This window comes from Acinetobacter sp. S40, assembly GCF_016624705.1.
Classification (GTDB): domain Bacteria; phylum Pseudomonadota; class Gammaproteobacteria; order Pseudomonadales; family Moraxellaceae; genus Acinetobacter.
In genome coordinates, this window is sequence record NZ_JACVTU010000002.1 from 1 (window position 1) to 461,373 (window position 461,373).

General features: G+C 38.8%; 438 protein-coding genes, 3 tRNA genes and 3 pseudogenes (1 of these 444 only partly in view). 181 read left to right on the forward strand and 263 right to left on the reverse strand.

Annotated elements, in window-relative coordinates; all coding sequences use genetic code 11:
- Positions 1-217: 217 nt before the first annotated feature.
- The 3 genes from IAE19_RS02550 to IAE19_RS02560 all read right to left on the reverse strand — a co-directional run bounded on the left by IAE19_RS02550 (position 218) and on the right by IAE19_RS02560 (position 4,300).
- Positions 218-1,465 (reverse strand): CaiB/BaiF CoA transferase family protein, encoded by a 1,248-nt coding sequence (locus IAE19_RS02550; protein ID WP_200459380.1) that lies wholly within the window; start codon positions 1,463-1,465, stop codon positions 218-220.
- Between the two features lie 51 nt (positions 1,466-1,516).
- Positions 1,517-2,833: an MFS transporter gene (locus IAE19_RS02555; RefSeq protein WP_200459381.1), complete on the reverse strand. Its 1,317-nt coding sequence runs from the start codon at positions 2,831-2,833 to the stop codon at positions 1,517-1,519.
- Positions 2,834-3,073: 240 nt separating this feature from the next.
- Positions 3,074-4,300, reverse strand: coding sequence for an acyl-CoA dehydrogenase (locus IAE19_RS02560; RefSeq protein ID WP_200459836.1), 1,227 nt, complete (start codon positions 4,298-4,300; stop codon positions 3,074-3,076).
- Between the two features lie 241 nt (positions 4,301-4,541).
- Here IAE19_RS02560 and IAE19_RS02565 point away from each other — a divergent pair, with 241 nt between their 5' ends.
- Positions 4,542-5,507 (forward strand): LysR substrate-binding domain-containing protein, encoded by a 966-nt coding sequence (locus tag IAE19_RS02565; protein WP_200459382.1) that lies wholly within the window; start codon positions 4,542-4,544, stop codon positions 5,505-5,507.
- Here the strand turns inward: IAE19_RS02565 and IAE19_RS02570 are convergent.
- Positions 5,504-5,827 (reverse strand): hypothetical protein, encoded by a 324-nt coding sequence (locus IAE19_RS02570; protein ID WP_200459383.1) that lies wholly within the window; start codon positions 5,825-5,827, stop codon positions 5,504-5,506. The genes IAE19_RS02565 and IAE19_RS02570 overlap by 4 nt on opposite strands.
- Before the next feature lie 182 nt (positions 5,828-6,009).
- Here IAE19_RS02570 and IAE19_RS02575 point away from each other — a divergent pair, with 182 nt between their 5' ends.
- Positions 6,010-6,447 (forward strand): guanosine-3',5'-bis(diphosphate) 3'-pyrophosphohydrolase, encoded by a 438-nt coding sequence (locus IAE19_RS02575; protein ID WP_200459384.1) that lies wholly within the window; start codon positions 6,010-6,012, stop codon positions 6,445-6,447.
- Between the two features lie 102 nt (positions 6,448-6,549).
- Positions 6,550-7,449 carry a LysR family transcriptional regulator gene (locus tag IAE19_RS02580; protein WP_200459385.1) on the forward strand — a complete coding sequence of 300 codons (900 nt, stop codon included), beginning with the start codon at positions 6,550-6,552 and terminating at the stop codon, positions 7,447-7,449.
- Positions 7,450-7,495: 46 nt separating this feature from the next.
- On the opposite strand, the gene map (IAE19_RS02585) is transcribed toward IAE19_RS02580, so the two are convergent.
- On the reverse strand, positions 7,496-8,317 hold the full coding sequence (gene map, locus IAE19_RS02585; protein WP_200459386.1) for a type I methionyl aminopeptidase: 822 nt from the start codon (positions 8,315-8,317) through the stop codon (positions 7,496-7,498).
- 338 nt (positions 8,318-8,655) lie between these two features.
- Here map (IAE19_RS02585) and brnQ point away from each other — a divergent pair, with 338 nt between their 5' ends.
- On the forward strand, positions 8,656-9,957 hold the full coding sequence (brnQ, locus tag IAE19_RS02590) for a branched-chain amino acid transport system II carrier protein (protein ID WP_200459387.1): 1,302 nt from the start codon (positions 8,656-8,658) through the stop codon (positions 9,955-9,957).
- Between the two features lie 594 nt (positions 9,958-10,551).
- The gene (locus tag IAE19_RS02595; RefSeq protein ID WP_200459388.1) at positions 10,552-10,812 is read left to right on the forward strand and encodes a hypothetical protein; all 261 of its coding nucleotides are present in this window, start codon (positions 10,552-10,554) and stop codon (positions 10,810-10,812) included.
- A gap of 36 nt (positions 10,813-10,848) precedes the next feature.
- Here the strand turns inward: IAE19_RS02595 and IAE19_RS02600 are convergent, their stop codons facing one another.
- Complete coding sequence (locus IAE19_RS02600) at positions 10,849-11,301, reverse strand: hypothetical protein (protein ID WP_200459389.1); 453 nt, start codon at positions 11,299-11,301, stop codon at positions 10,849-10,851.
- A gap of 134 nt (positions 11,302-11,435) precedes the next feature.
- On the opposite strand from IAE19_RS02600, the gene IAE19_RS02605 reads away from it, so the two are divergent.
- The 6 genes from IAE19_RS02605 to accC all read left to right on the forward strand — a co-directional run bounded on the left by IAE19_RS02605 (position 11,436) and on the right by accC (position 16,984).
- Positions 11,436-12,293, forward strand: a complete 858-nt coding sequence (locus IAE19_RS02605) for an alpha/beta fold hydrolase (RefSeq protein ID WP_200459390.1) — start codon at positions 11,436-11,438, stop codon at positions 12,291-12,293.
- Between the two features lie 249 nt (positions 12,294-12,542).
- Positions 12,543-13,142: a LexA family protein gene (locus IAE19_RS02610; protein ID WP_200459391.1), complete on the forward strand. Its 600-nt coding sequence runs from the start codon at positions 12,543-12,545 to the stop codon at positions 13,140-13,142.
- A 3-nt stretch (positions 13,143-13,145) separates the two neighbouring features.
- The gene (locus tag IAE19_RS02615) at positions 13,146-14,471 is read left to right on the forward strand and encodes a Y-family DNA polymerase (protein ID WP_200459392.1); all 1,326 of its coding nucleotides are present in this window, start codon (positions 13,146-13,148) and stop codon (positions 14,469-14,471) included.
- A 236-nt stretch (positions 14,472-14,707) separates the two neighbouring features.
- The gene (gene aroQ, locus IAE19_RS02620; protein ID WP_200459393.1) at positions 14,708-15,157 is read left to right on the forward strand and encodes a type II 3-dehydroquinate dehydratase; all 450 of its coding nucleotides are present in this window, start codon (positions 14,708-14,710) and stop codon (positions 15,155-15,157) included.
- Positions 15,158-15,184: 27 nt separating this feature from the next.
- The gene (gene accB / locus IAE19_RS02625) at positions 15,185-15,604 is read left to right on the forward strand and encodes an acetyl-CoA carboxylase biotin carboxyl carrier protein (RefSeq protein ID WP_200459394.1); all 420 of its coding nucleotides are present in this window, start codon (positions 15,185-15,187) and stop codon (positions 15,602-15,604) included.
- A gap of 15 nt (positions 15,605-15,619) precedes the next feature.
- Positions 15,620-16,984 carry an acetyl-CoA carboxylase biotin carboxylase subunit gene (gene accC / locus IAE19_RS02630; RefSeq protein WP_200459395.1) on the forward strand — a complete coding sequence of 455 codons (1,365 nt, stop codon included), beginning with the start codon at positions 15,620-15,622 and terminating at the stop codon, positions 16,982-16,984.
- Positions 16,985-17,076: 92 nt separating this feature from the next.
- On the opposite strand, the gene IAE19_RS02635 is transcribed toward accC, so the two are convergent.
- Positions 17,077-17,583, reverse strand: coding sequence for a hypothetical protein (locus IAE19_RS02635; RefSeq protein WP_200459396.1), 507 nt, complete (start codon positions 17,581-17,583; stop codon positions 17,077-17,079).
- 175 nt (positions 17,584-17,758) lie between these two features.
- Here IAE19_RS02635 and IAE19_RS02640 point away from each other — a divergent pair, with 175 nt between their 5' ends.
- Entirely contained in the window at positions 17,759-19,249 is a 1,491-nt protein-coding gene (locus IAE19_RS02640) for an amidase (RefSeq protein ID WP_200459397.1), read from the forward strand.
- Here the strand turns inward: IAE19_RS02640 and IAE19_RS02645 are convergent.
- The 4 genes from IAE19_RS02645 to IAE19_RS02660 form a co-directional block, all read right to left on the reverse strand.
- A complete protein-coding gene (locus IAE19_RS02645) occupies positions 19,246-20,418 on the reverse strand; it encodes an MFS transporter (protein WP_320159384.1) in 1,173 nt (390 codons plus the stop codon). The two genes, IAE19_RS02640 and IAE19_RS02645, sit on opposite strands and share 4 nt — an antisense overlap.
- Positions 20,419-20,475: 57 nt before the next feature.
- Positions 20,476-22,344 carry a SurA N-terminal domain-containing protein gene (locus tag IAE19_RS02650; RefSeq protein ID WP_200459399.1) on the reverse strand — a complete coding sequence of 623 codons (1,869 nt, stop codon included), beginning with the start codon at positions 22,342-22,344 and terminating at the stop codon, positions 20,476-20,478.
- A gap of 130 nt (positions 22,345-22,474) precedes the next feature.
- On the reverse strand, positions 22,475-22,747 hold the full coding sequence (locus tag IAE19_RS02655; RefSeq protein ID WP_120369226.1) for an HU family DNA-binding protein: 273 nt from the start codon (positions 22,745-22,747) through the stop codon (positions 22,475-22,477).
- 167 nt (positions 22,748-22,914) lie between these two features.
- Positions 22,915-23,370, reverse strand: coding sequence for a phasin family protein (locus IAE19_RS02660; protein ID WP_200459400.1), 456 nt, complete (start codon positions 23,368-23,370; stop codon positions 22,915-22,917).
- A 193-nt stretch (positions 23,371-23,563) separates the two neighbouring features.
- On the opposite strand from IAE19_RS02660, the gene IAE19_RS02665 reads away from it, so the two are divergent.
- From IAE19_RS02665 to fdx, 8 genes are all read left to right on the forward strand, one after another.
- On the forward strand, positions 23,564-24,211 hold the full coding sequence (locus IAE19_RS02665; protein WP_200459401.1) for a hypothetical protein: 648 nt from the start codon (positions 23,564-23,566) through the stop codon (positions 24,209-24,211).
- A gap of 112 nt (positions 24,212-24,323) precedes the next feature.
- Positions 24,324-24,797: an Rrf2 family transcriptional regulator gene (locus IAE19_RS02670; protein ID WP_200459402.1), complete on the forward strand. Its 474-nt coding sequence runs from the start codon at positions 24,324-24,326 to the stop codon at positions 24,795-24,797.
- Between the two features lies 1 nt (position 24,798).
- On the forward strand, positions 24,799-26,016 hold the full coding sequence (locus tag IAE19_RS02675) for an IscS subfamily cysteine desulfurase (RefSeq protein WP_200459403.1): 1,218 nt from the start codon (positions 24,799-24,801) through the stop codon (positions 26,014-26,016).
- An 80-nt stretch (positions 26,017-26,096) separates the two neighbouring features.
- Complete coding sequence (gene iscU / locus IAE19_RS02680) at positions 26,097-26,483, forward strand: Fe-S cluster assembly scaffold IscU (protein WP_200459404.1); 387 nt, start codon at positions 26,097-26,099, stop codon at positions 26,481-26,483.
- A gap of 28 nt (positions 26,484-26,511) precedes the next feature.
- Positions 26,512-26,832 carry an iron-sulfur cluster assembly protein IscA gene (gene iscA, locus IAE19_RS02685; protein WP_200459405.1) on the forward strand — a complete coding sequence of 107 codons (321 nt, stop codon included), beginning with the start codon at positions 26,512-26,514 and terminating at the stop codon, positions 26,830-26,832.
- 84 nt (positions 26,833-26,916) lie between these two features.
- The gene (gene hscB / locus IAE19_RS02690; RefSeq protein ID WP_200459406.1) at positions 26,917-27,432 is read left to right on the forward strand and encodes a Fe-S protein assembly co-chaperone HscB; all 516 of its coding nucleotides are present in this window, start codon (positions 26,917-26,919) and stop codon (positions 27,430-27,432) included.
- A 37-nt stretch (positions 27,433-27,469) separates the two neighbouring features.
- Positions 27,470-29,329 (forward strand): Fe-S protein assembly chaperone HscA, encoded by a 1,860-nt coding sequence (hscA, locus tag IAE19_RS02695; protein WP_200459407.1) that lies wholly within the window; start codon positions 27,470-27,472, stop codon positions 29,327-29,329.
- A gap of 15 nt (positions 29,330-29,344) precedes the next feature.
- Positions 29,345-29,683 carry an ISC system 2Fe-2S type ferredoxin gene (gene fdx, locus IAE19_RS02700; protein ID WP_200459408.1) on the forward strand — a complete coding sequence of 113 codons (339 nt, stop codon included), beginning with the start codon at positions 29,345-29,347 and terminating at the stop codon, positions 29,681-29,683.
- A 42-nt stretch (positions 29,684-29,725) separates the two neighbouring features.
- On the opposite strand, the gene IAE19_RS02705 is transcribed toward fdx, so the two are convergent.
- The 8 genes from IAE19_RS02705 to IAE19_RS02740 all read right to left on the reverse strand — a co-directional run bounded on the left by IAE19_RS02705 (position 29,726) and on the right by IAE19_RS02740 (position 39,532).
- Positions 29,726-31,102, reverse strand: coding sequence for an adenylate/guanylate cyclase domain-containing protein (locus IAE19_RS02705; protein WP_227610763.1), 1,377 nt, complete (start codon positions 31,100-31,102; stop codon positions 29,726-29,728).
- Positions 31,103-31,219: 117 nt separating this feature from the next.
- Entirely contained in the window at positions 31,220-31,654 is a 435-nt protein-coding gene (locus IAE19_RS02710) for an HIT domain-containing protein (protein ID WP_200459410.1), read from the reverse strand.
- Between the two features lie 236 nt (positions 31,655-31,890).
- Complete coding sequence (gene mfd, locus IAE19_RS02715) at positions 31,891-35,349, reverse strand: transcription-repair coupling factor (protein WP_200459837.1); 3,459 nt, start codon at positions 35,347-35,349, stop codon at positions 31,891-31,893.
- Positions 35,350-35,425: 76 nt separating this feature from the next.
- Positions 35,426-35,779, reverse strand: a complete 354-nt coding sequence (locus IAE19_RS02720) for a hypothetical protein (protein WP_200459411.1) — start codon at positions 35,777-35,779, stop codon at positions 35,426-35,428.
- A gap of 9 nt (positions 35,780-35,788) precedes the next feature.
- Positions 35,789-36,814 carry an alpha/beta hydrolase gene (locus IAE19_RS02725; RefSeq protein ID WP_200459412.1) on the reverse strand — a complete coding sequence of 342 codons (1,026 nt, stop codon included), beginning with the start codon at positions 36,812-36,814 and terminating at the stop codon, positions 35,789-35,791.
- Positions 36,815-37,957, reverse strand: coding sequence for a YdcF family protein (locus IAE19_RS02730; protein WP_200459413.1), 1,143 nt, complete (start codon positions 37,955-37,957; stop codon positions 36,815-36,817).
- 5 nt (positions 37,958-37,962) lie between these two features.
- Positions 37,963-38,997 (reverse strand): UDP-N-acetylmuramate dehydrogenase, encoded by a 1,035-nt coding sequence (murB, locus tag IAE19_RS02735; protein WP_200459838.1) that lies wholly within the window; start codon positions 38,995-38,997, stop codon positions 37,963-37,965.
- A gap of 16 nt (positions 38,998-39,013) precedes the next feature.
- Positions 39,014-39,532, reverse strand: coding sequence for a low molecular weight protein-tyrosine-phosphatase (locus tag IAE19_RS02740; RefSeq protein WP_200459414.1), 519 nt, complete (start codon positions 39,530-39,532; stop codon positions 39,014-39,016).
- A gap of 117 nt (positions 39,533-39,649) precedes the next feature.
- On the opposite strand from IAE19_RS02740, the gene IAE19_RS02745 reads away from it, so the two are divergent.
- On the forward strand, positions 39,650-40,810 hold the full coding sequence (locus IAE19_RS02745; protein ID WP_200459415.1) for an iron-containing alcohol dehydrogenase: 1,161 nt from the start codon (positions 39,650-39,652) through the stop codon (positions 40,808-40,810).
- The gene (locus IAE19_RS02750; RefSeq protein ID WP_200459416.1) at positions 40,807-41,265 is read left to right on the forward strand and encodes an acyl-CoA thioesterase; all 459 of its coding nucleotides are present in this window, start codon (positions 40,807-40,809) and stop codon (positions 41,263-41,265) included. The genes IAE19_RS02745 and IAE19_RS02750 overlap by 4 nt, the downstream gene beginning before the upstream one ends.
- 25 nt (positions 41,266-41,290) lie before the next feature.
- On the opposite strand, the gene dnaX is transcribed toward IAE19_RS02750, so the two are convergent.
- Positions 41,291-43,468, reverse strand: a complete 2,178-nt coding sequence (gene dnaX / locus IAE19_RS02755; RefSeq protein ID WP_200459417.1) for a DNA polymerase III subunit gamma/tau — start codon at positions 43,466-43,468, stop codon at positions 41,291-41,293.
- Between the two features lie 212 nt (positions 43,469-43,680).
- Here dnaX and IAE19_RS02760 point away from each other — a divergent pair, with 212 nt between their 5' ends.
- Positions 43,681-44,205 (forward strand): GNAT family N-acetyltransferase, encoded by a 525-nt coding sequence (locus IAE19_RS02760; RefSeq protein WP_200459418.1) that lies wholly within the window; start codon positions 43,681-43,683, stop codon positions 44,203-44,205.
- On the opposite strand, the gene IAE19_RS02765 is transcribed toward IAE19_RS02760, so the two are convergent.
- The 3 genes from IAE19_RS02765 to IAE19_RS02775 all read right to left on the reverse strand — a co-directional run bounded on the left by IAE19_RS02765 (position 44,202) and on the right by IAE19_RS02775 (position 47,894).
- Positions 44,202-45,464 (reverse strand): serine hydrolase domain-containing protein, encoded by a 1,263-nt coding sequence (locus IAE19_RS02765; protein ID WP_200459419.1) that lies wholly within the window; start codon positions 45,462-45,464, stop codon positions 44,202-44,204. The two genes, IAE19_RS02760 and IAE19_RS02765, sit on opposite strands and share 4 nt — an antisense overlap.
- A 68-nt stretch (positions 45,465-45,532) precedes the next feature.
- Positions 45,533-46,387: a MaoC family dehydratase gene (locus IAE19_RS02770; protein WP_200459420.1), complete on the reverse strand. Its 855-nt coding sequence runs from the start codon at positions 46,385-46,387 to the stop codon at positions 45,533-45,535.
- Between the two features lie 115 nt (positions 46,388-46,502).
- Entirely contained in the window at positions 46,503-47,894 is a 1,392-nt protein-coding gene (locus IAE19_RS02775) for a 3-oxoacyl-ACP reductase (protein WP_200459421.1), read from the reverse strand.
- A gap of 242 nt (positions 47,895-48,136) precedes the next feature.
- Here IAE19_RS02775 and IAE19_RS02780 point away from each other — a divergent pair, with 242 nt between their 5' ends.
- Positions 48,137-49,687 carry an acetyl-CoA C-acetyltransferase gene (locus IAE19_RS02780; protein WP_200459422.1) on the forward strand — a complete coding sequence of 517 codons (1,551 nt, stop codon included), beginning with the start codon at positions 48,137-48,139 and terminating at the stop codon, positions 49,685-49,687.
- A gap of 59 nt (positions 49,688-49,746) precedes the next feature.
- Here the strand turns inward: IAE19_RS02780 and IAE19_RS02785 are convergent, their stop codons facing one another.
- From IAE19_RS02785 to aceI, 3 genes are all read right to left on the reverse strand, one after another.
- Positions 49,747-50,760 carry an alpha/beta hydrolase gene (locus tag IAE19_RS02785; RefSeq protein WP_227612180.1) on the reverse strand — a complete coding sequence of 338 codons (1,014 nt, stop codon included), beginning with the start codon at positions 50,758-50,760 and terminating at the stop codon, positions 49,747-49,749.
- Between the two features lie 204 nt (positions 50,761-50,964).
- The gene (locus IAE19_RS02790; protein ID WP_200459423.1) at positions 50,965-52,092 is read right to left on the reverse strand and encodes an OmpW/AlkL family protein; all 1,128 of its coding nucleotides are present in this window, start codon (positions 52,090-52,092) and stop codon (positions 50,965-50,967) included.
- 333 nt (positions 52,093-52,425) lie between these two features.
- Complete coding sequence (gene aceI, locus IAE19_RS02795; RefSeq protein WP_200459424.1) at positions 52,426-52,848, reverse strand: chlorhexidine efflux PACE transporter AceI; 423 nt, start codon at positions 52,846-52,848, stop codon at positions 52,426-52,428.
- 89 nt (positions 52,849-52,937) lie between these two features.
- Here aceI and IAE19_RS02800 point away from each other — a divergent pair, with 89 nt between their 5' ends.
- From IAE19_RS02800 to IAE19_RS02815, 4 genes are all read left to right on the forward strand, one after another.
- The gene (locus tag IAE19_RS02800) at positions 52,938-53,819 is read left to right on the forward strand and encodes a LysR family transcriptional regulator (protein WP_200459425.1); all 882 of its coding nucleotides are present in this window, start codon (positions 52,938-52,940) and stop codon (positions 53,817-53,819) included.
- Between the two features lie 85 nt (positions 53,820-53,904).
- On the forward strand, positions 53,905-54,894 hold the full coding sequence (tal, locus tag IAE19_RS02805) for a transaldolase (protein ID WP_200459426.1): 990 nt from the start codon (positions 53,905-53,907) through the stop codon (positions 54,892-54,894).
- A gap of 73 nt (positions 54,895-54,967) precedes the next feature.
- The gene (gene leuE, locus IAE19_RS02810; protein WP_200459840.1) at positions 54,968-55,618 is read left to right on the forward strand and encodes a leucine efflux protein LeuE; all 651 of its coding nucleotides are present in this window, start codon (positions 54,968-54,970) and stop codon (positions 55,616-55,618) included.
- A gap of 114 nt (positions 55,619-55,732) precedes the next feature.
- The gene (locus IAE19_RS02815) at positions 55,733-56,917 is read left to right on the forward strand and encodes a benzoate/H(+) symporter BenE family transporter (protein WP_200459427.1); all 1,185 of its coding nucleotides are present in this window, start codon (positions 55,733-55,735) and stop codon (positions 56,915-56,917) included.
- A 48-nt stretch (positions 56,918-56,965) separates the two neighbouring features.
- Here the strand turns inward: IAE19_RS02815 and IAE19_RS02820 are convergent, their stop codons facing one another.
- Entirely contained in the window at positions 56,966-57,409 is a 444-nt protein-coding gene (locus IAE19_RS02820) for an RDD family protein (protein WP_200459428.1), read from the reverse strand.
- A gap of 280 nt (positions 57,410-57,689) precedes the next feature.
- On the opposite strand from IAE19_RS02820, the gene IAE19_RS02825 reads away from it, so the two are divergent.
- Entirely contained in the window at positions 57,690-58,133 is a 444-nt protein-coding gene (locus IAE19_RS02825; protein WP_200459429.1) for a universal stress protein, read from the forward strand.
- A gap of 31 nt (positions 58,134-58,164) precedes the next feature.
- Here IAE19_RS02825 and IAE19_RS02830 read toward each other — a convergent pair whose 3' ends face one another.
- Both IAE19_RS02830 and pepN read right to left on the reverse strand, forming a co-directional pair.
- On the reverse strand, positions 58,165-58,509 hold the full coding sequence (locus IAE19_RS02830) for a hypothetical protein (protein WP_227612181.1): 345 nt from the start codon (positions 58,507-58,509) through the stop codon (positions 58,165-58,167).
- A 102-nt stretch (positions 58,510-58,611) separates the two neighbouring features.
- Positions 58,612-61,218, reverse strand: a complete 2,607-nt coding sequence (gene pepN / locus IAE19_RS02835; RefSeq protein ID WP_200459430.1) for an aminopeptidase N — start codon at positions 61,216-61,218, stop codon at positions 58,612-58,614.
- A gap of 391 nt (positions 61,219-61,609) precedes the next feature.
- On the opposite strand from pepN, the gene IAE19_RS02840 reads away from it, so the two are divergent.
- The 3 genes from IAE19_RS02840 to thiM all read left to right on the forward strand — a co-directional run bounded on the left by IAE19_RS02840 (position 61,610) and on the right by thiM (position 64,025).
- The gene (locus IAE19_RS02840) at positions 61,610-61,867 is read left to right on the forward strand and encodes a hypothetical protein (RefSeq protein ID WP_200459431.1); all 258 of its coding nucleotides are present in this window, start codon (positions 61,610-61,612) and stop codon (positions 61,865-61,867) included.
- 149 nt (positions 61,868-62,016) lie between these two features.
- Positions 62,017-63,174, forward strand: a complete 1,158-nt coding sequence (locus tag IAE19_RS02845; protein ID WP_200459432.1) for a hypothetical protein — start codon at positions 62,017-62,019, stop codon at positions 63,172-63,174.
- A 26-nt stretch (positions 63,175-63,200) separates the two neighbouring features.
- Positions 63,201-64,025 carry a hydroxyethylthiazole kinase gene (thiM, locus tag IAE19_RS02850; RefSeq protein ID WP_200459433.1) on the forward strand — a complete coding sequence of 275 codons (825 nt, stop codon included), beginning with the start codon at positions 63,201-63,203 and terminating at the stop codon, positions 64,023-64,025.
- 177 nt (positions 64,026-64,202) lie between these two features.
- Here thiM and IAE19_RS02855 read toward each other — a convergent pair whose 3' ends face one another.
- Positions 64,203-64,574, reverse strand: coding sequence for a 5-carboxymethyl-2-hydroxymuconate Delta-isomerase (locus IAE19_RS02855; protein WP_200459434.1), 372 nt, complete (start codon positions 64,572-64,574; stop codon positions 64,203-64,205).
- A gap of 10 nt (positions 64,575-64,584) precedes the next feature.
- Positions 64,585-66,297, reverse strand: a complete 1,713-nt coding sequence (locus tag IAE19_RS02860) for an AAA family ATPase (protein ID WP_200459435.1) — start codon at positions 66,295-66,297, stop codon at positions 64,585-64,587.
- Positions 66,298-66,525: 228 nt separating this feature from the next.
- Between IAE19_RS02860 and mdh the strand changes: the two genes are divergently transcribed.
- The gene (gene mdh / locus IAE19_RS02865; RefSeq protein WP_200459436.1) at positions 66,526-67,698 is read left to right on the forward strand and encodes an iron-dependent methanol dehydrogenase; all 1,173 of its coding nucleotides are present in this window, start codon (positions 66,526-66,528) and stop codon (positions 67,696-67,698) included.
- 177 nt (positions 67,699-67,875) lie between these two features.
- Positions 67,876-68,838: an alpha/beta hydrolase gene (locus IAE19_RS02870; RefSeq protein WP_200459437.1), complete on the forward strand. Its 963-nt coding sequence runs from the start codon at positions 67,876-67,878 to the stop codon at positions 68,836-68,838.
- Positions 68,839-68,841: 3 nt separating this feature from the next.
- On the opposite strand, the gene IAE19_RS02875 is transcribed toward IAE19_RS02870, so the two are convergent.
- Positions 68,842-70,026 (reverse strand): transcriptional regulator, encoded by a 1,185-nt coding sequence (locus IAE19_RS02875; RefSeq protein ID WP_200459438.1) that lies wholly within the window; start codon positions 70,024-70,026, stop codon positions 68,842-68,844.
- A 153-nt stretch (positions 70,027-70,179) separates the two neighbouring features.
- Here IAE19_RS02875 and IAE19_RS02880 point away from each other — a divergent pair, with 153 nt between their 5' ends.
- Entirely contained in the window at positions 70,180-71,691 is a 1,512-nt protein-coding gene (locus IAE19_RS02880) for an aldehyde dehydrogenase family protein (RefSeq protein ID WP_200459439.1), read from the forward strand.
- 253 nt (positions 71,692-71,944) lie between these two features.
- A complete protein-coding gene (locus IAE19_RS02885) occupies positions 71,945-72,661 on the forward strand; it encodes a glutamine amidotransferase (protein WP_200459440.1) in 717 nt (238 codons plus the stop codon).
- A gap of 20 nt (positions 72,662-72,681) precedes the next feature.
- Here the strand turns inward: IAE19_RS02885 and IAE19_RS02890 are convergent, their stop codons facing one another.
- Entirely contained in the window at positions 72,682-73,089 is a 408-nt protein-coding gene (locus IAE19_RS02890; RefSeq protein ID WP_200459441.1) for a GFA family protein, read from the reverse strand.
- Between the two features lie 482 nt (positions 73,090-73,571).
- Here IAE19_RS02890 and IAE19_RS02895 point away from each other — a divergent pair, with 482 nt between their 5' ends.
- Positions 73,572-74,018, forward strand: a complete 447-nt coding sequence (locus IAE19_RS02895) for a GNAT family N-acetyltransferase (protein ID WP_200459442.1) — start codon at positions 73,572-73,574, stop codon at positions 74,016-74,018.
- An 8-nt stretch (positions 74,019-74,026) separates the two neighbouring features.
- Positions 74,027-75,331: a serine hydrolase domain-containing protein gene (locus IAE19_RS02900; protein ID WP_200459443.1), complete on the forward strand. Its 1,305-nt coding sequence runs from the start codon at positions 74,027-74,029 to the stop codon at positions 75,329-75,331.
- A gap of 218 nt (positions 75,332-75,549) precedes the next feature.
- On the opposite strand, the gene IAE19_RS02905 is transcribed toward IAE19_RS02900, so the two are convergent.
- Entirely contained in the window at positions 75,550-76,131 is a 582-nt protein-coding gene (locus tag IAE19_RS02905; RefSeq protein ID WP_200459444.1) for a YceI family protein, read from the reverse strand.
- Positions 76,132-76,433: 302 nt separating this feature from the next.
- Between IAE19_RS02905 and IAE19_RS02910 the strand changes: the two genes are divergently transcribed.
- Positions 76,434-76,841, forward strand: a complete 408-nt coding sequence (locus tag IAE19_RS02910; RefSeq protein WP_200459445.1) for an OsmC family protein — start codon at positions 76,434-76,436, stop codon at positions 76,839-76,841.
- A gap of 127 nt (positions 76,842-76,968) precedes the next feature.
- Here IAE19_RS02910 and IAE19_RS02915 read toward each other — a convergent pair whose 3' ends face one another.
- Both IAE19_RS02915 and tkt read right to left on the reverse strand, forming a co-directional pair.
- Positions 76,969-77,250, reverse strand: coding sequence for a hypothetical protein (locus IAE19_RS02915; protein ID WP_200459446.1), 282 nt, complete (start codon positions 77,248-77,250; stop codon positions 76,969-76,971).
- A 121-nt stretch (positions 77,251-77,371) separates the two neighbouring features.
- The gene (tkt, locus tag IAE19_RS02920) at positions 77,372-79,360 is read right to left on the reverse strand and encodes a transketolase (RefSeq protein ID WP_200459447.1); all 1,989 of its coding nucleotides are present in this window, start codon (positions 79,358-79,360) and stop codon (positions 77,372-77,374) included.
- A gap of 702 nt (positions 79,361-80,062) precedes the next feature.
- Here tkt and metK point away from each other — a divergent pair.
- Positions 80,063-81,229 (forward strand): methionine adenosyltransferase, encoded by a 1,167-nt coding sequence (metK, locus tag IAE19_RS02925; protein ID WP_200459448.1) that lies wholly within the window; start codon positions 80,063-80,065, stop codon positions 81,227-81,229.
- Between the two features lie 108 nt (positions 81,230-81,337).
- Here metK and IAE19_RS02930 read toward each other — a convergent pair whose 3' ends face one another.
- Positions 81,338-81,586, reverse strand: a complete 249-nt coding sequence (locus IAE19_RS02930; RefSeq protein WP_200459449.1) for a hypothetical protein — start codon at positions 81,584-81,586, stop codon at positions 81,338-81,340.
- 246 nt (positions 81,587-81,832) lie between these two features.
- Here IAE19_RS02930 and IAE19_RS02935 point away from each other — a divergent pair, with 246 nt between their 5' ends.
- On the forward strand, positions 81,833-82,015 hold the full coding sequence (locus IAE19_RS02935; protein WP_200459450.1) for a hypothetical protein: 183 nt from the start codon (positions 81,833-81,835) through the stop codon (positions 82,013-82,015).
- Between the two features lie 294 nt (positions 82,016-82,309).
- Positions 82,310-83,713 (forward strand): LLM class flavin-dependent oxidoreductase, encoded by a 1,404-nt coding sequence (locus tag IAE19_RS02940; RefSeq protein WP_200459451.1) that lies wholly within the window; start codon positions 82,310-82,312, stop codon positions 83,711-83,713.
- A gap of 75 nt (positions 83,714-83,788) precedes the next feature.
- Here IAE19_RS02940 and IAE19_RS02945 read toward each other — a convergent pair whose 3' ends face one another.
- Positions 83,789-84,355 (reverse strand): FxsA family protein, encoded by a 567-nt coding sequence (locus IAE19_RS02945; RefSeq protein WP_200459452.1) that lies wholly within the window; start codon positions 84,353-84,355, stop codon positions 83,789-83,791.
- A 124-nt stretch (positions 84,356-84,479) separates the two neighbouring features.
- Here IAE19_RS02945 and ruvC point away from each other — a divergent pair, with 124 nt between their 5' ends.
- Positions 84,480-85,025: a crossover junction endodeoxyribonuclease RuvC gene (ruvC, locus tag IAE19_RS02950; protein ID WP_200459453.1), complete on the forward strand. Its 546-nt coding sequence runs from the start codon at positions 84,480-84,482 to the stop codon at positions 85,023-85,025.
- A 6-nt stretch (positions 85,026-85,031) separates the two neighbouring features.
- Here the strand turns inward: ruvC and IAE19_RS02955 are convergent, their stop codons facing one another.
- Positions 85,032-86,519 carry an NAD(P)H-hydrate dehydratase gene (locus IAE19_RS02955; protein WP_200459454.1) on the reverse strand — a complete coding sequence of 496 codons (1,488 nt, stop codon included), beginning with the start codon at positions 86,517-86,519 and terminating at the stop codon, positions 85,032-85,034.
- Positions 86,520-86,548: 29 nt separating this feature from the next.
- Between IAE19_RS02955 and queG the strand changes: the two genes are divergently transcribed.
- Both queG and bioB read left to right on the forward strand, forming a co-directional pair.
- On the forward strand, positions 86,549-87,655 hold the full coding sequence (gene queG / locus IAE19_RS02960; RefSeq protein WP_200459455.1) for a tRNA epoxyqueuosine(34) reductase QueG: 1,107 nt from the start codon (positions 86,549-86,551) through the stop codon (positions 87,653-87,655).
- A gap of 77 nt (positions 87,656-87,732) precedes the next feature.
- Positions 87,733-88,722 (forward strand): biotin synthase BioB, encoded by a 990-nt coding sequence (gene bioB / locus IAE19_RS02965; protein WP_200459456.1) that lies wholly within the window; start codon positions 87,733-87,735, stop codon positions 88,720-88,722.
- Positions 88,723-88,753: 31 nt separating this feature from the next.
- Here the strand turns inward: bioB and IAE19_RS02970 are convergent, their stop codons facing one another.
- The gene (locus tag IAE19_RS02970; protein ID WP_200459457.1) at positions 88,754-88,963 is read right to left on the reverse strand and encodes a hypothetical protein; all 210 of its coding nucleotides are present in this window, start codon (positions 88,961-88,963) and stop codon (positions 88,754-88,756) included.
- A gap of 244 nt (positions 88,964-89,207) precedes the next feature.
- Here IAE19_RS02970 and IAE19_RS02975 point away from each other — a divergent pair, with 244 nt between their 5' ends.
- Both IAE19_RS02975 and IAE19_RS02980 read left to right on the forward strand, forming a co-directional pair.
- Positions 89,208-90,146, forward strand: a complete 939-nt coding sequence (locus IAE19_RS02975; RefSeq protein ID WP_200459458.1) for a transporter — start codon at positions 89,208-89,210, stop codon at positions 90,144-90,146.
- Between the two features lie 52 nt (positions 90,147-90,198).
- Positions 90,199-92,169 (forward strand): alkyl/aryl-sulfatase, encoded by a 1,971-nt coding sequence (locus tag IAE19_RS02980; RefSeq protein ID WP_265092534.1) that lies wholly within the window; start codon positions 90,199-90,201, stop codon positions 92,167-92,169.
- Positions 92,170-92,461: 292 nt separating this feature from the next.
- On the opposite strand, the gene IAE19_RS02985 is transcribed toward IAE19_RS02980, so the two are convergent.
- Positions 92,462-92,538: transfer RNA gene (locus tag IAE19_RS02985), tRNA-Ile, on the reverse strand.
- 478 nt (positions 92,539-93,016) lie between these two features.
- Here IAE19_RS02985 and IAE19_RS02990 point away from each other — a divergent pair.
- Both IAE19_RS02990 and IAE19_RS02995 read left to right on the forward strand, forming a co-directional pair.
- The gene (locus IAE19_RS02990; RefSeq protein WP_005004097.1) at positions 93,017-93,547 is read left to right on the forward strand and encodes a ferritin-like domain-containing protein; all 531 of its coding nucleotides are present in this window, start codon (positions 93,017-93,019) and stop codon (positions 93,545-93,547) included.
- A 356-nt stretch (positions 93,548-93,903) separates the two neighbouring features.
- Entirely contained in the window at positions 93,904-96,072 is a 2,169-nt protein-coding gene (locus IAE19_RS02995; RefSeq protein WP_200459459.1) for a TonB-dependent siderophore receptor, read from the forward strand.
- A 396-nt stretch (positions 96,073-96,468) separates the two neighbouring features.
- Here IAE19_RS02995 and IAE19_RS03000 read toward each other — a convergent pair whose 3' ends face one another.
- Positions 96,469-96,630, reverse strand: a complete 162-nt coding sequence (locus IAE19_RS03000; RefSeq protein ID WP_200459460.1) for a hypothetical protein — start codon at positions 96,628-96,630, stop codon at positions 96,469-96,471.
- 363 nt (positions 96,631-96,993) lie between these two features.
- Here IAE19_RS03000 and IAE19_RS03005 point away from each other — a divergent pair, with 363 nt between their 5' ends.
- From IAE19_RS03005 to IAE19_RS03015, 3 genes are all read left to right on the forward strand, one after another.
- Positions 96,994-97,554 carry a 1-acyl-sn-glycerol-3-phosphate acyltransferase gene (locus IAE19_RS03005; RefSeq protein ID WP_200459461.1) on the forward strand — a complete coding sequence of 187 codons (561 nt, stop codon included), beginning with the start codon at positions 96,994-96,996 and terminating at the stop codon, positions 97,552-97,554.
- A gap of 111 nt (positions 97,555-97,665) precedes the next feature.
- The gene (locus IAE19_RS03010) at positions 97,666-98,415 is read left to right on the forward strand and encodes a YebC/PmpR family DNA-binding transcriptional regulator (RefSeq protein ID WP_200459462.1); all 750 of its coding nucleotides are present in this window, start codon (positions 97,666-97,668) and stop codon (positions 98,413-98,415) included.
- A gap of 505 nt (positions 98,416-98,920) precedes the next feature.
- A complete protein-coding gene (locus IAE19_RS03015) occupies positions 98,921-99,847 on the forward strand; it encodes a hypothetical protein (RefSeq protein WP_200459463.1) in 927 nt (308 codons plus the stop codon).
- A gap of 194 nt (positions 99,848-100,041) precedes the next feature.
- Here IAE19_RS03015 and IAE19_RS03020 read toward each other — a convergent pair whose 3' ends face one another.
- From IAE19_RS03020 to IAE19_RS03120, 21 genes are all read right to left on the reverse strand, one after another.
- Positions 100,042-100,488, reverse strand: a complete 447-nt coding sequence (locus IAE19_RS03020) for a BLUF domain-containing protein (protein ID WP_200459464.1) — start codon at positions 100,486-100,488, stop codon at positions 100,042-100,044.
- 508 nt (positions 100,489-100,996) lie between these two features.
- Positions 100,997-101,443 carry a BLUF domain-containing protein gene (locus IAE19_RS03025; protein WP_200459465.1) on the reverse strand — a complete coding sequence of 149 codons (447 nt, stop codon included), beginning with the start codon at positions 101,441-101,443 and terminating at the stop codon, positions 100,997-100,999.
- Positions 101,444-101,540: 97 nt separating this feature from the next.
- Positions 101,541-101,924 carry a hypothetical protein gene (locus IAE19_RS03030; RefSeq protein ID WP_200459466.1) on the reverse strand — a complete coding sequence of 128 codons (384 nt, stop codon included), beginning with the start codon at positions 101,922-101,924 and terminating at the stop codon, positions 101,541-101,543.
- A gap of 306 nt (positions 101,925-102,230) precedes the next feature.
- Entirely contained in the window at positions 102,231-102,773 is a 543-nt protein-coding gene (locus IAE19_RS03035) for a hypothetical protein (RefSeq protein ID WP_200459467.1), read from the reverse strand.
- Positions 102,770-103,069 carry a DUF6527 family protein gene (locus tag IAE19_RS03040; protein WP_200459468.1) on the reverse strand — a complete coding sequence of 100 codons (300 nt, stop codon included), beginning with the start codon at positions 103,067-103,069 and terminating at the stop codon, positions 102,770-102,772. Before IAE19_RS03040 ends, IAE19_RS03035 begins: the two co-directional genes overlap by 4 nt.
- Complete coding sequence (locus IAE19_RS03045; protein WP_200459469.1) at positions 103,069-103,614, reverse strand: glycoside hydrolase family protein; 546 nt, start codon at positions 103,612-103,614, stop codon at positions 103,069-103,071. Before IAE19_RS03045 ends, IAE19_RS03040 begins: the two co-directional genes overlap by 1 nt.
- On the reverse strand, positions 103,598-103,870 hold the full coding sequence (locus IAE19_RS03050) for a holin (protein WP_200459470.1): 273 nt from the start codon (positions 103,868-103,870) through the stop codon (positions 103,598-103,600). Before IAE19_RS03050 ends, IAE19_RS03045 begins: the two co-directional genes overlap by 17 nt.
- Positions 103,871-103,930: 60 nt before the next feature.
- Entirely contained in the window at positions 103,931-104,704 is a 774-nt protein-coding gene (locus IAE19_RS03055; RefSeq protein ID WP_200459471.1) for a hypothetical protein, read from the reverse strand.
- Between the two features lies 1 nt (position 104,705).
- Positions 104,706-105,017 (reverse strand): hypothetical protein, encoded by a 312-nt coding sequence (locus tag IAE19_RS03060; RefSeq protein ID WP_200459472.1) that lies wholly within the window; start codon positions 105,015-105,017, stop codon positions 104,706-104,708.
- The gene (locus tag IAE19_RS03065) at positions 105,004-108,687 is read right to left on the reverse strand and encodes a host specificity protein J (protein WP_200459473.1); all 3,684 of its coding nucleotides are present in this window, start codon (positions 108,685-108,687) and stop codon (positions 105,004-105,006) included. Before IAE19_RS03065 ends, IAE19_RS03060 begins: the two co-directional genes overlap by 14 nt.
- A gap of 54 nt (positions 108,688-108,741) precedes the next feature.
- A complete protein-coding gene (locus IAE19_RS03070; RefSeq protein ID WP_200459474.1) occupies positions 108,742-109,335 on the reverse strand; it encodes a tail assembly protein in 594 nt (197 codons plus the stop codon).
- The gene (locus tag IAE19_RS03075; protein WP_200459475.1) at positions 109,325-110,086 is read right to left on the reverse strand and encodes a C40 family peptidase; all 762 of its coding nucleotides are present in this window, start codon (positions 110,084-110,086) and stop codon (positions 109,325-109,327) included. Before IAE19_RS03075 ends, IAE19_RS03070 begins: the two co-directional genes overlap by 11 nt.
- A 124-nt stretch (positions 110,087-110,210) precedes the next feature.
- Complete coding sequence (locus IAE19_RS03080; protein WP_200459476.1) at positions 110,211-111,017, reverse strand: phage minor tail protein L; 807 nt, start codon at positions 111,015-111,017, stop codon at positions 110,211-110,213.
- The gene (locus tag IAE19_RS03085; protein ID WP_200459477.1) at positions 111,001-111,726 is read right to left on the reverse strand and encodes a tail fiber domain-containing protein; all 726 of its coding nucleotides are present in this window, start codon (positions 111,724-111,726) and stop codon (positions 111,001-111,003) included. Before IAE19_RS03085 ends, IAE19_RS03080 begins: the two co-directional genes overlap by 17 nt.
- A 52-nt stretch (positions 111,727-111,778) precedes the next feature.
- Positions 111,779-112,123 (reverse strand): phage tail protein, encoded by a 345-nt coding sequence (locus IAE19_RS03090; RefSeq protein ID WP_200459478.1) that lies wholly within the window; start codon positions 112,121-112,123, stop codon positions 111,779-111,781.
- Positions 112,104-112,664, reverse strand: a complete 561-nt coding sequence (locus IAE19_RS03095) for a hypothetical protein (RefSeq protein ID WP_200459479.1) — start codon at positions 112,662-112,664, stop codon at positions 112,104-112,106. The genes IAE19_RS03090 and IAE19_RS03095 overlap by 20 nt, the downstream gene beginning before the upstream one ends.
- 111 nt (positions 112,665-112,775) lie before the next feature.
- Positions 112,776-113,024 carry a hypothetical protein gene (locus IAE19_RS03100; protein WP_200459480.1) on the reverse strand — a complete coding sequence of 83 codons (249 nt, stop codon included), beginning with the start codon at positions 113,022-113,024 and terminating at the stop codon, positions 112,776-112,778.
- A 2-nt stretch (positions 113,025-113,026) separates the two neighbouring features.
- The gene (locus tag IAE19_RS03105; RefSeq protein ID WP_227612182.1) at positions 113,027-115,744 is read right to left on the reverse strand and encodes a hypothetical protein; all 2,718 of its coding nucleotides are present in this window, start codon (positions 115,742-115,744) and stop codon (positions 113,027-113,029) included.
- A gap of 65 nt (positions 115,745-115,809) precedes the next feature.
- Positions 115,810-116,334: a hypothetical protein gene (locus IAE19_RS03110; protein ID WP_200459481.1), complete on the reverse strand. Its 525-nt coding sequence runs from the start codon at positions 116,332-116,334 to the stop codon at positions 115,810-115,812.
- A gap of 56 nt (positions 116,335-116,390) precedes the next feature.
- Complete coding sequence (locus tag IAE19_RS03115) at positions 116,391-116,753, reverse strand: DUF4236 domain-containing protein (RefSeq protein ID WP_200459482.1); 363 nt, start codon at positions 116,751-116,753, stop codon at positions 116,391-116,393.
- Positions 116,754-117,023: 270 nt separating this feature from the next.
- Entirely contained in the window at positions 117,024-117,359 is a 336-nt protein-coding gene (locus IAE19_RS03120) for a hypothetical protein (RefSeq protein ID WP_200459483.1), read from the reverse strand.
- Positions 117,360-117,501: 142 nt separating this feature from the next.
- Here IAE19_RS03120 and IAE19_RS03125 point away from each other — a divergent pair.
- A pseudogene (locus IAE19_RS03125) lies at positions 117,502-118,352 on the forward strand (ORF6N domain-containing protein).
- Between the two features lie 949 nt (positions 118,353-119,301).
- On the opposite strand, the gene IAE19_RS03130 reads toward IAE19_RS03125, so the two are convergent.
- Positions 119,302-119,592 carry a hypothetical protein gene (locus IAE19_RS03130; RefSeq protein WP_200459484.1) on the reverse strand — a complete coding sequence of 97 codons (291 nt, stop codon included), beginning with the start codon at positions 119,590-119,592 and terminating at the stop codon, positions 119,302-119,304.
- 112 nt (positions 119,593-119,704) lie between these two features.
- Between IAE19_RS03130 and IAE19_RS03135 the strand changes: the two genes are divergently transcribed.
- Both IAE19_RS03135 and IAE19_RS03140 read left to right on the forward strand, forming a co-directional pair.
- Positions 119,705-119,986, forward strand: coding sequence for a type II toxin-antitoxin system RelE/ParE family toxin (locus tag IAE19_RS03135; RefSeq protein ID WP_200459485.1), 282 nt, complete (start codon positions 119,705-119,707; stop codon positions 119,984-119,986).
- A 29-nt stretch (positions 119,987-120,015) separates the two neighbouring features.
- A complete protein-coding gene (locus tag IAE19_RS03140; protein ID WP_200459486.1) occupies positions 120,016-120,300 on the forward strand; it encodes a HigA family addiction module antitoxin in 285 nt (94 codons plus the stop codon).
- A gap of 275 nt (positions 120,301-120,575) precedes the next feature.
- On the opposite strand, the gene IAE19_RS03145 is transcribed toward IAE19_RS03140, so the two are convergent.
- From IAE19_RS03145 to IAE19_RS03285, 30 genes and pseudogenes are all read right to left on the reverse strand, one after another.
- Positions 120,576-121,070: a hypothetical protein gene (locus IAE19_RS03145; protein WP_200459487.1), complete on the reverse strand. Its 495-nt coding sequence runs from the start codon at positions 121,068-121,070 to the stop codon at positions 120,576-120,578.
- Between the two features lie 14 nt (positions 121,071-121,084).
- Positions 121,085-122,005, reverse strand: a complete 921-nt coding sequence (locus IAE19_RS03150) for a phage tail tube protein (RefSeq protein WP_200459488.1) — start codon at positions 122,003-122,005, stop codon at positions 121,085-121,087.
- A 69-nt stretch (positions 122,006-122,074) separates the two neighbouring features.
- Entirely contained in the window at positions 122,075-122,473 is a 399-nt protein-coding gene (locus tag IAE19_RS03155; protein WP_200459489.1) for a phage tail terminator-like protein, read from the reverse strand.
- A 1-nt stretch (position 122,474) separates the two neighbouring features.
- On the reverse strand, positions 122,475-122,855 hold the full coding sequence (locus IAE19_RS03160; protein ID WP_200459490.1) for a hypothetical protein: 381 nt from the start codon (positions 122,853-122,855) through the stop codon (positions 122,475-122,477).
- Entirely contained in the window at positions 122,830-123,234 is a 405-nt protein-coding gene (locus IAE19_RS03165) for a hypothetical protein (RefSeq protein ID WP_200459843.1), read from the reverse strand. Before IAE19_RS03165 ends, IAE19_RS03160 begins: the two co-directional genes overlap by 26 nt.
- Complete coding sequence (locus IAE19_RS03170) at positions 123,234-123,602, reverse strand: glutamate 5-kinase (protein WP_200459491.1); 369 nt, start codon at positions 123,600-123,602, stop codon at positions 123,234-123,236. The genes IAE19_RS03165 and IAE19_RS03170 overlap by 1 nt, the downstream gene beginning before the upstream one ends.
- Before the next feature lie 2 nt (positions 123,603-123,604).
- On the reverse strand, positions 123,605-123,985 hold the full coding sequence (locus IAE19_RS03175; protein ID WP_200459492.1) for a hypothetical protein: 381 nt from the start codon (positions 123,983-123,985) through the stop codon (positions 123,605-123,607).
- A 3-nt stretch (positions 123,986-123,988) separates the two neighbouring features.
- Positions 123,989-124,423: a hypothetical protein gene (locus IAE19_RS03180; RefSeq protein ID WP_200459493.1), complete on the reverse strand. Its 435-nt coding sequence runs from the start codon at positions 124,421-124,423 to the stop codon at positions 123,989-123,991.
- 42 nt (positions 124,424-124,465) lie between these two features.
- Positions 124,466-125,437 (reverse strand): major capsid protein, encoded by a 972-nt coding sequence (locus IAE19_RS03185; protein ID WP_200459494.1) that lies wholly within the window; start codon positions 125,435-125,437, stop codon positions 124,466-124,468.
- Positions 125,438-125,439: 2 nt separating this feature from the next.
- Entirely contained in the window at positions 125,440-126,171 is a 732-nt protein-coding gene (locus IAE19_RS03190; RefSeq protein WP_200459495.1) for a hypothetical protein, read from the reverse strand.
- 106 nt (positions 126,172-126,277) lie between these two features.
- A complete protein-coding gene (locus tag IAE19_RS03195) occupies positions 126,278-126,949 on the reverse strand; it encodes a hypothetical protein (protein ID WP_200459496.1) in 672 nt (223 codons plus the stop codon).
- Positions 126,950-127,050: 101 nt separating this feature from the next.
- Positions 127,051-128,112, reverse strand: coding sequence for a minor capsid protein (locus IAE19_RS03200; RefSeq protein WP_200459497.1), 1,062 nt, complete (start codon positions 128,110-128,112; stop codon positions 127,051-127,053).
- On the reverse strand, positions 128,081-129,478 hold the full coding sequence (locus IAE19_RS03205) for a DUF4055 domain-containing protein (RefSeq protein ID WP_200459498.1): 1,398 nt from the start codon (positions 129,476-129,478) through the stop codon (positions 128,081-128,083). Before IAE19_RS03205 ends, IAE19_RS03200 begins: the two co-directional genes overlap by 32 nt.
- Positions 129,479-129,504: 26 nt before the next feature.
- Positions 129,505-130,791 (reverse strand): terminase large subunit domain-containing protein, encoded by a 1,287-nt coding sequence (locus tag IAE19_RS03210; protein ID WP_200459499.1) that lies wholly within the window; start codon positions 130,789-130,791, stop codon positions 129,505-129,507.
- Complete coding sequence (locus IAE19_RS03215; RefSeq protein WP_200459500.1) at positions 130,751-131,272, reverse strand: DUF2280 domain-containing protein; 522 nt, start codon at positions 131,270-131,272, stop codon at positions 130,751-130,753. Before IAE19_RS03215 ends, IAE19_RS03210 begins: the two co-directional genes overlap by 41 nt.
- A 58-nt stretch (positions 131,273-131,330) precedes the next feature.
- Positions 131,331-131,972: a putative metallopeptidase gene (locus tag IAE19_RS03220; RefSeq protein WP_200459501.1), complete on the reverse strand. Its 642-nt coding sequence runs from the start codon at positions 131,970-131,972 to the stop codon at positions 131,331-131,333.
- Complete coding sequence (locus tag IAE19_RS03225; protein WP_200459502.1) at positions 131,941-132,369, reverse strand: hypothetical protein; 429 nt, start codon at positions 132,367-132,369, stop codon at positions 131,941-131,943. Before IAE19_RS03225 ends, IAE19_RS03220 begins: the two co-directional genes overlap by 32 nt.
- A gap of 604 nt (positions 132,370-132,973) precedes the next feature.
- Positions 132,974-133,174 (reverse strand): hypothetical protein, encoded by a 201-nt coding sequence (locus tag IAE19_RS16555; protein ID WP_227610752.1) that lies wholly within the window; start codon positions 133,172-133,174, stop codon positions 132,974-132,976.
- Between the two features lie 319 nt (positions 133,175-133,493).
- Positions 133,494-134,165 carry an MgtC/SapB family protein gene (locus IAE19_RS03230; protein WP_200459503.1) on the reverse strand — a complete coding sequence of 224 codons (672 nt, stop codon included), beginning with the start codon at positions 134,163-134,165 and terminating at the stop codon, positions 133,494-133,496.
- Positions 134,166-134,385: 220 nt separating this feature from the next.
- Positions 134,386-134,643, reverse strand: a complete 258-nt coding sequence (locus tag IAE19_RS03235; RefSeq protein ID WP_200459504.1) for a hypothetical protein — start codon at positions 134,641-134,643, stop codon at positions 134,386-134,388.
- A 15-nt stretch (positions 134,644-134,658) separates the two neighbouring features.
- A complete protein-coding gene (locus tag IAE19_RS03240; RefSeq protein WP_200459505.1) occupies positions 134,659-135,093 on the reverse strand; it encodes a hypothetical protein in 435 nt (144 codons plus the stop codon).
- Positions 135,093-135,494 carry a DUF559 domain-containing protein gene (locus IAE19_RS03245; protein WP_200459506.1) on the reverse strand — a complete coding sequence of 134 codons (402 nt, stop codon included), beginning with the start codon at positions 135,492-135,494 and terminating at the stop codon, positions 135,093-135,095. The genes IAE19_RS03240 and IAE19_RS03245 overlap by 1 nt, the downstream gene beginning before the upstream one ends.
- A complete protein-coding gene (locus IAE19_RS03250; RefSeq protein ID WP_200459507.1) occupies positions 135,491-135,676 on the reverse strand; it encodes a hypothetical protein in 186 nt (61 codons plus the stop codon). Before IAE19_RS03250 ends, IAE19_RS03245 begins: the two co-directional genes overlap by 4 nt.
- On the reverse strand, positions 135,673-136,116 hold the full coding sequence (locus tag IAE19_RS16560) for a hypothetical protein (RefSeq protein WP_227612183.1): 444 nt from the start codon (positions 136,114-136,116) through the stop codon (positions 135,673-135,675). The genes IAE19_RS03250 and IAE19_RS16560 overlap by 4 nt, the downstream gene beginning before the upstream one ends.
- A pseudogene (locus tag IAE19_RS03260) lies at positions 136,113-137,102 on the reverse strand (helix-turn-helix domain-containing protein). The gene IAE19_RS16560 and the pseudogene IAE19_RS03260 overlap by 4 nt, the downstream one beginning before the upstream one ends.
- On the reverse strand, positions 137,102-137,935 hold the full coding sequence (locus IAE19_RS03265; protein WP_200459508.1) for a DNA adenine methylase: 834 nt from the start codon (positions 137,933-137,935) through the stop codon (positions 137,102-137,104). Before IAE19_RS03265 ends, IAE19_RS03260 begins: the two are co-directional and overlap by 1 nt.
- A complete protein-coding gene (locus IAE19_RS03270) occupies positions 137,932-138,165 on the reverse strand; it encodes a hypothetical protein (RefSeq protein WP_227612184.1) in 234 nt (77 codons plus the stop codon). The genes IAE19_RS03265 and IAE19_RS03270 overlap by 4 nt, the downstream gene beginning before the upstream one ends.
- A 56-nt stretch (positions 138,166-138,221) precedes the next feature.
- Positions 138,222-138,605 carry a hypothetical protein gene (locus IAE19_RS03275; RefSeq protein ID WP_227612185.1) on the reverse strand — a complete coding sequence of 128 codons (384 nt, stop codon included), beginning with the start codon at positions 138,603-138,605 and terminating at the stop codon, positions 138,222-138,224.
- Positions 138,565-138,921, reverse strand: coding sequence for a helix-turn-helix domain-containing protein (locus IAE19_RS03280; RefSeq protein WP_200459509.1), 357 nt, complete (start codon positions 138,919-138,921; stop codon positions 138,565-138,567). Before IAE19_RS03280 ends, IAE19_RS03275 begins: the two co-directional genes overlap by 41 nt.
- On the reverse strand, positions 138,918-139,118 hold the full coding sequence (locus IAE19_RS03285; protein WP_200459510.1) for a hypothetical protein: 201 nt from the start codon (positions 139,116-139,118) through the stop codon (positions 138,918-138,920). Before IAE19_RS03285 ends, IAE19_RS03280 begins: the two co-directional genes overlap by 4 nt.
- 101 nt (positions 139,119-139,219) lie before the next feature.
- Here IAE19_RS03285 and IAE19_RS03290 point away from each other — a divergent pair, with 101 nt between their 5' ends.
- The 9 genes from IAE19_RS03290 to IAE19_RS03330 all read left to right on the forward strand — a co-directional run bounded on the left by IAE19_RS03290 (position 139,220) and on the right by IAE19_RS03330 (position 145,761).
- Positions 139,220-139,903, forward strand: a complete 684-nt coding sequence (locus tag IAE19_RS03290) for a LexA family protein (RefSeq protein WP_200459511.1) — start codon at positions 139,220-139,222, stop codon at positions 139,901-139,903.
- A gap of 56 nt (positions 139,904-139,959) precedes the next feature.
- Entirely contained in the window at positions 139,960-140,262 is a 303-nt protein-coding gene (locus IAE19_RS03295; protein WP_200459512.1) for a hypothetical protein, read from the forward strand.
- Between the two features lie 64 nt (positions 140,263-140,326).
- Positions 140,327-140,662, forward strand: a complete 336-nt coding sequence (locus IAE19_RS03300) for a hypothetical protein (RefSeq protein ID WP_200459513.1) — start codon at positions 140,327-140,329, stop codon at positions 140,660-140,662.
- Positions 140,663-140,740: 78 nt separating this feature from the next.
- The gene (locus IAE19_RS03305) at positions 140,741-141,619 is read left to right on the forward strand and encodes an SDH family Clp fold serine proteinase (protein ID WP_200459514.1); all 879 of its coding nucleotides are present in this window, start codon (positions 140,741-140,743) and stop codon (positions 141,617-141,619) included.
- Positions 141,620-142,049: 430 nt separating this feature from the next.
- Positions 142,050-143,246, forward strand: a complete 1,197-nt coding sequence (locus IAE19_RS03310; RefSeq protein WP_200459845.1) for an acetamidase/formamidase family protein — start codon at positions 142,050-142,052, stop codon at positions 143,244-143,246.
- 213 nt (positions 143,247-143,459) lie between these two features.
- Positions 143,460-143,915 (forward strand): hypothetical protein, encoded by a 456-nt coding sequence (locus IAE19_RS03315; RefSeq protein ID WP_200459515.1) that lies wholly within the window; start codon positions 143,460-143,462, stop codon positions 143,913-143,915.
- Between the two features lie 248 nt (positions 143,916-144,163).
- The gene (locus IAE19_RS03320) at positions 144,164-144,541 is read left to right on the forward strand and encodes a hypothetical protein (protein ID WP_200459516.1); all 378 of its coding nucleotides are present in this window, start codon (positions 144,164-144,166) and stop codon (positions 144,539-144,541) included.
- Positions 144,542-144,552: 11 nt separating this feature from the next.
- Positions 144,553-145,251, forward strand: a complete 699-nt coding sequence (locus IAE19_RS03325; protein ID WP_200459517.1) for an ERF family protein — start codon at positions 144,553-144,555, stop codon at positions 145,249-145,251.
- Positions 145,252-145,509: 258 nt separating this feature from the next.
- Positions 145,510-145,761 carry a hypothetical protein gene (locus IAE19_RS03330; RefSeq protein WP_200459518.1) on the forward strand — a complete coding sequence of 84 codons (252 nt, stop codon included), beginning with the start codon at positions 145,510-145,512 and terminating at the stop codon, positions 145,759-145,761.
- Here the strand turns inward: IAE19_RS03330 and IAE19_RS03335 are convergent.
- Complete coding sequence (locus IAE19_RS03335) at positions 145,736-146,686, reverse strand: tyrosine-type recombinase/integrase (RefSeq protein ID WP_200459519.1); 951 nt, start codon at positions 146,684-146,686, stop codon at positions 145,736-145,738. The two genes, IAE19_RS03330 and IAE19_RS03335, sit on opposite strands and share 26 nt — an antisense overlap.
- A 161-nt stretch (positions 146,687-146,847) precedes the next feature.
- Complete coding sequence (locus tag IAE19_RS03340) at positions 146,848-147,318, reverse strand: Lrp/AsnC family transcriptional regulator (protein WP_200459520.1); 471 nt, start codon at positions 147,316-147,318, stop codon at positions 146,848-146,850.
- 578 nt (positions 147,319-147,896) lie between these two features.
- Here IAE19_RS03340 and IAE19_RS03345 point away from each other — a divergent pair.
- Positions 147,897-149,339, forward strand: coding sequence for a DcaP family trimeric outer membrane transporter (locus IAE19_RS03345; RefSeq protein ID WP_200459521.1), 1,443 nt, complete (start codon positions 147,897-147,899; stop codon positions 149,337-149,339).
- Positions 149,340-149,475: 136 nt separating this feature from the next.
- Here IAE19_RS03345 and IAE19_RS03350 read toward each other — a convergent pair whose 3' ends face one another.
- The 4 genes from IAE19_RS03350 to IAE19_RS03365 all read right to left on the reverse strand — a co-directional run bounded on the left by IAE19_RS03350 (position 149,476) and on the right by IAE19_RS03365 (position 152,745).
- Entirely contained in the window at positions 149,476-150,219 is a 744-nt protein-coding gene (locus tag IAE19_RS03350) for an amino acid ABC transporter ATP-binding protein (RefSeq protein WP_200459522.1), read from the reverse strand.
- Between the two features lie 13 nt (positions 150,220-150,232).
- A complete protein-coding gene (locus IAE19_RS03355; protein ID WP_200459523.1) occupies positions 150,233-150,910 on the reverse strand; it encodes an amino acid ABC transporter permease in 678 nt (225 codons plus the stop codon).
- Between the two features lies 1 nt (position 150,911).
- Positions 150,912-151,754, reverse strand: coding sequence for an amino acid ABC transporter permease (locus tag IAE19_RS03360; RefSeq protein WP_200459524.1), 843 nt, complete (start codon positions 151,752-151,754; stop codon positions 150,912-150,914).
- Positions 151,755-151,851: 97 nt separating this feature from the next.
- Complete coding sequence (locus tag IAE19_RS03365; protein WP_200459525.1) at positions 151,852-152,745, reverse strand: amino acid ABC transporter substrate-binding protein; 894 nt, start codon at positions 152,743-152,745, stop codon at positions 151,852-151,854.
- A 731-nt stretch (positions 152,746-153,476) separates the two neighbouring features.
- On the opposite strand from IAE19_RS03365, the gene IAE19_RS03370 reads away from it, so the two are divergent.
- Together IAE19_RS03370 and argF are read left to right on the forward strand one after the other, a co-directional pair.
- Positions 153,477-154,112, forward strand: coding sequence for a TetR/AcrR family transcriptional regulator (locus IAE19_RS03370; RefSeq protein WP_200459526.1), 636 nt, complete (start codon positions 153,477-153,479; stop codon positions 154,110-154,112).
- A gap of 102 nt (positions 154,113-154,214) precedes the next feature.
- Complete coding sequence (argF, locus tag IAE19_RS03375) at positions 154,215-155,129, forward strand: ornithine carbamoyltransferase (RefSeq protein ID WP_200459527.1); 915 nt, start codon at positions 154,215-154,217, stop codon at positions 155,127-155,129.
- 69 nt (positions 155,130-155,198) lie between these two features.
- Here argF and IAE19_RS03380 read toward each other — a convergent pair whose 3' ends face one another.
- The 5 genes from IAE19_RS03380 to argC form a co-directional block, all read right to left on the reverse strand.
- Complete coding sequence (locus IAE19_RS03380; protein WP_200459528.1) at positions 155,199-155,558, reverse strand: YnfA family protein; 360 nt, start codon at positions 155,556-155,558, stop codon at positions 155,199-155,201.
- Positions 155,559-155,561: 3 nt separating this feature from the next.
- Positions 155,562-157,838 (reverse strand): ATP-dependent Clp protease ATP-binding subunit ClpA, encoded by a 2,277-nt coding sequence (gene clpA / locus IAE19_RS03385; protein ID WP_200459529.1) that lies wholly within the window; start codon positions 157,836-157,838, stop codon positions 155,562-155,564.
- 9 nt (positions 157,839-157,847) lie between these two features.
- Positions 157,848-158,261, reverse strand: coding sequence for an ATP-dependent Clp protease adapter ClpS (gene clpS / locus IAE19_RS03390; RefSeq protein WP_200459530.1), 414 nt, complete (start codon positions 158,259-158,261; stop codon positions 157,848-157,850).
- Positions 158,262-158,279: 18 nt separating this feature from the next.
- Positions 158,280-159,032: a DUF6776 family protein gene (locus tag IAE19_RS03395; protein WP_200459846.1), complete on the reverse strand. Its 753-nt coding sequence runs from the start codon at positions 159,030-159,032 to the stop codon at positions 158,280-158,282.
- A gap of 73 nt (positions 159,033-159,105) precedes the next feature.
- Positions 159,106-160,161: an N-acetyl-gamma-glutamyl-phosphate reductase gene (argC, locus tag IAE19_RS03400; protein ID WP_200459531.1), complete on the reverse strand. Its 1,056-nt coding sequence runs from the start codon at positions 160,159-160,161 to the stop codon at positions 159,106-159,108.
- Between the two features lie 364 nt (positions 160,162-160,525).
- Here argC and IAE19_RS03405 point away from each other — a divergent pair, with 364 nt between their 5' ends.
- Entirely contained in the window at positions 160,526-162,043 is a 1,518-nt protein-coding gene (locus tag IAE19_RS03405) for a hypothetical protein (protein WP_200459532.1), read from the forward strand.
- Between the two features lie 36 nt (positions 162,044-162,079).
- Here IAE19_RS03405 and IAE19_RS03410 read toward each other — a convergent pair whose 3' ends face one another.
- Both IAE19_RS03410 and rpiA read right to left on the reverse strand, forming a co-directional pair.
- Entirely contained in the window at positions 162,080-162,751 is a 672-nt protein-coding gene (locus IAE19_RS03410; protein ID WP_200459533.1) for a SprT family zinc-dependent metalloprotease, read from the reverse strand.
- Positions 162,751-163,422 (reverse strand): ribose-5-phosphate isomerase RpiA, encoded by a 672-nt coding sequence (gene rpiA / locus IAE19_RS03415; protein WP_200459534.1) that lies wholly within the window; start codon positions 163,420-163,422, stop codon positions 162,751-162,753. The genes IAE19_RS03410 and rpiA overlap by 1 nt, the downstream gene beginning before the upstream one ends.
- A 105-nt stretch (positions 163,423-163,527) precedes the next feature.
- Between rpiA and ilvA the strand changes: the two genes are divergently transcribed.
- From ilvA to IAE19_RS03430, 3 genes are all read left to right on the forward strand, one after another.
- Positions 163,528-165,066, forward strand: coding sequence for a threonine ammonia-lyase, biosynthetic (gene ilvA, locus IAE19_RS03420; protein WP_200459535.1), 1,539 nt, complete (start codon positions 163,528-163,530; stop codon positions 165,064-165,066).
- Positions 165,067-165,401: 335 nt separating this feature from the next.
- Positions 165,402-166,073: a potassium channel family protein gene (locus tag IAE19_RS03425; RefSeq protein ID WP_200459536.1), complete on the forward strand. Its 672-nt coding sequence runs from the start codon at positions 165,402-165,404 to the stop codon at positions 166,071-166,073.
- A complete protein-coding gene (locus tag IAE19_RS03430) occupies positions 166,054-167,391 on the forward strand; it encodes a TrkH family potassium uptake protein (protein WP_200459537.1) in 1,338 nt (445 codons plus the stop codon). The genes IAE19_RS03425 and IAE19_RS03430 overlap by 20 nt, the downstream gene beginning before the upstream one ends.
- Before the next feature lie 91 nt (positions 167,392-167,482).
- Here IAE19_RS03430 and IAE19_RS03435 read toward each other — a convergent pair whose 3' ends face one another.
- Positions 167,483-168,655 carry a phospholipase A gene (locus IAE19_RS03435; RefSeq protein WP_200459538.1) on the reverse strand — a complete coding sequence of 391 codons (1,173 nt, stop codon included), beginning with the start codon at positions 168,653-168,655 and terminating at the stop codon, positions 167,483-167,485.
- 21 nt (positions 168,656-168,676) lie between these two features.
- The gene (locus tag IAE19_RS03440; RefSeq protein WP_200459539.1) at positions 168,677-171,616 is read right to left on the reverse strand and encodes an insulinase family protein; all 2,940 of its coding nucleotides are present in this window, start codon (positions 171,614-171,616) and stop codon (positions 168,677-168,679) included.
- Positions 171,617-172,035: 419 nt separating this feature from the next.
- Here IAE19_RS03440 and IAE19_RS03445 point away from each other — a divergent pair, with 419 nt between their 5' ends.
- From IAE19_RS03445 to IAE19_RS03480, 8 genes are all read left to right on the forward strand, one after another.
- Positions 172,036-173,040, forward strand: a complete 1,005-nt coding sequence (locus IAE19_RS03445) for an adenosine kinase (RefSeq protein WP_200459540.1) — start codon at positions 172,036-172,038, stop codon at positions 173,038-173,040.
- A gap of 17 nt (positions 173,041-173,057) precedes the next feature.
- Entirely contained in the window at positions 173,058-173,366 is a 309-nt protein-coding gene (locus IAE19_RS03450) for a Rieske (2Fe-2S) protein (RefSeq protein ID WP_200459541.1), read from the forward strand.
- Between the two features lie 17 nt (positions 173,367-173,383).
- Positions 173,384-173,995, forward strand: coding sequence for an OB-fold-containig protein (locus IAE19_RS03455; RefSeq protein ID WP_200459542.1), 612 nt, complete (start codon positions 173,384-173,386; stop codon positions 173,993-173,995).
- A 391-nt stretch (positions 173,996-174,386) separates the two neighbouring features.
- Complete coding sequence (cydP, locus tag IAE19_RS03460) at positions 174,387-174,578, forward strand: cytochrome oxidase putative small subunit CydP (protein ID WP_200459543.1); 192 nt, start codon at positions 174,387-174,389, stop codon at positions 174,576-174,578.
- The gene (locus IAE19_RS03465) at positions 174,578-176,164 is read left to right on the forward strand and encodes a cytochrome ubiquinol oxidase subunit I (RefSeq protein ID WP_200459544.1); all 1,587 of its coding nucleotides are present in this window, start codon (positions 174,578-174,580) and stop codon (positions 176,162-176,164) included. Before cydP ends, IAE19_RS03465 begins: the two co-directional genes overlap by 1 nt.
- Positions 176,161-177,306 (forward strand): cytochrome d ubiquinol oxidase subunit II, encoded by a 1,146-nt coding sequence (gene cydB, locus IAE19_RS03470; protein WP_200459545.1) that lies wholly within the window; start codon positions 176,161-176,163, stop codon positions 177,304-177,306. The genes IAE19_RS03465 and cydB overlap by 4 nt, the downstream gene beginning before the upstream one ends.
- 19 nt (positions 177,307-177,325) lie before the next feature.
- Positions 177,326-177,427 carry a cytochrome bd-I oxidase subunit CydX gene (cydX, locus tag IAE19_RS03475; RefSeq protein WP_000270276.1) on the forward strand — a complete coding sequence of 34 codons (102 nt, stop codon included), beginning with the start codon at positions 177,326-177,328 and terminating at the stop codon, positions 177,425-177,427.
- Between the two features lies 1 nt (position 177,428).
- Complete coding sequence (locus IAE19_RS03480; RefSeq protein WP_200459847.1) at positions 177,429-177,728, forward strand: cyd operon YbgE family protein; 300 nt, start codon at positions 177,429-177,431, stop codon at positions 177,726-177,728.
- A gap of 68 nt (positions 177,729-177,796) precedes the next feature.
- On the opposite strand, the gene IAE19_RS03485 is transcribed toward IAE19_RS03480, so the two are convergent.
- From IAE19_RS03485 to ftsY, 4 genes are all read right to left on the reverse strand, one after another.
- On the reverse strand, positions 177,797-180,019 hold the full coding sequence (locus IAE19_RS03485) for a TonB-dependent siderophore receptor (RefSeq protein ID WP_200459546.1): 2,223 nt from the start codon (positions 180,017-180,019) through the stop codon (positions 177,797-177,799).
- A 138-nt stretch (positions 180,020-180,157) separates the two neighbouring features.
- A complete protein-coding gene (locus tag IAE19_RS03490) occupies positions 180,158-180,841 on the reverse strand; it encodes a DUF2057 family protein (RefSeq protein ID WP_200459547.1) in 684 nt (227 codons plus the stop codon).
- 223 nt (positions 180,842-181,064) lie between these two features.
- Positions 181,065-181,661 (reverse strand): nitroreductase family protein, encoded by a 597-nt coding sequence (locus IAE19_RS03495; protein WP_200459548.1) that lies wholly within the window; start codon positions 181,659-181,661, stop codon positions 181,065-181,067.
- A 191-nt stretch (positions 181,662-181,852) separates the two neighbouring features.
- The gene (gene ftsY, locus IAE19_RS03500; protein ID WP_200459549.1) at positions 181,853-182,986 is read right to left on the reverse strand and encodes a signal recognition particle-docking protein FtsY; all 1,134 of its coding nucleotides are present in this window, start codon (positions 182,984-182,986) and stop codon (positions 181,853-181,855) included.
- 230 nt (positions 182,987-183,216) lie between these two features.
- Between ftsY and IAE19_RS03505 the strand changes: the two genes are divergently transcribed.
- On the forward strand, positions 183,217-184,614 hold the full coding sequence (locus tag IAE19_RS03505) for a M16 family metallopeptidase (RefSeq protein WP_200459550.1): 1,398 nt from the start codon (positions 183,217-183,219) through the stop codon (positions 184,612-184,614).
- A gap of 10 nt (positions 184,615-184,624) precedes the next feature.
- A complete protein-coding gene (locus IAE19_RS03510; RefSeq protein ID WP_200459551.1) occupies positions 184,625-186,190 on the forward strand; it encodes an insulinase family protein in 1,566 nt (521 codons plus the stop codon).
- On the opposite strand, the gene IAE19_RS03515 is transcribed toward IAE19_RS03510, so the two are convergent.
- Positions 186,114-186,437, reverse strand: a complete 324-nt coding sequence (locus IAE19_RS03515; RefSeq protein WP_200459552.1) for a hypothetical protein — start codon at positions 186,435-186,437, stop codon at positions 186,114-186,116. The two genes, IAE19_RS03510 and IAE19_RS03515, sit on opposite strands and share 77 nt — an antisense overlap.
- A 116-nt stretch (positions 186,438-186,553) precedes the next feature.
- Positions 186,554-186,913, reverse strand: a complete 360-nt coding sequence (locus IAE19_RS03520) for a hypothetical protein (protein ID WP_200459553.1) — start codon at positions 186,911-186,913, stop codon at positions 186,554-186,556.
- Between the two features lie 231 nt (positions 186,914-187,144).
- Between IAE19_RS03520 and IAE19_RS03525 the strand changes: the two genes are divergently transcribed.
- From IAE19_RS03525 to IAE19_RS03535, 3 genes are all read left to right on the forward strand, one after another.
- On the forward strand, positions 187,145-187,378 hold the full coding sequence (locus IAE19_RS03525) for a hypothetical protein (protein ID WP_004989307.1): 234 nt from the start codon (positions 187,145-187,147) through the stop codon (positions 187,376-187,378).
- 127 nt (positions 187,379-187,505) lie between these two features.
- Positions 187,506-187,883, forward strand: a complete 378-nt coding sequence (locus IAE19_RS03530) for a DUF2750 domain-containing protein (RefSeq protein WP_200459554.1) — start codon at positions 187,506-187,508, stop codon at positions 187,881-187,883.
- A 165-nt stretch (positions 187,884-188,048) separates the two neighbouring features.
- Positions 188,049-188,480, forward strand: coding sequence for a CBS domain-containing protein (locus IAE19_RS03535; RefSeq protein ID WP_200459555.1), 432 nt, complete (start codon positions 188,049-188,051; stop codon positions 188,478-188,480).
- A 78-nt stretch (positions 188,481-188,558) separates the two neighbouring features.
- Here the strand turns inward: IAE19_RS03535 and IAE19_RS03540 are convergent, their stop codons facing one another.
- From IAE19_RS03540 to IAE19_RS03575, 8 genes are all read right to left on the reverse strand, one after another.
- Positions 188,559-189,746: a vWA domain-containing protein gene (locus IAE19_RS03540; RefSeq protein WP_200459556.1), complete on the reverse strand. Its 1,188-nt coding sequence runs from the start codon at positions 189,744-189,746 to the stop codon at positions 188,559-188,561.
- A gap of 12 nt (positions 189,747-189,758) precedes the next feature.
- Positions 189,759-190,610 carry an AAA family ATPase gene (locus IAE19_RS03545; protein ID WP_200459557.1) on the reverse strand — a complete coding sequence of 284 codons (852 nt, stop codon included), beginning with the start codon at positions 190,608-190,610 and terminating at the stop codon, positions 189,759-189,761.
- 22 nt (positions 190,611-190,632) lie between these two features.
- A complete protein-coding gene (locus IAE19_RS03550) occupies positions 190,633-191,034 on the reverse strand; it encodes a hypothetical protein (RefSeq protein WP_200459558.1) in 402 nt (133 codons plus the stop codon).
- Positions 191,027-191,332 (reverse strand): YcgL domain-containing protein, encoded by a 306-nt coding sequence (locus tag IAE19_RS03555; RefSeq protein ID WP_200459559.1) that lies wholly within the window; start codon positions 191,330-191,332, stop codon positions 191,027-191,029. Before IAE19_RS03555 ends, IAE19_RS03550 begins: the two co-directional genes overlap by 8 nt.
- A 111-nt stretch (positions 191,333-191,443) precedes the next feature.
- The gene (locus IAE19_RS03560) at positions 191,444-192,586 is read right to left on the reverse strand and encodes a ribonuclease D (RefSeq protein ID WP_200459560.1); all 1,143 of its coding nucleotides are present in this window, start codon (positions 192,584-192,586) and stop codon (positions 191,444-191,446) included.
- A gap of 218 nt (positions 192,587-192,804) precedes the next feature.
- Positions 192,805-193,401, reverse strand: a complete 597-nt coding sequence (gene recR, locus IAE19_RS03565; RefSeq protein ID WP_200459561.1) for a recombination mediator RecR — start codon at positions 193,399-193,401, stop codon at positions 192,805-192,807.
- Positions 193,402-193,425: 24 nt separating this feature from the next.
- Entirely contained in the window at positions 193,426-193,755 is a 330-nt protein-coding gene (locus IAE19_RS03570) for a YbaB/EbfC family nucleoid-associated protein (RefSeq protein ID WP_200459562.1), read from the reverse strand.
- A gap of 34 nt (positions 193,756-193,789) precedes the next feature.
- Positions 193,790-194,980: an O-succinylhomoserine sulfhydrylase gene (locus IAE19_RS03575; RefSeq protein ID WP_200459563.1), complete on the reverse strand. Its 1,191-nt coding sequence runs from the start codon at positions 194,978-194,980 to the stop codon at positions 193,790-193,792.
- Positions 194,981-195,123: 143 nt separating this feature from the next.
- Here IAE19_RS03575 and IAE19_RS03580 point away from each other — a divergent pair, with 143 nt between their 5' ends.
- From IAE19_RS03580 to IAE19_RS03600, 5 genes are all read left to right on the forward strand, one after another.
- The gene (locus tag IAE19_RS03580) at positions 195,124-196,221 is read left to right on the forward strand and encodes an alpha/beta fold hydrolase (protein ID WP_200459848.1); all 1,098 of its coding nucleotides are present in this window, start codon (positions 195,124-195,126) and stop codon (positions 196,219-196,221) included.
- An 8-nt stretch (positions 196,222-196,229) separates the two neighbouring features.
- Positions 196,230-197,102: an NAD(P)-dependent oxidoreductase gene (locus IAE19_RS03585; protein WP_200459564.1), complete on the forward strand. Its 873-nt coding sequence runs from the start codon at positions 196,230-196,232 to the stop codon at positions 197,100-197,102.
- Between the two features lie 85 nt (positions 197,103-197,187).
- A complete protein-coding gene (locus IAE19_RS03590; protein ID WP_120370530.1) occupies positions 197,188-197,457 on the forward strand; it encodes a YARHG domain-containing protein in 270 nt (89 codons plus the stop codon).
- A 36-nt stretch (positions 197,458-197,493) separates the two neighbouring features.
- Positions 197,494-197,907, forward strand: coding sequence for an HIT family protein (locus IAE19_RS03595; protein ID WP_200459565.1), 414 nt, complete (start codon positions 197,494-197,496; stop codon positions 197,905-197,907).
- Between the two features lie 255 nt (positions 197,908-198,162).
- Positions 198,163-199,254 carry a porin gene (locus tag IAE19_RS03600; protein ID WP_200459566.1) on the forward strand — a complete coding sequence of 364 codons (1,092 nt, stop codon included), beginning with the start codon at positions 198,163-198,165 and terminating at the stop codon, positions 199,252-199,254.
- A gap of 64 nt (positions 199,255-199,318) precedes the next feature.
- On the opposite strand, the gene tsaD is transcribed toward IAE19_RS03600, so the two are convergent.
- Complete coding sequence (gene tsaD / locus IAE19_RS03605; RefSeq protein ID WP_200459567.1) at positions 199,319-200,335, reverse strand: tRNA (adenosine(37)-N6)-threonylcarbamoyltransferase complex transferase subunit TsaD; 1,017 nt, start codon at positions 200,333-200,335, stop codon at positions 199,319-199,321.
- A gap of 145 nt (positions 200,336-200,480) precedes the next feature.
- On the opposite strand from tsaD, the gene rpsU reads away from it, so the two are divergent.
- Together rpsU and IAE19_RS03615 are read left to right on the forward strand one after the other, a co-directional pair.
- Positions 200,481-200,696 (forward strand): 30S ribosomal protein S21, encoded by a 216-nt coding sequence (rpsU, locus tag IAE19_RS03610; RefSeq protein ID WP_001136722.1) that lies wholly within the window; start codon positions 200,481-200,483, stop codon positions 200,694-200,696.
- 28 nt (positions 200,697-200,724) lie between these two features.
- Positions 200,725-201,171 carry a GatB/YqeY domain-containing protein gene (locus tag IAE19_RS03615; protein ID WP_200459568.1) on the forward strand — a complete coding sequence of 149 codons (447 nt, stop codon included), beginning with the start codon at positions 200,725-200,727 and terminating at the stop codon, positions 201,169-201,171.
- A gap of 101 nt (positions 201,172-201,272) precedes the next feature.
- On the opposite strand, the gene IAE19_RS03620 is transcribed toward IAE19_RS03615, so the two are convergent.
- The 13 genes from IAE19_RS03620 to IAE19_RS03680 form a co-directional block, all read right to left on the reverse strand.
- Positions 201,273-201,632: a hypothetical protein gene (locus IAE19_RS03620; protein WP_200459569.1), complete on the reverse strand. Its 360-nt coding sequence runs from the start codon at positions 201,630-201,632 to the stop codon at positions 201,273-201,275.
- A 111-nt stretch (positions 201,633-201,743) separates the two neighbouring features.
- The gene (locus IAE19_RS03625; RefSeq protein WP_200459570.1) at positions 201,744-203,204 is read right to left on the reverse strand and encodes a M48 family metalloprotease; all 1,461 of its coding nucleotides are present in this window, start codon (positions 203,202-203,204) and stop codon (positions 201,744-201,746) included.
- Positions 203,205-203,302: 98 nt separating this feature from the next.
- On the reverse strand, positions 203,303-204,262 hold the full coding sequence (locus IAE19_RS03630) for a 2-hydroxyacid dehydrogenase (RefSeq protein WP_200459571.1): 960 nt from the start codon (positions 204,260-204,262) through the stop codon (positions 203,303-203,305).
- Positions 204,263-204,334: 72 nt separating this feature from the next.
- Complete coding sequence (locus tag IAE19_RS03635) at positions 204,335-204,991, reverse strand: hypothetical protein (protein WP_200459572.1); 657 nt, start codon at positions 204,989-204,991, stop codon at positions 204,335-204,337.
- An 89-nt stretch (positions 204,992-205,080) separates the two neighbouring features.
- Complete coding sequence (locus tag IAE19_RS03640; protein ID WP_200459573.1) at positions 205,081-206,970, reverse strand: M48 family metalloprotease; 1,890 nt, start codon at positions 206,968-206,970, stop codon at positions 205,081-205,083.
- Positions 206,971-207,052: 82 nt separating this feature from the next.
- Positions 207,053-208,591 (reverse strand): amidophosphoribosyltransferase, encoded by a 1,539-nt coding sequence (gene purF / locus IAE19_RS03645; RefSeq protein WP_200459574.1) that lies wholly within the window; start codon positions 208,589-208,591, stop codon positions 207,053-207,055.
- 24 nt (positions 208,592-208,615) lie between these two features.
- Positions 208,616-209,203 carry a CvpA family protein gene (locus IAE19_RS03650; RefSeq protein ID WP_200459575.1) on the reverse strand — a complete coding sequence of 196 codons (588 nt, stop codon included), beginning with the start codon at positions 209,201-209,203 and terminating at the stop codon, positions 208,616-208,618.
- A gap of 3 nt (positions 209,204-209,206) precedes the next feature.
- Entirely contained in the window at positions 209,207-210,211 is a 1,005-nt protein-coding gene (locus IAE19_RS03655) for a quinone-dependent dihydroorotate dehydrogenase (protein ID WP_200459849.1), read from the reverse strand.
- A gap of 91 nt (positions 210,212-210,302) precedes the next feature.
- Complete coding sequence (gene gspM, locus IAE19_RS03660; protein ID WP_200459576.1) at positions 210,303-210,782, reverse strand: type II secretion system protein GspM; 480 nt, start codon at positions 210,780-210,782, stop codon at positions 210,303-210,305.
- Positions 210,782-211,921, reverse strand: a complete 1,140-nt coding sequence (gene gspL / locus IAE19_RS03665; RefSeq protein WP_200459577.1) for a type II secretion system protein GspL — start codon at positions 211,919-211,921, stop codon at positions 210,782-210,784. The genes gspM and gspL overlap by 1 nt, the downstream gene beginning before the upstream one ends.
- Positions 211,922-211,944: 23 nt before the next feature.
- Positions 211,945-212,400, reverse strand: coding sequence for a phosphoglycerate mutase family protein (locus tag IAE19_RS03670; protein ID WP_200459578.1), 456 nt, complete (start codon positions 212,398-212,400; stop codon positions 211,945-211,947).
- Between the two features lie 68 nt (positions 212,401-212,468).
- The gene (locus IAE19_RS03675) at positions 212,469-213,542 is read right to left on the reverse strand and encodes an NAD(P)H-dependent glycerol-3-phosphate dehydrogenase (RefSeq protein WP_200459579.1); all 1,074 of its coding nucleotides are present in this window, start codon (positions 213,540-213,542) and stop codon (positions 212,469-212,471) included.
- A 38-nt stretch (positions 213,543-213,580) separates the two neighbouring features.
- Entirely contained in the window at positions 213,581-214,156 is a 576-nt protein-coding gene (locus IAE19_RS03680) for a nitroreductase (RefSeq protein ID WP_200459580.1), read from the reverse strand.
- 208 nt (positions 214,157-214,364) lie between these two features.
- Here IAE19_RS03680 and IAE19_RS03685 point away from each other — a divergent pair, with 208 nt between their 5' ends.
- Positions 214,365-214,742: a hypothetical protein gene (locus IAE19_RS03685; protein ID WP_200459581.1), complete on the forward strand. Its 378-nt coding sequence runs from the start codon at positions 214,365-214,367 to the stop codon at positions 214,740-214,742.
- A 72-nt stretch (positions 214,743-214,814) separates the two neighbouring features.
- On the opposite strand, the gene rhlB is transcribed toward IAE19_RS03685, so the two are convergent.
- Positions 214,815-215,966, reverse strand: coding sequence for an ATP-dependent RNA helicase RhlB (rhlB, locus tag IAE19_RS03690; protein WP_200459582.1), 1,152 nt, complete (start codon positions 215,964-215,966; stop codon positions 214,815-214,817).
- A 104-nt stretch (positions 215,967-216,070) separates the two neighbouring features.
- On the reverse strand, positions 216,071-216,283 hold the full coding sequence (locus tag IAE19_RS03695) for a cold-shock protein (protein ID WP_004653893.1): 213 nt from the start codon (positions 216,281-216,283) through the stop codon (positions 216,071-216,073).
- Positions 216,284-216,672: 389 nt separating this feature from the next.
- Here IAE19_RS03695 and IAE19_RS03700 point away from each other — a divergent pair, with 389 nt between their 5' ends.
- The 6 genes from IAE19_RS03700 to IAE19_RS03725 all read left to right on the forward strand — a co-directional run bounded on the left by IAE19_RS03700 (position 216,673) and on the right by IAE19_RS03725 (position 220,158).
- Positions 216,673-216,912: a sulfurtransferase TusA family protein gene (locus IAE19_RS03700; RefSeq protein ID WP_200459583.1), complete on the forward strand. Its 240-nt coding sequence runs from the start codon at positions 216,673-216,675 to the stop codon at positions 216,910-216,912.
- 133 nt (positions 216,913-217,045) lie between these two features.
- The gene (rpoH, locus tag IAE19_RS03705) at positions 217,046-217,912 is read left to right on the forward strand and encodes an RNA polymerase sigma factor RpoH (RefSeq protein ID WP_004988265.1); all 867 of its coding nucleotides are present in this window, start codon (positions 217,046-217,048) and stop codon (positions 217,910-217,912) included.
- Positions 217,913-218,025: 113 nt separating this feature from the next.
- Positions 218,026-218,391 (forward strand): DUF423 domain-containing protein, encoded by a 366-nt coding sequence (locus IAE19_RS03710; RefSeq protein WP_200459584.1) that lies wholly within the window; start codon positions 218,026-218,028, stop codon positions 218,389-218,391.
- An 11-nt stretch (positions 218,392-218,402) separates the two neighbouring features.
- Positions 218,403-218,600: a sulfur carrier protein ThiS gene (gene thiS / locus IAE19_RS03715; RefSeq protein ID WP_200459585.1), complete on the forward strand. Its 198-nt coding sequence runs from the start codon at positions 218,403-218,405 to the stop codon at positions 218,598-218,600.
- A gap of 13 nt (positions 218,601-218,613) precedes the next feature.
- Positions 218,614-219,399, forward strand: a complete 786-nt coding sequence (locus tag IAE19_RS03720) for a thiazole synthase (protein WP_200459586.1) — start codon at positions 218,614-218,616, stop codon at positions 219,397-219,399.
- Positions 219,400-219,468: 69 nt separating this feature from the next.
- Entirely contained in the window at positions 219,469-220,158 is a 690-nt protein-coding gene (locus IAE19_RS03725) for a hypothetical protein (protein ID WP_200459587.1), read from the forward strand.
- 42 nt (positions 220,159-220,200) lie between these two features.
- Here the strand turns inward: IAE19_RS03725 and IAE19_RS03730 are convergent, their stop codons facing one another.
- A complete protein-coding gene (locus IAE19_RS03730) occupies positions 220,201-220,812 on the reverse strand; it encodes a glutathione binding-like protein (protein ID WP_200459588.1) in 612 nt (203 codons plus the stop codon).
- Between the two features lie 501 nt (positions 220,813-221,313).
- Positions 221,314-226,164 carry an ESPR-type extended signal peptide-containing protein gene (locus IAE19_RS03735; RefSeq protein ID WP_200459589.1) on the reverse strand — a complete coding sequence of 1,617 codons (4,851 nt, stop codon included), beginning with the start codon at positions 226,162-226,164 and terminating at the stop codon, positions 221,314-221,316.
- 171 nt (positions 226,165-226,335) lie between these two features.
- On the opposite strand from IAE19_RS03735, the gene IAE19_RS03740 reads away from it, so the two are divergent.
- The 6 genes from IAE19_RS03740 (at position 226,336) to IAE19_RS03765 (ending at position 234,194) form a co-directional block, all read left to right on the forward strand.
- Positions 226,336-227,043, forward strand: coding sequence for a response regulator (locus IAE19_RS03740; RefSeq protein WP_200459590.1), 708 nt, complete (start codon positions 226,336-226,338; stop codon positions 227,041-227,043).
- Entirely contained in the window at positions 226,989-228,914 is a 1,926-nt protein-coding gene (locus IAE19_RS03745) for a sensor histidine kinase (RefSeq protein WP_200459591.1), read from the forward strand. The genes IAE19_RS03740 and IAE19_RS03745 overlap by 55 nt, the downstream gene beginning before the upstream one ends.
- 98 nt (positions 228,915-229,012) lie before the next feature.
- A complete protein-coding gene (gene trmB, locus IAE19_RS03750) occupies positions 229,013-229,729 on the forward strand; it encodes a tRNA (guanosine(46)-N7)-methyltransferase TrmB (protein WP_200459850.1) in 717 nt (238 codons plus the stop codon).
- A gap of 200 nt (positions 229,730-229,929) precedes the next feature.
- Positions 229,930-230,832, forward strand: coding sequence for an aromatic amino acid DMT transporter YddG (yddG, locus tag IAE19_RS03755; RefSeq protein WP_200459592.1), 903 nt, complete (start codon positions 229,930-229,932; stop codon positions 230,830-230,832).
- A gap of 406 nt (positions 230,833-231,238) precedes the next feature.
- A complete protein-coding gene (locus IAE19_RS03760) occupies positions 231,239-233,737 on the forward strand; it encodes an acyl-CoA dehydrogenase (protein ID WP_200459593.1) in 2,499 nt (832 codons plus the stop codon).
- Between the two features lie 67 nt (positions 233,738-233,804).
- Positions 233,805-234,194, forward strand: a complete 390-nt coding sequence (locus IAE19_RS03765; RefSeq protein WP_200459594.1) for a carboxymuconolactone decarboxylase family protein — start codon at positions 233,805-233,807, stop codon at positions 234,192-234,194.
- Between the two features lie 32 nt (positions 234,195-234,226).
- Here IAE19_RS03765 and IAE19_RS03770 read toward each other — a convergent pair whose 3' ends face one another.
- Positions 234,227-235,279, reverse strand: coding sequence for a diguanylate cyclase (locus IAE19_RS03770; protein ID WP_200459595.1), 1,053 nt, complete (start codon positions 235,277-235,279; stop codon positions 234,227-234,229).
- 537 nt (positions 235,280-235,816) lie between these two features.
- On the opposite strand from IAE19_RS03770, the gene proP reads away from it, so the two are divergent.
- Positions 235,817-237,298, forward strand: coding sequence for a glycine betaine/L-proline transporter ProP (proP, locus tag IAE19_RS03775; RefSeq protein WP_200459596.1), 1,482 nt, complete (start codon positions 235,817-235,819; stop codon positions 237,296-237,298).
- A gap of 57 nt (positions 237,299-237,355) precedes the next feature.
- Here proP and IAE19_RS03780 read toward each other — a convergent pair whose 3' ends face one another.
- From IAE19_RS03780 to IAE19_RS03790, 3 genes are all read right to left on the reverse strand, one after another.
- Positions 237,356-239,302 (reverse strand): oleate hydratase, encoded by a 1,947-nt coding sequence (locus tag IAE19_RS03780; RefSeq protein WP_200459597.1) that lies wholly within the window; start codon positions 239,300-239,302, stop codon positions 237,356-237,358.
- A gap of 212 nt (positions 239,303-239,514) precedes the next feature.
- Positions 239,515-240,468, reverse strand: coding sequence for a DUF4424 family protein (locus IAE19_RS03785; RefSeq protein ID WP_200459851.1), 954 nt, complete (start codon positions 240,466-240,468; stop codon positions 239,515-239,517).
- A 107-nt stretch (positions 240,469-240,575) separates the two neighbouring features.
- Entirely contained in the window at positions 240,576-241,118 is a 543-nt protein-coding gene (locus tag IAE19_RS03790; protein WP_200459598.1) for a cysteine peptidase family C39 domain-containing protein, read from the reverse strand.
- 221 nt (positions 241,119-241,339) lie between these two features.
- On the opposite strand from IAE19_RS03790, the gene ahcY reads away from it, so the two are divergent.
- From ahcY to IAE19_RS03820, 6 genes are all read left to right on the forward strand, one after another.
- The gene (gene ahcY, locus IAE19_RS03795) at positions 241,340-242,722 is read left to right on the forward strand and encodes an adenosylhomocysteinase (RefSeq protein ID WP_200459599.1); all 1,383 of its coding nucleotides are present in this window, start codon (positions 241,340-241,342) and stop codon (positions 242,720-242,722) included.
- A gap of 72 nt (positions 242,723-242,794) precedes the next feature.
- Entirely contained in the window at positions 242,795-243,631 is an 837-nt protein-coding gene (gene metF, locus IAE19_RS03800) for a methylenetetrahydrofolate reductase [NAD(P)H] (protein ID WP_200459600.1), read from the forward strand.
- Between the two features lie 23 nt (positions 243,632-243,654).
- Positions 243,655-244,380, forward strand: a complete 726-nt coding sequence (locus IAE19_RS03805) for a 16S rRNA (uracil(1498)-N(3))-methyltransferase (RefSeq protein ID WP_200459601.1) — start codon at positions 243,655-243,657, stop codon at positions 244,378-244,380.
- 148 nt (positions 244,381-244,528) lie between these two features.
- Positions 244,529-247,387, forward strand: coding sequence for a putative bifunctional diguanylate cyclase/phosphodiesterase (locus IAE19_RS03810; RefSeq protein WP_200459602.1), 2,859 nt, complete (start codon positions 244,529-244,531; stop codon positions 247,385-247,387).
- Between the two features lie 146 nt (positions 247,388-247,533).
- A complete protein-coding gene (locus IAE19_RS03815) occupies positions 247,534-249,804 on the forward strand; it encodes an NADP-dependent malic enzyme (RefSeq protein WP_200459603.1) in 2,271 nt (756 codons plus the stop codon).
- A 94-nt stretch (positions 249,805-249,898) separates the two neighbouring features.
- Complete coding sequence (locus IAE19_RS03820; RefSeq protein WP_200459604.1) at positions 249,899-251,134, forward strand: multifunctional CCA addition/repair protein; 1,236 nt, start codon at positions 249,899-249,901, stop codon at positions 251,132-251,134.
- A gap of 71 nt (positions 251,135-251,205) precedes the next feature.
- On the opposite strand, the gene grxD is transcribed toward IAE19_RS03820, so the two are convergent.
- Positions 251,206-251,547, reverse strand: coding sequence for a Grx4 family monothiol glutaredoxin (gene grxD, locus IAE19_RS03825; RefSeq protein WP_004988322.1), 342 nt, complete (start codon positions 251,545-251,547; stop codon positions 251,206-251,208).
- A gap of 162 nt (positions 251,548-251,709) precedes the next feature.
- On the opposite strand from grxD, the gene IAE19_RS03830 reads away from it, so the two are divergent.
- Positions 251,710-252,921: an aspartate aminotransferase family protein gene (locus IAE19_RS03830; protein WP_200459605.1), complete on the forward strand. Its 1,212-nt coding sequence runs from the start codon at positions 251,710-251,712 to the stop codon at positions 252,919-252,921.
- Between the two features lie 142 nt (positions 252,922-253,063).
- Here the strand turns inward: IAE19_RS03830 and IAE19_RS03835 are convergent, their stop codons facing one another.
- The 3 genes from IAE19_RS03835 to surE all read right to left on the reverse strand — a co-directional run bounded on the left by IAE19_RS03835 (position 253,064) and on the right by surE (position 255,866).
- A complete protein-coding gene (locus IAE19_RS03835; RefSeq protein WP_200459606.1) occupies positions 253,064-253,993 on the reverse strand; it encodes a LysR family transcriptional regulator in 930 nt (309 codons plus the stop codon).
- 108 nt (positions 253,994-254,101) lie between these two features.
- On the reverse strand, positions 254,102-254,956 hold the full coding sequence (locus IAE19_RS03840; RefSeq protein WP_200459607.1) for a peptidoglycan DD-metalloendopeptidase family protein: 855 nt from the start codon (positions 254,954-254,956) through the stop codon (positions 254,102-254,104).
- A gap of 133 nt (positions 254,957-255,089) precedes the next feature.
- Positions 255,090-255,866, reverse strand: coding sequence for a 5'/3'-nucleotidase SurE (gene surE, locus IAE19_RS03845; RefSeq protein WP_200459608.1), 777 nt, complete (start codon positions 255,864-255,866; stop codon positions 255,090-255,092).
- 101 nt (positions 255,867-255,967) lie between these two features.
- On the opposite strand from surE, the gene IAE19_RS03850 reads away from it, so the two are divergent.
- The 4 genes from IAE19_RS03850 to IAE19_RS03865 all read left to right on the forward strand — a co-directional run bounded on the left by IAE19_RS03850 (position 255,968) and on the right by IAE19_RS03865 (position 258,787).
- Positions 255,968-256,342: an MCR_0457 family protein gene (locus IAE19_RS03850; RefSeq protein WP_200459609.1), complete on the forward strand. Its 375-nt coding sequence runs from the start codon at positions 255,968-255,970 to the stop codon at positions 256,340-256,342.
- Between the two features lie 152 nt (positions 256,343-256,494).
- Positions 256,495-256,896: an MCR_0457 family protein gene (locus IAE19_RS03855; protein WP_200459610.1), complete on the forward strand. Its 402-nt coding sequence runs from the start codon at positions 256,495-256,497 to the stop codon at positions 256,894-256,896.
- A gap of 114 nt (positions 256,897-257,010) precedes the next feature.
- Positions 257,011-258,159, forward strand: a complete 1,149-nt coding sequence (dacC, locus tag IAE19_RS03860; RefSeq protein ID WP_200459611.1) for a D-alanyl-D-alanine carboxypeptidase PBP5/6 — start codon at positions 257,011-257,013, stop codon at positions 258,157-258,159.
- 91 nt (positions 258,160-258,250) lie between these two features.
- The gene (locus IAE19_RS03865; protein ID WP_200459612.1) at positions 258,251-258,787 is read left to right on the forward strand and encodes a gamma carbonic anhydrase family protein; all 537 of its coding nucleotides are present in this window, start codon (positions 258,251-258,253) and stop codon (positions 258,785-258,787) included.
- Between the two features lie 107 nt (positions 258,788-258,894).
- Here IAE19_RS03865 and IAE19_RS03870 read toward each other — a convergent pair whose 3' ends face one another.
- On the reverse strand, positions 258,895-259,779 hold the full coding sequence (locus IAE19_RS03870; protein WP_200459613.1) for a LysR family transcriptional regulator: 885 nt from the start codon (positions 259,777-259,779) through the stop codon (positions 258,895-258,897).
- Between the two features lie 123 nt (positions 259,780-259,902).
- Here IAE19_RS03870 and IAE19_RS03875 point away from each other — a divergent pair, with 123 nt between their 5' ends.
- The 5 genes from IAE19_RS03875 (at position 259,903) to purB (ending at position 265,204) form a co-directional block, all read left to right on the forward strand.
- A complete protein-coding gene (locus IAE19_RS03875) occupies positions 259,903-261,237 on the forward strand; it encodes an MFS transporter (RefSeq protein ID WP_200459614.1) in 1,335 nt (444 codons plus the stop codon).
- Between the two features lie 142 nt (positions 261,238-261,379).
- The gene (locus IAE19_RS03880) at positions 261,380-261,865 is read left to right on the forward strand and encodes an NUDIX hydrolase (protein WP_200459615.1); all 486 of its coding nucleotides are present in this window, start codon (positions 261,380-261,382) and stop codon (positions 261,863-261,865) included.
- A 4-nt stretch (positions 261,866-261,869) separates the two neighbouring features.
- Entirely contained in the window at positions 261,870-263,003 is a 1,134-nt protein-coding gene (mnmA, locus tag IAE19_RS03885; protein WP_200459616.1) for a tRNA 2-thiouridine(34) synthase MnmA, read from the forward strand.
- Between the two features lie 24 nt (positions 263,004-263,027).
- On the forward strand, positions 263,028-263,765 hold the full coding sequence (hflD, locus tag IAE19_RS03890) for a high frequency lysogenization protein HflD (protein ID WP_200459617.1): 738 nt from the start codon (positions 263,028-263,030) through the stop codon (positions 263,763-263,765).
- 50 nt (positions 263,766-263,815) lie between these two features.
- The gene (purB, locus tag IAE19_RS03895) at positions 263,816-265,204 is read left to right on the forward strand and encodes an adenylosuccinate lyase (protein ID WP_200459618.1); all 1,389 of its coding nucleotides are present in this window, start codon (positions 263,816-263,818) and stop codon (positions 265,202-265,204) included.
- 70 nt (positions 265,205-265,274) lie between these two features.
- On the opposite strand, the gene IAE19_RS03900 is transcribed toward purB, so the two are convergent.
- Positions 265,275-267,248, reverse strand: coding sequence for an alkyl/aryl-sulfatase (locus IAE19_RS03900; RefSeq protein ID WP_200459619.1), 1,974 nt, complete (start codon positions 267,246-267,248; stop codon positions 265,275-265,277).
- 215 nt (positions 267,249-267,463) lie between these two features.
- On the opposite strand from IAE19_RS03900, the gene IAE19_RS03905 reads away from it, so the two are divergent.
- Together IAE19_RS03905 and IAE19_RS03910 are read left to right on the forward strand one after the other, a co-directional pair.
- On the forward strand, positions 267,464-268,081 hold the full coding sequence (locus IAE19_RS03905; RefSeq protein WP_200459620.1) for a TetR/AcrR family transcriptional regulator: 618 nt from the start codon (positions 267,464-267,466) through the stop codon (positions 268,079-268,081).
- A 95-nt stretch (positions 268,082-268,176) separates the two neighbouring features.
- Positions 268,177-269,544 carry a hypothetical protein gene (locus IAE19_RS03910; RefSeq protein ID WP_200459621.1) on the forward strand — a complete coding sequence of 456 codons (1,368 nt, stop codon included), beginning with the start codon at positions 268,177-268,179 and terminating at the stop codon, positions 269,542-269,544.
- Between the two features lie 73 nt (positions 269,545-269,617).
- On the opposite strand, the gene sohB is transcribed toward IAE19_RS03910, so the two are convergent.
- From sohB to IAE19_RS03945, 7 genes are all read right to left on the reverse strand, one after another.
- Positions 269,618-270,580 carry a protease SohB gene (gene sohB / locus IAE19_RS03915; protein WP_200459622.1) on the reverse strand — a complete coding sequence of 321 codons (963 nt, stop codon included), beginning with the start codon at positions 270,578-270,580 and terminating at the stop codon, positions 269,618-269,620.
- A 149-nt stretch (positions 270,581-270,729) separates the two neighbouring features.
- Positions 270,730-271,644 (reverse strand): phosphate ABC transporter ATP-binding protein PstB, encoded by a 915-nt coding sequence (pstB, locus tag IAE19_RS03920; protein ID WP_413784508.1) that lies wholly within the window; start codon positions 271,642-271,644, stop codon positions 270,730-270,732.
- A gap of 11 nt (positions 271,645-271,655) precedes the next feature.
- Complete coding sequence (gene pstA, locus IAE19_RS03925) at positions 271,656-273,053, reverse strand: phosphate ABC transporter permease PstA (protein ID WP_200459624.1); 1,398 nt, start codon at positions 273,051-273,053, stop codon at positions 271,656-271,658.
- Complete coding sequence (gene pstC / locus IAE19_RS03930; protein ID WP_200459625.1) at positions 273,050-274,429, reverse strand: phosphate ABC transporter permease subunit PstC; 1,380 nt, start codon at positions 274,427-274,429, stop codon at positions 273,050-273,052. Before pstC ends, pstA begins: the two co-directional genes overlap by 4 nt.
- Positions 274,430-274,543: 114 nt before the next feature.
- Positions 274,544-275,575 (reverse strand): substrate-binding domain-containing protein, encoded by a 1,032-nt coding sequence (locus IAE19_RS03935; protein WP_200459626.1) that lies wholly within the window; start codon positions 275,573-275,575, stop codon positions 274,544-274,546.
- A 289-nt stretch (positions 275,576-275,864) separates the two neighbouring features.
- Complete coding sequence (locus IAE19_RS03940; protein WP_200459627.1) at positions 275,865-277,397, reverse strand: pyridoxal phosphate-dependent decarboxylase family protein; 1,533 nt, start codon at positions 277,395-277,397, stop codon at positions 275,865-275,867.
- Between the two features lie 5 nt (positions 277,398-277,402).
- Positions 277,403-278,773, reverse strand: coding sequence for a diaminobutyrate--2-oxoglutarate transaminase (locus IAE19_RS03945; RefSeq protein WP_200459628.1), 1,371 nt, complete (start codon positions 278,771-278,773; stop codon positions 277,403-277,405).
- Positions 278,774-279,248: 475 nt separating this feature from the next.
- Here IAE19_RS03945 and IAE19_RS03950 point away from each other — a divergent pair, with 475 nt between their 5' ends.
- Entirely contained in the window at positions 279,249-279,953 is a 705-nt protein-coding gene (locus IAE19_RS03950) for an SIMPL domain-containing protein (protein ID WP_200459629.1), read from the forward strand.
- 69 nt (positions 279,954-280,022) lie between these two features.
- Here IAE19_RS03950 and IAE19_RS03955 read toward each other — a convergent pair whose 3' ends face one another.
- From IAE19_RS03955 to IAE19_RS03965, 3 genes are all read right to left on the reverse strand, one after another.
- Positions 280,023-280,454, reverse strand: a complete 432-nt coding sequence (locus IAE19_RS03955) for a DoxX family protein (protein ID WP_200459630.1) — start codon at positions 280,452-280,454, stop codon at positions 280,023-280,025.
- Positions 280,455-280,809: 355 nt separating this feature from the next.
- The gene (locus tag IAE19_RS03960; protein ID WP_200459631.1) at positions 280,810-281,904 is read right to left on the reverse strand and encodes a fatty acid desaturase family protein; all 1,095 of its coding nucleotides are present in this window, start codon (positions 281,902-281,904) and stop codon (positions 280,810-280,812) included.
- Positions 281,905-281,917: 13 nt separating this feature from the next.
- Positions 281,918-282,979 carry a ferredoxin reductase gene (locus IAE19_RS03965; protein ID WP_200459632.1) on the reverse strand — a complete coding sequence of 354 codons (1,062 nt, stop codon included), beginning with the start codon at positions 282,977-282,979 and terminating at the stop codon, positions 281,918-281,920.
- Positions 282,980-283,118: 139 nt separating this feature from the next.
- Here IAE19_RS03965 and fabR point away from each other — a divergent pair, with 139 nt between their 5' ends.
- Both fabR and dps read left to right on the forward strand, forming a co-directional pair.
- On the forward strand, positions 283,119-283,811 hold the full coding sequence (gene fabR, locus IAE19_RS03970; protein WP_200459633.1) for an HTH-type transcriptional repressor FabR: 693 nt from the start codon (positions 283,119-283,121) through the stop codon (positions 283,809-283,811).
- Positions 283,812-283,968: 157 nt separating this feature from the next.
- Positions 283,969-284,475 carry a DNA starvation/stationary phase protection protein Dps gene (dps, locus tag IAE19_RS03975; RefSeq protein ID WP_200459634.1) on the forward strand — a complete coding sequence of 169 codons (507 nt, stop codon included), beginning with the start codon at positions 283,969-283,971 and terminating at the stop codon, positions 284,473-284,475.
- 83 nt (positions 284,476-284,558) lie between these two features.
- Here the strand turns inward: dps and rapA are convergent, their stop codons facing one another.
- From rapA to IAE19_RS04005, 6 genes are all read right to left on the reverse strand, one after another.
- Positions 284,559-287,396: an RNA polymerase-associated protein RapA gene (rapA, locus tag IAE19_RS03980; protein ID WP_200459635.1), complete on the reverse strand. Its 2,838-nt coding sequence runs from the start codon at positions 287,394-287,396 to the stop codon at positions 284,559-284,561.
- Positions 287,397-287,540: 144 nt separating this feature from the next.
- Positions 287,541-288,182, reverse strand: a complete 642-nt coding sequence (locus IAE19_RS03985) for an RluA family pseudouridine synthase (RefSeq protein ID WP_200459636.1) — start codon at positions 288,180-288,182, stop codon at positions 287,541-287,543.
- Between the two features lie 153 nt (positions 288,183-288,335).
- Positions 288,336-288,752 carry a GlcG/HbpS family heme-binding protein gene (locus tag IAE19_RS03990; protein ID WP_200459637.1) on the reverse strand — a complete coding sequence of 139 codons (417 nt, stop codon included), beginning with the start codon at positions 288,750-288,752 and terminating at the stop codon, positions 288,336-288,338.
- A 47-nt stretch (positions 288,753-288,799) separates the two neighbouring features.
- A complete protein-coding gene (gene hemL / locus IAE19_RS03995; RefSeq protein ID WP_200459638.1) occupies positions 288,800-290,101 on the reverse strand; it encodes a glutamate-1-semialdehyde 2,1-aminomutase in 1,302 nt (433 codons plus the stop codon).
- Between the two features lie 48 nt (positions 290,102-290,149).
- Positions 290,150-290,779 (reverse strand): thiamine phosphate synthase, encoded by a 630-nt coding sequence (gene thiE / locus IAE19_RS04000; protein ID WP_200459639.1) that lies wholly within the window; start codon positions 290,777-290,779, stop codon positions 290,150-290,152.
- A 75-nt stretch (positions 290,780-290,854) separates the two neighbouring features.
- Positions 290,855-292,555: a M61 family metallopeptidase gene (locus IAE19_RS04005; RefSeq protein WP_200459640.1), complete on the reverse strand. Its 1,701-nt coding sequence runs from the start codon at positions 292,553-292,555 to the stop codon at positions 290,855-290,857.
- 170 nt (positions 292,556-292,725) lie between these two features.
- On the opposite strand from IAE19_RS04005, the gene IAE19_RS04010 reads away from it, so the two are divergent.
- The 3 genes from IAE19_RS04010 (at position 292,726) to IAE19_RS04020 (ending at position 295,711) form a co-directional block, all read left to right on the forward strand.
- A complete protein-coding gene (locus IAE19_RS04010; protein WP_200459641.1) occupies positions 292,726-294,036 on the forward strand; it encodes a D-alanyl-D-alanine carboxypeptidase PBP6B in 1,311 nt (436 codons plus the stop codon).
- A 241-nt stretch (positions 294,037-294,277) separates the two neighbouring features.
- On the forward strand, positions 294,278-294,760 hold the full coding sequence (locus IAE19_RS04015; RefSeq protein WP_200459642.1) for an FKBP-type peptidyl-prolyl cis-trans isomerase: 483 nt from the start codon (positions 294,278-294,280) through the stop codon (positions 294,758-294,760).
- A gap of 507 nt (positions 294,761-295,267) precedes the next feature.
- Complete coding sequence (locus tag IAE19_RS04020; RefSeq protein ID WP_200459643.1) at positions 295,268-295,711, forward strand: universal stress protein; 444 nt, start codon at positions 295,268-295,270, stop codon at positions 295,709-295,711.
- A 208-nt stretch (positions 295,712-295,919) separates the two neighbouring features.
- Here IAE19_RS04020 and IAE19_RS04025 read toward each other — a convergent pair whose 3' ends face one another.
- Positions 295,920-296,120 (reverse strand): hypothetical protein, encoded by a 201-nt coding sequence (locus IAE19_RS04025; protein ID WP_200459644.1) that lies wholly within the window; start codon positions 296,118-296,120, stop codon positions 295,920-295,922.
- 337 nt (positions 296,121-296,457) lie between these two features.
- Here IAE19_RS04025 and IAE19_RS04030 point away from each other — a divergent pair, with 337 nt between their 5' ends.
- The 5 genes from IAE19_RS04030 (at position 296,458) to IAE19_RS04050 (ending at position 301,976) form a co-directional block, all read left to right on the forward strand.
- Positions 296,458-296,895 carry an META domain-containing protein gene (locus tag IAE19_RS04030; protein ID WP_200459645.1) on the forward strand — a complete coding sequence of 146 codons (438 nt, stop codon included), beginning with the start codon at positions 296,458-296,460 and terminating at the stop codon, positions 296,893-296,895.
- 455 nt (positions 296,896-297,350) lie between these two features.
- Positions 297,351-297,836: a rhodanese-like domain-containing protein gene (locus IAE19_RS04035; RefSeq protein ID WP_200459646.1), complete on the forward strand. Its 486-nt coding sequence runs from the start codon at positions 297,351-297,353 to the stop codon at positions 297,834-297,836.
- A gap of 61 nt (positions 297,837-297,897) precedes the next feature.
- Positions 297,898-298,836, forward strand: coding sequence for a serine O-acetyltransferase EpsC (gene epsC, locus IAE19_RS04040; protein WP_200459647.1), 939 nt, complete (start codon positions 297,898-297,900; stop codon positions 298,834-298,836).
- Positions 298,837-299,104: 268 nt separating this feature from the next.
- Positions 299,105-300,037, forward strand: coding sequence for a family 2A encapsulin nanocompartment shell protein (locus IAE19_RS04045; RefSeq protein ID WP_200459648.1), 933 nt, complete (start codon positions 299,105-299,107; stop codon positions 300,035-300,037).
- Entirely contained in the window at positions 300,012-301,976 is a 1,965-nt protein-coding gene (locus IAE19_RS04050; protein WP_200459649.1) for a family 2A encapsulin nanocompartment cargo protein cysteine desulfurase, read from the forward strand. The genes IAE19_RS04045 and IAE19_RS04050 overlap by 26 nt, the downstream gene beginning before the upstream one ends.
- A 185-nt stretch (positions 301,977-302,161) precedes the next feature.
- Here IAE19_RS04050 and IAE19_RS04055 read toward each other — a convergent pair whose 3' ends face one another.
- The 7 genes and pseudogenes from IAE19_RS04055 to IAE19_RS04080 form a co-directional block, all read right to left on the reverse strand.
- On the reverse strand, positions 302,162-303,340 hold the full coding sequence (locus IAE19_RS04055; RefSeq protein ID WP_200459650.1) for a hypothetical protein: 1,179 nt from the start codon (positions 303,338-303,340) through the stop codon (positions 302,162-302,164).
- A 198-nt stretch (positions 303,341-303,538) separates the two neighbouring features.
- Positions 303,539-303,892 (reverse strand): cupin domain-containing protein, encoded by a 354-nt coding sequence (locus IAE19_RS04060; RefSeq protein WP_200459651.1) that lies wholly within the window; start codon positions 303,890-303,892, stop codon positions 303,539-303,541.
- A 13-nt stretch (positions 303,893-303,905) separates the two neighbouring features.
- A complete protein-coding gene (locus IAE19_RS04065) occupies positions 303,906-305,225 on the reverse strand; it encodes an NAD(P)/FAD-dependent oxidoreductase (protein ID WP_200459652.1) in 1,320 nt (439 codons plus the stop codon).
- Between the two features lie 11 nt (positions 305,226-305,236).
- Positions 305,237-306,433: an NAD(P)/FAD-dependent oxidoreductase gene (locus tag IAE19_RS04070; protein WP_320159411.1), complete on the reverse strand. Its 1,197-nt coding sequence runs from the start codon at positions 306,431-306,433 to the stop codon at positions 305,237-305,239.
- Positions 306,422-306,583, reverse strand: a pseudogene (locus IAE19_RS16565) (rubredoxin); the annotation flags it as partial. The pseudogene IAE19_RS16565 and the gene IAE19_RS04070, both read right to left, overlap by 12 nt.
- A gap of 26 nt (positions 306,584-306,609) precedes the next feature.
- Positions 306,610-308,040, reverse strand: a complete 1,431-nt coding sequence (locus tag IAE19_RS04075) for an aldehyde dehydrogenase family protein (protein WP_200459654.1) — start codon at positions 308,038-308,040, stop codon at positions 306,610-306,612.
- Position 308,041: 1 nt separating this feature from the next.
- Positions 308,042-309,232, reverse strand: coding sequence for an aromatic ring-hydroxylating oxygenase subunit alpha (locus tag IAE19_RS04080; protein WP_200459655.1), 1,191 nt, complete (start codon positions 309,230-309,232; stop codon positions 308,042-308,044).
- Positions 309,233-309,570: 338 nt separating this feature from the next.
- On the opposite strand from IAE19_RS04080, the gene IAE19_RS04085 reads away from it, so the two are divergent.
- Entirely contained in the window at positions 309,571-311,238 is a 1,668-nt protein-coding gene (locus IAE19_RS04085) for a BCCT family transporter (RefSeq protein ID WP_200459656.1), read from the forward strand.
- A 71-nt stretch (positions 311,239-311,309) separates the two neighbouring features.
- Here the strand turns inward: IAE19_RS04085 and IAE19_RS04090 are convergent, their stop codons facing one another.
- Positions 311,310-312,230: a LysR substrate-binding domain-containing protein gene (locus IAE19_RS04090; protein ID WP_200459657.1), complete on the reverse strand. Its 921-nt coding sequence runs from the start codon at positions 312,228-312,230 to the stop codon at positions 311,310-311,312.
- A 562-nt stretch (positions 312,231-312,792) separates the two neighbouring features.
- On the reverse strand, positions 312,793-313,719 hold the full coding sequence (locus IAE19_RS04095; protein ID WP_200459658.1) for an ornithine cyclodeaminase family protein: 927 nt from the start codon (positions 313,717-313,719) through the stop codon (positions 312,793-312,795).
- Positions 313,720-313,991: 272 nt separating this feature from the next.
- Between IAE19_RS04095 and yddG (IAE19_RS04100) the strand changes: the two genes are divergently transcribed.
- From yddG (IAE19_RS04100) to yddG (IAE19_RS04110), 3 genes are all read left to right on the forward strand, one after another.
- Positions 313,992-314,909 carry an aromatic amino acid DMT transporter YddG gene (yddG, locus tag IAE19_RS04100; RefSeq protein ID WP_200459659.1) on the forward strand — a complete coding sequence of 306 codons (918 nt, stop codon included), beginning with the start codon at positions 313,992-313,994 and terminating at the stop codon, positions 314,907-314,909.
- A gap of 230 nt (positions 314,910-315,139) precedes the next feature.
- Entirely contained in the window at positions 315,140-316,192 is a 1,053-nt protein-coding gene (locus IAE19_RS04105; protein WP_200459660.1) for a GlxA family transcriptional regulator, read from the forward strand.
- A gap of 176 nt (positions 316,193-316,368) precedes the next feature.
- Complete coding sequence (gene yddG, locus IAE19_RS04110) at positions 316,369-317,289, forward strand: aromatic amino acid DMT transporter YddG (protein ID WP_200459661.1); 921 nt, start codon at positions 316,369-316,371, stop codon at positions 317,287-317,289.
- 77 nt (positions 317,290-317,366) lie between these two features.
- Here the strand turns inward: yddG (IAE19_RS04110) and IAE19_RS04115 are convergent, their stop codons facing one another.
- From IAE19_RS04115 to IAE19_RS04150, 8 genes are all read right to left on the reverse strand, one after another.
- Positions 317,367-318,695: an MFS transporter gene (locus tag IAE19_RS04115; RefSeq protein WP_200459662.1), complete on the reverse strand. Its 1,329-nt coding sequence runs from the start codon at positions 318,693-318,695 to the stop codon at positions 317,367-317,369.
- Positions 318,696-318,860: 165 nt separating this feature from the next.
- Positions 318,861-319,748: an aromatic amino acid DMT transporter YddG gene (yddG, locus tag IAE19_RS04120; protein ID WP_200459663.1), complete on the reverse strand. Its 888-nt coding sequence runs from the start codon at positions 319,746-319,748 to the stop codon at positions 318,861-318,863.
- A 154-nt stretch (positions 319,749-319,902) separates the two neighbouring features.
- The gene (locus tag IAE19_RS04125; RefSeq protein ID WP_200459664.1) at positions 319,903-321,075 is read right to left on the reverse strand and encodes a hypothetical protein; all 1,173 of its coding nucleotides are present in this window, start codon (positions 321,073-321,075) and stop codon (positions 319,903-319,905) included.
- 146 nt (positions 321,076-321,221) lie between these two features.
- A complete protein-coding gene (locus IAE19_RS04130) occupies positions 321,222-322,727 on the reverse strand; it encodes an aldehyde dehydrogenase (RefSeq protein ID WP_200459665.1) in 1,506 nt (501 codons plus the stop codon).
- A complete protein-coding gene (locus IAE19_RS04135) occupies positions 322,727-323,635 on the reverse strand; it encodes a dihydrodipicolinate synthase family protein (RefSeq protein WP_200459666.1) in 909 nt (302 codons plus the stop codon). The genes IAE19_RS04130 and IAE19_RS04135 overlap by 1 nt, the downstream gene beginning before the upstream one ends.
- A gap of 69 nt (positions 323,636-323,704) precedes the next feature.
- Positions 323,705-325,036 carry an MFS transporter gene (locus tag IAE19_RS04140; RefSeq protein ID WP_200459667.1) on the reverse strand — a complete coding sequence of 444 codons (1,332 nt, stop codon included), beginning with the start codon at positions 325,034-325,036 and terminating at the stop codon, positions 323,705-323,707.
- Between the two features lie 170 nt (positions 325,037-325,206).
- Positions 325,207-326,532, reverse strand: coding sequence for an NAD(P)/FAD-dependent oxidoreductase (locus IAE19_RS04145; RefSeq protein ID WP_200459668.1), 1,326 nt, complete (start codon positions 326,530-326,532; stop codon positions 325,207-325,209).
- Between the two features lie 79 nt (positions 326,533-326,611).
- Entirely contained in the window at positions 326,612-327,289 is a 678-nt protein-coding gene (locus IAE19_RS04150) for a GntR family transcriptional regulator (protein WP_200459669.1), read from the reverse strand.
- A 763-nt stretch (positions 327,290-328,052) separates the two neighbouring features.
- On the opposite strand from IAE19_RS04150, the gene IAE19_RS04155 reads away from it, so the two are divergent.
- The 9 genes from IAE19_RS04155 to IAE19_RS04195 all read left to right on the forward strand — a co-directional run bounded on the left by IAE19_RS04155 (position 328,053) and on the right by IAE19_RS04195 (position 335,727).
- Positions 328,053-328,129 (forward strand) — tRNA-Arg (locus IAE19_RS04155).
- 290 nt (positions 328,130-328,419) lie between these two features.
- Positions 328,420-329,358, forward strand: a complete 939-nt coding sequence (locus tag IAE19_RS04160; protein WP_200459670.1) for an ABC transporter ATP-binding protein — start codon at positions 328,420-328,422, stop codon at positions 329,356-329,358.
- Positions 329,355-330,128, forward strand: coding sequence for an ABC transporter permease (locus tag IAE19_RS04165; RefSeq protein ID WP_200459671.1), 774 nt, complete (start codon positions 329,355-329,357; stop codon positions 330,126-330,128). The genes IAE19_RS04160 and IAE19_RS04165 overlap by 4 nt, the downstream gene beginning before the upstream one ends.
- Complete coding sequence (gene queF / locus IAE19_RS04170) at positions 330,125-330,940, forward strand: NADPH-dependent 7-cyano-7-deazaguanine reductase QueF (RefSeq protein WP_200459672.1); 816 nt, start codon at positions 330,125-330,127, stop codon at positions 330,938-330,940. Before IAE19_RS04165 ends, queF begins: the two co-directional genes overlap by 4 nt.
- Positions 330,941-330,962: 22 nt before the next feature.
- Entirely contained in the window at positions 330,963-331,613 is a 651-nt protein-coding gene (locus IAE19_RS04175; RefSeq protein WP_200459673.1) for a hypothetical protein, read from the forward strand.
- Between the two features lie 137 nt (positions 331,614-331,750).
- Complete coding sequence (rodA, locus tag IAE19_RS04180; protein ID WP_200459674.1) at positions 331,751-332,893, forward strand: rod shape-determining protein RodA; 1,143 nt, start codon at positions 331,751-331,753, stop codon at positions 332,891-332,893.
- Between the two features lie 33 nt (positions 332,894-332,926).
- On the forward strand, positions 332,927-333,928 hold the full coding sequence (gene mltB, locus IAE19_RS04185; RefSeq protein ID WP_200459675.1) for a lytic murein transglycosylase B: 1,002 nt from the start codon (positions 332,927-332,929) through the stop codon (positions 333,926-333,928).
- A 293-nt stretch (positions 333,929-334,221) separates the two neighbouring features.
- The gene (locus IAE19_RS04190; RefSeq protein ID WP_200459676.1) at positions 334,222-334,833 is read left to right on the forward strand and encodes a septal ring lytic transglycosylase RlpA family protein; all 612 of its coding nucleotides are present in this window, start codon (positions 334,222-334,224) and stop codon (positions 334,831-334,833) included.
- A 441-nt stretch (positions 334,834-335,274) separates the two neighbouring features.
- A complete protein-coding gene (locus IAE19_RS04195) occupies positions 335,275-335,727 on the forward strand; it encodes a DUF962 domain-containing protein (RefSeq protein WP_200459677.1) in 453 nt (150 codons plus the stop codon).
- Positions 335,728-335,764: 37 nt separating this feature from the next.
- Here the strand turns inward: IAE19_RS04195 and IAE19_RS04200 are convergent, their stop codons facing one another.
- The 6 genes from IAE19_RS04200 to rpsB all read right to left on the reverse strand — a co-directional run bounded on the left by IAE19_RS04200 (position 335,765) and on the right by rpsB (position 340,188).
- Entirely contained in the window at positions 335,765-336,085 is a 321-nt protein-coding gene (locus IAE19_RS04200; protein ID WP_200459678.1) for an AzlD domain-containing protein, read from the reverse strand.
- On the reverse strand, positions 336,082-336,786 hold the full coding sequence (locus tag IAE19_RS04205; RefSeq protein ID WP_413784511.1) for an AzlC family ABC transporter permease: 705 nt from the start codon (positions 336,784-336,786) through the stop codon (positions 336,082-336,084). The genes IAE19_RS04200 and IAE19_RS04205 overlap by 4 nt, the downstream gene beginning before the upstream one ends.
- 107 nt (positions 336,787-336,893) lie before the next feature.
- On the reverse strand, positions 336,894-337,718 hold the full coding sequence (locus tag IAE19_RS04210) for an AraC family transcriptional regulator (RefSeq protein WP_200459679.1): 825 nt from the start codon (positions 337,716-337,718) through the stop codon (positions 336,894-336,896).
- Positions 337,719-337,847: 129 nt separating this feature from the next.
- Positions 337,848-338,354 carry a DUF3465 domain-containing protein gene (locus IAE19_RS04215; RefSeq protein WP_200459680.1) on the reverse strand — a complete coding sequence of 169 codons (507 nt, stop codon included), beginning with the start codon at positions 338,352-338,354 and terminating at the stop codon, positions 337,848-337,850.
- Positions 338,355-338,425: 71 nt separating this feature from the next.
- On the reverse strand, positions 338,426-339,301 hold the full coding sequence (gene tsf, locus IAE19_RS04220; protein ID WP_200459681.1) for a translation elongation factor Ts: 876 nt from the start codon (positions 339,299-339,301) through the stop codon (positions 338,426-338,428).
- 137 nt (positions 339,302-339,438) lie between these two features.
- Entirely contained in the window at positions 339,439-340,188 is a 750-nt protein-coding gene (gene rpsB, locus IAE19_RS04225; protein ID WP_200459682.1) for a 30S ribosomal protein S2, read from the reverse strand.
- 207 nt (positions 340,189-340,395) lie between these two features.
- Between rpsB and map (IAE19_RS04230) the strand changes: the two genes are divergently transcribed.
- The 4 genes from map (IAE19_RS04230) (at position 340,396) to IAE19_RS04245 (ending at position 345,080) form a co-directional block, all read left to right on the forward strand.
- Complete coding sequence (gene map, locus IAE19_RS04230; RefSeq protein ID WP_200459683.1) at positions 340,396-341,223, forward strand: type I methionyl aminopeptidase; 828 nt, start codon at positions 340,396-340,398, stop codon at positions 341,221-341,223.
- A gap of 214 nt (positions 341,224-341,437) precedes the next feature.
- Positions 341,438-342,490, forward strand: a complete 1,053-nt coding sequence (locus IAE19_RS04235) for an OmpW/AlkL family protein (RefSeq protein ID WP_200459684.1) — start codon at positions 341,438-341,440, stop codon at positions 342,488-342,490.
- Between the two features lie 136 nt (positions 342,491-342,626).
- Positions 342,627-343,841, forward strand: a complete 1,215-nt coding sequence (locus tag IAE19_RS04240) for an MFS transporter (RefSeq protein WP_200459685.1) — start codon at positions 342,627-342,629, stop codon at positions 343,839-343,841.
- A gap of 282 nt (positions 343,842-344,123) precedes the next feature.
- Positions 344,124-345,080: a TauD/TfdA dioxygenase family protein gene (locus tag IAE19_RS04245; RefSeq protein ID WP_200459686.1), complete on the forward strand. Its 957-nt coding sequence runs from the start codon at positions 344,124-344,126 to the stop codon at positions 345,078-345,080.
- 143 nt (positions 345,081-345,223) lie between these two features.
- Here IAE19_RS04245 and sthA read toward each other — a convergent pair whose 3' ends face one another.
- A complete protein-coding gene (gene sthA, locus IAE19_RS04250) occupies positions 345,224-346,639 on the reverse strand; it encodes a Si-specific NAD(P)(+) transhydrogenase (RefSeq protein ID WP_200459687.1) in 1,416 nt (471 codons plus the stop codon).
- A gap of 199 nt (positions 346,640-346,838) precedes the next feature.
- On the opposite strand from sthA, the gene lipA reads away from it, so the two are divergent.
- From lipA to IAE19_RS04270, 4 genes are all read left to right on the forward strand, one after another.
- On the forward strand, positions 346,839-347,852 hold the full coding sequence (lipA, locus tag IAE19_RS04255) for a lipoyl synthase (protein WP_200459688.1): 1,014 nt from the start codon (positions 346,839-346,841) through the stop codon (positions 347,850-347,852).
- 264 nt (positions 347,853-348,116) lie between these two features.
- Positions 348,117-350,120 (forward strand): transglutaminaseTgpA domain-containing protein, encoded by a 2,004-nt coding sequence (locus IAE19_RS04260; RefSeq protein WP_200459689.1) that lies wholly within the window; start codon positions 348,117-348,119, stop codon positions 350,118-350,120.
- 18 nt (positions 350,121-350,138) lie between these two features.
- Positions 350,139-350,215 (forward strand) — tRNA-Val (locus IAE19_RS04265).
- A gap of 506 nt (positions 350,216-350,721) precedes the next feature.
- Positions 350,722-352,329, forward strand: a complete 1,608-nt coding sequence (locus IAE19_RS04270) for a bifunctional 3-(3-hydroxy-phenyl)propionate/3-hydroxycinnamic acid hydroxylase (protein ID WP_200459690.1) — start codon at positions 350,722-350,724, stop codon at positions 352,327-352,329.
- A 45-nt stretch (positions 352,330-352,374) separates the two neighbouring features.
- Here the strand turns inward: IAE19_RS04270 and IAE19_RS04275 are convergent, their stop codons facing one another.
- The 9 genes from IAE19_RS04275 to hcaE form a co-directional block, all read right to left on the reverse strand.
- Positions 352,375-353,271, reverse strand: a complete 897-nt coding sequence (locus IAE19_RS04275; protein ID WP_200459691.1) for a LysR substrate-binding domain-containing protein — start codon at positions 353,269-353,271, stop codon at positions 352,375-352,377.
- Position 353,272: 1 nt separating this feature from the next.
- Positions 353,273-354,463, reverse strand: coding sequence for an MFS transporter (locus IAE19_RS04280; RefSeq protein ID WP_200459692.1), 1,191 nt, complete (start codon positions 354,461-354,463; stop codon positions 353,273-353,275).
- A 156-nt stretch (positions 354,464-354,619) separates the two neighbouring features.
- The gene (gene mhpT, locus IAE19_RS04285; RefSeq protein WP_200459693.1) at positions 354,620-355,825 is read right to left on the reverse strand and encodes a 3-(3-hydroxy-phenyl)propionate transporter MhpT; all 1,206 of its coding nucleotides are present in this window, start codon (positions 355,823-355,825) and stop codon (positions 354,620-354,622) included.
- 500 nt (positions 355,826-356,325) lie between these two features.
- Positions 356,326-357,546: a 3-phenylpropionate/cinnamic acid dioxygenase ferredoxin--NAD(+) reductase subunit gene (gene hcaD / locus IAE19_RS04290; RefSeq protein WP_200459694.1), complete on the reverse strand. Its 1,221-nt coding sequence runs from the start codon at positions 357,544-357,546 to the stop codon at positions 356,326-356,328.
- A 12-nt stretch (positions 357,547-357,558) separates the two neighbouring features.
- Entirely contained in the window at positions 357,559-358,515 is a 957-nt protein-coding gene (locus tag IAE19_RS04295) for a 3-carboxyethylcatechol 2,3-dioxygenase (protein WP_200459695.1), read from the reverse strand.
- A 64-nt stretch (positions 358,516-358,579) separates the two neighbouring features.
- Positions 358,580-359,395, reverse strand: coding sequence for a 3-phenylpropionate-dihydrodiol/cinnamic acid-dihydrodiol dehydrogenase (gene hcaB, locus IAE19_RS04300; protein ID WP_200459696.1), 816 nt, complete (start codon positions 359,393-359,395; stop codon positions 358,580-358,582).
- Between the two features lie 2 nt (positions 359,396-359,397).
- Entirely contained in the window at positions 359,398-359,724 is a 327-nt protein-coding gene (hcaC, locus tag IAE19_RS04305) for a 3-phenylpropionate/cinnamic acid dioxygenase ferredoxin subunit (protein ID WP_200459697.1), read from the reverse strand.
- Positions 359,724-360,284, reverse strand: coding sequence for a 3-phenylpropionate/cinnamic acid dioxygenase subunit beta (gene hcaF, locus IAE19_RS04310; protein ID WP_200459698.1), 561 nt, complete (start codon positions 360,282-360,284; stop codon positions 359,724-359,726). Before hcaF ends, hcaC begins: the two co-directional genes overlap by 1 nt.
- Positions 360,281-361,684: a 3-phenylpropionate/cinnamic acid dioxygenase subunit alpha gene (gene hcaE / locus IAE19_RS04315; protein WP_200459699.1), complete on the reverse strand. Its 1,404-nt coding sequence runs from the start codon at positions 361,682-361,684 to the stop codon at positions 360,281-360,283. The genes hcaF and hcaE overlap by 4 nt, the downstream gene beginning before the upstream one ends.
- A gap of 267 nt (positions 361,685-361,951) precedes the next feature.
- Here hcaE and hcaR point away from each other — a divergent pair, with 267 nt between their 5' ends.
- Positions 361,952-362,851: a DNA-binding transcriptional regulator HcaR gene (gene hcaR / locus IAE19_RS04320; RefSeq protein WP_200459700.1), complete on the forward strand. Its 900-nt coding sequence runs from the start codon at positions 361,952-361,954 to the stop codon at positions 362,849-362,851.
- An 82-nt stretch (positions 362,852-362,933) separates the two neighbouring features.
- Here the strand turns inward: hcaR and IAE19_RS04325 are convergent, their stop codons facing one another.
- From IAE19_RS04325 to IAE19_RS04370, 10 genes are all read right to left on the reverse strand, one after another.
- Positions 362,934-363,794, reverse strand: coding sequence for an alpha/beta fold hydrolase (locus IAE19_RS04325; protein ID WP_200459701.1), 861 nt, complete (start codon positions 363,792-363,794; stop codon positions 362,934-362,936).
- Positions 363,795-363,970: 176 nt separating this feature from the next.
- Positions 363,971-365,281 (reverse strand): OprD family outer membrane porin, encoded by a 1,311-nt coding sequence (locus IAE19_RS04330; protein WP_200459702.1) that lies wholly within the window; start codon positions 365,279-365,281, stop codon positions 363,971-363,973.
- A 411-nt stretch (positions 365,282-365,692) separates the two neighbouring features.
- Positions 365,693-366,724: a 4-hydroxy-2-oxovalerate aldolase gene (gene dmpG / locus IAE19_RS04335; protein ID WP_200459703.1), complete on the reverse strand. Its 1,032-nt coding sequence runs from the start codon at positions 366,722-366,724 to the stop codon at positions 365,693-365,695.
- Positions 366,725-366,736: 12 nt separating this feature from the next.
- Entirely contained in the window at positions 366,737-367,678 is a 942-nt protein-coding gene (locus IAE19_RS04340) for an acetaldehyde dehydrogenase (acetylating) (RefSeq protein WP_200459704.1), read from the reverse strand.
- 13 nt (positions 367,679-367,691) lie between these two features.
- Positions 367,692-368,486 (reverse strand): 2-keto-4-pentenoate hydratase, encoded by a 795-nt coding sequence (locus IAE19_RS04345; RefSeq protein ID WP_200459705.1) that lies wholly within the window; start codon positions 368,484-368,486, stop codon positions 367,692-367,694.
- 297 nt (positions 368,487-368,783) lie between these two features.
- Complete coding sequence (locus IAE19_RS04350; protein ID WP_200459706.1) at positions 368,784-370,127, reverse strand: MFS transporter; 1,344 nt, start codon at positions 370,125-370,127, stop codon at positions 368,784-368,786.
- A gap of 111 nt (positions 370,128-370,238) precedes the next feature.
- Positions 370,239-370,940, reverse strand: a complete 702-nt coding sequence (locus tag IAE19_RS04355) for a fumarylacetoacetate hydrolase family protein (RefSeq protein ID WP_200459707.1) — start codon at positions 370,938-370,940, stop codon at positions 370,239-370,241.
- 32 nt (positions 370,941-370,972) lie between these two features.
- Entirely contained in the window at positions 370,973-371,611 is a 639-nt protein-coding gene (gene maiA / locus IAE19_RS04360; protein WP_200459708.1) for a maleylacetoacetate isomerase, read from the reverse strand.
- Positions 371,608-372,831, reverse strand: a complete 1,224-nt coding sequence (locus tag IAE19_RS04365) for a 3-hydroxybenzoate 6-monooxygenase (RefSeq protein ID WP_200459709.1) — start codon at positions 372,829-372,831, stop codon at positions 371,608-371,610. The genes maiA and IAE19_RS04365 overlap by 4 nt, the downstream gene beginning before the upstream one ends.
- A 26-nt stretch (positions 372,832-372,857) precedes the next feature.
- Positions 372,858-373,895 carry a cupin domain-containing protein gene (locus tag IAE19_RS04370; protein WP_200459710.1) on the reverse strand — a complete coding sequence of 346 codons (1,038 nt, stop codon included), beginning with the start codon at positions 373,893-373,895 and terminating at the stop codon, positions 372,858-372,860.
- Positions 373,896-374,050: 155 nt separating this feature from the next.
- Between IAE19_RS04370 and IAE19_RS04375 the strand changes: the two genes are divergently transcribed.
- Positions 374,051-374,944, forward strand: a complete 894-nt coding sequence (locus IAE19_RS04375; RefSeq protein ID WP_200459711.1) for a LysR family transcriptional regulator — start codon at positions 374,051-374,053, stop codon at positions 374,942-374,944.
- A 187-nt stretch (positions 374,945-375,131) separates the two neighbouring features.
- Here the strand turns inward: IAE19_RS04375 and IAE19_RS04380 are convergent, their stop codons facing one another.
- From IAE19_RS04380 to IAE19_RS04390, 3 genes are read right to left on the reverse strand one after another with little or no spacing between them, the layout of a single operon-like run.
- Positions 375,132-375,746, reverse strand: a complete 615-nt coding sequence (locus IAE19_RS04380) for a glutathione S-transferase family protein (RefSeq protein ID WP_200459712.1) — start codon at positions 375,744-375,746, stop codon at positions 375,132-375,134.
- Between the two features lie 56 nt (positions 375,747-375,802).
- Positions 375,803-376,549, reverse strand: a complete 747-nt coding sequence (locus IAE19_RS04385) for an IclR family transcriptional regulator (protein ID WP_200459713.1) — start codon at positions 376,547-376,549, stop codon at positions 375,803-375,805.
- A 12-nt stretch (positions 376,550-376,561) separates the two neighbouring features.
- Positions 376,562-377,107: a VOC family protein gene (locus IAE19_RS04390; RefSeq protein WP_200459714.1), complete on the reverse strand. Its 546-nt coding sequence runs from the start codon at positions 377,105-377,107 to the stop codon at positions 376,562-376,564.
- Positions 377,108-377,218: 111 nt separating this feature from the next.
- Here IAE19_RS04390 and IAE19_RS04395 point away from each other — a divergent pair, with 111 nt between their 5' ends.
- The 6 genes from IAE19_RS04395 to IAE19_RS04420 all read left to right on the forward strand — a co-directional run bounded on the left by IAE19_RS04395 (position 377,219) and on the right by IAE19_RS04420 (position 383,734).
- On the forward strand, positions 377,219-378,070 hold the full coding sequence (locus IAE19_RS04395; protein WP_200459715.1) for a fumarylacetoacetate hydrolase family protein: 852 nt from the start codon (positions 377,219-377,221) through the stop codon (positions 378,068-378,070).
- Positions 378,071-378,121: 51 nt separating this feature from the next.
- Positions 378,122-379,609 carry a bifunctional 3-(3-hydroxy-phenyl)propionate/3-hydroxycinnamic acid hydroxylase gene (locus IAE19_RS04400; RefSeq protein ID WP_200459716.1) on the forward strand — a complete coding sequence of 496 codons (1,488 nt, stop codon included), beginning with the start codon at positions 378,122-378,124 and terminating at the stop codon, positions 379,607-379,609.
- A gap of 51 nt (positions 379,610-379,660) precedes the next feature.
- Entirely contained in the window at positions 379,661-381,031 is a 1,371-nt protein-coding gene (locus tag IAE19_RS04405) for an MFS transporter (protein ID WP_200459717.1), read from the forward strand.
- Between the two features lies 1 nt (position 381,032).
- Positions 381,033-381,689: a 3-oxoacid CoA-transferase subunit A gene (locus tag IAE19_RS04410; protein ID WP_200459718.1), complete on the forward strand. Its 657-nt coding sequence runs from the start codon at positions 381,033-381,035 to the stop codon at positions 381,687-381,689.
- Between the two features lie 67 nt (positions 381,690-381,756).
- Positions 381,757-382,416: a 3-oxoacid CoA-transferase subunit B gene (locus IAE19_RS04415; RefSeq protein ID WP_200459719.1), complete on the forward strand. Its 660-nt coding sequence runs from the start codon at positions 381,757-381,759 to the stop codon at positions 382,414-382,416.
- A 94-nt stretch (positions 382,417-382,510) separates the two neighbouring features.
- Complete coding sequence (locus IAE19_RS04420) at positions 382,511-383,734, forward strand: OprD family outer membrane porin (RefSeq protein ID WP_200459720.1); 1,224 nt, start codon at positions 382,511-382,513, stop codon at positions 383,732-383,734.
- Between the two features lie 236 nt (positions 383,735-383,970).
- Here the strand turns inward: IAE19_RS04420 and IAE19_RS04425 are convergent, their stop codons facing one another.
- From IAE19_RS04425 to IAE19_RS04450, 6 genes are all read right to left on the reverse strand, one after another.
- Positions 383,971-384,855, reverse strand: coding sequence for a transporter (locus IAE19_RS04425; protein WP_200459721.1), 885 nt, complete (start codon positions 384,853-384,855; stop codon positions 383,971-383,973).
- A 114-nt stretch (positions 384,856-384,969) separates the two neighbouring features.
- Positions 384,970-385,602 (reverse strand): CoA transferase subunit B, encoded by a 633-nt coding sequence (locus tag IAE19_RS04430; protein WP_200459722.1) that lies wholly within the window; start codon positions 385,600-385,602, stop codon positions 384,970-384,972.
- 2 nt (positions 385,603-385,604) lie between these two features.
- Positions 385,605-386,312 (reverse strand): CoA transferase subunit A, encoded by a 708-nt coding sequence (locus IAE19_RS04435; protein ID WP_200459723.1) that lies wholly within the window; start codon positions 386,310-386,312, stop codon positions 385,605-385,607.
- 13 nt (positions 386,313-386,325) lie between these two features.
- On the reverse strand, positions 386,326-387,885 hold the full coding sequence (locus IAE19_RS04440) for a bifunctional 3-(3-hydroxy-phenyl)propionate/3-hydroxycinnamic acid hydroxylase (RefSeq protein ID WP_200459724.1): 1,560 nt from the start codon (positions 387,883-387,885) through the stop codon (positions 386,326-386,328).
- A 17-nt stretch (positions 387,886-387,902) separates the two neighbouring features.
- Positions 387,903-388,841: a VOC family protein gene (locus IAE19_RS04445; RefSeq protein ID WP_200459725.1), complete on the reverse strand. Its 939-nt coding sequence runs from the start codon at positions 388,839-388,841 to the stop codon at positions 387,903-387,905.
- 61 nt (positions 388,842-388,902) lie between these two features.
- Positions 388,903-389,739, reverse strand: a complete 837-nt coding sequence (locus IAE19_RS04450; RefSeq protein WP_200459726.1) for a fumarylacetoacetate hydrolase family protein — start codon at positions 389,737-389,739, stop codon at positions 388,903-388,905.
- Between the two features lie 244 nt (positions 389,740-389,983).
- Between IAE19_RS04450 and IAE19_RS04455 the strand changes: the two genes are divergently transcribed.
- The gene (locus tag IAE19_RS04455) at positions 389,984-390,655 is read left to right on the forward strand and encodes a TetR/AcrR family transcriptional regulator (protein WP_227610757.1); all 672 of its coding nucleotides are present in this window, start codon (positions 389,984-389,986) and stop codon (positions 390,653-390,655) included.
- 160 nt (positions 390,656-390,815) lie between these two features.
- Here IAE19_RS04455 and IAE19_RS04460 read toward each other — a convergent pair whose 3' ends face one another.
- The 5 genes from IAE19_RS04460 to glnT form a co-directional block, all read right to left on the reverse strand.
- A complete protein-coding gene (locus IAE19_RS04460) occupies positions 390,816-392,762 on the reverse strand; it encodes an acid phosphatase (RefSeq protein WP_200459727.1) in 1,947 nt (648 codons plus the stop codon).
- A gap of 448 nt (positions 392,763-393,210) precedes the next feature.
- Entirely contained in the window at positions 393,211-394,545 is a 1,335-nt protein-coding gene (locus IAE19_RS04465; protein WP_200459728.1) for an FMN-binding glutamate synthase family protein, read from the reverse strand.
- A 20-nt stretch (positions 394,546-394,565) separates the two neighbouring features.
- Positions 394,566-395,285 carry a protein glxC gene (locus tag IAE19_RS04470; RefSeq protein WP_200459729.1) on the reverse strand — a complete coding sequence of 240 codons (720 nt, stop codon included), beginning with the start codon at positions 395,283-395,285 and terminating at the stop codon, positions 394,566-394,568.
- 27 nt (positions 395,286-395,312) lie between these two features.
- Positions 395,313-396,215 (reverse strand): class II glutamine amidotransferase, encoded by a 903-nt coding sequence (locus IAE19_RS04475; protein ID WP_200459730.1) that lies wholly within the window; start codon positions 396,213-396,215, stop codon positions 395,313-395,315.
- A 47-nt stretch (positions 396,216-396,262) separates the two neighbouring features.
- Positions 396,263-397,654 (reverse strand): type III glutamate--ammonia ligase, encoded by a 1,392-nt coding sequence (gene glnT, locus IAE19_RS04480; protein ID WP_265092535.1) that lies wholly within the window; start codon positions 397,652-397,654, stop codon positions 396,263-396,265.
- A 294-nt stretch (positions 397,655-397,948) separates the two neighbouring features.
- Between glnT and IAE19_RS04485 the strand changes: the two genes are divergently transcribed.
- Entirely contained in the window at positions 397,949-398,545 is a 597-nt protein-coding gene (locus IAE19_RS04485) for a helix-turn-helix domain-containing protein (RefSeq protein ID WP_200459731.1), read from the forward strand.
- A 304-nt stretch (positions 398,546-398,849) separates the two neighbouring features.
- Complete coding sequence (locus tag IAE19_RS04490; RefSeq protein ID WP_200459732.1) at positions 398,850-400,163, forward strand: ammonium transporter; 1,314 nt, start codon at positions 398,850-398,852, stop codon at positions 400,161-400,163.
- Positions 400,164-400,431: 268 nt separating this feature from the next.
- Here IAE19_RS04490 and IAE19_RS04495 read toward each other — a convergent pair whose 3' ends face one another.
- From IAE19_RS04495 to IAE19_RS04525, 7 genes are all read right to left on the reverse strand, one after another.
- Complete coding sequence (locus IAE19_RS04495; protein WP_200459733.1) at positions 400,432-401,103, reverse strand: sarcosine oxidase subunit gamma; 672 nt, start codon at positions 401,101-401,103, stop codon at positions 400,432-400,434.
- Positions 401,104-401,106: 3 nt separating this feature from the next.
- Positions 401,107-404,022 (reverse strand): glycine cleavage T C-terminal barrel domain-containing protein, encoded by a 2,916-nt coding sequence (locus IAE19_RS04500; protein ID WP_200459734.1) that lies wholly within the window; start codon positions 404,020-404,022, stop codon positions 401,107-401,109.
- Entirely contained in the window at positions 404,019-404,342 is a 324-nt protein-coding gene (locus IAE19_RS04505; RefSeq protein ID WP_200459735.1) for a sarcosine oxidase subunit delta, read from the reverse strand. Before IAE19_RS04505 ends, IAE19_RS04500 begins: the two co-directional genes overlap by 4 nt.
- Positions 404,343-404,354: 12 nt before the next feature.
- Entirely contained in the window at positions 404,355-405,593 is a 1,239-nt protein-coding gene (locus tag IAE19_RS04510; RefSeq protein ID WP_200459736.1) for an FAD-dependent oxidoreductase, read from the reverse strand.
- Between the two features lie 55 nt (positions 405,594-405,648).
- Entirely contained in the window at positions 405,649-406,542 is an 894-nt protein-coding gene (locus IAE19_RS04515; RefSeq protein WP_200459737.1) for a bifunctional 5,10-methylenetetrahydrofolate dehydrogenase/5,10-methenyltetrahydrofolate cyclohydrolase, read from the reverse strand.
- On the reverse strand, positions 406,539-407,405 hold the full coding sequence (purU, locus tag IAE19_RS04520; protein WP_200459738.1) for a formyltetrahydrofolate deformylase: 867 nt from the start codon (positions 407,403-407,405) through the stop codon (positions 406,539-406,541). The genes IAE19_RS04515 and purU overlap by 4 nt, the downstream gene beginning before the upstream one ends.
- Positions 407,406-407,636: 231 nt before the next feature.
- Positions 407,637-407,870: a hypothetical protein gene (locus IAE19_RS04525; protein ID WP_200459739.1), complete on the reverse strand. Its 234-nt coding sequence runs from the start codon at positions 407,868-407,870 to the stop codon at positions 407,637-407,639.
- 378 nt (positions 407,871-408,248) lie between these two features.
- On the opposite strand from IAE19_RS04525, the gene IAE19_RS04530 reads away from it, so the two are divergent.
- Positions 408,249-408,587, forward strand: coding sequence for a P-II family nitrogen regulator (locus IAE19_RS04530; protein WP_200459740.1), 339 nt, complete (start codon positions 408,249-408,251; stop codon positions 408,585-408,587).
- 72 nt (positions 408,588-408,659) lie between these two features.
- On the opposite strand, the gene IAE19_RS04535 is transcribed toward IAE19_RS04530, so the two are convergent.
- From IAE19_RS04535 to IAE19_RS04570, 8 genes are all read right to left on the reverse strand, one after another.
- Positions 408,660-409,790 (reverse strand): aminomethyltransferase family protein, encoded by a 1,131-nt coding sequence (locus IAE19_RS04535; protein ID WP_200459741.1) that lies wholly within the window; start codon positions 409,788-409,790, stop codon positions 408,660-408,662.
- A 30-nt stretch (positions 409,791-409,820) separates the two neighbouring features.
- Complete coding sequence (locus IAE19_RS04540; RefSeq protein ID WP_200459742.1) at positions 409,821-410,831, reverse strand: heme-dependent oxidative N-demethylase family protein; 1,011 nt, start codon at positions 410,829-410,831, stop codon at positions 409,821-409,823.
- A 15-nt stretch (positions 410,832-410,846) separates the two neighbouring features.
- Positions 410,847-411,791, reverse strand: a complete 945-nt coding sequence (locus tag IAE19_RS04545; protein WP_200459743.1) for a PDR/VanB family oxidoreductase — start codon at positions 411,789-411,791, stop codon at positions 410,847-410,849.
- Positions 411,784-412,332, reverse strand: a complete 549-nt coding sequence (locus IAE19_RS04550; RefSeq protein WP_200459744.1) for a dimethylamine monooxygenase subunit DmmA family protein — start codon at positions 412,330-412,332, stop codon at positions 411,784-411,786. The genes IAE19_RS04545 and IAE19_RS04550 overlap by 8 nt, the downstream gene beginning before the upstream one ends.
- A gap of 361 nt (positions 412,333-412,693) precedes the next feature.
- Positions 412,694-414,076 (reverse strand): NAD(P)-binding domain-containing protein, encoded by a 1,383-nt coding sequence (locus IAE19_RS04555; protein WP_200459745.1) that lies wholly within the window; start codon positions 414,074-414,076, stop codon positions 412,694-412,696.
- 126 nt (positions 414,077-414,202) lie between these two features.
- A complete protein-coding gene (locus IAE19_RS04560) occupies positions 414,203-414,988 on the reverse strand; it encodes a PAS domain-containing protein (RefSeq protein WP_200459746.1) in 786 nt (261 codons plus the stop codon).
- 33 nt (positions 414,989-415,021) lie between these two features.
- Positions 415,022-415,723, reverse strand: a complete 702-nt coding sequence (locus IAE19_RS04565; protein ID WP_227612186.1) for a response regulator — start codon at positions 415,721-415,723, stop codon at positions 415,022-415,024.
- 21 nt (positions 415,724-415,744) lie between these two features.
- Positions 415,745-416,908 (reverse strand): ATP-binding protein, encoded by a 1,164-nt coding sequence (locus IAE19_RS04570; protein WP_200459747.1) that lies wholly within the window; start codon positions 416,906-416,908, stop codon positions 415,745-415,747.
- Positions 416,909-417,165: 257 nt separating this feature from the next.
- Between IAE19_RS04570 and IAE19_RS04575 the strand changes: the two genes are divergently transcribed.
- Positions 417,166-419,526, forward strand: coding sequence for a DUF1989 domain-containing protein (locus tag IAE19_RS04575; RefSeq protein WP_200459748.1), 2,361 nt, complete (start codon positions 417,166-417,168; stop codon positions 419,524-419,526).
- A gap of 39 nt (positions 419,527-419,565) precedes the next feature.
- Positions 419,566-420,873 (forward strand): ammonium transporter, encoded by a 1,308-nt coding sequence (locus tag IAE19_RS04580; protein ID WP_227612187.1) that lies wholly within the window; start codon positions 419,566-419,568, stop codon positions 420,871-420,873.
- Positions 420,874-421,081: 208 nt separating this feature from the next.
- Here IAE19_RS04580 and IAE19_RS04585 read toward each other — a convergent pair whose 3' ends face one another.
- The 4 genes from IAE19_RS04585 to IAE19_RS04600 all read right to left on the reverse strand — a co-directional run bounded on the left by IAE19_RS04585 (position 421,082) and on the right by IAE19_RS04600 (position 426,196).
- Positions 421,082-421,675 (reverse strand): LysE family translocator, encoded by a 594-nt coding sequence (locus tag IAE19_RS04585; protein WP_200459749.1) that lies wholly within the window; start codon positions 421,673-421,675, stop codon positions 421,082-421,084.
- A 284-nt stretch (positions 421,676-421,959) separates the two neighbouring features.
- On the reverse strand, positions 421,960-422,718 hold the full coding sequence (locus IAE19_RS04590) for a hypothetical protein (RefSeq protein WP_200459857.1): 759 nt from the start codon (positions 422,716-422,718) through the stop codon (positions 421,960-421,962).
- 343 nt (positions 422,719-423,061) lie between these two features.
- Positions 423,062-424,630: a YadA-like family protein gene (locus tag IAE19_RS04595; RefSeq protein WP_200459750.1), complete on the reverse strand. Its 1,569-nt coding sequence runs from the start codon at positions 424,628-424,630 to the stop codon at positions 423,062-423,064.
- A 60-nt stretch (positions 424,631-424,690) separates the two neighbouring features.
- Positions 424,691-426,196, reverse strand: a complete 1,506-nt coding sequence (locus tag IAE19_RS04600; protein ID WP_200459751.1) for a YadA-like family protein — start codon at positions 426,194-426,196, stop codon at positions 424,691-424,693.
- A gap of 439 nt (positions 426,197-426,635) precedes the next feature.
- Between IAE19_RS04600 and IAE19_RS04605 the strand changes: the two genes are divergently transcribed.
- Entirely contained in the window at positions 426,636-426,998 is a 363-nt protein-coding gene (locus IAE19_RS04605; protein WP_200459752.1) for an IS630 transposase-related protein, read from the forward strand.
- A gap of 34 nt (positions 426,999-427,032) precedes the next feature.
- Here the strand turns inward: IAE19_RS04605 and IAE19_RS04610 are convergent, their stop codons facing one another.
- The 9 genes from IAE19_RS04610 to IAE19_RS04650 form a co-directional block, all read right to left on the reverse strand.
- A complete protein-coding gene (locus IAE19_RS04610) occupies positions 427,033-427,857 on the reverse strand; it encodes a hypothetical protein (RefSeq protein WP_200459753.1) in 825 nt (274 codons plus the stop codon).
- A 405-nt stretch (positions 427,858-428,262) separates the two neighbouring features.
- Entirely contained in the window at positions 428,263-428,703 is a 441-nt protein-coding gene (locus IAE19_RS04615; protein ID WP_200459754.1) for a YbaN family protein, read from the reverse strand.
- Between the two features lie 27 nt (positions 428,704-428,730).
- Positions 428,731-429,330 carry a biliverdin-producing heme oxygenase gene (locus tag IAE19_RS04620; RefSeq protein ID WP_200459755.1) on the reverse strand — a complete coding sequence of 200 codons (600 nt, stop codon included), beginning with the start codon at positions 429,328-429,330 and terminating at the stop codon, positions 428,731-428,733.
- 34 nt (positions 429,331-429,364) lie between these two features.
- A complete protein-coding gene (locus tag IAE19_RS04625; RefSeq protein WP_200459756.1) occupies positions 429,365-430,288 on the reverse strand; it encodes an energy transducer TonB in 924 nt (307 codons plus the stop codon).
- 9 nt (positions 430,289-430,297) lie between these two features.
- On the reverse strand, positions 430,298-431,788 hold the full coding sequence (locus IAE19_RS04630; RefSeq protein ID WP_200459757.1) for a surface lipoprotein assembly modifier: 1,491 nt from the start codon (positions 431,786-431,788) through the stop codon (positions 430,298-430,300).
- Positions 431,789-431,862: 74 nt separating this feature from the next.
- Positions 431,863-432,654 carry a Slam-dependent surface lipoprotein gene (locus tag IAE19_RS04635; RefSeq protein ID WP_200459758.1) on the reverse strand — a complete coding sequence of 264 codons (792 nt, stop codon included), beginning with the start codon at positions 432,652-432,654 and terminating at the stop codon, positions 431,863-431,865.
- Between the two features lie 190 nt (positions 432,655-432,844).
- Positions 432,845-436,018, reverse strand: coding sequence for a TonB-dependent receptor (locus IAE19_RS04640; RefSeq protein WP_320159409.1), 3,174 nt, complete (start codon positions 436,016-436,018; stop codon positions 432,845-432,847).
- 135 nt (positions 436,019-436,153) lie between these two features.
- A complete protein-coding gene (locus tag IAE19_RS04645; RefSeq protein WP_200459759.1) occupies positions 436,154-437,173 on the reverse strand; it encodes a FecR family protein in 1,020 nt (339 codons plus the stop codon).
- Positions 437,174-437,695 carry a sigma-70 family RNA polymerase sigma factor gene (locus IAE19_RS04650; protein WP_200459760.1) on the reverse strand — a complete coding sequence of 174 codons (522 nt, stop codon included), beginning with the start codon at positions 437,693-437,695 and terminating at the stop codon, positions 437,174-437,176.
- A gap of 301 nt (positions 437,696-437,996) precedes the next feature.
- Here IAE19_RS04650 and IAE19_RS04655 point away from each other — a divergent pair, with 301 nt between their 5' ends.
- Both IAE19_RS04655 and IAE19_RS04660 read left to right on the forward strand, forming a co-directional pair.
- Entirely contained in the window at positions 437,997-438,695 is a 699-nt protein-coding gene (locus IAE19_RS04655; RefSeq protein ID WP_200459761.1) for a DUF1826 domain-containing protein, read from the forward strand.
- A 291-nt stretch (positions 438,696-438,986) separates the two neighbouring features.
- Positions 438,987-439,958 carry a putative oxygenase MesX gene (locus IAE19_RS04660; RefSeq protein WP_200459762.1) on the forward strand — a complete coding sequence of 324 codons (972 nt, stop codon included), beginning with the start codon at positions 438,987-438,989 and terminating at the stop codon, positions 439,956-439,958.
- Between the two features lie 181 nt (positions 439,959-440,139).
- Here the strand turns inward: IAE19_RS04660 and IAE19_RS04665 are convergent, their stop codons facing one another.
- The 3 genes from IAE19_RS04665 to IAE19_RS04680 form a co-directional block, all read right to left on the reverse strand.
- On the reverse strand, positions 440,140-441,333 hold the full coding sequence (locus tag IAE19_RS04665; protein WP_200459763.1) for an LLM class flavin-dependent oxidoreductase: 1,194 nt from the start codon (positions 441,331-441,333) through the stop codon (positions 440,140-440,142).
- Between the two features lie 17 nt (positions 441,334-441,350).
- A complete protein-coding gene (locus tag IAE19_RS04670; RefSeq protein WP_227612189.1) occupies positions 441,351-443,684 on the reverse strand; it encodes a TonB-dependent receptor in 2,334 nt (777 codons plus the stop codon).
- Between the two features lie 248 nt (positions 443,685-443,932).
- On the reverse strand, positions 443,933-446,545 hold the full coding sequence (locus tag IAE19_RS04680) for a TonB-dependent receptor (protein ID WP_200459764.1): 2,613 nt from the start codon (positions 446,543-446,545) through the stop codon (positions 443,933-443,935).
- A gap of 285 nt (positions 446,546-446,830) precedes the next feature.
- On the opposite strand from IAE19_RS04680, the gene IAE19_RS04685 reads away from it, so the two are divergent.
- Positions 446,831-448,414 carry an ABC transporter substrate-binding protein gene (locus IAE19_RS04685; RefSeq protein WP_200459765.1) on the forward strand — a complete coding sequence of 528 codons (1,584 nt, stop codon included), beginning with the start codon at positions 446,831-446,833 and terminating at the stop codon, positions 448,412-448,414.
- 243 nt (positions 448,415-448,657) lie between these two features.
- Here IAE19_RS04685 and IAE19_RS04690 read toward each other — a convergent pair whose 3' ends face one another.
- The 4 genes from IAE19_RS04690 to IAE19_RS04705 form a co-directional block, all read right to left on the reverse strand.
- Entirely contained in the window at positions 448,658-449,062 is a 405-nt protein-coding gene (locus IAE19_RS04690; protein WP_200459766.1) for an ExbD/TolR family protein, read from the reverse strand.
- Positions 449,062-449,799, reverse strand: a complete 738-nt coding sequence (locus IAE19_RS04695) for a MotA/TolQ/ExbB proton channel family protein (protein WP_200459767.1) — start codon at positions 449,797-449,799, stop codon at positions 449,062-449,064. Before IAE19_RS04695 ends, IAE19_RS04690 begins: the two co-directional genes overlap by 1 nt.
- Positions 449,800-449,830: 31 nt before the next feature.
- Positions 449,831-450,646, reverse strand: coding sequence for an energy transducer TonB (locus IAE19_RS04700; RefSeq protein ID WP_200459768.1), 816 nt, complete (start codon positions 450,644-450,646; stop codon positions 449,831-449,833).
- Positions 450,647-450,835: 189 nt separating this feature from the next.
- Complete coding sequence (locus IAE19_RS04705; protein ID WP_200459769.1) at positions 450,836-451,969, reverse strand: LLM class flavin-dependent oxidoreductase; 1,134 nt, start codon at positions 451,967-451,969, stop codon at positions 450,836-450,838.
- Positions 451,970-452,282: 313 nt separating this feature from the next.
- Between IAE19_RS04705 and IAE19_RS04710 the strand changes: the two genes are divergently transcribed.
- The 7 genes from IAE19_RS04710 to tatC all read left to right on the forward strand — a co-directional run bounded on the left by IAE19_RS04710 (position 452,283) and on the right by tatC (position 457,261).
- Positions 452,283-453,356 carry an ABC transporter substrate-binding protein gene (locus IAE19_RS04710; protein WP_200459770.1) on the forward strand — a complete coding sequence of 358 codons (1,074 nt, stop codon included), beginning with the start codon at positions 452,283-452,285 and terminating at the stop codon, positions 453,354-453,356.
- Positions 453,357-453,359: 3 nt separating this feature from the next.
- Complete coding sequence (locus tag IAE19_RS04715; RefSeq protein WP_200459771.1) at positions 453,360-454,199, forward strand: ABC transporter permease; 840 nt, start codon at positions 453,360-453,362, stop codon at positions 454,197-454,199.
- Positions 454,199-454,984: an ABC transporter permease gene (locus IAE19_RS04720; protein ID WP_200459772.1), complete on the forward strand. Its 786-nt coding sequence runs from the start codon at positions 454,199-454,201 to the stop codon at positions 454,982-454,984. The genes IAE19_RS04715 and IAE19_RS04720 overlap by 1 nt, the downstream gene beginning before the upstream one ends.
- Positions 454,985-455,017: 33 nt before the next feature.
- Positions 455,018-455,773, forward strand: coding sequence for an ABC transporter ATP-binding protein (locus IAE19_RS04725; protein ID WP_200459773.1), 756 nt, complete (start codon positions 455,018-455,020; stop codon positions 455,771-455,773).
- Between the two features lie 94 nt (positions 455,774-455,867).
- Positions 455,868-456,086 carry a Sec-independent protein translocase subunit TatA gene (locus IAE19_RS04730; protein ID WP_200459774.1) on the forward strand — a complete coding sequence of 73 codons (219 nt, stop codon included), beginning with the start codon at positions 455,868-455,870 and terminating at the stop codon, positions 456,084-456,086.
- A 9-nt stretch (positions 456,087-456,095) separates the two neighbouring features.
- Positions 456,096-456,515, forward strand: a complete 420-nt coding sequence (gene tatB / locus IAE19_RS04735) for a Sec-independent protein translocase protein TatB (RefSeq protein ID WP_200459775.1) — start codon at positions 456,096-456,098, stop codon at positions 456,513-456,515.
- The gene (tatC, locus tag IAE19_RS04740) at positions 456,512-457,261 is read left to right on the forward strand and encodes a twin-arginine translocase subunit TatC (protein WP_200459776.1); all 750 of its coding nucleotides are present in this window, start codon (positions 456,512-456,514) and stop codon (positions 457,259-457,261) included. The genes tatB and tatC overlap by 4 nt, the downstream gene beginning before the upstream one ends.
- A gap of 38 nt (positions 457,262-457,299) precedes the next feature.
- Here the strand turns inward: tatC and IAE19_RS04745 are convergent, their stop codons facing one another.
- Positions 457,300-458,379: a sigma-54 interaction domain-containing protein gene (locus IAE19_RS04745; protein WP_200459777.1), complete on the reverse strand. Its 1,080-nt coding sequence runs from the start codon at positions 458,377-458,379 to the stop codon at positions 457,300-457,302.
- 310 nt (positions 458,380-458,689) lie between these two features.
- On the opposite strand from IAE19_RS04745, the gene IAE19_RS04750 reads away from it, so the two are divergent.
- A complete protein-coding gene (locus IAE19_RS04750; protein ID WP_200459778.1) occupies positions 458,690-459,778 on the forward strand; it encodes an LLM class flavin-dependent oxidoreductase in 1,089 nt (362 codons plus the stop codon).
- Between the two features lie 59 nt (positions 459,779-459,837).
- On the opposite strand, the gene IAE19_RS04755 is transcribed toward IAE19_RS04750, so the two are convergent.
- The gene (locus IAE19_RS04755) at positions 459,838-461,100 is read right to left on the reverse strand and encodes a lipase family protein (RefSeq protein WP_200459860.1); all 1,263 of its coding nucleotides are present in this window, start codon (positions 461,098-461,100) and stop codon (positions 459,838-459,840) included.
- Positions 461,101-461,109: 9 nt separating this feature from the next.
- A protein-coding gene (locus IAE19_RS04760; RefSeq protein ID WP_200459779.1) for a lipase family protein crosses the window boundary here: on the reverse strand, positions 461,110-461,373 show its final stretch. It continues 984 nt past the right edge of the window; only the last 264 of its 1,248 coding nucleotides appear in the window; its start codon lies beyond the right edge, outside the window; the stop codon is at positions 461,110-461,112.

The following is a 461,373-nucleotide window of genomic DNA, read 5'->3' on the forward strand; positions in this document are numbered from 1 at the left end:
ATCAATTAGTAAAAATCCACACAAGTTGTTCTTCTATGCTCTTAATGATCTATTCCTTGCCTCGTCAGCAAAAAATTTAACGCAAAACTCTTACCAAAATCTTAACCCTTAATAGCCAAGATCTTCATCGTGTTTCGCGTCGGGATGCTGCGTATTCTATACATTTTGTAAATCAACGCAAGTCATAATTTTAAAAAAACTTTTAACAGGGTAATTTTTAATCAATATTGATCTTTTCTTCATATTCCTTGTTTGCTTTTCCATCAATTATACCTTTTTCATTTAATTGATTAAGTTGAGCATCTGATTTATAGCGCTTCAATATTTTAAAAGTATGTTCACCCAATTGCGGTGGTGCATTGCGATATTCAATTGGAGTCTCTGACAATTTAATAGGCGAGGCAATCATATTAAATGCCTGATTCTGTAAATGTGGAATATTTACGATCATCTGACGTGCCTGAATTTGTGGTTCATTTAACGCATCTTCAATCGAGTTAATCATGCCTACAGGAACTTTTTTAGCGTGAATCCTTTCTACCCAATAATTTGCAGCGTGCGCTAGGAAATGAGCACTCAATATCGCGATTAGTTTATTTCTATTTGCAACACGATCTTTATTGGTCAGATAATCTGAACGTTCTAACAAATCGGTTCGTTCAATAGCAATACACAAATCCCTAAATTGTTTATCATTACCACAAGCAATAATAAAATCTTTATCTTTAGCTTTGAATAACTGATATGGAACAATATTAGGATGTGCATTTCCCATTCGTACAGGGGATTTTCCTGTAGTCAGAAAGTTCATACCTTGATTAGCGAGTGCCGCAACTTGTACATCTAAAAGAGACAAATCAATATGTTGTCCTTTACCTGTAGTTAAACGTGACCATAATGCTGCCTGAATCGCAACTGTGGCATACAGGCCAGTTTGAATATCTGCAACCGCAACACCGACTTTTTGTGGTTCTTGATTCTCTTCACCAGTAATACTCATTAGCCCAGACATGCCTTGAATAACAAAATCATAACCAGGTTCTTCTGCACGCGGACCTGTTTGCCCAAACCCTGTAATTGAACAATAAATCAATTGGGGATTAATTTTATTTAGCGTTGCATAATCCAATCCATATTTTGCCAATGAACCTGCTTTATAATTTTCAATCAGCACATCTGCATCTTTGACCATTTCCTGAATCAGTTGTTGTCCTTCTTCAGAGGCAATATCAATAGCTACAGAATATTTATTACGATTAGCTGCTTGGTAGTAACCTGCTTCTTTAGTGAGTTGTCCCTGATTATTTAACATCCACGGTGGTCCCCACATACGAGTATCATCACCCACTTTGGGACGTTCCACTTTAATGACTTCTGCACCCAAGTCTGCCAGAATTTGACCACACCACGGTCCTGCTAAAACCCGACTCAGATCCAGTACAGTTAAACCGGTCAATGCGCCCATATTTGCTCCTCCAAAAGCTGACGTCCGAACGAAATGTCAGCCTTGTTTAATTCATGATTTTTGCGGATCGTACTGACGATCTTTAATAAATAAACCCGGCAATACACCTGCGATAAAATAGGCTGCACCCATTACAATAAATGCCATCGTAAAAGTGCCACCAGATGCCAAAAAGCCAATAGTTGCAGGTGCAATCGCAGCACCAACACGACCAATGTTATAAGCACCGCCAATAGCAGTTCCACGTACATCTGTTGAGAATGATTCCGCCATATAGGTTGCATTCACACCATATGGAATACCGTAAAGAAAACCGAAGGTGATCAATAAATAAAGAATATTGTCAGGCGTGTTAAAGAAAATAATCACAGGCAAGAAAATTGCGCTAGCAAGCGTACCAAAGACAAAAACGGCACGGCGATTAAATTTATCGGCTAAATATCCTGCTAAAATTTTGCCAAGAATCATGGCGGTATACGAACCAACCATATAACTCGTCAGCGATTTAAAGTTCATATGGACTTCAGTTTCAAGATAACTCGGCATCCAGTTGTTAATCCCGTAATAACCAAATTGCAAAAAGAATGCGGTGGTCATCCAAAGTAAAAACATTTTACGATGCTTAAAATTATTGAAAATTTGTTTATAAATACTGCTGCTTTTAGGTTTGACGTCCTGTTGCTCAGTTTTTTGTTTTTCTGGGTTTAAAGCTGCAATTTTTGTTAATTGCCATGATTTAGGTTCAGGAACAAAGCGCTGTAAAATGACATTAATAATTGCAGGAATCACCGTAATAAAAAACAGAATACGCCAGCCATGTTCAGGAATAATCGCTCCTGCTAAAAGCGTTGCGACAATATAACCCACAGTTTGCCCAGTCTGTAATGTTCCTAAAACAGTAGTACGGTATGAAGTCGGTACATATTCAGCCATCAAGGTATTACATGCCATATAAAGTGCACCAATTCCTAGAGCACCAATAAAACGAAGTGCCATAAACTGATCAAAGCTTTGGGTAAAGCCCAAAAGACACGTTGCAATTGAAAAGAATGTGACCGAATGGGCAATGGTTCTGACACGTCCAAACTTGTCACATGCCCACCCCCCTAAAATACCACCGATTCCCATACCTGCTAGCGATGCACTGCCTAATGCACCCGCCTGAAACGTCGACAAACCAAAATCTGCTTTTAAACTGGTCAAACTATAAGACAGCAACATAATATCGATCCCATCGACCACCATCGCAAAGTAGGCAAATAACAGCGCCCACTTCCATGTGTTGGGGGTGATTCGATCATAAGTTCCGATATTGGAAGCTAAACTACGGGGAAGATTTCCTGCAACCGTTTGAACATCATTGTTCATGTTATTTCACCTCATTTTTCCTAAATGAGTCTTGGTTTTTCATCGATTGATCATGTCCTGATCGCTTTGCTACTGATGTTGTATCTAGCCCAAGCAAAGTGTCACGTTCCCATGAAAAATTTCATGATGAATCCCTGACTGTTTGTTTGTATTATCTTTTTTTAGACAAAAATCCTTAAAGACACGCGCTAAGCGCATCTTTAATTAAGCTTGATTTGGATTTAAAAAATTTGAAGCGACTTAGTTGCCAAATGCTGCGATACCAGTTTGAGCACGTCCCAAAATTAAAGCGTGTACATCATGTGTTCCCTCATAAGTATTTACGACTTCAAGATTAACCAAATGACGCGCAACGCCGAATTCATCACTAATGCCATTGCCGCCCATCATGTCACGAGCTAAACGTGCAATATCCAATGCTTTACCGCAATTATTACGTTTGATTAACGAGGTGCCTTCGACCGCAGCAATCCCTTCATCTTTCATACGACCAAACCGTAATGCCACCTGTAAACCAAGAGCAATTTCAGTTTGCATATCTGCCAGTTTTTTCTGAATAAGTTGGTTTGCAGCCAATGGACGCCCAAACTGTTTACGATCCAAGGTGTATTGACGTGCTGTATGCCAGCAAAATTCAGCTGCACCCATTGCGCCCCATGCGATCCCATAACGTGCACTATTCAAGCAGGTAAATGGCCCCTTTAAACCACGAACTTCGGGAAATGCATTTTCTTCTGGAACAAATACATTATCCATGACAATTTCACCAGTAATTGAAGCACGTAAACCAACCTTACCGTGAATTGCTGGAGCAGAAAGTCCTTCCCAACCTTTTTCTAAAATAAAACCGCGGATTTCACCCACATTGCCTTCAGCAGAAACTTCTTTTGCCCAGACCACAAACACATCCGCAATTGGGCTGTTAGTAATCCACATTTTGGCGCCCGTTAAACGATAACCACCTTCTACTTTTTTGGCACGTGTAATCATGCTTCCCGGATCAGAACCATGATCAGGTTCAGTCAATCCGAAACAGCCAATGTATTCACCCGCGGCAAGTTTTGGTAAATATTTTTGCTTTTGTTCTTCTGTACCAAATTCATTAATTGGTACCATCACTAAAGAACTTTGCACACTTGCCATTGAACGATAACCCGAATCGACACGTTCTATTTCTCGTGCGATCAGACCATAGCTGACATAATTTAAACCTGAGCCACCATATTGTTCTGGAATAGTGGGTCCAAGCAGCCCCAACTCACCCATTTCGCGAAAAATAGCAGGATCAGTGGTTTCATGACGAAATTGTTCTAACACACGTGTCATCAATTTATCCTGACAATATGCGTGTGCAGAATCACGAATCATGCGCTCTTCTTCAGTTAACTGTTGTTCGAGTAAGAATGGATCTTCCCAATTGAAGTGAACACGTGCAGATTTTTTAGCTGTATCGACCATTTGATTCATCGCTTCCCTAGCCTGTTTGTTTGTCATTGACCTGATGCTACGATGTCATGCTCAAAGCAGCAAACGATAAATTTGCATACAGTCATTCCATTTACGCATATCTTATGCTTGTTTTAGATCAGAGTTTGATCTAGATTCTAGGAAATAAGCTACTCTGATCATAAATATGATATAGAGCATTTAAAAATTATATGTGATTTCCAAATATCTTGATTTCACAACTGCAACAAGGAAGTATGATATGCGGCGCATGATTCCATCTTTACAAGCATTGATTTGTTTTGAATCAGCTGCCAAGCACAAAAGTTATACCTATGCTGCTCAGGAACTTTCCATTACTCAAAGTGCAGTGTCTCGACAAATCCAACAATTGGAAGAATTTTTAAATATTGAGTTGTTTAATCGCACCCGTCACGGTGTTGAATTGACACAGGCGGGTGAGCAATATTTTAAGAGTATCAAACCGTATTTGCTTGGAATCGAACAAAGTACATTGGATTTAATGTCACATAAAGGCTTGGGTGGAACGTTAAAACTCGGTGTAGTCCCCACTTTTGCCACACGCTGGTTATTGCCCCGTTTATATCGTTTTAATGAAATTTATCCTGAAATTACGATCCATCTTGAAACTAGTACTAAACCTTTTTTATTTAGTGATCATATTTTTGATGCGGCTATTTATGCGGGGACACCTTCTCAAATTGAAAACTGGCCAGGTGCAAAAATTCAATTTCTGATGCAGGAAGAAGTTGTACCGGTTTGCTCTTTAGCCCTGATTCAAAAACATTTTTCTGACATTCATATTGATCACAAACAACCCATTGATTTATCGCCTGAACAAATTAGTCAATTACCATTATTACAACAAACCACACGACCTTATATCTGGAAAGAATGGTTTACTGCTGCAGAATATGATTACCCGTATGCTATGGAAGGTCAGCGTCATGAGCTTTTTTCCATGCTGGCGGTAGCAGCGACCCATCATTTAGGTGTAGCTTTAATTCCACAAATGTTACTTGAAAAAGAATTGGGCAATGGTGATCTGGTTATTGCATCCTCATTAAAATTGGTCGGAGCGCGCTCTTACTATTTCGTTTATTCAGAGCAACACAACAATACACTAATTCTAAAGTTTACCGAATGGTTGGAAAAAGAAGTGACCACTTATCAGTCCAAAACTTCTCAGCAATCAAACCAAGATTAATCAGGACTAAACCCCACATAGCGTGATAAATTTTGAACGCCCAAATCAGTTTGAATGATGGTTAACTCAGGATATGCTGTCTGACGAATTGCTGCAAAAATATTCATATCTGGATCTTCATGTAACTCATCTACAGTTTGTTGCATGTGAACTTCAAATCGATCTGCAATAAACTCAAATCCCAGATCCATAGCAATAAATAAAATATGCTCACAAGGCTGAACGTATTGCTCCTGCGCCCAGTCAACCACTGCATACTGGCAAATTGGACAGCAAATATTGGTAGAAGCATCAGACTGCTGAATAAGATGGTAAGACATATGCTTTACTCAAAAATTTAGCTCAATAGTGTAAAAGAAATATTTGCTTGCATCTAATTTTTTTAAAATCGACCTTGGGTGAATTGCTATTCATTTCAACTCATGCTTATTATTCTATAAAGAAAAAAACGTGCTCAATTGTGTGAATTCTGAATTAATGACATTTTTGAAATGGAGATTTCATGTCAACACTAGAAAAAGCCATTGCACTGGCAACAAAAAAACATGCGGGACAACTTGATAAAGCGGGGCAACCTTATATTTTACATCCTCTACGATTGATGCTAAATGTTGAAGGTATGGATCAAAAAATGGTCGCAGTAATGCATGATTTATTGGAAGATACAGACACCACGATTGTGGATTTAATTACTTTGGGGTTTAGCCAGAATATAATCGATGCGGTAGTCGCATTGACGAAGAAAGAAGGTGAAAGCCGTTTAGATGCAGCCAAAAGAATCGTGAAAAATTCACTGGCTAGAACCATCAAGCTGGCAGATCTTGCAGATAATATGGATCTAAGTCGAATCCAATCGCCAACTCAACGCGATTTTTTGCGGCTAGAAGAATATAAAAAAGTAAAAGAGTTTCTACTTAACCCTCCCGCAGCTTTAGCATAATTTGACTTATTTACTCAGGTTTAACATAACACTCTAAAATTATTGGGTATAATGTGCAGCAATCCTTATAACATTAAATTTTCTGCCGAACGGAAACCCATTATGCTCACTGATTTAGACGATTTTTATTGTTTTGCTTTAGTCGTTGAACATGGTGGATTTAGTGCGGCCGAACGTGCCACTGACATTCCAAAATCCAAACTCAGTCGTCGTGTCTATAACCTCGAAGAACGCCTTGGTGTACGTCTAATTCAGCGCAGTTCTCGCCATTTTGCAGTGACTGAAATCGGTATGAATGTGTATCGACATGCTCAAGTCATGATGAATGCTGCACAAGCTGCGCATGATCTAGTCGATCACTTGAGTGTTAAACCTCGTGGTGTAATCAAAGTAACCGTCCCAGTTGATATTGCACAAAATCAGATGTCACAAATTTTGCCTGATTTTTTGAAATTGTATCCTGAAATTCGTGTACAGCTTATTATTAGTAATCGACGTTTTGATGTGATTAATGAAGGGATCGATCTTGCCTTACGCGTACGCTCCAATCTAGATGATGACCCGAGTCTGGTAATCCGCCAGTTTAGCACCATTGAACAACATATTTTTGCCAGTCAGGCGTATTTAAACGAATACGGCTCAATCAAAAAGCCTGAAGATCTTGCTGAACACCGCATTTTAAGTCTGGCCGATGATCATTTAGATCAGCAAATCATCTTACATAACATGCAAAATCAACAAGATAAAATTAAAGTCAATCCGGTGGTTATGGCCTCAAATCTCTTAATGCTAGCAAAACTAGCAAGCCAAAACTGTGGTGTGGCTTTACTTCCGGATACGATTGCCAATGAATATTTGCGCACGGGTGAATTGGTGCGAATTTTGCCTGACTGGAAAGCACCGCACGGTATTTTTCATGCAGTTTATCCATCACGTCGCGGTCAATTGCCTGCTGTTCGAGTGTTTATTGATTATTTAGTTGAACAATTAGGCACAAGATAACAATAAATACAGCTTATTTCTGTAGAAATAAGCTGTATACAAATATTTACTGAGCCACTGTTACAGCTAAAACTTCAATATCAGGATATGAGCCCGTGCCATTTGGCCACGGCGTAAGTAATTCATAACCTGTTTCAGTTACCGCGACCATATGCTCCCATTGTGCCGATAGCGATTTATCTTTGGTAATCACTGTCCAGCCATCACTTAACTCTTTAACTTGTGCATGCCCTGCATTGACCATTGGCTCAATCGTAAAGACCATTCCTTTTTGCAAAACCATACCCTGTCCTGGCTGACCGTAATGCAGAATATTGGGCTGTTCATGATAAATTTTTCCAATACCATGACCACAGTATTCACGTACAATACTATAGCCTTCAGCCTGAGCAACCGATTGGATCGCATATCCAATATCACCTAAGGTTGCCCCGGGCTTAACGACTTGAATACCCGCATGCATAGCTTTATAAGTAGTTTCAACGAGTTTTTTTGCGTCTGGACGAACATCACCCACCAAATACATACGACTCGTATCACCAAAATAGCCATCTTTAATAATAGCAACATCAATATTAATAATATCGCCATCTTGCAGAATTTTAGTCGGAGAAGGAATTCCATGACAAACCACTTCATTAACTGAAGTACAGGTGGTTTTAGTAAAACCGTGATAACCTATATTGGCTGGAATCACCTGCAATGTATTCACAATATAATCATTGCAAATATCATCCAGATATTCAGTACTAACACCCGGGTTAACATGTTCAGCAATCATCTCCAGAACCTGCGCAGCCAGACGACCAGAAATACGCAAATTTTCAATATCTTGTTCAGTTTTGATGGTAACTGTAGATGCTCGCATTGCAATCCCCTCTATGATTGTATGAATTATACTCCCTTTATCATCCGACTTGCATCGTATTAATGCTTATCATTTCTAATTAGAAAGTATCATCATAAAATTTAGATCATTTTTTAATCAAATGATTCTTATCTTTCCTCCTGTTCATAACAAAAATTTATAAGTAAAGCATTGAAGCCACTAAAATTTCAATTTTGTTTTCAAAAGTTTAATTTAACCATTTTTACCATTTATTCTAATTTCACTTTAATCCTCAACATTTCATTTGCTTAGATAATTGCACAAACATCCTATTTTTATACTAAAATTTGCATGTTTTTATTACTAACACCCATTTTATGACCAGTCTTCGCACTTCAGATATTATTGCACTCGGTTTTATGACCTTTGCTCTATTCATTGGGGCCGGTAATATTATTTTCCCACCGATTGTTGCTCAACAAGCAGGTGAACATGTATGGTTAGCCGCAGCTGGCTTTTTGATTACTGCTGTAGGTTTGCCTGTTATCACAATTATGGCGCTTTCACGTATGGAAGGCTCTATTGCCATGATTAGTTCGCCGCTTGGACGTGTCGCTAGTCTACTATTAACGATTGTATGCTATTTATCGGTTGGACCATTATTTGCCACCCCACGGACTGCCACCGTTTCTTATGAAATCGGCTTCTCCTCTTATTTTGGTACATCAAGTCACAGCTTACTTATTTATAGTATTGTTTATTTTGCGTTTGTTACTTTAGTTTCGCTTTATCCAAATAAACTATTGGATACTGTGGGTCGTTTTCTCGCTCCTTTAAAAATTGCTGCACTGGCAGTTTTAGGTATTGCTGCCTTTCTGATCCCTTCAGGTTATATCCCACCTGCGATTAATAACTATGTGGCTCATCCTGTTTCCGAAGGCTTTGTAAATGGTTATTTAACCATGGATACTTTGGGTGCATTGGTATTTGGTATCGTGATTATTCAAGCGATTTATTCGCGTGGAGTACGTGAACCACGATTAGTGACACGCTATGCGGTGATTGCCAGCGTTATTTCAGGCATTGGCTTAACCTTGGTTTATATTAGTCTGTTTAAACTTGGGCTAGGTAGTCATGAAGTTGCACCAAATGCAAGCAATGGCGCTGTCATTTTACATGCATATGTACAACACGCTTTTGGTGATTTGGGTTCCTTATTTTTAACTGTCTTAATCTTTATTGCCTGTATGGTGACTGCAATTGGCCTAACTTGTGCGTGTGCTGAGTATTTTGCACAGTTAACCAACCTACCATATAAATTGTTTGTGTTTGTTCTTGTTGGCTTTTCTTTATTAATTTCTAATTTGGGATTAACTAAACTCATCGCAATTTCAGTTCCTGTTTTAACTGCAATTTATCCCCCCGCTATCGTTGTGATTATGCTAAGTTTTTTCTGGAAATTCTGGCATGTACCCGCTCGCGTAGTGGCACCTGTTACAGCTATTGCATTTTTATTTGGCATTATTGAAGGGTTAAAAGTGGCTGGTTTTGAAGCATCTCTTCCTGATTTCGTTCAGAACTTACCATTAAATGCACAAAATTTGGCATGGCTTATTCCTTCTATTGCAGTACTTGTCATTTCTATTGTGATCGACAAAATCAAAAAACCTATCGTTTGATTATTTTGTTGTTAAATTAGACTCTCGTTTTACCCAAACTTGATTTTAAGCCCAATAAAAATGCCACTGTTTTTACCCAAAACAGGCATTTTTGTTTTAACTCCAATTTAAAACACGACATTTTGCAAAAACCTTCATTCACTCCTATCAACATTTTCGTATAAAAATACTGCATCAAATTTTTTCGAAGAAATTTCTAAACGAGCTATAGAAATAGACTTATTACTCAATATTTTTAATTAAATTTTAAGAAAAGCCTTTTAGGCTAAAAATCAACCTCAGGTAGTGTACTTTTCAAAATAGCTGGCATGATTCATGCTTTATTTAGCTTAAGTCGTATGTTTCTTTTTAAAGAATTTACATACGATGTAAAAGGCTTCCAAATAATTTCTCAATATATATAAATATTTTTGATAGGAATACCGATATTTCTTACAAAAATACAAATAACTATCATATTTTTTATATATAAGGTAAGTATTTTGGAAAATAATGTTATCACCCCTTGAAATACCATCAAATTCAAAGTACAACTGTAATATTAATTCCGACTAAAACAATTATGTTTAGTCAAACTTAAAAGGAGGGATGGAGATGTTATCATTACATTTCAATAAGCAAGTCTTCATTAACGCTCTGAAGACCTCAGATACAGTGATTTATGGAATAACCACTGTTGCCCTGATGTTGACGCTTGCATTTCAGGGAATGATAAAAGGCAATTTAAAGCCCGAATACTTTATGTATGCGCTAGTGGTGTCTGTTGCCTTTTCAGTCTGGGCCTTTGTCGATCACAAATTCCGCCAGCTCAGTCTCGAACGCGCTAAGGCAAAAATGGAGAAAATGGATGATTAATCATCCATTTTTTATGCCTTATTTTACGTTAGACCTTCAAATAAACTGAAGTATCACTCCAACTAGAAGAATAAATGTAGCGCCTACTTCCGCTACAATTAAAGCCAGCATAGCGAATGTCATCATCCAAGTCGGTAAACGATGTTGACCCAGCTTATGGGGTGTTTGAAACTGATTAGTTGTGTCTTTTAAAAAACCATGCAAAACATAAGCACCCACTGAAAAGCTAAAAAAAATTAAATTTAAAATGACACAGATTAAATTAATCGATTCTGGCCAGACAGAAAAATAAGCTAACACTGACAATATCAAACTTGCCGGGGCATACAAAAGACTACTGCGGTGCGCTATATCAACATAATAATGTGCGCGTGACTGCGGAGACTGACGAATTTGATAGTACTTCCAAACGCCTGTAAGCATGCCAATCCAAAGAAAAATTCCACTAAAAATAATTCCCAGCTTTACAGCAAAACTCAAAAAAATCATGAGATTCCATCTCTATATTTATTTTTGGAAGCCCGTTATATAGCACATTTTGACTTTTAAGTCATAAAATTATCGGGTTTCTTTTTGGAACTCATATAAAGTAAAAATATAATTTTTTTGCTTTATGACACTCTATGGAAAATATTGAAAAGTTATGGATAAGTTGTAAAGATGGCTATCAACTTGCTGCCCAGCTCTACACTCCTTCTCAAATCAGTAAAACCTACCCTATTTTGATTTGTCCTGCTACAGGAATTACCCAGTCGTTTTATCATGCTTTTGCAAGTTGGTTGTGTCAACAAGGCTATGTTGTCATGATTTTCGATTTTCGTGGAATTGGGCAATCATTACATGGCCGTCTAAGTCAATCTTCTGCCAGTATTGTGGATTGGGGAACATTAGATATTCCTGCCGCAATCACAACGTTGTTAAGTCGAACACATGCAGAGAAAGTGATATTGCTTGGTCATAGTGCAGGTGGTCAACTTTTAGGGATCAACCCTCTTTACCATCAAGTTCATCGAGTGATTGCTGTTGCGGGTTCAACTGGCCATATAAAAGGCTTGAAAGGAAAAACTAAACTTCTTGCTCCCGTGATGTTTAATTTAGTATTTCCTGCATCAAGTCTCATCAAAGGATACGGAGCGACACAATTTATCGGCATGGGTGAAAATTTACCTAAACTAGTAGCCAAACAATGGCGTCAATTTTGTAGTCAATCTGGATATATTAAAAATGCTATAGGAAAAACTGTGCATCACGATTTCCATACTCAAATTGTATGCCCAGTGACTTCCATCTGGGCAACAGATGATGAAATTGCCACAGAAATAAATGTCAAAGATTTACTACGTCTTTATCCAAATGCACCTACAAAAATGATTGAACTAAATCCAAAGTCATTTGGATTTAAATCGATTGGCCACATGCTCATGTTTAAAAAATCTCATCAAACTTTATGGCCGTTAATTCAACAACAAATTGAGTCTTGATGTTTAGCATCTAAAAAGATCGAGAGTATTTTATCTATTAGGAGTACTCTCGATTTTTTAACGTAAATCGCGATCTTTAAAGTATCGAAAGTAATACTTAAATATCCCATATTGTCAGTGTAAGTTTAGCTCCCTCACTAAAATTCGTTCTTTGTCATGATGTTAAACATTAATTTTAAGTCGCGTCTGGAGTTTTTAGATTTCATTTGTTATCTTGATTACGTTACAAATTCATAATTTATGATTCTCATGAATAAAACCCTATCTGAACCACCTCATAAACACGGTGGAAAACGCAACAATGCAGGTCGAAAAGCACAGTATCAGGAAAAAACCGTAGTCATGCGTGTGCCTGTATCACGAGTAGATGCCATCAAATCATGGCTACAACCTCGGCCTCAAAATGATATTGAATCAATTCATAATATAAAAAAACTTGTAACAACAAGCTCTATTCACATTCCTTTCCCGCTGGAATCTATTGCCGCAGGATTTCCCTCACCTGCTCAGGATGATATTGAGCAAGAACTTGATCTTAATCAATATCTGGTGAAAAACCCAATATCCACATTTATGTTAAAAGTCAATTCACTGTCGATGCGTGATGCAGGAATAGACATAGGAGATAAAATTATTATTGATAAAGGATTGGAAGCCATGCATGGCGATATCGTGGTTGCATTACTTAATAATGAATTTACGGTAAAACGCTATATGTGTCCAAACAACACGCCTTATGATTTTTGGCTAAAAGCTGAAAACCCTGAATTTCCAGATATTTATCCCCATGAAAATGATAGCCTACAAATCTGGGGTGTCGTGACTTGTATTCTTAAAAAGCTGCGGTGAAATATGGCTCAATTTCATCAGGAATATTATGCGCTTATCGATATCAACAATTGTTATGTCAGTTGTGAGCGATTATTTCAACCCAAACTCAGTGATCAACCCGTTGTAGTTTTATCTAATAACGATGGCTGCGTAGTTTCGCGCAGCAATGAGGCAAAAGCGCTGGGTATTAAAATGGCAGTACCATGGCATCAGATTAAAGATCATCCTCTCTATCAAGGCGTACAGGTGTTTTCTAGTAACTATACTTTATATGCTGAAATGTCACGCCGTTTTTTCCTTATTATTCAACAATTCTTTTATGCAGATGATACAGAAGCTTATTCTATCGATGAATGTTTTATCCATCTTACCGCCTACTCTACTATATTTGATTTAGAAGAGTATTGTCATCAACTGGTAAAAACGCTAAAACAATGGCTAGGATTACCCTGCTCTATTGGCATCGGCCATAGTAAAACTCAGGCAAAACTAGCCAATCATTTCGCAAAAAAAATTGAGAGTTTTAACGATGTTTGCCATCTAGATAAACTAGATCCACTTATTTTAGAAGACTTAATGATCAACACACCTGCCAAAGAAGTCTGGGGCATTGGTCATCAAATCAGTAAAAGATTACAAAGCTATAATATTTATAATTCGTATGACTTAACTTTTGCCAATGAGCACTATCTTGGGAAAGAGTTTTCTGTGATTATTGCGCGTACAATCCGTGAGCTAAAAGGCCAATCCTGTATCTCACTGGATGACCCTCAAATTCCAAGCAAACGTATTTTGGCATCTCGAAGCTTTTCACAAAACCTAAATGATTTATCCCAACTAAAACAGGCTTTAATTTTTCATTTAAACCGAGCGCATCGCCGTTTGGTTAAGCAACAACAGCTATGCAATTGTATTCAGGTTTTTCTATATGAAAAAATAGACACCAAACCCTATAAAAAAGCGTGTACTCATGCGATTGGCCTTGAATACGCTACAGATGACTTACTTATTTTAAGCAAGCTTTCTTTACAACAACTTGATGTTTTATTTGATAAAAATAAAAAATATATCAAAATCGGCGTTATGTTTTGCGGATTATATCCTCGGCAGCAACATATCGATGACCTTTGGCAGCCCCTACAACAAATTCATGAACGGCAAAATTTGATGCTCACCCTTAGTTCAATTAAAAAACGCTTTGGTAATGAAAGTCTGCAAGTGGGTTATCATTCCTGCCAGTCACAATGGAAAATGAAGCAACTTTATCGCTCTCCTTATTACCTGACTCGATGGAATGAAGTTCTATGTATTGACGATTCACATATGGCTATTACACAAAATAAATGAACTGTTTTAGTCAATTAGGTTTAGAATAATAGCCAACTAAAAAACCTTAAAATTTGTCATTTTTTAACATTGTCAATTTTCAGCAAAGTTTGCAATATAGGTGCTGAGTTTTGGCAAACGCTTTCTGCTTCAATTAAAACAAATTATAAAAAACATGTAGAAAATTATGCCATAATAAGCAAACTTTGCAGACATCTTGCAAAGATTATTTGCATTTATGAATTGGAGCAAACAGAATGAGTTCAACCATTTTGGTGATTCATGGACCGAATTTGAACCTGTTAGGAAAACGTGAACCAGAAGTTTATGGGGATCTTACTCTTAATGATATCAATCAACAATTGATTGCCCAAGCTCAAAACTCCAATATTCAGTTAGAAACATTTCAGAGCAATTGGGAAGGTGCCATCGTTGATCGCATTCATCAAGCCCAGTTAGAAGACATTAAATTTATCATTATTAACCCTGCCGCGCTAACTCACACTTCAGTTGCTCTACGCGACGCCTTGCTTGGCGTTGCTATTCCTTTTATTGAAGTTCATTTATCTAATGTACATGCGCGCGAAGCATTTCGCCATCACTCATATTTATCCGATAAAGCCGTTGGCGTTATTTGTGGTTTGGGAGCAAAAGGATATTCCTATGCGCTCGACACTGCCATCGGAAAACTGCAATCTTTTCATTAATTCACCATGATTTAGGAATACTCACCTATGGATATTCGCAAAATTAAGAAACTCATCGACTTGATGATTGAATCTGACTTACAAGCGATTGAGGTTAAAGAAGGTGATCAATCCATCTCACTTACTCGTCCAACCCCTGTTTACACTACTGCACCTATAGCAGCACCTGTTGCTGCTCCTTCAGCAGCACCAGCAGCTAAAACACCACGTGGTGCGGTTGAAACTTCACCAATGGTGGGTGTGTTCTATGCTGCACCAAGTCCAGGTGAAGCACCTTTTGTAAAAGTTGGTCAAACTGTTTCTGCGGGTGAAACCTTGGGTATTATTGAAGCCATGAAAATCATGAACCCAATTGAAGCAACCCAAAGTGGTGTTGTTGAAGAAATCTTAGTGAAAAACGGTGAAGTGATTCAGTTCGGTCAACCATTATTCCGTTACCGCGCATAATCCACGGGGGCTTGTATGTTGCAAAAAGTATTAATTGCAAACCGTGGTGAAATCGCATTACGAATTACCCGTGCTTGCAAAACATTGGGCATTAAAACCGTTGGTATCTATTCAGATGCTGACAAAGATTTAATGCATTTACGTTTCGTGGATGAAGCTGTATGTATTGGCCCGGGTGCAAGTAGTGATAGCTATTTAAATATCCCAGCAATTATTACAGCAGCAGAAATTACAGGTGCGGATGCTATCCATCCCGGTTATGGTTTTCTTTCAGAAAATGCTGAATTTGCTGAGATTGTAGAAACTTCGGGTTTTACCTTTATTGGTCCTCGCCCTGAGCATATTCGCTTGATGGGTAATAAGGTTTCTGCCATTGTTTCTATGAAAAAGGCAGGTGTTCCAACTGTTCCTGGTTGTGACCATGCTGTGACTATTCATAATGCCTTAGCTGAAGCCAAAGAAATTGGCTTTCCATTGATCGTAAAAGCGGCTGCAGGTGGCGGTGGTCGTGGTATGCGCATTGTCGAACGTGTGGATACCCTGCTCGAATCAGTTCAGGCGGCACAACGTGACGCGGAAATGTGGTTTGGTGACGATACCGTATATATGGAGCGTTTCCTGCAAAAGCCACGTCACGTTGAAGTACAAGTACTTGGTGATGGTAATGGTCATGCGATTCATTTATATGATCGCGACTGTTCACTACAACGCCGTCATCAAAAAGTTCTGGAAGAAGCACCTGCGCCTAACTTACCCGAACAGGCACGTGCTGATATTCTGGAAGCTTGTGTGAATGCATGTAAGCTTATGCAATATCGTGGCGCTGGAACATTTGAGTTTTTGTTTGAAGATGGTGAGTTCTTCTTTATCGAAATGAATACCCGTGTTCAAGTTGAACATCCTGTAACTGAAATGGTTACTGGCATTGATATTATTGAACAGCAACTGCGTATCGCAGCGGGATTAGGCCTTGACATTGAACAATCAGATGTCGAAGTTCGTGGCCATGCCATTGAATGTCGTATCAATGCAGAAGATCCAACCAACTTCTTACCCTCTCCTGGCAAAATTGAACATTTTTATGCACCAGGTGGGGCTGGAATTCGCCTAGATTCTCATATCTATCCAGGTTATAGCATTCCGCCTTATTATGACTCAATGATTGCAAAATTGATTGCTCACGGCAAAGATCGTGAAACATCATTGGCTCGTATGCGTCAAGCGCTGGATGAAATTATCTTAACGGGTGTAAAAACCAATATTCCTTTGCACAAAGATTTAATTTTGCAGGATAAAAAATTCTGCGCACAAGCGATGGATATTCACTATCTTGAAAAACATTTGCTAAAACAACTAGAAGCACAGGTTGAAAAAGCATAATAAAAAAAACCTCTTATTTTGATAAGAGGTTTTTTTTATTCTATGTGACTATTTTCCCTAACGAAAATAGTCACATATTTAATTATACGGAATTAAGGCAAAACACGTTGCAAAGTTGCAAAGCATTGTTGGCCATTTTCACCTGCACAGAAGTTAATGGTGTTAGGTGATTTCCACTGTACGAAATATTGTGATACCTCACCCGACTGATCTTCCTGACGACCCGAGCAATCCACTTCGTTATTGTCATATTTGATCTGCATAATTAATGCGGGCAATTTTTCTTTCATATCCTGAGACGGCTGATAATCATAAACACCATATGACCACTCTTTACCACTCTTTACCACAACTTCATTGGCATTACGAAAATTATAATACTCCACACACTTCTTATTGGTGGGAATTTCCATTCCCCATAATCCCATAATTTCTGGGCGGGTTTCAATTTGAATCGTATTGGCACTTAAATCCATCGCTTGAGCTTTTGCTTCCGCTTCATCCTGCTTTGCTTCATCTGCCATAGCAAATGAACAGCAAAGACTTAATAAACCAACAATATAAATATTTTTCATAGATTTATTGATAACTAAACGCATGAACTTAACTTACCATACTTTTTTAAAATTACCTTCGATCATAACGATATAAAAACAATATTTTTATCCAGATCGGTTACGTCTCAAATTGAAACATTCTTATTCCCCTTGAATAAGTTATTTAATTGATTTAAAAACTAATTCAAGAAAATAAAAGACGAGTAAAAAGGGACATATGAAACTCAATGAATATCTCAATTATGATGGCTTAGGATTGGCAAAACTGGTACATGAAAAAGAAGTTCAACCCATTGAATTGCTCGAACTTGCCTTAAATCGTTCAAATCAAGTCAACTCTAGACTCAACGCGATTATTATTCCAATGCATGAATATGCACAAATAAAAGCAAAACAAACTCTGACTGGCCCATTTGCAGGTGTACCCTTTTTAGTAAAAGATTTATTTCAGGAATATGCAGGTATTCCCACTTCGTATGGGTGTAAAGCACTTAAAAAACGTCACTACATTCCGGATACGAATGCCGAAATTGTAAATCGCTGGGAAAAAACAGGCATCATGACTTTTGGTCGCACCAATACGCCCGAGTTTGGTATCAAGGGAGTTACAGAGCCTGAGGCTTGGGGCAGCTGCTCAAATCCATGGAATCTTCAACATAATAGCGGTGGCTCTTCGGGAGGTTCAGCCTCTGCGGTTGCAGCAGGCATTGTACCGGTTGCTGGTGCTGGAGATGGTGGTGGTTCAATTCGGATTCCTGCTTCTTATTGTGGGTTATTTGGTTTAAAGCCTAGCCGTGGACGTACCCCTTGGGGCCCACAGATGAGTGAAGCCATGCATGGTGCGGCTATTCAACATGTCCTGAGTAGGTCTGTACGTGACAGTGCAGCTATGCTTGATGCAACTCATGGTTTTGAACACAGTTCACTTTTTAAGATCGAAAAACCAGAACATCCTTTTTTAGATTATGTTTATAAACCGCCGAAACAATTAAAAATTGCATTTAACACCCAATCGCCTATTGGCACAAAAGTTTCTAAGGATGCCATAGCAGCGGTGAAACATACTGCCCAATTTCTAGAATCGCTAGGACATATTGTAGTTGAGGATGCCCCTAAGATTGATGGAATGGCAGTCGCTAAAGATTTTATTACCACATGGTTTAGTCAATTTTCCTACATGTTGCACCAAATCAAACAGATGTCTGGGGCGCTACATGATGAATTTGAACTCGACTCACTTGCTCTTGCTGCCTTTGGTGCTCAAACAACAGCACATGAATATATTCACAATTTGAATAATTGGGGGATTTACGTGACGCAAATGAATCAGTTTTTTGATCATTATGATTTATATCTAACGCCTGCTACAGCTTCCGTTGCCCCTAAGAATGGAGAAGTCAGCACTCCCGTTTGGCAAAAACCAATTCTAAAAAGTTTACTAAAAATAGGAAAAGCACACTATCTAGCAAGAGGTAAACTCGTAGAACAAATCATTCGTGAAAATTTGAAATGGGTACCCTTCACGCAGCTAGCCAATATTACAGGTTTACCTGCCATGTCAGTTCCACTTTATTGGAATAAAGATAACCTGCCACTGGGCTCCCAGTTTATTGCGCCTTTTGCTCGTGAAGATTTACTTCTACAACTTGCGGGACAGTTAGAAATAGTTCAGCCGTGGTCAAACAGATACCAGAATATAGTGGTTTAATTTCTTAGGTTGACAGGTTGTTCACACTGGTTGGGCAACCATTTCACCCCCAGTAAACCAAACAATACAACGCCCGATGCAAATATAAAAATTACGGATCCATTGTATATCGTCCAATAATGACCCGCCAATATACTTCCAAAAGCTACTCCAAGCCCCCACATGGTACTATATAATGCTTGGCCGCGACCCTGTTGTCCTGCTGTAAAATTCTGAAAAATCATCCTCATTGCAATAAGATGAAATAATCCAAAACTAAAAGCATGCATACTCTGGGCTGTAAATTGTGCTACAAAACTGCTGGCAAATACTCCTGCAATCATCCAGCGGATACTGGTCATTATTAAACATAAGCTGACTAATTTTTTTAATGAATAACGCGATAAAAACAAATGTGCATAGGCAAACATTATTATTTCAGCAATTACCCCAACCGCCCATAAAAAACCAATTTCTGTTGTGGAAAAATGCGATTCTTTTAAATAATTGCTATAAAAACTATAAAATGGTGCATGTGAAAACAACAAAACAAATTCAATTATAAAAAAAGCCAGAACCGCTGGTCGTTTTAAAATCGGCATTAAAGGTTCAAGTTTTGTCTGTACACGAGGAGCTGAGTCGGGTTCCTGAATCGTAAACGACCAGATAAATGCTAAAAATGCGACACATAGAAGAATCACTGGAAGCGTAACAATAGGAATAATTTCCAATAAAGCGCCAATTCCAGTCACACCAACAATAAATCCAACAGATCCCCACTTACGAATTTTTCCATAGAGTTTTGCTCGCTGATCTTCGAGCCAAAACAAAGTGACTCCTTCAAACTGCGCTAAGATCGCATTCTGAAAGAAACTAAAAATTAGCATTAATAAGGCAATCGACTGAAACGTATTTGGAATCATGAAAATCGCAAACCAAACACAAGACTCCATCCATGTCGCAATGCGCACCAGCCTCATGCGCTTACCTGATTTATCGGCAATCCAACCCCAGATAAAAGGGGCAAAAAAACGTGTAATGATGGCGATGGAGGATAATAAACCAATTTCCTCATAATTAAATTTTTGATCTTCTAGATACAAACTCCAATAAGGCATGAATGTTCCAACAATTGCATAGTAACAGAAGTAGAAACCACCAAGTTTGGTCGTGATTGGAAGGCGTAGCACTAAGTTAATCCTCTGGAACTTCATGACATAAAAAAACCGCCGAAGCGGTTTTTTAACTTATTTGATTTTAGCTTTGGATTTTAAGTATTGCGTATAATCATCTAATTCTTGCTGCCCACGGAACTGCTGATAAAGCTTACTTAATTCATTCAACTGTTCTGGAGTCAAAGCATTTGCAGTAGTCGAGTTTACATTTGAAACACCGACCACAACTAACTCATCTGGAAGTTTTGCTGTTGTTACAGACCAGAAACCTTCTTTTGGAGCTGAAACACTAAATGCTGCACGTTCTATTTCACGCTTTAAACCCTGTGAACGTGTAAACGTACCAGCATCTTCAAACTTAATACCACTTGCTGCCACCACTTGCGCAGCGGGTTGATTTTTAAATGCCTCTAAAGATTGAGTAAGTTTAGCTTTAGCAGCCTGATATGCTTTATCTTCAATCAATTTAGCTTTTACATCGGCAGTGGCTTGTGCCAATGGCTTAACACCTGCAGCATAATAATTACGAACTTTCACCCAAACCGTATCGCCATTGGCAAGCTGGATATTGCTTGAAACATTGCGATCGCCATTTTTTACGTCGTCATTAAAAATACGTGTTTTAACATTCGGGTCACTTAATACAGGATGTCCCGCTGCCAATGTAACGCCTTTTGTAGACTCAACATGTGTTGATTTGACTTCCTGAGTGATTACCGTTAAATCATCGCTGCTTACCACCATCTCATTCAGATTATTTACTGCATCTGAATATGCATTTGCCGCTTTAGATTTTTGTACCTCAGCAGTTAAGCGTGCTTTTTCAGACTCAAATGAAGGAATAGTTGCTGCAACAGTATTTGCTTCAATAATATGATAGCCGTATTGAGTTTTAACAGGTTTGGAAATCTGACCATTACTCAAAGAGTTTACTGCTTGATCAAACTCAGCTGAAAAAACACCAGCTTGATAAGCTGTCAGCAAACCACCTTCATTTTTAGAGCTGGTATCATCTGAATATTGCTTAGCGGCATCAGCAAAAGATAAAGTGCCTGCATTAATTTTCGCATATACATCATTAGCAAGTTTTTGTGCATCAGCATCTGAACGTGCATCTGTCGTAATCAAAATATGTTTCACGTCACGCTTTGCATCTTTTTGCTGTTTTTCAACAAAAGCTTTATAAGCTTGCTGCAACTCTGCTTCTGTTACCGCAGCATTAGTTACCACTTGCACAGGTGATAAAACCACATAATCCACATCAACACTAGCCACCTGTTTGAAGCTATTTGGGTGCTTGTTATAATAATCAGTAATTTCCTGATTGCTAACTGTAATCCCTTTTTTATAGTCATCAAGTTTAATGCTTGCCAAATGCAAAGTACGCTGTTCGGTTTGCAAAGTAGCAATTTGGTTAATATCAGCTTTACTCACCAGTGCAGTATTATTGATGCTTGACGTCAGCATTTTAAGTGCATGATCCTGACGTAGACTGGTAATTAATGCCTGACTTGTCATTCCGACTGAACGCAAATAATTTTCATATAGTGTTTGAGAAAACTTGCCATTTTCCTGAAAACTAGGTTGTTGCGCCAACATTTTCTCAATTTGCCCATCACTCAGAGAAATTCCGAGCTTTTCAGCCTGCTGCAAAAGTACTGTACGAGCAACTAACGTATCTAATGCGGTTTGCTGTATAAAAGGTTGGTTCAATAAGGTTTCATCACCATGAACCATTGATAAGTACTGATCTTTATAAGTTTTTGTTAGGTTCTCAACGTCTTTTTTAGGAATATCCTGACCGTTTACATTTTTTGCAACATCTGCCTTATTATGACTACCAAAATACCCTTCAATACCTACAAGCGCTAAAGGCGTCAAAAACAAGACTAAAAGCACTTTGCCAAGCCAACCCTTAATGATTGTACGAAACGATTCCATAAGTATTCCACTATTTTATTTCGGAGAGATTTTAACTGAAAAACCTTGCGGAATGAATGAGTAATCTCTTGCTTTTGCACTTTTTAATAAAAAACGCGCCCAAAAAGGCGCGTTAATTTAACTAATGCAATTAAGCAACAGAATCTTTCAAACCTTTACCCGCTTTAAAGCTAGGTACTTTAGTTGCTTTGATCTGTAACTCTTCACCAGTTTTAGGATTACGTCCTGTACGAGCTGCACGGTCTTTAACACTGAAAGTGCCAAAACCCACTAAAGTAACAGTATCACCTGCTTTAAGGGCTTCTGTTACTGAAGCGATAGTCGCATCCAATGCTTTACCAGCATCAGTCTTAGACAATCCCCCTTTTTCTGCAATCGCATCAATTAATTCTGATTTATTCATGAAGATAACGTCCTCTTATTTCGTTTATTTAAAATCTAAGGCTGTAAGTTTAAAAGGCCATGACGCCTTTATAGCAATGCTTTAGGGCAAAAGGCAATACTGAATCAGACGTTTTATCAAAAATAAACGTGAATTTTTTGTAGAAAAACGCATAAATGCTATTTTTTTTATTTTTCACTCAATTTTGACTTTAAGTTTTCATTCTCTGCCAGTAACACATCCACCTTGCTATGAAGCTGTAATAATAGCTGTTCAATGTGTTGTAAATCCTTTGCCGTCACCAAACCAATTCGATTCAAAGAATGATTTATACTTTGATCAATCATACGCTCAACTTTATCTTTGGTATCCGTTACAGATTCTTTAGCTTTTTCTGTCACCTTATTTACTGTTGTATCCGCAACATCCAGTGTTTTTGATTCAAGTTCTTCGCCGACTTTGACTAATGAGTCAAATAATTTATTGCCTTCTTCTTCCGCACGTGAAAAAGCACCTAAACCAGCTAGCCAGATTTGTTTGGTGTACTTTCTAAAATCAAGTGCAGATTTACGGGAAGCTTTGGTTTTTCCTGTGGTTTTTTCAGATTCAAGTTCAGTACCTTGTTCAATGCTTTCCTTTTCCATTATTTCATTACTCCTGATCACTTTACCGTCATGTAGCTACATTTAATCATAAAATGTATTCATAATAGCAAACCAAAGACTTGATCCTTTTGCTAAAGTGTTCTACAAAGCAGTTTAATTACTTTATTTTTTATTTATTTTTATAACTTGAGATCGGATCTCGAAATTTTATAGCGTTAAGGACCATATTGGTATGAGCGAGTCGCAACAAAACAAAGAACAGTCTCATTTGTTGCTTAACATTTTGTTAATTGTACTTGAAACCGTTTTCTCTTTTATTTTAAAGAACGATGGAGTTATAAAACTTCAGGCTAAAACTTTTGTGGATAAAAAGGTTTTATTAAGAATCAATAGCTATATACCCTACTTCGATTTTTATGTGCAATTTACAGACAAAGGCGTATTGTTTGATTTGCAGGCGCCAGATCGCACTATTGATCTTGAAGTGAGTAGCACGCTGCTTGATCTAATTAAAATTTTTATCTTTGGTAATCGTCGCAGCATAAAAACCATGCGTATAGGGGGCGAAACTGAACTTAAAGAGCAGTTTAAAGATTTACTCTTATACTTTAGCTTACCCAAACTTTTTGCAGACTGGAAACAATGGCTGCATCAACCTGATGAGCCAAATCAGGCGATTGCTTCCAAAAAAAGAATTGCGCCATTACTTGAGAAAATTGATACACAGCGCTCCCAAATTAATGGTTTGCATGTCGAACTTAAACAATATAAAAATCGTATTAGCCGTTTGCAGCAACGACAACGTTCTATCAATATTGGCTTTAGTATAATAACAGTCGTTTTAGCTGCTTTATTAGTGTATAATTTATGGGCAGGATAATTAAGAAATAACCCCTGTCCAATAAATCAATTGAATAACTATAAAAATACTTGACTATTTTAGTCGGGATTCTTAAAATTAGCCTATCTAGTCTAAACATGTGTACCGAATCATGCGCCTTACAACTCGCGGTCGCTACGCAGTGACTGCTCTCCTTGATCTAGCTTTGCAGCCAACTGAACAAACGATCACGCTCGCCGAAATTGCAGCACGTCAATCCATTTCAGTCGCTTATCTTGAGCAGTTATTTGCGAAATTAAAGCGTCATGGGTTAGTTTCCAGTGTTCGTGGTGCAAATGGTGGTTATCATTTAGCCCGTAAAGCCAACGAAATTACCATATTAGAAATTATTGAAGCTGTAAATGAAACTGTAGATGCAACGCGTTGTGACCATAAAGGTAACTGTCAAAATGGTGCAATGTGTTTGACTCATGATTTATGGCAAGAACTCTCCCATCACATTGCCGATTACCTTGCAAAAATCACATTGTCTGATTTGGTTAATCGCGACACCGTACAAACTGTCGCACTTCGCCAGAATTCAACAGACTATGATTCTGCCCTCTTATCGGCTACAGGTATTTGAAATGAAACGTCCAATTTATCTTGATTATGCTGCAACTACGCCTGTGCTACCTGAAGTTGCAGAACGCATGATGGAATGTCTGACTTTTGATGGTACGTTTGGTAATCCTGCATCACGTTCTCATGCTTATGGTTGGCAAGCAGAAGAAAAAGTTGAATATGCGCGTGAACAAGTCGCAAACCTAATCAAAGCAGATCCTCGTGAAATTGTTTGGACATCAGGTGCGACTGAATCTGACAATCTTGCACTAAAAGGAATTGCTCAGTTTTATGGTTCAAAAGGTAAACATATTATTACCAGTAAAATTGAACATAAAGCGATTTTAGATCCTTGTCGTGAACTAGAAGAACAAGGGTTTGAAATCACTTACTTAGAACCAGAGCCGCGTACAGGTCTCATTACACCAGAAATGGTAAAAGCAGCTTTGCGTCCAGATACAATTTTAGTATCACTTATGATGGTGAATAATGAAATTGGTACAGTGACTGATGTTGCTGCAATTGGTGAATTGACTCGCGCTAATAAAACGTTTTTCCATGTCGATGCTGCTCAAGCCACGGGTAAAGTCGAAATTGATCTTTCTACCATGAAAATTGATTTGATGAGTTTCTCAGGTCACAAAGCTTACGGTCCTAAAGGTATTGGCGCGCTTTATGTGCGACGCAGTCCTCGTGTTCGTTTAAAAGCACAAATTCATGGCGGTGGTCATGAGCGTGGCATGCGTTCAGGTACTTTAGCGACGCATCAAATTGTAGGTATGGGTGAGGCATTTGAAATTGCTGGAAAAACCATGCAGGCAGAACAAGCCCGTATTCGCCAATTACGTGACAAACTTTGGAATGGCTTACAAGGTCTTGAACAAGTTTTCCTGAATGGTCACCCTACTCACAACGTAGCAAATTATCTTAATGTCAGCTTTAACTTTGTTGAAGGTGAATCATTGATGATGGCATTAAAAGATGCTGCTGTATCATCTGGATCAGCATGTACTTCTGCAACTCTAGAGCCATCCTATGTATTACGTGCTTTAGGCTTGTCTGATGAACTGGCACACAGCTCGATTCGTTTTAGTTTTGGTAAATATACAACCGAAGCTGATATTGATCACGTGCTTGAAATTACCAAGGCTGCTGTTGAGAAATTACGTGAACTTTCTCCGCTTTGGGATATGTACAAAGAAGGTATCGATCTTTCCACAGTAGAGTGGGCTGAACACTAACTTACCGATCTGTCGATTGAAAAACGTATTTTTGTCCTTATATTTAATATTAGGCTGACCCCGAGGTTTGGAGAAGCAACATGGCTTATAGTGAAAAGGTTATTGATCATTACGAAAACCCGCGTAATGTTGGTGTTTTAGATAAAAACGCTGAAAATGTAGGTACGGGAATGGTAGGTGCGCCAGCATGTGGTGACGTAATGCGCCTACAAATTCAAGTCAATGACGAAGGTGTTATTGAAGAAGCACGTTTTAAAACGTATGGTTGTGGTTCAGCAATTGCATCTAGCTCTTTAGTCACTGAATGGCTTAAAGGTAAGACATTAGATCAGGCACAAGCGATCAAGAACATTGATATTGCAACTGAACTTGCTCTACCTCCAGTGAAAGTTCACTGTTCGGTGTTAGCAGAAGATGCAATCAAGGCTGCGATTGATGACTATCGTAACAAGAAAATCAAAGCTTAATTGATTGCCTTAATTTGACGGAGTTTTCATGATTCATTTAACTGAAAATGCGGCAACTCACATTCGCAATTATTTGTTGAATCGTGGTAAAGGTGAAGGCATTCGCGTGGGTGTGAAAACTTCAGGCTGTTCAGGTCTGGCTTATGTGCTTGAATTTGTCGATGACATGGATACACATGACCAGATGTTTGAGCAACATGGCGTAAAAGTTTTTGTTGATCCCAAAAGTCTTGTCTACCTTGAAGGTATGGAAATGGACTATGTTAAAAACGGTCTGAATGAAGGCTTTGAGTTTAACAATCCCAACAAAAAAGGCGAATGTGGCTGTGGTGAATCTTTCACAGTTTAAGCCCCTTAGCCTTTTCATTTCATATTAAAAGCAGTGTTTTTACACTGTTTTTAATATATTTATTTACTACGGAATTCATCTCCCATGAATCATTTTGAGTTGTTTAACTTACCCGTAGCACTCGATATCGATTTAGCCACGTTAAAAGCAAATTTCCTGAGCTTGCAGCAACAATATCATCCAGATAAAGCTGAAGATAAAGATCAGGCACTTATTAAATCCAGTGAAATTAATCAAGCTTATAAAGTATTGTCACAAGTGGACAGTCGTGCAGCTTATTTATTATCACTTAAAAAGCAAGATTATCATCTGGATCAATCGATTAGTGATTTTGAGTTTTTACAATCTGCTTTGGAAATTCGTGAGCAACTTGATGAAGCAAGTGATACAGAACAACTTCAAACTTTAAAAGTCGAAGTCAATCAATGGATTGATGGTTTGATTCGTGAGTTTAAAATTGACTATGAAGACGAAGACTGGGGGGAAGCGCGCGATACAGTCCGTAAATTGCGTTTTTTCCAACGTGTTCTCAATGATATCAACAAAGCCGAAGATCAAATGCTGGATGATGACAGCTTCGACTTAGATGATGAATTTTAATTAAGTTGTACCGATTTATATTCAAGGGATTTAACTCATGGCACTCTTGCAAATTGCTGAACCTGGTCAATCAAGTGCCCCGCATCAACATCGTATTGCGATTGGGATTGACCTTGGAACAACACATTCTTTAGTTGCCACAGTACTGTCTGGCAAATCAAAAGTTCTACAAGATGACAAAGATCGCGTCCTACTGCCATCGATTGTGCATTATGCTGAAAAGACAACAGAATATGGGGATGATGCCAAAGCTTTCCTTACCACAGATCCCAAGAACACCATTGTTTCAGTCAAACGCTTTATGGGCCGCTCCAAAGCGGATATAAAATTTCAACATCCTTATACTTTAACCGGTGCGGATAATGAAATGCCTGCTTTTGAAACACGTGCTGGACGTAAGACACCCGTTGAAATTTCAGCAGAAATTCTCAAGCAATTAAAAGAGCGAGCAGAAGCCAGCCTAAAAAATCCTGTCAATGGCGCAGTTATTACTGTACCTGCATATTTTGATGAAGCCCAACGTCAGGCAACACGCGATGCGGCTCAGCTCGCAGGTTTAAATGTTTTACGTCTGTTGAATGAACCTACGGCCGCAGCAGTTGCTTATGGTCTAGATCAGGAAGCAAACTTACAAACAGATCATAACTATGTCATTTATGATTTGGGTGGTGGTACGTTTGATGTTTCAATCCTGCGATTTTCACAAGGAGTTTTTGAAGTACTCGCGACGGGCGGTCATACGGCTTTAGGTGGTGATGATCTTGATCGTTTAATTGTGAAATGGGCCAAGAAACAACTTAATATTGATATATTAGATGATATTGAATATGCAGCATTTATCGTGGCTGCGCGTAAAGCCAAAGAGGCTTTATCTGATCAAAATCAAGTTCAGTTTAAAGCACTTGACTATGTTTTAGATGTGGATCGACCGACTTTTGAATCTATTATCCAAATCGCACTAGATAAAACAATCAATGTTTGTAAGCGTGTGCTACGGGATGCAAAACTAGGATTAGACGACATTCAAAATGTTGTATTGGTCGGCGGCTCCACTCGCTCCTACGCTGTACAAAAAGCGGTCCGTGATGCGTTTAATCAGGAACCTTTATGTACTATTAATCCAGATGAAGTGGTGGCTATCGGAGCTGCGATCACGGCTAATCAATTGATTGGTAATTCACAAGATGGTTCATTATTGCTTGATGTCACCCCTCTTTCTCTTGGCCTAGAAACTATGGGGGGTTTGGTTGAGCGATTAATTTCACGCAATACCGCGATCCCAGTCGCACGTCGTCAGGAATTTACCACTTATCAAGATGGCCAAACTGCCATGCTAATTCATGTGGTACAAGGCGAACGGGATTTGGTTGATCATTGTCGCTCACTTGGTCGTTTCGTATTACATGGTATTCCGCCAATGACAGCGGGTCAGGCACGTATTGAAGTAACTTTCCAAGTGGATGCTGATGGCTTATTAACTGTATCTGCCCAAGAAGCCACTTCTGGCGTAAAAGCCCAGATCGACATCAAACCGTCTTATGGTTTATCAGAAACAGATACCGAACGACTACTTATCGAAGGCTTTCAACATGCCGAAGAAGATAAATTATTGCGTCATTTGCAAGAAACCAAAGTCGAAGCTCAACGTGAACTTGAAGCCCTTGAGCAGGCCTTGAAAGTTGATGCATCGTTATTGTCTGAACAGCAGCTAACTGCTTTAAATGCTGCCAAAGATCATTTAAATGTTCAACTAAATGCAGACAATATTCAAGCCATTGAGGACGCTGTACAGCAGCTGAAACTCTATAGCGACGAATTTGCAGCTCAACGCATGAACCGTCATATTGATGATGCGCTTAAAGGTACCAAGCTTAACGACTGGTCAGACTCAAATTAAGAAACAGGTGAATATATGCCACGTATTAAAGTTCTTCCACATGCGCAAATTTGCCCTGAAGGCGCTGAGTTTGAAGTTGAGGAAAATGCCAACCTTTGCCAAAGTTTGCTTAACAATGGCATTAAAATTGAACACGCTTGCGACATGTCATGTGCATGTACTACTTGCCATGTAGTTGTGCGCAAAGGATTTGATAGTCTTGAAGAAATGAATGATGTCGAAGCTGACTTGCTTGATCGTGCTTGGGGTCTTGAACCCGATTCACGTTTATCTTGTCAGGTAAAAATAGTGAATGAAGATCTGGAAGTTGAAATTCCGAAGTACACCATTAACCATGCATCAGAAAATCATTAAATAATATTATTTAAACGTTTAAGCCACTCAAACGAGTGGCTTTTATTTTACTTCATCTTCAAGTTTTAATTTAGCAACGCCTTGCGCATTCGTTAGATTTTGCTGGACCTGAATACGTTGAATCATTTTTTCAAGTACATCAACTAATTCTGGATATTCAAAGTTTTGCACTTCTTCAAGATTTAATACCAAATGGAAGCCTTTATATTCATAATCAAACCACTGTTGATTATCAGACATTTTACCCGTATATTTTTCCATGACTTGCCATGTTTTGACCGCACCCTGAATACCTTTTAGATAAATAGGTGCTTTTGGCGCACACAAAAATTCATTTTTAACCAATTGATAAGTATCATCAGAAATTAAGATTTCGTCGATTTCCGCTGCATATTGTAAACGCGCAGCTAGATTTGCATCACGCCCTACAATGGTATAGGCCATACGGTGGGTAGCGCCATAATTTCCCACGTGACAATAACCTGTACTAATTCCCATACGAATATGTAAAGCTGGATAACCCATTTTGATCCATCGCTCACGCAATAGTTTCATTTGCTGCCGCATGGCAATCGCCATTTCTACGCAAGATTTTGCATCTTTTTCTACCCCTTGCGAAGTTGGATCACCAAAAAAGATGAGGATGGCATCTCCCATAAATTTATCGACAGTCGCTTCATATTGTTTAGCAATTTCTGTCATGTGGCTTAAATAGTCATTGAGTAAAAACGCCAAATCATCTGGAATTAAACTTTCTGAAAGTTCAGTAAAACCCTGAATATCAGAAAAGAAAATAGTTAGTTTTTTTCGTTTATATTCAATTTTTGCTTCTGATTCACCACGCATAATCGACTGCCAAAGTTGCAGTGGTGCATAACGACTCAGTTGGTTTGAAAACGCCATATAGCGCGTCATTTGATTATAATAATGCTGACGCAAGTGATTGAGTTTTTCAATCCGGATATGCTGGTAATAGTTACCAATATTAATAAATGTAATCAGGGAAATTAAGCTAATTACCGTAAGTTCCTGACTCGTTGGTTCAAAGTAGTCCTGAAAACCAAAGATAAAAATTGTACTGGCATAAAAAATGGTAACGCCAATCATGCCTGACAAAGAGGCAGCCATAAATGAAATTTTGCTATTTATAGCGGTATATAATAATGCAAATAATGAAGCAAACGTGAGAACCAGGCTTAGGTGGACACCTGCCAAAGAGACGGCAACCACCACACTATCTATGGCAAAAAAAACATTTCTGGAAAGATTTTTATCAAACTTATACTGTAACCAGCGATCTAATTTAGGATTAATGATTAAGATGATAACAAGAAAGACTGGAATATAAAGTTGATAGTTAGCATCAGGCGAGGTAAACGAATAAATTACCTCAATCAATGACAGTATGAAATATCCCATCAAACGATGAAAATAAGCAAACTGACGCGGTTCTCTATCGACCAGCCTATCTAATGGCACTCTACCCTCCAACCTTTAACTTAAACCACATAAGTCCCTATGTGGTTTAACACAGACTTAGTCCATACGCCAATCAAATGGCATATCACCCTGTCCACGTAAAGCTAACATCAAAGTCTGGCGCATATGTGCAAGTACATCGTTGCTATAAGGTACAGCAGGCGTTCCCCAAACAGGTTTAGGCCATGCCACATCATTTTGATAACGCACAACATGATGAAAATGCAACTGTGGCACCATGTTTCCAAGCGCTGCCACATTCATTTTATCTGCACGAAAAACGCGGGATAATTGGCTTGATAACCAGCTTGATTCACGTAGGAATTGTTCCTGATCAGCTTGGCTTAACTCATAAAGCTCAGTAATACCTGACACACGCGGTATAAGAATCAACCATGGAAATTGCATATCATTCATTAAACGACATGTTGAAAGCGGAAAATCGCCTACAAAAAAAGTATCTTGAGCAAGTTGGGGATGCAAACTAAACATATCTTTATAAATGACGCATGAATTATGATGGCTAATACTATCACAACACTTGTGATGTGAGTATTATTAGTACCTTGTTTACTTACAAATAACAATGATTTTATTCACTTATCCATTCGTAAAAGCTTAATTTTACAGCAACTTGATCGCATATTTTGACAATATAAAGTTAAACTAAAAAGTATGATGAAAATCGGTCGATTTCCATCATACATGCTTAACAAAAAATGCTTTTATTAATGTAACTCATGTACAAGTTTTAAAAGTAAATCCTGAATAAATTGAGTCCGTTTGTCATATTCCTGTAATTGCACTGTAATTTTTAAACGTTGTCCGCCTTCCATTCGATAATAAGTTGGATTTTTTTGCATTAATTGAATAATACTTATGGCTTGAACAGGTGTATCAGGTGAGAACTCCACATAACCGCCATTTGCATTGAGATCAATCTTAGTTATTCCCAGATGTTCCGCTTTGAGGCGAATTTGGTGCACACTAAATAGCTGCTTAACTGCTTGAGGTAAAGTACCAAAACGATCAATCAATTCCATACGGATATTATCGAGCTTTTCCTGTGTATCTGTATTACTGATACGTTTGTAAAATAATAAACGCTGATGTACATCGCCCAGATAATCATCTGGGATCAATGCTGGCATATGCAGGTTAATTTCAGCCGTCAAAGATAATGGCGCATCGAAGTTCGGAGTTTTACCTTTCTGAATAGCTTTGGTGGCTTTTTCCAGCATTTCCATATATAAGCTATAACCGATTGCTTGCATAGAACCACTCTGCTGCTCACCCAGTAATTCCCCCGCACCACGAATTTCCAAATCTTCGGTGGCTAGCATAAAACCCGCCCCTAAAGTTGAAGCACGTTGAATTGCATCCAGACGTTTTTCAGCATCTCCTTTTAAATGCTTGATCGACGGTACAAGTAAATAAGCATATGCTTGATGATGCGAACGTCCTACACGTCCGCGTAACTGATGTAGTTGCGCCAAGCCTAATTTGTCAGCACGTTCAATAATGATGGTATTGGCATTAGGTACATCAATCCCAGTTTCGATAATCGTTGAGCATACCAATACGTTAAATTCTTTATGATAAAACTGCTGCATGACCTGCTCAAGTTCGCGTTCACGCATTTGTCCGTGGGCAACTGCAACACGTGCTTCAGGTACTAACTGACGAATATTCTCTGCAGTACGCTCAATGGTATCAACTTCATTGTGTAAGAAATACACCTGACCACCGCGTAACAATTCACGTAAGATTGCTTCTTTGACGGATTCATCAGTATGTTCCTGCACAAAGGTTTTCACTGCCAAACGACGTGCAGGTGGAGTCGCGATAATTGATAAATCACGCATACCTGAAAATGCCATATTTAAAGTACGAGGAATTGGAGTCGCAGTTAAAGTCAACATGTCAACATCCGCACGTAATGCCTTTATGCGCTCTTTGTCTCTCACTCCAAAACGGTGTTCTTCATCGACAATCATCAAACCTAGATTTTTAAACTGGACGTTTTCCTGAAGCAGTTTGTGGGTTCCAATCACAATGTCGACTTTGCCATTTATCAAATCTTCGATATTTTTCTGATGGGTTTTATTAGATCCAAAACGAGATAAAACTTCAATTCGTACTGGCCAATCTGCAAAACGATCTTTGAAGGATTCATAATGCTGTTGCGCCAAAAGTGTGGTTGGGACTAATACCGCGACTTGTTTGTTATTTTGCACAGCCACAAATGCGGCTCGCATCGCGACTTCAGTTTTACCAAAACCGACATCACCACAGACTAAACGGTCCATTGGCTTGGCCAAATGCATATCATGCAAAGTGGCATCAATCGCATTCGCCTGATCCAAGGTTTCTTCATAAGCAAAACCGCTAGCAAATTGCATATACAAAGTCTGATCCAGTTCAAAGGCAAATCCTGGCTTAGACTGTCGACGCGCTTGTATATGCAAAAGCTCAGCAGCTACATCATGAATTTGCTCTAAAGCTTTACGCTTTGCCTTACTCCAAGCATCTGTACCAAGTTTATGTAAGGGAGCAAGATCCGGGTCTCCACCACTATAGCGACTAATCAAATGCAAATTGGTCACGGGTACATAAACTTTTGCACCCTCTGCATAATCAAGTTGTAAAAACTCATGGTCCTGTCCATCTATTGCTAGTGTAATCAGCCCCGCATAACGTCCAACTCCATAATCAATATGCACGACAGGCGCGCCAATGCTCAGTTCAGTCAAACTTCGAATGAGAAATTCTTCGGAAACTTCCTGTTGTCGTTTACGACGACGCTGAACAACACGATGTTCATAAAGCTGATTTTCAGAAATTACGGAAAGCTGATCAGGAACGACCAGTCCCCGATCTAAAGGCGCATTGGTAATCGCAATGGCATATTGCTGCTTTAAAAAGTCCGTAAAACCTTCTACGTTTGGAATATCACCCAAACTCGGTCTAAGCGAATCTTTCAAGCTTTCACGACGACCCGCGCTTTCGGCTACCAAAAGTACCGGATGCCTTGATTCATCGATATACGTCTTAACACTTTCAAAAGGCTGCTCTTTTTTTGCGTCTACTGGCAGTTTTGGTGGTGGCAATGTATTGAGATTAATCCCTCCAGCACGTATTGCCGTTTGTTCAGCACTCGCTAAAATTCGTGGAAATTGATTGAGATACTCAAGCACCATATTCGGCATTAAAAATAAATCTTCAGGTGCTAAAACTGGCTGATCAATGTTATGCCTGCGACTCTCATAACGCTGCATAACATCTTTCCAAAACTGATTTAGAGTCTCATCAAGATCTGCGTTTGTAATGACAATGCAATTCTTTGGTAAGTATGAAGTCAATGCACCTTGGCTTTGCATGATTGCTTTTTCAAAGAATAAAGGTAAATAAAACTCGACTCCTGGTGAAGAAATGCCGTCCAATACATCCTGATAAATTGGATTTTTTTTAGGATTTGCTGTTGGAAAACTTTCAGCATAGCGGTCTCGAAAGACTGACCGCGCTTCTTTTAATGGGAATTCTTTGGCAGGTAAAACCGTAAATTGAGTTAAACTTTCAGTCGTTCGCTGTGTTTCCGGATCAAAAAATTTAAGCGTATCAATCTCATCATCAAAAAGATCAATACGGATTGGCTGCTCTTGCCCAGAAGCAAATATATCCATAATGCTGCCACGAACAGCAAACTCACCATGATCATACACCGTATCGACCAGATGATAACCGGCCTGAATCAACCTTAATTTTTCTTTCTCCAGACCAAACTTCTGGCCAACTCGAATATCAAAATGTTCTCCCAATATCCAAGAAACAGGAGCAACGCGTTGAGCAAGTGTGGCAGCAGAAATTAGTAATACGCCTTTTTGCGGCATGTTGGATAAAATTGAAAGGCGCTCAGAAACGATATCCTGATGTGGTGACAGGCGATCATAAGGCAAAATTTCCCAATCGGGGAAAATCGTAGGTTTTATACCATAAAACTCAAGCTCACTTTCAAGTTGAGCCAAATGCTGATTATTTGTTGCAACGATCACGAGTAAAGATGCAGATTGGTCAGCAATTTCTTTAAATAATAATGCACCCGCTGAACCCAGGATTGACCCGATCCAGCGTTTTTCGCCTGCTTTTAATTGCTGTAATTTGAGCTGAGAGATTTCTTGTTGAAACATTGAATTCGTTTGAATAAAAGACATAATGCCTATATTACCATGATGCGCCTTTGCCAAACTTCATTTATGTCGTTGTTTATTGATCTCGTTTAAATTTGCGATAATACTGATTCAGCTTTTCAATCAATATTTTAAATTGGTTTAAATTTTCTTCGTTATTGTTCAATCGTGTGACATAACGACCTGTTGCAATTTCGAGATCAACTTTTTCATTAATCAATATTGATCTTAAATAGAGCTGTTCCAGATCATTAAAATTAGATAACTTTCGATTTGAAAAATATTCAAGTCGTTCTGCTAAATCATTCATAACAATACCATCAACACTATAACCACGTATTGCATCGAACTGTATCTGATGCTGTTGCATATATTGCTGTTCAGGCGATGGTTTGCCAGATTTAAATAAATTTGAAAGCTTGTTCAACATAACAGTTCATCAATAATAATAATGCTTGGGACGAGCATGTAAAAATGCAGGAATCAGCCCCGTCAGTGCAGCACGAATATCAGCTCGTTCATTAATTAATTGATGTGAACCTTCTTCGAGCATGAGTAAAGTTTGCAATCGAAATTTTCGTCGAATAAACTCAATGTTATAACGCCAATCTACGGTCTGATCCAATGCACCTTGTGCCAACCACACAGGAATACGGCACGGTGGGCGCTCTTCCATTTCAAGCATCCATTTCGACATAGCTAAAATCCAGTCCATCCCCATCATTCGCGGCTGTAATGGATCTTTGAGACGAATAAAACGTAAAAATTCAGGATTGTGATTATTCCGTCTAAAGTGGCGTGGAACCTGACGCTTTATTCGCTTAATAATGCCCAACCCAACCGAATTGTGCCACCAAGCAGTTTTTGCAGGCCGAATTAATGGTGATAACAAAAGCACTCGATCAACAATTGGATCTTGCCTTTTTTCAGCATATTCAAGTAAATGATGCATCCAAATGGCACCGCCCGTACTTTGACCAATGCCCAACCATGGTTTAGGAAGTTGAGTGGCATGTTTAACGTACTGATAGACCGCCATTAGCACTTGTTGATAATGGTCGAAATTTTGAATATTGGCAGGTGAACCATCACTTAAACCGTGACCCGGTAAATCATAGGTCACAACACTAAAGCCTTGTTCTATTATTTCCCGAATAATTGGTTGATAGATACCGCTATGTTCCAAGTAACCATGTAAAAGACAGACAGTTCCCAATGGTTTCTGATATGGCTTAAATACCTGTACATGCAACTTGAACAATGGCATTTGAATGTAGCCTTGCCATTGTTCACACTCAATTAAATCGAGACCGTACAGCTTACGATAAGCCAAAATATCTTTGGAGGGTTCAAAAGCATGATTTAGATTTAAAGATTCAAGCACTTGTGGAGTTAAATCACGACTTGGAACAGGCAAATCTAACTCTTGTAAAACCGCAGGATTTAAAAAAGGAATCTCTGGCATTTATGGTACCTCCCGACATCCGCTAGAGCCAAAAAGTACATCACGAATAGTCGCCAATAATTCATAGTTGGCACGGCGACTATGATCATAATTTTGTTGGCTAGGTTGCCAGGTAGACAATTTTGTCGGCATCGGTGCTTCAACAGGAATTGTCTCAATCCCATTTAAAGCAAATAAACGGCGCGTTCTAGGCATATGATAAATATCCGTGACCAACATCACAGTGGGTGCACCACCTTTTTTTTGTAGTAATAATGAACTAAATCTCGTATTTTCACAGGTATTCATACTTCTATTTTCAAGAAGTTTTGCATCCACTCCACGTTGTTTAAGCCATTTTTGCATATAGGGTGCTTCTACTCCGCTTAATACAATCGGCAATTGGTTTTGACTGTGTAATTGCAGCGTTTTTTCCAGTCTTAAACGAGTATAAGGATTTACTACAATATCTTTTTTATTTTCAGCCAAGGTTAGTCCGCCGCCTAACACCACAATGGCATAAGGTTTACTATAACTTGTCAATTTTTCATCATTTTGATTTTGTTTAACGTAGGCAATATCCTGCGTAGTCTGTTGATCAATTACATGTTCATGTTCCGCTGGTACTGGATGCTTTTTGAGAAATTCAACATATTGTTGCATCAATGCTTTATTTTCAGAACTGTTTAACTCGAGTAATGGATTGGGAATGTCTTCAACTTCGGGTTCACTACTGGCCGAAGTTACTTCTGGCTCTGAAACAGATGCTTTTAATAAAGGAACTGTTGGTTTTTCTGGCTCTTCGGCATCTTCTTGTTTTTGCTGCTCTAAAATACGTTCCTGTAAAAGCTTATATCGCGTTTGCAGCAAGGTTAAAGATTCTGGATCTTTAGAGTTTAAAGCCTCTTCAATCAGGCTTAAATAAGCTTGACGTGCAATCCATAAATTTGACCCGGGCTCAAGATTATCATGTTCACTTAAAGAAGCTTGTTGCTGACTTCTCGCCGCGACTTGATTAACCTCAACAGGGACAAAATAATTGAGGGCCTTTACAATCAATTTCGAATAAAATGGTGTGTAAATAAAAACCATCAGACATGCAAAAAGTACGAATAGTATTCCCACTATACGCACTAATCGAATCATCCAATGAGTTTTACCCATAATTACTATTCCGAATGTGATCGAATGAATCCATTTGTATCAAATAATACTGGTTCTGGTTCAAGCTGAATATTAAAGCGCTGTTTTACATCCTTTTGGACAGCCTGATAAGTGTGCTTAACTTCACTTAAAGATGCATTGGCATAATTCACTAAAACAAGTGCCTGTTTTTCAAACATACCTACTGCACCTAATTTTTTCCCTTTCCAGCCTGTTTGATCAATTAGCCAACCTGCCGCAATTTTAACGCAGCCTTGTGGCTGAGGATAATGTGGAATTTGCGGAAATTTTGTAAGTAATTGGTCAAAATCTGTTTGAACAATCACAGGATTTTTAAAAAAACTACCGACATTTGGATATTCTTTAGGATCAGGTAATTTATTCTGACGAATTCGAATGACTTGTCGTTGTAAATTTTCAGGTGTTAAATCATCTCCAATAGCCGCTTTTAAGTCGCCATAATTTAATCTAAGTTCTGGTCGTCTAAGTAAACGAAAAGTAACGTGAGTAATAACGTAACGATTTGGATCGTGTTTGAAAATACTATCGCGATAAGCGAACTGACAATCGATGCCCTTAATATTTTGCGTGACTTTGTTATGTCTGTCGTAAACTTGGACAGACTCAATAAACTCACCAACTTCAACGCCATAGGCACCAATATTTTGTACAGGTGAAGCTCCGACTAAACCCGGAATAAGAGCTAAATTCTGTAATCCATACCAACCTTTGCTGGTGGTCATTAAAACAAAATCGTGCCAAACCTGACCAGCACCCACTCTAATTGTTATATGGTTAGAGCTATCCTCGAGTATCTCGACACCCTGAATATCAATATGTAATACCAACGCATGTATATGCTCTGGCAACAACATATTGCTTCCACCTGAAAGAATTAAGCTATTCAATTGGTGCTGTTCAGCATAATCCAGTGCAGCAGTTAGGGCTTGGATTGAATCAATTTTTGCATAATCTGAAGCAATAGAATGCAGATTTAAAGTATTGAAAGGCTTAAGCTGGATATCTTTTTGGATATGAATCACGGGTAAACTCATTTTATTGATCGACAGTCCTAATTTGTTGTTTAAACATTTGCACCCATGCCTTGGCACTCGATTCACATTGATCTAAAACGCGTTCAAAGCCATCGGTTTCACCATAATAAGGATCGGGTAAAGCTTGTTGTTTATAGACGGGATCATGCTCACTCATCAATGCAACACTTGCACGAATCTGATGCGTTTTATATTGGTTTAGAGCTTTTTGCTTCAGTGACTGAATATTTTTAAAGTTTTCATGATCCATCGCTAGAATAAGATCAAACTCCAAAAAATCCTGAGTCGTAAGTTGACGGGCGCGCAACGTAGATAAATCGTAGCCACGTTTCAGTGCGTGTTGCTGACTACGAGGGTCAGGCGCTTTATTTGGATGATAATTACTGGTACCCGCAGAATCTACAACAATATCGAGTTGATGTGCATCACAAAAGTGTCTTAAAACCACTTCTGCCGTTGGCGAACGGCAAATATTACCCAAACAGACGCATAGCACCTTATAGGGTGAGTGTGATGACATATAAACCTCGAAAGTGCTTTATTTTCAGGTGTCTTATGTTAAGTTATTTAAAAGCATAATCCTATAGAAGAAACGAACAGAAATGTTCGATTTATGATGAAAAATAAGGAAATACGAATGAGCCAATTTCAATTTCAGACAGCCTCTAGCATTATTTCAGGTCTTGGCTCGATACAGGAACTTAAACATATTATTCACGATGGCAATTATCGTAAACTTCTTATCATCACTGATCCCGGCATGGTACAGCATCAACTTCATTTACCCATTATCGAGATTTTAGAACGCCAGAATATCGTTTATGCAATTTATTCAAATATACAAGCTGATCCACCAGAACATATTGTGCTGGATGCTGCCGAATTCGCAAAAAAAGAAAAAGTTGATGCGATTTTGGGTTTTGGTGGAGGCAGTTCCATGGATGTCGCCAAGATTATTGCATTATTGGCACACCCAGAACAAAAGCAGACTTTGGCTGAAATGTACGGCGTTAATCATGCTAAAGGCCCCAAATTACCCTTAATTTTAGTTCCAACGACTGCTGGAACAGGTTCTGAAGTCACGCCTATATCTATAGTAACTACAGGTGAAACCACCAAAACAGGCATCGTTTCAGCAGCTTTATATGCTGATGTTGCGATATTGGATGCCAACTTCACTCAGGGTTTACCTGCCCACATTACTGCTGCCACAGGCATTGATGCGATGGTACATGCTATTGAAGCCTATACCTCCAAAATAAAAAAGAACTTCTATGCCGACATGCTCGCAAAAAATGCTTTGCGACTACTCAATGATAATTTGCCTAAAGTCCTAAAAAACGGTGCAGATATGGAAGCACGTCAAAATATGCTATTGGGATCAATGCTTGCTGGACAAGCTTTCGCTAATGCGCCTGTTGGTGCAGTTCATGCACTCGCCTATCCTTTAGGCGGACATTTTCATCTTTCACATGGACATACCAATGCTCTGGTTTTAGCCGAAGTTCTGAAATTTAATGCATCCCATGCCAAACATTTATATGCGGAACTCATGCAATGGCTTGATCCACGAAGTAATGGAAGTTGTGATGGTTTGTGTGATCTATTTATTGATCATATACAAAATCATTTGGATCAAAGTGGTCTAGTTTTAAAGTTAAGTAATTTGAACGTGCCTAAACATAGTCTAGAAACACTGGCCAAGGATGCAATGTTGCAAACTCGTCTTTTACAAAATAACCCTAGAGAAATGACAGAACAGGCTGCTTTCGAAATCTATGAGGCAATCTACGCATGAACAATGAATCTATAAAACCAGTCCGAAAAACCCGTGACCAATTTCATTTCTTTTTAAATATACAAACGCGCTGGGCTGATAATGATATTTACGGTCATGTTAATAATGTCACGTATTATAGCTACTTCGATACCGCTGCCAATTCGCTACTTATTCAACATGCGGGTTTCGATATTCGTCAGTCACCCCTCATTGGACTAGTCGTTGATTCTGCCTGTAGTTTTTTTCAGGAGCTTTCCTTTCCCGATATAATTGAAGTGGGTGTAGCCATTGCTAAAATAGGAAATTCTTCTTTAAGATATGAATTAGCCATTTTTAAACAGCACAATATCGAGCCTTCTGCTCAGGGACATTTTGTGCATGTTTTTGTTGATCGTGAAACGCGTGAAAGCACCGCTATTTCAGATGAGATGAAAAAATCTCTTGAGCCTTATTTACTCACCCCTATAACCTAAATACAGCAAAAGGATGAAGAAAGTTTCATCCTTTTAATTGAATATTTTGCAATTCACCTTCAAAGGTATCCAATAAACTTTTTATGACAGGATCGGCCTTAAGCAGATGCTCTGCACGCTCAAATGCTTTCTGCTTACGTTCTGCTTGTTTAACAAAAGGCGTAGTATCTGAAATCTCAGCATATTGCACAGAAAACTGAGTATTTGGCCATAAAGATTTAATTTCATTTTCCAATGCATACTGAAGTTGTGAAAGCATACCTTCAAATTTCTGTGGAATTGTAAATATACATATTCCATCAATTTGCCCAGACATTAAGCCATGTTGCGCCAATTCTTGAACGGCAGGTGAAAGCTGGCTATTTCTAAACCAATATTCCCATTTTTCCAATGTCCACTCTCCTTCAAGAATCTCGATGGGAAGCTTAAGAATATCTTGTGGCATCAAATCTGAATAATCTTTAGAAATAATGTCATGATTTCCAATAGTATGGGAAACTAGACTTTCTTGAACATGTGCAGATAATAACGTCTCCGAAACCCCATTCTCTTTGATATTTTCAATCGAATTTTCTAAAATTTCTGTGGACTGGATACTATTTTCTGATGACGAAGATACTAATAATTCTGCCGAAATATTGCTCTGCAATGGTGAATCACCCAGATTTTCAATGGATTGCGGTGATAATAAATTCTGTGATGGATGCATAGAATTTAATTCTGTTGATTGCTCATCTACAGGAAAAACTTGCATTTCAGCAACGGATATAGATGACAAAGAGGGTTGTGTTTCAAATCCAATCAATTCATCTGAATTTGCATCAAATATCACAACGCTTTCTGATTCATCGATAGCAGGCGGAGGAAATGACTCTAAAGCATCCTGATCCATCGTGATCAATGGTTCTGGCTCCTCAAAGATTTGAGGCCCTTCATCAAAATTTTCAGTATTTTCTAGCGCAAAATCATCTTCAGCTTCAACGGATTGAGAAGAAGTTTTCTGAACATTTAAAATTGCAGTTGTATCAACGGGGGGCTCCGATGTCTGTGTTTCAAAATTAGATTGTATAGACTCAGATACAATCTGGACTGTCTGTTCAACAACCACTTCATCCATAGCCAAAGGACGAAAAGCCAACAAACGTAGCACACACATTTCAAAGCCTTGTTCCTGAGTCACAGCCAACTGTAATTCAGCACGACCTTTGCATGCAATTTGATAGTAAAGTTGCAAATCCTGAGCAGAGACCATTCTCGACAATGACAGAATCTTTTGATTAATTTCTTCACTATATTTAAGGCTTAATTCAGGCAAATATTGCAATAATGCCAGTTCATGTAAAGTCGAAATTAACTGGTCAAGCACCAAGGATACATCCAGTGCTTGCTGACGAAATTGCAACAATAACTGACTAACATGTGCCTGCTGGTTTTGATGAATAGCAATGATCAGATCATAAATAATCGTACGATCAATCAGTCCCAACATCTCTTTAACATCTTGGTGATGCACCTCACCCTGTCCATAAGCAATAGCCTGATCTGTTAGAGACAAAGCATCTCGCAAAGAACCTTGTGCAGACTCGGCAATCTGCCAAATTGCATCTTTATCTGCACGAATCTGCTCTTTGTCTAAAATTGCAGTTAAATGCTCAGTAATCTCATCTACAGCAAGTGGACGTAAAGTAAATTGTAGACATCGAGAAATCACGGTAATCGGAAGTTTTTGTGGGTCTGTGGTCGCAAATAAAAACTTTACATGCTCTGGTGGTTCTTCCAGCGTTTTCAGTAAAGCATTAAACGAATGCGTAGACAGCATATGCACTTCGTCAATCAAATAAACCTTGAAACGCCCCTGAGTTGGTGCATAAGGAACGTTGTCCAGCAATTCACGCGTATCTTCTACTTTGGTACGTGATGCTGCATCGATTTCAATCAGATCAATAAAACGTCCTTCATTCACCGCACGACAGGTAGCACATACTTCACAAGGCGTGGACGTTACCCCTGTTTCACAATTCAAACATTTCGCTAGAATACGTGCAATTGTGGTTTTACCCACACCACGCGTGCCTGTAAACAAGTAAGCATGATGCAAACGACCACGTTCCAACGCACTGGTCAGTGCACGTGACACATGGTTTTGCCCGACCAATTCAATAAAATTACGAGGACGGTATTTTCTAGCCAGTACTTGATACATGAATGCTCCTTGTTTGCACATAAGCATACTGTTTTTTTGTGCGATAGTGAATGAATTCAGCTAGAATCCATGCACAAGCAAATATTAAATAAACAAATTATCTTGAGTAATAACGAAGCGATGTTTGTAATCTCTTACAATAAAATTTGCAAATGATTTCTATTTACAGATATGCTCAATTAAAAGAGATAACATAAATATATGACCTTAAAATGAACCATTTACCTATTCCGATTGCATCTTCAAGATTAAATATTTTACCTTTTGAACTTAAAGACTGTCCTGATATTTATCCATATATCACCTTAAGTCTAACTCAATTTATGTCATGGGAACCCTCCCAAACTTTTGAAGAATTTGAAAATATTGGAAAAAAATGGCTACAGGCTCAAGCGTATGCGACAGATCGACATTTTGTTTTACGCGATAAAACAACACATCAATTTATCGGTTTAATTGGCATACACCGCATTCATACCCAAACACCTGAATTCGGCTTATGGATACGTGAAGACAAACATGGCAGTGGCTTTGCCAAAGAAGCATTGAAGTCGATTTATGATTGGGCCGTTTTGAACGTTAAAGCTGATTATTTTGTTTACCCTGTGGCAGAACAAAATTTTGCCAGCCGAAAACTTGCAGAAGGTTTGGGTGGAAGCATTAGCCATGTTAAACAGCAACCCAAATATATTCAGATCACTTATCACATTCCTGCACATGCAGAACACTTAAATTAAAACCAGCCTTTACGGCCTTTTAAAATTTGATCTGCACAACGCAAAGTTTCCTGCGTTAACCCCCAAAGACGATAATCACCCGTAATTGAACCAATTTTAAAATTATGGGTATATGCAAAGCTTAAATTTCGATCTGGGTCGCACCACGCTCCTGAACCATTATAACCAATATGTCCAAAGCCATTTTTGGCACGTTTGCCCATAGTTAAGACCCGATGATAGCCAAGCCGCCAATTCATTGGGATTGGCATGACCTTATCTCGTGCATAACTTTGAACGGTACTGAGTTGCTGAAATACTTCAGGTTTAATCAAGGTCTTGCCTTCCCATTGACCACGATTAGCTAACATGGCATACATCTTACTTAGGCTATTTGCAGTAAAAGCACCATTTGCAGCAGGAATAATAGCTTGAAGTCCTTCATCACTAAAAAAACTAAAATGACGCATTCCTTTAGGAATCATGGCATCCTGAAAATCCTGTGGATTTTGCCCAGTCCATGTCACTAATTTATCGGTTAATGAAGGTTTATGTGGTTTTAAAACCTTAGGTTTTTGAGCTTGCTTTTCCTGCTCTGATTTAGGTGGTTGAGGAATTAATCTTGCTACACGGGCAAGTTGCGCAGAAGGTACGCCAAAATAAGCGCCATTCAGATTTAAAGGCTGCACCAAATATGTCTGCATCAAATCTGCCAAGCGCTGCCCTGTTGCTTTTTCCAATACACCACCCACTAACCAGCCAAAAGTAAGCGCCTGATAAGCACTCCCCTGATTAATACTAAAACGAGGAGTGGCTTGTTCACATATTTTTAGCATATGCTGCCAGTCCAGCATTTCACGTGCATCTTCCAACATGTTTCGTATGTCATATAAGCCACTTTGATGACTCAGAACATGCCTAAGCGTTATCCACTCTTTCTTGTTTTTCGCAAATTCAGGCCAGTAATGCATAATAGGAACATCATATTCAAGAAAACCTTCACTGACTAAAATGTGTGCCAAAGTAGCCAATACACCCTTACCCGTTGAATAACAAACCGAAAGCGTATCTTCACTCCATTGCTCAGTGAGTGATTTTTTCCCCGTATAAATATCAACAACGTTTTCACCCTGGAAATAGACAGCTAAGGCGGCCCCACCTTGTTCAGTACGCGCATCTTGCAAACGACTAAATTGCTCTGCCAGATCGTGAAATCGCTCATCGATTAAACCATGATAATTATGTGTATTTGCAAATAGAATTTCAGTTAAACCACTCATTCTTGTTCCCTATTTTTTTCTAATTTTATATAAAAGCCCGAACTGATCAGGCTTTTGAATGTTGGGTTTTATAATGGGTTAATAGTCCCAGAAACATGCGGTTTTTGTGACTTGGCATTACGAATTAAAAAGTCAGTTTCCTGAGATTGCTGCGCAGTCAAAAACTCAACTTTAGAAGGCAAATACATTGGAAGTTTAAACCATACATCTGCTTCATAAGACTCAGGCAAATTGATATTAGCCAATGCTTTAGCCTTACTCCACATCCCATGTGCAATCGCCTGTTTAAATCCAAACGCTTTTGCTGTCACAGCATGAATATGGATCAAGTTAAAATCACCTGAAACTTTGGCATAGCGGCGACCTGTATTTTCGGCGACCTCCCAGACATGTTGAAGCTGGTAATCTGGCATTTTACTTTCTTTTTGTCTTTCGGTTCCCTTTTGCTCGGTCTTTTGACGTGATAAATAAGTTGTTAAACCTTCCATAACTACTTCATCACCGACCTTCGCTGTGGTAATGAAATCAAATTGAACTCCTTTATCGTGTGGCTTTAGCTCACCAAATTTACAGGACAAAGTTAAGTTCTCATTGACCCCAATCTTACGAGTTTGTTTAAGCTGATTGCGTATATGAACCAAGCCTAGAATCGCAAAAGGAAATGCTTCTGTAGTCATCATATGCATTTGTAAACTTTGAGACAGTACTGCTAAATAAATTGCGGGAATAAACCCATCATTTTTAAAGCCACAAACTTCATTATAAGCGTGCAAGTGTTTTTGATCGACTTGAAACGAATCAACCACATATTCAACTTGCGGCAAAACTTTTGGGCCTTTTGGCTTTTTAAATACCAATCCCTGAATGACTTTTGGATAAGCCAGATAGGGTTTCGGAAGCTGATTAAAATGGCGTGTATTCATGGTTGACCTTATTCAATTTTTATAGATTTAAAATGAGAATGCCCTCTCCTTAAACTCAAAAAGAGAGGGTTCGTATTATTCTGTTCTCAAAGTGACCCTACACGATAGCAGCGAATTATGCACCAAGTAAACTTTGTCCACACACGCGAACAACGTTTCCATTCAAACCCGTAGACGCAGTGGATGCATACCAAGCGATTGTTTCTGCAACATCGACTGGTAAACCGCCTTGATTCATCGAGTTCATACGGCGACCAGCTTCACGAATAGCAAATGGAATTGCCGCAGTCATTTGTGTTTCAATAAAACCAGGTGCAACAGCATTGATAGTAATACCATTCTTCAAAGTTGGCGCTGTGAATTTAACTAAACCAATCACACCTGCTTTAGACGCAGCATAATTCGTTTGACCTAAATTACCCGCAATCCCACTAATTGAAGATACACAAACAATACGACCATTGGCATTTAAACCGTCATTTTCAAGCAAATAGTCGTTAATGCGTTCAGCCGCAGACAAGTTAATATTAATCACCAGATCCCAAAGCTCAGGCTTCATATTTGCCAAAGTTTTATCACGGGTAATACCTGCGTTATGGACAATAATATCCAAACCACCCTGTTTTGCAGCAGCAGCTTTAATTTTTTCACCCGCATCCGCCGCAGTAATATCCAGTCCTAAAGCTGAACCACCGATTTCAGAGGCCACACGATCCAGATCTGCTTGCTGCTGAGGAACATCAAGACAAATAACATGTGCACCATCACGTGCTAATACATGTGCAATCGCTTCGCCAATACCGCGACTTGCCCCTGTCACCAACGCTGTTTTACCAGCTAATGGCTGGTTCCAGTCTACTTTTACAACATCGGCCTTAGAAACACGAATTACTTGACCAGAAACATACGCTGAACGAGGAGATAATAAGAAACGTAAAGTCGACTCAATATTATCAGCCGCGCCTTCATCTACATACACAACCTGAGCAGTAATTCCTTTTTTGAATTCTTTACCGACAGACTTTACAAAACCTTCCAGTGCACGTTGAGCAATCGCTTGCTTTACAGTTTTTGCTGATTCCGGTGTTGTTCCGATCACGATCACTCGACCAGAGCTTTGAATCTGACGCGCTACTGGATTGAAGAATTTATATAGTTCATTTAGCTGTTCAGAATTTTGAATGCCAGAGGCATCAAAAACAACTGCTTTAAATTTAGACTCTTTGTCGCCTGAATTAAACGCACGTAAATTTAAACCCGCTTTTGCTGCTGTTTGTTGCAATTCGGCATTATTACCCGCATAACTGTCCGCATGAATATTACTCAAAACCTGTGCAATCGCGCTCGATAATGGACTTGAAGGCGCCGCACCAAACAATACAGCTCCATTAATCACTGGTTCTGCACTTTCAAAACGATCTAATACCACTGGTGATGGTAAACCTAAATTTTTTACTACAAACTTACCAAGAGGTGATTGGGTGAATGCCTGGTATTGATCAGTCATGGTTATTATCTCTCATACAAAATAATGTGTGTATAAAGCCAGCTGGATAATCGCTGTTTATATCCTTTGTTGGAAACTTGTGAACATAAAGGTTCATTGATTTGAATAAAATAATACTTGAGTTAATCTTGATATGTCTTGACCTGAATGCACTCTAGAATGTCATTCTAGTCAATACAGGTCTATTTTAATTATGTTAATGTACATCTCAAGAATATCATAAACATGCTTGGAAAAGCCTTATGAGCAAAACAACTCAAGACAATCCACAAGAGCAAACAGCAGTCACTAATTCTGCTTCGGATACTGTGTCAAATACATCAAAGCGCTCTTCACGCACGACTAAAACTGTAGCTGCGGATTCAGCTAAGGCAGCTTCAGCAACAGCAAGCAAAACTCCTGGTACCCGTACAACCAATACACGCACTAAAACAGCAGCTCCAGCCAATAAAGCTCCAGCTCGCACGAAAACTTCAACTAAAGCTCAACCTTCTGTTCAACAGGATCAACACATGAGTCAAAACGCTATTCGCCGTGTCGCCATTATTGGCGGTAACCGTATTCCATTTGCCCGTTCAAATGGTGCTTATTTTAAAGCATCTAATATGGACATGCTGACTGCTGCATTAAATGGTCTAGTTGAACGCTACAATTTACAAGGTCAACGTCTCGGTGAAGTAGTGGCTGGTGCTGTACTTAAACATAGCCGCGATTTTAATATGACTCGTGAGTGCGTGCTCAATACTGCACTTGCACCAGAAACTCCTGCTTATGATATTCAACAAGCGTGCGGTACTGGGTTACAAGCAGCATTTGCAGTGGCCAATAAAATTGCACTTGGTCAAATTGATGTAGCAATTGCAGGTGGTGTAGATACAACTTCTGATGCACCTATCGCGTTTGGTGATGGTCTACGTAAGGCATTACTTGAGCTTAATATTGCAAAAACAGGCAAAGATCGCTTAAAGGCCTTAACTAAAATTAACCTGAAAGAACTTATGGATGCGCCTAAAAACGGTGAACCGCGTACAGGTCTTTCAATGGGCGATCATGCTGCAATTACGGCACTTGAATGGAATATTGGTCGTGAAGAACAAGATGAACTCGCAGCTTCTTCTCACCATAAAATGGCCAAAGCGTATGAAGAAGGTTTCTTTGATGATTTAATTACGCCATTTATGGGTCTTGAGCGTGATAATAACTTACGTCCTGATTCATCAGTCGAAAAACTTGCGAAACTTAAGCCAGTATTTGGTAAAGGCGAAAATGCCACAATGACAGCGGGTAACTCCACTCCACTGACTGATGGCGCATCTGTTGTTTTGTTGGCTTCTGAAGAATGGGCAAAAGCAAATGGTCATGAAGTTCTAGCTTACTTAAGTTTTTCAGAAACTGCAGCAGTTGATTTTGTTGGTAAAAAAGAAGGCTTATTAATGGCTCCTGCATACGCCGTTCCACGTATGCTTGAACGTGCAGGCCTTAAACTTCAAGATTTCGATTATTATGAAATCCACGAAGCTTTTGCATCACAAGTGCTTTCTACACTTAAAGCTTGGGAAGATCCAAAGTTCTGTAAAGAACGTTTAGGTCTTGACGCACCATTGGGTTCTATTGACCGTTCTAAGTTGAATATTCATGGTTCTTCTTTAGCTGCGGGTCATCCATTTGCTGCTACAGGTGGTCGTATCCTTGCGACTGCGGCTAAAATCCTTAACCAAAAAGGTTCAGGACGTATTTTAGTGTCAATTTGTGCTGCAGGTGGTCAAGGCGTTGTAGCAATTGTAGAAAAATAATTTTCTAATCTTATAGACATTTTCCTAAAGCAGTATCCATTGGATGCTGCTTTTTTAATTTATTTCACTTCCATAGCTGACTGTTGCTTTAGAAACTGGATAGATTGATCAAATACTTCACGACTGGCTTTAAAGCGCATATTGAAATTGAAATCGTGATTAATTTTTTCCACATAATCCTTAGAATAAATTTGTGAATTTACCTCAACACCTAGTTGCTTAAGCTTTTTAATAAATGGTTTGGTCTGGCTTTGGGTTAGAAGGTCTACCTCTGTTGCACTAACATAAATAGGTGGGAATTGTGCATTAACCCAAGGATATGCCGACATTAAATCTAGCTGATGGTCGTTGGGTTGACCATAACCACTATATTGAGCAATGACACTTTCCGCTCCCCATCTGACAATTCTTCCTGCTTTTGCACTTGAATGATATAAAGTTTTTAAATCATAAACACCACTATGTAAAACTAATCCCTTTACATTTTGGGCAGGAATAGAGGCTTTCAGATCGAGTTGTTGTGCCATTTCAGGTGCATTTAGCGCAGCAACATAACTAATCACAATATTTGCTCCCGCAGAATCTCCACTAAAGAAAACTCTTGCTGGGTCTAGAGGTAATTGATCCTGATGTTGCATAACATAATCAACAGCCTGATTTAATTCTAAAACTTGTTGCGGATAAGCCGCTTGCGGAACCAAGGTGTATTCTACATTAACGACGAGAAACCCTCGATCAGCGATTAATTGTGCATAAGGCAACATCGCTTCTTTACTACCTGCAACCCAGCCTCCACCATGTACCAGAAAGATTACTGGAAGTTGTCGTTGCTCTAACTTTTCAGGATAAAGGATATCTAATCGCTGACGTGGTTCTTGACCATAATGTATATCAGTTTGGACGATCAGTTTTTGTTGAATCTGTTTATGGGCATATTGCTCAAGATATTTTACATTTTCCTGAGTTTGTTGATTATCCATCAATTTTGCAACTAATGTCGTCGGTAAATTTTGGCATCCTGTGAGTGAAGCTAAGAAGAGAACTAGGGCAAAACGTTGTACTATTATTTTCAATACCAGCCCTCCAATCTAGATGTCAAAATATAATTCTACTTAACCTTAGAATAGATTTTAAAATTGTTATTTACTAGATATAAAAGTTGATATTTATTATAGCTTATACAAATATGATCAAAATACATAAAAGAGAATCTTAAAAGAATCCACCAGTACAAAATCTTATACTGATGGATCAACTGGTATTATGTAGATAAAAGATTAAAAACGATACCCAACCCCTAAATAAGTAATGATCGGATCAATATCCATCTTGGTAGATGAGTGAATAAGTTCTCGATTGGTATTACTGTCAATGACATTAATGGTTGCTTTATTGTTCAGTTTCGCATATGAGACTGAAGCAACTGTATACCAATTAGGCGTTATATCATAAGTAAATCCAGCGGTCACAATAGGTGCAATTGCATCATCCGCATCGACATCGACCACAGGATTTGCACTCGACTTTTTGCCATCCAACGCAGCTCCCGCCTGCCCATCATGAATATTTTGGATCATATGTCCTGCTGCTTCCAAATCTGAACGTATACCTGAATTTAGCTTGATATCACTAAAATGTGCATACATTACTCCCGCGCCGACATAAGGTCTGAATTTATTGACGCCAGCCTTACCCCACTGGTATTGCGCCTCCAGTGCTGGTGTCCATGCACGTACTGATGCGGCTTTACCATATGCATCTAGATTTGTTATAGGAATATCTTGTTTCAAAGCAATGTCTGGCAAAATTTGTCCTGCCAATCCACCTGCTTTTGCAGAACCTGTCAGTGGCGCTTTGATAAACCCTTTTCCGTTAATATCGACTTTAGGAGGAATACCGCCTATAAATTGCAAGGAAACATTTTCATTTAAATAGTAGTTAAAAGTTAAACCTAAAGTATCGACATCATCGGCTTCCAATCCACTGCCTTCATTTTGCCAATGATCAATACCATTAATAGTCGCCACCCCAGAAGTCTCAGCATTTACATTTCCATTTTCATCTACAAAACCCAATAATTCTCCCACACTGGATGCATCTCCCTCTTTCTTAAACACTTCATTTAAAAAGAACTTCGTATTTGTATAACCATCACCGTCTTTAAAACTTGCGTCAGGATCCAGCACACCTAAAAAAGCTGGAATTGAAATCTCGCCGACCGCAACATTTGTACCACTGGGCACCGATGTAGAGATATCAAAGGGATTTGCTTTTCCCTGAGGCATTACATGCAACCACCCTGCGGAAACAGAGAACCTTTTAAAATCATCTGCGTGTACCAAGCCGAAAGTTGAAGTAATGCTGACAGCAAGCAATGATTGTTTGCATAGTGTAATAATTTTCATGATTCAATCCTTTTGAATTATGCAATGTAATCTTTACATTGGTCTTCATAGAGTACAAAAAAATAGAATAAAAATTAATCAAACATAGATGAACGGAAAATCACTAAGATGTTTTAAAAATTTATACAGAACATTATTCACAATAAATAATTATATTTATTAGTTACATACAAAAAATTTTAAACTAAATTTTCTTTTTTATTATCGTTTTAAATTATAGCTCTCCTTTTTTAAAATATGATATATGTCACATTTATTTATTTTAAAATTAATTGATTTATCTTCTTATTTTTACCCGAAACTGCAAGCCTCATGACTTGCAGTAAATGTAGTTTAATGCACGGGTCTTATTCCCATACTTGCTTCGACCTTGTCATAACCCCATTGGAAAATAAAGGTATAGACTAAAATACACATGGTCAGACCAAAATCCAGAACTATGGCTTGCCAAATCGTCATCTTCATAGCGTAAGCAACCATTGGAATAGTCGCTAACATAAGTCCACCCTCAAAACCAATGGCATGCAGAATACGAATTTTTATGGTTCTTTTAAGCTGATGTTTATGCTCAAATTTTTCAAAAAAATGGTTAAAAACCATATTCCATATAACAGAAGTCACCGCCATGGCAATACCGAGTGAGCCTGTTACTTCCATAGGAACATTAAAAATAAAACTTAATGCGATTGCTATGATGACCAATAGAATCACTTCATAGCTCAAGGCATGAATAATTCGTCTTTTGGAAATCAACATTTTAAAACACTCTTTTTTGTTTGCAGTAAAGCTATTTTATTTTTATAATTTTGATAAATCTAATTAGATTCTTTCAATAATTTTGACAGATGAATATCAATCAAGAACAACTAACCATTTTCAAGACTGTGATGGAAACAGGCTCTTTTTCTGCTGCTGCCAGAAAACTAGGCAAAGTTCCATCCGCAGTAAGCATGTCTATTGCTAATCTAGAAATTGATCTTAATTTAACTTTATTTGAACGGATCGGACGAGAACCCATTGCGACGCCAGAAGCGCATATACTTTATGAAAAGACGGCGCAACTTCTCATTGAAATGAATCAATGGAAACAACAAGCCCATGCCTTGAGTACAGGACTTGAATCTGCCTTAAATATTGTAATTGTATCTGAACTACTTGATACTAACTGGACAGAATATGTCAGCTTAATTTCCCATCAGTTCCCAAGCTTACAGATCAATATTATTTCTGCGCCCCAAGAAGATGCTTTAACCATGTTACTGGATCAACGTGCTCAATTGGCATGGATGTTTGAACGAGAACATCTAGATTATCGCGAACAATTTGTTGAAATAAAAAAAGAATCACTTATTCCTGTTGTCTCTAAAACACATCCTTTAGCAGACATGAAAGATATTAAATTTGAAGATCTATTACAGCAGCGCCAGATCGTCGTCGCCAGCCGTGACAACACGATTAAACCCGAGTTGTTATTTTCAAAAAATTACTGGCGCACAGATAATCACCACTCCGCTTGTATGATGATCGTTAGAAATCTCGGTTGGGGCGTTTTGCCCTCAGAAATGTTTAAAGAAAATCCTAAGCTCAAACAACAATTAAAAGTTTTAAATCTACTCGATTTTACCCCCAAATTTGAGTATTACATCGATCTGGTCTGGAGTCGTGAAAGTAAACTGGGTTCTGCTGCAAGGTACTTAATTGAGCACATTCGACAGAACAGAAAATAATCCATCGACAAGTTTTAACGTGGATTTACAATAGAATATGCTATAACTGATAGATAAATATTTTAAACTCAGAATGTTGATTGCAATGACACAGACAGCTTTAGACCAATTAAAACATGTAACTACCGTTGTCGCTGATAGTAGCGACCTTGAAGCGATTCGTCAGTTTCGTCCTCTGGATGCCACAACTAACCCATCGTTAATCACGGCTGCTGCGAGTCAGCCTGAAAATCGTGAACTGATTGAAGCCGCCTATACTCAGGCACGTCAAGAAGGCTATCAGGCAGACCAACTGATTGAACGGACTATTGATATTTTGACAGTCAAATTTGGCGTTGAAATTTTAAAACTGATTGAAGGTCGAGTCTCTACCGAAGTAGATGCATCATTGTCTTATGATACCGATGCCACTCTTCAAAAGGCGCGTGAATTATCCAAACTTTATAAAGAGTATGGCATTGATCAATCAAGAATTTTAATTAAGATTGCATCAACATGGGAAGGTATTCAGGCAGCTAAAATACTTGAGGCAGAAGGCATTGCCTGTAACTTAACTTTATTGTTTGGCTTACATCAAGCCCAAGCATGTGCAGACGCAAAAGTTACTTTAATTTCTCCCTTTGTTGGACGTATTTTAGATTGGTACAAAAAGGCTGAAAAGGTAGACCATTATCCGATCGAAAAAGATCCAGGTGTGATTTCTGTCAAGAAAATCTATAACTATTATAAACAGCAAGCTATTCAAACTCAGGTGATGGGAGCAAGTTTCCGTAGCGTCGAGCAAGTCCTTGGTTTAGCAGGCTGCGATTTACTTACAATCTCCCCTACGTTACTTGCTGAATTGAGTCAGGATAACCGTCAGGTCGAAACCGTACTTAGCCAAGAATCGGCATCAAAAGCCGAAAAAATTAATCGCGAAGATCAAACTAGAGAAAGTTTTAAAATTGAACTTGAACACGATTTGATGGCATTTCAACTCTTGCAAAGTGGCGTGGATGGTTTCATTAAAGCACGAGATCAACTCAATACTTTATTGCGTCAGTCTTTTGGAATTGATGCCGAGATTCAACCCTAATATTTGATTATTCACATATTTAAACCGATTTTTGTTATAGTACAAAATTCGGTTTTTTTATGAGTAAATGTTCGTGTTCGGGATTACAGATCTAGCAACTTACATCATTGGTACTTTGTTAATTGTGTTTTTACCGGGACCTAATTCTATTTATGTGATGTCGATTGCTTCGCGCTATGGAATTAAAACAGGTTATCGTGGTGCATTTGGTATTTTTACAGGCGATACAATTTTAATTTTATGTACTGTACTTGGGGCTGCTTCACTGATGCACGCTTTTCCATGGATATTTACTACTTTAAAAATCATAGGTGCCCTTTATCTTTCTTATTTAGGTTTTAAGCTTCTTCAAGCTAGCTATCAGCGTTGGAAAAATAAATCAGTTGAAGACATTCAAATGGCGGATTTACCAAAACTTGATCAGATCCACCCTTACCGCACTGCTTTAGGCATAAGTTTATTGAACCCGAAAGCGATTTTATTTTTCCTATCTTTTTTTGTTCAGTTTGTCGATCCTGCTTATCCTTATCCAGCACTGAGTTTTTTAGTTTTATCGATTATTTTACAATGTGTCAGTTTAAGCTATCTGACCCTCCTGATTTTTTCGGGGGTGAAATTATCTGCATTTTTTAAATCGCAACATAAAATTTCCGCGATCAGTATCTTTATGGTCGGGATTTTATTCTTTGGTTTTGGTTTAAAACTTGCGACCTCAACATTGTAATAATTTTACCTTTTGTTTAAATCATCGCCCGATTAGAATACAGTTGATGCTTTTCTGATTGACTCAATTTTGAGAAGCATTTTTCTTAAACACCTTATAATCTCAAGCTGAATCATGCAAAAATTTATCCGTGATTTTTCACTTCCTGCCGCTTTTGCTGGATTTGTTACTTTTCTTATTGGAATCAGTGTATCTGCTGTGTTGGTCATTCAGGCAGCACAGATACTGGGGGCAAATACCCAACAAATTACTTCATGGTTTTGGGCATTAGGAATAGGCATTGGTTTATCAGGTCTGATTCTTTCATGGAAATTTAAATATCCAGTTGCAACCTCATGGTCTACTGCGGGTCTAGCCTTAATTATTGCTACTGGAAGTGGCTATAGTTTACATGAAGCAATTGGTGCTTTTTTAGTATGTGGACTGATCACAGCACTTTTGGGTTTTTTTGGGGTATTTGAAAAAGTCCTTGCCCATATTCCCCAAAGTTTAACCAGTGCCATGTTGGCGGGTGTTTTACTTAAATTTGGAATTGCCATTTTTGCCAATATGCAAGACCACTGGCAATTTATTTTAAGTTTACTGGCGGTTTATATTGTTTCAAAACGCTTGTGGCCCCGTTACTGTATTGTTATAACAGTGGTGATTGGTATAGCTATGTGTCCATTTTTCATGGAATTTCACCCTCCCGTTCTACACTGGGATTTGGCAAAACCTACATGGATTACCCCAGAGTTTACATGGTCAGCTATCTTGGGATTAGCGCTACCATTGTTTGTGATTAATATGGCATCACAATATTTACCTGGTATTGCCATGATTAAAAGCTACGGTTATCAACCTCATGTTAATCATCTCATCGGATGGACTGGGGCAACGCAAACCGTACTGGCACCTTTTGGATGCTATACCGTTAATATTGCAGCAATCAGCGCAGCAGTAAGTTTAGATGATCAAGTTCATCCAGATCCTGCCAAACGTTATATTGCTGGAATGAGTTGCGGATTTTTCTATATTTTAATGGGACTATTTGCAGCAACTTTAACCAGTTTGTTGATGTCATTTCCAACTCTGTTCATCATGGCACTGGCAGGTATCGCACTGTTTGGCACAATTAGCCATAATATCGCGATTGCTTTTCATGAACCCAGTGATCGAGAGGCAGCCTTACTCACCTTTTTATGTAGCGCATCTGGCGTTCAATTCTTTGGGATTGGTTCTGCTTTTTGGGGATTAATTGTGGGCATCATAGTTTCCCTTGTATTGAAAGTAAAATTTAAAAAGTCAGGCTCCAAATAACTTTTATAAGAAAACACGATGAAGATTTAGCATCGTGTTTTCTCATGTTTACAATTCTTTTACTACTACTGTTTTTGCCATTTTATCGTGCCAGCCTTGTTTTTTTGAGTCAAATGCAATCCAGATAAAGCCCAACATAAAGACTAATGTTGATGGAATATAACCAATATAGCGAATGATTGACTGTCCTAAAGTAAGCTTATTACCAGTTTTTTCATCCAAGACTTTAAGACGCATCAGACGCTTACCCGGTGTTCCACCTAGATATAACCAAAATAAAATAGTGTACAAAAAAGGAAAAATATAATTAACCAATATATCGAACCAAAGCGAAGGTTTCTGCTCACTTAAACCAGTAGAAAAAACCAGATCGTAATTGCCTTGATAAAAAATCCATGCCGAGGGAATAATCGCCAACATCATAATCAGCGTATCAATAATTGAGGCACCACAACGCACCCAAAAGCCTGCATATTCGTATTTGTATGACATTTTTTCCTCACGTTGTTGTTATGTAGATCTATTTATATTTAAAACATAGATCATTTCTTTCATCCTAATAGAAAAAAGAAAAAGACGAAATATGCAACTAAATAATCATGCATATTTATTATTCAAACAGAATAGCCGGTTTAAATTTTTTAAATAGTGATACATGATTGTATGTCAGTTTATACAAATAATAATAATTTTTAGAGACAAAAACTTTGAATACTATGTTAGCCTGAAACTATAAAAGATTTTTAGAAACAATAAATTAAGAGGAAATATTATGGCTTATCAACGTATATTGGTTCCAGTCGATGACTCACCTCTTTCAGCCGCGGCAGTACAACACGCTATTGATCTTGCCAAAGCATTTGATAGTACAGTAACGGTTATGAGTGTCGTCGCTATTGATCCTTTCGTAGGTGTAGATTTTTATAAAGTTGCACCTACTGTAACTGAACATTTATTTGAAGCCGAGGCAAACGCAGAGAAGCATCTTGAAAAAATTAAAAATACTTTTACAGAAAATGGCATAACAGCAAATATTAAGATTATTCGTGAAGAACCAACTGCGACAGGTATTATAAATATTGCAGATGAGGTCAATGCTGATCTGATCGTTATGGGTTCGCATGGACGTTCTGGCTTTAAAAAATTAGTGCTTGGGAGCGTCGCACAAAAAGTGCTCGCTGAAAGCCCTGTACCCGTTTTAATTGTAAAAGCTTAATGACATGAAAAACCGCCGAGGCGGTTTTTCTTTACACACTTTCATCTTGAAAATATTTCAGCCAAAATGCTTCACGACATTCTGAATTAAATTGAATACGTTTAGGGGTTATTTCACCAGATTGATTTTGATGATCTACTACTTCGTAGCTAATCCAGTGTTCACGACAGGCTTCGATTTCAAGAGCTACCGCATCATGCTCTTCAATCTTGCGAATGGTAATGCCATTTTCAAACTGAAAAAGCGACATTTTCCCAATGACCTGAATATCTCCATCAAACCATTCTTTTATTTTCTCTTCTTTATCAATAACCTGATGCTCAGAAGGTTGCTCTGGATACAGAATACTTTGAATATATTTTGAGAGATGAGACATTAAAATATCATGATGCCGATAAATTAGGATCATCATACCATTACTATTTAATAAAACAGCACTACTTTTAATAAACCAGTGCTGTTTTATATTTCATATGATCTAAATACTTAAAATACTATTTAAAGTTTCCGTTACATTTTTAGATTTCACTCGAGATTGCAAGGCTTTTAATGCGGTTTGTACTTTACTGCGCTGCGGTTCAGCCAATGTATACCAACGCGACAATACCTGTAATAAACGAGAGCCTAAAATTGGATTCTTTTCATCAAAGTATTCTGCCAACCCAATATAATGTTCTACCCCAAAACTCCATGCATGAACAGGATTATTACTTAAACCTCCACTGACTGCACGTACACGGTTTGGAGTTCCCAAATCATAATCGGAATGCTGAGTTAAACTTTGAATAGTTTCAGCCGTTGCATTTGGATTGGCTGCTTGAACCATAAACCATTGGTCCAATGATAAAGCTTCGTCTTTATAACGTGCGTAAAAGTCATCCAAAGCTTGTTGCGCTTGTGGTGCATCATTCCAGACCAATACCCTTAATGCTCCTAGACATTCTGACATATTGTGTGTCTGTGCATATTGTTCATAGGCCAACTCAAATACACTCTCATCGCCCTGACGCGCCATCATGGCCAACATAATATTTTTTAAAGCCCGCTCACCCATCGCTTGAGAGAAATCATCTTGCAATGATGGATCAAGCGACAAATAAGTTTCTTTCCAGAATGAACCTAATTCACGTGCCAATGTTTCCAGCACAGAATTGCGCTTTTCCTGAATCATTTCAGGTTCATAGTTGGCATCAATACGACTACCCAAATAACCTTCTGTTGGCACATCAAATAAACGTGATGCTAATAAGGGATCTTTACCCACCAGATCAGGCAAAGTGTTTTTAATGGCTTGAATATAAGGCTTTACGTCATGATCTTTTAACAAGATTCGTTCAAGTAGCGTTTGACTCGCCTGCCATTGGTTAAAACCACTGGTTTCATATTGAATCAGAAATGCCAATTCATCATCGTTATAATCAAATTCCAGATTTACAGGGGCTGAAAAATTACGCAGTAATGACACAACAGGTTGTTCTGCAACTTGAGTGAATTCAATAGTGGCAGCATCTTGATCAAATAAATACACGCCATCCTGAACACCATCAACAAATAATTCTGGGCAATGAAGCGTATATTGCTCACCCGTTTTGGCATTAAATAATGCAAGTGCGACAGGAATTGGAACTGCTTTTAAATTCGGATATTTCGGATGAGTTTTTAGGCTTTGCTTTAAGCTTAAACGATACGTTTGATATTGCGCATCGTATTCACCACGAACCTCTAGTTTAGGCGTACCCGGTTGATTGTACCAAGTTAAAAAGCTTGTCAAATCCACGCCTGAACCAGTCGATAATGCATCCACCCAGTCTTCTACTGTGACCGCTTGTCCGTCATAACGGCGAAAATATTCATCCGTACCCTTGCGGAATTTTTGCTTTCCAAGCAAAGTCGACATCATACGGTTAATTTCCGCACCCTTTTCATAAACGGTTGCGGTATAGAAATTATTAATTTCAACAAAATGGTCAGGACGCGGTGGATGTGATAATGGCCCCGCATCTTCAGGAAATTGATGCGCTTTAAGTACCGCCACATCATCAATCCGTTGTACGGCAGCCGATTGTAAATCTTCAGAGAAAGATTGATCACGGAAAACCGTCAACCCTTCTTTTAGACACAGCTGGAACCAGTCACGGCAAGTAATACGGTTGCCTGTCCAGTTATGAAAATATTCATGCGCGATTACAGATTGCACCCGCATAATAGCAGCATCGGTCGTATATTCTTCATCAGCCAACACGCATGATGTGTTAAAGATATTTAAACCTTTATTTTCCATTGCACCCATGTTGAACTGGCTCACCGCCACAATCATGTAATTATCCAGATCGTATGCTCGCCCATAATGTTCCTCATCCCACCGCATGGAATGTTTTAAGGCTTCCATGGCGATGTGACATTTTGGAATATCTTTTTCTATTGCATAAATCTCTAATGCAACATCACGTCCTTCAGAAGTGGTGTACCTGTCTTTTAGAACAGCCAAATCGCCAATCACGCAAGCGAATAAATAGCTTGGTTTCTTGGTTGGATCTTGCCATATAGCAAAGTGACGATTATTACCCGCTTCTCCAGTTTCCAGTAAATTCCCATTGGCTAATAACACAGGATATTTTTTGTCGGCTTCAACACGCGTAGTAAATTCGGCCAGTACATCAGGACGGTCAGGATAAAAGGTGATTTTACGAAAGCCTTCAGGTTCATTTTGGGTAACAAATAAATTACCTGCTTTGTATAGACCTTCAAGCTGCGTATTTGTTTCAGGATGAATAATTACCTGAGTATTTAAAATGATGTCATCTGGCGCATCAGTAATCACTAATTGCTCACTATCAAGATGATATTGTTCAGATGTTAAGCTCTGTCCATTCAATACTATCGATTTCAATTCAAGATCACGACCTAATAATACGATATCTCCAGCAGTCTGACGCTTCATGACCAAAGTCGAATCAACCACCGTATGATCATCAAAAACTTGAATATCAAGATTAACCGACTCCACTAAAAATGAGGGTTTTTGATAATCCTTAAGATAAACAGTTTGATCCACCTGAACGTGTGGGTTCGCCGCAATATTCATATTTCTTCCTATAGGCCATATCAAAGGTGGCATCAGTATTTATTGTGTATGAACCTGATCATACGCCAACTTTTCTGAAGTGTCTGTGTTGTTTCAATTTATAATTAACATGGGTGTAATAGTTTTATTTTTCAATTGTTAGTGGTTTAAAAATATGCGTTTAATCTAATTATCAATGAATTTAAATAGGGAAGATCTGAAAAAGCATTGAATAGTGCTTACAGATTGTCTTATAAATTTGCACATTTTTTTGCACACCTTACGTTGAATTACTTTTTTTCTAAGGTGTTTACATTTTGTGCACGCTTCTTGCTTAGTCATAAAGGATTCAATCAGTCAAACTAAAGTTCACATCCCATATAGATACAAAATAGCCGAGAGGTAAAATAAGATGGAATTAACTCAACATTTATACCGTGCGGAAAACATTAAAGCCATTCATGATTTACATGATGCAGGCGTATGTCATCATGTGATTGCTGTGTTTATGACGGCTGAAGGTATTCAGCTAAATGCACAAGATGTCACCAGCATCGTGAATACATATGATGCATTAGGCAAAGAGAAAGTTCCTAGCAAAAAGGTTAAAGCACTAATCGCTGCTAAGAAACTAGGACAGCATGATGAATCCTTACCCTGCCCTGTCTAAAACCGTTCACTTTTATGGAAAAAGTCCAAATTTGCTCTAGCCAGTTTGGGCTTTTTTACTTTACTCAGCCACGATTGTGTAAGTTTCATCTGAACAATCTCTCTGTAGCAAGTTATAATCTCTTTTTTATACTTGTATATCTCTAAGGCATGACTCTGAATATTCTGAAAAAACAGCTAGATGAAAGTACACTTTGCCCTTTGTGTCAAGCCGCAATGTACTTTGTAGAAGCAGATCAGTTCGATCAGGACGTTCAATTTCATGAATGCAGTCATTGCCAACATCAGGTCTTTATTGATACAAGAATGGTCTGTCATTGTGCAAGTTGTACTAAGCAGCGTAAAAAAATGATGCAGGATACTTTACAACAGGAACAACGTAAAAATAAAATTAAAGACGATGTCATCTATAATCTGGAAGACTTAAGTCTATTAAACAAACTCTTTCTACTGGCTTTACTAGATGACCGTATTCAAGAGAACATTCCGCATGATGAATATATTTATTGGGACCAAGTCAAATACGAATACATTAGCCCGAATTATTTATTTCAGTACAGTTTACTTAAAGAGTTGATTAAATCGGGGATTTTGGCCTCAAAAAAGCCTCACGATAATCATCCTGTTTATTATTTAAGAGTGCGCTTAGAGGGTTACAACGAACCAAGCTTATTTAGTATCGCTCAACAATTACGTCATTGGTTCTATGAAAACCTGAGTCTAGGTATTCCCTATAAAACTACAAATGAAGTTAAAGATGTTTTATTTGTCATACTCTATCAGGAAATCATTCAATTTATGCAAATGTATTGCCGTACATGGGGCATACAAATCGCGGGAAATCGTAGCTTTCAGCAGTTCTGTTACAAACTCATGGATGGTCTGGCGGTTGGCCAAATTTATTATCTCATTCAAACGGCACTTGAATATTTGCACAGCAAAAAGGCTTTGCAGCCGCGTAATGAAAATTTTATTAATACCAATATATTAAAGAAAACTTTGGAACAATATCGGGAACGTTCAGTAACTGAAAAATGGGAAACATCCACTCTGCCACGTCCTATGAATCTGCCTTTAAGCAAAATGAGCCAGATTTTTTTATTCCATTTTTTATCTTATGATGAAACTATTTTTATTCAACCGATTTGGCGCGCATGGCGTAAAATTGAACCGAGATTCAATTTTTATGCCATTAAACGGTGTATGTATTGTGGTTCCCATGATTTGGAAGTGGATTATGATGCAGCCGATTACGTTTCTCTGATTTGCCGAACTTGCAAACATCAAGATCATTATTTTACGCAATAATTCTTATAAATTGCTAAGGGGGATATATGTATAACTCGTCCAATATTATCGACTATGTCATTCATGCATGGGAAAAATTGCAAGAGCAAACGCCTTTAGTGCAATGCATTACCAATAGCGTTGCTGCTAATTATACAGCCAATGTATTACTGGCCGCTGGAGCATCTCCAGCTATGATTGATAATCCTTTTGAAGCAGAAAGCTTTACTCAAATAAGTGGCGCGCTTAGCATTAACATGGGAACACCAACCACCGAACAAATGCAAGCTATGCAGATTTCAGCCCAAACAGCTCATAAACAGCAAATTCCTTGGGTACTTGATCCTGTCGGTTATGGTCCAATCTTAAAATGGCGTAGCGATATGGTCAATGAACTACTGCACTATCATCCTTCTGTCATTCGCGGTAATGCTTCTGAAATCAGTGCGCTTGCAGGAAATGTCACTCAAGCAAAAGGTGTAGATAGTACCCTTAAAAGCGATGATATGTTCCAACTCGCACAAAGCTTACTCAGCAAAACTAGCTGTGTGGCTATTTCGGGCGAAAATGACTATATCCTGTCAAATGCCATGACGTGTATCGTTAAGATCCGTGGTGGCAGTTATTTACAACCTAAAATTACCGCAACGGGCTGTGCATTAGGGGCGTTGATCGCAGCCTACTGTGCTGTAACAACTGTACATCTCGCGACGATTGCTGCTCATATTCATTTTGCCATTGCGGGGAAACTTGCTTTTGATCAGGCACAAACGGTAGGTAGTTTTAATACTATGTTTATGGATTATATTCATATGATGGATGCAAATTTGATTGAACAATATGCCTGTATCGAACTTATTTCGGATGATTAAAGAAGACTAGATAATCGTCTGCCTGCTCCCGTTGCTCAGGCAGACAGTTCTAAAAAGGAAATAAACACTTTCTCGAATCTGATCATGGCCGTCTAGATAAGAACTATAAACAATGATAGCTTGCCAAAATGTTCATTTGACAGAATCATTATGAAAGGAAAAAATGCTTTCTCCTGATCAAAATCGCTTTTCAATAACCTGTTTGAAATAATCCTGTTTAGGCATTTCAATCAACTCAACGCAACTTTGTACAGGAAAATCTTGCTGCTGCAGTGCAGAATAAGAAATTAATGTATTCAAAATTTTTTCGCCAATTTCCTGTTTCTGCTGTTGATTACGCCCAGATAGCAAATAGACTTTGACATGGACGTAGGCTTGCTGCTCAGTTTCTAGTCCAATTACATAAACATTATCTTTATGTGCCCGAGATTTAATATCAATCGCTTCACAATAGCCTGTTTCCACCAATGCAGCATTAATTTTCAACAATAATTGTTTGGGTTCCACATTGTCCAAATTTGCAGAATAATCAACGATTACATGTGGCATAGCCGTGCCCCTATTCAATAAATAACAATGCTAAACGTACCTGATCATAGCCCATACGCGGACTAGTCAACTCGACAATCGGTTTAAGCTTAATTGAACCATCATCATTGAAATGCTCAGGTCTTTTACTTTTTTGAACTCGTTTAAATAATTTGCGTATTTGTTCAACCACTTCATCGCCAGGATGGGCCACTGAAATATCGAGTCCTTGTTCTTTATTTAATCTTGCTAGGTGGTTAATGATAGTAGCCGGCGTTAAACCACGTTCAACGGCGATATCTTGAATTTCATAACCCTCTTCAAATAGCAAACGAGTTTCATCCAGTGTTGCTGAACCATAATTTTGCTTTTCGCCTTTGGCTAGTTTTTTCTCATTTCTTATAATTTCGGTTTCATTTAATGTTCCACCACAATGCCGAATAAACGCTTTATGTTGATCGTTTAAATCGGTTTCTGCAAAATGGCTTTCCGCTTCTTGTGATAACTCCTGAAAGCGTTTATCTGCTTTTAAAGCCAATGAATCTAACTCTAACGCCTGTTCATTAAAACCTAGTAAACGCAAACCAGTTAAAGATTTTAGTCGAGACAATGCCACATACCCCTGACCTTTTTCAAAGGTATGAGATAAGTTAATTTCGGCTGCTTCCAACGTCATACCCTGACTTTTATGTATGGTAATTGCCCATGCCAAACGAAGTGGAATTTGCTGAAAACTGGCAATACTTTTTCCTGCCTCATTTTCAACTGACCACGTTTCTGGCTCTACCAGTAGCGTAGTTCCGTCAGTCATTTTCACTTTAGGTAAAATTCCGTGTTCATCATCTTCTTCAAAACCAATCACTTCGCCTAAACTGCCATTGATATATCCCATATCAAAATTGTTCTTTACAAACATTACTTTGGCATACTTTTTAAGTATGAGTTCTTCAGGTGCGCGAACCGAGGATTTTAAAGTTTCCAGTAACTTTTCATTTCCATCAAGTACTGCATTAAACTGGTGTCCTTCATTTTCAATTTCATTTAAATGTTGAAAATTAATATTATCCACATCCATATTATGGGTATAAAGACGGGTAAAAGTATCGCCAATATCCTGCTGACGGGATTGTTGCAACGCCTGAGTATGTTCTCGTTGAATATTTTGCGCACGAATGGCATTTAAAATCTTATTCAGGATTTCATCGTCCTGACGATGCTGTTCAGTCAAATAACACACACGAAATTTTGCTTCTACCCACGCATCTGACATAAAACAAAATTTATCACGATTACGTTCATCATTTTTACCCACAGGCGGTAACTGAAAAAAATCTCCAGCCACAATCACTTGGATTCCACCAAAAGCCTCATCACTTTCCTTGAAATATTTCAAGACTTTGTTGACAAGATTAAGCTGTTTGGCATGCAACATGGAAATTTCATCAATGATCAAAACTTGTGCATTTTCAAGGTGTTCTTTTAAATACTTACGCTCTTTCATGCGTTTGAGATCATCTTCACTCAAATGATCTTTAATCCCAATACCTGCCCAAGTATGAATGGTCATGCCATTCATATGAGTTGCTGCAATTCCTGTAGAAGCAGTTACCGCAACGGGTACTTTACGCGCTTTTAAGTAATTGATGTATTGATTGAGGGTATATGTTTTTCCTGCACCAGCCGAACCTGTTAAAAACACATTTTCACCCGCTTTTAATAACTTCAGTGCAGTTTCTTGCTTCATAACCTGATCATTTCAATAAAACAGCCCATAGCTTAACGACTTTCATTCAAAAGTGAAATCCGAAAGCTATTTAAAATATAAAAATCCATATATTTCAAATATATAAAACAAAATATTTATTGGTAGGTTTTTGGTAGGTAGGAAAAAAATGGCCAAATCAGAATACTAGGCTCACGGTGAAGATCACCTGTAATAACAAATGGACTAAATGGAAGAAGGAATCGCTCCATGGCTTTAAAAAATATTGCTGACCAAACAAATGGTTTTTATATCCCGTGTGTCTCCCTTTTTGGCCCAGGCTGTGCCAAGGAAATCGGAATGAAGGCACAAAATTTAGGTGCAAAAAAAGCGCTCATTGTCACAGATGCAGGTCTTTTTAAGTTTGGTGTGGCCGATATCATTGCTCAATATTTAAAAGATGCAGGGGTAGATAGTCATATTTTCTCTGGTGCAGAACCTAACCCAACCGATAAGAATGTACATAATGGTGTCGATGCCTATAACGACAATCATTGTGACTTCATTGTCTCACTAGGTGGCGGTTCTTCACATGATTGTGCCAAAGGTATTGGTCTAGTGACTGCGGGTGGTGGACATATTCGTGATTATGAAGGCATTGATAAAAGTAAAGTTCCAATGACGCCATTAATCGCGGTGAACACAACAGCAGGGACAGCCTCAGAAATGACACGTTTCTGTATCATTACTAATACTGACACACATGTCAAAATGGCCATTGTTGACTGGCGTTGTACGCCTCTTATTGCGATTGATGATCCGAAACTCATGGTGGCTAAGCCAGCAAGTTTGACTGCTGCGACAGGTATGGACGCATTGACTCATGCCGTTGAGGCTTATGTTTCAACCGCAGCCAATCCCATTACCGATGCCTGTGCAGAAAAGGCTATTTCCATGATTAGTGAATGGCTTAGCCCTGCGGTTGCCAATGGTGAAAATCTGGAAGCACGTGATGCCATGAGCTATGCCCAATATTTGGCAGGAATGGCTTTTAACAATGCTTCATTAGGATATGTACACGCTATGGCACATCAATTAGGAGGTTTCTACAACTTACCTCATGGTGTATGTAATGCTGTGTTATTGCCGCATGTTTGTGAGTTTAACTTGATTGCCTGCCCTGAACGCTATGCCCGCATTGCTGAATTAATGGGCGTTCAAACACAAGGTTTAACCAGAAATCAGGCTGCGCGTGCGGCGATTGAAGCGATTCGTGAATTATCAACATCGATTGGCATCCCATCTGGTCTAAAAGAATTAGGAGTTAAAACTGAAGATCTGACGATTATGGCAGAAAATGCTCAGAAAGATGCGTGTATGCTCACCAACCCACGAAAGGCAACTCATGCACAGGTCGTGGACATTTTCAAAGCGGCACTTTAATTTTCCTCGCTTTAAATCAAGAACAAACTCCACCTTTTTACCTCAGAGCAAGCTTCTCTCTCCAATCGGCTTGCTCACTTGAGGGGATATTCCTCCAAGATATTCCCTCTTTTTTTCTTGTCATTGATTGACAAAATCATATTTTCATACAAGGATGATTTCATGCATTAAAAATCAATGAATAAAAATATGAATCCATATACTCCAGATGTTTTAGGTGATGACTATCAACAGCTTACATTAACTTTTCCCGATGATTATGAGGGCAAAGTTATTGCAACGTTAATACGCAAGAAAGCAACGACATCAACAAATAAAGCAGTTCTTTATATTCATGGCTTTATTGATTATTTTTTTCAGACCGAAATGGCCGAACAATTCAATCAGCATGGCTATGATTTTTATGCGCTGGATTTGAGAAAATATGGACGTTCTCATCTGCCCCACCAAATCTTATTCAATGTCCTCGATTTAAAAGAATATGACGCTGAAATTACCGAAGCCCTTAAGATTATTGAGGAAGAACATCACAGTCAGGTACTGTTAGCGGGACATTCTACGGGCGGACTCATTGCGACACTATATGCAGCACACTATTCCAACCACCCTCTAATCAAGGCACTCTGGGCAAATAGCCCCTTTTATGATTTTAATATGAATGTATTCAAGAAAACGTTCGGTATTCCATTATTAAGTCAAGTGGGTCGTTATTTACCGAAAGCGAAGTTCCCAAGTGGATTGAACAAATGGTATGTACCAAGTTTGCATAAAAATTTTCATGGCGAATGGTTTTTTGATCTAAACTGGAAACTACCGAGTATGAAAAAAGTTCAATTGAGCTTTGTTAGAGCCATTCATATTGCTCAAAAAGAAATTCATCGCGGTGTTAAATTAACCATTCCTGCACTGATTATGCACTCGAACCAGACCAAAAATCCGAGAACTTGGGGCAAAAAAGCCACACAAAGTGATGTGATTTTGGGAGTAAAGGATATTGAAAAGTATGCCAGGAAAATTAAAGGCGACGTCACCACTCAAACCATTCAACATGGTTTGCATGATTTAGTCCTATCTGCCGAGCCTATTCGCAATCAAGTCTATCAGCAGTTGTTTGACTGGTTAAAAATCAAAATGCCTTGAGTTTTAGCCTTGTCCCTGTTGATATTTAATTAACGACTGATGGGCTGGATGATCATGTGGCAATAGCTCCATGAGGCGTTCTACCGCATCAATGGCTTCTGGAAACCGTGCCACATGCTTAAGCAACATGTCTGTTTCTTTAGCCTTAAAAATTGCATCACTTAAACGTGATTCAAGGCAATCACGCCATGCGCACAAAAAAGGACTCTCGGTCTTTGCCAAGAAAACTCCTGTGTACAGCTGTAATGCCGATGATACATAACCTGAATCAAGTGCATTTTCAGCTTGTAAAAAATCCGCTTCGACATGGGCCAATAACCGATAAGGGCGTGAACCCAGCATGCCTCCGAGCACATCCCGTAACTGTGACATCTCAGCTTTTAAGGTTCCCATACTGACTTTACGCTCACCATAAAGAGCCTGGTGCAAAGTTTCCAGATTTAAACCCTGCGGGCACAAAACCAAGATACTCAAAATTTCAATCTGACGAGGTGTAAGTACTAGATTTTTTCCATTGAATAACACTTGTGGAATAGAAAATGCACGTATATATAATTGTTGACGCTGTTGTTCCTGTAAAGCTGTTTGGATAATCGATGCACAGCGTTCAGCGGCTAAAATGCCTAATGAATTATGATTGGTCCATGTCGTGGATAAGTCAATCACACCCAGTAATTGCCTAGAATGAGGGTCAATAATAGGAGCGGCATAACACACCCAGTCTTGTACTGACTGCATATAGTGTTCATTGGAAAAAACACAACTGGATTGGCGAGTTTTGATCGATAGAGCCAATGCATTAGTCCCTACCATTTCCTCACCCCATTGCCCGCCTTCGACAAAATGAACACGTTCAGCAGCGCTACGCATCTGTTGACTGGCAGCCGTCCAAATAATGGTACTCCCCACATCCCCTACTGCAATCACCATAGATGACTGTTCAGCAACATGCTTAAGGTCATTGCCACAATACTGCAAGGCAATATCAAGTGCAGAGGGCTGCTTTTGCGCTAAAGATAATAATGGCGCAGCAGATCGCTCTTTTGGAATCGCCGCAGAAACTGAGCGTTGCCAAGAACTGGCGATGCTTTCATTGAGTTGACCCGCCTGTTGGGTAGAGAGAATGCTTTCTTGACGAAGTGTCTCAACTGCACTACGTTGTTCCCTGAGCTTTTGTTTTGTAACCATTTGTATATTCCCTGAAAATTGTCATGGTCTCCAACCTTTCTCCAACCTTCCGTCTTATATGCTAACTCTATAGCGTACAAAAGTACCTTATACCAAAGCTGTAGAAGCTTCAAATTTGATATGTATATCAATGATAAGCAAAGGAATATTTATATGCGTTACATCGATCCTAATCAACCTGCTTCAAAAGTTCAATTTAAAGCTCAATACGAAAATTTTATTGATGGGCAATGGGTTGCCCCTGTAAAAGGAGAATACTTTGAAAACATCTCTCCTGTCGATGGCAAAGTATTTACAAGAATTCCGCGCTCAAGTGCGGAAGATATTGAATTAGCACTAGATGCTGCCCATAAGGCTAAAGCACAGTGGAATAAAGCCTCTCCAACAACACGTTCAAATTTATTATTAAAAATTGCAGATCGTCTTGAAGCCAATCTGGAAATGTTGGCAGTCGCTGAAACATGGGATAACGGTAAGCCTGTTCGTGAAACACTGGCTGCAGATATTCCATTGGCGATTGATCATTTCCGTTATTTTGCAGGCTGTATCCGCGCTCAGGAAGGCGGCATCTCTGAGATTGATGAAGATACTATCGCCTACCATTTTCACGAGCCTTTAGGAGTGGTCGGCCAAATCATTCCATGGAATTTCCCAATTTTGATGGCTGCGTGGAAACTTGCACCCGCTTTAGCAGCAGGTAATTGTATTGTACTCAAACCTGCGGAACAAACCCCAGCCAGTATTTTGGTCTTAGTTGAACTGATTCAGGATCTTTTACCTGCTGGCATTCTTAATATTGTGAATGGTTATGGGGTTGAAGTTGGTCGCCCACTGGCAACTAACCCGCGCATTGCAAAAATCGCATTTACGGGCTCCACCAAAGTCGGTCAACAAATCATGCAATATGCGACTGAGAATATTATTCCAGTCACGTTAGAACTTGGCGGCAAATCACCCAACATTTTCTTTGAAGATATTTTGGATAAAGAAGATGACTTTCTGGAAAAGACCCTAGAAGGCTTTGCCATGTTTGCTTTGAATCAGGGCGAAGTATGTACCTGTCCATCTCGAGCACTCGTTCAGGAAAGTATTGCTGATCGTTTCCTTGAAATGGCCATTGAACGTGTTAGAAAGATCAAAACTGGACATCCTCTAGATACAGAAACTATGATTGGCGCGCAAGCATCCAAGCAACAATTTGATAAAATTATTGGCTGTATTGATACAGGTCGTAATGAAGGAGCACAATTACTCACGGGTGGTGATGCACGTCATGATGTCGATGGTGGTTTCTATATCGAGCCGACCATTTTCAAAGGCAATAACAGTATGAAGATTTTTCAGGAAGAAATTTTCGGCCCTGTTCTGTCCGTGGCCACATTTAAGGATTTTGATGATGCTATACGCATTGCCAATGATACCGTTTATGGTTTAGGGGCAGGTGTCTGGTCACGTTCTGCGCACACTTCTTATCGTGCAGGTCGCGCGATTGAAGCAGGTCGTGTCTGGACCAATTGTTATCACATTTACCCGGCTCATGCTGCTTTTGGTGGTTATAAACAATCTGGTATTGGACGCGAAAACCACAAGATGATGCTCGACCATTATCAACAAACCAAAAATTTATTGGTCAGTTATTCAACCAAGCCAATGGGCTTTTTCTAAAAGCATTCTTTACCAGAGACGAAATAGAGGTGATTTATTCGCCTCTATTTTTTTAGAATAAAAACAAGATAAATATTTGAAAAAAAATAAATATCTTAAAATTTTCTTTAAAAATTCATATTGTCACTTTGTTTTTATCATTGATCATCCAAAAGCCGATCTGTATTTTCTTTTACGCTAAAGAAACATTCCAGTTTTCTTTTTTGCTGTTTTGGCTTAATGTGAACCTTGTCGATGCAATACTGAATCTATTATGACTCATCACGCCTTTTCCAAAACTATTTACGCTATTCAGCATCTCGCTTTTGAAGATTTAGGTTCATTAGAAGATATTTTTTATCAGTTAGGTTTTCGTATTCGCTATTTTGAGGCGGGTGTAGATGATCTGGCTCCGGCGCTTAAATATGAGGGGCTAACCGTAATTTTAGGTGGGCCAATTGGAGTTTATGAAGAACAAGATTATCCTTTTCTGACCCCAGAAATTGCATTACTCAAACAACGCCTCGTAGATAAAAAACCGACCTTAGGAATTTGCCTTGGTGCGCAGTTAATTGCCAGAGCACTAAATGCCAAAGTTTATGCAGGTCATCAAAAAGAAATAGGCTGGGGTGAGCTAGAAATCAAGGACATTGCTCATAATATTCTTGAACCGCTGGAAGGTGTTGCTGTTTTGCATTGGCATGGTGATACATTTGACTTGCCTGAAAATGCCACTTTACTGGCCAGTTCTGTACTTTATCCTCATCAGGCATTTTCTATTGAGCAGCATGTACTGGCGTTACAGTTTCATATTGAAGTTGCAGAAGATATGTTTGAACGTTGGCTCATTGGCCATACTTGCGAATTACGCCAAGCTAAATTCTCAATTCCCCAATTACGTGAAGAAAATGCATTGCATGCCCAAAATCTTGAACATGCGGCGTACCATGTGATTAAACGATTTTTAAAGCAAATTCAATTATTAAATTAAACAAAGCCTTACCGCCGTCTTTAATTTTCAGAAGAAAATAAGTCAATTACATCCTGTTCCGTCATCCGTTTGGCTGAAGATAAAAATGGATAATAAGCAGGCTTGTGATCGGTATAAATCTCCAGATGAATTTTTGCGTGATCGGGCAACTCGAAAAGCTGAGCATTTACACTATAATAGTCACGCTCATTCAGCTTGTAATATAAATTTGTGCCACATTCTTTACAGAAATATCGAGCTGCCCACTCGGAAGACGCGTATTTTCCAATTGATTTTTCACCAGTCACTTTTAAATGATCTACTACTTCCAAAGTCAGAGATGGCCCGCCACCCCATTTGCGGCACATAGAACAATGACAAACGGCGATTTGTTCTGTTCGAATATTTACCTCAAATTTAACTGTTCCGCATAAACATTGGCCTAACATTGGTTTTCCTCTTATCAAGTGATTTGATTATTTTTATTTCATTGCTATTCTACAAAATAAAAAACTGGTGATGACTTTTAATTACATGAATACATTCGTCAAACTGTAAATTATTATTTCATCATACTTTGATCTTTGAGGGTAATATTTAGGGTGATCTCCTCATAAAAATCCAAATAATACAATTTAAACTTTAATTAAAATATCAAAATAAATATAGAATTCTAATTTATAGATAAATTAAATGAATTTTAAACGCACAACTAAAATTTTCATTGTAATCCTTCACTTTTAATCAGTTTTTATACACTTAAACTTAACACATACACACTCAATATGAATTTAATTATACAATTAGCCAAATGAAGTGAAATTGGTCATTTTTTCGACATTAACTTTTTATCAAATATGGACATGATTTTATTATACCTCCGAGTATCACATGAATGATGTTTCCTACTGAATAATTTAAAGTGAGTTTTATGATTAAAATATGTGAAGTAGATAAAGATAATTGCTTTGATATCTGTGAATTAACAAGTAATAAAGATGGTATTGGTACCATTTTTGAAGACTTTATCTGCTGCAATGCTATTTCTCTGGCTGAATCAAACTATTATCCTGAGTGTAAACCCAAAGCTTTATATAATGATGAAACTTTGATTGGTTTTTTTATGTATAAACATTTTTCTTCTTCTAATGAAGTAGAAGTTTGCCGTTTTATGATTGATTATAAATTTCTAGGACAAGGCTATGGCCGAAAATCTTTTTCCTCTATCTTGGATTTTTTTAAGCGTGATGGAATTAAAACTGTAAACATTATGATTGATGATCACAATGTAATAGCTAAAAATTTGTATACTTCATTTGGTTTTATTTTTACGGGTAAAATCCTAAAAGAAGAATATTATTATCAACTCAAATTTTAATTAGAAGTATGAATAATTTCGACAACTATATTTATGCCGAACTAAAACGCCAGAACATACCAGGAATCGCTGTTGGTATCTTTCAAAATGGTCATCCTGTATTTATGCAAGGATATGGTTTATCTAATTTAGAGCATAATGTACCTGTTTTAACTAATACCGTTTTTCAAAGCGCCTCCATCGGAAAAATGTTTACTGCTATGGCAGTCATGTTGCTGGTTGAAGATAAAAAAATAAGGCTTGATGAATCCATTACAGCCTATTTACCGACTGCACCTAAACATTGGCAAACCATCACACTACGACATTTACTAACGCATACATCAGGTTTAGGTGCCATTGATATAGATATTAAACAGGAATTTACAGACGATGAATATCTTGAATATTATTATGCAGCACCCATTGAGTTTTTGCCTGGCGAACGTTGGTCATATAGTAATACCGGATATTCAGTATTAGGCTTTATGATTAATAAAGTTGCTGGCAAACAGTATGGAGTAATTTTACAGCAGCGCCTTTTTAATCCAGCCGGTATGCATAGTGCATGTATCATTAACGATACTGATATTGTTATGCATCGAGCAGCAGGTTATGAAAATATTCTGGGAGAAATAAAAAATCAGCAATGGATCTCTGATTCAGCCAATACCCTAGCAGAAGGATCCTTATTGTTATCTTTAGAAGATTACCTTAAATGGGATAATATTGTTGCGTCTCGACGTATTTTATCTAAAGAATCATGGAAGCAAATTTTAAGTCCTGTTGTCTTAAATAATGGTCAAAGTTATCCCTATGGTTTTGGTTGGGATATTCAACATCATAATCAGGACCAATTGATCATAGGACATGAGGGCTCATGGCAAGGATTCCGAACAGCACTACAACGCTATGATCAGGATGGAATTACATTTGTTGTCTTAGCAAACGTAAATAATGCAAATGTTGGTGAAATATTGAAACATGTAGCTGTGCTATATAATCCCAATTACAAAGATAATTCAGAGAAAAATAGGGATGACCCGTTTCCTTCGCTAACAGGGGAGTTAATAAAAAAAATACACTTCATCATTGATCAAAAAATTTTTGATCAAGTTGAGTCCAATGTTTCTCAAAATATTTTAGTATCTTATTTGGAAGCCCTTGTAAAAGAAAATATATCTCATCAGCTTTTTTTGATTAATGATCAGCCGAATGGTATTCATTTAGATCGGATTTACAAAATCCATTTTAGAACTAAGACTTTAACTATTTATGTAAGTTTTAATCAAACACTAATGAACATTTATTCTTTATTCATTTATTTAGAATAGTGAATTCAATCTGAGACTTCCCCTTCCATTTTAGTTAAGTTTACTTATTTAGTATTTATCTAAAAATTTTTATTTAGTTCGTTTTTATCACTTATTTTTATAGTTTGATTCTTTAATTTTCAGTTTAAAGAAATAAATCAATTTTTAGAATGTGTAGGCAATAAAAAAGACTTATACAATATTTATAAAATACCATATAAGCCCTTATTTTTTAAATATTATTTCTTAGCAGCTTCTGCTTCAGTTGTAATATTTACAGTAATCTTATCTCCAACATTAGGTACGTAATTTCCAATACCAAATTCAGAACGATTAAATGAAGTGGTTGCATTAAAACCAATCGCAGGTACTTTTGCCATTGGATGTTCACCTTGTTTATTTAACACAGCATCCAATACCACTGGTTTAGTAATACCTTTAACAGTCAAATTACCTGTAATTTTGAAATGCTTTTTGTCTTTTGTCTCAACTTTAGTACTTTTAAATGTAATATTTGGATATTTCGCTGCATTAAACCAACCTTCTTCCTGAAACTCCTTATCCAAAGCCGCTACGTTTGTGTTGACGCTGCTTACAGGAATCGTTACTTCTACAGAAGAATTTGCAGGTTTTGTATTGTCAACTTTAATCACCCCTTGAATATCGCTAAAGTTTGCACTTGGTGTAGAGAAACCAAAGTGGTTCCATGAAAATACTGTCGCTGTGTGGGTTGGGTCAATTTTATAATCTACTGGCGCAGCTAAGGTGAAAGAACTTGCTACTGCAATCGCTAAACCAAATGATAATGTTTTTAAACGCATGATTTTTTTCCTACTCAGTGAATAATGGTAAGTTTATACTTTGTTGGTTTTAATACACTGTTATTTATAAGACGAATTGTTGCAAGCATGCAACAATATCAATTTAATTAAAATTACTTAACAAAATCAAAAAATAATGAGCATAATATCAAAAATAATTAAATAAAGTTAATAAAAATCAATATTTGTTTAGATAAACTAATTAAAAAACTTTAAGAAGAATATTCCTACATACAAAATGACAACAAGTTCAGCCTCTTTTATGTTAAAGATATATTTTATTGCTTCATTTAGGTTCTTGTATGTTAGACATTGTTCAAGCTAAAAGTACTCAAACGCCCTATCGTGTCACCCTTACCGATCCTTCTGGCCATGTGTGGTATGCCGATGAACCGATCGAAAAAGGCGGGCAAAATACCGCCCCTGATCCAGTGCAGCTTTTACTTTCTGCCTTGGGTGCATGTACGACGATCACTTTAGAAATGTATGCGAATCATAAAGGTATCAAACTTGAACATGTCCACGTTAATTTAACAATGAATCCGAACGGTCCCCCAGAAACAGGGCAAAATAATATTGAACGCAAAATAATATTAAAAGGTGAATTTACAGAAGACCAGCATAAACGTTTATTAAAAGTTGCTGAAAGCTGCCCTGTCCATAAAATTCTAACCTCGAATATTTCGATTCAGACGGATATGACATTTTGATTTCACACCCAATGATTGAAATGTACATTTAAACCGCTCAGGAATATTTAAAAATCAATTAAATATTCTCTGAGAAAAGTCGTATGAAATTAATAGGGTAAATAAACATTCCTGTGTCTATTCAAAATTAGTCAATCCTTTGCCAATGACTTCCAATTTGAACGAAATCAGGTAGCTTATCACTATGAAATACATTGTTTTCATTATCTACAGCAAATCTTGACACAGTATTTTCAGTATTATTCCCTAACTTTTGATAAAAACTAAATTCACCCAACACCCCATCCAACGCTGTGGAGTTCTTAATATCTGTAGCCAATGCGTTAGACATATATTGTGATGGGTTGAGAATAAATTCGCATTCCCCTGTCATTGTTTCCCCATCCAGCGCGACAAATGAAAATTTCATAGTAATATCCAATGAGACTCATGCTTTAAAAAAATATAGCACAGAAATATTGAATCAAAAAAACCCAGTCAATCTTTTGATCGACTGGGCTTCAAAAGCTCTATGCTTTGCTGAAATTAGTTCAAGCAGTTAAAGATTTAACCGCATCAACAACTGCGTCAGTTGTGATACCAAAGAACTTAAATAAATCCTTGGCTGGCGCAGATTCACCATAAGTGGTCATACCAATCACTTTGCCATCTAAACCGACGAACTTCCACCAATAATCCACATGCGCTGCTTCAACTGCAACACGAGCGCGGATATTGGAAGGCAGGACGGTCTCACGGTACGCAGCATCCTGCTTCATGAATTCTTCTGCACATGGCATAGAGACCACTCGTACACCTTCAAGTTGCACATAAGCATTCATCGCCAATTCAACTTCTGAACCCGTGGCAATAATAATGGCTTTAAGCTCACCTTTTTCCTGAGCCAATACATAGCCACCTTTTGCAGCATTCTGAATTTGCTGTTCAGTGCGAGTCTGAAATGCTAGATTCTGACGAGACAGGATCAATGCAGATGGACCATCTTTACGCTCTAAAGATGCTTTCCACGCAATGGCCGTTTCAACTGTATCCGCAGGACGCCAAGTGTTTAGATTCGGTGTAGAACGTAATGATGCAATTTGCTCTACAGGCTGGTGGGTTGGACCATCCTCACCCAAACCGATAGAATCATGGGTATAAACATGAATCACACGTTGCTTCATCAATGCAGACATACGCACTGCGTTACGCGCATATTCCATAAACATTAAGAAAGTGGCTACATAAGGAATAAAACCACCGTGTAGGGCAACACCATTGGCAATGGCAGTCATACCAAACTCACGTACACCATAATGCACATAATTACCCGCAGGATTGTCCTGAACGCCCACACAACCTTTCCATAAAGTCAGGTTAGAACCTGCAAGGTCAGCAGAACCACCTAATAACTCAGGCAACAATGGCCCAAAGGTTTGCAAGGTATTCTGGCTCGCTTTACGGGTAGCAATGCTTTCAGCTTTAGCATTCGTTTCTGCAATGAATGCATCTGCTTTTGCAGAAAAATCAGCAGGTAGATCGCCAGAAATACGACGTAGTAATTCAGCAGCTTCAGTTGGATACTTTTCTTGGTACGTTGCAAATACCTGATCCCAAGCAGATTCAACTTGTTGGCCTTTTGCTTTGGCATCCCACTGGGCATAAATGTCCGCAGGAATACTAAAAGATTCATCTTCCCAACCTAACACTTCACGAGTTAGCTTGATTTCATCTACACCTAGTGGTGCACCATGACTGTCTTCTTTACCTTGTTTATTCGGAGAACCTAAACCAATAACGGTTTTACAAATAATGAGGGTGGGTTTAGACGTTTCAGCCTGTGCTTGAATCGTTGCCTGACGAATAGCATCGCCATCATGACCATCGGCGCGTAGCACCTGCCAACCGTATGAATTGAAACGCTGCTCGGTATCATCACTGAACCAGCCCTCAACTTCACCATCAATAGAAATACCATTGTCATCATAATAGGCAATCAGTTTACCTAGACCTAATGTTCCAGCCAAAGAACATGCTTCATGGGAAACCCCTTCCATTAAGCAGCCATCACCTAGAAAACAATACGTATAATGATCCACTACTGTTAAATCAGCTTTGTTAAATTGTGCTGCTAATGTTTTTTCAGCTAATGCAAAACCTACCGCGTTGGCAATCCCCTGACCTAAAGGACCTGTTGTAGTTTCAATACCAGGCGCATAACCTAATTCAGGATGACCTGGTGTTTTAGAATGTAGTTGACGGAATTGCTTGATATCTTCAATTGAAACATCGTAGCCTGTTAAATGCAGCAATGCGTATTGCAACATTGAGCCATGACCATTTGATAACACAAAGCGATCGCGATTGGCCCATTGTGGATTAGCTGGGTTATGGTTTAAAAACTCACGCCAAACGACGTCTGCAATGTCTGCCATACCCATCGGCGCACCAGGATGGCCTGAATTTGCCTGTTGTACAGCATCCATAGCCAATACACGAATTGCATTTGCAACACGACGTTCGTTTAAAGGGGTCGTCATAGGTCAGCGTCCAAATAAATCGATAGAATAAAAAAGATGAGCATGAATCGGGATTCAAAAGCAGGCTATATTGTCTTAAAAAAACATGCACGGGTAAAGCCTATGTCGTGATTTTCCGTACTTTTATATGTCACTTTTGGCTGAATCCTTGTAAATCGCGTACCGATAGATTTGAATTAATATCACTTTTTCTTATCCGCCCTCACGCCATACAATCTTCACGCCTTCAAAATAGCCATATAAAACAATATTAATCAGGTACTTATATTTATTAAATAATTTTTAAAATGCTTAATTTTACCTGTATTTGACATGTAAAAAATTCCGCATCAACAAAAAAGAATTTTAATCATCTATTCCTAAAAATAATGAACTAAACTCATCTCTACTTTTATATTTTATTTTTATTGCGATATCGTATCAAATGTTGAGTATTCAATAAAAAAAGAAGGTTTATATTATAAAATATGCAAGATAAATAAAAATTATTTTATAAATCAAAATATTATTTTAAATATAAAAGAAGAAAAATGACATTAATGGGTTATTTTATGGCTTCTATATAAATTTTATTCATACGCATATCAGATAAAACAAGGCAAAAAGTAAATAAATTCACGCAATTTAATCAGGTTAAGCTAGTCCTAAAGGGCAAGTCGATGTAACATATTATGTCTTTAAAATTACTGTGATAGGACTTTCATGCGCGAGTATGCTGTTTTTACTTCTGAATCTGTAAGCGAAGGCCATCCAGATAAAATGGCTGACCAAATTAGTGATGCGATTCTGGATGCGATCTTAAAAGAAGACCCATATGCACGGGTTGCTTGTGAAACATTAGTAAAAACAGGTGCTGTGGTTCTTGCTGGTGAAATTACAACAACAGCGAACGTTGATTTCGAAGCAATCGTACGCCAGACCGTCAATGGAATTGGTTATCACCATTCTGATCTCGGCTTTGACGGTTCAACCTGTGCTGTGATCAATATGATTGGTAAACAATCTCCTGAAATTGCGCAAGGTGTCGATCGTCAAAAACCAGAAGATCAAGGTGCTGGCGATCAGGGATTAATGTTTGGGTATGCGAGTCGTGAAACTGACGTGCTTATGCCTGCGCCTATTTCGTATGCGCATCGCCTCATGGAACGTCAAGCTGAATTACGCCGTTCAGGTGTTTTACCTTGGTTACGTCCAGATGCAAAAAGCCAGGTGACTTTTGCTTATGAAAATGGTCGTCCTGTACGTCTGGATGCAGTTGTTCTTTCCACTCAACATGACCCTGAAATTTCTCAAACTCAGCTTAAAGAAGCAGTGATTGAAGAAATTGTAAAACCTGTTATTCCAGCTGACATGTTCCATGCAGGCACAAAGTTTCACATCAATCCAACGGGTATGTTTGTAATTGGCGGTCCTGTTGGTGACTGTGGTCTTACTGGTCGTAAAATCATTGTTGATACTTATGGCGGTATGGCTCGTCATGGTGGTGGTGCTTTTTCTGGTAAAGATCCATCAAAAGTTGACCGCTCTGCTGCCTATGCAGGCCGTTATGTTGCCAAGAATATTGTGGCGGCAGGTTTAGCAGATAAATGTGAAATTCAGGTAAGTTATGCTATTGGTGTTGCAGAACCCACCTCTATTTCAATCAATACATTTAATACAGCAAAAGTCGATGATGAGCTAATTATTGCTTTAGTGCGTGAACATTTCGATTTGCGTCCATTCGGCATAACCCGTATGTTAGACTTGTTACAACCAATGTATAAACAAACAGCTGCTTATGGCCACTTTGGTCGCGAAGGCACTGATCATGCGTTTACTTGGGAAAAAACCGATAAAGTTGATATTCTTAAAGATGCTGCTGGTCTATAAAGACTACCCTTTCTATACAAAACAAGCCCGCATTTGCGGGTTTGTTTTTATGTAGACTGATTAACACAAGCAGCTAAAAATTTATTTATTTCCCTAAATTTAACATGTCTAGTTAGTTTTTTTATCGTTAGAATTTAGCACATCCAGTATCGACTTTTGTGTTGGCGTATCTGTCTCATGCGTTTGTACATAAAATTGCACAGTTTTGAACACCATAACAACGGCGAGGCATCCCACAAGACAAAAAATCCACCATCCATACGGACTGCGAATATGTTGTGAACCACAATAAGGGCATTCTTTATCTGTGGATGCAACGACCTTGTTACAACATGCACAGTGATATTGGTATAGCATAGTAATCCTCCCACACGACCCTAAGCTTGTTTTTCTATGTCTGTTTAGCTACAGCTAAATCATTTTAGGCCTTATATTTTTATACTATGTGAAATAGAAGATGATTTCAATGGAATTATTTAACGAGGAAATTCATTATTTATCATAAACATATCTATATTTTTACATTTAATAGTACATAAAAAATAGAATAATCCATAAAAATATTGTTAAAATTTATTAATAGCATTACACAGGTTAATTAAGATGACTCAACTGATTAATAAAGGTGGTTTTCGCGAAAGAGCCAACCGTAGCCGAAAATATAGAGAGTCTGAGAATGAAAAAACCACACTTGTTTCAAATAGATATCAGCCAAACACGAAATTAGAATCACTTAATATTGATGTAGATGAAACAAATAGCCCAAATTCTACCCATAAAAAATAATTGAGGCGAATCATTAAATTGAAACCAGAGACCATCCTTTTCAATTAGCACAATTTAAATCTAAACACCTGTTTTAAATAAACATTTAAACTATCTATAATCTTGTTGGTCAAAACAACTAGTAGACTACGAAAGTTAGAATTTATTAATAAGATCGAGCAGGTAGATATTTTATAACTTAGCAAATCACATTATTTTATTTAAAAAAATCTTTAAAGCTCAAAACTAATCAATATAAAGAACGGTGCAATTTTGACTTAAGCTCAATTGCAGTTATACCGAAAGAGCGACCTTATGCCAGCCACAAAATCAAAACAAATTCGATTTAATGCTTTTGAAATGAACTGTATCGCCCATCAGTCTCCTGGTTTATGGCGACATCCACAGGATCGTTCACGTGAATACAAGGATATAGACTATTGGACGGATCTAGCCAAAATATTGGAACAGGGTATTTTTGATGGCATATTTCTGGCTGACGTTTTAGGTATTTACGATGTATATCATCAAAATATGCATCATGCCTTGTCTGGTGCTGTTCAAGTACCTGTTAATGATCCTTTGCAAATCGTTCCAGCTATGGCAACAGTCACTAAACATCTAGGATTTGGAGTCACCACATCTATTTCATTTGAACATCCTTACCCTTTTGCACGGCGTATGAGTACGCTTGACCATTTGACCAAGGGCCGTGTCGGCTGGAATATTGTAACGTCATATCTGGCCAGTGGTTCTAAAAACTTAGGTCTATCCGATCAGATAAGCCATGATCAACGATATGATATCGCAGATGAATATCTGGAAGTCTTATACAAACTCTGGGAAGGCTCTTGGGAAAATGATGCAGTTCTAGCAGACAAAAAAACAGGTATTTTTGCAGATTCAACTAAAGTCCATCCAATTCAACATAAAGGAAAATATTTTGAGGTTCCAGGGATTCATATTTGTGAACCCTCGCCTCAACGTACACCAGTTTTATATCAAGCAGGCGCTTCGGGACGCGGTCAAACATTTGCTAGTCAAAATGCCGAATGTATTTTTATTGCTGCGCCATCCAAATTGGCGACTCGGAGTATTGTAAAAAGTATTCGTCAAAAATTAATTGACAATGGTCGTGACCCCTATTCAGCCAAAATTTATGCCTTACTCTCTATTGTTACTGATGAAACTGATCATCAAGCACAATTGAAATTTAAAGAATATCAATCATATGCCAGTTATGATGGGGCTTTAACTTTATTATCTGGCTGGTCAGGCGTCGATTTTTCAAATTACAAATCCAAAGATAAAGTTGAGTATATTCAGACAGATGCTATTCAGTCTTTACTTGATTCTTATGTTAATGCAGATCCAGATCGTGTCTGGACAATTGAAGAAATTGCGAACTGGGTTGGGGTCGGTGGTAATGGCCCTGTTTTGGTTGGATCTGCACAAACAGTCGCCGATGAATTACAACAGTGGGTCGAAGACACAGATATAGACGGTTTTAATCTTGCTTATATTTTAGCGCATCAAACTTTTGAGGACATTGTCAATTTTATTGTCCCTGAGTTACAAAAGCGCGGGGTTTATCCAAAGCAATATAGCGAAGGAACGTTAAGAGAAAAATTATTTAATGCAAAAGCACATTTACCCGAATGGCATCGGGGTGCAGCTTATCGTAAATCCACGACATCCTCTCTTAAAGCAGCGGTTTGAAAACCATTAATTTAAACCATAAAAAGCCGAATCAATTATTCGGCTTTGTTTATATAACAGAACATCAAACTTATTTTAGTCTTTGTCTTTATATTCAATTTTCTTGCGATCTGGCGTTACTTCACGAGCCTCCCCATCAATCACACTGGAATCACGATACTGATCATTAGATTGTTGATTTTGCATATCCTGCATTTGACGCATCATGTCAGCAAAAGGATTTTGCCCAGCCTGACCACTTGCACCACCCATCATGCCACCCATCATTTTGTCCATCATGGCTTGCTGGCGTTTTGCCATAGTTTTCATCAAGGCATTCTGGAAAATTCGTTGCACAGCAGGAATTAAAATTAGCACAGCTAAAATATCAGAGATAATACCGGGTAACATTAATAGGAAACCCGCCATCGCCATCGCAAGTTTCTTGCTTACAGCTGGATCAGTACCGATCTGCCCTGTCATTTGCATTTGCTGCAATTGGGGCATAATCCCAGAGGTACTGGAGCGCAGCATGTTTAACCCGATAAAAAATGCGATAATAAACCAGAAAAACACGTACCAGCCGCTAACAAATTGGGCAATACCAATCCATACAGCAATTTCGAGAATCGCGCCAAAAACAACAATCAATAATAAATTCATGTAAAACTTATCTATCTCAAAAATAAATGTTTGCAGCAGTATTAACCAGTGATCTTACGTGGATCAAGATTTTTTAATGCTGTTATGTAACAATATGGGCAATCTTTTATTTTTAAAGTCTGTTATGCCATTAATTATAGGAATTGATCCTGGTTCACGTCTTACGGGTTATGGAATCATTGAAAAAGATGGCGGTCAGCTGCGTTTTATCGATGCAGGCACTATTCGCACTGAAAGTCAGGATATGCCGGAACGTTTAAAGCGAATTTTTGCAGGCGTTGAACGAATTGTAAAATTTCACGGCCCGACCGAAGCCGCAGTGGAACAAGTCTTTATGGCACAAAATCCTGATTCTGCACTAAAACTAGGTCAGGCCCGTGGGGCCGCTATTGCTGCATTGGTCAATCTGGATTTACAAGTAGCTGAGTATACAGCTCGACAAATTAAACAGTCTGTCGTTGGTTATGGTGCGGCAGATAAAGAACAAGTACAAATGATGGTGATGCGCATTTTAAGCTTAAGTATTAAACCTCAAGCCGATGCTGCCGATGCATTGGCAGCTGCAATTTGTCATGCCCATGTCTCTGGCAGTATGAGTAAAATGGCGGTTTTAAATGCACTCGGAGGAATGGCACGTGGTCGTAGCCGTTATAATAGTAGACGGCGTTAACTTAAATTAAGCATTAACGACCTGATAAATCACCTCTGCCATATGCTGTGCTTGAATTCCTCTTTGACCCTGTTCAGCCAGTAAATCACCAGCTTTTCCATGTAATGTAACAATGTCTGAAAGCGTAATATCTGTATGGAACTGCGCTTTTAGACTTGCCACCATACCGGCCAATACATCGCCCATACCTCCCGTTCCCATACCTGCATTGCCCGTTGAACAGACAAATAATGTATCATTTTCCAGAATCAAACTTCCTGAACCTTTAAGTACCCAACTGCCCTTGTATTTTGCTTGTAGCTGATAAATTGCAGCAACGCGATCGTGTTCAACTTGTTGGGCTGTGATATTGAGTAATCGAGCTGCTTCAGCAGAATGTGGTGTTAAATATATATTTTCATTCAAATCAGCACTTTGTTTTTCTGCCAAAAACCAGAGTGCATCCGCATCCAGTACAATTTCAAGCTGAGTCTGAGTTTGTAGAATTTCAAACCAGATGTTAAAAATTTGAGCTGACCAATGATCTCGCCCTAAGCCCATTCCAAAACAGACTGCATCGATATGACGAAATAATTTTTCAATTTTATCTGGGTCAAACTCGTTAATATCCTGAACCATAACATTGGGTGAACGCGACAATATTGCCGTGTGATGTGATGCATCACAAATCACAGTGACTTTCCCTGCGCCTGCGTGAAAAGCTGCTTCCGCTGCCATAATCACCGCACCGCCCATATTGGCATGTCCCCCCACGACCAGCACATGCCCATAACTTCCTTTATGACCAAATGCCTGACGTTTGGGTAAATAAATTTGGGGAGATGTAAAATAAGCAATCTGTTTTAACTCATCATCAGGAGCAATCAAAGAAATGACCTCCAGCCTGCCTACATATTCTTTGGCTTGTCCTGTGACGAGTCCTACTTTTATAGCCAACGCAGTGAATGTAAGATCCGCTTTAATGGCAATGGGTAGAGCCTGCCCCGTGTTAGCATGCAACCCGCTTGGAACATCGACTGCGACTTTGAAACCAGATAATTGATTGAAACGCTGAACAATCTCCTGCCATTTTTGATCAAGCTCACGATTTAAACCGATCCCAAACAAAGCATCAATATGACAATCAAATTGATTTTGAACTTCAAAATTCGGCTCAATGCACACTTTATTGTGTTGGGCATAAAAAATCGCATGTTTTAAGTTTCCAGACTCCGCTCTGGATGCTGCAAAAATTTGAACCTGATATCCTTTTTGAGCCAAATAAGCTGCCGTATAATAACCATCTCCTGCATTATTTCCAGTACCACACCAAATAGCAATTTTTTTAATACTTAGGCTATTTTGTATAATGTATTGATCTAACCGTTCTGCAATTGCCCATGCAACTTGCTGCATTAAACCTAAAGAAGAGTTTTGCTGCGCAAACCAACGCTTTTCCCATGCTTGAATACTTTGGCTATCATAAACAGGGCTATGGTAAACTGGAGTCCGCATTTTTTCTTATTCCTCATTGTTCTTGGCATATGTCGTCTATTTCAGCAGCTTCTATTCCCGTTCTTCAATATGATGCCATTGAACTAAAACAATGGATAAAGGAACAGGCTTTGGCACTTGGTTTTGCTGATTGTGTCATTGCCAAACCAGATGCTCAAGAGCAAATGCCTCGTTTTCAGGAATATTTAAAGCGCGGCTATCATGCGGATATGCATTATTTAACAGAAAATTTAGAAAAACGAGCAGATCCGAAATTGCTGATTCCTGGGACAAAAAGCATTATTTGTGTCCGAATGAATTACTTAGTAGAAACGCCCAAGCCTCGTTATGTCCCAGATGAACCTAATTCAGCCATTATAGCCCGTTATGCACGAGGGCGAGATTATCATAAAATCATGCGTGGCCGTTTAAAAACACTGGCCTCAAAAATCAGAGAAAAAGTGGGAGAATTTGAATCACGCCCTTTTGCAGATTCAGCGCCCATCTTTGAAAAATCATTGGCTGAAAGTGCAGGTATGGGCTGGACAGGGAAACATACTCTACTCATTCATAAAAAGTCAGGTTCGTTTTTCGTCTTAGGTGAATTATTCACTTCGCTAGATTTGCCTTTTGATAAACCAGCCACGGCTCATTGTGGATCATGCAATGCCTGTATCGACATTTGCCCAACTCAGGCCATTGTGGAACCGTATATGCTCGATGCACGTAGATGTATTGCTTATTTAACCATTGAATATAAAGGTATCATTGCAGAAGAGCTTCGTGCAGGAATCGGCAACCGAATCTTCGGCTGTGATGATTGCCAATTGATTTGTCCATGGAACAGCTTTGCCCAAAAAGCGTCTATTTCTGACTTTAATCCACGACATGGTCTTAATGATATTTCCCTGCTTGAAATCTGGCAATGGGATGAATTAACCTTTTTAACACATACCGAAGGTAGCCCGATTCGGCGTACAGGTTATCAGTCGTTCAAGCGTAATATCGCGATTGGTTTAGGAAATGCACCTTATTCTGGATTAATTGTAGAACAGCTCATACAAGCCAAATCCCAACATGATGATATCGTAAATGTACATATTGACTGGGCAATTGAACAACAATTATTAAAGCAACTCGCAAGTCAACAAAAATGATGTTTTTTGCCCTATAGCTTTAGCATGAATTCTGTATGATAAGTTGCTAGTAAAAGCAATCATCATGGATTATGACAATGACCTTACGTAATGATTGGACTCGTAACGAAATCCAAGCACTTTATGATCAACCATTTTTAGATCTGGTTTTTCAGGCGCAACAAGTGCACCGTCAACATTTCTCTGCCAATACGATTCAGGTTAGTACTTTATTGTCCATTAAAACAGGTAAATGTCCTGAAGATTGTAAGTATTGTTCGCAATCGGCTCGGTATGACTCAAAACTTGAAGCAGAAAAGCGTATCGCGGTTGAAAAAGTCATTTCTGAGGCCCAAGCAGCTAAGGAATCAGGTTCTTCACGTTTTTGTATGGGCGCAGCATGGCGTAATCCGCATGAACGTGATATGCCTTACGTTCTGGAAATGGTTCGTGAAGTGAAAGCGCTGGGACTTGAGACCTGTATGACGCTGGGCATGCTTAACCAATCACAGGCTGAACGTTTACATGAAGCAGGCCTAGATTATTACAATCACAATCTAGACACATCTCGCGAGTATTATGGCAACATTATTAGTACCCGCACCTTTGATGATCGTTTAAATACGTTGGATCATGTGCGCAATGCAGGCTTAAAAGTTTGTAGTGGCGGTATTGTGGGTTTAGGTGAACAGAAACAAGACCGTATTGGTTTATTGTTTGAACTTGCAACATTACCTATTCACCCTGAATCTGTGCCTATTAATATGCTGGTTCCAATCGAAGGCACCCCACTGGCCGATGTTGAAAAACTAGATGTAACCGAATGGATTCGCACCATTGCAGTTGCACGTATTATCATGCCACAAAGTTATATTCGTCTTTCTGCGGGTCGTGAGTCGCTTAGTGATTCTGATCAAGCACTCGCGTTTATGGCTGGAGCAAACTCTTTATTCTCTGGTGACAAATTACTAACAACGCCAAATGCCGGTGAAGGTAGAGATCAGCAGCTATTTGCCAAATTAGGGTTAGTGGCTGAAAAACCAAAAGTTTCTGCTCGTGAACTAGCGGTCGATGCCATGAGCGCATAAATTGATCAGCCCTCTTATTTAAGAGGGTTTTTTATGACGTGACTAAAATTCCATACTGCGCGGTTAAATACATCCCTTCACGAATAAGATCTTCCCCGGCTGCATGTTTTACAATAAGTTGCTGAGACTGTGTATCAAAACTTAATGAATCAAATACATCTTGATGTTGCATCAACCAAACAATGGTCAGGCCAAGTTGCTCTGTAACAATATGATGGTCAGAATGTAGTTTATCCGTCATAATTAAACTCAATTGCGAATTATTTAATCATTTTAAAAAATAGGAGCCAAATCATTTTGATTCATGTTTAGTATAGTGCCAATAATCAGGTGAAAAATATATTTATTTACCCTGATAAATACAATTAAAAAGTAGCAAAATAAAAAACACTATAGTAGATTAATATAAACGCATTATTTTATAACCAACTCACTGAAAAATAAACTCATAATTATTTTATAACACTCGTTAAAAAGGATTAACGATGAAAATATTTTTACGATACAGTTTAATATCTTGCACCCTATGTCTATCAATATCCCAACAAGTACACGCTGTAGAAGGCGCCTCAGGTAGACCAAGCACTGGTATGCAGGTCGTTCCTTTAAATGCAGTATTACCATCAGAAGAAGGCGGGATATTGAGCCTCGTAAGTGTCTATTATGACGGCAGTCTAAGTGCTTCCAAACAGGTTCCTATTGCGGGTCAATTGGTTGGAGGAATTGATTATCAACTTTCCTATAATTTATTAAATGGCGTATTTATCTGGAAAACTTCTCCAAAATGGACCTTGGCAACAAGTGTTGGAGTCCCTGTACAATACACCAATATTCGTTCTTATGTGAATGATCGAGAAAGGCAAGAAAACGCGACAAAAATTGGTGATGTTATGTTTTCTCCTCTCATTGCCAACTACCATATCAATCCTATTATGCATGTTCTATTTGGGGTCAACGTCTATGCCCCAACCGGTAGTTATGATCCAAATAAACTGAGCAATGCAAGCCAAAATACATGGACATTTGTTCCAAATATGGCAATGACAACCATTCTACCAAAACTAAAAACTGAACTCACAGCAAATATGGGTTATGAGTTTTATACCAAAAATGAAGCCACTGATTATAAAAATGGTGAAATGTTCCGTCTTGATTTATTAGGACTAAAACGGTTTGAGTCAGGATTAGGAGTGGGAGTGGTGGGTGGGATGATTTATCAAACCACAGATGATGATAGCCGTTTCTCTGAGCGTTTAGATGGATTTAAAGGTCGCTCTTATGGAGTTGGACCAATCTTAACTTATGAAAAGAAACTCGGACAGGATTATTCACTTTCACTCTCCGCTCGTGGCGTACATGAATTTGATGTGAAAAACCGGCCAGAAGGTACGGCTTATCAACTTAATCTTTCACTTCAATATTAATAACAGTTTTATCAACTTTAATGACAATAAATGGAAATGTGAGTACATCTAAATGAATCAATCTCATTTGAATAAAAAACTTATTTTTACTGTACTAGCCACAACGATGCTGTGTACCCACTTACATGCAAAACCTGCTACTATTATAACCCAGCAAGCGAATAACTCAGTTTACAACACGCTGCCTTTTAGTGATAAAAAGGATTTTGAAGATGCTCAACGAGGACTATTACTTAAGCCTGAACATTTAACTATTAAAGATGAAAAAACGGGCAAAGTAATTTGGGATTTAGAGTCATTTAAACAATATATTAAATTGGAAAATCCAGCACCACCCTCCGTTAATCCAAGCTTATGGAGAAATGCACAACTGAATGTGCAATATGGTTTGTTTGAAGTAAAACCAGGAATTTATCAAGTTCGTGGTTATGATTTAGCAAATATAACATTTATACGCGGTAAAACAGGTTGGATTATTTTTGACGTTGGTAGCGTAAGTGAAACGGCTAAAGCAGCTTATGACTTAGTCACAGAAAAATTTGGCAAGCTTCCCATTGTAGCGGTGATGTATAGCCATCCTCATGTCGATCACTATGGTGGTGTCAAAGGTGTTATTAATGAGGCTGATGTAAAAAGTGGAAAAGTTAAGGTGATTGCACCGGATGGCTTTATGGAACATGCCATTAGTGAAGGCGTCATTTCTGGTAATGCAATGAGTCGCCGTGCAGTATATATGTATGGCGCATTATTACCACGTAGTGCGGAAGGTAGTGTAGGTGCAGGACTTGGATTAACCAATCCAGGTGGTACAACCACAATTATTGAACCTAATATTTTAATTAAAAAAACGGGTGAAAAACTAAATGTTGATGGTGTTGAAATGGTTTTCCAAATGACACCAGGTACGGAAGCACCCGCAGAAATGAATGTATATTTGCCAGCGTTTAAAGCAATGTGGATGGCAGAAAATACAACAGCAACCATGCATAACATTTTAACCCTACGTGGTGCTCAAGTTCGTGACGCATTAAGTTGGTCAAAATACATTAATGAAACTCGCGAGCTCTATGGCAAAGACATTGATGTAAAGTTTCAAAGCCATCATTGGCCAATGTGGGGTAATAAAAACATTGATGACTACCTAGAAAAACAACGTGACTTATATAAATACATTCATGATCAGTCTGTTTATTTAATGAATGAAGGTTATACAGGTGAAGAAATTGCAGAGAAAATTAAACTACCATCGAGTTTAGAAAATTTCTGGGAAGGTCGCGGTTATTATGGAACATTGAAACATAATTCGAGAGCTGTCTATCAACGATACATGGGTTGGTACGATGGCAACCCTTCTGATCTAGATGTATTACCCCCTGAAGATGCCGCTAAAAAATATGTAGAATATATGGGTGGTGAACAACAAGTGATGAACCGAGCAAAGAATGACTTTGCTAAAGGTGAATATCGTTGGTTGGCAATGGTGCTTAAACATGTGGTTTTTGCGAATCCAAACAACACAGAAGCAAAAAACCTCTTGGCAGATACTTATGAACAATTAGGTTATCAAGCTGAATCAGGTCCTTGGCGTTCAGTTTATTTACAAGGTGCTTATGAACTGCGAAATGGTATTCCTAATAGAGAAATTAGTGGTACTGTGAGTCCTGATACCATTCAAGGTATGCAACCTGACTTATTATTTGATTATTGGGGCGTTCGTTTAAATGCTGAAAAAGCCCAAGGTAAACGTTTGGCAGTAAACTTTGACTTCCCTGATCTAGGGAAAAACTATACGGTCACGCTTAGCAACTCTGTGTTGAATTACTCTACTGTTCCTGAGAAAAAAGTGGATGCTACGGTCACACTAAATAAAACAACCTTAAATGCTATCCAGCTAAAACAGGCAACGTGGCAGGATAAAATCAAATCAGGAGAGATTAAAATTAATGGTAATCAACAAGCGCTGGTTGATCTTGTTGGTTTAATTGATGACTATCCATTCTGGTTTAACATCGTGACTCCATAAAATTAAGTTAATCCGTTTTAGAAAGAATGCTTTTTTTCTATTTAATTCCAAAATAGATTGGCATTTATTTAAAGCAAACGCCTGATGAATTTCATTAGGCGTTTGTATTTTATAAATATAAATCTCTACCGCGCAAAGTTATTTATAAATTTTTGGAAGCCTTGGACGAAAAATAATTAAGATCAGACATTTTCAGTTATGAATGCTTTTTAGAATAATTACATCGTGCTTACATGAATTTTAGACATTAAAAAACCACTTAGGATTAGTACACCTAAGTGGTTGTTTTATATGGTGGGCCCACCGTGACTTGAACACGGGACCAACGGATTATGAGTCCGCTGCTCTAACCAACTGAGCTATAGGCCCAAATAACGTAACACATTGAATAATCAATGATTATAAGCGAAAAAAATATTAGCTAACTTGTTCATGAAACACAAGTGCTTCTTAATTTATCCAATATTAAATCGCTTTGATTTTACCCGAGTGATTCTATCCGATATAGATCATTCGAGTAAAGTTAAGATCCTGATTTTTGATCATTAAACCTTCAATTAAAACAATAATGTAATTCTTACAATTGGCTGTGCCTCCCCTCAGTTTGCTCATCTTCAATCAATAAACAAAATAATAATGATTTTCATATACTTGTGTTTCTAATTTTTACAAAAGTCACTCTTATCTCTTCTTTTTATTTACTCCGCATTTAACAACAATAGTGAGTAAGAAATGTTTCATGTCATTTCTGATTTTTGGCTTTAATAAAAAAGATTCAATTACATTTTGAGTACCACACAGCTATTAAAATTTATATATTTGATTCAATAAGTTGAGGAACATACCCATGTCTAATGTAGAATTTACAGATGTTGCCACTTTACGTCAAAGAGCACGTCAACATGTAGAAGAAGGTGCGGTAACTGAGGGTTATTCAGCAGATCGCGAAGAAATTCTTAAATTACTCAATGAAGCACTGGCGACTGAATTAATTTGTGTTCTACGCTACAAACGTCATTATTTTATGGCCCAAGGAGTTAAAGCATCTGTAGCTGCTGCCGAGTTTTTAGAGCATGCTACTCAGGAAGCTACACATGCAGATAATCTTGCAGAACGAATTGTGCAATTAGGTGGAGAGCCGAACTTTAGCCCCCGAGGTTTGGAAGAGCGTTCCCATGCTGAGTATGTAGAAGGCAGAACCCTCAAAGAAATGGTAACTGAAGATCTAGTTGCTGAACGTATCGCGATCGACTCTTATCGTGAAATTATTCAATATATTGGCGATAAAGATCCAACTACCCGCCGTATTCTTGAAGATATTTTGGCTCAGGAAGAAGAACATGCCGATGATATGGCTGATATTTTAAGTGATCTCTAGTCAGCTAGTTTGTTTAAATTATTCAAATACACCTAAAAAATAGATTCATCTCTTTCAAAACCAAAGCACGGCAGCATTTCATCTATTGCGATGTGTTTTGGTTTTTTATATAAGTCTACTGTACATCTGATATTATTTATTAAATATATACAATGTTGATGATTTATTTAGATTATTTATACATTAAAAACTATCTTTATGCCATTTTTATCTTATTGATTTAATAACACTTAGTGTTAAAATTTAATTTGAAATTTCAATAAAACTATGAATTATCAATAATATATACTCTTGAATATACTTTACAAATAAAGATAATAAGAATCACTCTTAACTCTCCTTCTTTGAACATTTAAATGCGAAAATATGCTTTAAACTATTCTATTTTATTAATTTTATTTTCTTTCCCATCAACATCATTAATAGCAGCAACACCTAATACGCCTATAGATGATACGAACTCGAATGTCTTACCTGTTATTTCTCTCAAAGCGAATGCAATAGATACTCAAATGGTAGCGACTTATGCTCATTCTGCTTTGAAATCTAATGCCTCAATTTTTGAAACTGCTCAATCTGTGAGTGTAATTACACGCGAACAATTAGATCAGAGACAAGCAACGACCCTTGCAGATGCAATCACTGGAGTAGCAGGTGTAAGTGCAGGTTATCTTGGTCGTCGAGGTTGGGATGATTTCTTTATACGAGGGCAAAACTCATCAGATCAAATTTTTATTGATGGTTTAAAACAAAGTCAATCTGCATCTGAAGGTGTCTCTGTTGAACTTTCTGGTATGGAGCAGGTGCAAATTATTAAGGGCCCCGCTTCCGTAAATTTTGGTTTGGTACAACCAGGAGGTATGGTCAATTTAGTCACCAAGCGGCCACAAGCGCAAACTTTCGCAAATGCAGCACTGACTTATGGAAGCTACGATCTTAAACAAGCAACGTTTGATATGAACTATGCGCCAAATCAGACAGAAAAAGGAGCTTTCCGTCTAACGGGTCGTATTGCAGATCAAAATGATCCCACTGATTATGTCTATTTTAAAAATTTTTATATCTCCCCTTCCTATAACTTTGATTTGGGAGATAATGCCGATTTATCTGTTATTGCAAGTTATCAGCATCGTGAATATATGCGTCAACAAGGCCTACCAGTCATTGGAACATTAAAATATAACCCCAATGGTTCAATTAACCGTGATTTATATATCGGTGAACCTGAATTTGGAGATTATGAGGGAGATGTTTACCGAACAGGCTGGACATATAATTATGCTTTTGATAATGGCTGGAGGTTTACTCAAAATGCAGCCATACAAAAACTGCAATCAACTGGCCGGGTTATTTTTACTCAAACAGGATCCACATTTTGGGTAGCAAATACTCCTGTCTATACTACGCTGAATCGTAGTAATAACGGCCGTTATCAGACACATGACATTACAACCTATTCAATTGATAACAGTATGCAACGTCGTTTTAATTTATGGAATTTGGATCATGATCTTAATATCGGTATAGATGCCATGCAAACCAAAGATGATTATGTCAATGATCGATACACCACAGGAAATCTAAACGTATATCAGCCAATCTACGGTCAGACCGTAAGCTATGTTAAGAACAATAGTACCGAAGATATTAATCGACTCCGCTATATCGGCTTTTATATTCGTGATCGCATTGATCTTACCGATAAAATAATTTTAAGTTTAGCAGGTCGTCAGGATTGGGCTCAAACTTCTACTCAAAATATTTCTAAAAATGGTATCACTAACAAATTAGAACAAGTGCAAAACGTTGATCAGAAATTTACTGGAAATGTCGGTTTACTCTATAACATCAATGACATGATTGCTCCGTATGCAAGTTATGCAACTTCATTTTTACCAAACACCCGAACAAATGTATTCGGTCATATTCTTGCTCCAGAAACGGGCAAACAAGTCGAATTGGGTATTAAGCTACAAAGTATAGATCAACGTATTCAAGCAAGTATTGCGTTATATGATTTATGCCGTCAAAACGTTGCCACCGCTGATCCCAATAATTCTGGTTCTTATGTTTTAAATGGTGAGCAGCAAACCCGAGGTATAGAAACAGAAATTAATGCTTATTTATTAGATCGCTTAAAACTATCTGCAAGTTATAGTCATCTATTTGATGCCAAAATTACAAAAGATACCCTGCTCAGTAATATTGGTTTGGCTCTGAATAATGTTCCACAAAATACTTATAGCCTGAGTTCTCGCTATTATCTTACTGAAAATGATTCTGGTTGGTATGTAGGCGGCGGGATTCGTGGAGAAAGCTCAAAATCATATAGCGGTCTGGATGTACATACACCATCATATTTGCTTTATGATGCAGAAACTGGTTATGAGGCGGCACTTTGGGGAGCACAACTATCCATCAAAAATTTATTTGATAAAGATTACTATGCAGGCTTACTCAATACCAATATGGTTACGCTTGGCAACCCAAGACAAATTAATTTTACAGTAAAATTTAAATACTAACATATTTCGTTAATTTTTTTAAATCATTAACTTGATGCTTTTAAGGCGCTCTATGCGCCTTATCTATACGTTTTCACTGGTCTTATTCTGCTTTCGATGTTTACGTGACTCAAAATAAAACTCTAACCCACTCCAAATGCAAATAATACAAAATACGCAACTTGCGACAATTATTAAACTCATCCACATTAAAACGTCCTTATTTTAATTGGTTGAAAATATTTATAAATCAATCCTAGATACGACTAAAGTCTAATCTGTTTTTTTAGCATCGGAATGGCATTTTTGTTCTTTTTTTAAACTTTATTTATATCATTTTATATTTTTTATAAATTAAAAATGGCGCATATTTGCGCCATTTTTCCTTTTAACAATTAGAATATTGAAGACGATATTCTAACGTTGTTGCTGATTAGGTTGCTTTTGCTGGTTTTTTTGTTGATTCGGATTTTGCTGTTCTTGCTGACGTTGTTGGTCAGACTGTTGGTTATGTTGAGGTTGTTTAGACTGATTCGATTGCTGATCTTGCGATTGACCTTGTTGACGTTGATTAGACATAACAATGTTCCTCATTTTTGCTTTTTAAATCACCTTAGTCATTTAGAAGTTGAGTTAAAACCCTAAGATGTACGTTCATGCTAGACCATAACTTCCGTTTACAGTAATTCGGTCTGTAAAATTGTTTAAAGTTATGTAAGACTCGAAAAATCGATGCTTAAGATATTTTTTTTGAACAAGAGTAGCTTAGCATATTCTGATTTAGTGGCCTGAGAAAATGGCTCACCTAATGTCACTTATACTTACTTAAACTTACGTCATCATTTGGTCTAAAATTTTATACATTCGTATAAAAACAGCTTTTGCTTCTTGTTTTTTCAATAAAGCTCCCTAAACTATGCCGATCTTTAGAGGATGTTCATCATGAAAAAGCAACTTGCCAAGTCTATTTTTAAGCTTTCTGGCTGGTCATATCACATCGAACCCAATACTTTGGAAAATAAACAAGTCATTATTGGATTTGAACATACCTCTAATATGGATGCCGTACTTTCACTCGCTCTTTTTGAAATTTTAGATATTAAAATCCACACACTGATCAAAAAAGAACTTTTTAAAGGTCCACTCAAACCTCTATTAGAAAAAATTGGGGGGATCCCAGTAGATCGAAAAGCAAATAAAGATATCGTCTCACAAATGGTCGAATTATTTGCAGAGCATCAAAGTTTTAATCTTGTTATCGCCCCAGAAGCAACTCGTGCAAAAAATGGCGAAACACGTAAACCTATTCGTACAGGATTTTGGCATATTGCAAAAGCAGCCAATGTCCCGATTGTACTGATGTATGCCAATGCCAAAACAAAAAAAGGGGGAATTTTAGGAAAAATTTATCCTTCTGATCTGAATCAGGATTTGGTGATGATCCAGAAGCTTTACAAAGAAAAAGTAGGGCTGGATATTTATATTCCTGAAATAAAAGATTAAGGTTTGTTGATTTTTCAAAAGGTAGCCTCTTTCTCCTAAAAATAGGCTTATGATAGAATCTGCACAATTTGATCTGGTACTTATACCAATCCTTAAGGAGCATATTGCAACATGGCAGGTCATTCCAAATGGGCAAACACCAAGCATCGTAAAGCAAAACAAGATGCAAGCCGTGCTAAAGTTTTTACCAAATATATTCGTGAAATTGTAACCGCAGCAAAATTAGGCGGCGGCGATGCAGCGAGCAACCCGCGTTTACGTGCTGTGGTTGAAAAAGCATTGTCGGTTAATATGACCCGTGATGCTATTAACCGTGCGATTCAACGAGGTGCTGGTGGTGAAGATAATGATGATCTGAATGAAGTGACATATGAAGGTTATGGTGTCGGCGGTGTTGCCGTTCTAGTTGAAACTATGACAGATAACCTAAATCGGACTGTACCCGATGTTCGTCATTGCTTTAGTAAAACCAATGGTAACCTGGGAACCAATGGTTCAGTATCTTATCTGTTCACTAAACGCGGTGAAATTACCTTTGAAGATGTATCTTTAGAAGACAAGATCATGGACGTCGCGTTAGAAGCTGGTGCAGATGATATCGAAATAGAAGAAGATGGTATTTTAGTCATTACCTCACCTGAAAGTTTTGGTGATGTACAAGATGCACTAACAGCAGCAGGTTTAAAATCTGATAATGCTGAAGTAGTTATGAGTCCATCGACCAAAGCTGAAATCACAGATATTGAACAAGCAAAACAAATCCTGAAAATGATTGATATGCTGGAAGATCTGGATGATGTTCAAAATGTTTATACCAATGTTGAATTTTCTGATGATGTATTAACGCAACTTGATGCTTAATCTTATCGGAGAAAGAAAGAACGCGCTTTATGCGCGTTTTTTATTTATAAATTTCAGTAACTTAAATTAAATATTTGTAATTTTGTTGCACTAGAACTTTAATGCTGCATTAAATTTTAATTGAATTTTTCAAAGCGTATTAAACAGATTCTTAAATTAAATTAGATTGCTACATAGTCATTTTGACCATGCAGCTCTAGATAGGTTTATTTCATTACTTTGAGTTATTGGGCTTGAAACATTAGAAGAGGTATTTTCCCCACACCCTACAAGACTAAGCATTAAAGCTAATAAAATTATCTTTTTCATGTAGTTTCCTTTTGTCTTAAAAATTTTATTTTATTTTTTAGTAAAAATATAGTCGAGATAATTCATTGTATTTTCAGATTTTGTGATCGGTTTCCTAATTTTATTTCTTTAAATACCCAATTTCAGTGATACTAATAAAAACTATAACTTTGTAATTTTAAATCTCAATATAAATCATTAATAAAGGAACTCTAAAATGACAATAAAAGTCACAAATAACAAATCAAACATAATTGAGGTTTGTATAAGCAAATGGGGGGATGATGGCGATACTAGTTATTTCTCTATCAAACCAAATTCAACTGAAACTTGGAATAGATCTGCTGATAAACCATTCATAATGCTGATAAAACAAGGCAATAAGTTATCAACATATTGTGTGTCTTCTAAAAGCAATATAGTGGTAGCGAATAGTGATGAGGTAAAAGACTTATACACCAATACTTATCTCACACCAATATTATTTCCTAATAGCGTCAAATTCACTCCAGAAAGTTTGCAATTATATAAAGAGCAATTTCCGCTAGATGAGGATATACAAAAAATTTCTTATGAGGAGCTTGTAAAACTTAATGATGGAAACGAGGTTGATTGGAATTTTTTGAAAACTCAAAATCTTCAAAATCAGTCAATCATGAATACACAAGACCTAACTATAAGTGAGTGCCATTTGTCCATCGGATATGTTGTTATGGATGCAATTTGTATAGCTATAGGAGGAATCGGGTTACGAAGCAGTTTTAATCGCGCCACTGCTCAAGCTGTTGCTATTGCGGCTGGTCCAGCAATCACACCAATAGGTCGTATTGTTAATGAGATAGCCAGAGACGGTACTAGCTTAGCTCAAAGAGCCAGAGGGATATTATCAATCCTCTCTACTCTTTATAGTACCAGTTGCCTTGGAGCGGTAATTAAGGCGTTTTTGGCTAGTCTGAAGTGGTATCAAATGATAATTTATGGGGCAACGGCGATGGCTACTATTTTAGCGGCAGTAGCAACTGATGGTGTCGCATTTGTAGCAGAAGTTGTTCTTGTGCTTGGAAGTTGCACATGGTTTGTTTTAGATTTGGTAAATTGTATCAATGTGTGCTCAAAATCTGGAGAGTCTTGTGAGTTAGCATAATATTTTAATAACTTAAAATGAGGTCTGTATTAATTATCAGACCTCTTTCCATCAAATTGTACCACTGTTGGTATTGAATTTCAGTAAAAGAAAATAATTGCAGATCCTATTTAAAAAAATAAAGGTGGAAAACGAATTTTCCACCCTCCAATTAAATATAAAACTATACTTAATTTCTACTTTAGAGATTGAGCTTAAATATTACTAGGTTCAAGCGTATAGAAGCTATCCTTCTGTTTAGACATTAAATTAATGAATTCAGGTATATTATTAATTGATAACGTGTACGGATTGAACTCATCAATATTATGTTCAGAAAAAAAATTGATTATTTCTTTATGATAAATAGCATATTTCATATGCCAATTGGAAAATAATTTATCTGTTACCTCCTCACAATACATTAACTCACAATTTTCATGACGAGGATCGTTTAAGATTTTGTTATGAAAAAGATCATTAATTTTGGTTTTATTACCTTCAAGACACTGAACGAAATAGCCATTTCCATAATAGAGTGCACCACAAATAAAATTTGGGGTATTAAAGTTTAATGCTTCAGTTAAAATATTGAATAATTCATTCATTGGATTATCACATTCTTTAAACTTACTAACATATAAAATTCTTGCATCGCTCATACTTGTCTCGATATATAATAATTTATAAAAAATTAAAATATTACAAATACTTGCTGAAGGGATCTGCAATTTTAATCACTTAAAGAATACTCTAAAAATCTGTCTAAAGTAAGGATTTAAGAAAAAATTCTATTTTTTTCAGAATTTTACTGTTTGTGTAGATAAAGTGAGAGTGACTGTATGTTAAAAATTTCAAAAAATAAAGATTTGTGAATAAACTATCTATGCGATAGGTAGCCGTGCCTTGTTAGTGGTATTGACCAGTTTCTAAGACATCTTTGCGATGTATACCCATAATAGTAAATTTCGATACTAGTTAAGTCAAGTTGGAGTTTTTTACATTTCTACAATATTATTTAATTATTAAATATTTAAAGTAGTAATAGCAGACTGAAATTTATCCATTCTTTTAGTCTGCCGTTTAGTGATTATAGCCACACTCGTACTTAGCCGTTCCAGAGTGTGGTTTTTTTATTTTTCTTTAATCCTTAGAGAAATATAGAGAAAATCAATAAGAATGATAGTTATTTGCAACACGTATCTGATCGTCAAAAATTACTTGAATTAAAGCAGGAATTGAAAGTGGATTTATAAGATATGGATTGAAATTTGGAATTTCTTGAGTTTTGAAAAATTGTTTAACTTTTACATTGATAGGGGCGTATTTCATGGTCCATTTATCGAAATTACGCAATTCAATAAAAGAACTGAATAATATTTCACATTCTTTATGTCTATGATCTTTATATATAAAATTATAATATAGATATTCTAGCTTATCTTTCTCACCTTCTAAATAATGTAAGAAAAATCCATTTCCATAATAAAGTACTCCAGTAATGTCATTTTCCAGATTAAAGTTTAAAGCTTCACTTAGAATATCCATTAAATCTTGCTGAATTTGATGGTGCCCGTTTTTAGTTTTACTTGCATACAACATGTTGAGCAAGCTCATTGAAACGCTCTAAAAAATTAGAAGATGAACTCGCAGAATGACACTAAATTTTGCGAATTACAATAAAAAAGTCATTTTTATATTTATATCTGAGAAACTATATCCCCTTGAGCTCTCTATCATCTAAAATGTTAGGTTGTCCCGGTGAAAAGACCTTTGAAGTTCTCTTGTCCTTAACTTCCCGATTGATCCCCAATTTATAGCTAATAATGTGTGAAAAAATCCCAGTTAAGGTTGATGAAATAAACATTGCAACTATTTCAAAACACGGATTTATAATAAAGATTGGAATAAATAAGGTTGAGTTTAAAATCAGAATAATTTTGCTTTTTTTATAATAAAAGTGGATAAATAGGCCAAAAATAAGTGATGTAGAAATCAAATTAAGATATTTATCTATATGCATAAAATGTAAAAAAATTATTAGAGAGCATAAAGAAACTATTGAAATTAAAAAAGCTAAAATATTTTTTAAAGACATTTAATTTCTCCTAATTGAATTAAGATGATCCTCCCTCGGCCCCCTGAGGGAGGATCGTTAACACATCAATTTATAATCTGAGATTCTTTTATATTATTAAGAAGTTTTATATTAAAAATTCAATCTTTATTCTTGATGAAGATCTCTTAATTAATTTTTCAGATTTCTGCCTAATACTAAAGAAGCCTTTTTAATGTGCTGGAAAAAATTATAGTCTTCTCTGGCTTACATTAAAGAAGCTAATGGCTTACATGATTGTAAGATATTACTTACATTTGTACATTAAATAATCAAAAATAACTTTATTTAATTGAAAGAATCTACTAAAGGCCATGCATTACTCAATCGCTCTGCATCAGCTGCGTGTTCGTCAGCTTTTTGTGCCACGTTTCGATATTCTGTGATGCAACTTTCGAGTATGTCACTGTTGGTATTGGTGTACTCAATGATGGTTTCGCGGGAAGCTGTGGGCATACGTTGTTTTGCAGTTGAGAGCTGCTTTGACAAGCTGATAGCAGCAGACTGAGCAGCACTAACATCAGACTGTATTTTCTTAATTTTGACATTGTAGTTTTGCTCCGCTTGGGTGATTTGTTCTGCCCACCTTCGTTCTTGCTGGGCTGCTTGGACTTTGGCTTTTTCAGCCGCTAGTTGTTGCTGAATGATGTAGTCTGCATGCTGTTGTTTGAGAGCTTTAATCTCCCCAACAAGTTTATTAACTTGACATGACTGAAATAAGCAGCAAATCAATAAAATGATGATTAAAGCCCAGCGCTTGTTTTCCAGAATCCACTTGACACAGACATAAAAAAAGCGCTTTATCGCGCTCAGAATTGATAGCCAGATCATTCAAGTTCCTCCATTTCGGGTAAGTCCACTGTCCTTCCAGCCAGCTCATGATGACAGTCAGTCAAAAACTGTATCTGCCCATTTCGGATAAATGAGTGACATTGATTAGAATGGCCTGCATTTACCATTAGAGACGGTGAAAATGTGGGCTTTTCAAAGTTGCCATCAAAGTCCCATCGAATTTTATGTTGTTGACCAAAATGCAATGGATGCAGATATTTGCATCCGGGACATTCAATAAAATAGATGCCATTTGACTCAAGCATGACTTTTGAAACTTTCTTGAATTCACTCATTAGTTAGCTCCCATGCATTTGTTATAGCGATCAACTTGTCGCGTCCAAACGCCATAACAACCATTGCTGTGAATAGAACAATCACGCTTTGCTACGTATTTCCATTTCAATAAAGATTTGCATGCAGCGATATATTGACCGGCTTTTAAATTTGATAGCATTGATGAGCCTTTCCACGCACTAATGCCGTATTGATATACAAAGTCGTTGTAAAGATCGTATTCAACTTGAGAGACTTTCACATTTTTTAAAGTCGCATTAAATGCTGGGGCGTTCTTTGAAATATGGCATTTCAGTTCTTGAAGCGCCTTTTCTTTTGAAATAGCAGGATCATTCAACGTTACTTTTTTTCCATTGCAGTAAACCGTGGTGCCGTTTCCAATGGTTGGAACATCCCCTTTAACTGGAATAGTTGGTTTTGGTGCATAGCCTTCTTTAATTGCCGTAGCACTCACCTGCTCATTGCTCACATCGGATATAAAAAAACCGCCAAAACTGGCGGCTACTATTGATCCAATGACAAAATACTTAGTCTTGTTCGACACGACATTCCCCTTTTAAGTTTGCCATACGTTGCTCATGTTCAATTTCCCGCAATTCAGCATCTCTTTTTTCGCGCTTGTTTTTTTGAATAGCAAAGTACAGTTGAATGAGTAAGCCAAGTGCTGCGATTGCTAAACCACCCCAAGCGATTACGTCTACTTTTGCAACAAAACCCAAAAAAGATGCACTCCCGCTAGTTACTGTTACTTTACTTGTAAGTGTTGCTGCGCTTGCTTCAATTGCTGATGTATCTGCCATGTTTAGCCCCTAATTTTGGCAATAAAAAAGCACCCGAAGGTGCTGTGAGATTTAGTTTGGTTAGTAGTTTGTTACATCTATTATCAAATTAAACGGAGATGATAAAGATTTTATTGCAGTGCGTGGTAATCGAGATGCCAATTCATTTCCTCCTGATGTACTTGATGAGCTTAGTTCTAATGTGGTGACAGTCGTACCCACACAAGTATTGAAGAGCGCCTTGGTTGAAGTTGAGATTATCGTAATCACATAAGAATTTGGATTAGGAGATGGAGATGCTGAATCTTCGATTGACGCGCTTTCTATATTGTACGCACAAGGCAACATAGCAAGTGTCTTTCCCGCAGGAACTGTTGTAACTGCATTGTTTTTTTGCTCGTGCGTTCCAATTACACGCATATACTTTAAGTTAGAATCAAAACAACATACACCTGTCAATGCATTAAATATCTGCCTTCCATAATTCTTGCCGCTAGTTGCACCACTGGCAAAAACATAAATCAGCGATGAACTTAAGTTGCTATCGTTAGTAACGTAAACCTTCACATTTAATGCTGTCGCCGAGGATTTTATTACCTCAAGAACAGCTATTTTGTTTTGTGATAAGCTGTGTGCAACTAACCAATTTGTAAGTGACGCACCAACTGTAAAAGTAAATTGGTATATCTTACCCTTATCACCAAGCGCTGGAAATAATCTACTAATCGTGGCTGCGTCACTCACTTCTGAAAAATTACTTATGCTTTGCTTAGAAATAAGAGAGACGTTTAAGAAATTATCACTTATCACTAATTTCCCGCTGTTTGCAGTGTATCTTTCAAAACCATAAGGCATATCAGTAAACTCCATAGATACATGGGAAATTAATACTCGTCACGGTTATTGTTGATCCGTTTATTTCTATTTTTCTACTTCTATCTTCCCATCCTGCGAGCGACATTACAGCACCTTGAGTTAAAGGAAAAACAAAAATGTCTCCACTTTTTGCAGTAGCTGTATCGATGATCACAGATGCAGTAAAATTTTCTAATGCATCAGAGTTGATCACCCCAAGTATGCGTGTCAATCTGTCTGTCACATCCAATATAATGGCACCAGTATTTTCATCAAAACATTGAAATCCATAAGGCATATCACCACCATCCATCACGCATAATTAATGTGCCATTTGGTGCATATACTTCACGCTTAGCCCCTGTTTGCACTGTCTTGGCTCCGTCTGTGGAAGTAGATGTCCAAGTCCCAAAATTAGCAGTTAATGCATTCAAACTCGTCGCATTAATTTTAGTCGCATCAACTGACCCAATTACCGCGTCATTAAGATAAAGCCCAGCAGGTATCACCGTGCCATTTGGTAAAGTGGTTGAGGTAGTGTTATAAACAAAAGCATATTTCCCCGTATTGCCACTACCCGAAGGCGGTGCGATTGCAAACCGATTGGCACGTATTAAAAACTCGCTCGAAGTTGAACTTGAAGCCAAGCCAAACCCGCTGATCAAACCATTGACATCAGTTTTAATCGTATACTGAGCATTAAGCCCATTGATTGATTGCTGTTGAGTTTGAATTGTTGCTGTATTGCCATCTATAGTGGTTTGCAGCGTATCAGTCTTAGTAACCAATGCACTGTTAGCATCTGCGACAGCCTTGATCTGGCTTTTGTAAATAGCGTCATTGTCATTGATTTGAGCAACCACTTGATCAGTTCGTATCGACTGCGCAATATCACTTTCAATACGCGCCGACATTTCTGACCAGACACCCGCATATTGCGTGCTGCTACCTGCCATATCTGTAGTTGATCCAGCCATAGGTGGATTGACTTGGGCGTAAACACCATCAATTTTAGTTGTATTCGCGCTAATCAAGCTGCCTTGTTGCTGAACTGTTGATTTAACCTCATTTAAAGCGCCAGTGGTGGCTTTTCCATTTAGATCGACAACAACTGCATCAATACGTGTGCCCAGCGCGCTATCTGCATTCGTTCTTGCAGTGACTTCGGATTGAATTGCTGCAGTGTTTTCACCCGTTTTTGTAACCACTGTATCGATACGTGTAGATAATGCACTATCAGCACCTGCTCTAGCTGTTGCCTCTTGCTGAATAGCTGCCGTATTGCTACCAGCACTCGCGCTCACAGTATCAATACGTGATGAAAGATTACTATCCGCTGCTTGACGTTCAGTTTTTTCAGTACTGATTGCAGTGGCTCTTTGGTTTGCTTCGTTTGCGATAGCGTTAATGCGATCAGTAATCTCTTTGGAGATTGCAGTCTTATTGATATCGATTTGATCAATATTTTGTCGCAAATCTTGATCCAATTGATCTTCAGTAATCTGCCCAGACAAAGCATCCAAAATATCATTAACTTGTGCTGTAGAAGTACCACTTGTCCAACCTGACCATGCACCTACGTTACCTATTTTATCCACCAAACGGCCGCGGTAGTAAAGCGTGACATTCGCAGCTAAACCTTGCTGTTGGAGTGATGTGGTTGGATAAGCATAAAAGCCCAATTGAGTCGCATTAGTTCCATTTGATGAGGTAGACACTTGGATTTCAGTGTATGCAGTATCACTAGCCCCTTTTGCAGGAAAACCCCAATCTACTTTCATGCCAAACATAGTCCCAGTTGCGCGAATAAAGGCCAATTGGGGTGGTGTTCCAGTCTTGCCCGACAATGTGGTTAAAACAGAGGACGTCGGTAAAGATGAAATATCAAACGCTGAAATAGCAGTTACACGCGCTTGATAATTGCCTGAATAAATCCCTGCAACTTCAACACTTGTATTACCTGTGAGTGGCATACGAATCCAAGTACCATCATCTTTTTTCCATTCAACAAGGTACTTAACCGCAAATTCAGCTTTATCCCATTGAATCACCATCGTAGCAACGTTGATGCCCTGCTGTACTTGGTCGTAAGTTGAAAATGTTACGTTCTTTGGTGCGGCCTGAGTGGTTGGATTAATGATCGAAACTGGAGCTTCTTGAATATGAGCACCGCTATCGATTGCATCGTATTTCTGTGCATTGTATTCAAGCGCAGTAATTGAGAATTGATGTTCTTCATCTTGAGTAATAGTCATCACACGAAATTTGCGTGTCGCCAATTCAGATGAATCTATCGTCCAAGCATTTTGTGCTGCGATTAAATTAGAAGCGAAAGCTGTTTGAACTGTAACTTTATTGCCTGAAACAGTTGAAATAATATTCGTTACAGATTGACCACTTTCACTATTGATATAGATTTTATCTCCTGCATTTGCAATAACTTCACGATCTAAAGTCAGAGTCTTTCTATCACTTGAGATTGTAGAAATACGACCACCGATGAAGCGACCTGCATAATCATTGTCGGCAACCGAAATAACTTTACCTGGTACGGGAATGTTTCCATCTAGACCTACTTTAAAGCTTACAGTTTGAGTTTCATATTGCTCAGAACGTATTGCCCAGAGTCCTGCTCGTTGAGCTTGACCACGTGACGTACAACCCCATGCAGCGATTTCAACAATCTTCACACCATGCTTAGCAATTGCATTTTCATCACGCACGATTTCATATTCGGTTTTGAAGCGGTTGTCTGGATTCGACCAAGCCACCTTTGCCACTGTATGTCGATCACGCGCACGTGTGCCAGAATATTCAAAAGTGCCATTTATGACGTTTGCGTTTGTGTAATTGAAATAGACGTCTTGCGGAATATCTGCATCACAAACAATGCTGTCACCATCCCAATATGAGATTGCGCGAAATACGCCTGCCAACTTGCTGAAAATTGAATAAGCATCTTCTGCCGATTGAATGTAAACATTACACGTGAAACGTGGTTCAAGACCGCCTGCCCCATCACTTACGAAGCCATCACAATATTGTGCCAAGCGATACAAGCTTGCTTTATCAAGCATATCATCTGTAATGCGTTCACCTAGTCCATAGCGTTTTTGTGTACATAGATCGTAATAAATCCATGCTGGATTATTCGAGTAAGAACGCTTAAATGACCCATCCCAAATGCCTGAGTAAGTGCGTGCGATTGGATCATAGTTTGTAGGTACACGAACTTTAATACCTTTTGCACGCACAGCAACTTTTGCCACGCTTGAGAAGTTTTCAGCGTCATATTGAAGCCCAAGTAGTGCTGTATTTGGGTAACGAAATTTCGCATCAATTACTTCTGCATACGAAGCCACATACATTGAATCACTTACGTAATCTGACTGTGCGGGCGGTGTTAAACGACGAACGCGAATGTTCCAACCGCTTGTCGCTTTTGGCAAGTCAATACGATGAGAACGTTCATAATTCGACGATGTTTTATCGCTAATCTGGGTATCAATCATCGTAACGTATGCACCTCCATCTGTTGAAATGTCGATCGCATATTTAATTGTTACGCCTGTCACATCACCATTACTGGCATTTGTTGTTCGCAATGCCCCAAAGCGCAAACGTACACGCGCAGCATTAATAACTGTGTTTGAGATCGAACGTACCCATGCATTGGTTTTGAGTTCAACATTAACATCAGTATCATTAGAAACTTCTGGAAAACCTTCCATGTAGGTTTGATCATTTGTGCCTGTGCGGAAATCCCAAGTCACACCTAAAAAGTTGTCGCCTCCATTGCTGTCCAAAATTGGCGTATCATCCAGAAAGATAGATTTTGCGCCATCTGCCAACCCTTCAATCTCACCTTCCGACATACCATATTGGAGTTTAATGTAGGTTTTGGATTGCGCTGAATCCTCTGCAACGACTGGTGTTCTGGTATTACTGCTTCCACTTTTTGCACCTTTCACTACTGCATTCATAGTAAATTCCAAGCAATAAAAAAAGGCGCTAAATGCGCCTTGTAAGTTTTATGATTAAAGTTGGTCTTCTGGGTACTGGCCACCATTTAAGACAAATCCGCCGATTTCAAATTCCCCATACAGAATCGGAACTGGATTCCCTTGCGCTACGGTTGTGACGGCCGAGCCAAAACCGTAGTTTGATTTATTGCCGTCACTGTTCGCATCATCAGTTTGGGTTTTTGGCATCAGCATTTGAGCAACACCACCGACCATCATACCCATACCTGCGCCGATGAGTGCTTGTCCCACAGGTGCAGCCCAACCGTAAGATAAGCCAGTTATCACAACTCCAACGACCACCATCACAGCGCCTAAAACAGTCTGTAAAACGCCATTTCCCCCCGCACCCTCGACAATCGGAATAATGCGAATCAGCTCCGAACCTGTACTCATATCCACTTCTTTTTCTGAAATTGTGCGTTTGTTGCCAATGAATACAGCAAAACGTAAACCTTTTTTGTGAGCGTTCAGCATGAAGTGCTCCAAGCCTTGAATTTGCACCGCAAGCAGTCGCATGGCTTCTTTCACGGAACTCACTTCTAAACGCCACTCTTTGCCGAATTTTTCACGTAGAACACCATGAAAGCGGATTGTTTTATAAGCCATGGTTGCGATCCTTATGTCTTAAAATCTTAACTGTGCGTTCTTGCCAATTGTGGCCATAGATTTCGCGTTTTGAGCTTTGGTTATACGGATGATGTAAAATTAAAGTGTTGCCAATCGCCTGTTCGGCTTTCTCGGATTTAAATTCCCACTTGTCACCCAGCCAAATAACAGCATGATTAGGATGTTCAGTCCGCCCAACTTTACAAACAAGCATATCGCCATATTGTGGTGAATCGACTTCATAGAATCCTGCTTTTTCGTAATTTTCGAGATATAGCGATTTATTGTTTTTCGATTCCCACCATAAATCCGAGCGTTCAAAATCAGGCAAAATAATATTTAATTCTCGCCCGTAAAAGTCACGAACCAATGAGTAGCAATCTTGCCAACCATGATGATAGTTTCGACCAATTAATGGTGCTTTGTATCCGCATGGCTCATAAGCTTGAATCTCAATATCAGGGTAAGCACATATAATCCATGTTTTGCCGTGTAACTCGATTTGGTGTTTATCCAGTGGTGAAGCCGTTGCTGTACCATCTGGGTGAGAATGCACATAAGCCTGAATCTCGCCACGATCTTCTAAACGCGCTAATTCCAATGGTGAAATTTCAAAGTGATTTTGTGCGTCATCTGACACGTTTTCACATTGAATAAACTCACCAGCAATGACGACACCGCACATCTCGAAAGGATAATGCTCTGCTGACGCCTTAACAATTTGCTTCTTCAATTTTGCTGCTAATTTCATAGAACCCCTCAATCTTTCCACACTTATCACATTTATGCTGGATTTGTGGTGGGCATGAAGTCAAAACCAGACCTGTTGGCTTGTATGTGCCGCCACACAAGCAATACTTGATATTCATATATCCTCACTGAAACAAATTTGATGCAGGGAAACCGCCAAAATTTGCTTCGTTGTTACGCAATTGGCAGGCCTCAAGATCACCGCGACACTTATCTTGACTTGGGTCATCGGTCGCCACATTTTTGTCTGTGAAGTATTGTAAGCCCATGTATTGGCACTCTTCACCGCGATAATTACCTCGCATACACCAATCACAGTAGCCAGTGATATTACGAACAGGGATTTGCAAGCCTTCAAAATCGATCGGATTTGATAATTCAAATGTGACTTGTTGAGCGTTTTCGGATGTCTTTTGCTCGATGTACCAAATCTGTGTTTTTTGTTGGCTTGGGTCTGCTGATGTATTGCCAGCACTAAAGTTTTCAGCATCCAGATATTTAGCAAGTGTTCGGATAACTTTGATTTTCACACCTACAAAATCTTCAAAGCGCAAACAATACGCAGATACAGCACCTTGAACACCTGCGATGTTATTCCCCATGGTTAATGTTGGCATTGAAGCCTTGCCTGTGCTATTCATCTCCAAACCATCAACTTGTAGTGCCATTGGCTCGTAAGTTTGACCGTCAAAGATGATATTTCTCATCCAAACCTTTTCAGTGCCATTTGCAAATACTTTGCCGGCATATTCAGTTGATGCGCCTGCAAAATCCACCTGACTGCCCGCTAATTCATAAATGCGCTGCCAATCTTGGAAAGATATATGACCATGAAAACGTAATATGCCTGCACCCAAATGACTTGCATCTAATTCAAATAATGTGATCAAGCCATCGACATAAAGCTTTTGAAAATCACTGTTCAGGCTCATTATTCACACCCTTTAGTAGATCAATTTCAGCTTTTAGCACCCGAACTGCACCCACTAAATCAGCGATAATTGCACGATCATCCACACCCCAATATTCACCCTCTGAATTTGGAGGTATTGCATAAGCATGATCGATATCATCCACTTGTTGAGCCATGAACCCTCTTTTGGGTTGAGATGAAGCATCAGGATTCGTGCTCATTCCTACTTTTAGTGTGTAATTCCAAATTTCTAATTTTTCGAGACGTTCAAGACATTCCTTTTCGTCAACAATTGAAACTTTATCTTTGATCCGCTCATCAGAAGTCGCTAAAGCCAGTGTTCCAGATGCTCGTGGGAAATAGACATTTATACGACCAGTGTTAGATTCAGCTTTGTCTCTATAAGTGATATAAAAAGAAGTCCCAGAAGATGATTCTAAAGTTGTAGAGTTACCAATTACAGAGGCATCAACAGTGTCAGGTGCGCTAAGTCTGAGTCCAGCATAACTCCCTTTTATTGTGGGCATAACATTGAAAGTTTGCGCAGCAGCCCATGTGTTCGCTGATGCTAACCGAGGTGGGGTAGGCAACGTGGTGGATCCAGCAGATCCAGCCAAAGAATCATAAATCTCAGTAAAATTCGCATTAACTTTTGTGTTTGCACTTCGGTTTGTATCGCCATCCGTTCCGCTTGGTGCTGTGCCCAAATTGATTGATTGTTTAGCCATTTCTTTCTCGCATAAAAAAAGCACCCGAAGGTGCTGTGTATATTTAGATGGTTTAAGGGTAAAAGACTTGGGTGAATGTAGTTGAGATTCGCCAGACATCACCTCCAACGCAACTTGGAGTATAAGAAGTATCGGTTTTTACACGTACTTCACCATCCAAAGGCGAATTCCAGAGAAATGAATCTGCACCTTTATGATCATCAAAAAATGCCTTAATCGCTTGAATCTCGGCTTTTAATGCAGTTCTTTGGTAAACCCACTCACCCTTTCGATTGTTGATGCCGACCGAGATGTTTTGTTCATAACCATCGCCAAACTTTGAATTCAACACATTAAAGTTTTGGGTTCCCGAGTTGCCATCTAAGTCGCTGCACCATTCAAATTTTCGGTTGCTCATCTTTTTCAATCTCTTTGATTGCATCTGCAATAGATTTAAGTGAAACAAGCTTAGGAGGATTTGGATTAGGAAATGTCTGCAACTCTCCTAAATGACATGCAAAATATTCATCTTTATTGGTTTTTTTATATTTGCTTACATACCAATAACTATAAAAGATTGGATCATAGTGAGTCATTTCAACGACTTTCATAGAAAAAATGTGTTTAGGTATTTTGGCCATTATTGACTTAGCTTTTTGAATGCCACCAACCTGATGAATGATCGAATAGGCACAAGTATGTTTTTGACTATTTACTAATAATCCACCCTGTCGCTGTTCCTTATATATAACACTTCGTACGACATCGCCAATTTCCTGACCAAGTTGCTGTTGATTACTTTTTTTAATTTTTCTGCGGAATAACAATCCAAAACTCAAAACAAAAATAAAAGCCAAAGTGAAGTTTTGAAGTTGATCAGATGTAATAAATATTGAGCAAGCCATATAAAGAATAACTACTAAGACAATCATGCCCAAAGCAATAAGATTATTTTCCATGAATTTTTTCCAAAAAAAACCCACTTAAAAAGTGGGTTCTGTGTTTAAATTAATCACTTCGAGAGCAATCCACCCTGCCGTTGTTCTTGTCGAATGACTGTTCTGACAGTACTATTTTTTTTGACGTTGAAGTAACTCAAAAATCAAATCAAAATCAGTTTTGATTTTATCTCCAAACTTTTCAATAGCCTCAGGAGGTGCTGACTTAAATGTTGAGAGTTCCACCTCCCTCAAGTATTCTTCAAACTCCTGGGCATCAATAACACCTTTTTCCACCATAAAGCGAATTAATGAAACCAACACAATATCGTTGATCTCTAGTTTTCTCGAAGCCTCGCTAGGATTAATTTCATCACTCATATTTACCTTCCTTTAATTGCATTACTTAATGGGTAACCTTGGCGCAGGTTTCGCTGAATACCTCGATCTACACCCGCATCAATTTTTTGATCCATTATCTTACCAATTGTCACCATCAAATCACCATCCGAATTAGTTGAAGTCTCAACTTTTTCAGAACCATAATTATTGATGATTACTTTTGGCTCCTTTCTCTCCAAACTACCGCCTGAGTTAATGGCATTCAATGTATCCACGCCGACTCGTTTAGTAGCAGCGGCATTCAATACATATTCCTGACCATGAACCACACCCGCAACATCACCACGACCCATATCGCCTGTGTAGCCGCCAGTGGCAAAACCACTTAAAGCAACACCTTGAATAGCTGACATAAGGTCATTGGTTTGCACAACCACCGCTGCTGCTGCTGCCATCTTGCCCCAAATAGTTGTATTACTTGGGTCATTCCAAGCAGCCATAACAGCGCCCTTCGCATTAAGCAAAGCACTTGCTAATACGAAAGCCTTTTGTGAAGCAAACGCAATCTTATAGGCTGTACTCGACTTGGCACCGAAGTTATCAAGTAGCGAACCCATCATTCCAAACATTGCACTATAGCCAGCAAGAGTGGCTGCATTATTTTGATCTTCTAGATCTTTGTCTTCCTTGGAATATTGCTCGCTTAAAGCTTGTCTAGCTGCTAAATACTGCTCAAAAAGCGCCAACCGCTCACTATACTTTTGCTGATCACTTAAGTATTCATTGTTATTAATTGAATTGATGCCATTGCTTAAGTTGTCACCTATTTGCGAGTATCCGCTTTGTTGCTGAGCATTTAAATCAAATCTGGATTGAAGAAGTGGACTTAGGTTTGATTTTGAAATTGCATTAATACGAGCAGCTTCTAAATCCCCACTTAAAGCTTGAATAGTTACCCATGCTTCATCCCTTTTTCTTTGCTCATTCTTTTTAAACTCAGCTAAGTCGTAGTCATAATGAGCTTTTAAGGCTTTCAAGCGTGAACTTTTTTCCTCCTCTGTATACTCTCTGCTTGCTTTAATTTTTAAAGCGTCTATACGAGCTTGAGCTGTAAGCTTTTCCTGTTCATTCATCTTGAAAGAATAAAGATCATAAGCTAACTGAGCATCACTAATAAGCTTGGCATCATTAGCCTTCTGGATTGCCACAGACACAAACTGAGTCATTCCATACTTTTGAAGGCGTTCAATTTCTTTCTGTAAATCCATTTCAATCTGTATAGACTTATCAGAATATTCATATTGAATCTTAAGTTGCTCTTCTCTTATTTTTTCAAGTTCCTGTGCATGTTTTTTAGAGGCTTCAGCCACCTTTTTGGCAGCATTCTCTGCATCTTTTGCTTCTTTTGCGTTAGTTTTAAGGCCGTTGTTGGTTTTGTCTATTGCACCGCTTGTGTCGTAGTACAGTTGACCAAGTTTATCAAGTTTAGGAACTGATGCATCGAGTACATCATTCATAGACTTCATAGAGCCTTTAATGGTTGCTACTGAATCATTTACAGTATCACTGGCGATAGACCAACCATTTTTGAAGCCATTGACCAATGCTTGTCCTTTAGCAACAACACCGTCAGCAGTCATTACGTTTGCGTAAGTAGCACCAACATTTGCCGCCTGCTCTACAAACCCTTGGATTAGTCGAATTACAACTTGGATTGCGCTTGCTAAACCAATAATTCCAACTGCTACGCCTTTGGCTATAGTTCCTACTGACTGAATGACTGAACCAAATTGCCCACCATCCTCGGCACCTTGTAGAAAACTACTTAGCAATGAGTTTAAAACAGGCATCATTTGTGATGCTAATTGTGTCTTAAATCCTTCAAAACGTGTTTGAACAGACTTTGTTTGAGCTGCAAGAAGTCTAGACTGTTCAATTGCTTCTTTGCTTTTGATAATGCCCGCTTCTGTTAAGGCTTCACCATAGCGATCAAGTAAAGCCCCGCCATTTTCGAACAATGGAAGTAAATTGCCTAAATCATTGCCTAGGCTTTCAAACACAAATCTCTGTTCTTGAGCAGATGCCCCAACACTATCAAGTTTATCCTTCATTAATTGAAGTGCTTCAACACCGTCCTTTCCTTGCAAAGTCTTCGCAAATTTTTGAATCTCAACATCGGTCATTTTGGTATTATTTTTTAAAGCATCAAAGAAGTCTGCTGCTTCACCGCCACCGCCACTAGCTGTAAATTCGCCTAGCTTTTCTTGAGCATCTGCTAAAGATTGCGCCAAGCCATCTTGCGACATCCCCAATTGTTCAGCAGCATGAGAAAGGATTTGGAAGTTCTGAGTGCTGGTGTTTGCACGATTTGCCAACACTATCATTTCAGCATCAGCTTTTGCTGTTTGGATTGCCAAAGCAGAAAGTCCCACAAATGCAACTGCCGCACCACCAACTGCTAAACCTGCAAGTCCTGCAGTAGCGACACCTACACTCCCACTTAATGCTGTCACCTTTTGAGTGACATCGCCAATAACAGATCCAATGCGAGTGTTACCTAAGGATGAGTTAATCTGCTCCTTGAATTTCGAGAATAAATCAGTAGTTTTCCCTGTTTCTTGACCTACATTCTTAATTGATTTTGCGGTCTTATCGCCTTGTTTTTCAGCATTACACAGAGATTTATCTAAAGCATCAACTTCTTTTTTCCCATCTTTGGCGTCGACCACAATAACCAAGCGACTTACAGATTCAGGCATTTCATTCTCCAAATTCTAGGCAATAAAAAACCCTGCATTTGCAGGGTTCTTAATACGACAACTATTTATTGCACTTGTTTAATAACATTAGTTAAGCTTTTTGCAGCTGGAGTTACTTTGTCGCCTTCAATTAAGTAGCCCTCTCTTGCTCCATCACTCAAAGTTGTGACCTTAAACTTAACATTCTTTGAGTTTAATATTTTATTAGCTACAGATAGTGGAACTATAAAACTATTAGTGCTTGTATTGTATGCACCATTATTTCTAAATTTTGTCATCTTCCCTAAAGTTTCATGTTCGGAAATAACACCATCGATATTCAGATAGAGTTTATTTAAATTTGTAGTAGCATTGTTAAATTCAACATCAAAAGCTACATACCCCTTTTCGGAAGCAACCCAATGAGCTCCAAATGAGACGCCTTTTAAATTCCAACCTTCTTTAACATATGCAGGCATTGTTTGGCTTGAGATTGTCTGATTTCCATCAAAATCACTTGTTACGACCTTAGCCACACTCATTTTGTCCACTTGAGCTTGTGTGCATCCGCCCAATAAAATCGTCAAACCTAAAAAAACTATCTTTTTCATCATATTGCCTTATTTAGAAATCATAGCGAAAACAACTAATAACAACCATCCAAATGCTAATACTCTCTCAATGTTTGTATATTTTTTTGAAGAGTGAACCAAACAAAAAGAAATGGGAAAACAAGGATTCCTATCCATAAAAGTATAGAACCTAAAATTCCTCTTTGTCCTTTAGGAGACTGTTCCTGATTTAATAGGTAATTTGGCTCTTGATCTACCTTTCTCGACTTTTTATAGGGACTGTGCGTTGTGTAGGAAAGACCTGTGCCGGGTAGTCCCGCTGTAGTTCGAACACCTTTTTTCCCTACACTGACTCTAGCTCCATTTTTTCCAACTGAAACACTACCAACACCTTTATGCGTTATATTTAGTTTCACACCAGGCATTATTTTTATACTCTTCCTGAAATTAAATCCCATTTCACTCTACCTTGAACAAACTTTCTTAGATGCACTGATTGAGCCATCATTGCAAACAAATTTGCTCCCTTGGCAATGACTAATCCCGCCCTTCTTCCCTGAACATGGCTGCCTACCTTTACCAGCTTCTGCTGTAGAAATTGTTAGCAATCCAACCATTAAAGCTAAAATAATCTCTTTCATAAAAATACCCCTATTAAAGGGGTAATTTAGCAAATTGAACAATATATGTCACATCTAAGAAAATAGATTGATATGACTAGCTCAAAATCAGTAATTAATATTGTGTTGATTAAGTAGATTATATAAACGTATTAATTCTTTTTTTGATTCAAGCAAATCATCTTGATATTTTAGAGTCCTGTTTTGAAGATCTTTATACTCATTTAACAGCTCTAAATGCTTAATTTGAACGCCAGTAATTGCCTTATTCTCACACTCCTCTACTGAATGAATACCTCTATCCATCAATTCCAGCATGGCATGATTAATCGAAACATTTTTCTGTTCTGCGAACTCAACAATTTCTTCATAGAATGGCAATGGAATACGTATTTGCGTACGCTTCCAGTCATCCTGATTCTGTGTACGTGTTTTCTCAGACATTAGAGGGGCTCAAAATAAACATTGACACTAGATTAGTATCAATATAAATTTATGTCAATGTTACTAATCTAGTAACAAACAACCCTGTCGACTCTCACATCAAACAGGGTTTTGTATCATTCCCAGACTAAGGAAAATCAACATGCCCAATATAGCACAAATCAATGAAGCACAGTTATCAGTAGTTAATTTCAAATCAATCCCTGTATTAACTACAGAGCAGTTAGCAAATTTTTATGGTACCGAGCCTGTCCGTATTCGTCAGAATCAGCATGAGAACAAGCAGCGTTTTATTGAAGGTAAGCATTTCTTTAAAATTACAGGTCAGGAACTTAAAGATTTTGTGAGTAGTTTAAAACTACTCGCAAATTTTCCTGCAATTTCAAACAAAGTTCGCTCTCTCATCCTCTGGACGAACGCGGTGCAGCTCGTCATGCCAAGATGCTTGACACCGATCAAGCATGGGAAGTATTCGAACAACTGGAAGATTGCTATTTCCATTGCCAAGAAATTTTAGCTAAAACCCACAAATCCGAACGCACCCCATTACATGAAGCCCACGCGCTATTGGTAGCCAAAACCAAGCATCTCAACTCAAGTGATGCATGGAAATTGATTCATCAGCGCTTTGGAGTAAATGACATCGCATATATCCCTTACGATCAAATACCTGTAGCAGTTGAGTATGTTCATCATCTGATCGCTTTATATAGCAATGCAGATAAACAAAATCGAAACGAATATTGGACAAATCCTGATGTTCAAGCGCTGATGTACTATGCACCAAAGTTTGGCAAGTTTGTTAGAGATGATCTTTACCCGGCCTTAAGCTATCTAAGGAGTGAGTTTGCTGCACAAGTTATGGGAATTGCTCAAGAGATGGCAACATCAGCCAATGCTTTGAACCGGTTTGCTTGGGGTTCCGGTCTGACACATTATGACAAGCTTGGAGGTCAACCATTACACACAATGGAATGGTATCTTTCCAAATAAAAAAAAGCCCTTCGGGGCTTTCCTTTATTTCAGTTAACCCACTTTGGCAGGCACTTATATCTCCTTAGATGCTTTTTCTCATATAAAGTAGAAACATCTAAGTACCCCCATATTGCAATTGCTAATGGAACAATAGCTTGCCCCCAAATAACCACTTGAACATTCTGTTGTAACGTTTCTTGAAAGACATAAGCCCCCATAATATTAAACTCATATAAGTAGACTATTAATGGTTGGTACAAAACAATTCCCATCAAAACCAAGAAAATAAAAAAAATACTTCGCCATTTCAGAACTGGAAATTCACTGTAAGCATATCCTATTCGAACTAGTCGGCCCTCCATCCATTCAAGCATATTCACCTCTTTTCTGTTTTAAATTCCAACTTTATCAAGAAATCAATATAACATTTAACCGCTCAGAAGTATTACGACAGCGCTTGTCGTTTCAATATCTCAGTCAACACCAACAATTCAATTAATACGTACCTTATAAGGGTAATTTTCTTCGCCCTTATTCTCATTCACATACAACCAAATCCAGCCGCTTTGCTTGGCACCATAAAGTTTAAGTTGGTAATTATGTTCATTCTTTAATGGTTTGTTTTGAAATATCACTCTTTCTTTTCTTATTCTGTACTCAGTTACTTTTCCAAATTCGGATTTGATTAGCGGATCATTCATTAGAATTGGTTCAATTCTTTTGGTGTTTTCTTCTGAATAAGAACACTTATTTGACACAAACATTATGATGCAGACAATTATTAGAGCTGGAATAAAATAGGTTGACGAAGAATCTATTCGCAAAATAAACCCCCATTAAGTTGACTTAATGAGGTTAGCTTAAAATTGAAATAAAGGATAGGTTAGCCTATCTTTTGTCTGATTGAATAAATTTAATGCCATTTTAATAGATTATATGGTGGTGACAATGATGCTACATAGCGTATTTAATCACTACTTCCCCCTCCATCACTACCACCGCCATCTGATCCGCCCGAAGAATCACTCCAAGAACCTGATGCACCACCGCCACCAAATGAGCCATTTCCATCATGATTGTTTGAATGGTGATGTGTGGCATGACCCGAATGATGATCATCAAATGAATTAGATTGATGCGAACTATTGTTGTGATTGCTACCCGAAGTCTGAATCTTACTGACTTTTATAATAATGAAGATTGTAGCTAGGATAATAACTGCAAAAATCGTGAATATGATCAGAATATTAACAAGCATCTTTTGGCCCTGTTATTTTCTCAAGTTAACTTAGGATAGTATATTTACTATTGCAAACATATCTTCAAAACTGTATATTGATACTACACACTACACGGATAGAGATGAGCAATTGATTAAGAGCTTCAAGCATAAAGGGCTGCAATCTTTCTTTGAAGATGGCTCAACCGCTGGTATCCAATCTGATCACTCTAATAAATTACGTTTACTTTTAGCCTCATTGAATGCTGCCACCTCAGTTTATGACTTGAGGACACCACCAAGTTGGCGCTTACATGAATTAAAAGGCAACCTTCAAGGCCAATGGTCTTTGACTGTAAACGGTAATTGGCGTGTAACGTTTAAATTTGAAGATGGCGATGCATACATCGTGGATTATCAAGACTATCACTAACTTATCTTTAAGCGCAGGAGTGCTTTAGTATGAAAGTTATGTTTAATACGCCACACCCTGGTGAAATTCTTCAAGAATACCTTGAAGGAATCTCGGTTACTAACGCAGCACAAGCATTGAGCGTCACTCGTACAAACTTGTCTCGCATCCTCAATGGCCATACTGGTATATCGGCCGATATGGCGCTTCGTCTTTCTGAAGCCCTAAGCACCTCACCAGAATTCTGGTTAAACTTGCAAGTGCAGTATGATCTTTGGATTGCTAGTCAAACTAAAAGACCCACCATTCAGCATTTAACACCAGCAATGGCATAATGAATAAAGGAGCATATTAAATGCTCCTTTTATATCTACACCTTATTTGCATTTTTTATGCGCCTCATCCAAGAACAAGTTATCCAGCGTAAAGATACAGTCATTAAAGATGAATCGTTCAACCGGTAAGTCGTACTGCACCACGTAAGAATTGATCGCAGCTATATCTATCGCCAATGGAACACCCTGCTCGTATCGTCTAGAACGAGCAATGATGTTGTAGGCTGAAAGAATTGCGCTTGCGGTATATGAATAGTCAGGAGACTCAGGCAATTTTACACCGAGCGCTTCTCTTTGCCTTTTTTCGTGGTCCGTGAGGCCCGCGAACTTATTGGCGTAGTTGTAGAGGGTTGTGACTTTCCCAGTAACACATTAGCAGCCTTTAATGATTCGGTTTGAATGCGTGTAGCCTCTTGAATCACAAAGTCAATCAATTGCGTCTTTTGAGCAGACTTGCAGAAGATCTTTTCTACATTCTCACGGGTGTACTCTAGTACAGAGGCATCACTTAACTCTATACCCTTCCAATCATTCACCAGAAAGACACCAACTGCGTATGCAAATTTATCATTTCGGTTTTCGATTCGGTCATTCGAGATTAAATTAAGATCAGCAGCTTCTTCTGCCGTCTCCTGGTTAAAGATTTCTAAAGCTCTTTGAAACTCTGGCTGCATAATCCCATTCACTTTAAATTTCCCACCACTAGGAAAATCAACCCATTCAAAAGGGAAAGTGATGTCTTTGTTCTTTTCAACAATATCAAAAGCCATGTATTTTCTCTCTATTAAGGCGCTAAAACACGAGTAATAATTGGCGAAACACGAATATGGTTGTAGTTGATGTCGACTGTGACAGTATCTTCACCGCCCGCATCAGGATGATTGGCTTCTGCCACTTCTAACTGAGGGAACTCAAAGGCATAACCATTGCCGTCTTTATCTTCAATTGAGAAGTTAATAGGCATCGTGTCACGCGACTTGATGTAGTCGATATATCCTGCAGATTGCGCCGAGAACATGTATTGAGTGTTCAGGGTAATATCTACAATCTTTTCAAGATAAGTCGTTGCTGTGAGCTTCTGAGAGCCAATACAACGGATCGCCTCCATGTTGTTGTTGATTGTGAGTTCAAGCGATTGCATACAAGCAGTACCAACTACCGTTTCACCATTTACAGTTAAGTCACCAACATTGAGAGCGGAAACTAAAATATCATCTGGCACTGCCACAGGATTCACGACAGGGTTAGTTGTTGTTCGTTCAAATAACGTACCCATTAGGCCAAAAGTGGCAGTGATTTTCCCTGTAGTAGCAATGGACATTGTCGCTTCGTTGATACGTACACCACGATAAATAAAGACCTGGTTAATATCGGAATAAACTTTGACAAAGGTGAATGTCTTACGAACATCGCCACCAAAGTTAAGGACATCACTGGCCCAGTTATTCATTGCAACTGCTGACCAGAAGTCGTCGAAGAGACCAACGGACAATTCAACTTCTAAGGAACCTGTGATTTCAGCTTCAGTTGCCATACCACCTTGGCGGAAGCGGGTATCAGTAACGCTATTAGAAGTTTCAGTGGTCACATTCTCAGTTAAACCATCATTTACACGTCGTACTGTTTTCCATACAGGCGTTGTTGGCAATACTTCAGGGGTTTGTTCCTCTGCATAATAGAGGCGGATTTTTGCACCACTCGACATGGCTTACTCCTTAATTTTGGCAATAAAAAACCTGCCTCTAAAGACAGGTTTGTTTAAAAGTTAAAATCGCTAATTGACGCGATAGCTTATTGAAATGTTGTATTGAATGAAATCACTGTCTTCACCTATATAGATACATTGCCCTTGCAAGCACTCCAAATGCTGATAAGAAAAATATTCAAAATGTGCAAGTAACTTATCACTTAATTCAGCAATCGCTTTTTCACCAGTATTAGGCCTAGCAAAACATTGAATCATGATATTCCCTGTACGGCGCGTTTGGGGCCGATCTGCAAGACCAGCGATAAAGCTTGGTCCACCAAGAATACTGAGTCTGCACCACAATCCAGAATCAGGCACCTTAAAATCAGGCGCATTAGGGTAATGGATCCGCTCCTGTGCGATGCCATCAAAGCTTTGCATCCGATCAATAATGGCCTGCCGAGCCTGTTCAAGAGTCATAGCCATATTAACCACCGTATTTTTGGATAATGTATGTGAATGTTGTTCCGTAAATACCCTGTGGCGCCTGACCAGACCATCCATTTTCCAATCGCAAGCCATAAGGAAGCGAATTGGAGATAAATACAGTCTGATATGGCTTAAGAGCGATTAGAGTTTGTAGGCCCTTGGAGATCGTGCCCGAACCCCCTTTATCCTTTTCGCTCGTAATTGCGGAACTATCTATCGATCCAATCGAAACACGATGATTACCACGGAATGCCCCTGTATCAACTGGACTTGCCATCACCACACCCTGGAGCGTATCACCAACGATCTTTTTCTGGGTTTGAGTCAGGTCTTTTTCAATGACTTTGATAAATTCAGTTGGTTTGTTTTCCCATGACATCCTTCACCTCACTTGCCCCATACATCTCAAAAAGATCTTGGGCGATTGCTTGAATTGAATAGGCTTCAAATTCACTACTCGGCTCACGTTCACCCATCAATCCTCTAATTCGCTGCCAGACGTGCACCGCTTCATGTAAAAGCAGCCCATAAACTTCAATAACATCTCGTTCTGAAGTATCGCCCAATTGAACAACCGCATAGGCCCCTCGTTGATAATAATCAACTTGAGCAGCTGCACCTTCGATTGAGAGGAACTGATCCGCCTCTTGCATGTCATCAAATAGCAGATCCATGTGAATCTGATTACGGGCAAGTGTGTATTGAACATGCTGAAATGGTGATGTATGCCACTCTGGCACATAGTCATTACTGATCATCACACCTTCCTCAACTGGCATTTCCAAATCGCTCCCGCCGGGTCTTGTTGAATATTCATAACCCGGTACAGCCCCTGTCCTGTTGTCCATGAATCATCAATCTTGGGCACCATGGTTACTTCATTCTGTAATACAGTGGCCTTTTTATCGGTAGCCAGCACTCCCAATGTCTGGACTTCATATTGATTGTAAGAGCCGAATAATACACCCCGCCCCGTATAAACTTCTTTCGACTCAATATAAGTTTCTGTTTTTGGATCCCAGTTTGATTTGGTAATTCGTTCACAAATGAATGAGTGGACGGCGTCGGCCAGATCCTCATTGAATGCCTCGGCAATCTCTGCCTGAATCTCATCACGTATACCCATATTCAAATCCTTTTTAGAAACTGAACAGAAGTGCGTTTGGCGTATGGTTTGATCAAATCAAGAATAAGTTCCTCAACCGCACTAAGTTTTACTGATCCATCCTGATATTCCTTTTCAGTCTCAACGGTATCGGCCTTAACCTTCTTGCGCTTTAATGCTTGTTCTTGCCCCTGGTAGATCTCACCCTCAATAATTCCCTTAATGATCTGGTAAGAGGCTATTTTAAGTGGCTGAGGAACTTTGGTAACATCATCATAAGGTTTAACATTGCGTGCTATTAAATACGCCTCTGACATTTGAAGGTATTGAGCCTTATCACTGATCGATAAAGCACTAAAGCCCTCCACATTGTCAGATGCTTCTTGTTCAGTGATAAAGCTCATGGGTTATTCGCCTTCTTGTTTTGGTTTGGTGGCACGTTTTGGTTTTTCTGCAGTTTCAGTTTGATCACTGGGTTTATCAGTCTGTTCATCGAGATTACCCTTAGCAGATTCCAGTTCGGTAATACGCTTTTGCATCGCTTCTACATCGTTCTGAAAAGCAATGAACTCGCCTTTGGTTGTAGCTAGCTCATCCTCAGCTTTTGCCAATTTTTCTGCAATTGCATCAAACTGTTCTACTGGAACGAGTGAGTTGTCTGTAATATCCTGATTAGCAGATCCACTCAGATGCGAATAAGCATCACGAATCGCTTGTGCATTAGGGAAGTCATCATCAACATCCACGCTAGTCGCACTATCAATGACATTGATAAACTCAGTCCGGTAGCAAACATCTTGAGCACGCTTTTCAGGAATATTATTTGTATAAATAACTTTCACATTCTTCTCCAAAAATAAAGGCGACCGAAGTCGCCCAGCTTGTTAAGGTGTGCCAGAAATAACAGCAGCGAACGGAACTTGTTTACGATCAAACACGCGCTCCCAATTTTCCGCTGTTGCATATTGAGCTGCTGTTGGTGATGTATTAGGGCTGGTATTGCCCTTCCAAGAAAATCCTGCAGGATGAAGAATATAGGTCTTGCGCTCCCACAGCACTTCTGCGCCCCCACCATTACCGCCAGAAGGCTTACGCTCAAGCTCAGATGGAACTGCTGGCGTACCCTCACCATAACCAAATGCCCCTTCACCAAAGAAAAGTGATAGGTACTGGTTGGCTCCATATTTCAAGCCATCATCCATGAAGATTGGTTTGCCCAAATAGGTTTGAAGGATGATATTGCCCTGACTATCACGGATGTATTCAATCAAGTCCTGCTTAACCATTTGCTTCATTACTACCGAATGGACGCCCATTGCAGTGAATTGTCCAGCAGCGTCACCGGCCGTAAAAGCTGCATCTTGAAAAGCACCAGCTGAAATCGTTGCGCCTGCATCAACAACCATATCGCTTGCATCATTGGCAATATTTGAAGCAATGACGCCACGCGCAGCACCTAATAAATAGCGTTGCCATTGACGCTCCCAATATTTGCCAAAGCGATTGCGAATATGCTGCATTGGCTCACTATTGGCTAATTCTGCCGTTAAGTCAGCAACACCATAACCTTTGTTCAAGTAAAGTGTTCGGGCTGTCATAGATCCCTGTGAAGCCTTTCCAACTTCGCCAAGGTCGTCTGGATCATCATTAGAAATATTTGGTGCCTCATCGGCATTCAAATCTTGCCAATAAGAGACTGTCGCAGTGCCTTGTCCATTATTGGCAACCGCATTAAGTGCATCGTTTTTCACAACAATGCCAGATTGATATACAGCAGTCAGTTCAGGAGAATTGACTGGGTTTAATGTCTGGTAATAATCGCCGACAAAAATGTCTGTTAAACGAGTTGAGGCCATGATTATGTTTCCTTAGATTTTAATAACTGTTGAAATGCGTTTGGATTTTCTCGAGCTAAAGATGCTCGCTCTGCTTCTGTGTAGTCAGACCATTTTTTCATTGATTTCCCCGAACCAGGTGACCCCATTCCATCAGCCTTAGGCCAGAAGTAAGGTTTATTTTCACGTAGGCTTTCAATCCACTCTTTAGGCTGAACGGGGGTTGCTCCATCCTTACCGATTACAATCTCACCATTAGAGTCGATAGCCACAGCCTTGCCGTTTTCATCTAATGAGAATTGAGATTGAGCTAGGAATGCGATATCAGCACTCGCTTCATTCAAAGCACCCGCTTCGACTGCTGCCTGAATAATTTGCCCCTGAATCACAGATTGGCGGAATTTGTTTGCATAATCTTCCGCCTTATCAGCTCGGTCTTTTTCGGACTTCACTTGTTTCTCATGCTCTTGACGCATCTTTTCAGTACGCTTTTGAATCACTTCTTCAATTTTGCCCTCGGCAATGAGTTTAGATTCTTCATCCTGAGATGATTTTTCGAGCAATACCTTAATCGCATCCAAGTCCAATCCGTCGACCTTTGACTTAAGTGAACCTAGTTCATCTTTAAGTTGTTTTTTATCATTGATCAGCTCAGCATTTTTGTCTTTAAGACCTTTGACAGCCTCATCAACGGCGCTCTGAATCGCTGCTTTTACTTCAGGGTTTTCTAAATCAATTTTATTGTCTTCTGACATTTCAATCTCCTAGAGATACCGCCTAGCGGATTTGATGGTGTGCGCCTTTGGCTATGCTTCAGGCAATAAAAAACCGCCTAATAAGGCGGCCTTGTTGTATTCAAAATTAACTGCAGATTTTAGTGGTTGATAAGAATTTATCTTGATCTGCGATCTTGCTGATTGGTACCCATTTGAATTTAAAATCTTCTCTACGAACGATATTCTTTACAACTCGACCATTCGAATTCACTACAGCATCAGCGATGAGTGCGACATTTTTATTGGAACAATTTACTTTCAGCTTCACATATCTCCTGCCCAGCCATGTTAATCGTCCATTTTTTTTAATTACACCAGTAAACATAATAGATACTACTGGTAAACCATCACCATAAACCTCTCTTTTGATGTTATTGATATACATTGCATCGTTAGTAGTCTTTGAAAAGAATATCCAATTGTTTGACTTATTCGCACTTAAGTTTAACCCTGTAGATTCATAACTTGCAGTTGAATTTGTATAGCCTGAGTTTTTATAATTGCTCGTGCTTGATGATACTAAAGGTTTACTATAACTTTTGCTTTCTGTTGAGTAGTTTTTAGCATAAGCATAGCTTCCATTGGTCTGATAGTTAGGATGGGTTTTGGTTCCCGGGTTTCCTGTATAAGGGTTTACATTACCCAAAGTGCTCCAATTATTGTTAAAATTACCATCAGGATTTGATCTCATATGTGGTTTAACATACGTTCCGTTACTCCGATAATAACCTCGCACAGAAACATCTGATAAAGACATCCCAGAAACAAATATTAGACATAAGAATAGGGTTAAATGCTTATACATCAGATTACACACTAGATACATTATTTAACATTATATCATTTAGTAGACCCAAGTCATTGAAAGTCTAACAACTTAAGTTCAGCTAATGTAAAAGACTGTCCCGACAATGGATCAACAAACTTATCTATTGAATATTGACCATTCTTGAACAATTCATACCGTTTAGGACCTAACCAGTTCCTTTGAAAAGTTGCTGACTGCTCTCCAAACCATTTAGCAAATTTAACATTGCTGTCAATCGTAGTAATTTCGCCTGAATCACCGACTTTACTATTCGATGGGCGCTTACCAATGGTTTTACCCTCTTTATTTGTCACTGGAATAATAATAGAGCGGCAATTAGGATGTAATGGCGGTACCGGATGAGGCTCATCTGCTTTATAAACCATACCATCAAGGCTTGCGCACTGTTTGCTTGTTCTGCTATCCAATGTCGCCACAAACTTTACATAATCAACATCAAGGGCCTTATATGTATCAAGCATCGCTTGATTAGAAACATGACTTCGTGCAGTCCTCACAACCGTAGAAATACTCGATCTGGATTGTTCAAGTATTCCATCTTGATAGTTAAGAGCTTTCTTGCCTTTAATACGTCCTACTATCTGCTGATTTGTTTGATTTTGAGATAACCCATCACGAATGACTTGCTCAACTCGAAGCTTTGCATCATCAGCGATCTTATCGAATAAATAATCAAGCAATACACCACCCGACATGGGTTGTTTCTTGATTGTGCTGTAAAGCGTCTTGGTGTTTGGCGTCTTGATCTTCTTAGCCAATGTTTTAGCCTGAAACACCGCCTCATGTACCGCCAAAGCGGTTGCTGAAGCAGTAAATGCCTCAGGCAACGTCGTAAGAATTGAAGACTGCCATGCCTGAATGCTTGATCGAATTTCTTTAAGCATTGGTGTAGTGTATTGCCCTGCCATCAGTGCTGCTTTTTCAGCATCAGATAAATCATCCAGCAAATCACGTAACCGACTCAACATTTCATTCGATAGAACATTGAACTGCCCCACTAGGCTTGCAATCTCACTAGATGACAGTCGATACAAATACGCCTGATGTTGAACCAAATTATCAAACAGTTCCTGTTGTGTCATTTCGTTCATTATTTGCACCACTCATATTGTATGCTGGCATAGGCTGATTCACTTGTTCAGACTCCACCAATTCCATTTCTTCTTCATACGTGCGCTCTGGTAGTTTTCCTGTCGCCATATACTCCCAGTAAGTTTGGGTAGAATTTTTTCCAGAAATCGCACCATCATAAAGTTGCTTAAGAATTGTAGGATCGACACTATCGCTCGAAAATTCAGGTTTAACCGAAAACGTGTAGCTATCTGGATTAAGCTTTAGCCATAAAGCAGCATATTTGATCGCCTGCTCTATGGCCTCAGCAGCACACATCACGATACTGTATAGACTCGCATGCTGATCATCTTGTCTTGCTCGTCTTGCCTCACCTGATTCTTGAGCATTGTTATCAATTACTTTTGATCCAGCCTCTAATGCAGAGCTCTTTTGCGCATCCATCTCAAGTTTGGTTTTTTCAATCCCATTCCCCTCAATTTCAAGATACCCACATTGAGACTCTCGGGGCAATAACCATGCAGCCATTACACCAGTCACACTAATATCAGTAGTATCATCAAGACCAGATATCCAAGGTTGAGGATGCGCTGTGTGATGGAGCGACTGAAAATAATCTGCGGAAAGTTGGTAATACTTCAATGCGGCTTTAGCCATGGTTAAAAGAGGAACTGTTCCGACATTCGGGGAGTTATCTATCGTTCCACAAAATATAAATGGCGTGAATTCAAGGTGTTTACCGCCCAAACTAGGCGTCTTATCCTCTGTTGAATTGCCCGTATAAAGCTCAACAGATAAGTGACCATCATCCAACGAAAGCACTCGTTGAACTGTTTTGGTATTGTGCCCAAACTTATCTTCACTGTTGTCGTGCTGCTCTTCCAAAACAACTAAACTTAAGTCTTTACGACCACCCACATTAGTTTCTTTCCAATTAATAATTGAAAGTGCATCGTATAGGGCAAGATAAGGTTTACCTTGACCATCCACATCAACAAGTAGGCCACAACGTCCATTTGTCAGAAGTTCCAAAACCATACGGATGAACAACTGCTTAAGATCAAACCCATCATTTGTCGCATTCTCAAGCAAGCACTTCATTAGATTGCTTTCGATTTTGATTTCAGGATTTAGCTTTGACACTAAACCAATCATGGTTCGTAAAGCATCCTGAACCCATAATGGATATTGTGCCCGTGTAATATAACCTTTGTAAATTTGACCAGTGGAATCACCCTGTTTTTCGGCTTCAATCATTCCTGCTGTTTTTGGCAGATACTTAGTTGTCGCTTGTTTAATTTCCTCCTCACCAGCAACAGCATCCTGCATGATTTGCCAGCGTGGTTTTGCCGCAATGTACTGCGGATGTTGATCGGTAACTGCCATATAAAATACCTATTAACGTGTATTGATTAAGACATGCCTCGAATTCTTTTTACCTGAACAATCCGTTTAATTATTGGGAATCTTTTTGCCAAAGGATAACCACCAGCATCACCGACGTGATCAAGCCCAGATTTCTTATCTGGCATTCCGAAATCATCATAAATTTGTTGTTCAAGTGTTTCAGTGAATCGTGGGCATTTATTGGTATTTACCTTGAGAGTTCTCTCACCATCACCGTTCAATATCAAAGCATTAACGGCGTTGATACGATCTTTAATGGCTGGATTAGTCCCATCCACCTCAATACGAAAACCTTTAGCTCTTAAAATGGCGTGGTCTGACTCACTGGCCGCTTTTGATGAGGTCGCCTGTCCAGCTGCATCAGGTATCACCGTCATGTCGTGCAGAGGAAATCTCTCATTGAGCAATGTGGCCATGGTCGGTGTATCTCGCACCCCTACCATCTCATCAAGTGCCAATGGTTTCCCCTCACGAATCACATAGACCACCGCAGCCATTTTCAAAACGTTAAAGTCCATCCCAATAATCAAAGGTTCATTAGGTTGAATTTCTTCATCGGTGTGATTTAGCTTTCGATCAAAGTCTGGATAAACGGCGCCACTGGTTAAATTGACAAACTGCCCTTTTAAATAAGCTGAAATCAATTGCGGTGGATAAGACTCAAATAGCGATGAAATATAGTCATCGGGTAGATTGGCTTCATTGTCATATGTGGATGCCTGAATCATTCCATAGAGTGCACGCTTAACAGGTGTTAAATTTGCTTCTTTAACAAACTGTTGATGCGTGAACTTAAATCCCTCTGGTGTTGTCGCAACGTCAATTCCATTGAGTAAACCCGCTTGCTTGAAGCGCATACGAGCAATAATCTTCCGCCAAGCCTGCTGCGCTTTCAGCGTAGGCATTACGTCTAGCTCATCAATCAAAGCATGACCGATTTTAAAACCTACGATTGTCTGAGGCTTTTCCATGGACCGACAAATTACTGTGCTTCGATATTGCCGACCATAGTAAATATCCACTTCCTTGTTGGACTCATAGATTTTCGTCTTAAGCCCCCAGTCGTAAGCCACCTCGTCAATGGTCGGGAAAAAGATATCTCGAATCTGTGGGTATGTCGGTGCAAAGTAGCCTAATGGTACCTTGGGGAATTCCCATGACTTATCACACAGACTTGAACAGCCTACCCACGTCTTTCCTGATCCAAACCCAGCAACGAAAGCACGAAATTTATTTTTTAGTTGTAGAAATTCAGCCTGAGGTACATTCAGTGTTGGATTGATGTTGGGCATCTTTTTTACTCGCATCTACAACTTGAATGGTGACTTTCACTGGTGTTGGATCATCTGAACCTTCACCATCGCCATTCTTGATCTTGTCAATTTCGAGCTGCTTAAGTTGCTCATCTAATAACTGGATTTCATAACCATGCATTTCATCTTTGATCTGCTTGATGATTCCTTGCTTTTTGACCCTATTCTTACCCCAGTCTTCATACATTTTCTGAAGCTCTTTTAATCGAACAGATTTGTTAGCCAGAGGTATGTCATAAACATTGGCTTTAAATTCCTTCCTAGTCTTCTCAAAAAGTAGCTTTAATTTTTTACTCAGATTCTTTCCAGTTGACTTGGTTGGATCATAAAGCGCGACCTGCTGACGCTCAATTTCGATATTAAACTCTTGCTTTACCGCGTCAGCGACTTGTTGAGGTGTTTCAAAGCAAGCAAGAGACTGAACTATAAAGATTTTTACAGGCTCTTTAAGTGCTGCCATAAACTCACCTTCGTAAAGCTACGTAAAGCAAGATAGGCAAAAAAAAGAGCCTTAAGGCTCAATTAATAATGCAAGTCCCACAGCACGCAGCTATATTTTTCTCTGATACAAACGGCGCTTGTTTGGCGACTTCGACCAAACGCTTAACACTATCACTTGCGCCCCAACGTTTGATTACACCGACAAATTCTTCAACGTCATGGCTAGCTAAATAGTGCTTTGGTAGGCCAGTCATGTCGCTATAGAGCGGCTCACCATCTTCGTCACGCTCAACACCGATGTGATAGAGTTCATGTTCGATGAGAGCACAAAACTCTCGATCACTCGCTCGTTCACAAAAGCTGGCATCAATTGTAATAAGATAAACAGGTACAAAGCCGAACCAATCACGCATCTGTTGTTCTTGTCGTGCTTTCTTCCATCCCCCCTGATTAAACATCACTTTTTCACATTGACCCAATACCATTCGCTTTTTAGCTACGGCGGCAGATGATGCCCAAGCAAATGCCAAAAAAGTTTCGTCGTCATGAAGCAGTTCAGCGATATGGTCATGGTCTGGGTTGTGCAGCTCACCACCTAAAGTTAAGAAATTGGCAATCACCCACTCTTTTAGATCCGGTGCAGCGATTATACGAATTGCTTCCTCTTCTTCAGCTTGATCGATAAAGTCAGTCTTCGGGAATGGTCTGATCTGGTCCATTTTCTAATCTCGCTAATTCGCTCTTAATCCAATGAATCACATAACCTGATTCGATATTACACGGATCAAAACGAATATGTTGATACCCAAGTTCTTCAGCTAAATCATATTTACTATATGCATTCGCTATCTTTTTGCCACAGCGACCCACCGCCCAAGAGCTACCCGCGATTTCAATGAGAAGATTCAATTTCACAATATAGAAATCAAACCGCCAATTTTTTGTTGATTCAAATTTAAATCTACGGCGATAACCAATGAGATTTTCTTCTAGTTCTTGGAATAGGGTTTCTTCAGCTTCGAGATAATTTTGCTTAGCTTTAGGGAGTGGTTTTGTTCTTGGTTTGGGTTTTAACGGCAATTTTTTGGTTTTGGATTTATATATGTCTATTTCCATAAATAGTTGCTCTGCAAATAAGCAATAACACTTGTAATCTGATCATGTGACTTTATTGTGAACAACTGGTTAAATTCCATGCTCACCTCAATACTTCTAATACTTAACTTAATATTTCCTAATTATTTTTTAAGCGATGTAATTGTACAATGATAAAAAAACGATCAGGACTTTAAAATGATGATTCAAATACCTTATGTTTTGTTGGCAATCATTGCCCTATTACTACTTCTCTATTACATCCAAAATAGCAAATAATGTCACATTTGTAGGTTTGTTATCGAAAAATACATACAAAACTTTCTAGATAATTGTTTACCAAACGTTAAGAAACCTATTTAATAGGAATTAATTAGAAAAACTAATTCTATCCCTTATTGAGACAACTCCATGAGCATTACCACGATATTGATAGTGCTAACAATACTAGGTTTAATTTTTCTGTACATCTTATGGAATCATCGTTAATTAAGTTTTCATAAAAAAACCCATACTGTTTTAGCAATATGGGCTATCAAGGCTGATTACAGAAATTAAGTTCTAATTCCTGCATGATCACTTTACGTGAAAATTAAAGTAATTTAGTAAATTGTTGTAAATAAGTTCACCTAAATCCTTTTATCATGTGTCTTTGGCGTCTCATCAGCCCTAGGACTTTTTTGCGTGCAATAATTTCGTCTAAGGAGAATGGCAAATTTAAAGCTAAGCTTTCATTGGGCATGTCACTGTTTTCGATTAAAAAAATATCTTGTTCAGTGGTCCAAGGTGAAACAACCACTATAGGCCGCATTGGGAATCTTTTCATTGGGCTAATTTATTTAAATTTGTTAAATAGATACCATTTTTTCACAAATAAAGTAAGCCATGTCTGACAATAAAAAAACCGCCCGAAGAAGGCTTAATTTAAATTCTTTACTTTTCAAAGTGTCTTTACACTACTTTATATTGAATATTTACTTGCTCAAATTCCATCTCATTTTCATCCTAATCTGTCAAATTAACGATAGGCTTTGGTTTAGACTCCTTGCTGATAATGCAAGGGTTACACACTAAAATTAAAATAAAATTCAGCATAAACTCCAACAAATAAAAATTATTAATTAAATCAATAATTTATATGTATTTTAATATTCAATATTGTCAACACCTTCAACCTCTTGGATAAGCTTTAAAATAAAATCAAACTCTTTCGGAGTCATCCGATGAAATTTTATTTGAACTTCATCTTTTTCAAAATTTTCGTTTGATTGCTGAACAATAAATTGTTTAACTCGATTACTTTTTAAGCCTAAGACATCATGTAAGGATTGAAATGTCAAAACGCCTTTATCTGCCACGATTTTAACTAACCTTTGATGCTTTACAGCAATAAATCTATGTTCTAAAGGTTTAACACCAGCCAATATCAGCAATATAATTACTGTGGCTCCTACTGCTGGGATATACATCCCGCCACCGACCGCTAAACCTATACCAGCAACCGACCACAGACTAGCCGCAGTTGTTAAACCATGCACAGTTTCTCCCCTAAGTAAGATAGATCCAGCCCCTAAAAATCCAATACCAGATACTACTTGTGCTGCAACCCTAGAGGGATCTAAAACTACACCTTCACGGCCCAAAAGATCAGAAAAGCCGTAAGATGAAACAAGCATAATTAAAGCGGATCCAACACATACCAACATATGTGTTCTTAATCCAGCGGCCCAATTTAATCTTTCCCTTTCAAACCCAATAAAACTCCCAAGAACTGCCGCAAGTAGTAGCCGAGCAACCAACTCCAAATTAGTAGTCATTTTTAATTCCTAGTAATGTTTTATTAACTTTACTACTTGGACCTTAAGATTGATAAGCGAAATAGTAATAATCTTATGTGTATTTTATTCATTAGGCTTAAAACACTTTTATATTTACACAAATGCAAAAAGCCCATCGAATGATGAGCTTTTAAATACTTAGTGAATTACTATAACTTCGCCCACTATAACAGAAGTGTGCCATATTACGTCTAGACAATCAATACGAAGTGTATCCTAATAATCTTAAGGTTGATTTAATATATTTTTTCAAACCTTCAGCACCTCCCGGGAATTTTTCTAAAATATTTATGATATTTTCACTTCTCATGTCAACATATAAATAAAAAACTGTGTAAGAACCAACATCTATTGAACCCGAAACATACCCTAAAGTTTCAAGTATTTCCTTCATTTTATCCTTTTGAGAGCCGTCGAGCTTGTCCAGCCTAATTGGAATTTTTACTTTCTCAATCAATGGTTTTCCCTCAAACTAAATTTTCAATCTTTTATCATGTCCAGATATATAAAATCTAGCACAACTTACCATAATTGCAGCCTGAGCTTTAGACTGGTTTGTTTCTTGGGCAACTTTTCCAAGTCCTTTATTTTCAACCTTATTTTTAATTAAGCACATCAAAGCAAATTTAGTAGTGAAATCGGTCTTATCAGAATTTAACAAACTACGCAGCAATGCTTGCACCTGATTCGCTTCATAATCCGTAATTTCACATCGAATATAAGATTTACCGCTTGGCATTGGCTTTCCTGCTTCACGCATCAACCAGTAGATTTGATTAATGTGTAATCCGTCAGGCAAATCACCACCTTGCATGCGCACAGTTTCACACCAAGCGCCGAACTGCTCTAACCATCCATCTATTGTGTATTTTGTCCAATTCATAACTGGTGTTACCGCTGCATTCATCACAAACCACCTCTCACCAAATCTTCAATCTGCTTAATCGCCAAACCACTTTTCACTTGCTGTGTACTAAACCGTAAAACCTTAAAACCCAAAACCGCTGCCGCATTGTATTTTTCCATATCTCCCAAATAACCTTTCGCCCTTGTATGCCGTCCCCCACTCCAAATACCACCTTCCACTTCAATCAAAATATTCGTCCCGGTTATCAAAAAATCTGCCCGCCAATTTCGCTCTGGATGAAACTTGTATTCTTGTTCAAACCCTATCTTTAAAACCTTTAGATGCCTCGCCAGTGTTACTTCACCTTCGCTTTGTAACCGCTGACCTTTAACTGAACGGCGCTTATTACCCTTCTTAATTGGAAATTTAGTGCGGTATTCAGCGAGGCTTATTGATGTCACTTAGACTCACCTCGTTTGATCAAAGTAAAGCAGCCATAATTTCCAACAAACTTTTGCCCACTGTCATCAACTGCAGCCACCACAAGATTTTTAATGTGTGTCACTGTCAGTGTGCTTGTTGGTTGCTTCCAGTGTTTAACGTCATGCTGGACTTTATCGCCAACTGAAAAAAGATTCTTCATACTTCCACCTTAAATATTTTCTTAGCCTTGTCTGACGGCATATATCCCCTTGGTGATGAATAATCAGTAAGCAACCAATCTGCCTTGACCAAGTCGCTTAAATAGCGTTGTGCTGATCTCAGCGTCAAACCCATCTCTTGAATCAAATCACTTGAAGAAATTCGTCTTTTGTTTTCGATAGCAAAACTAATGATTTGCAAGTATGTATCGAAGCGGTCAATATGGGATTTATTTCTCATTTTGTCCCCTTGCTCTTCAATCACATCAACATCACTCAAAAAGCACATAAACGGTTGGCCATCATCTAAGCGTCCAAATACACGACCATCTTCGACACGATCAACAACACCGGAACCTGTAAAGCGTTTGCCTGAATAGATCGTTTTTGATTCGCTTATGAAATCAACTTTGACTTTTGAACCCACTTTTAAATTTTTCATGCAACACCCCTCAATGAGCCATTAAATCCAACTTGTGTGAGATACGATTCCCATTTTTTTGCTTGTGAAGGATCAGAAAGTTTTACGGCGATACGTGCAGCGAGTTGCTCATAACTCTCACCCGCCCGAGCAAAGAAACCTGCGAACTCGGGATGGTGCGCTAACTTGAGCGAAAACGCTGAAATCTGTTTTTCGGTAAGATGCGCTGCCGATGATGAATGTTGAGCCTGTCCAACATAATTTGCCCTTTGAACATGCTCTCGTGGTTGGTATTTGCCTTTGGCGTTGAGTAACCAATCAGCAAAGTGATAAACCATAAGATCATCACAAAGCTGTTTTGATTCGTTGAATCGCTCAAATGCATTTTTCTCTCGTTCAAACCAAGAGGATTGAAACAGATCCATTGGATTTAAATCAGGATTAGCTTGTGCAATTTCTTCACGAAGTTTTTTTAAGCAAAGCCAAGTATTTTTATTTTTAGATTCTTTAAAAGATTCTTTAAAAGATTCCGTGTCCCGTTGTTGGGACTCTTTAACGGAATTGTTGGGACTCTTTAACGGAATTGTTGGAACTGTTCCGTTGTTGGAACTGTTCCGTTGTTGGGACTCTTTGATATCTAAAAGAGTCCCATTATTGGTACTATTTAAATCCTCTTTTTCACTATCTAACAGTACCATTATTGGCACTGTTTCACGTCCATTTACACCGACTAGTTGATAGACTTTAACCTGCTTGGTACGTCCTCTACGCTCACCTGTATCGACAATTAAACCATCTTCAATTAGCTCATTAATAATTTTGAGAACTGTCTTGCGCTCCATCTCGGTATCTTCCACCAAACGTGCAATACTTGGATAAGCGCAGTGGTCTTCGCCTGCACGATCTGCAAGAGAAAGGAGAACCAATTTTTTAAGGGGTTTTAATGAACCACCTTTCTTTTGAACCTGGCGCTTTCTCCAAGCCCAGTTTGTGGCATCTAAGCTCATTAATTCACCCCACTAAATAAATCTTGATGTTGCGCTTTTGGGGAAATCCAAAGACATTCTTGACGTGTTACTCCGCCAAGACGTCCTGACGCCTGAACTGATTTAGTGAACTTTGTCCATGTGGATAATTTCTCGTTGTAAATGTCATGCTCATAACCTGTAATAATTACTGAACCTTCCACATTAACGAGTTGATCAAGGAGACGTTCATGGTCTCTATCTGTCATTTCATGACGATACGCCACAACATTTGCTGTTCTGGTGCTTCTTACATACGGTGGATCCACAAAAAACAATGTGTCATCGGCGTCATATAAACTGATAATTTTTGATGCATCTTGATTTTCAATTACACATTGTTTAAGGCGTTCTGCACATTTGGCTATGCGCTGCGGGTACCGATCCCATAAATTGATTTCGTAATTTTTCTGGCGTCCACCAGCCAATCTAAAACCTGTATGACCTTTCGTAGCACCCGCACTACCAAAACCCATTTGTACTCTTACAATCATCCGTCTTGCTTTTTCAACTGGACATTCTGTTTCTTCATATGCGAGATGAAATTCATCGCGTGAAAATGGTGTCAGATGAACTAATTGTTTGAGCTGCTCACATTGTTCAGGATCTCGAAGCACACGAAATAAATTAACTACATCGCTATCTATGTCGTTATAAACTTCAATATTACTTTGCGGCTTGCACAGTAAAACAGATCCACCACCGCCGAACGGCTCGACGTAGGTTTTATGGGCTGGAAACTTTGAGATAATCCAATCGGCAATACGAAACTTGCCACCGTGATAACGGATAATTGGGTGAGCTATAGATGTCATGCTGCACCATCCTCTTTATTCACCTGAATAAACTTACCCAAGTAACGGATTTTTCCTGCACGATATAAACTCGAGATAATTTCACTAGCGTGGGAGTGGTGCAAACTACGATGATCTTTTAGCAAAGCATCAATATATTCATCACGATTAACAGCAGCATTCTTGATATCGCGATTAATTTTTCTGAGGTTTTCCTCTTTTTTACGTAAAACATTAGCTAAAGTTCGCAATGCAGGCTCATATCAGGACTGAATGACCTGGATGTGTTTATGTTCTGGAAGTGTATTCATGGCACCTCCGTTAAGGCGATTTCAGCCTCAGTCAAACGGCGACAAAATTTGATTTCAATTGGTTCTGCAAGTCGAAGATGTTGACACCCAGAAGTCCAAATTTTTCCTGAAGAGTCTTGCATTTGCACATGACCTCCTAAGAAATCTTCTTTGTATTCGATGATGTGAAAAATGGAATCACTTAAATAGGGCCCTAATACGTGGTCCTTAATCACCACCACATCACCCACCAAAAATTCCCGATTGTCTTCAATTTGCTGATCTGTTAAATTATTCATGTTCATTACCTTTGTAAGTTTATGAATGCCAACCGCTTCTGTTCGCGCAGATAGCGGTTTTTTAATATCCAAGTTTTTCTTTCTGAACACTGATTTCGTCATGAAATAAGTCGTCAACAGTTTCAATTCTGTTCATCCAACTTTTTGACATGACAAGTAGTGCTGCTACTCGCTCTTTATCTATGCTCTGATAATCTTTGGGCACAACCTTCAATCCAAGACAACTCAATAGCTCGCAAAACATTTCAATTTCATTCAAGCCATTGTTTTTCTTGTCGGTTTTAAGGCGCGTGATAGTACTGGGATCAACTCCAAGCTGTTCTGCTATTTCCTTTTGGTTGCCCACATCAAGACCATGCAATATCCGAGAAACGTCATTTCTGGCACTTGCTGAAAGCTCGGGTAATACTTTGCTCATGATTGCAATTGTCCTGATAAAACTTGACGGTCAGCTTTCAACTTTCCATCTGTCAGCACTTCAAATATTGCTTGAGTACGTGGAGGAATTCCCTCTTTTTCCCATTTGGTTAATAAAGAGCGAACTTTTTTGATTTTTTGGGATAATTGAGAGTTGTTTTTAACACCATAAAACTCTCGTAATTGCCGAACATTCATATTCAAAACCTTGAACACATAAATTCTATTTATTGAACAACATGTTCAGGTGATTGTCAATTTTTTTGTTCATAATTTTGAACACAATTAAGGGAGTTTTTATGAGTCTGACAGTTTCTGATCGCATTCAATTACGCATGCGTGAACTTGATTTAACGCAAGCAGATATAATGAGATCAACAAAAGCTGCACGTGGCACAGTTTCAGGATGGGTTAATGGGAGCAATAGCCCTAGCGCAAAACATCTAGAATCTTTAGCTAATTGCCTCCAGACTACAAGTTCATGGCTATTAACAGGAAACGATGTAAAAAGTCAGCCAGTGATACAAGAACCTAATGGAAATGTAACTTTTATAGATGTTCCCTTAAGGCAGGTGCCTCTACTTGACTATGTGCAAGCAGGCCTGTTTCATGAAGTCGGTTATGATGGTGTGAATCCTCTGGGAACAAGCTGGACTACTTACGAGGGAGTACGACCTGAGTGTGTATTCTCTCTAAAAGTGGAAGGCTTAAGCATGGCTCCAGAGTTTGTGCCAGGTGATGAATTGGTAGTTGATGGATCACTTGAACCTAAGCCAGGATCATTAGTGATTGCTCAAGAAATCCAGCACGGTATTGCCAGAACAACATTCAAAAAATACCGCGTCATTGGGGTAAATGAGTTTGGTGTAGATGTAATTGAGCTCGTACCATTAAACCCTGACTTTCCTACACTTAACTCTACACAGATAGAAATTTCAATAATTGGTGTGGTTGTGGCTCACAATAGAATTTTTAAGTATTAAGAAATCAATGTGATGGAATGCCCAGTACTTTAAACCATTTAAAGAACGAGAAAATAATGATCGCAACACTAAATAAATCAAAAACTGCGCTAACAATTAATCGTCAAGAATTTAAACTTGCACTAAGTAAAATTGGCGATGGAATTGATAAGCAAATAGCAGGATTTAAGAAGGCCAAGCAAAGCTATGACGCAGCAGAGATGGCGCGCGAGGTTATTAGTGAGGCAAACATCTTTGAAGCAATCATTGAAGGTTTCAATGAAGCTGAAGAGACTACTCTAAAACTGACTGACATAACCAATCTGGATGCAGCTCAAGGCTGGATAGACGAGTTTTTAGGAAAATATTCTGAGAAGTGATGACCTAAATTCTTTAAATGGATAAAAATACTTTAAGATCATATTATTATTGATGAAAACTGAAATGAAGATAAAAATAATACTGGCAATAATGATCACTCTTGCGGGTTGTCAAAAACCACAAGATGATCAGAGTTTTAAAGATAGTCATGCTGTATCTGCACAATTTGAAAAATCTGATGCTGTTATTAGCTCTTATTTAGATAAATTGGATAGCCCGAATACATCACGTGAAGAAAAGACTCAAATTCTTTGCAAAGATTACCCTGGCGAATATAAGAGCAACTACATGCCAGCTCTACTTAAAAGTGAAAATAATCACTACACGGAAGATAAGCTGCTCAATGATTTGAAATCAGCTTTGGATTTTTATAAAGCTAAAGAAAATATACGGTGTTAATTAAATAAAAGCTAAGTAAAGTTTTTTAAAACCCGATATGAAAATGGAAATTGAAATTAAATTTGAAGGAGAATTTTAATGTACTTAGGCTCTATAGAGGCACACGCAAGAATAGCCCTGAATCATTACCACAATGAAATTTCTAGTATATTGCCCGAACATGATATCGTTGCTTATTTTGGCAGTATCCTTGACCACAGTCCAAACCTTCTAAATGATGCCTTGAAAACTGAAATGGATCATCTTTCGGGAAATCAGAAAGTAGCTGTATTGCTTACCACTGGGGGTGGTGTAGTTGAATCAGCAGAAAAAATGAAAGACATTTTACGTCATTTTTATAGTGAAGTAATTTTTATAATTCCTGAAATGGCAATGTCTGCTGGAACAATATTATGCATGTCTGGTGATGATATTTATATGGGGTATGCTTCGTCTTTAGGGCCTATTGATCCTCAGGTTCCAGATAAGCAGAATTTTTTGGTGCCGGCCTTGGGTTATTTGGATAAAATTGCTGAAATTATTGAAAAATCCAATAACGGAACTTGTAGCCAAGCTGAATATATGGTTTTAGCGAATCAAGATCTGGGGACACTGCGGAGATATGAACAAGCTAAAGATCTATCCATCACACTACTAAAAGAATGGTTAGTTGAGTATAAATTCAAAAATTGGGTAACACATAGCAATAGCGCTCCTGTTTCTCATGATGAAAAAGTTCAAAGAGCTAAAGAGATAGCCGACCATTTTTGTAACCATAACTACTGGCATTCACATGGTAGATATATTAGTATGAAAACTCTACAATCTGACCCCATTAGATTGCGGATTGTGGATATAGATCAAAATCAGAACTTAGCGTTTCATGTGTATGAATATCATGATTTGTTAAGAGACTATCAACGTCTAACTGGTGCAAACTGCATCATCCACACTAAAAATAATTTGCAGAGATCATAGATATGGGAAATTTACTTGATAGAGTTGGATCAGCCTTGAATAAAAATGATGAACACTCACTAACAAAGGATCAGGCAATGTTAAATGCTCAAAGGGATTATCAGAATCTCTTGAGAGCAGGTCTTATTAAGCCACCCGAATACAATGCATCCAGTGGAAAGACAAATACTCCACAAGTACAAAGTTTCGCAAGAAAATAAAATCTCATTACAAGTTCAACCCACTCAGTGTGGGTTTTCTTTTATCTATTATTTTAAGAGACCTGCGTAAAAAAATAATTTAAAACAAATATGAGTTATCTAACTTTTTTCTAATTAATTTCAGAAATTCAAAATTGGCATTCAATTTGCTTATAAAAATAACACTTTCCTTAAATTTTGCTTAAAATGGAGCGGTTATTTTGAAAAAAACACTTTTATCAATACTTGTCATGGGGTGTTCTGCATTCGGTTTAGCATATGCGGACGATTTCACAGTATTAAAGCAAATCTCTGATAAACCGACCTTGCTTAAAAGTGGACCATATTCTGGTAATTATTATGTACCTTCTACTCTGTCGACCATCAAATGGGGATATTTGCCAAATAAAGATACAAAATCAGTCCTAACTGTTCCATCAGGAAGCACTATTACATTTGATACGGTTTCACATGAAGGATTACTTGAAGATCAGGGGCGCGACGCTGAAAAATACTTTAACTCTAAAGGTGTCAAATCAGAATACATTTTAGAAGAAGCTAAAATGATAACGAAATCTGATTTAAAACATGATTTCTTTAAAGATGGTCCTCATATTATTACTGGCCCTGTGGCTATTGAGGGTGCAATGCCAGGCGATGTTTTAAAGGTTGAGATCATCAAAGTTGAGCCCCGAGTTCCTTATGGTGTCATTTCAAATCGTCATGGCAAAGGCACTTTAGTAGGTGAATTTCCTAAAACTCCAGCTAGCCCAAATCCCTCTGTAAAAGATCCAGCTTCATTTGGCAATGTCTCTATATTCACTCCTATCGAGAAGAATGCTAAAGGAGAGTATGAAGGTGTTATGAAAACTGATTCTGGAAAATCTATACGTTTTCCACTCTATCCATTTATGGGTACGATGGGTGTAGCGGCAAATACTAGTGAACCTGTTAACTCTGTTCCTCCTTCTTTCTTTGGAGGTAACATTGATATTAATGAGTTAGGTGCTGGTGCCACGGCATATTACCCTGTTCAAGTTCCAGGAGCCATGTTCTACACTGGAGATAGCCATTTTGTTCAAGGTGATGGCGAAGTTGCATTAACCGCATTGGAAGGATCTGCACGAGCTACTTTAAAAATCACACTACTCAAATCTGGACGCGATAAAATACCAGGTAAAGAGATTAAACAACCTTTAGCTGAAAATGCAGAATTTTGGATTACTCCTGGCCTAGATCCTGATCTTGATGAAGCAATGAAAAAATCAACTCGTGAAGCTATTACATTCTTAAAGAATGAATTTGGAATTGATGAAGCCACTGCTTACGCATACTTAAGTGCAGCGACTGATTTCCAAGTTTCTCAAGTAGTGGATCGCACAAAAGGCATTCATGCTATGATTCGTAAAGCAGATTTTAAAGAGTTTATTGAAGAACCTAAAAAATAAAATCATTTAATTTTTTTTCAAAAGCCCATCCATGTGATGGGTTTTCTTTTGTCTATTAGAACATAATTCAATATTTTGAACAAAATTAATTTAATTTATAGAACAAACCATTGACATGTAAGTTCAATTAGTTGAACACATATTCCATCAAGACAACAAAAAGCCCCGAACACTTGCAGGCGGACGGAGCTTTACTCAAAGAGTGAGATGATTATGGAACAAAACACATTTAATCACAATAGATCAGGCATACAGCTTCGAATGAAGCATGTAGCAATTGGTGCATCAATGCTATTCGGTCTAACAGGCGCATATGCCCTAGTTTCTGAAAAGCCTACACCCGTCGCAACCTATCCGGTATCTAAACCTACTGAATATGGTGTTTCAGCAATTAAAGTCGATAACGACAAAAGCTCAGGTGAAGCGGTAATCAAACTAGATGGTTTCTATATTTATACCAGCTTTGATTTCACTGCACGTGAAGAAAACTATGGCGTTATCGGTTCAGAGCGTGAAGTGATTGAAATTACAAACCTTGCAATTGACCGCATTACTTCAATCGGCGGTCATGAATACAGGGACTTCACAGATCGTAATGATCATCACAATATCAACACTCTCATAGCTACATATATTGAGAAGAATCATTTGGCTGAGGATAATACATGATTATCTTTAAGCCAGTTTCTTACACTATAAGGTGCTTATTTTTTACCCAATCACAGGGCAAAATACAACCGACAAGTTATGCCGTACACCAGCTTAAAAGGTATGTAAATACTAGGGTAGTGACACCATTTATAAAGTGTGGATTCAGTAAACCTACCCCTACCTCTCCCAATCGAAACACTACTCAGCATAGTGCTTCAAGTTCTGAATTCGCAACAGCCGAAACAAACAATATTGTGGAGCATGTGATGCAAAAGAAACACTATACCACCCCATTCGAAGAATATATGGGGAAAGACTCAAATGGTTATTACACCCTGCGTCTTGGTCCAAAAATTTATATGGTTAGAGTGTCTGAAAATTACACCCCTAACTTTGACAATGAATTCTTCGGTGGACGTTCTGAACGAGCATTTGACTGGCACACCATACTAGTGAAAGACAAGACAGACAGTGAACCTCGCTCCATTACTGAAGATGAATTAACAGTTAAATGGCTTAAACCTAGTATCAAGAAACTAGTCAACTATCAGCGTGCTATTAAACGGCGGGTAGCTACTCAGTCGCCCCGTTACAGCAAAGAACAGTGTATCGCGTACCGTAACAAACAATACAACAACGCTTGAGGAATATGATGATGAATGTAGCCGTAAATACAGAGAACTTAACTGCAATGAATGCATCTAGTACATTGCAACTCATCCAGCTTGAGCTAAAAGCACCTAAAAGCAAATTCAACAAATTTGGTAATTTCCACTATCGTAGCTGTGAAGATATTCTAGAAGCAGTAAAGCCCTTACTGCATAAGTATGGTGCAACACTTGTTGTAAGTGATGAAGTACAGCAAGTTGGCCCATTAGTCGTAATTACCGCTAAAGCTATCTTTACAGAAGCAGATGGCAGACAGACGGTGATTACAGCCCATGCAGGTGTCGATATCGACAAGAAAGGCATGGACGTCGCGCAGACCTTTGGTGCGTCAAGCTCCTATGCACGTAAATACGCCTTAAATGGACTATTTCTGATTGATGACACACAAGATCCTGATACAGACGCATTTCATGAACAGCAAAAGACGCCTGCTCAAAATCAGCACCATCAGCAAAATCAGCAAACACGCCAGCAGCCTAAGGTTCAGCAACAGAATCAGCATGCCCCATCTAATACAGTGCAGCAACTGACTCACGACTTTCAAAAGGCCTTAAAAGATATTCAGTTTGCTAAAGAAGAAGCCGTTTTAAAACCAATTTATCAATATTTCAAGGGAACTCGCTTTGAGCCTCAGATTGTACAGGCATGCAGAGCAAAAAAGGATTTGGAGGGTTGGAGTGCTTAAAAACCTACATCTTCAAGTATGTGGCCAAGCTTCACGGCAAAGGCAACTTACGTGGACGTGTAGAAGCAACTACGGCTCTCCATGCAAAACAACAGATCTTACAGGGAAATGAACTCATCAAGGATGTATCGGTTTCCCTACTAACTAACCAAAAGGTCGCTCGACAGCAGTCTTTTGAAAAAATGAGATCTTAAATATGTATTTTGGTGTTCAACACGCTTCTGCTATGCGCAATAAATTTTTCAAGGGGAAAAGAAGATGACAGAGGTTCGATTTATAACAATGCCGGTTGACGAATTAGTCCATTTAATGGACCAAGTTTGTCAAAATGCAGTTAAGAAAGCCTTAGCCGATCAGAACGATGAGCTATTAACAATTACAGAGCTTACTAAGCGCATACCAGGGCTAACATGGCATACATTTAACGGTATGCGTAAGAAGCACAAGTTAAAGGATATACGCGGTAAATACTCACTTAAAGCCGTTAAAGCAATGCTGCAATCTGACTAGAGGTTGGATTGTAGTAAATCATCGCCCGTTTTGGATCACTCCACCCAAACATTTTACACAGATCGAGCAATGTCAGTTTTTTTGCGATACGAGTGGCTGCAGTATGCCGTGTATCGTGAAAGGTCAAATCGTTCAATCCTGCTTCAATACGAGCCTTCATAAAATCTGAACTCGCATATTGAGATTCATAATTAAAAATTAAACCAGATTTCTTTGGGTTCATTTGCTTGAAGGTTTGAATAGCAACTTTGCTCAAAGGAACTTCTCTTGATCTTCCATTTTTGGTGGTTTTAAGATGCAAATAATGCTTGTCCAAGTAAATCCGCTCCCACTCCAGTGAGCAGATCTCGCCTAGCCTCATGCCAGTCTCTAACGCAATCATGAAAATATACTTTAACTCACCACTCAAGTGATTCAGTAAAAGCTCAATTTCGTGTTCATAGATGACCCGTTCTCTATGTGGGTTCGCCTGAGGAAGTTTAAAGTTTGTCATCGGTGATGCATTCAGCCAGAATTTCTTCTCTACGCACCAGGTAAGAATTGAGGATAGAAGCTGCATATCACGTTTTGCAGTGGAAGGACTCACCTTTTCTAACCTAAAGTCTAAAAAGCTATTTAAGAATTCTTTGTTAATGTCTGACAGTGAAATTTCGACATTCAATAATTTTAAGAGTTGATTGATTCTCACCTTTTCTTGTTTTGCACCTTTCTTGGTTGTAGAAACCGTATCTCGATATTCAGTTAATGCTTGCTCAAGTGTCACGTGAGTATATATTTTATTATTTTCATTCTTTAATTGATGCTCAAGATCATCCGCCCAAGATTTAGCCTCTTTTTTAGTATTGAAGGTTTTACTTTTAGCGGGATGATGCTTGATTCGAACCGTAGCGGTGACTCTACCATTACGCTTTTGAAATGTTGCCATGACTAAAATCTTGCTGCACTTTTGTTGCAGTAGATCTTAAATTTAATGAAAAAACATATCAAATAGTTTTTCATAACAAATCATAAAGCCTTGAAAGCTATAATTTAATTAAAGTTAAGCATCTATCAACACTAATCACATACGCACTTTATGCGCGTTTTTTATAATTTGTTTAATAGTTTATAACAGTTAAATACATTGTATTCCTTAATTACGAAACTCGAATGTAATGCCACTACATTATCAATTTTTCCAATTCGGCGTAGCAAAATATCACTATAATCATCCATATTACGAGCAACTAACTCTAAAATAAAATCAGCACTCTGCCCTGTGACCAAAAAAGCATTGGTGACTTCTGGAATATCTTCAATTTCAGTCAAAAATTTGTCAAACGTTTCCGTATCATGTTTGCTTAATGAAACCTGTAAAAGAATATGCAAACTAAATCCAAGTTTAGCGAAATTAATATCACGTTTGAGACTACTCATGATATTGGTTTCAATTAAATGCTTAATACGTCGATGAACTGAACTAACTGAAAGACTGATACGCTCAGAAAGCTCATTCAGATTGACATCTTCATGGGTTAATATTTCAAGAATTTGTTTATCAAAACGATCCAGTTCCATTGTTACTCCGCAATCATAATCAGACCATTGTGGTTTATTGGAACGTTTATAGTTATTCAATTTTTACAGGGTCAAGGGAAAACACTCGTTTACTTGTGACGACTATTTCACTGATAAATGAATGCGTCTTGTAATTAACTTGTGGTTAATCCTGTCAAAGCCGAATTGAGACCTTTTGGGTCAGATCTACGTATCTCCCAATCCGTAGATCACTCTTTTCGATCCCCATCACACCCTGATGTATAAAGTACCAATATCTATATGGGATTATTTCCCTAAAATCATAAAAAACCAAGTCAAATTTAAATTATTTTTCATAAAAACCCAATATATTACTATTTTTTTCCAAATTGAGTTTATTAAATGAATTTAAGTATCATTTAAAACTGAATCATTAATAAAATTTCCCTCTTTGTTTTTAACAAATTGAATATTTAAATGGTCTTATTTAAATAATTGAATATTTTTTAAGCAAACAAAAAAGACTCATTAGCTTGGCTTAATTATTGGCACTATTCTTGTTTGTAAAAATATGAAGCTTTTTGATTTGAGCTTTTATCATAATTATTGGAGTCATCGTGATCAAACTTAATAAATTAGTACTTTGCATGAGTACATTTGGGCTAACAGCAATCTCTTTTCCAACTTTTGCAGCAACAAGTGAGCAGCAAGAGATCCAACAATTACGTTCAGAAGTCGCAGAACTTCGCGCATTGATCCAACAACAGGCAGTAGCTCAAAAACAAATCGTGGCAGAACAAAAAGCTCGACCCGCTTATGTTACTCCACCTCCAGCCCCAGTTCTTGCACAAGCGCCAGCTACACCCGCTCCAGCCAATGCAAAACCAGGCTGGTTAACTTTGCCAGATGGTCAAACTCAAGTGAAGTTGTACGGTAGTATCCGCGCAGATGCCACGTATGACTTTAAAGGCACGAATGCCGATACAACGAATATCAGTAATCCAATCAACAAAGTTCCTCTAAACTCAGTCAATGCAACCGAAGATGTACTAAACGTGTCTGCTGCAACGACTCGTTTTGGTTTGGATTTCTCTCGTCCAAGTGATATTGGTGAAATTACGGGTAAAATTGAAGCTGACTTTATGGGCTCATCAGGAACAAATGGTACAGGTTCATTACGTGTGCGTCATGCCTATGTAAATGTCGGAAAATGGTTAGCAGGACAAACCACCTCTCCGTTTGTCAATGTCGATACCGCCCCTGAAACGGTCGACTTCAATGGGCCAATGGGTTATGGTTCAACGCGTACTGTTCAGGTTCGCTATACTCAACCAATTGATGCCAACCAGAAATTGTTGCTTGCACTGGAAGGTGGTGATGTTGACAACATTACTACAGCGAACACGACGGTCAATGCCAATGGTACAACTTCGAGTGGTGGTAACCGATTCCCTGCCGTTACTGCCCGATACGATTTTAAAACAGCTGATAATAAACTCTTAGGCCAAGCACATGCACTTCTACATGAAAATCGTATCTCTACCAATGACAGCAACGACGAAGAAAAACTTGGCTGGGGTATTGGTTTAGGTGCCAAATATAAAATTACCGATGTAGACACAGTATTTGCCAACTACTATCACGTTAAAGGTGATAACCGTTATTTACTTTACGGCAACCCCGCGTATGTTGCTTCAAGCAATGCTGATGGTAGCTTAAATATTTCAGAAAGTGAGTTTGATTCAGGACTTATTGGTTATTCGCGCACATGGAGTCCAAAATTCAGATCAACGATTGCAGCTGGCGGTATCTGGTATAAAGATGATAATGGTTATGCAGATTTTGCGTCACGTGCCGCCACTGCAGCAACGACACGTGATGGTTTAAATAAAACCTTGTATAATATCATTGTCAATTCGTTCTACAGCCCGACCAAAGCAATTGATTTAGGCGTGGAATATACCTATGGTCAACGTAAGATTTTTGAACAGCTTGATCCTACCAAGTCAAATGATGGTGATTATTCACGTTTGAATTTAATGGCAAAATATAGCTTCTAATTAGTAGAAAAATTTATAATTTATTTTTGTTTAAAAAAAAACCACAGTACATCTGTGGTTTTTTGCAAATAAATTATAAATATTTAATCCATAAAAAAGAGCCGAATTATCAGCCCCCTTTTTACAATAAAGACCTTTAATGCATCATTTGGATCTTATCTAAAAACAATTTGGCGCGATCATGACGAGCATGTAAATTACAAAAAAATTCGCTTGTCGCACAATCTTCCAGAATTTTACCTTCATCCATGAAAATGACACGGTTTGACACACGTTTGGCAAAGCCCATCTCATGCGTTACGCACATCATGGTCATACCTTCATTGGCAAGTTGCATCATCACTTCTAAAACCTCACCCACCATTTCAGGGTCAAGTGCAGACGTGGGTTCATCAAACAACATACAAATCGGATCCATTGATAGTCCACGGGCAATCGCGACACGTTGCTGTTGCCCGCCAGAAAGCTGTCCGGGAAATTTATCCTTATGAGCAAGTAAACCTACCCGTTCCAGATACTTCACACCTTTTTCACGAGCTTCCGCCACGGAACGTTTCAGTACTTTAACCTGTGCAACCGTTAAATTTTCAAGTACTGTCATATGTGGAAATAGTTCAAAATGTTGAAATACCATTCCGACTTTTGAACGAAATTTGGCAAGATTTGTTTTAGGATCACGCAGTGATACTCCATCGACTAAAATATTGCCTTCTTGTATGGGTTCAAGTGCATTGACTGTTTTAATCAATGTTGATTTTCCAGAACCTGATGGGCCACAAACGACGACCACTTCCCCTTTTTCGATGCTAGTGGTGCAATCTGTTAAAACCTGAAAATCACCATACCATTTAGAGATATGTTGGATGTCTATCATTGGCATTTAAAATCTCCAATTAGCGAATGATGGCAATTTTCTGCTGTAATCGTTTAACGAGTTGCGAAAGCAAGAACGAACTACAGAAATAAACCAGAGCTACAATAAAATAAAAGGTTGCTTTTGTTTCAGGGCCATAAGTATTGGCTAGCGTATCTGCACGGCCTAAAAAGTCTGGCGCACTGATTACATAGACCAACGAAATATCCTGAAATAAAATAATCGTTTGTGTTAAAAGCACGGGCAACATATTGCGAAAAGCTTGTGGTAACACTACGTATTTCATGGATTGACCATAGGTAAAGCCTAATGCATAACCCGCATTCACCTGACCTTTTGAAACAGACTGAATACCAGAACGTACAATCTCAGAAAAGAACGCTGCTTCAAAAATAGCAAACGTAACCACACTAGAAAATAATGGCCCCCAATACGTGTCCGACTGGAAAGCAAATACTTTAGGCAACAGAAAATAGAAAATAAAAATGACCTGAATCAGTGGAATACCACGAAAAACATCCACATAAAACTTGGCAAAATTACGCGCTACAAAGTTATCGGATAAACGCATCATTGCCAGAGGCGTACCAATAAGAATCCCGCCAATCATAGCTAAAACTGTTACCGTAAGGGTAAAAATAAACCCTTCTTTTAATGCGTGAATCACATCAGGATGTTGTAATAAACTAAAATCCATATTACTTCCCTCCCGAGCCTAAACCAGGCACAGCCATTCTTTTCTCAATCCAAGCCATCACAAATTTAATGCCATAAGTGATAATTAAATATACTGGCGTAGATAAAATTAGAATAACAATATCTTGAGAAGTCTCTTCACGCATCGTTTTAGTATAGGCAAAGAAATTGAGTACACTGAGTGCATAGAGTACTGCCGAATTCTTAAAAACGTTCATGGCTTCAGACGTAATGGTCGGCCAAACGATCCGATAAGCCACAGGTAAAATCACATAGCGATAGCTTTGACCTGTAGTAAAACCAAGTGCAGAAGCAGCATATTTTTGACCGCGTGATACTGTATTAATCCCCGCCCGGATATGCTCAGAAACGCGTGCCGCTGTATAAAGACCCAGAGCAAAAACACCAATAACAGCTGGATGAGTATTTAAAATATTTTTCCACCAACCACCTGCAACGATATCTCCACTTCCAGAACTCAAACTGTCAGGTAGAAACTCAGGAAATACAAAAGCCCAGAAGAAAAGTTGTACAATTAAAGGAATATTACGGAAAATTTCAACATAGCAGTTGCCAATAAAAGCTAAAGGTTTGTTAGGTAAAGTACGAATAATACCCAGTAATGACCCTAACAAGAATGCAATTAAAAACGCAACAACGGCTGTCCAAACCATCGTAAATACGCCTGAACCTAGCATTTGAAGCCATGTAGGTGCATCGGCATAAGGAGAATAACTTGCGCTACCTAATCCTTTACAGACTGATTCAGCCCATGCGGCTTTATCCATTCCGTATTCATTAGATTCAGCACAAAATGCAGTCCAGTTTAATGAACCAACTGACATAGCTGCCCCTTTTATTAAAATTCAAAAAAGCACAGCTCATGCAGTAAAAATCACTACATGAGCCAACGGTCTACCTACTATTCATTAAAATGATGAGTTAAATACCCGCATCAGTAGGATTTGCTTTTAATTTTTTAAACGATTGACTTTGTGGCATATTCAAATTGGTATTTTTAGGTGGAATGGCTGACTGGAACCATTTTTTATATAAAGCATCCATCTGACCAGATTTCCACATGCCTTTTACTGTACGATCTGCAATTGCCTTAAATTTTGGATCATCTTTGGCAATCATGATGCCATAGGGTTCAGAGGATAATACAGGGCCAACAATTGCAAATTCTTTCGGGTTAGATGACTTAGCAATAAGCCCTGCCAGAATATTATCATCCATCACAAATGCTGCTGCACGACCAGAAGCCATCATTGAGAATGAATCTGCATGGTCTTTACCATAAATGTTTTGTACATTAATTTTTTGGCCGCGCTCATTCATTTTAATGTACTTATCAGATGTAGTTCCCTGAGTTGTTACAACTGCTTTACCATTTAAGTCACCAAGACTCTTAATACCAGAATTAGCTTTAACAGCCATACGAACTTCAGTTGCATAGTAATTGGTTGAAAAACCTACTTGTTCCTGACGCTGTTTAGAGTTAGTTGTAGTACCACATTCCATATCAATATTGCCTGATAGAAGTTCAGGAATACGGGTCGATGAAGTCACGGCTTTATATTCAACTTTAAGATTTGGCATCTTAAGGTCTTTCTTGATTTCATTGGCAAAGTTATTACAGATATCAACTGCATAACCGACTGGTTTACCGCCCACTACATAAGAAATTGGATCAGAAGATTCACGATGCCCAATAATAATTTTTCCGCTCTTTTGAATTTTTGCCAATGTATCGGCAGCTTGAACCTGTGTTGCTCCTCCGACTGTAAAAACCATAAGTGCAGATACAAGTAGTGAGGTCGCTGAATGTTTCATAAAAACTCCTTGATTATAAGTTCTCTCCTTTGGTATCTGTTGGTATTATTCAAAGATACTAAAGGATGAGCTTGTTTTTCCTAGTTGCAATTATCAAGCCAACTTTTAATTATTACTTATTATCGATTGATAATAGCTCTTTTTATACGCTCTTGAAAAAAAATGAAAAGATTAAAAAATTCCTTTTTTGTTATACTTTAGTTTTAGTTTTAGTATTTTACGCGCTAAGTGTCTTTTTTTTACACAGTTTCTTTAATTAACCTTTAAAAAGTAGTCAACATGGTGCACATAAATTTCAAAAAATGCGACATAAATGAACATCTAAACAAAAATTCATTTTTTAATTTAATGAATATAATTGAATGATTGTGATCTATAAGCCCTAGGATTCTTTGAATCATATTAATTTAAAAATGATGACTGTTTAATTATTCTTAAAAATGATGCAAAAAATCTAGCTGGAATATCCATTAATCTATCCACCCTCAAACGTTGTCCCTACTATTTTTCGTTAACCCTACATATATAATCGTAAATATTTTGCGAATTAGCTTATTTACAGCACCTTAAAACATTTTTTGTTGAATCTTCCATATTTGTACCCATATATACATAAGCTCTTATCGATAAAGCCACCTTTACAGTCAGCTCTATTAATTTTTGTTATACTGCCATTAAGACGTTTAATTTCTTAAATTTTCACTATTTTTATGTAGAGAACCCTGAACCTTATGACTCAACACGCCTGCTGCGAACTGCCACAAACCAGACGAGGACACGAACGCCGAGTAGCGCTCTTGTTAAGTGGCACTGAGTTATTTTTAGAACGCGGCTATGAGGCCGTTTCTCTGGATGATATTGTTAATCATGCTGGTGGTTCAAAAGCATCTATTTATAAATACTTTGGTAGCAAAGAAGGATTGTTTAAAGCCATCTGCGATTATAGACGTGAACTTTTTTTTAAAAATATGTGTGTTGCATTTAATAGCCATATTCAAGATTTAAGAAGTTATTTGATTCAAACTCTTATTGGTTTTTACCAAAAAATTACCTGTACTGAAAACGCTGCTTTTATGCGTTTGGTTATTGAACGTTCTCAAAGTGATCCAGAATTGGCTTTATATTTACATGAACGTGGCCCAGAATTTGTGCAAAAGACCATTGCCTGCGCTTTGGAGCAAGCCGCACAACAAAATCAAATCTACTGCCCTCAACCTTTTAATTCTGCCATGATGTATTTTGGCATATTGCGTAATATTGAATGGAAAATCATTATGGGAGTTCCCATGACTATTGATCATCAAGAAATTCTTGATCACATTGAATATTGCGTCGATGTGTTTTTGAATGGCCACCGAATAAGCTAATTTCTTTGCATTTTCAAATACGTGTAGTATAGTATTTGATTCTTTTTTCGTTCATTTATCAGCAACTAATTGTTGTTTAACAACAATTATTGTGGAGTAACTATGGCTCTACGGCATTTCTTAACTTTACGCGACTTATCTTCTTTGGAATTACACCGTATTTTAGATCGTGCGAGCGAACTAAAACGCTTACAGCATGAGAAACAGATATTTCAGCCTTTTGTAGGTAAAGTTCTAGGAATGATTTTTGAGAAATCGAGTACACGTACACGCATTTCTTTTGAAGCAGGGATTAATCAATTTGGTGGTAGTGCTATTTTTCTTTCACCACGTGATACTCAATTAGGCCGTGGTGAACCAATTGAAGATTCTGCCCGCGTTATTTCCAGTATGCTAGATATTGTCATGATTCGTACCTTTGGTCATGAGATCGTTGAACAGTTTGCTTCCTATTCAAAAGTTCCCGTGATTAATGGCTTAACAGATGATCATCATCCTTGTCAGCTTCTCGCTGATCTGCAAACCTATCAGGAGCATCGTGGGAGCATTAAAGGTAAAACTGTTGCCTGGATTGGGGATGGTAATAATATGTGCAACTCGTATATCGAAGCTGCCCATATGATGGGATTTAAATTAAAAATTGCATCACCTAAAGGTTATGAACCCAAGCCAGAGTTTTTATCTGAATTTGCGCATTGTGTTGAAGTTTTTGACAATGCTGAAGATGCGGCAGTAAATGCAGATTTAATTGTGACGGATGTCTGGGCAAGCATGGGACAAGAAGAAGAACAAAAGCTTCGTGAAAGAGCATTTGCAAACTTTCAGGTCAATGAAAAACTCATGGATATTGCTCATCCAGATTGTTTATTTATGCATTGTTTACCTGCGCATCGTGGCGAAGAAATTTCAGAGCATATGCTGGATCACAAAAATTCTGTAGTATGGGATGAGGCTGAAAATCGATTACATGCGCAAAAAGCTTTAATGGAATTTTTACTTAACGAAAATTCAAAATAATTAAAATTTTTCGATAAAAAAACGCTGTTCAAACAGCGTTTTTTTACATTTAAACATTAGGTTTAGGCTCTATCGGATCAAACCTTGCGGTTGTAAAATAATTAAACATGCACCCATTAAAACCACTAGGCCACCTAAAAGATCCCAACGTGTCAATGCAACCTGATCAACGAATCGAAGCCACATGAGTGCCGTAAAAATATAAATCCCACCATACGCCGCATAGATACGACCAGAAGCGGCTGGATGTAAGGTTAAAAGCCATACAAATACAGCAAGGCTAATTACAGTGGGAATCCATAACCACGCACTTTTTCCTTCTTTTAAAATTAGATAAGGGAAATAGCAGCCTAAAATTTCAGCAATCGCTGTCAATAAAAATAACCCGAATACACTCAATATTCGGGTTATCGAAAGATATTCTAACATCGATTAAGCAGGCTCGGCCGTTTGATCTTCAAAGACAGAAAGCTGTAATCCAACCTCTTTGCCCTCTTCTTTTTTCACAGAAACCGCGACATTCCCACCATGATCAGCCAACTCACCAAATAAAATCATTTCAGCAAGTGGCTTCTTCAAATGTTCCTGAATCAATCGTTGCATTGGGCGTGCCCCCATTAAACGATCATAACCATTCGCTGCCAACCAATCACGCGCAGATTGGTCAACCTCAAGCACCACTTTTTTGTCATCCAGCTGGGCTTGTAATTCCGTTAGGAATTTATCAACGACTGACTCGATCACCGAAGTTGGTAAGGCTTTAAATTGAATTACACCATCAAGACGGTTTCGGAATTCAGGTGCAAAAGCACGTTTCATTGCTTCCTGATTATCATTACTATTGTCTTGCTCTGTAAAACCAATGCTGGTTCTAGAAATGCTTTCCGCACCAATGTTAGTCGTTAAAACAATAATTACATTTCTGAAATCAGACTTGCGACCATTATTGTCAGTTAAAGCACCATGATCCATGACTTGCAGCAACAAATTGAACACATCAGGATGCGCTTTTTCAATTTCGTCCAGCAATAATACACAATGTGGATTTTTATGAATGGCATCTGTTAATAAACCACCCTGATCATATCCAACATAGCCTGGAGGCGCACCAATCAAACGTGAAACTGCATGACGCTCCATATATTCAGACATATCAAAACGTACCAGCTCCACTCCTAGCAATTTGGCCAATTGCTTAGTCACTTCTGTTTTACCGACCCCAGTTGGACCAGCAAATACAAAGCTACCAACAGGTTTATCGGGAGCTTTCAAACCCGCACGGGAAAGTTTGATTGCGGATGCCAATGCGGCAATCGCTTCATCCTGACCAAAGACCACACGCTTAAGATCACGTTCCAGATATCCAAGAACAGCTTTATCATCTTTAGACACGGTTTTCGGTGGTATCCGTGCAATTTTGGAAACAATGTCTTCGATATTCTCAATAGTAATCAGAGTGCCATCTGCTTCCGCTTTTAAACGACGTTGCGCGCCTGCCTCATCAATGACATCGATGGCTTTATCTGGCAAGAATCGATCATTAATAAATTTAGAGGACAGTTCAACCGCAGCAACTAAGGCTTTATCTTCATACTCAACATGATGAAAATCTTCAAATTTGGTTTTGAGTCCACGCAAAATATCGATGGTTTCAGAAACACTTGGCTCATTTACATCAATTTTTTGGAAACGACGAGACAAGGCATGATCTTTTTCAAAAACTTGACGATATTCCTGAAAAGTCGTTGAACCAATACAACGTAAACTACCATTAGCCAGTGCAGGCTTGATTAAATTTGATGCGTCCATGGTACTGCCCATGCTTGAACCAGCACCAATAATCATATGAATTTCATCAATAAATAAAATCGCGTTTGGATTTTTCTTTAAAGCGTTTAAAAGTTGTTTTAAACGCTTTTCAAAATCACCACGATATTTGGTTCCTGCAACTAAAGCACCAATATCAAGGCTATAAACTTCAGCATTTGCAAGCGGCTTTGGCGCTCTGCCATTAACGATCAACCACGCTAAACCTTCTGCTATAGAAGTTTTACCTACACCCGGATCGCCCACCAAAAGCGGATTATTTTTACGACGGCGGCAAAGAATTTGTGCAGTACGTTCAATCTCTTTTTCACGACCAATCAAAGGATCTGTTTTGCCTTTCAGCGCTTCGTTATTTAAATTGAGGGTAAATTGTTCCAATGGACCTGCATTTGAAGATGCAGATGCATCACCCTCAATATCTTCAACTTCTTCTTCCGGCTGGACGTCTTCTTTACGTGTACCGTGAGACAAATACTGTGTCAGAGTCAAACGATTAATTTGATGACGTTTTAACAAATAAACCGCAAAAGAATCACGTTCAGAATACATTGCCACTAATACATCTGCACCCTCAACAGTACGATCACCGCCACTAGATTGCACATGGAAAATTGCGCGCTGCAAAATACGATCAAAACTTTCAGTTGGATGTGGAGCCTGATCGTTATTTTCACCAAGCTTAGGCGTATGTTGTTCTACATATTCTTCTAGCTCTTTACGCAATGAAACTATATCAGCACCACATGCCTTAAGCGCATTTACAGCTGAATCATTATCGAGCAAAGCCAGCAATAAGTGTTCTACAGTCAGAAACTCATGCCTTTTTTGACGAGCCATGCTTACAGCCAAACGTAAGGATACTTCTAATTGACGACTGAGCATACGACCCCCTTAATCTTTGGGTTCGATCTGACAAAGTAATGGATGACCTTGGGATCGAGCGTAATTATTTACTTGGTTTGCTTTGGTCTCCGCGATGTCTCGTGGATAGACGCCAGCAACACCTTTACCTTCATAGTGTACTGTTAGCATTACTTGAGTAGCTTGGTCAAGATTCAATGCAAAGTATTGTTGTAAAATTTCAATTACAAAGTCCATTGGAGTGTAATCATCGTTCAATAATACCACAGCATACATAGGTGGACGTTTTAGCTGAGGTTCAGCGGTTTGTATCGCGACATCACCGTCTGCCTCATTGCTCTGCGAATCACTTAAGCGCGGATTGATATGCCAATCGACATATCCAGATTGGTAAAAGGAAGCTTTCACGTCTTTTAAACTAATTTGTCGCTTATTGGTTCGCATATACTCTTTGATTCACTCTTAATTTGCGTTTGCTTCTGCTTGGGGAATTTCTGCAACAAAAGCAGATTCTGCATCGACTGGTTTACCGCGCTGCCAACTAAAACGTTTGGTTACAGGGGTTGAACCTGTCAAACGAATCTCTATAAACTGCGGAGTAAATCCTTTTGGCATCGTCCAGCGTCCTGTTAAACGCTCAAAATCATCAAAATTAAAATTATTATCTTCTAACGGTACAACCAGTATTTCATCACCCTGAATCAAGCGCATTTCTACAGATCCAGCAGCACGACGTTTATTTGGGCTGACTTGCACTAAATCAAGTTGATACTCAAAAGCATTTTCAGGTAAAGGTTTTATAGCTAAATTCTGAATCGTGAGACTTAAGCCACCACGTTGACGCAGAACTTCACGATAAATCGCACTCATGCCTTCCATTTGTGCCTTGTCATTTTTTGCCTGTGTAATCCCCTGATATAAATCATTGGCATTACTTACAGCGACATCACGCTCTTGTACGGTTGCGTTTAAACTTTTATTGACCGCATCCAGTGCAGTTTTCTGTTTTTGAACGACTTCCACCAATTGCTCTGCATCGGCATCATAACCGACAACGGTTAATCCCTGACGATGCCCCACCGTATAACCCAATAGAAAGCTACCAGAAATCAGAACAACTGCTCCAATTACCAATGGTCTATTCGTGTGCCAAAATGAAGGCTTAGGCATTTGTAGATCATCATTATTTATTTGTTCAGTATTCTGCATCACCATCTCAATTTGAAGATAGAACCAAAGCACACATTTAAATCGAAATTTAAATGTGTGTGAAGTTTAAAAGCGTTTTTTATGGTAATAAACCTATGCCTGTTAGACCTGCATCTTCTGCAAAGCCAAACATTAAGTTCATATTTTGTACGGCTTGACCTGCGGCACCCTTAACCAGATTATCCTGCACTGACAGCACAATTAGTTTATGCGGTTGAGGTTTATATAATGCAATTCGTAACTCATTTGCTCCCCTTACACTGCGTGTTTCAGGTGAACTGTTAGGAGGCATCACATCCACAAATTTTTCATTAGCATAAAATTGCTCGTACAGCGCCTGAAGATCAGTATTTGCACCTTCTTCAGTCAAATCGACATAAATTGTACTGAGCATTCCCCGAATCATCGGCACTAAATGCGGCACAAATACAATGTGATCAAATACACCTTTTTGACCTGAAATATTTTCCAGAGCTTCAACGATTTCAGGATGATGACGATGTCCATTTACACCATAAGCTTTAAAATTATCAGCATTTTCTGAATAAATCATCCCCATGCTCGCTTTACGGCCAGCACCCGATACCCCTGATTTTGCATCAATAATAATACTTGAAGGGTCTATCAAATCTTGTTCAGACTTGAGTAATGGCGCTAAACCTAATTGGACTGTCGTAGGATAACAACCTGGATTACCAATTACATGAGCTTTTTTAATGTTCTCGCGATTTAACTCAGACAAACCATAAGCCGAATCTTTTAAAATATCTGGGCAGCTATGTTGTAAACCATACCATTTCTCAAATTGTTCTAAATTCTGCAGACGAAAATCAGCCGCAAGATCAATAACTTTAGTATGGGCTGCAACCAGTTCTTTTGCATGCTGCATAGCGACCCCATGCGGAGTAGCAAAAAAAACCACATCACATTGTTTTAAACTATCCAGATTTAAATCGGAAAATTCAAGCTCAGTATGACCCCGAAGGCTTGGAAACATATCTGCAACACGTTTACCCGCTTCTGTACGTGAAGTAAGTATTTGAACAGTGACCTGCGGATGTCGTAATAAAAGACGCAATAATTCAACGCCTGTATATCCAGTTCCCCCAACAATTCCGACAGAGACCACGATCATTACCTCTAAATTTCAACCGAATGGCGGATAGTATGGCAGTTTACTTGGATTTCTACAATCAACTCCACATGCTCAAAAAAGCTTTTTAAAGTAGATAGCGTGAAGTGAGGTAATAAAGTATTTGTCACATACTCTACCACTGGTCAAAAATTACTTTAGCCGTTATATTGAGATAGCATAAAATGAAATAAAGCCAATAGTTTAAACTGGATAAAACTTTTAAAAGCCATTTTAAGGTATAAAAAAGTATTTTATGTCGTTAAATGACAAGGACTTAAATCTCTAATTTAAATAATAGATTATCAGTGATGATAAAACTGATTCCTTGGTTGGCACGGATGACTAAAACTTCAGGGGTGAAGGAATGCCTTTTTTTAAAAGCAGACAATATCAATATACCAATCTATTTAAATCAATTGGCATTGTAATACTCAGCACTTATTTGGCCAGTTGTGGAGGAAGCTCTAACACCCCTCCAACATCACAGACCAACGAGGACAATTCAAGCAGCAGTACGTTGCAACCTAATGAAGTTCTAATAAAACTTCCATTGGAAATGCGCAATGTTAATCTTAAACTTTATGATAATAGTAGTAATCAAGTCGTAACCGAAATCGCATCTTTTAGCGGGACATCATCTGTTCTGAAATTTCCTATTGAGAAAGCAAATCGAATCTATCGCCTTGAAATTACCGCCAGCCAGAACTCACAAATTTATGACTTTATTAATGATAAATATGTAACTCTAGATGGAACCTATCATGCGTTACTTTGGCCAACCTCGACTAAATCCAGAATATTTTTTGTTAGTCCTGTTTCAGAAGCCGTTTATCAACGTGCTTTAGTTCGTGCGGGGCAGTTACCTGATGAAAATATAGAAACCTCTAAAATCAACGATACTCATTTCATTATGGCAATGCAGGATATAAACACTGCGTTATTGAATGCCTTTAAAAATGAAAACACACCAACTATTACAAATGCTAATGCTTTAACTAATCTCAGTTATTCGACATTACCACAAAATACTTATCTAGATAGTTATCTAAGTTTTGGCTATTTTGTCTATTGGTATAGCACCCATAATCAAACTAGTAGCTACTATTCAGAGTTTACTCAAAACATTGCACTTGATTTAGCAGATGGTTATCTCGATGGTAAAAGTGTAATTGGCAATAAAACTGATTTTACACCACTCGTAACGACGGTTGAAAATACTGATCCGCTCTTAAATACAGCTCCGGGTATTGGAGCAAATCAAAAAACAGCCCGAGATCAGTTTGCAAATGGTTTAAAAGATGCGGTACTTAATTTAGCTGTTCGTCAGCTTCAGCCAAGTTTAAATAGTATAGGCTATAAGGCATTAACAGAACGAGCCTATAGCGGAACCCCGGATACCCCATACACCTCTTTACTTATTCGTACTGCTGGCGCTGGTGACTATCGTCGCGCTGTTGGATTTACAACATCAAGTATATGTGGAGATTCTATCTATCCTTGCAAACAAGGCATTAGCGGCATTAATAATGACAATACAGATCTAAACTTCCCAACTATTGAATACCTAATTGGTCGTTATGAAGCCAACAAGTGTGTACTGAAAATTAGAGCTACGGGTGAAATTGAACTAAGTCAGGGAAGTCAAAGTTATAAATCTACTCTGGATGGTGGAAGTACAGATAATCTATTACAAGTAAATGCATCGACACAGGAATATATTCTAAATAGCGGATCTGCCGAGCCAAGTAATAGTTCTCAACAATATCCATTCATACAGCTTAAAATTAAAGCCAATAAAGTTTTATCTGCAAGTGCTGGCTTAGATAAACATACTTCTCCTGCGCAATTGGAAAACGAACAACTAAGCTGTACTTTCAATTAAATAAATAGAGTTAGGAGCTGTAAAATCTTACAGCTCCTAATACCACCATGCAGGTAGTTGGTAACTCTTCAATTGTTTACGGTGTATTAAATAGTCGGGATCAAATTTTTCTACTTCTGCCCAAAATTGAGCGCTATGATTAAAATAGCGAGTATGCGCCAATTCATGCACACATACATAACGTACAATTTCTGGTTGCATTAAGACCAAACCCGCATGCAGCATAATATTATGCTGTGCACTACAACTTCCCCAACGCGTTTTAGGTCGTTTGATACTACAATCGCTAAAAGATAATTCGATTTGCTGACTAATCTCGCCCAAATATAAAGGTAAATATTGTTTTGCGTACTCATAAACCACGTCTTTCAATACCACAGCGCCTTTATCTTCTCGAATAAAAATACATGCCTGCTCAGAGTCAATCATATAATTTTTGTGTTGTTTACGAGAGATGATCTGATACGGCAACTCCTGATTGAAAAAGCGAATATGCTGAAAATTTGAATTTGCGAGTTGTTGTTGAGTTTGTTTTTGCCACGTTTGCATTAACCAGTCCTGTGACTGATCTAAAAATTGCTGGATTTGTTTTTTTGTACAAAATAAGGGTACGGTTAAGCGCACTTGATGCGGTTCGACACGTAAGCGCAAACGTCTTGCCCTTACATGTCTAACAATCTTAATTTCGGGTAATGGTTGCAATTGCATTAAATCGCAGTACGTTCTTCAATACCCTGATTGGTTGCAACAATGGCAATAGTGGCAGGATTCAGTGCAAATATGCCATTCGTCACCACACCAGGAATATCATTCAGGGTTTTCTCAAGCTCAAGTGCATTTAAAATATTCAAATTATAAACATCTAAAATTACATTACCGTTATCTGTCACCACACCTTCACGATAAACAGGATCACCGCCTAAAGTGACGATTTTACGAGCTACCGCAGAACGTGCCATTGGAATTACCTCGACAGGTAATGGAAATTCACGTCCTAATTGTTCGACCCATTTTGAATCATCAACAATGCAGACAAACTTCCTAGCAATAGAGGCAACAATCTTTTCACGTGTGAGTGCAGCACCGCCACCCTTAATCATATGCATATGACGATCAATTTCATCAGCACCATCAACATATGCGTCCAGTCCACCGACATGATTCATATCGACCACGTCGATACCTAGCTTTTGTAAACGCTCTGCGGTTGCCTGCGAACTAGCTACTGCAGCCTCAAGCTGTAATTCTGGCAATAAATCGATCAAAAAATTAACTGTACTGCCCGTTCCCACTCCTAAAATGCCACCTCTTGGCAAGTGTTTTAAAGCGGCTTGCGCAGCAGCTTGTTTTTTCTCATCTTGGGTCGCATACAGGCTCATGACATCACTCAACTATTTTTCACATTTGGGCGAATTAATCGGCGCAAATGTGTAGGGGTTTGTTACAATAATCGTTTATTTTAAACTGTTAGATGGAAGATTAACATGCTGTCTCGTTTGGTTCGACAAATTTTACAGGCAACGGTGTATGATGTTGCAATCGAAACCCCACTCGAAGCAGCGCCACGAATTAGTGAAAAGCTTAACAATAACATTTGTTTTAAACGCGAAGATTTACAACCTGTCTTTTCGTTTAAACTACGCGGTGCCTACAATCGTATTAGCCAACTTCCGAAATCTCAATTAGAACGCGGTGTAATTACTGCTTCGGCCGGTAACCATGCCCAAGGTGTAGCTCTTTCTGGTCAAAAGTTAGGAATTCGCGCCATTATTGTCATGCCCAAAACCACACCTGATATTAAGGTACAAGCCGTAAAGCGTCTGGGTGGTGAAGTGGTATTGCATGGTGACTCATTTGATGTGGCCAATAAATACGCAATTCAACGTGCCAAAGATGAAGGCATGACCTTTATTCCACCTTATGATGATGAATTAGTCATGGCAGGACAAGGAACCATTGCCAATGAAATTTTACGTCAGTGGCGTGATGTTGAATATGTGTTTGTAGCGGTCGGCGGAGGCGGCTTAATCGCGGGTGTCGCTGCTTATTTAGGTGACGTTGCTCCCCATGTCAAAGTCATTCCTGTTGAATATGACGAATCGGCCTGTTTAAAAGCGGCTTTTGAAACAAATGAACGCGTGATCTTGCCCCACGTCGGCTTATTTGCAGATGGTACTGCTGTAGCCCAAATTGGTGAGAAACCCTTTGAAGTTATTCAATTGCAAAAATCAGATAACTCTGGTCCCATTGTAGAACGTGATGTAATTTTGGTTAATACTGATGAAATCTGTGCTGCGATTAAAGATACTTTTGATGAATGCCGTAGTATTGTAGAACCGTCTGGAGCAATGGCTTTGGCGGGCATTAAAAAATATGTAGAGCAACATCAGCTTCAAAACAAAAACATCGTTTCGATTGTCTGCGGTGCAAATATGAATTTTGACCGGTTACGCTATATTGCTGAGCGTACCGAATTGGGCGAACGCAAAGAAGCAATTTTTGCTGTGACAATTCCTGAACAAAAAGGCGCTTTTTTAAATTTCTGTCGTGCTTTACATGGTCGTAATATCACTGAGTTTAATTACCGTGCCAGTGAGAGTGATCAAGCGCAAGTGTTTGTTGGAATTAGTCTAAAATCTGGCGAAACAGAACGTCAGGAAATTTACAACCATTTGAAAGAGTTGTATGAAGTTGATGATCTATCGGATGATGAAGTTGCTAAACTACATATTCGCTACTTGATTGGTGGTCATGCCAATATTGCAAATGAACGCTTATTCCGCGTTGAATTTCCAGAACGTCCAGGTGCATTGCTCACATTTCTTGAGCGTTTGGGCCCTACTCATAATATTAGCCTATTTCACTATCGTAACCACGGCGCTGCTGAAGGTCGCGTATTGGTTGGATTACAAGCGACAGATACACAGGAAAACCCGGATGTGTTAATCGAAACACTTGAAAATATTACCTACCCTTATGAAGAAATTACTCAAAATATTGGTTATCAACGTTTCTTGAAGTAATTTTTATAGGGCAACAACCGATAAGGACGATGTCACACGCCTTATCGGTTTTTAACACTTCTTTGCTTTAAAACTTATTTAAAAATAATAAACTGGATAAATAACACTTTATCCAAGATTTAGGACGTGTTGAGATTTGATCTTTTAAGGAAAACTCAGGAAAATTACGGCTTAGACAAAACCATCAGTGAAGCACATACATATATAGGTAAACTGCTAAATGCAGGGAAGTCTAATCGAACTGGTTTTTATAAAAGATAAATTTTATCTTGAGAATGAAAAAGCGAATTCATTCTTATCAAGCTCCAATGCATACAAATATTATCAGGTTGAATATGGCCCAATTTGCTGTCATCGGTTTAGGAAGTTTTGGTGCGACTGTCGCCATACAGCTCGCTCAGTTAAAGCATGATGTCATTGGTATAGATACCATCAAGCGCAATGTTGAGGATGTCAGCGATCAATTGACTCACGCGGTTATTGCAGATGCCAGTGATGAACATGTGCTTGAAGAACTGAATATTAAAAATTGTGCAGCGGTTGTGGTTGCCATTGGTGAAGATATTGAAGCCAGTATCTTGTGCGTACTCCATCTAAAAAATCTAGGTGTGCCTAAAATTTGGGTCAAAGCGAAAACGAAAGCACACCATATGATTTTATCCCATCTGCATGTCGATAAAATTATTCATCCAGAAGAAGATATGGGAGTACGTGTCGCCCAAGCATTGAACTACCCAATGGTCAGTCGTTATATGGCACTCAATGATGATCATTTCATTGTCAAGATTGAAATCCCCAAACATTTAAATGGGGTGCATTTATTAGGTCTAATCGATGCGACCCAACATGTTAGAACAATTTTATTACAACGCGGGAAAGATATTATTTATGATCCAGATCCGGCTTATACAGTTCAGTCAAAAGATATTTTGATTGTAGAAGGTCATCTTGAACCACTCAAAAAACTTTCAAAACGATTTTTAAGTCATGATGAAACAAAAATTTAAAAATAAAACATTTAACTTAAGCCCTCCTTCTCTTTTAGCATTGGGATTCTTAAGTTTTATTATTGCGGGAACGCTTTTACTTAAATTACCAGTGGCCAATAATGGTCATTTGAGCTGGATGGATGCACTTTTTACCGCAACTTCTGCTGTAACGATCACGGGCCTGTCAGTAGTTAATGTTGGTCAGTCTCTCACCACAACTGGACAACTTATCCTACTCTTTTTGATTCAGTGTGGCGGTTTGGGTTTTATGACCTTTGCGATACTGGCAGCACTAAGCCTAGCTCCTCAGTTGGGGCTTAAACAACAAATGATGGCACAGGATTCTCTGGGCCAAACCAGTCTTTCTAAAGTCACCACTATTGCACAGTCCGTATTTTTTTATTCCCTATTCTTTGAAATAACTGGAATAGTGATTCTAACAATGATCTGGACATCAGAATTCGGATTTACTCATGCGTTGTATTATGCATTTTTTTATAGTGTCTCAGCCTTTAACAACGCAGGATTTTCCCTATTCCCGGATAGTTTAATAAGTTTTCAAAGCCATTACTTTGCCTGTCTTGCTATTAGTTTTCTTTATATATTAGGCGGTATCGGTTTTTTGGTACTTATGGATATTAAGCAAAATAAACGTTGGAAAAAGCTAAGTACAAACAGCAAAGTGGTCTTATCCACGATTGCCATTTTAAATGTGAGTGGTTTTTTATTGATTTGGTTAATGGAAGCAAATAATCCTTTAACGCTTAATCAAATGACATTGGGGGAACAGGCCATCAATGCATGGTTTCAAGCAACTGTCCCGCGTTCTTCTGGTTTTAACACCATTGATACCGCATCTTTAATGAATAGCTCAACTTTACTCACCATGGTTCTCATGTTTATTGGTGGTGGTTCTCTCAGTACAGCAGGCGGTATTAAAGTAGGTACTTTCTTTATTTTGGTTCTGAGTGTCGTTTCTTTTTTACGCCGTAATGATGAAATTCGGGTATTTAACCATTCCATTTCTTATGAAAGTACATTTAAAGCGCTTGCAGTTGTGATCATTACGTTAAGCTTGGTTTTTATTGGACTCATGACTATTTTAGTTTTAGAACCCCATAAAAACTTTTTAGATTTATTTTTTGAAGTGGTGTCTGCTGCATGCACAGTGGGTTTATCACGTGGCATAACAGGCGAATTACATAATGGCAGTCTATTTGTACTCAGTTTACTGATGTTTGCTGGTCGTTTAGGGCCACTGACATTGGCTTATCTAATTGCAACACCCAAGAAAAGTCGGCTTAAGCACCCGAGTGCAGATATTCAAATTGGTTAATTTGCTAAATATTGAAACCCGCGAATATAAAATGCCCAACAAACTTGTTGGGCATTTTATTAAATACGGATAAACATATAATTTTCTGGCCTCAATACCAGTCCATCAAGGAAATACCCAAACCAAAATAAGTTGCTCTGTGATTATAATCAATCAGACTTTCACCATAACCATCAAAGACCTGAAAATGTCCACGTAACTTTCCACTAATGGGAAATGTCCAGTCAAACTGAGCGGCTCCATGCGAATCATCTCCATCTTTCAAAGAATGACGTAACATTAGAGAAAAATCATGATCATTCCATTTATAAAATGCTGTTAAATCACCACGTCCGACATAATCTTCAATATCCGGATTGTTGTCATTTTTGCTATCTTCCTGAATACGAATCCAAGGTCGTAACATTAAGGCAAAATTATCTTTTTCAAATCCTACATTAAAAATCACACGGTTCCAGCTACGTGATAATGGATCTGAACGACCATTGGACTGGTGGTTCAATGTCACACCAAGCAGACGCCCATCCAGACCAAAGACTTTATAATTGGTGCGAAACATCAAACTTGCTTCTGGTTCATAGTTAGTTTCTCGAAAAGGTCGAGATTCTTCACCATTATAAACCTGCCAGCGTGAAGACTGAGTGTAACCTAACCATAAATCACCATTGTTACCGATGATATTTTCCCAAGCTTTGGTTTTTAAAGACAATTGAAACTTGGATTCCAATGACTTTAAATTTTGATCTTCATCAACCGTGTTATTGGGATTTGGACTAGAAGGAAATTCATTTTTCTTGGTTGTCCAAAATACAGGCAGCAAATATACAGGCTTAAAGGCACGAATATTCCATGTTCCAAGCTTTGCTTTCTCAGATAATTCCCAACGTTTATCCAACAAAGAAACATTCGGATCAAGCGGATCAGCTTCCAGAGCAAATAAATTACCCACCTTTTCTTTCAAAGAGGTAGGTTGCGCTTTAGCCTGTTCAGATTCGGCTGGCGCAGCAGCTTGTGCCGCAATCGCATTTGTCGTATCCACTGGCACTTTAAAAAGTGCATCGTAACAGGCTAACCGGTCTGCATTAGAATCCAATGCAACACAAGCTTTAGCACTTGCAGGGCTAGCAGATGCAACTACTGTAGTTTTGGCAATAGCAGTATCATTTGTTGATATTTCAGCATTTGCTGCGGATACACCCATACAACTGAGCATGCTCAACATACTCAGTTTTAATGGTGCTCGTTCAAAAGATTTGAACGACATAAAGTTCTCCAGTTTTTTGTTTTAATTCACTTGCTTAATTTGGAAACCAAGCTGTTCAAGTTCCTGTCGTTTTGCAAACGGAGCAACTACTGCTTTTGTAGGCTTCTGGTTAATTAAATATTGTTTTGCAACGCGTTGCAAATCATCCAGAGTCACATTTAACAACCTTGTGCGCAAGGTTTTCCTAAATGCTGGCGTACGTGCATGCAACAGCGCATAACACGCAGTAATCGCTTCCCCTGCAGGTGAGCCTGGTTTATCCATACTCGCTACCAGACCCAAAATTGCTTCTTCAAGTTGGTGAGGTTGCTGCTGAGTATGCAAAAGCCATTCCACACTCGCATCAAAGTCCTTAAAGGTTTCTGCCAAACGCGGATCGCGATAGCTATAAAAACGGAATGAACATGCATTGCCATCATAACTTGCACCACCACCGTAAGCTCCACCTTTTTCACGAATAGCGCTATGCAAATAACCGTTACGCAGATATGCCGCCAAAACCATAAGTGGTGCTGCATCAGGATCTGAAACGTCAACGGCTGGATAAGCTGATGCACAGAACTGGACATTGGCCTGAATCAACCATGCTTCATCCTGATCATTTGGCTGGTAATCGATATTTTGAAGATTAGGGATATTGCTATCAATTTCAACTTTGTCCCAGACAGTTTGAATTTCTTCAAGCAACTGTTCAGAAAGCTGCTCTTCACACACCAGCAAGAACTGTTTTGGTGCCTGTAGCAGCTTCAAATGAATCGCTTTTAATTCAGCAATCAATTGATTATAAGCATCTTCATTTTTTTCAATATCATCAACCAGATCATTCAGCCAATTTAAAGCGCCCAAACCCGTATTGTGATAGTCGCGTTGTGCCAACGCACTCATGTTCCGCGATGCAACTTGCATCGCATAGCTATGACCAGAACCAGATAGACGAGACTGCCAACGCGTTTTACGTTGTTGAAGTAACTCAACGATGCGGTCTTTCTCATCAAAACGAAGCTTTTCAAAGGCTAACTTTAATAAGCCAATGGCATCAAATTTTTCATTTAAAGATTTCGTAGTTAATGTCAGCCATGCACTAATTTTGCCTTTATCATCAACCTTGCTTCGTAAGGAAGCACCCATTCCCAAACCGCCACTTACTGCGGTTTGCAACTGCTGTAAAGTCAAATAGTCATATTCCCCAGCACCAACTTCCCCCATTAAAATAGACAATAAATTAAAATAAGGGGAATGTACGACTTCGTCAGGAATTTCAATTAAAACCTGCTGATAGTAAATGCCATTGGTTCCCGCATGATATAAATTCAATGGATAATCATGGCGATTTGAAATAATCTCGCGGAGTTGTCCTTGTACAATGTGCAAATCTGCTGGCACATCTTCCAGTCCAACTTTAGGCAATAAATCTAAATCATCAGGTGTATCCTGACGTTGCTTCAATGCCTCAGTATTAGCCTCAATTTCGACACGATCAGCTTGTGTTAAATGTTCACCAATTTGAGCCAAACGCGCTTTTTCTTCTGCTTGTTCTTTTAGTGACTTTTCTGCATCTGGAATCAGCGTCATTTGTACACGATGTGAATTATCCAGAAGATAAGTCTGAATTAGATTTGACAACCACATCGGATCTTTCAGCTCTTCCTTCACCTGATCAATCGCAGTATCTACATCCCAGACATGAACAGGATCATTGTGGTGAATCGCACTACTTAAACCATTTAGAATTAGGCTCAAACCATACGGCATACCATCACCATTGATTTCACGTTGATGCAATTCAATCTGATGCAAAATTGCATCGACTTGTGCCTGATCAATCGGTTTAGATGCAACATCCTGTAGAACTTTAAGAACGCCCTGTTTAAATTCTTCCGCATTTTCAGCATTTGAACCCTGAACACCACAATAGAACGTCATTTCAAAATTAGAGTCATCTACACCCATCAGTGGACCTGTAGATTGAGCATAACCACAAGTTTCCAAATAATGGCGCAGCGGAGAAGCAGAATTTTCCAGTAAAATACCCTCAACCAGACGCATACCTAAACGCAATTTAATCTCACTAGCCTGAGGTAATAACCATGCCAGAACATGATAGGTTTTATCGGCTAAATCTTCGCTATCCACCGCATAAGTTTCAGTGACTTCAATAGGCGCAGCCAAACGTCTTTCAGGCGTTGAATAAAGTGTAGTACCTTTTTCAAATTGAGCCAAAGCCAATTTTTCAAACTGCTCTTGTAACTCATAAGCACTTTGATTACCAAAAGTCATAAACACGGCATTACTCGGATGATAATGCGTTTTATAAAATTCAACCAATTGCTCGTAACTAAGGTTTGGAATATCTTTCGGATCACCACCAGAATTATAGTGGTAAGTCGTTTCTGGAAATAAATGATAAGCAAGTTGATGATAAAGCTGATCTGAAGGTGCGCTCATGGCCCCTTTCATTTCATTGAACACCACACCTTTATACACAGGTTCGCCATTTTCAAGCTCAATGCGAATACCTTCTTGTGCAAAATCCAGAGGATTCAAATTTGCGGCAAACGCTGCATCGAGATAAACAGACAATAGATTCTGGAAATCTTTTTTATTTTGTGTCGCAAAAGGATATGCCGTCCAGTCTGCTGCAGTAAATGCATTCATAAAGGTATTGAGTGAACGGCGGATCATTAGAAAAAAGGGATCGCGTACAGGAAACTTCTCCGAGCCACATAATGCAGTATGCTCAAGAATATGTGCCGTGCCTTTTGAGTCCATGGGCTGTGTGCGAAATGCCACTAAAAAAACATTTTCATCGTGTGAAGTAGCTAGATGATAATGAACAGCGCCCGTCACTTTATGCGTATATTCAGAGACTAGAATATCTAAAGCTTCAACATGGTGTTGACGTACCAACTGAAACGCAGGATGTACAGTTTGATTAATGGTTTCAGTGACATCTACCGTCATGTGATCTCCTATAAATTTCTCTTCGTTAACTTGGTTCCATTATAGCCTTAGTATCAAACCAATTTGGTAGTTTTAATCCGACACAATCCCTTTGTTTTAGTATATTTTTGTGCTTACTCAAACCAGATCATCCAAATTCAAAATTTATCTCAAATTTCCAATGAATAATTGAACCCATATTTAATAATTCAAAATATCTTTTCAATAATTTCTGTGCCTATCCACAAAAAAGTATCAACCATTTAGGTAGAACTGAACCGCTTCCCGAGAATCGGTATTAAGTTTGAATGAGTTGATCAAATCAAGGTGAATAAATTAGCTTTTTATCAGCAAACTGATGAAATTTATTCATCGAACTACAGCAAAACTGAACAATCGTGTAAACTGAGTGCTTTGATTTTTTACGTGTGAATACAATCATGGCAACTGTAGAGCTTTTTGCAATTGGTAATGCGCTTATTGATCAGGAATTTAAAATATCTGATGATTTTTTAGCCCAGCAAGGCTTGCAAAAAGGCACCATGCAGTTAACTGATGGTTCCACTCAAACCGCATTATATCAAACTTTATTGGATTCTCAGGATTATAAAGGTCAAGCCAGTGGTGGCTCAGCAGCCAATACAACTGTAGCTTTTAGTGCTTTAGGTGGTTCTGCATTTTATGCTTGTCGTGTTGGAAACGATGAATTGGGTCAAATCTATCTTGATGGTTTGAATGATGCCGATATTCTCACTTCAGAAAAATCAAAAACTGATGGCGTTACAGGTACCTGTATGGTGCTTATTAGTCCTGATACTGAGCGTACCATGCATACCTATTTAGGTATCACCACTGAACTTTCTGCCGATCAGGTAGATTACGAGCCATTAAAAAATGCCAAATGGCTTTATATTGAAGGATATCTATCTACTAGCCCATCTGCTCGTTTAGCAGTGAAACAAGCGCGCCAAATTGCTCGTGAAAATGGTGTAAAAATTGCGTTATCACTTTCAGATCCTGCCATGGTTCAATATGCGCGTGACGGTTTAGACGAGTTGATTGATGACGGTGTGGATTTGTTATTTTGTAATGAACAAGAAGCAATAATGTACACAGAAACTCAAACGATTGATCAAGCCTTTGCCAAATTGAAATTAAAAAATCATACCATTGTCATTACACAAAGCGCCAATGGGGCTTCTGTATATTCGGCGAATACACATTTTCATTTAGGTGGACGTCGAGTGACGGCTGTAGATGCTAACGGTGCTGGTGATGCCTTTGCAGGAGCTTTCTTGTACGCTCTAAACCAAAATAAGTCTCTCGAAGATGCAACTCAACTTGCAATTCTTGTTTCAAGTGAAGTTGTTGCTCAATATGGCCCACGTTTAGATATTGAAAACTATGCTAAACTGCTCAAGAATTTCCAGACTGAATGTGCTTAAACATGGAAAAGATTTGCATGACCGAGGATATCCCTGAACGTGAAGCGCGTTCTTATGAGATTTCTCGCGGAGATACCATTTTTATTACTCAGCGCGATGGCGGATTTTTTGCTTACCAAAATATCTGTCCCCATCTGCAAGTTGAACTTGAGTTTCTAGAAAATCAATTTCTGGATCAAGATCAGGAATTTATTCAATGCTCAACTCATGGCGCGCTGTTCAATGTAGAAACTGGTGAATGTATTTCTGGACCGTGTTTAGGTGAATTTTTGACGAAAGTTGAAATTCAGGTACATTCAGATGGTGGAATTTACTTAACAGAATAATTTCTCAGGTTTTTGCCATGCCAGAATTTTTTTTCAACTATGACTTGATGCCTTTTCATTTAAGTGTGGTTGCTTTAATTCTGTTAAGTATGGCAGAAACTATCGGCATTTATATAGGTATCCGTCCAAGCAATTTGATCCGAAAGATTTCTCCAAACTGGCTGGTCTATTCACCACTGCTGAATGTCAAATTTTCAAAAGTTCTTATTTTAGTTTTTTTACTGATTAATTTCAGTTTTGCCGGTTATTTTTTGCAGCTTGCTTTTTTTGCCAGACAGCATAGTTTTGTTTCCCCCTTCTACCTGATCCTACCTGCTTTTATTATTGCCATATTTTTCACTGTATTCATGATTCACTGTCTAGATCAAGTAATTAAACCACAACTTGAGCATCATCATACTAGCCTGTTGGGTCGACTCGCAACAATCTCTAGCGGAAATGCACGCCCAGGTTTTTCTGCACAAGCTCGCATCCGGGACGAATTTGGTCAAATTCATTATGTTCAAGTTGAACCAGAATTTGGCGAATTAGAATTTCGCTCGCAAGTTATTCTTATCCGTTTCAAACAAACACATTACATTGCCAAAAAAATTGCCGTATCAAATCACTTATTTACACCACAACAATAATCATGTATATATTTTGATCAACAAGAAAAGCTCACATAGGATAATTCAAACCCAAAGAGTAAATTATAAAATTAAAATTTTATCTACCAAAACATGATATCACTATAATCCGAGCTTTTTTGTAGGTTATTTAAATTCGTCTAAAACTTAATTATTAGCATTTTAGTTGGTTTTACAACTTTAAATACAACTGTTTTAGTCTGGTTTATTTTTACTTAAATACAAGTGTTTTAATATACTTTATATTATTTTATTAAGAGTAAAATTTTTAATTCAAACCATTGATTTTAATTAATTTAATAATATATTTTTATTTTAATTGTTTTTATTGTTTATTTTTTTAATGATGTCATGAATAATATGTATTATTCAGTCCAATAGGCTTGTATATATGAGCTTGGTGAAAAAAGATTTTAATCGACGCTTAGTTAAAGAAATTACAATCATATTAATAATTAAGATTGTTCTTTTACTAACAATCAAACACATCTGGTTTGATGCCCCTACTATTCCCAAAGATTTTGACAATCAAGTTGCCGAGCATATTGCTGGCACAAATTCCCAAATCAAGGAGACACGTTGATGATTTCTGAAAGCGTGGTCGATCTTTCGCGGTTCCAGTTCGCTATGACCGCAATGTATCACTTCATTTTTGTTCCACTGACTTTAGGTCTGGCTTTTCTACTTGCCATTATGGAAACGACGTACGTCATTTCAGGTAAAGAAATTTATAAAGACATGACCAAATTCTGGGGAAAACTTTTCGGTATCAACTTTGCTTTAGGTGTAACAACTGGCCTAACCATGGAGTTCCAGTTCGGTACAAATTGGGCTTACTACTCGCATTATGTGGGAGACATTTTTGGTGCGCCACTCGCAATTGAAGGCTTAATGGCTTTCTTCTTAGAATCAACTTTTATTGGTTTATTCTTTTTTGGATGGGATCGTCTATCTAAAGTACAGCATTTGGGTGTAACTTGGTTAGTAGCCATTGGTTCGAACATGTCAGCCTTGTGGATTTTGGTCGCAAATGGTTGGATGCAAAACCCCGTTGGTGCTGCATTTAACTATGAAACCATGCGTATGGAACTCACCGATTTTGCTGCATTGATTTTTAATCCTGTCGCTCAAGTCAAATTCGTACATACTGTTTCTGCAGGTTACGTCACTGGTGCAATTTTCGTATTGGCCATTTCTAGTTACTACTTATTGAAAAAACGTGATCTACCATTTGCACGTCGTTCCTTTGCAATCGCAGCAGTTTTCGGTTTGGCATCGACCCTGTCTGTTATCTTACTAGGTGATGAATCAGGTTACGAGCTAGGCGATGTTCAAAAAGCGAAACTTGCCGCTATTGAGTCGGAATGGGAAACTCAGCCAGCCCCTGCAAGTTTCACTTTATTTGGTATTCCAAATCAGCAAGAAATGCGAACTGACTATGCCATTAAAATCCCTTATGCACTGGGCTTAATTGCAACACGTTCAACTGACAAGCAAGTCACAGGTATTACCGACTTGATGAAAGAACATGAACTGCGCATTCGTAATGGTATGGTCGCCTATAGTGAACTTGAAAAACTTCGCGCTGGTGATAGATCTCCAGAACTGCTCAATTCATTTAAAGAAAATCAAAAAGATTTGGGCTATGGTTTGTTATTGAAAAAATATACAGACAATGTCACAGATGCAACTGAGTCAAACATTCAGTCCGCTGTAAAAGACAGTATTCCTAATGTCACTGCGCTGTTCTTTACTTTCCGTATCATGGTCGCTTGTGGTTTCCTTATGCTACTGCTATTTATTTTGGCAGCATGGTCTGTGGCTAAACGTAATGCTGAAGAGAAACCATGGTTACTTAAGTTTGCATTATTTGCTTTACCTTTGCCGTGGATTGCAGCCCAAACTGGTTGGTATGTTGCAGAAGGTGGACGTCAACCATGGACGATTGGTGAGGTCTTACCAACCCATTTATCTGCTTCAAGCTTAAGTACAGGAGATGTTTGGGGTTCAATTATCGCACTTGCAGCGTTTTATACAGTACTACTCATTATTGAAATGTACTTAATGATCAAGTTCGCACGTTTGGGTCCAAGCTCACTTCATACTGGTAAATACCATTTTGAACAACAAGAAAACTCGAATATGGTGGCTGGGGAGGCTCAATCATGATCGAATATGAACTCCTAAAAATTATCTGGTGGGTCCTGGTCGGAGTACTCTTGATTGGACTTGCCCTAACTGACGGTTTTGATATGGGTGCCATGATACTCATGCCTTTCGTTGGTAAAACCGATAACGAACGTCGTGTAGCAATCAATACGATTGCTCCACATTGGGATGGTAATCAAGTCTGGTTAATTACCGCAGGTGGTGCAATTTTTGCCGCATGGCCAATGGTATACGCAGTTGCCTTCTCTGGAATGTACTGGGCTTTATTGTTGGTCTTGTTTGGTCTATTTTTAAGACCTGTCGGTTTTGATTATCGCTCAAAACTTGAAAATACCAAATGGCGTAAATCATGGGACTGGGGTCTATGTATTGGTAGTTTTGTTCCAGCTCTCGTATTTGGTGTAGCATTCGGTAATATGCTAGTGGGTGTACCTTTTAGTCTGGATGAAACAGTTCGTTCTCACTATGATGGTAGTTTCTTTGCGCTGCTTAATCCATTTTCTGTAGTCTGTGGTTTAGTCAGCGTCACCATGCTGTGCGCACACGGGGGCGCATGGTTAATGCTCCGTACAGATGGGGATTTGCATCGTCGTGCAGCAAAAGCAACACAAATTATGGCGCTTGTATATTTAGTCTGTTTTATTGCAGCTGGCGCATGGCTATATTTGGGTAATATTGAAGGTTATACGCTTGTGCAACCATTCAATACCAATGGCGTAGCAAACCCTCTAGCAAAAGAAGTAATTACCCATGGTAACCATGGCTGGCTAAACAACTATAGCCAATACCCAATTACTATGATTGCCCCTATTTTAGGTATTCTCGGTGGTCTAATTGCTCTATTTGCATCTGGTAAAAATAAAGCTGGTTTTAGTTTTATGGGTTCTGCTTTAGCCGTTGTTGGAACAATTCTTACTGCTGGTTTCGCATTATTCCCGTTCTTAATGCCATCTAGTATCAATCCTGTTTCTAGCCTCACGATGTGGGATGCCGTTTCAAGCCATAAAACACTAGGGGTTATGACGGTTGCTGCATGTATTTTTGTGCCAATCATATTAAGTTATACATGCTGGTGCTACTATAAAATGTGGGGCGTTATTACGAGTAAAGACATTCAAGCTAATTCACATAGTTTGTACTAAGGTGACGAGGAGAATAAATATGTGGTATTTCGCATGGATTCTTGGAATATTAATGGCTTGTTTTGCAGGTGTTCTAAGCGCTCTTTATATTGAGCACCATCAAAATCTGGATGAGGAATAACATCATGGCAGAAGCAATGACAACAGCAAAGAGAAGTAAAGCGCAAACATTTGCGATGGCAGTTTCATTTTTGTTGGCGTTGCCACTTGCGGCTGTTTTGTTAGTTCACCCTGCCATGATGCTTGATGCGAATGGTCATTATAATCATAGTGTACTTATGCTGGTCATGTTAGGAATCTCTGGCGGCTTTATTCATGGAGTCGGATATATTCCTCAATTCTGGTTATGGAAATGGTTATTTAGTCCATATATCGCATGGCCATTCATGTTAATTGGTTACTATTTGTGGTTTGTTAAATAGCCACTTATTAAATAAAAAACCTCCGAAATTCGGAGGTTTTTTATAGCTATCAAGATATATTGCTGATATTACCAAGTATAAGTTAGCCCTAATCGAAAACTTCTTGGAGTTCCATAGTAGCTATTACCTATAGTAGTGTAATAATTTTTATCGAATAAATTAGCAATATTTAAATTACCACTTAGATTTTGATTAAATTTATAACGTGCCATAAGATCCACTAAAGCATATGAACCTTGGTCGAGCTTAACTTTATTTGGTCCAGAATCAAGTTTATATATTTCACTTTGCCAACGTACTCCACCCCCTATTTGCAATGATTTATCCAAATAAGGTAAAACATACGTAGTAAAAATTCTGGCTGTGGTTTGAGGTACGTCTGTATTAATCCTCTGATCATCACTATCACGCGATATATTCCGTGAAAAACTGGTAGAAACCTGCCATTCTGGTAGTATTTGACCACTTACCTCAAATTCTATCCCTTTACTTTCTGTACCACTTAAAGCTTCATAAAGAGTTTCACCATTTGAATTTGTTAGTGGATCCCCATTTTCATCATATAAAGCCGATGCGACATTATCCTGTTTGGTTTTATATACCGCAGCTGCAATATTTAGCATATTGTCATAAAAAGCACCTTTTAAACCAATTTCTGTACTTTTGCCTTCTAGAGGATCCAGCATTTGGTTATTTATGTTTTTATAGTTTTGTGGCTGAAAAATTGTCGTATAACTTGAATAGATTGACCAATAATCATTAATGTCGAAAACCAATCCCACATATGGAGTTACTTCACCTGTTTCATGTCGCTTATCTCTGGTTGTCGTTGAGTCTGCATAACTATAATCAATATTATCAGTTTTCCAATCCTCTACACGTGCCCCTGTAAGTAAAGAAAGCTTTTTATGTAGTTGAAATTTAAAAGCAGCGTAAGCAGAGTAATCTTTGACTTCTTGTGAATACCAGCCTGTAGCTACTAAATCAGGACGTGAGATTTGTGTACCATTCCATTCATAGATATTGTTTACAGTAGTATTCCAATTAGGGTCACTTGTAGTATTCCAGCTATAGGCCTGTCTTTTATCATTTTTATTTTGGGCCAACGTTGTGCCTAGAACTGCTTGATGCTCTAAGCCGAATAATTCAAATTTACCATTTAATGATGTCGAAAACACATCCTGTATCGGTCTATAGTCCCAACGACTTGCCCACAATTTTAATCCACTGCCCGTTGTTTTATTTGGCGTACCTAATACATAACCGATCAATTCATCTGAATCTGTAATTACTCGGGAAAGTGTACTTTTTAGTGTCCAGTTCTCGTTAAAATTATGCTCAAGATCTAAATATAGCCCTGTATTTTCTCGATTGGAATATGCCCAGTCTGCTCCCGCTGTAGCTGAACGAGCCCATGATGTTTTTGTTCCATCAGAAAACCATGCAGGTAAACCACCTCGTGAAGAACCATCCAAGTCAATTGCCGAATGATTAAAAGCAAAGCTCAGCTTGGTTTTATCACCAATATCCCCTTCAACCACCCCATAAATAACTTTTCTATCCTCACTCAGATTATTGATATAACTATCGTTTTTCTGAACAGCCATAATTAAACGACCACGAATCGAACCATCTTCATTTAAAGGTGAAGATACATCTGTTTCAACACGACCAAAGTCCCAACTACCGCCAGTCACATTTATACTTGCATATTGCGTCGGCAAAGGTTTCTTTTTAACCAGATTAATGCTTGCACTAGGTGAACCAGCGCCTGTCATGAGGCCACTTGCCCCTCGGATGACTTCAACTCTGTCAAAAATAGCCATATCTTGACTTTGATAAATATTGTCATAAGAGCTAAGCTGTTTTACACCATCTAACAGATAATTATTTATTGTAAAACCACGTGAATAAATGGGTGAAGAATCTGAACCATACCCTCCCGATGAGCTCACGCTTAAACCAGCCGCAATTGATGCAACATCCATAAGCTGGGTAAGTCCTTGATCCTTCATCTGTTGCTGCGTATAAACACTGACCATTTGAGGCGTTTCTTTTAATGATAGTGCCAAGCCAGTGGCTGCAGATGTTACCGGTGTTGTATAGGAACCAGTCCCTTCAGTTGTCTCACTTTTTTGGTTTTCAGCTTTAACTATAATGGTAGGGAGTTGCTGTGCCTCTTCTGTTGAATCATTTGTCTGACTTGCATTTGCTGCATATAAATGCATGGATGAAGCCGAGAGCAAAAGTATTTGAATGGTATAACTCAAATAACTGATTTTAAAATCCATAACAACCCCACACCAAACAAATGAAACTCATTATCGTTATTATTATTAATTTAACAAATTATAAATACTGATTTATTTTATAAGTATAAGTTCTAAAATAGAATAGGTCAGTATTTAACCTATTCCTTATTCTTCAAATTAATTGGTTTGTCCAGCCAACCATGCCATAAATTTTTGACGTTCCACTTTTGAGGATTTTTGCCATAACTCAACTAATTGTTGATCATGAGTTTTCACAGCACTAACGGCCTGAGTCGTTACAATTGTAGAAGGAACATCTGCTGCTTCTTTAACCGTTGCTGCTTGAGCAGTATACACGGGCGCGGGTTGATTGGCTGGTGCAGATTTATTTTGTGTTAAATCATAAGCTTTGCCAAAAAGTCCTCTGTTAAACCAAGGCTTAGCTTCTGTATTTGCCCCTGTTTGTTGTACAAGTAACTGATGGCTAGCATTATAAAGGCCAATGGTCGGTTGCTCGGCATACTTCTTTGCATCTTCAAAATTTGCAGGTGCATTCAGCAAATCCAGTTTATAGCTTGCCCCGTCTTTTAAAGGCGGTGTTTTCAAGGTCACAATTCCTGATTTTACAATATCGTGCTCCCCATCCAGATGCTGAAAAAACTCTTGATAACGAACACTAATACTTATTTCACCCGCATCAACTTTATAAGCATTTTCTTTTTGGCGCAATAACCCTGAATTCACCTCTTGGTCATTAACCGCAAGTATCACGATTTCCTCTGGTGCTGTAATCGTGGCAGCAGCAAAAACAGAACTGCTTAAACATAAACTTAATGCTGCGAGGGTGAACTTTAAAGTCATTGTCGGATTTCTCTATTCATTTTTCAAATCATGAGCACTATGCAGTGCAGTTGTGACAATTTTATGACAAATATTTCAATAATTTTACTAAGTTATTCAATTTTTTAATGATATTTAAATGAATAAAAAAGAAATTAGGCTATGTTTACACATTTCATTTGAAATACTTAAGTATAAAAAAGAGCGCATAAATGCACTCTTTATTTACAAAATAAATTTAAACTTAGTTAAACGTTTTGAAGCGTACATCATCGCTTATGTAATCTTTGTCACCTGCTGGCGCTTCAATTGAACCAAATACTAACTGGGCACGAAGTTTCCAGTTATGCGGGATCTCAAAAGCTTCTGCAACTTCATCATCAACAATTGGATTGTAGTGTTGAAGTGACGCGCCTACATGATGTTCTGCCAAAGCCGTCCAAGCAGCAAATTGAGCAATCGCAGTTGAATGTTCAGACCAAACTGGAAAGTTATCCGCATATAATGCGAATTGCTCTTGCAGGCCTTTGATAACAGCCTGATCTTCATAAAATAATGCCGTACCAAAACCAGCAGAGAAGCTATCAAGTTTGCCACTTGTTGCAGCAAATGCAGTTTCTGGAACAATTTTTCTTAAAGTTTCACGAACAATTTCCCAAAATTTATGATGAGAATCACCAAACAAGATCACTACACGTGAAGATTGTGAGTTAAATGAAGATGGGCTATGTTTTACCGCATCTTTGATGATTTGCTCAATTTCAGCTTGCTCTAATGCAACATTTTTTCCGATTGCATAGATACTACGACGATTTTTAATTTTATCTAAGAACGATGTCATTTGTTATGTCCTGTGTGTGCATTTGACCTGAAGGTCGTGATCTGGAATAGATATAAGTCTATGCATCTCTTATGGCGTATTCATTACTAATTTTATTACATACTGTTTTATTTTTAGAACAATTGAGCTGTTTTAAAAGTATGAAGAACAAAAAACTCCACATATTGTGGAGTTTCAAAACTTAAAACCGCTTATTTATCTGTTTCAAATAAAGCTGCTACAAATGATTTTGCCGAAAATGGACGCAAATCATCAATTTTTTCACCCACCCCGATAAAACGAATAGGTACATGACTACGACTGGCAATATTAAACAGCACACCGCCTTTGGCAGTTCCGTCCAGTTTGGTAATGGTAATTCCTGTTAAGCCAACTGCCTGATCAAATTCTTGAACCTGATTAATGGCATTTTGTCCTGTACCCGCATCGACAACCAACATAATTTCATGTGGAGCAGTTGCATCAATCTTCTGCATCACACGCTTTACCTTTTTAAGCTCTTCCATCAGGTTACTTTTATTATGTAAACGACCTGCTGTATCTGCAATAAGTACGTCAATACCTTTAGCACGCGCACTTTCAAAGGCATCAAAAATTACAGATGCACTATCTGCACCGTGCCCCTGAGCCACCACAGCGATATTATTACGTTCACCCCAAATTTGTAACTGTTCAGTTGCCGCTGCACGGAATGTATCCCCTGCTGCCAGCATAACTTTTTTACCTTCGCCCTGTAACCGCTTTGCCAGCTTACCAATCGTAGTGGTTTTACCCACACCATTTACCCCCACCATGAGGATCACGTAAGGGGTTTTATTTGGATCAATATGTAACGGCTTTACCCGTGGCGCAAGCAAGGCGACCAATTCTTCTTGTAACGCCTTGTAGAGTGAATGTGAATAAATTAAATCACCGCGCGCTGTTCGCTCAGTTAGATTAGTAATAATGGTTTTGGTAGCATCTACTCCAATATCCGAAACTAGTAGTTGCTCTTCAACTTCTTCTAAAAGCTCATCATCGATCTCTTTACCGCCAATCAAGATATTAACCATACCATCCGCCAAGTTACGGCGTGTTTTGGTTAGTCCGTCCTTCATACGACTAAAGAAACCACCTTTAGAATGAAGTTCATCAGAGTTTTGACCAGCATCCTGAATATCAGGAGTTTCAGATTCAGCAGCAATAGGTAAAGCGGATTCTTGGGTCTTTACAACCTCATCAATAATTGGGACATTGATAGCTGGTAAGTTTGGTAACGTGACATCGTCATCCCCAATGTCAGCATCAATCAAGAATTTATTTTGCATATTCGATTGCTGTTGCATACCGATTCCCTTGAAAAGCAGCGGGTTAAAAAGAGAGATTTTAGCACAGATTCACTACATTGCCCGACCTTATTCACCCTGCTTTGGTACCTCTCTTAAATATTCAAAACGTCATTTTCCAGATGTCCTATTTCAAAAAAATAGTGCTTTTTTCTAATAAATAATCTTCACTAAAACACAACAGGATATGCTTGAGTTTAAACGCTATTTTCTTAAAAATAGATTGAAATATGAGAAATACTTATGGACGGCTTGTGTTCAAATCGTTGTTTCAAGATTTTAAATTCATCTTTTTATTTTCTTTTTTATCCTTTCTAAGTATCAATGTTAGTTATGCAGAAACACAAAGCCAACTTGGTCGCACTACCTTTGAAACCACACTAGCAAATGGTTTAAAAGTGATTATCCGTGAAGATCATCGCGCACCTATTGCAATTGCTCAGATCTGGTATTCAGTAGGTAGTAGCGATGAATCTGGCAACATTTTAGGCGTTTCTCATGCACTTGAACATATGATGTTTAAAGGAACCAGCAAAGTTCCAGATAATGAGTTTACTCGCCTCAGCAGAATATATGGTGGTCGAGTCAATGCTGCGACTTCTACTAATTACACCAATTATTACCAGCTTTATCCTAAAGCCTATTTACCGATGGCACTTGAGCTTGAAGCAGATCGCATGACCAATCTGGTATTACGTCAAAGCGATTTTTCAACTGAAATGAATGTCGTTATGGAAGAACGACGACAACGCACCGATGATAATCCACGCTCACTGGCTTTTGAGCGTTTTAAATGGCTAGCTTACCCCACTAGTCATGCACGACAACCCATCATTGGGTACATGAAAAATCTACAGAATATTCAATTGGACGATCTGAAAAAATGGTACAAAACATGGTATAGCCCAAATCATGCCACATTGATCATTATTGGTGACGTTGATGCGGAAACCACCTTAAAACAGGTTCAAAAATATTTCGCTCATATTCCCAAACAACTGACACCAGAACGTAATGATGTACTTGAATTTGATCGTGTTGGGTATCGCCATATGGAAGTCGAGCTACCTGTACAAGTGCCTAATCTTTATATGGCATGGAATGTTCGATCAATCAAAACTGCTAAAAACCCACAAGATGCTTATGCCCTTACCATTATTCAAGCACTTCTTGATGGCAATATTTCTTCTCGCTTGCAACAACGTCTAGTACGTGACAAAAAAACGCTAACCTCTATTAGTGTGAATTATGATCCGTATAACCGTGGTGATAGTTTATTTACTATTACCGCTTTACCTGCGGATGGAGTAAGTCTCATATCTGCACAAGATGCGATTCAAAAAGAAATTGATGCACTCAAAATGGAATTAGTTGAACCCATTGAACTTGAACGTGTCACTAATAATTTTGTTTCTAATTTGATTTACAGCCAAGACGATATTATTGGTCAGGCACATATGATCGGATTACTTGAAGTTAATGGTCTAAGCTATCGACTGGTTGATGAATTGCCAGAACACTACCAAACTGTTACCCCGCAAGATATACAGCGCGTTGCTAATGCCTATTTTGTTAAAAGTAACCTTACGACTTTATATTTAGAACCAGAACAAGAACAGGGAAAATAAAGGAATCCGCATGAAAACGTCTCTATTAATTATATTAGCCAGTTCCTTTCTCACTTTCCCAGTGTTTGCAGATATTGTAGATCAAGACCTGCCTGAGCAGGATGATCCCTCACAACTAAAATCCATAACCCAACTTAACGGTCTCAAAAATATTCCTGCCAAACAAACTGATCAAGCGCCTTATGTGCACGACTTAAAAAATGCATATCAAGTGCGTACATTATTTGTTGAATCCTCTGCTCTACCTATAGTCGATCTACAACTCACATTCAATGCTGGATCCGCACGTGATGAAAGTATAGGCAAAGGTTTGTTCGGCATAGCCAATATGGCTGCCAATCTAATGACTGAAGGTACTGAGAATTATAGTGCTGCTCAAATTGCCAATACATTTGAGCAACTTGGTGCGCAGTTTAGTGTCAAAGCGTATCGGGATATGTTTGTTGTACGTTTGAGAGTGATGTCTGATCCCCAGAAAATACAGCCTGCCATCAATCTAATGCTAGAAGTACTTAATCATGCAACATTTACCCCGTCAAGTCTAAATTTGGTGTATAGCAATACACAGGTTGGTCAGCGCCAATTACAAGAAAATCCTAATCGTTTAATTGATATCAAACTCTATCGTACTTTGTACGGAACCCATCCCTATGCCCAGCCTATTACCGGCACTAATGCCAGTATTCGTAAAATTACACCCGCATTACTTAAACAGTTTCGTGAGCAATTATTGGTTGCACAAAATATGAATATTGCGATGACGGGACAACTCACCACGCAACAAGCCAGCGACCTTAGTATAAAAATTATTCAATCGCTTCCACAAGGTCGAGCCGCTCTGCCTCTTAATCAACCCTATTCAGAACGCGGTTTTAACATCCAGCATATTCAATATCAGTCCACCCAAGCTTATGTCACAATGGGACATTTAGGCATCAGTCGAAATGATCCAGATCAGCCTGCACTGGAACTTGCTAATCAAATGCTTGGTGGATCAGGGTTTAATTCATTGCTAATGAAAGAACTTCGAGTAAAACGTGGTTATACTTATGGTGCGTACAGTGCATTTAGCTTTACCCAAACAAACGGTATTTTCAGTTTAAATTATTCGACTAAACAAGATCAGCTCATGGAGAGTATTCAGGTAGCACATAAAACATTAGTTGATTTTGTAAAACAACCTATTGATAGAAAACAACTCGAAGAAACAAGAAGCGGTATGCTGCGTGCGTTTCCCATGAGCTTTAGTAGTAATGCCAATATCAATGCACAACTTGGTTCAATCGGATTTTATGGATTACCCGCAGATTATTTATCTATTTATCCTGAACAGCTTAGAAAACTTACAGCTCAAGATGTACAACAAGCCATCAGAAAACATATACATCCAGACAACCTGACCGTCATTGTTGCAAGTGAAAAACTAGATAAAGAAAAATTATTACAAGATCTTAAAGATAATTTATCTCCCATAAAACCCGTACAGATTGATCCAGAAGCTATTCATCCTCCAGCGCCATCGCAGGATAATGTTGCGCCTTTGAATTTTCATACTGATACGCACGCATCAATTTAAAGTATTCAGCACGACTAATTCCGTCGTGCTGCAAAAGCTGTTGGGCTATTTTCTGAGTTTCTGGATTATTTGCCATATGCGATAAATTCACAATAGATTGATGCTGTGGCTTAGAAATAGGACGCTGTAACGCCATAAAGGCCAATATCAACATTGTGATAATAATGACGGCGACTACAATATTGTAAATGCGCTCTAATTTAAATTCATTTGCAAGTTTTAGAAAATTTTGTTTTGATATGAGCATACCTTACCTCGAATAGATGTAGTGTATGGCTCATTTGCTTTGCATACAAGTCAAAGCGCCTAATTCTCCAGATAAAAAAACCATTAGGCGCTATAGAATACTTAGAACTTATAAAATTAAGTCATTAAGGCACGGACGAATGCAAAATATAAGATGAAAGCAATAATAGCCAGAACAATCAAAATAGCAAAATAGCTTACCCCTGTTTCTGCATCCGCTGGATGCAAATCATCTTCATCTGCCAAACGCAATAATTCTCCATCATAAACACGGTAAAACCAAGCTTTTATCTGCGGATCAAGTTGTCGAGTAAAATCATAAACACGTTTACGCTGTGCCAGACAATAATCACCTAAATGAATTTCCTGATGAAAAATCGCTTCGTCCAACTGTTTGCGATGATACTGTGCCAAAGCAATAATTTGGGATTCATCTGGTGGAACTTCAAAGTTAAAGCCATCTATCGTTGTTAGCATGTTCTTCTCCTTGTCATGTCATATTTAATTGTTATATTGATTTTACTAAAAAATATTTTTGTTTAATGTTTAATCATGTAAGCTTGTAATTCATACATTACACCCCATCTATTACTTGACTTATCACGCTTATTGTAATATTAGTTTAACAATCAACTGCTAAAATTAATTTTGCAAGGCAAGTAAGCCGAGTTGATGTGATCATAATTACAACTATAAGGAGTTTTTAATATGATTCAACAAATTTCCCATCATGACTTAGAGCATGTGTATGCATCTGCGGTAAATACAATTCAATCACAGATGAATTTTCAGGATGCGGTAAAGCAGCTTGAAGATGCAGCACGTGCAGGACACGGTAAAGCAGCGATGTTTCTGGCAGAGCTTTACTATCAAGGCTTTCGTGTAGAACGAGATTCATTGAAAGCTCAATATTGGCAACGAATGGCCACCATGCAAGCATAATCAAACGTCACTTAGGTGGCGTTTTTTATTGCCTCAGTAAAACTTTATTACGATTTAATGCAAAGTTGTCACTGAAATTAAGTATTTATTTTTTATAATAAACACGAGTTTAAATTGCAGCAAATTCATGAAAACTTATACACAGTTACACCCTGTTTCTAAAGACTTGATAATTAAAATTTCAATTTTAAAAACGATGATGTATTGCGGTGCACTTTGGGGACTTTATCATCAAGGCTGGGCAATAAAATCAGATCAAGACGATTTTATTTTTCCCTTTTGGCTCAACGGTGTACAAGCGCATCGTTATGCTAAAAAGCACTGGCCCCATTATGTTCCCAAAAAAATCACACCTAAAGATTTTCAGGAATCTTTATTGCCAACATTGACGCGCTTAAAAGTAACTCCTGCGCTTTTTAATTCAAATCAGCGCAAATTCAAATTATCTACCCAGCAAATGCGCCATTTTTTCTTTGCTTCCCCCTCCTCTTTTAACATTGCATAAGATAAATGAGACCGGGTCTTGGAGATCAGAACAAGACTCAATCTTATATAAAAGGTCCATTACAGGTGGCAAAATATTATTCATTTAGACTTTCAAAGACTTTGCATTTTCATAAAATCGCGCTAAGTTAAATTAAAACGATAAACTAGCCAGAGGGACAAAAATATGACAAACGTTGCTCAAGTTATACAAGATAAAGCTGAACAAGCTATTTATACTGTTTCGCCAGATGCAACCGTACTTGAAGCAATTTCGATCATGGCAGATAAAGGCATAGGGGCTTTGGTTGTTACGCAGGACGAAGAAGTTGTTGGTATATTCTCTGAACGCGATTACACCCGTAAAGTCGCCCTTATGGAGCGCTCATCTTACGACACTACTGTCAATGAAATTATGACTGCAAAAGTATTAACAATTTCCCGTTCAAATACAGTTGAAGAATGCTTACAACTAATGACAGATCGTCATTTACGTCATTTACCTGTGGTTGAAGATGATAAATTGGTCGGTTTAATTTCAATTGGTGACTTGGTAAAAGCGGCCATGCAAGACCAAAAGAATTTAATTGATCAACTCCAGCAATATATTTCTGGATAATTAAAAAGGCATCGTTTAAGGATGCCTTTTATTCAAATCAACTTTTAACAAATTTTTTAGCTTGACCAGCTCAACTCTTTACCGTGAGAGATATCGCGTTAAGTCTTCAATACCTTTTAAAGTCATCGGATACATATGATCATCAAAGATCTGTTTAATCAATCCGATCGTTTGTGTGTATTGCCAATAATTTTCTTCTTCTGGATTAAGCCATGCAGTTTTATCAAAATGCTGACGTAAACGGCGTAACCAAATCTCGCCTGCTTCATCATTCATGTACTCCACAGAACCACCTACTGAACGAAGTTCGTAAGGTGCCATACTGGCATCTCCCACGATAATCACACGATAATCACGCCCATATTTATGAAATAAATCCCATGTTTCCAAACGACTCGCCTGTCTGCGGTGATTATCTTTCCAAACATAGTCATATAAGCAGTTATGAAAATAGAAATACTCAAGTGTTTTAAATTCAGTTTTGGCAGCACTAAATAGTTTTTCACATTGTGCGATGTAAGAGTCCATAGAACCACCGACATCAAATAACATAAGAACCTTAACCCGATTACGTCGCTCAGGAACTAATTGAACATCCAATATGCCTTGTTTGGCAGTTTCACGAATCGTACCATCTACATCCAGTTCTTCTGCTGCGCCCTGACGTGCGAACTTACGTAAGCGACGCAAAGCCAACTGCATCTGACGCGTTCCTAAAATCTGATCATCATCCAGATTTTGATATTTACGTTGTTCCCAGACTTTCACTGCTGAACGTTTGCGTCCTGGCCCACCAATGCGGACACCTTCAGGATGGTCACCAAATGCTCCAAAAGGCGAAGTGCCTCCAGTACCAATCATTCGGTTGCCACCCTGATGTTTTTTATGCTGTTCACGTAAACGTTCTTCCAGCATTTTCATCAGTTCTTCCAAAGAACCGGCTTTCTGCAAAGCCTCTCTTTGTTCTGGTGTCAAATGTTTTTCGAGCAGCTCCAAGTCCAGCCATTCTTTCGGAATTTTCTGAACCTGTTTAAGTAACTCATCTAGATCAAAAGTTTCTATGCCTTCAAAATAGTCCTTGATAGCACGATCAAATTTATCAAAAAAACGCTCATCTTTAACCAAAATAGTCTTGGCAAGTTGATAAAACTCATCTTGATCTGCAAATGCCAATCCTTCAGCAATGGCTTGATTTAAATCGATCAATTCACGAGTTGTGACTGGGACGCCATATTTTCTTAAAGTATAAAACAGCCGCACAAACATAAGCGACCACCCTTAACGACGTGACATAAAGGCGAGTCGTTCTAACAGTTGTACATCTTGTTCATTTTTAATCAATGCGCCATACAAGGGAGGTATAGCCTTGGTTTTATCATGGTTGCGCAATACCCCTTCTGGCATATCATCGGCCATAAGTAAACTTAACCAATCAATCAGCTCAGAAGTTGAGGGTGGTTTTTTCAGGTTCGGAACCTGACGCAATTTGAAGAAAATCTGTAAAGCTTCACTCACCAGTGTCGTTGAAATATTTGGAAAATGTACCGCAATAATTTCACGCATAGTTGCTTCATCTGGAAATTCAATATAATGAAAGAAACAACGACGCAAAAATGCATCAGGCAATTCCTTTTCATTATTTGAAGTAATGATCACAATCGGACGCTGAATTGCAGTAATGGTTTCACCTGTTTCATAGACATAAAATGACATTTTATCCAATTCATGCAACAAGTCATTTGGAAACTCAATATCTGCTTTATCAATTTCATCAATCAATAAAACACAGCGTTCTTCACTAGTAAAAGCTTCCCATAGTTTTCCAGGTTTAATATAGTTTTTAATATCATAAACCCGATCATCACCTAACTGACTATCACGTAAACGTGATACAGCATCGTACTCGTATAAACCTTGCTGTGCTTTGGTGGTGGACTTGATATGCCAAGTAATCAGCTTAAGTCCCAGACTTTCTGCCACCTGCTCTGCCAATAAAGTTTTACCTGTTCCAGGCTCGCCTTTGACTAGCAGCGGTTTTTGTAAAGCACGTGCGGCCTTGACGGCCAGTTTTAAACTATCCGTTGCGATATATTGATCTGTACCAGAGAAATGTTGTGAATCAACAGCCATGTTTTAACCTTTATTTTTTTACTTAAATGGGTGTACTGCTTTTATGAGAAACAGCTTTATTGATGCGATATTTTGACCACAAATAACCAAGGACCAAACCCACCCCAATGACTAGAAGAATAAGTGATGCATTTGCCCATACCAACGGTTGCTCTTTGGTCAAAATACCAAATAGTAAACCGAAAATAGCAGGTGCTATTTCGGCATTTGTACCATCAGATACCGTGGGTGTTGCCAAAATTGCAAACAGAATAATCCAACTCACGCCACCTAAGAGGTTTGGTAGCCGTTTTGCCACGCCATACCAACACCATAAGACAATAATTGTTCCGACGACATATACTGTCACAGCAATACTATCTTCAGGAAGCGAATCAAGTGAGGATAATAGACCATTCCAGATTGCAGCTAGTTGCTCAAGCACCTCTTAACCCCTCTGGTTCATCTACGGGATTGATAAATCCTTCTGGTGGCATTTGTATAAAAAAGCCACTAGTTTGCAGTGAATCTATCACATGTAACACGTTTACCCGTGCAAGTTTGCGTGACTGAGAAAGCTCAAGATGCATAACAAATGTTGGGCGACCAAAGGCCTGACGAATACTTTCAGGTACATTTTCTAAAGGATCTTTGCCTTCTGTATCATCATTTGGATAATCTGGACGAGCAATATAAATGTACATTTCATCTTTTTTGCTCGATCTATAAATATCACAGTGCATATTTAACTTAACTCTCATCACAGGGTAAAAAGCATACATCAAAAAAACGGTAGAGACATTAGCGAATATTAACCCATCAGTCGTCCTGAAAGATCAATCTTTTGTAAGAGCTTATCGCTCCACCTGCATTTGCGTCATTAGAAAGTGTTCATCTTCTCTTAGAATTTGAATCAATGGCTGGGTTAACTTCTCATAGCGCCATCCCAACAAATAGTCTGGTAAATCCTGTTCATCACCATGAAAAACAATATGTTGATAAAGTGCATTTATCCATTTTTTACGCAATAGGACTTCTTTGGGGATCTCAGTTGTTTCAACAATGTTTTGAATCAACAGTTGCATTTTTGTACTAACATTTTCTGAACATTGTTTGATTGGTCGCGCCAAACGTAATGGCCATTCATTTTCAGGAGGAAGAAACTTTAATAAATCCAGAATAGTTTTACCATGTTCACGGATAATATTTGGTCGAATATCTTTGATTTGAGACAGTTGAAAATTATTTTTTGGACTTTTCTCTACCAGATCAATCATGGTTGAGTTTCTTAAAATAAAACTACGCGGTTGATTTAGTGCTTTAATGAGTTGTTCACGCCATACACTCAACTGCTGTAATTGCATCAGTTGCTTGCGTGAATGTCGATAATTCCCAATATCAGTGTAAAGTAAATGATTCGGTGTTTCCCGCGCAATTTCCTTGGTCAAACTTTGACAGTCTTCGAGAACAAAATCATATTTATTTTTTTGTTGTAATTCTTGTTTCAATTGATCGGAAAGCTGCAACAAATAAATTACATCATTAGCTGCATAATTCAATTGTTCAGAAGTTAATGGGCGGGCTAGCCAGTCAGAACGAGTCTGATCCTTTTCGATTTCAATACCTAAAATCAGTTTCAAAGCATTTTGATAACTAACCTGTAAACCATGCCCTAAAAAAGACAGAGCAACTTGAGTATCAAAGACATTTCGTAAAACATCCTGCTGTGCATAATGATAAATTAGATCAATGTCTTCACCGCAAGCATGGAAAACATTTTGTCTCGCTGTATATAACTTTTGCCAAAATGGAGTCAAATCCAGCGCAGTGCCATCTAGTAGGTAGATGTGACCATTTACATTGATCTGGAATACACCCAACTTTGGCCAAAGCGTATCAACCTTAATAAATTCAGTGTCCAAAGCATAAACGGGATATTGATCCATTTGCTGGAGGACGTGAGCAAAATCATCTTGCTGCTGGATAAAATGAAACATGTTTTCTCGATTTAACAACTAGCGCAGTTAACTGCGTCTGTATATATAACACTACAACCTTAGAATATTCTAGCTAAAGCTTTATTAATGCTTTATTTTTTGAGCAATATCATGAGTATAAATTTTCTTTGCCAATATTTCCTTGATAGTTGAATTAAAAATTTGATTTTGGAATTTCAAAAAGTGACCGAATTGGATGGGTATGAAATAAGTTCAACTTATTTCATACGCATACGATTGTGTACAGCCTGACTTAATGTATGACTGTCTACATATTCTAGCTCACCACCTTGTGGTACGCCTTGTGCTATACGAGTCATATGGATGGGTAAGTGCTTGGTGGCTTCTACCAGATAATGTGCAGTTGCCTGCCCTTCTACCGTAGCATTGGTTGCCAAAATCACTTCTTCAATTTGACCTTCACTTAGACGCTGAATCAAATAAGGAATTCCAATTTCTTCTGGACCTATTCCATCAAGTGGAGATAAATGACCACCAAGAACATGATATTTTCCCCGAAAACTACCGCTTTGCTCAATCGCCATAACATCTGCTGGAGACTCAACTACACATAAAAGTTGTTGATCTCGATCATTTGAAAGACAAATATCACAAATTTCATTTTCAGTCAGTGAATGGCAAATTTTACATTCATGAATATGAGAAGAAGCTTCATGTAAAGCATGGGCTAAACCAAAGGCCCCTTCACGATTTTTCATTAGCAGATGTAATGCCATACGTTGAGCCGATTTCGGCCCAACGCTTGGTAAAATTCGTAATGCCTGAACCAGTTGTTCAAATCGATCACTAAACACAGATGATCCTCTGATAAAGTCGGCTTAGAATAAACCTGACAGGCCAGGTGGTAAGCCCATACCTGAGTTTGCACTTTTCATTTTCTCATCAGAGACAGCTTCGGCCTGACGTACCGCATCATTCACCGCAGCAGCGATTAAATCTTCAATCATATCTGGTTCATCTTGAAGCAGATCAGGACTAATTTCGATACGCTTCACCACAAAACGGCCTGTCATGGTGACTTTGACCAAACCACCACCTGCTTCCGCTTGAACTTCGGTGTTAGCCAGTTCTTCTTTTGCCTTTTTGACATTGACTTCCATATCTTTTTGCATGCGCTGAGCTTGCTGCATGAGCATATTAATGTTCATAAATTTTTCTCCAAAATATTTAACGCAAATAAGTTCAAATTAGAGCCAAACCGCGATCTAAATCACGAATAATATCTGAAATATCTTCAATTCCAACAGAAACTCGAATTAAACCTTCCTGAATCCCTGCTGCCTGTTTTGCTTCAGGTGATAATTTACCATGAGTTGTAGTAGCAGGATGGGTAATCGTTGATTTCACATCGCCCAGATTACCTGTAATAGAGATAAATTGAGTGTTATCGATAACTGTCCATGCACCTTCACGCCCACCTTTAGCCACAAAAGAAACGATGCCACCAAAACCATTTTGTTGTTTGGCTGCGCGTTCATGACCAATATGTTCAGGTAAACCCGCATAATAGACTTTTTCAACTTTATCATGTTGATTTAGCCATTCAGCCAGTTGCTGTGCATTTTCACAATGTGCTTTCATTCTTAAGCGCAAAGTTTCCAAACCTTTTAAGAATACCCATGCATTAAATGGGCTCATTGAGGGACCTAGTGTACGCACGACACCAAATACGTCTTCAAGTAATTTATGATTACCTGTCACTGCCCCACCTAAAGCGCGTCCTTGACCATCAATATATTTAGTTGCTGAATAAACAACTAAATCCGCACCCAGTTTTAGCGGTTGCTGCAAGACGGGGGTACAAAAGCTATTATCCACGACAAGCATAGCATTTTGAGTATGCGCAATATCTGCTAGTGCTGGAATATCAGCAATTTCCGCCAATGGGTTTGAAGGTGATTCGATAAATAAAATTTTAGTTTCTGGTCGCATTGCATTTTTCCATGCATCCAGATCATTTAAATCCAAAAATGTAACGTCTACCCCAAATTTTGCGACATATTTTTCAAATAAAGCGACAATCGAACCAAATACAGCACGTGAACAAATAACATGATCACCCTCTTTTAAAAAAGCCATGCAAACGGACAAAATTGCACCCATACCCGAGCTGGTTGCAACGGCACGTTCTGCACCATCCATTGCTGCTAGTCGTTTTTCAAACATCGCAACGGTAGGATTGGTAAACCGAGAATAGATATTTCCTGCAACTTCACCCGAAAATTTTGCAGCTGCTTCAGCTGCATTTTCATAAACGAAAGATGAGGTCAGAAAAATAGGTTCAGCATGTTCACCCTCAAAACTGCGGGTATGCCCTGTACGGATCGCCAGAGTATCTAACTGGTAGTCTAATTCATCGTTTTGGCTATGCATTGCTCTGTTCTCAGTCAAAAGACCGCTCAAGTGAAAAACTTGCCAACATTTTGAGCGTGTACGGTATTTAAGGTCAAGGTAAAAGATCAAATTATCGCTTAGACTTCATCCAAACTTTTTCGGATCTGAGAAATATGCAAAGAATGGAGTCATTTAAATCCCTTATCCATCATCAGCAAATCAAGCTCAAACATCTTTCAGCACGTCTTTTTAATGAAGAATCACTTGTTTTATCTCAAACTGCGCCTTATCAAGTGATTGGAGAGTTTGGTCAGACACGAATCCGTTATTATGCAGCAACCCGTAAATGCTATAAAGAACCTTTAGTTTTTGTTGCGCCTCTTGCCATCAACATGGCCATTTACGATCTGTATCCTTACCGCTCTCTTATTCAATACTTTCAAAACCATGGGTTTGATGTGTATTTAATTGATTGGGGCCGTTTAACTTATCGTGATCGACATCTCAATTTTTTATCTTTTGTTAGTAAAGCCTTACCTCAATATATTCAAGTTATTCGTGAACATTCAAAAAGTGACGAAATTTCACTGCATGGTTGGAGCATGGCTGGCATTTTTGTATTGTTATACAGTGCGCTGAATCAACCTAACTATGTCAAAAATTTAATCGTTTTAGGCAGTCCGATTGATAGTTATGCATCGGGGCGTATTGGCAAGCTTTATCAGTTTATGCATAAAACTATTAATCGGAACAAAAAACTTCAGCACCGAATTTACAATGGATTACCCAAACGACTGATTCATACTCCAGGTATTTTAAATGCGTTAGGGTTTAAAATTCTTGATCCTAAAGGCTGGATAGATGGACATATTCAACTTCTTAAAAATCTTGAAAATAAAAAACTGGTTGAGGAACATGCCACACTGGGCAATTTCTTGAATAATATGATTGATTATCCCGGTGGAATAAATCAGGACATGTTGTTTAATGTCTGGCTACAAAATCCGCTTAAACAAGGTGTCATTCGTCTTAAAGATCAGCTGATTGAGCTAAAAAATATCCAATCATCGTTATTGGTCGGTGCCGGTCGTAGTGACCAATTGGTTACAGCCGATGCAGTAAAACCGCTGACCCAATTGACAAACAGTCATGATGTCACGTTTACTCTAATTCCCGGCGGGCATTTAGGGCTCATGTCCAGTCAAGCCAGTTCCGAAGAGTTTTGGCCGATGTTTAAAGACTGGTTAATACAACGTTCAACACAGATAAAAAAAGAGTAGATTATATTATGGTTCAATCAGTTGCATTTATTGGTCTGGGCGCGATGGGTTATCGTATGGCATCGCATTTACCTAAGCATTTCGATACCGTCTATGTCTGGAATCGAAATATGGATAAAGCCCATCGGCATGCAATTGAATACGGAACTCAAGCTGTTGATTTAGCCCAAGCGGTACAAGCAGATATCATTTTTTCATGTTTACCCACCAGTGCTGATATAGAAAATCTGATCGATCGTGTTCAGTTAAAAGCGGGCAGTATTTGGGTAGATTGTACGAGTGGTGTCCCAGAGTCTGCCCGCAAAGTTTCGCTACAACTGAAAAATCAGGGCGTTGACTTTCTGGATGCTCCCGTAAGTGGCCAAACTATTGGTGCTGATAATGCGACTTTGACCGTGATGGTTGGTGGAGATCAAGCTGCTTTTGAACGTGCGTTGCCCGCTATTGAAGCATTTGGAAAACTGATTAAACATGTGGGCACATCAGGAGCAGGTTTTGCGGTAAAAGCCGTGAATAACATGTTACTCGCAGTTAATCTATGGTCTGTCGCAGAAGGCTTTACTACACTTAAAGCCCATGGTGTGAATTTGACAGAAGCGTTGGATTGCATCAATGCTTCAAGCGGGAAAAGCGGTGTTACAGAAACTATTTTGCCACAACGTATTTTAAATCGTAGTTTCCCCGTAACTTTTGGTTTGCCTTTGCTGGCCAAAGACACAGGTATTGCGCTGGATCTTGTGCGGGATGCCAATTTGCCAGCACCTGTCATTGCATTAACGCAAAGTCTGATACAGGCGGCAAATGCAACTGCTGAACAAAACAGTGACTTTTCCGCTGCCGTAAAAATGTATGAATCATGGAGTAAAATAACAATTGAGTAATGATTCATCATTGCTTTTTCCTGTAAAGCCCCTATATTTAGACATAGGTCGTTACATTTACACCGATTAAAAAGAGGAAACTCGCATGAATAAGTTTGCTGTTGCACTTTTTACTGGAATGATTACCCTTGCAGGTGTCTCAGTGCATGCTGCAACACCTGAACAAGAGTGCAAAAAACTTCAGGATGATTCTAACCTCATATATGCATCAAAAGGCTTTTGCTTTAAAGATCCAGAAGCTAAAGCCAAATATGGAAATGAAAACTGTCATACCACCAAGCCAAAGTTCTCTGATAAAGAACAGCAGCGTCTTGACCAAATTGAACAGCGTCAGAAAGAATTGAACTGTAAGTAAGAACAAAACATTTTAAGATGTTTGAAGGATACAAATATGGCTTACGATGACCAGAATATTTTTGCCCGCATCATTCGTGGTGAACTTCCTGCAATTAAGTTGTATGAAGATGATCAGGTTCTAGCATTTATGGACATTATGCCGCAAGCAGATGGCCACGCCTTAGTCATTCCTAAAGTACCCGCTGTTAGCTTGCTTGACTTACCACCTGAAGCGGCTGCTTATACGATTCAGGTCGTACAAAAAATAGCTCAGGCAATTGAAAAAGCTTTGGGTATTGAAGGCATTGTGTTGTTGCAATTGTCTGGGGAATCCGCAGGTCAAACCGTTCCACATGTACATTTCCATTTGATTCCAAGCTCGATCCACCAACTGGGTCGTCATGCTGCCCAAATGGGTGATCAGGAAAAAATTAAAGCACTTGCAGAAAAAATCAAAGCCGAACTTTGAATAAAAGTAACGTATATAAAAATGGAGCTTATGCTCCTTTTTTTATATAAAAATAATAAAATCAAATATTAAAATAAATTTCGATCCATCACTTGTCATCAAACTGTCACGTATTTTTCACCCATTTGTAACAAAGTTTAAAGATACTGCTTAGCAAGTTGGTGAGCTTCTGTAACTTTTTGTACATAGGCAAACTTTTAAAAAAATAGTGAATTTAGGCATATGCCACTGAACTTGTGTTTTGGAGAAATCTCAATGAAAAAATTGCTTATCGCTGCTGCAGTATCAACGCTTAGCATAACCGCAGCGCAAGCAGCGCCAACTTTGTACGGTAAACTTAATGTTTCCCTTGACCAAGTTGACAACAGTGATTTTGCAGGAAATGATGTCACTGCACTTAATTCAAATGCTTCACGTATTGGGGTAAAAGGTGAAGAAAAATTAACAGACAAAGTATCTGTTGTATATTTAGCAGAATGGGCAATTTCAACTGATGGTTCAGGTTCAGATACTGACTTGAGTATGCGTAACCGCTTTTTAGGCTTAAAATTCAATAAAATAGGAACTCTAAAAGCAGGTCGTTACGATACTTACTTCAAAACCAATGCTGGTAACAATCAAGATATTTTTAACGATCACACGATTTTGGATATGACCTCTGTACTTCATGGTGAAGAGCGTTCAAATAACGCGATTGGCTTTGAAACAGATAAAGATTTGATTATTCCAGGCCTACAGTTCAACATCATGGCTCAGCAGGGCGAAGACACCAAAACTGATAATACTAGTCTTGGTAAAGAAGGTAAGCGTGACGGATTTGGCGATGGTATCTCAACTTCTTTAACTTATGAAAATAAAGATTATGGTTTGGCTGCTGGTATTGCGGGTAACTTTGGATTAGCAGGTAAATATAACGCCTATAGCCTTTCTGGTATCTATTCAGACGCAATTCGTGTAACAGGTTCTATTGATTTAGCTAAAGCAGGTTTAGATGGTTTAGTATTCGGTGCTTTATGGCAAAACGCTCAGCCTACTGATGACACTGTATCCACTACAAGCGGCACAACCGTGACATCGTATAATGGCTTAGAAGAAGATGCATGGGGCTTAACCGCTGCTTATGCAATTGCATCTACACCTTGGAAAATCAAGGGTGAATATATTGAATCAAATACATCTGTAGATAATCGTTCAGATCGTAAAATTTCTCAATATGGTCTAGGCGTAGATTACAACTTCAACAAACAAGCTCGTTTTTATGGCGTATTAGCTCAACAAAAACGTGACTGGTTATCAAGCGATGATAAGAAAACCGTATTTGGCGTAGGTATGGAATATAACTTCTAATAAGCCATTTCAATTTTAATAAAAGGGCATATTGCCCTTTTATTTTTTACTTATTTTTATAATTTTATATTGCGTTCGGATTTTTAAGTTCCGTCATTGGCCATCTCGGCGTTGTAGTCACTTCAAGACCATCATGCTGTCCAGCTTTTAATCTTTCATAACCTGCAAAAGCAATCATCGCGCCATTGTCTGTACATAAAGCAGGTTCAGCATAATAGACCTGTGCTTTGATTTTTTTCAGAGATATTTCTAATTGCTCACGTAAACGCGTATTAGCACTCACTCCCCCAGCAATTACCAAGCGTTTTAAACCAGTTTGCTTTAAAGCTTTGACTGATTTTTTAACTAAAGTATCGACAATCGCTTCCTGAAAAGATGCAGCAATATCAGCATCACGTTTTTCTTCACCTAATTTTTTAAGTTGGACAGAAACTGCCGTTTTTAAACCGCTAAATGAAAAATCTAACCCCTGATGCAACATTGGTCGCGGAAATTCAAAAGCTTGGGCATTACCGTCTAAAGCTAATCTTGCAATATTTGGACCGCCCGGATAAGGTAAATTCATCATTTTAGCAACTTTATCAAATGCCTCACCGGCCGCATCGTCTATAGATTCACCCAATAATTGGTACTGACCAATACCATAAGCCGCCATAAGCTGGGTATGTCCACCAGACACCAGTAAAGCAACAAAAGGAAACTCGGGTGGCGTTGCAGATAATAATGGTGCAAGCATATGTCCTTCCATATGATGTACACCAATCGCAGGTTTATTCAATGCTAACGCCAATGTACGCCCAAATAAGGCACCTGTCATCAAAGCACCCATTAAACCTGGCCCACGAGTATAGGCCACTGCATCAATCTGTTTCTTATCGATTTGACTTTGAGTTAGTAGCTCATTTAATAATGGAATTAATTTGCGCACATGGTCACGTGAAGCAAGCTCAGGCACTACGCCACCATATTCTGCGTGGAGTTTAATTTGACTGTAAAGTACCTGTCCGCGTAATCCCTGCTCGCTATCATAAATCGCCAAGCCAGTTTCGTCACAAGAGGTTTCCAAGCCCAAAACAATCATTAAAATACCTATTTTTTTACGACTAAAATTCTGCCAGAGCTATTATAGACTTGTGATATCAGTTGTAAATGAGTAAAATACTGACCTTCACTTGTCATCGGGGCAATCCTGCGCTCGATGTTATCCATAATCTAGAGGATTTTACATGCCACAAGTTAAGTTGAAAGAAGGCGAACCAGTTGACGTAGCGATCCGTCGTTTTAAACGTTCATGCGAAAAAGCTGGCGTTTTAGCTGACGTTCGTAAGCGCGAGTTCTACGAAAAACCGACTCAAGAACGTAAGCGTAAAAAAGCTGCTGCTGTTAAGCGTTACCAAAAGAAATTGGCACGCGAATCTGTACGTACTACTCGCCTTTATTAATTAATTTGTGATTGACTGCTGAAAGACTATGACGACTTTAAAAAACCAGATTACTGATGTATTAAAAACACATATGCGTGCCAAAGAAATGGCAACGGTAACGGTAATTCGTAGTTTACAGGCAGCAATTAAGCAAATCGAAGTCGATGAGCGCGTAGAGCTTGACGATTCGCAAGTTCTTGCGGTCATTGAAAAGCAAATTAAACAGCGTAAAGAATCGGTCAAAGCCTTTGAAGGTGCAGGCCGTGATGATTTAGCTAGTAAAGAACAAGCCGAAATTGAGGTACTATCTCAATTTCTACCGGAAGCTATGACCGAGGAAGAGCTTGATTCTCTCATTGAGCAAACGATTGCTGCTCAAGGTGCTACTAGCATGAAAGATATGGGTAAGGTGATGAACTCTCTACGTCCGATCATAGCCGGACGTGCCGATCCTGCACAAGTTTCTTCTAAAATAAAAGCAAAATTAAGCTAATTCTATCTAGCTTAACTCGTCTGTCCTTCGCGAAGAGTATAAGCGACTAGGATTAACTCTAAAAGAACACCTATTTAATTGTCCTTTTCTAATGCATTTACTTATTGTAAATGGCATTGAATATTATATTTCTTCAATATCTGCATTTCTTTTGATGCCAATACTTGATTAATAAAATCTTGTTTAGTCATTTTGGCATATGAAAGTGGTAAGTCTTGTCGATATTGATCATTAACCTGATATAAATCTTGTACATATTGATTCACAATGCCGCAAAACTGTGTTTGTTGCGCAGGTGTAAATTGTGTCTGTTGTGGATTAAGTGAACGCAAAAAATTACGCATATCAGTGTTATAGCTATTTGAAATTTTTTCTACCGAACGTATATAGCGCTCAGGTGGAGCGGCCAAAACGGATTGCCCTAAAATCACCAAACTCAACAATAATGTGATCTTTTTCATAAATATAATCAATATGATATTTCCATATCTAGCTTAATGGTTAAAGTATTTTTTGCAAAGTAAATTTCATGTTGAAATGGAATTTTAAGATAAATTGCTCTACGCTTTATATTAAATTTTTAATAAGCGTTCTGACTGCATTTGTTTTAAGCGACTTTCAATGGTCGCACTCATGGCATTATTACCTTTAGCTAAACGTTGTGCATGTAACATTGATTTTATGGCATTTTCTTCATAGCCAGACCAATATTCGACTTCCGCCCGGTAACGAAGTACATTGACTGTCCTTAAAGGTGATTGTTTATCTACATTAGCTGATTGTTGTAAAAGTCTCCATCCCTCAATATCTTTATTATTGTTATTAATAAATCGTTGCACCAATTTTTGTGCGTCACTACTTTTATTTTGTCGAATTAGGATTTCCGCCAATTTATATGCCAAAGGACGATTTTCTGGCATGGTGCGCTGCGTATTAATAATTGCTTGATAAGCCTCATCTAGTTTATTTTGATTTAAATAAATATCAGCTTGCAATAGGATGGTCAAAGTATTGTCCGAAAACGTTGTCTTAACACCATCAAGCATTTCTTGTGCTTTAGCATAATCACCCTGATTATTATAAAAAGCACTCATCGCTAACTGAGCAGGTTTATTGTTTTGATTAACTTGAGTCTGTAACAGCTGCTCTGTGACCTGATTAGTTTCAACTAAGGTATACCATTTTAAAATCTGAAAATCTGGGTCATATAATTTAGACTTTACTTTAGGGAACTGATTAGCACGTAGACGCGATTCACTCATACGTTCAGATGTTAATGGGTGTGTCATCCAAAAATCGGGCAAATAACTTAACCGACTGGTTGAGCGATTCATGGTTTCAAAAAAATCTGCCATACTCTGTGGATTATAGCCTGCTGCATACATATATTGCATACCGATACGATCAGCTTCACGTTCCTGATTGCGGCTATATGTCAATTGATTATCCATCAAAGCGGCTTGTGTACCTAGCATCACCGCAGCACCCGCATCAGATTTAGTCTGCGCAGCAATGGCGGCCCCAACCAAAATTCCTGCTAGTGCCAATAATCCCTGCCCCTTAAACGCTTCCTGTGAACGGCTATAATGTCGCTGACTGACGTGAGCAATTTCATGCGCCATCACCCCTGCCACCTCATCAATATTGTGGGCAGAAGCAATCAAACCGGAATTTAAGGCAAAAAGTCCACCCGGAACAGCAAACGCATTAATCTGGGGATCATTAATTACCACCATTCCGATTGGCTGGCCCAATTGAGTCTGACTTAATATCTGAGCAAAGACTCGAAAAAACTGATCTTCGAGCCAAGGATCATGCAAAACTGGTAATTGTCTTTGTACTTGGCGATAAACCTTCTCACCAATCATTTTTTCTTTTTGTTGATCAATCAGTCCAATACCACTACCAATTTCAGGAACTTCAACCTGCGTGGTTGTAGATTGGTAGAAATAGTCAGAATGTGCCTGTGCAACACTCGTTACTACACTTAAAATCAAGACAGTTGCCGCCTGTTTCAAATCATGATCTCTCATCAAAAAAATAAGGGATAACTGACCAGAATAATTTAATCAGTGATCCCCAATATAACATTGGAAACAGAAAGGATTTGCAATAAAGTGTTATAACAATTTTAGCCATTTACCAAATATTGTGGGGTTCTGCCTTCAAGTGCATCAACCAAATTTTTATATGCAAGTTTAGCCATTTTTGACCGTGTTTCTGCGGTTGCAGAACCCACATGCGGTAAAGTAACCACGTTAGGTAAATCAAATAACTCAGAAGACTGCAAAGGTTCTTTTTGATAAACATCGAGACCCGCTGCAAAGATTTTTTGTTGTTTCAATGCTTGAATCAGTGCTTGTTCATCCACTACTGAACCACGTGCAATATTGACAAAAACAGCGTTCGACTGCATTTTTTCAAATTGAGCCTGCCCCATCAACGCTTTTGATTCGGTATTTAAATCAACTGCAACCACCACAAAATCAGACTGGCTTAATAGTTCATCCAAACCACAATAACGTGCATTTAAAGGCTGTGCTAATTCTAATTTTTCACGGCGATTATGATAAAGAATATTCATATTAAAGCCATAAAAGCCACGACGTGCGACTGCTGCACCAATATTTCCAAGACCAACGATGCCCAATGTTTTACCAAAAATATCCTGTCCAAATTGAGCAGGGCCTACAGTGCGCTTCCATTCACCTTGCTTGGTCCATTGATCAAGTTCAGGCACTCTCCGCGCAGCACTGACCAATAAAGTAAAAGCGAGATCGGCAGTTGTTTCCGTAAGAACATGCGGAGTATGAGCCAACCAAATTTGCTTTTTTGTAAGATAATCCACATCATAATTATCATATCCCACACTAACGGTGGAGATAATTTTTAATTTTTGCGCAGGAGCAAGATTACTTTCATTGAGTAAACGCCCAGCACCAATCATGGCGTCAGCATCGACCACTTCATTGCGAATTTGTTCATTAATATCACCCTGCTTTGGGTTTAAAACTACGACATTATAATCTTGTTGAAGTTGAACCAATACCGTTGAGTCAATTTGGCTAAAAACGACGACTTTCTTTTTCATTACATATCCTTATTCACTGAGGTACATATATCAAAGAGACTGATACCAACTAAAATACCAATAAATAAAAGTTTATGGGGATAACATAAGTTGCCATAAGCGGCGTTTGAGCAAAGGTTGATCAATCATTTCTTGTAAACTGGAAATTTGCATGCTTTGAACATGGGATATAAAGTCAAGCTGACCCAAAACCAAAACACGCTTATCAATCGCAAGCGCATCCAGAAAACCTTGAACATAGGCATGTACACCGCGCCCGTCCCGAAAATTTTCAAGTGGTAATGGCCATTTCAATTCATTGTAAAAGCCAGGCAAACTTGCTTGAATATTTGCCCAAAGTTGTCTTTGTTCTTTAGACAATTGCGAACTTTCAATCACTAAAATGACTTGATCGAGGCAATAGGCTTCCAATGTAAAAGCCTGCTGCATAAGGACAACTTTAGGCTGTTCTAGTGGCAAAGAAATAGCAGTTGGCGACTCAATATCTTGTAATGCAATTTCAACAGTGGGCACGATTTGCGCAGGTATACTCTCAATAGTTTTTGCCAGTTGCGGTTCAGATCCAACTGTAGCCAATTGTTGGCTTACAACTTGGCTAGACTCCTGACTTTTAGATGGAATTTGATCACGCCAAAGACTCACAGCCTGTTTTTTATGGCAGGACACTGCTCGTGGAATCCAGACATCCACGCCCATAGTTGCCAAAATACTCCGCTGTTGCCCTGTCATATTCACACTATCAAAATTATATCCAAGTCATTCTACTCTGCTTTACAAGCTTTTTCAGTGATTTGATCGAAACAGACACTAAATGCAGTTTAAATAATCATTAGGGTATTTTTCTTTTGCATTTGATCGACAATATCGGCTGTTTCAAATCCAAATCGCCAATATAATAATTCCAAAACATCAAGCTCGTCCTGAGTGATGATACGATCACTCCATAAACACATTTCTGCAATACCCAATATACTTAGTCGATCGCGTAATAATAGCCCGGCACAATCATTCAGAATTTCCGCCAGATCAATCGGTTCGTCTGAAATTTCTTCATACAATACCATTTCCTCCAAAGTCAGAATGTGGCTCAGTATCCGATCACGTACTTCAAGTTGATTTGGGCTATTGATTTGTTGTACGTGCAATAACGCATCGATTAAACGGACAATTTGTGGTTTTACTTCTTCAATCGACGTTGGCATATGCACAGGCATCAGATTTAATTCGAATTTTACCCGCTCTAAAAGCAAGGCATCAAGCAAACCCACCTCACCATCTTCCTGGATAATTAAAGCCAAGCGAGTTAAAAACTGCCGTGCAATACTGGCTGGAAGCGAACCAATATTGCGACAGGCTTCATGAAAAATCTGCACATGAACACGCCCATCCAGATACAGTAATGCATCCACAATGGCCCGACTCACCTGTGCATTTTGTGGAAGAAATTCTCGATATTGTCGAATCATTAAAATCGCGACCATCACTTCACGCGATCCTGTTGCTGTCTGTAAAGCCCGCTGAATTAATTCTGGTCGCTTAATATTTTGACGTATTTCAGCTTTAAGCGGTTTTATTGCATCATTTAAAGCAAAACTTATAGGAGATAGACGCAACAAGGGTAATGGTTGCGGTGAGACCCACGGCGTATGAACATTTCCATCCATTTCTTCGAGTGAGCGAAATAAGCTAAATAATGGCCGATTTCGTAACTTTTTTAAGTTTTCGAGCTGTAATTCCTGCAAAATCGTTGGATTAAGTTCATATATACGATCTTCAATACTGGGATGAATATTTAACCAGCTTTGTGGACTCAATGAATTAGCAAAGCACATATGAGCAATCGATTCAGAAAATACACTATGAATTTGCGAACCCGCATGATGCACATAAATGCGCAGCAACGTCTGAGTATTGGCATTGTTCTGAATGAGCTGCATGGTTTTGTAATCATTACGAAAGGTGCGCCCACTTAAAGTTAAATACTTGATTAAACGGGTTATTAATACTCCCATACTTCCCAATAACCAAATAATGCCACCTAATGCAATAAAAAATGTTTCAAACTTACGCTGTTTATTTTTTTGATAAGGTTTAAAACCACGTTTGGCGATTCTACTTCCTAATTGACTAAAGGTAATTAAACCACTGTATAAAATTTTGAGTTTTGTATTTTCTACTGCTTCACCAGATAAAATCTGATTAAACTCATGACCGAGCAAACCATACAATTCGACCTCATCCAGATTTTGTAATGCCCCCCACGTCAATATAATCACCACATTCTGCTGATCAAAACCCGCCGTTAAAGCATTAACCCCGACTTCATCAGGCAAGACATATAATACAGGGACTTCAATTCTAAAACGTTCCGCCAATTGTTGTGAAATTTTAAGTGCAACACTTTCTTCAGGCGTGCTTTCAAGCAAATCTAAACGACGACCTTGCAGTTGTTTAGCTAAAGAATGGCCACCTTCACGAAAAATATAAAATTCGTAAATCGCAGAACTCATTGCAATAAAGAACAATAAAACTATCAGATACGGACTCAAGCTATGCCACAAAATAGACTGGCTATAATCAAAATAATGAACCAAAAGTCCAAGTGTGGTATTTAAGATGAACATTGTCAGCAACATTGCGACTACACACATGCTTGCCGACCACATCATATTTTTATTTTCAACGAGATAATGACTGACTTCTTTCAATGTAAATATGTCCTGATTACATTGTTGCCCCATCATAAATGAAAAAAGCGGGAAAAACCCGCTTTTTCCTACAGAATTTATCTTATAACTCTTCTTTGATTCCAGTTAAATCAACAGATGCAGCATCAATATTGACATCAATATAACCATCTGTACCTTTAGCCGTATCGTTACGCTTACGCTCGAGGTTTTCAAGATAGACTTGATCAATACCACCAGTCACATAAATACCATCAAAAACCGAGCTATCAAATTCAGTTAAATCTGGAACTTTACTAGTGCGCACTGCATTTTTTAAATCTTCCAGATCCTGAAAGATCAAACGATCCGCACCAATAATATCCTGAATTTCTTCAACACTACGCTGTGAAGCGATCAATTCAGTTTTTGCTGGCATATCAATACCATAGACATTTGGGTATTTCACCATAGGTGCAGCCGAAGCAAAATAAACTTTTTTAGCACCCGAATCACGCGCCATCTGAATGATTTCATTACAAGTTGTGCCACGAACAATCGAATCATCCACAAGCAGTACATTCTTGCCCTTAAACTCAAGTTCAACTGGGTTGAGTTTTTGCCGTACTGATTTTTTACGCTGCTGTTGACCTGGCATAATGAAGGTGCGACCGATATAACGGTTTTTCATAAAACCTTCACGGAATTTGACGCCAAGAATATTCGCCAGTTCCAGTGCAGAAGTACGGCTGGTATCTGGGATTGGAATAACCACATCGATATCGTGTTCTTCACCCCATTCACGCAAAATTTTATGCGCCAGTTTTTCACCCATTTTTAAGCGGGCTTTATACACCGAAATCCCATCAATAATTGCATCAGGACGTGCAAAATACACATATTCAAAAATACAAGGTCGATGCCGAGGTTCGGCAGCGCATTGCTGAGTGAAGAGCTCACCTTGGTCATTGATAAAAATAGCCTCACCCGGCTGAATGTCACGCTCGATCTTAAAGCCAAGCGCAGTAATTGCAACCGATTCAGAGGCAATAATATATTCAAGGCCGTGTTCAGTTTCACGTGAGCCATAAATTAATGGACGAATACCATTAGGATCACGAAAACCAACCAAGCCATGTCCAGTAATCATGGCAACCACACCATAAGCGCCTTTACAACGCTCATGAACACGCTTTACTGCATGAAAAACATCTTCAGCTGTTGGATTCAAAGTTCCACTTTTTTGTAATTCATGTGCGAAAACATTCAAAAGAACTTCAGAATCAGAATCAGTATTCATATGACGCAAATCTGTTTTAAACAAATCATCATGAATATCAGAAGCATTGGTCAAATTACCATTATGAGCCAATGTAATTCCGTATGGAGAGTTCACATAAAATGGCTGTGCTTCTGCACTACTTGCCGAACCTGCAGTTGGATAACGCACATGACCGATACCGTAGTTACCAATCAATGCACGCATATGACGAGTATGAAACACATCTCGCACCATACCATTGTCTTTGCGCAGGAAAAGACGACCATTATGGCAAGTCACTATCCCAGCTGCATCCTGTCCACGATGCTGCAACATCGTTAATGCATCAAACAACATTTGGTTAACGGGTGCTTTACCGGCTATACCAACTACTCCACACATAGCAACCTCGCAGACGAGCTAGGATTAATAAAAAGGATTTTGGGTTGAGTGACTAGATTGATCTTTTTCAGGATCAGACTCAGCCACCTCATGTGAAGGGCGATGAAAAATACTCCCTTCAGATGTCACATGTTGCAATGCTTCATTGGCAGCATCTTTTGATAACTCTGTTGCTAATGGCGCATAAGGCAATAAAACCTGAACAAATTTGGACTGTTTCCAGTGTGGTGAACTTTCAACCCACGGACCGAGACCTTGCATGGTTACCAATACAATCAGCAACCCTTTTAATGTACCAAAAGCACCACCAGCCAAACGATTTAAAGGGCCAAGGCTCATACTTTTGAGTATTAAATTGAGTAACCCCGTTACAATCCACGTTAGGACAATAATAATCAGGACGATAAATGCAAATGCCGCAATCTTCTGCACAACAGGATCATGACTTAACACCACCATGCTTGGCGCCAAAAAGTTGGCATATTTTGCACCGATAATCAGAGCCAATATCCAACCAATTAAGTTCGCAAAGGCTTTTACGAATCCTTGTCGCAAACCGTTTAGCCCTCCAATGAGCAGGAGTATCAGAATAATGATATCCAGTGTATTCATCACTTAATTGAAAGCACTCACGCAATCTTTAATTAGGGACGGACCTGTATATATGAGGCCACTATAAATTTGTACAAGGTTAGCACCCGCATCTTTTTTTGCAATCGCATGCTCGCCTTGCGTAATTCCACCCACACCAATCAAAGGAATTTGCCCATTTAAAGATTTTGCAAACTGGCGCAGACATTCGGTACTTTTTTCAAATACAGGCGCACCCGATAAACCGCCTGACTCATCACCACAAGGTAAATTTTCTACCCCTACACGTGACAAGGTAGTATTGGTAACAATTAGACCGTCAATTTTAAACTGCAATAACTGATTTGAAATAAACTCAATATCTTCTTCAGTTAAATCAGGTGCTACTTTGAGAACAAGTGGCACATAATGATGATACTGTTCAGCTAGTTCCAGTTGCCGTTGCTTGAGTGTTTCTAGCAATTCCGTCAGGGCATCGCCACTTTGTAAACTACGCAAATTTTTTGTGTTAGGTGAAGAAATGTTGACCGTGATATAGGATGCGTAATTATAAACTTTTTCAAGGCAAATCAGATAATCATCTACTGCATTTTCAACAGGAGTGTCCGCATTTTTACCAATATTGATTCCCAGAATGCCTTTAAACTTTGACGCCTTGACATTTTCTATCAACTGATCGACACCATCGTTATTAAACCCCATACGGTTAATGATGGCTTTCGCTTCAGGAATACGGAACAATCGTGGTTGTGGATTTCCAGACTGCGGGCGCGGGGTTATCGTTCCTATTTCAATAAAACCAAAGCCCAAACCTGCCAACGCATCAATATAAGCGCCATTTTTATCTAAACCAGCTGCAAGTCCTACAGCATTTGGGAATTCAATACCCATGCAAGTGACAGGCTTAGGTGCTATATGTTGACGTAATAATCCGATTTTATGAGCGGACTTTAAAAGAGATAAGGTAAGTTCATGTGCACGCTCGGGTGACAAGGAGAACAACATAGGGCGAGCAAGCGAATATAACATATCAATCAAAGTCTACTGCTTTTTCAGGTAGGCGTATTATAGGCATAGGTAAGATAAAACACCATGCTTGCAACCCTTTTATTTTGAGGACTTATTGTACCGTAGCCGTTAATTTAATCTGATTGTTACTCGAAACCATATCCATTTTTTCAATCGATAAGCCCATTTGCGCAAGCTGAGTTATAAAATTTGCCAAAACGGCATAATTTTGATGTTCTGCCACAATTTGCAACTGTTCACCCATTTGCTGAGATGAAACCGTGAGTCCTTGCTGTTGTGAAACTCGTTGAATCTTTTCAGCCAAACTCAACTGGCTCTCTGAGGCGGGTTTCATGGTCACCGCATTACTTTGCATCCAGACCATTAAATCCTTTAGATCATTTACTCGTTTTTGTTGTTGATCCGCCAGACTATGCATTTTCCAAAGTGAAAAACCAAGCAGTGCAATCACAACAAAAATACTGGCAAAAATCACCATATAACGCTCACGCGCAGACATTCGTTGCAATGCGTCAATAATACGTTCGATTTTTTGATCAAAACCCTGTTGAATTCGAGTTATAGCATTCATTATTGTACTTTTACCGTCCCAATTGCCCCTGCACCATCTGCCTGAACATTACCTAGTTCTGCTTTGAAACCTTGTTGATTGAGTTGCTGTGTTAAACTTTGCAAATCATTGGCCGATTTGGCTTTTAATGACATGCTTAAAGATGGAGCATTATAACTTAGTTGTTGAGCTACAATTTGGCGTTGCATAAGAATTGGCCCAACCCTGCTTAACAGACTTAAAGCTGTGGTATCACCACTTTGACTCATTCTCAGTTGACTTTCAAACATACTTTTTACATTTTGCTCAGTCACTCGGCTATTGGCACCAAACCAATATTTATATTGGTCTACGGCTTGTGTTGCTGTCTGATTTGCAAGTTTTTTTAGTTTGTACCAACGTAAAGCATCATAACTAAACTGAACAATCAAAACCGCGATCAAAACCGCAATACATGCTTTCCAATAACCCGAAACTTTAGTTTCATTTTTGGCTTTTGGTAAAATATTGAATGGATGCTGCTTCGGTTTTTGGATTTTCTGAAACTGATAATCAAACGGTTGTCGAGTTTCTAGTGTAGAAGCTGTAGCCAGACTATCAAGTTGTTGTGGAGTCAAATTACTGTAATGATAAAAGGTTTCCGTAGTCTGGAACTCAAGATAAATAGCCAAATCATCTATTGTCATACCTTTATAAAGATTTTCACGTACTAGAGTCTGACCATGTAAATGGGCAATATTAACTTGACCTTGTTCAGGGACAGGTAATATCAGAAAATCAGGGAGTAACGCGACCAGTTTAATGGGCAATAAATTGAGTGCATGTTGCCATGTCTCAACCAGACTTTGCGCAACCCCTACTATTGTTATTTGATCTGGTGACTCAAAATGGTGAACAATGCGCATGTGGTCGATCGGTAGAGTCACATATTCTTCCATGAGATACTTAACACCATCTGCCCCCAGTTGCTTCACATGTGTTTTACTCATGTGTTGTTGCAAAATCTGGATATGGCGACTGGAAAAGAAAACCACTGTTTCTTCTCCCTGATGCGGTTGCAAATCATGAATAAGCTGTTCAAGGCTGGAAGCCTGTAACCAATTTTCACCTGTTGACCAAAACCAAGCCCCATTGGCTTCAGGCATCCATAAATACAGCATAAATTATATGTACCGTGTTTTCGTTATAGCGTAGGTATAAAACTATGTTCTTGTGTTGACAATCCATTGGCAATCACGCTCTGGCTATAAATGCGTGCTTCAGCCAAAGCAAAAGGATTAAAATGTTCATGGGTTAATTGTTCAGCAATATGTCCCACAACATTCATATGACACACCACAACAACAGATTCAAATGGAAGCTGGGAAAGCCAGTCTATCGCATCTTTCGCATCATCTTCTGGTTTGATCTTATCACAAAGTAAAACAGGAACTTTAGGAAAATATGCCTGAATATGACCAAGTGTTTCCTGTGCGCGTAGCAAAGGGCTCACGACAAAAACCTCTGGCTGAACCCTATCTTTCAGGTGCTGTGCCGTCTGCTCAGCCTGAGCATGGCCCAATGCCGTCAATGGCCGCTTGGTATCGTTACCATCCACTGGAGACGCTGCTTCACCGTGGCGAACTAAAGTTAGTTGCATAACCATTCCTTTTCCAATCTTTCTTTATGATAACAAGTCTTTATGACAGTTTTCATTAAATGATGTTTTTAAACTTCATGATGAGGTAATACAAACTCTACATCACTACGGTGTCCATTTTTCATCAGGGCAAGCGCAATATTTAGGGGTGGCGCGCCTTCAAAAATTACTTCGTACAATGCATTCGTAATCGGCATATATACATCCAGCTCTTGTGCGCGTTTGCGAACCTGTACAATCGTATTAATGCCTTCAGCTGTTTGTCCAAGTTCTTTTGTCGCTTGGTCCAGCGTCTTACCCGAACCCAAAGCATAACCAATCTGATAATTACGACTCAGCGGACTATTACAAGTCGCAAATAAATCCCCCACTCCAGATAAACCCAAAAATGTTAAAGGATTAGCACCTAATTTAACTGCAAATCGACTCATTTCAGCTAAGGCTCGGGTAATAATCATACTTTTCGTATTTTCACCGATATTATAAGCAACTGCCATCCCCATGGCGACTGCGTAAATATTTTTTAGTGCGCCACCAAGTTCAACCCCATGCACATCATCACTACCAAAAACACGAAATAACGCACTATGTAAGGCATGTTGAACAGCGTAGCGTACCAGTTCAGAATGACTGGCAATTACCGTTCCCGATGGCATGCCTGCCATGATTTCCTTTGCAAGATTAGGCCCAGAAAGAACACCATATGGCACTTCTGGTAATTCTTCTCGAATAATATCACTCATAAAACTAAAGGTATCAGCTTCAATTCCTTTGGTCAGTGAGACGACGGCCTGCGACGTAATAAAAGGTGCAATTTGCTTAAGCACATTACGGAACGAATGACTAGGGATCGCAACTAAAATGATGTCCCGATTACAAACAGCCTCTTCAATATCGCAGACTGCACGCAAAGCAGCTTCCAACGTAAAATCTGGCAAATAGCGTTTATTGATATGGCTCTCATTAATATCATCTGCAGCATCTTGATCACGAATCCAAATCATCGTATCGCAGCCATTACGCACTGCTAGGTTTGCCATCGCCGTACCAAAACTGCCCCCCCCAAGCACCGTGATACGAAGTGCTGTTTTCTTATCAACTTCGATGGGTTCAACGAGATCCGAAAAATTTAATTCCGTCATGCGTTCTTCATTCCTGCTACATCAATATCAATATTTTTTTAAGACTGCCATTTTTTTACAAAATCACTGACCACTATGTCTGCACGTGGCGCAATTGATTTGGCGGCAGTGCCAATATAAATAATACCTGAGATCAAATCACGATCAGCCAATCCTAAATGCTGCTTCATCCATTTTGACTCAACAACAGCACCTGAACGCCACATCGTTGAAAACCCTTGTACCTGCAAAGACAATAAAAAGTTTTGAATAGCCGCCCCAGAACTCAAAGTTTGTTCAAATAATGGAACCTTAGGATGATCCTGAAATTGAGTAACCGCTATTACTATCAATGGTGCACGAAAAGGGTGTTGCTTAACACGATCAAGCTGAACTGGATCAGTTTCACCAAGATCTGCTAAGGCTTGAGATAAACTCTCGCCAAAGGCCGCTCGCTGTTCAGGTTGAATCACAATAAATCGGGTCGGTTTTAAACGATGGTGATCCGGCGCAGTCAGTGCTGCTTCAAATGCTTTATTTAATTGTTCAGAAGATGGTGCAGGCTCAATGAGATGCCCAATTGATTGACGCTGATGAATATTTTGATGAACCTTACTTACGTCTAAATCCGTCATGAACATTAATCTAATAGAAAAAAACAAAAGTAGATTAGCACATTCCTTTTTCATTCTGCCATGTCAATCTAGGGCATTTCACTAGTTTTCTCAAATTTGACAGCTTTACTGCAAAAATTATCAAAATCTATACAACATACTCAAAACAAATAAAAATTTTTATGGTCAACTAAAAAAATAATTTTTAAATTTTCTGAAGGACTGGTTTATGAAAAAACAAATCACCGCCAGCGTATTGACTGCATCCGTCATTTTATTAACAGCGTGTGCCTCTAACCCTACTGCCACAACCGCGATTCAAAAAGAAAATAATCAATTTGAAGTGACGGGGGTAGGCAAAACTAATCTCATAGCGAAAAATAATGCCGTTGATGCAGCAAATAAGACCTGTAAACGCAGCTCGGCCGTTATAGTTGACGAAAAAACAACTTATAACGGTGTACTTAAAGGTGTAGTAGATGAAGAAACTGGAAAAATAGTAGAGGCAGCAGCAGGCGTTATTGGTTCGATTACGGGTAAAAATGCGTCTTTAGCAAAAGATGATGATTATCAGACAACGCTTACTTTTTATTGTAAAGCCAGTTAATCACATACCGACTAAATAAAAAGCGCTCTGTATTTAAGAGCGCTTTTTATAAAAAATTATTCAGATGACAGTCTAACAATACCCATCCAAACGTGTCAGTGGTAGTTTTTTGCCAATCGCTTTTTCAATTTCTGGTAAATAAAATGCATCATCTTCTGAAAGAAAACTAATACTTACACCTTGAGAACCTGCACGACCAGTACGTCCAATACGATGTACATAATCATCTGACTGTTCTGGCAAAGTAAAATTCACCACGTGCGATACACCATCCACATGAATACCACGACCAGCAACATCTGTTGCAATCATAATATTGTTTTTACCCTGCTTAAATTGCTCAAGCATTTTTAAGCGTTTGTCCTGTGCAATTTCACCTGACAACATTCCCACACGATAACCATCTCTTTTCAAATGATCATATAAACGACGCACTTGATCTCGACGATTGGCAAAGATCATGACTTTATCAATTGGTTCATCACGTAGAATATCCTGCAATAGACGATATTTATCTTTTTTCTCTACTACATAAACACGTTGCTCTACGTCATTATTGGTTTTTTGTTCAGGTTCAATTTCAACTGTGACAGGTTCAAACAACCACTGACGTGCCAGATTTAAAACATCATAACTAAAAGTAGCAGAAAACATTAGAGTCTGACGTTGTTCCTTACGCGGAGAGTAACGCACAATCCGTTTAACCGAAGGAATAAAGCCCATATCCAACAACCGATCTGCCTCATCGATCACCAGAAACTCAATTTGATCGAGCCAGACTTCTTTTTGCTCAATAAAGTCGATCAAACGTCCTGGAGTTGCGACCAGAATATCTAGAAAGTGAGCATTGAGCGGTTTCTTTTGCTTATCAAAGTCCACACCACCCACTAGTGTCAGCAGTTTTAAATCAGTAAATCTGGTCAGCTCTCTAGCATCGCTTTCGATTTGCAAAGCCAATTCACGAGTCGGTGCCAGAATCAATGCACGTGGTTCTCCACGATAACGCTGCTCCTGAATCGGATTATTTAGCAAATCATTAATGATACTCACCAGGAATGCTGCGGTTTTCCCTGTTCCCGTTTGCGCACGCCCAATCGCATCGTGCCCTGCAAGTGTATATTTTAAAACCTTTTGTTGAATTGGGGTCATTTGCTTAAACCCTAATGCATCAATCGCTTTTTTAAGTTGCGGATGTAGATTCAAGGTTTCAAAACCAGATACCATAAATTCGTGCTCTAACTGTTAATCACTCTGATGAGAATAGTAGTATAAAACAAAAACGCCCCAATTATAAAATTGAGGCGTTATTCAACATAATAAAATGTTGATTAGTCTAAAGGCTGTACATTCTCAGCCTGAAAACCTTTTTGTCCTTGCACAACGCTAAATTCAACACGCTGACCGTCACGTAACGAACGATGTCCGTCACCCATAATTGCACGAAAATGTACAAATACGTCGTCGCCGCCATTACGTTGAATAAAGCCAAAACCCTTAGTGTCGTTAAACCATTTAACAACGCCTTGTTCGCGAGCTGTCATAAGTCAATCCTCAGAAGTGAAAATAAAGGACCTTCCGGTGTTGCAAACAGCAGAGCAAACAAGTTTAAAATTCGTTATTATTTCAAAGCTTGTAATCATTCTGTAAAACTATCAACAATTTCCGGTTACATCCATTTGTTATAGGCTTAATAAAACAATGATTTGTTTATACTAGTGATTCCTAAAACGCTTCGAGCTTAACACGGGTTTGTGACAATTAATAGAAATTTTTTAGATAATTCTATATAAAATTTTGATTGATTTTTAAACTCCATAATATTTTTTTACTATCAATAAAATATATGCTTTTAAAGCGTGCGACTTTTTGCACATTTATGAAAATATTTGATAAAATCGGAGCTCATAACGATCTTTAAATATTTTTACGGATGAGTGATTCAAATCTCGGAATTCCCACTGAAATTAACGCTATAGGCCAACCGTGCCCTATGCCCCTTTTGATGTTAAAACGTGGTTTAAAAAAAGCAGATCAGCATCAGGTTTTTTTATTAAAATCCTCTGATCCACATAGTGAAATTGATGTCATTCGTTATTGTCAACTCCATCAATTAAAGTGTCAGTTGACCCGAATATCTGACCATGAATTTCACTATTTGATTCACTCTTAAACATACAGCTTTGTTCTTTAGAGCAACTAGTGTATAAAATTTTACATTTCTCTACCCAATTTTCCTTAATTATGAACTTGCTTCGCATTAAGATGAAATCATTGGTTATACCACCATCCTATAAGGAGAACTCATGAGTGACAGCAGCAATCAATTGATGCCCCTGTCCTTATCTGCGCCCGGTGTAAATCTCGGTGCTTACATCAGCACCGTTAATCAAATTCCAATTTTGACCGCTGAGCAAGAGAAAGAACTGGCTGAGCGTTACTATTATGATCAGGATTTAGATGCGGCAAAAATGCTAGTCATGTCGCATTTACGTTTTGTTGTGCATATTGCACGCAGCTATGCAGGCTATGGTTTACCACAAGGTGACCTTATTCAAGAAGGCAACCTTGGCTTGATGAAAGCAGTAAAGCGTTTTGACCCGAATATGGGTGTGCGTTTAGTTTCTTTCGCAGTTCACTGGATTAAAGCTGAAATACATGAATATGTCATTCGTAACTGGCGTATCGTGAAAATTGCAACAACCAAAGCGCAACGTAAATTATTTTTTAATTTACGCAGCCTAAAAAAGTCGAGTAAAAAACTAACACTTGAGGAAGCTAAGGCAATTGCAGTTGACCTAAACGTCACGCCTGAGCAAGTGCTAGAAATGGAAGGCCGATTGACAGCCTATGATGCCGCTTTTGAGGCACAAGGTGATGACGACGATGATTCAACGCATGTCGCGCCTGCTTTATATCTCGAAGATAACCGTTACGATCCTGCACGATTGGTGGAAAATGAAGACTACGAAGAACAAAGTAGTTCTGCGTTGTATGAAGCAATGAATCAATTGGATGATCGTTCACGTAACATCTTACAGCGCCGCTGGCTAGATGATGATAAATCCACACTGCATGAGCTTGCAGCAGAATACAATGTCTCAGCTGAACGTATTCGCCAGCTTGAAAAGAATGCGATGGAAAAGATTAAGGTTGCAATGTCAGCAAGCTAATTTTTTCTGGTATTTAAAAGAGGCATTTGCCTCTTTTTTATTAAGCTTAAGTATTTTTAGCTCGGTGGATTTATGCTAAGGTGCTTGTGTCTTTTTTTAAGTGTTTTTGGCTTATGTGGATCGCAATTGCAGCTGTTAATCTTGCTTTGGCTGTCATATTGGGCGCATTTGGCGCTCACGGCCTAAAAGCCTTTGCAACACCAGAACAACTTGGCTGGTGGAGCACAGCAACACAGTATTTCTTTTACCACGCGTTGGGTTTACTTGCGTTAGGTATTTTAGCCAGAATCAACTCTCCATTTTCGATTAAAGCATCTTTTATCTTAATCCAGATCGGTATTTTATTATTCTGTGGTTCTTTATATATCATGGCATTAGGTTTACCGCGTGGATTAGGTGCAATTACTCCACTTGGAGGGGTATTTATGATTTTAGGGTGGCTAGTCCTTGCATGGAAGGCCATAAAGTACGCGAAATAATGGAAAACTAAATGCAAATTTATTTAAATGGCGAGCTTAAGCAAACTGCTTGTCAAAACTTATTGCAACTTGTTCAGGAATTAGCACTTGAAGGTAAACGGTTTGCCGTCGAACAAAATGAGCAGATAGTTCCAAAGAGTAAACTCGAACAATCTCCCCTTTCAGAACATGATCGTATAGAAATTATTCACGCTGTCGGCGGCGGCTAAAATGGAGTAAGCCATGCAAGATTCACCTTTAACTATCGGTTCACGTACATTTCAATCCCGCCTTTTAGTCGGCACAGGTAAATATAAAGATCTTGATGAAACAGATTTGGCGATTCAAGCCAGCGGTGCAGAGATTGTAACTGTGGCGATTCGTCGTGTAAATATTGGGCAACACCCCGATCAACCGAATTTACTTTCAGTCATACCACCCGAAAGATATACCATTCTGCCAAATACAGCAGGGTGTTTTGATGCAGACAGTGCAGTACGCACCTGCATGTTGGCACGTGAACTTCTGGATGGACATAATCTAGTCAAACTTGAAGTTTTAGGGGATGAAAAAACACTTTATCCCAACGTTACAGCCACGCTTAAAGCTGCTCGCACCCTGATTGATGATGGTTTTGAAATCATGGTTTACACCTCAGATGATCCTATTATTGCTCAAGAACTGGAGAGTATGGGCTGTGCAGCGATTATGCCTCTAGGAAGTCTCATTGGTTCAGGTCTAGGTATTTTAAACCCTCACACCATTTCTATTATTAAAGAAAATGCCAAAGTGCCTGTATTGGTAGATGCCGGTGTAGGCACCGCAAGTGATGCGGCAATTGCGATGGAACTGGGCTGTGATGGGGTTCTCATGAATACTGCAATTGCTGCGGCACAAAACCCTATACTGATGGCATCTGCCATGAAAAAAGCAATAGAAGCTGGTCGAGAAGCCTACCTCGCGGGACGTATGCCTCGTAAACGTATGGCCAATGCCAGTTCTCCAGAAACAGGATATTTCTTTAAATAAGCAATGGTTAAAAAAAGGATTCTTTGGGATCCTTTTTTATTAAAAATAAAGAATAAGAGTAAAATTAATATGCTAAAAACTATTATTGCACTGGGTTGTCTTGCTGTTACAGCAACTACATTTGCAAACTCTGATCAGGCAAAGTATCAGTCATTTATCCCTAAAAACTGGAAAATTATTGAAACTGGCAAAGGCGATTTAAACCAAGACGGGATGGAAGACCTCGCTTTAGTGATTGAGGAAAATAATCCAGAGAAGATTATTTCCAATGATAGACTGGGTAGTCCTGAGCTCAATACCAACCCTAGAGCTTTGTTGGTTTTATTTAGAACCGCGCAAGGTTATCAATTGATCAGTAAAAGCCTGCAACTTCCAAGTGAAAATGATGCAGACTCCCCTTGCCTAGCCGACCCATTAGAAGATGGTGGCATTATGATTTCAAAAGGGATATTGAAAATAAATTTACATTATTGGTTAAGCTGCGGTTCATGGTATGTCACCAACAATAATTTTAGCTTTCGCTATCAAAATGGAAAGTTTAAATTAATTGGCTTTGATCAAAATAGCTTTCATCGCGCTTCAGGTGAAGAAAGTGGCGTGAGCATTAATTTTTTAACTGGAAAATTGAAAAAAACTACCGACGGAAATGAGTTTGAAGAAACAGCAAAGCCTGCTAGGGTTGAATGGAAAAAGTTAAAGCAGCATTATGACTTGAATTTAGAACACGTTAATTTTAAAGAACCACCAGAATTTCAATAAAAAACGCTTCAATATGAAGCGTTTTTCATACAAATGCCATCTTTAAGAAATTAGGCCTTCATCTCGCATAGCAATATTCACTGATTGACGTTCTGCAACTTTGTTGCGTAATGCCACAATATTTTGGTAAGGGCTCAAATCATGTTCAATACTATTTGACCAATTGGTGAGAACAAACAAATAGGCATCGGCTGGACCAAACCCATCATCGACCAGATATTCATGGTCTGATTCACCTATTGCTTTATCGATATAAGCCAGTAATCGATCAATTTCAGCATAGGCTTTTTCTTTTGCTTCAGCATCTAATGCGCCCCCAAAGAATACCGCATAGGCATCATGGAGCTCTGAATTCAAATACCCAAGCCATTCCAACACTTTGGCACGTCCTAAACCTGATGGGGGAATCAAGTTTTGAGCTGGATCATGTTGTGCAATAAAAGGAAGTACAGCTACATTCTCGGTGAGAACCAAGCCTGGTGTTATTTCAAGTGCAGGCACGTAACCTTTAGGATTAATCTCATAATAATCTGCACCTTTTTCAGTTTTATGTGTTTTTAAGTCAACCCGTTCCAGATCAAAATCAACATTAATTTCATTCAAAAGAATATGTGCAGCCAATGAACATGCACCAGGGGAATAATACAACTTCATAGATAATCCTTGTTATAGCTCTCTTCACTGTTTTAGAACGCTTTACTCAAACTTTCAAGCTCTACTCGTTTTAAATTTTAAAAAAACGTAACTACCTGAAAATACTTACCATTAGACTATTGAGTAAAATACTAATTTTTTCAAGTGAAAAACGTTGTCTTTTATATTTACCAATGTGTATGACAAAAAAATGAACCAGATAAAATGAAATCAACATAAAAAGAAAACCAGTCTTATTCATCAATAGACTGGCTCAAAATAAGTTGTTATTAGAATGTCAGAGTTTTTATAAAGTGTCATTTCTCCCTCTATAGTTGAGCTTTTAAGACTTTACTGAAGTTAAAACGCAGATCCATTTTAAGATGCTTTTTGAATGCTGCGCATCCCTGAAATTGGTGATTTTTCTCTATGTATTTCAATTCCTTTTTTATCTAATTTAGCCGTCATAAAAAAACCAGTCTCATTAGACTGGTTTTCTTTGGTTTTTAAGCAAAATTAATATTACCAACTAAAGCCAACACCAACACCGCCCGAGCTTTCTTCTTTACTTAAAGCACCACTAATACTCAAACTGGTATTTTCATTGATCATTCTCTGATAGCCCACAGCAACTGCTTGCTCCTGACCTTGCACACCCGCACCTACACCCACACGGTTTTGACCACGTAATCCAGAAGTACTGGTTGCCATATTCATCATGGCTGCACTCATTGCGCCTTGACGGTCAAAACGTTTATCGACTTCCTGGAAACGGCGTTCTGTTTGCAAACTATAGTCTTTAAATGCATTTTCTAGTCCTGCGAAACGAGTATCTGTATAAGTATTTGCACTCGAAAGCGTCTCAGAACTTGATTTATTCATTTGTGCGACATTTACCGCATCTGTATCAGCCGTACCTGCAGCCACATTGGTGAGTTGTCTTTGATTGGTCGCTGATCCTACAGATACAGTATTATCACGATCATTGCTTGAATCATTGCCTAATACCACAGCATTTTTTGCCTCAGTAGTGACATTATTTCCAAGAACAAAGGTATTGTCACCTTTTACTGTATTGTCATTGCCCACTACATAGCTACCATTACCACTTACAGTATTCGGATCTCCAAATGCCCCTGATTTATTACCCGAAACAGTATTACTAACACCCACCGCAGTTGAATTATTACCCGTGACCACCGTGTTTGGACCAATCGCTGTTGAGTTTTTTCCTGTTGCATTGGAACCTGCACTTGAACCAGCACCATTTCCATCAATACTGATATATTTACCTGCATCAGCAACTTTTTGATCCGTATAGGACTTAGCAGTATTTAAGGTTGAAGCTGTTTGCTGATCCGTATAATTTTTTGCATTGTTTAATGTCGTTGTTGCTTGCTGATCCGTATAACTTTTTGAATCAGTCAATGATTGAGCGGTTTGCTGATCTGTGTAGGTTTTTGCATCATTTAGATTTTTTGCATCTTGCTGATCAATATAGCTTTTTGCATTTGCCAATGTGCCAGAACTTTGGGTGTCTGTATAAGTATTTGCATCAGCTAATGTTTGAGCATCCTGTTGATCAACATAATTTTTCAGATTACTGACTGAACCTTTTAATGCAGATAATTCATTATTTACAGCACCAAAAGTTGCTCCAATATTAGAATAACTTGCACCTTGTATCGTAAATGTTGGCAAAGCAAATACGCCATTATTAAAACTAGCGCCCCCACCTAATACAGAAGCAAGTTGGTTTGCACTATTGCTAAACTGATTTGAAAGAGTGCTAATACTTTGATTAGTAGTATAAAGCTGACCGCCAGTTATTGCATCTTTAGAGCTAGCAGAGCTAATATCCCCTTCCTGCAAATTGGTCAATTTAGTTCCATTCACGCCTTTTAAGCTAATACTATCTTTTGTTGGACTGTCATATTGAACCGCCAATTGATTCAATGTTCCTTGTCCTTGCTGGAGGGATGCAATATCAGCCTCGTTCGTCGTTACACGGCCATCTAGATTATTAATCGCAGTAGTATTCGTCGTAATTTTGCCATCCAACGTTGTCACTTCATTACCGATTCGGGTATTTAAAGTCGTAACCTCTCCATCAATACGTGTATTTAAAGTACCGACTTCAGTGGTTACTCGCGTATCCAGCGTGGTGACATTGGTGTTAGTCGTATTTAGCTGTTTACCAGTCACAGCATCGGTTGAATTTGCTGACAGTGTGGCATCTTTCAAGTTGGTCAGCTTTGTGCCTGTTGCGCCACTCAGAGTAATATTATCTTTTGCAGCGTTATCATAAATTACGGCATTATTTGAAATACTATTCAAACCCGTTTGAAGTGTGACAATGTCATTGGTATTGGTGGTAACACGTCCATCAATGCCTGAAATAGTGTTATTTAATGTTCCTACTTCAGTTGTAACGCGCCCATCCAGATTGCTAATTGCTGTGGTATTTTGTCCAATCGCAGTGGTATTCGTCGTAATCTTGCCATCCAACGTTGTCACTTCATTACCAATGCGGGTATTTAAAGTCGTCACTTCTCCATCAATACGAGTGTTTAAAGTACCAACTTCAGTAGTTACTCGTGTATCCAAATTAGTGACACTTGTTTGCGAAGCTTTGGTTGCCAATCCAGTTGTAGTGTCAGTAACCTGAGCATTTAAACTGTCAAATGCAGTTTTATCTGCCTTTAATGCAAGCCCAGTTGTTAAATCTGTTTGCGAAGCTTTTGTTGCCACAATCGCATTGGTATCTTTTAACTGACTATAGTTAACTGCATCTGTGTCTTTTGTTGCAACAGCAACATTCGTAATACGTTTTTCAGCGCCCGCTTTACCTACAGAAATGGTATTTGCTTCATCGGCTAAAGAGTCATAACCAATCGCAGTTGAACCATAAGCTGTAGCTTGGCTACTACTACCAAAAACACTGCTATAAATACCAGATGCAATATTATTTGAACCAACCGCAGTGGAAACACCACCTATTGCCTTATTTGAATTCCCTACACTTGTGCTATTTACGCCTAGCGCCTGATTGTCATAGCCCATTGCCACACTTTGACCACCTAATGCAATATTATGTGAACCAACCGCAGAACTACGATCTCCAAATGCCACAGAGCCGCCATTGCGAAGCGTAGTTTCAAAATCTGCTGCTTGTTGTGCATTTACTGATGTATCACCAATTTTGGTAATGGATGCAGTCGTTAAATCTGTTGCCTCAACTTTAATGCCATTAATAGCAGTGAGTTTTGTCCCATCATTTTCTGTATTATAGTTTTGTCCACTGGCAGCCCCTACAACTGTAGCGCCACTACCCTTTGCCAAGTTCTGCGAACCTGCGGCAAAGCTCCCGGTGCCAGTTGCTTTATTATAAGTACCAACCGCATTACTCCATTTTCCAGAAACAGTATTGCTAATGCCTAAAGCAACGCTTTGCTCTTCAGTAATATTATTATTAAAACCAACGCCAGTACTATATGTACCAGTAACATTGTTTTGTGTACCAATGGCATTCGAGAAAATACCACTTGCCGTATTACTTGCGCCTATCGCGTTGCTATAAGAATTAATTGCATTATTTGCAAAACCAATCGCATTACTTGAGTCACCAGATGCGGTATTGCTATAACCTACTGCACTACTATAAGTACCTGAGGCCGTATTACTTCTACCAACTGCACTACTTGCCTCAGCTGAAGCTGTATTGTTAGAACCAACTGCACTACTCAAATTAGCCAATGCCCTATTGTAATCACCGATGGCACTGCTCGCTTCACCATTTGTAGTATTATCAGAACCCAATGCACTACTTTGTTTACCGAACGCTCTATTAGAATCGCCTACGGCGCTAGCAGACTCGCCTGATGCTATGTTTGAGTTACCAACAGCATTACTTGAAACACCAGATGCAGTATTGGATCGACCTATGGCACTAGCATTTACATTACTTGCTAAGTTTTCAGAACCTATAGCACTACTATCTGTATTAGAAGCTGTATTATGATGACCTACCGCAGCACTATAATCACCACTTGCAATATTGGAGCGACCTAAAGCACTACTACTATCACCTGTTGCAGTATTATTTGAACCTACAGAATTACTATAATTACCCATTGCAAGGTTTTGACTACCCACCGCATTACTTGCAACTCCTAAAGCGATATTACCGCCTTTTTTTGCAGCATTTTTAAAGGCAGCTACTTGGGTCGCATCTGTAACGACAATACCATTAGGTAATGTAAATGATGTGATATCATCAATATTTGTCGTGGTTGCGGTAACGGTCACACCTGCAACACTTGTCAGTTGTGTCCCATTACTTTGTGAATTATAGGCTGTACCAGATGCGGAGCCTAAAGCATTGGCATTGATATCTTTTTGGGCATAATTATCGGAAGCCCCTATAGCGGCAGTAGAGAGTAATGACTGCACTTGAGTTAAATTGACTGCATCTGTCCCGTTTGTTGCAGTGGCTACATTGGTAATACGTTTTTCAGCGCCCGCTTTACCTACGGAAACAGTATTGGCTTCATTGGCTAAAGAATTATATCCAATGGCGGTGGCTTTATCAGCAGTTGCCAAACTGTAACTACCAAAAGCACTACTGTATTGTGCAGTTGCTTGGTTGCTAGCCCCATATGCAGCACTCGCATCTCCTGATGCAATATTATTAAACCCAACTGCACTACTTGCTAGCCCAGAAGCATTATTGATTACACCTAAAGCACTACTAGCAATACCACTTGCTTGATTATATTTTGGATTAATGAATAAATTATTAGTATAGTCCACAAATGCCTGTTTTGCAGCATCACTTAAATTTGTTTGACCATTGATAGCCATTATAATTTCAGGCATATATTTACTACTATTGGTAAATACATATTCATTATCTGCCAAATTTGTGATTACTGTAAAATCACCAAAAGATAACCTTTTATCGCTCCCATAATATGCTTCAAATATATTCCCAGCCAAACCGTTACCAATTGCTGCACTGCCAATTCCAGACGATATATTATAACTACCCACTGCACTACTGGCGTTAGCTGTTGCTTTATTCGTACCACCACAAGTAAAAGTGTTCGTGCCTGTTGCTGTACTTCCTCCAGTTCCACCACTACCGTTTACATCACAGACCTCAGCCCAAGCATGAGCCCCCATAATCGTTGCAATACTCAAAACCAGCGTTTGCAAACCAAGTATCCGATATCCCGAATCTGTAGTTAAAACCTCCGAACTAACCACGACCCCAGTGGTATTATCCGTTTTCCCTGCACTTTTAGCATTTTCCGAAACCACCACCATCTGCCCCAGTGATTTATTCCAGATCAGTTTAAAAATCTTGTTCATATGCTCATCCCCGCCGATTATTTTATGATTTAAATTTATGCACTTATTATTTGATCATGATCACAAGTTTTACGATATACCTGAAATTAGTGATATTTTTGTTATTCATCGGAAAATACCCAATCTCAGGGATATAACAATGATAAAGACACAGGCAGATTAGGAGCGGACATGAATCTTTTGAGTAATGTAATGCTGGATCCAGAGTTGGTTTTACCTGTACCTGTCATCGTGGTGGAAGATGAGCCACTCATACAAAAAAGGCTGAAAGAAATATTATTAGGTATCGGTTATTTACCTGAAAATCTTATCTTTGCCCAAACGTTAGCTCAAGCAAGTAAACAACTTGAACAACATTCTGCCTCCTTGGCATTGGTTGATTTAGGGTTACCCGATGGAAATGGCATTGAGTTTATCAAGCAGCTTAAGAACTATGATCCCACCATTGCTATTCTGGTCATTTCTGCATGGAGTACTGAAGACGCTATTTTGAATGCGCTGATGGCAGGTGCTACTGGCTATGTATTAAAAGAACGCGATGATATTGAAGTCGCACTTTCTATACGCAGTATTTTACGTGGTGGTGCCCCCATCGACCCTTTTATTGCCCGTCAAATTTTAAAACAACTTCCCGTGAGTAATGAAGCAAGCTCTAAAAAAAATATTGAAAATGAGATAGATGACGCTTTACTTTCAAAACGTGAACATGAAATATTATTGCTGGTTGCGCAAGGTTTGAGTAATAAGGAAATTGCCAATCAGATCAACTTATCACGTTATACAGTTGAATCTCATATCAAGCATATTTATCGGAAACTTGCAGTATGTACACGCATCAAAGCAGTCGATACTGCACGATCACTTGGTTTGCTCGATTAAAACGTTTATGTATTGCTTTTTTATTTATCCTATTCGGTAGTATTTCTCAAGCTTACGCCTTTGCATTGCATGAATTGGTACTGCTTCCTAAACATCATGCTTGTCATGTCAGTATAATCAGTATCCAATCTGCTCAAACCTCACCAGACCTCCAGATCAGTCATATCAATAATATAAAAAGCTGGCAAACGGTAAAATTGCCAGATTTTTGGGAAAATCGCTGGAAAAACTATTCGGGTACAGTCTGGTATCGTATTTTATGGTCAAAAAATTGCCCTACATCTCAAATTGAACCTTTTGCATTAAATATTGACAGCATCAACATGGCGGGCGAAGTTTATCTTAATAAGCAATTGATTTGGCGAGATAAAAATCTAATCGAACCTTTAAGCCGTAGCTGGAATATGCCGCGCTATTGGGTTTTACCTGATTCTGAACTGAAACAAGGTCAAAACGAAATTTTGATCCGAGTGATAGGAATCGCGACTCAAAGTCCTGGTTTAGGTAAAGTTTATATAGGAGCGCCACATGCGATTATTGAACAAAATTCAAAATATGTATTTGAACATCGAACGCTGTATTTTATTAATCTTGTGATCTCCCTGACATTGGGAACTATTACCTTTCTCGTCTGGCTCATACGCAGAAAAGACTCAACTTTTGGCTGGTTTGCTTTGGCGTCGTTATTGTGGGGGCTTTTTATCAGCAATATTTTAACGACGGAGACTTATCCATTTTTTCACACTTTACAACTTGCCAAAATTAATATGCTTTTTTTGGTCGGATATGTGATTTCTTTCACTATTTATGCATGGCGTTTTGCTGGGAAAAAATATAAAAAGATCGAAAATTTATTATGGTTTATCAGTCTTATCGGTGGGATTAGTTTATTTTTTGTTCCCTCCATATATTTAGGTTTTACCTTACTGTTTTTATTTTTATTTGTGACCCTCGTATTTCTAGGTTGTTGTCTTTTTTATCAATGGATTGCCTATAAAACACCTAAAGCTGATATCCGTTTTCTTGCGCTCATTCTACTTGGCTTTGTTGGGATCGGTTTGCATGATGTCTATCTAATTTTGACTCAAAATACTGAACAAACTTACATTACTCCATTTGCAGCGCCTTTAACCGCTCTAGCTATCTCCATGATCTTGGCTTGGCGTATCGCACAAAATGTTAATTATATTGAAGAATTCAATCATACATTAGCTCAAACAGTTGAACATGTGAGGGCTGATTTAAAAAACTCTCTAGATAAAAAACATCAACTTGAAATCGAAAATATGCGCCTACAGGAACGACTCAATCTATCTCATGAGTTGCATGATGGCTTAGGTGGTTCTCTGGTTCGTTCCATGATTTTAGTGGATAAAAGCAATGATATGGATAAACAGCATTTTTTATCGATTTTAAAATTGTTACGCAATGACTTACGTCAGGTCATCGACAGTGGATCGACAATAGGTGCAAAAGTACCAGAATCTCCGATTATTTGGGCGTCTTCAATTCGACGTCGTTTTGTACAACTTTTTGAAGAACTTGAAATTGAATCCGAATGGCATTTACCAGATTATTGGTTAAAAGAACCCAATACCTTGCAATGCCTTACACTCGCTCGTGTAGCAGAAGAAGCACTAACCAATATTATTAAACATAGTCATGCCACTCTGGTTCAGGTCAGCTTATCCCAAGATTATCAGCAATTAGTGCTTGAAATTCAGGATAATGGTATCGGGTTTGATCCGAATATGGTTCAGGAGGGCCTACATGTGGGCTTACAGAGCATGCAAGTTAGGGTCAATCGTATCGGTGGAAGTTTTGAAATTTACTCAAAGACTGGTCAGACCCTCATTCGAGTTAAACTGTAAAAGTTTTAATATGCAAGGCACAATTGCCAGATTAGGTTTGACTTCATTTATGAAGCCTTTAAAATACGGCATTCAGATTTTTGAGTCATACCAAAATTATGTCGACTGATCAGTTAGAAACGCAGATTACTGAACTGGATAATTTGCCAGAACATCGTGAAATTGTGACATTTATGCGCCGTTCTGCGCCTTTAAATACGTCACAACGTACTGCTCTGGAACAGTATCAGTACTTAATTTTGGAATATCCTGTTGGTGATCTTCGTCAACATTTTGAACATCCAGAACGTCCTTTAACTGTTGAAATCGGTTTTGGAATGGGACGCTCTCTAGTATTGATGGCAAAAGCTAATCCCGAACGAAACTTTGTGGGTATCGAAGTGCATGTACCTGGTATTGCACAATGTGTATACGAAGCGGGAATGGCTGGCCTAACGAACCTTCGTGTACTTGATGCCGATGCGATTCAAGTACTTCGTGAAATGCCAGATAATAGTATTAATTGCATCCAGCTTTATTTCCCCGATCCATGGCAGAAAAAACGCCACTTTAAACGCCGTTTTGTTATTCATGAGCGTATGCAACTGGTTGAACAAAAACTTGAGCTTCAGGGCACTTTCCATGCCGCTACCGACTGGGAGCCTTATGCTGACTGGATGCTAGAGGTACTAGATAATAGAGAAAATCTTGAAAATCTCGCAGGTAAAGGCAATAGCTACCCTCGTCCAGATTGGAGACCTCAAACCAAATTTGAACGTCGTGGTCTAGAATCAGGTCATAAAATTAATGACTTTATTTTCAAAAAAGTTCATTAAAAGATAATTCTCTTAAGCACTTACATATTTATGCTAGGTGCTTAATTTTTCAAGAAAAGAATAAAAAATAAGCATCGTTTTAAAGCTCTATAGTTTGCCTCACAAAAACTCATTGACTCATGAAAATTTATCAAGTGAATTTCACTTTTCAAATAATCAGTAAAAAATTATGATCGCATTATTTACATCAGGCACATCTCATGAATCGCCAGATTGCAACATGTATAGGTATTTTGGCTTTATTACTTTGGTCAACTTTAGTTGGAATGCTACGACTGTCTACTGAAAAATTTGGCCCAATGTATACAGTGACCTATGTCTATACTTTAAGTGCGATTATCTTATATTTCAGTTATGGTTTGCCTGATCTTAAACAAGTTTCAAAGACATTTTTAATTTGCTCCAGTGCTCTTTTTGTGGTGTTTGAAACCTGTTTCGCTTTTTCAATTACATTGGCTCAGTCTTCTGAAAAATCCATTGAGATGAATATTATTTTTAGTCTCTGGCCGACCCTTATTATTTTAATACTGGCATTTTTAAAAGAAGAAAAGGTGAATTCTTTAACTATTCTAGGCGTTATCATTAGTTTTTTTGGGATTATTCTTATTAATTATCATCCAAGTCTTAACTTTATTGATAGCTTTTCCAAAAACCCTGTCAGTTATTTACTTATTTTTTTAGCAGCATTGCTTTGGGCGATTTATTGTATCTATACCAAAAAGCACAGCAATGGAACTAATGCCATTTCTTTATATTTTATACTTACTGCAACAGCATTGTGGATTCTCACGTTATCCACACAGGGTTTTCACATTCCCCATGTTACCCAAATGAATAGCTATGTTTTCATTGCCATCAATGCTTTATTCTTTGCGATGGGATATCTAGCATGGAATGTGGGCATTATTAAAGGCAATATGCCTGTTTTAGTCATGCTGTCTTATTTCTCTCCTCTCCTATCCTCTACTTTTTCTGTGATGGTTTTACATTCAAATTTATCGACATATTTTTGGTATGGGGCCGCGATTGTCTGCTTTGGATCACTCATCTGCTGGTTTTCGATTCGGAAAAAATCTATTCCTCAGGTTGAATTAGCCACTTGATTCTAAATTTTTTAAAATCTTAGAATGACAACCTAAAGAATTTGAATAAACTTATCAATTAAATGCCCCATATACAAACAAATACTAAATTCATTGTTTAGTATTTATTTAATAAAAAATTATGTTAAAAAAAGGAAAATATAAAATTTAAATTTTCAATAACCTTTTGTGACAAATCAATAACCTAACTGTTATGCGAAAAGTTGAAAAAATAAACTATTTATAAGAAGAACAAATATAACTTTCTAGCTTGATCATTAAAACAGAGAAACTAAATTATTCATTTTATAAAGATTTCTCTTATAACGGCATTAATACGTCATTGATTTAAGTAAAAAGTTAGACATTTTTCCACTCTTTTTAACGCATTGATTTGATTTAAAATGCAACAACCCAAGGAGTAAGCATGACTTTTTTCCTGTTTATCGTTGCTATTTTGGTACAGCTATTCACTATTTGGGCTGTCTTCTATTTTAGCCTGTCCCGAACTGTGGGCAGTATTGTGACCATTGTGGTAGCGATTGCTTCTGCCTTTATTTTTACAGCTTGGTCATTATTATTAGGGCTTCCACTGATCATTGTTAGTCTCATTCTGTTAATTGATCCGCTACGTTTTAATCTCATAACCAAACCCGCTTTTAATAGCTTGGGTAATTCGATGCCAAGTATTAGTACCACCGAACAAGAAGCACTTGAAGCTGGTACTAGCTGGTGGGAAAAAGAATTATTTATGGGCGCGCCGAATTGGGACGCTTTTAATGCGTATCCATTTCCACAGTTATCTGAAGAAGAGCAAGCCTTTATTGACAATGAAGCTGAACAATTATGCAGTATGTTAGATGAATGGGAAATTCATCATCAAACGAAAGACTTACCTGAACATGTATGGCAATTCATTAAAGACAAAGGTTTTTTAAGTTTAATTATTCCCAAATCGTACGGTGGAAAAGAATTTACCTCGTTTGCACAGAGCCGCATCATGAGTAAAATCGCCTCTCGTTCTTTAACTACAGCTGTGAGTTGTATGGTTCCCAACTCTTTGGGACCAGGCGAATTACTTATGCATTATGGGACAGATGAACAAAAACAGCGTTATTTACCGGGACTAGCCGCTGGTACCGAAATTCCATGTTTTGGTCTGACCAGTCCAGAAGCAGGTTCTGATGCGGGTGCCATCCCTGATACAGGCGTCGTCTGTTATGGTGAGTTTGAAGGTCAAGACGTGCTGGGTTTACGCATGAACTTCTCTAAACGCTGGATTACACTTGCACCAATTGCAACGGTTGTGGGTTTAGCATTTAAATTATATGATCCGGATGGTTTGCTTGGTGATACATCCAAAACAGAATATGGTATTACCTGTGCCCTAATTCCCGCGAGTCATGAGGGAGTTAAAGTCGGACCAAGACATTATCCTGGTTCCCCATTTATGAACGGTACGGTTGAAGGCCGTGATGTTTTCATTCCAATTGACTATATTATTGGTGGCCCTAAAAATGCAGGGAAAGGCTGGCGCATGTTAATGGAATGTCTGGGTGTGGGCCGTGGGATTTCACTTCCAGCATTATCTACAGCCGCAGGAGAAATGTCTTATTTAACTGTTGGTGCATTTGCTAAAGTTCGTGAACAGTTCAAACTTTCTGTCGGTAAATTTGAAGGTGTGCAGGAAGCCACCAGTGATATTGCTAGCGATGCTTATATGTTGGAATCTTTTCGTTATTTAGTCACATGTGGACTAAATCAGGGAGGTACTCCAGCCGTTATGACTGCAATGGCCAAATATTACGCTACTGAAACCATGCGCAAAGTGGTTAATCATGGTATGGATGTAGTCGGAGGACGTGCGATTCAACTTGGACCGCGTAACTTCCTTGCACTTTCTTATCAAGCTATTCCTGTTGCGATTACCGTTGAAGGCGCAAATATTTTAACGCGCTCATTGATGATTTTTGGTCAAGGCTCAATGCGCTGTCATCCTTATTTATTTGAAGAATTACAATTATTACAATCTGACGATAAACCGAGCGCATTAAAACAGTTCCATGAAATTTTGTTTAAACATTTAGGCTATACCTTTAATCGAGGAGCTCGTTCATTTGCTTATGGCTTTAGCGGTGGCTCAAATGATGCGCCTGTCATTTCTGATGACTTTACACAGCCTTATTACAAAATAATCAATCGTTTAAGTGCAAATTTGGCCTTAACCGCAGATATGTCATTAGGACTATTGGCAGGTGATATTAAACGCAAAGAGATGTTATCTGGGCGTTTAGCGGATATTCATGCGTATCTCTTTATTGCGACTTCTATTTTAAAATTTTATGCTCATGGAACAAAATCTGAAGCAGAACAGTTACACGCACAATTGGCATTAGAAAAATCACTTTATAATGTGCAAGAAGCATTTTATGGGTTGTTTGAGAATTTCCCGATCAAACTTGGCGCAGCATTGGTTAAGTTTGTGTGTTTTCCTCTCGGGCGTCCGGTTAATAAACCAAGTGATGAACTCAAACAGGCTGTTGCAGAACTGATCATGCAGGAAAATCCGTTTAGAGCTCAACTGAAAAAACATGTGTACTATTCACAAGATGCCAACGATGTAACGGGTCGTATGGAGTCAGCCTTCCAAATGCTATTACAAATTGAACCACTATGGCATAAATTTAAAAAAGCTGAATCCAAAGATCAGTTTACAGGCTTAACTTTTGAAGAACATATCACCGATGCTGTCTCGACTGGTTTTATTACAGAAGCAGAAGCACAAAGTTTGATTCTTTATAATGCTAAACGTTTCGACAGCATGCTAACCGATATTTTTGACATGGAACTCAATCATGATCTTGAATTGGAAAATCCACACATGCCTATGACAGGCGAAGCAGCGTTCAACGATTTGAGGCTTTAAGCCCTTTACAGAATATGATAAAAGCGTCTACGGACGCTTTTATTTTTGCAATTCACAGGAAAAAATCATGTCACAGCAAGATTATGAAAACGGGTTAAAGGTTCGAACAGAAGTGATGGGTGAATCGTTTGTCAAACGCGCTCAAGAAAATACCATTCCCTTCACTGAACCTCTTCAAAATTGGATTAATGAACATGCATGGGGCTCAACATGGCAACGTGAAGGTGTATTACCACGTAAGTACCGCTCTCTCATTACTTTAGCGATGTTAACCGCGCTTAAAGCGCCTACAGAACTTAAAGGACACGTTCGCGGTGCATTAAATAATGGCTGTACCGTTGAAGAAATACAGGAAACGCTTTTACATAGTTTGCCTTATTGTGGTGCACCCGCTGCTCAAGAGGCATTTCGGGCGGCACTTGAAGTCATTCAGGAATATCAAAATGGTAAAACGTAAATGACCATTTTTAACTTAGATTTTGAAGACTTCTAGTAAATTTGTATTCCGTCTCGACCATTACGTTTTACATAATATAATGCTTTATCGGCTAAACCAAACCATTCGGAGACTGTTGTTGCAGTCTCTACGGATGCGATTCCAATACTAATACTGGCAAAAAACTGTTCAGCACTTTGTAATCGAATTTTCTTGATACTCTCTGAAATATTCTGTGCAAGCATTAAAATTTCATCATTGGTATGATCTACCACAATGATGGCTAATTCATCACCTCCAAAGCGAGCGGGCGTATCTTTAGGCCCAATCATATGCCTTAGAATACTGGAAATTTCTGCCAGAAAATAATCACCGGCTTCGTGTCCATAAGTATCATTAATATGTTTAAAATCATCTATATCCAACAGCATCAGATGCGCATGTGTACCATTTCTTTGGGTTTGAATAAAGGTTGACGATAAGCGCTGTTCAAACAAACGTCGGTTAGGAATATGCAATCGCGGATCCATCAATGCGATTCGTTCAAACTCACGATTTTTACTAATTAACTGGACTGCCAGATTTCGGGTCAACATACTTAAAGACATGATATAAACTGTCGCCAAAGGTAATGAGAACCAAACCATTTCTGCATCAAAACTCAGATTTAATGGAAAACCTAAAGCCATCCATACAGCTAAAAATGTAACAGACATTGCAACGAGAGAAGGCTTGAGTACTTCCCACCCTCCTGCAGCATAACGATCTGAAATTAAAATTGCGATCATAATTAAGGCAGGAAAAGGACTAACTGCCATCAATGCAACCCAAAAACCACCTAAAGCGGCGTCAACCACCAAACTTAAATTGGTGGTTTTCACTGTATCAATTGTCGTTTTTGCATAAAAATAGGCGACTACAGGCCAACAAAATGCATTTATACCAAGCAAAATATATACAAAAAAAGGAGAGTTTAAATAGTGTAGAACCGAAGCGATAGACAAAAAGCACAATATTGTTCCTGTTTGCCGCATCAAAAAAATACGATAAACATACCGTTTGCTACGCTCAAGTAGTATTGTTTCATCGGTTTTTATATAGGTCATTAGCCGCTTTCTGAACAATGATAAACAAATAGCCTATTAATAAGCTGCCAATCAATGGTGCTTCATCTTGATCCAGATAATTCTATCGATATTTTATTCCGAATATAATGTACTTATATACCAATTTCTTTAAATATATTCGATTCAAAATAATTTTATTTATATATAAAAATAACAGCTATCACATTTCTTCTATTTATGGCATTTGAATCATCATAATAAAAAATAATAATTAACACATACGATCAAAAGACCCTATTCAGAAAAATTCTAAATATAGAATTTAATTACATAAACACTGCAAAGTTACAACATTTTATTCATGATCATTCAACACATAAAATCCAAGATCAATCTAAAATTATAATTAACTGATATTTAATCATTTTAAGAGTATGTATCTTTAATTCATTAGAATTTTTGGTATAACTCAAGCCGTTTATTGAAAAGTTAAACTTCATTCATTGTTAAATACAACTTTATTTTATATTTCTATTGAAACCATAAAATTTAGTTGTTACAGGAAATAAGCCCCTTATGTCCAAAAGAAAAATAAAGCCTCTTGAAATAGATGATGTTGAAATTGTTGATTATGATAAGACCAAAAAAGCGATTAAAGCCGCTGCCTTAGGCAACGCAATTGAATGGTTTGATTTTGGTGTTTATGGATATGTAGCGTATGTGCTTGGGAAAGTTTTTTTCCCAAATTCATCGCCTAGTGTACAGATGATTGCTGCACTAGCGACCTTTTCAATTCCATTTATTTTCAGGCCATTGGGTGGCTTATTTTTTGGTCGCTTAGGTGATAAATATGGACGGCAAAAAGTGCTGGCCATTACGATTATTATTATGTCAGTCAGTACTTTTGGTATTGGATTAATCCCCTCTTACGACAGTATTGGTATTTGGGCCCCCATCTTGTTGTTGATTGTTAAAATCGCACAAGGCTTTTCTGTGGGAGGTGAATATGCAGGTGCAGCCATTTTCGTTGCGGAGTATTCACCTGACCGTAAACGCGGCTTTATGGGAAGCTGGCTGGATTTTGGTTCTATCTTGGGTTTTGTGGTAGGTGCAGGTATTGTCTCTTTAATTAGCTTTTCAGTAGGTGAAACCACATTTATGGAGTGGGGTTGGAGAATTCCTTTTTATCTGGCTTTACCCTTGGGTTTAATTGGGCTGTATTTACGTCATTCACTTGATGAAACTCCTACTTTTCAGGCTCATACTGAAAATCAATCGCAGATCAAGAAACCCAAGAAAATTGGATTCAGGCAGATTCTGGCTCAACATAAACGTAGCCTGCTGGTCTGTGTTGGCTTGGTCATTTGCACCAATGTTACTTATTACATGTTGCTCACGTATCTACCGAGCTATTTTTCGCATAACTTAGGCTATTCAGAAGATCATGGTGTATTAATCATTATTGCAGTCATGGTCGGAATGTTATTTGTTCAGCCTTTTGTTGGCATGTTCAGCGACAGAATTGGTCGTCGTCCCTTTATATTTGCGGGCAGTATCGCATTGGTTCTGTTCTCTTATCCCGCATTTCTTTTACTCGATACCAATAATGTTTATTTAATTTTTCTAGGTCTTTTAATTTTAGCACTTTCGCTTAATATGTTAATTGGTGTTATGGCATCGACTCTTCCCGCATTGTTTCCAACCGAGATTCGTTATAGTGCTCTAGCTATTGCTTTTAATATTTCAGTGGTGATCGCAGGCTTAACGCCGACAGTTACCGCAACTTTGGTTGAAACTACGCAAAATATTATGATTCCTGCCTATTATTTAATGTTATGTGGTGTATTCGGAATCATTACTGCTATTTATTTGAAAGAAACAGCCAATTTACCGCTCAAAGGTGCAACGCCAATGGCAGTTAATCCTGAAGAAGCGGAAGAATTGTTGGAACAATATCACGATAATATTGAACAAAGAATTGAACAAATTGACCAGAAAATCGAAGAGCTTCAGGAAAAAAGGGATCACTTAGCTAAACAACATCCTGATATTGATTAACTTCACTCTACCTCAAAAGCAAGCCCCTTCATCCTGAGGGGCTTGTTGGTTCTAAAATTATTTTACTTTATCTTTTATAGAGCTGATCCAATCTTTAAAGTGACCAAACTGTTCGGAAAGAAATGATTCAGTCTCAGGTTGCTCGACGTCTTTTGGCAAAATATGTTCGTAATAAGTTCCCTTCAATACATGTCTAAGCAATCGTTCTCCAGGAAAGGGGCCGCCATCATTTAGCGTTTTAGCGCCTTTAATTAAATGGCGAATATCATATTGCAAAGGTGAAAGATCAGGCACTTGTTTATCAATATTAAGAAGTTTGTAAACTGCTAAACGTCCTGTTCGAGCTGAACTTTCAATAGTAAAAACCACGTCATTATTGGTTTCAACAAATTGCCCAACAAGCGCCAAGTTTCTATATCCCTCTGGCACCACACGTGGACGATCTCCTTTAGCACGCGGCATAAACATTGAAGTAATGTAAGGCATAAAGGCAATACGGGTAATTGTATTGTCAATTACATGGTCGATTTGATCGAGAATTCCTAGGTGATAACACAACTCGGTCAATATTTCATTACCTGTACATTCTGGCATGGTTTTTTTGACATAATTGCCTTGCTTATCCATAAATAACGCATACACCCACAGTACCAGTACATCATCAGGCTGTTCAGGGAAATGCGGTTGACGATTACAGGTGAAACTCATCAACCAGTTTGAATCTGTAATCGTAATAATTCCCCCTGTAACTGTTTTGCCTGAATAGGGATCATTCACGGAATATTGCTTAAGTTTTTCCACAAAAACTGATGGCTTACAAGTCAGCGTCACTGAAAGCCATGAAGACTTTTCAATGTTGCTACAAAATTTTTCAGGCTTACCAAAAACTGGAGATTTCTGCGCAAGGTTTTTCCAGAGTAACCACCCCGCACTTTGTCCACTGCTGCTATTATCAATTTTACTCACTGCCGCAGCGGTGTTATTGCCATATGCGGTATCTTCTGTCATTGAGCCTGTCGTAATAACCACAAAATCATTTTCACTCAGACTAATTTTTTTCTCTTTCCCCTCTTGTTCAATGAATAAAGTTTTTGCAATCTTGTCTTGTTCTTTTTGTTCAAACTCGACATCTTTGACCAAAGTTTTGAGTTGAATAGTGACACCTTTTTTCTTTAAAAACTGCTCTAGGGGTTTAACAAACGTATCGTGCTGATTGTATTTAGGGAACAACAATGCCGTCATTTCTTTAAAACCATCAAACTGATGCAAAAAACGATGCATATAAAGTTTACATTCAAGTAAACTATGCCAGTTTTCAAAAGCAAACATAGTGCGCCAAAGTGTCCAGAAATTTGACGCTAAAAACTCAGTACTGAAATATTCTTCAATCGTAATATCATCCAGTTCTTCTTTTTTTATCATGAGTAATTTTACAATAGCCAGTTGATCTTTTTTGGATAAGCCAAACCGACTAAAGTCCTGAATTTTTCCCTGTTGATGAATCAAGCGTGCTTTGGAAAAATTTGGATCATTATCATTTAATAATCGATATTCATCTAATACGCTAAATGGTTCAGGTAGCTCCAATGCGGGAATATCCTGAAAAATATTCCAGATATTCTCGTAAGCGAACTCCATCTCACGACCGCCACGAATAATAAAACCATCTTGTGCGTTACCAGCACCATCTAAGGATCCGCCTTCTACACCAAGCTGATCTAAAAATACAATATTTGAAGCAGGTATTTGCCCATCTCGGATAAAGTAATACGCAGCGGACAGCCCTGCAATTCCACTTCCGATAATATAAATTTTACTGTTTTTATATATTTCTGCACCGATTCCTCGATTTCTTTGGTAATTACCCACGTAATCCGCAGGCGGTGTCGTTACATCGGGAGAGTTTTGATAAGTTTCTGTACTCGAATCTGGTTCGTGAACCATGTTTCCATAAAATTTTGATGTATTGAGAACTTTATCAAATTTAGACGTAATTTTACTCATGATTTCCTCTTCGGATTTATTATCAGGAACATATTATTTAAGAACTTATGAGTATGCTCATAGACGCTATTATTTTCTGCGCTATTCTGTATAAACTTTGTATAGTGATCAGGCTTTTAAATCCAAGTATTTAGGTCTGATTTAATAACTAAAAATACTTTTTACAACTGTATTTATTAATAATATAAGAGCATCAAAAAATAAGTAATTTTTTATCTCAATAATGGAACAAAAATTATATTTATATCTTGCGATGGCATGAAATTATTTTCTGAAAAATTAAACTGTGTTGCATTTAATTTCTTTATTTTTCCTTTCCAGCACAGCGAAACTAATTCATTTTTATTTCGCTCAATAATCATATTAAAATTTCCGATAGGTTTTGCCCAATTCGCTCCTGTTTTCACAATATAACTCAGGCCCATATAAGGGGGATGTGGGTTTTCCGTTTTATCTAAAGCATTTTTAAAACTCTGATCAACGCAGTGATCTTTTGCAATCTCGTCATCCAAATAAACTGAGCCACCGACCAAGGGTTGATATTGATGCTGAACATGAGTCACACTGTTGGCCCTGAATAGTTGCCGCCAACTATAAATGATTTGTGCTTCCCAATAAATCGTATCGCCTTGATGATAAGGCTTTAATAATTTCTGCACACGGGGCTGTTTGCACTGAAAAACACGTTGGCTGATTAGCTCTTCACTGATCTTTTGCGTCCAGGGATTCATCAGCTCTTGATCACTAAAACCACATTTTTTTAACTCTTGAGTGACATCCACAGAAGCTTTTTTCCAATCCAGCTCACCCTTTTGATTTAAGGGAAGTAAAAAAGCACGAACATGTATAGAAACATCAATAGGTTTCTGATTTACCCTGACTTTAAAACTTTTAATTAATGCTTCAGTATGTGCAAAATCACTTTCGCGTGAACTTCCAACTTTCGGCAAAGGAAATAATACATTTTCCGAAATATTACGATTGGTCAAATTTTTAAAATCATAATCTACGCGGATTTGTTGCTTACTAATAAAAAGATCTTCTTTCTGCATACTAATATTGGGGTTTTTAATATATTCAACCCCACCAGTCGCTATATATCCAATTGAATCATTGGCATATAAAACAGAAGATGTAAATATATTTATGAGTGCAAAACTCAGCATTTCCTTTAACACAACTTGCCCTCTATTTTATTTTAATAATGCTAGTGTTTATCTTAGAACTACTCTAAAGAAAATATAACAAAATTTTATTATATAGTTTCTAAAGTTTAACTAATTTTTGTAGAGTGGATCGGCTGTATATCGCGGTCATTAATCAGAATAACTTGTCGGCAAATCCCTTCTGCATTCCGCTGTTGTTCAAATACAGTGGCAGGCATAGGATCAAAACTGTCAAAAAAACAAATGTCCTGGTCATCCATTGAATAGACCAATGACTGATTACCTACACCATCCAGCGTGTCATAAGACACTATTGCCATTTGACCCTTTTCAATTGCATTTTGTATATCTGAATAGCTTAACGCTGCATCAATAGGAATATGAAGAGTTTCAGTTTGTTGATAAATTAAACGCTCATTTGGATCAATATAAGGATCAGGATCTGTATAGAAAGACACATCAAAACCGAATCTTTTTAAGGCAACAGCCAAGGCAATAGTAAAAGTTCCATTTTCCTCATCATGCTGAGTCACTTGCACCAATTCTGCGATATCTATTTCAATCCCATGATGTTGAAATAACATCCATAGTGCAAAAATTCCGCAATTGGCTTCAAGGTTTAATAAAGACTCTGGAATTTCTAATGCCATAGCTCTGGACTCGTTTTATATTTATGCGAATCATACACAAAACAGCGTTGGCACTGTAACAATTTATCAGTACAATAGCGCACTAGTCGAGGGATGCTGCGACTTTTTCACAGGCATATAAATGTGAAATCGCTAGGCTCGACGTAAGAAGCAATGCTTCGCAGAACAACGGCATCCGCGAACTGAATGATCAATATTTGTTTTTTTAAAAGGAGATCGTGATGAACGCGGTTAATGCTTCATTTACAGATTATAAAGTTGCTGATATTTCTCTTGCTGACTACGGCCGTAAAGAAATCAAACTAGCTGAAGCTGAAATGCCAGCTTTGATTGGTTTACGTAAACGTTATTCAGCTGCTAAACCACTTGCAGGCGCAAAAATCTTGGGTTGTATCCACATGACAATCCAGACTGCGGTTTTAATTGAAACTCTGGTTGAACTCGGGGCTGAAGTTCGCTGGACTTCTTGTAACATTTTTTCTACTCAAGATCACGCTGCTGCTGCAATTGCTGCAAGCGGTGTTCCTGTTTTCGCGTGGAAAGGCGAAACAGAAGAAGAATATGTTTGGTGTTTAGAGCAACAGATCAACGTGAATGGCAAGCCATGGGATGCCAACATGATTCTGGATGACGGCGGTGATTTAACTGCACTTGTTCACGACAAATACCCTGCACTTTTAGAAAAAATTCATGGAATTACTGAAGAAACTACCACAGGCGTACAACGTCTTTTAGAAATGTGGAAAGATGGTTCTCTTAAAGTGCCTGCAATTAATGTTAATGATTCGATCACCAAGTCAAAAAATGACAATAAATATGGTTGCCGTCATTCATTGAACGATGCAATCAAACGTGCAACTGACATGCTGCTTTCTGGTCGCCGTGCGCTTGTGATCGGGTATGGTGACGTAGGTAAAGGTTCTGCACAATCGTTACGTCAAGAAGGCATGATCGTTCGCGTAACTGAAGTTGATCCGATTTGTGCGATGCAAGCATGTATGGATGGCTACGAAGTTGTTTCTCCATACAAAAATGGCGTACAAACAGGTAAAAAAGAAGATATCAATCACGACTTACTTGGCAATACTGACCTCGTTGTGACCACAACTGGTAACTATCACGTATGTGATTCTGCGATGTTAGACAGTTTAAAAGCAGGCGCAGTGGTTTGTAATATTGGTCACTTTGATACCGAAATTGATACCGCCTATTTACGTGGTTACAAATGGGTTGAAGTAAAACCTCAAGTACATCAAGTGTATCGTTCAGAAGATGAAAATAACTACTTGATCCTGCTTTCAGAAGGTCGTCTAGTTAACCTCGGAAATGCAACTGGTCATCCATCCCGTGTCATGGATGGTTCTTTCGCAAACCAGGTTTTAGGTCAAATGCATTTATTTGCTGAAAAATTTGCTGACTTGCCTGCTGACCAAAAACAAGCTGCGATTCGCGTAGAAGTTCTTCCTAAAAAATTAGATGAAGAAGTTGCTGCTGCAATGGTTTTGGGCTTTGGTGGTGTATTGACACAACTTACTCAAGTACAAGCAGATTACTTGGGTGTTGCTGTTGAAGGTCCATTCAAATCTGACGCTTATAAATACTAAGAAAATTGGGGCAGACGATTTATGGACTGCCCTTTTTCTAAAATTTTCCAAGCGCTTTAAAAAGGATTTGAAATGACGAAACGTGTTCCTATTTCTTTTGAATTTTTCCCACCAAAGACTGATGCTGGTGCAGAAAAGTTAAAAAATGTTCATCAAGAGCTCCAACGACTGAATCCAGAATTTTTCTCGATTACGTATGGTGCTGGTGGTTCTACTCGTGAACGCACTTTAGCTGCTATTCATGATTTTAATGGCAAGGGTACACCAGTTGCACCTCATCTTTCATGTATTGGTGATGACAAAAGCCGTATTGCTGAACTATTAGATTTGTATAAATCACAAGGTATTAGCCGGATTGTAGCATTACGTGGTGATTTGCCTTCAGGTCAAGTTGGGCTAGGTGAGTTACCTTATGCCCAAGACTTAGTCCGTTTTATTCGTGAACATTCAGGTGATCACTTCCACATTGAGGTAGCAGCCTATCCTGAAATGCATCCACAAGCAGAAACTTTTGATGCTGACATCAAACGCTTTATTGAAAAAGTAAATGCAGGCGCAAACTCAGGAATTACCCAATTTTTCTTCAATCCAGATGCGTATTTCTACTTTATTGAACGTTTAGAAAAAGAAGGCATTCATATACCAATTGCACCTGGGATTATGCCGATTACCAATGCCAGTAATTTAATTCGCTTTGCGGATGGTACAGGCGCAGAAATTCCTCGCTGGATTCGTAAACAACTTGCTGCCTATGGTGATGACAGTGCAAGTATTAAAGCATTTGGTCACGAAGTTATTGTCAAACTTTGTGAACGTTTAATCGCTGGCGGTGCGCCAACTTTACACTTTTATTCAATGAACCAAATTGAACCAACTCGACAACTTGTTGTTGATCTTGGTTTAAACTAAATTTGTATGAGCCTTACCCAAACATGAATCGCTTTTATATCGAAACCGAATTAAATACTGGTCATACCATTGAACTAACCGAACCAGTATTTCATCATTGGGTACGTGTGCTTCGTGCAAAAGAGCAAGAACAAGCCATCTTTTTCAATGGAAAAGGTGGTGAATATGTTGTAACACTCACTGAAATCAATAAAAAAAATGCGTTTGTTACGGTTGAGTTTTTTGATCCCATTGATCGAACGCCACCTTTTCAGGTGGTTTTAGGCCAAGTCATGAGCAAGGGTGACCGCATGGATTATGCGATCCAAAAAGCAACTGAGCTTGGCGTAACCAAAATTCAACTTTTGACTAGCGAACGTTGTGAAATGCGCCTTAAATATGAGCGTGATCAGAAGAAAATTGACCATTGGCAATCTGTCGCAATCGCAGCATGTGAACAATGCGGCATGAATCGAGTTCCAGAGATTATTGCCCCTATTTCTTTAAATGAGTGGTTTCAGTCCACATTACCTCCCTCACGTTTTGTTTTAGCACCAAACAAAAATCAAGAAAATGTTCTGCAAAATAGCCATGATCATTTGGCCTTATTGATTGGTCCAGAAGGAGGCTTGAGCGAAATTGAAATTCAAGCTGCAAATGAGAATAACTTTAAAAGTTGGTGTATAGGCGAAAGAGTTCTACGTACTGAAACCGCACCTATCGTTGCTCTTTCTATTTTGAATTATCATTTTTTGTCAAAAGCTGACTAATTTAGTCGAAACAAATATTGATTTTCCATGTCAGGTATGACAACGTAAAACGATATTAACAAACACGCTCATTAACATTAAAAAAGCTTTCTGATTTTATTTTTGCATTTACTTATTGCTGTATAAACATTAACCGGATCATATTTATATGTCTGAAATACAAGAAACTGAATTGTACGATCACGTCGATACGGCTCATATCAAAAGCTCAATCAGACATAGTAAAGCTTTATTACTCAATCTATTTTTATTATGTATTTTTGACTATCTATTATATCGTTTATTTTATAGCCCAATTTCTTCTTTTTGGTTCAATACATGGATTGCAATTGGTAGTTTATTTTTTTTAGGTTGCTGGTGCATTACTGAGTTTTATTTCAAAGAAAATAATTATAGCCTCAAAACCGCCAAACTTTGGATGCAATTATTTTGTTTAGGTAGTGGCTCAATCATTGGTACAGGTATTGTACTGATTAATTATAACCTAACTCAGCTCACCCCACCCATTTCTGCTCCCCATGTTTTAACCTTAAGTTCAGTCTTGTACATTATTACAGGGATTATCTGTCTTACCTATCTCACTCAATCTTTACGTCATTTTTTTCTGGTTTTTATACCCACGGTATTGCCTCTATTTATTTCACAATTTACTCATCCCCAAGGTAATTACACGCTTTTTTATGTCGCATATAATTTTATTCTGATCATTTTCATTTTTAGCGCATTCGCCTCCCATCGTAATAAAAGGCGAATGTCGATTTTATTTTTCAAAAATAAAGAACTGAAACAAAATGCCGAACAACAAGTTAAATGGACAGATGAACTTTATCAACAACTCCAAGTTGAAATGGATAAGTCCAAAGAAATTGAGCTGCAATTGCAATTACATAATCAGCTTCTTGAACAAAAAGTCAAAGAACGAACTTATGATATTGAAAAAATGAATGAAAGATTAGAAAACAACGCTCAAAATTTAAGATTGGCTCATGAAATTGCAGGTATTCGGCCTTGGCACTGGGATATTGAACACCGAAAAATAGAACTTACGACACCCGAACAAGATAAAATCACCAAAGATTGGAAATCACATCAGCAATATCTTGAGAATATCGTGCATCCTGACGATTTATTTCTTGTAAAAAGAGCACTATATCGACATTTACGTGGTTATACGCACCGTTTTGATGTGACTATGCGGATTCAGCATGATGATCATTGGTATTGGGTTCAAGAAGTAGGGCAAGTGGTTTTACGTCATGCTCAAAGCAATATTCCTTTGCGCATGGTGGGAATTCGCCGAGACATTAGTCAAGAGAAAAAAGATCAGGATCGTTTAAAACTTGCTGCAAGTGTGGTTCAGCAAGCTGCTGAAGGCATCTTCGTTCTGGATGAGAACCTATGTTACGTTGATGCCAATCCTTGTTATGAACATCTAACAGGATTTAATAAACACGAAATGTTGGGTAAGCATTTATTTGATATTACGCAAAATGATAAATTTCAACAAAAAAATATGCATTTAAATATCACCAAACAGCTTTTACAAAAAGGCGAGTTCGATGGTGAATTAAACGAAAGCTTTCTCTCTGGTAAAGAAGTCTCTATCTGGACGCATATCAACGCTGTAAAAAATGATAATGATCAAATCATCAATTATATCGGGATTGTCTCCGATCAAACTGAACGCAAACGTCAAGAACAACGTTTATCTTATTTGGAAAATTACGATACCTTAACCGATCTCCCCAACCGTTTTTACTATAACTATCAGCTTCATCAGTATTTAGTAAGTCAAAAAGATCCTATTAAACAATTTGCGGTAATTCGTTTCAATATTGACCGGTTTAGAACATTAAACGAGTTTTTGACCAACAATGGAGGCGATGAATTATTAAAAAAAGTCGCGCAACGCTTGCGTTTGACTACACCTGAAGCACTGCTGGTTGCTCACTTAAACGGTGATGACTTTGCGATCCTTTATGAAATTTCACATATTCGCCCTTCTATAGAGCAGCATTGCGCACGTATTTTTGAAAGTTTTCTGGAACCTTTCCAGATTCAATGTCAAGACTTTGTCATTACAGTTTCAATGGGTGTCGCCTATTATCCTGAACATGGACGTCAAATTGACAGTTTGAACAATCATGCTGAGCAAGCATTAAATGATGCAAAACGCTTAGGAGGTAATACCGTTTGTTATTATTCACCAGAAAAATCAGCTTTATTAACTCAAGGGGTCAATATTGAACGTGAATTGAGAAACGCCATCAAAAACAATGAACTGGTGGTTTATTACCAGCCCAAAGTTTGTGCACAAAGCCATAATATTTATGGATTTGAAGCATTAGCTCGCTGGAGTCATCCTACCCGCGGTTTAATTGGACCAGATCTATTTATCCCAATTGCGCAAGAAACGAGCTTAATTTCTGATATTGGTCGATTTGTCATTATGGAAACCGCCAAACAAATCCGTATTTGGCAAGATCTTGGATTTGAAAACATCTGTGTCTCCGTCAATGTAGTCGCCCAGCAAATTCATCGAGGCCAACTTCTCAATGATCTGGATGATGCCATGAAATTTTATCAGATTAGTGGTAATAAATTAGAACTGGAAATTACTGAATCTTCGCTCATGGATAGTTCTGAAATTGTTCAGGAAATGCTACAGGAAATTAAACAAAGGGACATTCTTATTTCACTCGATGACTTTGGAACGGGTTATTCTTCTCTTGCCTATCTGACCGAATATCCAATTGACATTTTAAAAATTGATCGTACTTTTATTTCCAAAATAGGTAACCCAAAACAAGAAGCTATTGTCAGCGCCATGATTGCTATGGGCAAAGCCATGAATTTGACTTTGGTTGCGGAAGGTGTTGAAACACAAGAACAAGCAGACTTCTTAAACCAGCAGAAATGTGACATTTTACAGGGTTTTTTATTTTCTAAACCCCTAAATCCAATAGATAGCACTGAATTTTTAAAAACGCATAAATTTGTCGATTAGCCATTGAAGCAATTTTAACGACAACGCGTTTAAAGCAAATTGATAGTTTTTGACTGGGCGTGAAGCCCAACTAATGTTATATTCGCAAGGATTTACCCTTACACCCAAGCATTCACTAGTTAACTCATGTAACAATCGAGATTCAGATGGACGATCAATCATTAAAACAGGCTGCGTTGTATTATCATGAAAATCCTACTCCAGGGAAAATCAGCGTTACTCCTAGCAAGCAACTTGTCAACCAACATGACTTGGCACTTGCGTATTCTCCAGGAGTTGCAGCTCCATGTTTAGAGATTGAACGCGATCCTTCTACAGCGGCAAAATATACTGCCCGCGGAAATCTGGTCGCAGTGGTCAGTAATGGTACGGCGGTTTTAGGTCTAGGTAATATTGGACCTTTGGCATCTAAGCCTGTTATGGAAGGTAAAGGCGTTCTCTTTAAAAAATTTGCGGGCGTAGACGTTTTTGATATTGAAATTGCGGAAAATGATCCAGATAAAATTGTGGACATTGTTGCTGCCCTGGAACCTACTTTTGGTGGTATTAACCTTGAAGATATCAAGGCACCAGAATGCTTCTATATCGAGAAAAAGCTACGCGAACGCATGAACATTCCTGTGTTCCACGATGACCAACATGGAACCAGTATTATTGTCGGTTCAGCATTATTAAATGCGCTTCAACTGGTCAATAAAAAAATTGAAAATATTAAAATTGTGGCTTCTGGTGCAGGTGCCGCAGCATTATCTTGTCTAGATTTATTATGTGCTCTTGGCGTTCGCAAAGAAAATATTACCGTTGCTGACTCACGTGGTCTTCTAACCACTTCACGTGAAGGTCTGGATGATTCTAAAAAGCGCTATGTTCAGGATATTCCACAGATCAAACTTCATGAAGTTATGGCGGGTACGGATATGTTCCTAGGTCTTTCTGCGGCAGGTATTCTGACCAAAGAAATGGTCAAAGAAATGGCAGAGAATCCAATTATCTTTGCATTGGCCAACCCTGATCCTGAAATTCTACCGGAACATGCACATGAAGTTCGTCCAGATGTCATTATGGCAACTGGTCGCTCTGATTATCCAAATCAGGTTAATAACGCCTTATGTTTCCCCTACATTTTCCGCGGAGCGTTAGATGTTGGCGCAACAACGATTAACGAAGAAATGAAAATCGCCTGTGTCCATGCAATTGCACGTATGGCACATGTGGAAGCAGATGCAGCCACTTATGGTGAAAAATCGGCTTCCTTCGGTCGTGATTATTTGATTCCACGCCCATTAGATCAACGTTTAATTCTTGAAATTGCTCCTGCTGTCGCAAAAGCAGCAATGGATTCAGGTGTTGCGACTCGTCCAATCGAAGATTTTTCAGCTTATCGTCAAAAACTTTCTGAGTTTGTATATAACTCAGCGTTTATGATGAAACCTATTTTTTCACAGGCTAAAACTGATCCTAAACGTATTGCATATGCAGAAGGTGAAGATCAGCGCGTACTTCGTGCTGCACAAATCGCGGTTGATGAAGGTATTGCTTTCCCGATTTTGGTCGGTCGTACCGCTGTGATTGAATCCAACATCAAAAAATTGGGACTACGCTTAGAACACGGCACCAATATTGAGATTGTTGATCAAGAGAAAAATCCACTTTATGAAGAGTTCTGGAAAGATTATCATCAGATTATGCAACGTAAGGGTGTAACCGAAGAATATGCTCAACGTGAAGCGCGTCGTCGTTCAACTCTAATTGCATCACTCTTGGTAAAATTTGGCAAAGCAGACGGTATGCTTTGTGGTACATACAGTAGTTATGATATCCATTTGGATTTTGTCAGTAATGTGATCGGACTTAAAGAAGGTGTAAATAACTTCTTTACTCTTAATGCATTAATGCTTCAAGATCGTAATCTGTTTATTGCAGACACGTATGTCAATACTAATCCGACTGCTGAACAGCTTGTCGATATGACGATTATGGCTGCTGAAGAAGTTCGCCGTTTTGGTATTACTCCACGTATCGCCTTACTTTCCCACTCTAGTTTTGGTAGTGACCAAAATGATCCAAGCGCTAAAAAAATGCGTGAGGTTTATCGTTTACTATCTGAGCGTGCACCTGAGCTTGAAGTTGAAGGTGAAATGCATGGTGATGCTGCGCTTGATGAAAGTATTCGTCATTTTGCATTCCCAAATTCACGCTTTAAAGGGTCTGCAAATTTATTGATTATGCCAAATCTAGATGCAGCGAATATCTCATTCAACCTGCTTAAAGCAACTTCTGGCAATAATGTTACTATTGGCCCTATTTTACTGGGTGCGGCAAAACCTGTTCATATCCTCACACCGACAGCAACGACTCGACGTGTTTTGAACATGACTGCACTTACTGTAGCTGAAATTCAACAAAGTGGTGGCTAATTTCTAAGACTGAAGTTAAAAGAAAAGCTTAACTTTGTGACTTGAGAAAACCTCTGTTCTGTAGCATGATTAGCTTAAGAACAGAGGTTTTTTCATGCATGTTTATTTAGTAGGCGGTGCCGTACGCGATCATTTACTTGGGCATCCCTATCACGAAAAAGATTATGTCGTGGTTGGAGCTACACCACAGCAATTACTGGATCAAGGTTATCAACCTGTTGGCAAAGATTTTCCAGTATTTCTCCACCCAAAAACAAAGGATGAATACGCACTTGCGCGCACAGAACGCAAATCTGGTGTGGGATATCATGGGTTTCAATTTTTTACAGATCCAGACGTTACCTTAGAAGATGATTTAATAAGACGAGATCTGACCATCAATGCTATTGCGATGGATGAAGCTTCTGGCGAGATATACGATCCTTACGGGGGTCGTCAGGATTTGGAACTGAAACTATTACGCCACGTATCAGATGCTTTCTTGGAAGACCCTCTTCGAGTACTTCGGGTAGCGCGATTTGCAGCTCGTTATTTTCAATATGGTTTTCAAATTGCCCCCGAAACTCTGAATTTAATGCAAAAATTAAGTGATTCTGGCGAACTTGATGCTCTTACGCCTGAACGTATCTGGAAGGAAACCTCCAGAGCATTAATGGAAACACATGCTCACGTGTATTTTGAGGTTTTACATCAGTGTGGCGCACTCAAATGCTTATTTCCAGAAATTGAGGCTCTTTTTGGTGTACCACAACGCCCTGAATACCATCCAGAAATTGACTGCGGCATACACACTCTCATGGCGTTACAACAGGCATGTAATGCAAATTATGGACTCGATGTCCGCTATGCCGTTTTAGTGCATGATTTGGGCAAAGCATTAACCCCTCTAGATGAACTTCCACGGCATATCATGCATGAAGAACGTGGGGTGCTGCCTGTACAAAACTTATCTGATCGATTAAAAGTCCCTACGCTACTTAAACAATTAGCTGTATCAGTCTGTAAAGAGCACCTAAAATGCCATCAGTCCATTACTCTTAAACCTGGAACCCTATGGCGCCTGTTACAACGCTTAGATGTTCTTAGACGCCCTGAACGCGTTGAAGCTTTCATTCAGGCGTGTGAGTGTGATGCACGTGGGCGATTAGGTTTAGAAGATCGTGCCTATCCGCAAGCAGATTATATGCGTAAAGCCATGCAAATTGTCCGTTCAATTAAAGCCTCGGATTTACCAGAGGATATTCACGGAGCGGAGATTGGAGAAATGCTAATCCAATACCGCATTGAAGCTTTAGCGCATCTAAAACAGCAATATGAAAGTAATGTTTAAATTACACTCTGATATGAAAGTCCATAAAAAAACCTGAGAAAATCTCAGGTTTTTTATATCAATCACTAAAATTAAGCTTCTGGCGCTGGGCTATATTGCTCAATTAAAGGTTTTAATTCACCATTTTGGAACATTTCCAGCATGATATCGCTACCACCCACTAACTCACCATTTACCCAAAGTTGTGGAAATGTTGGCCAGTTAGCAATTTGTGGAAGTGTTGCACGGATATCTGGATTTTCCAGAATATTCACATAGGCAAATGGACGACCAATTTGACTGAGCGCTTCAACTGCACGCGCAGAAAAACCACATTGTGGAAACTGTGGAGTGCCTTTCATATAAAGTAAAACCGAATGTTTGGCAATTTGATCGCGAATCAATGCTTCGGTGTCACGTGCTTGTTCAGTCATAGATAAATCCTCAACTATTCTGCATGCATTATACCTAAAACCAGTCTCTTTGTTAGGATCGAATACGATAATTCTATTTTAATTTCGTTTAGCTCTTTTATTCTTTGGTCATTTTTGCTTATATAAACGCTTTCCTTTTTATCCAACAGATAAGAGTTCGTCATGAATCACATTACTCTCGCCCCTGTACAACCTGATCAACCTTCGCATTTGATGGCGACTTATGGCCGCCAAGCGATCAGTTTTGTACGAGGACGAGGTTCTTATCTTTATACAGAAGATGGTACAGAGTATCTGGATGCACTTACAGGTATTGCAGTTTGTGGACTGGGTCATGCACATCCTGTTATAGCGCAAGCAATTGCAGAACAGGCTGCAACCCTAATTCATACCAGCAATTTATTTGAAATACCTTGGCAAACCGCTGCTGCACAGAAACTAGCTGAAGTTGCAGGTATGCAAGAAATTTTCTTTTCAAATAGTGGTGCAGAAGCGAACGAAGGTGCGATTAAAATCGCACGTAAATATGCTAGTCAACAAGGGATTAAAAATCCAAAAATCGTAGTCGCTGAAAAGTCTTTTCATGGCCGAACGCTTGCCACATTATCTGCAACAGGTAACAGTAAAGTTCAAGAAGGTTTTTTTCCTCTAGTTGAAGGGTTTATCCGCGTACCGTTTGGGGACTTAGAGGCTTTACAAGAAGTTGCTCTACAACATCCTGATATTGTTGCCATTTTAATCGAACCTATTCAAGGTGAAGGAGGTATTAATACCGCACCGCAAGGTTTTAGTTATCTAGAAGATGTTCGTGCTTTATGTAATCAGCATAACTGGCTGATGATGCTAGATGAAATCCAGACTGGAAATGGTCGTACCGGTAAATATTTTGCTTATCAACATACCAATATTATTCCAGATGTTTTAACAACCGCTAAAGGCTTAGGAAATGGCTTTCCTATCGGTGCCGTAATGACCCAAGCAAAAGCTGTTGGTATACTTGGGCCGGGTAGTCATGGTTCAACTTATGGTGGCACGGTGCTTGGTTCACGTGTGGTTTATACCGTTATTGATACTATCCAACAAGAAAATGCTGTTGAAAATGCTGCGAAAGTAGGAAGTTATATTGTCGAGCAATTACGTAAACAACTTTCAGATTTTAATGTTGAAGTCCGTGGTTTTGGTATGATGATTGGCGTCGAATTACCAAAACCATGTGCTGAAATCGTCGCAATTGCTCGTGATGAATATAAACTGATTGTAAATGTCACGGCAGGTTCAGTGGTTCGCTTACTTCCACCACTAAATATGACTCAGGATCAAGCTGATGATTTATTGTCACGTTTAGTCCCTGCAATTAAGCAATTTTTAGCTTAGTCCGTTTCAGTTAAACGTTCCGCCTTAAAAGCCGCGACGATGTTGTGGCTTTTTAATGAACTCCAAACATAAAAAATCGAGCTATTTGCATAACTCGATCCGTATGGCATTTAAAATTTAGTCCATAACCCCTCTCTAATTTTTAAGAGGCTTCTTGAAAAGTTCGACCACCGGGTAACTGACTAAAATATTGCTTTAAAGCATCCAAACAACGATGAATCTTCATTGGCTGCTGTTCACGTTTGGACGTAATTGCATAAAGTGTAAATGCGGGTAAATTCCACTCTGGCAATACTTCAACCAAAGAGCCATTGATCAACTCTTTTTGTACATCCAGATATAGAATTCTAGTTAAACCATGTCCTTGTTGACATAAAGATTTCGCTACAAAAACATTATTCGTTTGTAGACGAGTTTTCATGTCAATATTTGCAGATTCACCATTGGTCGCATGCTGAAATGAAAAATGCTGATAATTATTCATTAGATTAACTGGAATCAGATCATGATTCTTTAAATCTTCAGGACGCGAAATGGGGGCTGATTGATTCAAATAACTTGGTGAAGCGACCAATACCTGATCGACTCTCGCCATTGGAATCACGGTTAAATTTTGATCTTCGATTTTTGGACTCATACGAATGGCAATATCAATTCGCCCTTCTATGAGATCAATATACCGATGATCTGCTTCAAAATTTATAGATAATCCACGATGTGCGGACATCCAGTGAGATAAAGCTGGGACAACATGTAAGGCGCCTAATTCAGGAGTTGTTGCAATACGCAAATCCCCCACCAAATCGTCACGCAGTTCATTAATACGAATCTTGCCACGTTCCGCAGCAGCTAGCATTTCCTGGCAACTGTGGAAAAAAGCCTGTCCAGCCTCAGTTAAGCTTAGTTTACGGGTAGAACGGTGTAGAAGTGTAACTTCCATGTCCTGCTCTAGAGACCGAATCTGTTGACTCACTGCACTGGTGGTAATACCCAGATCACGGGCAGCACCACTAAACGAACTTTTCTCTACAACACAAGCAAACACTCCCATTGCTCGAAGTTGATCTAACATAAATTTCCCTCTAAACTTATGAGACGCAGTTATCACTATTTGATAAAGGCATCTCATTGTATTATACGGAGAAATCCAGCTTTTGCATTATTTAATTTCAATTTCCAACTAGTTAATTGGGATAATATTTGCAGGATTAATTGGCTTGCCATCCAAACGAATTTGGAACTCTAGCATGACCCGACTGGCCCCCGATGAACCCATTTCTGCAATTTTTTGTCCTGCTGTGACATTATCGCCACTTTTTACTAGCGTTTTACTATTATGAGCGTAGGCCGTAATGTAGCCATCTATGTGCTTAATCAGAACTAAATTACCATATTCCTTAAGGCCATCGGCAGCATAAACGACCTGCCCATTTGCAGCGGCATAAATAGGATCCCCAACATTTCCACCATAGCGTAACCCTTTGACATTACTAGCCAGATTAAATTGTTGAATAATTGGCCCTGTTGAAGGCTTAACCCAACGTAAACTACTGGATGTAGGTGTGGGTGTAATCACGGGTGCTGTCGTCGTTACTGGTGCAACAGGCTGTGTGACTGGACGCGATGTTGTCGTCTGAGTTGTGGTTGTTGGTGTAGTAGGTAATGCAATAGTTTGGCGTTGTATTGGAGCTGTTTGAGTAATCGCCTGTGTCGTCGTGGTACGTTTGGTTGCTGATCCTTTCAGACGTAAAGACTGATTTACGTAAATGCGATATGGGGGTGCAATATCGTTTAATTCAGCAATATTAATATAATTCAATCCATAACGTGCGGCGATGCCACTTAAGGTATCTCCCGAACGTACTGTATAATAATCTGGCGAATTCAACACGCGTGTCGAATTAGAAACTTGCGGTTTAGAGGCACACCCCGTGATTGCAAGTGCGGAACCAACCGCCACAGACATCATTATTATTTTTAGAAATTTATGGCTGGAAATAAATAATATTTCAGTCTCATGTCGAAGCAATCGCATCGATCTCCCTCTCTCATCAATATAAAACAACAGACATTTGCGCTAAGAGTACCAAAAAAGGACGAAGACGCGCGTTCCTCCTTCTTTTTTTCACAAAGTTATAACATTCTATGCAGCTTAAGCATGCGTTTTATCAAATAGATGATGATAATGTTCTCTGTAAATCTTCAAGTACTCCATAATTGGTCGCATCCATTTGGATAGGTGTGATGCTGACATAACCATTGGCGACCGCAAAAAAATCGGACTGCACATGACTTGGAGCTCTTTTCGGATCTGTCACAGCCTCACCAGCAAGCCCAATCCAATACACTTGGCGACCACGCGGATCAACATGACTGGTAATAGGTTTGGACTGTGCACGAAGCCCCTGATAAGTTACTTTTTCGCCTTGAAGCTTTGCAACATCAGGAATATTGATATTCAAAATGTGACGGGGCGGCAAACTTGGCAACCCTCTTGCAATAAAATCATGTACCCATTTAGCGGCAACGGCGTAATTATCAGCATGTTCATAAGAACGCACATTACTACCCGCTAGTGACACCGCGATCGCAGGCTGTTTCATCAAGCGACCTTCAAATGCTGCGCCTACTGTACCCGAATACAGCACATCATCCCCAAGATTTGCTCCACTATTGATCCCACTTACAACCAGATCAAATTCAAAGTCAAACAACCCATTCATGGAAAGATAAACGCAATCGGCAGGCGTCCCATTAACCGCCCATACATCTTGTGCAATCGGAATTGGACGTAAAGGTCGATCCAGCGTTAAAGCACTGGAGAAACCACTTCGTTCACTTTCTGGAGCAACCACTACAACACGACCTAAAGGTTTTAAAGCTTGAGCAAGTGCCTGAATCCCTGGTGCAAATACACCATCATCATTGGCAATAAGAATATTCACAAAACACGATCTCGATAAATGACTGATGAGGTTATTCAATTGAAATATTCATTGAATTATATATATTTAGCCACTTAATTCATCAATAATTTTGTGAAATCATGAGAACGTTATTTACATCTCACTTTTGTCTTATTAGTTTAATGGCGATCACCTTTAGTCAAACAACTTTAGCAGCTGAAGGTCTAACTCAGGTAGAAAGTAATGCTTTAGTCAAAGAAGATATTGCTGGAACACAGGTTTTAAGTGAAGTTTGTCCTGCGCTTATTGGCAAGCAAGCTAAATTTGAGCAGAATATTCAAAAATTGATTCAAATAAATTTAAAAGAGTATTCTGACCAATCTATGACATTTGCAGCTCTACAAAATGATGCTGAGTACAAATCTTTATTAGCGGAAGCACATATAACTCTCAAAGAAACATCTACAGAGGAACAAAAATCTGTGTGTGAAGATGTACTCAGTTTTCAAGAATAAATCTGCCCCAGAAAATCTCCTAAGGGTTCTAAATTCTTCATATTTAGAACCACATAACTGCATAAGCCCTACAGCAAAGATACAATTTTAAACCCTTTTTTATGCTATAAGTGGTTCAAATTCCTTAAGTCTTATTTTGAGTTTGAGTTTTTATGAAGAAAAATGTGTTTAAAATAGCTGGGTTGTCTTTTTTTCTTGCAACGAGCGCTTTCGCAACAACTGCATTTGCAAAAGACAAAAAAGCAGAAGCCGAACAAATTGAAGTTACCCCAACATCTGACAGCGTGACACCACAGGAACTTGCTGCAATTTATGTACTTTCTGAAGTCTGTCCAAGTTTGATCGGTAAAGATTTAAAGTTTAATAAAGCCTACGAAAATTTGGTTAAAGCCTATTTAAATAATGAACCGAATGCGGTTGAAACTTTAAAAAAACGCGCAAAATCTAAAGATTTTCAACCTGCTTTAAAAGAAGCCCGTGCAGATGCCAAAAAGGCATCGGATGATGAAAATCGTCAAATTTGCGATGATGTCCGTAATTATTATTCGAAATAACTTATTATTTACAATATGTATGAAATAAGCCGACTTTTACCGTAGAAGTCGGCTTGGCTTTATCCTAAAATGCTAGGCTCGTCTGCTTCACACAAGTTATCGGAACCACCTAGAATGATTCAAAAAAGCGCCCTTGCTGCACTCATACTTTTACCTTCATTTTCATATGCAGCAACTGTTTTATCAGCACCCCCAGAATTAAATAATAAAGCTTATGTATTAATGGATTATGAGACTGGGCAAATTCTCGCATCGAAGAATGAAAATGAACATCTCGCCCCTGCCTCAATGACAAAAATGATGACTAGTTACATCATTGAGCAGAAACTTTTAAAGGGCGATTTGACTGAAAATGAAAGCGTTCGTATGAACGAATCAGCATGGTGTCGTGGAAGCAGCACAGAATCGTGTATGTATGTACCACTTAATGGTACAGCAACAGTTCTGGAAATGCTGCGTGGAATTATCATTCAATCGGGTAACGATGCTTCTGTTGCAATGGCTGAACATATTGCGGGTAATGAAGGCACCTTTGCCCACATGATGAATCAGGAAGCGAAACGTATTGGCATGGTCAATACACACTTTATAAATTCAACGGGAATGCCTGCTGATGGTCATTATTCTTCTGCAAAAGATATGGCTATCCTTGCGCAACATATTATTAAAGACAGTTCAAAATATTATCCAATTTATTCAGAAAAAGAATTTACATTTAATGGGATCAAACAAGGTAACCGTAATGCCTTACTTTATACTGACCCAAGTGTAGATGGCTTAAAAACTGGCCACACCAATGAAGCGGGTTACTGCTTAACTACATCCAGCAAACGTGGCCCAATGCGTTTGATTTCGGTCATCTTCGGAACACCGAGCATGAATGAACGCGCCTCTCAAACGCGTACTTTATTGGCTTGGGGGTTTGCTAACTTTGAAACGGTCAATGTTCAGCCAGCAAATCAGGTTTTGGCCAAAGCAAAAGTGTGGTTCGGCAAAGAGGATGAAGTTCAAATTGGCTTAGCTGAAAACTTTAACGTTACAATGCCTAAAGGTCAGGCTGACAATATCAAAACCCAATTAGTGGTACAGCCTAAGCTGAATGCGCCATTAGCTAAAGGCCAAGTGGTTGGTAAACTTGTTGCAAGCCTTGATGGTAAAGTTATTGCAGAAAAACCACTGGTTGCTTTAAAACCAGTAGAAGAAGCAGGTTTCTTTGCTCGCATGATTGACCATATCAAAATGTTCTTTAGTAACCTATTCTAATTTTTAGAAGCTGTAAAATGAGCATTCAGATGCTATAGTCTGAATGCTTTTTTATTTTATAATTTCATCCTATTTGATTTTGAAGCCCGTCATGACCAAAAACATTCGCCCTTATTTAAATCAATATCCTCAAATTGATGACAGTTGTTATATTGATGAGATGTCTGTGGTTGTCGGCGATGTTCAATTGGCTGAGAATGTTTCGGTTTGGCCTTTTGCAGTGATTCGTGGCGATGTCAATAGCATTAAAATTGGTAAAAATAGTAACGTACAAGACCATTCCATGCTGCATGTTACGCATAAGCAGACGACAAAACCTGAAGGTTCACCTTTAATTATTGGTGATGATGTAACGATTGGCCATCATGTTACCCTACATGGTTGTACTATTGGCAATCGAGTTTTAATAGGTATCAATACCGTCATTCTGGATGATGTCATAATCGAAGATGATGTCATGATTGGCGCAGGGAGTTTAGTACCTCCACGAAAAGTTCTGGAAAGTGGTTATTTATATGTCGGCAGTCCTGTACAGAAAGTTCGGCCACTGACTGACAAAGAAAAAGCATTTTTAGCTTATTCAGCACAGAATTATGTGAAAGTGAAGGATAATTATAAAAACAGCTAAGCCGTATGTTCGAGCTGTTTTAAAACTTCTGAAAAACAATTCAGCTTTCAAGTCGTGTTAAAATCAATATCCTTGTACAAAATATGGAGGAGACTAAGAAATACGCACTAAAAATAGATTTGTTCGAGCCTAAAAATTAAATAATCCAATAAAACTCGAACCTTATTTGTCATCAAATGGTTATGGGTAAATAAAGCATAGATTGGCCGCGCAGGTAGCTCATATTCAGGCATTAATATCACGAGTTCTTTTTGCTGTATTTGCTTATCTACAAACCATTTTGGTGTCATGACAATTCCAGCTCCTTTTAAAGATGCAGTAACCACAGCATCTAGCGAATTGGATCTCATTCTGACTGGTACTTTAATTTTTCTTTTTGAGTTTTTCCCTTGAAATTCCCATTCATTTCCATGTTTATTTTGACTATAGATTAAACACGTATGCTGCATCAGGTGATCGGGTTGCAAAGGTGTACCATTTTTTTCAAGATATCTAGGTGATGCACATAAAACCCATCGGATATGTCCTAATGTACGACATAATAAGGATGAGTCTTCTAATGTACCCACCCTGATAGCTATATCGATCCCTTCATCTAAAAGGCTTACAGGTCGATCCAATAAGGTAACTGTCAAATTTATTTTTGGATATTGCATCATAAAATCAGAAAGAATAGGAACTAAGTGGTTGCGTCCCCATAATGTAGGCGCACTAATATGCAAGTCACCAGATGGTTCCCTGTTTTTATCTTTGAGCTGATTTTCTAATTGATTTAATTCATTCAATATTTCTTTTACCGAAGCATAATATGCATTGCCATCTTCGGTTAAAACAATTTTGCGCGTTGAACGGATGAGTAGTTTTAATCGCAGCCTTTCCTCCATTGTCGTAATTTGGCGACTAATGGTAGACACTGATATCCCCATTTTCTTTGCTGCACCAGATAAGCTACCAGTCTCTACTATATTTATGAACGATTGAATTGCATCCATTTTTTTAATTCCTAAACTTTTCTATTTTTGCAAATATGCAAAAGTTTTATGCAATTTTGATTATTCTCACAAATATAAGGCACATGTTAGTTTTAAACAAGGTTGATTAAAGTTGCGGAATCTATGAATCATTACCAGCTATTTTGGCTAAAGTATCTTGCCATTTCTGGATTAAGTCTTGCAGTAATTATTGCGAGTCTAGATACTGCGATTACAAATACAGCACTTCCCTATATTGGCAAAGAGTTGAACAGCTCTTTCATCCAGTCCATCTGGATAATAAATAGCTATCAACTTGTAATGGCAGCCTTGATGTTACCGCTTACAGTCCTTTCAGATCGAATTGGCTATAAAAAAGTCTTTTTATCTGGTTTATGCATTTTTATCGTTGCTTCATTTCTTTGTGGTTATGCGCACTCAATTCATGAATTAATTTTTGCCCGAGCTTTACAAGGACTTGGAGCAGCCAGCATTCTCGGAACAAATATTGCTTTGGTTCGATTACTTTACACTCCAAAAGAATTAGGGTTTGGTCTAGGGATTAATGCTTTTATTATTGCGCTTGGTTTAGCAGGAGGCCCCGTTGCTGCATCCATTATTTTGTCAAAAATGAGTTGGCACTGGTTATTTCTGGTCAACATTCCCATCGGAATATGCGCATTAATTTTTTCATTATTTCTACCTAATCATAAAAATAACGTCAATACACCTTTTAATTATGTTTCAGCTATTTTCACTATTATTATGTTTTCTTGCATCATTTATGCACTAGGTGAATATGCGGTTACGATCTCTCTTTCATGGGTTTTACTCTTTTTACTTATAGGCATTATAAGTGCTATTTTTCTATTTATTCGGGACTCTAAACATAATCAGCCCATTTTTCCATTTGACCTATTCCAAAATTCAATATTTTCACTTTCGATCTTCACAGGATTTTCTGCATTTGTGACTCAAGGACTAATGTTTGTCGCCTTACCCTATATTTTATTTAAATATGGTCTTTCAGCCCTATATATCGGTTTTTTAATTGCACCATGGCCGATCATGGGGGCTTTGGTCGCGCCGTTGGCAGGTTTATTGACTAATCACTTTTCAGCTGCGCATCTTGGAAATATAGGGTTATTGTTACTAGGAAGTAGCATCGCTGTGCTGGCCTCTTTTAATGGTGAATTACCTATTTGGGCATTTGTTATCATCATGATGATGTGTGGTTTAGGTTTTGGATTATTTTTAACGCCAAATCAACGACTACTACTCTCAAGTGCACCTTTGGCACGAAGTGGTGTCGCTGGTGGCATGCTGAATGTTGCAAGAATCTCTGGTCAAACATTGGGTGCTACTCTGGTTGCGTTTAGCCTTCATTTAAGTAATGGCCCCATAGCCAGCATGCTTTGGATAGGTGCTATGTTTGCTTTTATTGCCACGTTAAGTAGCATTTTCCGAAGTATAAGATAGTATCCAATTTCAACCATCGCATGTTTTGAAAGTTGAATATTGTCAGCATTTTTTGAGTTAATAAAAACTCAATCTTGCTCTAAGTCATAGCCAAAAAGCCTCAAATTTTGTATCATACTGCTTTTAAATCAGGGTGCTTTTTATGACCGCTTGGACACCGCATATTACCGTTGCCACAGTTGTTGAAAAAGATGGTCGTTTTCTGTTTGTAGAAGAACATACCGAAGGCGTGACCCACACTGTATTTAATCAGCCCGCGGGTCATGTTGAATGTGGTGAAACCCTAATCGAAGCAGCTATTCGTGAAACACTGGAAGAAACAGGTCATCGCGTTGAAATTGATGCTTTGCTTGGCATTTATACCTATACCCCGCCAATGTTTCCAGATCGGACTTATTACCGTTTTTGCTTTTTAGCCCACAGTATAAAGGCAGATCTAAATGCCACTTTAGATACTGGCATTATCCGTGCTGTCTGGATGAACCTGAATGAATTACAGGAAACAGCACGTGCTCGCAGTCCGTTAGTTACCAAAGCCATTCAAGATGCACTAAGCGGACAACGTTATCCTTTATCGCTTATTTATGAGCACCACTCTCCTTCTTTTAATTCAAATCTGGATGCTTAGTCCTATGCAACAACGCGTCATCGTCGGAATGTCTGGTGGAGTTGATTCATCAGTTTCTGCTGCACTTTTACTTCAACAAGGATATCAGGTTGAAGGTCTTTTCATGAAAAACTGGGAAGAAGATGACGGAACAGAATACTGTACAGCGCTTGAAGATCTGGCCGATGCCCAAGAGGTCGCCGACAAAATTGGAATCAAACTTCATACAGCAAACTTTGCCATGGAATATTGGGATCGAGTGTTTGAACATTTTCTTGCTGAATACGCAGCTGGGCGTACTCCAAATCCAGATATTTTGTGCAATAAAGAAATTAAATTTCGGGCATTTTTAGATCATGCCATGACTTTGGGCGCTGATTTTATTGCGACAGGCCACTATGCGCGTCGTGGTGCAAGTACACAAAACTCTAAAGGCGAAACATACGCACCACTACTTCGTGGTGTCGACAACAATAAAGATCAAACCTATTTCCTACATGCGGTACATGGTCGGGAAATTAATAAAACTTTATTTCCTGTCGGTGAAATTGAAAAACCAGAAGTTCGGAAAATCGCTGAACAACTTGATCTGGCAACAGCTAAGAAAAAAGATTCGACAGGTATTTGTTTTATTGGTGAACGTCGTTTCAATGATTTTCTTAAACAATATTTACCTGCACAACCTGGAAAAATTGTACTGGATAATGGTAAAGAAGTTGGTGAACACCACGGCTTAATGTACTATACGCTGGGTCAACGCGGTGGTATTGGCTTAGGTGGCCTCAAAAATGCACCTGAAGGTGCATGGTTTGTACTCCATAAAGATATTGCCAATAATCGACTTGTGATTGGTCAGGGACATGAACACCCACTCATGCAAAGCACACAACTGTGGAGTGAAAATATTGATTGGGTTGCAGGTGAACAGGAAATCCCAAATACAGGTTTCCGATGCACAGCAAAAACTCGTTATCGTCAACCTGATCAAGCGTGTACAATTTACCGTGATGAAAACACTGAAAATGGTATTCGTGTTGAATTTGATCAGCCACAACGTGCGGTCACTCCGGGACAAAGCGTCGTATTTTACGCCGATGAAGTTTGTTTAGGTGGTGGTGTAATCTTAACCACGAATGCACCGAAACCCGATTTTATTTAAAGTATATTTAAAGGAATCTTAGGCATGGTTGATACCCCTTTTCAACAGCCTCAAGCACTGAATGTACGTCAAAACCGTGCGTTAGCTCTTGCGGGCGTTTTTCAGGCCGCACAACTAACGCATATGACTGCAATGACAGGCCAACAAAGTATCGGTGAAAGTGGGAACTTTTACTTTGAACAATTAATCAAAGCTTGTCTAAATATACGTCCGACGATGAATTCCAGTATGCAAACATTGGATTTCTTTAATCAGCTTGCAGATATTTCATTGGGCTTAAAAACGCTGGAAAGTAGTATTACCCAGCCTTTTAGTAGCGCGCCTAAATCCCGCCTGCCTAAACTTTCAAATGCCAAGCTGCCCATGACTTATGCAATGGCGCTACTGCAACTTGAAAAGAAAGTTTATAAAAATCCAGAATATGTTGAAATTATTGAAAAATCGCAGCAAAAAATACTAAAACAACTGTCATTTTTTGATAACAACTATTTACATCCAAGTATTATTGCCAATCTTGCCCAAACCTATGTCGAAACAGCAGGTCAAATTAATCCGCGCATTATGGTTCGTGGTAATGCCGAAGCATTTAAAGATAGTCATCATACCAACCGTATCCGCGCCTGTCTGTTTACCGGACTGCAAATGGCACATTTATGGCGCCAACTGGGGGGTAGCTCATGGAATATGATTTTTAGCAAACGTAAATTGCTTCAAGACATTCAAACTCTCGCTCGTTTACAGTATCAAATGGTGGAACTTTGATACGATAACGGGTTTCGTTTTATATTCATTCCAAAATTTAAGGGATCCTTATGAACGCGTTAACCGCACTCTCGCCACTTGATGGACGTTATGCTAGCAAATGTGATGCTTTACGTCCTTTTCTTTCTGAGTTTGGTTTAATTCATGCTCGTGTGACCGTTGAAGTGCGTTGGTTACAAGCGCTTGCTAACCATCCAGAAATCATTGAAGTCGCGCCATTTTCAACTGAAACCAATGCCGCTTTAGATGCGATTGTCAGCAATTTCTCTGAAAATGATGCGAATCGTATTAAAGAAATTGAACGTACTACAAATCATGATGTAAAAGCAGTTGAATATTTTCTGAAAGAAAAAATTGCAGGAATTGATGAACTTAAAAATGCAGGTGAATTTATTCACTTTGCCTGTACATCAGAAGACATTAATAACTTGTCTCATGCGTTAATGCTTAAAAATGGTCGAGACGTTTTAGTTGCAAGTATGAAGCAAATCTTAAATGCGATTGCAGCTCTAGCTACCACACATGCTGAACAACCTATGTTATCTCGTACACATGGTCAAACAGCAAGCCCAACCACATTGGGTAAAGAGATGGCAAATGTTGCCTATCGCTTGGCACGTCAAATCAAGCAGTTTGAAAATGTAGAATTACTGGGCAAGATCAACGGTGCTGTAGGTAATTACAATGCACATTTCTCAGCTTATCCTGAAATTGACTGGGCAGCACATTCACAAGCATTTGTTGAATCTTTAGGTTTAGCTTTTAACCCATACACCACACAAATTGAGCCACATGATTATATGGCTGAATTGTTTGATGCATTACGCCGTTATAATACCATTTTGATTGATTTTAACCGTGATGTTTGGGGTTATATCTCTTTGGGTTATTTCAAACAAAAATTAAAAGATGGCGAAGTGGGTTCTTCAACCATGCCACATAAAGTTAACCCGATTGATTTTGAAAACTCTGAAGGAAATTTAGGTATTGCTAATGCAGTATTGGCTCACTTAGGTGAAAAACTTCCAATTTCTCGTTGGCAACGTGACTTAACTGACTCAACTGTATTGCGTAATATGGGTGTTGGTTTCGCTCAAAGCTTGATTGCCTTCGATGCTTGTTTAAAAGGTGTAGGTAAACTTGAACTGAATGCTAATCGATTAAATGAAGATTTAAATCAAGCTCAAGAAGTTCTGGCCGAACCAATTCAAACAGTGATGCGTCGTTATAATGTTGAACAACCATACGAAAAATTAAAAGCATTGACTCGTGGACAAGCCATGACTCGTGACATGATGGTGAATTTCGTAAATGGTGATGAACTTGCACAAGTTCCAGCTGATGAACGGTCACGTCTTGCTGAACTTACGCCTGCAACATATATAGGTAATGCAGCAGAGCAAGCCAAACAAATCAATGATTTAATTAATAAGCTTTAAATAATATTAATTAAAGTGAAGCGGAATCATTTTGAATGATTCCGCTTTTTTAATGCGTACTATTAAAAGATTAGTTTCGAGTTACGATGGGAAATATACCATTTGCTTTATCAAACAAAGAAAAAAACTTTCTTAAACTCATGCGGCTTCCTTGTATTTGAGTATCTTTGGAAAACATAAGATCTAGTGCGCCACTCTGCCCTGTCATCATATTCAAAAAGAAGGGCTTGGTCAGCGTGAGAGTTACAGCAGCATCTGTTGTAGGTTGCTTAACTTCCTTAAAGTTCATAACCGAATTATTGACTTTAATTTCATATATTTGATTTAAATCAGAGAAAACTAAATTTAATGTCAAATTTACATTTTCAGCACGATTTGCATTTAAGCTAGCTGCCATCGACTCCAAAAAACGCTCAACTGGCGTATGTTGCAACATATCCAATAATATAACCGGCGTCACTCCTGTTTTTGGAGTACCATTTTTTAGTTCCTGAGCGCCTGTTAAATAGAAATTTCGCCATGTAGATGCTTCTGACATATAGCCCAATTGACTAAATGTTTTGATCTGCAAGTCCTTAGCCTGCTGATTATTTGGATTCGCATATATAACATGTTTTAGCAGTTCAGCCCCCCAACGATAATTACCTTGATCATATGCTTGTTGTGCCGTTGCAATCATCTTAGCTTCGCCACCCGCCAAATCCACATAACCTTGTGCAGCTTGCTTAACGGGTAAATTATCCAGATTTGCTGGGTTAGCATCAAACCAGCCCATGTAGTATTGATACACTGCTCGTGCATTATGTTTAACCGTTCCATAATAACCGTGCACATTTAAATACTGATCGAGTTGAGGTGGTAATTTAATATTGTCGGATATTTCACTTCCAGTCATACCCGCATTAATCATACGTACAGTTTGATCATGGATGTATTTGTAACTATCTCGCTGTACAGTAATAAATTGTTTGATATTATCATTTCCCCAAACAGGCCAATGATGCTGGGCAAAGAATACATCTGCGTCTTTTGCATGATCAAGTGCTTGATCGAGATAGCTCACCCATTTTAATGTATCCCGAACTTTTGCCCCTCTTAAAGTATACAAATTATGTAAAGTATGTGAGAGGATTTCAGCGCCACCATAAGCTTTTTGCTGCGGTAAATAAAACGTTAATTCTGCTGGTGCTTCAGAATTTGGAACATTATAAAAAATGAAATCAACCCCATCGACAGTCATCGGTTGACGTGGCTGAGTGATCAATACAGTTGGTTCAAGAATACCAATATGACCAAATGACACAGCTTTTCCTAAACCATTATCAACTAGACCCATTTCATTTCGAGGAAGTGAACGACCATACATATAGTTTGCGCGGCGCCCCATTGCAGGGCCAACCATTAAATTCTCACTGGTTGCTTCTTCCATAAAACCCACAGGTGCAATCACAGGAATGTTTTTTGATTTAACCTCTTGTTCAGATAAAACGCCGAGCGTTCCACCAAAATGATCAACATGACTATGAGTAAATATAATGGCAGATACTGGCTGATTACCCAAATACTGACGAGCAAACTGCATAGCTGCAGTTGCTGTTTCTTTAGAAGTCAACGTATCCACCACAATCCAGCCTGTTTTCCCCTGAATTAATGTAATATTGGCTAAATCAAAACCACGAAGCTGCCAAATTCCATCACTGACTTTAAATAACCCAATTTGGTTATTTAAAATTGCCTGCTTCCATAAACTTGGGTTAACTGTATCTGGTGCATTTCCTTGCACAAAATCAAAACTGTCAAAATCCCAGACAATATTCCCCTGATCATCACTAATTTTTCCCGAAGGTTTGGCAATAAATCCTTTCATTGCATTTTTTATTTCTTGGGTATTATTTAAATCATAGGCTTGTGTGAATTTTTTCTGATAATTCAGAGTAGTCTGTTCAACAGGAATACTGCCGGAGAAAGATACAGGTGCATATATAGAAAATAAAATCGAAATCACTAACGATTTATGATTTAAATTAAAATTTTTTATCTGCATTTATTTTTCATCCGTTGAATTTAAGTACATCTATATATTTAAGACAAGCATCCTCACAATTAAAAAATAATTTTTTAACACTTAAGTGATGATTATCAAAATAAAAAAATCATTAAAATTTTGGCTTTGAATCCAAGTCATTCTGATCTGTTGACAACATTAATCCAATTAGATTAATGTTGTCAACAGACTTTAGATCTGAAGTGTAATCAGAAATGCAACATAGCGAAACCCAACTAAAACTGATGGAAGCGGCCATTCTTCTCTTTTCACAGAATGATGCAACTCGTCTTTCCGTTCAACAAATCAATGATTTAGCAGGAGTTTCAAATAAATCTGCATTGTATTATCACTTTAAATCTAAATGGGGACTGTTAGAAGCAGCATTGAGCTATGTATTGACACCCTATGCCAAACAAAGCTTAGAGGAACTTAATAAAATTTCAGAAGACCATATTGAACCTAACAGCATTGTAAAAGCCATGTATAGACCAATGGTGGATATTTTATTGCAGGACAACGGGCTTCAATATCTCAAGTTTTTTTCTCGAATGATTAGTACTGGAGAAGAAGGACGAAAAATGATTGCAAAAGAATTATCACCTATTGCAAAAAAGGCAACTCAACTTCTGTCTCAGGCATTTCCGGAAGCTAGTAAAGATGCCATTGATTTAAAAGTCTTATTTACTTTTAACATTATTTTAAATGTCATTAGTGATGTAGGACTAGAGCAATATTGGGCTACAGATATTAAAGATCGTAAATTAATATCAAAATACCTGATTGATTATATTGAAGGAGGAATCACATTTAAAATAGATTCACAGTATTAAAAAGCCAAACTATTTTAATTTTATTTATAAGCGCCTTTATAGAATATATAAAATTATTCAGGTACTGATTAAAGTATAGAGAATGGATTCAAAATATGAAAATTTTAAATCGTACTTTAGTGATAGCACTTTCAAGTACATGCTTCCTCACGGCTTGTCACGATGACGATGATAATGACGTGGTACAAATCACTCCACCACCAGCGTTAACTGACTGTATGTGGCATGATGGAGTAACCAGTAAATCGCATACTGGCGAAGATGCAATGAATTTTGCCTATCCTGATACCAATGTAAATTATTACACTAGCCAATTTAGTATTCCAGACGGTGCAAGAGTATTTGTCGATGGTGACTTCCCCTATTCTCGCCATATGTCTTTGGTAAGCTATGAATCAAATGGAACGCGTGTCAATTCACTATTAGATGCGGAGATTCAGCCAAATACTGGAGTTACCAACCCATTCGTGGTTGGCAATAAGCGCTTAGAAAAAGAACGTGGCTATTCAACAGAAATTAAAATTGGAAATTTACCCGCAAAGCCTGAGAAAAATACATTATATGCACCTCCAACAAATGATAATTCTTTAGTCATTTGGTATCGCGTTTATGTTCCCAATGAAGGTTACGATAATAAAGGTGGCGTCGAGTTTCCACATTTTAGAGTAGTCACTAAAGAAGGAAAGGAAATTAAAGGTCAAGAGGTCTGTCAGTTCCTAAATGTTAAAGATAAACCTGTCCAAAATTATAATGCTTTTTCAGGGGACATCGTCCAAAAAGCATTTTCTAGACAATTATACCCTGGCTTCCCAGCACAACTAACCCCAACATGGTATGCTGCGCGTAATGGAACAGCCAATGCCCAATGTGCTTATAAGATTGGTATAGAAAAATGTGAAGGATTAACTCCTGAACGTAAACTCAATTTTTGGGCAACTCCCGACAATGAATATGTATTCGCTACCACTAGTCGAAGAATAGGCAAGGTACTGCTATTAAATGGTAAATTACCAAAAATTGCTTCAACTCAAAATAACGAAGCCGTTCTAGGGGCGGGTGATCTTCGCTACATGTCGATTTGTACCAACGAAATTACATCTACAGCGACCAATTATTGCTTATACGATGGTGATCTAAGTAAAAATCTGGATGCTGAAGGTAAATATAAAATCATTGTTTCTTTGCCTGAAGATCGACCAAAAAATGCAACTGAAGAGTGTGGTTATAAGTTCTTAGCATTATCTCCACGCGGCAGTGGTCTCAAGAGTCCAGTGGGTGAGGATTATGGTCATGAAGACTTTGGGTTGTTAATTATGAGAAATTTACTGCCATATCCAGGCTTTAATCAAGCAGTTCAAAATACTGTGACTTGGGGTGATGAAAAGTCAATTATGGGTGATTATCTACCAACGATTCAGTATTTAGATCAAAATACTATCGATAATCTAGAATGTAAGCGTTAACTCTATATAAAAGCCTACTTCAAATTGAAGTAGGCTTTTATTTTGCTCGTGATCTTATCGATAAATTTTCAAATTAAAGCTTAGGATCACGTATCTGAACCAAATGATTATTTGCATTAACCAAGCTTTCAACAACTTTATTCATGACTGCGGGAATCAAATTATCTGCAAGTTGTGCCGCTTGAAGACCCAATTTTTCACCCAACGTTGGGCGTTTACGTGTAGTAATAACATAGACATCGTGTTGAGGTAATAAACCCAAAAGATATTCATCAGAAGTTTGCAATTTATCGACCAGATTTAAATCCAGTGCATCCTGACCATACCAGTGTTCACCAGTTGCTACTTTTTCAACATTCAGTTGTGGACGGTATTTCTCTACAAAATGCTTGAAAAGCGCATGGGTTTGTTGCAACTCTTCTTCAAATTTGGCTTTACCTTCAGGCGTATTTTCGCCAAACATCGTCACAGTACGCTTATATTCCCCAGCCGTATACAGTTCAAAATCAACATTATGTTGCTTGAGCAAACGGTTAAAGTTTGGTACCTGAGCTACAACTCCAATTGATCCCAAAATTGCAAAAGGTGCAGAAATAATTTCACTGCCAATGCAGGCCATCATGTAGCCGCCGCTCGCAGCAACTTTATCGACGATAATCGTGACATGAAAACCAGCATCGCGTAAACGAACCAGTTGTGCTGCTGCCAGACCGTAGCCATGTACCATACCGCCTGGACTTTCCAAACGTACCACAACGCGATCTTTTCCGGCTTTAGCAGTAGCAAGAATTAATGTAATTTCTTCACGTAATTGTTCAACAGCTGATGCCTGAATATCGCCCTTAAAATCAAGCACAAAGATTTTCTGATTATTTTTTTTACGAACACGAGCTTCTTTTGCTATTTGCTGAGTTAATTGTAATAGCTCAAATTTCGACGCCGTGGTTTGTGCAATTTTTTTGCGCTGCTCATTCACACGTGCATTAAGGTGACTAACACGAATTTCAGCGGGCAATTTTGGTAAATGAAATAGCATGAGCTGTTTTTTCTCTAGAGTTCCTGATTATGTTCAAAAGATGAGGGCTAAACACCTAAATTTCAATATGACTTTTGAAAACAAGATGATATATGGCTTATTTTTTTCAATAAAAAAGCACCCGAAGGTGCTTTAAAACATACCGAGAATTAGCCAAAACGACCAGTAATATAAGCTTCTGTAAGCTGATGATCGGGCTGAGTAAATACTTTCTCAGTTGAGTTGACTTCGATCAAGTCGCCTAAATGGAAATACGCCGTACGGTCAGAAACACGAGCAGCCTGTTGCATAGAGTGCGTTACAATCGCAATAGTGTACTGGGTTGAAAGTTCTGAAATTAATTCTTCTACTTTTGCTGTTGCAATTGGATCGAGTGCCGAACATGGTTCATCCATCAAAATCACTTCTGGACTTACCGCGATGGTACGTGCAATACATAAGCGTTGTTGCTGACCACCAGATAGACCTGTACCAGGTTGATTCAAACGGTCTTTGACTTCTTCCCAAAGTCCAGCTTTACGTAAACTATTTTCAACGATCTCTTCCAGATCATATTTATCACGTGCTAAACCATGAAGTTTCGGACCATAGGCAACATTGTCAAAAATTGATTTTGGAAATGGATTTGGCTTTTGGAACACCATACCAACTTGCGCACGTAACAATACTACGTCCAGATTCGGATCATAGATATCATGGTTATCCAGTAAAACTTTACCAGTTACACGACAGCTATCAATCGTATCATTCATGCGATTTAGTGTGCGTAGAAAAGTTGATTTACCACAACCAGAAGGCCCAATAAAAGCAATCACTTCATTTTCATAAATGCTAATGTCGATGCCTTTAATGGCTTCACTGTCACCATAATAGACATGTACATCATTGGCACTTAATTTAACTTTTTGCTTAGTTTCTTTTTTCGGACTCGCTTGAGTATCAAACTGCGAGACAAATGAAGTCTGACGTTTTTGTTCAGTTTCAGCACTGGTAAATTGCTTTTGATCAGAAGTCACTGTTTTATCCTTTTCTAAGGCATTTGTTGTATCAATAGTATTCATCATCTCACCTTCTATTACCAACGCACTTCGAATTTTTTACGTAACCAAATTGCGAGGCTATTTAAACCAATCATCATTGCCAGTAATACAATAATGGCTGCTGCGGTACGTCCTTCAAAGAAGTTACGTAGTTCATTGCCTTGCCACAAGAAAATCTGTACAGGCAAAGCGGTTGATTGATCAAGTGGGCTGGTCGGTATACTTGCCACGAAAGCACTCATACCAATTAAAAGTAACGGCGCAGTTTCACCTAAAGCCTGAGCTACACCAATAATTGCACCCGTTAAAATTCCCGGTAAAGCCAATGGTAATACATGATGAAAGACCACCTGCACACGTGAAGCACCCAAACCTAAAGCAGCCTGACGAATCGACGGTGGAACCGCTTTTAATGCAGCTCGAGTGGTAATAATCACTGTCGGTAAAGTCATTAAACTTAGGACCAAACCGCCCACTAATGGCGCAGAAAGTGGTAAATGCATCCAGTTAATAAAGATCGCAGCCCCCAATAAACCAAACACAATTGATGGAACCGCAGCCAAATTGTTAATATTGACTTCAATAACATCGGTAATGATATTTTGTTTAGCAAACTCTTCCAGATATACCGCACTGGCAACACCAATTGGGATCGAGATAAAGATCACAATCAGCATCATGAACAGTGAGCCCATGAATGCCCCAGCTAAACCACTGGTCGCTGGTGAACTACGTGAGTCTGGATTGGTAAAAATATTGGTATTGAATGAATGAGTAAGGATACCATTCTTATCTAATTGATCGGCCAATTGACGGACTTCTGGACTCAGTTGCTGTTGATCATCTGGCAAACTGCGATCAATTTTACCTGTTAGCCAGACATCTATATTTGCATCTGCCAGAAACTTGAGGTCTTCACGTTTACCGATCAGTGAAGGATCTTTAAACACCATATCACGTAAACGATACGACTCGGAACTGGTATATAAACTACTTAAATCATCGCGTTTTGAGGCTAAAGCGGGATCTTTAGCAATCAAACCATTAATGATTAGTGCATCCCAATCCACCATGCCCATTTTTGTTTGCCATTCTATATAGCGTTCTTGAAAATGTGCTGGTGTTTCTCCTGTCGCCTGTACAGGTTTAGGCCCCGCATCAATCACTGTGGGATCAAAATAAACAGGAACCGTCATGCTGGTTTGCCAAAAAGCAGGTAAACCTTTTGCCAGAATACTGCCGAATAATAAGGCAACAAATAACAGACCAATAACAACCGCAGAAAAACCAAATAATCGAAAAGTTGTTTCTTTACGATGGCGTTTCGCCAAAGACTTTTGAATAGTATTTTTACGTTTCTCGCGCAATTCCGCGGCAACTCGTGGATCAAAACTATTTTGATCTAAAGGTGTAGAAGTATTTGATGTACTCATTCGTATTGCTCGCGATATTTACGCACAATATAAAGTGCAACAATGTTAAGACCTAAAGTAATCACAAACAGCGTCAAACCTAAGGCGAATGCAACCAATGCCTGAGGACTTGCAAAATCTGTGTCACCCGTTAATTGGTTGACAATTGTCACTGTGACTGTAGAAACTGCTTCCAGTGGATTGACATGAAGTAAAGGACTATTCCCCGCTGCCAGTACCACGATCATGGTTTCACCAATAGCACGAGATGCCGCCAATAAGAATGCACCGATAATGCCGGGCAATGCTGCTGGAATCACCACTTGACGAATCGTTTCAGATTTGGTCGCCCCTAGCCCAAGCGAACCATCACGTAATGCGCGCGGAACTTGAGTAATAATGTCATCTGAAAGAGAGGATACGAATGGGATAATCATAATTCCCATAACAAAACCTGCAGTCAGTGCACTAGTCGCATTAATATTAATGCCAACCATTTCACCTGCCATTTTGAAAAATGGACCAATAATCATTAGGGCAAATACGCCATAAACGATGGTTGGAATACCTGCCAAAATTTCAATAGCTGGTTTTGCCCATGAACGTAGCATTGGTGAGGCATATTCAGCCAGATAGATCGCAATCATCAAACCAATTGGCACTGAGACTAGCAATGCGATTCCACTTACCATAAGTGTGCCCCAGAGTAATGGTAATAAACCATAACTGCCTTCAGCACTGCCAGACGTACTAAAACCTGGATTCCACTCGGTTCCAAAGAAGAAATCGATTGGACTCACAAAAGAAAAGAATCTTAAGGCTTCGCTAAACATGGACATCACAATGCCAAGTGTCGTCAAAATTGCAACACCCGAACACAGTGCAAGAGTAATGTTAATAATCTTTTCGACTTTATTACGTGCACGAAAACTTTGCGCAACACGTTTTTTTGCGATCAGCAAACCCACAATTGCAGCACAAAGCACCACCGCTAGTTTGGCATATGAACCAATAGTCTGAACTTTAGCCAGTTGCGCTGCCGCTGCCAGCTCGTAAGGCGCTGGTTGGTCAGTCACTCCAAAACCAGAAGCAATCGCTTTTACACGATTCATCAATACTTCAATACTTGCCTGATCCATACCCGCCAAAGTTGCTGCTGGCACCTGATCTAAAATGACATGTTTTAAAATATTTGGCTCAACCAAATTCCAAACAATCAAAATTAAAAAAGCAGGGATACCACACCATAACGCAACCAATGCTCCATAGTAGCCCGGTCGTGAATGTAATAATGCAGAGTTATTTCCCTTACCTGCTAGGCTGCGGCTTTTGCTCAACCCAATTTGATAAGCTATGGCGATGAGTGCCAATAGCACGCCAATCAATAGCAGATTCATGTAATCTCCACCGTTTTTTCAATTTTCATTCTTTGAAAAAACCCAGTTAAACATCTTGCTAGACAAAAAGCTGATGAAGGTGTTACACCATCATCAGCTCTCATTTTAAATCTATTATTTAACAGATTTACCTGCTTTAAAGTCTGCCAGTACTTTTGCACGCTCTGAATCAGACATTGAAATTAAACCAGCTTTCTCAAGCTTAGAACCTTTACCTGAAGTCTTTTTATTCAGGAAAAATTCTACGTATTGAGGTAAACCTTTAATTGATTTCACATGCTCGCCTTTTACATAAAAGAATAAAGGACGAGATACAGGATAGCTACCATTCAAAATGGTTTTTTCAGAAGGTGCTACATTATTGACTGTGGCTACACGAAGTTTGTCACGGTTTTGATCATAGAAACCTAAACCAAATACACCTACAGCACTTGGAGAAGTTTTCAAACGCGCTAGAGTTTCAGTATAGTCACCAGCAATTTCAATTACACGACCATCTTTACGGAAAGCAGAACATGCTTTTTTCTGTTCTTCTTTGTCTAATTTTTTGAAGTAATCATAAGCTTCACAGCCAGCTTCAACCATTTTTTCTTGGAATACTTCACGTGTACCATGGTTAGATGCAGGAACAACTAAAGTAATCGGTTCGTTTGGAAGTGATTTATCAATCTGGTTCCAACGTGTATATGGGTTTGGTACAAGCTGACCATTTGATGGTAATTTTTCAGCAAGTGCAGCAAAAACAAATGCAGGTTTTAATTTATAAGCAGCTTTACTTGAGTTTGAAGCAAATACAATACCGTCATAACCGATTTTGATTTCTTGTACTTGATTTACACCAGCTTTTTTACAAGCGGCTAATTCTGTATCTTTAATTTTACGTGATGCGTTTGCAATATCAATCGTGTTATCGCCAACACCCTGACAAAACTGTTTTAAACCGCCCGATGTACCACCAGAACCCACTACAGGTGTTTTAAACTGCGGGAAAGTATTACCAAACTCTTCTGCAACAATACTTGCATAAGGCAAAACAGTTGATGAACCAGCGATCTGAATCGTATCACGGGCTGCATTCGCAGTTGTCGCTACAGCGGCCCCAGAAACTGCAAGTGCAATGGCAAGTTGACGTGGATTTAAGCGCATGCTCTTCTCTCTTTATTTAGCGTAATGTGCGTACAGCACTTTATCAATCAGTGTTTGTACTTTGGATAACAGCATTTTGATTTTAAAATGTGACAATTCAGTGACATCTTGATGACGCTTTTATGATAATTCATGCCTAAACTTTGATTTTTATAAAATTCTTTTAATTTCAATATGTAACTTCAATTTTCAATACAGGCTTTGTATTTTTATTTATCATTTAAAATGTAATATTTCATTGTATTGTCATAAAAAAGGCCACCGAAGTGACCTTTTATACTACGAATATCTAGTCAATCGCTGGAGTATATGTTCCAGCCACGATTTCATCTTTAATTCGATCACTTTCAGCAAGAACCATTGCCAACAAGTTCTTCACATTTTCCAATGTTGCTACAGGACTAAGCGTGGTCATTTTTAAAGACTGCACTGCACCAACTTTGGTTACACCAATATTGGCATCTCCACGCGCAAATAATTCATCTGCTACGTTTTGATTTAGACTATCAATAAATTCAGCAGGGTAATCTTTGGGTACAACACGGAACAAGACCGAAGCGAACTGTGGTTCCACTAGAAGCTCAAGCTCATCCGTTGCTTTAATATAATCAGCAACTTCACGAGTTAGCGTCACGCCGTGATCAATCATGGAACCATAAAGCTCCTCACCCAATGCTTCCACAGTCATCCAGAGCTTTAAGGCATCAAAACGACGTGTAGTTTGCAATGATTTAGAGACGAGATTTGGTACACCGTGTTCTTCATCATAGGCAGAATTCAAATATTCTGCTTCATAATGCATAAAGCGATAATTCGCCTCATCTTTCAATAAGAAAGCACCACAGCTAATGCTTTGGAAATAATGCTTATGGAAGTCCAATGTGATCGAATCTGATAATTCTATACCATCCAACATATCACGATGGACATTAGATAAAATCAATGCTCCACCCCAAGCTGCATCAATATGCATCCATGCACCATATTTATTGGTGATTTCACGGATTTTTTTGAGTGGATCAATCGCACCAGCATCAGTCGTACCTGCGGTTGCCACCACACATGCAACAATTTTGCCTTCAGCTTGCAAATGTGCCATCGTTTTTTCAAGCGCATTGACATCCATTTGTGCATTTTCATTCACAGGAACGGTCACAACTGACTGAAAACCCATCCCCATCATCGCCATGTTCTTTTGCACAGAGAAATGTGCATTTTCAGAACAAATTACTTTGACGTTTTTCATAGCATCTGAGGGGATACCATCACGCTGAACAGACCAAGGCTGACCGTTTTCATCTTTCCAGTTTTTGGAGATACAGCAATCACGTGCCAGAAGAACACCCATCAAATTAGACTGTGTACCCCCTGAGGTAAATACACCCGCCTGACCTGATCCATAGCCAACTTTTTGACGTAACCAGTCAATCAATTGCACTTCCATTAACGAACCCGCAGGACTTTGATCCCATGAATCCATCGACTGGTTAGTTGCATTAATCAACACTTCTGCGATCTGGCTGGTCACCATTGTTGGACAATGCAAATGCGCAAGTGAATAAGGATGATGCACCTTTAAGCTTTTATTGAGAAATAACTCAACCATTCGGCTCAAAGACTGGTGTAAGCCCATCCCTTCTTTAGACGGATTAAAAGAAATTGCTGAACGCAATTCTTTAATGCTGCCACCCGTATACATTTTGTCATTTTGCAACCATGCAGCGACGGCTTTTACCGCCTCATCCATTGCTGACTGGTAGTCAGTAATGGATGCAGCATCATTGCAGAGTAAAGCTTTACGATGTTCTGCAAAATCAACCATGTGTATTAGCCCCGAACTGCTTTAAGTGCTTCACCCATTGCTTTCTTGAAGCGTGCAATCACTTCGACACATTCATCATGACTAATGATAAGTGGGCAAAGGAGACGGATCACTGTACCGTTACGACCACCTTTTTCAAGCAATAGTTTATTGTTGAAACAAGCAGTTTGAATAGCAGCCGCCAATTGAGCATCGGCAGGACGTGAACCAATACGATCTACAGGTTTACGTTCATCTACAATCTCGACACCGATCATAAGACCACGACCACGTACGTTACCGATACATGGAAATTCTTGAGCCAGTTTTTTCAACTCAGCTTGTAGATAATCACCACGCTCCTGCGCATTTTGAGCCAGATTTTGTTCTTTAATGGTATTTAAAACCACTAAACCTGTACCCATTGCCAATTGGTTACCACGGAACGTACCAGTATGACCAGCAGGTTGCCAAGCATCAAATTTGCGTTTAATACCAAGCACAGCAAGTGGTAAACCCCCACCTACAGCTTTTGACATGACTACCACGTCAGGTTCAATCCCTGCGTGTTCAAATGCAAACATTTTGCCTGAACGTGCAAAGCCAGCCTGCACTTCGTCGAGAATTAAAACAATGTTGTGCTTTTCAGTCACTTCACGGATTTTTTGCAACCATTTTACTGGTGCAGTCACGACTCCACCTTCACCTTGAATCGCTTCAAGAATTACAGCAGCAGGTTTAGTGACACCGCTTTCAACATCTTCAATTAAATTTTCAAAATAATAAGTTAATGCATCAACACCTGCTTCACCGCCAAGCCCTAATGGACAACGGTACTCATGCGGATATGGCATAAACTGTACGCCTGGCATTAAATTATTCACAGCATTTTTAGCGCTAAGGTTACCTGTCATTGCAAGAGAACCATGCGTCATACCATGATAACCGCCTGAAAAACTAATGACTGAACTGCGCCCAGTATAAGTTTTGGCAAGTTTAATCGCAGCCTCGGTCGCATCTGCACCAGATGGACCACAGAACTGCAAGCAATACTCTTCCTGACCACCTGGCAAGTAAGATAATAATGCTTCAGTAAATGCATCTTTCAAAGGAGTTGTTAAATCTAAAGTATGCAAAGGTAGACCGCTTGCTAACGTGTCCTGAATACTTTGAATCACCGCAGGATGATTGTGGCCTAAAGCCAGTGTCCCCGCCCCCGCTAAACAGTCGAGATATTGTGTACCTTCAACGTCTGTAACCCAGCAGCCTTGCGCTTTGGCAATAGCTAACGGTAATTTACGCGGATAACTACGAACATTCGATTCCATCTGACTTTGGCGAGTCAAGTAGTATTCGTTAGTTGAATGGGTGGCAGGATTTACGGAATTAACGCTCATATCGAATTACCATCTCTGATATGGGTTGAAAGAAATAAGTCTGGTGACTTGCGGTCCTTTGACTCGGTGCTTGTAGGATTCTAGTTAGGCAACATTTGCTTTCTTATCACTAGGAGGGCGATGATACCCTTTTTTGTATAAAAATAAAGACCTTTTGATCTATAATTTTACTCAACCAGATTAAAAAAAATAAATGCCTAACTCCTTGAACAATTTATAATCATACTATGTGACAAGCGAAAGAAAATACGCTTTTTTTATTCATTTTTTTTCTTTCCTTAAATTTATCATTTATTTTTCTATATAAAAATATTAACCGGCTGATTTTTAATGTTTTAGATGTCAATATTTAGATTCTAATTGCATCTAAACTCTTACAAACTCTCCACAAAAGATTTTTAAGTTCTACATCACTCATCATTAAGATAGATTGAGATAAAAACAAGTTTTTATTTTAAATTCCAAGGAAACTTTTATGCGTCATTTAATATTAAGCAGTTTATTACTTTCAGCCACCATCAGCCCTGCCGTATTTGCAGCAGAAAACGAATCCCTTAATTATAATGTCGTTAATGTACAAGCTGAAGCCTCACGTCAGGTCTCTAATGATGAAATGCATGCCACACTTTATATTGAAAAGAGCAACAAACAGCCCGCTGCACTTGCAACACAAATTAATCAACTCATGAATGAAGCAATGTCTTTATCACGTAAATACCCACAAGTAAAAGTTGAAACAGGCGCTCAAAGCACTTATCCAGTTTACGACAATGACAGCCGAAAATTGAAGGAATGGCGTGGCCGCGCTGAAATTCGTCTTGAAAGTAAAGACTTTAAAGCTGCTAGCCAATTGATTAGCGAATTACAACAAAACTTCCAGACCCAATCGATTAATTTTACAGTCTCTGATGAACAGCGTAAAAAAGTTGAAAATGAACTCATGGTTGAAGCTTCAAAGAACTTTCAACAGCGGGCTCAAGTGATTACGCAGGCATGGAATAAAAGTAGCTATAATCTCGTCAACTTAAATTTGAACACCAATAATTATTTCCCACAGCCCGTCATGATGCGCGCCAGCATGGCAAAATTTGCTACGGCGGAAGCAGCTCCTGCACAAGATGTTGCCGCAGGTGAGTCTAAAATTACCGTGAATGCAAATGGTGCCATTCAATTTAAGTAGAACTGTCGGAATGGGATTGACATTAAGAGAGTAGCTCTCGGTAGAGTGAGTGGCTGTTTATTTTATTAGTCAATCCAATTTCGATTTTAAATCCAACCATGCGACTAATAAAAAGCCGCCGACTAAACCTAAATGCTCAAAGAATGAATTAGCAGCCATAAAGCGTTGCTGTCCAAGAGGTAACTCCCAAAACTGCAGCGCAATAAACGTTGCCATGAGCGTAAATCCCCCTAATGCCAGTGCCCCTAACCAACGAAAAAAACCTAACAGAATCATGATGGAAGCAGCTAATTCCAGCATAATGACCAAGGTCGCAAACAAGGGCGCTGGTGTTAATCCAAAATGATTCATTTCTGCAATTGCAGTTGGAAAATCGCTTAGTTTATTAAAACCACCTTGTAAATAGGCGGCGCATAATCCTAAATATGCAAGAAATGGAATTATTTGAGTCTTTAAAATTGGTTGTAAAGCAAGTGCGATATTTTGAGAGAAGTTTGACATCTTAAATCAGGCTTTATTTTGATGTTTTATTCTAACGTGATTATTATTTTAGAAAAGTAAGCTGGCAATGAGCAGGACTCTTTACAATCGCAACAAACGTCTTTACCCATTTAAAATTAAAATGATTTAAATTCATAAAAAATAATGCCTTATTTTTATTTTTTTGTTATTTAGCCTTCTTGTTTTCAGATATTGTCTATTATTACTAACCACAGTGTATTTAAATTAGATATAAAGCCCAACCCATCTCAAGCTATTTTATTCTGGTTTTGATCACTACATAAAATGATAGCTGTATTTCAATAGTTCAAAAATGCAGCCAAATTTTCATTAGGCTGCATTCTCGTTGTTATATTTACTTTTTAAATGGAAATGCATATTTCACAATACGCCCTAACACCTGTCCATATTGTTTAAATAAACTGGCATTATTATAGTTAATCCCATATTTTTTACATACTGCTTCAACTTTTGGAGCCATTTTACGATAGCGTCGTGCGGGTACGTCTGGGAATAAATGATGTTCTATTTGGTGGCTCAAATGTCCGGTTAAAATATGGAAAACTTCAGAACCTGTCAAATTTGAAGAACCACGAATTTGACGCATGTACCAATGTCCACGGCTTTCATTTTGCAAAACTGCTTTAGGAAAAACTTCAACGTCTTTAGTAAAGTGACCACAGAAAATGATACTAAATGTCCAAATATTACGCATGCCATTTGCCACAAGATTTCCTGTAAATACAGGCAAAGCCGCAGGACCAGCAATCAATGGGAAAAATACATAATCCTTGAACAAAAGTTTACCCATTTTTTTCTGGGCAGGCTTCCAATCTCCCATAAACTGTTTCCATGTTTTACGTTTATAGATCAACTTACCAATTTCAAGATTCTGAATAGCTACCCCCCATTGGAATAGTAAACAAAATGGAATGCTATATATGGGTTGCAACAAGAAGCCAGGTTTCCAGCGTTGTTCTGGGAATAAACGTAACAGTCCATAGCCAATGTCATCATCCATACCTTTAATATTGGTATAAGTATGATGTTTAAAGTTATGCGTTTGACGCCAGTTATCTGCTGTTCCTACGGTATCCCATTCATAAGTTTGTCCATTGAATTTTGGATCGTTCATCCAATCGTATTGTCCATGCATCACATTGTGACCCATTTCCATATTTTCCAGAATTTTAGAAACACCTAACAAACCCGTTCCCAAAACCCAAGCTGGTGGAAACCAACCTGCAAATAAACAAGCGCGGCCTAGAAAACTCGTATAACGAATTGCACTATAAACACGGCGTATATATGCGGCATCTTTTTCGCCGATATCATCAAGTACATCCTGTTTGATTTGATCGAGCTCTTTAGCAAATTGATCGAGTTCAGCTTGAGTCAATTCTCTATTTTTGGGATTTTTAAAATATTCAATTTTTACAGGCATATTCATGGGAGTTTTCTCTTTAAAGGTCGATCACAAGATCAGACTTGGCCGAACTAACACAGATTTTAATGAAATTTTTCGGTTCGCTATTTTCACTGGCATTAAGTAAATCTTTGGTAGTGCCTTCTGTTTTTTGGCAGACACATTTATGACAAACGCCCATGCGACAGCCGTAAGTAGGTTTCACATTGGCCTGTTCAAGTCCTGCCAGAATTGACTGACCCTTAGGGATTGCGATGGTCTTATTAGAACGGCTCAAAGTTACATTAATAAAACCTGTGTCATTATCGGCGATTCGAGTCAAACTAAATGCTTCACTCATAAACACTTGCGCGTGACCAAATAATTCTTCCGCTGTTTGTACAAACCCTGATGGCCCACACGCATAGACAGTTGTTTTTTCCAGATTTTCGATTGCAGCCAAATGCGTTACATTTAAACGATCGTCATGTTGTGTATCCTGAGTCGTAAAGATTTTTAAGTCAAACTGAGGATATTGAACTGTAAGTTGTTCAAATTCTGAGGCAAAAGCCGCTTCGTCACGATGTTTAACCCAATATAAAAGTTTGACATGCGATTGCGTCAATTGCTGATTGCATTTTAGTTGTTCGATCAGGCTATACATGGGGGTAATCCCACTACCCGCCGCCAATAAAATAATATTCGGTTGGTTGCTAAGTTGCATATCACCAAATGGCTGCCCAATTTCCACAAGGTCACCAATTTGACTTTGCTCATGTAGCCATGTACTCACTTTACCATCTGCAATTTTCTTCACTGTCAAAATAAGATGGCCTTCACGTTCAGTTAAACTATAACTACGTTCATATAATCGACCGTTTATTTTTACTTTAACAGGATGATGCTGCCCTGCCTGTCCGACTTTCACATGACGATTCGTTTGCAAAGTTAAACTGATCGTATCTTTTGCAACTTGTTTTTTTTCTATGATTTGTGCCAAGGCACGAGAGGTTGACCAAATTGGATTAACTTTTTGTAGCCAAAAATCAGCTGCATGCGGATCAAACACTGATTGTGTCAATGTACGAAAGAGTGATGGACTCTTAGGGATTGCTTGCATAGGAATGCCACTCTAGGTTGCTTTCCAATTATTATACACATGTATATAAACTTGTATATACACGTGTACTTTTATTTACATTTCACAACTGACTAGACTGTGGTTATAATGATTGAATACTTACAATGTATTGAAAAATATGACTGCTTCTTCTTTTTCTTCAACCCTTGCTTCTCATGCGGATATGTCTGAATTTAATGAGAAAGCTCCTAGCCGTACTGTAGGACGCAAAGCAACGATTACTAAAGAGGAATTATTTGAAGCCGCGTTAAATCTGATTGGATCAGAAAAAAGTATAGCCTCTTTAAGTTTACGCGAAGTTGCACGTGAAGCAGGCATTGCCCCTAATAGTTTTTATCGTCATTTTAAGGATATCGATGAACTGGCAATTGCTTTGATTGATCGTTCAGGGATTGTATTACGTCAAATTATTCGTGAATCTCGGTTACAAGCCTCTAAACAAAACAGTATTATCCGCAGTTCTGTTGAAGTCTTTATTCAGCAGTTAGATACTGATGAAGGCAATTTAAGTTTATTGTTACGTGAAGGCTTTACAGGGTCTAAATCTTATAAAGAGGCTGTCGAACGCCAACTAATTTTCTTTCAACAAGAGTTACAAGAAGATTTAATTCGGCTGGAACGTTTGAATCGTAGTAAATTGTTTCATCCCGATTTGGTAGCTAAAGCAATTACTCAATTGGTCTTTAATATGGGGGCAAAAGTTATTGATTTGCCGTATGAAGAACGAGAAGCAGTTGCTGAACAAACGATGATCATGATTCGCATGATTTTAGAAGGTGCGCGTCATCTGGATGAATCAAAAATACGCTAATCATTTGACTTTACAAATAAAAGCCAAACAAAAACTTCTGATACAAAACTTGAAAAATAAAAACAATTCTCAATTAGATAGTGTGATAGCTTAAAAACACAACATTAAGTTACCTAAAGCTAATAGGTAAATAACGCTATCTCAATACGGGGTTATCATGAGTAAATCAACTTCAAAAGTATTAAAAGTATATACACGAAATAATTTAGATGCGTCAGTGAAAGAAGCGACTGTTCAAATTTTAAATCAGATTTTAGCTAATCTGATTGATCTTTCATTATTGACCAAACAAGCGCATTGGAATATGCGTGGTAGCAACTTTATTGCTGTACACGAAATGCTGGATACTTTTAGAACATCACTTATCACACATTTGGATAACGTGGCTGAACGTGCAGTACAAATTGGTGGTACAGCTCTAGGTACAACCCAAGCAGTTACAAATACCTCGCATCTTAAAGCGTATCCTGTTGAAATTCATGATGTGCAGGATCATTTAAAAGAGCTTGCTGATCGTTATGCGATTGTGGCTAATCATTTACGAGATACGATTGAGGAAATTGAAGATCCGATTTCTGAAGATATTATTCATGCGGCTTTAGAAGATCTGGATCAATATTTATGGTTCCTTGAAGCTAATATTGATCAGGACAAAACTGCTTAATCAGTGTTTTAACTAATAAATATTTTAAGCAATAAAAAGGAGGAATACATTCCTCCTTTTTGCATTTTTATTAATCAAAAAATTTATGGTTTTACCACGACCATTACTTGAATCGCTTCAGGCGTTACAGATAATCCATCAAGAAGGCTTAAACCTTCTTTCTGTAATTTTTGCAAACGTTCAATTTCATCTGGACGAATGCTCGGATTGAATTGTTTTAAATAACTTAAACGCTCAATCTCATATTGCCATTTTTGACCATAATGCTGTTTAGCCTGTTCAATCAATGTCGGTAAAGATGTTTTTGCAATCTCTAGCGCCTGTGTGTAGCGTTGTTCGATTACTTCACGGCGCGCTTTAACCACCTGACGACAGCTATTACCATCAAGATGATGCAAATAAGGTTTTAAAATTGATGGATCAATTTTTTCAGACAAATCCTGACCAGTCTCACTCAATAATACCCGAATTAATTGTTTTGGTAAGCTTGATGGAAGATTTAAAGCTTTTGGTGCAACTACATCCACTTTAAACCAGACTTCAATGAGCACTGAACCTTGTTTAAGTGCATTCGACTTCAACACCGCAACATTGGTACTACCAAAAGCTTGGGTGTTGATCATTTCCATCACGCTTTCAACAAATGGATGTTCCAATGTCAGGTATTGTGCATCTTCGCGAATCTGTGCCTGATCGCGATAGAACGTAGCAGTCATTCCTTCTTCATCAAGCGTTAAACCCTGCACTTGCATTTGGTCCGTTGGCTTGATAATAACCGTACCATTACTCTGCTCATCAAAGTCGATATTGGTCGATGACATAAATCGCTTCATAAACATAGGCAATATCGTATTGTCATCATAATCTTCAAGCGCTTCTACAATTTTTTGAGCCACCACCGGACGACAAGAATTGTATTCTAGCAAACGGTCACGACCCGCTTGTAATTCTGCTTCTAAGGCCTGACGCTGAACATTAACTTCCTCAAGTAAATCTTCAAAGCGCTGACCAAGGTCAGCAAGCAGACATTCTTTTAGATCAACAATAAAATTTTCCTGAAGCGTTTGAGCCGTTGGTGAAATACTACTAAAAATATTTAAGGCTTCGTTGTACCAGCGGAACATACGCTCTTGGGCAGTTCCAATTAAATAAGGCACATGAATCTGGATTCGATTTTCCTGACCGATACGATCCAGACGACCAATACGTTGCTCCAGTACGTCTGGATTGGCTGGTAAATCGAATAGAATCAAATCACTGGCGAACTGGAAATTACGGCCTTCTGAACCAATTTCAGAACACAATAAAATCTGTGCGCCATAGCTATCTTCAGCAAAATATGCCGCAGCCTGATCACGCTCAAGCAAGCTCATGCCTTCATGGAACATGGCTGTACGAATGCCCGCATGTAAACGCAAAGCATTTTCCAGTGCTTCAACTACTGGTCCGCTACGCGCAATAAGTAATACTTTTTTATGTTTTAAATCTTTTCTCAGAACTTCCATTAACCAGGCAACACGCGGATCAGTCTCCATCCACGAGCCATCAAGCTGGCCCTCTTCTGGCCACATTTGCTCACGTAACTTGCCATCCATCGACCAATCTGCGGGTGCTGGTAAAGGTGCTGGCTGACAATCACGACCTGGAAAACCCTGAATTGCTTCACGCGTATTACGGAACAAAATACGACCCGTACCATGACGATCCAACAGCTCTTGAATTGCCTGATAACGCTGTTCGGGTTGGTCCTGAATACGATGACCCAACAAACTCTCTAAAGCATTAATATGTTCATCTGTTAATGCCTCATTAGACATGAGCACTTCAGCAACTTTAGCGGTTTGCTGATATTTTTCTTCTTCATCCAAAAAACGATCCAAGCGATTAAAACGTTGTGGATCAAGCAGACGCAATCGAGCAAAATGACTTTCTACACCTAACTGCTCAGGCGTCGCTGTTAAGAGCAATACCCCCGCTGTTTGTTGTGCAAATTCTTCAACCAGATCATAACGATCATTACCGCCTTCTTCTTCACTCCACATTAAATGGTGTGCTTCATCCACCACCAATAAATCAAAACCTGCTTCGAGCGCTTGTTCACGCAAGTCTTCATGGTCAACCATCAAGTCGACACTTGCAATAATGCATTGTTCAGTCGAGAAGGGATTTAAGTCAGGATCATGTTCTTTAATTGAAGCGGTACGCGTCAAATCAAATAGTGAAAAATGCAGATTGAAACGGCGACGCATTTCAATCATCCATTGATATTGCAAAGAGTCTGGGACTAAAATCAGAATACGTTCTGAACGACCTGTTTTAAGCTGTTGATGAATAATCAATCCCGCTTCAATGGTTTTGCCCAAGCCCACTTCATCTGCAAGTAATACACGTGGTGCAAAACGCTGACCAACTTCATGTGCAATATAAAGTTGATGCGGAATAAGCCCAACTCGCGCGCCAATTAAACCACGCAAAGGACTAGTTTGCATTTGTGCTTGCATGATTAACGCTTCAATACGTAAATCGTACCATTCTTTATAATCGACCTGACTTGCAAGCAGACGATCTACAGGCTTGGAAAGCTGAATTTGTGCGCCAATTCTTGTTTCATTGATTGCCTTGCGCTCCTGCTCACCGCCTTCTAAAGTGCGTATCACATTGTAACGCAATACTCCATGACGATCTTCAATGGATTCAACCAGCCATTTCTTGCCTTCTTGATCCTGCACTTCATCATTAATATTAAAAATAATACGCGATAAAGGTGCATTGTTGCGTGCATAGACACGTGTTTCATCACTTTTTGGGAATAAAATGCTGATCGAACGCTCATCAACATCAATTAGTACACCCAAGCCGAGTTCAGTTTCCGTATCTGATAACCAACGTTGACCAATAGCAAACTGCTGCAATTTTTCCACCTTTATCTCAAATTTGCACCACACATTTTACGCTGTTCATTGAGTTTAATGTCAGTCATTTTGTGTAGTCTTTAAGCACATATTTTGACACAAAGCTCATTAAAAAGAATGAGCTTTTCACGATTGTTAAAAAAAGTTTTGACCTTAAAACGGAACAGGACAATCAAATGTCAAATGCTCTCCCGTTTTAGGATGTTGAAAACTTAAACTCATTGCATGTAAACACAAACGAGGTGTAAGTTGCTGATATTTTTCATCTGCATATAAAGTATCCCCAACAATAGGATGTCCTAAATATTGCATATGTACACGTAACTGATGTGAACGTCCCGTAATAGGTGTCAACTGCACTCGAGTTACAGGTTGTCCGTTCCATTCAAGGTTTTCAATCACCTTCCAGTATGTTAATGCGGGTTTATGGTGTGTAGGGTCAACAATATGTAAAGGGGGGCGTTCCGGATCATATACCACTGGAATATCAACCGTACCCTCACCCGTTAAATTGCCTGCGACAACCGCCTGATAGATTTTATCCGTCTGACGTGCCTGAAACTGTTTGGAAATATGTGTTTGCGCTGCTTTTGATAAAGCAAAAACCAAAATTCCCGACGTATCCCGATCCAGCCGATGAATCAGTAAGGTACGAGATTCCTCTGCAATCAGTCGCGTTAAGACACTATCATTTAAATCTCCTTTTCCCGGAACACTGAGTATGCCTGCTGGTTTGTGAATGACAATAAAATCATCATCACGATAAATCAGGTGATCGCTTAGAAAATTACTCAAACTCTATTCCAGAAGTGATTTTTAAATCAGCGGGCAATAATAAAAATCTTGAGCCAGAAATACAATGCAAAAACAGAATTTTTCATTAAATTTTAGCTAGATCTCTGATCAAGAAACAATTTCATAAAAGATAAAGAGAGTTCTATTCAGTATTTATAAAATTTGCTGAAAGAAATCGTGGATTGTTGTCTGAGCAATATCAGCATCTTCAAAAGCTTCTGCTCCTGAAATACCAATCGCCCCGATCAATTGTCCTTCATAAATAATAGGTTCTCCGCCTTCGAGCATACCTGTTACACTTTCCAGCGTTAAAAAACCCATTTGACCATTACGAATAATATCTTCATAAAATTTAGATGGCCGACGACTCATGGCTGAACATTTGGCTTTTTCCAGACTTAAATTCGCTGTTAATGGAGTTGCGCCGTCCATACGTTTCATAATCAGTAAAGCACCTGACTCATCAACGATAGAAATACTCATATTAAAACCGCGTTGGGCGGACAGTTCAACGGCACGATTCATTAAAATTTCTGCATCTGCCAACGTTAGATAATGTTTGGTTTTCATTCAGTTTGCTCCAGTAAAAAAGCCCAATACTGGGCTTTCTTTCAATATTATGCTTTCATTGATTGAAATGTTTCTTTGGCAGCCTGAATCGTAGATTCAATGTCTGCATCACTATGCGCTGCTGAGATGAATCCAGCTTCAAATGCTGAAGGCGCAAAGTTCACACCACGATCTAACATACCATGAAAGAACCTTTTAAAAGCGTCGGTATCACAGGCAAGCATTGAATCAAAACTGGTAATGTCTTCTTGATGAGTGAAATACAGACCGAACATGGCACCTGCCTGTTGGGTTTTGAAAGGAATGCCCGCTTCATCCGCTGCAGCTTGTAAACCAGTAAGTAACTTTTCAAGTTTAACATTTAGATTTTCATAAAAATCAGGCTGACGCAAATGCTTGAACATTTCAATCCCTGCGCGCATTGCCAAAGGATTGCCCGATAAAGTTCCTGCTTGATATACGCCACCTAATGGCGCAATGCATTCCATAATTTCACGCTTACCACCAAATGCACCAACAGGTAAGCCAGCACCAATAATTTTACCAAGTGTGGTCAAATCTGGCTTGACGTTGTAATAAGATTGCGCCCCGCCCAATGCAACTCGAAAGCCAGTCATCACTTCATCAATGATAAAGACTGAACCGTACTCGTCACAAATATTACGGATGGCTTGCAAGAAACCCTCAACCGGCTTCACTAAATTCATATTACCTGCTACAGGTTCGACAATAACCCCTGCAATTTCATGGCCGAATTTTGTAAAGCATTCTTTTAAGGCAGCAATATCGTTATAAGGAAGTGTTAAAGTATGTTTAGCAAAATCCGCTGGTACACCTTTAGAAGTAGGTTCCCCTTCACCTTTAGTTAATAGACCCGAACCAGCTTTTACTAAAAGTGAATCTGAATGTCCATGATAACAGCCTTCAAACTTCACGATTTTATCGCGACCCGTATAGCCACGTGCTAAACGAATCGCAGTCATAGTCGCTTCAGTACCCGAATTGGTCATACGTACCAATTCGATAGATGGCATAATTTCGCAAATAATATCGGCCAAAGTGGTTTCATGCACGGTTGGCGCACCAAAGCTCAAACCATCTTCTGCTGCCTTTTGTACCGCCTGAATAATATCAGGATGTGCATGCCCCAAAATCATAGGGCCCCATGAACCCACATAATCGATATAGCGCTGATCATCTTCATCCCAAAGATATGCGCCGTTGGCTTTTTTAATAAATACCGGAGTTCCACCCACACCATTAAATGCGCGAACAGGAGAATTGACACCACCAGGAATATGCTTACTGGCTTGCTCAAATAATTGCACTTGTTTTGGAGATAAACTCATGAATACTCTCGATATTTGTAACTTTGTATTAAATCAGAATGCAGAACATTATTTTTTAGATAAATCTTCTGCAAATAACGCAGCCCACGCATTTACGCGCGCAGGAATTTCTTGAACCGAACGGCCTAATATATCACTAATCACGGCACACAGGTCAGCTCCGTTTTCAATCACTTCTCTGGAATTTTCAACTATCAGACCGCCGATCGCACAGATCGGTACACCAATTTTTGAACGTGCCTGTTTTAGCGTTTCTAAACCGATATTTCCTGCCTCTGGTTTAGTATTGGTCGCATAAATTGCACCAAAAGCCACATAGGTTGCACCGTCAATAATAGCCTGTTCCGCTAGTTCAATTGAGTTGGCACAGGTTCGACCAATAATAGCATTAGATGCGAGTCGAGCTTTCGCATCGGTAATTTCACCATCTGACTGACCCAAATGTACACCTAACTTAAACTGAGCCGCTAAAATTAGATCATCATTAATAATAAAAGGAACTTGATATTTTTCGCAAAGCCATTTAATCGCATCGACTTCGACAGGCTGATTTAGTGGAGTTACTTTTTTACGACGATATTGCAAAATTGCTATATGTCCCGTTGCCAATGCGACTTCCAATTTTTCTAATAAAAGCTCGATGGGATCGTCATTGGTAATTAAATATAAACCGCGCATTAAATTAAATTCTCTTCATTTATTTTAGACTGGAACATAAAAGACTGTATAAGCTCGTCCTACACAGCCCCTCATTTATTTAAGCCATAAATCCAGTTTGGCTTGGTCTTCAATATTAAACTCGACTGTCTGTAACGGAATTTCGCCACCCACTACAGCAAACTGAATTAACTCGTCACGGCGAAACGCATGTACAGTGAACTGTCCTTGCTGCTTTGCATATTGTGCTAATAACTTTTCAGACGCTTTTAATCCATCAATCGCGATAATCACATCATTGGCAGATAAACCAGCTTTTGCGCCTTCTCCAGCACGATTGGCTTGCTGAATCAGCACACCTTCAGGTTTATCTAACAGCTTTAAGCCAAATGGCAACGCTTTATCATGTTTAAATTGATAGCTTAATCCAAACGATGGCAGTAATTCATTGAGCGGCAGTTCTTCCGTAGTATTGATCAAGAAGCTCAAGCGTTCGGTCCAGTCCTGGCCTGTCAACTCTTTACACAAATCAAAGATGGTTCGTTCATTAACCTGAACACCTTTTTGCGTATTTTCATATAAACGACGCAATAATGCATCAAGACTAGAATCATAAGTGCGTAACCCAAGATCAAGACATAAAGCGACCAATGCGCCTTTATTGTAATAACTGGTGCCTGCATTATTTGAATTTTCATCTTGACGATAAAACTTGATCCATGCGTCAAAACTTGATTCGGCTACTGACTGAATAAAACGTCCCGGATTTTGTAGATAACGATCAAATTGTGCTTTGAGTAATTTTAGATAGGATGCTTGTGAAATCACTCCACTACGCAGCAAAATCAGATCATCATAATACGAAGTAAAACCCTCAAAAATCCACAGCAAAGAAGTATATGATTCTTGATGTAAATTGTACTGGACAAAATTTTCAGGGCGTATAAATTTGACTAACCAGGAATGAAAATATTCATGACTGCATAAACCCAAAAAGCGCTGATAGTCTTCCGATGGCTCTTCAGGTTCACTGACTTTAGGCAAATCATTACGCGGTATAATCAGGCTAGTACTATTACAGTGTTCAAGTCCGCCATAACTATTGCCCGTCGCCATAGTCATAAAAGTATAATTTTTAAATGGTGCTGAACCAAAAATTGCAATTTCAGTTTCACAAATTTTGTTTAAGTCTGCCTTTAAACGTTCAACATTCATTTGATGCTGACCAGAAACCACAAATTCGTGTGGAATCGCCTTTGACTCAAAGCTAAAACGGGTTTGCTCTGCCAGCTCAAATGGACTATCAATGAGTTGATCATAATTGTCCGCTTTTAAAGTAAAACGCCCTTTCACCAGACTTTTTGATGTTAAACCCGTCGCAAGCTGGAAATGTTTAAGTTCATCGGGTAAAAACAATTCGACTTCACAGGCCGATTGTTCTTGATCTTGTAGTCCTAGACACACACAAGCAGGATTGACATATAAACGCGTCTGATCGACATAGGCACCGCGAACAGATAAATCATAAGCATAAACATCATATTCAACTGTAATCAGTTCATGATCAGTATTGAATAATTGCCATCTATTTTTTTGATCTTTCCTTATTGACAGTAATCGCCCGGCTTCATCATAAGCTTTGACCGATTCAATATGCTTTGCAAATTCACGAATCAGATAACTTCCTGGAATCCATGTGGGTAGCCAAAGTTCCTGATTTGGATTGGCCAAAAAACGCATGGTGACATGGATTAGGTGTTGGCGATAATCATCAAATTCAATTTGGTAATGCAACATATTTTCAGGATATCAAGTCAGTCAATTTCAGTTAGCTTAACATTTTTTTACGACCTCATGAGCGGTTGTCGCATTTGTCTACAAAAGTCACTAGCCATCATGAAAAAAAAGGCATAGCATGCAACTATTTTTAGCATTTCACACCACAGGATGGTCATGCAGGTGAACACGTGAGATTTTTTCTTTCACTCTTTACGCTATTTAGTCTATTTTGTACAACACTTGCCAATGCACAACTCTTGAATATTGCACCTGAAAGTGTCGAAGCTCAGGCATGGAGCATCATCGATGCACAATCAGGACAAATCATAGCTGAATACAATAGTCATGCGCAGCGCGCTCCTGCTTCTTTAACCAAGATGATGGTGGCTTATATTGCCTTAAAGGAAATTAAAGCAGGAAAATTGCGTAAAGATGAGATTTTAACTGCAACACCTGTGGTTAAAATGGTTCAGTGGGATGAATCACAAATGTACCTAAAAGAAGGTGAACAAATTTCTGTTGACCAGCTTTTGGCAGGCCTCATTGTCATGTCAGCCAATGATGCTGCTGTTACCTTAGCCGAGCGTATTTCAGGAAATGTACCTGCATTTTTGAAACGGATGAATCAAGAAGCTCAAGCTTTAGGCATGAAAGATACGCACTTTTCTAATCCTGCTGGCGTCACCATGCCAGATCATTATTCAACGTCCCATGATTTAGGTTTACTTGCTAAAGCATTAGTCAATGAAGTACCTGATTATTTAAGCTATTCAAAATTACCAAGTTTTAGTTATAACCAACGTTTTCATCATGCGACTAATTTAGTGCTCAAAAATGACCCAAGTGTGGATGGTTTAAAAACAGGTTTTACTAAAGCAGCGGGTTATAATCTGGCACTAACTGCCAAACGCCCAACCTTGAATCCAGATTTACCTGAACGCCGTCTGATCGTGGTAGTGTTAGGGACTAAAAGTGCGATAAAACGTGCTGAAGTTGCGCATAAGCTGATGAATCTGGCGTATACCTACACACGCGATGAAGAAGTTATAAAAGATAAACAGTTAATTGCTGAATTACCTGTCATCAAATCAACCTTAAAGATGTTTAAAGTTGAAACGCAACAACCTACTATTGTCACTACGTCTTTATATGACTTAGCGCAACCGATTGATCTGAATCAATTTGATATGCAAACTCAACGCCTGCATGTCACTTTTGATAATGGAATAATGACCACTATTGAACCTTTGCAAACCACTAAAACTCATGTGAACGTTGAACTGAATGAAAAACAGCTTACAGCTCCATTAATGAAAGCGGTTAATCTTGCAACTGTTCAGGTTTATCAAAACAATCAATTGATTCAAAGCATTCAGATTAATGACAATGTTCAAATTCAGGAAGCTAATATTTTTGAACGATTCTTCATGTGGGTGAAAAGCCTTTTTTCACTTTTCGGGCATGATGAACAAAGCGTTAAACTCTATCCTCTCAATTAATTGCAAATGATTTGATATTTGAAAAGGTCGCTTTTGTGCTGCCTTTTCTTTTTTATAAACCATATGACCATATTTAAAGCATAAAAATTTAATTTTGCATTGAAATCGAGAAAATCATCCCTATTTATGAAAAAATGACTGTTTAAATGTGAAAACTTGTGCTTTTTTACGATTTTTAATCTACAAAACGAATTTTTCACTTTATGATGTGTACTTAAATTGATTGAATGGATCAAATAACATGACTGCTATTGCAAATAACCACGTGGTTTCATTCCACTATACGCTGACTAATGCAGAGGGTGAAACTCTTGACCAATCACAAGGTGAACCACTTGCCTATTTGCACGGTGCAGGCAATATCATCCCTGGTTTAGAAAATGCTTTGGCTGGAAAAACTGTGGGTGAAAAATTTACAGTAAATGTACCAGCAGCTGAAGGTTACGGCGAATATAATCCTGACCTTGTACAAGAAGTGCCAGCACAAATGTTCCAAGGTGTTGAAAATATTCAACCTGGTATGCAATTCCAAGCTCAAACAGATGATGGCGTTCAAATCGTTACTGTAAAAGCAGTTGAAGGCGATAATATTGTTGTTGATGCAAACTTCCCTCTTGCTGGTCAAGATTTAACGTTTGAAGTTGAAATTGTTGAAATTCGTGATGCTACTCAAGAAGAGCTAGATCACGGTCACGTACATGGTGCGGGTGGTCATCACCACTAATCGGTTCATTTCCGATCTAAATAAAGCAAAGTTTCGACTTTGCTTTATTTTTTTTGCCGGATAAAACCCATAATTTATTTAGATATCTTAAAATTAAATAATGAAAAATGAGATTAAAATCACAATATTTGACCTTTTATGTGACATATGTTAATTTTTTCTTGAATTATGATTTATCATAAATTCATCCCTCTAGCCGCCTTGTAATTTATTGCAAGGCGGTTTTTCATTACCCCGTTATGCAAATCGCCTATATCAATATAGCCACCATTTAAACTTTGTACTTATTTCTGACCAGCGCCTAACTTTAAGTCTAATTTACGCATAAAGGTCTATACAACTTTTAGCTTCACCGCACAGAAACATTATTTCTGAATTGTAATTCGCCTTGTAGTTGTTTTCATTTGTTTTTATGATGGAGATCAAGGTGCAGACTCCGCTTATACTTACATAGAGATCGCATTTTAGATTTATAAGAATGATTAGTTCACATAGGAATAATACATCATGAAATATCAACATATTTTGGTCCCAGTTGACGGCTCTGACATTTCTCTCGCTGCACTTAGACAAGCAGCCTCAATTGCAAAAGCATTTGACAGTAAAATTACTGCTATCAGTTTATTGGCTGTCGATCCGTTTAGTGGTGTCGATTTTTATTATGTTTCCCCAATTATGAAAGACTATTTTATTGAGGCAAGTGCGCAGGCAGAAGAAACTTTGGCTAAAGCAAAAGCCATAGGCACTGAATTGGGTGTTGAGGTTGAGACTCAAGTAGTTAAGGGTGAAGTCTCATCAGAAGGAATTTTACAGGCAGCCGAAGATTTAAAAGTTGATTTAATCGTGATGGGTTCCCATGGTCGCAAAGGGTTTCAGAAGTTTTTCCTTGGAAGCTTTGCGCAAGATGTATTAGGTAGTACTGAGTTACCTGTTCTTATTGTAAAAAAATAAATTTAGACACTAAAAAGCCCGTTTTTACGGGCTTTTCTAGAACCTAAACAATGTGAGTAAATATCCTCAAACATTGTTTGTTGTTAGCTAATTACAAATCAAGGTTACCATATCTGATGTATCTCGGCCGAGACCTAACTCTTATAAACCAAGCAGTATATGAATACCTTAGTTTTAAATTAGCACTTTAAACTAAAACGGTCAAGTTTTACTCAACCGTTTCTTTGGTTTTTTTGATGTAATGGATCGTTAGGCCAAATTCTTTATATGCCAACCAGGCCGCAGTCATACATAATAATGCAATAATTGCAAAAATTAGATCCATTTCTACAATTCCCAAAATTAAAAATAATAACGAGAAAACAACTAATAAAGCGAAAAACAAAAAACTCAGATGATACTGACGCATAGGAGATACCCAAAATTTGATAGGCAACCCCACTTTACACAATTAAACAAAATAAAACAATTATCATTTTCATTTATGCTGATCTCATTTGCTGTCACCCATTTCAGTGAAATTAGATTTTTTAGTCTCTAATTTGCTTCTGTAAGCAAAAGAAATGAACTGATGTGCTTTTGCAGCAATTCTTATTAAATATTCTAAAATTGTACTTAATCAGTAAAATAATGAATTAAAAGCATATTTTTATCTTAGAATGCTTAAGTTGGTTTCATCCATGTTAGATCAAAAATAAATCGCTCATCTATTCTATTAAGTGAATAAAACCGAATCGGAGAAAAACATGTTAAAAAAAATCATCATTACTACTGGTATTGTTTCAGCACTCACAATGGCGGGCTGTGCCACAATGACCAACCCATCAACTGACCGTAATCTTGCCATGCTACAAAATAAATCATGGCTGGTAACAGAAATTAATGGGGTTGAATATAAAGCAAATCCAGCCCAAACCACTAATATTCCATCACTCATGTTTGATAATAGCGCATTGAGTGGATCTGATGGATGTAATCGTATTATGGGTGGCTACACTGTTAAGGGTTCTCAAATTGCCTTTACCCAACTTGCGAAAACTCAAATGGCTTGCTTGAATGCAACCGATGTTCCTGAGAAATTCTCAAATGCCTTGGAACAAACAACTAGCTACAAAGTCTCTGACAAAAAATTAGAGCTTATGAATAGCGATGGAAAAGTCGTGATTCAGTTAAAAAATAAATAAATGCAACGCACTCCCAATCGCTGATTGGGAGTGTTAATTTGTCATAAAATGCTTTCTTAAATTTTTACTTTATAACAAAACTTAAATTTTATATATTCATGTCTTATAAAAAATAATTAAAGCTTATCCTTCACCATTTTTCATATCTGAAATTCTTTGAAATTGCTTAAACTATTCTTAATCTTCATTACCTATTGATTAGTCCATTTCACTTCTAGGAAATATTAAAAATTAAATAATATTTGTCCAACCCAATTATGTTTACTTTAAAAAATATAAAACCAATCTGCCGTAATTTATATTTTATCTAAATTTACTTTCAATTCTAAAATCTTCTGATCGACCTTTTTCATATTAAATATATGGAAATTCAATTTATTTATTTTTAAGAATAAGCTTACAAGCGTAGCATAAAACACTACTGATCTTGATAAGTTAATATTAAGGATTTAATCATGAATGCCAAGTTCAATCATTCTACGTCTTTGACGATTGCTTCTGTAGATGAAATTTTAAAAAAAGCACAACAATATTCGCTTGAAAATGAACTCAATTTTACGGGGAGCGTTCCTCCCACAGAAGCTTGGTTTTTAGTGGAACAAGGTCATGCTATTTTGGTCGATGTCCGAACGAATGAAGAACGAAAATTTGTTGGCTATGTTCCTGAAAGTATTCATGTCGCTTGGGCCACAGGAACATCATTTAATCGTAATCCACGTTTTACTAAAGAGCTTGAAAATAAAGTAGGCAAAGATCAGACCATTTTATTACTTTGTCGTAGTGGTAAGCGTTCTGCGTTGGCTGCTGAGGCAGCATTTAAAGCAGGTTTTAATCACGTGTATAACGTGCTTGAAGGCTTTGAAGGTGACCTAAATGAACAACACCAACGCAACCAAAACAATGGCTGGCGTATTCATCATTTACCTTGGCTACAAGATTAAGAATGATTATTTGGGTCTTTGCTTTTAATTTATTTAACTATTTGTTTGCTAAGGAATTTTCGTGAGCCAATGGAACATACAGCCTGTCGTTGAAGGTTTACAACAAGCACGCCATGACTGGAGAGAGCGTCAACATCGAATCAAAGAATTTGGTGGACGTGAACTTCCGTCTAAACAATCACTTAAATCTATTTTAGAAGATTTGTGTGGCATTTTATTTCCAATGCGGCTTGGGCCCAGTGATCTTCGCCAGGAAACAGAAGACTATTATATTGCCTATACGCTGGATCGAGTCCTTAACGAACTATTTTCACAAGTTAAATTAGCATTGAATTATCAGGCAAAAACTCATGTTAAACAACTTCCTGTTTCCAGTAATGAGCGTTTGTTATACGAACAACAGGTCACTTTAGCGAAAACCATCGTTCAGGATTTTGCCAATACTCTACCGAATATTCGTCGTGTATTGGATGCGGATGTATGTGCTGCGTATGAAGGCGATCCAGCAGCGCACAGCGTAGATGAAGTTTTGCTGTGCTATCCAGGAATTTTAGCGATCATTCATCATCGAGTAGCGCATCAATTATATGCAAGTGTCCCCTTACTTTCACGAATCATCTCTGAACTCGCACATTCCGCTACTGGTATTGATATTCATCCGGGCGCAGAAATTGGCAAGGGGTTCTTTATTGATCATGGGACAGGTGTAGTGATTGGTGAAACTTGCGTGATTGGCGAGCATGTCAAAATCTATCAGGCGGTGACTTTAGGTGCTAAACGTTTTGAAATTAATCAGGATGGTGCACTTAAAAAAGATTATGCACGTCACCCGATCGTGGAAGATGATGTAGTTATTTATGCAGGTGCAACCATTCTAGGAAGAATTACGATTGGTAAAGGCTCTATCATCGGCGGCAATGTCTGGTTAACTCATAGTGTTCCACCCGCTAGTCAAATCTTACAGTCCCCCTCAGAATCTCAAAAAAAGAATACAGCTTAAAATATATCTAAGTGAGTTTATCAAACCTATAAATAATCAAATTCAGGTTAAGTTTTATTGAATCTTTTAAATAAGTATTTATTTATTTTTATCACCATTTTTTATAACTATAAATTTATAAAGAATAAGCAGAATAATAAATAGAAATAGCTTTATTTATTATTTTTAAAAATCTGACAAACCAAATAATCTATTTAACGAAATTAAATAAACACAGATGAATTACACTTTTTATTAACAACGCCACTATAAACAGGAAAATATATCCATGGCAAAAAACACTGATAAAGTTCAACTTGCACTTAGTGATCATGCAGCAAGGCAACTTGCTAATGCAACTAAGACTGTTCCACAACTTTCGACCATTACCCCACGTTGGCTCACGCATTTATTGCAATGGCTACCTGTAGAAGCGGGTATTTATCGCGTCAATCGAGTAAGCAACACCGATGATATTCAAGTGGCATGTACTCAACGTGATGAAGCAACTTTGCCACAAACTTTTGTCGACTATGATGCTCAACCACGCGAATATTTTCTGAATGGAGTTTCAACCGTTTTAGATATTCATACACGCGTTGCTGATCTTTACAGCAGTCCACATGATCAGATCAAAGAACAACTCCGTCTCACGATTGAAACGATTAAAGAACGTCAGGAAAGCGAATTAATCAATAATCCTGAATATGGCCTTTTGGCAAGTGTGGCAGATGAACAACGCCTGTCAACACTTAGTGGCCCCCCTACACCAGATGATTTTGACGATTTATTACGTAAGGTCTGGAAAGAACCCGGGTTTTTCCTCGCGCATCCGGATGCAATTGCAGCATTTGGCCGTGAGTGTACTCGTCGCGGTGTACCACCACCCACTGTTAGTTTATTTGGCTCACAGTTTATTACTTGGCGTGGCGTTCCTCTTATTCCATCCAATAAAATTCCAGTCGAAGATGGTAAAACAAAAATCTTGTTATTACGTGTGGGTGAAAAACGTCAAGGCGTGGTTGGTTTATTTCAACCGGGTTTGGCAGGAGAACAGTCACCTGGTCTTTCGGTACGATTCATGGGGATTAACCGTAATGCGATTGCATCTTATCTGATCTCATTATATTGCTCATTAGCAGTTTTAACTGAAGATGCTTTGGCTGTACTCGAAGATGTGGAGGTGGACAAGTATCATGACTACCCAGTTAATTACAAATAATCTAGCATCTACCAGTAAGGAGCAAGGTAATTCAACTGGTTCTGAAAAGGCCACTGTTTACCCGCCATCTCACTTTCCAGATGAAGCAACGCTTTCACGACTTGCCTCTGAATTTTTTGCCGCATTACCCAGCTCAGGTAGTAATCATTCTTCTGGCTTGAATTTGGATTTACCTAATGTTGGTGCTCCCCCACATCCACCACAACCTGCTGAACCATTGGCAGCTTTAAGTGGGCGTGCGCCAAATATTGCTTATGAAAAAAGTTTAAATCCAGAGTATCCTGAGCATATCCCAAATTATCCAGACTCTCCTGAACGCCGTGCGATAGCATCTTCACCTGTAATCGGTGGTGCAAACTTACCTAAGCCTCCGATTGAGCCAAATTTTCCAGCGGCTATTCATAGTGCTCCCAATATTCCTTTGGTTGAACCGTCTCGCACCTCAACCAGTGAAGCTTCCCCCTTTTATTTTTTAAATGATTTTGTAGCGCCGCAAACGTCTAATTCTGTATTTGAGGCTGCCCATTTTGCAACAGCACAATCATTTCAGCTTCCACAAGGTGATGCACTAGCAAATCTGTTGTCTGATGAGCAGAAAGCAAAGCCGCAAAGTCAGTCATCTTCTGGTTTTTACTTTTTGGATATTCCACCAAACACTCAGACTTATGGGAATTATCAACCGTCACAGCCTCAATTTCTTACGAGTGCAGCACAACCTTTCGATGTGCATGTTATACGTCGTGATTTTCCAATTTTGCAGGAAAGAGTAAATGGCCGTCCTCTGGTTTGGTTTGACAATGCGGCTACGACACAAAAGCCTCAAAGTGTGATTGATCGGATTGCCTATTTTTATCAACATGAAAACTCAAATATTCACCGTGCAGCACATGAATTGGCCGCACGGGCAACAGATGCATATGAGCATGCACGTAATGTAGTTGCTCGATTTATTGGAGCAAAATCACCGAAAGAAATTATTTTTGTTCGTGGTACGACTGAAGGAATTAATCTGATTGCGAAAACATGGGGGGAGCAAAATATTGGCGAAGGCGATGAAATTATTGTGTCTCATCTGGAACATCACGCCAATATTGTTCCGTGGTTTCAACTTAGCAAAAAAAATGGTGCAAAATTACGCGTGATTCCTGTCGATGATACAGGACAGATTATTTTAGCAGAATTGCCCAAACTGATTAACGAACGTACTAAACTAATTTCAATTACTCAAGTTTCTAATGCTCTAGGTATAGTAACACCTATTCCTGAAGTGATTCAGATCGCCCATTCCAAAGGGGTTCGTGTCTTAGTGGATGGCGCACAATCTGTTTCACATATGCCAACCGACGTACAGGCCATTGATGCTGACTTCTTCGTATTTTCTGGACATAAGGTGTTTGGACCTACAGGAATTGGTGCTGTTTACGCCAAACCTGAAATTCTAGAAACCATGCCTGTATGGGAAGGTGGCGGCAATATGATTCAGGATGTGACATTTGAACAAATCATTTATCAGCCTGCACCGAATAAGTTTGAAGCAGGTACAGGAAATATTGCGGATGCGGTGGGTTTAGGTGCTGCATTGGAATATGTAGAACGTTTAGGTATTCATAACGTTGCTCGTTATGAACATGACTTACTTGAATATGGGCAACAGGCGCTGAGTAGTGTTAAGGGAGTGCGCCCCATTGGTACTGCTAAAAATAAAGCCAGTGTAATGTCTTTTGTACTTGAAGGATATTCTACTGAACAGGTCGGTAAAGCCTTAAATCAACACGGGATTGCCGTGCGTTCAGGCCATCATTGTGCCCAGCCTATTTTGCGCCGTTTTGGTGTTGAACAAACTGTCCGTCCTTCCCTGGCATTTTACAATACCACTGAGGAAATTGATTTACTGGTATCCGTATTACATCAATTAAGTAGAGTTAAACATGTTCATTAAAACATTTCATTCGCGACTATAGCGAGAAATAAATTCATCATGTTTTATTGATCACTGGGTTAAAATCTTAACCCAGTCTTCTTTTCAATCCACTAAAATAGATTGGACTCATCACTTCTAAAACTACCTTATATTTTTATGGATAAAGTGGCGGGAAATGTCATACTTTTCATACCACTCTAAAATTAGAAATTATATATAAACACCATATTGAATAATTTGTTCCATTGGTCATCATCGCCTTTAGCAAGTGAATCCACATTTCCACCAATAAAAATATCATTTTTACTCATGACGTATTCTGTATAAACTGAAATATTTTTATGATTCCAAGCTACGCCCAAGATATTGCGTTGTGAATTTTTAAAACCATCTTCATCTTTCTTCAATCCACTCAAAACAATATAAGGCGTGACATTAAGATCAGCTTTGACATTGTTAAAAACATAGTTCATATCAACTGAATAAAAGGTTCCTTTATTGGCAATATTGTATTCGCTATCAAACGAACCAAAAGTCGAATAAGTAGAAATTGAATCTTTATTGTCTATTTTCATCTGACCTGCAGTCAGAGTTATCCCCATGTTTTGGTAATGAATAGTATTAAATAAAGACCAAATTTTACGAGTACCCTCTTGATCATTTCGTTGATTATCGAGCTTTGAATACCAATAACTTCCGCCAATCTTTACGTTAAGATCATCATTTTTTGAAAAATTGAGATCTTGGCTTATACGCGTAACAAACATGTCTTTTTCTTTAAGGCTAGTCATCATTGCATTATCTGTTTTTATGGTATTAGCAGAATAACGGGCAGTATCGTTGTTTGATGTCCCTGTATAATTACCTCCATCTCTTATAAAATAAGCCAAATCAACTTTGGTCGCAGATGGAAATTCCGTATGATAATTAAGGCCTAAATTAAGCACATCCTGTAAACCCAATGTATAGTTAAGACCTGCATAAAAACTGCTATCCCAATAACGATCTGGCCCAAAAGGAACAGGCTGTAAGCCGAAAGTAAGATGATCTGTTTGATTTAAACGATAGCCCGCATATGCAGAGACCAACGTTGAAAAGTCACATAAATCAGACCACTGATAACACCGCCATTGTGCACTACCAAATACTTTTGGAGAGTCATATCCCAAATTCAAAATGGCTGCATCAAACTGCACGCTATTATCGGGGTCAATATCAGCACCATAATCTTTATAGTTATATTTAGCACGCAATGTGCCTGAAATGGTGAATGCACCCGTATCAAGTTTTGGATCACCCACAGTGAACCCTGCAAAAGTAGGCAATGTCATTCCAAACATGGATACACCTAATGCAATATAATAGTAAACCTTTGTATTCATGAACAAATCCCTGTTTAATTCAATATATAGAACACTTAAATCTTTTTCATATTTCCATTTTCTTGAAAATAAAAGACCCTTTTCAGGTCAATCCTTTCCTGAAGTTAATTTTTAAAATTATGTATTTAGATGGAATCTATGAAATAAAACATCCTTTTCAATCCGCTTTAAAAAGGATGTCCAACTGGATAGAAATTATTAAGCTAAACCATGTAGCTCTTTCCAGTTCCCTGGATGCACTACATATCCGAAAGTTGCGTGACCCGCATAAATGAGCTCAGTTCCTTCTGGGATCCAGAGCATTTGTCCTGGATGGACTTCATATTTCTGTCCATTGGCAGTAAGTTCAAAACAGCCCTCAATCACGAAAATTACTTCGTCATAAAGTAGTTTCCATGTTACTTCTGCCCCCTCCCAACGAGCAAAACCAATTCCCATGTTTGGCGAAATATCAGAACTCAACGCTCGAGCTACATAAGCTGTGCCTGTCGGCGTATCCCCGCGTAGATTAAACTCAAGATCTTTATAATCAACTAAATGTACTTCTTTCATCGTCCTATCCATTTTATAACTCACATTTACTTTGCCATTTTGCCAAGGCAATACGGAATTTCACCCCCATGCCTAAAAATGGTTCTGGCGGATTCAAACTTGGCATTCCTGTGACATAACGAATATCGTTTAAGGCTTGTGAATCAACACCTACGACAAGATCAGCGAGAAGTGTTCCTGAAATTGTTCCCCAAGCTGCACCTACACCATTGTCGCAAGCACTGGCATAAACGCCCTCATCCAACTCCCCAAAAAAGTTGGTGAAGTTACGTGAAATCGCATAGACCCCACCCCAGGTATGAGTAAAGGTGACATCTGCCAAGTCAGGATATCGGTTTAAGAATGCTTTACGATGTTCGTCATGAATTTGTTGACGTGCATAATCACTTACATTGGAACCATATTTGGGCACATGTTTGTAAGTATTACGGATCAGAATACGGCGGTCTGTAGTCATGCGTAAGGTCGTACCTGCATGATGGGCTGGGGTCAGCCCCCAATCCAATTGACCGTTATAGACCTTCATTTCCTGATCTGTCAGTGGGCGTGTCCAACTGGCAAAAGTCATTACAGGCAATAACCGATTTTTTAAATAACCAAATTCTTTGGTAAAAATACTGGTTGCCAATAACAATTTAGGGCTAACAATCGAGCCATTGTCGCCATTTAGTACCCACTTTCCATTTTGTTTTTCTAGACTCCGAATTGGAGACTGTTCTAACAACTCAACATTTTCAGGTAAATGTTCTCCCATTCCCTGCACTAAAGCTGCTGGCTGCATCAAATAAGAATTTGGTGTAAAAATCGCTCGGCTATAATAATCCGTGCCCAACACTTTTTTCAGTTCAGCTCTTTCCACCCACCGATATTCTTCACCCAAATCTTTCATCAGATTTTCAAAATGAGCGAGATGGGTTTCCCCTAACTCGCCCACGGCCCCTTGATATTTGCCTGCTGCCGACCATTGACAATCAATCTGAAATTTATTTACCAAACCTTGTAACTGCGCTATGGCTGAACGGTTCAAACTCAATAACTTTTGCTTTAATGCTGCATCCGGATGTTCCAAAGAAAATTTATGGGGTAAATCAATGACAAAACCAGAATTACGCCCAGATGCCCCCTCTGCAACACATTGCGCATCCACAAGAATAATTCTAGCTTCAGGTTTTAGTTCCGAAAGTCTACGGGCTGCCGCCAAGCCTGCGAAACCAGCACCAATAATTGCATAGTCAGCTTGCTGTTTACCTATAAGTTTTTTGATTGGCTTGATTCTCGGTGGCAACACTGCATACCAACCACAACTTTTATCATCATTTGGCAAAGTGATCATTTTGTTTATCCTTAAACTAAAGTTGAATGGGGATTGAGCTTGGCAAGCCATTGGCTACGATGTTGCTGCAATTGGCGACCAAGCAATGCAAAACCAGTCAATTTGCCTGATGCATCGTAGAAACCTGCGGCCCATTCACTATTTTGGTATTCGACACGCCATTCTCCCTCTCCACTTGCAGGGAGAAGTGAAAGCGGTAATATAGGTGTTTTGACAATGACAAGACTGTCTTGTAATTGCGTAATTTTAATTTTGCCAAGTAAATTTTCAGTCAAAGTCGGAATTGCTTGATTAATTGGCGCAATATAAGGTGTCCATTGTCCATCGACTTCAGCACAATCACCTAATGCAAAAATAGATGGATCACTGGTCCGATGGTCTAGCCCTGTCAAGATTCCGCGTGCGGTTTGCAAACCTGCAGACTGAGCCAAGGTAATATTTGGCCGTAAACCCACCGCACTAACAATCAAGTCTGTTTCAAATTGCTGTCCATCTTTCAAACTGACTTGGTAGCGATGATTCACTGCCAAAATTGAATGAATACTGTTTTGTAACTTCCATTCCACACCTAGCTGACTGAGTGCTTGTTGTAAGGCATTACCTAACTGTTGTGGAATAAGACGCTGCATTGCCCACTGTCCCAATCCAACCACAGTCACCTGACGACCATGTGCAGCCAGATCATTGGCAAACTCACAACCAATCAGTCCATCACCCAAAACGGTAATATGCTGTTTTTCTGACAATTTATCACGAAAATAACGGTAATCATTTAGATCATTCACGCTAACGACAGCTGAAAGATCCCCTTGAATAGGAATCACGACTGGAGTTGCACCTGTTGCCAAAACCAACCGACCATAGGGATAGTGACCAATTGAAGTCTGGAGAATTTTGTTGGTACGATCAATTTGATTAACTTTAGTATGCGCATACACTCGGATATTTAGATGCTTTTCCCAGTCTAAGGCTGTCTCACGAACCAAACTGTCCCCATCTTTACCCAACGCCAATGCATTTGATAAAGCAGGTTTGCTATAAATTGCTCCATCATCAGCGGTAAATACAGTAATAGGGACATCCTGAGATTGCTTACGTAATGCCAAAGCCAACTGATAACCCGCGTGTCCACTACCAATAATGACGATAGGTTCAACCGAATTTATTATTTGTGGTTCTTCCATCTCAACATCAGTAATGTCCAGCATTTCAAAATCAGCTTTGCCGACCTGACAATCGGGACATAACCAATCTTCTGGAACATCTTCCCATTTGGTGCCTGGGGCAATTCCATCATCAGGCCACCCTTTGGCTTCATCATAAATCCAGCCACAGACAATACATAACCACTTTCTCATCGTGTCTATTCCCTTATATCTAAACTTTATACGTTATGTTTTAAACGGATCCCGATATTGCGGGTCTGAACATAACTGTAGATGGCTTCCTGTCCTTTCTCACGACCAAAACCAGATAACCCAACACCACCAAATGGTGTTTCAATACCACCTGCAAACCATTCATTAATAAAAACCTGACCTGCAATCAAGCGATTAGCAACACGTAAATTTTGATTAAGATTTTCCCCAAAGACTCCAGCCACCAAACCAAAGTCAGTACCATTAGCAATATCAACTGCTTCATCTTCATGATCAAAGGGCATAATCACCATGACAGGTCCAAACACTTCCTGCTGAGCAATCGACATTTTTGCGCTTGCTTCAATAATCGTAGGCAGAACAAAAAAACCTGCTGCATCAGGAGCTGCTCCACCCGTTAGGATGTTTGCTCCTTCTTTTCGAGCTTGCTCAATCATTGCCAAGATTTGTTGTTGCTGATCTTTGGATACTACGGGCGTTAGTTCTGCATTGTCTTCACCCAGCCCAACACTTAGACTTTCTGCTAATGTCACTACAGCTTTTTTGATTTGATCATAACGACTACGATGTATCAGTAAACGGGACATCGCAGAACAAACTTGTCCTGAGTTATAGAAAATACCGAGTTTGACACTATGTAATAATTGTTCTAAATCAACATCAGCAAAGGCAATCGCGGCAGATTTCCCCCCTAATTCCATTACTGAGGGTGTCGCACGTTCGGCTGCATCTTTCAAAATGCGCTGGCCCGTTGGCACTGAACCTGTAAATACGATTTGATTGGTATCTTGGTGTTTAACCAAATGAGTACCCACTTCTGAGCCTTTTCCACAAAGCAAATTCATTGCACCTTGAGGAAAACCCGCTTTTTCCAATGCCTTAAATAACACCACCATGCCAAGGGGTGACACCTCTGGCGATTTTACGACGACAGCATTCCCTGCTGCCAAAGCAGGCGCAAGCGAACGAGCACAAATCGAAACTGGAAAATTCCAAGGTACAATCTGAACTGAAATCCCCATTGGAATATACGAAGTAAAATCGACATAATCCTTACCGAGAGGCACAGATACGCCTTCGATTTTATCTGCCATACCCGCGTAATATTCAAAATAACGCGCCGCCTCATCAAACTCTTCACGTGCTGTTTGCAAATTTTTGCCATTTTCGCGACAAAGAATTAAAGCGCCTTCATCTGCTATTTCACGTATAGCTGAAGCGGCTTTAAGCATCCATGCAGTACGTTGCGCAGGACGAATATCGGTTAAAGCTCCGCTATTGACACAACGACGAGCAGCAGTCATCGCGGCATCTGCATCTTCTATGTTCGCTTGTGCAATGGTTGCAAAAACTTTAGCTGTTGCTGGATTAACAACATCCAATTGGCGAGAAGCATCTCGCCATTGACCATCTACATAATTAAGATAGTGTTGCATGTTATGCCTCCAACGCTGTTTTAGCTTGTGCGGCTAACCATTTTTGAAAAAAATGTGTCGGTAAATCCATTTCAGGAGAGAACACGCCACCACCAAATCCTGGTGAATGACGACCTTTTTGCATGCTTTCAACTGCAAAAACGTCTTCAGCAAAAACGACTTTCCATGATTCCAATGTGGCTTTACGACATTCATCATATTCAGCATTTAGAGATTCATCGCCTACATAATACAAACGTAGCTTTTCAATGGTTTGTTCAGGCGCAATCGGGTCGATCATCATGGCAAAAGCATGATCTGCCTGAATACCTAACAGTACATTTGGGAACACTGCCACGTACTCGGCATGACGCAATTGATCTTCTGGCCAGCTTGGAAATTTAGGTAAATGTGTTCCTGCTGTTGCTGATAGGTTGTATTTATAGCTGCCCTGACCTGCAAACCGATCTTCAAACATAATATTGTAGTGATCTTCAAGTTTTGAATACGTATTTAAAGCAGGGTGCACCCACGGCAAATGATAGGCTTCACAATAATTTTCAACCGTCAATTTCCAGTTACTTTTTACAGGAAGCTCAAAATGTGAGCCGACTTTACTACTACGAATCAGCGCTAAACCATTTTCCCCAAGAAAAGGTTTCCAACGTTCCACTAGGGGCGCAATATGCTGGTCAAAGGTTAAAGCATCACCAGAAATATTGACAAACACCATATCCATCCAGATCGCTGAGCGGAGTGCTTTCAAGCCATGTTTCTCACATTTAAAACGTTCATCTTTGTGCTGACCAATTCCACCCACATGCGGTGTGCCTTTTAAATTGCCATTGAGGTCATAACTCCAAGAGTGATATGGGCAACGAATCACACCTTCAATTGCACCCTCATCATGAACAAGTTGCATACCACGATGACTACAGACGTTATGAAAAACTTGTACCAGTCCATCACGATTTCGCATCATGACCAGTGGCATTCCCATAAAATTTAAAGGTTTTACATAATTATTTTTAGGTAAATCCGAAGCAAAACCGACACATACCCAAGTTTTACTTAAGATATTGTCACGCTCAAAATTAAAATATGTATCACTGGTATAAGCCAAATTTGGCATACCATTGGATTCATTAATGGGGTTTAAAACATTGTCGATTTGTTGAACCGAAATCAATTGCGGGTTAACTTGACTATTCATTTGATAATCTCCATTTATTTTCAATAACGCAGAACTCCCTGCGTCGGTATTAACTATGAGTTAGCACCCTGTGCTGCTTAATGGAGATTGTGGTAAACGTCTTTAAAACTGACAAACGACTTTTAAGCTAGGTATCTATGAGTTTTTATCATGGATGCTAGATAGTATTTCTTGAAGTTAGATTCACGCTTATTTTCAAAGTTTGTGCATGATAAAAACTCATTAATGAATGATAATAAATCAGTTGAGCTTTAGTTGCGCTCATCACTACTCTTTACCATCTGCATATTACAGCAGCGAACAGGCAGTTCGTTTCTGAGCGCATCCAAGGAGGAGTTATGCGTACAACAACAAAATCCCCATCGGGATTAAATCCTACTGTTGCCATTGTTTCCAAAGTATTATTATTTCTCTTCATTGCTTTTTGTATTTTCTTTGAAAAACAGGCAGGTGAATATTTTGGAATGATTTCCAATGCCTTACTGACCAATGCAAAATGGTATTTACTTTTTTTAGCGACTTTTTTATTAGCTTTTCTTATTTATCTATGTATGAGTCGTTTTGGGCACATTCGTCTCGGTAAAGATAACGAAAAACCCGAATACAGTAACATTGCATGGATTTGCATGTTGTTTTCATGCGGTATGGGCATCGGTTTAATGTTTTGGTCGGTTGCTGAACCTATCAGCCATTATGCAAATAACCCCTTTACCAAAGATTTTTCTGATGAATCTGCACGCATGGCAATGCAACTGACATTCTTCCATTGGGGATTGCACCCTTGGGCATTATTTTCTTTATCTGCGGTTGCGTTAGGATATTTTGGTTATCGTAAAGATTTACCTCTGGCTTGCCGTTCGGTTCTATATCCTTTTATTGGTGATAAAATTTACGGTCCGATTGGAAATTTTGTAGATATTGTCACTATTGTTTTGACCGCATTTGGTGTTTCTCAAGCCATTAGTATGGGTATTTTAGAACTTAATGTGGGCTTGAATCATAGTTTTGGTATTAATATTGACGTTAAAATCCAATTACTTTTAGTGCTGATTTTAGGTGTATTTGCGACATTATCTCTCCTTTCAACAATTAGTAAAGGTTTTAAAATTATTGCTGAAGGCAATATGATTTTATCTTACTTTCTTGTTATTGCAGTTATTTTAATTGGTTCCACGCGTTATATTTTTAATAGTTTTTTTGAAGGTTTAGGGGACTACCTACAAAATATTATTGGAATGAGTTTATGGAGTGATGCGCAAAAAGATACAGCTTGGCAAAGTTGGTGGACCGCTTATTATTGGCCTTGGTGGATGACTTGGGCGCCATTTGTTGGACTCTTTATCGCTCGTATTTCTCGAGGTCGCACCATTCGCGAAGTTATTCTAGGTTCATTAGCAGCACCTACCTTACTCACTTTTATCTGGATTGCAGCTTTTGGCGGTGCAGCACTTAAAATCGAAAAAAATAACCATCAAGCACAAAGCCAAGAAATGGTCATTAGTACAACCCAAACTCCGATTGTAAAACCGACTACAGCAGTAAATCATGAGATCACGATTGCTCAAGCAACTAAGCAAGATCCTGCCCGTGCCGTTTTCGTATTCTTTGATCACTTGTCCACCAATCACACAGTAACCCTATTTTTAAGCGCATTGTTATGCCTGCTTTTATCCATCCATATTATTACCATTGCAAACTCAGGCGCACTAGTGTTGTGTTTTCTGGATACCAATGGCTCAACTAATCCCTCTGTCGGAGTTCGTTTAACATGGGCAATTATTATTCCTTTAATTAGTGGCGGTTTATTATTGGCTGGCGGGCTTTCTGCCATTAAAACAGCCTGTGTGATTGCTGGCTTTCCTATCTCAATTTTGCTTGGCATTATGTGTTTTTCACTCATCAAGAGTCTACGTCAAGACCCTCAAGCATGGGTCATGATGCCTGAACATTTACGTCCATCTGAGTTCAAGACAGTCAAAGAATCTATAGAAACCCCTGAAAATTGAACCACAAAAACGTTCAATAAAAACAGGGATCTTGAGGATCCCTGTTTTTATTTTATGAGACTGATATAGATTTAACTTAAACCTTTTTGCCCGACTTGTCCTGGCAGTTGACCTAATAACCAATGGCGAAACTGTTTTACACTTGAAGGAATCATTCCCCTATCAGAGGGCTCTAACATACAAAAGTTTGCATTGCTTCTTAACACCGTCTCTACGGGACGAACCAAAGCTCCATTCCGCAAATATTCATCGACTAAAGAACTCCATGCCAAAGCCACACCCTGACCATTAATTGCAGCTTGAATTAATAAAGGATAATTATTGATATTCACTCGGCTTTTCGGTTTAAACATCGGATATCCGACCAAGGCAAACCATTCTGCCCAATTAATCCAATCTTTTTGGGATTCATCTAAAGATAGTAAACTTTTTCCAAAAATATTATCCAAAGTTTTTTCTTGAAATTGTGCAAGATAACTAGGACTACATACAGGAAAAACTTCCTCAGGAAATAAAGGAGTGACCTTCATATTCGTAGGAGGAACTTTGCAATAAAATAAGGCTAGATCATAGTCCATCTTGTGTAGATCAAGAATATTTTCTGTAGTTAATATCCTCAAATCGATACCTTCGTTCTGCTGAAAATTTGCCACTTTAGGTAATAGCCAAAGGGCCGCCATTGCATTCGTAGTTACCACCGTAACTTGATGTTCTCCCTGCCATTTTTTAATTTCAGCTGTCGCTTGAGCTACATTTAACAATGCACTATAGATCGTGTGATAATACTGTAAACCCGCGGGAGTTAAAGAAATATTGCGATTTGCCCGCACAAATAGCTCTTTACCTAAATATTCTTCTAGCTGTCGAATTTGGCGGCTAATTGCACCTTGAGTTACATTGAGTTCATTTGCCGCCTGAGTAAAACTCAGATGGCGTGCAGCTGCCTCGAATACAATTAAGCTATTCATGGGTGGCAATGGTTTAATTTTCATGGACACTCCTCATTTGTCCTGTACTTCCCTATTAATAATTTTGATTTAGAATCAAAATTCTCATTATAAAATATGATGAAGTATTTAGTTCTATCCTCTATCTGAGTTGTATTGGATTATCCAAGTGATTTGGTGGGAATTTTATTCTGAATAAAATGTCATAAACGCAAAACAATAAAAAGTGAGAAAAACTATAAATCTCATGAGTTTTTCTCATGCATTCTTCATTTAAGCTAAAAGGTAAATGCCAAAAAACTCTGAGATGAAGAATGTTACTCCAGAATCATTTTTTAGTATTTTGAAAATGGAAAAAGAATGAATTAAAAAAAGAAATTATAAAAATTTTAAATGTATATAGGCTTGATTACATAGAAATTTTACAATCAAATTAGGCTTCGTGTATAGTATGGTAAGCTACGCCCAAAAGCCTTTTAAACAACTTCAAAATGAAACTATGTCGATATCTAGAAGACTAGAAATTGTTCAATTCCCAGCCTTCTATGCACTACGAAAAGAATAAACTGAATGTTCCAGAAAAATTCTCTCTCTTCATTTAGCTTATTTATAATCCTAATTTTTTCAATACGCAGTCTGCAATCATCAAATCGAGATGTGCACCGCCTCCATTCTTAAACACTGTAATACCGTGACCCTGCACAGTATTAAACTGACCTTTCGCGACCAAATCATAAAGGTCGCCTAATACATGATCAGCAGGAATCATTCCAACGTTCATTGGAATGCTAAGTTCCCCGACATTCTTAGTCGTTTCTAGATTGTCGACATAAAGTTGAGCTCGTGCCATCAATTCATCATCAGCTTCACGCATATCTGCTGTGAATGCACCAATCAAATCAACATGCGTACCAGCACGAATCCATTTGCCCAAAACAACAGGCTGTTTTGCCATAGTGGCACTTGAAACTATGTCAGCTGTTGCCAATGTATCAGGTAGGTTAGTTGCCACCTGAGCAGGTAAACTGAGCAGCTTTAATTCGTCAACCAACTTTTTGGCTTGTTCTATTTGACGAGCCCAAATGGATATTTTTTTCAGTTCAGTAAACAGTGCACTGTAAGCTTGTGCCAGATTTTTTGCTACCCGACCCGCGCCAATAATAACTAGATGGTTACTTTCTGGACGTGCCAGTAAACTGGCTCCTAATACTGAATCTGCGGCAGTTTTAAAATCCGTAATAATATGGCTATCGATCACCCCACGTAATACCCCATTTTCTGGAGAATAAGCCAAAACTGCACCATGTGTATTGGGTAATCCTTTACTGGCGTTTTCATTAAATACTGATTCAACTTTGACGCCATACCCCAGACCTTCAATTCGTGCTGTACGGTTGAGTAACATGGCTTCTGCTGGCCCAATCAGTACATCATGTAAATGGGCTCGAGGCAAAAGATGCCCCTGACGTATTGCATTTACGGCTTCATGCCAGTTGATCGCATTTTTGGCTTGTTCATAATTTAAAAAGTTCATAATGGTTATTTTACCTTCATATCCATGTTTTCAATTTCTACTCTTTAAATAAATTTCTACTCTTTAAATAATATAAATAGAAAAAATCCATAAAGTCACCCCAATATTAATTTTTTATCATGAATGTTTTAACTAATTTCATCGAAAAAAATCGAATATTATATATATTGTCCTAAGTAATATATCGCCTTATTTAGGTCGACTTTATCTTTGTATCTATTTTCGGCCTCTCTGTGTGTTATTTTTTATAATGTGGAGTTGATTATCTGTTTATGTCTAAAAATATTGCGACTTTGATTGGCCTGAGTGCCATCATCATGTGGGCTTCCATGGTGGGTCTGATCAAGCAAGTGAGCACAGGGATTAGCCCTGCTTTAGGCATTACTTTAATTTTTAGCTGTAGTGCTGTGCTTGTTTTTACAATTTTTAAATGGCCAGATTTTAAAAAAATTTCTAAAAAATATTTGATTTTTTCCACTTTACTTTTTGCAGTATGTGAACTCTGTTTTTCCTTTGCGATTGCCTTAACTAAAACCAGCCAACAAGCTATTGAAGTGAGTATTATTAATTATTTATGGCCAAGCCTGACGATTTTTGCTTTTGTAGTTTTTAAAGAATTAAAATTTAACTTGTTTATTATTTTAGGTTTAATTTTATCTATCAGCGGAATTATTTTTATTCAAACGGGTAACAACGATTTTAGTTTTAAAAGCATCATAACAAACCTACAGTCAAACCCTGTCAGCTATATTTTAGCGTTTCTCTCGGCCATTACCTGGACCACATATTGTGTGGTAACCAAAAAAATGAGTAATGGACATAATCCAATTTCCGTGTTTTTTATTGTTCTTGCGCTAACTCTCTGGTTAAAACTATTTTTAACTCATGAGCCACTGATCTTTCCACATGATCCAATGACGTTTCTCTATATCTTGTGCGCGGGCTGCGCTGTAGGCTTAGGTTATGCCGCGTGGAATATCGGCATCATTCATGGCAATATCCCTGTGCTTGTGATTGCTTCATATTTTACTCCGGTTATTTCTTCTGTGATCGCCATGTTTGTCCTCCAAACTCATCTTTCTACGATATTCTGGCAAGGGACGGCTATGGTCACGCTGGGTTCCTTTATTTGCTGGCTATCAACCAATTGGGAAAGTCTTCAACTACTTTTAAAGAAATTAAGGGACTAACCTATTTATTTCATGCAAACAAACCGCTTTGCAAGGATTAAAAACAAAACTCATTTGCTAGTAAAACTCCCGTATTGGAGCAACCATCTAGAACTATTGAACTCATATTTTTACAGAAAGCTTGCATCAACTCCTGCTAAAATAGGAGCTTATACTGGATCGTTAATTCAATAAAACAAGTAAATCATTTTGACTTAACACGGCGCTTATGGATCTTGACGGTGAAAAATATGAAGCATTTATCTAATGCTTATGATGAGGTTTCTCCTACGCAAGAAAGCCTCGCAAAAATTAAACCAGACCTGCGTGTCGGTTTTATCCTTATGGATAAATTTACTCTAGCGCCCGTTTCTGGTTTTGTCGAATCGCTTAGGTTCGCTGCGGATCAATCTTTTAGAAGCCTGCAAATTTATTGTAAATGGGACTGGATGACGTATAACAATCAGCCCGTTAATGCCAGTTGTGGTTTATCCGTCAATCCCACGAAAGAAATGGATTTAAAAGAACTCAAGCAAAATTATGATTATATTATTATTGCAGGAGGACTATTAAGCGAAACTCGTGAACCACCCAAATACCTACTGGAAACCTTGCAGGCTCTCCATAGTGCGAAAATCCCGATTATTGCCCTGTGTTCTGGATGCTTTGTTTTGGGCAATGCAGGCTTGCTCGATGGTCGTAAGTGTGCCATTCACTTTACCACCCGAGATGAATTTGTAGAGCGTTTTCCTAAAGCCATCACGTTGGTCGAACAGCATTATATTGAAGATCAGGGAGTCTTTACCTGCCCGGGTGGTACTGCGATTGATTTGGCAGCTGACTTAATTCGGCTACATTGTGGTGAAATTCGTGCACAAAAAAGTCTGGATTACTTACTGATTAACGGTAAAAAGACCACGACAACAGAAAAACAAATAACGGCGCTAGAGAATCCTGCGACTTATGAAAATAATATGGTCTCTAAAGCCATCGCATTTATGAGCGAAAACTTTAGTGCGCATATCACGCTAAAAGAAGTCGCTGAACATGTAAACACGAGTCCTCGACAATTACATCGTGCTTTTATTGCCAACACCAACGAACCCCCAGCCAATTATTGGCGTCGCTTAAGATTGGAACATGCACGTAAATTACTGGCAAATACAAGTGCATACATTACGAATATTGCTGCTGAATGTGGTTTTTCCGATGGTTCACATTTTATTCTCTGGTTCAAAAAACAATATGGTGAAACACCATTTGCTTATAGAAAACGGCGCCACGAGGTAGAAAAACTGAAATAATAAATGTTATAAAATTAAAGTATTTTCAATCGTTAAAAGACAACTCAGTGCAGCTATTTTCTATATTCAGTCCTAATCATGCTACCCGATTTCTCAGCTTTCTTTTATTCTGTACGGCTTTATTAAGCTTTTCCACCCATTTCTTGCCATTTCCCTCTGCCTCTAATTGAATTTTTATGTCTAAAAATCTAGCAACACTTATCGGCCTAAGCGCGATTGTCATGTGGGCATCCATGGTGGGCTTAGTGAAATATATAAGCGCTATCCTTGGCCCCAACATGAGCATTACATTAATCTATACGTTTAGTGCGCTGATTGTTTTAGCAATTTTTAGATTCCCAAGTTTAAAACTGATTTCAAAAAAATATTTAATTGTTGCAACTACACTTTTTATTGTATATGAGCTTTGTTTTTCCTTTGCCATTGCCTATTCTAAAACCTCACAGCAAGCTATTGAGGTGAGTATTGTAAATTATTTATGGCCAAGCCTTACTATTTTGGCTTTTGTAATTTTCAAAGAATTAAAATTCAATCTACTGATTTTACTCGGATTATTCATCTCCATTAGTGGCATTATATATATTCAGACCGGTAATGATTCATTTAGTGCCCAAAGTGTAGTCACCAATTTAAAAGATAATCCTCTAAGTTATGTTTTAGCGCTTTCAGGTGCCATTATCTGGGCATTTTATTGTGTAGTAACCAGAAAAATGAGTAATGGACAGAATCCCATCTCAATTTTTTTTATTGGGGTCACGCTCACATTGTGGTTAAAGTTAGGGCTGACTCATCAATTAGTGATGCCAACGTTTGATCTTAGTTTATCACTATACCTTTTATTGGCTGCTTCAGCAGTTGGTCTGGGGTATGCCGCTTGGAACATTGGAATTATTCACGGCAATATCACGATTCTAGTGGTCGCTTCTTATTTTACCCCAATTATCTCTTCTGTCTTGGCAATGTTTTTACTGAATACAGAGCTACCTGTTACATTTTGGCAAGGTACAATACTAGTCACATTAGGTTCCTTTATTTGTTGGCTTTCAAGCAACTGGATTGCAATTAAACCTTTCTTTAGAAAGCTTCTTCAATTTTGAATGAGAGAATATTAATTTAGTGCGTAGGACACAACGCTTGCCCTGTGTCCCACCTATCTTTGAAATTTTCTAATAGCTTAATTCAAGGCTGCCGCTTCCGAGAGATCTTTCGATTTAGTCTCTGGTGCCCACGCAATTGATACGATAAGCCCAATCAGTGTAACTGCCGCTGCCACATACATGGTGTTTCCAATACCAATTGTTTCCAGTGACATCGGAACGAGAAAAGTCCCTATCGCAGCACCAATACGTGTTGCCGATACGGCCCAACCCATTGCATAAGGTCGTAGTTCCGTTGGGAAAATCTCATTCGGATAAACCAGTTCTAACACTTGAGCTCCCCCAATGAATAAGGCATAGGCACCAAAAAATACCAATACCACCATTTCCGAAGAAGAAGAAAAAGTGCCAAGTCCAAGTAATGCCAGCCCTGACCACAAAAAGCTATGAATCAGCATTTTACGGCGGCCTAACACATCAATAAGTTTAGTCCCAATGATACAACCAATTACGAACAATAAAGTAATGGCCACCGAACCATAAGCCGCCCAATCACCTTGTAGTTTTAATGCAGCCAACACTTTGGGTGCAAAAGCATAGACAGCAAACACAGGAATAATTGCACATGTCCAAAAGATAATGACAAACATCAGACGCTTCCCATATCCCATACGCAACATATCTGCTAACGAGAGCTTTGCAGTTGTGGGTTCTTTGGGTAAATTGGCCAGAGAAAAATCATTACCATAGACTTTTTTAATAATTGCTTCAGCGTTATCTCTCTTATTTTTCGTGATGAGCCAGCGTGCTGATTCAACTGTGCCCAATCGGGATAATAATAAAAACCCACCGATAATAACTGAGCTTGATAATGCCCACCTCCAGCCTTGATCTCCCATTACACGGATAATAATGTCGCCAAAAATATAAGCCATGGCTGCACCAGCAAACCATAAAATGGTAAAACCAGCCAAGCGCGAACCACGATATTTTTTAGGTACAAATTCAACGAACAAACTGGTTGCAGCCGAATAATCAATAGCAATGGCTATCCCAATGAAAAAACGCAAACCAAAAATTGCCAATGGAGAATCTATCCAGAATTGTAAAACTGAACAGATGAGAAAAATAATAGGTGCTACAAAAATAATTTTTTGGCGACCAAATTTATCGGTTAGCCAGCCACTAAATAGTCCCCCTGCAAAAATTCCCAATAAAGCAGAAGTCGCAATCATGCCTTGCCAAAAATTACTCAAATGCAAATTAGCTGTCATTTGAACCAAAGCGACGCCAATAATACTTAAAATATAACCATCCATTAATGATGCACCACCGACTGCAATTGTGAGTCGTTTGTGAAATGCATTCAATGGCGCATCTTCTACAGATATCACGGATTGATTCATCTATTTCCCTCTTCATTTTTATGCCTGAGTCGATAGAACCGTCAAATATGAACCTTATTTCGATCAATATTTCGTTAGACTCCATTTTTCAGGCAAAAGTTCCCTTCAAGAGTTTTTTTAAGACTCTCGTTTTTGTTTAAAACTTACAGATTTAAATTTAGATTTTTAGCGTTTCTGTCGGGTAGCTAACCAACACAAAATAGAACCTATACACACCATTCCGGCGCCTTGCCAAAATGAGATTGACAGTGGAGTACGCAATACTAGTGCGGCAAGCGCAGCCGAGAATACGGGGATGAAATAAGATGCACCTGCAAGAACTGTTACATTGCCATGTAAAATTCCTACGTTCCATGCCGCATAACCAAAGCCCATGGCCGCTGCTGCTAACGCCAGATAAATAATGGCGTGTAAATCAAAATGCATGGCTGCCCCACCAAATAAGAAATATTTGATCCATAAAGCCAACGCAGTAAGTATAAAGAATAAAGTGACCCCATTTTTTCCCTGTGCAATTCTGGCAGTAACTGTACAGTAAGCCGCCCAGATCAATGCCCCGAAAAAAGCCAGACCATAACTTAAAGGATTATCTTTGATATTATTTAACATACTTGACATATCCAGCCCCTGATCGCCACCCAGCACCCAACAAATTCCCAAAATGGCAATCATAAAACCGGGAATGATCAGTAAATTTGATTTTTGCTGATTAAATAAAATTGCACAGACCATGGTGAGAGCTGGCCACAAATAGTTGACCATCCCCACTTCAATGGCTTGTCGGCTGGTATTTGAATAACCAATCGACAAGGAAAGACATAGCTCATAACTTACGAATAAAATGCTTCCACAAATTAAGTAACGTTTAGGAAATTCCCTAAGTTTAGGCCAACCAACTGTAAATAAAAGAAAAATAGAAGCAACGCTATATATCATTGCAGCACCACCTGTTGCTCCAAGACTTTCGCTTACGCTACGAATCAGTCCAACAATGGAACTCCATAATAAAACGGCAACTAGTCCAATGAGCGTTGCATGTCTTTTGCTTGTCATATCTTTCATCACTTATCAAATTCACATCAGAACTAGAGCAGCCAAACTGCTGTTATATCTTTACGTACTGATCATTTCTGGCATGGAAACACCATTATGTTTTGGATTATTAGGATCAACTTGTGAATAAGCTGTAATCTTTTAAAGAGAGTCCTTAAAAGTTATAAACCAGCATTAAATTCAGCAGCTTGTTCCATTTGCCATCATCCCCTTCGGCAAGTGAACTCCTTGTTCCTCCTACAAAGGGGTCATTCTTACTCATCACGTATTCGGTATATAACGATACTTTTTTATAGTCCCATGCCACGCCAATGATGTTGCGTTGCGAGTTTTCAAAGCCTGGTTCTTTCTTGTCAAATCCACTCAATACCAAATACGGTGTCACATTGAGTAAATCACCTACATTTTTAAAGCTATAACTGGTATCCACAGTGTAGAAATAGCCCTTGTTCGCCATGTCATATTCGCTATCAAACGATCCAAAGGTGGAAGCTTGGGGACTGAGTTTGTCTTGATTACTGATCGATTGCCTGCCACCCGTAAAAACAATATTTAAATTTTTATAGCGAATTCGATTAAATATCGCCCATGTATTTCTATTTCCATCCTCAGCCGTTTTCTTGTTTTCAATATCGGAATACCAGTAACCTCCTCCCACCGATATGTTTAAATCATCTCCACTTAAAAATTTAAGATCCTGATCCACCCTCGCCATCCACATGTTTTTTTCATTTAGATCAGTTTTTAATGGATCAGCGGACTTCACAACATTGGCGGTATAACGCGCTGAATCTTGACTTGCCCCGTGGTAGTTTCCTCCATCCGTTGCAAAGTAGGCTAAATCCACTTTGGTCGCAGTGGCCAATTCAACATGGTAATTCGCCCCTAAATTGGAAACATCCTGTAAGCCCATGGTGTTATTGAGACCCGCATAAAAGCTAGTATCCCAGAAACGGCCTGGTCCAAATGGAATGGGTTGTACCCCCACAGTGATGTTATCGGTTGAATTCAGGTGATATCCTGCATACCCATAAACCAGAGTTGAAAAGTCACAAAATTTATCGTACTGATAGCAACGATATTCCGCTTTCCCAAACCAGTCTGGGGATTCATAGCCTAATTTTAAAATAGCCGCATCAAATTTTATTTTCTGGTCGGATGAGCTTTCACCATATTCTTTATCTTGATAATTGGCACGTAAGGCACCTGAAATCGTTACAGCACCCAATTCACTGTTAGGGTCTCCAAATGTCACTTCAGCAAAAGCTGGAAATGATGCTCCCATAACCAGTAGACTTATTCCCACTTTGTTAGAAACTTTATTCATTTACATTTCCTTATTTAAATGAATTTTTAAAAAAATTTATCCCTTCAAAAACTTTTTTGTTTTCGAATTACGTCATTTATATGAGATTGAGCTTTGGCTCATTTCGAACCAAAAGCTTAAGAACTACAGAAAATTTTTCAGGATTTTTAATGAATCTCGGGTTCAGATACATCAATCCAAATGGTTTTTAATTCTGTGTATTGGTCATGTGCCCAAATTGATTTATCGCGACCACCAAAGCCTGATTCTTTATAACCACCAAAAGGTGTCGTAATATCCCCTTCGCCGAAACAGTTTACTGTCACTACGCCGGCCCGAATCGCACGTGAAAGTTTGAGGGCATGACGTAAGTTGCTGGTATAAACCGAAGCAGCGAGGCCATAAACAGAATCATTTGCCAGCGCAATCGCTTCATCCACTGTATTAAATGTTGTGACTGACAGAATGGGGCCAAAGACTTCTTCTTTAAATAAAGTATCGGTTGCCTTAATGCCATCCACTACCGTTGGCTGAACAAAAATATCTTTTTCAGTATTGCCTCCGAAAACGATGTTTTTCTTTTCAGTTTTTACCTGATCAATGTAAGATTTCACTTTTTCATAATGTGATTTGCTCACCATCGAACCCAATTTATTTTCTGGATCAAGTGGATTGCCCATTTTCCAGTCATTCAGATGTACACCGATCAAACCAAGCAATTCATCTTTTACATCCGAATGTACAATCAAACGTGAAGATGCAGAACAGTTCTCACCCATATTCCAAAAAGCACCATTTACAATATGTTGTGCAACTTGATCCAAGTCTTCTACATCATTCATAACAACAGCAGGGTTTTTCCCACCACATTCAAGAACAATACGTTTTAGATTCGATTCGGCAGCATATTTTAAGAATAAACGACCTGTTTCAGTTGATCCTGTAAAGCTCACCATGTTGACATCCATATGCCTTCCCAATGGTTCCCCTACTTCACGTCCACCGCCAGGTAAAATATTAAATACACCTGCTGGAATACCTGCCTCAATAGCTAATTCAGCGACGCGAAGTGCTGTCAGTGTGGTTTCTTTGGCAGGTTTAATCACCACTGAACACCCAGCAGCTAAAGAAGGTGCAATTTTCCATGCCAACATTAAAAGTGGAAAATTCCAAGGTAAAACCAGTCCTACCACACCAATTGCTTCACGTACCACAAGCGATAGAGTATCTGAGCCTACAGGTGCAGTACTGTCATAAATTTTATCAATAAGCTCGGCATGCCAACGGATAGTATGGATCATTTCAGGTACATCTGTTAACTGACATTCACTGACAGGTTTACCACTGTCCAAACTTTCCATAACTGCCAGTTCAACCGTGTTTTGTTCTAAAAGATCGGCGAACTTGAGTAAAACCTGCTTACGCTCATTCGGCGATAAGCGGTGCCAACGACCATCATCAAAAGCGGCCTTGGCCTTTGAAACAGCATGATCTACATCTTGATGATTACATGCGGTAATTTCAGCAAGTAATTCACCCGTTGCAGGATTAGTGGTGTTAAAGGTTTTTCCTGATATTGATGCCTGAAACTGACCATCAATAAATGCTTGCGTAGGGAATACAAGATTTTGAGCAATTTTCGCATATTCCGAAGCGGTTAAAAGTCCAGACATTATGCACCTCCTGTAATGGCTGCAACATCACGTTTAAGTGCATCTACAATGATTTTGAATGCTTGTTTTTTTTCTACATCCATCTCTTGTAATGGCGCACGCACACCGCCTGTTTTTAGACCATTAAGCTCACAGCCATATTTAATACATTGAATAAAATGACCCGTTTCGAGGAAATCCATCAATGGCAGCATAGCAGTCATGATACGGCGACCTTTATCAAAGTCTTTTTCAAGTACACACGCTTCATAAAGAGCAATGTGCTCGCGAGGCACAAAATTTGAACCCGCACAAACCCAACTACGTGCACCCCATGCAAAGAATTCAAGTGCCTGATCATCCCAACCACATGAAATATCGAAGTCAGGATAGTGACGTGCCAGCATATGTAACTGGTTCATATCACCAGAACTTTCTTTAATCCCTACAAAATTCTTTGACTCCGCAAATACCGCATCAAAAAACGCTTTACCCATGCTTACACCCATACGTGCTGGATAGTTATAGAACATGATGGGTAAATTGGCTGCTTTATCAATTGTTAAAGCATGAGTGGCGACTTCTTTTTCCGTAGGTAATGCATAAGGGGGAATAGTCACTAAAATACTGTCTGCTTTAATTTCCTTAGCAACTTTTGCATATTCAACTGAATCTTCAGTACGAATGGCTCCAGTACCCACCATAAATGAAGTGCGTGAACCTATAACATCTTTTGCGTATTTAGCGAGGTCATACCGTTCTTGAGCAGTATGCGCATAATATTCGCCTGTAGTCGCCGCTACGATAATCCCGTGTACTTTTGCATCGATCAAATATTCTAAGACTTCAGCAAATGCAGCTTTATCAATTGAACCATCAGCCGTTAAAGGAGTAATGGCGGGTGTATAGATACCTTCAAAAAATGTCATGATAATTTCTCCATATCAAGAGTAGTATTTGTTTCGTCATTTGATTGATTAATGACAAACTCAAGGTTGTTAATGATTTAAAGCAGTTGCTTCTTCAAGGCTTAAGCCACGAGTTTCAGGAGCCAGAGCAATTGAAACCATCAGACCAACAAGGGTCACGCCAGCCGCAACAAACATAGTGTTGCCAATACCAATGCTGTCTAAAGACATCGGTACAAGCCATGTTCCAATAGCAGCGCCAATACGAGAGAATGACGTCCCCATTCCCACCCCGACAGCACGAATTTCTGTGGGGAAAAGTTCATTTGGATAGACCAGTTGTAATACTTGGGCGCCGCCAATAAATAAGGCATACAGTCCAAACAAAACCAAAATAAGGAGCTGTGAACTGTCAGAAAAAAGACCCAATCCAAGCAAAGCGAGACCTGACCATAAAAAGCTTTGGATGACCATTTTTCGGCGCCCCATGGTGTTGATTAAACGTGTTGCAACCACACATCCCACGACAAACAGTAAGGTAATAATGACTGAACCATATGCAGCCCACTCGCCTTTTAAATGAAGTGCATCTAAAACACGTGGTGCAAATGCATAGACTGCAAATACAGGAATAACCGAACACGCCCAAAACATGGAGCAAAAAAACACACGCTTGCCATAACCAGAAGCAAGCACTTCAGTAAAAGACATTGATTTTTCAGGGGCTTGAGCAGGTATATTTGCGAGTGAAAATGATGGACCATAAACTTTTTTGATAATGGCTTCAGCTTCAGCTGTACGACCTTTACTAATTAACCAACGTGGTGACTCAGGCGTGCCAATTCGAATTAAAATTAATAAAATACCTATGATGGCTGGACTTGCTAACACTAAACGCCAAGCTTCGTTATGACCACTAGTTAGAATAATATTTCCAACGATATAGGCTAAAGCAGCGCCCACGAACCACATAATCGTAAGCATTGCTAAACGAGGACCGCGTGCCTGTTTCGGTAAGAATTCAGCCAATAATGACCCACCTGCTGTATATTCAAATCCAACACCGACACCGATAATAAAACGACATAGGAACAGCATCATTCCAGACTCAACCCAAAGCTGAGTAAGTGAACAAACGGTAAATAAAACGGGGGCCACAAAATACAATTTTTTTCGACCTAGAAAACCTCCCATCCAACCTCCAAGGAAGCCGCCAAAGAAAATACCTATAAGGGCTGAAGCAGCAATCATGCCTTGCCAGAAATTAGTTAAATGCAATTCAGCAGAGAGCTGCATAAGCGCTACTCCAATAATGCTGAGGACATAACCATCAAGTAACCAGCCACCACCCGTGCGGATACTCAACAACTGATGGAAGCCATTTAACGGCACGTCATCAATTGATACATGATTCGTTGTCATTTTTATCTCCAATACTCGTCCACCAAGTGGATGTGTTTCCTACACAATTACGAAATTTAAGGTTGAACAGCCCTTGCGAAACTAAAAATTCAATTTCGCTGCTTAAAGCTTAAACACGCTGTTTTACCGAATTAACTTAATCAAAAATCAAGAATTTCATTAAATTCAATTTACTCTTCCAGACCGGCTTTTCTTTGCCCCCACCACAAGGTCGCATTTACACCGATCGATAAAAAAGGCTCAGGTGGGACTTTATTTGGACCTGACGTTTCTAAAAGAAAATCAATCAGATCATTGCGTTGGCCTGAGATCCAGTCTGCCAACAAAGTTCCTGTTACTGTTCCGCGAGTAATTCCTAGACCGTTACAGCACAACGCAGCATAGACATTCGGCGCAAGTTGTCCGAAAAAGCCTTTATGATTTTGCGACAATGCCAGCGAGCCACTCCATGTATAGTCAAATTTAACGTCTGGCAACATGGGAAAACGATTGTCAAACGAACGTTGATGCTTAGAAATAAAACGCTGCAAACAGTGAAGTTTTGGTTTTCCATTTGGGTTAAAACTAAAACTGTTACGAATTAAAATACGATGATCATGAGTACGACGAACAGTACTGCCAAACGGGTCGGATGGAATCACTCCCCAAAAATCCTTACCGCCCAATTCGGCTTGCTCACGGACTGTTAAAGGACGGGTCATACTGGCATACAAAAACATAGGCAACATAGTGCGCTTGATTTGTGGAAGACCGAAACGCTGACCAAACGCATTATTTGCCAGAATCAAATTATCCGCCATAATTTGGCCGTGGTCGTGCTTTAAAACAACGTTGCTTCCATATTCAACCTCAGTAATGGCCGTATTTTCATAAAGCGTTACATTTGGAGGCAAACTATCTGCCAGTCCTTTCACTAATGCTGATGGCTGAAGCAACATTGTGCCTGGGGTAAACAAAGCTTTTTTATAAAATGTTGTTCCAATATGACTTGGCAATTGAGAACCATTAATCACTTGGTAGTCTTGGCCTAATTTGTCTAAACCACGCTGATAGGCTTCGAGAACTTTAATTCCACGATCTTCGACCGCACCTTGATATTTACCACTTGGACGCATATGACAATCAATCGAATGTTTATTTACTAAATCATGCAAAATAGACTGACCTAATAAATTTAATTTGAGCGTTGTTCTGGCAATATCTATATCACCAATATAGTCTTCTGCACCAATATCATGAGGTAAATCAATAGCAAAACCGGCATTTCGCCCTGCTGTCCCAAATCCAACCTCCTGAGCTTCGATCAAAATCACTTCATCATTTGGGAAATGCAATGCCAATTGACGGGCTGCAGCTAGACCTGTATACCCTGCGCCAATAATTGCCCAACGCGCTGTACTCTTACCTTTATGAGCAGATTTAACCTTTCTTTTTGGGCTAAGGTGATACCACCCACATTGCTGGTCGTCAGCAGGTAAAGCTGTAACTTTAGTCATTTCAAAACTCCATTTATAGTTTCCACCCACTTACTTATCCTGTAAGCGAAAATATTATGTGTACAAGGTCTGGCTTTTATTAATAAGCAAGTGGAACATCAATACCTACTGGAACCACATATTCGGTCATTCGACGGCGAGATAAATCCATATGAACGCGGATCAACTCTCCAGCTTCACCTGCGTTATGACGCTCAATAGCATCAATAATCTGGTCATGCTGAAGAACTGCTGTATCGAGATCTTCCTGCATATCGGTTGAACTTGGCTGACGATAGAAAATTTTTCCTAATCGTGCATGATCAATCAGTAAGCGTTCCAAACTTGGCAACAGATAAGCATTTTGTGCAATTTTCCCTATTTCCAAATGAAACTGGTTGTTATAATAGACACGGCCTTCCAAATCATTGTCATCAATCGCTTGACGAAATCGTCTCTGAATCTCTTTTAATTGATGAATCTCAACTGGATTAGCATTAATGGCAGCCAACTGCGTCGTCGCAATATAAATTAGGGGTGCAGCTAGAAAGAAATTACGTAAAGATTGGTGGCTCATTGAAGAAACTCGAGCTGCGCGATTTGCTTCAAGCTCCAGATAACCTTCAGCTGCCATTTGGCGTATAAGTTCACGAACTGGTGATCTGGAAATTCCAAACTCTTCACTTAAAGATATTTCATCGACAATAGCGCCGGGTGCCAATTCCATACTAATAATGCGGCGTTTTAATGTTTCGGCTAATCGTATTTTCTTATCCATAATCACCACTCCATCCCTATAAGCCTAAGCTCATTTTTCACCTAATAGAAATGTCTACAATGTGTATAACTTTCTATTTCTCAAATAATACAGTGTGTCGACAATGAAAAAAGATAATAAAAAGGACAGAAGATAGAATAAATTTGCCAATTTTATACTTTGAAATTTAGAACATGCCAAAATTCAAAAAATCCACATAAACATATGTTTTATTTATAAATAATTTAAAAATAAAAGCCTTGTACGCTCTGTTATTTCTAAAACATCAAACGCAGTGCAACACTACGTCTTAAGTTTGCGCTAAACTTTATAAAATTAAAATAAGGCGTATAGGGAAACAAAGAGCAATAAAATCCTGTTTAGATTTTACTCAAATAAAAGCTATGATGACAGAAAAATGAAGTACCACATCAGCAAGACCTTACCTAATAGAGTGGAGATAGCCCATCGAAATAACTCCATTATAGAAATCGAAATATGCTTGAATAGCTGCCTTCTACTTTAGACAAAGTAAAAGACATAGATCTCGCGCAGTTCAATTACTTTTTTACCAATGAAGTACCTTGCGAATACCGTAATACAAAGATACTCGCACAGTCTAGAATCTCTTTTAACAACGATTCGAGTTCTAACTTTCTTCGTTCAAAATGTAGATAGCTCGTCTATACCCCTTTTAAAGCGATGATTAATTAAACATAAATACGAATATGAGTGTTTATCTACTTTACCCGCCGAGTTTTTTTGCCTATGATGTGCCTCGCATGCGCTCGTAGCTCAGTTGGATAGAGTACAGGTTTCCGAAGCCTGGGGTCGTGGGTTCGATCCCCGCCGAGCGCACCATTTTTTATACTTAGTGCATTTTATTGATTGAGCTCTAATTGCACTTTTTTCAAAGCATCAAGAAACGTTTTGGGTCATATTTGCCCTATAAAATATAATTTATAAATATTTAATTTGTTTTTCCCCTTTTTTATTCAAAACGTCTTTAACCTAAAATTAATCGCGCTACAAAAAATATAGTCGTTATTCATATCGTTGCAAATTTAGTTCGACTAAATCCTATTAATACACTTGGCTTATGTTTTCAGATCGATCAAAATACCGCTATTATTTCGTATTGTGAGATTTTCATGACTGATGCATTGAAGTTACACGATTTGTCAAAGACATATCGCAATGGATTTCAGGCACTTAAAGGAATTGATTTAACCGTTCCTGAAGGCGAATTTTATGCACTTTTAGGGCCAAATGGTGCGGGAAAATCAACGACTATCAGTATTATTAGTTCACTGACTAAAAAAACGTCAGGTACGGTAGAAATTTTTGGACATGATCTGGATACCCATCCATCTCACGCCAAACAATGTTTAGGTGTCGTTCCCCAAGAGTTTAATTTCGGTCAATTTGAAAAAACTTTTGATATTTTAGTAACACAAGCAGGTTACTACGGCATTCCACAGAAACTGGCTGAACAACGCGCTGAACATTATCTAGAAAAACTAGGTCTTTGGGAAAAACGTAATGTGCAATCACGCATGCTTTCAGGCGGTATGAAACGTCGTCTCATGATTGCCCGCGCCATGATGCATGAACCCAAGTTATTGATTCTAGATGAACCTACTGCGGGAGTTGATATTGAACTTCGACGTTCGATGTGGGATTTTTTGGTCGAAATGAATAATAATGGAACCTCCATCATTCTTACTACGCATTATCTAGAAGAAGCGGAAATGCTATGCCGTCGGATTGCCATTATTGATCGCGGTGTAATCAAAGAAGATACCTCCATGAAAAACTTCCTGAATCAACTCAGTGAAGAATCATTTATTTTTGATTTGGCTTATCCAATCGAGCCATTGAATGGCCTTAATATTATTGGAGTTCGATTTAACCAAATTGATCCCATGACTTTAGAAGTCACCATGGATAAGGCCCATTCGCTCAATGATCTTTTTCAACTTTTAGAAGCTCAGGGAATCACTGTCCGTAGTATGCGTAATAAATCTAATCGCCTTGAAGAACTATTTGTCAAAATGGTCGAAAAAAATCTTCAAGGAGCAGCATCATGAATTTTACACAATTACAAACTGCACTTTGGACGCTGGTTCGTAAAGAAATTCGTCGTTTCATGCGTATTTGGCCTCAAACTTTATTACCACCAGCGATTACCATGAGTTTGTATTTTATTATTTTTGGTAATCTGGTCGGTTCTCGTGTGGGACAAATGGCGGGTTTCAGCTATATGCAATTCATTGTTCCCGGTCTTATTATGATGGCCATCATTACCAATAGTTATGCCAATGTATCATCTAGTTTTTTTAGTGCTAAATTTCAAAAAAGCATTGAAGAACTGATCATGAGTCCTGTGCCCTTACATCTTATTTTATGGGGATACGTGATTGGTGGCGTCTGTAGAGGTGTTCTGGTTGGGATTATCGTCACCATTATGAGTCTGTTTTTTACTGACCTTTATATTCACAACTGGTTTGTGACTATATATACAGTTTTAGTGACCTCTTTTTTATTTTCACTGGGCGGTTTCATTAATGCCGTATATGCCAAATCCTTTGATGATATTTCAATTATTCCCACTTTCGTACTTACACCCCTAACTTATTTAGGCGGTGTATTTTATGCAATTAGCGCGTTAGGACAATTCTGGCAAAATTTATCGTTGATCAATCCAATTGTCTATATGGTCAATGCTTTCCGTTATGGCATTTTGGGGCAAAGCGATGTCAATGTAACGCTTTCCCTCATCATCGTCACTATTTGCTGTGCTGTTTTATACGCCGTAGCCTACTATTTATTAGCTCGTGGTTCAGGAATGCGTGAATGAGTGTTGAACAATCTTTATTGGGTAAAGAAACTGACTACCCAACCGAATATCAGCCGAGTGTTTTATTCCCCATTGCCCGTGCGCTTTCGCGTGAAAATTACGCAGAATTGCAGGGCATTTCACAAGGCAAAGACTGGTGGCATGTTTTTGAACTATCTTGGTTAAACTCCATGGGTATTCCTCAGGTTGCAATCGGCCGTATTACTCTACCTGCAACCTCTCCCTATCTTATCGAGTCTAAATCGCTCAAACTTTATTTTAATAGTTTGAACTTTCATCAATTAGATTCTAGACAAGCTTTAATTGACCTTGTAGAACAAGATTTAAGTCAAGCTGCCAATGCAAAAGTTACCCTTGAATTGTTTGATGTAGATGCGCTAGAGATTACCAAGCCGCAAGGTATCTGTATCGATAATTTGATTCCTGAACATTTGGAAAATCATCCAAATTCGGGTCTTTTAAAACTTGATACAGAGCAGCAGGACAATGTGGAAGTTACTCTCTATTCACATTTATTGCGTAGTAATTGTCCCGTTACCGGACAGCCTGATTGGGGCACAGTATTTATACGTTATCAAGGAGTTAAGCCTTGTTATCGTAGTATTTTGGCGTATATTATCTCATATCGTCAGCATAATGGCTTTCATGAGCAGTGCGTAGAACAGATATTTGCCGATATCTGGACTCACCTGCAACCCGAAAAGCTGATGGTATATGCAACATATACACGTCGTGGAGGACTGGATATCAATCCATGTCGTGTATCGGATTTGTCATGGATGCCAAACCCTATCCGATTGGCTCGACAATAAAATGAATAATTGAGGAACTCATATGCCATTTTTTGGTTTTATCCCGTCTGAATCATTGCTCAACAATATTCAAACAGGTATTCAGAAAAAAAATTCAAGTGAACCACTTTATCCTTTACGCGATGAAGTTGCTTTACAGATTAATGATGAAATTCTGGATGCAATTTTGCTTGAGTTGGTACGTCGTTTTCCTGAAAGTGATAAACGTGAAACAGCCGAAAAATTGGCAGGCTATGTCAAATCAACTGTTGCTGTTTTGCTCAAACAACTTCTAAGCAAAGCACACAATGACGTAGTTCAACAATCAATTGAGTTTTCTGAGCGTAGTCTACATAAAGATCCAGAAGGTCGTTATCGTGTGGGTGAGTATCTGGACGCAACACTAGTAATAAATCTAAAGAACAGTTTTGCTGAAATTAAAGCAGGCAATGATGTCGACCGTCGTGTATTGTCTGAGCAATATAAACAATTTGCAGATGCGACCATTCGCCATTTTATGATCGATTTTAATAAAACCCTTGATTTGGGCATGATCAAACGTAAAGGCGCGGATATCGGTGCAGCTGCGGTCACTAAAGCTGTACATATTGCTATCGATAAGCTGATTCCTCATTTACACAAAGAGGAAATTAATGCGTTGGCAGATTATCACGATACATTATTTTTCAATTGATTGATCGCCATAATAGAATCTTCATCGAAAACCCGGTAAAAGTCGGGTTTTTTTATTGCAAAATATTGATATACATTGCCTAAAACAGTAGTTATGTTAGCATGCGCCAAGCATTGATTGACCCTGTATAAAATCGCATGTCTCCAAGTTCTCAATACAAATTTTTACGTCAAGCTCCCCGTGATGGCTTAAGCACAGCGATGCAGCCTTCGCGTTTTCAAAAATTACATATTGACCCTTGGCTATGTACTTTTTTAATTCTCAATGCCTGTTTAGGACTAACAGTCTTATATAGTGCTTCAGCACAGGATGTGGGTTTAGTCACTAAGCAAGCCATGAGTTTCGGTATCGGGTTTGCGGTGATGATTACATTGGCTCAAATCCCACCTAAAGTCTATCAAGCTTTTTCGCCTTATTTTTATGCTTTTGGCGTACTTGCATTAGTTTCAGTCATGGTCTTCGGTGAAATCCGTATGGGTGCCAAACGTTGGATTGATATTCCAGGTTTTGGTAGTGTGCAGCCCAGCGAGTTTATGAAAATTGGAATGCCCATGATGATTGCGTGGTTCTTATCACGTAAACCACTCCCTCCAAGTTTTATGAATGTCATGATCTCTTTGGTCTTGATTGGTATTCCTTTTCTGCTTATTGCAGAGCAACCCGATTTAGGCACTTCTGTGCTCATTTTAGCCAGTGGCGTATTTGTGCTTTTCCTCAGCGGTTTGTCATGGAAAATGATCGGGGCTGCGCTTATAGGTGCCGGCATAGTAATTCCCATTGCCTGGGAGTTTTTACTACACGACTATCAGCGTCAACGAGTACTCACACTGCTCAATCCAGAAGCAGATGCTTTAGGTACAGGTTGGAATATTATCCAATCCAAAACAGCCATTGGTTCTGGTGGTTTCTCGGGTAAAGGCTTTCTGGAAGGAACTCAGTCACATTTACATTTTTTACCCGAAGGTCACACCGACTTTATTATCGCGGCGTTTTCAGAAGAATTTGGCTTAATTGGTGTAACCATTTTAATCCTGCTGTACTTCGCCATTATTTTTAGAACCTTTCAAATTGGAATGAACTGCTTTCATAACTATGGACGCTTAGTTGCAGGTGCATTAGGTTTGTCCTTTTTTGTTTATGTATTTGTAAATGCAGGCATGGTCAGTGGTATTTTACCAGTAGTTGGGGTGCCCTTACCTTTTATGAGTTATGGGGGAACGGCAATTATTACCCTAATGGCAACTTTTGGACTGGTTATGTCCATCCACACTCATCGCTGATGAGTAAATTTATAATTAGGAAAACTTTAAATCATGTTGAAACTGGTATTGCAAAAACCATTGAAACAGCTTTGTTTTTTTAGCGGTCTGATTGCCGCCGTCACTTGTATTCAAGCCAATGAATTTATTAATGATCCAAATTATGTATCATTTAAACAAAAAACCATGTCCAAATATGGTTTAAGTGCAGAACAAATTGATAGCGCTATGAATGGCGCGCGAAACTTACCTAATATTTTAACGATTATGACTCGCCCTGGCGAAAGTAAACCGTGGTATGACTATAAAGCAATGTTTCTTAGTGAAGGAACCATTCAACGCGGAGTCCGCTTTAAAAACCAGTATGCGGATGTACTCAATCGGGCTGAACAACAATTTGGCGTACCTCAATCCATCATTTTGGGGATTTTGGGTGTTGAAACAGGCTATGGTGCCAATAAAGGCTCTTTTATCACCCGGGATGCACTAGCCACACTTGCTTTTGGCTATCCTCGTCGCGCAGATTATTTTAGTGATGAACTCAGTTCTCTCCTTGCATGGACATATAAAGAAGGTTACCCGACCAGCAGTATTGTGGGTTCCTATGCAGGTGCAATTGGTTATCCCCAATTTATGCCGAGTAACATTACCAAATACGGTGTAGATTATGATGGCAGTGGGCATATTGATTTAAGAAACTCTGCCGAAGATGCGATTGCCTCCATTGCAAATTATTTGGCTCAAAATGGATGGCAACGCAACCGCCCTATCGGATTTGCTGCTCGCTACACAGGTTCAAATCCTGACAGCGTGATTGCCAAAGATCTCACCCAACCTGTTCCTTACGGAACTTTAAAAGATCAGGGAATTACCCCAGTTAATCCTATTATTAAAATCGATAATCTCGATCTGGTTAACGTCATTCAACTACAGGAAAATTATGGGCCGATGTACTATATTACCTACCCAAATTTTCAGGTTATTACAACATATAATAGAAGCAGAATGTATGCGACCGCGGTATGGCTTTTAGGTACAGAAGTTACAAGCCGATAACACTAATTTTTCAATAAAACACAAAAGTCAATAAAAAATTATGAGGAATTGCTCACAAAAACATCTTTTTAAATAAAGTGTTACAATATTGATTATTTATTAACCTGTTTTTGTGAGTTTTTGTCCTTTTTGTAACTTTTTTCTCGCAAAGACTAGACACCATGATTGGCCCCTGAATATTATCCTCCTCCATAAAGCAATTGCAAAAGTGAATAATTTAGACACTTTTCGCTTTAATTTTTAGGAATCCGCCTGAATTAAAAAGCGTTTTCGTGTCTGTAGGAGTTTAAGTAATGCAGTTTTCGCTAAAATATGTCTTAGCGCTCACAGTCGGACTGGCGGTTACCCAATCGCAAGCTGAAATGATGCCCGCAAGCTCACTTTCAAATGACACTGAAAGTTCTAGCCTTGCAGCACGTGTGCTAAACAAGCAGTCTCAAAGTTTTAATTCACATTTTTCAAATTTGAATAGTCTTTCAATCACCGAAAGTTCTGGTGACAAAATTCGTCGTCAAACCATTGCTGCAAAAATTGAAGTTCCTGAAGATGAGCCTTCAGTGATTGAAAAATTAAATACTGTTGCATCAAACACTGTTCGTAAATTTACACAAACAGGTATTGCATCTTGGTATGGTCGCCAATTCCATGGCCGTAAAACAGCCAGTGGTGATACATTCGATATGAATGAATTAACTGCTGCACATCGTAGCTTGCCGTTAAACTGTTACATTCGTGTGACCAACAAAGACAACGGTAAAAGTGTCGTAGTTAAAGTCAACGATCGCGGTCCCTTCCATGGCAACCGCGTTTTAGACCTATCTTATGGTGCAGCAAAACGTATTGGCCTTACCAATGCTGGTACAGCAAAAGTCAGTATTGAACGTGTTGATGGACCAAATTCTTAAGCTTTAAACACTCCTGTTCACTGCTTTATAGAGCCACATTTTGTGGCTTTTTTATTTTTTTACAATGTATTTTAATGGCTATAGAGCTTTATTTTCGCTCTTCAAAAATGACTTAAATTAGGTGGTTTTTAGATATAAAAATTTTCCTATAGAACTATTTCTTCTATTTCACCCTCATTTGCGTTTAGAGCCATTTAACTCTAAAAAAGCTACCCTAGTATTATTTTTACCAAAAAGCATGCTTACACGCGTTTTAAAGCAGGAAAAACGCTTCGTATTGTCGGTGATTTTACAGCGATTAGACTTTTACCTCAAAAAAGTAATATTTTTAAGATTCAAAACAAGAAAAATGACTGGTTCATTCAATATGGATTTTGACGCATTTTAAATTCTGGTCTATAGTCAAAATCAGAACCGTTTTTAACATGCATGGAGTGCATCATGAAAACAATTACCGAATGGTTTGATGAATATAGTGATAGTCATCAAAATAAAACAAATAAAGCCATTCACTGGGTCTGTGTCCCTGCCATACTTTTTTCTATTATTGGGATCATTGCCAATTTCAGTGCTCTGCTAACCGCACTTTTACTTGTTCTGACCCTTGTTTTTTATGCCCGACTTGATCTGGTTCTTGCTGTTGCTATGACTGCACTTATTGCGATTATGGCATGGCTAATTTACCTACTTCCAGTAAATGTTGGATTTTATATCGGCATCTTTGTTCTTGCATGGATTGGACAATTTTATGGTCATAAGGTTGAAGGTAAAAAACCGTCATTCTTTAAAGACCTACAATTTTTATTAATTGGACCTGTTTGGTGTATGGATGCGTATCTAGCGAAAGTATTCCCTAATTGGAAAAGCCGTCAGATGCACGTCTCTCGCTCTTAAATTTAGATTTAAGCTTTAGGCTGATTGAGCCTAGAGCTTATAATGCGTTCAATACAAAATTTAGACCGTAAAAAAACAGCAAGCTAATTATCACGTTATAAATAATTTTGATATGCCAATAAGCCAACGCCACACACAAAATTGCCGCATATAGATAAGCATTGGTAGGTAAAGCTCTGATTTGATTTTCCTCAAAAAATACAATAGGCAGACAAATCGCAGTTAACAAACAAGGTGCTGAATATTTCAACATCCGTTCAATAAAAGTAGGTAATCGAATATTGATGTGAGGCGACAAAAAAACATAACGGTTAAAAAATACAATGGTAGCCAAAGCGCCGATCATCCACCATGTCATGCGTCATCTCCCCTAGCAAAACGTTCCAGATATACGGCTGTCACCATTCCCAATAGACCAGAAATGAGAATCGAACCTTCAACCTGATAAAGGCGTAATATGAAACCACTTATACAGGTAACCAACACAGCCAGAACAACTCGAAAATTTTTAATCAAAGGAACAACCATCGCAATAAAAATTGCCACAATTGAGAAATCCAGATGATAGTCCATTAGATTTGGAACCATATGTGCCAGTAAAATTCCAACAACACTAAAAACCACCCAAAACAGATAAAAACATAATCCAGCCCCTAACATATAATCCGGATGACGTTTTTCCGGCGCTAAACTAACTGCAAATAACTCATCTGTTAGCAAAAAACCGAGTGGCAAACGTTGTGTTGTGGGCAGCACCGAAATATTAGTTCTAAACGTTAATGCATAAATAAAATGCTGCGAAGTAAGAAAGAAAATCGTGATTAAAATCGTAAGTGTAGACGCCCCCTCCATCACTAGACTCAAACTTACCAATTGAGCCGCGCCTGCAAATACGATCGATGACATGGCAAATGCTTTAGCAAAAGATAATCCTGCATTAACCGCCATAGAACCCGCAAGAATTCCCCAAGGAATCACGGCAATCGACAAAGGCATAATCGCCATTGCACCCTGAAAAAAAGGGCGACTCTTAAACGATGAAGAATCAGAAAGAGACATGGTACTCATCCATATTGATGTTCCAATGTGAATAAACATGAATTATTCACCATTTTAAAATTTTTGCCTTGCATAAAATTGCTGTATTCAATACAACTTGATTAATTTTAGTGCTTTAGATTTGAAATATATTGAGCTGGGGTTACACCCATAGCTTTTTTAAAATGCCGATTAAAATGACTTTGATCAGAGAAACCACAGATTGAAGCAACAGTCGCAATCGAGTGCTCAGTTTTTAGCATCTGTCTAGCCTTGTGCAAGCGAACTTGTACTAGCCAACCATGTGGCGGAAGCCCTACATAGCGCTTAAATTGACGTAAAAAATGCCAAGAGCTTAATTCAGCCAAATTTGCAAGTTCAGTCAGACTATAATTTTTTTCAGGAGAACTGGCCAATAATTCCTTGATCATTAAAATTTTCTTATGTGCTTCTGGTAAATTAACCAAATTACGCTGATATTGACCATAACGTGACATAAGATACGTCAAAGTCGATAAATACATACTTTCTTTTAGTAAAAAATTATCTTTTTGTTCAAGTAAATCAAAAAGTAAACAGAGTTGCTGTGCGAGTCCATCATCACGCACAACGGCTTGAGGAAACCATGGCGCTCCCTGTTGATGAACAAAAACATCCCGACCTATCTCAGCCAGCATTTCAGGGGTTGGATAAATTGCTCGATAACGCCAACCTGATTCAACAGCAGATGATCCTGTATGAATCTCATCTGCATTGACTAAAATAATATCACCTTTAGGTGCAATATGAAGTTCACCCGTCCTAAAAAAAGACTGCGCACCATCTTCAATCACACCAATACAATAACCTTCATGCACATGTTTAGAAAATTGTGTCTGATGATAGTGTGCTTTTAATAGTTCTAAGCCGCCTAATTCACGTAAATGTAAATAGTTAGCCTGCTCTTGCTGCATATCCTGCCTCATCCATATCTACATGAAACCTTAACATGTAGAAAATGAGTGTCTAGAATAAAATTGCTGTGAATAATAAATAAAGACTAACCCCTAAGATTTTTTATGGCCAAATAAACCATAAATGAATTATTGATAAATTTTACCGTTATGTTTTAACCAACCATCTTCATGATTTCCTTTGGGGTCACGATGTGTCCAATGAATTACCCCACCTTTGGGGTTATATTCATATTCACCATTAAATTCGACTAGATCTCCTTTTTCTAAATGCTCAATCCGAGAAGCGAGATCAATATTATGAGCCACTAAAACAGTTAAACCATTGCCTAAACTCAGAATAAATTTTTGATGCCGTGAACCATCTTTATCATCTGGCAGAATTGCTTTAACTTTACCACTTGCCACCACTTGTACATTACTACGATGCTGGGCAAATGCAGTTGAAATGGCTTGTAAACCTTTTTGTGCTTGAGTGAGATCAGTTTGACTTTGGCCTAATACAATTTGATTTTGCATTTCATGACTGACGTTATCAGTCTTTAAGGATGAATGAGGAGTTTTAACTGAATAAGTATAGTAACCTGCCACAAATGCAATTAAAGCAATTAATAAATAACTCAGTTTTTTATTCATTTTTCATTTTTCCATATTTAAAAATGGCCATAAAAAAAGCCCCAAACGGGGCCTTTTCTGGCAAAATAAAATTATTTTGCAGCGGCTTGAGCAGCAGCAACTTCTTCAGCGAAGCTCATTTCTGCTTTTTTCTCAATACCTTCACCCACTTCAAAACGTACAAATTCAACAACATTAGTACCAGTTGCTTTCAATACATCAGCAACTTTTTTGTCATTGTCAATTACGTACATTTGACGGTCAAGTGCAACTTCATTCAAGAATTTTTCAACTGAACCAGATACCATTTTTTCAACGATATTTGCAGGCTTACCAGATTCGATTGCTTTTGCTTCAGCAATTTCTTTCTCTTTCGCGATAAGATCAGCATTAACTGCTTCAGCATTAACTGCAACTGGGTTGAATGCAGCAACGTGCATTGCAATACCTTTACCAGTTTCAGCATCACCAGCATAAGATACAACAACACCGATACGAAGACCATGTTTGTAAACAGCCAATGCTTCACCAGTAACGATTTTAGCACGGCGAACTTGAATGTTTTCACCAATTTTTTGAACAAGCGCGATACGAGCTTCTTCAACAGTTTGGCCATCAGCTAGTTTTAATTCTGCAATTTTAGCTGGATTAGTTTCACCTGAAGCCAAAACTGCTTGAGCAACTGCATTAGAGAAGTTTGCAAAGTTTTCGTCTTTTGCAACGAAGTCAGTTTGACAGTTTACTTCAAGCAATACTGCTTTGTTACCGTCTTGAACGATTGTGATCGCACCGTCAGCTGCAATGTTGCCTGCTTTTTTAGCAGCTTTTGCTTGACCAGATTTACGAAGGTTGTCGATCGCAAGCTCAATGTCACCGTTCGCTTCTGTTAATGCTTTTTTGCATTCCATCATCGCCAGACCAGTACGGTCACGTAATTCTTTTACCATGCTTGCAGTAATTGCAGTCATGTTGTTCTCCTAAATCGGTAGAAAATAAATCTGTTCAACAAAAACGGCCCAAAGTAAAACCCGGGCCGTTTGCTTTTCGACGCTTTAATTTGCCACCATTACATGTCGCAAAAATGACAAGCCTGCGTCAAAACGCATTAAGCCTCAGGAGCTTCTTTCGCTTCTTCGCCTTTTGCTTGTGCATTCGCTTGAGTTTGAGCGTATTCTTTACCAGCAAGAATTGCATTTGCCATAGCAGAAGCATACAAAGTTACCGCACGGATCGCATCGTCGTTACCAGGAATAATGTAATCAACATTATCTGGATTTGAGTTTGTATCAACGATACCGATAACTGGAATACCTAAGTTTTTAGCTTCTTTAATTGCAATTGCTTCGTGGTCAACGTCAATGACAAATAATGCGTCAGGTAAACCACCCATGTTCTTAACGCCGCCTAAAGAACGCTCAAGTTTATCCATCTCACGAGTACGTTCTAACGCTTCACGCTTAGTCAGCTTAGCGAAAGTACCATCTTGAGATTGAGTTTGAAGATCTTTTAAACGGTTGATAGATTGGCGAAGTGTTTTCCAGTTCGTCAACATACCACCTAACCAACGGTGATCTACATAAGGTTGACCAGCGCGTTGAGCTTGTTCACGGATGATGTTTGAAGCAGCACGTTTTGTACCAACGAACAAAACTTTGTTCTTTTTGCTTGCTAACTGGTTAGCAAAGTTCAAAGCATCATTTAACGCAGGAACAGTATGCTCAAGGTTAATGATGTGAATTTTGTTGCGCGCGCCAAAAATGTATTGACGCATTTTTGGGTTCCAGAAACGAGTTTGGTGACCAAAGTGCGCACCTGCTTGAAGAAGGTCGCGCATGCTTACGTTGTAATCTGCCATTTTTATTTACCTTAAATTGGGTTAGGCCTCCATATGTCCAGCATTCTCCACCTTTTTAAAAGGCACCCAGAGTAACGTGACGACATATGTGCGGATTTTCCATTACATCAAATTTGTTCGTAAAGGATATTCACGAAAAGCATTTGATAAAATGGGCGGCTATTTATACCATATACACCTACAAATTACCAAAAGTTTTTAGAGATCATGAATAGTACTTATACAGCCCCACGCCGATTAATTAAAACTCCTGATGAAATTGAAAAAATGCGCATCGCAGGTAAGCTGGCAGCTGAAGTGTTGGACATGATTAAGCCGCATATTGTGCCGGGTGTCACCACGCTTGAGCTAGATACGATTTGTCATGATTATATCGTCAATGTGCAAAACGCAATTCCTGCATGTTTAGGGTACGGTGCGGCACCAGGACGTCCTGCGTTTCAGCATGTGATTTGCACCTCTGTCAACCACGTGGTTTGTCATGGTATTCCCTCAGAAAACAAAGTGTTAAAAAATGGTGATATTTTAAATATTGATGTGACCGTGATTAAAGATGGTTATCATGGCGATACCAATATGATGTATATCGTCGGTGGTGAAACATCTATTTTAGCGAATCGCTTGTGTAAAGTTGCACAAGAAGCAATGTACCGTGGTATGGAAACTGTTCGTGCAGGTTCTTATATCGGTGATATTGGTTATGCCATCCAAAAATATGTGGAATCGGAACGTTTTAGTGTCGTTCGTGAATATTGTGGACATGGGATCGGAACTGTTTTTCATGATGAACCACAAGTATTGCACTACGGTCAAAAGGATACTGGTATGCAACTTGAAGCAGGCATGACCTTTACAATTGAACCTATGGTTAATGCTGGAGTCTGGCAGACGAAACTTTTAGGCGATAAATGGACGGTTGTCACCAAAGACCATAAACTTTCTGCACAATATGAACACACTATTTTGGTGACTGAAACGGGTCTTGAAGTTTTAACGGCTCGCCCAGAAGAAGACTTATCACGTTTTCAAAAATAGTTAAATTCTTCTCTTATCTTCATAAAGGCTACATTTTTGTGGCCTTTTTTGTGTATTTTTACAGTACTTATTATTCATATTTTCAAAAAACATACCTAGTATTTCATTTTCATTACATTTATTAATTTTTCTTAAACACTGTTAAAAATAAAAAAAAGCTATGGTGAGCGCATAAAAATTATCTACAAACGTAAATTGGACATGGAGTCCCCTGATGAAAAAGTCTTTGCTTGGAATAGCGACTAGTCTTATTGTACTACCCTCTTTATCTTATGCCGACTCACCCTATTTCAGTTTTAAGGATGGTGATGGATTTAAGCGTTTTTCAGCCTCTATTGGTTGGTTACATGCCATGCCACAGGGCAAAGCCAATCCAGTTGATATCAATACCAGCATTGCAGAAGGAACAACTGCTAAAGTCGGTGATGTTTCAAAAGATGCGGTACTTGATGCAGCAGTAAAAGATTCAAATCCCCTACTTTATGGAGCCCTTCAGCTCCTACCGTTAGAAACTTTACCAGGAGGGTTATCTGGAACAGCTACCGTAAATGGTTTATCAAACTGGCAAGCAGCTGGCACGGGTCTTGAAGCTGATGATGTTGATACAGTTGGGATGATGTTTAACTATAATTTTACTGACAATGTCTCACTGGAAATTAAAGCAGGAATTCCACCTAAAGTTGATATTAAAGGCAAAGGCGATATTTATGCACCTTTATCAGGATCAGCAGATACTCCTCTAGGATCACTTGATCTGAAAAAAGATATTCACATTACCGATTTAACTCAGGGCGATAAAGCAGCGTCAGTACGAGCATGGTTACCTGCCGCCGAATTACATTATCAATTTGGTAAAACGGGTGTTAATAAATTTCGCCCTTATGTCGGCCTAGGTGTAATGTATGCTTATTTTGACAATGTTAAACTAAATTCAGGGATTGAGTCAGACTTGGTCAAAGCTGGCCATATGATTCAAAATATCCATGATGGACAGGCAGGTGCTGCTCTAGATGGAAAAACCTCTTCTGCTGATCCGCGTGTTAAGGTCAAAGCAACCGATACCTTTGCCCCGATTGCCACAGTAGGCGCGACTTATGACTTCAATGAAAATTGGTTTGCGGTTGGTTCAGTGTCGTATTCGAAAATGAATAATGAAGCCAAAATCACCGTAACCGATAACAACACGGGCAAAGAGTTGATTAATGCCAAAACCAAAATTGATATTGATCCTGTGATTACTTATCTGGGTGTAGGTTATCGTTTTTAATCAGTTTTTTAGTACCCTAAGCAGCTTCGGCTGCTTTTTTTCATCACGACACTTTTCAAATAACGTATGCGACATATCGATTTTTTTCGATTCATGATCTACAATATCGCCAACCAGTTATTTTTATTCAATAAGTATGTCTAACGCCAATAATACATTTTCTAAGACTATGATTTATATGCTAATAGGAAGTGCATGTATTTTGGCACTCTCTTTAGGGACAAGACATGCTTTTGGCTTATATTTGGTTCCTATGAGTGATGAGTTTGGCTGGAACCATCAGGTATTTAGTCTAGCTATTGCCATGCAAAATTTAATTTGGGGTGCAGTACAACCTTTTACTGGTGCGTTGGCCGATAAATACGGCAGTAAAAAAGTAGTCGCTTCTGGTGGGATACTATATACACTAGGTCTACTCCTGATGGCATTTAGCTCTACGGGGCTATTGCTCAATCTCAGCTTAGGTCTGATTTTGGGAATGGCGCTATCTGCAACTTCTTTTTCAGTCTTGCTTTCTGCTGTTGGACGTGCGGCCGCTCCAGAAAAACGCAGTATGGCAATGGGTATTGCCAGTGCCGCAGGTTCTTTTGGTCAATTCATCATGCTTCCAACAACGCTTTTGTTATTGCAGCATTTTGGATGGTCAGCAACTTTAATAATAAGTGCAATTCTGATCGCGCTTATTATACCGCTCGCATTAAGCCTGAATGCACCTGCTTATCGAGCACCGAGCTTTAGCACAATTCAACCGAGTAAAACTTTTAAAGAAATTTTAACGCTTGCAAGAAACCATAAACCCTTTTGGTGGTTAGCATTAGGTTTTTTAGTCTGCGGCTTTCAAGTCGTGTTTTTAGGCGTACATTTACCTGGTTATCTGATAGACCATGGGTTCAATGCAACGACTGGAACTGTCTTTTTAGCTTTAGTAGGTCTTTTTAATATTTTTGGAACTTATGGCGCGGGTTGGTTAGGTGATCGTTATTCAAAACCTAAATTATTGATGCTTCTGTATGGCTTACGTGGCATCGCTATTATCGCGTTTTTACTGCTCCCTCTTTCCAATGTCACGGTCTATGCTTTTGGTATTGTCATGGGTTTACTTTGGCTATCAACAGTTCCATTAACCAATGGTATTGTCGCCAATATGTTTGGGGTTCAATACTTATCAATGCTCAGCGGTATCGTATTTTTTACCCATCAGGTCGGTTCTTTTTTTGGAGGTTATCTCGGGGGACTTAACCATGACATGACAGGAAATTATAATGCAATCTGGATGATTTCCATTGCATTAAGTATAGTAGGTGTATGCGTACATTTCTTTGTCACCGAGGAGAGTGTTATTAATGATTAGTCTAAATTCACTTAAATACCTCATCAGCGTAGTCGTACTAACCGCTATTATTCTAGCAATCTATATGTGGTCACAAACACCTGAATTATTTCATTATTTCAATCAGGCGTTTTGCCCTCATTAAAATCAAAGCTTTATTTATCACAAACACCTAAAAATATATAAAACAAGGAGATAATTTAAAAAAAACGATTATCATAAGCTTTGCTTTTTTTCTCATTTCAATATTCCCTCATACTTTCTTTATGCTCAGATGATTCAAAATCACAAGAGCTATTTTTGATGAGCAGCCTAAGTCAACTTTCACAAGCCATTCATGATGCACCGCGTTGGCATCAACCTGATTATTTTCAACATACACAGGAAGTTCAGATACAAGCTCAGAAAAACGAAGCGCTTGGTGCAGTAGTGACAGGTTTAAATGCTCAAAAAGCTCAGTCTGGTGAAACTATTTTTAGATTAAAAAAAGCCCTTGCCGATCATCTGGTCTTAATTTTTAAAGATCAAAATATAGATGATTTACAGTTTTTAGCATTTGCGAGTTATTTCGGTTCAATTTTTCGTCCAAGTAAAGACAATCCAGTGCTAGGTTATGATCTGGAAACAGGTGTACCCCCTGATGTCGTTCCTGTTTCCAATGCGGTTGGTCAGGGTGATTATACAGGACACGGTGAACTTGCGCCTCACGCCGATCACCAATGGACCCCACTTCCATCATTTGGCTCTTTACTCTATGCCATTGAGTTACCTAAAGATGGCGGAAAAACCTCATGGGTGAATACTATTGCGGCTTACGATGCTTTGGATGAAGCAACTAAAACCCATATCGACCAATTACAGTTGATTACTTACAATCCTTTTGTTCGTGCACAAAGCAATAAAGGTTCGGGCAACTATAGTAATAGCCCGTTGTACCGCTTTAAGGATCAACCCATTTTAGGACATGCCTATCCACATCCATTGGTTCGTATACACCCTGAAACAGGACGTAAAGCTTTATGGTTAAATACTAAAAGTGAAGTTGAACTGGTCAATTACGATGATCAATCAGGGGCAAAATTAATCGCTGAATTACGGCAACATTTGGAAAAGCCAGAATTTCGTTATCAACATCAATGGGAAACTGGAGATATTGTCTTTTGGGATAACCAAGTGACTTTACATGCTAGAGAACCCTTCCCATCCGATCAAAGACGTTTGTTAAAAAGAATTAGTCTTGCTGGTAGTCGTCCTTTTTAAACTGTCATAAAACTATCAACTTTCTCTGCTTTAATAAAAAGAAAAAGACAAAACAAAAATAATCAAAGGTCATCGCAAAAAAGCCCGTCAAGTGACGGGCTTAATTTTTTATTTGCATCTCAATAATTTATAAAGTCTTGGCCTTAGAAAAGTCGATTTAACCCATTCAAAGCCGCAACACGATACGCTTCGGCCATCGTTGGATAGTTAAATGTAGTTTCCATAAAGTATTTCATCGAATTATTTGGACTTTGCATCACCGCCTGTCCAATGTGGATAATTTCAGAAGCATTATTACCAAAACAGTGAATGCCTAGAATTTCCAAAGTATCTCGATGGAATAAAATCTTAAGTTCACCGACGGTATCACCTGTAATTTGCGCACGTGCCAAATGACGGAATGATGACTGCCCAACTTCGTAAGGAATTCTTTCTTCCGTCAACTGTTGCTCAGTCTTACCAAAACATGAGATTTCTGGAATGGTGTAAATTCCTGTAGGAATATCGGTTACAGGTTTCACATTTTCTTCGCCACTCATGTTTGCACCAGCACAACGCCCCTGGTCATACGCAGCAGAAGCCAACGAAGGCCAGCCGACAACATCACCCGCCGCATAAATATTTTCAGCCTCGGTCTGATATTTCTCATTTACTGCAAGTTGACCACGGCTATTTGGTGTTACACCCACATTTTCAAGCCCTAAGCCATCGGTATTTCCTGAACGTCCATTACACCAAAGAATCGCATCGGCTTTAATTTTTTTACCGCTTTGCAAATGCAAAACCACATAATCCTCATGTGTTTCCAAATGATCAATTTGTTCATTATGGCGAATTAATACGCCTTGTTCACGCAAGTGATAAGACAAGGCATCCGCAATTTCATCATCCAGATAACTGAGCAATTTATGCTGAGTATTAATCAAATCGACTTTATGATTTAAACCAATAAAAATTGAAGCATATTCACAGCCAATAACACCCGCACCATAAATGATAATTTTATGGATAGTAAAGTCCAGATCCAGAATTTTATCCGAATCAAAAACGCGTGGATGTTTAAAATCTAAACCCTGTGGCTGATACGGGCGACTACCTGTTGCGATAACTAATTGTTCAAATACAATCGTTTCTTTGACACCTTCAGGATTAAAAACGATGGCTGTATTTTTATCCTGAATATAAGCACGCCCATGAAAAACGTCGATATTATTGCGGTCATAAAACCGTGTATGCGTCGCAACTTGTTGTTGTATCACACGATGTGCATTACTGAGCACCTGTTTCATAGTGAACTTTTTCCATTCACCGACCTTTTGAAACATTGGATCACGTTGATAACGGATAATACTGGAAACGGTTTGACGAAGTGCCTTACTTGGAATCGTTCCAACGTGAGTACAATTCCCACCCAATTGCTCACGAATATCTACAATTGCAACGCGCTTACCCGCTTTTGCAAGCTTCATTGCCGCGCCTTCACCCGCAGGTCCTGAACCGAGAACTACCGCATCATATCTAACGAAATTCCCACTAATGACCTCTTTCTTACGTGGCATTTAAAGCTCCTATCCAATCCAACAATGATACTATTTTATAACAAAGTACTGCTAATATGCTGTGGAATAATGTATTTCTCAAGCCAATATCTTTGCATAACGACATTTTTTAAATGAATAGTGAATTTGCCCAATTTACAGCTAAGTCCGTTATAATAGTCAAATGAAATCCTCTCGAATAACAGTGGAACAGTTGAATATGTCTGAAAACCGTAAACCAGAACAGGGCGTAAAGCTGCGTGGCGCAGAAAAAGTTGCTCGAATTCCTGTAAAAGTTATTCCTACGGTTGAAGTCCCGCGTAAGCCCGACTGGATCCGCGTAAAAATGACTGCGCCTGAAGAAGTTCAACGTATCAAAACCACACTTCGTGCGCAAAAACTCCATACTGTTTGTGAAGAAGCAGCTTGTCCAAATCTTCCAGAATGCTTTGGAGGTGGTACAGCAACTTTCATGATTATGGGTGATATTTGTACTCGTCGTTGTCCATTTTGTGATGTTGCACACGGCCGCCCAAATGCATTGGATGCTGATGAACCACGCCATATGGCAGAAACTATTTCTAATTTAAAACTTAAATATGCCGTAATCACTTCTGTGGATCGTGATGATCTGCGTGACGGTGGTGCGCAGCATTTTGTGGATTGTATTAAAGAAGCACGTGCTTTAAGCCCAAATACATTATTAGAAATTCTGGTTCCAGACTTTCGTGGCCGTCTAGACATTGCGCTACGCATCATGACAGAATGCCCGCCCGATGTTTTTAATCACAATATTGAAACTGTACCGCGTCTTTATAAAGCCATGCGTCCAGGTTCGGATTATCAACATTCATTAAATTTGCTTAAGATGTTTAAGGAATATTGCCCTGACATTCCAACTAAATGTGGTTTGATGGTAGGGATCGGTGAAACCGAAGAAGAAGTTATTTCTTTACTGAATGATCTACGCGCACATGATGTTGACTATGTCACCATCGGTCAATATTTGCAGCCATCGAAGCAACACGCGCCAATTGATCGTTTTGTTAGCCCAGAAGAATTTGAGCGCTATGCGGAACACGGTCGCAAACTCGGTTTTAGAAATATCTGGTCCGCGCCAATGGTTCGTTCAAGTTACTTTGCAGATCGCCAATATCGTGGTGAACCTGTACCAGCAGTTCGTCGTAAAGTTGATCCTGCCAAAAAAATTGCAGTACAAGCTATCGAAGCTTAATGATCTGATATCTCATTAAAACCTCTCATTTATGAGAGGTTTTTTATTACTCATAATTTTTTCTCAAAAAAACAAAATTATTCTTTTCTCACAATCCTTTATAAATAGAACATTCAGCTACCTTATCTCTGCTTTTAATTAACGTGAGAAGTAATGCTTAATTAATCTTGTCGTTTAAATACAGATCTGAAATGGTATAGTGAATTCACAGCATAAGAGATAATTAAAAATGCAGTTTCTTCCTATATTTCAAGTCCTAACCTCATGACGTCTATTCTCTATTTTTGTCTCATTCCGTTACTTGCATTTATTTTTATCGCGCAATTAGTTTATATGCCGATAACGTTGCTTGGGGTTTGGGCCATCATGCTTGTTACAATGATTTGGAGATATTCACAAGGTAAAATTGCGCCAGTTTCAAAGTGGTTGCTAATCGTATTTGTCTTGAGCTGTCTCGCTGCCATTTATACAAAATTTAAAAGTTTTTGGGGTGTAGAGGCTGGAGTTGCTGTATTAAGCACATGCTTATTTGCCAAATGTTTAGAAAGTAAAAATATTAGGGATTTACTTATCGTTTTTAATTTTGGACTATTTGTTAGCGCCAGCTTGTTCTTACATAGTCAGTCATTTGTAATGACATTAACGGTACTTTTTTGCTTAATCTTTTGCTTTATTGGTTTATATCGTATTCAAACTACTAAATTTCTTAGTCAACCAAATAAAAAAGTCTCTATAACACGTGATTTAAAGCATGTGGCTGGATTTCTCTCGATTGCCCTTCCATTTTTTATTGTCCTATTCATTTTCTTCCCCAGACTTCCCCCACTCTGGCGTGTTCCTATTGCGTCGAATCAAGGGGTAACAGGAATGAGTGATCGTATGTCGCCGGGGGATATTGCTCAACTATCACAATCTTCGGCACTTGCATTTCGAGTTACAGGTGATTTACGTCAACTTCCACAACGACAAAATATGTATTGGCGAGCAATGGTGCTAGATGATTACGATGGTGCAGTTTGGACAAATAATGCTATTAACCAGACACCTGTCAATTATGATGTAAATCGCCTAAAAGTGCTAAATTATCAATATTTGTCAGCTGACCCTCAACAAACATGGATTATGTCGTTGGAACATTCCGTTCCTACTGAATCAAGCTATCAAATATATGCTGATGGAAGCATAAAACCACGACGGATGATTCAACGCAATCAGCCCATTCTTCTAAGCTGGGTCGACTCACCTTATTTAGAATATCAATATAATCAACAACAAATAAAACAAGCCCAACGAGTGAATTTTCAGCCACAACCTAAAACTCAGAAACTCGCCCAACGTTTATGGCAGCAAAGTAATGAGCAACCTGAGCTTTATATCCGAAATATTTTACATTGGTTTCAACAGCAAGGTTTTATTTATACTCTTTCCCCTGGAGTTTTAAATGGTAATCGTACTGATCAATTTTTATTTGAAACAAAAAAAGGGTTTTGTGAACACTACGCCTCAAGCTTCGTTTTACTCATGCGCTATGCAGGTATTCCCGCACGAGTGGTCATCGGTTATCAAGGGGGTCAACTTGCTCCTGACGCTAAAAGCTGGGAAGTTCGACAGCTTGATGCACATGCATGGTCAGAGGTGTACATAAATGGTCATTGGCAAAGAATTGACCCTACCGCTGTGGTCGCGCCAATGCGTATGGATGCAGGCATGCAACAATATTTACAACAAGATGATCATATTTGGGGTGAGCAAGCTGGAACTTTCTGGAAACAACAAAACTTTAACTTGATTAAAAATATGCGGGTCTGGAGTGATTATTTAGGTTATCAGTGGCAAAGTAAAGTTGTTGGTTATGATGTTGACCGACAAAAAAACTTATTATCGAAACTTGGATTCTATTCAATTTATAGTTATACACTTCTCATGGTATTTACGATCATTTTTCTGGTCATTGTATATACGCTGTGGCTTTGGTTTAAAAATAGAAAAGAAATATCTTCAATCGAACGTCAAATTAAAGACTTTCAAAAAAAATTACCTCACAATTTAAAAAGGCAAACCAGTGAAACCTTTAAAGGCTGGATGTTACGATTGGCTCAACATGTGCAGCAGCGAGAATTATTTAATGACCTCATACAAATACATGAAAAAATAATGTTTTCTGGGCAAGTTTCAGACAAAGACCATATAAAATTCAATCAATTGCTTAAAGTCTGTGCATCTAAAATAAAGTACGTAGAAAAAACTTGTCATCCTGCTGAAAACTGAATATGATTGCTCACACTTAGGCGTATAGCTCAGTTGGTTAGAGCGCTACGTTGACATCGTAGAGGTCTCCAGTTCGAGTCTGGATATGCCTACCAAGATATACTGATTTATCAGTAACTTAAAAGCCACCATTCAAGGTGGTTTTTTTGTTTTAGTAGGAAATTTGAGAGTATTTAAAAAAATTGACCGATCCTCTCATTTAAACGAGCTAAGATTTACAGCTGTTAAAATTTTTTTTGATTTTCTGTGCTCTTCAAATATTAAAATAAGCTATATCCCTTGTCATCAATCGAAGTTCGGCCAACTCACGCTTTGTCATCTTTGAAATATAGTTTTCCTGATGCGTAAAATGGAATTACTGAATTTCTTAAGATAAAAAACTTATTTAGATACGCTTCAATTTATAATTTAAAACAATCATAGAGTTTAAAATACATATTACGACAAAAATAAAATATATTAAAATTCAAAATCTTATAAACAATAAAACTTTCTATATGATCTATTTTATTAAATATTAGAACTATAGATTAAGTTCATATACGACCATTTTTTGCTATTAATTATGAAGTAATAAAATTTGTTAATAGGGATATTCATCGTGAATCAAGCTCATCATCACATTACTGACGTAGCAATTTTGGGCGCAGGTCCTGTTGGACTTACAATTGCAAACTATTTAAGTAAACAAGGCATACAAGTCACTGTTATTGAACAGCTTGATCAACTGATCGACTATCCTCGTGCAATTGGTATTGATGATGAATCTTTACGTACCATCCAGTCATTGGGATTAATTAAACAAGTTTTGCCTCACACCACGCCCAACCATGCTATGCGTTTTTTAACTCCTAAAGGGCGTTGTTTTGCAGATATTCAACCTTTAACACGTGAATTTGGCTGGCCACGCCGCAATGCATTTATTCAGCCACAGGTTGATCGTGTACTTTTAGAAGGTTTGGCTGCCTATCCAGAAAGCAAAATTCTTTTTTCACGGCAATTAGATCAGTTTAGTCAAGATCAAACCTCTGTCACTCTAAACTTAACCACAAAAGACGGATCCAAAGAAACTATTCAAGCACAATATCTGATTGCTTGTGATGGGGGGAACTCATTTGTAAGACGTCACCTCAATATCAATTTTGAGGGTGAAACAGCACCCAATCAATGGATTGTTATCGATTTAAAAAACGATCCTTTAGCAACCCCTCATGTTTATTTATGTTGTGATCCTGTCCGTCCCTATGTTTCCGCAGCACTCCCGCACGGTATTCGCCGCTTTGAATTTATGGTTATGCCTGGAGAAACGCAAGAAGAACTCAGTAAACCTGAAAATATTAATCGCTTACTTAGTAAAGTACTTCCACATACCAATCATATCGAAGTCATTCGTCAACGTGTCTATACTCACAATGCACGTATTGCTGATCGTTTCCGTGTTGACCGCATTTTATTGGCGGGTGATGCAGCGCATATCATGCCAGTATGGCAAGGTCAGGGATACAATAGTGGAATGCGGGATGCTTTCAATCTTGCATGGAAAATAGCATTGGTTATTAAAAAGATTGCAGGATCAGAAATTCTGGATAGTTATCAAATAGAAAGAAAAGATCACGCTCAAGCTATGATTGATTTATCGGTTATGGCAGGCCATGTACTCGCACCCCCTAAAAAATGGCAAGGTGTTGTGCGTGATGGGATTGCTTATATGCTTAATTATATTCAACCCATTAAGCGTTATTTATTAGAAATGCGCTTTAAACCCATGCCAAAATACCATGAGGGTATTTTAGTTTCAGATTCAAATAAAAAAACGCCCGTTGGAAAAATGTTTATTCAACCCTACGTTCAACTTGAAAATAAGACACAAGTATTGCTTGACGATGTAATTGGTAATCAATTTGCAATACTGGCCTGGGGAGTAAATCCGACCTGGGGCCTATCTGAAGAAGTAATGCAAAAGTGGGAAAAATTAGGCGTTCAGTTTATTCAAGTCATACCATCATTACAACTGGATGATCCAAATCGAAAATCCATTGAAAATGTGACTACGATTGGTGAAATTGGCACTGAAATACGTTCATGGTTCGGACAAACTACTCAATCTATGGTGATCCTGCGTCCCGATCGCTTTGTAGCAGGGCTTGCAATTCCGCAAACGGTCAACAATATCAGTGAAAGACTCTTTGAAAAGATGCACTTAATTTAAGTAGTAACTTAACCTTTAGCCACTCTTATAGAGTGGCTTTTTACTTTATCCAGTAAAATCCAGATAAAACTGTTTTTTCAATACCTCTAGAATTAATTCTATTGCATTATTTACTTGGTCCTTGCGATAAGAAACATATAAGCCAATCATGGGTAAAGGTTCGACCGTTTTTTTAACCACAATTTTATCTCCCAATAAAGGAATTACATATTGAGGGACTAAACTCCATCCTATTTCCATTCCAACCAAATTAACATTGAGTAAAATATTGGTTGAATGCTGCACAATAGGGACATTCAGTTTATTTTTCTTAAAAAAATCTTGAATAATGCGATAAAGCTGTGGAGATGACCCTTCATTACAAATTACAAAATCATGTTGTTCAAAACGTTTAATGCTAATTCGTTCGTGCTCTACTTCTGCTGAGTTTTTAGGAATAATTAATGTCAATGGTTCCTGAAACACTTGAATAGAGGTGATGTCATCTGATTCAAAACCGTAACGTGTAAACGCGATATCGATCTCCCCTTTTTTTAACGCATTTAACTGTAAATCATCCGTTAAACTATGAAAATCGATTTTTAATTCAGGAAAATGGGCACGAATATTGGGTATGATGTAAGGGAAAATTTTCATTTCGGCGACTGGAACAACGCCTATATTGAGTTGTTCTTGCTGTTCTTTGGCCACTTGTCGGGCTAAACTCACTGCTCTTTCAGTATGTTCCAAAATAATCAAAGCTTCTTTAAAAAATACGTCTCCTGCCTGCGTGAGTTCAACTTTACGTTTACTACGAATAAAAAGCTGAACACCTACTTCTTCTTCCAGATCTTTAATCTGTTGACTTAGCGAAGGTTGAACCGTGTGCATGCGTAAAGCGGCTTTGGTAAAATTTAGTTCTTCTGCTACTGCAACAAAATAGCGTAAATGACGTAATTCCATATTAATCCCTGACGAAAGCTTGCCTGCTCTGATGACATATTAGACGATATAAAAGTAAAGTACCGAGTACCATCCATCCACAAAATTGATAGGTCATCTCATACCCTATGCGCGCAATCAGCAATCCCATCACGACGGAGCCAATTGCCATACCCAGATCGAACAAAGTAAAAAATGTTGAAACAGCATGACCAATACGCTGTTTTTCAACCGACTGAATTGCCATAGTTTGAAAGATAGGAAAAAGAGAACCATATCCGATACCGATAAAAACAGCGGCTAACCAATAGATCCATTGAGACTGCATACAGCCAATCAAAAACAATCCTATTGAAAAACAAATAAAGGAAGGATATACCACTGAATTGGGCCCTCTTAGGTCATACGAGTGTCCAATCCAAGGGCGCACAATCATCATGGAAAGTGCAAAAATCATAAAAAAGAGGCTGGTTGCGGCTAATAATCCTTTGGTTTCACTATAAACACTAATAAAACTCATAATGCTTGAATAGGAAATAGCAGTAAACAAAGCAACCATGCCCACTGGAATAACGTTTTTCTCAAAGATATCTTGCAAAGTGATCTGGTTCAGTGTGTTCTGAATTTCAGCTTTGGGCCCAGACGAAACTGGAATAAAAAAGCAAAAAATCAAACCCAAGCAAATAATGAAGCTAAGTAAAACAAATAATTGATAAAAACTTATATATTGTATGGCAGTCAGTGCAAACAACGGGCCCAAGACCACCGCGAGATTGGTCGACATTACGAAATATCCCATTCCCTCGCCTTTTCGTTGCTCTGGAATAAAATCATTGACGACAGGTACAGTAACTGTAGTCAAAATACTGAACCAGATTCCATGCATAAAACGCACCCCAAGTAACACCCAAAGCTGATCGGCCCATAAATAGGTAAATGCAAACAGTACAAATAATACGGCTGTTCCCCGTAATGCGTACTTTTTACCTAGGCGTTCGATGATCAGACCAGAAAAAGGGCGGGTAAGAATAGAAGAAATCAGGAATAGTGTTAATGCTAATCCAGCCTGACTTACAGAACCGGAAAGTTCTTTTAAAATATAAAGTGGCAGTACTGTTAATAAAGCATAGTAATAAATGAATAAAAACAAATTATTCAATATACAAAGAATAAAACAACGATTCCAAAGTCTCTGCGTTACAACAGGATGCATCTTTTCCTCAATATCATTGATATTAAAAATTCAATCCATTTGGTCAAACTAATATTAGCTTCTCAGAATAATAAGTCGACTTACGAAAACGTGGATTGATATGGAAACCGAATGAAGCATTTTAAAAACTGTTTCATTCGGTATATTGAGTTGAAATTATGCGGCGTGTTTAAGCTTACGAATGACAATCAACATGAATAAGGCGGAGATAATAATTCCTGGTATAGCTGCCGAAATTACACCTGCCGCACCGCTACCCATAGCCAGTAATTGACCTGCAATCGCAGGTCCCAACATTGCACCAATACGTCCTACAGCCGCAGCGCTGCCAATGCCTGTTGCACGAATTTCGGTTGGGTATACAATGCTACCGAAAGCATATAAAACACCTTGACCACCAATGGTAAAGGTGCCCATCAAAGCCGCTGCTGCATACATAGCAGTTAAACTACTTGCACCATTTAAGCTAAATAGACCCGCTAATATTCCGATGTACATTAAAATAATGACATAGGCTTTATTCCAGCGATCCATCAGGATTCCCAGAACCACCGTACCAACGGCTGCCCCCATTTGGAAAAATACCTGAGCCATGCTGCCGTGCTGACGGGAAAATCCAAGCTCCATAAACAATGAAGGTAACCAGCTCAACATGATGTAAACCACCATCAATGTGAAAAAATAGCTGGCCCATAACAAAAGCGTCTGTCCCGCATACGGTTTTTTAAACAAATCCTTAAAGGCTGCTTGGGCTTGCTGGCTAGATTTATCCTCTAATTTTGTTCTTAAAAATTCTTTAGATTCGGGTAAAAACTTAATCATGATCGGAATAACAATCAGTGGAGCTAATCCTCCCACGTAGAAAATCGTTTGCCATTGACCGTTGCTATCGTAAGCGGCCAAAAGAGAGACTAAAATCGCACCGATAGGCATACCGCAATACATTAAACCGACTGCGCGACCTCGTTTTTCTGGTGAAACTGACTCAGAGACCAAAGCAATCAAATTCGGCATAGCCGCACCAAGGCCAGCTCCAGCAAGAAAACGAACCAAGAGTAAAGAATAAAAACTATTCACCCAAACCGTACACAGTGTGAAAACGGCAAAAATAGCAACCGACCAGATTAAGATCATTTTTCGGCCGACGACATCGGCATATCGTCCGCCCAATAATGCACCTGGAAGTAAACCTAAAATACCGGCACTAAAGAAAATGCCCAGTTGTGAACTACTTAAACCGAAAGATTCACGAATACCAGCGGCTGCGATTCCAGCAGCCTGAATATCAATACCTTCAATAACAGCAATGAGAAAACAAATTGCAATTGTAATAACAGAGTGCCTTTGTCCTGCACGATCCATAGAAAAGTCCTTTTCTAACCCTAGAGAAACTCATCGATGATCATTGATTAATTTTTATAAAGACCATACTAGCCTTAAGTTTGATAAAGCGAAAACAGCCGCTTATGAATGTTCCACTTTTCTCATTTATCAAATTGAGTTTTTATATAAAAATTATCTAAAAATTTAGTTTTAGATTTAAATCATGTTAAATTACAAAGTGTTAAAAAACACACTAAATTACTCAATTTTATATGATATAAAAAAACGCTTATTCACTCGATAAAATGGTTGAAAGACTAAGAGCTAAAAACGATCATAAGATTCAAATTAAATATTGATCATTTTCCGAGTACATTTCTTATTTTAAAAAAGGGACACATTATTATCTTGGTAAATTAAACTATATTGTTAAATATAAAAAAACCATCCTACTTTGGGTAAGATGGGTGTTTAAAAGACTTAAAAGCTCAATTGAAAATTTGGTTTGAGCGTTTATGCTAAACCCAGAACCCTCTTAATTAAATAAGTTTTTTTAACTCTACGGACACATCCAATAATTTTTCCTGATTAAATGGCATAGATTGAGACACCATTTTCTTTAAAAAACGGACATCTTTACCCTGATTAACCGCAATTCCCGCGACGATAATACCGTCATTAACACCAAATAAAGTGAATTTAGGGAGTTGATTTTGCTCAGTGTTCATATTGCCACGGACATACCATTCTTCTGCCAACATATCACCGACAAATTGATAGTTGTGATCGAATTGATCTGTCCAAAACCATGATGGACTAGCCAACGGATGTTCAATGCCCATCACATGACGTGCAAAAATACCTGCCTGATGATTCGCATTTTCCCACGTTTCAATACGGCTATATTGTCCATTTGCACGCAATTGAGTCGCGACATCTCCCGCTGCATAAATATCCGGATGAGAACTTTGGCAATTTTCATTGACTTTAATTGCAAATTCGACATCCAAACCGGCTTCGCTTGCAAGTTGCGCATTTGGAATAATACCGATGCCATAGACGATTGCATCAGCGACCAATTCCTCACCATTTTCTAAAGTCACCGCAACGGTTTCATCACGTATAGAGGCGCTGGAAATTTTGGCATTTAAGCGAATATCCACGCCTTTTGTCTGATGCTGTTCAAGCAGAAATTGACGAATAATATCGGGCGAGCGTCCCATAATCATAGGACTTTGTTCAAGGACTGTGACTTGGCAATCTTTAAAACGCGCACTGGATGCCAACTCTAAACCAATCACGCCACCACCGACCAATAAAATACGTCGACCGGCATCAAAGACAGGAATTAAAGCTTGAGAGTCTTCAAGATTACGCAAAGTGTAAACATGTTTTCCCAATGCATCTAACAGAGGAAAACGTCTGGCTGCGCCACCTGTTGCTAATAACAACTTGTCATAATGAATCTGTTCACCGTTTTGTAGTACAACCTGATGCTGGTCTGGCAAAATGCGTATCACTGCATTATTACGAAGCATTTCCACGTCGAGTTCATCAAGTTTTTCTTGTGACAAGATTTCGACTTTAGTCTGATCAGGTTTTAAAATAGCATCTTTAGATAAAGGTGGACGTTCATAAGGTAAATGTACTTCATCACCAATTAAAATAATTTTCCCATTATATTGGTGGCCACGTAACTCCAAAATAGCACTTGCACCTGCCTGCCCAGCTCCCACAATAACAATAGTTTGAGTATTCATCCGTCTTGTCCTTTATTTCAACTCAGCAGACACTATGCCAAAACCGGCAATCCATTCACTGATTGCTTCATAGCAATGGATTGTCATGTCATATTCGCCCAAGGTCTGTAAGGCCGCAAAAGCCGCAATCCATGTACGGACTTCTTGTCCCCCCCGTCCACCATCACGACGAATTTCATCTTCACTCATCGCTTCCAAGGCTGCGAAATCGGCACGTTTGAAAGTTTCCAATAATTCCCGATCCCATTCTGGATTGAGTGGAACCGCAACCGATTGATCACCAGCGGCAAGACGTTGCCCAACAGAAATGATCTTAGCCTGACGATTTTGACGTGCTTCGGGGGTTGGATTCCGCCCAGCAATCAAAAACTCCTCAACTTCAGGTGGAGCTGAACCCATTTGTGGCGTCGGCGGATCGTGTGACAGGCCACCTGTTCCCAAAATCAAAACACGTTCATTTTCGGCATTCAGGGATTGAATAAAGGCTCCCACCGCACGACCCAATGCAATCACACGTTTAGTCGTTGGCATAGGCGCAGCCGCCCCATTAATAAAGATAGGAATCGTTGGATAACGATCAAGCTCACCATCACATAAAAAATGTAAGGGTTGAGTCACACCATGGTCAGCCTGCATACGATATGAGTAGGCAACATCCACGCCTTCGTCCAAGACCTGACGAATGAGTGTCAATGACGTTTGTTCGGGAACATTTAACTTTCCAGGGCCATAATCCCAATCGCCTGCTGCAGTCGCACGAACACCAACACAAAAACTTGGCATCAAGTCATAGAAAAAACCATTAAAATGATCAGGCCCAAAAGCAATGATCAAGGTTGGATTATAAGTGCGTACTTCAGCAGCTATTTTTTCAAAGGTCGCACGAACTAATTGTTCCTGACGTTGTTCCGCTGGAGATGCAAATTCCATTAAGGGACTATGCGAAGCACAAATAAGTTTTACAGTCATGGTGGACTCCGAAACAGAGGTAAGCGTATTGCTACCTGTTTATTCCTTTAAAATCAGCAGTAATTTATAGGTCAAAAAATCCAGCATTGGCCTGACGTAAACCACGAATCCCTAAACCACAATCAGCATTAATAAAAACACCCGACAATGGACGGTTATTTTGGCGAGAAGCCAATAACACGTAAGAGCCTGTCATATCTTCGGGTTCTGGTAAAAATTTGAGTGGCATTCCCTGACCAATTTTCTCTGGATCACGTACATCCAACAAACCCGCGTTTTCTTGTCCTAGGGATGCCGCCCCTTTTACATTGACATTCATACCAGAGGGCGCAACAGCATTAACTCGTACTTTTGGCGCAAGTTCATAAGCCAACTCGCGCACTAAACCAACCCCTGCATGCTTGGATGCGGTATAAATTGGGCCACCACCTGATGAGTAAAATGCAGAATTGGATAAAGTAAAAATTATGGAGCCTTCGGTCTTCAATAATTCATCCAATGCAGCTTTTGCGCCCAGCAAATAACCTTTGGTATTAATCCCCATGATTTCATCAAAGGCTTTATCCAGTTGTTCACCGCTCATCTGAACAATATCTGCATAATGATCCCAGATTCCTGCATTGCCGATAAAACAATCCAGTTTTCCAAAACGTTCAACCGTCGCCTGAACTGCGCGAACATTGTCCTGAAAATTAGCAACATCGCCTACTACAGCAACAATTTTGTCACCATAACGTGCGACCAATTCATCGACTTTGGATTGTGAACGTTGCAATACACCTACATGTGCGCCTTCTTGTAAAAAACGTTCAACCAGCGCTAAACCTAGTCCTGAACCACCGCCAGTAATCAGGGCAACTTCACCTTGTAACCATCCCATGACTATGCTCCCACCAGTTCAACATACAAAGCACCATCTTCAATCACGACAGGAAATGTCTGTATTGGATCAGTGGCGGGTACACACTGGGGAACACCTGTTTTTAGACAAAATCGTGATGCGTGTAATGGGCACTCCACCGTGCCATCATCTTCCAGATAACCTTCGGACATCGAAGCATTACCGTGGCTGCATTTATCGTGCATGGCAAAAAAATCACCATTAAAATTGAAGACTGCCAGTGCCGCGATACCCTCCAGATTGCAATCTACTTTTACGGCTTCACCTTCTTCCAGATCATCAACCTGACAAACAAAAATTTTATCCATTAGAAAAACACCGTAATATTATGGGAAATCAAGGTTGCCTGATCGAGGGTAATATCGCGTTTGGCAATCATCCAGCCCAAGCGACTATTTTCGTCTCTGCGAATCAGGTCAATACGTTTACCCACATAGGTCAACACATCTTTTTCTTTTTGTGAGCGATACAGCAGATAGTTGCTATATACAGCATATTCATTTGCATGTTCAGTGGCTTCAACTCGAATATTGGTAATCAAATGACGAGTACGGGATGGCGGTTCTTCTGACCACGACATACCGGTTTCTAACTTCGCAACACGGCGTTCCAGTACAAATTTGTCGTCGTGATAGATCCAGGTGGACGGTGGTGAAATACATTTACGACGGTCACGGGTTTGCGCATTGGTGGTCGTTTTAAGCGTATATAAAATGTCTTCACTTAAAATATCCAGCCAGTCACGAAACTTCCAATCATCCAGTAACTGCGCTTCAGCATATAGAAACTGGCTTAGATCATGGTAAAGTTCCACGCTGATCGAGCGCCATACAGGTTGAGGTGTCAACGTTTCAACTATCTGATTCATTTTACAAACTCCTTCTCATCAGTTTTAGCTGATTTGCTGAGTAGTCCCTGCTCATATGCTTCATCTGCACGTTCAACATCTTCCCATTTTTCATGCATCAACAAATTCGCCCAATGACGATACAATCCACGTGCGGCTGTTTCAGAGAACACATGATTGGTAATACCCGGAATACCGTCTTCACGATATTGTTCATTACCCATACCCATTTCCATAATCAGCTTGCTTTGACGGGCTTTGTAGCCGCGTAAAACTTTCTGAATCTCAATCCAGTTTTCACCATCGTCAGCTTCTGCAAAACCAGAAGGTCCAAATGCACGGCATGCATTGAGTTCCATTGCTTCTTTAATATGTTGTGGGGCTGCTTTATCGGTAATACAAAATGCCCAGACTTCCGTTTTATCTGGCCCGCGTGGATGCCAAATTCGCATGGTCGTCATACCATTTAGCCACGATAAAGTGGGAAACATATTGTTATGCCCAGCTAAACGCAGGGCGCGTGTATCACCAAGGCGTTCTTTTGTCTCTTCATAAGTTTCACGGAAATAATCGGCAACTTGACCATCCACCCAGAAATTTGCATCGGGTTTTTCAGTCAGGAAAAAACCTGAACCATGACCACGTTGCCCATACTGCACGCAACTTTGGGCTGTTTCCCAGACTGGACGAGCCGTTTGTGCTGATCCTAGTGCTTTTGATGACTCATCATTTGGCTTACCACCTAAGACCTGAACTGCTGAAGCATGCGAATACGGTGCATGATATTGGTCCGAAGCAAACTGTTCTGCTGCAAATTTCCAGTTACAGTTAATTTCCCATTTATGGATCCCACCAATTACTTCGGAACCACCTTCACGACGATCAATCATGGCATCTAAGTACCAAGCAATATCGCCCATGTAAGTGCGTAAATCAGGAGTATCTTCTGCCCAACAGCCAAAGACCAAACCCTTGTAACTTTCAACACGCGTTACTTCCTGAAGTCCCCATTTTTCTTTACAGGCCCCCTGTGGAAATGCAATGTTCTCGAGTGGAATATCCTTTAATGAACCATCGATTCCATAAGACCAGCCATGGTATGGACAGGTAAATGCACGGGTATTGCCACAATCCGCATAACTGACGCGCATGGAACGATGGCGACACTGATTTAAAAGTGCTTTAATCGAGCCATCTTTCTGACGAGTAACAATAATCGGATCTTCTCCCATATAGGTATTAAAAAAATCACCTGCTTTGGGAATTTGGCTTTCATGGCAAAGAAATAACCAACAACGACCAAAAACACGTTCAAGCTCTAATTCATATAAATGAGGATCGGTATAGATAGATGGCGAGATACGTCCATTTTGTGCATCGACTAATGCATCGATTTCGCACACATCAATTTTTCCATTCATGATAAGCACTCCTGCTGTCGCCAAAAAAGCACAACGTAAACATTCAATCTGAGTGGATAATGATTTTTTAAGACTTTTAAGTGAAATATTTTATTTGTTTCAATTTAGACGTTTTATGAATTACTCATCCCCAGAGTTAACCACTAGACTTAGATCAGACTGATACACAGCAGTGATTTCACAAACGGAATTTATCGTTTTTTATTTTTTACTTACTTTGGCCCACCAGAGCAAAGTGAAATTCAGGATTTTAGGATCACCCTTGATATGGAATTACGTCACCTACGCTATTTTATTATGGTTGCAGAAGAGCTTAACTTTAGCAAAGCTGCCTTACGTCTCTATACAGCCCAACCTTCTTTGAGCCAGCAAATTAAAGATCTCGAAGATGAAGTTGGTGTTAAACTTTTACACCGTACTAAACGCAAAGTAGAACTGACTGAGGAAGGCAGTGTTTTTTTAGAACAAGCACGGCTGACACTGGCTCAAGCAGACAAAACCATTGCAATGGCCAGACAAGTATCTAAACTCAAAAAACAGCAGCTCACAGTGGGTTTTGTGCCTGTGGTTGAAATGAAAGTTTTTCCCTATGTGCTTCCAAATCTGCGTATTCAGAATCCTGAACTTAAAATTTCATTACTCAGTATGAATAATACCGAACAAATGGAGGCACTAAAAAAAGGTGAAATTGATATTGCCTTTATGCGGGATAATTTAAACACGGACGAAATTCAAAGCCAATTTGTTCTACGGGAGCCACTTATTTTATTACTCCCTAAGGATCATCCATTGACTAAATACGATCGCGTACCTATCAAAGCATTGCATCATATTGACTTTATTATTCCTGCATCAAAACAGTCAGCTGTTTTACATAAAACAATTTTAGAGTTTGCTGAATTACATCATATTAAATTAAATATTGTTCAACAGGCCGATAATATTCTATTTAATATTAATTCGATTGGGATGGGACTGGGTTGCGGTATTTTACCTAGCTATATTGCCCCATTGACATTGAATAATATTGTGACACGTCCTTTAGATGTAGATTTACCTCATCTGGATTTATTTGTCAGTTATCGTAAAGATGCCGTATCAACGGGAGTAAAAGCGTTTATTGATTTACTGAGTAAAGTTTTTTATTTGGATATTAATAGAACCTAGCTTTTATTAGGTTATACCAAAGTCTATATATTGATAATGAATGATTAGAACGAAATATTTTTCGTCCTAATCTTTTTAGGATTTATGTCACATTATGTTTTGCTAAATATTGTTTAATAATCTGATTAAACTCATCCGCTTTTTCAACTTGTGACCAATGACCACACTGGCTAAAAATATGGGCATCCGCATAAGGGACAATATTTAAAATATCCCATGTACGAGACACCGGAATCACCACATCCTGTACACCATGAATCAGCAAAACAGGAATATCAATCGTCTTCATTTTGTCAAAATCCAGCGGAAACTCAAAACGATCACGATCACGCGCACCGACTACATCCATCAGACGATCGGATGCATAATCATTTTTAGCGGCATTAAAACGGACTTTGACCAGTTCGTCAGTGACCAAAGATTTGTCTACCACAAACATTTCCAGAGTTTTGCGGATACCCGATTCAGTCAACTCAGGATTAGCATGGGCTTTCAGTGCTGCGGTTTGTTTTGCTCCACCTGTACCCATTGAAACGATGCCTAGCACACGCTCTGGATAATCCATTACAAACTGAAATGCTAGCCAACCACCTAAAGAATTCCCGACTAACCATGTTTTTTCTATGCCCAATGCATCCAGTACGCGCACAGCATGATCGACCCATGCCCGAATACCATAAGCTGTGCCTTCTGCAACCACAGTCTGACCATAACCAATAGAATCAATCGCAATACAGCGAGCCTGTTCAGCAATTTGCGGTAAATTCAACCACCAATTTGCTGCGGCTGATACACCTGTTCCCGAACCATGCAAAAATAAAAGTGGGGTGCCTTCGCCTATCTCATGATAATGCGTCAATTCACCTACTGCTGTTTCAATCCATTTATCTTCCAGACCAAAAAAAGGATCTGTTTTATATTCGGGGATTTGCACTGTACCCATATCATTCCTCGTGTCATTTCCAAAGCATGCTAAAAAACAGCTGCCTTAAATCAGTGGATTTAATGTCCTTACCAGACCATCTTACTCGCTATTTAACGACTAACTGATACTTCTTTATGATCAGTTGAGACAAAAAAAATATTAATAACCAACTGTTATTTAAATAAATTTATTGATTAAAAAGTATAAGTGTAAGTCGTTGCAATACGATGTTCCTGTAAGTCGCTCGGCTGGCCTGCAATATTGTCAAAATCGACATTAATGTACATCCATTGGAAGCCTAGACCTTTCAATTTTCCTTCTGGAACTACATAGTTCAAAATAAAATTGAATTCGGCTTCCTTACCTTTTCCTGTTAATGCACTGGATTCGTAATTCGAGTCGACATTCCAACCATGCCAATATTTTGCAGTCGTTTTCAAACCTTTTAGACCTAACTCATTAAAGTCATAGCTATAGGTAAATCCAACTGATTTTTCATGTTTACGGACGAAGCTGACCACAGACCAATTGTCCAGATAGGGCTGTGGCACCCAGCCTGCAAGTGATGGAAAGTAAGGTGCACCTGTGGCTGCACTTCCATTTTGGCCCTGATCTCCAAACATTTGCTGATAGGACAAACCAAAGCTATGAGCGCCATACGTCAACATTGAACCAAACGATAATGCTTGATTGTCAATATCTCCATATAAAGCATCACCAGACTCAGCATTGTCAAAAAGACGTACATGCGTATCAAGCTTGAATCGATCATAGTTATTTTTATAATTCATACCCAAATAATTTTGGCGATAGATATTGGTAACATCTCCATAAAAGTAGCTTGCAGACCAATGATTATTAAACTGATAATCTATACCCGCAACGTACATACCATCGGTTTTTCCATCATTATTCAAAGGCTTTGGCCATAGCCCAAAATCCATAGGCTGATTTTCATAACGCGCATTAATACTATCCAAATAACCTAATGTTAATTTAGTATTTTTAATGTCTTTAGACTCTAACCATACCCCGTTATAAGTCGTTAATAACTGGCGTGAAGGGTCAAATACCACCACAGGTGTAATAGGCAAAATCTCACCGACCCGCAATTCGGTCTGGCTTATTTTGGCTTTGAGTGTAGCCCCAATTTTACCAAAATCACGGTCTTGCTGACCTGTGCCCGTGCCTGAAACACCGTTATAGGGTAGTACCCAGTCTGCATTGCGATCACGGCCATCCAGACGTACCGCATACTGGGCCAATACATCTATACCCAGTTGCACATTACCGACTTGTGCATAACCAGATTTAGCATCCAATGTGGCTGCCTGTGACCAGCTTCCCCAATTTTTTGCTGGTGTAGCGTTATATTGACGATCCAAATAAAAATTTTTAAATTTAAGCTGAATTTGACTATCTTCAATAAAGTCAGCAAAACTAGTCGTTGTGGCTGTGGCAGTCATTGCACACATTATTGCTGTCCATAATGTTTGACGATACATCGCGTATTTTCCTGAACATTCCATGTGGAGAACGGCTATGATGCTGAACTCTATTTTTTTGAAAAATTCGACTAGAGTATTAATTATTTGAAACTTTTTTTCGGCATTACTTAAAAATGATGATTTCCACCAAGGTCTTATATTTTTAATAGATGACTTTCTACAATAAAATATGAAAATATTAATACTATATCCATTTGTTATTTATAAATAATATGCAAATTTATGGCCAAAATACAATCAAATATTATTTTTTTAATCGTTTTTTTCTTTAAATACATTCCGATATTTTTAATCCTCTCTTTTTTATTTTTATATAAAAAAACACTTATATCTGATTTATTTTATATAACTCAATCTATTAAAAACAAAAAAGCACTCATTTGAGTGCTTTTATTTATTGATTATATTTTAAACTTTTAGCTCTTTTGCTTTTGCCAAAGTCAAAGCCACATCAACAATCATGTCTTCCTGACCACCCACCATTCGGCGTTTACCCAGTTCAACCAAAATATCAAATGCCGATAGTCCATATTTGGCGGCAGCGACTTCGGTATGACGTAAAAAGCTTGAATAGACACCTGCATAACCCAGTGCTAAAGTTTCGCGGTCTACACGAACTGGTCGCTCCTGCAATGGACGCACAATATCTTCAGCTGCATCAATCAATCCTTTGACATCACAGCCATGATTTAGCCCCATACGCTCAATTGCAGCAATGAACACTTCTAACGGCGCATTTCCTGCGCCTGCGCCCATCCCTGTTAAACTGGCATCAATACGGTTACAACCATGTTCTAGGGCAACAATACTGTTTGCAACTCCAAGACTTAAATTATGATGCGCATGCATGCCTGTTTCTGTTGCAGGATCAAGTACATCTTTCATTGCTTTAAAACGATCCGCGATATCATACATATTCATCGCACCGCCCGAATCCACCACATAAATGCATTGGGCTCCGTAGCTTTCCATGAGCTTACCTTGTTGCGCCAAGCCTTCTGGGGTATTCATATGGCTCATCATTAGAAAGCCAACGGTATCCATACCTAATTCTCTAGCATATTCAATGTGCTGACGAGAAACATCTGCTTCAGTACAGTGCGTTGCGACACGTACTACACGCGCACCGGCGTCATAAGCTGCTTTTAAATCATGAACCGTACCAATGCCCGGCAATAATAAAGTTGCTACTTTGGCCTGCTTCACTTCACTAGCAACAGCTTCTATCCATTCTAGGTCTGTATGTGCACCAAAACCATAGTTAAAGCTTGAACCTTGCAAACCATCACCATGTGCAACTTCAATACTATCTACACCTGCTTCATCCAGTGCACGAGCAATCTGGCGAACCTGATCAAGTGAATATTGATGACGAACTGCATGCATCCCATCACGTAAAGTCACATCGGAAACATATATTTTTCTTTGCTGATCAATCATGTTACCTGCTCCTTATGCGGTCTTTTTACTTAAATGGGTTTCTGCAAAGCGTTCAGCAGCAGCTAAGGCTGCACTGGTCATAATATCCAGATTGCCTGCATAAGCAGGTAAATAATGTGCTGCGCCTTCTACCTCAAGAAAAATCGAAACTTTTAGGCCTGGCATTTTGCCCAACCCAGGAATATTCAATGCATGAGCTTCATCAAATCGTTCAAATTGTACTTCCTGCTTCAAACGATAACCCGGGACATAAGCATGTACGGCTTCTGCCATTTTATTCACCGACACCCGAATGGCATCCTGATCTGCGTCTTTATCAGCCAGACAATATACTGTGTCACGCATCATTAAAGGTGGTTCAGCTGGATTTAATACGATAATAGCTTTACCTTTTTGCGCCCCCCCTACTTCTTCAATTGCTTTAGAGGTGGTTTCGGTAAATTCATCAATATTGGCACGTGTTCCCGGACCAGCAGATTTACTGGCAATAGAAGCAATAATTTCTGCGTAATGAACTTTTGCTACCTGAGATACGGCATGTACCATCGGAATGGTGGCTTGTCCGCCACAGGTCACCATATTAATATTGGCTGCATCCAGATGTTCATCGAGATTAACCACAGGAATCACATAAGGACCGATTGCTGCTGGTGTCAAATCAATGACTTGAATTCCATGCTGCTGCAACACGGCATTATGACGAGCATGGGCATTTGCAGAAGTCGCATCAAATGCAATGCGAATCTCAATAAAACATGGTAATTTTAACAGCCCTTCGATCCCTTCAGCTGTGGTTTCCACCCCAAAACGAGCCGCACGAGCCAGACCATCTGAATTGGGGTCAATCCCAACCATTGCACCAACTTCAAGTTGTTTTGAATTACGCATGATTTTAATCATGAGGTCTGTTCCGATATTGCCAGAACCGATAATGGCACATTTAATTTTTTGCATATTCTTTATCCTGTTACTTGGCAAATATTGCGGTCACGGGGTCAAAACCTTCGATTTCAACTTTAAATTCATCGCCCGGTTGAACCACCACCATTGGGCCTAATGCACCCGTGAGTACAATGTCTCCCGCTCTGAGAGGTCTCCCGCGACGTACCATTTCATCTGCCAACCAAATTGCTGCATTGAGAGGATTTGCCAGACATGCTTTTCCTACGCCTTGTGACACAATTTCACTGCTACGTGTCATAATCATTTTGCAATTTACAAGATCAAGTTGATCTAACTTGACAGGTCGTGATCCCAACACAAAAGCTGCACTAGAAGCATTGTCTGCCACCGTATCAATTAACGAAATTTTCCAATTTTCGATTCGGCTATCTACGACCTCAATAGCAGCTAAAGCGTAGTCAGTTGCACTAATAATATCGGCATAAGTATGGCGGCTTTGAGTTAAATCAGTTTTAAGAACCAAGGCAATTTCAGCTTCAACTTTAGGCTGAATCAACTGATGGGTAGGAATAACTTCACCATCACCATAAGCCATGTCGGCAAACAACATGCCAAAATCAGGCTGATCTACACCAAGCTGCGACTGGACAACTTTCGACGTTAATCCAATCTTACGCCCGACTAAACGACGTCCTTCTGAAAGTGCGCGATGAGTATTAATTTCCTGTACCGCATAGGCGATGTCTACGTTTGCCTGATCATCCCCCAACTCAGTTCGAATGGGAGCAATAGCAATTTTTGAGAATTCAGCTTGTCTTAAAGCCAAGGCAACCGATTCAATAACAGCAGAGTTTGACATTCATCTTTCCTTAAACTGCAAAATTGAACGCATACCGTTTTAAGGAGGACAAATGAGAAAATTGCCATCAAACAATTCGGATAAATTCAATTCCTTGTTTTATCCAGATATCCACCTAAAGCAGCGTTTATTTAAAACAGACTAAGCATGAAAAAAACGACCATTAAATGCCAATACTTATTTTGTTTCATACAATCGTTTTTATTTATAATCATTCTACAAGCTTAATTGTGATGTCAATGATTGAAATAAATTGAGACTGGTCTTCTCCAGTCCCAAGATATCGTGTAGATGGCTTTAACTAAAGCGGGTTGCAATTTGTGATCTTGATTTTTTTAGATGATTAATCAGGAGTAATGATCCAGCAGCACAGAATGCAGGGATTGCTAAAATACTTAGAATTTCAAAGCTGGATAAATTTAAAGACATGAGCCATCCCCCCATAATCGACCCAACGATTGATCCAGAACGTCCTACAGCGTTAGCCCAACTCACTCCTGTTGCACGACAATGCGTCGGATAAAAACTTGATGCAAATGCATTTGCTCCTACTTGAGAACCACTAATACCTGCCCCCACACCAAACATGGCAAACATTAATAAAATAATATTGCTCTGCTCAATACCAAATCCCAGACAAATCAGAAAAATACCACCAAACACATAAGCTGTACTTAGAATTTTTGTCGCATCCATTTTATCCATCAATAAGCCTAAAATAATTGCGCCCAACGTTCCCCCAATTTGAAAAATCGAAGTCAACCACGATGCATTGGATAAATTAAAGCCTTGGTTGGTGAGTAAAGTCGGCATCCAGCTTGAAATCATATAAATAATGAGCAGACTCATAAAAAAGGTAAACCAGATTAAAAACGTGCCAAAGGCAAAGCCTTTATTAAATAAATCTTTTAAACTCGATTTTTCTACTTCATTGACTGTTGGAACCAAAGTCGGAATGGTTTTAAGATGGGGTGCAATACGGCGAATAATTTTTTCAATTTGCTGAACACTTTTCTTTTTGAGTACTAAAAAACGAATTGACTCAGGTAATAAAAAATACAAGAACGGGACTGTGGCTAATGGCAGTACCCCTCCTATCAATAAAATTCCATGCCAGCCAATATAGGGAAGTAATTGTGCAGAAAGAATTCCACCTAAAGCAGATCCAACTGTAAAGCCACAAAACATTAACGTGACTAGATTAGAACGTCTGGACGTGGGTGCATATTCAGAGGTTAAGGTGATTGCGTTGGGTAAGGCTCCCCCTAAGCCAAGCCCTGTCAAAAAACGCCAAACAATCAGGGTATGTAAATCAGGTGAAAAAGAAGCAAATACGCTGGTTAGACCAAACATAATGACTGAACCAATCAAAATCGGTTTACGTCCTAATTTGTCAGATAACGGCCCAAAGATTAATGCCCCTGCCATGAGGCCAAATAAACCTGCACCAAATAATGGAGCAAGATCTGTGGCATGTAGTGCCCATTCTGCTTTGAGTGCTGGTGCAATAAACCCTACTGCGGCTGTATCAAAACCATCAATAGCTACAATTAAAAAACATAACCACATAATCAGTTTTTGTAGTGTGGATAATGGAATTTCATCAATAAAGCTTTGTACGTCTATAGAATTCTGAGACATAAGTCCTCCCTGCGCCAATAAATTGGCGTATATGCATTCCTTAGCAAAGGCACTCAGCTATATTTATTATTGCGACTGAGTGCCTATTCGAATCAATCAGATCATGAGGATTTATTGCACGTTGACCGTAATTCCAGTCAAGCCGTCAATGTCTGCACGCATTACATCCCCTTTCACCACAGCACCGACCCCCTCAGGAGTACCTGTAAAAATTAAATCGCCTGCTTTTAGCTCAAATAAAGTTGATAAATTGGCAATTGTTTCTGCAACTGACCAGATTAGATGACTGATATCACTGCGCTGTTTTGTTGCATCATTTACCGTTAAATGAATATCAGCCTGATTGAGTTCGCCAGTTTGTTGAATAGAATGGATGGGACCAATCGGTGCAGAAAAATCAAATGCCTTACCAATTTCCCATGGACGGCCTTTCTCACGCATGCCCATCTGTAAATCCCGACGAGTCATGTCTAACCCCACCGCATAGCCATAGATATAGTTGACGGCATCTTCTACAGATACGTTTTTGGCATCTTTACCTATTGCAACCACCAGCTCAATCTCATAGTGAAAGTTCGAAGTTTCAGTCGGATATGGAATATTGACTGGATCTGTGTTCACGGGAACAATTGATTCCAAATCATTGGGTTTACAAAAGAAAAATGGTGGTTCACGATCTGGATCAAAACCCATTTCACGCGCATGTGCAGCATAATTGCGTCCAACGCAATACACGCGGCGCACAGGAAACTTATATTCTGAACCATGAATGAAAAGACCCGCAGTGGTCATCGGCTGAAAAATAAATGACATGTTTATATTCCTTCTCTTACTCTACTCACACTTTAAAATGCATCGCCCTGTTGTTCAGGTGCAGCTTTTTGAAATGCTTCTAGTGTCATGCAATGTTGATAAATTTCATTAATGTTGGGATATGCCGATAAATCGACGTTAAAACGCTGTGCAGAAACCACTTGTGGAACTAAATAAGCATCCGCAATCGTAGCCTGATTGCCATAACAGAATTTTTCACGCGTTAGATCTTCGGACAGAATTTGCTCTAAAGCCTGAAAACCATCTTGAATCCACTTCGCACACCATGCATTAATCTGTGCATCGTTGAGTTCAAAGTTCTGACGTAGATGCTCTAAAACACGTTTGTTATTTAAAGGATGGATATCGCATCCAATTAATGCTGCAATGGCACGCACCCGCTCACGGCCCACTACATCTGTTGGAAGTAATGCAGGCTCAGGATACTGCTCTTCCAGCCATTCAATTATGGCGGGACTTTGCAAAAGCGTTTCTGAGGTGGTCGCAAGTACGGGAACAAAACCCTGCGGATTTAACGCTTTAAAATCAGCCTGATGATGCTCATTTTTGGCTAGTGAGATATAAACCGCTTCATAGGCTACGCCTTTTAAATTCAGTGTAATTCTAGTACGATGCGATGTCCCACTCCGGAAAAAACTATACAATTTCATGCTGCATGTCCTTGATAGTTTTTCACCGCATCTAAACAGTTATTAACATTCCAGCCATATAACCATTCCATAGCATCATAAAAACGCTCAGTCGGACGATTACGCCATAAATCATTACGAACCAGCCGCTTAACACCCGCTGCGTGATAAATTTTACCCATTTCACGTGATGACAAAACGATCCGTGCTGTACGCGCTACACGAGCTTTTTGGTAAATATCAAATGCCTGAAGAATATCGTTATTCGTGCTACGCAATGCTTCACCCAGCGTTACTGCATCTTCCATCGCCATACATGCGCCCTGCGCCATATATTGGGTTGTCGGATGAGCCGCATCACCAAGTAAAGTCACGCGACCAAACGTCCAGGTATCAATTGGTTCGCGATCTGCAGTTGCCCACCGACGCCAACTTTTTGGCAATTCGATCAGTTGCCGTGCTTTCGGACAAATTTCCTGAAAATAAGACAGTACTTCTTCTTTAGAACCGTCCGTTACGCCCCATTGTTCGTGTTCACGACTATGGAATGTAACGACAACATTGTATTCTTTACCACCACGTAATGGATAATGCACAAGATGGCAATTTGGCCCCACCCAGATACTGGCAGCATTCCATTTCAAATCTTCTGGAAATTCATTTTCAGGCACAACAGCACGATAAACCACATGACCTGTGACTAATGCAGGGTCACCCACGAACGTTTCGCGTACAATCGACTTAACACCATCTGCACCAATGAGGGCCTGACCCTGATATTGTTTGCCATTCTGATCAGTTATAGTGACCGTTGAATCATCTTGCTCCACTTTTTTGATCTGACAATTAGTGATAATTTCTAAATTGCCATAATTTTTTGCGCCTTCCACCAATGAACCGTGAATATCGGCTCGATGGATCACTGCATAGGGATTTCCAAAACGTTCACGAAATTTTTCATCAGTGGGAATTTTACCTATCTGATATTCATCCAATGCATCATGCATCACCATATAATCGGTATAGACTGCTTTACCACGGGCAATCTCTCCAATTCCAAGCGCATCAAAAGCATGAAATGCATTTGGTCCTAATTGAATTCCAGCTCCAATTTCACCAATTTCTGGGGCTTGCTCGAATACTTGCACCTTAAAGCCTTGTTTGGCCAAAGCCAGTGCTGCTGCAAATCCACCAATACCACCACCCGCAATTAAAATCGGTTGTTGTTGAGTATTTGACATGATTTATATCCTTATAAATATTCTGATCAGTGACGTTCACGCACTGAATACAAACCTAATTTCCGCTGTAAAGGAGCTTCATCTGCAACGAACAGATAACATGGCTGATCCGAGCTATTGATTAAATCAATATATGCAAAACACGGTGCACAAGATGTATCCGCTTTGCCCAAATTGAAATTTTTATGATCGATCCTAAGTTGTAATTGACCATCAATCACATGAAAAATTTGAGCAGTAGAACGTGGTTGCAATTGAACAGTTTCATTTGGACGCAGCATTAAAGCGGAATATCCAATAATATTCTGACAATCATTTCCGGTTTCTGGGTTGATATAAGTGACCTGTATAGGTGCTTGATGGTTTTTATCTTCAGCCAATGCATTCAAGACTTTTTTCGTATCTTTCCATGCATAACGCATCATCGGATAAGAAGCATTTTCACGAATAAAATGCGTGGTTGGTACAATACCCGCACCATAATGATGTGCATTACCCGCACTCACCACTTTCTGAAGCTCACCCGGTTGTACATAAGATGCTTCGATGTAATACACTAGCGGTAAATCCAGAACATCTAGCCAAATCACTGGCTCATCACCATCATGTCCATGTTCATGCCAAAGTCCTGATGGAGTAAGAATTAAATCCCCATGTTCCATCATGCATTTCTGCCCCTCAACAGTAGTATAGGCTCCCTCACCCTCCACAATTAAACGCACTGCATTTGGTGTATGACGATGGGATGGCGCCCATTCTTTCGGTAATAAAAGCTGCATGCCCAAGTACATAACCGAACTCGCTTTCATATTTTCAAGACCGTGTCCTGGATTAGCTAAAACCAGCACCCGTCGTTCAGCCTTTTCAATAGGAGTTAATTCCCCTGCTTCTAACAGTAATGGTTTGATATCTTTAAAATACCATGCAGTGGCTTGAGTCTGAGGCATCGGTTTATGCGGCGGTAATACATTCCGCAGGCTAGGCCATAAAGGTACAAGATTTGATTCTTCAAGTTGACCAAGATAACGTTTTGGCAAGTCATCCAGTGTTGCTAACTGTTCCATTGCTGATCCTCTTTTTACTGCTCAACAGCACAATTCTTTTGTGAACTGTCTGAGACAAGTCTTCCGTGTTCATCAATGTAACAATCAAAAATTGTTGAATCCATGCACAAAAAAGAATAGTCTGTATTGATAATATCAATACAAGGATTCATGGGTTGTTTGATTTAGATACTAGACTTTTACAAATATTCTTTGAAATTTATAAACATAACAGTGTTTCTAAAGCGGCTGAACAATTAAATATTGGTCAACCCACCTTAAGTATTGCCTTAAATAAATTACGGGAACATTTTAAGGATCAACTGTTTGTAAGAATTGAAAATAAGATGCAACCAACTGAATTATCTAAACAAATTTATCCTTTAGTAGTGGAAATCTTAAATCGGTTAAAGTTAGTACAAAGTTATAATATTGAATTTGATCCCCAAACATCGAATTATCAGTTCCGAATTAGCATGACAGATATCAGCCATCTGGTTTTATTACCTAAACTGATTAATTATTTACGTGAAAATGCTCCCAATATTCGACTGGAAATTATACCGATTACTGCGGATACTCCTGTGCTCATGTCGAATGGAGAAATTGATTTAGCTATTGGTTTTTTACCCCAATTAGAAGCGGGTTTTTATCAACAAACCTTATTTCAACAACATTATGTCTGTATTGCCAGTCAAAATCACCCACGACTAACTGGCCCCACATTATCAGATGAAGAGTTTCGTCAAGAATTACATATCGACATTTTTGCAACTGGTGGACATTATGTATTGGAACATGAGTTGCAAAAACTGGGGGTTAATCGAAATATTTTACTTCGTTTACCGAGCTATTTGGGAGTTGGTCTTGTGGTACAAGACACAGACGCGATAGCAACTATTCCGCACTATTTGAGCCAACTACTTTTAGTCAGGGGCAATTTGCAAATATTAGAGCTGCCCTATCATTTTCCAACCTATAGCGTTAAACAACATTGGCATTCAAGAGCTCATAAAACTCCAAGTAACCAATGGTTGAGACAAATATGTTTCCACTTATTTTGTCAATAATTCTCAGAGGAAATATTAACTAAAAATAGATATAAAAATTATGCTATGACGAGTTTCATGTCATAAATTCGAATTTTAACAACCTACTCTTTAAATTTTAGCGAGTGGCCTTTTCATACATCTTGGTCACTCTTCGCTTAAGAAAAAGACATTGAACAAAAAATTTAGATTTTTAATTCATGGGGTATTAAAGCTTTAAAACGGACTGTAATGCTGGTCGCTCCATTAATCTCTCGAACCATAAGTCAATCGCCTGAAATTTTAGTGATTGATCAATGGGCAGATTTTTCCAAGTATACATATAACTGCCTAAAGCAATATCTGCTATAGAAAAATATTCGCCTGCAATAAATAACCGAAACTCTAGATGCTGATTCAAAACATTTAACTTTACGTCCAGCTCTTGCAGAGCCTGCTGCAATAAACTCATGTTTCTTTGGGCAAGAGGCAATTTTATTGTATGCATCATGATCATTTTAAAAATAGGACTCATTCCGCCTAGACACCAATCCATCCATTTCTCAGCCGCATAACGCTGCTCAATATCACTAATGAATAAACCTTTTTGAGCATATTTTTCTGCCAAGAAGCGTAAAATGGTATGGGATTCCCATAACGTAAAATCTCCATCTTGAAGACAGGGCACTAAACCATTTGGATTGAGTTGTAAATATTCAGTAGTATTTACAATCTCAAATGGCCCTCCAGCCTGAATATGCTCAAATTTGAGTTCTAACTCATTTAAACACCATAGTATTTTTCGAACATTGGTGGAGTTTGTACGTCCCCAAAGTGTAATCATTTTTCACCTCAAATCGGGTCGTTGACGTTCAATCAATAAGCCAACTCACCTTGTCATTACTCAGCATTTTTAAATTCACTTTCAATGTGATTTGCTGCTTTTGTTAAAATTTCCACAATCGTTTCAACATGAATCAAATTAAAGCGTTTAACAGAACCCACAATACTTAATGCAAGAGGAAATGCCTTTGTAGAGTAAATAATGGGAACTGCCAATGCACCTAAATGAGGCTCTAACTCTCCTTTAGACAAGTAATAACCCTGTTTTTTAATTTGGTTCAATTTTTCTAAAAATTCGGCTTCAGTTTCGACAAATCCACTCGAAATAAAGTGCTCGTGATATTTCTGGAAAATGGCTTTCTGTATTTTCATTGCCGTATTTGCCAAAATAATTTTGGGCGCCGCACCGACATAAGCAGGTCGTGGACGACCTCTTCCATATGCCAATAACGATGAGTCTTTATAACTTTCATGATGAATATCAATACAATAATCTTCATAAAATTGCGTTAGACAGCAACTAAATTCTGTTTGCTCGACGATATCCAGCATTAAAGGAATTGATAACCGAAGTATGGGATTAGATTGTTGTGAAATATAATCCATAACAGAAATTTTAGGTCCAAAGGTATATTGACCACCATACAATCTTTGTAGAAGCCCATGCGCAACTAAATCTTTAATATAACGATACCCGGTGGGTTTTGAAAAATTCAATTTTTCACAAATAATGTCTGCATCCAAAACAGGTTCTTCTATAGAAAATAAAGTGAGAATATTTAGCATGTTATTGGATGTAGACATTGCACGCTCAGCTTAATTCATAGACATCAGTTGACGCATTTTACCTTCCCACTCGGCTCTTTGGCAAAAACCCGGTAACCTTTTAGCATGATTTTCAACTTCAGCCATCAGTTCATCTGCATCTTTGCTTAAATCTAACGGAATCTTCATGGGTTGCGATACATACCAAGGCGTATCAATAAATAATTCAAGACGGTTCCCTTCAGGATCTGGCGCATAAAAAGAAATCGCATTGCCATGAGTAATCGGATCTACATGAGGAATTTGCAACTCTACAAATTTGGCATAAAGCTTTTGTAAAGTTTCTAAACTATCCGCCTCTAGGGAAATTTGATTAATCGGATTGAAGATTGATTCTTCAGGCCGGCCTGTTGCTAACACAATCTGATGATGCGCTTTTGGATCACGGCTTAGAAAAACCAATTGCACTTCACCACGAGGTGTATCGAGTTTTCCACGATCCGTCACAAAAAAACCGAGAATTTCAGTATAAAACTGCTCCATCTTGGTCATGTGAGTGACATAGATTCCGATATGGCTAAATTTAAGTCCTTTCATGTTTTTCTCAATAATTGATAAAAATGTTGACACAAAATATATTGTTTGCCAATATTATGTCAATTGTTATTATTTATTGATAATAACATAAACAACACAAGGAAGATTTCCATGAAATTATTAAGCTTCAGCATCCACGGTCAATCATCATTTGGTTTAATTAAGGATCAATCCGTTATTGATCTCAAAAAGTATTTCTCAGATAAATACGTCGATTTAAAAAGTTTATTAGCTGAAGATAATTTTCTTGAAATCTTAACATCTGTTAAAAATGCACCTGTTGACTACTCACTCGAAGACATTCAATTTGAACCCGTCATTCCAAATCCTGAACAAATTTTCTGTATTGGTTTGAATTATGCTGACCACGTGCAAGAAACTCAGCGTGAAATCACTGAAAAACCTATGATTTTCTTTAGACTTGCGCCATCACAAGTCGGTCACAACCAACCTTTATTACGTCCAGTCGAAACAGAACAGTTTGATTACGAAGGGGAAATTGCGATTGTCATTGGAAAAGGAGGTCGCCGTATTCCTAAAGAACAGGCATGGGATCATATTGCTGGCTATTCATGCTACAACGATGGTTCAGTTCGTGACTGGCAGCGCCATACAGCCCAATGGGGGCCAGGTAAAAATTTCTTCCAGACGGGTGGTTTTGGTCCTTGGTTAGTAACAACTGATGAAATTAAAGCAAATGAAACTATGACCCTGATTACTCGTGTGAATGGTCAGGAATTACAACGCGCTCAAACCACTCAGCTTATCCACGATATTCCTTCTTTGATTAACTATATTTCTACCTTTACTCCATTAAGCGCTGGCGATGTGATTGTCAGTGGCACCCCAGGTGGTATTGGTTTGAAACGTAATCCACCTGTTTTACTTCAAGAAGGCGATATTGTTGAAATTGAAGTAGATAAAGTCGGAATCCTGAAAAATATCGTAAAAAATGAAGGTTAATTCGAATGGGGGCTTTAACAATAAAGCCTCTTTCACTCAGGAGGAGTAAAAATGGAATTAAAACAACATTATGATATTGCCATTGTGGGTTATGGGCCAACAGGTGTAACACTCGCCAATTTATTAGTAAAACAGGGTTTAAACGTTTTAGTTTTAGAACGTGAACCACAAATTTTGCAGCTACCACGTGCTATCCGTTTTGATGCCGAATGTATGCGGGTATTTCAAACGATTGGTGTTGCTGAGAAATTGCAAAAAGAACTAGTACCCGGCCCTGGCATGAAATTTGTTGATGCAGAAGGAAATTTACTGATTACTTGGGAAAGACCCACTCAGAAAGGTATACATCAATGGAGTTCAGCCTATCGAATTCATCAACCTGATTTGGAAGCCACATTACGCGAGCATGTAGAACGTCATCCTTTATTGACGCTTAAACTACGTCATGAAGTTTACAAAATTGATGAACAGCCTGAGCAATGCACATTATTTTTTGAAAACTTAGCCAATGGCACACTACATCAGGCTACAGCGAAGTTCGTAGTAGGTTGTGATGGCGCACGCTCATTAATCCGTCGACTAATTGGAACAACATTTGAAGATTTAAATTTGCATAGCCGTTGGCTGGTTGTAGATTTTATTGTTAAAAATAATAGTAATGATCTAGGTGACTATAGTATCCAATTCTGTGATCCACAACGTCCTATGAGTTATATCAAAGGCACGGGACAAAGATTACGTTGGGAAATTATGGTGATGCCAGAAGATGATGTTCAAAAACTAACCCAGACTGAAACCATCTGGCAATTGCTGTCAGCATATATTCAACCTGAAAACGCAGAGATTGAACGAGCTGCTGTCTATACTTTTCATGCTTTACTTGCCAAACAATGGTACAAAGATCGTTTGATTATTGCAGGTGATGCAGCACACCAGACTCCCCCATTTATGGGACAAGGTATGGCAGCCGGAATTCGTGATGCAGCTAATTTAGCTTGGAAATTAAAACAAATGGTAAGTGATGATCAGCATAGTGATCTGATCGAAAGCTATCATTCGGAACGCATTTCTCACGTCAAAGAGTTTATTGAAGGTGCAGTTAGTTTTGGAAAAATCATTCAAAATTATTGCGGAGACCACGAATATCAGCAACAAGTTTCCCAATTAAAAAACTTCATTACCCCGACCCCAAAATTAGGTAAAGGATTTATTCAGCAGACAGAAGAAATTAATGGTCAGATTGCACCCCAATTCATTTTAGCTCAACAACAACTCAGTGATGATGTTGCGGGCTATCACTTCTGTTTGTTTGTTCTACCTGAGTTTCAGTCAGAAATTGAAGAACTTGAGCTACATGAGCTTGAACACTTCACTATTATCTATGCAAATTGTCCAGAAATTATGCAATGGCTTCGTGAAAATCATACACACGCCATTTTAATCCGACCTGATCGTTATATTTTTGGCAAGGCATCTTCCCAACAAAGTATCGAACAACTCATCAAGGCAACACATTTATACGACGTGATTACACATTAACTCTTAGGCGATACAAATCGCCTATCCATATCGTGTTCAAAGGAAGAAACTATGGATTCACAACAAATTGGAATTCAGGTCACTGCTGTGCCTGAAAAAAATCAGAAATTAGAAAATACAGTACAAAAAGTAAGACGTAAACTTTTGTATTTTCTATTAATACTGTTCATTTTTTCATTTTTAGATCGTATTAATATTGGTTTTGTCGGCAAACAGCTCAGTGCAGATTTGGGATTGACCGCGTTGAGTTTTGGTTTGGCCAATACTATTTTTTATATCTTTTATATCTGTTTTGGCATTCCAAGTAATTTAATGCTAAAGAAATTTGGCACCAAGTTGTGGATTGGAACCATTATTATCGTGTGGGGTATTGCATCGAGCTGTACCGCATTTGCAACGGATGAAAAATCTCTCTACATCATTCGAGCTATTGTGGGTATTGCTGAGGCAGGTTTTATGCCTGGCATGTTACTGTATTTGACTCAATGGTTTCCTACCTCACACCGCTCTCGTGCTAATGCGATTTTCATGTTGGCAATGCCATTTACTGCGATGTTTGGTGCTGTTATTACCGGTTATATTTTAAACTTGCATGATTGGCATGGCTTTTCTGGTTGGCAATGGGTGTTTTTACTAGAAGGTTTGCCATGTATCATTCTTGGATTTTTAGTCTATGCGAAATTACCCAATACACCTAAAGATGCCAAGTGGTTAGATGAAGAAGAAAAACAGGTACTGATTCAAGCCCTAGAAGAAGAAAAGCTGCAAAATAAAACTATTCTTCAGCAGACTCAACAAAATGCTGCCATGCTTCCTTCAACATGGGCCTTTTTAAATCGCTCAATCGTACGTTGTGCAATAGTTTATTTCTGTATCGTAACCACATGCGGCATGGTCAATATTTGGGTTCCGCAAATTGTTTCAGCTTCGCTACCCAATCTAAGTTCTGTTGCACACGGAATTATTGTGGCAATCCCCCATCTGGTTACCATTATTGCTTTATTTTTTCTGTGCTATCGCTCGGACAAAACTCAGGAAAGATATTGGCATACTTTCTTCCCAATGCTATTTGGTTTCATCGGTTGGCTAATGGCAGCCTATTTACAAGCTCCAGTACTACAAATTATAGGGTTGTGTTTAGCATGTATGGCAGGCTTCAGCACTATGGGAATTTTCTGGGCATTTGCTGATGAAAGTTTATCCAGTGATCACAAGGCCATTGGTATTGCGTTTATTAATGCTTGTGGAAACTCAGCGACTATTGTGAGCTCTTTCTTAATTGGTTTCCTTAAAGATCTTACCCATTCTTTTGCTACAGGCATGGTGTATGGCAGTGTCTTAATGCTTCTAGGCGCAATCATTATGTTGACATTTACCATAAAAATAGTCCCGCAAAAAGATTTGGTAAAAGGACATATTTAATATGAATAAAATTCATCATTCAGCTTATGAATTACTTCAATCCATTCCAGACGGTGCAACCATTCTTATTGGTGGTTTTGGTACAGCTGGTCAGCCCGCGGAACTGATTGATCATTTAATTGAAACAGGCGCTGAAGATTTAACCATTGTCTGTAACAACGCAGGTAATGGGGATTATGGATTAGCCAAATTACTAAAAGCAGGTCGTGTCAAAAAAATGGTTTGCTCTTTTCCCCGTCAGTCAGACTCATGGGTATTTGATGAATTATATCGTGCAGGAAAAATTGAGCTCGAACTCGTACCACAGGGCAATCTTGCTTGTCGTATTCAGGCCGCGGGTATGGGCTTGGGCGCAGTATTTACGCCTACAGGTTATGGAACGTTACTCGCCGAAGGGAAAGAAACACGCCATATCGATGGCAAAGACTATGTACTTGAGCTTCCTATTAAAGCAGATTTTGCTTTGATTAAAGCGCATAAAGGTGACCGTTGGGGCAATTTGATTTACAACAAATCAGCACGAAATTTTGGCCCAATCATGGCCATGGCTGCCGCAATAACCATCGCCCAAGTTGCTGAGGTTGTTGAGTTAGGAGAGCTTGATCCTGAACATATCGTCACTCCGGGCATTTTTGTTCAGCATGTTGTGCACTGTTGAATACAGCACCTTTAATGAAATGAATGCATTCATTCTTAAGTAAAATTTTTGAATACGTGGAATCAAAATGACCTATCAAAAATTAACACGTGACCAGATTGCTGCACGTGTTGCACAAGATATTCCAGAGGGTTCATATGTGAATCTAGGGATTGGGATACCGACACGCATTGCAAAATATCTTCCTCAAGATAAGGAAATTTTCCTGCATTCTGAAAATGGTTTACTGGCTTTTGGTCCTCCAGCAAAACATGGCGAAGAAGATCCCGATCTAATTAATGCAGGAAAAGAATTTGTCACCATGCTCACTGGTGGTTGTTTTTTTCATCATGGAGATTCTTTCGCCATGATGCGAGGGGGTCATCTTGATATTTGCGTGCTTGGTGCTTTTCAAATCGCGGCCAATGGGGACCTAGCAAATTGGCATACGGGTATTGCCGATGATATTCCAGCAGTGGGCGGTGCAATGGATCTGGCCGTAGGTGCAAAAAAAGTGTTTGTGACTACCGAACACATCACTAAAAATGGTGAAGCCAAAATTGTGAAACAGCTCAGTTATCCGTTGACAGGAAAGCGCTGTGTTGACCGTATTTATACTGATCTTTGTGTCATAGAGATTGAGGACGAAGGTCTTAAAGTCATTGAAATGATTGAAGGCTTAGATTTTGAAAATTTACAGTCCTTAACCGATGCACCTTTAATCAATATGATCTCAAAGAAGATGTAAATAGTCATCTCAAAAATCTGAATGTTTTGGCCGTTTGAAAGCGGAATTTCAAGGGGCCTGATTCAAAAACTACAATATTTTTCAGGAAGAAAACATGAAACTTAACTCAGTCCTTTTGGGGATAATAGCAACGTCTTGCCTAAATTCTGTAGTGCATGCTGATTTTGTAAAAGATACAACAGCAAATCTATATTTAAAAAATTTCTATTTTGATCGTAATTTTGATGATGCCAATAGCAAGGACTTAAGTAACTGGTCGCAAGCAGCAACACTCACAATAAATTCTGGCTATACAGATACACCGTTACAGCTTGGTTTGGATTTATCTGCCCGTTACGCGTATCGTTTAAGTTCCGCAAAAAATATTGTAGATAATGTCATGCCTTATGATGCATCCAAACAGCAACAGGCACAGGATCAACTTAAACTAGGAGCAACAGCTAAATTTAAATATTCTGATACTGAACTAAAAATAGGTGAAGTGATTCCCAAACTTCCAATTGTACATACGGATGTTGCAATGCAACTACCCACCACTTTTTTAGGAGGTATTTTAGAATCAAAAGACTTCGCAAATACCAAAATTACCGCAGGTCGTTTAACGAAAGTCAGTGGGCGAAATGCTGAAGACTATTATAAGTTCCAATTAACAAATGGTAAAAATAAAGCACAATCTGATGCACTGGATTTTGTAGGGCTGGATTATGATTTTAATGATCAGCAAATTCGTTATTTCTATGCAAAATTAGAAGATATTTATGACCAACATTTTCTAAGCTATGAGTTTCGACATAACTTCAACGCCACTATCCATTTAAAGTCAAACTTTTATCTATTTGACACCAAAGAGTCAGGCGATGCGTTAGAAGGGAAACTTGATAATCAAGTATATGCGACCATTCATATGCTGAATTATGGCAATCATACCTTTGGACTTGGCTATAAATATGTAGGAGGTGACAATGCTTTTCCCCTATTGGCAAACTGGGTTCCTCAAGTTTATTCGGCTAATTGGTCAGTGGGAACATTTATGCAACAAGATGAACGTTCGTGGCAAGTGCGCTATGATTATGATTTCAAAGACACGCCATTGAATGGTTTAAAGAGTATTATCCGCTACTATGATGGCGATCATATTAAAACCAACACTGGCAATAACGGGACAGAAAAAGAGTTTGATCTGATCTTAAATTATGATTTTCAACAGCTTCAATTAAAAGGTTTAGGAATCTCTTGGTTATATGCTGATTATAAAAACTCTGTCTCCAAAGATTACATCGAAAATAGACTAGGACTGTATTACACTTATAAGTTCTAGATTGATATATAATAGCTACAAATATTAATTTTGAAGCAGCTTAAACGCTTTAGTGTGAGTATCAGTATGCTTACTGACACTAAAGCTTGAGTGCGTTTAATAATTTTTTCTTTCACCAATCGCTTTTTGTTTTAGCTCATACGATTTATAAATTTGCTAAAAATAGACTTACTTTGGCTATCTGTAAGCCTATTTGTCATATTGTGATGTTTATAAAAGATCAAAAATAGAAAATCTTAGAAACTCCAGACAAATTTCAGCCCAACACTTTGTCCCTTTGTGCGATTTTCTACCTGATCTTCAATCAAATATTTTCCTTCCAAAAACCATTGCCTTGAAGGGTGATAAGCAATGGAAGGCCCATAAGCAATAACCTGTGCTTTATTATTTTCAATTTTGATAGAATTCACCGTATCAGCCGTGGTTTGTTTTAAAGCATAGCCCTGCACGCCCACCGTTAACGTTGGAGAAACATGATAGCCAAGATTATAGTCAACGGCCGCATAATTGCCAGAACGATAATGGGTATCCTCATTTTTGGCATTGATACTATAGGAAAACTTAGCCGAAATATCCACATAGGGGTTCATATAGGTATAGGCAAACATCGGCCGTCCCGTATAGTAGTTCTTCCCAATATTAGCTAAATGATTTTTATCATAATTCCCAGTCGGTAAAACATTTTCCAGCGCCATACCAAAATGGTGGTTACCCATATGCCATGCTAATAATGGCGCAAATGATGTATCTCCTAAACCTTTATCACGGTCAGATAAGCTTGCTGCATTTAAACGCATACTAATCATAGGCTGAATGCCATAAAATCCAAACTGCCCCCCTAGAAAGGTCTTATCCGTCATCCAAACCACTCGTAACACCAGTACATCTACATCTAAATCAAAATTTGGAATGCTCGAATTTCCATGATAATCAACCATTTGATTGGCACTATAATCCTGAAAATAGGTCAACAAATAAACCCCTGCTGGAGGTAAATTACCTGCCATATTTCCTTCTGCACCCAACGCCGCAGAATCCGCACCATTTTCTAGAGCAAAGGTCTGAGCACTTACAACAGACAATATGAAGCCGCACATTACATTTAATGTTGTTTTCAACATGAGATACGTCCTTTTTAGGCATGGCTCAACCCGCAAGATGTCCTATCCTGCTTTTGGGTTGAAGCCATCAATTTTTTGTTTTTAAGAAATTAAGTTTTTACTGAATATTCAATTTTATTCAATAATTAATTCTGCGCCTGTTGCGTCCTGAATTTGCTCTACAGATACATCTGTGGCGAGTTCAACTAATTTAAAACCCTTGGGTGTAATATCAATTACGCCTAAGTCGGTAATAATCCGCTGCACTACTTTTTTACCCGTTAAGGGTAATTGACATTGTTTTAACAGTTTTGGTTGTCCTGATTTAGCGTAATGCTCCATAAGAACAATCACTTTTTTTACCCCAGCGACCAAATCCATTGCACCGCCAATGCCTTTGACTTTTTGACCCGGAACCATCCAGTTGGCCAAGTCTCCTTGTTCTGACACTTCCATTCCACCTAAAATTGCCACATCGATATTGCCACCCCGAATCATGGCAAAAGAGGCAGAACTTTCAAAAAATGAAGCCCCAGGAATTGCGGTCACAGTTTGCTTTCCAGCATTGATGAGATCAACATCTACCGTTTCTTCAGTTGGAAACTCACCCATGCCCAATAAACCATTTTCTGATTGCAACCAGATTTGTGAATCTACTGGAATATAGTTCGCCACCAAAGTGGGTAAACCAATACCCAAGTTGACATAGAAACCATCTTGTAACTCTTGTGCGGCACGTTGCGCCATTTCTAATCTTGACCAACTCATTTTTATGCTCCAGCCTGTTCCTTCAGCTTAATTTGTTCCATACGTTTTACAGGGTTGGGTATATGGATAATTCTTTGTACATAAATACCTGGTAAATGAACGTCATCAGGATCAATCTCACCGATCTCAACTAAGTGTTCCACTTCAACAACAGTTACTTTCCCTGCAACCGCACAGTCTGGATTAAAATTTCGGGCTGTTTTTCTAAACACCAGATTGCCTGCCTTGTCCGCCTTATAGGCCTTAATCAAAGCAATATCGACATCAAAGGATTGTTCCAATAAATATTCTTGACCATTAAACTCACGGATTTCTTTATGATCTGCTATAATAGTCCCTACGCCCGTACGAGTATAAAATGCTGGAATACCCGCACCCGCAGCACGTAGCTTTTCTGCTAGAGTACCTTGCGGGGTTAGTTCAACGTTGAGCTCACCAGCAAGTAATTGGCGTTCAAATTCCTGATTATCTCCAATATAAGAAGCAATCATTTTTTTAATCTGCCTAGTTTTTAACAGCATTCCTAATCCATAATCATCCAGTCCAGCATTATTGGAAATACAGGTCAGCCTTTGAACATTACTATCTCGTACTGCACAAATGAGTTGGTCTGGAATACCACATAAGCCAAATCCCCCCACAGCGATGGTTAAATCATCCTGAATCACATCTGCCAATGCTGCTGCTGCATCTTGATATACTTTACTCATGTCATTTCCCTGATTAAGCCGAAACAGCTACATTGCCTATCTGATATTGCTGCATATAGTCCTCAAAATAACTCACTAATTGCTGGACATTTTCAGTCTGTTCGACTGCACCGAAAATATAAAAATCCGGGCGAACTAACATTGCTTGAATGTTGTGTTGCTGCATAAACTCAATCATTACCTGCTGCACATCTTTGGACTGTTCGTCTAACAATGAAATAACTTTCAGTTGATCAGGGTAAAAAATAGATACTGAGGTTGGATCAAGCGTTAATAATGCAAACTTCCCTGCAATTAAATCATCCAGCCGTTTGCGTACTGCGCCGCATTGTAAAATGCTATGCGGAGACAATTTTCCTGCAATTTGCTGCGGGTTAAATTTTGGTTCTTGCGCTAAAATACCGTGTGTTAAATCTGGAAAGTTGGGCGGTGGAGGTACAATTCCATCAAAAAATGCCTGATCTCTTTGTTGGGCTTCGGCAGAATCAGACACGCAAATCACTTTACCCAAAAACATTGATAATTCAATAACATCATTGACATGAGGGCTACGCTCTTCAAAATAGGTACCTAAAATTTCATTGCTGTATTGATGATTTAATATGCCAGAAATTTTCCATGATAAATTTAAGGCATCCCGAAAACCTGCACACATACCTTGTCCCATAAATGGTGGCATGACATGTGCTGCATCACCTGCAATCAGAATTCGATCTTCACACCATTTTTGTGAAATTAAGGATTTAAAATTATATAATTTAAAGCGAATGAGCGTGGCCTGTTCAGGTGTGACCCACGGTTTTAATAATTCCCAAACTTTTTCTTCATTTTCAAGATCGGCAACTGATTCATGGGGTAAACGCATAAATTCCCATCTTCTTAGGCATTTACCTTCAAATAGTCCCGCTGGTGCAATCGTGGTTGGACGTCCTGGATTACAATATTGTGTGGCTTCAGTTGGAATATTATTAGGAGCATCTTCATTTGGAATAATATCAACCACCAACCAGTCTGCCTGAAAACCTTTATCAAACCAGTTAGCATCAATCGACTGCCGTACGATACTATTTGCTCCGTCAGCGCCTACTACGAAACGTGCCGAGTAAGTGTCGGTTTGTTCCGTCGCCAGATTTTGAGCAACCACTTGAGCACATTGTGTATTTTGCTCAACGTTTAAAACTTCGTAACCAAGGCGAACATCAACATTCGGATAGTTTTTCAGTTCATTTTCCACTAGTTTTTCAAAGCTTGGCTGATGAATAAAATTTACTTCCGCCCCTCCTGAAATAGATTCACGGGTCCAGTCAAAGGTAATCAGTTCTTTCCAGTCTGCATTGACCCATTTATACAGCTCACCTGGCTGAAGAATGGTTTCTAATTGCTGTTCCAAGCCCAATGTCAGTAGCATGCGTCGCATTTCATGATCAATACAAATCGCACGGGGTAAAGGATAACGCTCTGTCCAACGCTCAAAAATCTGAACCTGATGACCTTTTCTTGCCAGATTTAATGCTAAAACTGCGCTCACAGGTCCAAAACCAACAATAATTACATCTGTTTGTTGAGCTACCATGATTAAATTCCTTTTAATTAAATGGTTTCATAATTGATGATGAAATCTTTTGGAGGGTTAGGCCCCCAAACAAACATCGAATCTTCAACAGGATGATCTGCGGCTGGCCAGTCATGATCATGTGCTACGAAATCTATGTCATGCGAATATTCAGCATAACTACCCCAAGGGTCTCGAACGTAATGAAAATAATTCGAACCTAAGACATGTCTCCCCATTCCCCATCCTTGATCATAACCAGCCTGTTCCATTTGCTGCTTTCCCATCCCAACATCATCAATCCGATCCACGTTCCAACTTGAATGATGCAAACCACTGCCATTGGATTTGGCAATCGCAAGTAGATGATGATCACTGCCATGTGCACCATGTAAAAATGCCACAATGCCGCGTGACTGATCTGAAATACGCAGGCCTAAGACATTTACATAAAAAGAGACCGTAGCTTCAACATCAGTCGCAAAAATTGAAAGATGTGATAGATAACCAGGATTAACCTGAGTAATTAATTTGCGGTTTGGCGCACGACCAACCAATGACTCAGTTAAGGGATGGATGGCTTGGGATTTAAAATCTGGAGATACCTTATCCGTCACCATGATCTGTAAAGGAAGGCTGTCAGGGCCTTCTATCCAAAATGATTGCTTTGCCTGATCATCCAAAGCAGCAATCATCGGGATATTTTTTGAAATAATGTGCTGTTGTATGGCTTCAAAATCTTCTGCATATATGCCAAAAGATAGCCATTTTAATTGTTTCTTGTCACCATCCTGATAGATTCTCGCCCAACGATGAGCACATCCATATGTATAAAGCTCAAGATAACCTTCGCTTGAATTTTTTACCTCCAAACCAAAAGCGTTGTAAAAATCATAGGCTTGCTGTAGATCAGGAACACTGAACACAAACTCACAAATAGAATGAATCGCAAGCTGGTTTTTTCGTTTTTTATTCATATCATTATCCTAGTGCTGTTTATTTCTTTGATCCGTAAAGAAAACAGAGAGAAGTTTTGGATTACGCAACTACTTGTTTTTGCTGACCCAGTACATCACTTTCCAGAGTGACAACATCACCTTTTTTGAGAAAGCGTGGTGGTTTCATACCGCCACCTACACCCGCTGGTGTTCCTGTAATCACAACATCGCCAGGTAAAAGGGTCATAAATTGACTGACATAGGCAATAATTTCGGCCACTGAAAAAATCATGTCACTGGTATTGGCGGATTGCATGACCTCATCATTGACCTTTAATGAAAATTGAATATTTTGAGGATCAGTTAATTCATCACTTGTCACCAGCCACGGGCCAATTGGACCAAACGTATCAAAGCTTTTGCCCTTTCCCCATTGTCCATTACGTTTCAATTGCCATTCGCGTTCAGAAACATCATTGGCAAGACAATACCCTGCTACATATTCTAAAGCTTCCGCTTGAGGTACATTTTTGGCGGTCTTGCTAATCACAAAACCAAGTTCTAGCTCCCAATCAGTAGCTAATGAGTTTGGCGGTAAGACCACAGCATCGTAGGGGCCACTAAGAGAAGTGATGGCTTTTAGAAAAACTACAGGTTCGTTTGGTAACTCCATCCCCGCTTCTCGAGCATGTTCACCATAATTCAGCCCAATGGCGACAAACTGACGCACACCCGTGACTGGCATACCTAGACGTTCATCCTTACTTACAATTGGAAATGTTTCTAAATCGAGTTGTTGCAGAGTGGTTAATTTCTCATTGTTTAGCCATTCGGGGCTCCAATCTGGAAGAATCGTTGAAACATCTCGGATGCAACCAGTGCCATCAATTATCCCTGGCTTCTCATTTCCTTGTGTACCAAATCGGACCAGCTTCATGCTTAAATTTCCTTTTTTGTTAATTGACATTTTGTCATTATGACATATCGTCATATTTGATTTAATCATCTTATTTGTCAAGTATTTTTCTAAAATTTAAAGTTAATTTACTTATGTTTATGATTTTTAAAAACTTTTATTTTTATATAAGATACATAGATATTAATTTTTGGATTTATGCAGGAATTTAGTTAATATATTTATGATTTCAAAGACATAGCTTAAAGCGTTTAAAGAGGCCAAATTGGATCACCGAAGTAGAGTTGGCTTAGAAAAAAAGCAAAAAATGAAAAATCATTTAATGGTTTCTGCACTTGATCTATATTGCCAAGTGCCTGCCGAACAAAATTTGTTGATTGATGATTTCGTCAAACATGCGGGTGTATCTAGAGGTACGTTTTATAATTATTTTACTTCGACGAATGAATTACTTACTGAACTTGCAATACAGATGAGTGACGAGATATTAGATATTATTGAGCCTATTATTTTTCAATTTGATCATCCTCTTGAACGAGTTATGTTAGCCACAAAATTATACTTACGCTCTGCAACACGTTATCCAGTTTGGGGACAGTTAATTACCAGCGTAGGGCCAAGATTTACTCTTCGTGGTAGAAATATTTCACGGTATCTAACTCGAGATTTAAAAAAAGCACACGATCTAGGGTTAGTCATTATTAAGGATTATCGAGTTTCCCGCGATATTTTTCTCGGTTCTGCTTATTACTCATTGGAAACGATTCTAACAGAAGCGGTGGATCAGGATTATTTTAATCTAGTAATAGAAACTCTTTTTATCAATTTAGGCATTGCTCCAGAGGAAGCCCAAAGATTAATGAGTCTACCATTGCCGTCAGAAGTTAACATACAAACTCCCTTTTTTACGGTATTAAAAAATCACCAAATTCGCTAAGTTTTCTAGCGACGGATAAAACACTTCAATCAATAATGCATTAACGATCCAGTGCTACTATTTTTTAATAGATGAAAAAACCGAGCTCATTGCTTCACTCGGTTTTAAAAGAAATCCTGTCATCTATTTTAGAGCATGGTCACGACCCAATAAAACTGGTTTATGAGACTGTAAATACCACGCTATTATTTTGATAATTTGCAGTGATATCTTTTCCATTCAATGTCACTTTTTTAAAGCTTCCTTGAAGTTTTTTGGCTGATAAAACAGTGTATGTTCCTGTTGGTAAATTGGTCTTTGTTATTAGCTGTAATGTTCCATTTAAAGTGACTGTCTTACCAACCTGAATCGCAGGCAATGTATTTAACTGCAAGTTAACATTGAGCATAGTTCCTGAAAGCTGAGTTAAATTACCAGAAACATTCACTGTCTTGGTGGCATTAATATTAAGTCTGCTGTTTTCATGCATATAAATATCACCTTGGCCAGCGGCATTCTCAGATGATAATTCAAGACTGCCCTGTTTAAGATCGATTCCTCCTGTAAATGCGTTGTTTCCTGCTAATGCCAAGGTTCCTGTGCCTAGTTTGGTAAGTTTACCTTCACCTGTAATATCATTATTCCACTGATCATATTGGTTAAAGCCACCTAAATCAGCATCCATCGTTAGATACACATCTCCGTTAAAATTGCCATACCCACCTCCTGCTTTGAATAAATTTAAGCGCCCATATCCCTCGGTATCATCCATAACAGGATAGCCTGAGGCTAATGCCGTTGATTTTAAAACTACACGACGTTGTTCTGCACTCAAATAAGGGAACCGTGTTTCAAGTAAGATTTCAGCACCTTTCGGTACCGTTGCAGTTTTAGTTTTATCGCTAATCTGGTTAAATCCATAGGTCATCCACTGATCAACTTGTTTTTTTAATTTTTCAAGATCAGCGAATCGATCATTGGTATCATAAGGCGTTTTGGATAAAGCGTAGAATTCCTCAAAGGTGGAAGTATTGGTTGCTTTCATCAGTTGTGTCTGGGCTTGCGAGTATGCTTCTTTTCTTTCTGCTTGCGTCATAGCATTGAGATTTGCAACATCGGCAGCAATAGACTGAAGTCTTCCACCAATCACATCAAGCGCAGAATGCATACCTGCAATAATACGAGAATCCCCCAGATCCATACCTCTGGCTATGATTTCTTGATAGCGTTGTGGAACCAGATAAGCCATAGCAATTGCATTACGACCAGCTTCAGCGGTGTGACCACTAGGGAAACCACCATCTGTTGAGGGAGTGCTGCTTTTTGCCGATTCTAAACTAGACACAACGATAACATCTGTACTCCAGCGATATGGACGTGCATATTTATAAAAACGTTTTGCAGGTTCAGTTGAAGAGTTATTTCCCATGGCCTGAATAAATTCTACAACTTTACCAAAATTTGTATTTCCTTCAGCTGTAGTCAGTCCTGTATTATTGCCTTTATCATCATATTTCACTTGATTTGCATCACTTGGCACGGAGTTTATTGTAGTAGTTTGCCCAGTTAATGCTCGCCAAGGATCAGTCAATGCTCCCATGCCTGTAGTTACGCTATAACTTTTTCCACGTCTATCATCTAGATAGGCCCTTATAGCATCCTCTTCTGTTCGGTTATGAGTGGTCTGGACAGAGTAATTAATATTGTAATTGAGTACATCAGCATTTTTTTTGCTGCCATCTGTAGAATCGGCAGGTAAACCCGTCCAGTTTGATTGGGTAACGGCAGGAAATCCATCTTGGGCTTGTGCAGAAACGCCTGCATCTACAAATAGGCTTGATGGGGTCCATACATCAAGAAAACCACTTAAAACTCTCACTCCCGCATTTGTTTTGACCGTTGCATAACGTGCATCACCGCGTTGGTTGGTTATCCAGGAATCTACAATTGGTGTTATGTTCAATGCTAATGGAGCAGTATCTTCGTATCCCACGCCCTTTGGAGCTGCTGGAGTTTCCTGATTTACGCTGACGTCATCATCAGAAGAATGGCTATCATTACACCCCGTAAAAAAAACTGAACATGAAATTAGTGATAATAAAAGTGTATTTATTTTAAAGCTTGACATGATTCGATCCGTTAATAAAAAACGGTATCTTTCATCATCTATGTTTAGCTGTTATTACATAGCCAGAATTAATTTTAAATTGTCTAAACAAATCATGTTAAAAACACGATGAGAGCAACCTGAATTTAAACAAAATTTTTAAATCTCTAAAATTAATTTGGTTAAAGGACGCGAGCTTAGTCAAAGCAATAAAGTTTTTTTATTAATCACTCAAAACGACCATCATGATAAATCATATCGTTCATTCTTCTATCTTTTTCATAGCTTACAATCATTTAGAGAATTAGCCACAGAATATGATAGGTGGAAACACAACTGTATAAATTCAAGCGTGTTAGCTTATATATTCTATAGTTTGCTTTTAATGACTCAAATTACAAGGCGATATATGCTATGCGTTCCTTATTCACGCGATAGCATATATTGCGACCTGTTGTTATTTAAGCGCTTATCCTCCCAAATGTCCCGGAACCCAGTTTGTTCCAGCTAAGGGCACACGTGCCATTGCTGCTGCTTCAACAGTCAAAGCAACTAAATCTTCAGGGTCAAGATTATGCAGATGCGATTTACCACAAGCACGTGCCATTGTTTGGGCTTCCAACACCAAGACGCGTAAGTAATTTGCCAAATGGCGCCCCCCCTCAATCGGATCAAGATTTTTTGCCAATTCAGGGTTTTGTGTAGTAATCCCTGCCGGATCTTGACCATTTTGCCAATCATCATAATAACCCGCAGCCGAACCGATTTTTTTCAATTCTTCATTGAGGCGTGGGTGGTTATCACCCAGTGCAATAAGCGCAGCTGTACCAATTGCGACTGCATCTGCACCGAGTGCCATTGCTTTGGCAACATCGGCACCGGTACGAATACCACCAGAAACGATCAACTGTACTTTACGATGCATACCCATTTCTTGGAGTGCCTGAACAGCTTGAGGAATGGCAGGTAAAATTGGAATACCCACATGTTCAATAAACACTTCTTGCGTGGCTGCTGTTCCACCTTGCATGCCATCCAAAACGATCACATCTGCACCTGCTTTTACAGCCAGTTTGACATCATAATATGGACGACTTGCCCCAATTTTCACGTAAATCGGTTTTTCCCAATCCGTGATTTCGCGAATTTCCGCAATCTTAATGGCTAGATCATCTGGCCCCGTCCAGTCTGGATGACGACACGCAGAGCGTTGATCGACACCTACAGGTAAGGTACGCATACCCGCTACACGTTCAGTCACTTTCATACCAAGTAACATACCGCCACCACCTGGTTTTGCACCTTGTCCCAGAACAATTTCAATGGCATCAGCTTTACGTAAATCATCTGGGTTCATACCATAACGTGATGGTAAATATTGATAAACCAGTGTTTCTGAATGACCCCGTTCCTCTGGCGTCATCCCCCCATCACCCGTTGTGGTGGATGTTCCTACGACAGATGCACCACGACCTAAAGCCTCTTTTGCATTGGCTGATAATGCCCCAAAACTCATACCCGCAATGGTTACAGGAATTTTCAAGTGGATTGGTTTTTTTGCAAAACGAGTCCCTAACACCACATCAGTTCCGCATTTTTCACGATAACCTTCTAATGGGTAGCGTGACATACTTGCACCAAGCAGAAGTAAATCATCGAAGTGCGGAAGATGACGTTTAGTTCCTCCTCCACGAATGTCATAAATTCCTGTGGCAGCAGCACGTTGAATTTCCTGAATCGTTAAACGGTCAAATGTAGCGGATTCACGTAGTACAGGTTCAAATTGTGTAGTTGATTGAGTCATGTTGTATTCTCCGATACGTTTTAATAAGCCGATGCATTGTCAACTTTGAAGTTATAAAGCTGACGTGCTGAACCATAACGTTTGAATGCCGTTGGATCTTCGTTGAAGCCTGCTTTTTCTAAGAGTTCTGCAAGTTCAGCCACATGTTCCTGACGCATTTCTTTTTCGATACAGTCAGAACCTAAAGACTTCACACTACCTTTGACATAAATACGAGTTTCATAAAGTGAGTCACCTAAGGCATCTCCAGCATCTCCACAGACCACCAAACGACCAGCCTGTCCCATGAAACAGCTCATATGTCCAATGCTGCCACCAACAATAATGTCTACCCCTTTCATGGAAATGCCGCAACGAGCGCCTGCATCACCTTCAATAATCAAAGTTCCCCCATGCGCAGTTGCACCTGCGGCTTGTGATGCATTGCCTTTAATATGGACTGAACCTGACATCATGTTTTCTGCAACGCCTACGCCAACATTGCCATTCACTACAATATCTGCTTCTTGATTCATACCTGCGCAATAATAACCAGCATGCCCCTCAATAGTGACTTTAATCGGTGCGTTAATCCCCACCGCTATATTGTGTTGCCCCCCGGGATTTTTTACTGTCCAGTTTTTTATTTCTGCCACAACTTCACTGTTATGAAGCGCCTGATTTAACTCACGAATGCTGTCATGGTTTAAATCATATGTGTTTTTGCTAACGTGTTCGATTTTTGCCAATACTGTATTCATTTGATTCTCCTCATTTTGCAAATGTTGTTATGCGCTACGTTCCCAAACGTATAAAGTAGCGGGCTCTGGTTCCCATACTTTGGCTTTATCGATATTCGGTAGGGATGCCAATGCCTGATATTCTGAAGCCATCGCTACATAGTCGTCTGTTTCAGCTAACACTGCTGGTTTGCAAGCAATCGGATCCCGAATTACCGCAAAACCATCACGAGTACCAATTGCAAAAGTAAAGAATCCATCTAAATCATCAAGTGCATGATTCAAGGCTTGCTCCAAATTATCGCCTTGTTGTAAACGCCAGGTCAGATAACCAGCCGCCACTTCCGTATCATTATCTGTTTCAAAAGTAATGCCTTCACGTTTTAACTCTTGACGTAATCGTGCGTGATTTGACAATGAACCATTATGGACTAAGCACAAATCTGCACCTGTTGAAAATGGATGACTACCTTCCATCGTCACGGCACTTTCTGTTGCCATACGGGTATGCCCAATAATATGGCTACCTTTCATAGTGGCAAGTCCAAACCGTTCAGAAATTTCAACAGGTAAACCCATGCCTTTTAAAATTTCAATGCTTTGTCCTGCACTCATAATTTTGAGCTGGGGTGCCAATTCGACTATCGTCGCCCGTACAGTCATTTCATCTGATTCAACTTTCATTACCGCAGCAGTGGCATTTTGAAACCAGTCAAAACCTGTGCCCAATTTTGCTTGTAATTTTTCTGCAAAAGCCTGCCAGTTAAAATCTTCGTCAGTACTTTGCAAAGTCAATTTGACCCAACCGTCTTGCACTTCATCACCATAAATCGCAAATCCTGCACTGTCAGGACCACGACCTGTCATCGACTCCAACATCGGTTCAAATAATTTACCAAGTTGAGACTCAAGAGCAGGATTTTTTAAATATAAGCCAACGATTCCACACATGTGATTTCTCCAATCATTTCATCTTCATTTATTGGGTTGTAGAGTTCTTAGAAAAACTCGGTATAACGTTGAATTTCCCAGTCAGAGACATGGCGGCAATATTCCACCCACTCCATGCTTTTTTGTTCAATGAATTCATCGACAATTTCTGCACCTAATGTTTCTCTAAATAATGGATCAGCTTTTAGAGCTTCTACGGCTTCTTTTAAAGATTGCGGTAAGGTCGCAATTCCACGGGCAGCAATTTCCTCTAAGCCCAAGGTATAGAGATTTTCATTACATGCAGGTGGAGGAGTAAGTTCACGCTCAATACCATCTAGACCAGCCGCAATAATTGCTGCCGACACCAAATATGGGTTACAGCCGGCATCGGGTAGGCGTAATTCAATACGTCCATACGGAATACGAACCATGGCTGAACGGTTATTTGAACCATATGCAAGAAAAGCCGGCGCCCAAGTCGCTCCTGACAAAGAACGACCGACAACTAAACGTTTATAAGAGTTGACCGTTGGAGCACAAAATGCACATAAAGCAGGGCCATGTGCCAATAAGCCAGCAATAAAGTGATAGGCCATTTTCGATAAGCCCATACCACTTGGGTCACTTGGATCATGAAACAAATTGCTTGATTCATCGCTACCGATAGAGAGATGAAAATGCATGCCATTGCCAGCACGTTTCGGGTCGGGTTTTGGCATAAATGAACAAATAATGCCGAGATCATTAGCAATTTCCCCTGCAGCCATACGGAAGAAGGTAAACATATCAGCCGAATTCATGGCATCGCTATAGGTATAGTTAATTTCAAACTGGCCATTGGCATCTTCATGGTCAATTTGGTAAATATCAAAACCTACGGGAATTAAGGCTTCAGTCAAACGTTCCAAAAACTCACGAGAACGAGATAAACCTTTATAGTCGTAACAAGGCTTATCTAGATTGTCCGAATCATCTACAGCCTTGAGTTTTCCATCTTCACCACGGCGAAACAGACTAAACTCAGGTTCCAGACCTGTATTCAAAGTCCAGCCCTTTACGCTCAAACGTTCCACCTGCTTACGCAGTACATACCGTGTGTCATAAGGATGCGGTTGACCGTTGACATGACCTTCGCATACCACACGCCCATAGCCCGGTTGCCATGGTACTGGCGTTAAAGAAGATAAATCCCCTTTCACCATAAAATCAGGGCCATGGGGTTGCATGCCCATTCCTGAAATGGCAAAACCAGCAAAACCAACCCCATCTTTTTCAATTGCTTTTAATCCAGAAATGGGTACCGATTTAGTTTTTGCTGCCCCATGAATGTCAACAAACTGAGCCAACACATATTTCAAATGAAATTGGTCAATCACCTTTTGCACTTCGGGACGGTACATTGGACGATTAATGACATTGTCATGATCAATCGTTTCCTTAATAGCCTGCTGCAACATTTGACATACTCCTGATATGACAAAAATTATGTTTGGCTTGAAAACTGCATGGATATACTTTTACATCAACACAAGTTTCATAGCAAGAAATTTTATTTACTAATGAGAAAGCAAATCTCTTGCCAACTTTGTGAAAATTGCCTTAAAAGAAGGTCGAATGAGAATAAGTTATTAATATTCCTATAGAGAATATTATTTTCTTAAAATGATTTTTAATTTTTCCAACATGACCAACATGTTTTTAGTAAAATCCTACAAAATGAACTATCAAAAACAGTGCAGAGTTGAACCATAATGAGACAAATAAAGAACAGCTTGAAGCTGGAACAATACATCGGTATTCAAATTAAGCGTCTTCGCCAAGCACAAGGTTTAAAGTTATCGGAAGTTGCACAGATTGCTGGAATTAGCCAAGGGATGTTAAGCAAAATCGAAAATGCTCAGGTATCTACCAGTCTTGAAACACTTAGCCGTTTGTGTGAAGTCCTAGGCGTTCCCATGTCTACTTTATTTACCCAATATGACCAACAAGAAAGCCATGCCATGTTGGTGAAGTCGGGCGAAGGTATGGAAGTGGTGCGTCGCGGTACAGAAAAAGGTCATACCTATCAACTGATGACCCATTCAAGAGGCCCTCGTAAAAATTTCGAGGCTTATTTGGTCAGCATGGATGACGCCAGTGAAGAGTTTCCAACTTTTGCCCATCCTGGTACTGAAATGTTGTATTTGGTCGAAGGTGAATTGATGTATCGACATGGCCATGAAGTCTTCCACATGCAGCCGGGGGATTGCCTGACATTAGAAGGCGAAATTCCCCATGGCCCAGAAAAACTAATCAAAGTTCCTATTCGCCTACTCTCTGTCATGAATTATGGGCCAAGTGAAGAATGAATTAATGCCATTTGCGGTGAATGGTGGTTAAGACAAAACATCTCACCCTAAATGGCGATATTAAAACCCCTGTACATTACATATAAATGTCTCAATATTGACCACATCAGAAATTAATTCCGCTTAATTCAAAACAAAAAGTATTATAAAACAATCAATTACATATTTATGGTCTAAAAAACAATCATGGTATAAGAATTGCTTTAATAAAAAGAAATTAATATTCCCTAAAGGAATATAAAAATTCCTTCGTCTGAAGGCGATATGAAATGACAAACCTTTTTTAGAATATGGGAGTAAATGCATGATTTCCTATGCGTTGAAAAAAATGCTACTCGGTTGCCTGATAATCTTACCCACTTACTGTTTTGCTGCCGATGCCCCGTTTGACGCCGCATCTACAGTATGGATTATGACATCGGCTATTTTAGTTCTAATCATGTTCATTCCAGGATTAGCACTGTTTTATGGGGGAATGATTCGTGCAAAAAACGTCCTCTCTATATTTTCACAATTTTTTGCGGTTGCCAGCGTGGTCGGTATTTTATGGGTGGCGTTTGTTTATAGCTTTGTCGCAGATACCACCAATATGACTGAAGGTGCTTTAAATATAAATAGTTTTGTGGGAGGGCTAAGCAAAGCATTTTTTGCAAATATAAATGACCAGACACTTGTTGCAGGCGTACCTGAATATGTTTTGGCGACTTTTGGCCTAACTTTTGCGATGATTACACCCTGTATCGCATTGGGTGGATATGCGGAACGTATTAAATTTGGTGCGGCTGTACTTTTTGGTGCATTGTGGCTCATTTTAGTATATGGACCCTTGGCACACATGGTTTGGGGTGGACCTGGTGCAATTATGCACAATTGGGGAGTACTAGATTTTGCAGGGGGTACAGCCGTTCATATTAATTCTGGTGTGGCTGCTCTGGTAGGTGCAATCGTGTTAGGTAAACGCCGTGGCTGGCCAACGACTGCCATGCCGCCACATAATTTGGTATATACCATGATTGGTGCGGCACTGCTGTGGGCAGGCTGGTTTGGTTTTAATGTAGGTTCTGCATTAGCTGCGAATACTACAGCCGGGCTGGTTTTACTCACCACAATGCTTGCAACGTGTGGTGGTATTTTTGGCTGGATGCTAATAGAAAAAATGGTGCTTAAACATGTTACATCTTTAGGTCTAGCATCTGGTGCAATTGCTGGATTGGTTGGTATTACACCTGCCGCCGCTTATGTAGGGCCATTAGGTGCAATAGCCATAGGTATCATCACCAGTATTTGCTGTTTCTTTGCTGTGACGGGTTTAAAACGCAAATTTGGTTTTGACGATGCCCTCGATGTCTTTGCCTTACATGGTGTCGGTGGAATGGTTGGCTGTATTTTGACCGGTATTTTTTGTATTCCTGCCTTGGGAGGCAATCAGGATGTAAATGTCATGAGTCAATTAATCGCACAAGTTTCAAGTATTCTTTTAACAATCGTATACTGCGGTGTGCTCACTTTTATAATTATGAAAATCATTGATAAAACAATGGGTTTACGCGTATCTGATGAAGCAGAACAACGTGGCTTAGATATTAGCGATCACAATGAACGCGCTTATAATGATTAACCAGATTTAATAAAAGCCTGAGATAGATCTCAGGCTTTTTTATTTAAGCTAAAATGTATTGGCCATGCCTGTAAATCTGTTCATATAAGATATCTGAGCTAGATTTAATTGATTTCTCAAATCAATTGCTTCTTATTCAATTACAATATTTTTAGAATCACACGAATTAATCCAGACTGCAAAGATGTACCATTTCCACTCTTTATTTAAATAAAAAAAGGCATAGACCTTAATCTATACCAATTTTGTTTTGAAATGAGTAAACAGCTTACAATAGCCCTTCTATGCCCACCGCCTTACCATCAAATTCAGTAATGGCATCTTGCAAAACTTCCCACAAATATAGAGCAGCCATTCGGTCACAAAGAATATCGAATTTTTGCGTTTGGGTATCACTCACATTAATCACAATCGCATTGACCCGAGCAACAGAGGTTTGCGCAATTTGTCCTATAGCAAAAACTTCACTGGATAGATCAACTCCACAGAGTTTTGCCATCACCCAAGCCGCAGTTTCCCCAGTCAGTTGTAACCATGCATGGCTGTCCTGTCGGGGCAATAAATAATTTGCACGATCATCCATTGTCCAGCCATTTTCTAACTGATTGATTCTTTCACCAAAATCGGTGAGTGAACCTAACAATAAATATTCTGTCGCAGATAAACGCGCAACCCAACTCCCATCGGCCTGTTGTAAAGCAAAGTTTGGGACTTCTGGTAAATAAAATCCAAAACTACTCAAATAATTTGCCGTATCAGCTCCACGAAAACCCACTCGAGAAAGGTTTGTTAAATCTATAATGGCAGATTTTTGAATCTGCCATTTGGCATCTATAGAGTCATCTTTCAGAAACATTTTACCCTGACCAAAAGCTTGGTAAAGTGAGGTAGGAACTGTTTTAGCAATCGGACTGCGCTGTGCATGATATAAATTTTGCATGGCTTAAACCTCCTGACGTTGGTTTTGTGGATCGTAAAACGGGGCTTTGACGACTGTCGCAAGTACAACGGCACGATTCTCAACACGGATTGGAAATTGTTGTCCAACTTCACTTTGATTAATCCCGACATACGCCATTCCAATAATTTTGTCCACGGTAGGTGAATATTCGCAGGACGTGATATTGCCTGAAATATTTTCGCCCTCAAGTACAAGATGCCCTTCAAGTGGCTGCTCTTGAGATTTATCCAAAACAAAAGATACCAGTTTACGTTTCAACGGTTGTGCTTCTAAAATCGCAATTGAACGCTTACCAACAAACCATGGTTTATTACGCGCGACAGCCCAGCCTAAATCAACTTCTAGAGGATGAGTCATACCGTCGGTATCTTGACTAATAATGATGTGGCCTTTTTCTAAACGTAATAAACGCTGACTTTCTACTCCGAATGGTTTCATATTGAAAGGCTTACCTGCTTCGATGAGTTTATCCCACATAAACTCCCCATAACGTGCCGGGAAATGAATTTCATAGCCCAACTCGCCCACGAAGCCAACGCGTAAAATACGCACAGGAATACCATAAATGGTTCCCTCACGGAGTCCCAAATATGGAAATGCCTCGTTGGATAAATCGACATCATGGCAAATTTGTCTCATCACTTCACGCGATTTGGGCCCAGCAATATTAACGGCGGCCAATGCTGTAGTCACATTCGTAATGTCAATATTTAAACGCCACTGTACATTCCATTTCAGCATTTGCTGGTAAATACGATCTACCCCACTGGTGGTGGCGGTCACATAAAAATGATTTTCGCTTAAACGTCCTGCCACACCATCATCAATCACGACCCCATGCTCATTTGCCATGACAGCATAACGGGTTTTTCCGACTGGCAATTTGGCAAAACCAAAGGTATAAAGTCGATTTAGAAATTCGGCACTGTCTGGCCCACGAACATCCAGACCACCTAATGTTGAGACATCAATAATGCCGACATTCTGGCGTACATTATTGACTTCATCTGCTATATTTTTTAGTCGTTCATCTGGGTTTCCATAAAAGGCTGGACGTTGCCAATTGCCAGCGGGCATCATTTTCGCACCAGCTTCAACATGTCGGCTGTGCATGGCTGTTTGTCGATATGGTTCAAAACCACGTCCTGCCACATGCGCCAGTTTTTCAACAGTAAATGGCGGACGCGCTGTCGTTACACCCGTTTCACTCATGCTGCGCTGAGTCGACTTTGCCACCAATCGGGCTGTAGGCAAAGCCGAATGACGTCCTTGCGATGGCCCCATTCCCACGGTTGAAAACCGTTTCACCAATTGCACATCTCTATAACCACATTTAGTAGCATTCACGATATCGCAGATTTGTAAATCTTCATCATAATCAACAAACTCTTTGCCTTTTGGGTGTTCAAAAATCGGCCATGGAAAGTTTACTGCTGCCTCATGGAGCATTTTGGGCTGATCTTGCTGTATATCCTGTCCTAAAGCTTGAGCCACAGCCAAGCGTGCAGTGTACTGTGCATCATTTAATACATTTTCAATATGATGCACGCCATTGACTGAACCTACGACATGTAAGCCTTGAGGCAAGTCTGAAATATTAAATTCAGCTTTTTGCTCGTCATAACTCAGTTTGCCCCCCGCCTGACACAACAATTGATAAACAGGCATATAACCAGAAGACATGCATAAAACATCGCATTCCAGCTTGTTGATGACATTACCAACTTGCCCCTCACTGATAATATTGCGAATTTCCACACCCGTTACACGATGCATGCTTTTATCATGAAAAGCTTCATAAACCGTACTGTTCATATAGCATTGAATTTTTTGCTGTACCGCTTGCTGCAAGCTTTCATTGGCGGTCGTTGCGCGTAAATCAACCAAAGCCTCAACATTTAAACCCGCTTCAATAAAATCTAATGCAGCATAGTAACCATCATCATTCCCAGTCAGCATCACAATGCGCTGACCTGGCTTGACCGCGTATAATTTGATTAGTCTTTGCGCTGCACTGGTTAATATCACTCCTGGTAAATCATTGTTGCGAAACACAACAGGCTGATCAAAACTGCCACTTGCCACCACACATTGTTTAGCACGTACTTTATACATACGTTTGCCTTGAATTACTGGTAAATAGTGATCAGTAAACCATGCATTACATACTGCTTGTTTCATCACCGTAATGTTGCCATGTTGCTCAACAGCACTGACCAGCTTGGCACGTAACTCAGCCGCTTTTTTACCTGACAAATCGAACCGTGCATAGTTCAAACTACCGCCAAGAATTTTCTCTTGCTCAATTAATAAGACGTTTGCACCCTCGTTGGCTGCACTTAATGCCGCTTGTAACCCTGCTGGTCCAGCGCCAATCACCGCAACATCTGTAAATAAATAAGCTTTATCGTAATACTCAGGCTGAAAATTTAAATCCACAATGCCCAAGCCCGCTTTTTTTCGGATTAAAGGTTCCCAAAGTTTCCAGACTCCTTTGGGTTTGAAAAATGAACGATAATAAAATCCGACTGGCATAAATTTTGAAAACTTCCCTAAAGAAGCATTACTGTCTTTCAATAAGCTGCCCGAAAAATTCTGACCCGATACTATTAGATTTGTGCTGATTTCAGTGGTATCCGCTAATACATTGGCCTCATGTGGCAATTGAATCAAGGTATTGGCGTCTTGACCCGCTAGAGTCAAAGGTGCACGAGGGCGATGATATTTAAATGAACGTGACATTACCCAACGCTGTTGCCCAAGTAAGGCACTGGCAATACTGTCACCGGCAAAACCCGTAAATTTTTGCTGATCAAATTCAAACTCAATGGTTCTTTGACGGTCAATTAAACAGCCATAAGGTAAAGGCAGTCGTTGTAAAGTTTCACTTTTACTCATGTTAATGACTCCTTATGTACTACAGTTGCTGTCGCTTCAGGGGCAGAGAAATCAATGCGTTGTGAAAATAACGCTTTGGCATCAAAGGTTCTTAAAATTTTATCGGTCACAGTATGACGTTCAGCGATGAACCAGTAACTGCTTGGTGTATGCATCCACCATTCGAGGACAACACCAGCAATATTTCGAGTATTGAACACATAATCTGCCCATGCCTCGTCACTGCAAGTGTTTTGATCAATCATTTCCTTGAGTTCGCCGCCATAGGTAAATTCGCTGATATTACGAGGGCCATTTAAAGGACAATGCATAATTTTCATGTAATCTACTCCCTAGTGGCTGGCCGCAGTGGCGCCCATTTCATTGACTTGCTGAAAACGACTAAAGCGTTCTAGCGCAAACGGTTTAATCAACTCAGGTGTACGACCAGTCGCAACCAGCTCTGCCATAGTTTTTCCGCAAATTGGTGTGGCCTTAAACCCCCAAGTTCCCCATCCAGCATCGAGATAATAATTGTCATAGGGTGATTTCCCCATAATCGGACTATAGTCGGGTGTCATATCAGTAATGCCTGCCCATTGCCGCATTAATTTCACATTTGCCATAAATGGGAACATTTCAATAGCATGTGCCAGCAAGCTTTCTTTTAAATCGAGTGTTGAACGCGTGTTGTACAAGGGATACGGATCAGAACCGCCACCAAATACAATTTCCCCTCGACTGGTTTGCTGTACATAACAATGCAATGCAGATGAACTCACCAATGGATTAATAAACGGTTTAAATGGCTGTGACACCATAGCTTGTAAAGGGAAGGTATGAATTGGAGCGCGGATATTCAGTTTGTTCATTAAAATAGAAGAGGAACCTGCAATCGCTTGTACGATACAACCACACTGTATAGTGCCTCGGTTGGTTTTCACTGCGACGACCTTATTTTTTTCTACAACAAAATCTTTAACTTCTGTGAGCTGATGAATTTCCACCCCACGCTTTGCTGCTTCTTTGGCATAGCCCCATGCTACGGCATCATGGCGTGCAGTCGCCCCGTCAATATGCCATAAACCCGCCAAGACAGGCAGATGTGCCGGGTCAAGATTCAGGCAAGGTACCAATTCTTTAATCTGTTGGCGGTCGATCATTTCAGTACGGCCACCAAAATGTTTATTGACTTCAGCACGCTGGCGAAAGGCTCTGACCGTAGAATCTGTATGTGCCAGAGTCAACTGTCCACGCTCAGAATACATAATGTTGAAATTGAATTCATTGGACAGATTTTTAAATAAATTTACTGACTCGGCATAAAACTTTACCCCTTCGGAGGTAAGGTAATTCGAGCGAATAACCGCAGTATTTCGCGCAATATTGCCACTGCCCAGATAAGATTTTTCCAACACGGCAATGTCTGTAATGCCATGATATTTTGCCAAGTAATATGCGATGGCTAAACCATGCCCGCCTGCCCCAATAATGACAATGTCATAATGAGTTTTGAGTTCCTTGGGTGGAGGCAAATCCACTTCCACAGGATATTCATGGCTCAATCCATACTTCAGTAGACCAAAAGGCATGGGTACATTCCTCCGCGGCGTTTCAAACGCCTGTGATCATTCGGATAATTTCGTTTTACAATTCAGCGTGCTGCAACTTGGCAGCATGCAAGGTATTTTTCATTAAATAAGCAATAGTCATCGGCCCTACTCCACCTGGTACAGGGGTGATAGCACTTACGATTGGCAGTACATCATCGAAGTCGACATCGCCTACCAAACGATTTTTGCCATTTTCCAGAATTCGGTTAATCCCAACATCAATCACCACCGCATCAGCTTTAACATAAGATGCATTGATCATTTTTGGACGCCCTACCGCTGCGACAAGAATGTCGGCCTGCTGGCACACTTGCTGTATATTTTTAGTCTTGGAATGAACTATCGTAACTGTACAGTTTTCTTTTAAAAGCAAAGCTGCCATAGGCTTACCGACAATATTGGAACGTCCAGCCACCACCGCATGTAAGCCACTCAGATCATCACCCAAACTGTCCTTTAGCAGACGGATGCAACCCGTTGGTGTGCATGGGGTAAGCACATCACGACCTTGGCTCAATCCCCCGACATTTTCACTATGAAAACCATCGACATCTTTTTGGGGATCGATACGTTGTAATACATCGGTTTCATTAATATGTTTTGGCAAAGGCAACTGCACTAAAATGCCATGTACACGGGTATCGGCATTGAGTTCATCAATTTTGGCAAGTAATTGTTCTTGATTCAGATCAACTTCAAAACGAAACTCCAAAGAACGCATGCCAACAAATGCAGCTTTTTCGACTTTGTTACGGACATATACGTGACTTGCAGGATCTTCACCGACCAAAATCACCGCTAAACATGGTTCAATACCCTGCTGTTTCATTTTGACAACTTCGTATTTGACTTCGTCTAGAACCTGCTGTGCTGTGGTTTTACCATCAATGATTTTGTCATCATCTTGTTGTAATAGGCCCAAGCTCATTTGAACACCACCGTACGATCATCATTCATAAATACGCGGTGCTCAACAAAATATTTTACTGCTTTAGATAACGCCACGGTTTCGGTATCACGGCCAACAGAAACTAAATCATCTGGCAAATAAGCATGGTCAACACGTTGTACTTCTTGCTCAATGATTGGCCCTTCATCTAAATCACTGGTCACAAAATGTGCTGTTGCACCAATCAATTTAACTCCACGCTCATAGGCTTGATGATAGGGTTTAGCACCTTTAAAACCTGGTAAAAACGAATGGTGAATATTAATGGCACGACCAGAAAGCTGTGTGCATAAATTATTGGAAAGGATTTGCATATAACGCGCTAAAATTACCAGTTCCGTACCGGTTTCATCCACGATGTCGAGCAATTGTTGCTCTTGCTGCTGCTTAGTGTCTTTGGTTACGGGCAAATAGATGAAGCGAATGCCTTCACGTTCAGCAATTGGTCGTAAATCTAGATGATTAGACACAATGGCTGTGATCTGAAAATCCAGTTCGCCCTTATGATGGCGATACAATAAATTCAGCAAACAATGATCAAACTTACTGACCATAATTAAAACTTTCATCGGATTATTTTTGTCATAAAAGCTTGCATTCATGGCAAATTTTTCTGCTACCTCACCAAAATTTTGCTTGAGTTCCTCAATGTTTCCTTTGCCGTTATTAAAACGAAAAACGATGCGACTAAAAAAATATCCGGTTGTTTCATCATCGTATTGTGACATTTCACTGATATAGCAATTATTACCTGCTAAATAGCTTGATACCGCAGACACAATGCCTGAAGCAGCAGGACAACTAATTTTTAAAATGTATTGCTCGATTTGATCGTGGGACATAATGAATTCCTCAATGTTAAGTCCTAAACGTGATGACGGATGATGACAATTCGCATTGAAAAAGTTTCCTTTCAGGAAATTAATTTTCTTAGTAGTAATTTATAGTTTAATTTTTCCTAATCGTCCATAGTTTTTTGGATTTTTTTTTCTTATCAGGAAACTTTTATAGATATAAAACATAAAAACTAGGAAATGGTGGTATTGCTTTCAATACCACGCATCACTTTTGGCCTAACATAGAACTTCAACTTTGTGGTATTGCTTTAACTGTAGTAAAGACTGAAATGGATTATCGGACTGACACAAGTTGTTTAACTGCTCGTGAAACTGGTGAATAAATACATCATTGCAATTAATGACCCAGCCTTTAATCGACAGGGTTTCCACATTTTCCATATAAAGTTCACACGTTTTTTGTCCAATTAAACGTATGTTTTTGATCTTAAACAAACTAGATTCATTCATGGCATTACCTTCTAAATTAAGGGTAATGTTGTATTAGCAAGCTTTATGCCATTCTAAAAAAGTCTTTTTGTTCAACTAGATAAAAATACAACCAATAAAATATTCGTGATAGGAATTTTTTATGCATCAAAATTAAGCAAAAAATGTTAGTTTTGCCCTACGATTTACCGTCTAAATATACCTCTTCAAATATTCAACTAAACCCATAAGAAAAGTCCAAAGACGCCTATACCTCTAAAGAAGTACCTAAAAAAAGTCTTTGAATTTTATAAAGAAATATAGACTTTTCCTGCTTAAATTCTATATAACAAAAGAGGAAACGAGATGATGACAAATTCGTAAACCCAAGCTTATTGACCTTTCAATCAGGGGAATCAAATGAAATTGATCACCGCAGTGATAAAACCATTTAAATTGGATGATGTCCGTGAGGCTCTTTCTGCACTAGGCATTCAAGGCATAACTGTTACTGAAGTAAAAGGGGTTGGACGACAAAAAGGTCATACCGAAATGTACCGTGGTGCCGAATATAAAATTGATTTTTTACCCAAAGTCAAACTAGAAATTGCTTTGGATGATACATCTGTAGAAACGACCATTGATGCGATCAGCAAAGCTGCATCTACTGGAAAAATTGGCGATGGTAAAATTCTTGTGTCAGCACTTGAACAAGTGATCCGTATTCGTACGGGTGAAACAGGTAGAGATGCTCTCTAAATTGATTTCCTTTTTTTAAATAGCTATAAAAAATCCTGCCAATTCTGACAGGATTGTTCTTTTTGATTCGAATTAGCCTTTTGCGGTTCGCTTTAATTTTTGTGGATCATCGAATGGTAAGCTATGAGTTTCAGCAGTCACGTCTAAACTACCTTTTACCGTCAATGCTTTGCCATCTACTGCATAAGGCACATCAACACGGGCTATAGCAACCGACTTTTTGCTTAACGGAGAATACATGCCACAGGTAATTACACCTATTTGGGTATCACCATCCCATAGGGTATCCCCCATTTCCGCCGCTTGTTCAGTGTCTAAAACTACGCCATAAATCTTAAAACGCTCTTTGTCTTTTAAACGCTTATGTTCATAACCACCACGAAACTCTCCTTTGGTCGGTGAAACGGTAAAATCAAGCCCGAGTTCCCACAATGTATCGCCTGATTTTTCATTTTTGAATGGAAAATATTCGGAGTTATCGTAAGGATAAAACAAGAGATAGCTTTCTACGCGTAACCAGTCCAGCGTGACAAATGAGCACGGTACAATGCCATAGCTTTTGCCTTTTTCTAAAATCGTATCCCAAATTATAGGCGCATCATTGGCTTTACAGAAAATTTCATAACCACGTTCACCCGTATAACCTGTTCGTGAAATCATGACTGGACAATTAAATAGACGTGTTTGAATATGATGGAAATATGGCAAATCGCGAATACCTGGAACATACTCTGCCAGAAAATCCACGGCCAATGGGCCTTGTAACGATAAATCATGTAAATCATCATCAAATAAAATTGCAACCTGACGCCCGATGGCAGAACGAGTCAGCATTTCTAAGCCTATTCCCGTACCATGTACAACCAGAAATGAATTTGGACCCGTGCGATAAATCACGCAATCATCCACAAATCTGCCTTCTTCATTGAGCATGCTGGCATAAGCAGATTTACCCGGATAGAGTTTTGAAATATCTCGTGAAGTTGCATATTCCAATAGGCTTTCCGCATGTGGTCCAACATAGTGAACTTTCTTTAAACCCGAAACATCCATCAACCCTGCTTTAGTCCGAATTGCAGTGTAATGATCAGCAGTATTGCTGTCATAAGTCCATGCCGTTCCCATCCCGTTCCAGTCTTCGAGTTTCGACCCCAATTGACGGTGACGTTCTGCCAATGCCGAAATACGCCATAAATTTGCCATACTTAATTTTCCTTTTTAAAAATACTAATTTTATTCATCAAATTGACTTAACCATTGCACCAAGGGTTCTCGGTAATGGCTAATGCCTTTGTAGTCGGCAATTGGCTCGGGCAAGTCCCGAATCACGCGATGTAAACGCCTTGCCCAAATTGGATTTTTTACCAAATCATTCAGACTTATCAGATAAGTACGAATACTAAATAACAAGGCATTACTACGTGCTAAACGCGGCATCATTTGTAGTTCAACACGTAAATGTACCAATTCACCGGCATTGTCTTGGGTAACTAATGCTCGCTCATGTCCCCATAAATGATAGGTTTCAGAGGAAGTATCCATACGTGGATTGATTGTCATCGTCCAGTTCAAACGACGGTATGGTTGATCGACCTGAATATTGAGTAAAAATTTTAAGGCACGATCAAACACCCCTAAGTTATGTGCAAGTTGTGGCACAGGCGCATGCCATTGTTTGAAACTCATTCCTGCATCAAAATTCAGCGACCAATCGGCTGGTCCCGTAATCATGCCGGCATCCATGTATAAATCGCCATCACGCTGATCAAGCAAGGCAATATCACCTTGTACCTGTCGAGCGATAAATTCAAAAGGCTCAAGTGGTAATGTGGCTGCATCACCAAAAGTAAAATGAATATCAATGTTTAAAGGCTTATTCACCCAATGCCATGCTTTACCGTGCTGTTGCAACTGGAAATGCTCTGGGTAATCGTGTGATAAATGGGTCATGGCCATTTCCAAAAAATCCCAAGCTGCTTGATGCATGTGCGGTAAAACAATGCAACGTTTAGGATCACTGGCGAGGGTTAACGCCCGCTCGTTCATTTCTGTTAAATAATGCTCATCAATATCAAACCAGTATTCAAAAACAGTGTCCGATTTTGAAACAACAGGTTCAATATTCACAGAATACATATAGTGGTCTTCTGGAAAAGGAAAAGGAAAACGTGCAATCGCTTTGGGGCTGTTGTAATAATAAAATTGATCGCGCATCTGTTCTGATGGATTAAATTGAATAGTCATAAGCAATGTTCCTTTCTATAAATCGAGTTCGATGCAACTGCCATGCTTGGCACGCGAAACACAGGGCATGAGAAAATGCTGACGTTCTTCGGTATTTAAAAAATGATCGTGATGATCAATCTCACCATTTTTATATTTCAAAGCGCACTGCCCACACACACCGCCACGGCAGAGACTTGGTACTTCCACGCCTTGAGCCTCTAACGCTTCGAGCAAACTGTAATTACTCGCTACTTCTATCGTTTTTTGACGTTTAGTTAGTTTTGCCTGAAACGGTGTTCCTGCAGGTGGTGAGGCAAAGGCTTCCCAATGCACTCTATGTTTTGACCAGCCTAACTTCTGGGCGGCATCTTTTACTGCATCAATTAAACGATCTGGCCCACAAATATAAACATGTGTATGTAAATCTTGCTGTTGCAACAGTTTTAGGACATCTAAACGACATTCAGTACGTTCCGAATAGACATTTAATTGGGCTGGAAAGAGTTGATTTAATACCGATTCATAAGCATTACTGACTTGATCTCGGCAGGCATAATGCAGCTCAAAGCTCCCACCACTGTGCATCAATTGCCGAATATGTGACATAAAGGGAGTAATGCCAATGCCACCTGCAATAAATACATGATGTTGGGCTTGAGAATGCAATGAAAATAGATTTAATGGCGCTGAAATTTTCAGAATGTCACCGACGTTCACCTGATCATGCATAAACCGTGAACCACCGCGAGAATCGTCCTGCAAGCGTACTGCAATCTTATAATATTGATTTTCAAAAGGATCACTGAGCAATGAATAAGCATTTCTTAAAATTCGATCTTGTACTGGTAATTGCACCACTACATGGCTACCCGATGAAAAATGTCTTAAAGGTTGATCGACTGACTCAAAGGTAAATTCACGAATAATTGAAGTCATTTGCTCAATTTGACTCACTCTTACTGGCATGAGATTAGACATGACTCACCTCCAGCGCTTTAATCTTTTGGTAAGGTCCACCTAGATGTTCAGCATTGGCACATACCCCCATGTATGCCCCCAAACGTTCGGAGAAATGGCTACGAATCAGCAAATCAACGCCACAGTTTTCACATTGACAAAACTCTTCGGAATCGCTGTTTTGCATATGAAAGCAATGTACGCAATACACGTTACGTTTACCCTCAATCAGCACTCTCGCAATTTCATCTTTGAGCAAACCTACTTGGCGTAAGGCATGATCGACCAACCAAATAAAATACTCTTCGCCATGAATCACGGCGCGCCATCCCGCCTGCGCCTGATTTAAACATTGAAAAACTACAGCCTGTATTTGTTCTGCCCAGATGGCTGAATCTTGAAAAATAAAAAAATTCTCAAAATCAACATCTCGCATTTTTTGCTGTATATGCTGAACTGCTGTTGGCTGAGATGACTGAACCAGAAATAGTGTTTTCCCATGTAGTATTTGAAGATCATGGACATTCTGATAAACAGGCGTACTGAGCATGTGTTCTTGCATCGCAGAGTCCCCGTGTAGTGAAATAAGAAGATCAATCAAGAGTAAAATTATTTTCTTGGTAGGAAAATTTCCTTGAAGGCATACCTCTTTAGGGGTATTTAAATGAATTTTTTTATGGGATGTGACATTTATAGAGAAGTCTTGGCTCAAACTGTCAAACGCTAGAAATAATCCAAGAATCTTTAATCCTGATTAGCTATCAAGACAGGCAATATGAATGGCGGACTGCAACAATGCTTCGTATTGTCAGTCCGACAACAGATTTTTATTACTTTTCATTTTTAAAAAGTAAATCCTTATTGATACCACTCAGCTTAGATCATTCAAACGTTAGAGATCACTCATTTTTAACAAAATGTGCTTATCCAACCTTCTTGCAATCTTCCTGCCCCGCGTGCAAATAATTTTCCAAAGAATCATCCAATGCATTAAGCCAAGTCGTATGATGTAAGGCTGCTAACGTACCCGTAATGACAGATGTATAAATATGATCTCGGAAAGTCATGATGTTTTCTTTTTTATGCTGTTTCCATTCCATAAAAATTAAGCGCATGGCTTCAATATCAAAGGTTGGATAATCCGTAGCTTCAATCAGATTTAGAATATAATCTCCCTGAAATTTATACATGTCAGGCACTTCGGTAATGGCTTTTTCGATATCGTGCCATTTCTGCGTATGTGCCAACATCTCGTCATATTCAGGCAGTTCAATTTTTCCCAAAATCACATCACGCACATACCATGCTTGTGCATCAAACATGTTGAAGGTGTACCACTGATCTTGCATGCCCAAATAGAATAATCGAGTATTTTTCTCATAGACGACACCTTTATATAAGCCTAAAGGGTACAAACGATTATCTGTTTTAAGGCGTAATTCTTCTTGCATAAATGGAAAATAATGCAAATAGCCGGTACATAAAATAATGGCATCTATTTGTGCACTTGAACCATCAACAAAGTACGCATGCGTCTGATCGACTCGTTTTAATGCTGGACGTTCAGACCAGTTAGCAGGCCATTTATAGTTCATCGGTGCGCTACGGTAACAACTGATAATTTGCTTTGCACCATATTTATAACATTGTGAACCAATATCTTCGGCCGAATAACTACTGCCTACCACTAAAACTGTTTTATCTTTAAATTCAAGCGCATCACGAAAATCATGGGCATGTAAAATCCGTCCGCCAAAGCTTTTAAATCCCTCATATTCTGGTACTTTTGGAGTAGAGAAATGTCCGCTAGCCACCACAACATAGTCAAAAACTTCCGAATAAACTTCATCTTTATCATAATTATGTACAGTCACCGTAAATTGACGAGTGACTTGATCAAACTCAATATGACGAGCAGCCGTATTAAAACGTACCCAACTTCGAACATTTGAACCATCGGGTAAATTAGCTTTTTCAACACGACCTTTAATGTAATCCCATAATACCTCTCGTGGAGGATAGGAACCGATTGGCTTACCAAAATGCTCATCAAAACTATAATCAGCAAATTCAAGGGCTTCTTTGGGGCCATTTGACCACAGATAACGGTACATACTGCTATGAACAGGCTCACCCTGTTCATCTAGTCCTGTACGCCATGTATAATTCCATTGTCCTCCCCAGTCAGACTGCTTTTCAAAACATATGATTTCGGGAATATCCATCCCTTTTTGTTGAGCTGATTGAAATGCACGCAATTGCGCCATTCCACTTGGTCCTGCCCCGATAATCGCAACACGTGTCATTGATGTTCTCCTCAAATCGTAAAACTATTGAATTAACGATAATTCTGAAATTTAAGGAGATAAATTCCCTGTAGTAGGTATGACCAAGGGGTTAGTTAGGAATACTGTAAAAGTCTATTGGGTTGATCAACCCGCATTGGGGAAAATTACCCCCTCTACCCCCAAAACCATATCACTCTCTGAATATAAGCCTTGCCCTATTTCCTGAACATTTAAAATATTTTGATTTGCTCGTATTAACCGATAATCCAGATAAAACAACGTTCGAGCTCGTATGGCTGTTTGTGAAACTTCCCAAACTTCGGCTTCATCGTCAGGATGAATGATATTGCCGTATAAAGGTGTATTTAATAATTGATGTGCAGCATAACCCGTAATTTTTTCACAACCTTCACTGACATATTCCATGGTCCAGTCCCGATCATTTCGGGACCGATATAACATAATAGGCAGACGTTTTAACAGATCATTTAAACTGCGCTGTTGAGCAACCTGTAAATATTGCTCCTTAATTCGTTCGGTCTGATTAGAACATATCAAACACCAATACATTTTATTGTGCTTAGGATCATGTTGAATATAATTTGCTGAAACCTCAAACCAGTGCAAATTATTTTTTCCATCCATTAAACGTAAACGATATTGGCTATTTTGTGGATGGTTCAACAAATGCTTAAAATAATACACATCTTCGGGATAAACCCAGTGAGAAAAATCTTGCTGCGGGATCAAAGTACGATCTGAATGATCAATATGAATAAAATTAATCCACGCAACATTATATTCATAGATGTTTAGATATTGATCGACCAGTAAAACTATTTCCGAAAAAGACTGAAATAAGGGAGACCAAGACTGTTTGATGGACGCAGCAGGATGAGGATGCAGGACGTTATGCAGTAGTTTTAGCATATGATGCTCCTACTATGAAATTATTCATATTTATTAAACGTTACGGATCGTTTTTAAATGCCTGTGTACCCAGACTGAAAGTTCCAGTCGAGAATGTACATTCAATTTGCGCAATAGGCTTTTCACATATACTTTGACTGTGCCATCACTGATTCCCAGCTCTCTAGCAATCAACTTATTATTTAATCCTTTCGCAATAAGCAATAAAGTTTCCTGTTCGCGCATCGTCATTTCTGAAAATAAAACATGGTGATCATCCATGAGTTCAGGGCTTTCGGATAATAATTCTGTTGCCTCATGACTATTGAGCCGCAACTGATGTGCTAAAATAGTGATGCCCTGCCCATGTAAAATCGTTTGTCCATTTAAGACATCGTTTAGATTAGATAAAATGACTTCTGGCAAAGTATCTTTAGGCAAAAATCCATTTGCACCCAGCTGTATCGCTTCCAAAATAATTTGTGCATCATCGCTCGCTGTCAAAACAACGACTTTTAATCGTTGATCGGTTTTACGAATCTCCCTTAGAATATTTAAACCAGATTCATCAGGCATTTGTACATCAAGCAATAACAAATCGGGGTAGACCTGTTGCATCTGACCCAAAAACTCTCTGCCTGAAGCATATTCTGCAAGAACCTGATAACGGCCCGATTGCCTTAAAATATCGAGTACACCACGCCGAAATAAAGCATGATCATCGACAATACTCACTGTATAGACTGGCATCGACATTTTGATGACCCCTTTTAAAATTTATGAATACGCATTTAGCTTTAACAGAACGCAGGTTCCCTGAGGAAAATTCACACTAAAACTAAGTTCTGCTCCAATACGTTCAGCACGTTCTCGCATAATATCCAGCCCAAAACTGTCGCTGCGTTTCTGGCTTAAATCCAACCCACGGCCGTCATCGGCAATCCGAATTTGCAGCTCACCCGAAGCCAGATAGTCCAGCCGTATTTGTGCAAGTGAAGCATGAGAATGTCGGACAATATTACTTAAGCTTTCTCTGATGATATAAAGCAATTGCACCGCCTGTTTAGCCGTGACTTTAAATTGAGGAATACGATTATCCAGTTCAAATGAAATACTCGATTGATGTTCAAATTCCTGAATGACTTTTTTTAATGCCAATGAAAAATCCAGTTCCTGATAAGCCAAACGAGAAGCTGTAATTAGTTCACGAGTTTGCTGATAGGCGTAATGGGTATAACTTGCAAGCTCTTCAGTTACATCCTGTATCTCCGTATATTGCGCATTGTCCTTACACTGACGATGCAGTTGCGCTGATTTGAGGCGTAAAAAGCCTAATATCTGTGCAATACTGTCATGTAGTTCTGCTGCAACGTCCTTTCGTTCCTCCAATAATATTTGGTGTAATTTTTTTTGTTGTTGTAACCAGACCTCAAGTCCTTTTCCTAAAGCTTGATCTAACAATTGCATGAAATTAAATGGCAATTCGACGGGTGATAAAAATCTATATAAACGCCAAACGAGAATGTCATGGCCTGTTAATAACAACTTTGACTGATAAGATAAAATAGCCATTTCCTGAGCTACATGCCTGTCTGACTGCTGAACATACACAGAATTATTCAACAGGGTTTGCTGAATCAGCTCAATATCAGATCGGTTCATCTGTTCTGTTTGAGCATGATAAATAAAGCATTCCTGAGTAAAGGGATAACAAAACACCAGACAATATTGTATTTTTTGTTCTGAAAAAAAATGCGGAATCTGTTGATGCAGATGTTCCAAAAATAATGGGATTTGTTCTGAAACATTTTGCATTTGCGCCAGTTGTAGTTCCAGCTGGGCACAAAATAAATCAAATTGACAAGCGAATAGAGTCTTTTGCATCGACTCCAGATCATTGGAATGCGTTCGATTTTTGAACCAGTGTTGCCAAAACTTCATATCTTTACCCATTTTAAATGCGGCAAATCGCTGTTCATTTATTTGATTGACTCACCTTTGATCAGCCATTTATATTCTTCATGGTTAATTTTTTTGAGCATTATTCATGCCAAAAATAAAATCTACCTCATTTTAGGTATTCAATCGGTGGAATTGTTTTCTATTTTATGACTAGGGATAGTGAATAAAACGGAAGGGACTAACCGACTTAATTTTATCGGTTTCGCTGCCAGTCGCACAGCTATAGGTGATGTTACATGGGACACTTACAACAACCTCAAAAAAATGAAAATATCTTTGAAGAAACAGGAGATTTTTTTCATTTGCAACCCGCAATTCACTGTTTGAACCTACGGGTTGATCCTCAATCAGTTGGATCTTTTTCTCTTGAAGCACAAGATGAAATTGAACTGCATCTTGCAAAAGAACAATCTATTGAATTCGTGATACAGGACTTACAAGGGTATATCCAGCCTCACTCTTTACAATTACTTTCTGAACAAACTGTGCTCGAATCTGATATCGCAAAAAATACAAAAGCGCAATTGGCAGAACAAGGACACTCAACCCAGAAATTACAACATCAACTGCAACGATTGGGGTTACAACAAAGTGATTTAAAGCAAGTTCAACGCCTAATTCAACACGAGGGTTTTGTACGTTTTAAAGCTCTCAATAATTTGCGACTTATTGTTTTGAATACTGGTAAAAATATGCGCGTTGATCAGCAAGATGCCATCGACGAAATTGAAGTTAAATTATTCAAAGCCCGCCCCCAGAGTGAATACTTACCTCCACTTTTTGCCCCGCCTCTACAAGAAATTCGCATTGCACGTGCTTCTGCAAAAAGTTATGAGGTTAAAGTAGGCCAATGGATTCAAATTATTGATGTGTCAGGCAAACAATGCTCTGACTTTTTGGCTTTTGATCGTCAGGCTTTAAAAAATGGCCAAGAAATTGGTCTAGATGCAGTCGCAACTCGAACCCTATTAGGGCATAGCACACCGTTACCTGGGATTCATTCCCGTTTTTATGGTTCAGACCTGCAAGCACTGGTAGAAATTGTGCAAGATACAGTAGGTCGCCATGATATGTTTTTAACTGCATGTAGCCCTAAGTTTTATGAAGATTCGGGCTACTTTGGACATATTTCCTGTACAGATAATTTTAATAAAATCCTGTGCAAATATGGTATTCAGGCCAAGAGCGCATGGCCTGCAATTAACTTCTTTTACAACACACAGATTGAACCCTGCGGCACCATTTCAATGGATGAACCATGGTCACGTCCCGGGGATTACGTATTAATGCGCGCGCAAAAAGACCTACTTTGTGCTTCTTCAGCCTGTCCAGATGATATTGATCCATCTAATGGGTGGATTCCTACCGATATTCATGTCCGTATTTATGATGAATTCCAAGATTTTCCTCGCTCACAACCTTATCGTATCGCTCCAGAGGAGATGCCTCGTATGACTAAAAAATCTGGTTTCTATTCACGTATCTCGGGATTAACTTCAAAACTCGTAGAATACCACGGTTACTGGGTGGCATCAGAATACAGCAGTTGGGGAGCAAAAGCAGAATATCTAGCTTGTCGCGAACGTGTAGCTGTTATCGATCTAACCGCTCTTCGCAAATTTGAAATAACTGGACCAGATGCCGAAAGTTTTTTGCAATACATGCTTACCCGTAATATCCGTAAATTGGCGATTGGCGAAATTGCCTATTCTGCTGCATGTTTGGAAACAGGAGGTATGGTGGATGACGGCACGATTTTTCGTTTAGGCGAAAACAATTTTCGTTGGATCTGTGGTGATGAATATAGTGGGCGATGGTTTAAACAAAAAGCACAGGAATTGGGCTATCGTGTCAGTATACGCCAGTCCTCTGACCAGATTCACAATATCGCAGTTCAAGGCCCCAAAAGTCGTGAATTATTATCAAAAATCATTTGGACACCTGAGCATCAACCCACTATTAATAAATTGGCCTGGTTTCATTTTACTTTAGGCCGTTTAGGGGGAGCAACTGGTATTCCCGTGATGATCTCGCGTACTGGGTATACGGGGGAACTGGGTTTTGAAGTCTGGTGCCATCCCGATCATGCAGAACAGATCTGGGATGCCGTTTGGCTGGAAGGTCAAGCTTTTGATATCGCGCCTATGGGATTTGATGCATTGGATATGCTGCGCATTGAAGCAGGTCTAATTTTTGCTCAACATGAGTTTGATGCCCAAACGAATCCCTTTGAAGCAGGTATTGGGTTCACCGTTCCCCTAAAAACAAAAGAAGAAGACTTTCTAGGTAAAACAGCTATTCAGAATCAATCTGCTGCCAGTAGACATAAATTAGTTGGACTCATCTTAGAAAAAAGCGAACCCGCACTACATGGGGATGTCGTTTATAACGGACGCTTTCCTATAGGGGTCATTACAAGCGCAACTAACTCCCCATTACTACACAAACAGATAGCCTTATGCCGTATAGCACCCCAACACGCAACTGTGGGTTCAACCCTTGAAATTGGCAAACTTGATGGGCAGCAAAAACGCCTGAAAGCGACTGTAGTTGCTCTGCCGTTTTACGACCCTGAACGAACACGTGTTCGCGCCTGAAACCCTTATTTTTCATACTTTAGTTCTGGAGAATCGATCATGATTTTTCGTTTTATGGCTGCTTTCATGACAATGTTGTTATTCATGCCTATCACTTATGCAGCTGATGCAACACTCAATCAAACTTCTACTGCATGGGTTATGACCTCCATTGTATTTGTCATGATCATGTTTATTCCCGGTCTGGCATTATTTTATGGTGGCATGATTCGTAGTAAAAATGTCTTGTCTATTTGCACCCAGTTCTTTGCTTTTGCTGGCATTGTGGGTTTGCTCTGGATCAGTTTTGTTTACAGCATGATTGTAGATAGTAGTGGTATGAAAGAAGGTGTGTTTAATCTATCCAGCTTCATTGGTGGGTTCGACAAAGCTTTTATGAAAGGTATAACTGATCAATCTTTGGTAGGTGATATTCCAGAGTTTGTAACTTCTGTATTTGGTATGACGTTTGCCATGATTACCCCTGCTATTGTAGTGGGTGGTTTTGCTGAACGAATGAAATTCAGTGCGATGGTCATTTTTGCAATTCTATGGACCATACTGGTATATGCACCCATGGCTCATATGGTTTGGGGTGGTCCTGGTTCAGCCATGCACAACTGGGGCGTACTTGATTTTGCTGGTGGAACTGCCGTGCATATCAATGCAGGTGTAGCAGCTCTGGTCGGGGCAATCATGGTGGGAAAACGTAAAGACTGGAAAACCCAAAGTATTGCCCCTCATAATCTTGTATACACATTCATTGGCGCTGGTCTACTCTGGGCTGGCTGGTTCGGCTTCAATGTCGGCTCAGCTCTTGCTGCCAATAACAGTGCAGGCCTGATTCTGATTAATACACAGATTGCTGCTTGTGCTGGTATTGTCGGATGGATGATTGTAGAAAAATTTTTAGACACCCATGTTTCCTCACTCGGACTAGCTTCTGGAGCAATTGCTGGATTAGTAGGGATAACGCCAGCCGCTGCTTATGTAGGCGTATTTGGAGCAGCTACCATTGGTTTGCTCACGGGCATAGGGTGTTTTTATGCAGTTACCCGTCTAAAACGTTTGCTCAATATTGATGATTCATTGGATGTTTTTGCATTACACGGCATCGGTGGAATGATCGGTTGTATCCTAACAGGTATATTTGCTTCTCCAAGTCTTGGTGGCAATATCACTGATTTACAATTTGGACAGCAGATCTTTGCACAAATATTGAGTATTTTAGTGACCGTTGCTTATAGTGCCATCTTAACTTGGGTTATTTTTAAAATAATCGCACTGACCGTTGGGCTTCGTGTAAGTAAAGAACAAGAAGAACAGGGTTTGGATATTTCTGATCATAATGAACGAGCATATAACTAAGGAGAAGCATACGATTCATCATATGTTCACTCAGCGGATGGCTTGCGATATGTTTTATAGTTAAATCATATCGATAAGGTTGATTGCTGAATGAAATCCGAGACTCGACAAAAGTTAATCGCAAACCTTTAAAATTTTGACAAAAAAAACCACAATTTTTTACTTGTGGTTTTTTGGGCAAATTAACGTTTTAAATACTTAAATTCATTTAAAACGAAGTAAGAGCCGAATAACTCAAGGGTATAGAAAAACTAACCAGTACCAATGAAGCTGTACGTTTTAGATTTTTCTGATTCAACCATGAAATGCGGTTAGAAACTAAAATAGATCCAATGAATATCCAGAACATGGCTATTGGAAGGATTAACGCCAAAAATGTTCCCATATGAATGACATAATTATGTGTGGATGACCAGCTTGAAGCCGGAAAAATCGCAGACGCGAATAAAAGAGCCTTTGGATTCAACAATGTTGCACAAAATAATGCTTTAACTGTAATGAGGGGCTGATCCAGAGTCGTATCAACAGTCGAAGTTTTCCAAAGTTTTAAGGCCAGAAAAATAATGTATGTTGCACTTAATAATTTCATTACGGGTGGAATCAACGGAAAACTATCTGCAATGGAGTCAATCAAAATTCCCCATAACGAAATGGCAATCAAATAACCTGTGGCTTCAGCGGGTATAAGCTTCAGTGACTTTTTCAGACCAGACTCAATTCCTGATGATGCAAGAAGTGTATTGGTTGGTCCTGGTGTCAACAGGATTGTTATCACTAAACTCACAAATAACCATGAAATCATTCAAATTCCTTCTCTTATAGAGTTGGCAGAATCATTACGTATTGACCACTGTTTTGTCGAGATTTAAAATGTAAGAAGACATTTAATAACAATAATTTATAACTTCAATTCAATGGATTAAATTAACAAATGTAAACGCCATAAATCCCCTTATCAAAAAATTTCAGCTCATTATGTCTATAAAGACCATTTTAAAACCCCTACACAGAACCAATGATCTTGACTCATGACACAGCGTTTTTCATTAAACGAGCTGATTTATTTTACTTACACATTTGAGCCATTTATAACCCATCATCCAGACCAAATGCCCCAAACTGTGGAAGAGGATCAGATGCTGTCTGCTGTGAACTTTCATCCACTGAATTGGACTCATTTTCTGAATTGTCTTCTGTATTTGTTTTAGGTGCGCTATCCATTGAAGATGGATAAGCATCAATTAATAAAATAGACGTTAAGGGACTACACTGCGATCTATTCGCTAAATTATCTTCTTCATAAGAAGACGCATATAATTGGCTGGAATATTGGGAATGATAACTCGCTGTCCAGTTCTGCAAAATATTAGGTAGGTTAAAGGTATAATAATAAGTTCGAGTCTCATTCGGTTGATACTCATTTACAGTTTCATCATTTAAACACTCATTAGTTTTTGTATTTTTTTCTGTTTGAGTACCCGTCAATTGAAACGCGGAATTACAACTATCAATATATTCATACATTTTGGAGGAAGTTGTATTTTTAACAATTACCTGCAACTTATATCGTACTTTTAATGAATGATTGATAGACAGAAGATCCATACGATCCCCCTGCATCATGGGAGTAAAGGGAGCATAGTGCCTCACAAACTGGATCGTCCGTTCCATGCCATTGCAATACTGTGTAACCGGATCAGGATAGGCCAAAGCATAAAGCACATCATCCTCCGTCGGGTTAGGAATAATATCTGGTCTGGGCGTAGAAACAGTACCTGTCCCTGTACCACCTAGACTTACACCAACGCTAAAGTTTTGGCTTTCCTCTCCACAACCCGATAACATCAGTATACTTATGCAACCCCAAAACAGTTTATAACCTGAATGTACCGCCAAAGTTCTCTCCTTTTAACTTTGTTGCTGAAAATTTGACGATCCCCACCCTATCACCAAAATTCAGTATTTATTTCTCAGTATTTATTTCTCAGCATTTTAACAGGAATTGCTATCAAGCCGATGGCAAAAGCGCGCGAAAGCTTTAGTTTTTTTCTTAAAAAAAGGTTGTTCTCTATGCAGCATAAAGAACAACCGAAGAGGAAAAATGAAAACCATCTGATCTTTAAGATAATAGGAAATTAAAGATCAGATTCTTTTGTTTGTTTTTATATCTGCCCAAAGTTGAAGAAACTTACCAAAGATAAGTCAAGCCAATACGACTACCGACCTCATTTCCTCCAGCAAAACCAACAGAACCACTTAAAGAAATTCGATTAGAAATAAATGAAGTAGCTACGCCAACTGAACCTGCTGTTTCCCCTTCATAATGCCCAACCCCAGCAAATACTGCGATTTGTCCCGGACGGATATTCGGAATTGCTTGCTGTGCTGCCAGAGCAATGGCAACACCACGATAAGCAGTTCGCTCTATATCATCTAGACGACGATTTGCCTGATCAATACGACCATCCAAACGACTCACTTCGGCGACACGTGTTGCTGTTTGTGTATCAATGCGTTGTCCCAAGGCGATATCCGCATTTGAACGGGTTTGTGCTTCCGCCGCATCTCCTGCAATTCTGGCCTGAGTTTCGTTATTGATTGCCGTGGTGCGGGCTGCTGCTTCTGCTGCATCACCAGCAACACGTGCATCTGCTTCATTATTGATCGCGGTGGTACGTGCTGCTGTTTCTGCTGCATCTGCGTCAATACGTGCCTGAGCTTCTGTATTGATGGCTGCAGTACGTGCCGCGGCTTGGTCGGTATCAGCCTGTGCTCGTTGAGCGGCTTCATCATCTAAATTGGTTTGCAAAGTGGTATCAGCAGTTGCACGAATTTGTGCTTCATTACTGATCAATCCATCTACATTATCTAAAAATTCCTGATTTACACCCAGATTGCTAACCGCACTATTTAACTGTGAAATATTAATGGCATCTGTATCATTAATACCATTGGCAACCTGTGTAATCTTTCGGGTTTTAGTGCCATCACTATCGAGTACGCCCTCAACCGTACCTACTGTAACCACACCATTACTGTCGCCGAGCAAATCGTAGGTGTCAGAGTTATAGCCCAGAGCAACCGAATTTGCGTCGTTAGCCACAGTATTTGAACCTAAGACTGCAGTGCCCGTCAGTAATGCATTCGAGTTATAACCAATACTGGTTGCGTCTTTCACGGCATCAGCCTGCCAGCCGATTCCTGTGGCATTTTCCTGACCTAACTCTACGTTATAGCCCAATGATGTCGTATTCTCGGCGTTTGCCCATGACTCCGTACCAATTGAAGTTGCATTAGTAGCGGTTGCCCATGACAATTGTCCTAAACTGGTGGAGTTGTCACCGTTGACATAATTATTGTTACCAATACCGGTCGCATTTGCTCCCTGCATCGAAGTGTCATTTCCAATCAACACACTATTGGATGCAAGTACATCAACGTCAGTACCAATCGCTATACTCGTATTGCTATCGTTAAGAACACGTGCATCGTAGCCTACAGCAATCGAGTTATTGCCCGCAGTCGTATTATTGATACTCCCCGCAACAAAACTATTGTCGCCAGTTGCATTGTTGAAATAACCTATACTGGTGCTATCGCCTACATCATTACCCTGCCCAATCGCAATGGCATTTGAACCAGTAGCAGTGTTGCTTCCTGTACCAGCTCCAGTAGGACCCTGAATAGTCTGTGCTGCATACAGATTGCTTGTCATCAATGCTGCTGCTATGACTGATAATTGAAACGTTTTTTTCATTTGATTGTCCTTTTATTATGACTAAATCTTACTTAGCGATTTATATCGACTAAATCTGACTTAGTTCCCCCCGAGGACATAAGCTACGCCAGCGCGCGCACCAAATTTTCCACCATCGGCTACACCCACTGCACCACTACCTGAGAAACGATTGCTAAATGAAGTTACTACACCAAGTGCACCCGCAGCTTCACCTTCGTAATAGCCTGCTCCACCAAATACTGCGACCTGACCAGGCTGAATGCTTGGAATCGCTTGTTGAGCAGCAAGAGCAATCGCAACACCACGATTTGCAGTCGTTTCAACATCATCCAGACGATGATTAATATGATCAATACGACCATCCAGACGTTTGACTTCTGAGGTGCGTGTTGCAGCTTCAACATCAATACGCTGACCTAATGCTAAATCTGCATCAGCACGAGCCTGAGCTTCTGCTGCATCACCCGCAATACGTGCTTGAGCTTCATTATTGATCGCTGTAGTACGTGCAGCGGCTTCTGCTGCATCACCCGCAATACGTGCCTGAGCTTCATTATTGATGGCTGTAGTACGGGCAGCGGCTTCTGCTGCATCTCCAACAACACGTGCTTGAGCCTCACTATTAATGGCAGTAGTACGAGCAGCGGTTTCTGCTGCATCACCATCAGCACGTGCCTGCGCTTCATTATCGATATTGGTCTGTAGCGCTGTGTCTGCATCCGCACGGATTTGAGCTTCGTTATCAATTTTGCCTTGTATTTCAGTTTTAAATTCTTCACTTGGCGTGGTATCAACATTCGCCAGAGCATCATTTAGCTGTTTAACATTGACCGCGTCATTATCACGAATACCGTCAGCAACCTGTGTAACACGACGGTCACCCATTGCGACTGTATTTTCTTCATCGGCGATGGTACCTGCACCAATTGCAACCGAATTTTTTGCAGTTGCCTGTGCACCTGCACCAAATGCAACGGCACCGTCAGCAGTCGCCTGTGCACCTGTTCCCAGTGCAATTGAATCTTTACTTTCAGCTTTGGTTGAAGCACCTAAAGCAATTGCATTATCTTGAGTAGCTGCGGCACCAGCACCTAACGCTACTGTCCAATCACCTGTTGCTTCTGCACCGGCACCTACCGCAGTCGCTGCTTTACCATTTGCTACAGTGCTATCACCGAAAGCACTTGCCTGATTACCACTGGCCTGTGAATTATTACCCACTGCAATAGTACTGCTATCCGTAGTACTTACATTGTTACCAATGGCGATATTGGCCGCGCCAGCCGTCGTATTGTCATTACCAATCGCAATATTCTTGTCTTGTTGAGTTGTATTGCCCGAACCTAGCGCAACATTATAGTTACCCTCAACCGTATTATTATTCCCTCCAACAAAGCCTAGCCCCCCAGTCACATTGTTATTGTTACCAATTACAGTTGTATCAGCGGCGTTATTATCTGTACCCACGACGGTAGTATTTGGACCACTCGCCGTATTCCCTGTACCAATATTGGTTTGAGCGGCATATAAATTTGTTGTCATTAACGCAAGTGTAAGTACTGATAGTGGAAACGTTTTAATCATTACATGATCCTTCTTCATATAAATTATGCTATTGATAAATAATGGTTTTCTATAAATACGTTTCCAGCGGATGTTTATTATGAGGAACGCATCATCAAAACCAATATTTAATGTGTAATTTGCACATTAATAAAAATTAACATAGACACCATTGTTTCGCAATAGTTCTAATGAAAGGAATGATTTAAAAATAAAGCCATATAATTACTTGTATTTAATAAATAAAAATAAAAATCTTTTAAAAGTTACCCTACTTTAATCAGCATAATTAAAAAATATTTTTCATAAATATGTTCAATATAGACATTTATAAAATTAAGTGATAGATTTCCTGCAACAACGTTCAAGTGAGCCACCATGCTCAATCCATACTTCTTTATTTTTTGTATTTCAATCAATAAAGGACCGATATAAATACAAAGGAATATTAATCTGCTTTATGCATGCCTATTCATTAGATCTTCGAAAAAAAGTCATGGCCCTTTATTACCAGACTGGACACAAATCGAATGTTTGCAAGCAATTCGGTATCGCCAGATCAACGCTAGATGGCTGGATTAAACTTGAGAAAGAAACACATGCGCTAGAACCACTTCCTGTGGTCAAACAAGGGCGTCCATTTTCTATTAAAAATCTTGAAGACTTTAAACAATTTGTAGAGACAACACCTTTTACAAAAATTGAGGAGTTGCTAAAACCATTTGAACAAAAATTTGGTTATCAAATTTCTTATGCAATTTTATGGAGAGGTCTAGATAAAATAGGCAAGACCAGAAGAAATACTGACAAAGTCAGAAACTAATTGTTCATTATTACTGGCATTCATTATATCTATATCATTCATCATATTGATAAACGCCCAACCTGAAACGTTTATTCGCATCAGGTGAATTTTCATCGTTTTTACAATAATCAATTGCAGCAGACACAAGCGCTTTTGACATTAAATTCCAGAGGTCTCCGCTTAATTGAGTCAATTTTTCAATAGATTCCTGCGACAGTTCATCAGCAAAGATCGCTTGCTCTAAAAAATTGGTATTTTCAGTCAGATTTCGTATGCCAGCTGATAAATGATCAGAAACATTTTGGGAAAAAATTTGTTTACTTTCATCAACTTTTGGATCAGGTGTGAAACTGGTTTGCTGAAGCACCACCTGCTGATTTTCTTCAATGACGATACCCAAACGTTTTAATTCCAATAATATTGATTTAGGGTGTTTTTCAGAAGAAATTTGTCGAACCAAAGCTTCAAAACTATTTTCTGCTCCCTGAAAAGGAAGTGCGAGAGGTAACTTTTGATGAATCCAAGCTCCTACTACACGTGCAGGTACGCTAATAGGAAGTTGTAAATGGGATTCGTCGACCAGAATATACTCACCGTAGGTTTGGCAAAATGCTCTTACATCTCGCCTATTCAATCCCGATAATAAACTGATTGCAGAATCTGTTTTTTTTTGTTGAATACGATCTAATTCCTTTATTGCTTCATTATAAAACAATGCTTTAAGGCCTGTCGCAAATTCTGTATACCCAATACCCGATCTGATCAACCAATGAATGAGTTGGGGAATGATACTAATCACGTGTTCTAGTGTTGTTTCAGTATCATGAGACAACATCTTTTCTTCAGCATTCACTAAAGTGGATGATTCTTTACTCATGCAAACTCCAGAATCAAACATGGGGGAAAGCTTCCTTTAATAACAGGAAATAATAAAAGCAATTTTTATTCTAAAATGAATTCGCTTGAGTTTAACTGAATTAATCCATATAGAAAGTATGGATTGTAGGCTTTTTTTAAAAAAATTTATATATATTTGTCAACTTGCTATTCTAACATAACCTGTACAGTAATCAGCTTATAAAACACCCATTTTATTGCTACTTCTTTTAATGAAACTTTGGAGAATGTTCTCATCCTCATATTGTTTAATTTAATCTTCTCTTAGGCGAGCTTAGCGATAACTCAATCGACATGAACCAAGTCCAACTATTTATCAGAATTAAAAAATTCACCACACACTCTTAATATGAATAATTTTTACCCAATAAAATCGTGAGAAAAGTTATTTTTTAAGCCACATCCACCCTAATACTCCAGCCATACACAAAATTGCGGGGTAGACAAACCAAGGATGTGGAATAGTCCAGATCATCAGCCCCGCAGCTAAACTCATGCTCACTGTCGAGATGTATTTGGCTTTTTGAGGAATACGGCGATTTTGTTGCCATTCCTGAATAATGGGGCCAATATACCGCTGGTTTTGAAACCATTGATGAAGTTTTTCAGACCCACGTGCAGCAAAGAAAACGGCCAAAATTATAAAATCAACCGTAGGTAACCCTGGAATAAAAACACCCAATATAGCAAGTGCGATACATAGCCAGGCCAAACCAATAAAGATCCAGCGTGCCCAAGCAGAACGAGCCAATTTCGTAGCTGAACGAGCGGATGATGGTGGCTGTTCTTGACTTACAATCACGTCTGACTGATCTATTTTTTCCATACTGGGTAAGCCTTTATACAATTCGGATTATTTCAATTCATCAAGTTGAACAAGTGCTTTGCCAAAATATCCAAATGCATCTAAAGCCCCTTGAATTACACGATCTTGTTCAATTTGATCGAAGCCCGTTTCATCTAATGCTTGCACAAATCGCTTCCAAACTTTAGCGCGCCCTTCAGGATAAGCAGCCAGATTACGCGCAGCAAAAGTTTCAGAGAACCCAAGATGTTTTTGTGCTTCCTTAAATAAAAAAGCGGCACCTAAAGTTGAACCTTCAGAGACATAAATCCAGCCCAAAGCTTCTGGTAATTGCACATACTCACTTTGGAGCTGCTGTCCAAAAGGTTGAATATCTAAATCATTTAAGTCAGCAAGGGCTTGTTTTGATCGACCACGAATATCAAGATCCGGAATCAATTCTGCGACACCCTCTTTTTCAAAAAGATGCTCAATTTCACGCTGAAAGTAGTATTGAGATAGGGTAAATTGCGCATATTTTTCTTTATTTGAAAATACGTTTGCCTGTGCCATTAACTGATGCATACGTTCATGCTCAGCAGCAGTTTCCTGTTTTAAGCGTAAAGATAAACTATTGTTAATAATCTGTTCTTTAGACAAATTCATCATTTTTTTCTCCTGAGAAATGGATATTGCTCATCGGCTAACGATCCCGGCTGAGTTTTAGTTGGACTGGAAAATCCACGACAACGGTCTTAGCTTGACCGTTAATTTTATGCGGTTTAAATCTTGCTTGACGTGCCGCTTGCATCACTCGTTCATCAAGGCTATTAATGCCAGAACTTTGACGCAATTGGACGTCAATGGGTTGTCCTTTTGCATTAATACGAAGCCGAAGTTCAACCCAACGATTTTTTTGTTGTAGTTCTCGATCATCATAGTTAAGCTGGCCAAAACTCAATACATCAACAGTACTCACCTGAATAATGTCATCAGGTTCAGCTTGCGTGGCAGGAGCTTTAGAATATTCTTGTTGTGTCGCAACTGCTTTGACTCCCCCATTTTTTATTTGATTTTTGGTGCTTTCAGATCCATCTTCTCTTAGCATGGATTGCATGTCTGTAGGGCTAAACTGTTTATCTATATTGGCGTGTAACCTGTCTGCATTCTGCTGCAATTGATGAGATGCTATATCTTGTAAATGAGGGTTCAATTTCCCAGATGGCTCTTTACTTAAATTCTTTTCAGGAATCTTTTGAGAAGCAGTTTTTGTGACTAATCTTGGATGACTGGTAGATGTAATCTCCTGCTTTTGATGCACATTAGACGCTGATTCTATTGAAACAGCTTGAGGTATTAGAGGATGTTCAATGTGTTTTTTTGCACTCTGCTCAGGAGAAGGGTCATTAGTCGTCGACAGCGATATAAAACTTACTTTTAATGCATCTATTTTGGGGGATGCTGTAAAGGTATAGGGTTCAATTAAATGACTAAATATCCAAACAACAAACACATGTATACCCATCACAAAAGTAACTATTAGCCACTTAAAAGAAGGCTTTGACGGTAGCACTAAAGTGAATTTTAGAATGGACTCATGCACAGGGAATAAAGATTTTGATTTCATGATTTATCCCTAAAAACGATGCTCAAGTTTGAGACTAATATTGTGTTTATCGTAGGAATAGAGCCAATCCACATTGCTTTTATTATGGTTATAGCGATAGGTTAAATTTGGAGTCATACCATAAAACGCCAAGCGTGGCATTTGCAGTACAAAAGTATAATTCTGTTCAAAATCATGGCGTCGTGCCAGGAAAGTTTCCGTGTATTTATCAAACTGACGCCAACGATAAGAACTTAATAAGGTGGTATTGAAACCCGTATTCCAAGATTTAGTTAATCCCAGACGAATGCCTTGTTGTTGATAAGCAGCCATATATTTTTCTTGGGTTGAATGATCGAGCACATCCAATCCACCAAAAACAGTCCACTGATTAGGAAGAATTTTCCAGAAGGTGGCAAAGATCGAGCTTTCTATTCCATCTAATGTCGTATATTTCTGATAATTTAAATCTTTGGATTCGACTTCAAATTTAAATGCTTTATCTGCTGAAATAAAATGCATCCATTCAGCGCGCAAACCCCAAGCATTGTACAGACCATCATTGCCATATCGCTTTTGTTCAAACAAAGGAGCGACTCCAATTTGATTTTTTAAATCAAAGTAGCTATAGCCTGCATTGATATTGATTGTAGATTCATTAAAAGCAGTATTGTCTTTATAAGACTGTCCAAAAACCAGCGCACGTAAAGTCAAACCATGATGATTCTGAATTGCAAATCGTTTCATAAGCGTTGCTTCATAATCTAGACCCATTGCTGACTCAGCCTTCGGACTACCACGCGTGATTTCCTGAATTGGAATAATGTTACCTTTACCATCCGTACTATAGAGCGTCCAAGTTTTACTTTGTTCAGACGAGCTATTTAAATTGGTGGCATAGGTATATCCAACTGCGACGGAACCTTGCCATGAATCTCGCTGATCCAGCGCCTGCAAAAATGTATTAACTGTTTTTAAAACCCCCAATGGAATCACTGAAGGGTCGCTTTGTTTTAGTTTGTTTTGGATAGAAATAAAAAGGCGTGCTGCTTCCTTATTTTTTTGTTGTTCAAACAGCACACGCGCTAACTCAAGTTCACAAATCAAATTATTAGGTTGTTGATTAAGACTGCTTTGAAATTTTAATTCAGCCCATTTTAGTTGCCCTTGAGATCGTGCAACAGCCCCTTCGGCAAAGTCTGTCAAAGCTCGATCATAGTCAACATATTTTTTATAGTGTTCCAGATAAATCGTGACTTTGCCCCACTGTTTTTGCATGACAGCCAAATATAAAGCTTTGGCAAGATCATTCGGGTTTTGCTCAACACGATATTCTTGTCCATTAATTTGAAGTGGAGGTAATGGATCAGTGCTGCGAATTGTTCCCTGTTCATGAAACTGTCGTTGTTCTTGTAAAAGTCGCTGATCCAGACTTTGATTAAGACGAAATTGTGTCTCGTCATCAGCATATAAACATCGACAATTCAATAAAGCTAGACAGCACAAAAGTGTTCGTTTCATAAAACAATAAACCGACGGCGACAAAGCAAAAACTCTAAAAAAGAATCTACATACGTAGATTCCTTTTACCTTAATTAGTTTTTAGCACCACCAAATGCAGTGTTGTAAGATACGTTATCAAACTGAGCAATACCTGCTAAAGCAGCAGCATTTGCACCAAAGAATTGACCTTGAACCACACCCGTGTTATCTAAACCAGACGTACCATTAGCCGTTGCTAGACCAGCAAAGGCAGCAGTACCGGGGTTAAATGTCACACCATCCAAGCTTAATGATGAAACAGCCGTGCCTGTTCCTGTAAGCGTACCTGCGAGTGTGCCAGCTCCATAGTTCGCGGTAAAATTACCACTTAACAGGTTAGTTGCTGAACCGTTAATACCTGCAACAGTATAGGTTGCAGTACCAGTCGTCGGTACACTGGTATTGGTGTTATCACCCGCATAATAAACCGTATGGCTTGCACTTGCAGGTGTATCGCCTGCTTTCCACCATTCCCCAAAATAAACTTCCTGCGTACCCACCTGACCAAAGTTAAAATTACCTAAAGCACTGTGTGAAGGTGGCATTGCCGATACAGGAATATGCGAAATATTAAATGTTTTTGTGCCAACAGTGACATTGGTATTGCTTGTACCTTGAGCCGCAAAAGCTTGAGCTAAACCTTTTAGCGAACTAAAGCCAGTAAAAGCATTGTATGGCGCACTAGCGGCCTGTACAGATACCGCGGCTACACCGCCTGGATGACTTGCATTGGCAGCAGCACCGATTTTGATGTTGCTTTCATTACTCGAAATGCCATCAATACCGGCCTGAGCAAACATCGCTGAACACGCAACAAGACCTAAGAATAATTGAGAGATTTTCATTTATTGTTACTCCATCTTTTATAAGACTAAGTTATTGTTTAAATTAAAATAACGATTTCGCTATTTTTAGTTTATTGAGTAGGTTTAGAGAGAGTCCTACTCAGGTGAATTTGTAAATAATAATCATTCAATATTATTTACCGTTATCCGATTCCCCTTTTATATATGTATAGAGGGAATCAAATTCTGCTTAAAATTTGGTAGTCCAACTGACTTTCAGTGTTCGGCCCGGTGCGGCCATTGCACTACGAGTTAAAGGATCAATGTAAAATTGGTTAGAAAGATTGCTGCCTACAAATTCAACGGTGTTATAGTCATCGACCTGATAACGGGCATAAGCATCAAAAATCCACGTATCATCCCAAGCCAAAGGCACGTTGAGGTAATAACCTTTGTTGACGCTTGCATCATTGTTTTTACGTAATGGGCTTTCATAGGCTTTATAAAATGTTGCACGGGCGCCAAGTTCAAGCTTTTCGTCAAAAAAACGCGCACCCAGTAAACCGTGAAAACTCAGCTCTGGTGTTGCCATTGTGACCAAATAACCATTTGGAAAACCGTCATCGACACAGCGTTGATAGGGTTCACGAAACGCTAAACCTTGTTCAGTTTGAACCGTACCGCCCAAAATCATTTTGTTAATGGCACTATTGGTATCACATACTTCATTTTTTAGGTTATACGCCACACTCAGGTCTGTGAAAAAGCCGCCATTATCAAAACGACTTTGTAATTCTAGGCCTGAGAGTTTTTGCTCATCCATATTGGTAAAAATAAGATTCTGGTCACGCTCAATGACATTTTTAGTTTTGTTATAGTAATAAGCCAGCTTAATATCGGCATTACGCGCTGTACTCAGCCAATTACGCAAGTCATAGACATATCCCAATTCATAGTTAAAGGCATGTTCAGGTTTGATTGTCTGATAGGGCAACATGGCTGAGAAACCCACAGTGCTTTCAAACAAACTCGGTAAGCGATATTCTTCTGCATAACGCGCATAGATTCTGCTATTGGGGGTTAAGTGAATTGAAGCACCTAATTGCGGCGCCCAGCCACTATCTTTAACTTTTTCAGCAGATTCAACTGGAATCTGATCTACCACTGACATGAAATTACCGCCAGTCACCACGTACTTTTGTCCCAATGCATTGAGCTGGTTTAATGGATTATCTGCCAGCGACAAATTACCATTGGCATCCGCTTTCCAGCTCAGCGTATTTTTCTGGGACCAGATCACATTATATAAAGTGCTTTCTGTTGCAGGAACGGTGTCTAACTGCCCATCCCATTCTGGATTTTTTGTGGCGTAACGTTGTTTTAAAACATTAATTAAGCGCTGTTGAGTCGAGGTGTAACTCTCTGGCATGGTTTGATATTCAAAGGTATATTCTTTAAGCTTAGTTTTTTTGGTAAATAGCGGATTTAAAGTTGGATCAATCTCGCTTTGCAAAGAATTATTTAAAAAATCATCAAATGCCCAATATGAGCGATAACGCATTCCTGCATCAAGACTTAACCAAGACACTGGTCTATAATTAAAATTAAAATCGAAGGTTTTTTCTTCACGACGTCCTGCTCGAGGCAAGGCCTGATAAAGTGAATAACTTGGACCGTATTCTCCATATATATCATCAGAGGTCAGTTTTTCTTTTAAGAAACTTCCGCCCAATGTTAAATCAAGCTGCTCTAACAAACGTGTTTTATTACTTACTGTAATGCCTTTACGCGTATTATCCGAATGACTGAATGCAGTGTTAATAATAGTGTTATCACGATAGTCAATTGTAGTGGGCCACCCACCACGTGTATATGTCTGGCTTTCAGTGTCGGTTTGCCAAATATTGGCATAGAAATCAACCCAGCGATTATTTTCAGGTTTGAATTTATACTCAAGACTATATGCTTTAGAGTGAATATTGCTTAAAGGCCATTGAGGAACACCTAAGTCTGATGTAACGCCCCAAACAATCCGAGAGGGCATAATTTCGCCAAAAATATTTTTGGTATCCCGATAAGTAAGTTTAAGTGTCTGGTCATCGGTTGGTCGATACGTTCCTTTTAATAGCCAAGATTCCATATGACTTGAAGTATTGGGAACTTCATCGCCAGGTTGATAAGCATAGGCAAAGTAAGGAATAAAATCGAGGCTATTGTCTGGTGTTGCTCTTTTATAATACCCTGCGCCATGTGTACCCGAAAAATAGTTACCCCGTTCACGAACAGCATAAACTGCTAATAAATCGAATTGATCTTGCTTGGTTGCAATTGCCAACCGCCCCGCTAAATCATCGCCAGAAAAGGTAGAATTATCATTTTTGGTTCGGTTCTTTTTGTAAATATCAGGGTCATACTTTGCGCCATTCATCTCAATCCAAGGCACAGTATCATTATAGTTCTTGCCAATTTTACTCATGTCTGGCAATGACGGATCAATTGAATTGGTGGAACCTTCTACCTTTAACTCCGCGCCAAAAGACTGACCTGGACGGACAATATCATCGGCCTCAAGAGTTTTAACCACCACGCCCCCTCCAACAGAGGTTGTGGTATTACGCTCTAGTGAAGGCCCTTTAATGACTTCTATACCAGCGATTAAATTCGGATCGATATAGTTTCGGTTATTTACTCCATTATAACCACGCCACACCGCTATTGACTGTTCTGTACCATCAATAGTTAGAGGTACACGACCAACCCCTTGTACGCCACGCACACTCGGATCCAAAGCCCCGCTGTTACGGGCATCACCACTATAGACTCCTACCATACCTTGCAAAACATCGGCAGGGTTAGTCCCCTTAAAACGTTCTACGTAATCTTTCCCCGCATAAACAGAAGAATGATTTGCATCATAGACTTTGTTATAACCTGCTGTATCACGATCTTCGTTGCCATACACCACAATCGGTGTCAAACGCACTGAGGCATCTTCATTGATTGCCGTACTGCTTGAAGTCTCGGCAGTTGTTTGAGTTTTGGGTGGAACAGTACTCGCTAAAGTTTTTTTGATCAGTGTATAACCTTGTCCGACTTTTATAACATCAAACTCGGTTTGTTTTAATATTTCCTCAAACCCTTGCTCTACCGCATAGTTGCCTTTTAACCCAAGACTCTTTCGCTGTTGCAGTTGCTGAGCATCCATTGCAATTGAAGTATCAGATTGTTCTGCAAATTGATTCAGTACATTCGCCAGACTGCCTGAAGGAATATTATAATTTTTAACCCGAGTTGTTTCTGCATAAACCTGTTGTAAAGGTAAAGCTATTAGCCCACTCATCGACACAGCATGTATGGCAAATGCAAGTGTTGAAAATCGAAAAATCGATCCATTCCTTATTTTGCCTGTTTTCACTTCTATCATTAGCCCCGCCCCAGTAAATCGTAATAAGAATCATTCAATATAATGTTTCAAAATGATCCATATTTATTGCTTCTACTTACTATGACGAATGCCTCGAAAAAAAGTGGAACCTAAAATTTTAAAAAAATTATTTTTTTATTGCTTTAGAGAAACAATGATTACATAAGGAGTGATCTGTTTAATTTTCAAATTTGGAAAAACCGTGACTAAAAGCTTAAGTGATTCTTGTGTTTGGTCTAAAGGTAATACGGCATTTACTCGTACTTGTTGTAGATCTAGGTCATTAAAAATAATCTTGCCTTTATAGTTCTTATCCAACTCGTGTAACACTTGATTAAGCGGGAGATTTTCCACCATTAATTGATGCTTTTTCCATTTTTGCTGCTCGTTATAAATATTCAATTCAGGACGTTTTTGTATTCCATTTTTATCTATTTTTACGGCCTGTCCCGCATGCACAATAGCTTGATAAATTGATTGCTGTTGGGCATGTTTAACTTGTGTCGCTGCTACTTTTACACGGGAATGCAACATTTTTAATTCAGTTGCCGCAGGGTCATAATTTACACTGAATGCTGTGCCTAATGCCTGAATTTTTCCATGTGTAGTTGTTACCAGAAACGGTCGGTTTTTATCTTTAGCAACATCGACATAGATTTGTCCTTGTACCAATTCCACCACTCTTTGATTATTGCTAAACTTCAGATTAACTGCACTTTTACCCCGTAAGATTAGATGCGAACCATCTGGTAAGCTTTGCTCTGTCCACTGCCCCGATCGTCCTTTCACATCAGCAGTTATATAGGCCACTGTGGTATCAGTTAAATAAAATAAAACCCCGCTTATGCTCACAAATACAACTGCAAAAGCAGTTCCAGCACGTAAATATTTATAGGCTTTACTTGATTCCAAACCTGCCTTAAGTGCAACTTTGGCTACTTTTTTATGGCCTGTATTTTGAGATATTTTTTGAACAGTTCCTATACATTGCTCGATATCCGTAGCAACTTGGTGGTGCTGCTCACTGGTTTTTTTCCAGACCTCAAATTTTAACTTAGCCTGTTTTCGACAGCGTTCATCATCAGAACTCAATTGAACAATCCAATTCGCGGCTTCTTCAACAAGCTTTTGATGACTATTTTTATTTATTGACATTTAAATACAGGCATCCATATCTCGACGGATTTGATAGCATTGAATTAAGCAGCTCGCCAAATATTTTTGAATCATTTTAGTGGAGACATTTAAACGTGCAGCAATTTCTTTATGGGTAAAACCTTCCATATAGTGCAAAATAAAGGCTTGTTGTGCTTTTACAGATACAGTTTCAAGAGCTTTACAAAGTTGATTAATTGCCTGAATAATCTGCATTTTATCTTCAGGCGAGGCCACCTCTTCAAATATATATTCCATTTGGCTCAAGCCTTCTAAATAGGCTTGTTCTATGCGTTTACGACGCACTTGATCAATGAGTAAATTTTTAGCAATCGAAGTTAGATAAGCACGAGGTTCTTTAATACCAAATAACTCGTCTCGTGTTTGGAGTAGTTTAATAAATGTATCTTGAACCAGATCTGAGGCCTGATCAGCATTTCCTATTTTTTGTCTCAACCATTGGTGAAGCCAAGTTTGGTGAGTTCTATATAACTGATCTACAAGTAAAGAAGTTTTGTTCACAATAATGGGACTCAAAACAATAAACACACAAATGATAATAATTATCATTTAAATAAGTCAAGCACTAATTAAAGTAAATCTTAATAAATTACCATGAACCTAAAATTCTTGTGATTTACGATATAAACTTCTAACTGATCTAAGTCGAATTCACATTTTGGCGCCATACTCGATCATTATCCTTGCGTATTGGATAGAACCTCAATCGAATCAAATAAACGTACTGCAAAATTGAAATACAATATATGTATAACACCAAGCATGTATTATCATGCTGACTTCATGATTTTTTCATTCTTGTATGAACAACACATTTCCCCATAATCACCATTATAGACATGTTTCGAGTTTTTCTGAGCTAGTAAACACTCGCTTTCAAGGAAATACGAATGCCATTTGCTGGCATAGAGATTTGGTGGGGGATTTTAAAGAAATTGTGGCTAAACTCCGATTAAAAGAAAATATTACTGAAGTTTCTATTGAAGATCTTGCAGTACTAAAACTCTCAGAAAAAGGCAATCTGGCGAGAGAAATTATTCTCCAGGATATTCAGCTACTAACTGATTTTGGAGCATCGCCTTCTCTTAATCTACTTAAAAGCTATGAACGAGATGAAGAGCTAGATTTCATTTCAACAGATGTCTATTCATATCATGTTGATCGCTCACCCATCGAAACAGATACGTTTTTATGCACCTATCATGGCCCTGCAAGCGATATTCTCCCGCATCATCAGGTTGATCAAAAGATTTTAATTCCAGAGATTAGAGAAAAACTCAAAAAGCTACATGTTGGTACAGAAGATGAATTTGAAATATTTCTGAAAGACCATTTCTTTGATCTGCACTATCAGCCTAAACCTAATTCAACACCAGTGAATTTAGGCTCAGGACATCTTTGGCGGCTCGCCGTAGATCATCCCACACAACAGGTCTTAGCTTGTGTTCACAGAGCGCCTGTTGAAAGGGATAATGAGTATCGACTACTTTTAATCTGTTAAATATTACTGCGATATTTAAGAAGCAAGATGGGTATTCCATTTTGAAGATGTTGTCAATTTCAGACAATAGTCGTGTTTATACTTAGCTTGATAATTTTATAAATCTTATTTTCTGCGCATTTTTGAGACTTTTAAAAATATACCTTTATTCATCCTAATCAAATTTTCAAACATGAATTTCACTCATCTTTTGGTGAAAGAAAATCGTTTTTATTCATGTAGTGATTCGGATATAAATTAAACCCATAAAGAAATTAAGGTTTATCTCAAAAATTTGGGGAGCAAATGACAATGAATAAAACATTTACCTGTTCAATTAAATGCATTCGTTTTGATGAAAACTATCAACCTGCAGATAGCACACGCCTGACGACTAATTTTGCTAATTTAGCGCGTGGTGAACGTCGCAAACAGAATCTACTGAATACACTTCAAATGATTAATAATCGTTTTAATGCATTAGCAGATTTTGATAATCCTCAAAGGGATCGTTATTCGCTTGAAATTGATATTATTTCAGTAAATTTAGATGTTGAGGATAATGGCAAAGCTTTCCCAGCCATTGAAATGCTTAAAAGTACGATTACTGATCATCACACCAATCAGCTTATTGATGGCATGATTGGCAACAGTTTTTCATCTTATGTGCGGGACTATGATTTTAGTGTGCTGCTTAAAGCATGTAATAAAAATAACTCTACATCCTATGCGCCAGAAGGTTTTGGTGATTTGCACGGCAAACTTTATCAATATTTAGTGAACTCAGATGCATTTAAATCTCAGTTCAATAAACAGCCTGTTATTTGTTTGAGTGTTTCTACGACAAAAACGTATCAGCGCACAGCCAACCAACATACTGTTTTAGGTGTTGAATATAGACAAAATGAATATTCACGTACCGATGAATATTTTCACAAAATGGGATTACAGGTACGTTATTTTATGCCAAAAGGCAGCGTAGCACCGCTCGCCTTCTATTTTTCGGGGGATTTATTGCGTGATTATACTGATCTTGAACTGATGAGTGCGATTAGCATAATGGAAACGTTTCAGAAGATTTATCGTCCCGAAATTTATAATGCCAATTCAACAGCGGCTCAAGTGTATCAGGCCAGCCTAGAATATCCTGATTACTCATTAACGCAAATTGTCTATGATCGTGTGGAACGTGGACAGTTGGCAGTTAAGCAAGGCAAATGGACTGAAGAAAATTTTATTAAACCCTACAAAGATATTCTTGAGCAATGGGTCGCGATCCATTGACAAGCACCCGCATGAAACCTTTTGAGGAATAGAAAATTGCTGTAATGTTGAACGCCATGAGTATGAATTCTGTGTCACCATAATAACAATGTGCAGCAGCGACATACTGTTAGATACAAGGATTGTGAAAATAACCCAAAGCTTTCAGGCAAAGCCTTGGGTTAAAATTTTAAATACGATTTTATGCAATTCGATATTTTGACTCTTCTGGAAGACGCTGTAAGGCCTGACGTTGATTTTTAAAGTAAGGCAAAACATGTTCTCCCAATCGATACGCTTCTTCCAAGTGCGGATAACCTGCCAAGAAGAACAAATCGATCCCAATACTGTTATATTCTTGGATCCGTTCAATAATCTGCTGATAGCTACCAACCAATGCTACGCCTGGTGGAATGCCAATATAGCCAAAACCAGACCAAACATTGGGGTGGATAAAGAAGTCATGCACATTTTTACTTCCCGCTTTATCTGTATATTCTTTTTCAAAACTTAATACACGTGCAGATCGTAATCCTGCATGGGCAGCAGATGCATGTAAACGCTGTTTTTCAGCAGCTTCATCCAAATAACGTTGTGCCTCGGCCAAAGCCTCTTGTTCGGTACGGCGGGCAATCGTGTCAATGGATAAACCAAATTTGATCTTGTCACGACCATATTTCGCAGCACGTTGACGGACATCATTAATCAGTGCTGCAATTTCGCTTGGCTTTTCAGCACGCATTAAATAATAATCCGCATGCTTTGCACCGAATTCTCTGGCAGCTTCTGAAGAGCCTGCGGTACAAATAATGGGTAACTCAGCTTTATTGAGCGGATATTTTAATCCACCGCCCTCGGCAGAATAATATTTACCTTGATAATGAAATGATTCGTTGTACCAATACCCTTTTACCACATCCAGAAATTCAGTCGCGCGGATATAACGATCATCATGAGGTGTAACATCTCCAACCTGACGCTGAATCACCTCAGATCCACCATTAATAATATTCCATACAAGACGATTACCTGTTGCACGTTGATAGGTGGCCGCACTTTGCACTGCATTATATGGACTAAAGTGATAAGGCTGAAATGCCGTCACAAAATTCAGCCGTTTGGTTTCTCTGGCCAATAGCGAGCAAACTGTCCAAGGTTCTTCACCTGTAGGTGCATTGACCATCAAAGCACCTGCAAAACCATTAATTTCTGCTGCACGTGCCACTTGCCCCAAATAATCAATATAAGTGAAATCATCACCCACTTGGTAATTGGATACAGCTCCTGTATTTTCCACACCAGACACACGCGTCCAATCACCACGATTGCGTGGATCGCCTGCTAGAAATTCAGCTTCGCCATGCAAAGGTAAACGCGTAAAAAATTCAATTCCCATGAGGTTCTCCGTATCACTTAGAATTTAGCTGTAAGAGAAACACCAACCTGACGCGGGTTTCCATATGTTAAAACGTATTGTCCTACTGGACCATTTGGACGACCATGTACTTGATATTCTTCATTGAGTAAATTCTTCACATATGCATTAACTTGATATTTGTCATTTGCGCTGTGATAACCAACATTGGCGTTCCACAAGGTATAAGACTTTTGACTTAAGATCGGATCAACGGAATAGTCTTGGCGATTGACCAGAAAAAACTCACGATCACGATAACTTGCATCAGTACCCACGATCACACGTGCGCCATTATTCAGGTTAAACGTATATTCACCGCCAACGCCAAGGGTATATTTAGGTGAACGAACTAAACTATTCCCGGTATTGTCAGCATTAACGACATTCGTCACAGGATTTTTGTCGATAAAGTCAGTATATTCGCTATCTAAATAAGCCCCCGCGAAACGTAAACGTAGATTTTCCGTCGCTAAATAATCAAGCTCTAGTTCAGCACCTTTCACTTCCGCTTTTGGTCCATTGGCTAAAACTGAAGTAACGCCTCCCCCTTGGCCCTCTGTTGCAACCAATAAATTGGTTTGAATATCTTTATAGTCATAATAGAAAATATTGGCATTTGCGACTAAATCCCCACCCAATAAAGCAGATTTCAAACCGAGTTCGTAACTGTTTAAATATTCAGGGTTAACATCCGCAAGTTGAGTTAGGCTGCTGGACAAACCTGTATTAAAACCACCTGAACGGAATCCACGTGCAAATCTGAAATAACTATTCAAATCAGGCGTAATCTCATATTCAGGGGTAATATCATAGGTCAGTTCATTCCAAGTTTTTTTACGGCTCGTTGAACCATTAGCATTTGGAGTTGGATTATAGACCGCATTGGTATAGCCCTCTTTTTTCCACCAGCTCCCTTTGGTATAGTCGCCCGTTGTAATTTGAGTAAGATCTAAATCGATATCTTTTTCTTCGCTTGTCCAGCGCAGACCACCTGTCACTTTAAATTTATCTGTGAATTTAAAAGTACTATTTCCAAATACAGCAAAACTTTGCGTGGCTTGATTATAAGTAATATCTCTAAATGCTGGGGTAGATGCTGTTTGTGACGCAGCGCCATTAGGCAATGTTTTATTTACACGCGCACTGACGCCCGTAGAATCTAAATCTTCGTTAAAATAGTGGAAACCTGCAATCCAGCTTAGGCGTTTATCTGCATCAGATGAGATCCGAAACTCTTGGCTGTACTGACGCCATTCGTTGTCGCTATAGCTTCGCGCAACATCATAAGGTGTATAGTCACCATCTGAAATCGACTTTTGTGTGGTCTTATCAAAAGCAGTGATAGAGGTAAACGTATGCCCACCGCCCAGATCACCAGTTAACGTTAATGATGCTCCATCATGCTGAATTTTATTACTTTCATCCAAATCTAAATTGGTGTCACGACCATCAGGTCGCTCATAGATTCCCCAGTATTTCCCAACACTTAAGGAACCATTACTTCCTAAACCGTTGTAGGTTTGGCTATGCAAATTGACCAATGCATTCCATTGATCATTGACTTTACCTAAAATCTGGAAGCGAAACGATTTTTTATCAACATTTCCATAGTCCTCTCCATTGGCCAGATTCTTTGCATAACCATCACGATCTTCAGAATAAAAAGCGCCCCGTACTGCAATATTATCTGAGATTTTACCATTTGCCGCACCCTCAAAGGTACGCAGGTTATAATCACCTACACCAATCGTTGCATAGCCATTTGGTTTTTCTGAAAAGGTCGGTTTTTTGGAAATATAATTAACTGCGCCCGCTGTGGTATTTTTTCCATAGAGTGTTCCCTGAGGACCACGTAATACTTCAATACGTTCTAGATCAAATAAATCCCCTGCACCTGCAACAGGCGCATTCAAGTAAACACCATCAGCATAAATACCAACCGGAAATACAGTCGATGCCGCAACATCCCCCGTTCCTAAACCACGAATATACCAGCGTGGGCGACTATCGCCATCAGGATTCTCTGCAGCAGCATTTGGCGTATACGTCAGCACATCGCCAATAAATGTCGAACCTTTTGCAGCCAAATCTTTGCCTGAAACTGCGGTAATCGCAGTGGGAACTTTTTGAATATTTTGCGCTCGATATTGTGCTGTTACGATCACATCATTTAATTTTTTGACGTCTTTTGCATGAACGACTTGAGCCTGTTGCTCTGTAGTAATGTCTGTATCAACATCTTCATTTGCCAAAACCAGTGTCGAAACACTCGCTGTTACCCCCCACATAGCAGTTAAAATACTCTGCCTAATTTTTGTTACCTTAAACATGGTGACTCCATTTAAATAAATCTATTCTTCTATTGGCAACTTCTATGCCATTTAATTTATTTAAATATTTTCAATTACTTATAAAATAAAAATGAAATTTATTATTAAATTTTGCTGATAGATAAACATTTTCACCCAACTTATTGCTGTTATTCCAACATTGTTGATTTGATCTTTATATCTCAGAGAAAAATGAATAAAAAAAGCCATACAAAGGTATGGCCTATAATCATCAAAAAAACTATTGCTTAAAATTTATAGCTAAACTGTCCCTGTACTGTGAGTGGACGCATCGGTTGTAAAAACTCACTATTTGCTCCCGCTAAACCATTCACGAAATTGCGTTCATTGGTCAAATTGAGAATATTTAGGCCTACTGTCCATTGCGGTTGGCGATAATATAGCCCCAAATCTAAATTATAATTATTTGGAACTTTGACCGTCTGGCTTAAATTGGTATACCAATCACTGGTCCACCAGCCTGACAGATTCACACCAAAACCAGATTGATGTTGGTAATCTATATAAGCACTTGCAGAATACTTCGGAATTCCAGCCGCATCATAACGTCCCGCTTTACGCTGATTTAAAGCATTACTATCTCCCCAAACCGTAGCATTGTCTGCATGAAATCCAAAGGGTGAAAAGCCAGCAGGAATAATTGAACTATATTCAGCGTCTAAATAAGTTAAATTCCCACCGATCGCAATATTTTTCTGCAACTGCCAACGTAATGAAGATTCAATTCCTTTAATTTCAAAACGTGCCATATTGCCATTGGTATCAGGCGATAAATCACGTTTTTGCTCAAATCCACTGAGTGTTAAAAACAATTGATCTTTGATTGGTTCATATTTAAAGCCCAATTCTTTTAGTTCGCTTTGGCTATCAAACGCTAGAGGATTGAGTAGATTACCTGCCCCCCAGATCAAAAATGGTCCAAAAACTCCCGTATTTAATGCCGTGCTTTTATCATAGGTAAAGTATAAGGTCGTCTTTTCTGTCGGCTTCACAAATGCACTGGCTTGATAACTCAACAAACTATATTCATTACTATCTGAACGAAGATCAGCGGGTACCAGCACCAATGGATTTTCAAGCTTGGCTTTGATAGAACTATGATTAATCCCAAGATTAACCCCAAAAACATCATTAAATGTGAAATTTTGCTGAGTAAATACACTAAATGTATCCCAAAAGCCTGTTCCCGTATAAACAGCTCCACCGCCATTAGGAGGAAAGCCCCCCTTTTCCGCATATAAACCATCACCGATAGGATACATTGCGGGTAGGTTTAAATATCCAAAATATTGAGAATATTGAGGAACGCCTGCTTGTCCAATCCAGCCTCCAGTCGAAGAACTATTATTTACCAAGCCTAATAGATCCCCCGGATTTTTTTGCGAAGGATCGTTGGTCAAATCATAGGGATTAATATTAAAACTATTATTTGCCGCTAAGGACGTGAATTTTTCATGACGATACGCTCCCCCAGTGCTGCTTTTATTATTGACATTAATGCCAAATAACTCAAAGTCATAATCAGCCAAAAACTCAAACCGGTTATCAAACAGTTCATGCTCCAGATCAGTAAAGAAACTCCCAACCGAATCACCTAAATCTTTGCTGTTTTGATAAAGCGCACTATTGGAAATAGACCAATGATCATTTAAATCTTTGACCAGTTTTAATTGGGTACTGAATCGCTTGGCACTATTTTTATCTTCGCTTCGACCTGAGACATTATCATCCAATTTAACTAGTTCATTTCCTGGAATAGATGGATCATAGACCCAACCCTTAATGCTTCCTGCCTGATCAGCCGTCGAATTGGGTAAGGGTGTTGTTTGCACCGGGCCGACCGCAATATATTGATTCTTGTCATTCTTCTGTCGAGTTTGCCAACCAATAACTTTGGAATTTGCTGCTCCAGACTCAAATACTGGCGACCAGAAAGTTGAGCCATTTTGAATAATTGGAGTGGCTCTCCCTTTGTAATATAAACCATTGTCAACCGATTGTTGGGTAGCTCTGTTCCAGCCATGCGTGACATTAAAATCGTAATAATCATCATAACTGATGTTCCAGTCAACACGTAAGCTGTCATCTGGTCGCCAAGCCAAGGCCCCATAAAATGCATTAAAGTTATTTTTCACATTGTCATAATAATCATCAGTTTTTTGAGCTGTGGCACTGACACGAAATGCGAGTTCTTTAGAAATGGGCGCAGTATGATCAATGCTGACAGAAAAATTAGGTTCCGCACCTTTGCCTTCATAGATGGAACCCACTGAACCAGCAATCGTTGTTTCTGCTTTATTAAAGTTTGGCTTTTTAGTGAGGTAATTAATATATCCACCTGAACCTGAAGTCGGGGCGAAAATTACGCCCGTTGGTCCTGCCACAATATCAGCTGCTTCATAAGCATTTAAATTGGTCGGATGACGGGTACTGTAAATCCTTTGGCTATCTTGAAATACTTCTGAGTTTTGTCCTCGAATTTGTGGCGCGAAATTGGCATTTTGCCCTCCACCTCGAGTAATACTTGGCGCATATTTTACTAAATCATCGGCACTACGAATTACATCTTCGCGAAACTGCTGTTCTGTAACTTGTGAGACTACACGTGGTGTATCCAATACTGAACTATCCGTTCCATAAATAGAGGTCACTCTACGATTTGGAACAACAGTTTGTGTTTTATTTGCTCCAGTCACCACGACATCTTCTAAAGTAATGACATCATTTTCAGCATCATTCGTTTTTTGGGGTGTATCTTCAGCAAAAACATAGAGGGGAAAAGCCACCCCAAATATGCCAAGCGCAATGACTAAAGGTTTTAATTGAAAAGGCTGTTTCATATCAGACTCAGTAAAGTAAATTTACAAGGCGTTACGCAAAGCTTATGCCAATCATTTATTTACATAAAAATCATAGGTAATGCCTTGATTTAGTTATTTTTTATTTTTAATTATTTATTTATCACTTTTAAGAAGATTTATTTTTTCAACAGATTTGTTGGAATAAAGACAGTACTAAAAAATATAAATAATATAACCCAATGATAAATATTAAAAAATTATAAAAAAAACTTGGCATTTATTCTGCAAGACCAATACAGACGATTATCAAACACGGTGTTTTTAATGAAAAATCAATCATTTCTGTTATCACGACGAAAGTTTTTAGCACAAAGCCTTACCGCGATAGGAGGTGTTTCGTTAATCGGTGGTTTATCTGGCTGTGGCCAATCTCCCCAAACCTCTGCTGAATCACAAAATTCTTCTTCGGTAACCCCTAAACATGGTGGAACTATTCGGCTAGGTCTGATTGGTGGACAACAGTCAGGTAGTTTAGATCCCCATCTATCTACCTCTAGTGCAGGAATTACCCGAGGTTTTGCCATTTATAATAAGCTCTGGGAATGGGACGAAAATATGCTTCCACGCCTTGCCTTGGCTGAGTTTGCTGAACCCAACCATAATGCCAGTGAATGGACAATTCGACTGCGTAAAGGTTTAGAGTTTCATCATGGCAAAACCATCACTGCAGATGATGTGATTTTTTCAATAAAACGTTTAACTGATCTGAAACTTGCTTCGCCGTTTCGCAATTTAGTGCAATGGATTGACCGAGACCGTATTCAAAAACTGGATGAATATACCGTTCGTATTCCTTTTATCAACTCGATTTCAGGTTTCGTTGCCCTGCCAGAAACATGGGTGAATTTTGGCGGAATTGTACCCACCGATTTTGATCCAATCCATAATCCAGTAGGTGCAGGTCCTTATAAAGTCAAACAATTTGTACCCGGTCAGCGCTCGGTTTTCACTCGTTTTGAAAACTATTTCAAAACTGGTCAACCTTATGCAGACAGTTTTGAAGTGATTGATTTTAAGGATCAAGTCTCTCGTTTAAATGCATTATTAGCAGGGCAAATTGATGTCGCCAATGCAATTTCTCCTGAATATATAAAAATTCTGGAGCAAGCGAAACATATTCAAACTATTCGCTCCCAGACAAATACTCATAATAGTTTTGACTTTAATACCCAACAAGCTCCTTTTAATGATCCCAGAGTGCGTCAGGCATTTCGTTTAATTGCCAATCGTGAGGAACTCGTACAGCGTGGATTGAATGGTCAGGGACGTATCGCCAATGATCTCTATTCACCACAAGACCCCGCTTTTTTAAACGTACCGCAGCGTCAGCAAAATATTACTGAGGCAAAGAATTTATTGGCGCAAGCAGGTTTTAAAGAAGGTTTAAATGTTGAACTAATTACTTCAGTTGGAAGTGCTCAGCCGGCACTGATCTTTGCTGAACAGGCTAAACTTGCTAATGTCACTATACGCGTAAAGCAAGTAGATGTTGCCACATTTAATGGACCTGATCGAACTAAATGGCAGTTGTCGAGTAATGCCACCAATGTCGGTACGCCTTATTTATCCACCGCGGTTGTCAACGATGCACCGATTTCAACAACCCATAAAATCAATTTTAAAGATCCTGAATATAGTGAGCTGTTTTACAAAGCACTTGCCGAACCAGATTTAGCAAAACGAAAAATCCATTTAGCTCAAGCCCAGAAAATTCAACACGAACGTGGCGGAATGCTGATCTGGGGATTTAGCCACACCATTGATGCAGCAGCAAAAGATATTGGAGGGTTAGCACCTGAACATACCATTTTTCCAACATGGCGTTTTGAGAAATTATGGAAAGCCTAATCTAAGACAAACATGGTTCACGTCTATAGTGAACCATATTGATTTATTTAGAGGGTGCTGGCCAACGCACCCTTATTTTTAATACTATTATTTTTAATATTTTAACCGAATTATGATGTTGAGATGTTTTGTGGAATCTCAATGCTTCTGTATATTTTCCCTCTACACAAAACCATCACTGAATACGTTTAAACAAATTATAAAAAAAGCTGCCGTAGCAGCTATTTGGATGTTTCTCAAATATTATTTGGGTACTGTTATCACAGAGAGTTTATCGACGCCCACCCTTTCAATACCTGCTAATAATTTTGCTACAGTTCCATAAGGTATAGTCTCATCAGCGTTCAAGTTCAAGGCTAACTTCGGATTACTATCTTTACGTGATTGAATCTCCTGCTCGAAATTGGCAAGCGTCACTTTATCTTTATCAAGAAATATTTCACCCTGCGGATTGACACTAATCACTACTGCTTTGTTCTGGTCAGTTGACTGTGTCGGTGCAGCTTTCGGCAAATTCACTTTCACGGTATTGGTCAGTAAAGGCGCTGTAACAATAAACACGATAAGTAAAACCAACATCACATCCACCAAAGGCGTAATGTTAATATCACTGACGACATCATCGTCTTGAGAGGTAGAAATTGCCATTATGCAAATACTCCTTTCTCTTTCACTTCTTTTGTTGAAACGTCATTCACGACTGTATGGCCTGTCGTATTTTTAGTTTTAGTGGTGGATAACTGAAAGCCAGCTTTTTGATTTAAGCTCACAAAATCCGTAGCAAAGTCATCCAAGTCTGCACCAATGGTTTTGACTTTACGTACAAAGTAGTTATAAGCAAGCACCGCAGGTACAGCAACGGCAATACCAATCCCAGTTGCAATCAATGCTTCACCAATCGGTCCAGCGACAACATCCATACTTGCATTACCAGAATGTGCAATCGCTTGTAATGCATGGATAATCCCAAAAACTGTTCCGAATAAACCAATGAACGGCGCATTATTACCAATAGAAGCCAATAATGCTGAACCTTTCTCCAATTGGCGACGTTCAGTTAAAATTTGTTTGCGTAAATGGCGTTCCAATAAATCTTGTCGGCTCCAGCTATTTTGCAAATCATGATGTGTCTTTTCATCTGCTTCAATCAGCGTTTTAAAACCGGTATTTGCAATACGTGCTGCTGGTCCTTCACCCGCTTCCGATTTGGCCACAGCATCAGATAAATTTTTTGCTTTCCAAAACTCTTCCACAAAAATCTTACTTTGTTTACTTGCCCGTTGTGTTTGTATCACCTTAATAACAATCAATACCCAGGTCACAATTGAAAAAGCAACCAATAACCATATTGTCCCGTCATGGATCAATGAATTAATGTCAGTCATGAAAATATCCTCTTAATCTACAAAATTAAATTTATTTCGGTAATTGATAATGAATCGGAACATCAACCCAGCCTTCAACAGGGGTTTTACCTTTTAGGGCTGGTGAAAATTTCCATTGTTTTACTGTTCTGATGGCAGCGCTGTCTAATAGCTTTTTGCCACTACTTTGTTTGACACTGATAGTATCAGGACGACCATCTGCTAATACTTTGACTCGTAAAATCACAGAGCCTTCCCAACCGCGTTCCAATGCCTGCTCTGGATATTCTGGGGCAGGATTACTGAGATAACCCGCATAACCTTTCGCCTCAGTCACTGGAAGGTTGTCATCCAAAGGCTTAACAGGTTCAACGGCTTTGTGAACGGGTTCAGATATTGCTTCTTTGGTCACCACAGCTTCTTCAACCTTTTGCGGTGTTGGCTGAGCAACTGCTTTTGCTACAGGCTTAGGCTGTTCCACAGTTTTCGGTAGGGGCTTGGGCTGTTCAATCTGTTTGGGTTTTTCCACAACTGGCGGAATTTTGGGCTTTTCTGTGACAGGCGGAATTTTAGGTTCAATCACTTTAGGCGGTTCTTCTGGTTTCACAATTTCAATCACCACTGGCTCTGGCTTATGAATTTCCAGAGTAGGTGTTGGCAAGTGTTTTGCGATATACCAAATTCCCAAATGTGCTGAAGCCACCGCAATAATTGCGATCAACAATTTATTGAATCGAGGTGGAACTACTTCACTAACCTCTGAAGAATATTGTGTAAACGGATCTGCTATATGGTTCGACCCTGATGCAGGCGCATAGTGTTCAAACAGCAATGCCCGTTTATGCGAGTTAAATATTAGGTCGCTCATAAGAAAGTAAACAGAATTAAAATATTGAATAAAAAATTGCACAAGTCATGCCAACAATATAAGTCTCTAATTTTTATAAATTTAATTTAAATTTTCCAAATGATTGATACTAAATATGTTGGTTTTCAAACAATGTGATGCTGTTCAAACAACAAGATCCCCCTGATATATCAAAGGGATCTAAATTTATTATTTTAATTTATATCCCGCCAAAGGCAGCACTTCCTCTGCTACACGATACGCTTCTTCCAAATGAGGGTTACTTGCTAAAATGAAATGCCCCACCCCAACATCAATATACTCTTGCAAACGTTCCGCAACCTGTTCATAGCTCCCCACTAAAATACAGTTTGGTCCACCCCGTACACTGGACATGCCTGCCCAAACATTTGGGCTCACAAATAGATCTTCAAAACGATTGCCTTGAGCCAAAGCCTGCTGACGTTTTGCTCCAACTGACTCAGTGTCTTTCCGTTCAAATACATTACCCTCAACCGCAGTGGTTTCATACATCTGTTTAAGTTCCTGAAAAGCCTGTTCTTGTGTTGGCCGTGCCAAAATATCAATGCGCATACCAAACTTTACTTTACGATTTGGCGTATTTTTCTCAAAAAATGCCTGTGCCTGTTCAATCACTTTTTTCTGCTGTTCAACAGGCTCACCCCATGTTAAATGAATATCCGCATGACGTCCTGCTACACGTAAAGCAGCCTCGCTTGCACCAGCCAGCCATAAACGAGGCACCTCATATTGATTCATCGGGTATTTTAATCCGCCCTGTTCGACGTGGAAAAACTTGCCATCGTAGTCAAAAGGAGCATGATGTGAATAACCTTTGACAAATTCCAAAAATTCATTGGTTCTAGCATAACGTTGGTCATGTTCAATAAAATCGCCGTAAGCACGTTGCTGTGCCCCGCCACCGCCTGAAATCACGTTCCATTCTACTCTTCCCTGACTTAAACGTTGCAAGCTGGCAGCCATTTGGCTGGCATAGGCAGGATGGATAAACCACGGTTGAATCGCAATCAACAGTCGCAGTCTTTTGGTCTCTCTTGCCAAAGCCGAAGCCAGCACCCAAGGTTCTTCCGTATGTGGAAAAGCAGGAATCAATGCACCATGAAAACCAACAATATCAGCTGCTTTTGCTACTTGTTCAACATAATCATAGTAGGCAAACAAATGGTCTTGATGTTGTGGTGCAACACGTTGTGGCGATTGAGTGGCTGAATTTAATTGATTCCATTCCCCACGGGTATGTAACTGATGTGCTCGACGACCATCCCCATGAACAGGGATTCTCCATAAAAACTCAACTGACATAATAGTTCTCAATAATTAAACATTTGACGATATCTGGATCGTTATTTATGTCATGAGCAGAAATCATGCCGTTTTTTATTTAATAAGTATTTAATGTAGCCTATTGTTTTATATATATTTCATCAAACAGGCCAAAAACATTATGTTGAAATTTCAACATTTAAATCCTTCAGCCTGTCTATTTTACAACACAACGTCTTTCATTAATCAGCAAAACTCTCGAATGAAAATTTAATTAATTGATTTATATAAAATAAATATTTTGGCTTGGTTCTTGCTCTATTCCCTTATATTTTTTAATTCATATGATGATATGCGTATTTTTTCTAGCTTATTTTTGAGTTTGAGTCTTTTAGGACTTGTCGCGTGTGATGCACAAAAGACCGAACAATCAACTCAAAATAAATCTGTTCAGCAACAGTTGCGTATTGCTGTCGTTGCCAATGGCACTTCGGGGACACTGGACTTTATTGGTGTACCACAGCTCATCTCACAAGACCCAATTTTTTTAAAGGAATTGAAGCAGCATAATATTGAGCTAAAGTGGGAACCCGTTACCACTGCTGCTGTTGCTACTTTAGTCAACGAAAGTTTTCTAAATAATAAAATTGATTTTGCTTTTTATGGCAATCTTCCTGCTGTGGTACTCAATGCAACAGGTGTTAGGACACAAATTGTGGTTCCTGGTGGAATTGGCAATAATGTCTATCTTATTGTACCTCCTGATTCACACGTCAAATCAATTGAAGACCTAAAAGGTAAAAAAATTGCTTTACATCGTGGTCGTCCTTGGGAAATTAATTTTGGTCAACTTATACAAAGCAAAGGATTACAACTCCAAGATTTTCAAATTGTTAATTTAAATCCTCAAGCTGGTGCTGCGGCACTATCAGCCAAAAGTGTTGATGCATTTTTTACTTTAAGTGATGCACTGACTTTACAGGATCGTCATCTCGGAAAAATTATCTGGTCTTCACAATCCCTACCCGCCGACTGGAAAATGCGTGCAGAGCTATGGGGGCGTAAAGATTATATTGACCAACATCCAGAAACCACGCAGTTACTTGCTGATGCGACTGTACGGGCTATGAATTGGGTATCACAACATCAAGATGAATTCCAGCAAAGTCAAACCAAGTTTGGTCAACCTCTTCGTGTGATTCAAAGAGAAAGCCAGAATACTCAAAGCACATGGCAACAGGATTGGTCACCTGTATATAAAGTTGATTTTCTTAAACAACATTATGCCAAAGTTATCGACCATGCTCTGAAAAATCAGCTCATTCAAACCCCAATCCAAGCAGATGAACTATTAAATCCAAAATTTACTAATCAAGCTATCCAAAACTTAAATAGCCAAGATCACCAGAATAAGCAAGGAGACTAGGCGATGAAAACGCTTGTTAATCCTGCCCTTGAAAAAGATACTATTGTACTTAAGCCTCCGCTATGGAAGAGGGTTTCAGCTGAGAAATTTTATTGGGTGCTTTCGCTGATTTCACCCTTAATCGCGTTACTCACTTGGCAATTCATTAGTTATTTGCAAATTTTCCCTACCCAAATTTTAGTACCGCCCCTATCCGTCTGGCATGCATTTATCGGTTTAATACAAAGTGGTGAACTACAACTGCATCTAAAGGATAGCCTTTCTCGGTTATTTTTTGGATTTTCTATTGCCACAATTAGTGCAATTGCGTTTGGTGTCGCCTATGGCTCAATCCGTACATTTCGCCATTACACTTTTATTTTATTTAATATTCTTTATCAAATTCCAATCTTTGTCCTCATTCCTATTTTTATTCTTGTTTTTGGGATTGGTGAGTTATTTAAAATTTTACTTATCATTAAAGCCTGTTTTTTCCCAATTGCATTGGCAACATCCGACGCAGTAAAAAACATTCCAAAACAATATATTGAAATCGGTCAAATCTACAAACTTAAAACGCGAGCATGGCTCAAATACATCATTATTCCTTCAATTTTACCGCCTTTGATTAGTGGTTTACGAATCGCATTAGGTCGAGCATGGTTGATTTTAGTGGCAGTGGAATTACTTGCAGCAGGAACTGGCATTGGTCAAATGATGGAACTAGGCCGCCAAATGCTACGTCTTGATGTGGTCATGGTGGGTGTATTCATCACAGGTTTAATCGGGTTTATTCTCGATAAACTTTTACGTTTGCTGGAACAACGCTTTATATCTCCTGCTCTTAGTTCAAGAGGGAAATAATGTCTCAATCATCTACTTTAAAGCCTCTCTTGCAACAGCCTGTAATCTTGATACAAGGTCTAATACTTCCTATCTTATTGCTGGCTTTATGGCAATACAACTCGGGACTAGGTTCAAGTCAGGCCTATGCATTTGTCCCTTTACAACACATTTATTTTGCCTTTCTTCACTTGCTGGAAACCGGTGAATTATGGCTGAACACATGGGGCAGTCTAAAAAAAGCAGGATTAGGTTTTTTATTGGGTTCAACCGCTGGATTGTTTTTAGGTGCATTACTTGCCTATTCAAAAATTTTAAATGCCTTGGTTTCTCCGCTATTTAATAGTATTCGGCAAGTTCCATTGCTCGGTTTAACTCCATTAATTGCCTTGTGGTTTGGTAATGGCGAAGAAGCCAAAATATTTATCATTGCTCTCGCTTCTTTTTTCCCATTAGTGATCAATACATTTCAGGGACTTAGCCACTACGATAAAAAATACAGCGAAATCGCCCGTATGTATCAGTTTTCTTTCTGGCGTGAGTTTAAAAGAATACGCTTTCCACAAGCCTTACCGCACATTTTAACAGGATTAAATTTGGCAGTACCGTTTACATGGATTACCACCACAGCAAGTGAGCTTTTATTTAATGCAGGGGCTGGCTTAGGTAATCTCATGATGAAAGCTGAAATTAATGCCGAAATGGACATCCTGCTTGTATGTGCAATCACCGTCACAATCAGTGGCATTTTGATGACTACGTGTATCCACCTTATTTCAAAACGTTTATTGCAATGGCGCGCCTAGCCTTTGATCCCCAAATACGAGCAGGATTTTAATATGTCTTTTTCTTTACTCTCCATTAAAAAATTGAATAAATCATTTCAGCGTAATCAAAACGACCTAACTGTTTTAGATAGTATTCATCTCGACATTGAACAAGGAGAGTTTATTTCTATCGTTGGCAGTAGTGGCTGTGGAAAATCGACCCTACTCCGCCTGATTGCCGGATTAGATCAAGACTATCAAGGCGAGATTTTACTAAATCAGGTGCAAATACAAGGGACAGATTTAAAACGAGGATTAATTTTTCAGGAACATCGCTTATTGCCTTGGCTCACTGTTTCAGAAAATATCCATTTAGCACTGGAAGAAACAGACTTAAGCCGTTCAGAAAAAAATGCACGTGTTAAAGAGCATCTCGAAATTGTAGGGCTTACTGGATTTGAAAATGCTTACCCCCATGAACTTTCTGGCGGTATGGCACAACGCGTTGCCATCGCACGTGGACTCGTCAATAAACCTGATATTTTACTTTTAGATGAACCGTTTGGTGCATTAGATGCCATGACCAGGAGTCATTTGCAAGCTGAACTGCAACGCATCTGGCAACATGAAAAAATCACTATGATTTTGGTAACACATGATATTGAGGAAGCCGTATATCTAGGTGACCGCGTCATTGTGATGTCTGCTCGCCCAGGAAAAATTAAGGAAATCATTCAAATTCCTTTGGCTCATCCACGACATAAAGATAGTGAGAGCTTATTCAATTTTAGAAATCAGGCACTCCACATGCTAGATCACACAGCATAATTAAATCGAATATTGATCGATATTAATGTGATTTAGAAAACAGATGATATCGTGATATTAATACACTTATTTTATATTATTTAGGAGCTTCATCATGGGTTTATCAATTTGGCATATTTTATTATTTGCTGTGATCGTCATTTTATTATTTGGCACGTCTAAACTTAAAAATTTGGGTAAAGACTTAGGGGGAGCAATTAAAGACTTTAAGGACTCGGTTAATCCAGATGATCAGAAATTATTATCAAACCAACAATACAAAGATCTCAACTCATTAGAATCACATAATGAGAAAAATCCAAGGCATGAGTGATTTATTCTAATGTTTAATATTAGTTTTGGGGAGTTATTTGCTTTTGCTGTGATTGCACTGATTATTTTAGGACCTGAAAAGCTTCCTCAAGCACTAAGAACTGTATTGCTAAAATATAGAGCAGTTAAAAATCAAATAAATAAAATTCAAAATGATCTGGAAAATGAACTTGAATTAATAGAACTAAAAAGAATCATGCAAGAAGAGTTGCAAAAAATAAAGCAAAATGAAGAACAACTCAAACAACAACTTGCTCAAATGCAGCAAGATATCGAAAGTGTACAGAAATCAACTATTACAGCCGTAGCTAAAGCTGATTCTCCTTTTACCCCTTATTCTTTTTATCCGTTTTCCAGTCCTGGGTTGAAAGCACCTTTTTTAAGTCACTCAATATCATCACATATCTTAAGAGAGGATCAGGCCGCATGAGCGAACAAATTACCAGTGAAACATTCACCAGAATGAGATATAGCGAGCATTTAAAAGAATTAAGAAAGCGTTTGATCTATAGCATTACTGCTGTTATTGCTATTTTTTTACTGTTATTACCCCTCGCCCAACAAAACTATCATTTTCTTGCTCAACCTTTAATCTCTTTGCTTCCTATACATTCCACCATGATCGCAACGGATGTAATGAGTACATTTTTAGCACCGTTCAAACTCAATATTTATCTGGCAGTTCTAGTCAGTATCCCTTTCATTTTGTATCAGTTTTGGCAATTTGTTGCTCCTGCTTTATACCAAAATGAGAAAAAATTGGGAATTGCTTTAGCACTTTCCAGTATTTTTTTATTTTATCTCGGTATCTTATTTGCATATGGCCTGATTTTACCGCTTGCCTTAAAGTTCTTTGTATTGGCTTCACCTGAAAATGTATTACCGATGACCGATATCAACAGCTATCTGGATTTCTGTCTAAAACTTTTTTTGGCTTTCGGCTTAGCATTTCAAATTCCAATTCTTACTTATATTCTTATTTTTATTGGTATTTTATCTATTCATCAGCTTGAACAACACCGTAAACATATCATCGTGTTTTTCTTCTTTATTGCAATGTTTATTACTCCTCCAGACGTCTTTAGTATGCTTGCTCTTGCCGTCCCTATGTGGCTATTATTTGAATTGGGTTTATGGATCACAAAACTAACCACAATAAAAAAAGAACATCCATAGGTCAAAGATGGATGTTCTAGAAAAGAAATATTTTTCGTCTAGGCAATTTCATTTTCATTCTTATTATTAGGTAATAAGTTATAGCGAGAGAGAAGGTTACGTAGAACATTACGTGAAAGGCCTAACATTTTTGCAGTCTTGACCTGATTATTCCAGCAACTTGAAAAAGCTGTTTTTACAATCTTATCTTCAATAATATGCCAAGCTTCACCATCATATTCCTGAAATAAACGCTTCAGGATATCTTCAAATTCTTGAATCAAATCATTGTCGGGTAAAGCTGCTGAACCACCCTCTTCTGAAAATCTTAGATGTTCAATATCAATGGTTTTCCCACCGCTAATGAGTAAAGCGTAATGAATATTGTTTTCTAATTCACGAATATTACCCGGCCAACTATAATTTAGCAGCGCATTTCGAGCGCGATCGCTAATGTTTGGTTTTGATGTAATGAGCTTTTGCGAATATGAATTTAAGAAAAAATCGACCAAAGGTAAAATATCGCCCTTACGTTCCCGTAATGGCAGAATATTCAGCACCACGACATTCAAACGATAGTATAAATCTAGCCGAAACTTGTTTTCTGCAACCGCCTTACGCAAATCCACATGTGTACCAGACAAGATCCGTACATTGATAGGAATCGGTTTTCTTCCCCCCACACGTACCACTTCTTTTTCTTGTAATACGCGTAATAGTTTGACTTGCAAAGATAGTGGCAACTCGCCTACTTCATCCAGAAATAAAGTTCCACCGTCTGCCGTTTCAAAAATGCCGGGTCGAGTTTTGTTTGCACCTGTAAATGCACCAGCTTCATAACCGAATAACTCTGACTCAGCCAGTGTTTCTACCAAAGCCCCACAGTTCACAGCAAGAAATGGCTTGTTTTTACGGTCGCTTTTTAAATGAATTTCACGTGCAATCAGCTCTTTACCAGTACCAGATTCACCTTGAATAATAACACTGGCAGAGCTTGGAGCTATAGTCTCCACCTGATTTAACAACTTACGGGAGTTTTGATCTGAGAAAATAATTGCTTTTGCTCGAATTGGTTTTATAGGTACCCCATTATCTGGCAAAGTAATTACTTTATAATCATTATCCAAATAGGATTTCATAATTAATCCTTTAAATAGATTAGGATGATATTAAAATAGAATAGTACAATCCAATTACAAAGCTGATAAATAACAATTACAGATATTTAATCCTAAATTTAAATAGTTTTCTTTAAGCATGCATTTTATAAATTTATCATCAACATAATCTCACTTTTATGCCATGTTGTTTTTTAAACAAAATATAATATTTTCTGATCAAATATAGACATCTAAACTAAATACGATGACCTAATTGTTTATTTTATATAACATTAAGGTTTGGCACTTATTTTGCTCTTTATTTTAAATTTTCCAAATGGACGAAATAATGAGCATCGAATTTGTAGGCATGGTTTTTCCAAATCAATGGTCAGAAACAAAAGGTACACGGGTTGGTCATAAAATTGACCTCGAATATTTACGTTATCATGCACGGGCACATGAATATGCGGGGTTTGATAAAGTTTTAATTGCCAATGGACCCAGTGCGCCTGAGAGTAGCCAAATTGCAGCTTACCTTGCCCAACATACTGAACAACTCGGTTTTATGATTGCTCATCGTCCTGCTTTAATGACTCCAAATCTTGCAGCTCGAACATTTGCGACGCTTGACCATACTACAGGTGGGGGCCGCATTCGTTTACATGCAATTACGGGTATTACAGCAGAACCTCAGGAAGGTGACTCTATTATTGATAAAATTCAACGTTATGAACGGACCAGTGAATATCTTGAAATTGTGAAAGCACTTTGGAAGAGTGATGAACCCTTTAGTTACTCCGGCAAATATTTCCAACTTGAAAATGCTTTTTGCCCATTAAAACCAGTTTATGGTTCTATTCCTATTTCCTTCGGAGGTTCTTCAGACATTGCTTACGATATTGCAGTTAAACATGCTGATCTATATTCCTTATGGGGTGAACCACTTTCTGGGGTAAAAGAGCAAATTAACAAGTTAAAAAAAGCGGCTGAACGTGCTGAAAAACCTCAACCACGTGTGAGTTTATCGGTACGATTAATCATTGGAGCAACAGAAGAGCTTGCATGGAAACGTGCAGAAACTATTTTATCTGATATTCAAAAAAACCCGCTGTTCCAAAATAATGGTTCGGTCACAGGACATAAAATTAAAGGCATTGGATCTCAACGGTTATTGGCCGCAGCACAGCAAGGTGATCGGCATGATCGTGCATTATGGATGCCAACAGCAACTGCCGTTGGTGCTTATGGCGATACCACGGCATTAGTGGGAACACCAGATACTATTATTGAAGCATTACTTGACTATGTAGACTTAGGGATTACTACTTTTTTGAACCGTGGTTATGATCCTATTTACGACACTGTCGATTATGGACGTTATATTATTCCTGCTGTTCGACAGGAAGCTGAAAAACGAAAACAGCACATTGCCTAAACCTTTTTGAAATGGATGTAAAACGCCACTTTAGTCAATCGTCTAAAGTGGCATTCTTTTTATTTAATATCGGGCTTACAAATAGATTGAATTTTTTGTCCTGCAATCACTTTTTTAGCAAAAGGAATCGAGTCTTTGAGAGACGCATTAACTGTTTCACTATGTCCTAAACCATAATATAAATGCCCTTCTACGGTCGTTCCAGCCTTACATGCATCTGCAACCAGTTTAACTTGAGTGCGTGCATCGGGTGTGCGGTCATTTGCACCTGTCCCAATAAACAAGGGATGATTAATTTTTAAGATTGGGTAATATCCATAGGCATTTGCTTGTTGCTCCTGTAATACTTTATAGCGTTCAGGAGGATTAGGTTGTAAAGCTTGAGCAGGTGAAAGCCCAGCAGACTGAATGTCGCCCATAAAACTCGACAGACACGCGTTACGTGCTTGTTCAACCAAAGGTACAGCCGCAGGCGTAAATACATCTTCGGTTTTGAGATCAGGAGCAAGACTCTGCGTCACCAGAAAACTATAAATATTATATGCCAGTGAAGGACTCACCTCATATGGATTGAGTTTGAGTTGGTTGTCTGCTGGAGTCGCATTTGGATCACGATAAATTACGCCTGTTCCAATCGACCCTTTAATTTTTAATTCAGGTGCATAGGTTGCGGAGTAAGATGAAGTTGCAACTGCGGCAGCTCCTCCTTGTGACTGCCCCACAATTACAAAATTATTTGAAAGCGGGAGTTGAGTTTGTAATGCGGCTCGTCCACTGTCCAATACACTATATGCTAGCATTGGTACATTAATTAATAAATGTGGGCCTGCGACTCCCAGACCTTCATAATCGGTTGCAACAACAGCAAACCCTTCTTGTAACCAGCGATTTAGATATTGAACATCTCGATATGAACGGCCATTCCATGACGGTGCACATGCATCAGCCAATCCAACTGTACCATGTGCCCACAGCACAACAGGCCAACCGCCTTTTGGTGGTGTACCTTTTGGTAAATGGATACTTCCTGAAACAATCACAGGTGTTTTACTGTCTTTACCACTGGTAGAACTGTATAAAATTCGTATGGCCTGACTGTCATTATCTAAACGAATATACGGGTTAGTGATAGTTTCTGTTTTCAGTAGGACTCCGGGGCGTTCCGGAATATCTTTCTTCCATGTGTAGAATTCTGAAACACGGCCATCTCCATATTTTTCTTGAGGTTCTGGCGGTAATTGTGCTGCTGTGAATGTGCTACTCAATACAGCACAGCTCAAAGCTGAGCGACATAATAATTTTGATAATGTATTCACTTTCATCATGATCCTTTAGTTAAAATCGATTGAACAAAGATTTGGAATGGCTTCATCATTTAAGGCCTGACGTGCAAAATTCAGTGCATCAGGCAGAGAACGGGGAACAGCTTCACTGTGACCCCGCCCATGATATAAATGAGCTTGAACTGCGGTGCCTTGAGCACAGGCATCCTTGACTAACGCCATTTGGTTACGTGCATCCGGGGTTTTATCTTCAACTCCCGTTCCAATAAAAACAGGATGCTTAATTTTCAAGGTGGGATACTGTGAAAATTG

Excerpts from the sequence above, each read along its gene's own strand:
- IAE19_RS02550 (WP_200459380.1), bottom strand. The coding sequence starts at position 1,465 with ATGGGCGCATTGACCGGTTTAACTGTACTGGATCTGAGTCGGGTTTTA.
- IAE19_RS02555 (WP_200459381.1), bottom strand. The coding sequence starts at position 2,833 with ATGAACAATGATGTTCAAACGGTTGCAGGAAATCTTCCCCGTAGTTTA.
- IAE19_RS02560 (WP_200459836.1), bottom strand. The coding sequence starts at position 4,300 with ATGAATCAAATGGTCGATACAGCTAAAAAATCTGCACGTGTTCACTTC.
- IAE19_RS02565 (WP_200459382.1), top strand. The coding sequence starts at position 4,542 with ATGCGGCGCATGATTCCATCTTTACAAGCATTGATTTGTTTTGAATCA.
- IAE19_RS02570 (WP_200459383.1), bottom strand. The coding sequence starts at position 5,827 with ATGTCTTACCATCTTATTCAGCAGTCTGATGCTTCTACCAATATTTGC.
- IAE19_RS02575 (WP_200459384.1), top strand. The coding sequence starts at position 6,010 with ATGTCAACACTAGAAAAAGCCATTGCACTGGCAACAAAAAAACATGCG.
- IAE19_RS02580 (WP_200459385.1), top strand. The coding sequence starts at position 6,550 with ATGCTCACTGATTTAGACGATTTTTATTGTTTTGCTTTAGTCGTTGAA.
- map (WP_200459386.1), bottom strand. The coding sequence starts at position 8,317 with ATGCGAGCATCTACAGTTACCATCAAAACTGAACAAGATATTGAAAAT.
- brnQ (WP_200459387.1), top strand. The coding sequence starts at position 8,656 with ATGACCAGTCTTCGCACTTCAGATATTATTGCACTCGGTTTTATGACC.
- IAE19_RS02595 (WP_200459388.1), top strand. The coding sequence starts at position 10,552 with ATGTTATCATTACATTTCAATAAGCAAGTCTTCATTAACGCTCTGAAG.
- IAE19_RS02600 (WP_200459389.1), bottom strand. The coding sequence starts at position 11,301 with ATGATTTTTTTGAGTTTTGCTGTAAAGCTGGGAATTATTTTTAGTGGA.
- IAE19_RS02605 (WP_200459390.1), top strand. The coding sequence starts at position 11,436 with ATGGAAAATATTGAAAAGTTATGGATAAGTTGTAAAGATGGCTATCAA.
- IAE19_RS02610 (WP_200459391.1), top strand. The coding sequence starts at position 12,543 with ATGAATAAAACCCTATCTGAACCACCTCATAAACACGGTGGAAAACGC.
- IAE19_RS02615 (WP_200459392.1), top strand. The coding sequence starts at position 13,146 with ATGGCTCAATTTCATCAGGAATATTATGCGCTTATCGATATCAACAAT.
- aroQ (WP_200459393.1), top strand. The coding sequence starts at position 14,708 with ATGAGTTCAACCATTTTGGTGATTCATGGACCGAATTTGAACCTGTTA.
- accB (WP_200459394.1), top strand. The coding sequence starts at position 15,185 with ATGGATATTCGCAAAATTAAGAAACTCATCGACTTGATGATTGAATCT.
- accC (WP_200459395.1), top strand. The coding sequence starts at position 15,620 with ATGTTGCAAAAAGTATTAATTGCAAACCGTGGTGAAATCGCATTACGA.
- IAE19_RS02635 (WP_200459396.1), bottom strand. The coding sequence starts at position 17,583 with ATGCGTTTAGTTATCAATAAATCTATGAAAAATATTTATATTGTTGGT.
- IAE19_RS02640 (WP_200459397.1), top strand. The coding sequence starts at position 17,759 with ATGAAACTCAATGAATATCTCAATTATGATGGCTTAGGATTGGCAAAA.
- IAE19_RS02650 (WP_200459399.1), bottom strand. The coding sequence starts at position 22,344 with ATGGAATCGTTTCGTACAATCATTAAGGGTTGGCTTGGCAAAGTGCTT.
- IAE19_RS02655 (WP_120369226.1), bottom strand. The coding sequence starts at position 22,747 with ATGAATAAATCAGAATTAATTGATGCGATTGCAGAAAAAGGGGGATTG.
- IAE19_RS02660 (WP_200459400.1), bottom strand. The coding sequence starts at position 23,370 with ATGGAAAAGGAAAGCATTGAACAAGGTACTGAACTTGAATCTGAAAAA.
- IAE19_RS02665 (WP_200459401.1), top strand. The coding sequence starts at position 23,564 with ATGAGCGAGTCGCAACAAAACAAAGAACAGTCTCATTTGTTGCTTAAC.
- IAE19_RS02670 (WP_200459402.1), top strand. The coding sequence starts at position 24,324 with ATGCGCCTTACAACTCGCGGTCGCTACGCAGTGACTGCTCTCCTTGAT.
- IAE19_RS02675 (WP_200459403.1), top strand. The coding sequence starts at position 24,799 with ATGAAACGTCCAATTTATCTTGATTATGCTGCAACTACGCCTGTGCTA.
- iscU (WP_200459404.1), top strand. The coding sequence starts at position 26,097 with ATGGCTTATAGTGAAAAGGTTATTGATCATTACGAAAACCCGCGTAAT.
- iscA (WP_200459405.1), top strand. The coding sequence starts at position 26,512 with ATGATTCATTTAACTGAAAATGCGGCAACTCACATTCGCAATTATTTG.
- hscB (WP_200459406.1), top strand. The coding sequence starts at position 26,917 with ATGAATCATTTTGAGTTGTTTAACTTACCCGTAGCACTCGATATCGAT.
- hscA (WP_200459407.1), top strand. The coding sequence starts at position 27,470 with ATGGCACTCTTGCAAATTGCTGAACCTGGTCAATCAAGTGCCCCGCAT.
- fdx (WP_200459408.1), top strand. The coding sequence starts at position 29,345 with ATGCCACGTATTAAAGTTCTTCCACATGCGCAAATTTGCCCTGAAGGC.
- IAE19_RS02705 (WP_227610763.1), bottom strand. The coding sequence starts at position 31,102 with ATGGGATATTTCATACTGTCATTGATTGAGGTAATTTATTCGTTTACC.
- IAE19_RS02710 (WP_200459410.1), bottom strand. The coding sequence starts at position 31,654 with ATGTTTAGTTTGCATCCCCAACTTGCTCAAGATACTTTTTTTGTAGGC.
- mfd (WP_200459837.1), bottom strand. The coding sequence starts at position 35,349 with ATGTTTCAACAAGAAATCTCTCAGCTCAAATTACAGCAATTAAAAGCA.
- IAE19_RS02720 (WP_200459411.1), bottom strand. The coding sequence starts at position 35,779 with ATGTTGAACAAGCTTTCAAATTTATTTAAATCTGGCAAACCATCGCCT.
- IAE19_RS02725 (WP_200459412.1), bottom strand. The coding sequence starts at position 36,814 with ATGCCAGAGATTCCTTTTTTAAATCCTGCGGTTTTACAAGAGTTAGAT.
- IAE19_RS02730 (WP_200459413.1), bottom strand. The coding sequence starts at position 37,957 with ATGGGTAAAACTCATTGGATGATTCGATTAGTGCGTATAGTGGGAATA.
- IAE19_RS02740 (WP_200459414.1), bottom strand. The coding sequence starts at position 39,532 with ATGTCATCACACTCACCCTATAAGGTGCTATGCGTCTGTTTGGGTAAT.
- IAE19_RS02745 (WP_200459415.1), top strand. The coding sequence starts at position 39,650 with ATGAGCCAATTTCAATTTCAGACAGCCTCTAGCATTATTTCAGGTCTT.
- IAE19_RS02750 (WP_200459416.1), top strand. The coding sequence starts at position 40,807 with ATGAACAATGAATCTATAAAACCAGTCCGAAAAACCCGTGACCAATTT.
- dnaX (WP_200459417.1), bottom strand. The coding sequence starts at position 43,468 with ATGTATCAAGTACTGGCTAGAAAATACCGTCCTCGTAATTTTATTGAA.
- IAE19_RS02760 (WP_200459418.1), top strand. The coding sequence starts at position 43,681 with ATGAACCATTTACCTATTCCGATTGCATCTTCAAGATTAAATATTTTA.
- IAE19_RS02765 (WP_200459419.1), bottom strand. The coding sequence starts at position 45,464 with ATGAGTGGTTTAACTGAAATTCTATTTGCAAATACACATAATTATCAT.
- IAE19_RS02770 (WP_200459420.1), bottom strand. The coding sequence starts at position 46,387 with ATGAATACACGCCATTTTAATCAGCTTCCGAAACCCTATCTGGCTTAT.
- IAE19_RS02775 (WP_200459421.1), bottom strand. The coding sequence starts at position 47,894 with ATGACTGATCAATACCAGGCATTCACCCAATCACCTCTTGGTAAGTTT.
- IAE19_RS02780 (WP_200459422.1), top strand. The coding sequence starts at position 48,137 with ATGAGCAAAACAACTCAAGACAATCCACAAGAGCAAACAGCAGTCACT.
- IAE19_RS02790 (WP_200459423.1), bottom strand. The coding sequence starts at position 52,092 with ATGAAAATTATTACACTATGCAAACAATCATTGCTTGCTGTCAGCATT.
- aceI (WP_200459424.1), bottom strand. The coding sequence starts at position 52,848 with ATGTTGATTTCCAAAAGACGAATTATTCATGCCTTGAGCTATGAAGTG.
- IAE19_RS02800 (WP_200459425.1), top strand. The coding sequence starts at position 52,938 with ATGAATATCAATCAAGAACAACTAACCATTTTCAAGACTGTGATGGAA.
- tal (WP_200459426.1), top strand. The coding sequence starts at position 53,905 with ATGACACAGACAGCTTTAGACCAATTAAAACATGTAACTACCGTTGTC.
- IAE19_RS02815 (WP_200459427.1), top strand. The coding sequence starts at position 55,733 with ATGCAAAAATTTATCCGTGATTTTTCACTTCCTGCCGCTTTTGCTGGA.
- IAE19_RS02820 (WP_200459428.1), bottom strand. The coding sequence starts at position 57,409 with ATGTCATACAAATACGAATATGCAGGCTTTTGGGTGCGTTGTGGTGCC.
- IAE19_RS02825 (WP_200459429.1), top strand. The coding sequence starts at position 57,690 with ATGGCTTATCAACGTATATTGGTTCCAGTCGATGACTCACCTCTTTCA.
- IAE19_RS02830 (WP_227612181.1), bottom strand. The coding sequence starts at position 58,509 with ATGTCTCATCTCTCAAAATATATTCAAAGTATTCTGTATCCAGAGCAA.
- pepN (WP_200459430.1), bottom strand. The coding sequence starts at position 61,218 with ATGAATATTGCGGCGAACCCACACGTTCAGGTGGATCAAACTGTTTAT.
- IAE19_RS02840 (WP_200459431.1), top strand. The coding sequence starts at position 61,610 with ATGGAATTAACTCAACATTTATACCGTGCGGAAAACATTAAAGCCATT.
- IAE19_RS02845 (WP_200459432.1), top strand. The coding sequence starts at position 62,017 with ATGACTCTGAATATTCTGAAAAAACAGCTAGATGAAAGTACACTTTGC.
- thiM (WP_200459433.1), top strand. The coding sequence starts at position 63,201 with ATGTATAACTCGTCCAATATTATCGACTATGTCATTCATGCATGGGAA.
- IAE19_RS02855 (WP_200459434.1), bottom strand. The coding sequence starts at position 64,574 with ATGCCACATGTAATCGTTGATTATTCTGCAAATTTGGACAATGTGGAA.
- IAE19_RS02860 (WP_200459435.1), bottom strand. The coding sequence starts at position 66,297 with ATGAAGCAAGAAACTGCACTGAAGTTATTAAAAGCGGGTGAAAATGTG.
- mdh (WP_200459436.1), top strand. The coding sequence starts at position 66,526 with ATGGCTTTAAAAAATATTGCTGACCAAACAAATGGTTTTTATATCCCG.
- IAE19_RS02870 (WP_200459437.1), top strand. The coding sequence starts at position 67,876 with ATGAATAAAAATATGAATCCATATACTCCAGATGTTTTAGGTGATGAC.
- IAE19_RS02875 (WP_200459438.1), bottom strand. The coding sequence starts at position 70,026 with ATGGTTACAAAACAAAAGCTCAGGGAACAACGTAGTGCAGTTGAGACA.
- IAE19_RS02880 (WP_200459439.1), top strand. The coding sequence starts at position 70,180 with ATGCGTTACATCGATCCTAATCAACCTGCTTCAAAAGTTCAATTTAAA.
- IAE19_RS02885 (WP_200459440.1), top strand. The coding sequence starts at position 71,945 with ATGACTCATCACGCCTTTTCCAAAACTATTTACGCTATTCAGCATCTC.
- IAE19_RS02890 (WP_200459441.1), bottom strand. The coding sequence starts at position 73,089 with ATGTTAGGCCAATGTTTATGCGGAACAGTTAAATTTGAGGTAAATATT.
- IAE19_RS02895 (WP_200459442.1), top strand. The coding sequence starts at position 73,572 with ATGATTAAAATATGTGAAGTAGATAAAGATAATTGCTTTGATATCTGT.
- IAE19_RS02900 (WP_200459443.1), top strand. The coding sequence starts at position 74,027 with ATGAATAATTTCGACAACTATATTTATGCCGAACTAAAACGCCAGAAC.
- IAE19_RS02905 (WP_200459444.1), bottom strand. The coding sequence starts at position 76,131 with ATGCGTTTAAAAACATTATCATTTGGTTTAGCGATTGCAGTAGCAAGT.
- IAE19_RS02910 (WP_200459445.1), top strand. The coding sequence starts at position 76,434 with ATGTTAGACATTGTTCAAGCTAAAAGTACTCAAACGCCCTATCGTGTC.
- IAE19_RS02915 (WP_200459446.1), bottom strand. The coding sequence starts at position 77,250 with ATGAAATTTTCATTTGTCGCGCTGGATGGGGAAACAATGACAGGGGAA.
- tkt (WP_200459447.1), bottom strand. The coding sequence starts at position 79,360 with ATGACGACCCCTTTAAACGAACGTCGTGTTGCAAATGCAATTCGTGTA.
- metK (WP_200459448.1), top strand. The coding sequence starts at position 80,063 with ATGCGCGAGTATGCTGTTTTTACTTCTGAATCTGTAAGCGAAGGCCAT.
- IAE19_RS02930 (WP_200459449.1), bottom strand. The coding sequence starts at position 81,586 with ATGCTATACCAATATCACTGTGCATGTTGTAACAAGGTCGTTGCATCC.
- IAE19_RS02935 (WP_200459450.1), top strand. The coding sequence starts at position 81,833 with ATGACTCAACTGATTAATAAAGGTGGTTTTCGCGAAAGAGCCAACCGT.
- IAE19_RS02940 (WP_200459451.1), top strand. The coding sequence starts at position 82,310 with ATGCCAGCCACAAAATCAAAACAAATTCGATTTAATGCTTTTGAAATG.
- IAE19_RS02945 (WP_200459452.1), bottom strand. The coding sequence starts at position 84,355 with ATGAATTTATTATTGATTGTTGTTTTTGGCGCGATTCTCGAAATTGCT.
- ruvC (WP_200459453.1), top strand. The coding sequence starts at position 84,480 with ATGCCATTAATTATAGGAATTGATCCTGGTTCACGTCTTACGGGTTAT.
- IAE19_RS02955 (WP_200459454.1), bottom strand. The coding sequence starts at position 86,519 with ATGCGGACTCCAGTTTACCATAGCCCTGTTTATGATAGCCAAAGTATT.
- queG (WP_200459455.1), top strand. The coding sequence starts at position 86,549 with ATGTCGTCTATTTCAGCAGCTTCTATTCCCGTTCTTCAATATGATGCC.
- bioB (WP_200459456.1), top strand. The coding sequence starts at position 87,733 with ATGACCTTACGTAATGATTGGACTCGTAACGAAATCCAAGCACTTTAT.
- IAE19_RS02970 (WP_200459457.1), bottom strand. The coding sequence starts at position 88,963 with ATGACGGATAAACTACATTCTGACCATCATATTGTTACAGAGCAACTT.
- IAE19_RS02975 (WP_200459458.1), top strand. The coding sequence starts at position 89,208 with ATGAAAATATTTTTACGATACAGTTTAATATCTTGCACCCTATGTCTA.
- IAE19_RS02980 (WP_265092534.1), top strand. The coding sequence starts at position 90,199 with ATGAATCAATCTCATTTGAATAAAAAACTTATTTTTACTGTACTAGCC.
- IAE19_RS02990 (WP_005004097.1), top strand. The coding sequence starts at position 93,017 with ATGTCTAATGTAGAATTTACAGATGTTGCCACTTTACGTCAAAGAGCA.
- IAE19_RS02995 (WP_200459459.1), top strand. The coding sequence starts at position 93,904 with ATGCGAAAATATGCTTTAAACTATTCTATTTTATTAATTTTATTTTCT.
- IAE19_RS03000 (WP_200459460.1), bottom strand. The coding sequence starts at position 96,630 with ATGTCTAATCAACGTCAACAAGGTCAATCGCAAGATCAGCAATCGAAT.
- IAE19_RS03005 (WP_200459461.1), top strand. The coding sequence starts at position 96,994 with ATGAAAAAGCAACTTGCCAAGTCTATTTTTAAGCTTTCTGGCTGGTCA.
- IAE19_RS03010 (WP_200459462.1), top strand. The coding sequence starts at position 97,666 with ATGGCAGGTCATTCCAAATGGGCAAACACCAAGCATCGTAAAGCAAAA.
- IAE19_RS03015 (WP_200459463.1), top strand. The coding sequence starts at position 98,921 with ATGACAATAAAAGTCACAAATAACAAATCAAACATAATTGAGGTTTGT.
- IAE19_RS03020 (WP_200459464.1), bottom strand. The coding sequence starts at position 100,488 with ATGAGCGATGCAAGAATTTTATATGTTAGTAAGTTTAAAGAATGTGAT.
- IAE19_RS03025 (WP_200459465.1), bottom strand. The coding sequence starts at position 101,443 with ATGAGCTTGCTCAACATGTTGTATGCAAGTAAAACTAAAAACGGGCAC.
- IAE19_RS03030 (WP_200459466.1), bottom strand. The coding sequence starts at position 101,924 with ATGTCTTTAAAAAATATTTTAGCTTTTTTAATTTCAATAGTTTCTTTA.
- IAE19_RS03035 (WP_200459467.1), bottom strand. The coding sequence starts at position 102,773 with ATGATCTGGCTATCAATTCTGAGCGCGATAAAGCGCTTTTTTTATGTC.
- IAE19_RS03040 (WP_200459468.1), bottom strand. The coding sequence starts at position 103,069 with ATGAGTGAATTCAAGAAAGTTTCAAAAGTCATGCTTGAGTCAAATGGC.
- IAE19_RS03050 (WP_200459470.1), bottom strand. The coding sequence starts at position 103,870 with ATGGCAGATACATCAGCAATTGAAGCAAGCGCAGCAACACTTACAAGT.
- IAE19_RS03055 (WP_200459471.1), bottom strand. The coding sequence starts at position 104,704 with ATGCCTTATGGTTTTGAAAGATACACTGCAAACAGCGGGAAATTAGTG.
- IAE19_RS03060 (WP_200459472.1), bottom strand. The coding sequence starts at position 105,017 with ATGGATGGTGGTGATATGCCTTATGGATTTCAATGTTTTGATGAAAAT.
- IAE19_RS03065 (WP_200459473.1), bottom strand. The coding sequence starts at position 108,687 with ATGAATGCAGTAGTGAAAGGTGCAAAAAGTGGAAGCAGTAATACCAGA.
- IAE19_RS03070 (WP_200459474.1), bottom strand. The coding sequence starts at position 109,335 with ATGGCTTATAAAACAATCCGCTTTCATGGTGTTCTACGTGAAAAATTC.
- IAE19_RS03075 (WP_200459475.1), bottom strand. The coding sequence starts at position 110,086 with ATGAAATTAGCAGCAAAATTGAAGAAGCAAATTGTTAAGGCGTCAGCA.
- IAE19_RS03080 (WP_200459476.1), bottom strand. The coding sequence starts at position 111,017 with ATGAGCCTGAACAGTGATTTTCAAAAGCTTTATGTCGATGGCTTGATC.
- IAE19_RS03085 (WP_200459477.1), bottom strand. The coding sequence starts at position 111,726 with ATGGCTAAACAATCAATCAATTTGGGCACAGCACCAAGCGGAACGGAT.
- IAE19_RS03090 (WP_200459478.1), bottom strand. The coding sequence starts at position 112,123 with ATGAGCAACCGAAAATTTGAATGGTGCAGCGACTTAGATGGCAACTCG.
- IAE19_RS03095 (WP_200459479.1), bottom strand. The coding sequence starts at position 112,664 with ATGGAAAATAATCTTATTGCTTTGGGCATGATTGTCTTAGTAGTTATT.
- IAE19_RS03100 (WP_200459480.1), bottom strand. The coding sequence starts at position 113,024 with ATGAGTGATGAAATTAATCCTAGCGAGGCTTCGAGAAAACTAGAGATC.
- IAE19_RS03105 (WP_227612182.1), bottom strand. The coding sequence starts at position 115,744 with ATGCCTGAATCTGTAAGTCGCTTGGTTATTGTGGTCGACGCCAAAGAT.
- IAE19_RS03110 (WP_200459481.1), bottom strand. The coding sequence starts at position 116,334 with ATGAAAAAGATAGTTTTTTTAGGTTTGACGATTTTATTGGGCGGATGC.
- IAE19_RS03115 (WP_200459482.1), bottom strand. The coding sequence starts at position 116,753 with ATGGGATTTAATTTCAGGAAGAGTATAAAAATAATGCCTGGTGTGAAA.
- IAE19_RS03120 (WP_200459483.1), bottom strand. The coding sequence starts at position 117,359 with ATGTCTGAGAAAACACGTACACAGAATCAGGATGACTGGAAGCGTACG.
- IAE19_RS03130 (WP_200459484.1), bottom strand. The coding sequence starts at position 119,592 with ATGCTTGTTAATATTCTGATCATATTCACGATTTTTGCAGTTATTATC.
- IAE19_RS03140 (WP_200459486.1), top strand. The coding sequence starts at position 120,016 with ATGAAAGTTATGTTTAATACGCCACACCCTGGTGAAATTCTTCAAGAA.
- IAE19_RS03145 (WP_200459487.1), bottom strand. The coding sequence starts at position 121,070 with ATGGCTTTTGATATTGTTGAAAAGAACAAAGACATCACTTTCCCTTTT.
- IAE19_RS03150 (WP_200459488.1), bottom strand. The coding sequence starts at position 122,005 with ATGTCGAGTGGTGCAAAAATCCGCCTCTATTATGCAGAGGAACAAACC.
- IAE19_RS03155 (WP_200459489.1), bottom strand. The coding sequence starts at position 122,473 with ATGGCTATGACTCTTGAACAGGCTCGGCAGGCCATTATTGATCGGATG.
- IAE19_RS03160 (WP_200459490.1), bottom strand. The coding sequence starts at position 122,855 with ATGTCATGGGAAAACAAACCAACTGAATTTATCAAAGTCATTGAAAAA.
- IAE19_RS03165 (WP_200459843.1), bottom strand. The coding sequence starts at position 123,234 with ATGATCAGTAATGACTATGTGCCAGAGTGGCATACATCACCATTTCAG.
- IAE19_RS03170 (WP_200459491.1), bottom strand. The coding sequence starts at position 123,602 with ATGGGTATACGTGATGAGATTCAGGCAGAGATTGCCGAGGCATTCAAT.
- IAE19_RS03175 (WP_200459492.1), bottom strand. The coding sequence starts at position 123,985 with ATGAGCTTTATCACTGAACAAGAAGCATCTGACAATGTGGAGGGCTTT.
- IAE19_RS03185 (WP_200459494.1), bottom strand. The coding sequence starts at position 125,437 with ATGGCCTCAACTCGTTTAACAGACATTTTTGTCGGCGATTATTACCAG.
- IAE19_RS03190 (WP_200459495.1), bottom strand. The coding sequence starts at position 126,171 with ATGTCAGAAGACAATAAAATTGATTTAGAAAACCCTGAAGTAAAAGCA.
- IAE19_RS03195 (WP_200459496.1), bottom strand. The coding sequence starts at position 126,949 with ATGTCTTTATCAGATGTTTCTGTGCGAGGTTATTATCGGAGTAACGGA.
- IAE19_RS03200 (WP_200459497.1), bottom strand. The coding sequence starts at position 128,112 with ATGAACGAAATGACACAACAGGAACTGTTTGATAATTTGGTTCAACAT.
- IAE19_RS03205 (WP_200459498.1), bottom strand. The coding sequence starts at position 129,478 with ATGGCAGTTACCGATCAACATCCGCAGTACATTGCGGCAAAACCACGC.
- IAE19_RS03210 (WP_200459499.1), bottom strand. The coding sequence starts at position 130,791 with ATGCCCAACATCAATCCAACACTGAATGTACCTCAGGCTGAATTTCTA.
- IAE19_RS03215 (WP_200459500.1), bottom strand. The coding sequence starts at position 131,272 with ATGGCAGCACTTAAAGAGCCTGTAAAAATCTTTATAGTTCAGTCTCTT.
- IAE19_RS03220 (WP_200459501.1), bottom strand. The coding sequence starts at position 131,972 with ATGGACCAGATCAGACCATTCCCGAAGACTGACTTTATCGATCAAGCT.
- IAE19_RS03225 (WP_200459502.1), bottom strand. The coding sequence starts at position 132,369 with ATGGAAATAGACATATATAAATCCAAAACCAAAAAATTGCCGTTAAAA.
- IAE19_RS16555 (WP_227610752.1), bottom strand. The coding sequence starts at position 133,174 with ATGAAAAGATTCCCAATGCGGCCTATAGTGGTTGTTTCACCTTGGACC.
- IAE19_RS03230 (WP_200459503.1), bottom strand. The coding sequence starts at position 134,165 with ATGACTACTAATTTGGAGTTGGTTGCTCGGCTACTACTTGCGGCAGTT.
- IAE19_RS03240 (WP_200459505.1), bottom strand. The coding sequence starts at position 135,093 with ATGAATGCAGCGGTAACACCAGTTATGAATTGGACAAAATACACAATA.
- IAE19_RS03250 (WP_200459507.1), bottom strand. The coding sequence starts at position 135,676 with ATGAAGAATCTTTTTTCAGTTGGCGATAAAGTCCAGCATGACGTTAAA.
- IAE19_RS16560 (WP_227612183.1), bottom strand. The coding sequence starts at position 136,116 with ATGAAAAATTTAAAAGTGGGTTCAAAAGTCAAAGTTGATTTCATAAGC.
- IAE19_RS03265 (WP_200459508.1), bottom strand. The coding sequence starts at position 137,935 with ATGACATCTATAGCTCACCCAATTATCCGTTATCACGGTGGCAAGTTT.
- IAE19_RS03275 (WP_227612185.1), bottom strand. The coding sequence starts at position 138,605 with ATGACGAAATCAGTGTTCAGAAAGAAAAACTTGGATATTAAAAAACCG.
- IAE19_RS03280 (WP_200459509.1), bottom strand. The coding sequence starts at position 138,921 with ATGAGCAAAGTATTACCCGAGCTTTCAGCAAGTGCCAGAAATGACGTT.
- IAE19_RS03285 (WP_200459510.1), bottom strand. The coding sequence starts at position 139,118 with ATGAATGTTCGGCAATTACGAGAGTTTTATGGTGTTAAAAACAACTCT.
- IAE19_RS03290 (WP_200459511.1), top strand. The coding sequence starts at position 139,220 with ATGAGTCTGACAGTTTCTGATCGCATTCAATTACGCATGCGTGAACTT.
- IAE19_RS03295 (WP_200459512.1), top strand. The coding sequence starts at position 139,960 with ATGATCGCAACACTAAATAAATCAAAAACTGCGCTAACAATTAATCGT.
- IAE19_RS03300 (WP_200459513.1), top strand. The coding sequence starts at position 140,327 with ATGAAGATAAAAATAATACTGGCAATAATGATCACTCTTGCGGGTTGT.
- IAE19_RS03305 (WP_200459514.1), top strand. The coding sequence starts at position 140,741 with ATGTACTTAGGCTCTATAGAGGCACACGCAAGAATAGCCCTGAATCAT.
- IAE19_RS03310 (WP_200459845.1), top strand. The coding sequence starts at position 142,050 with ATGGGGTGTTCTGCATTCGGTTTAGCATATGCGGACGATTTCACAGTA.
- IAE19_RS03315 (WP_200459515.1), top strand. The coding sequence starts at position 143,460 with ATGGAACAAAACACATTTAATCACAATAGATCAGGCATACAGCTTCGA.
- IAE19_RS03320 (WP_200459516.1), top strand. The coding sequence starts at position 144,164 with ATGCAAAAGAAACACTATACCACCCCATTCGAAGAATATATGGGGAAA.
- IAE19_RS03325 (WP_200459517.1), top strand. The coding sequence starts at position 144,553 with ATGAATGTAGCCGTAAATACAGAGAACTTAACTGCAATGAATGCATCT.
- IAE19_RS03330 (WP_200459518.1), top strand. The coding sequence starts at position 145,510 with ATGACAGAGGTTCGATTTATAACAATGCCGGTTGACGAATTAGTCCAT.
- IAE19_RS03335 (WP_200459519.1), bottom strand. The coding sequence starts at position 146,686 with ATGGCAACATTTCAAAAGCGTAATGGTAGAGTCACCGCTACGGTTCGA.
- IAE19_RS03340 (WP_200459520.1), bottom strand. The coding sequence starts at position 147,318 with ATGGAACTGGATCGTTTTGATAAACAAATTCTTGAAATATTAACCCAT.
- IAE19_RS03350 (WP_200459522.1), bottom strand. The coding sequence starts at position 150,219 with ATGCCAATGATAGACATCCAACATATCTCTAAATGGTATGGTGATTTT.
- IAE19_RS03355 (WP_200459523.1), bottom strand. The coding sequence starts at position 150,910 with ATGGATTTTAGTTTATTACAACATCCTGATGTGATTCACGCATTAAAA.
- IAE19_RS03360 (WP_200459524.1), bottom strand. The coding sequence starts at position 151,754 with ATGTCAGTTGGTTCATTAAACTGGACTGCATTTTGTGCTGAATCTAAT.
- IAE19_RS03365 (WP_200459525.1), bottom strand. The coding sequence starts at position 152,745 with ATGAAACATTCAGCGACCTCACTACTTGTATCTGCACTTATGGTTTTT.
- IAE19_RS03370 (WP_200459526.1), top strand. The coding sequence starts at position 153,477 with ATGACTCAACACGCCTGCTGCGAACTGCCACAAACCAGACGAGGACAC.
- argF (WP_200459527.1), top strand. The coding sequence starts at position 154,215 with ATGGCTCTACGGCATTTCTTAACTTTACGCGACTTATCTTCTTTGGAA.
- IAE19_RS03380 (WP_200459528.1), bottom strand. The coding sequence starts at position 155,558 with ATGTTAGAATATCTTTCGATAACCCGAATATTGAGTGTATTCGGGTTA.
- clpA (WP_200459529.1), bottom strand. The coding sequence starts at position 157,838 with ATGCTCAGTCGTCAATTAGAAGTATCCTTACGTTTGGCTGTAAGCATG.
- clpS (WP_200459530.1), bottom strand. The coding sequence starts at position 158,261 with ATGCGAACCAATAAGCGACAAATTAGTTTAAAAGACGTGAAAGCTTCC.
- IAE19_RS03395 (WP_200459846.1), bottom strand. The coding sequence starts at position 159,032 with ATGGTGATGCAGAATACTGAACAAATAAATAATGATGATCTACAAATG.
- argC (WP_200459531.1), bottom strand. The coding sequence starts at position 160,161 with ATGATCGTGGTCTCTGTCGGAATTGTTGGGGGAACTGGATATACAGGC.
- IAE19_RS03405 (WP_200459532.1), top strand. The coding sequence starts at position 160,526 with ATGCCTTTTTTTAAAAGCAGACAATATCAATATACCAATCTATTTAAA.
- IAE19_RS03410 (WP_200459533.1), bottom strand. The coding sequence starts at position 162,751 with ATGCAATTGCAACCATTACCCGAAATTAAGATTGTTAGACATGTAAGG.
- rpiA (WP_200459534.1), bottom strand. The coding sequence starts at position 163,422 with ATGAGCCTGTATGCGACCCAAGATGAGAAAAAACAAGCTGCTGCGCAA.
- ilvA (WP_200459535.1), top strand. The coding sequence starts at position 163,528 with ATGCTGTCTCGTTTGGTTCGACAAATTTTACAGGCAACGGTGTATGAT.
- IAE19_RS03425 (WP_200459536.1), top strand. The coding sequence starts at position 165,402 with ATGGCCCAATTTGCTGTCATCGGTTTAGGAAGTTTTGGTGCGACTGTC.
- IAE19_RS03430 (WP_200459537.1), top strand. The coding sequence starts at position 166,054 with ATGATGAAACAAAAATTTAAAAATAAAACATTTAACTTAAGCCCTCCT.
- IAE19_RS03435 (WP_200459538.1), bottom strand. The coding sequence starts at position 168,655 with ATGTCGTTCAAATCTTTTGAACGAGCACCATTAAAACTGAGTATGTTG.
- IAE19_RS03440 (WP_200459539.1), bottom strand. The coding sequence starts at position 171,616 with ATGACGGTAGATGTCACTGAAACCATTAATCAAACTGTACATCCTGCG.
- IAE19_RS03445 (WP_200459540.1), top strand. The coding sequence starts at position 172,036 with ATGGCAACTGTAGAGCTTTTTGCAATTGGTAATGCGCTTATTGATCAG.
- IAE19_RS03450 (WP_200459541.1), top strand. The coding sequence starts at position 173,058 with ATGACCGAGGATATCCCTGAACGTGAAGCGCGTTCTTATGAGATTTCT.
- IAE19_RS03455 (WP_200459542.1), top strand. The coding sequence starts at position 173,384 with ATGCCAGAATTTTTTTTCAACTATGACTTGATGCCTTTTCATTTAAGT.
- cydP (WP_200459543.1), top strand. The coding sequence starts at position 174,387 with ATGAGCTTGGTGAAAAAAGATTTTAATCGACGCTTAGTTAAAGAAATT.
- IAE19_RS03465 (WP_200459544.1), top strand. The coding sequence starts at position 174,578 with ATGATTTCTGAAAGCGTGGTCGATCTTTCGCGGTTCCAGTTCGCTATG.
- cydB (WP_200459545.1), top strand. The coding sequence starts at position 176,161 with ATGATCGAATATGAACTCCTAAAAATTATCTGGTGGGTCCTGGTCGGA.
- cydX (WP_000270276.1), top strand. The coding sequence starts at position 177,326 with ATGTGGTATTTCGCATGGATTCTTGGAATATTAATGGCTTGTTTTGCA.
- IAE19_RS03485 (WP_200459546.1), bottom strand. The coding sequence starts at position 180,019 with ATGGATTTTAAAATCAGTTATTTGAGTTATACCATTCAAATACTTTTG.
- IAE19_RS03490 (WP_200459547.1), bottom strand. The coding sequence starts at position 180,841 with ATGACTTTAAAGTTCACCCTCGCAGCATTAAGTTTATGTTTAAGCAGT.
- IAE19_RS03495 (WP_200459548.1), bottom strand. The coding sequence starts at position 181,661 with ATGACATCGTTCTTAGATAAAATTAAAAATCGTCGTAGTATCTATGCA.
- ftsY (WP_200459549.1), bottom strand. The coding sequence starts at position 182,986 with ATGCAACAGCAATCGAATATGCAAAATAAATTCTTGATTGATGCTGAC.
- IAE19_RS03505 (WP_200459550.1), top strand. The coding sequence starts at position 183,217 with ATGAGAAATACTTATGGACGGCTTGTGTTCAAATCGTTGTTTCAAGAT.
- IAE19_RS03510 (WP_200459551.1), top strand. The coding sequence starts at position 184,625 with ATGAAAACGTCTCTATTAATTATATTAGCCAGTTCCTTTCTCACTTTC.
- IAE19_RS03515 (WP_200459552.1), bottom strand. The coding sequence starts at position 186,437 with ATGCTCATATCAAAACAAAATTTTCTAAAACTTGCAAATGAATTTAAA.
- IAE19_RS03520 (WP_200459553.1), bottom strand. The coding sequence starts at position 186,913 with ATGCTAACAACGATAGATGGCTTTAACTTTGAAGTTCCACCAGATGAA.
- IAE19_RS03525 (WP_004989307.1), top strand. The coding sequence starts at position 187,145 with ATGATTCAACAAATTTCCCATCATGACTTAGAGCATGTGTATGCATCT.
- IAE19_RS03530 (WP_200459554.1), top strand. The coding sequence starts at position 187,506 with ATGAAAACTTATACACAGTTACACCCTGTTTCTAAAGACTTGATAATT.
- IAE19_RS03535 (WP_200459555.1), top strand. The coding sequence starts at position 188,049 with ATGACAAACGTTGCTCAAGTTATACAAGATAAAGCTGAACAAGCTATT.
- IAE19_RS03540 (WP_200459556.1), bottom strand. The coding sequence starts at position 189,746 with ATGTTTGTGCGGCTGTTTTATACTTTAAGAAAATATGGCGTCCCAGTC.
- IAE19_RS03545 (WP_200459557.1), bottom strand. The coding sequence starts at position 190,610 with ATGGCTGTTGATTCACAACATTTCTCTGGTACAGATCAATATATCGCA.
- IAE19_RS03555 (WP_200459559.1), bottom strand. The coding sequence starts at position 191,332 with ATGCACTGTGATATTTATAGATCGAGCAAAAAAGATGAAATGTACATT.
- IAE19_RS03560 (WP_200459560.1), bottom strand. The coding sequence starts at position 192,586 with ATGTTTCATTTTATCCAGCAGCAAGATGATTTTGCTCACGTCCTCCAG.
- IAE19_RS03570 (WP_200459562.1), bottom strand. The coding sequence starts at position 193,755 with ATGAACATTAATATGCTCATGCAGCAAGCTCAGCGCATGCAAAAAGAT.
- IAE19_RS03575 (WP_200459563.1), bottom strand. The coding sequence starts at position 194,980 with ATGCATAGCCAAAACGATGAATTAGACTACCAGTTAGATACTCTGGCG.
- IAE19_RS03580 (WP_200459848.1), top strand. The coding sequence starts at position 195,124 with ATGGAGTCATTTAAATCCCTTATCCATCATCAGCAAATCAAGCTCAAA.
- IAE19_RS03585 (WP_200459564.1), top strand. The coding sequence starts at position 196,230 with ATGGTTCAATCAGTTGCATTTATTGGTCTGGGCGCGATGGGTTATCGT.
- IAE19_RS03590 (WP_120370530.1), top strand. The coding sequence starts at position 197,188 with ATGAATAAGTTTGCTGTTGCACTTTTTACTGGAATGATTACCCTTGCA.
- IAE19_RS03595 (WP_200459565.1), top strand. The coding sequence starts at position 197,494 with ATGGCTTACGATGACCAGAATATTTTTGCCCGCATCATTCGTGGTGAA.
- IAE19_RS03600 (WP_200459566.1), top strand. The coding sequence starts at position 198,163 with ATGAAAAAATTGCTTATCGCTGCTGCAGTATCAACGCTTAGCATAACC.
- tsaD (WP_200459567.1), bottom strand. The coding sequence starts at position 200,335 with ATGATTGTTTTGGGCTTGGAAACCTCTTGTGACGAAACTGGCTTGGCG.
- rpsU (WP_001136722.1), top strand. The coding sequence starts at position 200,481 with ATGCCACAAGTTAAGTTGAAAGAAGGCGAACCAGTTGACGTAGCGATC.
- IAE19_RS03615 (WP_200459568.1), top strand. The coding sequence starts at position 200,725 with ATGACGACTTTAAAAAACCAGATTACTGATGTATTAAAAACACATATG.
- IAE19_RS03620 (WP_200459569.1), bottom strand. The coding sequence starts at position 201,632 with ATGAAAAAGATCACATTATTGTTGAGTTTGGTGATTTTAGGGCAATCC.
- IAE19_RS03625 (WP_200459570.1), bottom strand. The coding sequence starts at position 203,204 with ATGAGAGATCATGATTTGAAACAGGCGGCAACTGTCTTGATTTTAAGT.
- IAE19_RS03630 (WP_200459571.1), bottom strand. The coding sequence starts at position 204,262 with ATGAAAAAGAAAGTCGTCGTTTTTAGCCAAATTGACTCAACGGTATTG.
- IAE19_RS03635 (WP_200459572.1), bottom strand. The coding sequence starts at position 204,991 with ATGACAGGGCAACAGCGGAGTATTTTGGCAACTATGGGCGTGGATGTC.
- purF (WP_200459574.1), bottom strand. The coding sequence starts at position 208,591 with ATGTGTGGAGTAGTTGGTATAGCCGGTAAAGCACCCGTTAACCAAATG.
- IAE19_RS03650 (WP_200459575.1), bottom strand. The coding sequence starts at position 209,203 with ATGAATACACTGGATATCATTATTCTGATACTCCTGCTCATTGGAGGG.
- IAE19_RS03655 (WP_200459849.1), bottom strand. The coding sequence starts at position 210,211 with ATGTTATATTCGCTTGCTCGCCCTATGTTGTTCTCCTTGTCACCCGAG.
- gspM (WP_200459576.1), bottom strand. The coding sequence starts at position 210,782 with ATGAATGCTATAACTCGAATTCAACAGGGTTTTGATCAAAAAATCGAA.
- gspL (WP_200459577.1), bottom strand. The coding sequence starts at position 211,921 with ATGCTGTATTTATGGATGCCTGAAGCCAATGGGGCTTGGTTTTGGTCA.
- IAE19_RS03670 (WP_200459578.1), bottom strand. The coding sequence starts at position 212,400 with ATGCAACTAACTTTAGTTCGCCACGGTGAAGCAGCGTCTCCAGTGGAT.
- IAE19_RS03675 (WP_200459579.1), bottom strand. The coding sequence starts at position 213,542 with ATGACGGAATTAAATTTTTCGGATCTCGTTGAACCCATCGAAGTTGAT.
- IAE19_RS03680 (WP_200459580.1), bottom strand. The coding sequence starts at position 214,156 with ATGACGGATTTAGACGTAAGTAAGGTTCATCAAAATATTCATCAGCGT.
- IAE19_RS03685 (WP_200459581.1), top strand. The coding sequence starts at position 214,365 with ATGAAAAAACAAATCACCGCCAGCGTATTGACTGCATCCGTCATTTTA.
- rhlB (WP_200459582.1), bottom strand. The coding sequence starts at position 215,966 with ATGGTATCTGGTTTTGAAACCTTGAATCTACATCCGCAACTTAAAAAA.
- IAE19_RS03695 (WP_004653893.1), bottom strand. The coding sequence starts at position 216,283 with ATGACAGCTCGCGAACAAGGCGTTGTTAAATGGTTTAACGACACTAAG.
- IAE19_RS03700 (WP_200459583.1), top strand. The coding sequence starts at position 216,673 with ATGAGTGATTCAAATCTCGGAATTCCCACTGAAATTAACGCTATAGGC.
- rpoH (WP_004988265.1), top strand. The coding sequence starts at position 217,046 with ATGAGTGACAGCAGCAATCAATTGATGCCCCTGTCCTTATCTGCGCCC.
- IAE19_RS03710 (WP_200459584.1), top strand. The coding sequence starts at position 218,026 with ATGTGGATCGCAATTGCAGCTGTTAATCTTGCTTTGGCTGTCATATTG.
- thiS (WP_200459585.1), top strand. The coding sequence starts at position 218,403 with ATGCAAATTTATTTAAATGGCGAGCTTAAGCAAACTGCTTGTCAAAAC.
- IAE19_RS03720 (WP_200459586.1), top strand. The coding sequence starts at position 218,614 with ATGCAAGATTCACCTTTAACTATCGGTTCACGTACATTTCAATCCCGC.
- IAE19_RS03725 (WP_200459587.1), top strand. The coding sequence starts at position 219,469 with ATGCTAAAAACTATTATTGCACTGGGTTGTCTTGCTGTTACAGCAACT.
- IAE19_RS03730 (WP_200459588.1), bottom strand. The coding sequence starts at position 220,812 with ATGAAGTTGTATTATTCCCCTGGTGCATGTTCATTGGCTGCACATATT.
- IAE19_RS03735 (WP_200459589.1), bottom strand. The coding sequence starts at position 226,164 with ATGAACAAGATTTTTAAACTGATCTGGAATAAATCACTGGGGCAGATG.
- IAE19_RS03740 (WP_200459590.1), top strand. The coding sequence starts at position 226,336 with ATGAATCTTTTGAGTAATGTAATGCTGGATCCAGAGTTGGTTTTACCT.
- IAE19_RS03745 (WP_200459591.1), top strand. The coding sequence starts at position 226,989 with ATGTACACGCATCAAAGCAGTCGATACTGCACGATCACTTGGTTTGCT.
- trmB (WP_200459850.1), top strand. The coding sequence starts at position 229,013 with ATGTCGACTGATCAGTTAGAAACGCAGATTACTGAACTGGATAATTTG.
- yddG (WP_200459592.1), top strand. The coding sequence starts at position 229,930 with ATGAATCGCCAGATTGCAACATGTATAGGTATTTTGGCTTTATTACTT.
- IAE19_RS03760 (WP_200459593.1), top strand. The coding sequence starts at position 231,239 with ATGACTTTTTTCCTGTTTATCGTTGCTATTTTGGTACAGCTATTCACT.
- IAE19_RS03765 (WP_200459594.1), top strand. The coding sequence starts at position 233,805 with ATGTCACAGCAAGATTATGAAAACGGGTTAAAGGTTCGAACAGAAGTG.
- IAE19_RS03770 (WP_200459595.1), bottom strand. The coding sequence starts at position 235,279 with ATGACCTATATAAAAACCGATGAAACAATACTACTTGAGCGTAGCAAA.
- proP (WP_200459596.1), top strand. The coding sequence starts at position 235,817 with ATGTCCAAAAGAAAAATAAAGCCTCTTGAAATAGATGATGTTGAAATT.
- IAE19_RS03780 (WP_200459597.1), bottom strand. The coding sequence starts at position 239,302 with ATGAGTAAAATTACGTCTAAATTTGATAAAGTTCTCAATACATCAAAA.
- IAE19_RS03785 (WP_200459851.1), bottom strand. The coding sequence starts at position 240,468 with ATGCTGAGTTTTGCACTCATAAATATATTTACATCTTCTGTTTTATAT.
- IAE19_RS03790 (WP_200459598.1), bottom strand. The coding sequence starts at position 241,118 with ATGGCATTAGAAATTCCAGAGTCTTTATTAAACCTTGAAGCCAATTGC.
- ahcY (WP_200459599.1), top strand. The coding sequence starts at position 241,340 with ATGAACGCGGTTAATGCTTCATTTACAGATTATAAAGTTGCTGATATT.
- metF (WP_200459600.1), top strand. The coding sequence starts at position 242,795 with ATGACGAAACGTGTTCCTATTTCTTTTGAATTTTTCCCACCAAAGACT.
- IAE19_RS03805 (WP_200459601.1), top strand. The coding sequence starts at position 243,655 with ATGAATCGCTTTTATATCGAAACCGAATTAAATACTGGTCATACCATT.
- IAE19_RS03810 (WP_200459602.1), top strand. The coding sequence starts at position 244,529 with ATGTCTGAAATACAAGAAACTGAATTGTACGATCACGTCGATACGGCT.
- IAE19_RS03815 (WP_200459603.1), top strand. The coding sequence starts at position 247,534 with ATGGACGATCAATCATTAAAACAGGCTGCGTTGTATTATCATGAAAAT.
- IAE19_RS03820 (WP_200459604.1), top strand. The coding sequence starts at position 249,899 with ATGCATGTTTATTTAGTAGGCGGTGCCGTACGCGATCATTTACTTGGG.
- grxD (WP_004988322.1), bottom strand. The coding sequence starts at position 251,547 with ATGACTGAACAAGCACGTGACACCGAAGCATTGATTCGCGATCAAATT.
- IAE19_RS03830 (WP_200459605.1), top strand. The coding sequence starts at position 251,710 with ATGAATCACATTACTCTCGCCCCTGTACAACCTGATCAACCTTCGCAT.
- IAE19_RS03835 (WP_200459606.1), bottom strand. The coding sequence starts at position 253,993 with ATGTTAGATCAACTTCGAGCAATGGGAGTGTTTGCTTGTGTTGTAGAG.
- IAE19_RS03840 (WP_200459607.1), bottom strand. The coding sequence starts at position 254,956 with ATGCGATTGCTTCGACATGAGACTGAAATATTATTTATTTCCAGCCAT.
- IAE19_RS03850 (WP_200459609.1), top strand. The coding sequence starts at position 255,968 with ATGAGAACGTTATTTACATCTCACTTTTGTCTTATTAGTTTAATGGCG.
- IAE19_RS03855 (WP_200459610.1), top strand. The coding sequence starts at position 256,495 with ATGAAGAAAAATGTGTTTAAAATAGCTGGGTTGTCTTTTTTTCTTGCA.
- dacC (WP_200459611.1), top strand. The coding sequence starts at position 257,011 with ATGATTCAAAAAAGCGCCCTTGCTGCACTCATACTTTTACCTTCATTT.
- IAE19_RS03865 (WP_200459612.1), top strand. The coding sequence starts at position 258,251 with ATGACCAAAAACATTCGCCCTTATTTAAATCAATATCCTCAAATTGAT.
- IAE19_RS03870 (WP_200459613.1), bottom strand. The coding sequence starts at position 259,779 with ATGGATGCAATTCAATCGTTCATAAATATAGTAGAGACTGGTAGCTTA.
- IAE19_RS03875 (WP_200459614.1), top strand. The coding sequence starts at position 259,903 with ATGAATCATTACCAGCTATTTTGGCTAAAGTATCTTGCCATTTCTGGA.
- IAE19_RS03880 (WP_200459615.1), top strand. The coding sequence starts at position 261,380 with ATGACCGCTTGGACACCGCATATTACCGTTGCCACAGTTGTTGAAAAA.
- mnmA (WP_200459616.1), top strand. The coding sequence starts at position 261,870 with ATGCAACAACGCGTCATCGTCGGAATGTCTGGTGGAGTTGATTCATCA.
- hflD (WP_200459617.1), top strand. The coding sequence starts at position 263,028 with ATGGTTGATACCCCTTTTCAACAGCCTCAAGCACTGAATGTACGTCAA.
- purB (WP_200459618.1), top strand. The coding sequence starts at position 263,816 with ATGAACGCGTTAACCGCACTCTCGCCACTTGATGGACGTTATGCTAGC.
- IAE19_RS03900 (WP_200459619.1), bottom strand. The coding sequence starts at position 267,248 with ATGCAGATAAAAAATTTTAATTTAAATCATAAATCGTTAGTGATTTCG.
- IAE19_RS03905 (WP_200459620.1), top strand. The coding sequence starts at position 267,464 with ATGCAACATAGCGAAACCCAACTAAAACTGATGGAAGCGGCCATTCTT.
- IAE19_RS03910 (WP_200459621.1), top strand. The coding sequence starts at position 268,177 with ATGAAAATTTTAAATCGTACTTTAGTGATAGCACTTTCAAGTACATGC.
- sohB (WP_200459622.1), bottom strand. The coding sequence starts at position 270,580 with ATGCTATTTCATTTACCAAAATTGCCCGCTGAAATTCGTGTTAGTCAC.
- pstB (WP_413784508.1), bottom strand. The coding sequence starts at position 271,644 with ATGATGAATACTATTGATACAACAAATGCCTTAGAAAAGGATAAAACA.
- pstA (WP_200459624.1), bottom strand. The coding sequence starts at position 273,053 with ATGAGTACATCAAATACTTCTACACCTTTAGATCAAAATAGTTTTGAT.
- pstC (WP_200459625.1), bottom strand. The coding sequence starts at position 274,429 with ATGAATCTGCTATTGATTGGCGTGCTATTGGCACTCATCGCCATAGCT.
- IAE19_RS03935 (WP_200459626.1), bottom strand. The coding sequence starts at position 275,575 with ATGCGCTTAAATCCACGTCAACTTGCCATTGCACTTGCAGTTTCTGGG.
- IAE19_RS03940 (WP_200459627.1), bottom strand. The coding sequence starts at position 277,397 with ATGGTTGATTTTGCAGAACATCGTAAAGCTTTACTCTGCAATGATGCT.
- IAE19_RS03945 (WP_200459628.1), bottom strand. The coding sequence starts at position 278,773 with ATGAGCGTTAATTCCGTAAATCCTGCCACCCATTCAACTAACGAATAC.
- IAE19_RS03950 (WP_200459629.1), top strand. The coding sequence starts at position 279,249 with ATGCGTCATTTAATATTAAGCAGTTTATTACTTTCAGCCACCATCAGC.
- IAE19_RS03955 (WP_200459630.1), bottom strand. The coding sequence starts at position 280,454 with ATGTCAAACTTCTCTCAAAATATCGCACTTGCTTTACAACCAATTTTA.
- IAE19_RS03960 (WP_200459631.1), bottom strand. The coding sequence starts at position 281,904 with ATGAATATGCCTGTAAAAATTGAATATTTTAAAAATCCCAAAAATAGA.
- IAE19_RS03965 (WP_200459632.1), bottom strand. The coding sequence starts at position 282,979 with ATGCAAGCAATCCCTAAGAGTCCATCACTCTTTCGTACATTGACACAA.
- fabR (WP_200459633.1), top strand. The coding sequence starts at position 283,119 with ATGACTGCTTCTTCTTTTTCTTCAACCCTTGCTTCTCATGCGGATATG.
- dps (WP_200459634.1), top strand. The coding sequence starts at position 283,969 with ATGAGTAAATCAACTTCAAAAGTATTAAAAGTATATACACGAAATAAT.
- IAE19_RS03990 (WP_200459637.1), bottom strand. The coding sequence starts at position 288,752 with ATGAAAACCAAACATTATCTAACGTTGGCAGATGCAGAAATTTTAATG.
- hemL (WP_200459638.1), bottom strand. The coding sequence starts at position 290,101 with ATGAGTTTATCTCCAAAACAAGTGCAATTATTTGAGCAAGCCAGTAAG.
- thiE (WP_200459639.1), bottom strand. The coding sequence starts at position 290,779 with ATGCGCGGTTTATATTTAATTACCAATGACGATCCCATCGAGCTTTTA.
- IAE19_RS04005 (WP_200459640.1), bottom strand. The coding sequence starts at position 292,555 with ATGTTGCATTACCAAATTGAATTTGATGATTATCGCCAACACCTAATC.
- IAE19_RS04015 (WP_200459642.1), top strand. The coding sequence starts at position 294,278 with ATGACTGCTATTGCAAATAACCACGTGGTTTCATTCCACTATACGCTG.
- IAE19_RS04020 (WP_200459643.1), top strand. The coding sequence starts at position 295,268 with ATGAAATATCAACATATTTTGGTCCCAGTTGACGGCTCTGACATTTCT.
- IAE19_RS04025 (WP_200459644.1), bottom strand. The coding sequence starts at position 296,120 with ATGCGTCAGTATCATCTGAGTTTTTTGTTTTTCGCTTTATTAGTTGTT.
- IAE19_RS04030 (WP_200459645.1), top strand. The coding sequence starts at position 296,458 with ATGTTAAAAAAAATCATCATTACTACTGGTATTGTTTCAGCACTCACA.
- IAE19_RS04035 (WP_200459646.1), top strand. The coding sequence starts at position 297,351 with ATGAATGCCAAGTTCAATCATTCTACGTCTTTGACGATTGCTTCTGTA.
- IAE19_RS04045 (WP_200459648.1), top strand. The coding sequence starts at position 299,105 with ATGGCAAAAAACACTGATAAAGTTCAACTTGCACTTAGTGATCATGCA.
- IAE19_RS04050 (WP_200459649.1), top strand. The coding sequence starts at position 300,012 with ATGACTACCCAGTTAATTACAAATAATCTAGCATCTACCAGTAAGGAG.
- IAE19_RS04055 (WP_200459650.1), bottom strand. The coding sequence starts at position 303,340 with ATGAATACAAAGGTTTACTATTATATTGCATTAGGTGTATCCATGTTT.
- IAE19_RS04060 (WP_200459651.1), bottom strand. The coding sequence starts at position 303,892 with ATGAAAGAAGTACATTTAGTTGATTATAAAGATCTTGAGTTTAATCTA.
- IAE19_RS04065 (WP_200459652.1), bottom strand. The coding sequence starts at position 305,225 with ATGATCACTTTGCCAAATGATGATAAAAGTTGTGGTTGGTATGCAGTG.
- IAE19_RS04070 (WP_320159411.1), bottom strand. The coding sequence starts at position 306,433 with ATGCTGGACATTACTGATGTTGAGATGGAAGAACCACAAATAATAAAT.
- IAE19_RS04075 (WP_200459654.1), bottom strand. The coding sequence starts at position 308,040 with ATGCAACACTATCTTAATTATGTAGATGGTCAATGGCGAGATGCTTCT.
- IAE19_RS04080 (WP_200459655.1), bottom strand. The coding sequence starts at position 309,232 with ATGAATAGTCAAGTTAACCCGCAATTGATTTCGGTTCAACAAATCGAC.
- IAE19_RS04085 (WP_200459656.1), top strand. The coding sequence starts at position 309,571 with ATGCGTACAACAACAAAATCCCCATCGGGATTAAATCCTACTGTTGCC.
- IAE19_RS04090 (WP_200459657.1), bottom strand. The coding sequence starts at position 312,230 with ATGAAAATTAAACCATTGCCACCCATGAATAGCTTAATTGTATTCGAG.
- IAE19_RS04095 (WP_200459658.1), bottom strand. The coding sequence starts at position 313,719 with ATGAACTTTTTAAATTATGAACAAGCCAAAAATGCGATCAACTGGCAT.
- yddG (WP_200459659.1), top strand. The coding sequence starts at position 313,992 with ATGTCTAAAAATATTGCGACTTTGATTGGCCTGAGTGCCATCATCATG.
- IAE19_RS04105 (WP_200459660.1), top strand. The coding sequence starts at position 315,140 with ATGAAGCATTTATCTAATGCTTATGATGAGGTTTCTCCTACGCAAGAA.
- yddG (WP_200459661.1), top strand. The coding sequence starts at position 316,369 with ATGTCTAAAAATCTAGCAACACTTATCGGCCTAAGCGCGATTGTCATG.
- IAE19_RS04115 (WP_200459662.1), bottom strand. The coding sequence starts at position 318,695 with ATGAATCAATCCGTGATATCTGTAGAAGATGCGCCATTGAATGCATTT.
- yddG (WP_200459663.1), bottom strand. The coding sequence starts at position 319,748 with ATGACAAGCAAAAGACATGCAACGCTCATTGGACTAGTTGCCGTTTTA.
- IAE19_RS04125 (WP_200459664.1), bottom strand. The coding sequence starts at position 321,075 with ATGAATAAAGTTTCTAACAAAGTGGGAATAAGTCTACTGGTTATGGGA.
- IAE19_RS04130 (WP_200459665.1), bottom strand. The coding sequence starts at position 322,727 with ATGTCTGGACTTTTAACCGCTTCGGAATATGCGAAAATTGCTCAAAAT.
- IAE19_RS04135 (WP_200459666.1), bottom strand. The coding sequence starts at position 323,635 with ATGACATTTTTTGAAGGTATCTATACACCCGCCATTACTCCTTTAACG.
- IAE19_RS04140 (WP_200459667.1), bottom strand. The coding sequence starts at position 325,036 with ATGACAACGAATCATGTATCAATTGATGACGTGCCGTTAAATGGCTTC.
- IAE19_RS04145 (WP_200459668.1), bottom strand. The coding sequence starts at position 326,532 with ATGACTAAAGTTACAGCTTTACCTGCTGACGACCAGCAATGTGGGTGG.
- IAE19_RS04150 (WP_200459669.1), bottom strand. The coding sequence starts at position 327,289 with ATGGATAAGAAAATACGATTAGCCGAAACATTAAAACGCCGCATTATT.
- IAE19_RS04160 (WP_200459670.1), top strand. The coding sequence starts at position 328,420 with ATGACTGATGCATTGAAGTTACACGATTTGTCAAAGACATATCGCAAT.
- IAE19_RS04165 (WP_200459671.1), top strand. The coding sequence starts at position 329,355 with ATGAATTTTACACAATTACAAACTGCACTTTGGACGCTGGTTCGTAAA.
- queF (WP_200459672.1), top strand. The coding sequence starts at position 330,125 with ATGAGTGTTGAACAATCTTTATTGGGTAAAGAAACTGACTACCCAACC.
- IAE19_RS04175 (WP_200459673.1), top strand. The coding sequence starts at position 330,963 with ATGCCATTTTTTGGTTTTATCCCGTCTGAATCATTGCTCAACAATATT.
- rodA (WP_200459674.1), top strand. The coding sequence starts at position 331,751 with ATGTCTCCAAGTTCTCAATACAAATTTTTACGTCAAGCTCCCCGTGAT.
- mltB (WP_200459675.1), top strand. The coding sequence starts at position 332,927 with ATGTTGAAACTGGTATTGCAAAAACCATTGAAACAGCTTTGTTTTTTT.
- IAE19_RS04190 (WP_200459676.1), top strand. The coding sequence starts at position 334,222 with ATGCAGTTTTCGCTAAAATATGTCTTAGCGCTCACAGTCGGACTGGCG.
- IAE19_RS04195 (WP_200459677.1), top strand. The coding sequence starts at position 335,275 with ATGAAAACAATTACCGAATGGTTTGATGAATATAGTGATAGTCATCAA.
- IAE19_RS04200 (WP_200459678.1), bottom strand. The coding sequence starts at position 336,085 with ATGACATGGTGGATGATCGGCGCTTTGGCTACCATTGTATTTTTTAAC.
- IAE19_RS04205 (WP_413784511.1), bottom strand. The coding sequence starts at position 336,786 with ATGTCTCTTTCTGATTCTTCATCGTTTAAGAGTCGCCCTTTTTTTCAG.
- IAE19_RS04210 (WP_200459679.1), bottom strand. The coding sequence starts at position 337,718 with ATGCAGCAAGAGCAGGCTAACTATTTACATTTACGTGAATTAGGCGGC.
- IAE19_RS04215 (WP_200459680.1), bottom strand. The coding sequence starts at position 338,354 with ATGAATAAAAAACTGAGTTATTTATTAATTGCTTTAATTGCATTTGTG.
- tsf (WP_200459681.1), bottom strand. The coding sequence starts at position 339,301 with ATGACTGCAATTACTGCAAGCATGGTAAAAGAATTACGTGACCGTACT.
- rpsB (WP_200459682.1), bottom strand. The coding sequence starts at position 340,188 with ATGGCAGATTACAACGTAAGCATGCGCGACCTTCTTCAAGCAGGTGCG.
- map (WP_200459683.1), top strand. The coding sequence starts at position 340,396 with ATGAATAGTACTTATACAGCCCCACGCCGATTAATTAAAACTCCTGAT.
- IAE19_RS04235 (WP_200459684.1), top strand. The coding sequence starts at position 341,438 with ATGAAAAAGTCTTTGCTTGGAATAGCGACTAGTCTTATTGTACTACCC.
- IAE19_RS04240 (WP_200459685.1), top strand. The coding sequence starts at position 342,627 with ATGTCTAACGCCAATAATACATTTTCTAAGACTATGATTTATATGCTA.
- IAE19_RS04245 (WP_200459686.1), top strand. The coding sequence starts at position 344,124 with ATGAGCAGCCTAAGTCAACTTTCACAAGCCATTCATGATGCACCGCGT.
- sthA (WP_200459687.1), bottom strand. The coding sequence starts at position 346,639 with ATGCCACGTAAGAAAGAGGTCATTAGTGGGAATTTCGTTAGATATGAT.
- lipA (WP_200459688.1), top strand. The coding sequence starts at position 346,839 with ATGTCTGAAAACCGTAAACCAGAACAGGGCGTAAAGCTGCGTGGCGCA.
- IAE19_RS04260 (WP_200459689.1), top strand. The coding sequence starts at position 348,117 with ATGACGTCTATTCTCTATTTTTGTCTCATTCCGTTACTTGCATTTATT.
- IAE19_RS04275 (WP_200459691.1), bottom strand. The coding sequence starts at position 353,271 with ATGGAATTACGTCATTTACGCTATTTTGTTGCAGTAGCAGAAGAACTA.
- IAE19_RS04280 (WP_200459692.1), bottom strand. The coding sequence starts at position 354,463 with ATGCATCCTGTTGTAACGCAGAGACTTTGGAATCGTTGTTTTATTCTT.
- mhpT (WP_200459693.1), bottom strand. The coding sequence starts at position 355,825 with ATGGATCGTGCAGGACAAAGGCACTCTGTTATTACAATTGCAATTTGT.
- hcaD (WP_200459694.1), bottom strand. The coding sequence starts at position 357,546 with ATGAATACTCAAACTATTGTTATTGTGGGAGCTGGGCAGGCAGGTGCA.
- IAE19_RS04295 (WP_200459695.1), bottom strand. The coding sequence starts at position 358,515 with ATGACTGTAAAACTTATTTGTGCTTCGCATAGTCCCTTAATGGAATTT.
- hcaB (WP_200459696.1), bottom strand. The coding sequence starts at position 359,395 with ATGGGATGGTTACAAGGTGAAGTTGCCCTGATTACTGGCGGTGGTTCA.
- hcaC (WP_200459697.1), bottom strand. The coding sequence starts at position 359,724 with ATGGATAAAATTTTTGTTTGTCAGGTTGATGATCTGGAAGAAGGTGAA.
- hcaF (WP_200459698.1), bottom strand. The coding sequence starts at position 360,284 with ATGAATCAGATAGTTGAAACGTTGACACCTCAACCTGTATGGCGCTCG.
- hcaE (WP_200459699.1), bottom strand. The coding sequence starts at position 361,684 with ATGAATGGAAAAATTGATGTGTGCGAAATCGATGCATTAGTCGATGCA.
- hcaR (WP_200459700.1), top strand. The coding sequence starts at position 361,952 with ATGGAATTACGTCACCTACGCTATTTTATTATGGTTGCAGAAGAGCTT.
- IAE19_RS04325 (WP_200459701.1), bottom strand. The coding sequence starts at position 363,794 with ATGGGTACAGTGCAAATCCCCGAATATAAAACAGATCCTTTTTTTGGT.
- IAE19_RS04330 (WP_200459702.1), bottom strand. The coding sequence starts at position 365,281 with ATGTATCGTCAAACATTATGGACAGCAATAATGTGTGCAATGACTGCC.
- dmpG (WP_200459703.1), bottom strand. The coding sequence starts at position 366,724 with ATGATTGATCAGCAAAGAAAAATATATGTTTCCGATGTGACTTTACGT.
- IAE19_RS04340 (WP_200459704.1), bottom strand. The coding sequence starts at position 367,678 with ATGCAAAAAATTAAATGTGCCATTATCGGTTCTGGCAATATCGGAACA.
- IAE19_RS04345 (WP_200459705.1), bottom strand. The coding sequence starts at position 368,486 with ATGTCAAACTCTGCTGTTATTGAATCGGTTGCCTTGGCTTTAAGACAA.
- IAE19_RS04350 (WP_200459706.1), bottom strand. The coding sequence starts at position 370,127 with ATGTCTCAGAATTCTATAGACGTACAAAGCTTTATTGATGAAATTCCA.
- IAE19_RS04355 (WP_200459707.1), bottom strand. The coding sequence starts at position 370,940 with ATGTCATTTATTTTTCAGCCGATGACCACTGCGGGTCTTTTCATTCAT.
- maiA (WP_200459708.1), bottom strand. The coding sequence starts at position 371,611 with ATGAAATTGTATAGTTTTTTCCGGAGTGGGACATCGCATCGTACTAGA.
- IAE19_RS04365 (WP_200459709.1), bottom strand. The coding sequence starts at position 372,831 with ATGTCAAATACTCAACAACAACCGATTTTAATTGCGGGTGGTGGTATT.
- IAE19_RS04370 (WP_200459710.1), bottom strand. The coding sequence starts at position 373,895 with ATGGAACAGTTAGCAACACTGGATGACTTGCCAAAACGTTATCTTGGT.
- IAE19_RS04380 (WP_200459712.1), bottom strand. The coding sequence starts at position 375,746 with ATGATTACACTTTGGGGACGTACAAACTCCACCAATGTTCGAAAAATA.
- IAE19_RS04385 (WP_200459713.1), bottom strand. The coding sequence starts at position 376,549 with ATGTCTACATCCAATAACATGCTAAATATTCTCACTTTATTTTCTATA.
- IAE19_RS04390 (WP_200459714.1), bottom strand. The coding sequence starts at position 377,107 with ATGAAAGGACTTAAATTTAGCCATATCGGAATCTATGTCACTCACATG.
- IAE19_RS04395 (WP_200459715.1), top strand. The coding sequence starts at position 377,219 with ATGAAATTATTAAGCTTCAGCATCCACGGTCAATCATCATTTGGTTTA.
- IAE19_RS04400 (WP_200459716.1), top strand. The coding sequence starts at position 378,122 with ATGGAATTAAAACAACATTATGATATTGCCATTGTGGGTTATGGGCCA.
- IAE19_RS04405 (WP_200459717.1), top strand. The coding sequence starts at position 379,661 with ATGGATTCACAACAAATTGGAATTCAGGTCACTGCTGTGCCTGAAAAA.
- IAE19_RS04410 (WP_200459718.1), top strand. The coding sequence starts at position 381,033 with ATGAATAAAATTCATCATTCAGCTTATGAATTACTTCAATCCATTCCA.
- IAE19_RS04415 (WP_200459719.1), top strand. The coding sequence starts at position 381,757 with ATGACCTATCAAAAATTAACACGTGACCAGATTGCTGCACGTGTTGCA.
- IAE19_RS04420 (WP_200459720.1), top strand. The coding sequence starts at position 382,511 with ATGAAACTTAACTCAGTCCTTTTGGGGATAATAGCAACGTCTTGCCTA.
- IAE19_RS04425 (WP_200459721.1), bottom strand. The coding sequence starts at position 384,855 with ATGTTGAAAACAACATTAAATGTAATGTGCGGCTTCATATTGTCTGTT.
- IAE19_RS04430 (WP_200459722.1), bottom strand. The coding sequence starts at position 385,602 with ATGAGTTGGTCAAGATTAGAAATGGCGCAACGTGCCGCACAAGAGTTA.
- IAE19_RS04435 (WP_200459723.1), bottom strand. The coding sequence starts at position 386,312 with ATGAGTAAAGTATATCAAGATGCAGCAGCAGCATTGGCAGATGTGATT.
- IAE19_RS04440 (WP_200459724.1), bottom strand. The coding sequence starts at position 387,885 with ATGGTAGCTCAACAAACAGATGTAATTATTGTTGGTTTTGGACCTGTG.
- IAE19_RS04445 (WP_200459725.1), bottom strand. The coding sequence starts at position 388,841 with ATGAATAAAAAACGAAAAAACCAGCTTGCGATTCATTCTATTTGTGAG.
- IAE19_RS04450 (WP_200459726.1), bottom strand. The coding sequence starts at position 389,739 with ATGAAGCTGGTCCGATTTGGTACACAAGGAAATGAGAAGCCAGGGATA.
- IAE19_RS04460 (WP_200459727.1), bottom strand. The coding sequence starts at position 392,762 with ATGTCAAGCTTTAAAATAAATACACTTTTATTATCACTAATTTCATGT.
- IAE19_RS04465 (WP_200459728.1), bottom strand. The coding sequence starts at position 394,545 with ATGACTCAATCAACTACACAATTTGAACCTGTACTACGTGAATCCGCT.
- IAE19_RS04470 (WP_200459729.1), bottom strand. The coding sequence starts at position 395,285 with ATGAATACAGTATTGGCAAAAATCGAACACGTTAGCAAAAACACATAT.
- IAE19_RS04475 (WP_200459730.1), bottom strand. The coding sequence starts at position 396,215 with ATGTGTGGAATCGTTGGCTTATATTTAAAAAATCCTGCTCTTGAGTCT.
- glnT (WP_265092535.1), bottom strand. The coding sequence starts at position 397,654 with ATGTTGCAGCAGGCTATTAAGGAAACGATTGATCATGACAATGTCATT.
- IAE19_RS04485 (WP_200459731.1), top strand. The coding sequence starts at position 397,949 with ATGAGACAAATAAAGAACAGCTTGAAGCTGGAACAATACATCGGTATT.
- IAE19_RS04490 (WP_200459732.1), top strand. The coding sequence starts at position 398,850 with ATGATTTCCTATGCGTTGAAAAAAATGCTACTCGGTTGCCTGATAATC.
- IAE19_RS04495 (WP_200459733.1), bottom strand. The coding sequence starts at position 401,103 with ATGCAAAATTTATATCATGCACAGCGCAGTCCGATTGCTAAAACAGTT.
- IAE19_RS04500 (WP_200459734.1), bottom strand. The coding sequence starts at position 404,022 with ATGAGTAAAAGTGAAACTTTACAACGACTGCCTTTACCTTATGGCTGT.
- IAE19_RS04505 (WP_200459735.1), bottom strand. The coding sequence starts at position 404,342 with ATGAAAATTATGCATTGTCCTTTAAATGGCCCTCGTAATATCAGCGAA.
- IAE19_RS04510 (WP_200459736.1), bottom strand. The coding sequence starts at position 405,593 with ATGCCTTTTGGTCTACTGAAGTATGGATTGAGCCATGAATATCCTGTG.
- IAE19_RS04515 (WP_200459737.1), bottom strand. The coding sequence starts at position 406,542 with ATGAGCTTGGGCCTATTACAACAAGATGATGACAAAATCATTGATGGT.
- purU (WP_200459738.1), bottom strand. The coding sequence starts at position 407,405 with ATGTCCCACGATCAAATCGAGCAATACATTTTAAAAATTAGTTGTCCT.
- IAE19_RS04525 (WP_200459739.1), bottom strand. The coding sequence starts at position 407,870 with ATGAATGAATCTAGTTTGTTTAAGATCAAAAACATACGTTTAATTGGA.
- IAE19_RS04530 (WP_200459740.1), top strand. The coding sequence starts at position 408,249 with ATGAAATTGATCACCGCAGTGATAAAACCATTTAAATTGGATGATGTC.
- IAE19_RS04535 (WP_200459741.1), bottom strand. The coding sequence starts at position 409,790 with ATGGCAAATTTATGGCGTATTTCGGCATTGGCAGAACGTCACCGTCAA.
- IAE19_RS04540 (WP_200459742.1), bottom strand. The coding sequence starts at position 410,831 with ATGACTATTCAATTTAATCCATCAGAACAGATGCGCGATCAATTTTAT.
- IAE19_RS04545 (WP_200459743.1), bottom strand. The coding sequence starts at position 411,791 with ATGTCTAATCTCATGCCAGTAAGAGTGAGTCAAATTGAGCAAATGACT.
- IAE19_RS04550 (WP_200459744.1), bottom strand. The coding sequence starts at position 412,332 with ATGCAAGAACACATGCTCAGTACGCCTGTTTATCAGAATGTCCATGAT.
- IAE19_RS04555 (WP_200459745.1), bottom strand. The coding sequence starts at position 414,076 with ATGACACGTGTTGCGATTATCGGGGCAGGACCAAGTGGAATGGCGCAA.
- IAE19_RS04560 (WP_200459746.1), bottom strand. The coding sequence starts at position 414,988 with ATGCTAAAACTACTGCATAACGTCCTGCATCCTCATCCTGCTGCGTCC.
- IAE19_RS04565 (WP_227612186.1), bottom strand. The coding sequence starts at position 415,723 with ATGTCGATGCCAGTCTATACAGTGAGTATTGTCGATGATCATGCTTTA.
- IAE19_RS04570 (WP_200459747.1), bottom strand. The coding sequence starts at position 416,908 with ATGAAGTTTTGGCAACACTGGTTCAAAAATCGAACGCATTCCAATGAT.
- IAE19_RS04575 (WP_200459748.1), top strand. The coding sequence starts at position 417,166 with ATGGGACACTTACAACAACCTCAAAAAAATGAAAATATCTTTGAAGAA.
- IAE19_RS04580 (WP_227612187.1), top strand. The coding sequence starts at position 419,566 with ATGATTTTTCGTTTTATGGCTGCTTTCATGACAATGTTGTTATTCATG.
- IAE19_RS04585 (WP_200459749.1), bottom strand. The coding sequence starts at position 421,675 with ATGATTTCATGGTTATTTGTGAGTTTAGTGATAACAATCCTGTTGACA.
- IAE19_RS04590 (WP_200459857.1), bottom strand. The coding sequence starts at position 422,718 with ATGTTATCGGGTTGTGGAGAGGAAAGCCAAAACTTTAGCGTTGGTGTA.
- IAE19_RS04595 (WP_200459750.1), bottom strand. The coding sequence starts at position 424,630 with ATGAAAAAAACGTTTCAATTATCAGTCATAGCAGCAGCATTGATGACA.
- IAE19_RS04600 (WP_200459751.1), bottom strand. The coding sequence starts at position 426,196 with ATGATTAAAACGTTTCCACTATCAGTACTTACACTTGCGTTAATGACA.
- IAE19_RS04605 (WP_200459752.1), top strand. The coding sequence starts at position 426,636 with ATGCATGCCTATTCATTAGATCTTCGAAAAAAAGTCATGGCCCTTTAT.
- IAE19_RS04610 (WP_200459753.1), bottom strand. The coding sequence starts at position 427,857 with ATGAGTAAAGAATCATCCACTTTAGTGAATGCTGAAGAAAAGATGTTG.
- IAE19_RS04615 (WP_200459754.1), bottom strand. The coding sequence starts at position 428,703 with ATGGAAAAAATAGATCAGTCAGACGTGATTGTAAGTCAAGAACAGCCA.
- IAE19_RS04620 (WP_200459755.1), bottom strand. The coding sequence starts at position 429,330 with ATGATGAATTTGTCTAAAGAACAGATTATTAACAATAGTTTATCTTTA.
- IAE19_RS04625 (WP_200459756.1), bottom strand. The coding sequence starts at position 430,288 with ATGAAATCAAAATCTTTATTCCCTGTGCATGAGTCCATTCTAAAATTC.
- IAE19_RS04630 (WP_200459757.1), bottom strand. The coding sequence starts at position 431,788 with ATGAAACGAACACTTTTGTGCTGTCTAGCTTTATTGAATTGTCGATGT.
- IAE19_RS04635 (WP_200459758.1), bottom strand. The coding sequence starts at position 432,654 with ATGAAAATCTCTCAATTATTCTTAGGTCTTGTTGCGTGTTCAGCGATG.
- IAE19_RS04640 (WP_320159409.1), bottom strand. The coding sequence starts at position 436,018 with ATGATAGAAGTGAAAACAGGCAAAATAAGGAATGGATCGATTTTTCGA.
- IAE19_RS04645 (WP_200459759.1), bottom strand. The coding sequence starts at position 437,173 with ATGTCAATAAATAAAAATAGTCATCAAAAGCTTGTTGAAGAAGCCGCG.
- IAE19_RS04655 (WP_200459761.1), top strand. The coding sequence starts at position 437,997 with ATGAACAACACATTTCCCCATAATCACCATTATAGACATGTTTCGAGT.
- IAE19_RS04660 (WP_200459762.1), top strand. The coding sequence starts at position 438,987 with ATGAATAAAACATTTACCTGTTCAATTAAATGCATTCGTTTTGATGAA.
- IAE19_RS04665 (WP_200459763.1), bottom strand. The coding sequence starts at position 441,333 with ATGGGAATTGAATTTTTTACGCGTTTACCTTTGCATGGCGAAGCTGAA.
- IAE19_RS04670 (WP_227612189.1), bottom strand. The coding sequence starts at position 443,684 with ATGTTTAAGGTAACAAAAATTAGGCAGAGTATTTTAACTGCTATGTGG.
- IAE19_RS04680 (WP_200459764.1), bottom strand. The coding sequence starts at position 446,545 with ATGAAACAGCCTTTTCAATTAAAACCTTTAGTCATTGCGCTTGGCATA.
- IAE19_RS04685 (WP_200459765.1), top strand. The coding sequence starts at position 446,831 with ATGAAAAATCAATCATTTCTGTTATCACGACGAAAGTTTTTAGCACAA.
- IAE19_RS04690 (WP_200459766.1), bottom strand. The coding sequence starts at position 449,062 with ATGGCAATTTCTACCTCTCAAGACGATGATGTCGTCAGTGATATTAAC.
- IAE19_RS04695 (WP_200459767.1), bottom strand. The coding sequence starts at position 449,799 with ATGACTGACATTAATTCATTGATCCATGACGGGACAATATGGTTATTG.
- IAE19_RS04700 (WP_200459768.1), bottom strand. The coding sequence starts at position 450,646 with ATGAGCGACCTAATATTTAACTCGCATAAACGGGCATTGCTGTTTGAA.
- IAE19_RS04705 (WP_200459769.1), bottom strand. The coding sequence starts at position 451,969 with ATGTCAGTTGAGTTTTTATGGAGAATCCCTGTTCATGGGGATGGTCGT.
- IAE19_RS04710 (WP_200459770.1), top strand. The coding sequence starts at position 452,283 with ATGCGTATTTTTTCTAGCTTATTTTTGAGTTTGAGTCTTTTAGGACTT.
- IAE19_RS04715 (WP_200459771.1), top strand. The coding sequence starts at position 453,360 with ATGAAAACGCTTGTTAATCCTGCCCTTGAAAAAGATACTATTGTACTT.
- IAE19_RS04720 (WP_200459772.1), top strand. The coding sequence starts at position 454,199 with ATGTCTCAATCATCTACTTTAAAGCCTCTCTTGCAACAGCCTGTAATC.
- IAE19_RS04725 (WP_200459773.1), top strand. The coding sequence starts at position 455,018 with ATGTCTTTTTCTTTACTCTCCATTAAAAAATTGAATAAATCATTTCAG.
- IAE19_RS04730 (WP_200459774.1), top strand. The coding sequence starts at position 455,868 with ATGGGTTTATCAATTTGGCATATTTTATTATTTGCTGTGATCGTCATT.
- tatB (WP_200459775.1), top strand. The coding sequence starts at position 456,096 with ATGTTTAATATTAGTTTTGGGGAGTTATTTGCTTTTGCTGTGATTGCA.
- tatC (WP_200459776.1), top strand. The coding sequence starts at position 456,512 with ATGAGCGAACAAATTACCAGTGAAACATTCACCAGAATGAGATATAGC.
- IAE19_RS04745 (WP_200459777.1), bottom strand. The coding sequence starts at position 458,379 with ATGAAATCCTATTTGGATAATGATTATAAAGTAATTACTTTGCCAGAT.
- IAE19_RS04750 (WP_200459778.1), top strand. The coding sequence starts at position 458,690 with ATGAGCATCGAATTTGTAGGCATGGTTTTTCCAAATCAATGGTCAGAA.
- IAE19_RS04755 (WP_200459860.1), bottom strand. The coding sequence starts at position 461,100 with ATGAAAGTGAATACATTATCAAAATTATTATGTCGCTCAGCTTTGAGC.